505 protein-coding genes, 1 tRNA gene, 2 other RNA genes, 4 pseudogenes, 5 riboswitches and 4 other annotated features (2 of these 521 running past the window's edge) are annotated in these 461,373 nt (G+C 41.5%); of the genes and pseudogenes, 432 read left to right on the top strand and 80 right to left on the bottom strand.

Features of this window, described 5'->3' with window-relative positions; translation table 11 throughout:
- The 3 genes from hemL to ysxE form a co-directional block, all read left to right on the top strand.
- Positions 1-865, top strand: partial view of a glutamate-1-semialdehyde 2,1-aminomutase gene (gene hemL, locus MKY83_RS12975; protein ID WP_044139991.1) — the 3' portion only. The gene continues 428 nt to the left of window position 1, outside the view; 865 of the gene's 1,293 nt are visible here — the last part of the coding sequence; the start codon falls outside the window, past its left edge; it ends in the stop codon at positions 863-865.
- Between the two features lie 317 nt (positions 866-1,182).
- Positions 1,183-2,448, top strand: a complete 1,266-nt coding sequence (locus tag MKY83_RS12970; protein ID WP_113767504.1) for a LysM peptidoglycan-binding domain-containing protein — start codon at positions 1,183-1,185, stop codon at positions 2,446-2,448.
- Between the two features lie 37 nt (positions 2,449-2,485).
- Entirely contained in the window at positions 2,486-3,517 is a 1,032-nt protein-coding gene (gene ysxE / locus MKY83_RS12965) for a spore coat protein YsxE (protein ID WP_217012258.1), read from the top strand.
- A gap of 46 nt (positions 3,518-3,563) precedes the next feature.
- On the opposite strand, the gene MKY83_RS12960 is transcribed toward ysxE, so the two are convergent.
- On the bottom strand, positions 3,564-3,752 hold the full coding sequence (locus MKY83_RS12960) for a hypothetical protein (protein ID WP_003216497.1): 189 nt from the start codon (positions 3,750-3,752) through the stop codon (positions 3,564-3,566).
- A 168-nt stretch (positions 3,753-3,920) separates the two neighbouring features.
- Positions 3,921-4,150: a binding site (T-box leader), on the top strand.
- 59 nt (positions 4,151-4,209) lie between these two features.
- On the opposite strand from MKY83_RS12960, the gene MKY83_RS12955 reads away from it, so the two are divergent.
- From MKY83_RS12955 to pheA, 20 genes are all read left to right on the top strand, one after another.
- Positions 4,210-6,852: a valine--tRNA ligase gene (locus MKY83_RS12955; protein ID WP_106065694.1), complete on the top strand. Its 2,643-nt coding sequence runs from the start codon at positions 4,210-4,212 to the stop codon at positions 6,850-6,852.
- 65 nt (positions 6,853-6,917) lie between these two features.
- Positions 6,918-8,222, top strand: coding sequence for a folylpolyglutamate synthase/dihydrofolate synthase family protein (locus MKY83_RS12950; protein WP_065098533.1), 1,305 nt, complete (start codon positions 6,918-6,920; stop codon positions 8,220-8,222).
- A 147-nt stretch (positions 8,223-8,369) separates the two neighbouring features.
- Entirely contained in the window at positions 8,370-9,089 is a 720-nt protein-coding gene (locus MKY83_RS12945) for an A24 family peptidase (protein ID WP_065098532.1), read from the top strand.
- A gap of 168 nt (positions 9,090-9,257) precedes the next feature.
- A complete protein-coding gene (locus tag MKY83_RS12940; protein ID WP_106065691.1) occupies positions 9,258-10,277 on the top strand; it encodes an SPOR domain-containing protein in 1,020 nt (339 codons plus the stop codon).
- Positions 10,278-10,454: 177 nt separating this feature from the next.
- Entirely contained in the window at positions 10,455-11,024 is a 570-nt protein-coding gene (locus MKY83_RS12935) for a Maf family protein (RefSeq protein ID WP_065098531.1), read from the top strand.
- Between the two features lie 48 nt (positions 11,025-11,072).
- Positions 11,073-11,747: a DNA repair protein RadC gene (radC, locus tag MKY83_RS12930; RefSeq protein ID WP_065098530.1), complete on the top strand. Its 675-nt coding sequence runs from the start codon at positions 11,073-11,075 to the stop codon at positions 11,745-11,747.
- A 90-nt stretch (positions 11,748-11,837) separates the two neighbouring features.
- The gene (locus MKY83_RS12925; protein ID WP_003216532.1) at positions 11,838-12,857 is read left to right on the top strand and encodes a rod shape-determining protein; all 1,020 of its coding nucleotides are present in this window, start codon (positions 11,838-11,840) and stop codon (positions 12,855-12,857) included.
- Positions 12,858-12,884: 27 nt separating this feature from the next.
- Positions 12,885-13,784 carry a rod shape-determining protein MreC gene (gene mreC / locus MKY83_RS12920; RefSeq protein WP_003216396.1) on the top strand — a complete coding sequence of 300 codons (900 nt, stop codon included), beginning with the start codon at positions 12,885-12,887 and terminating at the stop codon, positions 13,782-13,784.
- Positions 13,781-14,299: a rod shape-determining protein MreD gene (gene mreD / locus MKY83_RS12915; RefSeq protein ID WP_034661648.1), complete on the top strand. Its 519-nt coding sequence runs from the start codon at positions 13,781-13,783 to the stop codon at positions 14,297-14,299. Before mreC ends, mreD begins: the two co-directional genes overlap by 4 nt.
- A 54-nt stretch (positions 14,300-14,353) precedes the next feature.
- Positions 14,354-15,037, top strand: a complete 684-nt coding sequence (gene minC, locus MKY83_RS12910) for a septum site-determining protein MinC (RefSeq protein WP_034661644.1) — start codon at positions 14,354-14,356, stop codon at positions 15,035-15,037.
- A gap of 2 nt (positions 15,038-15,039) precedes the next feature.
- Positions 15,040-15,843, top strand: a complete 804-nt coding sequence (minD, locus tag MKY83_RS12905) for a septum site-determining protein MinD (RefSeq protein ID WP_003216504.1) — start codon at positions 15,040-15,042, stop codon at positions 15,841-15,843.
- A gap of 312 nt (positions 15,844-16,155) precedes the next feature.
- On the top strand, positions 16,156-16,947 hold the full coding sequence (locus MKY83_RS12900) for a M23 family metallopeptidase (RefSeq protein WP_044139999.1): 792 nt from the start codon (positions 16,156-16,158) through the stop codon (positions 16,945-16,947).
- Positions 16,940-17,809, top strand: coding sequence for a M50 family metallopeptidase (locus MKY83_RS12895; RefSeq protein WP_342487392.1), 870 nt, complete (start codon positions 16,940-16,942; stop codon positions 17,807-17,809). Before MKY83_RS12900 ends, MKY83_RS12895 begins: the two co-directional genes overlap by 8 nt.
- Positions 17,810-17,875: 66 nt before the next feature.
- Positions 17,876-17,948, top strand: a sequence feature (ribosomal protein L21 leader region).
- 12 nt (positions 17,949-17,960) lie between these two features.
- The gene (gene rplU / locus MKY83_RS12890; RefSeq protein WP_003216781.1) at positions 17,961-18,269 is read left to right on the top strand and encodes a 50S ribosomal protein L21; all 309 of its coding nucleotides are present in this window, start codon (positions 17,961-17,963) and stop codon (positions 18,267-18,269) included.
- A gap of 14 nt (positions 18,270-18,283) precedes the next feature.
- Positions 18,284-18,622 (top strand): ribosomal-processing cysteine protease Prp, encoded by a 339-nt coding sequence (locus MKY83_RS12885; RefSeq protein ID WP_065098528.1) that lies wholly within the window; start codon positions 18,284-18,286, stop codon positions 18,620-18,622.
- A 12-nt stretch (positions 18,623-18,634) separates the two neighbouring features.
- Positions 18,635-18,919: a 50S ribosomal protein L27 gene (gene rpmA, locus MKY83_RS12880; RefSeq protein ID WP_003216586.1), complete on the top strand. Its 285-nt coding sequence runs from the start codon at positions 18,635-18,637 to the stop codon at positions 18,917-18,919.
- A 254-nt stretch (positions 18,920-19,173) separates the two neighbouring features.
- Positions 19,174-19,758 (top strand): sporulation initiation phosphotransferase B, encoded by a 585-nt coding sequence (locus MKY83_RS12875; protein ID WP_012010758.1) that lies wholly within the window; start codon positions 19,174-19,176, stop codon positions 19,756-19,758.
- A gap of 30 nt (positions 19,759-19,788) precedes the next feature.
- Complete coding sequence (gene obgE, locus MKY83_RS12870) at positions 19,789-21,075, top strand: GTPase ObgE (protein WP_012010757.1); 1,287 nt, start codon at positions 19,789-19,791, stop codon at positions 21,073-21,075.
- 55 nt (positions 21,076-21,130) lie between these two features.
- Positions 21,131-21,574 (top strand): ACT domain-containing protein, encoded by a 444-nt coding sequence (locus MKY83_RS12865; protein WP_003216269.1) that lies wholly within the window; start codon positions 21,131-21,133, stop codon positions 21,572-21,574.
- A gap of 18 nt (positions 21,575-21,592) precedes the next feature.
- Positions 21,593-22,471: a prephenate dehydratase gene (gene pheA, locus MKY83_RS12860; protein WP_034661622.1), complete on the top strand. Its 879-nt coding sequence runs from the start codon at positions 21,593-21,595 to the stop codon at positions 22,469-22,471.
- Positions 22,472-22,495: 24 nt separating this feature from the next.
- Here pheA and MKY83_RS12855 read toward each other — a convergent pair whose 3' ends face one another.
- Together MKY83_RS12855 and MKY83_RS12850 are read right to left on the bottom strand one after the other, a co-directional pair.
- Entirely contained in the window at positions 22,496-23,038 is a 543-nt protein-coding gene (locus MKY83_RS12855) for a transcription repressor NadR (RefSeq protein ID WP_050943655.1), read from the bottom strand.
- A 3-nt stretch (positions 23,039-23,041) separates the two neighbouring features.
- Positions 23,042-24,193 carry an IscS subfamily cysteine desulfurase gene (locus MKY83_RS12850; protein ID WP_326848232.1) on the bottom strand — a complete coding sequence of 384 codons (1,152 nt, stop codon included), beginning with the start codon at positions 24,191-24,193 and terminating at the stop codon, positions 23,042-23,044.
- A gap of 85 nt (positions 24,194-24,278) precedes the next feature.
- Between MKY83_RS12850 and nadB the strand changes: the two genes are divergently transcribed.
- The 5 genes from nadB (at position 24,279) to MKY83_RS12825 (ending at position 29,957) form a co-directional block, all read left to right on the top strand.
- On the top strand, positions 24,279-25,853 hold the full coding sequence (gene nadB / locus MKY83_RS12845) for an L-aspartate oxidase (protein ID WP_268454459.1): 1,575 nt from the start codon (positions 24,279-24,281) through the stop codon (positions 25,851-25,853).
- Positions 25,835-26,698, top strand: a complete 864-nt coding sequence (gene nadC, locus MKY83_RS12840; RefSeq protein ID WP_113767493.1) for a carboxylating nicotinate-nucleotide diphosphorylase — start codon at positions 25,835-25,837, stop codon at positions 26,696-26,698. The genes nadB and nadC overlap by 19 nt, the downstream gene beginning before the upstream one ends.
- The gene (gene nadA / locus MKY83_RS12835) at positions 26,685-27,794 is read left to right on the top strand and encodes a quinolinate synthase NadA (RefSeq protein WP_065098523.1); all 1,110 of its coding nucleotides are present in this window, start codon (positions 26,685-26,687) and stop codon (positions 27,792-27,794) included. The genes nadC and nadA overlap by 14 nt, the downstream gene beginning before the upstream one ends.
- 131 nt (positions 27,795-27,925) lie before the next feature.
- Entirely contained in the window at positions 27,926-29,206 is a 1,281-nt protein-coding gene (gene safA / locus MKY83_RS12830) for a SafA/ExsA family spore coat assembly protein (RefSeq protein ID WP_065098522.1), read from the top strand.
- 133 nt (positions 29,207-29,339) lie between these two features.
- Positions 29,340-29,957 carry a YhcN/YlaJ family sporulation lipoprotein gene (locus tag MKY83_RS12825; protein WP_065098521.1) on the top strand — a complete coding sequence of 206 codons (618 nt, stop codon included), beginning with the start codon at positions 29,340-29,342 and terminating at the stop codon, positions 29,955-29,957.
- Positions 29,958-30,005: 48 nt separating this feature from the next.
- On the opposite strand, the gene MKY83_RS12820 is transcribed toward MKY83_RS12825, so the two are convergent.
- Entirely contained in the window at positions 30,006-30,638 is a 633-nt protein-coding gene (locus tag MKY83_RS12820) for a LysE family transporter (protein ID WP_065098520.1), read from the bottom strand.
- Between the two features lie 237 nt (positions 30,639-30,875).
- Positions 30,876-30,984: riboswitch (TPP riboswitch) on the top strand.
- Between the two features lie 127 nt (positions 30,985-31,111).
- Between MKY83_RS12820 and thiC the strand changes: the two genes are divergently transcribed.
- Positions 31,112-32,872 carry a phosphomethylpyrimidine synthase ThiC gene (thiC, locus tag MKY83_RS12815; protein ID WP_065098519.1) on the top strand — a complete coding sequence of 587 codons (1,761 nt, stop codon included), beginning with the start codon at positions 31,112-31,114 and terminating at the stop codon, positions 32,870-32,872.
- Between the two features lie 35 nt (positions 32,873-32,907).
- On the opposite strand, the gene MKY83_RS12810 is transcribed toward thiC, so the two are convergent.
- Positions 32,908-33,054: a hypothetical protein gene (locus MKY83_RS12810; protein ID WP_003216600.1), complete on the bottom strand. Its 147-nt coding sequence runs from the start codon at positions 33,052-33,054 to the stop codon at positions 32,908-32,910.
- 193 nt (positions 33,055-33,247) lie between these two features.
- On the opposite strand from MKY83_RS12810, the gene MKY83_RS12805 reads away from it, so the two are divergent.
- A complete protein-coding gene (locus MKY83_RS12805) occupies positions 33,248-33,427 on the top strand; it encodes a hypothetical protein (RefSeq protein WP_034620653.1) in 180 nt (59 codons plus the stop codon).
- Between the two features lie 33 nt (positions 33,428-33,460).
- On the opposite strand, the gene MKY83_RS12800 is transcribed toward MKY83_RS12805, so the two are convergent.
- Positions 33,461-34,105 carry a serine/threonine protein kinase gene (locus MKY83_RS12800; protein WP_044140016.1) on the bottom strand — a complete coding sequence of 215 codons (645 nt, stop codon included), beginning with the start codon at positions 34,103-34,105 and terminating at the stop codon, positions 33,461-33,463.
- A gap of 238 nt (positions 34,106-34,343) precedes the next feature.
- Here MKY83_RS12800 and MKY83_RS12795 point away from each other — a divergent pair, with 238 nt between their 5' ends.
- The 7 genes from MKY83_RS12795 to yajC all read left to right on the top strand — a co-directional run bounded on the left by MKY83_RS12795 (position 34,344) and on the right by yajC (position 39,362).
- On the top strand, positions 34,344-34,844 hold the full coding sequence (locus tag MKY83_RS12795) for an intercompartmental signaling factor BofC (RefSeq protein ID WP_181462012.1): 501 nt from the start codon (positions 34,344-34,346) through the stop codon (positions 34,842-34,844).
- 148 nt (positions 34,845-34,992) lie between these two features.
- Positions 34,993-35,598 (top strand): Holliday junction branch migration protein RuvA, encoded by a 606-nt coding sequence (gene ruvA, locus MKY83_RS12790; protein ID WP_044140019.1) that lies wholly within the window; start codon positions 34,993-34,995, stop codon positions 35,596-35,598.
- A gap of 11 nt (positions 35,599-35,609) precedes the next feature.
- On the top strand, positions 35,610-36,614 hold the full coding sequence (ruvB, locus tag MKY83_RS12785; RefSeq protein ID WP_340912211.1) for a Holliday junction branch migration DNA helicase RuvB: 1,005 nt from the start codon (positions 35,610-35,612) through the stop codon (positions 36,612-36,614).
- Entirely contained in the window at positions 36,607-36,807 is a 201-nt protein-coding gene (locus MKY83_RS12780; protein ID WP_012010741.1) for a DUF2905 domain-containing protein, read from the top strand. Before ruvB ends, MKY83_RS12780 begins: the two co-directional genes overlap by 8 nt.
- Before the next feature lie 34 nt (positions 36,808-36,841).
- Positions 36,842-37,870 (top strand): tRNA preQ1(34) S-adenosylmethionine ribosyltransferase-isomerase QueA, encoded by a 1,029-nt coding sequence (queA, locus tag MKY83_RS12775; RefSeq protein ID WP_044140021.1) that lies wholly within the window; start codon positions 36,842-36,844, stop codon positions 37,868-37,870.
- Positions 37,871-37,901: 31 nt separating this feature from the next.
- Positions 37,902-39,047: a tRNA guanosine(34) transglycosylase Tgt gene (gene tgt / locus MKY83_RS12770; RefSeq protein WP_044140022.1), complete on the top strand. Its 1,146-nt coding sequence runs from the start codon at positions 37,902-37,904 to the stop codon at positions 39,045-39,047.
- Positions 39,048-39,095: 48 nt separating this feature from the next.
- Positions 39,096-39,362, top strand: coding sequence for a preprotein translocase subunit YajC (gene yajC / locus MKY83_RS12765; protein ID WP_003216659.1), 267 nt, complete (start codon positions 39,096-39,098; stop codon positions 39,360-39,362).
- A 49-nt stretch (positions 39,363-39,411) separates the two neighbouring features.
- On the opposite strand, the gene MKY83_RS12760 is transcribed toward yajC, so the two are convergent.
- Positions 39,412-39,789 (bottom strand): TIGR04086 family membrane protein, encoded by a 378-nt coding sequence (locus MKY83_RS12760; RefSeq protein WP_044140023.1) that lies wholly within the window; start codon positions 39,787-39,789, stop codon positions 39,412-39,414.
- Positions 39,790-39,954: 165 nt separating this feature from the next.
- On the opposite strand from MKY83_RS12760, the gene MKY83_RS12755 reads away from it, so the two are divergent.
- Positions 39,955-40,617, top strand: a complete 663-nt coding sequence (locus tag MKY83_RS12755) for a DUF421 domain-containing protein (RefSeq protein ID WP_044140024.1) — start codon at positions 39,955-39,957, stop codon at positions 40,615-40,617.
- A 1-nt stretch (position 40,618) separates the two neighbouring features.
- Here MKY83_RS12755 and spoVB read toward each other — a convergent pair whose 3' ends face one another.
- A complete protein-coding gene (gene spoVB, locus MKY83_RS12750) occupies positions 40,619-42,169 on the bottom strand; it encodes a stage V sporulation protein B (RefSeq protein ID WP_342487391.1) in 1,551 nt (516 codons plus the stop codon).
- Positions 42,170-42,284: 115 nt separating this feature from the next.
- Here spoVB and MKY83_RS12745 point away from each other — a divergent pair, with 115 nt between their 5' ends.
- The 8 genes and pseudogenes from MKY83_RS12745 to dtd all read left to right on the top strand — a co-directional run bounded on the left by MKY83_RS12745 (position 42,285) and on the right by dtd (position 51,740).
- Positions 42,285-42,581, top strand: a complete 297-nt coding sequence (locus MKY83_RS12745; protein WP_003216788.1) for a post-transcriptional regulator — start codon at positions 42,285-42,287, stop codon at positions 42,579-42,581.
- A 41-nt stretch (positions 42,582-42,622) separates the two neighbouring features.
- Positions 42,623-44,851 carry a protein translocase subunit SecDF gene (secDF, locus tag MKY83_RS12740; protein WP_003216337.1) on the top strand — a complete coding sequence of 743 codons (2,229 nt, stop codon included), beginning with the start codon at positions 42,623-42,625 and terminating at the stop codon, positions 44,849-44,851.
- 186 nt (positions 44,852-45,037) lie between these two features.
- Positions 45,038-45,527, top strand: a pseudogene (locus MKY83_RS12735) (cation:proton antiporter regulatory subunit).
- A 102-nt stretch (positions 45,528-45,629) separates the two neighbouring features.
- Positions 45,630-45,983 (top strand): lipopolysaccharide assembly protein LapA domain-containing protein, encoded by a 354-nt coding sequence (locus MKY83_RS12730; RefSeq protein WP_044140026.1) that lies wholly within the window; start codon positions 45,630-45,632, stop codon positions 45,981-45,983.
- 81 nt (positions 45,984-46,064) lie between these two features.
- Complete coding sequence (gene recJ / locus MKY83_RS12725) at positions 46,065-48,389, top strand: single-stranded-DNA-specific exonuclease RecJ (protein ID WP_044140027.1); 2,325 nt, start codon at positions 46,065-46,067, stop codon at positions 48,387-48,389.
- Between the two features lie 23 nt (positions 48,390-48,412).
- Positions 48,413-48,925, top strand: coding sequence for an adenine phosphoribosyltransferase (locus tag MKY83_RS12720; protein WP_003216770.1), 513 nt, complete (start codon positions 48,413-48,415; stop codon positions 48,923-48,925).
- Positions 48,926-49,067: 142 nt separating this feature from the next.
- Positions 49,068-51,278 carry a bifunctional (p)ppGpp synthetase/guanosine-3',5'-bis(diphosphate) 3'-pyrophosphohydrolase gene (locus MKY83_RS12715; RefSeq protein ID WP_044140028.1) on the top strand — a complete coding sequence of 737 codons (2,211 nt, stop codon included), beginning with the start codon at positions 49,068-49,070 and terminating at the stop codon, positions 51,276-51,278.
- 18 nt (positions 51,279-51,296) lie between these two features.
- Positions 51,297-51,740, top strand: coding sequence for a D-aminoacyl-tRNA deacylase (gene dtd, locus MKY83_RS12710; RefSeq protein ID WP_044140029.1), 444 nt, complete (start codon positions 51,297-51,299; stop codon positions 51,738-51,740).
- A gap of 96 nt (positions 51,741-51,836) precedes the next feature.
- Here the strand turns inward: dtd and MKY83_RS12705 are convergent, their stop codons facing one another.
- A complete protein-coding gene (locus tag MKY83_RS12705; RefSeq protein ID WP_106065668.1) occupies positions 51,837-53,417 on the bottom strand; it encodes an SH3 domain-containing protein in 1,581 nt (526 codons plus the stop codon).
- A gap of 137 nt (positions 53,418-53,554) precedes the next feature.
- Here MKY83_RS12705 and MKY83_RS12700 point away from each other — a divergent pair, with 137 nt between their 5' ends.
- The 5 genes from MKY83_RS12700 (at position 53,555) to MKY83_RS12680 (ending at position 58,284) form a co-directional block, all read left to right on the top strand.
- Positions 53,555-53,725: a YrzK family protein gene (locus MKY83_RS12700; RefSeq protein WP_157957781.1), complete on the top strand. Its 171-nt coding sequence runs from the start codon at positions 53,555-53,557 to the stop codon at positions 53,723-53,725.
- Positions 53,726-53,783: 58 nt separating this feature from the next.
- Positions 53,784-54,023: a binding site (T-box leader), on the top strand.
- Between the two features lie 74 nt (positions 54,024-54,097).
- Positions 54,098-55,372, top strand: coding sequence for a histidine--tRNA ligase (gene hisS / locus MKY83_RS12695; RefSeq protein WP_065098517.1), 1,275 nt, complete (start codon positions 54,098-54,100; stop codon positions 55,370-55,372).
- An 18-nt stretch (positions 55,373-55,390) separates the two neighbouring features.
- Positions 55,391-57,169: an aspartate--tRNA ligase gene (gene aspS, locus MKY83_RS12690; protein ID WP_106066941.1), complete on the top strand. Its 1,779-nt coding sequence runs from the start codon at positions 55,391-55,393 to the stop codon at positions 57,167-57,169.
- Between the two features lie 77 nt (positions 57,170-57,246).
- Positions 57,247-57,427: non-coding RNA, 6S RNA (gene ssrS / locus MKY83_RS12685), on the top strand.
- Between the two features lie 92 nt (positions 57,428-57,519).
- Complete coding sequence (locus MKY83_RS12680) at positions 57,520-58,284, top strand: tRNA threonylcarbamoyladenosine dehydratase (protein ID WP_003216704.1); 765 nt, start codon at positions 57,520-57,522, stop codon at positions 58,282-58,284.
- Between the two features lie 33 nt (positions 58,285-58,317).
- Here MKY83_RS12680 and MKY83_RS12675 read toward each other — a convergent pair whose 3' ends face one another.
- Positions 58,318-59,583, bottom strand: a complete 1,266-nt coding sequence (locus MKY83_RS12675; protein ID WP_106066920.1) for a replication-associated recombination protein A — start codon at positions 59,581-59,583, stop codon at positions 58,318-58,320.
- A 207-nt stretch (positions 59,584-59,790) separates the two neighbouring features.
- On the opposite strand from MKY83_RS12675, the gene MKY83_RS12670 reads away from it, so the two are divergent.
- The 8 genes from MKY83_RS12670 (at position 59,791) to MKY83_RS12635 (ending at position 66,653) form a co-directional block, all read left to right on the top strand.
- Positions 59,791-60,210 carry an Rrf2 family transcriptional regulator gene (locus MKY83_RS12670; protein ID WP_044139599.1) on the top strand — a complete coding sequence of 140 codons (420 nt, stop codon included), beginning with the start codon at positions 59,791-59,793 and terminating at the stop codon, positions 60,208-60,210.
- An 18-nt stretch (positions 60,211-60,228) separates the two neighbouring features.
- Entirely contained in the window at positions 60,229-61,371 is a 1,143-nt protein-coding gene (locus tag MKY83_RS12665; protein WP_106066921.1) for a cysteine desulfurase family protein, read from the top strand.
- Between the two features lie 95 nt (positions 61,372-61,466).
- Positions 61,467-62,585, top strand: a complete 1,119-nt coding sequence (gene mnmA / locus MKY83_RS12660; RefSeq protein ID WP_106066922.1) for a tRNA 2-thiouridine(34) synthase MnmA — start codon at positions 61,467-61,469, stop codon at positions 62,583-62,585.
- 60 nt (positions 62,586-62,645) lie between these two features.
- Positions 62,646-63,299, top strand: a complete 654-nt coding sequence (locus MKY83_RS12655) for a tetratricopeptide repeat protein (RefSeq protein WP_044139597.1) — start codon at positions 62,646-62,648, stop codon at positions 63,297-63,299.
- A 19-nt stretch (positions 63,300-63,318) separates the two neighbouring features.
- A complete protein-coding gene (locus tag MKY83_RS12650) occupies positions 63,319-65,703 on the top strand; it encodes an ATP-dependent RecD-like DNA helicase (RefSeq protein ID WP_065098513.1) in 2,385 nt (794 codons plus the stop codon).
- A 134-nt stretch (positions 65,704-65,837) separates the two neighbouring features.
- The gene (locus MKY83_RS12645; protein ID WP_065098677.1) at positions 65,838-66,296 is read left to right on the top strand and encodes a prc-barrel domain-containing protein; all 459 of its coding nucleotides are present in this window, start codon (positions 65,838-65,840) and stop codon (positions 66,294-66,296) included.
- 13 nt (positions 66,297-66,309) lie between these two features.
- Positions 66,310-66,501: a hypothetical protein gene (locus MKY83_RS12640; protein ID WP_003216308.1), complete on the top strand. Its 192-nt coding sequence runs from the start codon at positions 66,310-66,312 to the stop codon at positions 66,499-66,501.
- Positions 66,502-66,521: 20 nt separating this feature from the next.
- Positions 66,522-66,653, top strand: coding sequence for a YrzQ family protein (locus MKY83_RS12635; protein ID WP_003216198.1), 132 nt, complete (start codon positions 66,522-66,524; stop codon positions 66,651-66,653).
- Positions 66,654-66,695: 42 nt separating this feature from the next.
- On the opposite strand, the gene MKY83_RS12630 is transcribed toward MKY83_RS12635, so the two are convergent.
- The 4 genes from MKY83_RS12630 to MKY83_RS12615 form a co-directional block, all read right to left on the bottom strand.
- Entirely contained in the window at positions 66,696-67,346 is a 651-nt protein-coding gene (locus MKY83_RS12630; protein ID WP_065098512.1) for an amino acid ABC transporter permease, read from the bottom strand.
- Positions 67,347-67,361: 15 nt separating this feature from the next.
- Positions 67,362-68,015: an amino acid ABC transporter permease gene (locus tag MKY83_RS12625; RefSeq protein ID WP_003216507.1), complete on the bottom strand. Its 654-nt coding sequence runs from the start codon at positions 68,013-68,015 to the stop codon at positions 67,362-67,364.
- 80 nt (positions 68,016-68,095) lie between these two features.
- A complete protein-coding gene (locus MKY83_RS12620) occupies positions 68,096-68,905 on the bottom strand; it encodes a transporter substrate-binding domain-containing protein (protein ID WP_065098510.1) in 810 nt (269 codons plus the stop codon).
- A gap of 13 nt (positions 68,906-68,918) precedes the next feature.
- Positions 68,919-69,647: an amino acid ABC transporter ATP-binding protein gene (locus tag MKY83_RS12615; protein WP_044139592.1), complete on the bottom strand. Its 729-nt coding sequence runs from the start codon at positions 69,645-69,647 to the stop codon at positions 68,919-68,921.
- 167 nt (positions 69,648-69,814) lie between these two features.
- On the opposite strand from MKY83_RS12615, the gene MKY83_RS12610 reads away from it, so the two are divergent.
- From MKY83_RS12610 to MKY83_RS12535, 16 genes are all read left to right on the top strand, one after another.
- Positions 69,815-70,879, top strand: a complete 1,065-nt coding sequence (locus tag MKY83_RS12610; RefSeq protein WP_065098509.1) for an AI-2E family transporter — start codon at positions 69,815-69,817, stop codon at positions 70,877-70,879.
- 46 nt (positions 70,880-70,925) lie between these two features.
- Positions 70,926-71,134: a binding site (T-box leader), on the top strand.
- A gap of 80 nt (positions 71,135-71,214) precedes the next feature.
- Positions 71,215-73,851 (top strand): alanine--tRNA ligase, encoded by a 2,637-nt coding sequence (gene alaS / locus MKY83_RS12605; RefSeq protein ID WP_065098508.1) that lies wholly within the window; start codon positions 71,215-71,217, stop codon positions 73,849-73,851.
- Positions 73,852-73,940: 89 nt separating this feature from the next.
- Positions 73,941-74,207 carry an IreB family regulatory phosphoprotein gene (locus MKY83_RS12600; protein ID WP_024718370.1) on the top strand — a complete coding sequence of 89 codons (267 nt, stop codon included), beginning with the start codon at positions 73,941-73,943 and terminating at the stop codon, positions 74,205-74,207.
- Positions 74,208-74,210: 3 nt separating this feature from the next.
- Positions 74,211-74,627 (top strand): Holliday junction resolvase RuvX, encoded by a 417-nt coding sequence (gene ruvX / locus MKY83_RS12595; protein WP_003216519.1) that lies wholly within the window; start codon positions 74,211-74,213, stop codon positions 74,625-74,627.
- Positions 74,628-74,642: 15 nt separating this feature from the next.
- Positions 74,643-74,927, top strand: a complete 285-nt coding sequence (locus tag MKY83_RS12590) for a DUF1292 domain-containing protein (protein WP_003216483.1) — start codon at positions 74,643-74,645, stop codon at positions 74,925-74,927.
- Positions 74,928-75,081: 154 nt separating this feature from the next.
- The gene (locus MKY83_RS12585; RefSeq protein WP_342487390.1) at positions 75,082-75,648 is read left to right on the top strand and encodes a biotin transporter BioY; all 567 of its coding nucleotides are present in this window, start codon (positions 75,082-75,084) and stop codon (positions 75,646-75,648) included.
- On the top strand, positions 75,645-77,108 hold the full coding sequence (locus MKY83_RS12580) for an acyl-CoA synthetase (RefSeq protein ID WP_342487389.1): 1,464 nt from the start codon (positions 75,645-75,647) through the stop codon (positions 77,106-77,108). The genes MKY83_RS12585 and MKY83_RS12580 overlap by 4 nt, the downstream gene beginning before the upstream one ends.
- The gene (locus MKY83_RS12575) at positions 77,096-78,184 is read left to right on the top strand and encodes an acetyl-CoA C-acyltransferase (RefSeq protein ID WP_126740749.1); all 1,089 of its coding nucleotides are present in this window, start codon (positions 77,096-77,098) and stop codon (positions 78,182-78,184) included. Before MKY83_RS12580 ends, MKY83_RS12575 begins: the two co-directional genes overlap by 13 nt.
- A 73-nt stretch (positions 78,185-78,257) precedes the next feature.
- A complete protein-coding gene (gene mltG / locus MKY83_RS12570; protein WP_342487388.1) occupies positions 78,258-79,340 on the top strand; it encodes an endolytic transglycosylase MltG in 1,083 nt (360 codons plus the stop codon).
- 210 nt (positions 79,341-79,550) lie between these two features.
- Positions 79,551-80,216 carry an O-methyltransferase gene (locus tag MKY83_RS12565; protein ID WP_003216230.1) on the top strand — a complete coding sequence of 222 codons (666 nt, stop codon included), beginning with the start codon at positions 79,551-79,553 and terminating at the stop codon, positions 80,214-80,216.
- Complete coding sequence (locus MKY83_RS12560; RefSeq protein WP_003216182.1) at positions 80,213-81,142, top strand: peptidase U32 family protein; 930 nt, start codon at positions 80,213-80,215, stop codon at positions 81,140-81,142. The genes MKY83_RS12565 and MKY83_RS12560 overlap by 4 nt, the downstream gene beginning before the upstream one ends.
- Before the next feature lie 20 nt (positions 81,143-81,162).
- Positions 81,163-82,431 (top strand): U32 family peptidase, encoded by a 1,269-nt coding sequence (locus MKY83_RS12555; protein WP_065098503.1) that lies wholly within the window; start codon positions 81,163-81,165, stop codon positions 82,429-82,431.
- Positions 82,432-82,438: 7 nt separating this feature from the next.
- Positions 82,439-83,071: a uridine kinase gene (udk, locus tag MKY83_RS12550; protein WP_065098502.1), complete on the top strand. Its 633-nt coding sequence runs from the start codon at positions 82,439-82,441 to the stop codon at positions 83,069-83,071.
- A gap of 824 nt (positions 83,072-83,895) precedes the next feature.
- Positions 83,896-84,369 carry a transcription elongation factor GreA gene (greA, locus tag MKY83_RS12545; RefSeq protein WP_003216248.1) on the top strand — a complete coding sequence of 158 codons (474 nt, stop codon included), beginning with the start codon at positions 83,896-83,898 and terminating at the stop codon, positions 84,367-84,369.
- A gap of 50 nt (positions 84,370-84,419) precedes the next feature.
- The gene (locus tag MKY83_RS12540; RefSeq protein ID WP_065098501.1) at positions 84,420-86,162 is read left to right on the top strand and encodes a penicillin-binding protein 2; all 1,743 of its coding nucleotides are present in this window, start codon (positions 84,420-84,422) and stop codon (positions 86,160-86,162) included.
- A gap of 67 nt (positions 86,163-86,229) precedes the next feature.
- Positions 86,230-86,895 (top strand): YrrS family protein, encoded by a 666-nt coding sequence (locus MKY83_RS12535; RefSeq protein WP_106066924.1) that lies wholly within the window; start codon positions 86,230-86,232, stop codon positions 86,893-86,895.
- Positions 86,896-87,118: 223 nt separating this feature from the next.
- On the opposite strand, the gene MKY83_RS12530 is transcribed toward MKY83_RS12535, so the two are convergent.
- A complete protein-coding gene (locus MKY83_RS12530; protein WP_034620637.1) occupies positions 87,119-87,322 on the bottom strand; it encodes a YrzA family protein in 204 nt (67 codons plus the stop codon).
- Positions 87,323-87,508: 186 nt separating this feature from the next.
- On the opposite strand from MKY83_RS12530, the gene MKY83_RS12525 reads away from it, so the two are divergent.
- The 7 genes from MKY83_RS12525 (at position 87,509) to MKY83_RS12495 (ending at position 92,186) form a co-directional block, all read left to right on the top strand.
- Entirely contained in the window at positions 87,509-88,150 is a 642-nt protein-coding gene (locus MKY83_RS12525) for a class I SAM-dependent methyltransferase (protein ID WP_044139581.1), read from the top strand.
- 14 nt (positions 88,151-88,164) lie between these two features.
- Positions 88,165-88,860, top strand: a complete 696-nt coding sequence (gene mtnN, locus MKY83_RS12520; protein WP_342487387.1) for a 5'-methylthioadenosine/S-adenosylhomocysteine nucleosidase — start codon at positions 88,165-88,167, stop codon at positions 88,858-88,860.
- A gap of 46 nt (positions 88,861-88,906) precedes the next feature.
- Positions 88,907-89,830: a cysteine synthase family protein gene (locus MKY83_RS12515; protein WP_044139579.1), complete on the top strand. Its 924-nt coding sequence runs from the start codon at positions 88,907-88,909 to the stop codon at positions 89,828-89,830.
- A 1-nt stretch (position 89,831) separates the two neighbouring features.
- A complete protein-coding gene (locus MKY83_RS12510) occupies positions 89,832-90,980 on the top strand; it encodes a bifunctional cystathionine gamma-lyase/homocysteine desulfhydrase (RefSeq protein ID WP_044139578.1) in 1,149 nt (382 codons plus the stop codon).
- Between the two features lie 72 nt (positions 90,981-91,052).
- Positions 91,053-91,283: a YrhC family protein gene (locus tag MKY83_RS12505; RefSeq protein WP_041815772.1), complete on the top strand. Its 231-nt coding sequence runs from the start codon at positions 91,053-91,055 to the stop codon at positions 91,281-91,283.
- A gap of 446 nt (positions 91,284-91,729) precedes the next feature.
- A complete protein-coding gene (locus tag MKY83_RS12500; RefSeq protein ID WP_065098496.1) occupies positions 91,730-91,864 on the top strand; it encodes a YrzI family small protein in 135 nt (44 codons plus the stop codon).
- A 166-nt stretch (positions 91,865-92,030) separates the two neighbouring features.
- Entirely contained in the window at positions 92,031-92,186 is a 156-nt protein-coding gene (locus tag MKY83_RS12495; protein ID WP_223250656.1) for a hypothetical protein, read from the top strand.
- 43 nt (positions 92,187-92,229) lie between these two features.
- On the opposite strand, the gene MKY83_RS12490 is transcribed toward MKY83_RS12495, so the two are convergent.
- Complete coding sequence (locus MKY83_RS12490; protein WP_269793919.1) at positions 92,230-92,286, bottom strand: YjcZ family sporulation protein; 57 nt, start codon at positions 92,284-92,286, stop codon at positions 92,230-92,232.
- A gap of 335 nt (positions 92,287-92,621) precedes the next feature.
- Here MKY83_RS12490 and MKY83_RS12485 point away from each other — a divergent pair, with 335 nt between their 5' ends.
- The 7 genes and pseudogenes from MKY83_RS12485 to MKY83_RS12455 all read left to right on the top strand — a co-directional run bounded on the left by MKY83_RS12485 (position 92,622) and on the right by MKY83_RS12455 (position 100,136).
- The gene (locus tag MKY83_RS12485; RefSeq protein WP_326480591.1) at positions 92,622-93,224 is read left to right on the top strand and encodes a class I SAM-dependent methyltransferase; all 603 of its coding nucleotides are present in this window, start codon (positions 92,622-92,624) and stop codon (positions 93,222-93,224) included.
- A gap of 421 nt (positions 93,225-93,645) precedes the next feature.
- Positions 93,646-94,860, top strand: coding sequence for a formaldehyde dehydrogenase, glutathione-independent (fdhA, locus tag MKY83_RS12480; protein WP_050943691.1), 1,215 nt, complete (start codon positions 93,646-93,648; stop codon positions 94,858-94,860).
- Positions 94,861-95,019: 159 nt separating this feature from the next.
- A pseudogene (locus tag MKY83_RS12475) lies at positions 95,020-95,361 on the top strand (alanine:cation symporter family protein); the annotation flags it as partial.
- A complete protein-coding gene (locus MKY83_RS12470) occupies positions 95,358-96,515 on the top strand; it encodes an iron-containing alcohol dehydrogenase (RefSeq protein ID WP_065098493.1) in 1,158 nt (385 codons plus the stop codon). The pseudogene MKY83_RS12475 and the gene MKY83_RS12470, both read left to right, overlap by 4 nt.
- 167 nt (positions 96,516-96,682) lie before the next feature.
- The gene (locus MKY83_RS12465) at positions 96,683-97,432 is read left to right on the top strand and encodes an SDR family oxidoreductase (RefSeq protein WP_065098492.1); all 750 of its coding nucleotides are present in this window, start codon (positions 96,683-96,685) and stop codon (positions 97,430-97,432) included.
- A gap of 372 nt (positions 97,433-97,804) precedes the next feature.
- The gene (locus tag MKY83_RS12460) at positions 97,805-99,025 is read left to right on the top strand and encodes an MFS transporter (RefSeq protein WP_065098491.1); all 1,221 of its coding nucleotides are present in this window, start codon (positions 97,805-97,807) and stop codon (positions 99,023-99,025) included.
- Positions 99,026-99,095: 70 nt separating this feature from the next.
- Positions 99,096-100,136 carry a 2,3-butanediol dehydrogenase gene (locus tag MKY83_RS12455; RefSeq protein ID WP_003216411.1) on the top strand — a complete coding sequence of 347 codons (1,041 nt, stop codon included), beginning with the start codon at positions 99,096-99,098 and terminating at the stop codon, positions 100,134-100,136.
- A gap of 155 nt (positions 100,137-100,291) precedes the next feature.
- On the opposite strand, the gene MKY83_RS12450 is transcribed toward MKY83_RS12455, so the two are convergent.
- Genes MKY83_RS12450 through MKY83_RS12435 form a run of 4 tightly spaced genes read right to left on the bottom strand, consistent with a single transcriptional unit; the run spans position 100,292 to position 103,359 of the window.
- The gene (locus MKY83_RS12450) at positions 100,292-101,005 is read right to left on the bottom strand and encodes an amino acid ABC transporter permease (RefSeq protein ID WP_065098490.1); all 714 of its coding nucleotides are present in this window, start codon (positions 101,003-101,005) and stop codon (positions 100,292-100,294) included.
- 13 nt (positions 101,006-101,018) lie between these two features.
- The gene (locus tag MKY83_RS12445; protein WP_003216763.1) at positions 101,019-101,717 is read right to left on the bottom strand and encodes an amino acid ABC transporter permease; all 699 of its coding nucleotides are present in this window, start codon (positions 101,715-101,717) and stop codon (positions 101,019-101,021) included.
- Positions 101,714-102,574 carry an amino acid ABC transporter substrate-binding protein gene (locus MKY83_RS12440; protein ID WP_065098489.1) on the bottom strand — a complete coding sequence of 287 codons (861 nt, stop codon included), beginning with the start codon at positions 102,572-102,574 and terminating at the stop codon, positions 101,714-101,716. The genes MKY83_RS12445 and MKY83_RS12440 overlap by 4 nt, the downstream gene beginning before the upstream one ends.
- Positions 102,571-103,359 carry an amino acid ABC transporter ATP-binding protein gene (locus MKY83_RS12435; protein WP_081277176.1) on the bottom strand — a complete coding sequence of 263 codons (789 nt, stop codon included), beginning with the start codon at positions 103,357-103,359 and terminating at the stop codon, positions 102,571-102,573. Before MKY83_RS12435 ends, MKY83_RS12440 begins: the two co-directional genes overlap by 4 nt.
- 120 nt (positions 103,360-103,479) lie before the next feature.
- On the opposite strand from MKY83_RS12435, the gene MKY83_RS12430 reads away from it, so the two are divergent.
- The 20 genes from MKY83_RS12430 to MKY83_RS12335 all read left to right on the top strand — a co-directional run bounded on the left by MKY83_RS12430 (position 103,480) and on the right by MKY83_RS12335 (position 123,456).
- On the top strand, positions 103,480-104,643 hold the full coding sequence (locus tag MKY83_RS12430) for an acyl-CoA dehydrogenase family protein (RefSeq protein WP_065098488.1): 1,164 nt from the start codon (positions 103,480-103,482) through the stop codon (positions 104,641-104,643).
- Positions 104,644-104,769: 126 nt separating this feature from the next.
- Positions 104,770-105,558 carry a BPU family class D beta-lactamase gene (blaBPU, locus tag MKY83_RS12425; protein ID WP_065098674.1) on the top strand — a complete coding sequence of 263 codons (789 nt, stop codon included), beginning with the start codon at positions 104,770-104,772 and terminating at the stop codon, positions 105,556-105,558.
- A 167-nt stretch (positions 105,559-105,725) separates the two neighbouring features.
- On the top strand, positions 105,726-112,730 hold the full coding sequence (locus tag MKY83_RS12420) for a DNRLRE domain-containing protein (RefSeq protein WP_342487386.1): 7,005 nt from the start codon (positions 105,726-105,728) through the stop codon (positions 112,728-112,730).
- 12 nt (positions 112,731-112,742) lie between these two features.
- On the top strand, positions 112,743-113,591 hold the full coding sequence (locus MKY83_RS12415; protein ID WP_065098486.1) for a hypothetical protein: 849 nt from the start codon (positions 112,743-112,745) through the stop codon (positions 113,589-113,591).
- A gap of 84 nt (positions 113,592-113,675) precedes the next feature.
- Positions 113,676-113,912, top strand: coding sequence for a hypothetical protein (locus tag MKY83_RS12410; protein WP_223252819.1), 237 nt, complete (start codon positions 113,676-113,678; stop codon positions 113,910-113,912).
- A gap of 371 nt (positions 113,913-114,283) precedes the next feature.
- Positions 114,284-114,940, top strand: a complete 657-nt coding sequence (locus tag MKY83_RS12405; RefSeq protein ID WP_065098485.1) for a hypothetical protein — start codon at positions 114,284-114,286, stop codon at positions 114,938-114,940.
- 73 nt (positions 114,941-115,013) lie between these two features.
- A complete protein-coding gene (locus tag MKY83_RS12400; RefSeq protein ID WP_065098484.1) occupies positions 115,014-115,772 on the top strand; it encodes a hypothetical protein in 759 nt (252 codons plus the stop codon).
- Between the two features lie 47 nt (positions 115,773-115,819).
- A complete protein-coding gene (locus tag MKY83_RS12395) occupies positions 115,820-116,062 on the top strand; it encodes a DNA-binding protein (protein WP_065098483.1) in 243 nt (80 codons plus the stop codon).
- A 70-nt stretch (positions 116,063-116,132) separates the two neighbouring features.
- Positions 116,133-116,510 (top strand): DUF2750 domain-containing protein, encoded by a 378-nt coding sequence (locus tag MKY83_RS12390; RefSeq protein WP_065098482.1) that lies wholly within the window; start codon positions 116,133-116,135, stop codon positions 116,508-116,510.
- A gap of 24 nt (positions 116,511-116,534) precedes the next feature.
- Positions 116,535-117,155 carry a hypothetical protein gene (locus MKY83_RS12385; protein ID WP_065098481.1) on the top strand — a complete coding sequence of 207 codons (621 nt, stop codon included), beginning with the start codon at positions 116,535-116,537 and terminating at the stop codon, positions 117,153-117,155.
- A gap of 64 nt (positions 117,156-117,219) precedes the next feature.
- A complete protein-coding gene (locus tag MKY83_RS12380) occupies positions 117,220-117,825 on the top strand; it encodes a hypothetical protein (RefSeq protein WP_065098480.1) in 606 nt (201 codons plus the stop codon).
- Between the two features lie 159 nt (positions 117,826-117,984).
- On the top strand, positions 117,985-118,461 hold the full coding sequence (locus MKY83_RS12375; RefSeq protein WP_065098479.1) for a hypothetical protein: 477 nt from the start codon (positions 117,985-117,987) through the stop codon (positions 118,459-118,461).
- Between the two features lie 60 nt (positions 118,462-118,521).
- Positions 118,522-118,920: a hypothetical protein gene (locus tag MKY83_RS12370; RefSeq protein WP_342487385.1), complete on the top strand. Its 399-nt coding sequence runs from the start codon at positions 118,522-118,524 to the stop codon at positions 118,918-118,920.
- Positions 118,921-118,979: 59 nt separating this feature from the next.
- The gene (locus tag MKY83_RS12365; RefSeq protein ID WP_113767455.1) at positions 118,980-119,327 is read left to right on the top strand and encodes a YxiJ family protein; all 348 of its coding nucleotides are present in this window, start codon (positions 118,980-118,982) and stop codon (positions 119,325-119,327) included.
- 18 nt (positions 119,328-119,345) lie between these two features.
- Positions 119,346-119,723: a hypothetical protein gene (locus MKY83_RS12360; RefSeq protein ID WP_126740731.1), complete on the top strand. Its 378-nt coding sequence runs from the start codon at positions 119,346-119,348 to the stop codon at positions 119,721-119,723.
- Between the two features lie 53 nt (positions 119,724-119,776).
- The gene (locus MKY83_RS12355) at positions 119,777-120,646 is read left to right on the top strand and encodes an alpha/beta hydrolase (RefSeq protein ID WP_283923832.1); all 870 of its coding nucleotides are present in this window, start codon (positions 119,777-119,779) and stop codon (positions 120,644-120,646) included.
- Between the two features lie 75 nt (positions 120,647-120,721).
- Complete coding sequence (locus MKY83_RS12350) at positions 120,722-121,078, top strand: winged helix-turn-helix transcriptional regulator (RefSeq protein WP_065098474.1); 357 nt, start codon at positions 120,722-120,724, stop codon at positions 121,076-121,078.
- A gap of 325 nt (positions 121,079-121,403) precedes the next feature.
- Entirely contained in the window at positions 121,404-122,036 is a 633-nt protein-coding gene (hxlA, locus tag MKY83_RS12345; protein WP_003216301.1) for a 3-hexulose-6-phosphate synthase, read from the top strand.
- The gene (hxlB, locus tag MKY83_RS12340; protein ID WP_342487384.1) at positions 122,033-122,590 is read left to right on the top strand and encodes a 6-phospho-3-hexuloisomerase; all 558 of its coding nucleotides are present in this window, start codon (positions 122,033-122,035) and stop codon (positions 122,588-122,590) included. The genes hxlA and hxlB overlap by 4 nt, the downstream gene beginning before the upstream one ends.
- 140 nt (positions 122,591-122,730) lie before the next feature.
- The gene (locus tag MKY83_RS12335; RefSeq protein ID WP_342487383.1) at positions 122,731-123,456 is read left to right on the top strand and encodes a DsbA family oxidoreductase; all 726 of its coding nucleotides are present in this window, start codon (positions 122,731-122,733) and stop codon (positions 123,454-123,456) included.
- Between the two features lie 33 nt (positions 123,457-123,489).
- Here MKY83_RS12335 and MKY83_RS12330 read toward each other — a convergent pair whose 3' ends face one another.
- Positions 123,490-124,590, bottom strand: coding sequence for a GntR family transcriptional regulator (locus tag MKY83_RS12330; protein WP_044139549.1), 1,101 nt, complete (start codon positions 124,588-124,590; stop codon positions 123,490-123,492).
- 273 nt (positions 124,591-124,863) lie between these two features.
- On the opposite strand from MKY83_RS12330, the gene MKY83_RS12325 reads away from it, so the two are divergent.
- The 4 genes from MKY83_RS12325 (at position 124,864) to MKY83_RS12310 (ending at position 130,048) form a co-directional block, all read left to right on the top strand.
- The gene (locus MKY83_RS12325) at positions 124,864-126,489 is read left to right on the top strand and encodes an FGGY-family carbohydrate kinase (RefSeq protein ID WP_106066931.1); all 1,626 of its coding nucleotides are present in this window, start codon (positions 124,864-124,866) and stop codon (positions 126,487-126,489) included.
- On the top strand, positions 126,483-127,187 hold the full coding sequence (locus tag MKY83_RS12320) for an L-ribulose-5-phosphate 4-epimerase (RefSeq protein ID WP_342487382.1): 705 nt from the start codon (positions 126,483-126,485) through the stop codon (positions 127,185-127,187). The genes MKY83_RS12325 and MKY83_RS12320 overlap by 7 nt, the downstream gene beginning before the upstream one ends.
- Before the next feature lie 17 nt (positions 127,188-127,204).
- The gene (gene araA, locus MKY83_RS12315) at positions 127,205-128,626 is read left to right on the top strand and encodes an L-arabinose isomerase (protein ID WP_342487381.1); all 1,422 of its coding nucleotides are present in this window, start codon (positions 127,205-127,207) and stop codon (positions 128,624-128,626) included.
- 81 nt (positions 128,627-128,707) lie between these two features.
- Positions 128,708-130,048: a sugar porter family MFS transporter gene (locus tag MKY83_RS12310; RefSeq protein ID WP_106066932.1), complete on the top strand. Its 1,341-nt coding sequence runs from the start codon at positions 128,708-128,710 to the stop codon at positions 130,046-130,048.
- A gap of 198 nt (positions 130,049-130,246) precedes the next feature.
- Here the strand turns inward: MKY83_RS12310 and MKY83_RS12305 are convergent, their stop codons facing one another.
- Complete coding sequence (locus MKY83_RS12305) at positions 130,247-130,459, bottom strand: hypothetical protein (protein ID WP_065098465.1); 213 nt, start codon at positions 130,457-130,459, stop codon at positions 130,247-130,249.
- A gap of 33 nt (positions 130,460-130,492) precedes the next feature.
- Positions 130,493-130,810: a hypothetical protein gene (locus MKY83_RS12300; protein WP_106066933.1), complete on the bottom strand. Its 318-nt coding sequence runs from the start codon at positions 130,808-130,810 to the stop codon at positions 130,493-130,495.
- Between the two features lie 178 nt (positions 130,811-130,988).
- On the opposite strand from MKY83_RS12300, the gene MKY83_RS12295 reads away from it, so the two are divergent.
- The 5 genes from MKY83_RS12295 (at position 130,989) to MKY83_RS12275 (ending at position 134,338) form a co-directional block, all read left to right on the top strand.
- The gene (locus MKY83_RS12295) at positions 130,989-131,282 is read left to right on the top strand and encodes a CotD family spore coat protein (RefSeq protein WP_003216648.1); all 294 of its coding nucleotides are present in this window, start codon (positions 130,989-130,991) and stop codon (positions 131,280-131,282) included.
- Positions 131,283-131,333: 51 nt separating this feature from the next.
- A complete protein-coding gene (locus tag MKY83_RS12290) occupies positions 131,334-131,900 on the top strand; it encodes a GNAT family N-acetyltransferase (protein ID WP_223252821.1) in 567 nt (188 codons plus the stop codon).
- A gap of 19 nt (positions 131,901-131,919) precedes the next feature.
- Complete coding sequence (locus MKY83_RS12285) at positions 131,920-132,474, top strand: delta-aminolevulinic acid dehydratase (protein WP_065098463.1); 555 nt, start codon at positions 131,920-131,922, stop codon at positions 132,472-132,474.
- A 159-nt stretch (positions 132,475-132,633) separates the two neighbouring features.
- Positions 132,634-134,046 (top strand): polysaccharide deacetylase family protein, encoded by a 1,413-nt coding sequence (locus MKY83_RS12280; RefSeq protein WP_342487380.1) that lies wholly within the window; start codon positions 132,634-132,636, stop codon positions 134,044-134,046.
- Between the two features lie 100 nt (positions 134,047-134,146).
- The gene (locus MKY83_RS12275; protein ID WP_003217441.1) at positions 134,147-134,338 is read left to right on the top strand and encodes a hypothetical protein; all 192 of its coding nucleotides are present in this window, start codon (positions 134,147-134,149) and stop codon (positions 134,336-134,338) included.
- Positions 134,339-134,390: 52 nt separating this feature from the next.
- Here the strand turns inward: MKY83_RS12275 and MKY83_RS12270 are convergent, their stop codons facing one another.
- The gene (locus MKY83_RS12270; protein WP_003217310.1) at positions 134,391-134,522 is read right to left on the bottom strand and encodes a hypothetical protein; all 132 of its coding nucleotides are present in this window, start codon (positions 134,520-134,522) and stop codon (positions 134,391-134,393) included.
- Between the two features lie 150 nt (positions 134,523-134,672).
- On the opposite strand from MKY83_RS12270, the gene MKY83_RS12265 reads away from it, so the two are divergent.
- The 3 genes and pseudogenes from MKY83_RS12265 to MKY83_RS12255 all read left to right on the top strand — a co-directional run bounded on the left by MKY83_RS12265 (position 134,673) and on the right by MKY83_RS12255 (position 135,854).
- Complete coding sequence (locus tag MKY83_RS12265) at positions 134,673-135,098, top strand: NUDIX hydrolase (RefSeq protein ID WP_065098461.1); 426 nt, start codon at positions 134,673-134,675, stop codon at positions 135,096-135,098.
- A gap of 89 nt (positions 135,099-135,187) precedes the next feature.
- Positions 135,188-135,548: pseudogene (locus MKY83_RS12260) on the top strand (Imm1 family immunity protein).
- A gap of 9 nt (positions 135,549-135,557) precedes the next feature.
- A complete protein-coding gene (locus MKY83_RS12255; protein WP_223252822.1) occupies positions 135,558-135,854 on the top strand; it encodes a DUF3986 family protein in 297 nt (98 codons plus the stop codon).
- A 108-nt stretch (positions 135,855-135,962) separates the two neighbouring features.
- Here the strand turns inward: MKY83_RS12255 and sigK are convergent, their stop codons facing one another.
- On the bottom strand, positions 135,963-136,691 hold the full coding sequence (sigK, locus tag MKY83_RS12250; RefSeq protein WP_034738387.1) for an RNA polymerase sporulation sigma factor SigK: 729 nt from the start codon (positions 136,689-136,691) through the stop codon (positions 135,963-135,965).
- A 231-nt stretch (positions 136,692-136,922) separates the two neighbouring features.
- On the opposite strand from sigK, the gene MKY83_RS12245 reads away from it, so the two are divergent.
- From MKY83_RS12245 to MKY83_RS12230, 4 genes are all read left to right on the top strand, one after another.
- Positions 136,923-138,044: a hypothetical protein gene (locus MKY83_RS12245; RefSeq protein ID WP_044139447.1), complete on the top strand. Its 1,122-nt coding sequence runs from the start codon at positions 136,923-136,925 to the stop codon at positions 138,042-138,044.
- Positions 138,045-138,222: 178 nt separating this feature from the next.
- Positions 138,223-138,963, top strand: a complete 741-nt coding sequence (locus tag MKY83_RS12240) for a polysaccharide deacetylase family protein (protein WP_217012229.1) — start codon at positions 138,223-138,225, stop codon at positions 138,961-138,963.
- A gap of 84 nt (positions 138,964-139,047) precedes the next feature.
- On the top strand, positions 139,048-139,776 hold the full coding sequence (locus MKY83_RS12235) for a GDSL-type esterase/lipase family protein (protein ID WP_265208155.1): 729 nt from the start codon (positions 139,048-139,050) through the stop codon (positions 139,774-139,776).
- 78 nt (positions 139,777-139,854) lie between these two features.
- Complete coding sequence (locus tag MKY83_RS12230) at positions 139,855-140,004, top strand: hypothetical protein (RefSeq protein ID WP_003217499.1); 150 nt, start codon at positions 139,855-139,857, stop codon at positions 140,002-140,004.
- Positions 140,005-140,140: 136 nt separating this feature from the next.
- Here MKY83_RS12230 and MKY83_RS12225 read toward each other — a convergent pair whose 3' ends face one another.
- Positions 140,141-140,281, bottom strand: coding sequence for a sporulation histidine kinase inhibitor Sda (locus MKY83_RS12225; protein ID WP_003217327.1), 141 nt, complete (start codon positions 140,279-140,281; stop codon positions 140,141-140,143).
- A 362-nt stretch (positions 140,282-140,643) separates the two neighbouring features.
- Here MKY83_RS12225 and MKY83_RS12220 point away from each other — a divergent pair, with 362 nt between their 5' ends.
- Genes MKY83_RS12220 through MKY83_RS12185 form a run of 8 tightly spaced genes read left to right on the top strand, consistent with a single transcriptional unit; the run spans position 140,644 to position 145,661 of the window.
- Positions 140,644-141,165 carry a YqeG family HAD IIIA-type phosphatase gene (locus MKY83_RS12220; RefSeq protein WP_044139602.1) on the top strand — a complete coding sequence of 174 codons (522 nt, stop codon included), beginning with the start codon at positions 140,644-140,646 and terminating at the stop codon, positions 141,163-141,165.
- A 2-nt stretch (positions 141,166-141,167) separates the two neighbouring features.
- Complete coding sequence (yqeH, locus tag MKY83_RS12215; RefSeq protein ID WP_268507981.1) at positions 141,168-142,268, top strand: ribosome biogenesis GTPase YqeH; 1,101 nt, start codon at positions 141,168-141,170, stop codon at positions 142,266-142,268.
- A gap of 21 nt (positions 142,269-142,289) precedes the next feature.
- Positions 142,290-143,132: a shikimate dehydrogenase gene (gene aroE, locus MKY83_RS12210; protein ID WP_268507979.1), complete on the top strand. Its 843-nt coding sequence runs from the start codon at positions 142,290-142,292 to the stop codon at positions 143,130-143,132.
- Entirely contained in the window at positions 143,126-143,416 is a 291-nt protein-coding gene (yhbY, locus tag MKY83_RS12205; protein ID WP_044139442.1) for a ribosome assembly RNA-binding protein YhbY, read from the top strand. The genes aroE and yhbY overlap by 7 nt, the downstream gene beginning before the upstream one ends.
- 13 nt (positions 143,417-143,429) lie before the next feature.
- Positions 143,430-143,999 carry a nicotinate-nucleotide adenylyltransferase gene (locus tag MKY83_RS12200; RefSeq protein WP_065098456.1) on the top strand — a complete coding sequence of 190 codons (570 nt, stop codon included), beginning with the start codon at positions 143,430-143,432 and terminating at the stop codon, positions 143,997-143,999.
- Entirely contained in the window at positions 143,989-144,552 is a 564-nt protein-coding gene (gene yqeK, locus MKY83_RS12195; RefSeq protein WP_065098455.1) for a bis(5'-nucleosyl)-tetraphosphatase (symmetrical) YqeK, read from the top strand. The genes MKY83_RS12200 and yqeK overlap by 11 nt, the downstream gene beginning before the upstream one ends.
- A 12-nt stretch (positions 144,553-144,564) precedes the next feature.
- On the top strand, positions 144,565-144,921 hold the full coding sequence (gene rsfS, locus MKY83_RS12190; RefSeq protein WP_003217467.1) for a ribosome silencing factor: 357 nt from the start codon (positions 144,565-144,567) through the stop codon (positions 144,919-144,921).
- A complete protein-coding gene (locus MKY83_RS12185; RefSeq protein WP_126740720.1) occupies positions 144,918-145,661 on the top strand; it encodes a class I SAM-dependent methyltransferase in 744 nt (247 codons plus the stop codon). Before rsfS ends, MKY83_RS12185 begins: the two co-directional genes overlap by 4 nt.
- Before the next feature lie 48 nt (positions 145,662-145,709).
- Here the strand turns inward: MKY83_RS12185 and comER are convergent, their stop codons facing one another.
- Positions 145,710-146,558, bottom strand: a complete 849-nt coding sequence (gene comER, locus MKY83_RS12180) for a late competence protein ComER (RefSeq protein WP_003217379.1) — start codon at positions 146,556-146,558, stop codon at positions 145,710-145,712.
- Positions 146,559-146,648: 90 nt separating this feature from the next.
- Here comER and MKY83_RS12175 point away from each other — a divergent pair, with 90 nt between their 5' ends.
- From MKY83_RS12175 to MKY83_RS12165, 3 genes are all read left to right on the top strand, one after another.
- Positions 146,649-147,278 carry a helix-hairpin-helix domain-containing protein gene (locus MKY83_RS12175; RefSeq protein ID WP_065098452.1) on the top strand — a complete coding sequence of 210 codons (630 nt, stop codon included), beginning with the start codon at positions 146,649-146,651 and terminating at the stop codon, positions 147,276-147,278.
- A gap of 65 nt (positions 147,279-147,343) precedes the next feature.
- Positions 147,344-147,913, top strand: coding sequence for a ComE operon protein 2 (locus MKY83_RS12170; RefSeq protein WP_044139437.1), 570 nt, complete (start codon positions 147,344-147,346; stop codon positions 147,911-147,913).
- Entirely contained in the window at positions 147,906-150,233 is a 2,328-nt protein-coding gene (locus MKY83_RS12165; protein WP_065098451.1) for a DNA internalization-related competence protein ComEC/Rec2, read from the top strand. Before MKY83_RS12170 ends, MKY83_RS12165 begins: the two co-directional genes overlap by 8 nt.
- A 40-nt stretch (positions 150,234-150,273) precedes the next feature.
- Here the strand turns inward: MKY83_RS12165 and MKY83_RS12160 are convergent, their stop codons facing one another.
- Positions 150,274-150,408 (bottom strand): YqzM family protein, encoded by a 135-nt coding sequence (locus MKY83_RS12160; RefSeq protein ID WP_003217416.1) that lies wholly within the window; start codon positions 150,406-150,408, stop codon positions 150,274-150,276.
- Between the two features lie 236 nt (positions 150,409-150,644).
- On the opposite strand from MKY83_RS12160, the gene holA reads away from it, so the two are divergent.
- On the top strand, positions 150,645-151,664 hold the full coding sequence (gene holA, locus MKY83_RS12155; protein ID WP_065098450.1) for a DNA polymerase III subunit delta: 1,020 nt from the start codon (positions 150,645-150,647) through the stop codon (positions 151,662-151,664).
- 134 nt (positions 151,665-151,798) lie between these two features.
- Here the strand turns inward: holA and rpsT are convergent, their stop codons facing one another.
- Positions 151,799-152,065 (bottom strand): 30S ribosomal protein S20, encoded by a 267-nt coding sequence (gene rpsT, locus MKY83_RS12150; protein WP_003217506.1) that lies wholly within the window; start codon positions 152,063-152,065, stop codon positions 151,799-151,801.
- 198 nt (positions 152,066-152,263) lie between these two features.
- Here rpsT and gpr point away from each other — a divergent pair, with 198 nt between their 5' ends.
- From gpr to mtaB, 12 genes are all read left to right on the top strand, one after another.
- Positions 152,264-153,379 carry a GPR endopeptidase gene (gene gpr, locus MKY83_RS12145; protein ID WP_003217353.1) on the top strand — a complete coding sequence of 372 codons (1,116 nt, stop codon included), beginning with the start codon at positions 152,264-152,266 and terminating at the stop codon, positions 153,377-153,379.
- 66 nt (positions 153,380-153,445) lie between these two features.
- On the top strand, positions 153,446-154,654 hold the full coding sequence (locus tag MKY83_RS12140; protein WP_034661367.1) for a stage II sporulation protein P: 1,209 nt from the start codon (positions 153,446-153,448) through the stop codon (positions 154,652-154,654).
- A gap of 14 nt (positions 154,655-154,668) precedes the next feature.
- Positions 154,669-155,001, top strand: a complete 333-nt coding sequence (locus tag MKY83_RS12135; protein ID WP_061408632.1) for a YqxA family protein — start codon at positions 154,669-154,671, stop codon at positions 154,999-155,001.
- 131 nt (positions 155,002-155,132) lie between these two features.
- Positions 155,133-156,971 carry a translation elongation factor 4 gene (lepA, locus tag MKY83_RS12130; protein ID WP_106065610.1) on the top strand — a complete coding sequence of 613 codons (1,839 nt, stop codon included), beginning with the start codon at positions 155,133-155,135 and terminating at the stop codon, positions 156,969-156,971.
- 117 nt (positions 156,972-157,088) lie between these two features.
- Positions 157,089-158,228, top strand: coding sequence for a radical SAM family heme chaperone HemW (gene hemW / locus MKY83_RS12125; RefSeq protein ID WP_342487379.1), 1,140 nt, complete (start codon positions 157,089-157,091; stop codon positions 158,226-158,228).
- 81 nt (positions 158,229-158,309) lie between these two features.
- Positions 158,310-159,341 carry a heat-inducible transcriptional repressor HrcA gene (gene hrcA, locus MKY83_RS12120; protein WP_065098447.1) on the top strand — a complete coding sequence of 344 codons (1,032 nt, stop codon included), beginning with the start codon at positions 158,310-158,312 and terminating at the stop codon, positions 159,339-159,341.
- Between the two features lie 64 nt (positions 159,342-159,405).
- Positions 159,406-159,963 (top strand): nucleotide exchange factor GrpE, encoded by a 558-nt coding sequence (gene grpE, locus MKY83_RS12115; protein ID WP_044139427.1) that lies wholly within the window; start codon positions 159,406-159,408, stop codon positions 159,961-159,963.
- 24 nt (positions 159,964-159,987) lie between these two features.
- Positions 159,988-161,826 carry a molecular chaperone DnaK gene (gene dnaK, locus MKY83_RS12110; protein ID WP_113767438.1) on the top strand — a complete coding sequence of 613 codons (1,839 nt, stop codon included), beginning with the start codon at positions 159,988-159,990 and terminating at the stop codon, positions 161,824-161,826.
- A 165-nt stretch (positions 161,827-161,991) separates the two neighbouring features.
- Positions 161,992-163,125 (top strand): molecular chaperone DnaJ, encoded by a 1,134-nt coding sequence (gene dnaJ / locus MKY83_RS12105; protein ID WP_003217525.1) that lies wholly within the window; start codon positions 161,992-161,994, stop codon positions 163,123-163,125.
- 22 nt (positions 163,126-163,147) lie between these two features.
- The gene (prmA, locus tag MKY83_RS12100; protein ID WP_003217481.1) at positions 163,148-164,083 is read left to right on the top strand and encodes a 50S ribosomal protein L11 methyltransferase; all 936 of its coding nucleotides are present in this window, start codon (positions 163,148-163,150) and stop codon (positions 164,081-164,083) included.
- Between the two features lie 23 nt (positions 164,084-164,106).
- Positions 164,107-164,877 (top strand): 16S rRNA (uracil(1498)-N(3))-methyltransferase, encoded by a 771-nt coding sequence (locus MKY83_RS12095; protein ID WP_044139424.1) that lies wholly within the window; start codon positions 164,107-164,109, stop codon positions 164,875-164,877.
- Complete coding sequence (gene mtaB, locus MKY83_RS12090; RefSeq protein WP_185107322.1) at positions 164,877-166,235, top strand: tRNA (N(6)-L-threonylcarbamoyladenosine(37)-C(2))-methylthiotransferase MtaB; 1,359 nt, start codon at positions 164,877-164,879, stop codon at positions 166,233-166,235. Before MKY83_RS12095 ends, mtaB begins: the two co-directional genes overlap by 1 nt.
- 39 nt (positions 166,236-166,274) lie before the next feature.
- Here mtaB and MKY83_RS12085 read toward each other — a convergent pair whose 3' ends face one another.
- Positions 166,275-167,204 carry a Na/Pi symporter gene (locus MKY83_RS12085; protein WP_003217427.1) on the bottom strand — a complete coding sequence of 310 codons (930 nt, stop codon included), beginning with the start codon at positions 167,202-167,204 and terminating at the stop codon, positions 166,275-166,277.
- A 182-nt stretch (positions 167,205-167,386) separates the two neighbouring features.
- Between MKY83_RS12085 and rpsU the strand changes: the two genes are divergently transcribed.
- The 25 genes from rpsU (at position 167,387) to MKY83_RS11960 (ending at position 190,723) form a co-directional block, all read left to right on the top strand.
- Entirely contained in the window at positions 167,387-167,560 is a 174-nt protein-coding gene (gene rpsU / locus MKY83_RS12080) for a 30S ribosomal protein S21 (RefSeq protein WP_003152957.1), read from the top strand.
- Positions 167,561-167,574: 14 nt separating this feature from the next.
- A complete protein-coding gene (locus MKY83_RS12075) occupies positions 167,575-168,024 on the top strand; it encodes a GatB/YqeY domain-containing protein (RefSeq protein ID WP_003217508.1) in 450 nt (149 codons plus the stop codon).
- Between the two features lie 141 nt (positions 168,025-168,165).
- Positions 168,166-169,479 carry a nodulation protein NfeD gene (locus tag MKY83_RS12070; RefSeq protein WP_044139420.1) on the top strand — a complete coding sequence of 438 codons (1,314 nt, stop codon included), beginning with the start codon at positions 168,166-168,168 and terminating at the stop codon, positions 169,477-169,479.
- Positions 169,480-169,505: 26 nt separating this feature from the next.
- On the top strand, positions 169,506-170,498 hold the full coding sequence (gene floA, locus MKY83_RS12065; RefSeq protein ID WP_044139418.1) for a flotillin-like protein FloA: 993 nt from the start codon (positions 169,506-169,508) through the stop codon (positions 170,496-170,498).
- Positions 170,499-170,529: 31 nt separating this feature from the next.
- Entirely contained in the window at positions 170,530-171,027 is a 498-nt protein-coding gene (locus MKY83_RS12060) for a hypothetical protein (RefSeq protein ID WP_106032755.1), read from the top strand.
- Between the two features lie 206 nt (positions 171,028-171,233).
- Entirely contained in the window at positions 171,234-171,515 is a 282-nt protein-coding gene (gene yqfC, locus MKY83_RS12055) for a sporulation protein YqfC (RefSeq protein ID WP_012010618.1), read from the top strand.
- Positions 171,516-171,533: 18 nt separating this feature from the next.
- Entirely contained in the window at positions 171,534-172,724 is a 1,191-nt protein-coding gene (yqfD, locus tag MKY83_RS12050; RefSeq protein ID WP_342487378.1) for a sporulation protein YqfD, read from the top strand.
- Positions 172,725-172,727: 3 nt separating this feature from the next.
- Positions 172,728-173,687 carry a PhoH family protein gene (locus tag MKY83_RS12045; protein WP_044139415.1) on the top strand — a complete coding sequence of 320 codons (960 nt, stop codon included), beginning with the start codon at positions 172,728-172,730 and terminating at the stop codon, positions 173,685-173,687.
- A 138-nt stretch (positions 173,688-173,825) separates the two neighbouring features.
- A complete protein-coding gene (locus MKY83_RS12040; protein WP_050943969.1) occupies positions 173,826-175,913 on the top strand; it encodes an HD family phosphohydrolase in 2,088 nt (695 codons plus the stop codon).
- On the top strand, positions 175,914-176,393 hold the full coding sequence (gene ybeY / locus MKY83_RS12035) for an rRNA maturation RNase YbeY (RefSeq protein ID WP_044139414.1): 480 nt from the start codon (positions 175,914-175,916) through the stop codon (positions 176,391-176,393).
- Positions 176,371-176,757 (top strand): diacylglycerol kinase family protein, encoded by a 387-nt coding sequence (locus tag MKY83_RS12030; RefSeq protein ID WP_044139413.1) that lies wholly within the window; start codon positions 176,371-176,373, stop codon positions 176,755-176,757. Before ybeY ends, MKY83_RS12030 begins: the two co-directional genes overlap by 23 nt.
- Positions 176,758-176,870: 113 nt before the next feature.
- Positions 176,871-177,269 (top strand): cytidine deaminase, encoded by a 399-nt coding sequence (locus MKY83_RS12025; protein ID WP_342487377.1) that lies wholly within the window; start codon positions 176,871-176,873, stop codon positions 177,267-177,269.
- The gene (era, locus tag MKY83_RS12020) at positions 177,262-178,167 is read left to right on the top strand and encodes a GTPase Era (protein WP_065098416.1); all 906 of its coding nucleotides are present in this window, start codon (positions 177,262-177,264) and stop codon (positions 178,165-178,167) included. Before MKY83_RS12025 ends, era begins: the two co-directional genes overlap by 8 nt.
- 148 nt (positions 178,168-178,315) lie before the next feature.
- A complete protein-coding gene (locus MKY83_RS12015) occupies positions 178,316-178,459 on the top strand; it encodes a YqzL family protein (protein WP_065098441.1) in 144 nt (47 codons plus the stop codon).
- 34 nt (positions 178,460-178,493) lie between these two features.
- Positions 178,494-179,264, top strand: a complete 771-nt coding sequence (gene recO / locus MKY83_RS12010) for a DNA repair protein RecO (protein ID WP_342487376.1) — start codon at positions 178,494-178,496, stop codon at positions 179,262-179,264.
- Positions 179,265-179,593: 329 nt separating this feature from the next.
- Positions 179,594-180,481, top strand: coding sequence for a glycine--tRNA ligase subunit alpha (glyQ, locus tag MKY83_RS12005; protein WP_003217487.1), 888 nt, complete (start codon positions 179,594-179,596; stop codon positions 180,479-180,481).
- The gene (gene glyS, locus MKY83_RS12000; protein ID WP_342487375.1) at positions 180,474-182,519 is read left to right on the top strand and encodes a glycine--tRNA ligase subunit beta; all 2,046 of its coding nucleotides are present in this window, start codon (positions 180,474-180,476) and stop codon (positions 182,517-182,519) included. The genes glyQ and glyS overlap by 8 nt, the downstream gene beginning before the upstream one ends.
- 166 nt (positions 182,520-182,685) lie before the next feature.
- Complete coding sequence (locus MKY83_RS11995; RefSeq protein WP_034620854.1) at positions 182,686-183,324, top strand: helix-turn-helix transcriptional regulator; 639 nt, start codon at positions 182,686-182,688, stop codon at positions 183,322-183,324.
- Between the two features lie 25 nt (positions 183,325-183,349).
- On the top strand, positions 183,350-184,171 hold the full coding sequence (locus MKY83_RS11990) for a pyruvate, water dikinase regulatory protein (protein WP_044139409.1): 822 nt from the start codon (positions 183,350-183,352) through the stop codon (positions 184,169-184,171).
- Between the two features lie 261 nt (positions 184,172-184,432).
- Positions 184,433-184,933 carry a YaiI/YqxD family protein gene (locus MKY83_RS11985; RefSeq protein WP_126740715.1) on the top strand — a complete coding sequence of 167 codons (501 nt, stop codon included), beginning with the start codon at positions 184,433-184,435 and terminating at the stop codon, positions 184,931-184,933.
- 33 nt (positions 184,934-184,966) lie between these two features.
- Entirely contained in the window at positions 184,967-186,796 is a 1,830-nt protein-coding gene (gene dnaG / locus MKY83_RS11980; protein ID WP_342487374.1) for a DNA primase, read from the top strand.
- Positions 186,797-186,997: 201 nt separating this feature from the next.
- Complete coding sequence (gene rpoD, locus MKY83_RS11975) at positions 186,998-188,119, top strand: RNA polymerase sigma factor RpoD (RefSeq protein ID WP_008342392.1); 1,122 nt, start codon at positions 186,998-187,000, stop codon at positions 188,117-188,119.
- Between the two features lie 303 nt (positions 188,120-188,422).
- A complete protein-coding gene (gene cccA / locus MKY83_RS11970) occupies positions 188,423-188,782 on the top strand; it encodes a cytochrome c550 (protein ID WP_044139406.1) in 360 nt (119 codons plus the stop codon).
- 110 nt (positions 188,783-188,892) lie between these two features.
- A complete protein-coding gene (locus MKY83_RS11965) occupies positions 188,893-189,609 on the top strand; it encodes a tRNA (adenine(22)-N(1))-methyltransferase TrmK (protein WP_065098414.1) in 717 nt (238 codons plus the stop codon).
- A complete protein-coding gene (locus MKY83_RS11960) occupies positions 189,602-190,723 on the top strand; it encodes a Nif3-like dinuclear metal center hexameric protein (RefSeq protein ID WP_065098413.1) in 1,122 nt (373 codons plus the stop codon). The genes MKY83_RS11965 and MKY83_RS11960 overlap by 8 nt, the downstream gene beginning before the upstream one ends.
- Positions 190,724-190,760: 37 nt before the next feature.
- Here MKY83_RS11960 and MKY83_RS11955 read toward each other — a convergent pair whose 3' ends face one another.
- Positions 190,761-191,705, bottom strand: coding sequence for a 4-hydroxy-3-methylbut-2-enyl diphosphate reductase (locus MKY83_RS11955; RefSeq protein WP_044139403.1), 945 nt, complete (start codon positions 191,703-191,705; stop codon positions 190,761-190,763).
- Positions 191,706-191,863: 158 nt separating this feature from the next.
- Positions 191,864-192,562, bottom strand: a complete 699-nt coding sequence (vrrA, locus tag MKY83_RS11950; RefSeq protein WP_065098412.1) for a VrrA/YqfQ family protein — start codon at positions 192,560-192,562, stop codon at positions 191,864-191,866.
- Positions 192,563-192,717: 155 nt separating this feature from the next.
- On the opposite strand from vrrA, the gene MKY83_RS11945 reads away from it, so the two are divergent.
- Both MKY83_RS11945 and MKY83_RS11940 read left to right on the top strand, forming a co-directional pair.
- Positions 192,718-194,037 (top strand): DEAD/DEAH box helicase, encoded by a 1,320-nt coding sequence (locus tag MKY83_RS11945; RefSeq protein WP_065098411.1) that lies wholly within the window; start codon positions 192,718-192,720, stop codon positions 194,035-194,037.
- A gap of 9 nt (positions 194,038-194,046) precedes the next feature.
- A complete protein-coding gene (locus tag MKY83_RS11940) occupies positions 194,047-194,940 on the top strand; it encodes a deoxyribonuclease IV (protein ID WP_044139400.1) in 894 nt (297 codons plus the stop codon).
- 47 nt (positions 194,941-194,987) lie between these two features.
- On the opposite strand, the gene MKY83_RS11935 is transcribed toward MKY83_RS11940, so the two are convergent.
- Positions 194,988-195,242 carry a DUF2624 domain-containing protein gene (locus tag MKY83_RS11935; protein ID WP_044139399.1) on the bottom strand — a complete coding sequence of 85 codons (255 nt, stop codon included), beginning with the start codon at positions 195,240-195,242 and terminating at the stop codon, positions 194,988-194,990.
- Positions 195,243-195,382: 140 nt separating this feature from the next.
- Here MKY83_RS11935 and MKY83_RS11930 point away from each other — a divergent pair, with 140 nt between their 5' ends.
- The 5 genes from MKY83_RS11930 to MKY83_RS11910 all read left to right on the top strand — a co-directional run bounded on the left by MKY83_RS11930 (position 195,383) and on the right by MKY83_RS11910 (position 199,505).
- On the top strand, positions 195,383-196,264 hold the full coding sequence (locus tag MKY83_RS11930; RefSeq protein WP_003217308.1) for a YitT family protein: 882 nt from the start codon (positions 195,383-195,385) through the stop codon (positions 196,262-196,264).
- Positions 196,265-196,399: 135 nt separating this feature from the next.
- Positions 196,400-197,176, top strand: coding sequence for a metal ABC transporter ATP-binding protein (locus MKY83_RS11925; protein WP_065098409.1), 777 nt, complete (start codon positions 196,400-196,402; stop codon positions 197,174-197,176).
- The gene (locus MKY83_RS11920; RefSeq protein ID WP_003217436.1) at positions 197,176-198,036 is read left to right on the top strand and encodes a metal ABC transporter permease; all 861 of its coding nucleotides are present in this window, start codon (positions 197,176-197,178) and stop codon (positions 198,034-198,036) included. The genes MKY83_RS11925 and MKY83_RS11920 overlap by 1 nt, the downstream gene beginning before the upstream one ends.
- Positions 198,014-198,442, top strand: a complete 429-nt coding sequence (locus MKY83_RS11915; protein WP_003217433.1) for a Fur family transcriptional regulator — start codon at positions 198,014-198,016, stop codon at positions 198,440-198,442. Before MKY83_RS11920 ends, MKY83_RS11915 begins: the two co-directional genes overlap by 23 nt.
- Before the next feature lie 145 nt (positions 198,443-198,587).
- Positions 198,588-199,505, top strand: coding sequence for an ROK family protein (locus MKY83_RS11910; RefSeq protein ID WP_065098408.1), 918 nt, complete (start codon positions 198,588-198,590; stop codon positions 199,503-199,505).
- A gap of 219 nt (positions 199,506-199,724) precedes the next feature.
- Here MKY83_RS11910 and MKY83_RS11905 read toward each other — a convergent pair whose 3' ends face one another.
- Positions 199,725-200,303: a nucleotidase gene (locus tag MKY83_RS11905; protein ID WP_044140951.1), complete on the bottom strand. Its 579-nt coding sequence runs from the start codon at positions 200,301-200,303 to the stop codon at positions 199,725-199,727.
- Between the two features lie 139 nt (positions 200,304-200,442).
- Here MKY83_RS11905 and MKY83_RS11900 point away from each other — a divergent pair, with 139 nt between their 5' ends.
- Positions 200,443-200,805 (top strand): DUF308 domain-containing protein, encoded by a 363-nt coding sequence (locus MKY83_RS11900; RefSeq protein ID WP_003217474.1) that lies wholly within the window; start codon positions 200,443-200,445, stop codon positions 200,803-200,805.
- 43 nt (positions 200,806-200,848) lie between these two features.
- Here the strand turns inward: MKY83_RS11900 and ispG are convergent, their stop codons facing one another.
- The gene (ispG, locus tag MKY83_RS11895) at positions 200,849-201,961 is read right to left on the bottom strand and encodes a flavodoxin-dependent (E)-4-hydroxy-3-methylbut-2-enyl-diphosphate synthase (protein WP_003217392.1); all 1,113 of its coding nucleotides are present in this window, start codon (positions 201,959-201,961) and stop codon (positions 200,849-200,851) included.
- A gap of 105 nt (positions 201,962-202,066) precedes the next feature.
- Entirely contained in the window at positions 202,067-202,369 is a 303-nt protein-coding gene (locus MKY83_RS11890; protein ID WP_034661318.1) for a hypothetical protein, read from the bottom strand.
- A 190-nt stretch (positions 202,370-202,559) separates the two neighbouring features.
- Here MKY83_RS11890 and MKY83_RS11885 point away from each other — a divergent pair, with 190 nt between their 5' ends.
- Positions 202,560-203,105, top strand: coding sequence for a GNAT family protein (locus MKY83_RS11885; RefSeq protein WP_065098407.1), 546 nt, complete (start codon positions 202,560-202,562; stop codon positions 203,103-203,105).
- Between the two features lie 55 nt (positions 203,106-203,160).
- Here MKY83_RS11885 and MKY83_RS11880 read toward each other — a convergent pair whose 3' ends face one another.
- Entirely contained in the window at positions 203,161-203,931 is a 771-nt protein-coding gene (locus tag MKY83_RS11880; RefSeq protein ID WP_342490531.1) for a DUF1189 domain-containing protein, read from the bottom strand.
- Positions 203,932-204,074: 143 nt separating this feature from the next.
- On the opposite strand from MKY83_RS11880, the gene MKY83_RS11875 reads away from it, so the two are divergent.
- The 9 genes from MKY83_RS11875 (at position 204,075) to pstB (MKY83_RS11835) (ending at position 213,678) form a co-directional block, all read left to right on the top strand.
- The gene (locus MKY83_RS11875) at positions 204,075-204,560 is read left to right on the top strand and encodes a DUF456 domain-containing protein (RefSeq protein ID WP_003217408.1); all 486 of its coding nucleotides are present in this window, start codon (positions 204,075-204,077) and stop codon (positions 204,558-204,560) included.
- Positions 204,561-204,747: 187 nt separating this feature from the next.
- Positions 204,748-205,356, top strand: a complete 609-nt coding sequence (gene sodA, locus MKY83_RS11870) for a superoxide dismutase SodA (RefSeq protein WP_007501264.1) — start codon at positions 204,748-204,750, stop codon at positions 205,354-205,356.
- Between the two features lie 122 nt (positions 205,357-205,478).
- The gene (locus MKY83_RS11865; protein ID WP_003217361.1) at positions 205,479-206,765 is read left to right on the top strand and encodes an MFS transporter; all 1,287 of its coding nucleotides are present in this window, start codon (positions 205,479-205,481) and stop codon (positions 206,763-206,765) included.
- Positions 206,766-206,887: 122 nt separating this feature from the next.
- Positions 206,888-209,023 (top strand): penicillin-binding protein 2, encoded by a 2,136-nt coding sequence (locus MKY83_RS11860; protein ID WP_044140955.1) that lies wholly within the window; start codon positions 206,888-206,890, stop codon positions 209,021-209,023.
- Positions 209,024-209,237: 214 nt separating this feature from the next.
- The gene (locus MKY83_RS11855) at positions 209,238-210,155 is read left to right on the top strand and encodes a phosphate ABC transporter substrate-binding protein (protein ID WP_034661310.1); all 918 of its coding nucleotides are present in this window, start codon (positions 209,238-209,240) and stop codon (positions 210,153-210,155) included.
- A 79-nt stretch (positions 210,156-210,234) separates the two neighbouring features.
- Positions 210,235-211,161 carry a phosphate ABC transporter permease subunit PstC gene (gene pstC, locus MKY83_RS11850; protein WP_003217329.1) on the top strand — a complete coding sequence of 309 codons (927 nt, stop codon included), beginning with the start codon at positions 210,235-210,237 and terminating at the stop codon, positions 211,159-211,161.
- Entirely contained in the window at positions 211,161-212,045 is an 885-nt protein-coding gene (pstA, locus tag MKY83_RS11845; RefSeq protein WP_003217489.1) for a phosphate ABC transporter permease PstA, read from the top strand. The genes pstC and pstA overlap by 1 nt, the downstream gene beginning before the upstream one ends.
- A 32-nt stretch (positions 212,046-212,077) precedes the next feature.
- The gene (pstB, locus tag MKY83_RS11840) at positions 212,078-212,881 is read left to right on the top strand and encodes a phosphate ABC transporter ATP-binding protein PstB (RefSeq protein ID WP_170938397.1); all 804 of its coding nucleotides are present in this window, start codon (positions 212,078-212,080) and stop codon (positions 212,879-212,881) included.
- A 14-nt stretch (positions 212,882-212,895) separates the two neighbouring features.
- The gene (gene pstB, locus MKY83_RS11835; protein ID WP_034620853.1) at positions 212,896-213,678 is read left to right on the top strand and encodes a phosphate ABC transporter ATP-binding protein PstB; all 783 of its coding nucleotides are present in this window, start codon (positions 212,896-212,898) and stop codon (positions 213,676-213,678) included.
- A 43-nt stretch (positions 213,679-213,721) separates the two neighbouring features.
- On the opposite strand, the gene MKY83_RS11830 is transcribed toward pstB (MKY83_RS11835), so the two are convergent.
- On the bottom strand, positions 213,722-214,222 hold the full coding sequence (locus MKY83_RS11830) for an endolytic transglycosylase MltG (protein ID WP_003217472.1): 501 nt from the start codon (positions 214,220-214,222) through the stop codon (positions 213,722-213,724).
- Positions 214,219-214,566 carry a hypothetical protein gene (locus MKY83_RS11825; protein ID WP_003217285.1) on the bottom strand — a complete coding sequence of 116 codons (348 nt, stop codon included), beginning with the start codon at positions 214,564-214,566 and terminating at the stop codon, positions 214,219-214,221. The genes MKY83_RS11830 and MKY83_RS11825 overlap by 4 nt, the downstream gene beginning before the upstream one ends.
- A 420-nt stretch (positions 214,567-214,986) precedes the next feature.
- On the opposite strand from MKY83_RS11825, the gene rpmG reads away from it, so the two are divergent.
- The 12 genes from rpmG (at position 214,987) to MKY83_RS11765 (ending at position 224,563) form a co-directional block, all read left to right on the top strand.
- Positions 214,987-215,136, top strand: coding sequence for a 50S ribosomal protein L33 (rpmG, locus tag MKY83_RS11820; RefSeq protein ID WP_012010579.1), 150 nt, complete (start codon positions 214,987-214,989; stop codon positions 215,134-215,136).
- Positions 215,137-215,184: 48 nt separating this feature from the next.
- Positions 215,185-215,745 carry a 5-formyltetrahydrofolate cyclo-ligase gene (locus MKY83_RS11815; RefSeq protein ID WP_044140958.1) on the top strand — a complete coding sequence of 187 codons (561 nt, stop codon included), beginning with the start codon at positions 215,185-215,187 and terminating at the stop codon, positions 215,743-215,745.
- 78 nt (positions 215,746-215,823) lie between these two features.
- Positions 215,824-216,288 carry a hypothetical protein gene (locus MKY83_RS11810; RefSeq protein WP_065098406.1) on the top strand — a complete coding sequence of 155 codons (465 nt, stop codon included), beginning with the start codon at positions 215,824-215,826 and terminating at the stop codon, positions 216,286-216,288.
- 89 nt (positions 216,289-216,377) lie between these two features.
- Entirely contained in the window at positions 216,378-216,551 is a 174-nt protein-coding gene (locus MKY83_RS11805) for a hypothetical protein (protein WP_165840198.1), read from the top strand.
- 86 nt (positions 216,552-216,637) lie between these two features.
- Positions 216,638-218,008 carry a rhomboid family intramembrane serine protease gene (locus MKY83_RS11800; RefSeq protein WP_342487372.1) on the top strand — a complete coding sequence of 457 codons (1,371 nt, stop codon included), beginning with the start codon at positions 216,638-216,640 and terminating at the stop codon, positions 218,006-218,008.
- A 24-nt stretch (positions 218,009-218,032) separates the two neighbouring features.
- Positions 218,033-218,176, top strand: coding sequence for a hypothetical protein (locus MKY83_RS11795; protein WP_342488679.1), 144 nt, complete (start codon positions 218,033-218,035; stop codon positions 218,174-218,176).
- A gap of 70 nt (positions 218,177-218,246) precedes the next feature.
- Positions 218,247-218,450 (top strand): YqgQ family protein, encoded by a 204-nt coding sequence (locus tag MKY83_RS11790; RefSeq protein WP_008342322.1) that lies wholly within the window; start codon positions 218,247-218,249, stop codon positions 218,448-218,450.
- Between the two features lie 13 nt (positions 218,451-218,463).
- Positions 218,464-219,417 (top strand): ROK family glucokinase, encoded by a 954-nt coding sequence (locus MKY83_RS11785; protein WP_065098404.1) that lies wholly within the window; start codon positions 218,464-218,466, stop codon positions 219,415-219,417.
- A 213-nt stretch (positions 219,418-219,630) separates the two neighbouring features.
- A complete protein-coding gene (locus tag MKY83_RS11780) occupies positions 219,631-221,550 on the top strand; it encodes an LTA synthase family protein (protein WP_065098403.1) in 1,920 nt (639 codons plus the stop codon).
- Positions 221,551-221,636: 86 nt separating this feature from the next.
- On the top strand, positions 221,637-222,761 hold the full coding sequence (locus MKY83_RS11775) for a M14 family metallocarboxypeptidase (protein ID WP_065098402.1): 1,125 nt from the start codon (positions 221,637-221,639) through the stop codon (positions 222,759-222,761).
- A 155-nt stretch (positions 222,762-222,916) separates the two neighbouring features.
- Positions 222,917-224,170 carry an MFS transporter gene (locus tag MKY83_RS11770; RefSeq protein WP_065098401.1) on the top strand — a complete coding sequence of 418 codons (1,254 nt, stop codon included), beginning with the start codon at positions 222,917-222,919 and terminating at the stop codon, positions 224,168-224,170.
- Positions 224,171-224,248: 78 nt separating this feature from the next.
- Positions 224,249-224,563 (top strand): MTH1187 family thiamine-binding protein, encoded by a 315-nt coding sequence (locus tag MKY83_RS11765; protein WP_034662003.1) that lies wholly within the window; start codon positions 224,249-224,251, stop codon positions 224,561-224,563.
- A 222-nt stretch (positions 224,564-224,785) separates the two neighbouring features.
- Here MKY83_RS11765 and MKY83_RS11760 read toward each other — a convergent pair whose 3' ends face one another.
- Positions 224,786-224,959 carry a DUF2759 domain-containing protein gene (locus tag MKY83_RS11760; RefSeq protein WP_003217333.1) on the bottom strand — a complete coding sequence of 58 codons (174 nt, stop codon included), beginning with the start codon at positions 224,957-224,959 and terminating at the stop codon, positions 224,786-224,788.
- A gap of 157 nt (positions 224,960-225,116) precedes the next feature.
- Between MKY83_RS11760 and MKY83_RS11755 the strand changes: the two genes are divergently transcribed.
- Positions 225,117-225,755 (top strand): MBL fold metallo-hydrolase, encoded by a 639-nt coding sequence (locus MKY83_RS11755; RefSeq protein ID WP_065098400.1) that lies wholly within the window; start codon positions 225,117-225,119, stop codon positions 225,753-225,755.
- A gap of 45 nt (positions 225,756-225,800) precedes the next feature.
- Here the strand turns inward: MKY83_RS11755 and MKY83_RS11750 are convergent, their stop codons facing one another.
- Complete coding sequence (locus tag MKY83_RS11750) at positions 225,801-226,043, bottom strand: DUF2626 domain-containing protein (RefSeq protein ID WP_003217440.1); 243 nt, start codon at positions 226,041-226,043, stop codon at positions 225,801-225,803.
- Positions 226,044-226,256: 213 nt separating this feature from the next.
- Between MKY83_RS11750 and MKY83_RS11745 the strand changes: the two genes are divergently transcribed.
- On the top strand, positions 226,257-226,637 hold the full coding sequence (locus MKY83_RS11745; protein ID WP_007501232.1) for a Spx/MgsR family RNA polymerase-binding regulatory protein: 381 nt from the start codon (positions 226,257-226,259) through the stop codon (positions 226,635-226,637).
- Between the two features lie 54 nt (positions 226,638-226,691).
- Here the strand turns inward: MKY83_RS11745 and MKY83_RS11740 are convergent.
- A tRNA-Gln gene (locus tag MKY83_RS11740) sits at positions 226,692-226,762 on the bottom strand.
- Positions 226,763-226,860: 98 nt separating this feature from the next.
- Here MKY83_RS11740 and MKY83_RS11735 point away from each other — a divergent pair.
- The 9 genes from MKY83_RS11735 to MKY83_RS11695 all read left to right on the top strand — a co-directional run bounded on the left by MKY83_RS11735 (position 226,861) and on the right by MKY83_RS11695 (position 232,126).
- Entirely contained in the window at positions 226,861-227,733 is an 873-nt protein-coding gene (locus tag MKY83_RS11735) for an STAS domain-containing protein (RefSeq protein ID WP_065098399.1), read from the top strand.
- A gap of 178 nt (positions 227,734-227,911) precedes the next feature.
- Positions 227,912-228,982, top strand: coding sequence for a competence type IV pilus ATPase ComGA (comGA, locus tag MKY83_RS11730; protein ID WP_044140966.1), 1,071 nt, complete (start codon positions 227,912-227,914; stop codon positions 228,980-228,982).
- On the top strand, positions 228,924-230,003 hold the full coding sequence (comGB, locus tag MKY83_RS11725; RefSeq protein ID WP_231129518.1) for a competence type IV pilus assembly protein ComGB: 1,080 nt from the start codon (positions 228,924-228,926) through the stop codon (positions 230,001-230,003). Before comGA ends, comGB begins: the two co-directional genes overlap by 59 nt.
- A gap of 16 nt (positions 230,004-230,019) precedes the next feature.
- Positions 230,020-230,313: a competence type IV pilus major pilin ComGC gene (gene comGC, locus MKY83_RS11720; protein ID WP_003217322.1), complete on the top strand. Its 294-nt coding sequence runs from the start codon at positions 230,020-230,022 to the stop codon at positions 230,311-230,313.
- Entirely contained in the window at positions 230,306-230,752 is a 447-nt protein-coding gene (gene comGD / locus MKY83_RS11715; RefSeq protein ID WP_106065588.1) for a competence type IV pilus minor pilin ComGD, read from the top strand. Before comGC ends, comGD begins: the two co-directional genes overlap by 8 nt.
- Positions 230,736-231,053 carry a competence type IV pilus minor pilin ComGE gene (gene comGE / locus MKY83_RS11710; protein ID WP_044140968.1) on the top strand — a complete coding sequence of 106 codons (318 nt, stop codon included), beginning with the start codon at positions 230,736-230,738 and terminating at the stop codon, positions 231,051-231,053. The genes comGD and comGE overlap by 17 nt, the downstream gene beginning before the upstream one ends.
- Entirely contained in the window at positions 230,992-231,492 is a 501-nt protein-coding gene (comGF, locus tag MKY83_RS11705; protein ID WP_044140971.1) for a competence type IV pilus minor pilin ComGF, read from the top strand. Before comGE ends, comGF begins: the two co-directional genes overlap by 62 nt.
- The gene (comGG, locus tag MKY83_RS11700; protein ID WP_044140972.1) at positions 231,489-231,872 is read left to right on the top strand and encodes a competence type IV pilus minor pilin ComGG; all 384 of its coding nucleotides are present in this window, start codon (positions 231,489-231,491) and stop codon (positions 231,870-231,872) included. The genes comGF and comGG overlap by 4 nt, the downstream gene beginning before the upstream one ends.
- A 59-nt stretch (positions 231,873-231,931) precedes the next feature.
- A complete protein-coding gene (locus tag MKY83_RS11695) occupies positions 231,932-232,126 on the top strand; it encodes a YqzE family protein (RefSeq protein WP_044140973.1) in 195 nt (64 codons plus the stop codon).
- A gap of 33 nt (positions 232,127-232,159) precedes the next feature.
- Here MKY83_RS11695 and MKY83_RS11690 read toward each other — a convergent pair whose 3' ends face one another.
- Positions 232,160-232,438 carry a DUF3889 domain-containing protein gene (locus tag MKY83_RS11690; protein ID WP_065098439.1) on the bottom strand — a complete coding sequence of 93 codons (279 nt, stop codon included), beginning with the start codon at positions 232,436-232,438 and terminating at the stop codon, positions 232,160-232,162.
- A gap of 299 nt (positions 232,439-232,737) precedes the next feature.
- Between MKY83_RS11690 and tapA the strand changes: the two genes are divergently transcribed.
- From tapA to MKY83_RS11675, 3 genes are read left to right on the top strand one after another with little or no spacing between them, the layout of a single operon-like run.
- On the top strand, positions 232,738-233,265 hold the full coding sequence (gene tapA, locus MKY83_RS11685) for an amyloid fiber anchoring/assembly protein TapA (protein ID WP_044140975.1): 528 nt from the start codon (positions 232,738-232,740) through the stop codon (positions 233,263-233,265).
- 51 nt (positions 233,266-233,316) lie between these two features.
- The gene (locus MKY83_RS11680) at positions 233,317-233,889 is read left to right on the top strand and encodes a signal peptidase I (protein ID WP_044140976.1); all 573 of its coding nucleotides are present in this window, start codon (positions 233,317-233,319) and stop codon (positions 233,887-233,889) included.
- A gap of 58 nt (positions 233,890-233,947) precedes the next feature.
- Complete coding sequence (locus MKY83_RS11675) at positions 233,948-234,748, top strand: TasA family protein (RefSeq protein ID WP_044140977.1); 801 nt, start codon at positions 233,948-233,950, stop codon at positions 234,746-234,748.
- A gap of 67 nt (positions 234,749-234,815) precedes the next feature.
- On the opposite strand, the gene sinR is transcribed toward MKY83_RS11675, so the two are convergent.
- The 4 genes from sinR to MKY83_RS11655 all read right to left on the bottom strand — a co-directional run bounded on the left by sinR (position 234,816) and on the right by MKY83_RS11655 (position 238,014).
- The gene (gene sinR / locus MKY83_RS11670) at positions 234,816-235,151 is read right to left on the bottom strand and encodes a transcriptional regulator SinR (RefSeq protein ID WP_012010555.1); all 336 of its coding nucleotides are present in this window, start codon (positions 235,149-235,151) and stop codon (positions 234,816-234,818) included.
- A 33-nt stretch (positions 235,152-235,184) separates the two neighbouring features.
- Positions 235,185-235,349: an anti-repressor SinI family protein gene (locus MKY83_RS11665; RefSeq protein WP_003217357.1), complete on the bottom strand. Its 165-nt coding sequence runs from the start codon at positions 235,347-235,349 to the stop codon at positions 235,185-235,187.
- Positions 235,350-235,531: 182 nt separating this feature from the next.
- Complete coding sequence (locus tag MKY83_RS11660; RefSeq protein WP_065098397.1) at positions 235,532-236,329, bottom strand: YqhG family protein; 798 nt, start codon at positions 236,327-236,329, stop codon at positions 235,532-235,534.
- Between the two features lie 14 nt (positions 236,330-236,343).
- A complete protein-coding gene (locus MKY83_RS11655) occupies positions 236,344-238,014 on the bottom strand; it encodes an SNF2-related protein (protein WP_342487371.1) in 1,671 nt (556 codons plus the stop codon).
- 250 nt (positions 238,015-238,264) lie between these two features.
- Positions 238,265-238,372: riboswitch (glycine riboswitch) on the top strand.
- A 202-nt stretch (positions 238,373-238,574) separates the two neighbouring features.
- Here MKY83_RS11655 and gcvT point away from each other — a divergent pair.
- From gcvT to gcvPB, 3 genes are read left to right on the top strand one after another with little or no spacing between them, the layout of a single operon-like run.
- On the top strand, positions 238,575-239,672 hold the full coding sequence (gene gcvT / locus MKY83_RS11650; RefSeq protein WP_065098395.1) for a glycine cleavage system aminomethyltransferase GcvT: 1,098 nt from the start codon (positions 238,575-238,577) through the stop codon (positions 239,670-239,672).
- A gap of 16 nt (positions 239,673-239,688) precedes the next feature.
- Entirely contained in the window at positions 239,689-241,035 is a 1,347-nt protein-coding gene (gcvPA, locus tag MKY83_RS11645) for an aminomethyl-transferring glycine dehydrogenase subunit GcvPA (protein ID WP_044140982.1), read from the top strand.
- Positions 241,028-242,485, top strand: a complete 1,458-nt coding sequence (gene gcvPB / locus MKY83_RS11640; protein ID WP_065098393.1) for an aminomethyl-transferring glycine dehydrogenase subunit GcvPB — start codon at positions 241,028-241,030, stop codon at positions 242,483-242,485. The genes gcvPA and gcvPB overlap by 8 nt, the downstream gene beginning before the upstream one ends.
- Before the next feature lie 43 nt (positions 242,486-242,528).
- On the opposite strand, the gene MKY83_RS11635 is transcribed toward gcvPB, so the two are convergent.
- Positions 242,529-242,909: a rhodanese-like domain-containing protein gene (locus MKY83_RS11635; RefSeq protein ID WP_034620482.1), complete on the bottom strand. Its 381-nt coding sequence runs from the start codon at positions 242,907-242,909 to the stop codon at positions 242,529-242,531.
- Positions 242,910-243,129: 220 nt separating this feature from the next.
- Here MKY83_RS11635 and MKY83_RS11630 point away from each other — a divergent pair, with 220 nt between their 5' ends.
- The 3 genes from MKY83_RS11630 to MKY83_RS11620 all read left to right on the top strand — a co-directional run bounded on the left by MKY83_RS11630 (position 243,130) and on the right by MKY83_RS11620 (position 245,465).
- Positions 243,130-243,966: a biotin/lipoate A/B protein ligase family protein gene (locus MKY83_RS11630; RefSeq protein WP_003216009.1), complete on the top strand. Its 837-nt coding sequence runs from the start codon at positions 243,130-243,132 to the stop codon at positions 243,964-243,966.
- Positions 243,967-244,051: 85 nt separating this feature from the next.
- Positions 244,052-244,486: a transcriptional regulator MntR gene (mntR, locus tag MKY83_RS11625; RefSeq protein WP_217012209.1), complete on the top strand. Its 435-nt coding sequence runs from the start codon at positions 244,052-244,054 to the stop codon at positions 244,484-244,486.
- Positions 244,487-244,589: 103 nt separating this feature from the next.
- Positions 244,590-245,465 (top strand): patatin-like phospholipase family protein, encoded by an 876-nt coding sequence (locus MKY83_RS11620; protein ID WP_003215585.1) that lies wholly within the window; start codon positions 244,590-244,592, stop codon positions 245,463-245,465.
- On the opposite strand, the gene MKY83_RS11615 is transcribed toward MKY83_RS11620, so the two are convergent.
- Both MKY83_RS11615 and MKY83_RS11610 read right to left on the bottom strand, forming a co-directional pair.
- Positions 245,462-245,857 (bottom strand): SA1362 family protein, encoded by a 396-nt coding sequence (locus MKY83_RS11615; RefSeq protein WP_003215754.1) that lies wholly within the window; start codon positions 245,855-245,857, stop codon positions 245,462-245,464. The two genes, MKY83_RS11620 and MKY83_RS11615, sit on opposite strands and share 4 nt — an antisense overlap.
- Positions 245,858-245,895: 38 nt before the next feature.
- Positions 245,896-246,852, bottom strand: coding sequence for a DUF1385 domain-containing protein (locus MKY83_RS11610; protein ID WP_278175633.1), 957 nt, complete (start codon positions 246,850-246,852; stop codon positions 245,896-245,898).
- Between the two features lie 222 nt (positions 246,853-247,074).
- Between MKY83_RS11610 and MKY83_RS11605 the strand changes: the two genes are divergently transcribed.
- From MKY83_RS11605 to MKY83_RS11465, 29 genes are all read left to right on the top strand, one after another.
- Positions 247,075-247,602 carry a YqhR family membrane protein gene (locus tag MKY83_RS11605; RefSeq protein ID WP_065098391.1) on the top strand — a complete coding sequence of 176 codons (528 nt, stop codon included), beginning with the start codon at positions 247,075-247,077 and terminating at the stop codon, positions 247,600-247,602.
- Between the two features lie 108 nt (positions 247,603-247,710).
- A complete protein-coding gene (gene aroQ, locus MKY83_RS11600) occupies positions 247,711-248,154 on the top strand; it encodes a type II 3-dehydroquinate dehydratase (RefSeq protein WP_003215787.1) in 444 nt (147 codons plus the stop codon).
- Positions 248,148-249,212 (top strand): Xaa-Pro peptidase family protein, encoded by a 1,065-nt coding sequence (locus MKY83_RS11595; protein WP_170966016.1) that lies wholly within the window; start codon positions 248,148-248,150, stop codon positions 249,210-249,212. The genes aroQ and MKY83_RS11595 overlap by 7 nt, the downstream gene beginning before the upstream one ends.
- A 25-nt stretch (positions 249,213-249,237) precedes the next feature.
- Positions 249,238-249,795: an elongation factor P gene (gene efp / locus MKY83_RS11590; protein WP_003215497.1), complete on the top strand. Its 558-nt coding sequence runs from the start codon at positions 249,238-249,240 to the stop codon at positions 249,793-249,795.
- Positions 249,796-249,972: 177 nt separating this feature from the next.
- Positions 249,973-250,254, top strand: a complete 282-nt coding sequence (locus tag MKY83_RS11585; RefSeq protein ID WP_050943774.1) for a YqhV family protein — start codon at positions 249,973-249,975, stop codon at positions 250,252-250,254.
- A 66-nt stretch (positions 250,255-250,320) separates the two neighbouring features.
- Positions 250,321-251,244: a stage III sporulation protein AA gene (spoIIIAA, locus tag MKY83_RS11580; protein WP_217012207.1), complete on the top strand. Its 924-nt coding sequence runs from the start codon at positions 250,321-250,323 to the stop codon at positions 251,242-251,244.
- Positions 251,238-251,753: a stage III sporulation protein SpoIIIAB gene (spoIIIAB, locus tag MKY83_RS11575; RefSeq protein WP_065098388.1), complete on the top strand. Its 516-nt coding sequence runs from the start codon at positions 251,238-251,240 to the stop codon at positions 251,751-251,753. The genes spoIIIAA and spoIIIAB overlap by 7 nt, the downstream gene beginning before the upstream one ends.
- A gap of 19 nt (positions 251,754-251,772) precedes the next feature.
- Entirely contained in the window at positions 251,773-251,979 is a 207-nt protein-coding gene (gene spoIIIAC / locus MKY83_RS11570; RefSeq protein ID WP_003153142.1) for a stage III sporulation protein AC, read from the top strand.
- A complete protein-coding gene (gene spoIIIAD / locus MKY83_RS11565; protein WP_095117840.1) occupies positions 251,976-252,389 on the top strand; it encodes a stage III sporulation protein AD in 414 nt (137 codons plus the stop codon). The genes spoIIIAC and spoIIIAD overlap by 4 nt, the downstream gene beginning before the upstream one ends.
- A 19-nt stretch (positions 252,390-252,408) precedes the next feature.
- Positions 252,409-253,602, top strand: a complete 1,194-nt coding sequence (gene spoIIIAE / locus MKY83_RS11560; protein WP_065098387.1) for a stage III sporulation protein AE — start codon at positions 252,409-252,411, stop codon at positions 253,600-253,602.
- Positions 253,603-253,615: 13 nt separating this feature from the next.
- Positions 253,616-254,248 (top strand): stage III sporulation protein AF, encoded by a 633-nt coding sequence (gene spoIIIAF, locus MKY83_RS11555; RefSeq protein WP_342487369.1) that lies wholly within the window; start codon positions 253,616-253,618, stop codon positions 254,246-254,248.
- Positions 254,241-254,912: a stage III sporulation protein AG gene (gene spoIIIAG, locus MKY83_RS11550; RefSeq protein WP_003215656.1), complete on the top strand. Its 672-nt coding sequence runs from the start codon at positions 254,241-254,243 to the stop codon at positions 254,910-254,912. The genes spoIIIAF and spoIIIAG overlap by 8 nt, the downstream gene beginning before the upstream one ends.
- Positions 254,912-255,544, top strand: a complete 633-nt coding sequence (locus tag MKY83_RS11545) for a SpoIIIAH-like family protein (protein WP_065098438.1) — start codon at positions 254,912-254,914, stop codon at positions 255,542-255,544. Before spoIIIAG ends, MKY83_RS11545 begins: the two co-directional genes overlap by 1 nt.
- A gap of 195 nt (positions 255,545-255,739) precedes the next feature.
- Positions 255,740-256,216 carry an acetyl-CoA carboxylase biotin carboxyl carrier protein gene (accB, locus tag MKY83_RS11540; RefSeq protein WP_003215926.1) on the top strand — a complete coding sequence of 159 codons (477 nt, stop codon included), beginning with the start codon at positions 255,740-255,742 and terminating at the stop codon, positions 256,214-256,216.
- 11 nt (positions 256,217-256,227) lie between these two features.
- Positions 256,228-257,577, top strand: coding sequence for an acetyl-CoA carboxylase biotin carboxylase subunit (accC, locus tag MKY83_RS11535; RefSeq protein ID WP_003215702.1), 1,350 nt, complete (start codon positions 256,228-256,230; stop codon positions 257,575-257,577).
- 25 nt (positions 257,578-257,602) lie between these two features.
- Positions 257,603-258,010 carry an Asp23/Gls24 family envelope stress response protein gene (locus MKY83_RS11530; RefSeq protein ID WP_044140994.1) on the top strand — a complete coding sequence of 136 codons (408 nt, stop codon included), beginning with the start codon at positions 257,603-257,605 and terminating at the stop codon, positions 258,008-258,010.
- A gap of 211 nt (positions 258,011-258,221) precedes the next feature.
- Positions 258,222-258,617 carry a transcription antitermination factor NusB gene (nusB, locus tag MKY83_RS11525; RefSeq protein WP_003216031.1) on the top strand — a complete coding sequence of 132 codons (396 nt, stop codon included), beginning with the start codon at positions 258,222-258,224 and terminating at the stop codon, positions 258,615-258,617.
- Between the two features lie 11 nt (positions 258,618-258,628).
- The gene (gene folD / locus MKY83_RS11520) at positions 258,629-259,480 is read left to right on the top strand and encodes a bifunctional methylenetetrahydrofolate dehydrogenase/methenyltetrahydrofolate cyclohydrolase FolD (RefSeq protein WP_065098384.1); all 852 of its coding nucleotides are present in this window, start codon (positions 258,629-258,631) and stop codon (positions 259,478-259,480) included.
- A gap of 70 nt (positions 259,481-259,550) precedes the next feature.
- Complete coding sequence (xseA, locus tag MKY83_RS11515) at positions 259,551-260,897, top strand: exodeoxyribonuclease VII large subunit (RefSeq protein WP_113767413.1); 1,347 nt, start codon at positions 259,551-259,553, stop codon at positions 260,895-260,897.
- Positions 260,894-261,154 (top strand): exodeoxyribonuclease VII small subunit, encoded by a 261-nt coding sequence (locus MKY83_RS11510; protein ID WP_003215880.1) that lies wholly within the window; start codon positions 260,894-260,896, stop codon positions 261,152-261,154. The genes xseA and MKY83_RS11510 overlap by 4 nt, the downstream gene beginning before the upstream one ends.
- Positions 261,144-262,034, top strand: coding sequence for a polyprenyl synthetase family protein (locus MKY83_RS11505; RefSeq protein WP_113767412.1), 891 nt, complete (start codon positions 261,144-261,146; stop codon positions 262,032-262,034). Before MKY83_RS11510 ends, MKY83_RS11505 begins: the two co-directional genes overlap by 11 nt.
- A gap of 150 nt (positions 262,035-262,184) precedes the next feature.
- Entirely contained in the window at positions 262,185-264,086 is a 1,902-nt protein-coding gene (gene dxs, locus MKY83_RS11500) for a 1-deoxy-D-xylulose-5-phosphate synthase (RefSeq protein WP_044140998.1), read from the top strand.
- Positions 264,083-264,937 (top strand): TlyA family RNA methyltransferase, encoded by an 855-nt coding sequence (locus MKY83_RS11495; protein ID WP_217012203.1) that lies wholly within the window; start codon positions 264,083-264,085, stop codon positions 264,935-264,937. The genes dxs and MKY83_RS11495 overlap by 4 nt, the downstream gene beginning before the upstream one ends.
- 159 nt (positions 264,938-265,096) lie before the next feature.
- Positions 265,097-265,546 (top strand): transcriptional regulator ArgR, encoded by a 450-nt coding sequence (gene argR / locus MKY83_RS11490; RefSeq protein ID WP_065098379.1) that lies wholly within the window; start codon positions 265,097-265,099, stop codon positions 265,544-265,546.
- A 33-nt stretch (positions 265,547-265,579) separates the two neighbouring features.
- Complete coding sequence (gene recN / locus MKY83_RS11485; protein WP_113767410.1) at positions 265,580-267,316, top strand: DNA repair protein RecN; 1,737 nt, start codon at positions 265,580-265,582, stop codon at positions 267,314-267,316.
- A 198-nt stretch (positions 267,317-267,514) separates the two neighbouring features.
- Positions 267,515-268,792, top strand: coding sequence for a SpoIVB peptidase (gene spoIVB / locus MKY83_RS11480; RefSeq protein ID WP_003215755.1), 1,278 nt, complete (start codon positions 267,515-267,517; stop codon positions 268,790-268,792).
- A gap of 285 nt (positions 268,793-269,077) precedes the next feature.
- A complete protein-coding gene (gene spo0A, locus MKY83_RS11475; protein WP_003215740.1) occupies positions 269,078-269,881 on the top strand; it encodes a sporulation transcription factor Spo0A in 804 nt (267 codons plus the stop codon).
- 456 nt (positions 269,882-270,337) lie between these two features.
- Complete coding sequence (locus MKY83_RS11470) at positions 270,338-271,438, top strand: Rap family tetratricopeptide repeat protein (RefSeq protein ID WP_065098377.1); 1,101 nt, start codon at positions 270,338-270,340, stop codon at positions 271,436-271,438.
- A 225-nt stretch (positions 271,439-271,663) separates the two neighbouring features.
- The gene (locus MKY83_RS11465; protein ID WP_065098376.1) at positions 271,664-272,401 is read left to right on the top strand and encodes a glycerophosphodiester phosphodiesterase; all 738 of its coding nucleotides are present in this window, start codon (positions 271,664-271,666) and stop codon (positions 272,399-272,401) included.
- A 34-nt stretch (positions 272,402-272,435) separates the two neighbouring features.
- Here the strand turns inward: MKY83_RS11465 and MKY83_RS11460 are convergent, their stop codons facing one another.
- Entirely contained in the window at positions 272,436-272,672 is a 237-nt protein-coding gene (locus tag MKY83_RS11460) for a DUF2627 domain-containing protein (protein WP_003215815.1), read from the bottom strand.
- A 149-nt stretch (positions 272,673-272,821) separates the two neighbouring features.
- Between MKY83_RS11460 and MKY83_RS11455 the strand changes: the two genes are divergently transcribed.
- The 9 genes from MKY83_RS11455 to MKY83_RS11415 all read left to right on the top strand — a co-directional run bounded on the left by MKY83_RS11455 (position 272,822) and on the right by MKY83_RS11415 (position 283,243).
- On the top strand, positions 272,822-274,894 hold the full coding sequence (locus MKY83_RS11455) for a sigma-54-dependent Fis family transcriptional regulator (protein ID WP_342487368.1): 2,073 nt from the start codon (positions 272,822-272,824) through the stop codon (positions 274,892-274,894).
- Between the two features lie 42 nt (positions 274,895-274,936).
- The gene (gene yqiS / locus MKY83_RS11450) at positions 274,937-275,914 is read left to right on the top strand and encodes a phosphate butyryltransferase (RefSeq protein WP_223252839.1); all 978 of its coding nucleotides are present in this window, start codon (positions 274,937-274,939) and stop codon (positions 275,912-275,914) included.
- Positions 275,915-275,939: 25 nt separating this feature from the next.
- Positions 275,940-277,034 carry a branched-chain amino acid dehydrogenase gene (gene bcd / locus MKY83_RS11445; RefSeq protein WP_044141009.1) on the top strand — a complete coding sequence of 365 codons (1,095 nt, stop codon included), beginning with the start codon at positions 275,940-275,942 and terminating at the stop codon, positions 277,032-277,034.
- Between the two features lie 27 nt (positions 277,035-277,061).
- Entirely contained in the window at positions 277,062-278,189 is a 1,128-nt protein-coding gene (buk, locus tag MKY83_RS11440; protein ID WP_106067129.1) for a butyrate kinase, read from the top strand.
- Positions 278,179-279,603: a dihydrolipoyl dehydrogenase gene (lpdA, locus tag MKY83_RS11435; protein ID WP_065098374.1), complete on the top strand. Its 1,425-nt coding sequence runs from the start codon at positions 278,179-278,181 to the stop codon at positions 279,601-279,603. Before buk ends, lpdA begins: the two co-directional genes overlap by 11 nt.
- 17 nt (positions 279,604-279,620) lie before the next feature.
- Complete coding sequence (locus MKY83_RS11430; RefSeq protein ID WP_003215622.1) at positions 279,621-280,613, top strand: thiamine pyrophosphate-dependent dehydrogenase E1 component subunit alpha; 993 nt, start codon at positions 279,621-279,623, stop codon at positions 280,611-280,613.
- Between the two features lie 12 nt (positions 280,614-280,625).
- Entirely contained in the window at positions 280,626-281,609 is a 984-nt protein-coding gene (locus MKY83_RS11425; RefSeq protein ID WP_003215848.1) for an alpha-ketoacid dehydrogenase subunit beta, read from the top strand.
- A gap of 18 nt (positions 281,610-281,627) precedes the next feature.
- Positions 281,628-282,884 (top strand): dihydrolipoamide acetyltransferase family protein, encoded by a 1,257-nt coding sequence (locus MKY83_RS11420; RefSeq protein ID WP_268507881.1) that lies wholly within the window; start codon positions 281,628-281,630, stop codon positions 282,882-282,884.
- Between the two features lie 65 nt (positions 282,885-282,949).
- Positions 282,950-283,243 carry a YesK-like family protein gene (locus tag MKY83_RS11415; protein ID WP_050943788.1) on the top strand — a complete coding sequence of 98 codons (294 nt, stop codon included), beginning with the start codon at positions 282,950-282,952 and terminating at the stop codon, positions 283,241-283,243.
- Positions 283,244-283,258: 15 nt separating this feature from the next.
- On the opposite strand, the gene MKY83_RS11410 is transcribed toward MKY83_RS11415, so the two are convergent.
- Complete coding sequence (locus tag MKY83_RS11410) at positions 283,259-284,152, bottom strand: YegS/Rv2252/BmrU family lipid kinase (protein WP_065098370.1); 894 nt, start codon at positions 284,150-284,152, stop codon at positions 283,259-283,261.
- A 169-nt stretch (positions 284,153-284,321) separates the two neighbouring features.
- On the opposite strand from MKY83_RS11410, the gene MKY83_RS11405 reads away from it, so the two are divergent.
- From MKY83_RS11405 to MKY83_RS11380, 6 genes are all read left to right on the top strand, one after another.
- Positions 284,322-284,759: a BrxA/BrxB family bacilliredoxin gene (locus MKY83_RS11405; RefSeq protein ID WP_003215907.1), complete on the top strand. Its 438-nt coding sequence runs from the start codon at positions 284,322-284,324 to the stop codon at positions 284,757-284,759.
- A 195-nt stretch (positions 284,760-284,954) separates the two neighbouring features.
- Entirely contained in the window at positions 284,955-285,722 is a 768-nt protein-coding gene (locus MKY83_RS11400) for a transporter substrate-binding domain-containing protein (RefSeq protein ID WP_065098369.1), read from the top strand.
- 126 nt (positions 285,723-285,848) lie between these two features.
- Positions 285,849-286,505, top strand: a complete 657-nt coding sequence (locus tag MKY83_RS11395) for an amino acid ABC transporter permease (RefSeq protein ID WP_003215691.1) — start codon at positions 285,849-285,851, stop codon at positions 286,503-286,505.
- Positions 286,498-287,220, top strand: a complete 723-nt coding sequence (locus MKY83_RS11390; RefSeq protein WP_003215712.1) for an amino acid ABC transporter ATP-binding protein — start codon at positions 286,498-286,500, stop codon at positions 287,218-287,220. Before MKY83_RS11395 ends, MKY83_RS11390 begins: the two co-directional genes overlap by 8 nt.
- A gap of 120 nt (positions 287,221-287,340) precedes the next feature.
- The gene (locus MKY83_RS11385) at positions 287,341-288,294 is read left to right on the top strand and encodes an aromatic acid exporter family protein (protein WP_061408485.1); all 954 of its coding nucleotides are present in this window, start codon (positions 287,341-287,343) and stop codon (positions 288,292-288,294) included.
- Between the two features lie 52 nt (positions 288,295-288,346).
- Positions 288,347-288,856 (top strand): L,D-transpeptidase, encoded by a 510-nt coding sequence (locus MKY83_RS11380; RefSeq protein ID WP_106065558.1) that lies wholly within the window; start codon positions 288,347-288,349, stop codon positions 288,854-288,856.
- Positions 288,857-288,894: 38 nt separating this feature from the next.
- Here MKY83_RS11380 and MKY83_RS11375 read toward each other — a convergent pair whose 3' ends face one another.
- Positions 288,895-288,975, bottom strand: a complete 81-nt coding sequence (locus tag MKY83_RS11375; protein WP_257736823.1) for a hypothetical protein — start codon at positions 288,973-288,975, stop codon at positions 288,895-288,897.
- Between the two features lie 114 nt (positions 288,976-289,089).
- Here MKY83_RS11375 and mce point away from each other — a divergent pair, with 114 nt between their 5' ends.
- From mce to MKY83_RS11355, 4 genes are read left to right on the top strand one after another with little or no spacing between them, the layout of a single operon-like run.
- Positions 289,090-289,512: a methylmalonyl-CoA epimerase gene (gene mce / locus MKY83_RS11370; protein ID WP_044141020.1), complete on the top strand. Its 423-nt coding sequence runs from the start codon at positions 289,090-289,092 to the stop codon at positions 289,510-289,512.
- The gene (locus MKY83_RS11365) at positions 289,499-290,968 is read left to right on the top strand and encodes an acyl-CoA carboxylase subunit beta (protein WP_065098366.1); all 1,470 of its coding nucleotides are present in this window, start codon (positions 289,499-289,501) and stop codon (positions 290,966-290,968) included. Before mce ends, MKY83_RS11365 begins: the two co-directional genes overlap by 14 nt.
- A gap of 16 nt (positions 290,969-290,984) precedes the next feature.
- The gene (locus tag MKY83_RS11360) at positions 290,985-292,106 is read left to right on the top strand and encodes a M20/M25/M40 family metallo-hydrolase (RefSeq protein ID WP_065098365.1); all 1,122 of its coding nucleotides are present in this window, start codon (positions 290,985-290,987) and stop codon (positions 292,104-292,106) included.
- A 14-nt stretch (positions 292,107-292,120) separates the two neighbouring features.
- Positions 292,121-292,585, top strand: coding sequence for a chemotaxis protein CheW (locus tag MKY83_RS11355; RefSeq protein WP_217012200.1), 465 nt, complete (start codon positions 292,121-292,123; stop codon positions 292,583-292,585).
- A gap of 36 nt (positions 292,586-292,621) precedes the next feature.
- Here MKY83_RS11355 and MKY83_RS11350 read toward each other — a convergent pair whose 3' ends face one another.
- Both MKY83_RS11350 and MKY83_RS11345 read right to left on the bottom strand, forming a co-directional pair.
- Entirely contained in the window at positions 292,622-293,401 is a 780-nt protein-coding gene (locus MKY83_RS11350; RefSeq protein WP_044141209.1) for a membrane protein insertase YidC, read from the bottom strand.
- A gap of 66 nt (positions 293,402-293,467) precedes the next feature.
- On the bottom strand, positions 293,468-293,749 hold the full coding sequence (locus MKY83_RS11345) for a hypothetical protein (protein WP_003215677.1): 282 nt from the start codon (positions 293,747-293,749) through the stop codon (positions 293,468-293,470).
- A gap of 180 nt (positions 293,750-293,929) precedes the next feature.
- Here MKY83_RS11345 and MKY83_RS11340 point away from each other — a divergent pair, with 180 nt between their 5' ends.
- The 10 genes from MKY83_RS11340 to MKY83_RS11295 all read left to right on the top strand — a co-directional run bounded on the left by MKY83_RS11340 (position 293,930) and on the right by MKY83_RS11295 (position 304,417).
- On the top strand, positions 293,930-294,922 hold the full coding sequence (locus MKY83_RS11340; protein WP_065098437.1) for a carbon-nitrogen hydrolase family protein: 993 nt from the start codon (positions 293,930-293,932) through the stop codon (positions 294,920-294,922).
- 348 nt (positions 294,923-295,270) lie between these two features.
- Positions 295,271-296,515 (top strand): DNA polymerase IV, encoded by a 1,245-nt coding sequence (locus MKY83_RS11335; RefSeq protein ID WP_065098364.1) that lies wholly within the window; start codon positions 295,271-295,273, stop codon positions 296,513-296,515.
- Between the two features lie 98 nt (positions 296,516-296,613).
- Entirely contained in the window at positions 296,614-298,023 is a 1,410-nt protein-coding gene (gene gndA / locus MKY83_RS11330; protein ID WP_044141026.1) for an NADP-dependent phosphogluconate dehydrogenase, read from the top strand.
- A gap of 119 nt (positions 298,024-298,142) precedes the next feature.
- Positions 298,143-298,988 carry a GRP family sugar transporter gene (locus MKY83_RS11325; protein ID WP_185108580.1) on the top strand — a complete coding sequence of 282 codons (846 nt, stop codon included), beginning with the start codon at positions 298,143-298,145 and terminating at the stop codon, positions 298,986-298,988.
- Between the two features lie 12 nt (positions 298,989-299,000).
- Positions 299,001-299,786, top strand: a complete 786-nt coding sequence (locus MKY83_RS11320; protein ID WP_106067124.1) for an SDR family oxidoreductase — start codon at positions 299,001-299,003, stop codon at positions 299,784-299,786.
- Positions 299,787-300,131: 345 nt separating this feature from the next.
- Positions 300,132-300,443 carry a PTS sugar transporter subunit IIB gene (locus tag MKY83_RS11315; protein WP_003215713.1) on the top strand — a complete coding sequence of 104 codons (312 nt, stop codon included), beginning with the start codon at positions 300,132-300,134 and terminating at the stop codon, positions 300,441-300,443.
- Between the two features lie 3 nt (positions 300,444-300,446).
- Positions 300,447-300,779 (top strand): PTS lactose/cellobiose transporter subunit IIA, encoded by a 333-nt coding sequence (locus tag MKY83_RS11310; RefSeq protein WP_003216020.1) that lies wholly within the window; start codon positions 300,447-300,449, stop codon positions 300,777-300,779.
- Between the two features lie 25 nt (positions 300,780-300,804).
- Positions 300,805-302,151, top strand: a complete 1,347-nt coding sequence (gene celB / locus MKY83_RS11305) for a PTS cellobiose transporter subunit IIC (protein ID WP_342487367.1) — start codon at positions 300,805-300,807, stop codon at positions 302,149-302,151.
- Complete coding sequence (locus MKY83_RS11300) at positions 302,135-303,541, top strand: glycoside hydrolase family 1 protein (RefSeq protein ID WP_106067123.1); 1,407 nt, start codon at positions 302,135-302,137, stop codon at positions 303,539-303,541. Before celB ends, MKY83_RS11300 begins: the two co-directional genes overlap by 17 nt.
- Positions 303,542-303,694: 153 nt before the next feature.
- On the top strand, positions 303,695-304,417 hold the full coding sequence (locus tag MKY83_RS11295; RefSeq protein ID WP_106067144.1) for a GntR family transcriptional regulator: 723 nt from the start codon (positions 303,695-303,697) through the stop codon (positions 304,415-304,417).
- A gap of 46 nt (positions 304,418-304,463) precedes the next feature.
- Here the strand turns inward: MKY83_RS11295 and zwf are convergent, their stop codons facing one another.
- Positions 304,464-305,939 carry a glucose-6-phosphate dehydrogenase gene (gene zwf / locus MKY83_RS11290; protein WP_106067122.1) on the bottom strand — a complete coding sequence of 492 codons (1,476 nt, stop codon included), beginning with the start codon at positions 305,937-305,939 and terminating at the stop codon, positions 304,464-304,466.
- Positions 305,940-306,159: 220 nt separating this feature from the next.
- Between zwf and rnz the strand changes: the two genes are divergently transcribed.
- The gene (gene rnz, locus MKY83_RS11285; protein WP_342487366.1) at positions 306,160-307,089 is read left to right on the top strand and encodes a ribonuclease Z; all 930 of its coding nucleotides are present in this window, start codon (positions 306,160-306,162) and stop codon (positions 307,087-307,089) included.
- Positions 307,090-307,228: 139 nt separating this feature from the next.
- Positions 307,229-308,536 (top strand): aminotransferase class I/II-fold pyridoxal phosphate-dependent enzyme, encoded by a 1,308-nt coding sequence (locus MKY83_RS11280; RefSeq protein WP_003215770.1) that lies wholly within the window; start codon positions 307,229-307,231, stop codon positions 308,534-308,536.
- Between the two features lie 44 nt (positions 308,537-308,580).
- Here MKY83_RS11280 and MKY83_RS11275 read toward each other — a convergent pair whose 3' ends face one another.
- Together MKY83_RS11275 and namA are read right to left on the bottom strand one after the other, a co-directional pair.
- On the bottom strand, positions 308,581-309,345 hold the full coding sequence (locus MKY83_RS11275; RefSeq protein ID WP_065098356.1) for an alpha/beta hydrolase: 765 nt from the start codon (positions 309,343-309,345) through the stop codon (positions 308,581-308,583).
- Between the two features lie 119 nt (positions 309,346-309,464).
- Positions 309,465-310,481, bottom strand: coding sequence for an NADPH dehydrogenase NamA (gene namA / locus MKY83_RS11270; RefSeq protein WP_106067121.1), 1,017 nt, complete (start codon positions 310,479-310,481; stop codon positions 309,465-309,467).
- Positions 310,482-310,622: 141 nt separating this feature from the next.
- Here namA and MKY83_RS11265 point away from each other — a divergent pair, with 141 nt between their 5' ends.
- From MKY83_RS11265 to MKY83_RS11245, 5 genes are all read left to right on the top strand, one after another.
- The gene (locus MKY83_RS11265) at positions 310,623-312,236 is read left to right on the top strand and encodes a M20/M25/M40 family metallo-hydrolase (RefSeq protein WP_113767399.1); all 1,614 of its coding nucleotides are present in this window, start codon (positions 310,623-310,625) and stop codon (positions 312,234-312,236) included.
- 370 nt (positions 312,237-312,606) lie between these two features.
- Positions 312,607-313,956 carry a radical SAM protein gene (locus MKY83_RS11260; RefSeq protein WP_044141038.1) on the top strand — a complete coding sequence of 450 codons (1,350 nt, stop codon included), beginning with the start codon at positions 312,607-312,609 and terminating at the stop codon, positions 313,954-313,956.
- On the top strand, positions 313,956-315,212 hold the full coding sequence (locus tag MKY83_RS11255; protein ID WP_044141039.1) for an MFS transporter: 1,257 nt from the start codon (positions 313,956-313,958) through the stop codon (positions 315,210-315,212). The genes MKY83_RS11260 and MKY83_RS11255 overlap by 1 nt, the downstream gene beginning before the upstream one ends.
- A 19-nt stretch (positions 315,213-315,231) precedes the next feature.
- Positions 315,232-315,720: a DinB family protein gene (locus MKY83_RS11250; RefSeq protein ID WP_065098353.1), complete on the top strand. Its 489-nt coding sequence runs from the start codon at positions 315,232-315,234 to the stop codon at positions 315,718-315,720.
- A 14-nt stretch (positions 315,721-315,734) separates the two neighbouring features.
- On the top strand, positions 315,735-315,869 hold the full coding sequence (locus tag MKY83_RS11245; RefSeq protein ID WP_258395125.1) for a hypothetical protein: 135 nt from the start codon (positions 315,735-315,737) through the stop codon (positions 315,867-315,869).
- A gap of 252 nt (positions 315,870-316,121) precedes the next feature.
- On the opposite strand, the gene proC is transcribed toward MKY83_RS11245, so the two are convergent.
- The gene (proC, locus tag MKY83_RS11240) at positions 316,122-316,949 is read right to left on the bottom strand and encodes a pyrroline-5-carboxylate reductase (protein ID WP_106067119.1); all 828 of its coding nucleotides are present in this window, start codon (positions 316,947-316,949) and stop codon (positions 316,122-316,124) included.
- A 423-nt stretch (positions 316,950-317,372) separates the two neighbouring features.
- Between proC and MKY83_RS11235 the strand changes: the two genes are divergently transcribed.
- Both MKY83_RS11235 and MKY83_RS11230 read left to right on the top strand, forming a co-directional pair.
- Complete coding sequence (locus MKY83_RS11235; protein WP_106067118.1) at positions 317,373-318,323, top strand: MBL fold metallo-hydrolase; 951 nt, start codon at positions 317,373-317,375, stop codon at positions 318,321-318,323.
- Positions 318,324-318,335: 12 nt separating this feature from the next.
- Complete coding sequence (locus MKY83_RS11230; protein WP_106065543.1) at positions 318,336-319,112, top strand: SDR family oxidoreductase; 777 nt, start codon at positions 318,336-318,338, stop codon at positions 319,110-319,112.
- 66 nt (positions 319,113-319,178) lie between these two features.
- Here the strand turns inward: MKY83_RS11230 and MKY83_RS11225 are convergent, their stop codons facing one another.
- Entirely contained in the window at positions 319,179-320,507 is a 1,329-nt protein-coding gene (locus MKY83_RS11225) for a CoA-disulfide reductase (RefSeq protein WP_106067117.1), read from the bottom strand.
- A 187-nt stretch (positions 320,508-320,694) separates the two neighbouring features.
- Here MKY83_RS11225 and coaA point away from each other — a divergent pair, with 187 nt between their 5' ends.
- Complete coding sequence (gene coaA / locus MKY83_RS11220) at positions 320,695-321,654, top strand: type I pantothenate kinase (RefSeq protein WP_044141046.1); 960 nt, start codon at positions 320,695-320,697, stop codon at positions 321,652-321,654.
- 31 nt (positions 321,655-321,685) lie between these two features.
- Here the strand turns inward: coaA and MKY83_RS11215 are convergent, their stop codons facing one another.
- The 4 genes from MKY83_RS11215 to MKY83_RS11200 all read right to left on the bottom strand — a co-directional run bounded on the left by MKY83_RS11215 (position 321,686) and on the right by MKY83_RS11200 (position 325,301).
- The gene (locus tag MKY83_RS11215) at positions 321,686-322,921 is read right to left on the bottom strand and encodes an MFS transporter (RefSeq protein ID WP_106067116.1); all 1,236 of its coding nucleotides are present in this window, start codon (positions 322,919-322,921) and stop codon (positions 321,686-321,688) included.
- Positions 322,922-323,109: 188 nt separating this feature from the next.
- Entirely contained in the window at positions 323,110-323,454 is a 345-nt protein-coding gene (locus MKY83_RS11210; protein ID WP_044141048.1) for a YolD-like family protein, read from the bottom strand.
- A 15-nt stretch (positions 323,455-323,469) separates the two neighbouring features.
- Positions 323,470-324,702: a DNA polymerase IV gene (locus tag MKY83_RS11205; protein ID WP_106067114.1), complete on the bottom strand. Its 1,233-nt coding sequence runs from the start codon at positions 324,700-324,702 to the stop codon at positions 323,470-323,472.
- A gap of 149 nt (positions 324,703-324,851) precedes the next feature.
- Entirely contained in the window at positions 324,852-325,301 is a 450-nt protein-coding gene (locus MKY83_RS11200) for a YfmQ family protein (RefSeq protein WP_065098346.1), read from the bottom strand.
- A 276-nt stretch (positions 325,302-325,577) separates the two neighbouring features.
- Between MKY83_RS11200 and MKY83_RS11195 the strand changes: the two genes are divergently transcribed.
- Positions 325,578-326,057, top strand: a complete 480-nt coding sequence (locus MKY83_RS11195) for a GNAT family N-acetyltransferase (RefSeq protein WP_034661184.1) — start codon at positions 325,578-325,580, stop codon at positions 326,055-326,057.
- The gene (locus MKY83_RS11190) at positions 326,054-327,028 is read left to right on the top strand and encodes a bifunctional GNAT family N-acetyltransferase/GrpB family protein (RefSeq protein WP_065098345.1); all 975 of its coding nucleotides are present in this window, start codon (positions 326,054-326,056) and stop codon (positions 327,026-327,028) included. The genes MKY83_RS11195 and MKY83_RS11190 overlap by 4 nt, the downstream gene beginning before the upstream one ends.
- Before the next feature lie 17 nt (positions 327,029-327,045).
- Here the strand turns inward: MKY83_RS11190 and MKY83_RS11185 are convergent, their stop codons facing one another.
- Positions 327,046-327,753: an expansin EXLX1 family cellulose-binding protein gene (locus tag MKY83_RS11185; protein WP_106067113.1), complete on the bottom strand. Its 708-nt coding sequence runs from the start codon at positions 327,751-327,753 to the stop codon at positions 327,046-327,048.
- A gap of 214 nt (positions 327,754-327,967) precedes the next feature.
- On the opposite strand from MKY83_RS11185, the gene MKY83_RS11180 reads away from it, so the two are divergent.
- From MKY83_RS11180 to MKY83_RS11170, 3 genes are all read left to right on the top strand, one after another.
- A complete protein-coding gene (locus tag MKY83_RS11180; RefSeq protein WP_044141053.1) occupies positions 327,968-328,294 on the top strand; it encodes an iron-sulfur cluster biosynthesis family protein in 327 nt (108 codons plus the stop codon).
- A 12-nt stretch (positions 328,295-328,306) separates the two neighbouring features.
- Positions 328,307-328,546 carry a YqkC family protein gene (locus tag MKY83_RS11175; protein WP_003215790.1) on the top strand — a complete coding sequence of 80 codons (240 nt, stop codon included), beginning with the start codon at positions 328,307-328,309 and terminating at the stop codon, positions 328,544-328,546.
- 305 nt (positions 328,547-328,851) lie between these two features.
- The gene (locus tag MKY83_RS11170; protein WP_106065537.1) at positions 328,852-330,114 is read left to right on the top strand and encodes a tetratricopeptide repeat protein; all 1,263 of its coding nucleotides are present in this window, start codon (positions 328,852-328,854) and stop codon (positions 330,112-330,114) included.
- Positions 330,115-330,140: 26 nt separating this feature from the next.
- Here the strand turns inward: MKY83_RS11170 and MKY83_RS11165 are convergent, their stop codons facing one another.
- On the bottom strand, positions 330,141-331,073 hold the full coding sequence (locus MKY83_RS11165; RefSeq protein ID WP_342487365.1) for an alpha/beta hydrolase: 933 nt from the start codon (positions 331,071-331,073) through the stop codon (positions 330,141-330,143).
- A gap of 125 nt (positions 331,074-331,198) precedes the next feature.
- Between MKY83_RS11165 and MKY83_RS11160 the strand changes: the two genes are divergently transcribed.
- Positions 331,199-331,420: a YqkE family protein gene (locus MKY83_RS11160; RefSeq protein ID WP_065098341.1), complete on the top strand. Its 222-nt coding sequence runs from the start codon at positions 331,199-331,201 to the stop codon at positions 331,418-331,420.
- Positions 331,421-331,574: 154 nt separating this feature from the next.
- On the opposite strand, the gene MKY83_RS11155 is transcribed toward MKY83_RS11160, so the two are convergent.
- Positions 331,575-332,498 (bottom strand): aldo/keto reductase, encoded by a 924-nt coding sequence (locus tag MKY83_RS11155; protein ID WP_065098340.1) that lies wholly within the window; start codon positions 332,496-332,498, stop codon positions 331,575-331,577.
- Between the two features lie 167 nt (positions 332,499-332,665).
- Between MKY83_RS11155 and MKY83_RS11150 the strand changes: the two genes are divergently transcribed.
- From MKY83_RS11150 to lysA, 23 genes are all read left to right on the top strand, one after another.
- A complete protein-coding gene (locus MKY83_RS11150) occupies positions 332,666-333,223 on the top strand; it encodes an NUDIX hydrolase (RefSeq protein WP_044141058.1) in 558 nt (185 codons plus the stop codon).
- Positions 333,220-334,401, top strand: a complete 1,182-nt coding sequence (locus tag MKY83_RS11145; RefSeq protein ID WP_113767387.1) for a TIGR00375 family protein — start codon at positions 333,220-333,222, stop codon at positions 334,399-334,401. Before MKY83_RS11150 ends, MKY83_RS11145 begins: the two co-directional genes overlap by 4 nt.
- Entirely contained in the window at positions 334,388-334,840 is a 453-nt protein-coding gene (locus MKY83_RS11140; RefSeq protein WP_113767386.1) for a GNAT family N-acetyltransferase, read from the top strand. The genes MKY83_RS11145 and MKY83_RS11140 overlap by 14 nt, the downstream gene beginning before the upstream one ends.
- A 68-nt stretch (positions 334,841-334,908) precedes the next feature.
- On the top strand, positions 334,909-335,130 hold the full coding sequence (locus MKY83_RS11135; RefSeq protein WP_342487364.1) for a hypothetical protein: 222 nt from the start codon (positions 334,909-334,911) through the stop codon (positions 335,128-335,130).
- A 109-nt stretch (positions 335,131-335,239) separates the two neighbouring features.
- The gene (locus tag MKY83_RS11130) at positions 335,240-336,370 is read left to right on the top strand and encodes a S8 family peptidase (RefSeq protein ID WP_113767384.1); all 1,131 of its coding nucleotides are present in this window, start codon (positions 335,240-335,242) and stop codon (positions 336,368-336,370) included.
- A 116-nt stretch (positions 336,371-336,486) separates the two neighbouring features.
- Positions 336,487-337,134, top strand: a complete 648-nt coding sequence (gene spoIIM / locus MKY83_RS11125) for a stage II sporulation protein M (RefSeq protein ID WP_113767383.1) — start codon at positions 336,487-336,489, stop codon at positions 337,132-337,134.
- Between the two features lie 118 nt (positions 337,135-337,252).
- Positions 337,253-337,705 carry a ferric iron uptake transcriptional regulator gene (gene fur, locus MKY83_RS11120; RefSeq protein WP_003215577.1) on the top strand — a complete coding sequence of 151 codons (453 nt, stop codon included), beginning with the start codon at positions 337,253-337,255 and terminating at the stop codon, positions 337,703-337,705.
- A gap of 117 nt (positions 337,706-337,822) precedes the next feature.
- Positions 337,823-338,050: a YqzK family protein gene (locus MKY83_RS11115; RefSeq protein ID WP_003215798.1), complete on the top strand. Its 228-nt coding sequence runs from the start codon at positions 337,823-337,825 to the stop codon at positions 338,048-338,050.
- Between the two features lie 6 nt (positions 338,051-338,056).
- Complete coding sequence (gene xerD, locus MKY83_RS11110) at positions 338,057-338,947, top strand: site-specific tyrosine recombinase XerD (protein ID WP_044141062.1); 891 nt, start codon at positions 338,057-338,059, stop codon at positions 338,945-338,947.
- 151 nt (positions 338,948-339,098) lie between these two features.
- Complete coding sequence (gene deoB, locus MKY83_RS11105; RefSeq protein WP_065098336.1) at positions 339,099-340,283, top strand: phosphopentomutase; 1,185 nt, start codon at positions 339,099-339,101, stop codon at positions 340,281-340,283.
- An 11-nt stretch (positions 340,284-340,294) separates the two neighbouring features.
- Positions 340,295-341,107, top strand: coding sequence for a purine-nucleoside phosphorylase (locus MKY83_RS11100; protein ID WP_065098335.1), 813 nt, complete (start codon positions 340,295-340,297; stop codon positions 341,105-341,107).
- Between the two features lie 124 nt (positions 341,108-341,231).
- On the top strand, positions 341,232-342,419 hold the full coding sequence (locus tag MKY83_RS11095) for a D-alanyl-D-alanine carboxypeptidase family protein (protein WP_065098334.1): 1,188 nt from the start codon (positions 341,232-341,234) through the stop codon (positions 342,417-342,419).
- 162 nt (positions 342,420-342,581) lie between these two features.
- Positions 342,582-342,935 carry an anti-sigma F factor antagonist gene (spoIIAA, locus tag MKY83_RS11090; protein ID WP_065098333.1) on the top strand — a complete coding sequence of 118 codons (354 nt, stop codon included), beginning with the start codon at positions 342,582-342,584 and terminating at the stop codon, positions 342,933-342,935.
- A complete protein-coding gene (spoIIAB, locus tag MKY83_RS11085) occupies positions 342,932-343,372 on the top strand; it encodes an anti-sigma F factor (protein WP_012010447.1) in 441 nt (146 codons plus the stop codon). Before spoIIAA ends, spoIIAB begins: the two co-directional genes overlap by 4 nt.
- A 13-nt stretch (positions 343,373-343,385) precedes the next feature.
- Positions 343,386-344,153: an RNA polymerase sporulation sigma factor SigF gene (gene sigF, locus MKY83_RS11080; RefSeq protein ID WP_044141067.1), complete on the top strand. Its 768-nt coding sequence runs from the start codon at positions 343,386-343,388 to the stop codon at positions 344,151-344,153.
- Between the two features lie 114 nt (positions 344,154-344,267).
- Positions 344,268-344,888, top strand: a complete 621-nt coding sequence (locus MKY83_RS11075; protein ID WP_034661143.1) for a stage V sporulation protein AA — start codon at positions 344,268-344,270, stop codon at positions 344,886-344,888.
- On the top strand, positions 344,878-345,294 hold the full coding sequence (locus MKY83_RS11070) for a stage V sporulation protein AB (protein ID WP_044141069.1): 417 nt from the start codon (positions 344,878-344,880) through the stop codon (positions 345,292-345,294). Before MKY83_RS11075 ends, MKY83_RS11070 begins: the two co-directional genes overlap by 11 nt.
- 19 nt (positions 345,295-345,313) lie before the next feature.
- Positions 345,314-345,766 carry a stage V sporulation protein AC gene (gene spoVAC / locus MKY83_RS11065; RefSeq protein ID WP_065098331.1) on the top strand — a complete coding sequence of 151 codons (453 nt, stop codon included), beginning with the start codon at positions 345,314-345,316 and terminating at the stop codon, positions 345,764-345,766.
- Positions 345,767-345,778: 12 nt separating this feature from the next.
- Positions 345,779-346,795 carry a stage V sporulation protein AD gene (gene spoVAD, locus MKY83_RS11060; protein ID WP_106067111.1) on the top strand — a complete coding sequence of 339 codons (1,017 nt, stop codon included), beginning with the start codon at positions 345,779-345,781 and terminating at the stop codon, positions 346,793-346,795.
- Positions 346,795-347,145 carry a stage V sporulation protein AE gene (spoVAE, locus tag MKY83_RS11055; protein WP_007501045.1) on the top strand — a complete coding sequence of 117 codons (351 nt, stop codon included), beginning with the start codon at positions 346,795-346,797 and terminating at the stop codon, positions 347,143-347,145. The genes spoVAD and spoVAE overlap by 1 nt, the downstream gene beginning before the upstream one ends.
- 6 nt (positions 347,146-347,151) lie before the next feature.
- Positions 347,152-347,760 (top strand): stage V sporulation protein AE, encoded by a 609-nt coding sequence (locus MKY83_RS11050; RefSeq protein ID WP_003216039.1) that lies wholly within the window; start codon positions 347,152-347,154, stop codon positions 347,758-347,760.
- Positions 347,705-349,186 carry a spore germination protein gene (locus MKY83_RS11045; protein WP_106067110.1) on the top strand — a complete coding sequence of 494 codons (1,482 nt, stop codon included), beginning with the start codon at positions 347,705-347,707 and terminating at the stop codon, positions 349,184-349,186. Before MKY83_RS11050 ends, MKY83_RS11045 begins: the two co-directional genes overlap by 56 nt.
- A 116-nt stretch (positions 349,187-349,302) precedes the next feature.
- Complete coding sequence (lysA, locus tag MKY83_RS11040; RefSeq protein ID WP_342488675.1) at positions 349,303-350,628, top strand: diaminopimelate decarboxylase; 1,326 nt, start codon at positions 349,303-349,305, stop codon at positions 350,626-350,628.
- Positions 350,629-350,667: 39 nt separating this feature from the next.
- Here lysA and MKY83_RS11035 read toward each other — a convergent pair whose 3' ends face one another.
- Complete coding sequence (locus tag MKY83_RS11035; protein WP_342487363.1) at positions 350,668-351,552, bottom strand: DUF1002 domain-containing protein; 885 nt, start codon at positions 351,550-351,552, stop codon at positions 350,668-350,670.
- A 320-nt stretch (positions 351,553-351,872) separates the two neighbouring features.
- Here MKY83_RS11035 and MKY83_RS11030 point away from each other — a divergent pair, with 320 nt between their 5' ends.
- The gene (locus MKY83_RS11030) at positions 351,873-352,310 is read left to right on the top strand and encodes a peptidylprolyl isomerase (RefSeq protein ID WP_003215505.1); all 438 of its coding nucleotides are present in this window, start codon (positions 351,873-351,875) and stop codon (positions 352,308-352,310) included.
- A 36-nt stretch (positions 352,311-352,346) separates the two neighbouring features.
- On the opposite strand, the gene MKY83_RS11025 is transcribed toward MKY83_RS11030, so the two are convergent.
- The gene (locus MKY83_RS11025) at positions 352,347-353,603 is read right to left on the bottom strand and encodes an MFS transporter (protein ID WP_065098329.1); all 1,257 of its coding nucleotides are present in this window, start codon (positions 353,601-353,603) and stop codon (positions 352,347-352,349) included.
- A 250-nt stretch (positions 353,604-353,853) separates the two neighbouring features.
- On the opposite strand from MKY83_RS11025, the gene MKY83_RS11020 reads away from it, so the two are divergent.
- The 7 genes and pseudogenes from MKY83_RS11020 to MKY83_RS10990 all read left to right on the top strand — a co-directional run bounded on the left by MKY83_RS11020 (position 353,854) and on the right by MKY83_RS10990 (position 358,140).
- Positions 353,854-354,435: a TetR/AcrR family transcriptional regulator gene (locus tag MKY83_RS11020; RefSeq protein WP_065098328.1), complete on the top strand. Its 582-nt coding sequence runs from the start codon at positions 353,854-353,856 to the stop codon at positions 354,433-354,435.
- A 156-nt stretch (positions 354,436-354,591) separates the two neighbouring features.
- Positions 354,592-354,825, top strand: coding sequence for a DUF2164 domain-containing protein (locus MKY83_RS11015; RefSeq protein WP_003215556.1), 234 nt, complete (start codon positions 354,592-354,594; stop codon positions 354,823-354,825).
- A 224-nt stretch (positions 354,826-355,049) separates the two neighbouring features.
- Positions 355,050-355,394, top strand: coding sequence for a hypothetical protein (locus MKY83_RS11010; protein ID WP_003215701.1), 345 nt, complete (start codon positions 355,050-355,052; stop codon positions 355,392-355,394).
- Between the two features lie 103 nt (positions 355,395-355,497).
- A riboswitch (FMN riboswitch) is annotated at positions 355,498-355,639 on the top strand.
- Positions 355,640-355,893: 254 nt separating this feature from the next.
- On the top strand, positions 355,894-356,544 hold the full coding sequence (gene ribE, locus MKY83_RS11005) for a riboflavin synthase (protein WP_065098326.1): 651 nt from the start codon (positions 355,894-355,896) through the stop codon (positions 356,542-356,544).
- Between the two features lie 11 nt (positions 356,545-356,555).
- A pseudogene (ribB, locus tag MKY83_RS11000) lies at positions 356,556-357,134 on the top strand (3,4-dihydroxy-2-butanone-4-phosphate synthase); the annotation flags it as partial.
- Between the two features lie 74 nt (positions 357,135-357,208).
- Positions 357,209-357,673, top strand: a complete 465-nt coding sequence (gene ribE, locus MKY83_RS10995) for a 6,7-dimethyl-8-ribityllumazine synthase (RefSeq protein ID WP_012010433.1) — start codon at positions 357,209-357,211, stop codon at positions 357,671-357,673.
- Between the two features lie 113 nt (positions 357,674-357,786).
- Complete coding sequence (locus tag MKY83_RS10990) at positions 357,787-358,140, top strand: GNAT family N-acetyltransferase (RefSeq protein ID WP_003215830.1); 354 nt, start codon at positions 357,787-357,789, stop codon at positions 358,138-358,140.
- 24 nt (positions 358,141-358,164) lie between these two features.
- Here the strand turns inward: MKY83_RS10990 and MKY83_RS10985 are convergent, their stop codons facing one another.
- On the bottom strand, positions 358,165-358,689 hold the full coding sequence (locus tag MKY83_RS10985; protein WP_044141077.1) for a DUF309 domain-containing protein: 525 nt from the start codon (positions 358,687-358,689) through the stop codon (positions 358,165-358,167).
- A gap of 92 nt (positions 358,690-358,781) precedes the next feature.
- A complete protein-coding gene (locus tag MKY83_RS10980; RefSeq protein ID WP_012010430.1) occupies positions 358,782-358,874 on the bottom strand; it encodes a YjcZ family sporulation protein in 93 nt (30 codons plus the stop codon).
- A gap of 208 nt (positions 358,875-359,082) precedes the next feature.
- Between MKY83_RS10980 and MKY83_RS10975 the strand changes: the two genes are divergently transcribed.
- From MKY83_RS10975 to MKY83_RS10905, 15 genes are all read left to right on the top strand, one after another.
- Complete coding sequence (locus MKY83_RS10975; protein ID WP_106067109.1) at positions 359,083-359,841, top strand: segregation/condensation protein A; 759 nt, start codon at positions 359,083-359,085, stop codon at positions 359,839-359,841.
- Positions 359,831-360,424, top strand: a complete 594-nt coding sequence (gene scpB / locus MKY83_RS10970; RefSeq protein WP_034661126.1) for an SMC-Scp complex subunit ScpB — start codon at positions 359,831-359,833, stop codon at positions 360,422-360,424. The genes MKY83_RS10975 and scpB overlap by 11 nt, the downstream gene beginning before the upstream one ends.
- A gap of 113 nt (positions 360,425-360,537) precedes the next feature.
- Positions 360,538-361,017 (top strand): YpuI family protein, encoded by a 480-nt coding sequence (locus tag MKY83_RS10965; RefSeq protein WP_065098324.1) that lies wholly within the window; start codon positions 360,538-360,540, stop codon positions 361,015-361,017.
- A 311-nt stretch (positions 361,018-361,328) separates the two neighbouring features.
- The gene (locus MKY83_RS10960) at positions 361,329-362,480 is read left to right on the top strand and encodes a D-alanyl-D-alanine carboxypeptidase family protein (protein ID WP_065098323.1); all 1,152 of its coding nucleotides are present in this window, start codon (positions 361,329-361,331) and stop codon (positions 362,478-362,480) included.
- The gene (locus MKY83_RS10955; protein WP_012010425.1) at positions 362,468-363,055 is read left to right on the top strand and encodes a nucleoside recognition domain-containing protein; all 588 of its coding nucleotides are present in this window, start codon (positions 362,468-362,470) and stop codon (positions 363,053-363,055) included. Before MKY83_RS10960 ends, MKY83_RS10955 begins: the two co-directional genes overlap by 13 nt.
- 4 nt (positions 363,056-363,059) lie before the next feature.
- Positions 363,060-363,596 (top strand): spore maturation protein, encoded by a 537-nt coding sequence (locus MKY83_RS10950; protein WP_003216139.1) that lies wholly within the window; start codon positions 363,060-363,062, stop codon positions 363,594-363,596.
- Positions 363,597-363,733: 137 nt separating this feature from the next.
- Positions 363,734-364,468, top strand: coding sequence for a 23S rRNA pseudouridine(2605) synthase RluB (gene rluB / locus MKY83_RS10945; RefSeq protein WP_065098434.1), 735 nt, complete (start codon positions 363,734-363,736; stop codon positions 364,466-364,468).
- A 90-nt stretch (positions 364,469-364,558) separates the two neighbouring features.
- Positions 364,559-365,089 (top strand): thiol-disulfide oxidoreductase ResA, encoded by a 531-nt coding sequence (locus MKY83_RS10940; RefSeq protein WP_106067107.1) that lies wholly within the window; start codon positions 364,559-364,561, stop codon positions 365,087-365,089.
- A 1-nt stretch (position 365,090) separates the two neighbouring features.
- A complete protein-coding gene (locus MKY83_RS10935; protein ID WP_106067106.1) occupies positions 365,091-366,770 on the top strand; it encodes a cytochrome c biogenesis protein ResB in 1,680 nt (559 codons plus the stop codon).
- Positions 366,754-367,932, top strand: a complete 1,179-nt coding sequence (gene ccsB, locus MKY83_RS10930) for a c-type cytochrome biogenesis protein CcsB (protein ID WP_050943828.1) — start codon at positions 366,754-366,756, stop codon at positions 367,930-367,932. Before MKY83_RS10935 ends, ccsB begins: the two co-directional genes overlap by 17 nt.
- 87 nt (positions 367,933-368,019) lie before the next feature.
- On the top strand, positions 368,020-368,742 hold the full coding sequence (locus tag MKY83_RS10925) for a response regulator transcription factor (RefSeq protein ID WP_003215596.1): 723 nt from the start codon (positions 368,020-368,022) through the stop codon (positions 368,740-368,742).
- Entirely contained in the window at positions 368,739-370,520 is a 1,782-nt protein-coding gene (locus MKY83_RS10920; protein WP_003216141.1) for an ATP-binding protein, read from the top strand. The genes MKY83_RS10925 and MKY83_RS10920 overlap by 4 nt, the downstream gene beginning before the upstream one ends.
- A gap of 202 nt (positions 370,521-370,722) precedes the next feature.
- A complete protein-coding gene (gene sigX, locus MKY83_RS10915) occupies positions 370,723-371,331 on the top strand; it encodes an RNA polymerase sigma factor SigX (protein WP_003215976.1) in 609 nt (202 codons plus the stop codon).
- The gene (locus MKY83_RS10910; RefSeq protein WP_065098318.1) at positions 371,243-372,346 is read left to right on the top strand and encodes a sigma X negative regulator; all 1,104 of its coding nucleotides are present in this window, start codon (positions 371,243-371,245) and stop codon (positions 372,344-372,346) included. Before sigX ends, MKY83_RS10910 begins: the two co-directional genes overlap by 89 nt.
- A gap of 100 nt (positions 372,347-372,446) precedes the next feature.
- Positions 372,447-373,091 carry a M23 family metallopeptidase gene (locus tag MKY83_RS10905; protein WP_106067104.1) on the top strand — a complete coding sequence of 215 codons (645 nt, stop codon included), beginning with the start codon at positions 372,447-372,449 and terminating at the stop codon, positions 373,089-373,091.
- Positions 373,092-373,126: 35 nt separating this feature from the next.
- Here MKY83_RS10905 and serA read toward each other — a convergent pair whose 3' ends face one another.
- On the bottom strand, positions 373,127-374,701 hold the full coding sequence (gene serA, locus MKY83_RS10900) for a phosphoglycerate dehydrogenase (RefSeq protein WP_044141087.1): 1,575 nt from the start codon (positions 374,699-374,701) through the stop codon (positions 373,127-373,129).
- 287 nt (positions 374,702-374,988) lie between these two features.
- Positions 374,989-375,120, top strand: a riboswitch (FMN riboswitch).
- A gap of 144 nt (positions 375,121-375,264) precedes the next feature.
- Here serA and MKY83_RS10895 point away from each other — a divergent pair.
- Positions 375,265-375,846, top strand: a complete 582-nt coding sequence (locus MKY83_RS10895; protein ID WP_012010414.1) for an ECF transporter S component — start codon at positions 375,265-375,267, stop codon at positions 375,844-375,846.
- Between the two features lie 34 nt (positions 375,847-375,880).
- Here MKY83_RS10895 and MKY83_RS10890 read toward each other — a convergent pair whose 3' ends face one another.
- Entirely contained in the window at positions 375,881-376,129 is a 249-nt protein-coding gene (locus tag MKY83_RS10890) for a ferredoxin (protein WP_003215700.1), read from the bottom strand.
- 267 nt (positions 376,130-376,396) lie between these two features.
- On the opposite strand from MKY83_RS10890, the gene MKY83_RS10885 reads away from it, so the two are divergent.
- The 17 genes from MKY83_RS10885 (at position 376,397) to fni (ending at position 392,434) form a co-directional block, all read left to right on the top strand.
- Positions 376,397-377,449, top strand: coding sequence for a helix-turn-helix domain-containing protein (locus MKY83_RS10885; protein WP_106067103.1), 1,053 nt, complete (start codon positions 376,397-376,399; stop codon positions 377,447-377,449).
- Complete coding sequence (locus tag MKY83_RS10880) at positions 377,442-378,950, top strand: ATP-dependent DNA helicase RecQ (protein ID WP_106067102.1); 1,509 nt, start codon at positions 377,442-377,444, stop codon at positions 378,948-378,950. The genes MKY83_RS10885 and MKY83_RS10880 overlap by 8 nt, the downstream gene beginning before the upstream one ends.
- Entirely contained in the window at positions 378,947-379,588 is a 642-nt protein-coding gene (locus tag MKY83_RS10875; RefSeq protein WP_044141090.1) for a CPBP family intramembrane glutamic endopeptidase, read from the top strand. Before MKY83_RS10880 ends, MKY83_RS10875 begins: the two co-directional genes overlap by 4 nt.
- Positions 379,533-380,294, top strand: coding sequence for a LysM peptidoglycan-binding domain-containing protein (locus MKY83_RS10870; protein WP_065098314.1), 762 nt, complete (start codon positions 379,533-379,535; stop codon positions 380,292-380,294). Before MKY83_RS10875 ends, MKY83_RS10870 begins: the two co-directional genes overlap by 56 nt.
- A gap of 64 nt (positions 380,295-380,358) precedes the next feature.
- Positions 380,359-380,811: a DUF2663 family protein gene (locus MKY83_RS10865; protein WP_003215549.1), complete on the top strand. Its 453-nt coding sequence runs from the start codon at positions 380,359-380,361 to the stop codon at positions 380,809-380,811.
- Between the two features lie 87 nt (positions 380,812-380,898).
- Positions 380,899-381,687 (top strand): metallophosphoesterase, encoded by a 789-nt coding sequence (locus MKY83_RS10860; RefSeq protein WP_050943977.1) that lies wholly within the window; start codon positions 380,899-380,901, stop codon positions 381,685-381,687.
- A 165-nt stretch (positions 381,688-381,852) separates the two neighbouring features.
- Positions 381,853-382,434, top strand: a complete 582-nt coding sequence (locus MKY83_RS10855) for a genetic competence negative regulator (RefSeq protein WP_050943836.1) — start codon at positions 381,853-381,855, stop codon at positions 382,432-382,434.
- Positions 382,435-382,629: 195 nt separating this feature from the next.
- Positions 382,630-383,904, top strand: a complete 1,275-nt coding sequence (locus MKY83_RS10850; protein ID WP_012010406.1) for a Glu/Leu/Phe/Val dehydrogenase — start codon at positions 382,630-382,632, stop codon at positions 383,902-383,904.
- 124 nt (positions 383,905-384,028) lie between these two features.
- Positions 384,029-385,000, top strand: a complete 972-nt coding sequence (locus MKY83_RS10845; RefSeq protein WP_065098313.1) for a YpdA family putative bacillithiol disulfide reductase — start codon at positions 384,029-384,031, stop codon at positions 384,998-385,000.
- A 155-nt stretch (positions 385,001-385,155) separates the two neighbouring features.
- Positions 385,156-385,818: a glutamic-type intramembrane protease PrsW gene (gene prsW, locus MKY83_RS10840; RefSeq protein WP_106067101.1), complete on the top strand. Its 663-nt coding sequence runs from the start codon at positions 385,156-385,158 to the stop codon at positions 385,816-385,818.
- A 136-nt stretch (positions 385,819-385,954) separates the two neighbouring features.
- Positions 385,955-386,866, top strand: coding sequence for a spore cortex-lytic enzyme (gene sleB / locus MKY83_RS10835; RefSeq protein WP_106065510.1), 912 nt, complete (start codon positions 385,955-385,957; stop codon positions 386,864-386,866).
- A gap of 16 nt (positions 386,867-386,882) precedes the next feature.
- On the top strand, positions 386,883-388,232 hold the full coding sequence (ypeB, locus tag MKY83_RS10830) for a germination protein YpeB (protein WP_044141095.1): 1,350 nt from the start codon (positions 386,883-386,885) through the stop codon (positions 388,230-388,232).
- A gap of 102 nt (positions 388,233-388,334) precedes the next feature.
- Positions 388,335-388,982: a flagellar brake domain-containing protein gene (locus MKY83_RS10825; protein ID WP_106067099.1), complete on the top strand. Its 648-nt coding sequence runs from the start codon at positions 388,335-388,337 to the stop codon at positions 388,980-388,982.
- A gap of 63 nt (positions 388,983-389,045) precedes the next feature.
- Positions 389,046-389,228 carry a YpfB family protein gene (locus MKY83_RS10820; RefSeq protein WP_034661090.1) on the top strand — a complete coding sequence of 61 codons (183 nt, stop codon included), beginning with the start codon at positions 389,046-389,048 and terminating at the stop codon, positions 389,226-389,228.
- Positions 389,229-389,299: 71 nt separating this feature from the next.
- Positions 389,300-389,977, top strand: coding sequence for a (d)CMP kinase (gene cmk / locus MKY83_RS10815; protein ID WP_044141097.1), 678 nt, complete (start codon positions 389,300-389,302; stop codon positions 389,975-389,977).
- A 223-nt stretch (positions 389,978-390,200) separates the two neighbouring features.
- Positions 390,201-391,352, top strand: coding sequence for a 30S ribosomal protein S1 (gene rpsA / locus MKY83_RS10810; protein WP_003215529.1), 1,152 nt, complete (start codon positions 390,201-390,203; stop codon positions 391,350-391,352).
- A 14-nt stretch (positions 391,353-391,366) separates the two neighbouring features.
- Positions 391,367-392,434, top strand: a complete 1,068-nt coding sequence (gene fni, locus MKY83_RS10805; protein ID WP_283923792.1) for a type 2 isopentenyl-diphosphate Delta-isomerase — start codon at positions 391,367-391,369, stop codon at positions 392,432-392,434.
- Between the two features lie 52 nt (positions 392,435-392,486).
- On the opposite strand, the gene MKY83_RS10800 is transcribed toward fni, so the two are convergent.
- Entirely contained in the window at positions 392,487-392,618 is a 132-nt protein-coding gene (locus MKY83_RS10800) for a YpzI family protein (protein WP_003215762.1), read from the bottom strand.
- 120 nt (positions 392,619-392,738) lie between these two features.
- Here MKY83_RS10800 and MKY83_RS10795 point away from each other — a divergent pair, with 120 nt between their 5' ends.
- The 36 genes from MKY83_RS10795 to ypjB all read left to right on the top strand — a co-directional run bounded on the left by MKY83_RS10795 (position 392,739) and on the right by ypjB (position 424,491).
- The gene (locus MKY83_RS10795) at positions 392,739-393,341 is read left to right on the top strand and encodes a hypothetical protein (protein WP_283923791.1); all 603 of its coding nucleotides are present in this window, start codon (positions 392,739-392,741) and stop codon (positions 393,339-393,341) included.
- Positions 393,338-394,222 (top strand): YIEGIA family protein, encoded by an 885-nt coding sequence (locus MKY83_RS10790; RefSeq protein WP_003215905.1) that lies wholly within the window; start codon positions 393,338-393,340, stop codon positions 394,220-394,222. The genes MKY83_RS10795 and MKY83_RS10790 overlap by 4 nt, the downstream gene beginning before the upstream one ends.
- A 6-nt stretch (positions 394,223-394,228) precedes the next feature.
- Entirely contained in the window at positions 394,229-394,423 is a 195-nt protein-coding gene (locus MKY83_RS10785) for a hypothetical protein (protein ID WP_003215794.1), read from the top strand.
- Between the two features lie 159 nt (positions 394,424-394,582).
- On the top strand, positions 394,583-395,893 hold the full coding sequence (gene der / locus MKY83_RS10780) for a ribosome biogenesis GTPase Der (protein ID WP_003215663.1): 1,311 nt from the start codon (positions 394,583-394,585) through the stop codon (positions 395,891-395,893).
- Positions 395,894-395,907: 14 nt separating this feature from the next.
- Positions 395,908-396,945 (top strand): NAD(P)H-dependent glycerol-3-phosphate dehydrogenase, encoded by a 1,038-nt coding sequence (locus MKY83_RS10775; RefSeq protein WP_003216041.1) that lies wholly within the window; start codon positions 395,908-395,910, stop codon positions 396,943-396,945.
- Between the two features lie 267 nt (positions 396,946-397,212).
- Positions 397,213-397,416 carry a DUF2768 domain-containing protein gene (locus MKY83_RS10770; protein ID WP_034318888.1) on the top strand — a complete coding sequence of 68 codons (204 nt, stop codon included), beginning with the start codon at positions 397,213-397,215 and terminating at the stop codon, positions 397,414-397,416.
- Positions 397,417-397,434: 18 nt separating this feature from the next.
- Positions 397,435-398,160: a hypothetical protein gene (locus tag MKY83_RS10765; protein ID WP_106067096.1), complete on the top strand. Its 726-nt coding sequence runs from the start codon at positions 397,435-397,437 to the stop codon at positions 398,158-398,160.
- Between the two features lie 204 nt (positions 398,161-398,364).
- A complete protein-coding gene (gene spoIVA / locus MKY83_RS10760) occupies positions 398,365-399,843 on the top strand; it encodes a stage IV sporulation protein A (protein ID WP_003215616.1) in 1,479 nt (492 codons plus the stop codon).
- Positions 399,844-400,217: 374 nt separating this feature from the next.
- Entirely contained in the window at positions 400,218-400,496 is a 279-nt protein-coding gene (gene hbs, locus MKY83_RS10755; protein WP_003215863.1) for a non-specific DNA-binding protein Hbs, read from the top strand.
- A gap of 190 nt (positions 400,497-400,686) precedes the next feature.
- Positions 400,687-401,256, top strand: a complete 570-nt coding sequence (gene folE, locus MKY83_RS10750; protein ID WP_003215789.1) for a GTP cyclohydrolase I FolE — start codon at positions 400,687-400,689, stop codon at positions 401,254-401,256.
- Between the two features lie 24 nt (positions 401,257-401,280).
- On the top strand, positions 401,281-401,511 hold the full coding sequence (mtrB, locus tag MKY83_RS10745) for a trp RNA-binding attenuation protein MtrB (protein WP_003216082.1): 231 nt from the start codon (positions 401,281-401,283) through the stop codon (positions 401,509-401,511).
- A 114-nt stretch (positions 401,512-401,625) separates the two neighbouring features.
- Positions 401,626-402,393 (top strand): heptaprenyl diphosphate synthase component 1, encoded by a 768-nt coding sequence (locus MKY83_RS10740; RefSeq protein WP_003215666.1) that lies wholly within the window; start codon positions 401,626-401,628, stop codon positions 402,391-402,393.
- Between the two features lie 3 nt (positions 402,394-402,396).
- Positions 402,397-403,101 (top strand): demethylmenaquinone methyltransferase, encoded by a 705-nt coding sequence (locus tag MKY83_RS10735; protein WP_034661076.1) that lies wholly within the window; start codon positions 402,397-402,399, stop codon positions 403,099-403,101.
- A gap of 24 nt (positions 403,102-403,125) precedes the next feature.
- Entirely contained in the window at positions 403,126-404,088 is a 963-nt protein-coding gene (gene hepT, locus MKY83_RS10730) for a heptaprenyl diphosphate synthase component II (RefSeq protein ID WP_044141101.1), read from the top strand.
- Between the two features lie 130 nt (positions 404,089-404,218).
- The gene (gene ndk / locus MKY83_RS10725; RefSeq protein WP_003216015.1) at positions 404,219-404,665 is read left to right on the top strand and encodes a nucleoside-diphosphate kinase; all 447 of its coding nucleotides are present in this window, start codon (positions 404,219-404,221) and stop codon (positions 404,663-404,665) included.
- 145 nt (positions 404,666-404,810) lie between these two features.
- On the top strand, positions 404,811-405,590 hold the full coding sequence (locus MKY83_RS10720; RefSeq protein ID WP_065098310.1) for a protein-glutamate O-methyltransferase CheR: 780 nt from the start codon (positions 404,811-404,813) through the stop codon (positions 405,588-405,590).
- A gap of 73 nt (positions 405,591-405,663) precedes the next feature.
- Positions 405,664-406,836 carry a chorismate synthase gene (gene aroC, locus MKY83_RS10715; RefSeq protein ID WP_342487362.1) on the top strand — a complete coding sequence of 391 codons (1,173 nt, stop codon included), beginning with the start codon at positions 405,664-405,666 and terminating at the stop codon, positions 406,834-406,836.
- Positions 406,836-407,927 carry a 3-dehydroquinate synthase gene (gene aroB, locus MKY83_RS10710; RefSeq protein ID WP_217012302.1) on the top strand — a complete coding sequence of 364 codons (1,092 nt, stop codon included), beginning with the start codon at positions 406,836-406,838 and terminating at the stop codon, positions 407,925-407,927. The genes aroC and aroB overlap by 1 nt, the downstream gene beginning before the upstream one ends.
- Positions 407,924-408,307, top strand: a complete 384-nt coding sequence (gene aroH / locus MKY83_RS10705) for a chorismate mutase (protein WP_058014812.1) — start codon at positions 407,924-407,926, stop codon at positions 408,305-408,307. The genes aroB and aroH overlap by 4 nt, the downstream gene beginning before the upstream one ends.
- 231 nt (positions 408,308-408,538) lie before the next feature.
- Positions 408,539-410,086, top strand: coding sequence for an anthranilate synthase component I (gene trpE / locus MKY83_RS10700; RefSeq protein WP_342487361.1), 1,548 nt, complete (start codon positions 408,539-408,541; stop codon positions 410,084-410,086).
- A complete protein-coding gene (gene trpD, locus MKY83_RS10695) occupies positions 410,058-411,080 on the top strand; it encodes an anthranilate phosphoribosyltransferase (RefSeq protein WP_319610010.1) in 1,023 nt (340 codons plus the stop codon). Before trpE ends, trpD begins: the two co-directional genes overlap by 29 nt.
- Positions 411,073-411,825: an indole-3-glycerol phosphate synthase TrpC gene (gene trpC, locus MKY83_RS10690; RefSeq protein WP_044141107.1), complete on the top strand. Its 753-nt coding sequence runs from the start codon at positions 411,073-411,075 to the stop codon at positions 411,823-411,825. The genes trpD and trpC overlap by 8 nt, the downstream gene beginning before the upstream one ends.
- Positions 411,826-411,830: 5 nt before the next feature.
- Positions 411,831-412,490, top strand: coding sequence for a phosphoribosylanthranilate isomerase (locus MKY83_RS10685; RefSeq protein WP_217012304.1), 660 nt, complete (start codon positions 411,831-411,833; stop codon positions 412,488-412,490).
- Positions 412,471-413,670 (top strand): tryptophan synthase subunit beta, encoded by a 1,200-nt coding sequence (trpB, locus tag MKY83_RS10680; RefSeq protein WP_342487360.1) that lies wholly within the window; start codon positions 412,471-412,473, stop codon positions 413,668-413,670. The genes MKY83_RS10685 and trpB overlap by 20 nt, the downstream gene beginning before the upstream one ends.
- Complete coding sequence (gene trpA, locus MKY83_RS10675; RefSeq protein WP_044141111.1) at positions 413,667-414,470, top strand: tryptophan synthase subunit alpha; 804 nt, start codon at positions 413,667-413,669, stop codon at positions 414,468-414,470. The genes trpB and trpA overlap by 4 nt, the downstream gene beginning before the upstream one ends.
- Positions 414,471-414,480: 10 nt before the next feature.
- On the top strand, positions 414,481-415,578 hold the full coding sequence (hisC, locus tag MKY83_RS10670) for a histidinol-phosphate transaminase (protein WP_278179555.1): 1,098 nt from the start codon (positions 414,481-414,483) through the stop codon (positions 415,576-415,578).
- Positions 415,579-415,691: 113 nt separating this feature from the next.
- A complete protein-coding gene (locus MKY83_RS10665; protein ID WP_278175437.1) occupies positions 415,692-416,807 on the top strand; it encodes a prephenate dehydrogenase in 1,116 nt (371 codons plus the stop codon).
- A gap of 10 nt (positions 416,808-416,817) precedes the next feature.
- Entirely contained in the window at positions 416,818-418,104 is a 1,287-nt protein-coding gene (gene aroA, locus MKY83_RS10660; protein WP_126741093.1) for a 3-phosphoshikimate 1-carboxyvinyltransferase, read from the top strand.
- 291 nt (positions 418,105-418,395) lie between these two features.
- Positions 418,396-419,667: a tetratricopeptide repeat protein gene (locus MKY83_RS10655; RefSeq protein ID WP_342487359.1), complete on the top strand. Its 1,272-nt coding sequence runs from the start codon at positions 418,396-418,398 to the stop codon at positions 419,665-419,667.
- Positions 419,668-419,742: 75 nt separating this feature from the next.
- Positions 419,743-420,282, top strand: coding sequence for a ReoY family proteolytic degradation factor (locus MKY83_RS10650; protein ID WP_003215573.1), 540 nt, complete (start codon positions 419,743-419,745; stop codon positions 420,280-420,282).
- A 61-nt stretch (positions 420,283-420,343) separates the two neighbouring features.
- Entirely contained in the window at positions 420,344-420,790 is a 447-nt protein-coding gene (locus MKY83_RS10645) for a YpiF family protein (protein ID WP_106067090.1), read from the top strand.
- A 144-nt stretch (positions 420,791-420,934) separates the two neighbouring features.
- Positions 420,935-421,441: a ubiquinol-cytochrome c reductase iron-sulfur subunit gene (locus tag MKY83_RS10640; protein ID WP_007500911.1), complete on the top strand. Its 507-nt coding sequence runs from the start codon at positions 420,935-420,937 to the stop codon at positions 421,439-421,441.
- A 2-nt stretch (positions 421,442-421,443) separates the two neighbouring features.
- A complete protein-coding gene (gene qcrB / locus MKY83_RS10635) occupies positions 421,444-422,118 on the top strand; it encodes a menaquinol-cytochrome c reductase cytochrome b subunit (RefSeq protein WP_003215804.1) in 675 nt (224 codons plus the stop codon).
- A 42-nt stretch (positions 422,119-422,160) separates the two neighbouring features.
- The gene (locus MKY83_RS10630; RefSeq protein ID WP_003215888.1) at positions 422,161-422,928 is read left to right on the top strand and encodes a menaquinol-cytochrome c reductase cytochrome b/c subunit; all 768 of its coding nucleotides are present in this window, start codon (positions 422,161-422,163) and stop codon (positions 422,926-422,928) included.
- A gap of 100 nt (positions 422,929-423,028) precedes the next feature.
- On the top strand, positions 423,029-423,622 hold the full coding sequence (locus tag MKY83_RS10625; RefSeq protein ID WP_065098299.1) for a DUF1405 domain-containing protein: 594 nt from the start codon (positions 423,029-423,031) through the stop codon (positions 423,620-423,622).
- Positions 423,623-423,687: 65 nt separating this feature from the next.
- The gene (ypjB, locus tag MKY83_RS10620) at positions 423,688-424,491 is read left to right on the top strand and encodes a sporulation protein YpjB (protein WP_106067089.1); all 804 of its coding nucleotides are present in this window, start codon (positions 423,688-423,690) and stop codon (positions 424,489-424,491) included.
- Between the two features lie 31 nt (positions 424,492-424,522).
- Here the strand turns inward: ypjB and MKY83_RS10615 are convergent, their stop codons facing one another.
- Complete coding sequence (locus MKY83_RS10615) at positions 424,523-425,395, bottom strand: YitT family protein (protein ID WP_003215598.1); 873 nt, start codon at positions 425,393-425,395, stop codon at positions 424,523-424,525.
- A 137-nt stretch (positions 425,396-425,532) separates the two neighbouring features.
- Here MKY83_RS10615 and MKY83_RS10610 point away from each other — a divergent pair, with 137 nt between their 5' ends.
- From MKY83_RS10610 to MKY83_RS10530, 17 genes are all read left to right on the top strand, one after another.
- A complete protein-coding gene (locus MKY83_RS10610; protein ID WP_003215805.1) occupies positions 425,533-425,868 on the top strand; it encodes a nucleotide pyrophosphohydrolase in 336 nt (111 codons plus the stop codon).
- Positions 425,869-425,873: 5 nt separating this feature from the next.
- Entirely contained in the window at positions 425,874-426,677 is an 804-nt protein-coding gene (gene dapB, locus MKY83_RS10605) for a 4-hydroxy-tetrahydrodipicolinate reductase (protein WP_058014826.1), read from the top strand.
- Between the two features lie 17 nt (positions 426,678-426,694).
- Positions 426,695-427,114 carry a methylglyoxal synthase gene (gene mgsA / locus MKY83_RS10600; protein ID WP_050943855.1) on the top strand — a complete coding sequence of 140 codons (420 nt, stop codon included), beginning with the start codon at positions 426,695-426,697 and terminating at the stop codon, positions 427,112-427,114.
- Positions 427,101-427,805 (top strand): bacillithiol biosynthesis deacetylase BshB1, encoded by a 705-nt coding sequence (gene bshB1, locus MKY83_RS10595; protein WP_126741097.1) that lies wholly within the window; start codon positions 427,101-427,103, stop codon positions 427,803-427,805. Before mgsA ends, bshB1 begins: the two co-directional genes overlap by 14 nt.
- Positions 427,806-427,807: 2 nt before the next feature.
- Positions 427,808-428,953 carry an N-acetyl-alpha-D-glucosaminyl L-malate synthase BshA gene (gene bshA / locus MKY83_RS10590; RefSeq protein WP_342487358.1) on the top strand — a complete coding sequence of 382 codons (1,146 nt, stop codon included), beginning with the start codon at positions 427,808-427,810 and terminating at the stop codon, positions 428,951-428,953.
- The gene (locus MKY83_RS10585; protein ID WP_340911719.1) at positions 428,946-430,148 is read left to right on the top strand and encodes a CCA tRNA nucleotidyltransferase; all 1,203 of its coding nucleotides are present in this window, start codon (positions 428,946-428,948) and stop codon (positions 430,146-430,148) included. The genes bshA and MKY83_RS10585 overlap by 8 nt, the downstream gene beginning before the upstream one ends.
- On the top strand, positions 430,121-431,104 hold the full coding sequence (locus MKY83_RS10580; protein WP_113767356.1) for a biotin--[acetyl-CoA-carboxylase] ligase: 984 nt from the start codon (positions 430,121-430,123) through the stop codon (positions 431,102-431,104). Before MKY83_RS10585 ends, MKY83_RS10580 begins: the two co-directional genes overlap by 28 nt.
- 198 nt (positions 431,105-431,302) lie before the next feature.
- Positions 431,303-432,142 carry a 3-methyl-2-oxobutanoate hydroxymethyltransferase gene (gene panB / locus MKY83_RS10575; RefSeq protein ID WP_065098293.1) on the top strand — a complete coding sequence of 280 codons (840 nt, stop codon included), beginning with the start codon at positions 431,303-431,305 and terminating at the stop codon, positions 432,140-432,142.
- Positions 432,139-433,005 (top strand): pantoate--beta-alanine ligase, encoded by an 867-nt coding sequence (panC, locus tag MKY83_RS10570; RefSeq protein WP_065098292.1) that lies wholly within the window; start codon positions 432,139-432,141, stop codon positions 433,003-433,005. Before panB ends, panC begins: the two co-directional genes overlap by 4 nt.
- A complete protein-coding gene (gene panD, locus MKY83_RS10565; RefSeq protein WP_034620444.1) occupies positions 432,998-433,381 on the top strand; it encodes an aspartate 1-decarboxylase in 384 nt (127 codons plus the stop codon). The genes panC and panD overlap by 8 nt, the downstream gene beginning before the upstream one ends.
- Before the next feature lie 113 nt (positions 433,382-433,494).
- Positions 433,495-436,287 (top strand): ATP-dependent DNA helicase DinG, encoded by a 2,793-nt coding sequence (gene dinG / locus MKY83_RS10560; RefSeq protein ID WP_185108496.1) that lies wholly within the window; start codon positions 433,495-433,497, stop codon positions 436,285-436,287.
- A gap of 132 nt (positions 436,288-436,419) precedes the next feature.
- Positions 436,420-436,590 carry a YpmA family protein gene (locus MKY83_RS10555; protein ID WP_003215469.1) on the top strand — a complete coding sequence of 57 codons (171 nt, stop codon included), beginning with the start codon at positions 436,420-436,422 and terminating at the stop codon, positions 436,588-436,590.
- A 12-nt stretch (positions 436,591-436,602) separates the two neighbouring features.
- Positions 436,603-437,088 (top strand): cell wall elongation/penicillin-binding protein regulator TseB, encoded by a 486-nt coding sequence (gene tseB, locus MKY83_RS10550; RefSeq protein ID WP_113767354.1) that lies wholly within the window; start codon positions 436,603-436,605, stop codon positions 437,086-437,088.
- Positions 437,089-437,203: 115 nt separating this feature from the next.
- A complete protein-coding gene (asnS, locus tag MKY83_RS10545) occupies positions 437,204-438,496 on the top strand; it encodes an asparagine--tRNA ligase (protein ID WP_342487357.1) in 1,293 nt (430 codons plus the stop codon).
- Positions 438,497-438,594: 98 nt separating this feature from the next.
- Positions 438,595-439,299 (top strand): DnaD domain-containing protein, encoded by a 705-nt coding sequence (locus MKY83_RS10540; protein ID WP_065098288.1) that lies wholly within the window; start codon positions 438,595-438,597, stop codon positions 439,297-439,299.
- A gap of 17 nt (positions 439,300-439,316) precedes the next feature.
- Complete coding sequence (gene nth, locus MKY83_RS10535) at positions 439,317-439,979, top strand: endonuclease III (RefSeq protein WP_034661035.1); 663 nt, start codon at positions 439,317-439,319, stop codon at positions 439,977-439,979.
- Positions 439,976-440,485, top strand: coding sequence for a YpoC family protein (locus tag MKY83_RS10530; RefSeq protein ID WP_342487356.1), 510 nt, complete (start codon positions 439,976-439,978; stop codon positions 440,483-440,485). Before nth ends, MKY83_RS10530 begins: the two co-directional genes overlap by 4 nt.
- A gap of 36 nt (positions 440,486-440,521) precedes the next feature.
- On the opposite strand, the gene MKY83_RS10525 is transcribed toward MKY83_RS10530, so the two are convergent.
- Together MKY83_RS10525 and recU are read right to left on the bottom strand one after the other, a co-directional pair.
- Positions 440,522-443,248, bottom strand: coding sequence for a PBP1A family penicillin-binding protein (locus tag MKY83_RS10525; protein WP_268453952.1), 2,727 nt, complete (start codon positions 443,246-443,248; stop codon positions 440,522-440,524).
- A gap of 43 nt (positions 443,249-443,291) precedes the next feature.
- Positions 443,292-443,903 carry a Holliday junction resolvase RecU gene (recU, locus tag MKY83_RS10520; protein ID WP_044141132.1) on the bottom strand — a complete coding sequence of 204 codons (612 nt, stop codon included), beginning with the start codon at positions 443,901-443,903 and terminating at the stop codon, positions 443,292-443,294.
- 46 nt (positions 443,904-443,949) lie between these two features.
- Between recU and MKY83_RS10515 the strand changes: the two genes are divergently transcribed.
- Entirely contained in the window at positions 443,950-444,906 is a 957-nt protein-coding gene (locus MKY83_RS10515) for a DUF2515 domain-containing protein (RefSeq protein ID WP_342487355.1), read from the top strand.
- A 23-nt stretch (positions 444,907-444,929) separates the two neighbouring features.
- On the opposite strand, the gene sspM is transcribed toward MKY83_RS10515, so the two are convergent.
- Positions 444,930-445,034, bottom strand: coding sequence for an acid-soluble spore protein SspM (sspM, locus tag MKY83_RS10510; protein ID WP_012010346.1), 105 nt, complete (start codon positions 445,032-445,034; stop codon positions 444,930-444,932).
- A gap of 196 nt (positions 445,035-445,230) precedes the next feature.
- Between sspM and MKY83_RS10505 the strand changes: the two genes are divergently transcribed.
- The 3 genes from MKY83_RS10505 (at position 445,231) to MKY83_RS10495 (ending at position 446,455) form a co-directional block, all read left to right on the top strand.
- Positions 445,231-445,464, top strand: a complete 234-nt coding sequence (locus tag MKY83_RS10505) for a DUF5446 family protein (RefSeq protein WP_223251159.1) — start codon at positions 445,231-445,233, stop codon at positions 445,462-445,464.
- Between the two features lie 57 nt (positions 445,465-445,521).
- Positions 445,522-445,893, top strand: coding sequence for a YppE family protein (locus MKY83_RS10500; RefSeq protein ID WP_044141136.1), 372 nt, complete (start codon positions 445,522-445,524; stop codon positions 445,891-445,893).
- A gap of 106 nt (positions 445,894-445,999) precedes the next feature.
- The gene (locus MKY83_RS10495; RefSeq protein WP_113767350.1) at positions 446,000-446,455 is read left to right on the top strand and encodes a YppG family protein; all 456 of its coding nucleotides are present in this window, start codon (positions 446,000-446,002) and stop codon (positions 446,453-446,455) included.
- A gap of 20 nt (positions 446,456-446,475) precedes the next feature.
- Here the strand turns inward: MKY83_RS10495 and MKY83_RS10490 are convergent, their stop codons facing one another.
- The gene (locus MKY83_RS10490) at positions 446,476-446,895 is read right to left on the bottom strand and encodes an Hsp20/alpha crystallin family protein (protein WP_003215994.1); all 420 of its coding nucleotides are present in this window, start codon (positions 446,893-446,895) and stop codon (positions 446,476-446,478) included.
- 167 nt (positions 446,896-447,062) lie between these two features.
- On the opposite strand from MKY83_RS10490, the gene MKY83_RS10485 reads away from it, so the two are divergent.
- Complete coding sequence (locus MKY83_RS10485) at positions 447,063-447,569, top strand: PTS glucose transporter subunit IIA (protein WP_003216086.1); 507 nt, start codon at positions 447,063-447,065, stop codon at positions 447,567-447,569.
- A gap of 51 nt (positions 447,570-447,620) precedes the next feature.
- Here MKY83_RS10485 and MKY83_RS10480 read toward each other — a convergent pair whose 3' ends face one another.
- Positions 447,621-448,739, bottom strand: a complete 1,119-nt coding sequence (locus MKY83_RS10480; RefSeq protein WP_268453954.1) for an NADH-dependent flavin oxidoreductase — start codon at positions 448,737-448,739, stop codon at positions 447,621-447,623.
- A 154-nt stretch (positions 448,740-448,893) separates the two neighbouring features.
- On the opposite strand from MKY83_RS10480, the gene MKY83_RS10475 reads away from it, so the two are divergent.
- The 12 genes from MKY83_RS10475 to pbuX all read left to right on the top strand — a co-directional run.
- On the top strand, positions 448,894-451,140 hold the full coding sequence (locus MKY83_RS10475; protein WP_106067083.1) for a DEAD/DEAH box helicase: 2,247 nt from the start codon (positions 448,894-448,896) through the stop codon (positions 451,138-451,140).
- A gap of 23 nt (positions 451,141-451,163) precedes the next feature.
- A complete protein-coding gene (locus MKY83_RS10470) occupies positions 451,164-452,411 on the top strand; it encodes a ribonuclease H-like domain-containing protein (RefSeq protein ID WP_342487354.1) in 1,248 nt (415 codons plus the stop codon).
- Between the two features lie 315 nt (positions 452,412-452,726).
- Entirely contained in the window at positions 452,727-452,966 is a 240-nt protein-coding gene (gene cotD, locus MKY83_RS10465) for a spore coat protein CotD (RefSeq protein WP_034661015.1), read from the top strand.
- A gap of 49 nt (positions 452,967-453,015) precedes the next feature.
- Entirely contained in the window at positions 453,016-453,558 is a 543-nt protein-coding gene (locus tag MKY83_RS10460; RefSeq protein ID WP_221450818.1) for a DUF1273 domain-containing protein, read from the top strand.
- Positions 453,559-453,633: 75 nt separating this feature from the next.
- Positions 453,634-453,939 carry a cell division regulator GpsB gene (gene gpsB / locus MKY83_RS10455; protein WP_044141143.1) on the top strand — a complete coding sequence of 102 codons (306 nt, stop codon included), beginning with the start codon at positions 453,634-453,636 and terminating at the stop codon, positions 453,937-453,939.
- Between the two features lie 61 nt (positions 453,940-454,000).
- Positions 454,001-454,384: RNase P RNA component class B (gene rnpB, locus MKY83_RS10450), an RNA gene on the top strand.
- A gap of 110 nt (positions 454,385-454,494) precedes the next feature.
- Positions 454,495-455,649 (top strand): class I SAM-dependent RNA methyltransferase, encoded by a 1,155-nt coding sequence (locus MKY83_RS10445; protein ID WP_065098229.1) that lies wholly within the window; start codon positions 454,495-454,497, stop codon positions 455,647-455,649.
- Between the two features lie 105 nt (positions 455,650-455,754).
- Positions 455,755-455,952, top strand: a complete 198-nt coding sequence (locus tag MKY83_RS10440) for a hypothetical protein (RefSeq protein WP_003215966.1) — start codon at positions 455,755-455,757, stop codon at positions 455,950-455,952.
- 74 nt (positions 455,953-456,026) lie between these two features.
- Positions 456,027-457,964, top strand: coding sequence for an ATP-dependent DNA helicase (locus MKY83_RS10435; protein WP_342487353.1), 1,938 nt, complete (start codon positions 456,027-456,029; stop codon positions 457,962-457,964).
- 128 nt (positions 457,965-458,092) lie between these two features.
- A complete protein-coding gene (locus MKY83_RS10430) occupies positions 458,093-459,598 on the top strand; it encodes a carboxypeptidase M32 (protein WP_003216050.1) in 1,506 nt (501 codons plus the stop codon).
- Between the two features lie 136 nt (positions 459,599-459,734).
- Positions 459,735-459,834: riboswitch (purine riboswitch) on the top strand.
- A 117-nt stretch (positions 459,835-459,951) separates the two neighbouring features.
- Complete coding sequence (xpt, locus tag MKY83_RS10425; RefSeq protein WP_342487352.1) at positions 459,952-460,536, top strand: xanthine phosphoribosyltransferase; 585 nt, start codon at positions 459,952-459,954, stop codon at positions 460,534-460,536.
- A protein-coding gene (pbuX, locus tag MKY83_RS10420; RefSeq protein ID WP_278175295.1) for a xanthine permease PbuX crosses the window boundary here: on the top strand, positions 460,533-461,373 show its 5' portion. The gene runs 479 nt beyond the window's last position; 841 of the gene's 1,320 nt are visible here — the first part of the coding sequence; its start codon is at positions 460,533-460,535; its stop codon lies off the right edge, out of view. Before xpt ends, pbuX begins: the two co-directional genes overlap by 4 nt.

Raw genomic sequence — 461,373 nt, 5'->3', positions numbered from 1 at the left:
AGGCTGCTATCATGGCCACGGCGATTCCTTGCTCATTAAAGCAGGTTCAGGCGTCGCAACGCTTGGGCTTCCAGATAGCCCAGGTGTACCTGAAGGGACTGCAAGCAATACGATCACAGTGCCTTACAATGATTTAGAAAGCATTCAAGTTGCATTTCAGGAGTTTGGAGACGATATTGCAGGTGTCATTGTCGAGCCGGTTGCAGGAAATATGGGGGTTGTCCCTCCGCAAGACGGTTTCTTACAAGGGCTGAGAGACATCACAGAGCAATACGGAGCTTTACTCATTTTTGATGAGGTCATGACCGGCTTCCGTGTGGACTATCACTGCGCGCAAGGTTATTTTGGCATCACACCTGATCTGACGTGTCTTGGTAAAGTGATTGGTGGCGGCCTCCCGGTTGGCGCTTATGGCGGAAGAGCGGATATTATGAGACAAATTGCGCCAAGCGGTCCAATTTATCAAGCAGGAACGTTATCTGGTAACCCACTTGCGATGACAGCAGGCTTAGAAACCTTAAAACAGCTGACACCTGAGTCTTATGAAGAGTTTAGACGAAAAGGAGACCGGCTGGAAGAAGGCATTTCAAACGCGGCGAAAACACACGGAATTCCATTAACGTTTAACCGTGCGGGTTCGATGATTGGATTCTTCTTTACAAATGAAGAAGTGGTCAATTATGACAAAGCCAAAACAGCTGATCTCGCTTTATTTGCTGAATTTTACAAGGAAATGGCCGACCACGGCATCTTCCTTCCCCCTTCTCAATTCGAAGGACTATTCCTGTCAACAGCTCACACAGATGAAGACATCGAATATACGATTGAGACAGTGGAAAAAGTATTTCAAAAACTACGTCGATAAACGAAAGCTGATATGGAGACATATCGGCTTTTGATCATGACACAAGGCTTGTTTTCAGCCTTGTGTCTTCTTTTCGGCGTGAATTGAAAACCTTTGAAGTCTAGGAAGGTCGAGCACAGGAGCGAATTGATATTCGTGAGCACCTGCGCACAGGACTGACAACGAATGCGAGGGTTTGACTACACGCTGCGCCGATATGGAGACATATCGGCTTTTTTGTGTTGCTGAAAACCAATCATATTTTCACTGCCTCTCACATACATCTGTATTGACATCTAATTTTATTTTGAAGGATTAGATGAAAGGAGGACACCGACTTGTCTCAAAACAATCGATTACAGTTTTCAGTAGAAGAATCAATCTATTTCAAAAGCGGACAGGAAGTCAGTGAGCTGCTGTCTATTTCTCTCGATCCTGACATTCTCGTTCAAGAAGTGAATGATTATGTTTCGATTAGAGGTTCACTCGAGCTAACAGGAGAATACAACATAAATCAAGAGGAGCTATTGGGTGAATTGAGTTCCTATGCATCATACAGAGAAGCTGATGAGGTGAAGGTCAGAGAAGACGGGACGGCGGAGCTTCTGCATCAATTCCCAGTCGATATCACGATTCCTAAAAACAAAATCAGTCATTTAAATGATGTGTTTGTGTTTATTGATGCGTTTGATTACCAGCTGACAGAAAATCGTTTGCTGACCATTCAAGCTGATCTAGCGATTGAGGGTCTTTTAGACGAGGAAACGCCTCAAGCGCCTGTAGAGGAGCCGTATGAATTTGTTCATCGTTCTGAAGAAGAATATGGCGACGTGACCTACGATTATCAGCTGCAGCCAGAAGATGAAGAGCAAGAAGAGCTACAAAACTATGAACGTGAGATTGATGAGGATCAGGCTGTATTACAGCATGACACGCGCACCGAAGAAGAAAAGCAGGAAGAAGAAATTGAGATAGAGCTGGTGAGTAGGGAAGAAGAAACCGAAGAACTGGAAGAATCGGAAGAACGGGAGGAAACGGAGAGCCAAGAAGAAGTGGCGCTTGGTTATCGCTCCTTACCTGAAGCTCAGGTGCAAGAACCACCATTTTTTGAACCGCCTAAGCTCTTAGAAGAAGAGAAACGGGAGGATACATTCTTTGAGGTGGAAGTGAGAAAAGATCCCGAAGCAGCTGAAGAGCTGGAAGAAACGGTTCAGCCGTATCCAGTATTTGAATCACCCGCTTATCACGTGGAAGAGGAAGAGGCGCAAGATGATACGTACCAGCTCGGACGGTTATATGAACGAGAAGCACCAAAAGTATATGAGTCAGCTCAAGAAGAAGAGGAGTTTGAAGAAGACGTGAGAGAAACGTCTGGCAGTGAAAACTCTCTTTATTTAACAAAGCTGTTTGCTAAGCAGGAGGAGGAAGATTTTTCTCGCATGAAAATATGTATAGTTCAGCAAGAAGATACGGTCGATCGTATTTGTGAGAGATATCAGTTGAATGTGCAGCAGCTCCTTCGCACAAACTCATTATCGATGGATGCGGAGCTTGAAGAAGGGCAGATTCTTTATATTCCTGAATATCAAAAAAGCAATGCCTAACAAGAGATGACCGATCAAGAAAATGTGGTGAGTGAACGTGGATGAGATCCAATCTGTCCTATATGAATACGGGCTTGAGGCGGAATACATTGAACCTGTCAGTCCTGCTGTCGTCAAAGTGTATACAAAGCAGGGCGTATTTGCCTTAAAGCGAGTAAAAGCCAGTCGACATATGCAGTTTACAGAGCAAATGCTTGAACTAGAATCAAAGGGCTATCGCTCTTTTGTGCCGATTTATCGGACGAAGAGCGGTTCTTTTTTCTCAAGTCATCGTGAAAGCCAGTACGCATACTATCTCATGCCTTGGCTGACGAATGAAAAGAGAGAAGAGCAGGACGATAAACATGAATATTTATTTCAAGAGATTGCAAGACTTCATAAGCGGACTGAAGTGATGATGGATATCACAGAGCAAGAGATCGAAGCGCACTACACACAAATCAGAACCAAATGGGAAACAGAGAAAGACATGTATGAACGATTCATAGAGCGGGCAGAGCAGACTTGGTATATGTCGCCATTTGAACTGGCTGCTGCGATGTATTTTTCAGAGGCGATGTCTGCCAGCGAATTTGCCCTTGAACGACTAGAAGATTGGCATGAAGAAATGAAAGATAAAGAAACAACTCGTGTTGTGTTAAATCATGGGCAACTGTCGATTCATCACTTTTTGTATAATGATGTGGGTACAGGACATTTCACCAATTTTGAGCGGTCTAAAAAAGCCGCCCCCATTTATGACCTTCTGACCTTTTACTTTCGGACATTCAAAACCTATCCCACGTCTTGTCCTGAATGCACTTCCTTGTTTTATACGTACCAAAAAGGAAATCCTCTTCGGGAGGAAGAGCTTCATTTGTTTCTTAGTTACCTTGCTTATCCGCAAGGTCTGTTTGATACAGTTAAAACCTATGAAGCAGGCGGGCAGGATGAGATGGAAAGCTGCCAACAGCTGTTAAGAGCGTATTGGCAGATGAAAAACTCAGAGCCGACCGTCATGAAAATTCACGAGATTGAGCAGGCTAGACGGCTTGAAGAAGAACAAAGTGCCTCGTCATCAGCGGAATGACGAGGTTATTTTGTGTTCATATTGGCCGGTACATAAGAGCGAGTGTTTAAAACCAATCAAGGTGAAAGGCGCAGGCGAGAAAAATGAGAATACCTAGGATGAGGACGTCAAATGTTGTGGGGAAAATGATCGTACGAAACCCTTGAAATATCGCAATCGGGAGAACGACTTGGGAGGCCACTGCCCGAATTTGTCTCAGCCAGGGGGGAAGTGTGTAAGGATTGATCTTTTTCAAAGCAAACGCCCTCCTTCTTTATTTTGTTATTATCATATGGGCAAAAAGGCAAAGGGTGCTTGCCCAATTTGTATAAAGAAGAAGAAAAGCGGAAAAGATGATTGACGAAAACAAAAGGCATTTAGTAATATAAATAAAAGATGAGTATGTGCTGATGAACGTGATATATCGTAAGCGTGGATCAGGAAGAGTACAAGCAAGACCCTAAAGAGAGGGAGACCATGAGCTGAAAGGTTTCCTAGGATGTACTTGTTTGGAAGGTCGCCTGTGAGCTTAATTTCTTGAATGAACAAGTAGAGAAATTCGGGAGAACCCCGTTATCCTTTAGAGTGTATGGGACACGTCTATGTGTTCCATGAAAAAAGGTGGTACCGCGAAAAAGCTTTTTCGTCCTTTTATAAGGATGAAAAGGCTTTTTTTATGTTTCATCAGCCGAAAAAATGTGGAGGTTACATAAATGGAAACAAATAATCAAGAAATGCCAACAAAGTACGACCCAAATGCGATTGAAAAAGACCGCTATACGTACTGGCTTGAAGGAAAATTCTTTGAAGCACAAAATGACAAAACGAAAGATCCATATACAGTCGTCATTCCTCCACCAAACGTGACAGGAAAACTGCACCTTGGGCATGCGTGGGATTCTACACTTCAAGACATCGTGACACGTATGAAGCGGATGCAGGGCTATGACGTTCTATGGCTTCCAGGAATGGATCATGCCGGTATTGCGACCCAAGCAAAGGTTGAGGCAAAGCTTCGCGAAGAAGGCGTAAGCCGTTATGACCTTGGCCGGGAGAAATTTGTGGAAGAAACGTGGAAATGGAAAGAAGAATATGCGGACTTTATTCGCAGTCAGTGGGCGAAAATGGGACTTGGTCTTGATTACTCACGTGAACGTTTTACATTAGATGAAGGTCTGAATAAAGCGGTACGCCAAGTGTTTGTTCAATTGTATGAAAAAGGGCTTATCTATCGTGGAGAGTACATCATTAACTGGGATCCAGCGACGAAAACGGCACTTTCTGATATTGAAGTCATTTATAAAGATGTTCAAGGCGCGTTTTATCACTTAAGATACCCACTTTCAGATGGCACGGGTTCAATTGAAATTGCGACGACAAGACCTGAAACAATGCTCGGAGATACAGCCGTTGCCGTGCACCCTGATGACGAACGTTATCAGCATTTGATTGGAAAAACGGTGGTCTTGCCAATTACAGGACGCGAGATTCCAATCGTTGCTGATGACTATGTCGATATGGAATTTGGCTCAGGAGCTGTGAAAATTACACCTGCTCATGACCCGAATGACTTTGAGCTTGGAAATCGCCATGATCTAGAGCGTATTCTTGTCATGAATGAAGATGGCACAATGAATGCAAATGCACTGCAATACAAAGGAATGGACCGCTTTGAATGCCGTAAACAGCTTGTTAAAGATTTGCAAGAAGAGGGTATTTTGTTCAAAATTGAGGACCATATGCATTCAGTTGGTCATAGTGAGCGAAGCGGAGCTGTCGTTGAACCTTATTTATCTACTCAATGGTTTGTAAAAATGCAGCCGCTGGCAGACGAAGCCATCAACCTTCAAAATGGGGACGACCAAGTTCAATTTGTTCCAGACCGCTTTGAAAAGACGTATTTACACTGGATGGAAAATATCCGTGACTGGTGTATTTCTCGTCAGCTATGGTGGGGACACCGCATACCAGCTTGGTATCATAAAGAAACGAAAGAAGTATATGTTGGACTGGAAGCACCAGAAGATTTAGAGAACTGGGAACAGGATAACGATGTGCTTGATACATGGTTTAGTTCAGCGCTTTGGCCTTTCTCTACAATGGGCTGGCCGGATGCAGATAGTGAAGACTTCAAGCGCTACTATCCAACAAACCTGCTTGTTACAGGCTATGACATCATTTTCTTCTGGGTCTCTCGCATGATCTTCCAAGGTCTTGAATTCACAGGAGAAAAACCGTTTAAAGACGTTCTGATTCATGGGCTGATCCGTGACGAGCAAGGACGGAAAATGAGTAAGTCGCTAGGTAACGGAATTGATCCAATGGAGGTCATCGACAAGTACGGTGCAGATTCATTAAGATATTTCTTAGCAACTGGAAGCTCACCAGGTCAGGATCTTCGCTTTAGCTTTGAAAAGGTTGAATCCACTTGGAACTTTGCGAACAAAATTTGGAACGCATCACGTTTTGCTTTAATGAACATGGATGGCTTAACGTATGATGAGCTTGATTTAACTGGAGAAAAATCAGTTGCTGACCAATGGATTTTAACTCGCTTAAATGAAACGATTGAAAGTGTCACACAGCTAGCTGACAAGTATGAATTTGGTGAAGTGGGCAGACATTTATACAACTTCATTTGGGATGATTTCTGTGATTGGTACATTGAGATGGCGAAGCTTCCGCTTTATGGAGAAGATGAAGCAGCGAAGAAAACGACTCGTTCGATCCTTGCGTACGTATTAGATCAGACGATGAGACTTCTTCATCCGTTCATGCCATTCTTAACAGAAGAAATCTGGCAGCATCTTCCGCACGAAGGTGAATCGATTACTGTAGCGTCTTGGCCTAAGGTGAAACCGGAGCTTTCAAACGAACAAGCGTCTGCTGATATGAAACTGCTTGTGGAACTCATCCGCTCTGTTCGTAACATCCGCAGTGAAGTGAATACGCCAATGAGCAAACAGGTGGAGCTTTACATTAAAGCTTCTACATCTGATGTGCAGGAACGCTTAGAGAAAAACCGTTCATATATTGAACGCTTTACGAACCCAAGTGTACTTGAAATTGGTACAGATGTTCCAGCTAGTGATAAAGCGATGACGGCTGTTATTTCTGGAGCAGAGCTCATTCTGCCGCTTGAAGGCTTAATCAACTTAGATGAGGAAATCGCTCGTCTGCAAAAAGAACTTGATAAGCTGACAAAAGAAGTAGAGCGCGTCCAGAAAAAGCTTGGCAACGAAGGCTTTATGAAAAAAGCGCCTGAAAGTGTCGTAGAAGAAGAGCGTGCGAAAGAACGTGACTATGTCGCAAAACGCGAAGCTGTTCAAAAGCGTATTGAAGAGCTGAAAGCATAAGGTTGAAAAGACGGCTCCTAACAAAATGGAGTCGTCTTTTTTGAAAATTTCGGATGAAATGAGAGATGACATTGTTTACAACCTATCATGAAGCCATTGAGTGGATTCACAGTAGACTGGCCTTTGGTGTAAAACCGGGTCTTGAAAGAATGAAGTGGCTGATGAACAAACTAAGCCATCCGGAACAACGCATAAAAGCGGTACATGTTGCAGGTACAAATGGAAAAGGTTCAACGATTGCGTTTACTCGTTCCGTTTTACAGGTAGCAGGCTATTCAGTCGGCACCTTCACCTCCCCGTTTATTTTAACGTTCAATGAACGAATCAGCGTGAACGGAGCACCTATACAGGATGAAGAATGGCTGAGTTTGGTGAATAAAATCAAGCCTTTTGTTGATGAGTTAGATCAAACAGAGCTTGGCGCAGCAACAGAGTTTGAAATCATTACCGCATGTGCGTTTGCTTATTTTGCCGATGTGCAGCAAGTAGACTTTGTCCTATTAGAGACAGGACTTGGTGGAAGACTTGATTCAACAAATGTTGCCGTACCTATCTTAACAGCGATTACGTCGATTGGTCATGATCATATGGCGATTCTAGGTGACACACTTGAACAAATTGCATCTGAAAAAGCGGGCATTATCAAAGAGGGTATTCCGATGATCACCGCAGTTCATCAACCGGAAGCACTTGCGGTCATTCAAAACATCGCAAAAGAAACGAAGGCGGAATGCATTTCATTACAGGATACTTGTACCTTCAGTCATCAGCAGCCAACAGAAACAGGAGAACGATTTACGTTAAGTACATCAAAAAGGCAGTATCCGGAGCTTGAAACAGGGTTAATCGGAACGCATCAACAGCAAAATGCTTCCCATGCTGTTCTACTCATTGAATGGCTGGAGCAAGAAGGCTATATTAGCGTGACAGAAGAGCAGGTATATGAAGGTATTCGGCATGCTGTTTGGGCTGGGCGATTTGAAAAAGTCAAAGATCATCCACCAGTGTATATAGACGGCGCTCATAATGAAGAAGGAATCGACCGTTTAATTGAAACCGTGCAAGCCCATTTTTCTAGTAAACAAGTACATGTCTGTTTTAGTGCTTTAAAAGATAAGCCGTACAAGCAAATGATTCAAAAGCTTGAAGCAGTTAGTTCCTCTATCCATTTTGTTTCATTTGATTTTCCAAGAGCTGAATCAGCGGAAAAGCTTTATGCGTGCAGTCAGTTAGAGGCAAAATCGTATGATGATGACCCTCGTACAGTGCTTGAGTTCATTCAGAAAAAAAGTGATGATCCTTCAGCGGTGATCCTTGTGACGGGCTCTCTTTATTTTATTTCAGATATACGAAATCGTATGATCGGGTAACGAAAAGACGCAAATGGCTTTGATGCCTTCTGCGTCTTTTTCTTTTTATATGTAGAAGAGGGGGAAAATCATATTTTCACTAGATGCTTTAGTGGGTAGGGTCATGGTAAAATCCAGTCTATCTTATTACCGGAAGGAGCACCACATATGATTGAGATTTTTCTGTTTCTTGCAGGCATCACGATGGGGTCGTTCTTTCATCTTGTTGGCGAAAGACTGCCAGTGAAGCGATCTATTCTCTTCCCTCGATCTCACTGCACAGCCTGTAAACAGCCGCTATCCCTGCACGAGATGGTTCCGCTCGTTTCTTATGCTGTATGGAGAGGGTCTTGTAAACATTGCGGCATTCGGCTGTCTAGGCTATATCCAATGGTTGAGGTGCTGACAGGCGGTCTTTTTTTGTTCATTTATAGGATCGCTGGTTTTTCGTTTGAAGGTCTTTTTCTTGTGATTCTTTGTAGTTTATTCGTGATTGCTGTCGTGAGTGATCTTCTCTATATGAGGGTACCGAACGAGCTGTTTCTCTTCTTTTTCCCTCTTTTCGTCATATACCGCACGCTGGAACCGCTTCTTATTTGGTGGGAAGGGGCGGCTTCTCTGATTTTTTGCATTCTTTTGTTTTCTAGTTTAGATTATTTTAAGCCGAATAGTATGGGCGGAGCTGATATGAAGCTATTCAGTATGCTTGCGTTTTGCTTTGGCTTCAAGCCGTTCCTTCTCATGCTTTTTCTCTCATGTATCGCTGGAATGGTTTATGCAAGGGTCTTTTCCTTTCGAGTAAACGAGCCATTCCCTTTTGTTCCTTCGATTACTATTTCTTTTTTGCTGTATCTCTGTGGTGCTCCTGTCTTGTTTTTATTTGGCTAGTCGAAGGGGTGAAAAAATTGGCGAACACTTTTTTGCCCTGCCGACAAAAGTCTTGTTCTTTTTTTTTACTGCTATGGTAAAGTGTGAAACAGAAAGAAGGACGGGTTAAATTCGCGCTGATTCATTGGACAGAAAGGTCTTTCTTACAAACATGTCAGAAAGCGGGGAATGACAGTGAAAAAGAGGCAGGCAAAAAAACAAGGGCTAAAGGTCAATATTAATGGCAAGGAAGAAATGGTACATGAAGATGATCATCAGCCGCCAAAACAGCAAGAGGATCAAGTGACGTTTTCGAATTGGGAGGAAAAGAGACATTCGGAACAGGAGACAGCGGCTTCTCAGGAAGATTCGTCTAAACCGAAAGAAGAAGATTTTCAGTGGGATGATGCTGCTGATCATATTTATCATTCTGATCCAAAAGTCGTCACACCTTATCAAAAGAAAAAAAGCTCCTTTGATCAGAAGTTCGGTAAAAATCGCGGTCCCTTCAAGAGAGTGATGACAACGATTGTGTTTGCGGTCGTTCTTGGGACAGGCCTTGGGGTGTTTGCGCTTAGTTTAAGTCAAGATGGTACACCAAATCCTTCAGGTGGAGATATCAGTGTCTCGGCATCTGGTTCTGAAAATCAATCATCGATGAAAGCTGGCGGGGATGCGCCGAATGCAGGTACTACAGATGAATCAAAAGAGAACAAAGATGAAAAAAGTGCCTCTGGCAGTTTATCAACCTTTGTTGTACAGGCTGGGAAATTCTCTTCTGAAAAAGGAGCAGATGACTTAGTTGGCAGTTTAAAAGATGCAGGGTATGCAGGGAAAAAGATTTCCATGGATGATGGATATTATGTCATTGCCGGGCTTGCGACAGAGCAGGGGATGACAAGCGCTGTAGGGAAGAAATTGATTGATCAGCACTTTGAGGCGTGGGGAGGAAAGGAGCTCTCATTTCAAGTACCGGATGAGCTGACTAGTTTAATAGAAAAGGCATCTGTATTATCATCCAAAGTAATTGCAGGTGATGAAGTGGATCAAAAGGAAGTCACGCAGCTGATTTCTGAGCTTGAAAGTGCCAAAACAGAGGATGCACCGGCTAAAAGCAGTTTGCTGAAAGCTGTGCAGCTATTAAATGACCCAACCGCTGAAAACGGCTGGAAATCTCAGCAAGCATTGCTTGATCAATTAAATACGTAAAATCATTTTTTAAGAAACGAAACTAGTCAAAAAATGACTAGTTTTTTTCTTTTGCATCCAACATAATGATGAAGGTACATGAAAAATGAATTTTCATAAATTGTCGGTAAGATGTACATTTGCTAGGATGAATGGGTATCTTACTTCTTAGGCTAAACCCTGAAAGGATGAACAAACATGAACCAATTGATTCTCGCATCGCAATCACCTAGAAGAAAAGAATTGCTTGATCTAGCAGGGTTTTCTTATGACATTCAAGCAAGTCATTTAAAAGAAGAAATAAATCGAAACCTTTCCCCTGCTGAGAACGTCCAATGGTTGGCAGAACAAAAAGCAAATGATATTCAAAGATTAAATCCCAAAGCTGTGGTCATTGGTGCAGATACAATTGTTGCAATTGACGGCAAATGTCTTGGGAAACCAAAAGATAAGAAAGAAGCGGCTTTTATGCTTCAATTATTATCAGGAAAGACACATCAAGTCTTGACGGGTGTCACGGTTCAGTCAGAGAATAGAAAAGAAACATTTTATGAACAGACAGAAGTGACATTTTGGACGCTGACTCAAAATGAAATAGACCGCTATATTGATACGGGTGAACCCCTTGATAAAGCGGGAAGCTATGGCATTCAAGGGAAAGGCGCACTGTTTGTTCAAAAAATAGATGGTGATTATTTTTCCGTTGTCGGTCTACCTATTGCGAAAATAGTCAGAGTGCTTGAAACCTTTGGAATCACCCCTTTTTGAAGACAGGAAGGAATTCTAAAAGGAGTGGTCACCCTGAATGATTTCCCTATGCTGCTAAAGCATCTCCCTCATGATGAAAAACCGAGAGAACGATTTATCAAATACGGGCCCAGCAGTTTGTCAAATCATGAACTTGTTGCGATCCTTCTAAGAACAGGCACAAAAAAAGAATCAGTTCTCCAAATTTCTGCAAGACTTCTGCAAACATTTGGCGGTCTTCGCTCTGTAAAAGAAGCCTCAATTGAAGAAATGTCGAAGATTCGAGGAGTTGGAAAGGCGAAGGCGATTTCTCTTTTAGCTGCTTTAGAACTCGGCACTAGATTACACCATCAAACGACGGATAACCGCTATGTGATCCGCACACCAGAAGACGGAGCGAATTTTGTGATGGAAGATATGAGGTTTTTACAACAGGAGAATTTTGTTTGTTTATATCTGAATACTAAAAATCAAGTTCTTCATAAACATACTGTGTTTATTGGAAGTCTGAACTCATCCATCGTTCACCCGCGTGAAATTTTCAAAGAGGCCTTTAAACGTTCGGCCGCTTCATTTATATGTGTGCACAACCATCCATCTGGAGATCCGACGCCCAGCAGGGAAGATATTGAAGTTACACAACGACTTTTAGAATGTGGAAAGCTGATTGGAATACAGCTGCTTGATCATCTGGTCATAGGTGATCAAAAATTTGTGAGTTTGAAGGAAAAAGGGTATTTGTAACACTTTTTTTTTCAATGTTTTACGATATAATAGAGTTTATGAGTTTTTCCCTAAAGGGAATTTTGGTTTAAGAAAGGAAGATACATACATATGTTTGGAATTGGTACAAAAGACCTTGGAATAGATCTTGGAACAGCGAATACGCTTGTTTTTATTAAAGGGAAAGGCATTGTTGTAAGAGAACCTTCGGTCGTAGCTTTGGAAACTGATACGAAGTCTATAGTGGCGGTTGGAAATGACGCGAGAAACATGATTGGCCGTACACCTGGTAATATTGTGGCACTTCGCCCAATGAAAGACGGAGTTATTGCAGATTACGAGACGACAGCAACAATGATGAAATATTACATTAATCAAGCATTAAAAGGCAAAGGGCTTTTTGCTCGTAAACCTTACGTGATGGTATGTGTACCATCTGGTATTACAGCTGTAGAAGAGCGTGCAGTTATTGATGCAACAAGACAAGCTGGTGCACGTGACGCATACCCGATTGAAGAGCCATTTGCTGCGGCGATTGGTGCTAACCTGCCTGTATGGGAGCCAACAGGAAGTATGGTTGTTGACATTGGCGGCGGTACAACAGAGGTAGCCATTATTTCTCTTGGCGGTATTGTGACATCACAATCAATCCGCGTGGCAGGAGATGAAATGGATGATGCGATCAGTAGCTACATCCGTAAAACGTATAATCTGATGATCGGTGATCGTACGTCAGAAGCTATTAAAATGGAAATCGGTTCTGCGCAGCCTGATGTACATGATGAAATGGATATTCGGGGCCGTGACCTTTTAACTGGTCTGCCAAAAACAATCTCGATTACAGCAGATGAGATTGCAAAAGCGCTTCGCGATACAGTGGAAACAATTGTTGATGCGGTGAAAATGACACTTGAAAAAACTCCGCCTGAGCTGGCAGCAGATATTATGGACCGTGGAATCGTCTTAACTGGCGGCGGTGCATTGCTTCGTAATCTTGACAAAGTCATTAGTGATGAAACGAAGATGCCAGTCATTATTGCTGAAGACCCGCTTGACTGTGTGGCAATCGGAACAGGAAAAGCACTAGAGCATATTCATTTGTTCAAAGGAAAATCAAAAGATAATCGATAATCGGGCGTAAATAAAGAGGTGTAAGACATGCCGCAGTTTTTTATGAATAAAAGATTAATGTTGCTCCTTGTCTGTGTCATCGTACTGGTGGCCATGATTGGTTTTTCAGTGAAAAGCGGCAGAGGTGCTTCATGGCCGGAAAAATTAGTGGGGGATACGACAGGCTTTTTTCAAGGTGTCTTTCATAAACCATCACAATTTATCGCCGGTATTTATGGGAACGTACAAGATTTAAAGAACACATACGATGAAAACGAACGTCTTCGAAAAAAACTTGATGGACAAACCCAATATGAGGCGAAGCTTCAAGAACTAGAAGATGAGAACAAAAAGCTTCGCAAGCAGCTCGGTTATGTGAACTCTATTCGTGATTATACGCCAATTCTATCAACGGTTATCGCTAGAAACCCGTCCCTTTGGGATAGCTTTGTCATGATTGATAAAGGGAAAAAACAAGGCGTTGACAAAGATATGGCGGTCACAAATGAGAGTGGTGCGTTAATTGGGAAAATTGAAAGTGATAAGCTCAACAATTTTACTTCGACTGTAAGGTTGCTAAGCTCTACTGACCAAAATAATAGAATTTCAACGAAAATTTTTGCGAAAAAGGGCAAAGAAGAACTCAACGGAATTATTAACGGCTACGACAGTAAGAAAAAAATGCTGACAATGAATATTCTGAAATCTGATGCAGATGGAGATGTCAAAAAAGGAGATCTTGTTGAAACATCTGGAGCAGGGGGCGTATTCCCTCAAGGCTTGACGATTGGTAAGGTGAGTGAAATCGAGCCAGATCATTACGGCCTGACAAAAATCATTTATGTAGAACCAGCGGCTGAACTCAACAATTTAGACCGCGTGATTGTGGTGAACCGCAGCTCAAGTACGGCAGATGCATCTGAATTGACGAAGGAGGAAGGCTCGTGAGACGTGTCCTTCTTGCTTTCGTCATGTTGTTTATCTTCGTATTTGACAGTATTTTTGTCGATCTAGTGAAGCTCCCATTTGTTTCAGACAATCAAATTTTAGCTCCTCATTTCATCTTACTCGCACTTGTATTTATGACGGCTTTTGTGAATCAAAAATATGGTGTGATTTTCGGTTTTATCTTTGGACTTTTATATGATATTTCGTATACAGGCATACTTGGTGTTCATATGTTTGGCTTTGGAGCGCTCTGCTATTTGCTAGCGAAAGCCTTTAAAGTTTTGCAAACGAATATGTTAGTGGTCGTCTTTCTGTCGATTATTGCTGTTTCCGTGATGGAGTTTTATGTATACGGCGTTCAAGCGACAATTCAACCAGGTATTATGCCGTTTAATACGTATGTCATCGAACGCTTTATTCCAACGATTCTTTTAAATACTGCTGCGTCTCTCATACTTGTTGTGCCGCTTAGGCTCTTTTTCATCAATATGAAACAAGGACTGATCGACGAATAAAAGCAGGAGTTTGTCCAAATACGGCGAAATGAGTATGTTGTTGAGGTGAGCATCTTGAAAACTCAAAAACAGCAATATGTGACGATAAAAGGTACAAAAAACGGATTAACATTACAGTTAAATGATGACTGTTCGTTTGATGACCTTCTTTCTGGCTTGCGAGAGGTTCTTTTACTTGAGCAATATACAGATGGAAGGGAAGGTCATAAGGTTAATGTGCATATTAAGCTTGGTTTTCGGTATTTAACAGAGGATCAGGAAATGCGTTTGACTGAAGCAGTCTCTGAAAATGAACATCTCGTCATTCACTCTATTGAAAGTGACGTCATGTCAACTGAAGAGGCGAGACGATTAAAAGCAGAGGCCGAAATTACCTCTGTAGCCAAAATTGTGCGCTCTGGACAGGTACTGTATGTTGAAGGAGATCTCTTATTAATAGGAGATGTCAATCCTGGCGGAACGATTCGTGCAGGGGGGAATATTTTTGTGCTCGGCGCTTTAAAAGGCGTGGCACATGCTGGATGTAATGGGAATAAACAAGCTGTCATTGCGGCATCTCGTATGATTCCAACACAGCTTCGCATCGCACAAGTGTTTAACCGTGCACCAGATCAAAAAGAAGATGGAAATGAAATGGAATGTGCTTATTTAGATATAGATGGCAACATGATCATTGAACGCCTGCAGCAATTGGCTCATATAAGACCTAATCTGACAAGGCTTGAGGGAGGAATGTGAAATTGGGCGAGGCTATTGTGATTACCTCAGGAAAAGGCGGCGTTGGCAAAACAACAACATCTGCAAACTTAGGCACAGCACTAGCAATTCAAGGGAAAAAGGTGTGTCTAGTTGATACCGATATTGGCCTTCGGAATTTAGATGTCGTGATGGGGCTTGAGAACCGCATTATTTATGATCTAGTCGACGTAGTAGAAGGAAGATGTAAAATTCACCAAGCGCTTGTAAAAGATAAGCGTTTCGAGGATCTTTTGTATCTTTTACCCGCTGCTCAAACAAGCGATAAAACGGCTGTAGAACCAGAGCAGATCAAAGAATTAATTCAATCATTGAAACAAGACTTTGATTATGTCGTCATTGATTGCCCTGCTGGAATTGAGCAAGGCTTTAAAAATGCTGTATCTGGTGCAGATAAGGCAATTGTCGTGACGACGCCTGAGATCTCAGCTGTGAGAGATGCCGACCGTATCATCGGCTTGTTAGAACAAGAAGATATCGAACCACCTCGTTTGATAGTCAACCGTATTCGTACACACATGGCGAAAAGTGGCGATTCAATGGATGTGGATGAAGTTGTCCATCACTTATCGATTGATCTTCTTGGCATTGTCGCTGATGATGACGACGTGATTAAGGCTTCAAACAATGGTGAACCGATTGTCATGGATGCTAAAAATAAAGTCTCGATTGCATATCGTAATATCGCCCGCCGCGTACTAGGCGAATCTGTTCCACTTCAATCATTTGAAGATGAAAACAAAGGAATGTTTGCTAAGCTGAAAGCATTTTTTGGTGTAAGAGCTTAATAAGCATTCAGGTAAGATGAGACCGATTCGATCAGAATCGGTTTCAGCGTGTAGACAAACCCTCGCATTCGTTGTCAGGTCTGCGCGCTGGTGCTCACGAATGTTCAATTCGCTCTGCGCCAGTGCTCGCCCTTCCTAGACTTCAAAGGTTTTCTATCACGCTGAAAAGAAGACAAAGTGCTAAAATAAACATCATTTTAGCACTTTGTCAACAATCTAAGACCGATTCGATCAGAATCGGTCTTTTTGTTGCATATCAGATGAGGTCGCCACATAAAATGTACAAACTGTTTGTATGTAAAGGGTGATCTCATGAAAAGAGTGGACGAGTACCGAAAGAAAATCGCGCAGCGCCGCAAAACGAAGCAGTCAGCTGCTCCATCTAAGAAGACGACTTTTAAGAAAAAAGAAGATATCCCTCCATGGGTCATGCTGACAGAGGAAGAAAAGCATTCAGGGTCGTCTTCCTTTGAATCGTCGTCTCATCAGCCGAAGAAATATCAGCATCCGCTATTTAACCCCAATGCCTTTGTGCTGAAGTGTTTATTATCTGCATCCCTTGTCTTGATTGCAGCCATTTCATTTAAAGGTCAGGCAGGGCCGTTTCAGCAGCTGAAGCCGATCATTACGCAGACCTTTGAGCAAGATTTTCAATTTGCTGCTGCCAATCGCTGGTTTGAGAAAACAGTTGGAAACCCCCTTGCCTTTTTAACAGACAAAAAGGAAGACCAAAAAGATGTACAAGCGAACCAAGAACTGGCCGTACCTGCTTCTGGAAAAGTGCAGGAATCCTTTACGCAAAATGGAGCAGGTGTCAAAGTCGAAACATCGGCTGAAGCGATTGACAGTATGAAGGAAGGCTATGTAGTAGAAGTGAAAAAGAAAAGTGACACAGGGCTGACAGTGGTCGTGCAGCATGCGGATAACAGCTATAGCTGGTACGGTCAATTAAAGGAAGCCAATGTGGCTTTATACGATTTTGTCGATAAGGGTGAGAAAATTGGCCAGATCTCACTTGATGATCAAGGAAAGGGCACATATTACTTTGCCATTAAGCAAAATGAACAGTTTATCGATCCTATTCAGGTGATGACCTTTGAATAGATGGCTGATCATGCTGACGAAAATTCACATTCATCCGCTGCTGTGGATTGTAATGGCGTTTGCGATTCTCTCTGGTCAAATCAAGCCGCTGCTTTGTCTGCTCATTATCGTCTTTGTCCATGAGCTTGGACATGCAGCGGCTGCTTGCTATTATTATTGGCGCATTCGGCGGATTTTTCTACTCCCGTTTGGCGGAGCGGTAGAAGTAGAAGAGCATGGGAACCGCCCGCTAAAGGAAGAGCTGGCGGTCATTTTATGTGGGCCGCTCCAGCATGTACCGCTCCAGCTTATGGCATGGTTTTTCATGGAAGCTTCTTTTATTTCACACGACATTTTTACGATGTTCACTTTTTATAATATGGCGATTTTCCTTGTGAATCTTTTGCCGATTTGGCCGCTAGATGGCGGAAAATTATTCTTTTTGCTCTTATCAGCATATTACCCGTTCCAACGTGCACATGCCCTTGCCATAAAAGGCTCCCTTGTCTTTTTCATTCTATTGACAGGCGGATTACTTTTGTTTGCGCCGCTTCAATTTAACGGCTGGGTGCTGCTTACCTTTTTAGCCTATTCACTCGTGATGGAGCACCGGCAGCGGCATTATGTCAGGGTTCGTTTTTTACTAGAACGCTATTACGGTAAAAAAGAGCAAAAGGTAGAAAAGCTGATTCCGCTGAGAGCGAGCGCTGAGGAAAAAGTATATGAAGTAATGGCGCGATTCCAAAGAGGCTGTAAGCATCCGATTATTATTGAAAGAGATGGAGTGAAAATGAGCCAGCTTGACGAAAATGAACTGCTTCATGCGTATTTTTCAGATCGAAGAACCACCTCCTCAATGGAAGAGCTTCTTTTGCCGTACTAGTGATGAAAATACGTTGACATTCTGCGTCTAATTTGATATATTTTTTAATGTTATGGATATGTAGCACCCGTGCTACAACCGCGCGAAGCAGGTGTAAAGAGCCTAAGGCCCCCTGTATTCGGCGAGTCTGAGTTTATTAGGAGGTGCAGAGATGTACGCAATTATCGAAACTGGTGGTAAACAAGTAAAAGTTGAAGAAGGTCAAACTGTTTATGTTGAAAAACTAGCTGCTGAAGCAGGTGAAACAGTAACTTTTGAAAACGTATTGTTTGTCGGCGGAGACACTGTCAAAGTGGGTAACCCTTCAGTTGCTGGAGCAACAGTAACGGCTAAAGTTGAAAAACAAGGTCGCGGTAAGAAAATTACTGTGTTCAAGTACAAACCGAAGAAAAACAACCACAAGAAACAAGGTCATCGTCAACCTTACACTAAAGTTGTTATCGAAAAAATCAACGCTTAAGGCGTGTGAGTGATATGATCAAAGCAACCATTACTCGGTCGGCAGCAGATGAAAGCATTACGTCTTTTCAGATGACTGGACATGCCGAGTTTGCTGAAAAAGGTCAGGATCTCGTTTGTGCAGGAGTATCTGCTGTTGTTTTCGGCTCAGTCAATTCAATTATTGCACTGGCAGGATTGGACCCTCTGCTCGATATTGGTGACGAAGGCGGCTATTTCTCTTTTGAATTGCCAGCTGATACAGATCCAGTATCCTTTGAAAAAGCCCAGCTGCTTTTAGAAGGCATGGTCGTTTCCTTAGAAACAATCGAACGAGATTATCACGATTATGTGAGAATATCTACAAAAAAATAGGAGGTGAACTTCATGCTTAGATTAGATCTTCAATTTTTCGCATCTAAAAAAGGGGTAGGTTCTACAAAGAACGGACGTGACTCTGAGTCTAAACGTTTAGGCGCTAAACGTGCTGATGGTCAATTCGTAACTGGTGGTTCTATCCTTTATCGTCAACGTGGAACGAAAATCTATCCAGGTGAAAACGTTGGACGCGGAGGCGACGACACTCTTTTCGCTAAAATCGACGGAACAGTTAAATTCGAACGTTTCGGTCGTGACCGTAAAAAAGTGAGCGTATATCCTGCGGCACAATAATTGCTAAAAACTCCGGTCATTGACTGGAGTTTTTTTCACTTTTTACAAGTAGTATCGAAGATGAAAAAGAGATGCACTCCATCAATATCAAAGAACGTTTGCTGACTTTGCCTCATTTTCTCCTATAGATCAGAAAAAACAACCTTTCCTCACATAACTAGTGTTTTTCTATGCTGTCTTCTCTGTTATAATTCAGGGAGACATAGTGATGATAAGACTCCTAAAAGAGAGACCAAACGATTGGGAGTGCGATAATGGAAGAGATATCAAGTAAACAAAACGAAAAATTAACTCACGTTGCATTAACAAATGAATTGATCTATCTGCTCAGTCGTTCAAGACATGACTGGATGAATAAATTGCAGCTGATCAAGGGCAACTTGACATTAGAAAAATATGACCGTGTGTTTGAAATTATAGAAGAAATGGTCATTGAAGCACAGCATGAATCCAAACTCTCAAATTTAAAAATTCCCCAATTGGCCTATTACTTTCTAACATTTAATTGGGAGTCGCATTTTATCACCTTAGAATACGAAGTGCTTGGTGAAACCCGAGACTTATCAGCATATGAATCGCAGCTGCTAACGGTATCACAGGAGTTGTTTTCGATATTCGATCAATCAGTTTGCCAAAAAACTGAAAATCATTTAACGGTCACGTTCCAAACAGATCATGAAGAGAATGATGTGGTCTTATATTTTGATTTCAAAGGAAAATTAACAAGTTTGGATGCGTTAAATGCGTTTCATGACGCAAACTATCCATGTATGAGTGTAGTTCAATTTCATGTGACAAGTCATGAGTCCATGATCGAGCTTTGTTTGAGGCAAGAATGAGATATGTGATGCAGAGAAACGGAGGAAGTTATGTTTGTAGATCAGGTTAAAGTGTATGTTAAAGGCGGTGACGGCGGAAACGGTATGGTGGCGTTTCGTCGTGAAAAATATGTGCCAAAAGGTGGACCGGCTGGCGGCGATGGTGGAAATGGTGCAGATGTTGTATTTGAAGTAGACGAGGGACTTAGAACATTGATGGACTTTCGTTACAAACGCCATTTTAAGGCGGATCGCGGCGAGCACGGAATGAGTAAAAACCAGCATGGTCGAAATGCGGAAGAAATGATTGTCAAAGTTCCGCCCGGTACAGTTGTGACGGATGCAGAGACGGAACAAGTACTCGCAGACTTAACAGAGCATGGACAGCGGGCAGTCATTGCAAAAGGCGGACGAGGCGGACGAGGAAATTCACGTTTTGCAACACCGGCAAACCCTGCGCCACAGCTTTCTGAAAATGGCGAGCCAGGTAAAGAGCGTGACGTCATCTTAGAATTAAAAGTACTTGCAGATGTTGGGCTTGTTGGTTTCCCAAGTGTCGGGAAGTCAACGCTGCTTTCAATTGTCTCTTCTGCGAAACCGAAAATTGCGGATTATCATTTCACTACGCTTGTGCCGAACCTAGGAGTTGTCGAAACAGATGATAACCGAAGCTTCGTCATGGCGGATCTGCCAGGACTGATCGAAGGCGCGCACGAAGGCGTTGGCTTAGGTCATCAATTTTTACGCCACATTGAGCGGACACGTGTCATTGTCCATGTGATTGATATGTCAGCACTTGAAGGACGTGACCCGTACGAAGATTATGTGACGATTAATGAAGAGCTTGAGCAATACAATATGAGATTGACTGAGCGTCCACAAATCATTGTAGCGAACAAAATGGACATGCCAGATGCAGCTGACAATCTAGCGGCATTTAAAGAAAAATTAACGGATGACTATAAAGTGTTTCCAATTAGTGCGATCACAAGAGAAGGGCTTCGTGAGCTTTTATTTGAAATCGCCAATCAGCTTGAAACAACACCGGAATTCCCGCTTTATAATGAAGAGGAACTGTCTGATAACCGCGTGATGTACAGGTTTGATGAGGGAGATGCACCATTTGAGATCACAAGAGATCCTGATGGTACATTTGTCATAACGGGTAAAGCACTTGAGCGACTGTTTAAGATGACAGATTTCTCAAGAGATGAGTCCGTGAAACGATTCTCTAGACAACTGCGCGGAATGGGCGTCGATGATGCCTTACGTGAGCGTGGTGCACAAGACGGCGACATCATTCGTCTGCTTGAATTTGAATTTGAATTTATTGATTGATCAAAAGGAGGGTCCAGTCCATGGGCTCTCCCGTTTTTAAAAGGGGAGAAAACAGGTGAAAGAAGAAACGTTCTATTTAGTAAGAGAGGATGTCCTTCCAGATGCGATGCGAAAAACGCTTGAAGTTAAAAAGCTTCTCGATCGCAAAAAAGCGGATTCAGTTGCTGATGCTGTTCAACAAGCGGATTTAAGTCGCAGTGCTTTTTATAAATACAGAGATGCTGTTTTTCCATTTTATACGATGGTGAAAGAGCAGATCATCACATTGTTTTTCCACCTTGAGGATCGGTCTGGGGCTCTGTCAAGACTGCTTCAAATTGTGGCTGACTCTGGCTGTAATGTGTTATCCATTCACCAAACGATTCCGCTGCAAGGAAGAGCAAATGTCACCCTATCCATTAGCACGGCTGGTATGGCAGATGATATCAATACAGTCATGAATCAATTAAGAAAACTTGAATTTGTCGAAAAAGTTGAAATTCTAGGTTCTGGGGCGTAAAAGGAGAGATCATAGCAGATGAAGCAATTAACTGTAGGTTATTTTGGACCAGAGGCAACATTTACTCATTTGGCCGTATGCTCTTGCTTTCCAGCAGATGCAGTGCAGCGTGCCTATGCAACGATTCCGCAATGTATGGATGCTGTGTCAAAAGGCGAAGTCGATTTGGCGGTCGTTCCACTTGAAAATGCACTCGAAGGATCTGTGAACTTAACGATTGATTATTTAATTCATGAAGAAGCGCTGTCCATTGTTGGTGAAATGACAGCACCGATTCGGCAGCATTTGCTTGTCCACCCATCAAGAGCGGAAAGCTGGGAGACATTAGATGTGATCCAATCACATCCGCACGCGATTGCCCAGTGTCATCAATTTCTGAAAAAGCAGTACCCGGATATTCCGCATCGTCCAGTTGAATCAACAGGTTATGCAGCGAAATATATCAGTGAGCATCCGGATGAGGCTGCTGGGGCCATTGCGAATGAAATTGCCGCACAAACGTATGGTTTAACGATTGCAAAAAAAGACATTCATGATTATCCGCACAATCATACACGCTTTGTTATTTTACATAAAGATCCTAAAGCATCGTTCCCAATGAATGCAGGGTTCTCATCGAAGCCAAAAACGACCATTGTCGTCAGTCTGCCAAAGGATGACCAATCAGGTGCATTGCACCGCGTGTTATCTGCCTTTTCTTGGCGAAATCTCAACTTGTCAAAAATTGAATCTCGTCCAACAAAAACTGGTCTTGGACACTATTTATTTATTATAGATATAGAAAAAGAAATGGATGATGTCCTTGTCCCTGGTGCGATTCAGGAATTAGAAGCGATTGGCTGTGAAGTCAAATTGCTCGGCAGCTACCAAACATATGAACTAACGAATGAAAAATAGTGTCCTATAAGGGACACTATTTTTTTAGTCTTTAATTAAAAAGCCAGCATCATCGAGCGCTTGGATGGCTTGGTCAAGCTGCTTTTGACTGTAAGAAGTGAGTGTATGTAAATGCACGCCGTCTGTTAGTTCTGACAAGTAGGAGGCGCCCGTGTTAGAAATGTGATGAACGAAATCAGCTACTTGCTTGCGGGTGCTGACGCGAATAGAGGCCGTTAGTTCACCGTAAACAGGGTGCTCTATAATCACATCTTTTACCGTCACACCAAAGTCTACAATTAAGGTCAGTTCCTCTTCTGTACGAACAGGATCATGCTTGCAGGCGATGATTTGTTCAATTTCTCTTTCTGGCGCATGCTGAGATGCCATATACACATAGCCTTGACTTGTGGCAATAATGGGTTCGTTTTTTGCTTTCAATAGTGAGATATCTTGTACAATGACTTGTCGAGAGACAGCCGCCTTTTTAGCCAAAAAGCTTCCGGTGAGCGGTGTATCTGTTTCTTTCAACCACTCTAAAATGGCGTTTCTTCTCTCTTCGCCAATGAGTTTCCTCTCTTGCTCCACGTCTTATGCCCCTTTCTTCTCCTTTTGCAATTGTTCAAATGTATGCAAAAGCTGATCGATGTCCTCTTTTGACGACTTCGATCCAAATGATAGTCGAATGAATTGAAGAGCATCACGATCTGATACGTGCAATGCCTTCACAGCCGGGGAAGGATGGTGATAACCAGAAGCACATGCGCTTCCAGTCGATATACAAATCCCATGCCGGTTGCATGCTAACATTACATATTGTCCTTCAAACCCTTCAAAAAAACAACCAATAATATGAGGCAACATAGGGCGATTGCCATTGTTCTGAAGTGTACGAACAGGAAGCTGTCTCATTTTCAGCTGCTGATGAAAATAATCACGAAGCTGCTCATTTTGCCGCTTTTGCTCATCTAGCTTAAGTATCAATTGTTCGCTCGCAGCAGCAAAAGCACCGATGCATGGAACGTTCACTGTTCCAGGGCGGAAGCCATTTTCCTGAACTGCACCTGAATATAGTGGCTTCCAAGGAACATGAGCACTCATATAGATAGCACCAGCGCCCTTAGGTGCATACACTTTATGGCTCGATATGGATACGGCATCAACCCCAAGCTCCTTGATGGACACACGAACTTTTCCGAATGTTTGCACGGCATCTGTATGAAAAAGAATGTGCCTTTCTTTTAAAATGGGTGCTAATTCAGCGAGCGGCTGGATAATCCCTGTTTCTGAATTAGCATGCTGGATAGATACTAATCCTGTTTCAGGCAATAATGCATCTTTGAGAATGTCCTGAGTGATGATCCCATCTTGATTCGGTTCAATGATCGTAACCTTCGCGCCAAGACGCTCTAAGCTCTTAACCGCATGATGAACAGAAGGATGCTCTACAGAAGTTGTGATGACATGCTGCCTGTCTGCTGGCAGACCATTTGCCATCGATTGAATCGCAAGAAGATTGGATTCCGTTCCACCGCTTGTAAAGTAGATGCCCTCTGGTTCGCCCTCAAGAATGGCAGCGATTGATTGTCTGCTGTAAGTCAGTATGTCATTTGCTCTTCCACCTGCATCATGTAGACTACTTGCATTCCCGTAGCAATCTTTACTTAGCTGCTGAAATACATGCAGTGCCTCCTCCGAAACAGGTGTAGAAGCTGCGTAATCTAAATAAACCAATCCATCCATCTCCTATGAGAAAATTTTTTCTTGTATTTATTGTAGTGTTGTGTAATGATATGTGTCAAGACAGGTGTAAATGACAGGAGGGGCGATGGTGTCATCAATCAAAAAAATCATTGTGGTGGGATCAGGCATTGCAGCGCTTTCCTTTGCAAAAACCATTTCAGCAAGCTGCCAAGTCATCATGATGACAAAAAAACAATTTTCCTCTAGTAATTCCATGCTTGCACAAGGAGGAATCGCTGCTGCCTTTTCAGCACAGGATTCTGTTCATCAGCATGTACAAGACACATTAGCTGCCGGCTGTGATCACAATGATGAAAGGGCGGTACAAGAGATTGTAAGTCTTGGAAAGCATATGGTGGAGCAGCTCGTAGAAGAAGGCTGTCCATTTGATCAAACGGAGACGGGCGTGCCGCAATTAGGTAAAGAGGGGGCGCATACGACTCATCGCATTTTGCATGCAGGAGGAGACCAAACAGGTAAAACCCTCGTGCAGTATTTAAAAAATCAGCTTGGCTCACATATTCATTTATATGAAAATTCCCATGTCGTTGATCTGCTCGTTCACGAAGGAACCTGCATAGGAGTGGTCTGGAAAGACGAGAAAGATCGCGTACATACTATGACCGCAGATGCCGTTGTTTTATCCACGGGCGGCTGCGGCTCCCTATATGAAACAAACACAAATGACCCTTCTATAACAGGAGACGGACTGATGATGGCTTATCGAGCCGGAGCACAATTAGCTGATCTCGAATTTGTTCAATTTCATCCCACCCTCTTGACGATCGCTGGAAAAACAGTCGGTCTCGTTTCAGAGGCAGTCCGAGGAGAGGGAGCCTATTTAGAAGATGAAACAGGCAGGAGGATCATGAAAGGCATTCACCCACAAGCTGATTTAGCGCCTAGAGATATTGTCGCTAGAGCTATTTTTCATGAGCAGCAATTAGGTCATGATCTGTATCTCAATATCAGCGAAATTCCACATTTCTCAGTTCGTTTTCCAGCCATTGCTGCAATGTGTGAGCGGGCAGGTGTCGATATGGCAAGTGGCAGGCTCCCAGTTTCCCCTGGTATGCATTTTTTAATGGGCGGAATCTGCGTGAATGAATATGGTGAAACGACGCTTCCATCTCTTTTTGCTATCGGAGAAGCAGCCTATACAGGCTTACACGGAGCGAATCGATTGGCGAGTAATTCTCTCTTGGAAGGTCTCGTTTTAGGAAACAAAGCGGCACGGAGAATTGAACAAATACCTAAAAAGAAAAAAACAATCCCTTCTTTCTCTATTCAAGAAGTATGGTCCGTGCCAGAGATTTCAGAGGATCAGTTGAGACAATGGATGACGACATATGCCGCAATTGTAAGAGAAGAAAAAGGGCTAAAGACCTTGCTTCAAACATTACAGCAAGTCCCTTATCAGCAAGTGAATGTGAAGAATATCACAAGCCAACAGATCGAATTAAGTAATCAATGGACATTAGCGATTTGCCTTGTGAAGTCTGCATTACTTCGTACAGAAAGCAGAGGCGGTCATTATCGAATGGATTATCCAAAGCGGAATGATGCTTTGTGGAGGGGCATACAGATTGTCCATGAAAAAGGCCGCGTTTACATGATGAAAAATGAAAGGATCGGTGCCAAATGGAACGTTTACAGTTAAAACAAATGCTGACTCATTTTTTCACAGAAGATATTGGCTTTGGAGATGTATCTGCTGATGGCATTTTTGGAGAAAAGAAAGGAACAGCCTATATCATCGCAAAACAATCGGGTGTATTGGCAGGTTCTCAAGTCATTGACATAGGGTACCGCCTGCTGAATGAACAGATTCAGGCTGAGTTGTTTTTTGAAGAAGGTGATTGGATTCATTCAGGGGCAGTGCTGGCGAAAATAAAAGGACCAGTCAGCGACTTATTAAAAGGAGAACGGGTCATTTTGAATGTCTTGCAGCGCATGACAGGTATCGCCACTTTAACACATGAAGCAGTGCAGCGATTAGCGGACCCGTCGATTACGATTTGTGATACGAGAAAAACGACGCCCGGCTTGCGTATGTTAGAGAAATACGCTGTGAAGACAGGTGGGGGAAAGAATCATCGCTTCGGCTTATCAGATGGGGTGATGATTAAAGATAATCATATCGCCGCATGCGGCTCTATTCGTGAAGCAGTAGAGAAAGCAAGAGCATATGCCGGTCATATGGTGAAAATTGAAGTAGAAATTGAATCAGAAACGCAGCTAAAGGAAGCCATTGATGCAAAGGCCGATGTCATCATGTTTGACAACTGCTCTCCGGACGAGGTAAAACGTTTTAAACAAATGACGCCGGAGACAATTCTGACAGAGGCTTCAGGAGGTATCACGCTAGAGACATTGCCAAGTTACAGAGGGACAGGTGTCGATCTTATTTCACTTGGTTTTCTGACACATTCTGCCCCAGCATTTGATTTTAGTATGAATATGGAATTCAGTCATAAAGGGGGAACAACTCATGTCACTGCTTGATGTACTCGCGAATCAACATGTAGCCATGATGCCAGAAGAATATAAACACCGCTCTGTTGATGAGATGAAGCAGCGTGTGTTAGACATTAAACGAGCCTTTGGATCAAAGCTTTTTATACCAGGGCATCATTATCAAAAGGATGAAGTCATCCAATTTGCAGATGCAACAGGAGATTCATTGCAGCTCGCACAAATAGCCGCGGACAACAAGGAAGCGGAGTACATTGTGTTCTGCGGTGTTCACTTCATGGCTGAAACGGCAGACATGCTGTCAAATAAAAATCAAAAGGTTCTATTGCCAGATATGAGAGCAGGCTGTTCAATGGCAGATATGGCGAACATGAAACAAACGGATAGAGCATGGGAGCAGCTCACTGATCTGTTTGGGGAGACAATTCTTCCACTTACGTATGTCAACTCAACAGCTGATATTAAAGCATTTGTCGGAAAGCATGGCGGGGCCACTGTGACATCATCAAACGCTAAAAAAGTGATGGAGTGGGCGCTCACACAAAAAGAGCGGATTCTGTTTCTCCCTGATCAGCATTTAGGGCGTAATACGGCCTTTGATTTAGGCATTTCACTTGAAGAAATGGCTGTCTGGGATCAAATAGAAGAAAGGCTCATCACCGATCAGCCGCTTTCCCGCATCAAGATGATTTTATGGAAAGGCCATTGCTCTGTCCATGAGAAATTCACGGTGCGAAATATTGAAGAAACGAGAAAAAGAGACCGTGACATTCAAATTCTTGTCCATCCAGAGTGCACGCATGAAGTCGTCACGGCTTCTGATCTTGCCGGTTCAACGAAATTTATTATTGATACGATCAAGGAAGCACCAGCAGGAAGCAAGTGGGCGATTGGAACAGAGATGAATTTGGTTAAGCGGATCATAGATCAGCATCGAGATAAACAAATCGAATCCCTCAATCCGGATATGTGTCCATGTTTGACGATGAATCGGATCGATCTCCCTCATTTGTTATGGTCACTAGAAAGCTTAGAGAAAGGTAATCCGGTCGGTTTGATTCAAGTCAATGAAGACACGACAAAAGACGCTTTACTTGCACTGAATAAAATGCTCGCCATTAAATAATGAATCAGCCCCTCCTATCAGAAAACAAGTTTTTATCATATTGGCTTGTAAATAGGCATAAATTTATGGTGAAACATATTGTACTTCTGACATAACCGTTACGTTCACGTTTTGCATAGGAGGGGAAAACGTTGAAAATTCATATTGTGCAAAAAGGAGACTCCCTTTGGAAAATTTCAAAGAAATACGGAGTCGACTTTCAAGAATTGAAAAAACTAAATTCACAGCTCAGTAATCCAGATTTGATCATGCCGGGTATGAAGATCAAGATTCCATCTAGTGGTGTTCCTGTAAAAACAGATCATCAGAAAGCAAAAGAAATGCCAAAGCCGAAAGAACATCCGTATGTGAAAGAAAAGCCAAAAGATGTCGTGCAAGTGCAAGATACGAAGCCGAAAGAAAAGCCAAACGAACCTGTACCTTATGTACCGCCAGTGCCAAAGATCGAGCAGCCAGTTTTTCCGCAAGTCGATGTGAACTATTATCAGACCAATCTCTACCAGCCATTCACGCCTCCTCCCAAAAAAGAACATCATGAGAAAAAAGATCACGTTCATGAAAAGAAAGATCATGCTCATGACAAAAAGGATCATAAAGATCATGTTCATTATGAGAATAAGGAGCATAAAGATAACAAGGATCATTTCCATCATGAAAATAAGAACTATCAAGATAACAAAGACCATTTTTATGATGAAAATAAAGGTCATTTAAAAGATGATGTGGCAAAGGGGTATGATCCGTTTATTCATATTCCGCATCAAAAGGAGGAGGGAAAAGATATGGAACACAGCAATTACCCAAACCTTCCTAATTTCCCGCAAATGCCGAATGTAGGAGGCGCAGCGGTAGGGGGAATGGCTGAGAATAAGGAACATCATCACCATCACCAGCATCATGACGCATATGATCCTTATTATGGTCATGGTCATTACATGCCGGCAATGTATCCATATCCGCAGCAAATGGTGCCAGCATCGCCAATTTTACCAGGGTCAGGTCTTTGTTATCCTATCCAGCCTTATTATCACCATCATCACATGATGCCATATCCATACCCAGCGCAGCCATATTATCCTGCGTATCAAGCGCCAGCTTATTACGGAGAACATTATGAACATCATGCAAACGACGGGCATCACTGGCACCACCATATGCATCCAAATGCCAATGCCAACGCAAATGTCAATGCGAACGTGAATCAAGGCTTTTATCCAAATGTTTCAAATGAAGCTTACGGCAAGGAAGACTGCGGATGTGATGATGGCATGAAGCAGCATCAGCCGTGGCCAGGACATTACCCGAATCCTGTACCTTATGGCCAAATGGGGGCTTATCCAGCTCAGCCTTATATGCAGCCATATCCAGGTCAATCTGTTTTTGCAAGACCAGAGGAAGACGAAGAAGAGTAATGACAGAAGGAGCGATCTCAATCGTTCCTTTTTTTGTTTATAACTGACAGCTTGATTTTTTCCAAAACTGTACATGCTAAAACAGAGCCTGTTTCGCGCTCATGAGATTGAATTTGTACAGGGGGTTTTTCGTTTGAGACAAAAATGGCAAAAAACGATCGCATTAGTGCTTCTTCCTATTGGATTAACGGCATGTGGTGCAAATGACAATGCAGGTGTAGATACACGACATAATCAATCAGGTCAGCCAGTCGGATATCATTCGAATAACCGTGTGGATGACAATAACCAAGATCATCAAGGGCCAGTTTCAGAGCTCATGGAGGGAATGAACGGTGGGAATACAACGAATGTTGATTATCGCACCCGTCCTCAAGCTGATGATCGAACGCCTCTCGCAGGTGGAGATGGACGCTACAGTCATGGAGATATGAACTATCATAACCAAATGTCGTTCTCTGGCTACGATAAACAAGAGAACGTGCAGCGTTCAAGAAAAATTGCCAATCGCGTCAATAAAATGAACCACGTTGCAGACTCACAGGTGATGGTAACTGATGAAAGTGTGTATATTGCCATTAAATCAGATGGACGTCTAACGTCAGAAGGCGTATCACAAGTGGAAGAAGCAGCGACTCGTTATGCGGATGGAAGAGCTGTCCAAGTGATTAAAGACGAGGGTGCTTTCACACGCTTTAGAGATATGAGAAGAACACAATTTGAAACAGGTCAAACAGGCATGACTCGATAGGTTGAAGAATAAAAAAGGCTAAAGTTCCTCAAGAACTTTAGCCTTTTCTTAAAAATAAACCTTAATGCCTATATAGAATTCGTAAAAGAAATAACAGCCAAATCCAAGTAATAAAATACCAGCAATAATGGATGTCCATTTGATCATCGTTCGATTCATCACTTTTCTTGTTAAGGATATAAGGGTGAGAAGACCGATGTCATGAAGGAGAATCCCTGCCAAAATACCGCCTGATGCCAGCATAAATTCAGATGAATCTGTTTTTGTATATGCATCTGTCAGTACAGCTCCGAATACAGAAACCCAGAACACAAGGTTTCCAGGAGACACCGCAACAAGCAAGCCGTTTCTGTACGTTTTTGCGAAAGATTTATTGACTTTTTCGCCAGCTAAATGGATGTCTTGATCCGCATGTTTAATGGAATCGTATGCGAGAATCATTAAGAATATAGCTCCGATCAGCCAGAGCGGGATTTGGACAAATGGCAGTGATAAAAACTGAGCAAATCCAGCATATAAAGCCAAGATTAGTAGGAGATCGATGGTCATACCGCCTGCTCCTACAGTTAAACCATGAAAGAAGCCGTTTTTTAATCCCTGTTTTGTCATTTCAACCGTGATCGCTCCAACTGGCAGAGCAATTGAGAATCCTATGACGATAAATGTGAGAAATGTTTGCAATCGACTAGAACTTCCTTTGAAAAAGTTTGTATAAAAATTCTCCGTTTAGATTAATTATACATAATAGGAGAAAAGGATCAATGGTTATTTCAGATTTTATCTAAATGTTTGGGATAGATGATGTATATAAAGGTGTATATCAAGCTGGCTTTATCTCTTTTGTAGTAGAAAGGAACTATTTTCCTAAAACTTCTTTTTTTCATGGCATCTCTATGCTACACTGTTGTGGAAATGAATAAATGTGACTAGGGGTGCCCGCGGCTGGGCTGAGAGAGAAGTGTATGCTTCTTAACCCTTTGGACCTGATCTGGCTCGTACCAGCGTGGGGAAGTTGAAGATGATACATGTGTCATATGAATGACATTCATGTTTATTTCTAACGACGAAACCAGGTTCTGTTCATAGAGCCTGGTTTTTTTGCTGGTGCTGATTCCATCCTGTCCGGTGACAAGAAGAGAAGGAGAGAACAGCAAATGAAAGAAAAGAAAAATACCCTAACAACTCAATCCTTATTATCAAGCTTTGAAGGCAGCCGAAAGGTGTATGAGAAAGGGTCAAGACCTGACATTTTAGTGCCAAAAAGAGAGATTGTCCTTTCACAAACGGTGACGCAGGCAGGAAATATTCAAAATGAACCGATTCGTGTGTACGATACGAGTGGACCTTACACCGATGAGCGTGCTCATATCGATGTTACAAAGGGGCTTCATCGTCTGAGAGCGGCATGGATCGAAGAAAGAGAGGATACAGAAAGCTATGAAGGACGTCATGTAAAACCTGAAGATAACGGATATCGCTCCAAAGAGAAAGCGTCACATCATCATGTTCTTACTGATTTTCATCATGAGCCGCTTCGCGCAAAAAAAGGTGCCTGTGTGACGCAAATGCATTATGCAAAAAAAGGTATTGTGACGCCTGAAATGGAGTTCATCGCGTTAAGAGAAGGGCTAAGCCCTGAGATCGTGAGAGAGGAAGTAGCCAGCGGAAGAGCGGTCATTCCAGCGAATATTAACCATCCTGAAAGTGAACCGATGATTATCGGAAGGCATTTTCATGTCAAAATCAATGCGAACATTGGTAATTCAGCTGTGACATCATCCATTGATGAAGAGGTAGAAAAGATGACGTGGGCCATCAGATGGGGTGCAGACACCATGATGGATCTGTCTACAGGAAAGGACATTCATACAACGAGAGAATGGATCATTCGCAATTGCCCAGTCCCAGTAGGCACCGTTCCCATTTATCAGGCGCTTGAAAAAGTGAATGGCGTGGCAGAAGATTTGACGTGGGACGTGTACAGAGACACGTTAATTGAACAGGCAGAGCAAGGAGTAGACTACTTCACGATTCATGCGGGAGTGCGGTTAAGGTATATTCCGCTGACAGTCGATCGGGTGACCGGAATTGTTTCAAGAGGCGGTGCCATTATGGCAAGATGGTGTCTTGCCCATCATCAAGAAAATTTCCTTTATACCCACTTCGAAGACATTTGTGAGATTATGAAAACGTATGATATTGCTTTTTCACTTGGAGACGGACTCAGACCAGGATCAATAGCTGATGCCAATGATGAAGCGCAGTTTGCAGAGCTGGAAACGTTAGGTGAATTGACAGAGATCGCTTGGAAACATGATGTACAGGTGATGATTGAAGGGCCTGGACATGTTCCGATGGATAAAATCAAAGAGAATGTAGACAAACAAATGGAGATTTGCAAAGAGGCACCATTTTATACATTAGGACCTCTTACAACAGATATTGCTCCGGGATATGATCATATTACATCTGCTATCGGCGCAGCTATGATCGGCTGGTATGGGACAGCGATGCTATGCTATGTGACGCCAAAAGAGCATTTAGGTCTGCCGAACAAAGAAGATGTAAGAGAAGGTGTGATTGCCTATAAAATTGCTGCACATGCTGCTGATCTAGCAAAAGGACATCCTGCTGCTCAAAAGCGCGATGATGCTTTATCGAAAGCAAGGTTTGAATTTAGATGGCGGGACCAATTCAACCTGTCACTTGATCCAGAAAGAGCGATGGCGTTCCATGATGAAACATTGCCTGCTGAAGGCGCTAAGACTGCCCATTTTTGCTCGATGTGCGGACCGAAGTTTTGCAGCATGAAAATTTCCCATGATATTCGCAATCAATCAGAAGAAGTGAAAAAAGAGATGGAGAAGAAGGCGAAGGAGTTTATCAGCCAAGGAAGTCAAATATATTCATCCTAAAAAAGAACCTCGCACGCATGTTGTGTGGGGTTTTATCAGATCGCGGATAAGGCTTTTCTTAAGAGGTGGAAAAATGCCTTTAATGCAACCCCTATCATGTCCAGACTCGGAATAAGGGCATCTGTTAAATGAAACACGACTGTTTGTCTTTCTGGAGATGTTCGTTTCTTTTTCCGTTTCATAAAGAAAACCTCCTTTTAAATCATATACTTCTTTGCAAAGAAGAGGGATAGAGATGTTGTTTGAATTTAAACAAAATTTAAACTTCTTGTGTTTGACAGGAAAGAAGGAGGGGAAACGAGTTGAGTAGAGAATGAATGAAAAGAGCCGATCTATTTGGCAAGCTAACAAGAGAGAGTGGAAGGTGATCTTATGATGAAAGTATTTAAGGTAACATTTCATATGAACAATGGGGAAGTGCTTGATTTCGAGCTAAAACGTCCAGCTACCTATGATGTGTATAAGAAAATTGAAGAAGCCAATCATTGGTTTAAGCTGAATAATGAAATCATTAACTTATTAAATGTGAATAGCATCCATGTTGAAACAGATTGACACAGAAAAGCCGCTCAGTGAGAGCGGCTTTCATTATGCAGAGAAATCATTCCGATTATTAAGCTGACCGCGGGACAGCCAGTTCTTTTTATATAAATAAGCAATCACTTCAAGCCATAGACGCGGTGCTTTTTTCGGGAAAAAAGGTTTTTGATAATAAGCGTAAGCGGCTTTTAAATCATCCCACTGATGGCAAGCTTTTGTTTGTGTGAAACGGGCAACATCGATGACCCTGACCTGTCCTTCCTTTGTTAAGATCAGATTCCTCAGATGGATATCAGAAGGATTCAATCCTTTCTCGCGTGCTTCTTCTAGCGCATCATCGACTTGCTCAATCATTTGTTTTTTAATAGGAATCCCCTTTGTGAGGCATTCATAGAATGTATATCCTTTAATATATTCCATTAAAATATACTGATCCCCAGATTCATAAATCTCAGGGTAGTAAGACGAACCAGAGAGCTTTTCATAAATAGCGGCTTCTTTGCGGGCAATATGCTGATAAGAAGGGAAAAAGACTTTTAGCGCCATTTTCTTGCCGTCTTTTTTGTATGAAAAGACATAGGCACTTCTTCCTTTGCCGCACAGCTCAAGCTCTGCCGGTTTAAAGGCAAGCTTATGAAGACGTTTATCCTCATGATACTGAATCGATTCGGCTAATCTTTTGACTTCTGACATTGACTTCACCTTCTTTGGTTTCAGTTTATGCGGCTGAAAAACGAATGATGAAAAAACCGAGCATTCGATAAAGCAATGGATTGTATAAAACATACCATTTACGAATGAAGGATACAACGAAAGACTCTTCCCATATATTCATGTCATCGATTTGGTTAATGTTTAGAAAAATGGGTCAAACTACATATGTCATGCATCGATCTCATGTTCTAAAGAGGTGTAAATAGTGAAAGTGAAGATGAAATGTTTCGTTACAGGACTTATCATGACAAGTGTGCTTTTTTTCGCTGCGGATATGGAAGGAAAAGAACACTTGCAAAAGCAGTCAAACTCGATCACCGTGCAGCTTGAAAAAGTCTATCTAGACGGAGATGTGAGTATTGAAAGACACCGGGCATCATTAGAAGACAAAGACACATTCTGGTCGCAGTATAAAGGCTGGACGCTAGTAGAGCAGAAAGAGGATTTTGCGCTTTTTAGAAAGCAAATTGATGATATCTCTCCATTAAGTAAAGCAAATGGATATATCGGATTATCAGAGGACGGTGTGATTTCTACGTTTCATGGAAGGCCTGACGGCTGGGCGGAGCCCATTCATCTCTTTTTTCAAATTGATACGTCCCGTTTAGAAAGTCATGTGGAGGAGCAGCTTCAGCAAGGCATTCCTTTTCGAACAAAGGATGAATTTGAGCATGTGCTTGAAGTCATGAAGCCTTACCGAAATGAAATATCGTTTTAAAGCGTATAACAGCTTGCTGGTGTGAAGGCCGCAAGCTGTTTTTCGTAGTGTCATCGTAAAAATGCATTGAGCGAACGTATGTTAACTTTTATTGCGGTTTTCTTCTCGATTTATGTTACAATGAAGAACAGTCAAAGAGGTGAAAACGGTGATAGAGTTTGTAAAAGGGACCATTGATTATGTGTGCCCGCAATATGTTGTCATAGAAAACGGCGGAGTGGGATATCAAGTCTATAGCCCAAACCCGTTTATCTATCAAATAAATAAACAAGAAACAATTTATACGTATCATTACATAAAAGAAGACGCTTTTTCGTTATATGGATTTCAAACACGAGAAGAAAAAGCGCTGTTCACAAAACTGTTAAATGTCACAGGGATTGGGCCGAAGGGGGCTCTAGCGATTCTTGCTTCCGGTGATCCAGGCGCTGTCATTTCAGCGATAGAACGTGAAGATGAAGCGTTCCTGATTAAGTTCCCTGGTGTTGGCAAAAAGACAGCTCGCCAAATCATTCTCGACCTAAAAGGAAAGCTAGCTGATGTCGTGCCCGAAATGATTGGCAACCTATTTAATCACGAGGACCATATTCAGGTCGAAACGCAGCAAACGGCATTAGACGAAGCGCTTGAAGCCTTAAGTGTTCTCGGATACGGTGATCGCGAAATTAAAAAGGTTCTTCCATTGTTAAAAGAAGAAAAGAATCTCACAACCGATCAATATGTGAAAAAAGCTTTACAAAAAATGTTGAAATAGGGTGATGTCTCATGGATGAACGGCTCGTCTCAACTGAAGCAGACAACCATGAATCAGCCATTGAGCAAAGTCTGCGGCCACAGACACTTAGCCAATATATCGGTCAGCAAAAAGTAAAGGATAACCTCAGCGTGTTTATTGAGGCTGCCCGTATGAGGCAGGAAACACTCGATCATGTCCTTTTATATGGACCGCCCGGACTCGGGAAAACAACGCTCGCGTCGATTATTGCCAATGAAATGAATGTTCAGCTGCGTACAACATCTGGACCAGCGATTGAACGTCCTGGTGATTTGGCGGCGATTTTAACGTCTCTTGAGCCAGGTGATGTGTTGTTTATAGATGAAATTCATCGCTTGCAGCGCTCAATTGAGGAAGTGCTTTATCCGGCCATGGAGGATTTTTGTTTAGATATCGTCATTGGCAAAGGAGATACAGCACGCTCTGTACGGCTTGATTTACCGCCATTTACCCTTGTAGGTGCCACGACCCGCGTCGGGCTTTTAACAGCGCCGCTTCGTGACAGGTTTGGGGTACATGCAAGATTGGAATACTATGAGCAAAGAGATTTGGCTCACATTGTGGCAAGAACAGCCGAGCTGTTCGAGATTGGGATCGATCTTCGCTCAGCCGAAGAGATTGCAAGACGTTCCCGCGGTACGCCGAGGGTTGCCAACCGTCTGCTCAGAAGAGTAAGAGATTTTGCGCAGGTGCTTGGGAATCATGCGATTACCGAGGACATTGCGGAAGATGCCCTTGAGCGCCTTCAAGTCGACAAGCTTGGTCTTGATCATATCGATCATAAGCTGCTTTTAAGTATGATTGAAAAATTTAGAGGCGGTCCTGTTGGGCTTGATACGATCTCAGCGACAATTGGAGAAGAATCACATACGATTGAAGATGTGTACGAACCGTATTTACTGCAAATTGGTTTCCTGCAAAGAACACCAAGAGGACGGGTTGTCACAAGAGAAGCGTATGAACATTTTCAAATGGAGGTTCCGAATCGTGACTGAATTCCCTAAAATATTGATGATTTTAGGTGGTGTCCTTTTTGCCGCAGGATTAGTATTTCAATTGGTTGGTAAGCTTCCAGGTGATATTTTTGTGAAAAAAGGAAATGTGACGTTCTTTTTTCCTGTGATCACATGCATTGTCATTAGCATCGTGCTCACGATATTACTTAATATCTTTGGACGGATGAAATAACGTTAACTAGTTAACTACAGAATAGGTGAAGGAAATGAAGCTAGAACTATTTGATTTTGATTTACCAGAAAGATTGATTGCACAAGTACCGCTTGAAAAACGAGATGCATCAAGACTGATGGTCTTAAACAAACAAACGGGTGAGGTGACACACGATACATTCTCACAAATCACCGATTATTTTCAAACGGGTGATTGTCTCGTTTTAAATAATACGCGCGTTTTGCCGGCACGTTTGTTTGGAATGAAAGAGGATACAGGTGCAAAAGTTGAACTTCTTCTCTTAAAACAAGAGGAAGGCGATAAATGGGAAACACTTGTAAAACCAGCCAAACGGGTGAAAAAAGGAACAGTTATCACCTTTGGTGATGGACGGCTTCAAGCGGTATGTACAGAAGAATTAGAACATGGCGGCAGAAAAGTTGAGTTTCAGTATACCGGCATTTTTTATGAAGTACTTGAATCCCTCGGTGAGATGCCGCTGCCTCCTTATATTAAAGAGCAGCTTGACGATCGTGAACGCTATCAAACGGTGTATTCGAAAGAGGTTGGCTCCGCTGCTGCTCCAACTGCTGGTCTTCACTTTACAAACGAGCTGCTGGATGCGCTGAAAGCAAAAGGTGTGCACATCGCATTCATTACACTGCACGTGGGGCTTGGTACTTTTCGTCCGGTCAGTGCAGATCGTATTGAAGAACACGAAATGCACGCAGAGTTTTACGAAATGAATGAAGAAACAGCGGCAGAGCTTAATCGCGTTCGCAAGGAAGGCGGGCGGATTATTTCAGTGGGGACAACGTCAACGAGAACGCTAGAAACCATTGCAAGTGCGCATGATGGCGAATTCAAAGCGTCAAGCGGCTGGACGTCAATCTTTATTTACCCAGGCTATACATTCAAGGCAATTGATGGTATGATCACGAATTTCCATCTGCCCAAATCCTCGTTAATCATGCTTGTCAGCGCATTAGCTGGACGAGAGCATGTCCTAAAAGCGTACAATGAGGCTGTAAAAGAGGAATACCGATTCTTCAGCTTTGGCGATGCCATGCTGATTCAATAACATCATACAACAAAGACAGGAGGGCTCATTTTTGTCGCAATTACCGATACGTTATGAGTTCATTAAATCATGCAAACAAACAGGTGCACGACTAGGGCGCGTTCATACACCGCACGGCTCCTTTGACACACCTGTATTTATGCCGGTAGGTACACTGGCTACAGTCAAAACGATGGCGCCTGAAGAATTAAAGGCAATGGAAGCAGGCATCATCTTAAGCAATACGTATCACCTATGGCTTCGTCCAGGTCATGACATTGTGAAAGAAGCAGGCGGCCTGCACAAATTTATGAACTGGGATCGAGCGATTTTGACCGATTCAGGCGGATTCCAAGTATTCTCTTTGAGTGAATTTAGAAAAATTGAAGAAGAAGGCGTCCACTTCCGTAATCATTTAAATGGAGATAAGCTGTTCCTTTCTCCTGAGAAGGCCATGGACATCCAAAATGCGCTTGGCTCTGATATTATGATGGCATTTGATGAATGCCCACCATATCCAGCAGAATACGATTATATGAAACGATCTGTAGAGCGGACAAGCAGATGGGCAGAACGCTGTCTAGAAGCGCATCAGCGTCCAGAGGATCAAGGACTGTTTGGAATTGTCCAAGGCGGAGAATACGAAGAGCTTCGCAAACAAAGTGCACAAGATCTGGTTTCACTTGATTTCCCAGGCTACGCCATCGGAGGCTTATCTGTTGGTGAACCAAAAGATGTGATGAACCGTGTACTCGAGTTCACAACGCCATTGTTACCAACAGACAAGCCAAGGTACTTAATGGGTGTCGGCTCACCAGATTCCTTAATTGACGGTGCCATTCGCGGTGTAGATATGTTTGACTGCGTGCTGCCAACGCGAATTGCCAGAAACGGTACGTTGATGACAAGCGAAGGACGTCTTGTTGTGAAAAATGCAAAATATGAGCGTGATTTCAGACCAATCGATGAAAACTGTGACTGCTACACATGTAAAAACTACACACGCGCTTATATTAGACATTTAATCAAAACAAATGAAACGTTCGGAATTCGATTAACAACTTATCATAATCTTCATTTTCTGTTAAAATTAATGGAGCAAGTGAGAGAAGCTATCCGTGAGGATCGTTTAGGTGATTTTAAAGAAGAGTTTTTTGAGCGTTACGGCTTTAACGAACCGAATGCGAAAAACTTTTAACGCATAAACGAAAAGGCTTTACAATGCTTTAGAAAGGGGTGAAATAGAATGGATGGTGGTATGGGTTCAATCATTATGATTGTTGTCATGTTTGCTGTGCTTTACTTCTTATTAATCCGTCCACAGCAAAAGCAACAAAAAGCTGTGCGTCAGATGCAGCAATCTTTATCAAAAGGCGATAAAATCGTCACAATCGGTGGTTTACACGGTGAAATCGACTACATTGATGAATCAAAAGTGGTCATCAAAACAAGCGAAAACAACCGTTTAACTTTCGATCGACGTGCTATTAGAGAACTAGCTGACAAAGGCTAATCCTCCGATACATAGCCATAAAAAAAAGAGCGATATATCCGCTCTTTTTTTATTTGCCTCGAAGATTGACGCCAATCATTCCGCCGAGCATACAAATTCCTAGAAATGCCCCATGATAGATGAACTGCTCTGGTGAAAAGGTTTCTCCAAACCCTAAATATTGAAACAAAAATACAGTGAGAGAAAAGATCATAGAAGTGATCGCACCAATGAGCCAGCCGCGCTCCTTTGCTTTTCCTCCAGAAATGATCCCCCCTAATAAAAGCGCCACAAAGGACAAAATCATAATCATCCATTTAAACGATGATTCCTGCATACTTGTGAAGGTAAGCATGAGCGATACAAGTAAGCTTGTGGCAATCATCACGATAAAAATGGCCATTAAGCCGGATAAAATCCCTTTTCCGATTTGTTTCGTTTCCTGCATGTGATTCGTCTCCTCTCCAATTGACCGAAGCTTGTCTTTTACTAAAATGTATTCACTATGAAGAAAAAATAGACATGTTTCTCACGATAAAAACAGAGGCTTTCTTTTCTACATAAATAAAGGGTTTTGACACAAGCTATGTTAGAGAAGGAGGGTTTACATCACATGCAGGACATCTTGATTATCTCCATGAGAACAATCATTTTATATTTTCTTATTTGGTTTATTTTTCGGTTAATGGGCAAGAGAGAAATTGGCGAATTGAGTATTTTAGATCTTGTCATTTTTATGATGATCGCAGAAATTGCGGTTCTCGCCATAGAAGAAGTCGAGGATCACATGTTACATACGGTATGGCCGATCCTGCTGTTAACCTTCATTCAAATCACACTCGCCTACCTCTCATTGAAATTCCAAGGTGTCCGGCGCTTTCTTGACGGTAAACCGGCCCTGCTCATTATCAATGGGAAAATCGACGAGGGTGCGATGAGAAAACAGCGATACAATTTTGATGACCTGCTCATTCAATTAAGAGAAAACAACATCGATAGCATTCAGGATGTGTCTTACGCCATTTTAGAGCCATCTGGAAAGCTTGCGGTCGTTGAAAAAGAAAACAAGCACACACACGGAGCGCTTGAGCTGCCACTTATTGCTGATGGCGTTGTACAGCACGATCATTTGAAGCAAATTAATCAAAATGAACAGTGGCTGAAAGATGAGATTGCCAAAAGGGGCTATCATGAAATTGATCAGATTTCCTACTGTAGCTTTAATCAAAAGACATTTTATATTGATTTGAAAGATGAAGTGATCAAGAAGACATGAGCTAAAGCAGTTTCCCTATAAACGGGATACGGCGAAGCTCTTCTCGCTTCACTAGCCCTAGACAGATTAATAGAATGACATACAGCGCGCACGTAACAAAGATCAGTATCACAAGCTCAATCGGGGCAGAAAAGAGCCCATTTACTTGAGATTTCAGCCAAAGGCTGACAGCCCCAGTGCCGATGATCACAAGAACGCATATCCCATATTCCTTCATTGGTAAATGAATAGGCAGTACTTTACCGACAGTTGCCGCATGAAGCAGCGTGACAAGGACGATGCCGATTAATATTGCAAGTGCTGCCCCCATAATGCCAAAGCCCGGCTGTGAAGCAAGGACAAAAATCATTCCTGTTTTCACAACAGCACCTATCAGACTATTTGTCATCGCCGCACCAGCTAAATTGAGTGCTTGCAAGACGGCTTGAAGCGGCCCTTGAAAATAATATAGAAGGAAAAATGGTGCCATGAATTTTACATAAATAGCCGCATGCGATGAACCATACATAAAGAGCGTTAAATCTTCTGCGTAAACGAAAAGAATAATACAGGAAATACCTCCGCTGAGTAGACAAAGACGCATCGCCTGCTTCAGCCTGTATTCGACCGTTTTGCGTTTGTTCTGCTCCATTCCTTCACTGATCGCTGGGACCAGTGCAGTGGAGAGAGAATACGTAATAAAGCTAGGCAGTGTCAACAGAGTTAGCGCAAGACCAGTCAACTCTCCGTATTGTCTTGTTGCCTCGACAGCCGCATATCCAGCAATGGCAAGACTTTGCGCGACAACTATCGGTTCTAAAAACCACGAAATATTCCCGATAAAACGGCTGCCTGTTGTTGGCAGGGCAATACTCATCAATTGCTTAAACGTGTCCTTACCGTCATGAATCGCCTTAAAAAATCGTTTTCGAATACGAATGGTCTTTTTATAACGAAAGGCAATCAGTAAATAAGCAAGTGAAATCATCTCTCCAATAACAGATGAAATCATCGCACCTGCTGCCGCATATTCAATCCCATAAGAAAGGAAAGCTGTTGTACATACTGCCACTAGAGAAATTCTTGCAACCTGTTCCAGTACTTGAGATATGGCAAGCGGGCTCATTTGCTGTCTGCCTTGAAAATACCCTCTTAGCACACTGGAAATGGCGATGACTGGGACAACGGGCGTAATGGCAAGCAGTGGATAGACCGTTCTAGGATCTGTCAGCATATTTTCTGCCATGATGGGTGCAAACCATAAAAAGAGCGGCGTGAATATCAGGCTGAGTGTCCCTGTTATCGCAAGGGACATGACAAGAATACGTTTTGTTTTCTGTTTGTCACCCCGGGCTTCTGCTTCTGCGACAAGCTTACTAATAGCGACAGGCAGTCCGAATTGTGTGAGCGTCACAGCGAGAAAAAAGGTAGGAGCAGCCATCATATAAAGCCCGACTCCTTCTTCGCCAATGAACCTTGCAATGACAATTCGATTGACAAAACCCAATATTCTCGTGATAAAACCTGCTAAAATTAAAATAATTGTCCCTTTTAAAAACGTTTGCTTCGTCAAATCAAAGATCACCTGCCTTCTCAAACGACATAGAATCATATACAATAAGATATGCGTGTATATCGTCCAAGCATGACAAGTCTCTCGATAAAAACTGAAAAGGGGGAGCATCCCATTGACACAACATCCGGCTGCAATTTACAAAGACCATTTAAAGCCTTTTCTGTTCAGTAAGCTTGAAGAATTCATCGTTTTGGGCTATAAAGATGTAGATTTAGAGGAATTATGGTCATACTTAGAGAATAAGAAGTGGAAGAAAAAACAAGAGTATCCGATTCATGAAATGGTTGCAGATATTTTATCTGTGAAAATTGGCGAATTTATGAACTATGCAACCGTTCAGTCGTTTAAAACGTCTGCTTTTTTGGACAGTGAAGATGGCAAGAATATGCTAGATGAACTGTTGAAATAAGCCATCTTAATGGATTCAGGTGTTTAAGGAGGAAATACATAATGAAAAAAGGGCGCATTCTTGCGTTTTTCTTAGTGGTTCTGTTAATCGGAACTGGCGTAGGCTTACTAACAAAGCCTGTTGCGAAAGATATGACGCTAGGGCTGGATTTGCAGGGTGGATTTGAAGTCCTATATGATGTACATCCAGTGAAAAAAGAGGATAAAATCACAAATAGTGTCCTCGTCAGTACAGTGGAGGCTTTAAACCGAAGAGCCAATGTGCTAGGTGTAAGTGAGCCGAACATCTCGATTGAAGGCAACAATCGTATCCGCGTGCAGCTTGCGGGAGTAAAAGATCAAAACAGAGCTAGGGAGATTCTTTCCACTGAAGCACAGCTATCCTTCAGAGATACGAATGATAAAGAACTCCTTAACGGGGCTGACCTGGTCGAAAACAGTGCAAAACAAACATTCAGTCAAACGAATGAGCCAATTGTGACGGTTAAACTAAAGGATGCGAAAAAATTTGGTGACGTCACAAGAAAAGTAGCGGCGATGGCGCCGAATAACCAGCTTGTCATTTGGCTTGATTACCACAAAGGAGATTCCTTCAAAAAAGAAGTCTCAAAATCAAACCACAAATATGTCTCTGCGCCGAATGTGAATCAAGAAATTAACAGCAGTGACGTGCAAATTGAAGGGAAATTTACTGTTCAAGAGGCAAAGGACCTTGCAAGTATTTTAAATGCCGGGGCATTGCCAGTGAAATTAACAGAAAAATATTCAACATCTGTGAGTGCACAGTTTGGTGAACAAGCACTGGACGAAACAGTGTTCGCAGGAATTGTAGGAATCGCATTTATCTTCTTATTCATGCTGCTTTATTACCGATTACCTGGTCTTATCGCTGTCATCACACTTTCAGCTTATATTTACATTACGCTTCAAGTGTTTGACTGGATGGGTGCAGTCATGACGCTGCCTGGAATTGCGGCATTGATTCTAGGGGTAGGGATGGCTGTTGATGCCAACATTATTACTTATGAGCGGATCAAAGAAGAGCTCAAGCTCGGCAAATCAGTCCGTTCTGCTTTCAGATCAGGGAACCGCCGATCATTTGCAACCATCTTTGATGCAAACTTAACAAGTATTATTGCCGGCGGCGTGCTGTTCTTTTTCGGGACAAGCTCGGTAAAAGGATTTGCAACGATGCTCATCCTATCGATTTTAACTAGCTTTATCACAGCTGTCTTCCTATCAAGATTCCTTCTCGGTCTTCTTGTTGAAAGTCGCTATCTTGACCGGAGAAAAGGCTGGTTTGGTGTTCGTCAAAAAGACATTATGAACATTCATGAAACAACAGAAACCACCGAGCCAAAAACGCCATTTGATAAGTGGGATTTCGTCAGCAAACGTAAAGGATTTATGATTTTCTCAGCTACTATCACCATTGCGGGAATCATCGTTCTTTCCATCTTCAAGCTGAATGCGGGAATTGACTTTACAAGTGGAACTAGAATTGATATCCAAAGTGATCACAAGCTGTCAACTGAACAAGTCGAGCAAGACTTTAAAAAGCTGGACCTTGAGACAGACAGTGTCGTGTTATCGGGTCAAAAAGAAAATCAGGCAGCAGCGAGATTTGTCGGTGTGCCGAACAAAGAAAAGATTGCTGAAGTGAAAGATTACTTCAAAGATAAATACGGAACGGAGCCGAACGTAAGTACAGTGTCTCCGACTGTTGGGAAAGAACTTGCCCGAAATGCATTATATGCTGTCATCATTGCTTCAATAGGGATCATTTTATATGTATCCGTTCGATTTGAATATAAAATGGCCATTGCAGCGATTATTTCACTGCTGTATGACGCGTTCTTTATCGTGGCCTTCTTTAGTATTACGCGTTTAGAGGTAGATGTCACCTTCATTGCGGCGATCCTCACAGTCATCGGATATTCGATCAACGACACGATCGTCACCTTTGACAGGGTTCGTGAACAAATGAAGAAGCGCAAACCAAAAACGATTGAAGATCTATCGTACATTGTGAACTTAAGTTTACAGCAAACCTTTACGCGATCTGTCAACACGGTATTAACCGTACTTGTCGTTGTGATCGCACTGCTTATCTTTGGATCAGCGTCAATTACAAACTTCTCCATCGCCTTACTTGTCGGTCTGTTAACAGGGGTGTACTCATCTCTATATATCGCAGCGCAAATTTGGCTCATGTGGAAAGGCCGTGAGATGAAAAAACCGGCGAAGATTGATACTGAGCAAGATATTTAATTGAGTGAGACTGCCCAAGCGGCAGTCTTTTTTCATTAGTTTTTCCGAAAATAAGACGATTCGAAAAAATATTTCGGGTATCGTTGATCTTGAAATGGTCTTTTGCTATAATGACATACGTTTAGACAAGTATAGAAAGCAAGTGTCCGTTTGAGGCATTTGGCTTTATTCATTGAAGGGGCTGTTATGAAGGTTCGGGAAACTGAACTGCCAGGTATCGGTCACAAAGCCGAAATGATCACAAAAAATAATGAGAAGCTTGCCATCATTACACACGATGACGGCAGGAGAGAAATGTATCATTTTCAAGAGGACGATCATGAAGAATCTATTTCTGGTATCTTGCTAAACGATGAAGAAGCAAGTCAAATTGCAGCAATCTTAGGCGGCATGGTATATAAGCCGAAAGCGTTTGAAACTGTAGAAGTAGCCATTGATGAACTGATGATTGAATGGTTTAAGATTGAAAAGAATGCACCAGCTGTTCAGCAAACCATCGGTGACCTGAGTGTCCGCCAATATGATCAAGTAACAGTCATCGCTATCGTGAGAAAATCATATGAGAAAATGTGAAATCCAGGACCTGAAACGGTCATTGAAGAAGGGGATACCCTTGTTATTTCTGGAGCTAAGACAAGAAATAAAGAACCTCATTAATGAAAAACTCAGCAGCTAATTCATGCCCATGCTGATAGATTTTCTTCCGCTCATTTCTTTCTGTGTTTAAAAAGGACAATAAAAAGGGAAGAATAAAAGAAAAAGCTTGGGGGATATGTAGATGAACAAACAACAATGGACCATCATACTCGCATTTATTTTCGTATTAATTGTCTCAGTATTTGCCGTGATCAATGTGCGGCCAGTGCAAGTTGACTACTTATTTGGATCGGCTGAATGGCCGCTGATTCTTGTCATTATTGGTTCTGTGCTCATGGGCGGACTCATTGTGGCTTTTGCAGGGATCTTCCAAATTGTGAAACTAAAACGTGAACTAAAGGCTTTAAAAGCTGAGCGTGCAGCCGCACCTGCACCTGCTGTTTCGAATAAAAAGGTCGACAAAGACGTTCAAAAGAAACCGAATGTGACGCCTTTAAAAGAACAGCCAGCATCATTTGACCGGAAGGAAAAATAATCTTCCAGCACAATTTCATAAAATAAAAATTGAAACCCCTCAGGCCACTCTAGTATAATAGTGTGGTTGAGGGGTGAATTTATGTTATTATCCAAAATGCGCTGGGAATATGAACATCCAAGCGAAGAAAAAGTGAAATCACTCTCTGAAAATCTGAATATTTCAGCGCTGACTGCATCGCTTCTTGTAAAAAGAGGACTCGAAGAAGTAGAAGAAGCGAGGTCTTTTTTATTTGATCAAAAAGCCGAATTTCATGATCCATTTCTTTTAAAAGGAATGAAAGAAGCAGTAGAGCGCATCAACAAAGCGATCGAAGAGCAGGAATCGATTGTGATCTTCGGAGACTATGATGCGGATGGTGTGACAAGTACGTCTGTGCTTTTACATACATTAAAAGAGTTGTCTGCGAAAGTAGACTTTTATATTCCAGATCGATTTAAAGAAGGCTATGGGCCTAATGAACAGGCTTTTCGATATATCAAAGAGCAAGGCGCATCGCTTGTCATCACCGTCGATACAGGCATTGCAGCTGTAAATGAAGCACGTATTGCAAAAGAAATAGGGTTAGACCTGATCATTACAGATCATCATGAACCAAGTGAGGAGCTTCCTGAGGCACTTGCGATTGTCCATCCTAAGCAGCCGGGATGTGAGTATCCGTTTAAAGAACTTGCCGGTGTAGGCGTAGCGTTTAAAGTGGCGCATGCTCTTCTTGGAAAGCTGCCAACTCAGCTGTTAGATCTTGCGGCAATTGGGACAATAGCGGATCTTGTGCCGCTTCATGATGAGAATAGATGGCTCGCTAAAAAAGGGCTTATGCAGCTTAGGCAGTCGAATAGACCGGGGCTGAAGGCGTTATTAAAAGAAGCAGGTGCTACTCTTGAAGAAGCAAATGAGGAAACGGTCGGCTTTCAAATTGCGCCAAGGCTGAATGCTGTAGGGCGAATTGAACAGGCCGATCCAGCTGTTCATCTTCTCATGACAGAGGATAAGGATGAAGCAGAAGAACTCGCTCGTTTTGTACAAGAACTGAATAAAGAACGTCAAAAAATTGTGAGTACGATCACAGAAGAAGCCATTCAAATGGTGGAAGAGACAGGTGATGACCAGTCTGCAATCGTTGTAGCGAAAGCTGGCTGGAATCCGGGTGTTGTCGGAATTGTTGCCTCTAAATTGACGGATAAATTTTCTCGTCCGGCGATTGTGCTTGGAATAGATGAAGAGACGCAAATGGCAAAAGGATCAGCGCGGAGTATTCCTGGCTTCGATCTATTTTTCCATTTAAGCAAATGCCGCGACATTCTGCCGCATTTTGGCGGGCACCCGATGGCTGCGGGTATGACACTTCGGGCGGATGATGTTCCTTTACTAAGGGAAAGATTAAATCAATATGCGAATGAAACGTTGACAGAAGAAGATTTTATTCCGATTCAGCGGGTTGATGCTGTATGCAAGGTAGACGAATTGACGGTTGAAGCGATTGAAGAAGTGGGGATGCTGTCACCATTTGGCATGCAGAATCCAAAGCCGTTCATCATGATTGAAGATGTGAGACTTGAAGAAATCCGAACAATTGGAGCAAATCAGAATCATATTAAAATGTCTCTGAAAGATGAAGATAAGCTGCTTGACTGTGTCGGTTTTCATCAAGGTCAATTAAAAGAAGAAGTTGTCACAGGTAGCCGCATTTCCGTCATTGGTGAAATGTCCATCAATGAATGGAATAACCGGAAGAAACCACAGCTCATGCTAAAAGATGCCCGAGTAGATGCATGGCAGCTGTTTGATTTGCGCGGCAAAAAGGATTGGGAAAAGACCATCTCCACGCTTGATCCAGAAAAATATGTGGTGGTCTGTTTTGACGAAGAAACAAAACAGGATGTCAATATCCCGATTCATCATGTCCATGCAGAAAATGTTTCAACATTCGATGTAGAAGGCAAGTATGTCGTCTTTGCAGATGTTCCTGCAGATGAACACTTGCTAAGGCAGCTGTTAGAAAACCAAAAGCCAGCTAGAGTTTATACGGTTTTCCAAAGAAAAGAAGATCATTTCATGTCCGCTTTCCCTAGCCGTGATCAATTCAAATGGTTTTATGGATTCTTGTTAAAACGAGGAAGTTTCCCTCTCAAGGAACAAGGAATGGAGCTTGCGAAACATAGGGGCTGGACAAAAGATACAATGATTTTTATGACAAAGGTGTTTTTTGAACTTGGTTTTGTTAAAATAGAGAATGGTGTGCTGTCAATAGTACGTGATGCCCCTAAAAAAGATTTAACAGCATCAGCATCCTATACAGCAAAACAACGATTGATGGAACTCGATCAAACACTAACATATTCCTCAGCCAAAGAGCTGAAGGAATGGCTGAATAGCATGATGAGCGAAGTCTCACCTGTGCTTTGACGTACGAGGAGGAAAAGGAAAAGATGGATTTAAAACAATATGTGACAGTTGTACCTGACTACCCAAAGGAAGGTGTACAATTTAAAGATATTACAACGTTAATGGATAAAGGCGAAGTGTACCGTTATGCAACGGATCAAATCGTTGAATACGCGAAGGAAAGAGACATTGATCTCATTGTTGGACCTGAAGCGCGTGGATTCATTATTGGCTGCCCTGTAGCATACGCACTTGGTGTAGGTTTTGCACCGGTTCGTAAAGAAGGAAAGCTTCCTCGTGAAGTCGTTAAAGTCGAATACGGCTTAGAATATGGGAAAGATGTATTAACGATTCATAAAGATGCGATTCGTCCTGGTCAACGTGTATTGATTACAGATGACTTACTTGCGACTGGTGGAACAATTGAAGCGTCCATCAAGCTTGTAGAGGAATTGGGCGGCGTTGTGGCAGGAATTGCATTCTTGATTGAGCTGACGTATCTGGACGGCAGAAAGAAGCTTGACGGTTACGACATCTTGACGTTAATGCAATACTAATGGAGTTTTACGAAAAAAGCACTCGGTAAGAAGGGTGCTTTTTTCCTATCAAAAATCTTTTAGCGGACTTCTTCTCTTTACATCTATCGAATTTTTCTTGATAATAAACTACAATACAGTTTTCATTTAAAAAGGTGATTCCATGGCGAACGAACAAGTTTTAACGGCGCAGCAGGTCATTGACAAGGCAAGAGAATACCTGTCCGCTGAACATATTCAATTTATAGAGCGAGCATATGAATATGCTGAAAATGCACATAAGGAGCAATACCGGAAGTCTGGTGAGCCTTATATTATCCATCCAATTCAAGTGGCGGGGATTCTTGTTGACCTTGAAATGGACCCATCGACCATTGCAGGCGGTTTCCTGCACGATGTTGTCGAGGATACAGATGTGACATTACAGGATTTAAAAGAGTATTTTAACGAAGAAGTTGCGATGCTTGTTGATGGTGTAACAAAGCTCGGGAAGATTAAATATAAATCACAAGAAGAACAGCAGGCCGAAAACCATCGAAAAATGTTTGTGGCAATGGCGCAGGATATACGCGTCATCTTGATTAAACTGGCAGACCGTCTGCACAATATGAGAACGCTCAAACATCTTCCTCAGGAAAAGCAACGTAGAATTTCAAATGAAACTCTTGAAATCTTTGCACCGCTTGCGCACAGATTAGGGATTTCAAAGATTAAGTGGGAGCTTGAAGATACAGCGCTCCGTTACTTAAATCCGCAGCAATATTACCGGATCGTGAATCTCATGAAGCGCAAACGAGCGGAACGTGAGGAATACTTGGATGAGGTTGTCAATGAAGTAAAAGATCGTGTGTCAGAGGTAAACATCAAGGCTGAATTTTCCGGAAGACCAAAGCATATTTATAGTATTTATCGCAAAATGGTCCTGCAAAATAAGCAGTTTAATGAAATTTATGATCTGCTGGCCGTTCGTATTTTGGTTGACAGCATTAAAGACTGCTATGCCGTGCTCGGGATTATCCATACATGCTGGAAGCCGATGCCAGGCAGGTTTAAGGATTATATTGCAATGCCAAAGCCGAACATGTACCAATCGCTTCATACAACAGTGATTGGGCCAAAAGGTGACCCGCTTGAAGTTCAAATCCGAACAGTGGAAATGCATGAAATTGCAGAGTACGGAATTGCTGCGCACTGGGCATACAAAGAAGGAAAAGAGTCAGCAGAATCAACGGAGGAAGCTGTCTTCCAGAAGAAGCTCTCTTGGTTTAGAGAAATCCTTGAATTCCAAAATGAATCGACAGATGCAGAAGAGTTTATGGAATCGTTAAAGATCGATCTCTTCTCTGATATGGTGTTTGTCTTTACTCCAAAAGGAGACGTCATTGAACTGCCATCGGGTTCCGTGCCGATTGACTTCTCTTACCGGATTCACTCGGAAATTGGGAACAAAACGATCGGTGCGAAGGTCAACGGAAAGATGGTCACGCTCGATCATAAATTGAAAACAGGTGACATTATTGAAATTCTGACATCAAAGCACAGCTATGGGCCAAGTCAGGATTGGGTCAAACTTGCCCAAACCTCCCAAGCGAAGCACAAGATCAGACAGTTTTTCAAAAAACAGCGCCGTGAAGAAAATGTCGAAAAAGGCCGAGAACTCGTGGAGAAAGAAATCAAAAACCTTGAGTTTGATGTCAAAGACATCCTGACAGCTGAAAACCTGCAAAAAGTGGCTGACAAATTTAATTTTTCAAACGAAGAGGATATGTATGCAGCGGTTGGTTATAACGGAATTACTGCACTCCAAGTCGCCAATCGTTTAACTGAAAAAGAAAGAAAACAAAGAGATCAAGAAGAACAAGAAAAAACGGTTCAAGAAGTGACAGTAGAGCCAAAGACATATCACGGGAAGAAACGAGAAGCAGGTGTAAGAGTCAAAGGGATAGATAACCTGCTTGTCCGCTTATCTAAGTGCTGTAACCCTGTTCCAGGTGATAGCATTGTTGGTTTTATTACGAAAGGCCGAGGCGTATCTGTTCACCGTGATGACTGTCCGAACGTGAAGACAGGAGAAGCGCAAGAACGGTTAATTCCGGTAGAGTGGGAGCACGAACAGCCTGCTCGAAACCGTAAAGAATACAATGTGGAAATTGAAATACTAGGATATGATAGACGCGGCTTACTCAATGAGGTGCTTCAAGCAGTCAACGAAACCAAAACGAACATCTCGTCGGTTTCTGGTAAGTCTGACCGTAACAAAGTGGCGACGATCCATATGGCGATCTTTATCCAAAACATTAACCATTTGCACAAAGTGGTAGAACGCATTAAACAAATCAAAGACATCTACTCTGTTCGCCGATTCATGAATTAGAAAGGAAGTATATCGTCTATGAGGCTTGTTGTGCAGCGTGTGACAAGTGCATCTGTGAAGGTAGAAGAAGAGATCACAGGTGCCATCAATGAAGGATATATGGTACTCGTTGGTGTCACACACGAAGATACAGAAGAAGATGTGCATTATTTAGCTGATAAGCTTGCACATTTACGTATTTTTGAGGATGAAAACGGGAAAATGAATCATTCGTTATTGGATGTAAAAGGAAGCGTGCTGTCTGTGTCTCAGTTTACTCTTTATGGTGATACGAGAAAGGGCAGAAGGCCAAATTTTATGAAAGCAGCCAAGCCAGATGCTGCGAACGCCCTTTACGAAAGTTTCAATAAAGCCCTTAGAGAAAAAGGTATTCATGTAGAAACTGGCCGCTTTGGCGCGATGATGGATGTGTCATTGACCAATTCAGGGCCTGTGACTATCTGGATGGATAGCAAAGAATAGATTCACTTTAGACTGTAGATAAACTCTTGCAGGAGTTTGTTTAGAGTCTTTTTCTTTTGCGATCAAACAAAAAAGAGGCGCAGTGGCCTCTTTTTTCTAGCGGAAATATTGTTTTAATCCTTCTGTCATTCCTTCTGTGACTCGTTCTTGGTAAGAGGCGCTATAAATGATGGCTTCCTCCTGAGGATTGCTTAAATAGCCGAGTTCATATAAAAGAGAAGGACGTTTGTTTTCTCTTAACACAAAATAATCTCCGAATTTGACACCCTTATCAGGGATTTGAGAGCGTTTAGCGACTTCTGTATGAACGTTTGTCGCTAATTGCTGGTCTTTTGCTGCTTGATAATAATATGCCGTACTTCCTCTGACACTTGGGTCCATAAAACTATCATAATGAAGACTAATAAATGCATCTGCATTTCTGTAATGAGATGTTGCAACCCTCGATTGAAGGCTGATAAAAGTATCTTCACTTCTTGTTAAATAGACATTTGCACCAGAAGCCCTTAATTTTCCTGCCAGTAAATTGGCGGTTTTGATGGTAATGTTCTTCTCAAACGCACCATCTGCTCCAATCGTGCCGCTGTCTTTTCCGCCATGACCTGGATCAAGAACAATCGTTTTTCCTTTTAAAGAACCAGTTCCTGATGAAGAATCCTGCTGTGGTCTTGGTGCCTCGCTGCTATTTTTATTCGTTTGAACGACCCAGCTTGCCACATAACCAGTTCCGCCGTTAGATAGTGTCACCTCGTACCAGTCACCTTGCGTGCGAACAATTTGATAGGCAGCGCCTTTTGTGGCTCTTTCTGCAATCTGAGCAGAGGTAGAAGCACTTTTTCGAATGTTGGTGCCATCGTAGACAATGTACGCTTTCTTTTGGGAAGCCGAAGAAGATGGATTCTTTTCACCAGCCGAACTCGCTCCATTGCTTGTGACGATGTAATAGCTTGCTGCCCAGCCTTTCACGCCTTTTGCCTCAATTTCATACCAGCCGTTCTGCTCGCGCAAAATGGTGATCTGTGTGTTGCGGGCAAGTGAAGCGACGACTTGTGCATTTGGTGCCGCCGATTGCCTTACATTCAAGCTCGATACGCCAACTGTGCCTGTCTGTTTAGAGCGAGAGGACTCGCCAGAGCTTGATTGAGCAGCTTTTTGGCCGCCTGACACATAATCAGAGTGAACCCAGCCTACTGCTTGTTTATACGAAATTTTTGTCCATTCGCCGCTTGTCTGCAGCTTTTTAGCGGAAGCGCCTTGCGGGAAAGTTCCGACGACTTGATAGGAAGTCCCAGGGCCTGTCCGTATGCGAAGATCAGAGGCTGTCGATGTAATGGAACCGCTGCCTGCTGAGCTTTGATTTTGCGTCTTTGGCTTAGCGGAGTTTTGGCCGCCAGATGATGTCGTAATCAGCCATGAGACGACCCACCCTTTTTGACCGTTCGATAGCCCGATCTGCACCCATTCTCCTTGTTTCGTGAGAATGGGATAGCTTTCCCCGCGCTTCACAACAGCTGCGATTCCATAGCTTAAGCCAGGGCCCGTTCTCACATTGATTTCATCTGTAGCGACCACAGCTTGATCTGTTTGTGCTGTAGCATGTGTCATAGGCAAAGTACTTGCAATGAGAACAAAACAGGTAAGCAGCATCATCATTTGATTGTGTTTTTTTAGTTTCAAAACGGTGTTTTCCCCTCCCTTGTAAAACCGATGAATGTAAATTCGTTATGTAATGGACTAATTCCTTGCAGTTTCCCTAATAAAAATGAATCAATCTGTTTATACTAAATAAAAACGTGATAAAAGGATGTACAAACATGAGATTAAGCAGAAAATTAGGACGAGTGCAATATAATGGACATCGTGATATCGATCGCTGGCAGCACGACGAAATGGATCAACCAGGCTTCCTTGAAGAAACCGCATCTGAATACGGATGTACGTCAAAAGAAGAGCTGGAAAAGAAAAAGAGGCCCGGCAAGGGTTGACAGAGTGGCAGCACCGACCTTATTATAATATAAATCAACACACTTGAAAATTTAAAATGTGGAACTGATGATAGAGAATAGTAGGGTAAATTGCGTGAGCAGAGAGGAATCGCCTTAGGCTGAAAGCGAATCCGCATGGCATTTATCACGAAAGAACACTCTGTAGGTTTCCTGCTGAACGCTCTAAAAATGAGTCAATAGGCGGAGAACGTGAATCTGCGTTAAGGATTTGAGCGGGAACATGGCTAGATCATGTTCCAACTAGGGTGGCACCACGGGTATAACTCTCGTCCCTACTATACACATAGTAGAGGCGGGGGTTTTTTATATGTCCACATAAAAAAATGAATGATGGTCGTAGGAGGACGAAAAATGAGTTTTAATATTCCAAGAGGCACACAGGATATTTTACCTGGAGAGTCAGAACGCTGGCAGTATGTTGAACAAATTGCAAGAGATACATGTGCAGCCTTTCAATACAAAGAAATCCGCACACCGATTTTTGAGCATACAGAGCTGTTTGCACGGGGAGTAGGCGAATCAACCGATATCGTTCAAAAAGAGATGTATACATTTGAAGATAAAAAGGGGCGCAGCATCACCCTTCGTCCAGAGGGAACGGCATCAACCGTACGTTCTTATGTTGAAAATAAATTATTTGCACAGCCGGCGCAGCCAACAAAGCTGTATTACATTGGGCCAATGTTCCGCTATGAACGTCCGCAAACGGGAAGATATCGTCAATTTTATCAGTTTGGGATTGAAGCGATCGGTTCAAAGGATCCAGCCATTGATGCAGAAGTTATTTCCCTTGCGATGAGTGTTTATGAGAAAGCAGGTCTTTCAAACTTAAAGCTCGTCATTAACAGCCTTGGTGACAAAGAGAGCCGTGCAGACTACCGCAAGGCACTTGTTGAGCACTTTGAGCCAAGAATCGATGAATTCTGTCATGACTGTCAAACCCGTTTACATCAAAATCCGCTGCGAATTCTTGATTGTAAAAAGGATCGTGACCACGAATTGATGGCAACGGCTCCATCCATTCAAGATTACTTAAATGATGAATCACGGACTTATTTTGAAAAGGTCAAACAATACTTAACAGATATAGGCGTTGAATATATCGTCGATCCGAACTTAGTGCGCGGCCTTGATTACTACAATCACACGGCATTTGAGATCATGAGTAATGCTGAAGGCTTTGGTGCGATTACCACATTAGCCGGCGGAGGCCGATATGATGGACTTGTTGAAGGAATTGGCGGTCCTGAATCACCAGGAATCGGTTTTGCTATGAGTATTGAGCGTTTCCTATCAGCAATCGATGCTGAAGGGATTGATCTTCCACTGCAAGATGGCATTGATCTATACATTGCTGCACTCGGTGATGATGCGAAAGATTACGCTGTTTCATTATTAAATCGTCTGAGAAAAGAAGGCATTTCAAGCGAAATGGACTATACAGGGAAGAAATTAAAAGGACAATTTAAAGCGGCTGATCGATTAAAAGCCAAGTTTATTGCAGTCCTTGGTGAAGATGAGCTGGCGCAGCACATTGTGAATGTAAAAGATACGACAACGGGTGAACAAATTGAAGTGAAGCTTGATGAGCTGATTCAAATGATGAAGGCCCACAAGAAGGCGTAAAGAAGGAGTGGAATGTTTGTGTTTGGTAGAACTTTTTATTGTGGAGAAGTAACAGAAGACCAAATCGGTCAAACCGTTGTATTAAAAGGGTGGGTTCAAAAAAGACGTGACCTTGGCGGACTAATCTTTATTGATCTGCGTGACCGTACAGGAATTGTACAAGCTGTTTTCAATCCAGACCTTTCAAAAGAGGCACTCGAGACAGCAGAATCGATTCGTAATGAATATGTCCTTGATATTAAAGGAACGGTTGTCGCAAGAGAAGAAGCAACGATCAATCCAAATCTAAAAACAGGGAAAATTGAAATACAAGTCGAAACGGTCAGCGTGTTAAATGAAGCGAAGACCCCTCCTTTTGTTATTTCAGATCAAGCGGACGAGGTATCAGAAGATGTGCGCTTAAAATACCGTTACTTAGACCTTCGCCGTCCTGCTATGTTTGAAACGATGAAAATGCGACATGAAGTCACAAGAGCATTCCGCCATTTCTTAGATGACAACGGCTTTCTAGATATTGAAACACCGATTTTAACTAAAAGTACGCCAGAGGGTGCACGTGACTATCTTGTTCCAAGCCGTGTACACGAAGGAGAGTTCTATGCCTTGCCTCAGTCCCCGCAATTATTTAAACAATTGCTGATGGTCTCAGGAATGGATCGATACTATCAAATTGCCCGCTGCTTTAGAGATGAAGACTTGCGTGCTGACCGTCAGCCGGAATTCACACAAGTCGATATCGAAATGTCCTTTATGAGTCAAGAGGACATTATGACGCTTGCTGAAGAGATGATGTCAAAGGTGATGAAAGATGTCAAAGGCGTAGATTTGACATTGCCATTACCTCGCATGACTTATGATGAAGCGATGAACTCTTATGGTTCTGATAAACCAGATACACGTTTTGAGATGAAGCTTGTCAACATTTCAGACACGGTAAAAGACTCTGATTTCAAAGTCTTTAGCGGAGCTGTAAAAAATGGTGGAGCTGTGAAAGCCATCAATGTCAAAGGGGCTGCAGCGAACTACTCAAGAAAAGACATTGATGCCCTTGGTGCATTTGCTGCGAACTACGGTGCAAAAGGTCTAGCTTGGCTTAAAGCAGAAGGGACAGAATTAAAAGGGCCGATTGCTAAATTCTTTGACGAAGCAAAGCAAGCAGAATTAAAAGAGCAGCTTCAAGTCGAAGAAGGCGACCTTTTACTCTTTGTTGCAGATAAGACGTCTGTTGTCCATGACGCACTTGGCGCCCTTCGCCTAAAACTCGGCAAAGAGCTTGAACTCATCGATGAGTCTGTATTCAACTTCTTATGGATTGTTGATTGGCCGCTGCTTGAAAAAGATGAAGAAGAAGGCCGCTTCTATGCTGCCCATCATCCTTTCACAATGCCAGTACGCGACGATCTTGAATTAATTGAGACAAGCCCAGAAGACATGAAGGCACAGGCATACGATCTTGTCCTGAATGGCTATGAGCTTGGCGGAGGTTCGATTCGTATTTTCGAAAAGGACATTCAAGAAAAAATGTTTAGCTTACTTGGGTTTTCAAAAGAAGAGGCTTATGAACAATTCGGCTTCCTTCTAGATGCTTTTGAGCACGGTGTTCCTCCGCATGGCGGAATCGCGCTTGGTCTTGACCGCTTAGTGATGCTGCTTGCCGGCCGCTCTAACCTAAGAGACACGATTGCGTTTCCGAAAACGGCAAGTGCGAGCTGCGTGTTAACAGATGCTCCAGGCCATGTGAGCGAAGCGCAGCTTGATGAGCTAAGTTTAGCCATTAAAACAAAAGTAAAACAGTAAAATAGACGCATGGATATAGGCATGTAAACGCTTGAAAAAGCGGCATGCCTATGATATGCTTTCTTCAATCAATAAATAAAGTCCTGATACGTACGGTGGTTACCTAGTTTTGACCGAACATTTTTTTATACGGGAGCTTGCCTTTCCTTTCTGCATAAATGCCTCTTTAGAGGACTTATAAAGTCAGGAAGAAAGCACCCACCTGCATGGTGCGGGGTTCAAAACGAAGGAAAAGCTGGCGGCGTTGTCGGGACTTTTTTGTGTTTTTTTCTTTTTCAGAAGGATGACGAAGAAGGTTGAATATGATATGATTCTTTCGATTCATTTTAAATAAAGGTGGAGTGAGGCACTTGTTACATCAGTTTTCAAGAAACGAGCTTGCCATTGGCAAGGAAGGCTTAGATATATTAAAAAACAGTACAGTGGCAGTGCTTGGTGTGGGCGGCGTTGGTTCATTTGCAGTTGAGGCACTCGCTCGTTCAGGTGTTGGCCGTATTGTTCTTGTTGATAAAGATGATATTGATATTACAAATGTAAATCGTCAGCTGCCAGCATTGCTTTCAACAGTTGGTCAGCCAAAGGTTGACTTAATGCAGGCGAGAATCGCTGATATTAATCCAGAATGTGAAGTTGTTGCACTCAAGATGTTTTATACAGAGGAAACATATGAGCAATTTTTTGAATATCCGCTTGATTATGTCATCGATGCGTCAGATACGATTCACTATAAAATTCATTTAATGAAAGAGTGTCTGAAACGAGGTGTGAACATCATTTCAAGTATGGGAGCAGCAAACAAAACAGATCCGACCCGCTTCAAAATTGATGACATTTCAAAAACACATACCGACCCAATTGCAAAAGTCGTGAGAACGCGTCTACGTAAAGAAGGGATTCGTAAAGGGATTGAAGTCATCTTCTCTGATGAAAGTCCGATTGTGATTCGCGAAGATGTCAGAAAAGAAGTTGGAAATGATGAAGCGAAGATTCGCAAGGCACAAATGCCGCCATCATCCAATGCATTTGTCCCGTCTGTTGCAGGATTGATCATGGGTGGTCATGTCATTATGCAGCTTTTGAAAGATATTCCAATTACACGTGTGAAAGATAAATAAACAGCCCACCTGCTAATAGGCAGGGGGCTTTTTTTATTTTTGGCGTTTTAAGTTCTCATATACCTGTTTCAGTGCGCCTTCAAATTTACCTGTTTGCTTCGGTTCATAGTATTGCTTGTTTTTCAGCGGATCAGGTAAGTACTGCTGCTTCACCCAGCCGTTTTCATAATCGTGTGGGTATAAGTAATCGACACCTCTGCCGAGTGCTGTAGCTCCTTTGTAGTGAGCATCCTTTAAATGAACAGGGATTTCACCAATTTTCCCTGAACGAATGTCACCAAGTGCCGCATCGATCGCCTTATATGCTGAGTTGGACTTAGGAGAAAGACACAGTTCAATGACTGCGTTAGCCAGCGGAATTCGGGCTTCCGGGAAGCCGACTCTTTCTGCTGTTTGAACAGCGCTTAACACACGAGGGCCTGCCTGCGGACTAGCTAAGCCAATATCTTCGTAAGCCATCACGAGTAATCTCCTTGAAATGCTTTCAAGGTCTCCTGCTTCAATCAGTCTGGCAAGGTAATGCAGCGCCGCATCTGCGTCAGACCCTCTAATGGATTTTTGAAAAGCCGAGAGGACATTATAATGAGCATCACCATTCTTATCATGTGAGAAACTTTTTTTTTGTAAACATTCTTCTGCTGCGGCAAGAGTGATCATAATATGCCCAGCCTCATCTGCTTTTGTCGATAAAACAGCTAGTTCTAACGCATTTAAAGCAGAGCGTACGTCTCCGCCGCATCCATTGGCAAAATGATTCATCGCTTCATCGTCTACTGCCACCTCATACCCGCCAAGTCCGCGATGTTCATCCTGTAACGCTCTTGTTAATGCAGCCTTGATTTGCTCTGTTTCAAGCGGTTTTAGCTCAAATATTTGTGTCCGGCTTCGAATGGCAGGGTTGATCGCATGATAGGGGTTAGCCGTCGTTGCGCCAATTAAAATGATCATGCCATTTTCTAAATAAGGAAGAAGAAAATCCTGCTTTCCTTTATCAAGCCTGTGAACCTCGTCTAAAATGAGGATGACCTGGCCGCTCATTTTCGCTTCAGCGGCGACAGCTTCCATATCCTTTTTGTTATGAATGACCGCATTCAACGTCCGAAACGCAATGCTTGTACTGCCAGCGATCGCCGTCGCAATCGATGTTTTTCCGATGCCCGGCGGTCCGTATAAAATCATCGAGGATAAATGTTTTGCCTCGACCATTCGTCTAATAATTTGACCTTCTCCAACGAGATGCTCCTGCCCAATGATGTCTTCAATATGACTTGGGCGCATCCGGTACGCTAAAGGTTTCATGATTATCTCTCCTAAAGCAATGTCTTGTTTGTATAGAGTACCGAAATTTCTTCAAATAGAAAAGGGATGCGTCCTCTTATCGCGCTCAGAACCGGCAAATGAAAGTTGGCTGAAAGTATGATATAATTGCTTTTGGTCTATATAAGCGTATATGAAATCAGAAAAATAATTGATGACATAGAAATAGAAAACGCAGAGGTGTTTAACTTGAAAATTTCTACTAAAGGCAGATATGGTCTGACGATCATGATCGAATTAGCCAAAAAACATGGCGAAGGCCCTACATCATTAAAATCAATCGCTCAAAACAATAATTTGTCTGAGCATTATTTAGAGCAGCTTGTATCACCACTTCGGAATGCTCGTCTTGTGAAAAGTATTCGCGGTGCATATGGCGGCTATGTTCTTGCACATGAACCAAACGAGATCACAGCCGGTGATATTATTCGTGTATTAGAAGGACCGATTAGTCCTGTCGAAGTCATTGAAAACGAAGAACCAGCAAAGCGTGCACTTTGGATTCGGATTCGTGATGCAGTAAAAGACGTACTGGACAATACAACTCTTGAAGACTTGGCAAGCTATCAAGATGACGAGGATCAAGAGGCGTATATGTTCTATATTTAGATCAGAGGTGTACCGGGAATGGAACGTATCTATTTAGATCATGCAGCCACAACGCCGATGGATCAGCGTATTGTGGACAAGATGATGCCTTACTTTACAGAGATATTTGGCAATCCCTCTAGTATTCATTCATATGGGCGCGAGGCAAGAAAGTGGCTCGATGAAGCAAGAGAAGTGATTGCAGGAGAATTACACTGTAAACCACAGGAGATCATCCTCACAAGTGGAGGAACAGAGGCGGACAACCTGGCGATTACAGGTGTGGCCATGGCAAGACAGCATGAAGGAAAACATATCATCACAGCAAAAACAGAGCATCATGCGGTGCTGCACACATGTGAACGCCTAGAGAAGCTAGGATTTGACGTGACATATTTAGATGTGGATGAAACTGGATTGATTCATCTTGAACAACTAAAACAAGCACTAAGAGATGATACGATTCTTGTGACCATCATGTACGGCAATAATGAAACAGGTGTGATTCAGCCAATCAAAGACATTGGCGAGCTTTTACACAATCACACTGCTCATTTTCATACAGACGCCGTGCAGGCGTTTGGAACAATGCCAATCGATGTAGCAGACCTTCATATTGATCTCTTATCTGCTTCTGGCCATAAGCTAAATGGTCCAATGGGAACGGGCTTTTTATATGTAAACGAAGGCGTGAAACTTTCTCCGCAAATTTTCGGAGGAGAACAAGAAAGAAAACGCCGTGCTGGCACTGAAAATGTGGCAGGGATCGTCGGACTTGCAGAAGCTGTTCAATTAACGAAGCAAAATAGAAGAGAAAAAGCCATGCATTATGGTAAGCTCAAAGAAATCATGCTACAAGTATTCGAAGAGGAATCACTTACTTTCTCTATCAATGGGCACCCGGAAGAGACATTGCCGCACATTTTAAATGTTCATTTCCCGGGCGTTTCTATCGAATCGTTACTTGTGAATTTAGATATGGAAGGAATTGCTGTTTCAAGTGGATCTGCATGTACGGCTGGATCCGTCCTTCCTTCGCACGTGTTAAGCGCCATGTATGGCGAAGAAGCAGACAAGCTGACGTCCTCAGTCAGAATAAGCTTCGGTCTTGGGAATGAAGAGGATCATGTGAAGCAGGCGGCGCGCAAGATAGTAGCTGTTGTCAAACGCTTAGCCAAATAAACGTTCCTCTTTTGTTCGTGTGTGAAAAATGAAACAGCCAGGCACCTGAAGAACGAAACGCACATGCTGTTTCATTGAAAATGGAGTTGATGAAGATGACAAAAAGACCAGAAGACACAAGAGTTGTGGTCGGTATGTCCGGAGGAGTCGATTCATCAGTTGCTGCTCTTATGCTAAAGGAGCAAGGCTATGATGTAATCGGCATATTTATGAAAAACTGGGATGACACAGATGAAAATGGTGTATGTACAGCAACGGAGGACTATGAGGATGTCATCCGCGTATGTAACCAAATTGGAATCCCTTATTATGCAGTGAATTTCGAGAAGCAATATTGGGACAAAGTGTTTCAATATTTCCTTGATGAATATAAAGCGGGCAGAACGCCAAACCCTGATGTCATGTGTAACAAAGAAATTAAGTTCAAAGCGTTCCTTGAGCACGCATTGTCACTCGGTGCGGATTATTTAGCAACAGGTCACTATGCGCGCGTCGACAGAACTGGCGATGAAGTCAAAATGCTAAGAGGTCTTGATGCCAACAAAGACCAAACGTATTTCTTAAATCAGCTGACTCAGGAACAGCTTGATAAAGTCATGTTTCCAATCGGTGATCTAGAGAAAAAAAGGGTTCGTGAATTGGCAAAAGCAGCAGAGCTCGCAACAGCAACGAAAAAAGATTCAACGGGTATTTGCTTTATTGGAGAAAGAAACTTTAAAACGTTCCTCGGTCAATATTTGCCTGCACAGCCTGGCGTGATGCAGACGATGGACGGAGAAGTCAAAGGGGAGCACGATGGACTGATGTATTACACGATCGGTCAGCGCCAAGGTCTTGGCATTGGCGGTAGCGGTGATCCTTGGTTTGTCGTTGGAAAAGACTTGGAACAAAATATCCTGTTTGTCGAACAAGGTTTCCATAATCCACTTTTATATTCTGAAAGCATTTCAGCCGTCAATATTAGCTGGACTCGCCCTCATATTGTCGGTGAAAACGGTGAATTAACCTGCACAGCTAAATTCAGATACCGTCAAGAAGATCACCATGTGAAGGTGAAAATGACAGGTGAGCAAGAAGCGATGGTCATCTTTGATGAACCCGTTCGTGCTGTCACACCAGGACAAGCGGTTGTCTTTTATGATGGCGACGAATGTCTCGGCGGCGGAACAATTGACGATGTCTTTAAGGACGGCCAAAAGCTGTCGTACGTGTAACATGTTTTCAAAACCTCAACGTCGCTGTTGAGGTTTTTTAATGAAAGGATGAGAGAGCGAATGAATCATAACGAAATCGGCATAGAAGCCTTAAATCAGGGGAACATCGAAAAAGCAGCAGAAGCTTTTACGAAAGCCATTGAAGAAAGCCCAAAAGACCCGGTTCCATATATTAACTTTGCGAACTTGCTTTCAAGCATTAATGAATTTGAACGTGCGTTAAACTTCTTTCAAAAAGCAATAGAACTTGATCACGCCGCAGCTGCAGCCTATTACGGGGCAGGAAATGTATACACATTAAAAGAAGACTTTATGAAAGCAAAAGACTATTTTGAACAAGCACTACAAGCTGGGATGGAAAATAGTGATTTATTTTATATGCTGGGGCAAACGCTCATCAAATTAGAGCAGCCGAAGCTTGCGATGCCTTATCTTCAGCGTGCCATCGAACTGAATGAAGATGATAATGAAGCAAGATTTCAATTTGGCATGTGCTTAGCCAATGAACAATTGCTGGAAGAAGCGGTGACGACCTTTACCGAGGTGATCGCGCGTGATCCGCAGCATGCAGATGCCTTTTATAATTTAGGGGTTGCGTATGCATACTTAGAGAAAAAAGACGCAGCACTTGAGATGCTAGGAAAAGCCATTGACGTGCAGCCTGACCATATGCTGGCACTACATGCGCAAAAGCTGATTCAAGAAGCAGAATAGACGGAAGGAGGGAAGACCTGTGCAGGAACATCCAGATCAAATGAAGCTTGAGGACGAACCGTTTTTAAAAGGGACAGTTCAAGCCGTTATTTTCCATAATGAAAGTAATTTATACTCGGTGTTAAAGGTGAAAGTCATTGAAACATCGGAAAACTTAGAGGAAAAAACAGCATCTGTCACAGGCTACTTCCCAGCACTTCATGAGGAAGAAACTTACACCTTCTATGGCAAAGTCACAAGCCATCCGAAATTTGGTGAACAGTTTCAGGCCACTCATTTTCAAAAGGAAGTACCGACAACAAAGCAAGGAATCATTCATTATCTCTCAAGTGATTTATTCGAAGGGATAGGGAAAAAGACGGCGGAAGAAATTGTAGGGCAGCTTGGCACCCAGACGCTTCATAAAATTATGCGTGACCCAGCGGTTTTGTATGACGTTCCGCGCTTATCAAAAAAGAAGGCAGATAAGCTGGCCGCAGCGCTCCAGGAGCATCAAGGATTGGAACAAATCATGATCAGCCTGAATCAATACGGCTTTGGTCCGCAGCTCAGCATGAAGATTTATCAAGTGTACGAGAGTGAGACGCTGCAGAAGATTGAAGAAAACCCGTATCAGCTCGTCAAGGATGTCGAAGGGATCGGATTTATTAAGGCGGATGAACTTGGCGCTAGAACCGGCATCTCAGGAAATGACCCAGAGCGAATCCGTGCAGCCTTGCTTTATACAGTGGAGACAGCCAGCCTTCAGGACGGTCATACGTACATACAAACAAAGGATTTGATCGTCGAAACCCGAAAACTGCTCAATCAGACAGGCAATGAGTACAAAGTGACGGAAATGGACGTCGCCAATCAGATCATTGCACTTGGCGAAGGGAAAGAGATGATCATTGAAGATGAGCGCTGCTATCATCCGTCCTTATTTTATGCCGAGCAAAGTGTCGCCAAACGTATACAAAAAATCGTCTCCCAAACGGAATATGCAGATCAATTCCCTGAATCAGAATTTCTGCTAGCTCTTGGTGAGCTCGAGGAACGGCTGGGCGTCCAGTATGCACCGACACAAAAGGAAGCGATTCAAAAGGCGCTCATGTCCCCAATGCTGCTTTTAACAGGCGGACCTGGGACTGGGAAGACAACAGTCATTAAAGGGATTGTTGAGCTTTACAGCGATCTTCACGGGGTATCTCTTGATCCGAGTGATTACAAAAAAGATGAATCCTTTCCATTTGTGCTTGCGGCGCCAACTGGACGAGCAGCTAAACGGATGACAGAATCAACAGGGCTTCCAGCTGTGACGATTCACCGGCTGCTTGGTTGGAACGGGTCAGAGGGATTCTCGCATGATGAAGAACAGCCGATTGAAGGAAAGCTTGTCATCATTGATGAATCAAGTATGCTAGATATTTGGCTTGCGAATCATTTGTTTAAAGCCATTCCTGATCATATCCAAGTGATCATGGTGGGGGATGAACATCAGCTTCCGTCAGTCGGACCAGGCCAAGTGTTAAGAGACTTGCTTGCATCACAAGCTGTGCCAGCTGTTACCCTGACAGATATTTACCGTCAGGCAGACGGCTCCAGCATTGTTGAACTTGCACATGATATGAAAAATGGCGTCCTGCCAAAGGATATTACCGCACGTTCAAAGGATCGATCTTTCATAAAATGCTCAGTTGATCAAATGAAAGAAGTGATTGAGAAGGTCGTCAGCAATGCTGCTCAAAAAGGCTATTCAGCTAAAGACATTCAAGTGCTTGCGCCCATGTATAAAGGAAAAGCAGGCATTAATGAGCTCAATAAAATGCTGCAGCACATTTTGAATCCTAAAAAACCAAAGGGCAGAGAAATCCCATTTGGTGATGTCGTGTACCGGACCGGTGATAAAGTGCTTCAGCTAGTGAATCAGCCAGAGAACAATATTTTTAACGGTGATATTGGCGAGATTGTCTCGATTTTCTATGCGAAAGAAAACACGGAAAAAGAAGACATGGCTGTGATCTCCTTTGATGGGAATGAAATCACCTTTACAAAAAAGGATTTTCATCAATTTACACATGCCTATTGCTGTTCGATCCACAAATCACAAGGCAGTGAATTCCCCATCGTTGTGCTTCCAGTCGTGAGAAGCTACTATAGAATGCTTCGGCGAAATCTGCTGTACACAGCCATTACACGAAGTAAAAAGTTTTTAATTCTGTGCGGCGAGGAATCAGCACTGGAGTGGGGCGTGAAAAACAATGAGGATTCGCTCAGACAAACGTCCTTAACGATGCGGCTCGTGCAAACCGAAGAGGTTATGGATGCGGAGCTTGCAGCACTTCAAAAAGAACTGCCGTTTAGCGTGCATGATGCAAATATCGGTATGGAGGGAATCACTCCATTTGATTTTATGCATGAATAAAAGGCTTCCAGATGGGAGCTTTTTTAGCATGAAAAGAAATCCTCATATTTCGTTCATGGAAGCCATTTCTTCGTATGAGTCTTGACGCAAACGCACACGATAAGACTGTTCCGCAAAAGGTGGTTGAGCACATTTTGAGAACATGTCGAGAGCTTGAAGGAATGTCAATCTATACAGGTGAAACGTCTCATTCACTTGGTTCGATAAAAGATATTTGTTTATTAGCCGGAGGCAACTGCGGAGGATATGTGTTAGATGGGAAAAAGAAAGACTGTGCACTCGTTCCATTCTCGGCTGGGGATCAGCTGACAGACAAAGGCTTATATGTGAGCTGCCAGGAGGGAATAGGCATGGAATCCTCCGCCCCATCCTTCTTATTTTCGAAATTGAAAAAGAAAATGATGCAGTCGCCTGACGGTGAAAATTTAGGCATTTTAGAAGATGTATACTTTTGCACAAATTCGGGCACAATCGTAGCATATGAACTCTCGGACGGCTTCTTTACAGAGCTATCAGGGATTCGAAAACAGCTTCAGGCTGCCGGAACCTTGATCAACGTTCAAAAGGAAGCACTTGTTCTAAACCGAACGTAAAGAGGTGCTGATTATGCTCATTTGCCCAAATTGCAAATGTAAAGACATCGGAAAAATTGGGGTCAATCAATATTATTGCTGGGGCTGTTTTATTGAATTGACGCTGTCAAAAGGCAAAATATCTACACACCAAGTGGAAGAAGACGGAACACTAAGCAGCTTAGATGATTTGTTTAGTGATGATGAACGTTCAATTCAACTATAAGTGTTAAGGGGGAATTTCGAATGGGCAAAATGACTTCTTCACTATTAACGCTTGGTGCAGGTGCACTCGCATATCACTTTGCAAGCCGATATGATATGCCATCAAAGCGGGATATGAAAAAGCTAAGAAAACGCGTTATGAGAATGATGTAAACAAAAAGACATCCGCTAAGTGACAAAAGCGGATGTCCTTTTTTATGCCTGCCTATATTCTAATCGGCGCGCGAGTAATGATAAGCTGAAATTGACGACAAAATACATCATTGCCGCTAATAAGAAAATGGGCAGTAAGTAAGATTGGCTCTGACCGTTTAATATTTGAGCGTGATGCAATAGTTCTGGAAGGGCAATCACAACGGCAAGCGATGTATCTTTTAAAAGAGAAATAAATTGACTGACAATCGGCGGTACCATTCGGCGTAAAGCCTGCGGCATAATAATCATTTTTAACGTTTGGATATAGGTTAAACCAGAAGACCTGGCTGCTTCGATCTGTCCCTTATCAATTGATTTTAAACCGCTTCGAATAATTTCTGACAGCATTGCTGATTCAAATACGGTTAAAGCTGCAATAGCTGAGGCTGTAATGCTCAGCTTAATGCCGATTTCGGGCAGTGCAAAATATGTGAAAAAGATGATCAATAAGAGCGGCAGGTTTCGAATGGTTTCGACGACGACTGCAACGATCTTTGATAAAACTGGAATTTGAGCGAACCGTAATGTGCCAATGACTAATCCAATGAGAAAGCTCAAAATGATGGAGATAAAAGCCACTTTTAAGGTGACAGCAAATCCTTCAAGTAAAAAGGCGAGATGATCAGGCTGGTAGGCACCTAGAAAATCCATGGTGTTTCCTCCTTTCTAGTGGCTTCTTGCTAATCTTTTTTCTAAATAACCAACGCCTAAACTGAGCGGAATTGTTAATAGCAGATAGAACATGGCAACAAAGATGTAGACATCGAATGTTACAAATGTTCTAGAAGCGATGAGGTCTCCTTGATACATAAGATCAAACCCTGCAATGACACCTAAAATAGAGGAGTTTTTGACAAGGTTAATAAATTGATTCCCAAGAGGGGGAATGACAATTTTAATCGCTTGCGGCAGAATGATATACCGCATCGTCCCGCCATAGGATAGACCTGAAGCACGGGCTGCTTCCATTTGTCCAAGCGGTACAGCTTGTATCCCTGCGCGAATGGCTTCAGCAATAAAGGCAGAGGTATAAATGGCAAGGGCAATTGTGCCAGCGGTGAAGCCATCTGCTACAATGCCTAGCACGGGTAATCCAAAGAAGAAGACAAATGTAATCAATAATAACGGAATATTCCGAACAAATTCCACGTAAGCCGTTCCTAACCAGTTGAGTGGCCTAAGTGGCGCAATTCTCATAATGGCAATGAGTGTACCGATCAAAAAGCTTCCAATCAAAGCAATGACACTTGCACCAATGGTATATTTAAAGCCTTCTACATAAAGATGAAAATTTTCAATAAGAATGGAAAACCGTAGCAATCAGTTCACTTCCTTCCTGATCAACAGGTGAGCCAATGAGCGGCTCACCCTGAGAGAATCATTCTTCACAAGTCAAACGGTTATTCTTTGATCCATTTTTGATGAATCTTGTCATACTCTCCATTGTCTTTTAAGGTTTTTAGGGCTTTATTGATCGCAGCTGTTAATTTCTGATCACCTTTTTTCACAGCAATACCATAAGGCTCATCTGTAAAGGTGCCGCCGACGACTTCGTAATTTGAATCCTCATCTGCCATACCAAATAAGATCGCATTATCGGTTGTCAGCACTTGCCCTTGGTTTGATTTTAAAGCTGTAAAAGCCTCCTGATAGTTCTCAAATTCTAATACAGACGCTTTAGGTGCTTTCTCGCGGATATTTTGAGAAGAAGTAGATCCTTTCACTGCAAGCACTTTCGTCCCTTTTTTAAGATCATCAATCGATTGAATGTCGCTTCCTTTTTTCACAAGCAGTGATTGTCCTGCTTCAAAGTAAACATCTGAGAAATTGACTTCTTTTTTACGCTCTTCGGTAATCGTCATGGTCGCGACGATCGCATGAATATCTCCTTTTTGCAGTAGTGGAATTCTCGTTTTTGATGTCACTTCTTTGAATTCTGCTTTTCCTTCATCACCGAGCATTTCCTTTGCGATAGCTTTTGCAATATCGATATCAAACCCTTCGATATCTCCACTGCTAGGATTTTTGAGACCGAAGAGACGTGTATCATTCTTGACCCCGAATATGATTTTTTTGTCTTTCTGAATGGTTTCTAAAGAGCTTCCTTTTTTTGCATCAGTCGAGCCTTTTTCAGCAGATCCGCAAGCAGCCAATGCAGCAATACAGCAAGTCATAAAGAGTAGTAGGCCAAAGCGTTTCATTTTTTTCATCAAATCATTCCCCCTAGTGATTTAAAATACGGCTTAAAAAGAGCTGAGCGCGTTTCTCACGCGGTTTCTCATAAAATGCAGCCGGTGTTGACTCTTCAAGAACTCTGCCTTCATCAATAAAGACAATACGGTCGGCGACTTCTCTGGCAAATCCCATCTCATGAGTGACGACAACCATGGTCATTCCTTCTCGGGCGAGCTGCTTCATCACATCTAGTACCTCTCCGATCATCTCTGGATCAAGTGCGGATGTCGGTTCGTCAAACAGCATGACCTCTGGCTTCATCGCAAGCCCTCTTGCAATGGCAACACGCTGCTGCTGTCCGCCTGAGAGTCTTGAAGGGTAGGCGTCCGCTTTATCAGGAATACCGACTTTATTTAAATAAAATTCGGCTGTTTCCCTCGCTTCTTCCTTGCTCACCTTTTTCACCTTCATTGGCGCAAGCATAATGTTTTCAAGCACCGTCTTATGAGGGTAGAGGTGAAAATGCTGAAACACCATCCCAATATTTTGCCTGACAAGATTGATGTTGGTCTTCGGATGCTGAACAGGCACTTCGTTGACGAGTACCTTTCCCTCATCAATGCTTTCAAGACGATTGATGCATCTGAGCATCGTGCTTTTACCTGATCCTGAAGGACCGATGATCACGACAACCTCACCTTTTTGAATATGTAGGTTAATGTCTTTCAGTACATGGAACTGGCCATAATGCTTGTTGACTTCTTCGAATGTGATCATGAAGAACCTCCTCTTGTACATGATGGAATATTCAGTGTAGACATTTTAGTGACTTTGGATGGAGCTGTATGTTTCATGTGTATTCATTTTTAACAAAGTTAGGACAAATTTTATTTACATGGATAATTACAGAAGATGGATAAACAATAAGAAAAGAGGTGAAAAAGGTGAAGAAACGTCCGGTCCAATTTCTGATATATGCCGCAGGGGTCCTGCTTGTCCTTGCATCCTTGCTCATTTTACTGCAGCTCGACGAGTTATGGATGCCTATTTTTTTGTTGTTCAAGGCGGTTCTAATTCCGCTTCTCATTGCCATTTTTATTTCTTATCTGCTTTATCCGATAGTGGAAAAATTGCACGAGGGGGGCTTACCAAGGACTGTTAGTCTCTTATTGATTTATGTACTGTTTTTTGGCGGGATTGGGCTTGCGGTTTATAAAGGAGCGCCTGTCATGATCAAGCAGTTAAATGAGTTGTCAGAACAAATTCCTGTGCTTGCTGAAACGTATAATGGCGCTTTATCACATATTCATCATCATACAAGCCATTGGCCTGACGGACTTCACGACCGTTTGGATCGCTTAATTGTTCAATCGGAGACATATGCAGCTAACGGCGCGGAGCGGATGATTCTTAGCTGTAAAGTATTACTTGATTACGCATTAATTGCAGCACTCATTCCTTTTCTTGTTTTTTATATGGTGAAGGACATGAATACGATGAAGCGGGCTGCATGGTATTTGACGCCGCCATCTTTTCGGAAGAGGGGACATGCGTTTGTGAAGGCAGTTGATGAATCACTTGGTAATTATATTAGAGGGCAGCTACTTGTCTGTTCATTAATTGGGGGGGCAGCAGCCATTGTGCTTTGGCTGTTTCATATCCCGTATCCGCTTGTCCTAGGTATGCTGATTGGTGCAACGAATGTCATTCCGTATTTTGGACCGATTATCGGTGCGGTTCCCGCTGTCTTTATTGCGTTTACCATCTCGGTTAAATCGGTTATGATTGTGCTGATTACAGTAGCGGTGCTGCAATTTTTAGAAAGCAACATCCTCAGCCCGATCATCGTAGGGAGAAGCCTTCATATGCATCCTGTCGTCATTATGCTTGTCTTAATTGCAGGAGGAGAGTTATTTGGTTTAATTGGCATGATTTTAGCCGTACCAACTGCCGCTATAATCAGAGTGATCATTGTGCAATATATTCTCATGAGACGAAGCGTTCATTGACAAGAGGAGCCGAGTTGTCTATAATAATTTCGATTCATACTACATACTGAATTCAATGACGGACCCGAGTACGTTAAAAAGCTGTTGCAGAGAGAGGCTTTGTTTTGCTGAGAAAAGCCTTATCAGACCTTTAACGGAAGCTAGTCCCGAGTGCAGATAAACACTGCCGCTCTCTTCCGGCGTTATCGGATGTGAAGGTGATAGACGAATAGGTCTATAATCAGGGTGGTACCGCGAGAGCATCTCGTCCCTGTGTAAGTCGTTTTGTGCTTGCATAGGGCGGGGTGTTTTTTCGTTTGTGTGGAGATTGATGAATGATAAGGGAGGATTTTTGAATGAAAACTTTAACTTCAGCGCAAGTACGCCAAATGTTTTTAGACTTTTTTAAAGAAAAAGGACATGCTGTAGAACCGAGTGCATCACTCGTACCGCATGATGATCCGACACTTTTGTGGATCAACAGCGGCGTGGCAACATTAAAGAAATACTTTGATGGCCGCGTTGTACCTGAAAATCCGCGTATTTGCAACGCGCAAAAATCGATACGTACAAATGATATTGAAAACGTAGGAAAAACGGCACGCCATCATACGTTCTTTGAAATGCTCGGCAACTTCTCTATTGGTGATTATTTTAAAGAAGAAGCGATCGAATGGGCGTGGGAGTTCCTTACAAGTGACGAGTGGATTGGTTTTGACCCGAATTTGTTATCTGTCACTGTCCATCCAGAGGACGAAGAAGCGTATGTACTATGGAGAGATAAAATTGGTGTACCAGAAGAACGTATTATTCGCCTTGAAGGCAACTTCTGGGATATTGGCGAGGGCCCAAGTGGACCGAATACCGAAATTTTCTATGACCGCGGTGAATCATACGGTGACGACATGAACGATCCAGAATTATATCCCGGCGGAGAAAATGAGCGTTATCTAGAAGTGTGGAACCTAGTGTTCTCTGAATTTAACCATAATCCAGATGGGTCATACACGCCGCTTCCGAAGAAAAACATTGATACAGGGATGGGTCTTGAACGAATGGTATCTGTCATTCAAAACGTGCCAACGAATTTTGATACAGATCTATTCATGCCAATTATTAGTGCAGTTGAGACCATTTCTGGAGAAAGCTATGGCGAGACAAAGGAAAAGGATACAGCATTCAAAGTCATTGCGGACCACATCCGAACGGTTGCTTTTGCTGTAAGTGATGGAGCGCTTCCTTCCAATGAAGGCCGCGGGTATGTGTTAAGACGTTTGCTTCGCCGTGCAGTGCGTTATGCAAAAACGATTCACATCCATCGCCCGTTTATGTTTGACCTAGTTCCAGTTGTGGCGGAAATCATGAAGGATTTCTACCCAGATGTACAAGCGAAAGAAGAATTTATTGCGAAAGTCATCAAGAATGAAGAAGAACGCTTCCATGAAACACTGAACGAAGGCTTAGCTATTTTGTCAGAAGTCATCAAAAAAGAAAGAGACAAAGGCAGCACGCAGATTTCAGGTGAAGATGTATTTAAGCTGTATGATACGTATGGATTCCCTGTCGAGCTCACAGAAGAATATGCAGAAGATGAGAATATGACAGTGGATCGAGAAGGCTTCCAGGCTGAGATGGAGAAGCAGCGTGAACGTGCAAGAAATGCGAGACAAGATGTCGGCAGTATGCAGGTTCAAGGCGGCGCTTTAGGAGATATTAAAGTAGAAAGCACATTTGTTGGCTACGAAAATCTAACGGCAGATGCCCGTATTGTCGAATTGCTTCAAAACGGTGAAATTGTTACAGAAGCACATGAAGGCGATACAGTGCAAATTTTGTTAGATGAAACACCTTTCTATGCGGAAAGCGGCGGACAAGTGGCTGATAAAGGGACATTGAAAAGCGCTGAAGTGATCATTGACATCAAAGATGTGAAAAAGGCGCCAAATGGTCAGCATGTTCATGAGGGAGTAGTCGTAAGCGGTACAGCCAAAAAAGGACTTGAAGTCACTGCGGAAGTGGAACCAGCTCTTCGAAAAGGCATTGTGAAAAACCATACAGCGACACATCTTTTGCATCAGGCGCTAAAAGACGTTTTGGGTAGCCACGTGAACCAGGCAGGATCATTGGTGAATGAAAATAGACTTCGCTTTGACTTCTCTCACTTTGGACAAGTCACAAAAGAAGAATTGTCTCAGATTGAAAAAATGGTGAACGAAAAGATCTGGGAAGGCATCTCTATTGCTATTGACCTGAAGCCGATTGCTGAAGCAAAAGAAATGGGTGCAATGGCGCTCTTTGGCGAGAAGTATGGTGATATTGTCCGAGTTGTCCAAGTAGGCGATTACAGCATCGAGCTATGCGGCGGCTGTCATGTGCAAAATACTGCGGAAATCGGGTTGTTTAAAATTGCATCTGAATCGGGTATTGGTGCTGGAACACGCCGGATTGAGGCGGTGACTGGTAAAGGGGCATACGAAGAATTAAATGACCAGCTGACGATTTTAGAGCAGGCAGCGAGTGAGCTGAAGTCAAATACGAAGGATGTACCAAAACGTATCGCGTCATTACAGGCAGATTTAAAAGAGGTTCAAAGAGAAAACGAATCTCTTCTTGCAAAATTAAGCCAGGCTGAAGCAGGCTCTATTTTAGAGAAAGTGACAGAAATCGGCGGAGTAAAAGTGTTAACTGAAAAAGTAAACGCGAAAGACATGAACCATTTAAGAACAATGGTTGATGACTTAAAAGCCAAATTAGGATCAGCTGTCATTGTGCTCGGAGCCGTTCAAAACGGAAAAGTAAACATTTCAGCAGGAGTGACAAAAGACGTCATCGAAAAAGGTCTGCATGCAGGGAAACTTGTGAAACAGGCAGCTGAAATCTGCGGCGGAGGCGGAGGCGGACGCCCAGACATGGCACAAGCAGGCGGAAAACAACCGGAAAAGCTAGAAGAAGCACTGGCAATTGTCGAAGAATCTGTCAAATCCGTTTTATAATCAGGCGATGTAGTGTAGAATAATGGTATTAGATGAGCGGTTAGAAAAAAGCTTGCTAGTAGAATGTTGGAAGAGAGGTGCAAGAAGCAGTGAGTTCATTTGATAAGACAATGAAGTTTAACTTCTCTGATGATTCAGCTGAAACCAATGTGAATGAAGTGCTCATTACAGTATATGATGCACTCCAAGAAAAAGGATACAACCCGATCAATCAAATTGTCGGATACTTGCTGTCAGGCGACCCTGCTTATATTCCAAGACATCAGGATGCTCGCAACCTAATTCGTAAACTAGAACGAGACGAATTAATTGAGGAATTGGTTAAATCGTACTTAGAGACACATAAAGAGGCGTAAAACATGAGAATTTTAGGCTTAGATTTAGGCACGAAAACCCTTGGTGTTGCGATCAGTGATGAAATGGGCTGGACAGCGCAAGGGATTGAAACAATTAAAATTGATGAAGCAGGCGGAGACTTCGGTCTCAGCCGCCTGTCCGAAATCGTCTCGCAATATGGAACGGATAAAATTGTACTTGGTTTTCCAAAAAATATGAACGGTACGGTCGGTCCTAGAGGCGAAGCCAGCCAATCATTTGCGAAAGTGTTAGAAAACACGTACAATGTTCCTGTTGTGCTTTGGGACGAGCGCCTGTCGACAATGGCAGCGGAAAAAATGCTCATTTCTGCAGATGTGAGCAGACAAAAGCGTAAAAAAGTCATTGATAAAATGGCGGCTGTTATGATCCTGCAAGGGTACTTAGACAGCTTAAATTAAAATGAGGTGAATCAAATGGAACACGGAGAAAAGCAAATTACAATCGTTGATGATAATGGAAATGAACAGCTTTGCGAAGTACTATTTACTTTTGAAAGCGACCATTTTAACAAATCATATGTTCTTTACTACCCAATTTCTGAGCAAGACAATGAAGAAATTGAAATTCATGCATCAAGCTTCACGCCGAACGAAAACGGTGAAGATGGCGAGCTAGAGCCTATTGAAACGGATGAAGAGTGGGACATGATTGAAGAAACGTTAAATACGTTCTTAGATCAAGAAGAAGACGAAGAATAGAACGAATAAAAGGCCTGTGAACGGATCTTAGTGATCTTTCTTCACAGGTCTTTTTTTGCGATCAATATGTTAACTTTATTTTATTTTATGTTGACATAATAAACTGTACCTTTTACTCTATTTTTAACAATGTATTGAGTGAGGGGTATGGAAATTGAAAATTCAAGATATGATGCAAATGGCGCTAATGACTGCGGTTATCGGTATGTTAGGATTGATCCCGCCGATTTTACTTACGTTTACACCTGTACCCATCACATTGCAAACGGCAGGTCTGTTGCTTGCTGGGGGGCTGTTAAAGCCAAAACAGGCACTGATCAGTTTGCTTCTGTTTCTCTTGGTTGTGGTAGCAGGCGCACCTCTTTTGTCAGGGGGCAGAGGCGGAGTAGGGGTCTTTTTTGGACCAAGCGGTGGATTTTTACTTGCTTATCCATTGGCTGCCTTCATGATTAGTTTGTGGATCAACCGACTGAAAAAAATAACCACTCTGCGTCTTTTTATGATCTATGCGGTATGCAGTATCGGAATTTTGTATCTATGCGGCATTCCTTTTCAAGCGATGATGATGGATATCAAGGTCACTCAGGCAGCTCTTCTTAGCCTGATTTATATTCCAGGTGATCTCATCAAAGCGGGCATATGTGCCGTTCTCACGGTGAAAATCATTGCGGCGATGTCATATCGAAAAAGGGATGTGCATAAAGGGAGGCGTGCAGTTTGAACAGAATAACGGAAAGCTATACATTACATGCAGAAATGAACCCAGATCATATCGCCATCATTGATGGACAAGAAAGGATCACTTATCAAGATTGGTATGAGCGTGTCCGGCTATCAGCGCAATGGTTACAACAAACGGCTCATGAGCAAAAAAGAGTTGCCTTTTTATTATCAAATGGTGCTTCTTTTCTCCAAATATTTGCTGGCGCTGCTTCTGCAGGGTGGACAGTTATCCCGCTTGATCCGAGATGGAGCCATGAAGAATGTGTAGAAAAGCTTTTGTTAAGTGAGGCAGCTCTCGTCATTATCGAGGATCGATATTTAAATAGATTTGAAAAGTACAGCGAAGACATGCATGTTCTTTCTTTATCTAAATGGAAGGAAAAAATGAGCCTCATCACACAAGGTCCATCTAACAAATGCGTCAGCGAGAACGACCCTATCTTTTATATGGGATTTACGTCAGGATCAACGGGTTCACCTAAAGCCTTTATCAGGCGTCAGCAGTCATGGATCGAAAGCTTTCGAACGACAACTGGTACATTTGGAATCACTCATCAAGATCATGTTCTTATAACAGGTACACTCTTATCCTCTCACTTTTTATATGGTGCCATCAGTACATTATACTTTGGCGGCACAGTGACGCTTTTAGAAAAATTTACGCCAGTGAAAGCGAAGAAAGCCTTACAGACAGGAGACATTACTGTAATGTATACTGTTCCGACAATGACAGAATCGTTGCTGGAAATAGACGCTTTTGAGAGAGATAATCCGCTTCTTGTCATATCATCTGGAGCAGATTGGGGCATTCCTTCAAAGAAACAACTCGTGACCAACTATCCGCATGTGACATTTTTTGATTTTTACGGCACATCAGAGTTAAGCTTTGTTTCCTACTTATCTTCAAATGACTTTTTGCAAAAGCCTTCTTCTGTCGGACGGCCTTTCTCTCCCATTCAAATTGAAGTGAGGCGAGCTGATCAAACTGTCTGCCAGCCAAATGAGACAGGAAGAATTTATGTGAAGAGCCCGATGTCTTTTGCAGGCTACTTACATGAAGTGAAACCGCCGGAAGAGTGGATAACAGTTTATGATATGGGCTGGCTGGATGAAGACGGCTATTTATATATGAGCGGACGTGAAAATGGCATGATCGTCTATGGAGGGCTGAATATTTTTCCAGAGGAAATTGAGCGTGTGCTAAATGAACAGCCAGAGGTGAAGCGATCGGTTGTAGTTGGCGTTCCTGACCCATATTGGGGTGAAATCCCTGTTGCCATTATTGAACAAGGACAGCACACAAAGAGGATTCGGCAAGCTGTCAAAGAAAAACTGGCGGCCTACAAGGTGCCTAAAAAATGGCTTGTCATTGATCAAATAATTGAAACATCCGGCGGAAAAATAGCACGTGTCAGCATGAAAAAGTGGGCGGAGGAACAATTGTCATGCAAGCAGTAATTGTACAAGCAAAACGGACACCCTTCGGTGATGAAAACGGGATGCTGAAGGATTATCGTCCAGAGCAATTAGCCGCGCCCCTTATTCAGTATTTGTCTAAAGGGATGACACCGGACGACATCATATTAGGAAATGTTGTAGGAGGCGGCGGGAATATGGCTCGTCTGTCCTCATTAGAAGCAGGGCTTTCTTTAGGAGTACCCGGTATGACGGTTGATAGGCAGTGTGCTTCAGGTCTAGAAGCAATCCGAACAGCTTGCGTCATGGTTCAATCAGGGGAAGGTTCAATGTATATCGCTGGCGGAACTGAGAGCATTTCCAGATCACCAATGAAAGAAAGAGCACGCTTTTCACCGGAATGGATAGGAGATCCGGCTATGGGAGAAGCAGCAGAGCTGACCGCTTCGAGATTTTCTGTCACAAGAAAAGAACAAGATGACTATGCGCAATTAAGCTGGGAAAGAAGTATAGACGCAATCAAACGTGGTACATATTCTGAAGAAATCGTTTCGATTGACGGACTGAGCATAGATGAAGCAGCCGCGAAAATAAGGCCGATGGCGAAACTGATCCAGCGGGCAAAGCCTGTATTTTCACCGGGAAAAGGATCTGTGACTGCCGCCAATAGCTGCAAAGAAGCAGATGGTGCAGCAGCGGTCGTTGTGATGGAAAGAGTGCTAGCGGAGGCAAATGGGTTTCAGCCAATGCTGCGATATGCCGGAAGTGCTGTTGCGGCAATGCATCCCAATTTTCCAGCTGCTGCGCCGATTGATGCGATGAAGAAACTTCTAGATCAAGAGAAAATCAAGGCAGAGGATGTTGCACTGTTTGAAATCAATGAAGCTTTTGCTCTGAAAATAGCGCTGATTGCTCGTACGCTGGATATTCCTTATGACCGAATCAATAAAAGAGGCGGTGCACTTTGTCTTGGGCATCCATATAGTGCATCGGGCGCTGCGATGATGGTGAGACTATTTTATGAAGCGCGCACCTTACCGAATGGAAGCTATGTCATGGCTGCTATTGGGAGCGGTGGCGGCATTGGTTTAGCCGTATTATGTCAAGTTCTGTCATGACATGCATGAGCAAGTAATTGCCGAACTCCGTCGAATCATGTACTATAAAAGCTAGATGTGAGGAGGGCCATGCATGTTTTCAGAACAAAAGAAACGACCATTTTTCAAAAGGAAAATGGGGATCGTCCTGTTATCTGTTCTTGCTGTCATCATCATTGCAGCATTATCAGGCTTTTTATATGTTAAATCAGCACTTGGACCGGTCGATCAAAAAAGCAAACAAACGATTAATATTCATATTCCTAATGGGACATCTGTCCGTGAGATTGCGGGCATTTTAAAAGAAAATGGGCTCATTTCGAATGACACGATTTTCACTTATTATGCAAAATACAAAAATGCGTCCGGCTTTAAAGCAGGATACTTTCATTTGAAACAAACGATGGACGCAAACACGCTGATTCAAAAGCTGACATCTGGAGGGACAGACTACGCCTTTCAGCTTGTGATTCCAGAAGGAAAACAGCTGTCTGATATTGCGGTAGTTATTGCAAATCAGACGAATTTTTCAGCGAAAGAAGTGGAAGCGAAGCTGGATGATCCTGCGTTTATTCAAACGTTAATGAAAAAATATCCGAAAACGGTGACTTCACAGGTAAATGGCAAACAGGTGAAACATCCGTTAGAAGGTTATTTATTCCCTGCGACGTATCCATTTTATCGTGAGGATGAATCACTCGAAACGATCATTGAAACGATGATTAAACAAACAGATCAATACGTGAAAACGTATGAAAAAGGCATGAAAAAGAGAAACATGTCCATACATGATGTGTTAACGATGGCATCACTGATTGAAATGGAAGCAACAGAAAAGACGGATCGCGCTAAAATCTCCAGTGTATTTTATAACCGGTTGAAAAAGGACATGCCGCTTCAAACCGATCCAACCGTTCTCTATGCACTAGGTGAGCATAAATCCCGTGTTTATTACAAAGACCTTAAGGTGAAATCTCCTTATAATACGTATAACAACAAGGGGCTGCCGCCTGGACCTATTGCAAATGCTGGCGAATCTTCATGGAAAGCCGCACTGCATCCAGATAAAACAGATTATGTGTACTTCCTTGCGAAGAAAAATGGAGAAGTCGTCTTTACAAAAACGTTAAATGAGCACAACAAAGCGAAAGCCAAATACATCACAGGCAGCAATTAATGTACATGTGAATCGAAAAAGACTGTAGACAATATAAGATTGCCTGCAGTTTTTTTCGTTGGAATATCCATTTTATAGGTTCGCAATTACCACTTCTTTGTGGTAAAATATATCGGGTTGTTTTACTTAGATGAACGAAAGATTGACGAGAAAGAGAGCTGCAACAGGCAGGACTCTTCTTTTTCAGGTCATGAAGGAGCTAGACAAATAATGACTATCGAAGATGATCAAATGAATGATTATATTGAACATTTAATTCACCCAAGTCCTGATGCAATCGCTCAATTAGAGGCATATGCAAAAGAGCATCATGTGCCAATTATGGAAAAGGTGAGCATTGAACTTTTACTGCAGCTGCTGTCGATGAAAAAGCCGAAGAAAATTCTTGAGGTTGGGACAGCGATAGGCTACTCCGCCATTCGAATGGCGACAGCTCTACCAGCTGCTGAAATTTTTACGATTGAGCGAAATGCGAAACGCTATGAAGAAGCGACACGGAACATTGAGGAATTAAAGTTAAAAGAAAGAATACACGTGTTCTTTGGTGATGCCATGGAATCGGCTAAAACAGTCCAAACGATGGCGCCCTATGATGTGATCTTTATTGATGCCGCAAAAGGGCAGTACAAACGTTTTTTTGAGCTGTTTGAACCGATGCTTGCTCATGACGGAATGATTATTACAGACAACGTATTATTTAAAGGCTTAGTGGCAACGAACTATGAAGAAGAAATAGAAGATAAACGAAAAAAACAATTAATTGGAAAAATTGATCGATACAATCAATGGCTTATGTCAAACCCTGATTTCCAAACGTGCATTATTCCAGTGGGAGACGGGATCGCCATTAGTACAAAAAGAGGTGACCAATCATGAAAAAACCAGAATTGCTTGTGACGCCAAGCAAGGTGTCAGACGTACTGCCATTAATCGAGGCGGGAGCTGATGCATTCTTAATAGGCGAACAAACATACGGTATTCGTCTTGCAGGCGAGTTTTCAAGAGAAGATGTGAAACAGACGGTTGAGCTTGCACATGCGCATCACAAAAAAGTGTTTGTGGCGATGAATGCGATTTTTCATAATGATCGTGTGCAGCTGCTTGGAGATTACTTAACCTTTCTCGACGCATTAAACGTAGATGGCGTCGTTTTTGGAGACCCAGCAGTGATCATGGCCGCCAAAGAAACAGGGGTAAGCCTGAATCTCCACTGGAGTACAGAAACGACTGGGACAAACTATTACACTTGTAACTACTGGGGCAGAAAAGGTGCAACGCGTGCTGTTCTTGCCAAAGAACTGAATATGGACAGTGTCATTGACATCAAAGAAAATGCCGAGGTGGAAATCGAAATTCAAGTCCATGGCATGACATGTATGTTTCAATCAAAACGTACGCTCATTGGCAACTACTTTGAATATCAGGGCAAACAAATGGACGTCGAAGGCAGAAATATGGAGGAAGGACTATTCCTTCATGATCAAGAGCGTCAAAACAAATACCCTATTTTCGAGGATGCAAACGGCACTCATATTATGAGTCCAAATGATGTGTGTATGATTGACGAATTAGAGGAATTTGTTGATGCAGGCATTGACTCCTTTAAAATTGACGGAATTTTAAAGTCACTTTCTTATATGACAGAGGTGACGTCTCTATATAGAAAAGCAATTGATTTATTAGCGACTGACAAAGACGCGTATGAAGATCAGAAAGAGGACTGGGTGAAGCGGATTGAAGAGATTCAGCCAGTGAATCGTTCGATTGATACAGGGTTCTTCTTTAAAGAAACGGTTTATTAATATAAGAGGAGGCAGAGGAAATGGCACTATTGAAAGACGGTATTTCTGAAATGATTGACGGGAAACGTGTCATTACAAAAAAACCAGAACTGCTTGCACCAGCAGGAAACTTGGAAAAGCTGAAAATTGCTGTACATTACGGAGCAGACGCGGTCTTTATTGGCGGAAAAGAATTTGGGCTTCGCTCAAATGCCGATAACTTTTCAATTGAAGAAATGGCTGAAGGTGTCGCATTTGCAAACAAATACGGTGCACGAATTTATGTGACGACGAATATCTTTGCCCACAACGAAAACATGGACGGGCTGGAGGAATACCTTCAAGGGATTGAAGGCGCTGGAGTAGCGGGCATTATTGTGGCTGACCCGCTGATCATTGAAACGTGTAAACGTGTCGCACCGAAGCTTGAAGTCCATTTAAGCACACAGCAATCTCTTTCGAACTGGAAAGCTGTTCAGTTTTGGAAGGAAGAAGGGCTTGAGCGTGTGGTGCTGGCTCGCGAGACAAGTGCGCTGGAAATTAGAGAAATGAAAGAAAAGGTCGATATTGAAATTGAAACGTTCATTCACGGTGCGATGTGTATTGCTTACTCTGGCCGCTGCGTGCTCAGTAACCATATGACGGCAAGAGATTCTAACCGCGGGGGCTGCTGCCAGTCCTGCCGCTGGGATTATGATCTTTATAAACTAGAAGGTTCTGAGGAAGCGCCATTATTTGGAGAGGAAGACGCACCATTTGCGATGAGTCCAAAAGACTTAAAGCTTGTCGAATCCATTCCTCAAATGATCGAAATGGGAATTGACAGCTTAAAAATCGAAGGACGGATGAAATCAATTCATTATGTAGCAACTGTCGTGAGTGTGTATCGCAAAGTCATCGACGCCTATTGTGCGGACCCAGACAATTTTGTCATTGAAGAGGAATGGTTAGATGAATTAGATAAATGTGCAAACCGCGATACAGCACCAGCCTTTTTCGAAGGTGTACCAGGTACGGATGAGCAAATGTTTGGTATTCATGGAAAGAAAACGACATTTGATTTCGCAGGTCTCGTTCTTCATTATGATGAAAAAGAACAAATCGTCACATTGCAGCAGCGTAACTTCTTTAAAGCTGGTGACGAAGTCGAATTTTTCGGACCAGAAATTGAGAATTTCACATGCAAAATTGAGACGATTTGGGATGAAAAAGGAAATGAACTAGATGCCGCTCGTCATCCGCTGCAAATCGTCAAATTCAAGCTCGATCAAAAAGTATACCCTAGCAACATGATGAGAAAGGGGAAATAACAGGCACATGAGGAGTAAACCAGTTGTCATTGGAATTGCTGGCGGCTCGGGTTCAGGTAAAACGAGCGTCACCAATTCAATCTATGAAAAATTTAAAGGCCATTCCATCCTCATGCTTCAGCAAGATTTATATTACAAAAATCAAAGTCATATGCCATTTGAAGAGCGTCTGCTTACGAACTATGATCATCCGCTCGCATTCGACAATGACCTGATGTTTGAGCATTTGGAACAGCTCTTAAGGTACGAATCCATTGAAAAACCAATATATGATTTCAAGCTCAACACACGTTCAGAAGAGACTGTCCATGTTGAACCAAAGGATGTTATCATCGTTGAAGGCATCTTTGCACTAGAAGACGAACGCCTAAGAGACTTAATGGATATTAAACTGTATGTCGATACAGATGCAGATCTACGCATCATTCGCCGCATTTTACGCGATACGAAAGAAAGAGGCCGTTCAATCGATTCTGTGATTGAACAGTATGTATCTGTTGTCAGACCAATGCATAATCAATTCATTGAACCGACGAAGCGATACGCTGACATCATCATCCCAGAAGGCGGCCAAAACCATGTGGCGATTGACTTAATGGTGACAAAAATTCAAACGATTCTTCAAAGCCGAGCAGAGTAACTGATGTTGAAAAGACCTTTACAATGTAAAGGTCTTTTCAACATCATCCAGCGTGTAGACAAACCCTCGCATTCGGTGTCAGTCCTGTGCGCCGATGCTCACGAATATTAAATTCGCTCCGCTTCTGTGCTCGTCCTTCCTAGAGTGCAAAGGTTTTCTATCACGCTGAAAAGAAGACAAAGAGCTAAAATAAAAACCATTTTAGCCCTTTGTCAACATCATCATAAAGAGAGTAAATACCAATATTTCACTTGTTTCTAAAAGTAGAAGCTGCTTAAATATTTTAAGAAGTAACACTTTGAATGAAAGATTTGATATGATAGGAAAACAATGATGTGAAATAGATGTAGAAAAATGTCGTTTTCAAGCTGAATATTGAAGTGGTTTCGATTTTGTAAAAGTATATTAAAAAAACGACAAACAAACCATCACAAATTTTCAAACAATTCTTGATCAAAAAGCAATTATGTAATAATATAGCATAGACATATCGTACACTGACCATATTATGTATTGGGAAGATGGAGAATGGATAAGCTATTCTTCTACATATGATCGAAATGGCGAACGAGGTACAGGAGCTTCCTGTGCCTTTCCACAGTTTGTGCGATGAAGATAGATCATCTTTGGGCCACTGAGAGTGGTTCTGTCTGAAAAAAGGCATAATAGTTGCATCTAAAAGGGACGCCATGTAAGATGGACTTTTACAAATATGGGACAGAAGGAATGAGGGCATGAAGAAGTCCTCATTCTTGTATATTTCAGTCGTCACTCACGTGCAGAAAGTATGTATGATGAGGATTAATAGAAGGAGTGAATGATTCATGGCACAAGAGAAAGTATTTCCAATGACAGAAGAAGGAAAACGGAAATTAGAAGAAGAGCTTGAACATTTGAAAACGGTTAAACGTAAAGAGGTTGTAGAGCGAATTAAAATTGCTAGAAGCTTTGGAGACCTCTCTGAAAACTCGGAATATGATTCTGCTAAAGAAGAGCAAGCGTTTGTAGAAGGGCGTATCACTACGCTTGATAATATGATTCGCAATGCCAAAATTATCGAAGATGAAGGAAACTCAAATATTGTCTCACTTGGTAAAACAGTCACTTTCGTTGAATTACCAGACGGAGAAGAAGAGTCTTATACAATCGTCGGAAGTGCAGAAGCTGATCCGTTCGAAGGAAAGATTTCAAACGATTCACCAATTGCAAAAAGCCTGTTAGGCAAACAAGTAGACGACAAAGTAACCGTTCAAACACCTGGCGGAGAAATGTTCGTCCAAATTGTAAAAATTTCATAATTACGTTTATACGATAAACACCTCGTCCACAATAGGGACGAGGTGTTTTTATGCGCAAAAAACGTAGAATTCAATGGACAGGTGCTGTTATTTTTATGCTGCTGCTTGGTCTTCTCATCAGACTGGCAGAAATTCAACTGTTTTTCACAGAATCTTTTTCAAAGCTTGATATCAATTTAATACAAGAAAGTGTCAAACAGCGTACAGAAGAAGTGGTCATTTCAGATGGCCGCGGTGAATTTTTAGATCGAAACGGCGAGGCGCTTCTCACAAAAGAACAGCCTGCAGTGATCTTATTTCCTTTCCTGCAATATGATCTTCCTCATTTAAAACAAACCGCCTCTATTCTTGAGATGGAAGAAGATGAACTCAAAAAACAGCTGACAGAAACCAAAAAACCTCTCATTCTCAAAGATGACATCACGAAAAAAAAGCTGAAAGACATCAATGATATGAAATATTCAGGTGTGTACGGCGTATATATGAAAGAGAAGGACAAAAAAAGACTTGCCCTCCACACATTAGGCTTCACGAGTGAAAATCCAGAATTGCTCAGAAAGCGTTATCCTGACAAAAAAGAGCTTTCCATCCGTACAGAAATCGGCACTTTTGGGCTGGAAAGTACCTTTGACGAATTTCTATTACCCGAGCAAGACACAAAATTGTTATATCATGTGGACGGAAGGGGAAACCCTTTGTTTGGGATGGACGTCAAATATACAGCAGAGGCTCATTCATTTTATCCTCTTCAAGTTCAAACAACAATTGATGAAAACATGCAAGCTGAAATGGAGAAAGTTCTGAAAGACCAAGGCGTCGAAAAAGGCGGGGCCGTTCTGCTCGACATTGAAAGCAGCAGTGTGCTGGCGATGGCAAGTACGCCAAACGTCACAAGCAAAAACCGGCATGAAGCAAGAAATTACATGCTGACTGCCATGGCACCAGGTTCTGTCTTTAAAACCGCTGTACTTGCCGCAGCAATCGAAAAAAACCTCGACCAGCCACAAACGATGTATGACTGTCGAAAGAATTTATATGGAGAGCCAGAAGGAACGCAGGAAGTGCTGAATCTGTCTGAGAGCTTTTCGCAGAGCTGTAATTATACCTTTGCAACACTTGCTGACAAGCTGATCCAAACAGATGATCAAATCATCGAAAAGACGGCTGCAAAGCTTGGACTCATTGATCGAGCTGGCTGGGAAGGGGATGTCTATCATAAGCAGCATTTCAAACAGTTTGATCGTGAAGAAACCGGCAATGTGTGGGGGGATAAAAGAGACAAGCATGTCAAAAAAGCCATTGCTCAAACCGCAATAGGGCAAAAAAATGTCAAAACGACTCCTTTGCAAATGGCCAATATGATGGCGTCGATTGCGAGAGGCGGAGAACGAAAAGAAGTGAAAATCGCTGAAAAAGTGCTGTATCAAAACGGAACAACGATGTTAACCTTTCAAAACAAACGACCAGAAGGAGGCAGTATTGACCGCTATACAGCTCAAAAGCTGCAAAAGTACTTAAGGCAGGTGGTGACATCTGACAAAGGAACAGGAAGAAGGTTTCAAGACCTTCCATTTGATGTGGCGGGGAAATCAGGCACTGCCCAAACCGGCAGTAAAGATAAAAAGGGGAATCCGCTTTATCATAAATGGTTTGCTGGATACTTTCCGGTGGAAAAACCAAAATACGCCCTAGTCGTTGTTCACCTTGATGAGGCAAGTGGCCGGGCTAAGACAAATGATGCGTTTTATGATATTGTAAAAAAGGTCAACGAAATTGAAAAGAAACAGACATAGAACATTCCTTCATGTCATGTTAGAATAGTAACGACTTAGGGAACAGAGGCAAAGGAGTGCAGAGATTTTGAGTAGAAATTCTCGATTTGAACATCGTGATAAGCGCAGAAAGGCCAATATGGTGCTTAACATATTAATTGGTATCGTTGTGGTGCTTATTTTGGTTGTCGCAACGAGTTTATTAATTTTTAATAAACCGAAAGACATAGATGTTGCGAAAGAACCATCAAAAACGGCGCCTGCAACAAGTGAAAACAAACAAAAATCAGATGAAGATGTGAAAGATCAAAAGAAAGACACATCCGATGATTCAGATGCAACAAAAGATGACTCATCTGATCAAGACGACGATACGAAGAAGTCAGATGATGAAAAAGAGCCTAATAAAGATGCTTTAAAAGATGCCAAAGAAACAGATGGCGGCAAAACGAGTGACGTAGACAAAACATACGAAAGCGATGACTGGGAGCCCGTAGGAACAGAGCAATCCGGTTCACATACAGCAACCTATGATTCTAACTCAAAAGACTGGAAAGAAATGATGAAAGCCATGTCCTATGCGACGGGAATTTCAGAAGATCAAATGACAGTTATTTGGTTAGGAAATAACGGAGGCCCTCAAGATGCAAAGGGAACCATCCGTGACAAATCAACAGGCGAACGCTACCGCGTGGAAATCACATGGGTAGATGAAAAAGGCTGGAAACCTGTAAAGGTTGAAAAATTAAAATAAACATAAAAAAGATAGCAGCCATGCTATCTTTTAGATTGATGACAAAGGGCTAAAATGATTTCATTTTAGCCCTTTGTTTTCATTATAGCTCAGCGTGAGAGAAAACCTTTGCGACTCGTACCGGAGCGAATTGAAGATTCGTGAGCACCTGCACGCAGGACTGACACAGAATGCGAGGGTTTGTCTCCACGCTGTAAGATAGCAGTCATGCTATCTTTTTTATTCAGATATTCGCCTTAAAATGAACAACCGCTGTATACAAAATCCGGTCATCGATCACAGTCGTTTGATGACTGACAGAATGAACGGTCAGCAGAATTGCCTGATTATGTTCAATTTGTTTTTGGATCTTTTGTTCAAGTTCTTTTAAAGACGATGCTTCAAAGAATTCAATTTTATCCTTTAGAAAATCCAACTGAAAATCCATTTGATTCACCTCTCCATACTCTTCATTCATCTTAATCTCTCTCCTCTAAAAGAGCAAATATTTTTCTACCCCTCCCAGTATTTTTTAGTAGGAAAGAAACTGAAGATGTGGTAGGATAGGAACTGTTCGACGAATTAAAACATACTATACGCATAGGAATAAATAGATAAAGTGGAGGGAAAGAAAATGGGACGTGAGTTTCTTTCTGTATTTGATCATTGGGCTGACTCTTATGACGACACGGTAAGTGGTCATGATGAGCAGTATGAAGAAGTGTTTCGCCGGTATCCGTTTATTTTAAAAGAAATTGTTCGCCGTGCAGGTCAAGATGTTCTTGAGTTTGGAAGTGGCACGGGGAATTTAACAGCGGCACTGCTCGCAGCTGATAAGAACGTGTTTGGTGTTGAACCATCAGACGCCATGAAGAAAGCGGCTCTTCAAAAGGGTATACCCGATGTGTTTCATGATGGGGATTTTTTATCATTTCCAGCGGCGCCATTTGAGCCTGATACAATTGTCAGTTCATATGCTTTCCACCATTTAACGGACGAAGAAAAAAAACAAGCCATTCACACCTATAGCAACATCCTTCACTCAGATGGTAAAATAGTCTTTGCTGATACAATGTTTCAAAATCAAGCAGCACATCAAGCTGAAATTGACAAAGCGAAAGCGGCAGGATTCGATCAGCTTGCTGAGGATTTAGAAACGGAATATTATCCATCCATCGATGTGCTAAAGCAAATCTTTGAAGAAGAAGGTTTTAGTACGTCCTTTCATCAAATGAATGATTTTGTTTGGATCGTAGAAGCGAAGAAAAGGGAATGAAAGGATGTTTTGATTTGAAAATCGCAGTCATAGGTGCAATGGAAGAAGAAGTGACGATATTAAGAGATCAACTAAAGAATGCTACACAAGAAAACATCGCTGGGTGTGAATTCACAACAGGTGTTTATGAAGATAAAGAAATGATTTTATTAAAATCAGGGATTGGAAAAGTGAATGCAGCGGTTAGCACAACACTTCTGCTTGACCGCTTTCAGCCGGATTATGTGATCAATACAGGATCAGCTGGCGGTTTCCATCACACATTAAATGTAGGGGATATTGTCATCTCTACTGATGTTAGACATCATGATGTGGATGTCACGATCTTTAATTACGAATACGGACAAGTACCAGGATTGCCAGCTGCTTTTGTTGCAGACGAAAAGCTTGTGAAGCTGGCAGAGGAATCGGCTTTAGAGATCGATCATATTCAAGTGGCAAAAGGTACGATTGCAACTGGAGATTCGTTTATGAATGATCCGGGTCGTGTAGCGTTTGTGAGAGAGAAGTTTCCAGAGCTATATGCGGTGGAAATGGAAGCCGCAGCCGTTGCACAAGTTTGCCAGCTCTTTGGAACGCCATTTGTTGTCGTTCGAGCGCTATCTGATATTGCAGGGAAAGAATCCAATGTCTCATTTGATCAATTTCTTGAGCAAGCAGCGATTCACTCAACCGACCTTGTCTTGCGTATGATAAAGCAAACTCAATAAAAGAAGGGGATTCCCCCTTCTTTTCCATACAAAGGAAGGGAATCATATGGCTGTCATACAGGATATTACAGAATTAATTGGCCGCACACCGCTTTTAAAACTGTCAGGAATCGGCATCCCGGAAGGTGTAGAGGTATATGCAAAGCTTGAAATGATGAATCCGGGTGGAAGTATTAAAGATCGTTTAGGTGATATGCTCATAAGAGAAGCATTGGCATCTGGCAAATTGCGCCCTGGCGGAACCATCATTGAAGCAACTGCTGGAAACACAGGAATTGGGCTTGCCCTCAGTGCAAGAAAGCATCAATTGCGGACCATTTTTTGCGTACCAGAACATTTTAGTCAAGAAAAACAACAGCTCATGAAGGCGCTCGGTGCAGACATTATTCATACACCAAGAAAAGAGGGCATGAAGGGTGCGATTGATCGAGCCCTTGAACTAGAGGCAAGCCTTGACAATGCCTATTGCGTTTTACAATTTAAAAACCAAGTAAATCCATTGACTTACTATAAAACGCTTGGTCCAGAATTATGGTCCGACCTGCAAGGAAACATCGATGTATTCGTGGCAGGAGCGGGATCTGGCGGGACTTTTCAAGGGTGTGCTGCCTATTTAAAAGAGCAGCATCCTGCGTTAAAAACAGTTGTTGTCGAACCTGAAGGATCGATTTTAAATGGAGGAGATCCGGGTCCGCATAGAACGGAAGGAATCGGCCTTGAATTTATCCCAGATTATATGGAATCTGCTTTATTCGATGAGATATATACCGTCAGTGATGATGATGCTTTCCAAATGGTGAAAGAAGCTGCTGAAAAAGAAGGCGTTCTCATCGGGAGTTCTTCGGGTGCCGCGTTATTTGCCGCTTTAGAAGAAGCGAAGAAGGCAGCACCTGGGACAGTCATCGTCACCATTTTTCCTGACAGCAGTGAACGGTATTTAAGTAAAGGCATTTATGAGGGAGGAAAATAAAATGAAACCAAAAACAATGATGATACACAGTGGAACAACTGGTGATGAAAAAACGGGCGCTGTGTCTGTACCTATATACCAAGTGAGCACATATAAGCAGCCGAAAGCAGGCGAACATACAGGATATGAATATTCAAGAACAGCGAATCCAACAAGAACGGCACTAGAAACCGTCATTCGTGACCTTGAAGGGGGAGCAAACGGCTACGCATTTGGTTCAGGAATGGCTGCCATTACGGCAGTGATGATGCTGTTTAACAGCGGAGATCATATTGTCCTGACAGATGACGTATACGGCGGAACCTACCGCGTCATCACAAAGGTACTCAACCGTATTGGCATTCAAGCGACCTTTGTTGACACAAGTGATCCTGAAGCAGTAAAAAAGGCGATTTTACCTGAAACAAAAGCGGTTTACATTGAATCACCAACCAATCCTTTACTGAAAATGACTGATCTCAAAGCGATCGGCCAATTGACAAAAGAAGCTAACATCTTAATGATTGTTGATAATACATTTTTCACACCTTATTTCCAAAGGCCGATTGAATATGGGGCGGACATCGTTCTGCATAGTGCCACTAAATATTTAGGCGGTCACAGTGATGTCGTAGGTGGGCTTGTTGTAACAGCGACGGAAGAGCTTGGGGAAGAACTGCATTTTGTTCAAAATTCTACTGGTGGAATTCTTGGACCGCAGGATTCATGGCTTCTCATGAGAGGAATCAAAACGCTTGGACTAAGAATGGAAGCACATCAGCAAAATGCACAGAAAATCGCTGAGTTTTTAGAACAACATCCAGCAGTCACACGTGTTTATTACCCAGGTCTTGATGCTCACCCTGGACATGAACTTGCAAAAACGCAAGCATCAGGCTACGGCGGCATGATCTCTTTTGATATTGGAAAAGAAGAACATGTCGATGTGTTTTTAAGTCAGCTTAAGCTGTTTACGATCGCAGAAAGCCTTGGAGCGGTTGAAAGCTTAATCTCTGTTCCTGCTCGAATGACTCATGCGTCCATTCCAAAAGACCGCCGCGAGGAGCTTGGCATCACTGATGGGTTAATTCGTATATCCGTCGGGATTGAAGATGTGGATGATTTACTGAATGATATGAAGCAGGGACTAAACGCACTAGTGAATGGATAGATTTACATGCCACTACCTTTCTTTTACTATGTTAAGCTATCAATAGACATGTTAAACAGGAAGGTGATTCAAGTGAAGAAAAAGTGGAGTGGTTTAGTGACAGATTACAAGCAGTACGCTTTTATTTTGCTTGCTGTCAGCACCTTTTTATATATTGGTACGATCATACCAAACCAACACATCGAAGCATCTCCAAAAATGCTGATGATGGGAATTGATTGTGTTTTCTTATTAGCAGCTTTTCTTTGTGTGAGACGCGCGATCTTTTTTCAAAAGAAACTGCAAGAACTAGATGAAGATTAATTCGAAAAGTCTCCTCATTTACGTGAGGAGGCTTTTTTGATTGTATTGGACAATCGGACAAGAATAAATGTAGAAATTTAGTCAAACACACAAAAATCATCTTTTTTACTAAAAACAGGTTTACAAAATGGTGCTTGCTGGATATACTAACAAAGTAATTAAAAACGTAAAGGAGGCTGAAGAATATGTTATTCGTTTCTATTGTCATCAAATCAACAAATAATTTCATCATGTCATCAGCCTGTGGAAGAGCTCGTGTCCTTCCTTTACCTTATACGGTGCACACGCTTCAAAACTGTTAAAGTAAACGAGGATTTTACGTATCATCCATTGCAGGTTGGAAGACACTGTCTTTTGATCTGCATTTTTGTGTGCCCGCAGGTCAACTGACAAAGAAGATCTGCGGGTTATTTCGCGTGCTGCGAACTGAAGGGAGGTGAGCGTATATGACAATCCATTTATTTTTTATCACATTGACGATCCGACGAAAATACAAAGACATTGAAACAGTTCTTTATGAACAACAAGTCGAAACATTTTATGAAGAAATGAAGCAGAAACAACTAGAGTATATGAACTAAAATACGAAAAGAAAAATGCGAAAAGGAGGAGATTGACATGTTTATGATGCTTGCAATGCTTAATTGTTATACTATGGAGAAGGACCAGGTTTAGACACGCTCCACATTGATCATCTGCACATATGATATCCGTAAAAGGAGATTGTGAGGTGATCAACGAATGTCGATGTCACCATATATGAGGTTTCCGTCAGTGGGGCACGGGTATACATCCATTCCGCATTCCTTAAAGCATGGATACGGTAATCCGTACCGAATGCAAAGAGAGCAAGAGGAAATGCTCAGACAATATATGTATCAGTACCGAGCTTATTGGTATTAAAGAAAAGGAGCAGGAAACGTTATCGTTTCCTGCTCCTTTTACATTAGCAAATCCAACTTGCACCGATGATGATCAACAAAATGAACAGTACAACAAGCAAAGCGAATCCGCCTGCAAAACCGCCACCGTAACCACCGCAGCCTCCAGCATAACCTCCACCAAAGCCCATAATCTAGCACCACCTTTATCTAATCAAGATACATTCATAAAATATGCAGCTCATGCAGAAAACGAAATCAATCTGAGCACAATTAATGAAAACGCCTATTCGGATTAAATTTTTTAAAGTTCTGCGAAACATTTTCTGAAAAGATGCCGTCTAATCAATAACAAATAATTAGGACTAGGTCTTAAACTTTGTTAGGCGTGAGCCGATATGAAAAGTAAGAAAATTCGTAAATAGTTTTATTTACTGGAGCAAAGCAGGTGTTAACATTGATTCAAAGCTGGATTGGAAAACAAATGAGGGAACCAAAAGGCTTGTTCTCAAAATGGGTTGCCCGCTATATGGAAAAAAATCATCATAATATCAATGAATGGACGATTCAACTCTTAAATATACAAGAAAATGACCGGATTTTAGAAATCGGTACTGGAAGAGGCATGACATTATCGAAGGTAGCAGAGAAACTTGATCGCGGTAAAGTATATGGAGTGGATGCCTCTCGTCATATGATCAAATATGCAAAAAGAAAACATAAGAAGCTTGTGGAACAGGATAAAGCCATCGTGACTCTTGGTAAAGCCGAGCATTTACCTTTTGAAGACAGATCATTCAATAAGTTATTTACTGTGCAGACCATTTATTACTTGAAGGATATTGAGCAAGTCATGAAGGAAGTGTACCGTGTTCTTCAAGTGGATGGAGAAGTATTCTTATCTTTCCAACAGCAGGAACTGATGAAGGAACAAAAGCGGTCACAATCTTTTTCATCGTATAGTGAACAAGAGATTAGCCGCCTATTTTCAGCGTATCACTTCAGAGAAGTTTCGGTTTATCACTATGATACATACATCTGTATCAAAGCGTTAAAATGATGAAAATATTTCCCAGGTAATGAACAAGCATTCTAAAAGAGGCTCTTCGTGAGAGGAGCTTCTTTGCGTGTAATTGAATCATGTTTGAACGAATTAAAAAAAAGTCTCTTCATCGAAGAGACTTTTGTATATGATGTAGGCGCCAGCCAGGTGTGTAAGGAATGATAGTATATATAAGGAATTTGTTTGTCGATTAAGGATACCTGTCTGGCTTATTTCTTATATCGACACCGTTCTTCAAAAGTTTAGCTTTTTTTTCAATATTTTCTTTTTTATTTGACTGGAAGATACATTTTTCTCTCCGTGATAGACATATTTCGCTTTTTTTTTATCAATTGTGCCATTTGGAGCAGGGAATTGCTTCATAAATAGAGAAAATTGTAGAGACTTCATTTTTAAACAAAAAGGGAGGAATGGAAACATGTCGGGAAACAAAGGTGTCGTTTATAAAGGAGCAGGAAATGTAGCAGTTGAGGATATTGGATACCCTGATTTGATTTTAAGAGATGGCCCGGGTGTACCGAAAGCCAATGTGGGGCGCAAATGTGAGCATGGCGTCATTTTAAAAGTAGTGACGACGAATATTTGCGGAAGTGACCAGCACATGGTGAGAGGTCGTACGACTGCGCCTGCAGGACTAGTCCTTGGTCATGAAATTACAGGTGAAGTCGTTGAGGTTGGACGAGATGTGGAGTTTATTCAAAAAGGAGACCTTGTGTCTGTTCCCTTTAATATTGCTTGCGGACGATGCGTCATGTGTAAGGAACAAAAAACCCATGTGTGCTTAAATGTAAACCCGGACCGTCCAGGCTCTGCCTATGGATATGTCGATATGGGCGGATGGGTTGGCGGCCAATCCGAGTACGTCATGGTGCCTTATGCAGATTTCCAGCTGCTGAAATTTCCAGACAAAGATCAAGCGATGGAAAAAATACTTGATCTGACGATGCTTTCCGATATTTTCCCGACAGGTTTTCACGGTGCTTATACGGCTGGAGTAAAGCCTGGTTCAACCGTATATATAGCCGGTGCAGGGCCAGTAGGTCTTGCCGCAGCGCATTCCGCTCAGCTTCTTGGCGCTTCTACGGTCATTGTCGGTGATTTGAATGAACAAAGGCTGGAGCAGGCCAGAAGCTTTGGCTGTGAGACGATCAATTTAAGAAAACATGATCGAATCGGCGAACAAATCACCAATATCTTAGGAGAGCCAGAAGTAGACTGTGCCGTCGATTGTGTCGGCTTTGAAGCTTCAGGTCATGGAGATCAAGGAGAAGCGCCTGCAACCGTTTTAAATACAATTATGGATATTACCAAAGTTGGCGGTAAACTTGGAATCCCAGGGCTTTACGTCACAGAAGACCCAGGTGCAGTGGATGCTGATGCAAAAGTTGGATCACTGAAAGTGCGAATTGGACTCGGCTGGGCAAAAGCCCATACCTTTGTGACAGGCCAAACCCCTGTCATGCAATATCACCGCAGTCTAATGAAATCCATTTTAAGCGGAAGAGCACAAATTGCCAAAGCCGTGAATGCGACCGTCATTAACCTTGATCAAGCCCCTCAAGGATACAGCGACTTTGATTCGGGTGTGGCGAAGAAATTTGTCATTGACCCGCATGGGATGATTTCTAAATAATGAATCAATGAGAATAATCGAAAAAACTTACGGGAGAGTGTATCCTGTAAGTTTTTTTGTGTAAATAGACTTTTAAGATTCAGAGTAAATATAAGAAACAAAACATACACTGATTAGCTTTGTTTAGTTATTTAGAATGATCAAATCTCTTCAGTAAGTGCCAATATCGGTTTTATCCATAACAGTGTAACAGCGCTATTGATGTATCGAATTATGGTATTAATGATGATCATGTTTGGGGCTGTGGCCAACTTACAAATCGTTTGGACTTTGGCCGACTTGTCGATGGCCATTATGGCAATTGTCAATTTGATTGCAATTGCTATCCTAGGAAAATATGCTTTTGCCGCTTTAGATGATTATATTCAACAAAGGCTGTTAGGCAAAAATCCTGTCTTTTATGCATCTAGCATTCCAGGTTTAAAAGAAATAGAGTGGTGGGGAGCAGAAAAACAAACGGCTCACTTAACAAACTTAAATGAAGGAGTAGAAAAATCATGATGAATTTTGAATATCATTGCCAAACAAAAATGATGATGGGGACTGGTCAATCAAAAGAAATCGGATCTATAGTAGAGAATATTGTATTGCCGGGCGCCACAGTGATGATTGTGACAGATTCTGGTGTGAGAAACGCAGGGCTCATTCAGCCTATTGAAGCGTATTTGCAGGAAGCCGGTTATTCCGTTTTTATATTTGATCAAGTATCTCCAAACCCTAGAGATAATGAATGTCTAGCTGGTGCAGAGCTCTTTAGAAAAGAACAAGCATCAGCGGTCATTGCGATTGGTGGCGGAAGTCCAATGGATACGGCGAAAGCGATTGCTTTATTAGGTCCAAATGGCGGCATTCCTGAAGATTATATATCAGGGAAGAAGGCGTATGCTAATCTATCTCCATTAATTTGTATCCCAACAACGGCTGGTACTGGTTCTGAGGTGACCCGTTCATCTGTCATTACGTTAGCTGCTTCACATAAAAAAATCACATTAAAGCATGGCTTGCTTCGGCCAACCATTGCGATTTTAGATCCTGCTCTTACATTGACGGTGCCAAAAGGCATAACAGCCGCAACAGGCGTGGATGCATTGGTACATGCTATTGAAGGCTATTCATGTAAAGTAACAAATCCTATTTCCAAAGCAATGGGTTCAAGTGCAATGGAGACAATTGTAAAATACTTACCCAAGGCATATGAAAATGGATCTGATCTAGAAGCGAGATATAAAATGCAGGAAGGGAGCTTACTTGCTGGCTTATGCTTCGGTTCAGCCGATGTCGCAGCCGTTCATTGCTTAGCAGAAGCACTTGGTAGTCTTTATGATACACCTCATGGTATCGCAAACGCGGTATTTTTGCCTTATGTTATGCAATTCAATGCAGTTGAAAACAAGGTACTACACGCAGAGCTTGCCAAAATAATGAGCTTTGCAGATAAAACGGACTCAGATGATGTGGCGATTCAAAAATTAATTGATGGCATGTATACATTCACAAAAAATTTAGGTATTCCAGCACTAAAAGACTTATCTTATGTTAAAGAAGAGGATTTTGAAAAAATGGCTGAATTAGCAGAACAAAACGGCTCTACATCAAGCAATGTTCGTACCGTTACGAAAGCCGACTACTTAGATATTTTAAAGGCTGCTTTTTAAATTCACCATATAGAAAAATAGAATGATCAATGAGTTCCCTAGGAACACCTTCCTCATGACACGATCACTTGGAGGGTGTTCTTTTATGTTTCATGTGGCTAGGTATCGTCTATATATGAGTGGTATGATAGACGACAACATCTGATGGAGAAAGGGTTGGATAAACAATGAAATTTCACAATAAAACCGTTATCATCACAGGCGCAGCCAATGGAATTGGTGAAATGATCGCCTGGGGCTATGCTAAAGAAGGAGCACGAGTGGTGCTTGCGGATATAGATGAAGAGAAGGGTAAGCGCTTGGAGGAAGAGTTAAAAAAAGAATCATTAGAAGCTTATTTTAAGAAAACGGATGTGAGGCAAGAAAAGGAGATTCAGCAGTTCATGTCGTTTGCGGCGGAGCGCTGTAAAACGATTGATATTCTCATTAATAATGCTGGTGTCATGTGCACAGTATCGCCTTATGAATTAACGCTTGATGAGTGGGATCGTGTGTTACAGACGAACCTAAGAGGGACTTTTTTATGTGCAAGAGAAGCAGCACGTTATATAAAAGAGAATCCAAAAGGCGGTTCTATTGTGAACATTTCATCCACCCGAGCGACCATGTCAGAGCCAAACACAGAAGCATATGCTGCATCAAAAGGTGGAATATCGGCGCTGACTCATGCCTTAGCGGCTTCTTTTAGTCCGGATCATATCACGGTGAATAGCATTTCACCTGGATGGATTGAAACGATGGATGAGGAGAATCTTCGAGAGATCGACCACAAGCAGCATCTTTCCAATCGAGTCGGCACGCCAAAGGATATTGTGAAGGCTTGCTTTTATTTAACCGATGAGGATAATCAATTTGTGACTGGCACAGATTTAGTCGTTGATGGCGGCATGACGAGAAAGATGATCTATGCTGATTAACTCGAAAAAAACATTGACGCTTTGATCAAGGCGCTGTACAATATGTAACAATTCAGCTGAAGATCGTGATGAAATAAAGACACAGCGCAAATAGAGAAGAGTACATCATGAGCCGTCCCGCACAGAGAACTCCGTGAAGCTGAGAAGGAGCCGGGCAGCATGATGGAACCAAGCCTCTTAGCTCTTCACCGGATTCCTTCGGATGGTGGTGCAGCGACATTCTCCCGTTACAGAGATGGGTTCATGATGACCTGCTAAGGTTCATCTGGCAACAGATGAATAAACTGAGGTGGCAACGCGGAGTAAATCCCGTCCTCAAGACAGAAATGTCTTGGGGGCGGGATTTTTTTATGACAAATAGGGGGAAAAGCTATGAAAAAACATTGGCGGGATATGAGTTTGCTTCTTGGAGCCATCGGAATTGCGAACATAGGAGAATGGATTTATATGATTGCTCTCCATCTGCTTATTTTTCAAGAAACGGGCTCTGTGCTGGCTGTCACAGCCGTCTATATGCTGAGACCGGCTGCGGCTCTTTTGACAAACAGCTGGTCTGGCAGTTTGATTGACAGGCTGAATCAGCGGAAAGTGATGATCAGCTTAGATATCAGCCGGGCTATCCTGATCGCATGTATACCCTTTGTGTTATTTTCAGGACATCTGCTTACCTTGTATGTGATGATGTTTCTTATTCAAATGGCACAAGCGATGTTTCATCCAGCTTCGATGGTCTATATGACAGGATTGATCCCGGCGAATAACCGAAAACGGTTTAATGCCATTCGCTCATTATTACAATCGGGTGGATTTTTACTTGGACCCGCTGCAGCAGGTCTGCTTTTTTTAATCGGTACACCTGTTTTTTCAATTTATATAAATGCGATCTGCTTGTTTGTATCTGCTCTGTTAACGATGTGCTTACCGAATTTGCTCAAACAAGATGCTGACCAAAAGCGCTTTTCTCTTTCGATGTTAAAAGAGGATGCGAAGCTTGTTCTTCGGTTTAGTTTGACATCACGCCAAGTTATGGCGGTGTATTTATTATTTAGTGCCGCTATCACGGTACTTCCTACTGCCATTGACTCTCTTGAAACAGCCTTTGCAAAAGAAGTGTTGCTGTTAACTGATACACAATATGGTCTTCTTGTGAGTATAGCTGGGGCAGGCATTATCGCAGGGGCAGGTCTCAATTCGGTGATTGTGGAGAAGCTGCCTGTTTCGATCATGCTAGGGATTGGCAGTTTGTTTGTGGCATGTGGCTATCTCATTTATGCTTTTTCCAGCACATTGTTTGCAGCCGCTGTTGGATTTTTTATATTAGCATTCTTTTTAGCATTTGCGAACACAGGTTTTATGACTTTCTATCAAACGAATATCCCGGTAGAGGTGATGGGGAGGGTAGCCAGTTTTTATGCTTTGATTGAAGCTATTCTGACGATCATGCTGACAGGTGTCTCTGGTGGACTTGCACATGTTTTATCAATCCGAACCTCCGTTGTCACCGGGTGTGTATGTATGCTTCTTGTCTGTTTATTGCTATGTTTTGTCATCTTTCGTTCATTGACTGGCAAAAAGATAGTGCATCCTACTTAGAAAATTAAAAAAATTATGTTATGATTATTTAAGTAAGTTAATGAAATTGATGAGAAAAGGAGTCTTACACATGAAAGCACTACGCTGGCACGATCAAAAGGACATTCGACTAGAGGAAATTGATGAACCAAAAGTTGCTCCAGGAAAAGTGAAACTTAAAGTAAAATGGTGCGGCATTTGTGGTAGTGATTTACATGAATATCTAGGAGGACCTATCTTCATTCCAGTGAATGAACCTCATCCACTGACAAAAGAAAAAGCTCCTATTACACTGGGACATGAATTTTCTGGTGAGGTTGTTGAAGTAGGAGAAGACGTCAGCAATTACAAAGTAGGCGATCGAGTGGTTGTTGAGCCTATTTTTGCAACTCACGGACATCAAGGTGCTTACAACTTAGATGAAAACATGGGCTTTTTAGGACTTGCCGGAGGCGGCGGTGGATTCTCTGAATATGTATCTGTCGATGAAGAATTACTTCATTTATTACCAGACGAAATTTCATATGAGCAAGGGGCACTTGTAGAACCTTCAGCAGTTGCTTTATATGCGGTTCGTTCTAGTAAAGTACAAGCTGGCGATACAGCGGCTGTGTTTGGTTGCGGACCAATTGGCTTGCTTGTTATTGAAGCATTAAAAGCAGCTGGTGCTACTGATATTTACGCAGTAGAATTATCTAAAGAACGCCAAGAAAAAGCGAAAGAGCTTGGAGCGATCATTGTTGATCCTTCTCAATATGAAGATGTTGTTCAAGAAATTGCACGCCGTACAAACGGTGGCGTCGATGTTTCTTTTGAAGTGACAGGTGTACCTGTTGTATTGAAGCAAGCAATCCAATCAACTAGAATTTCAGGTGAAACAGTCATTGTGAGTATTTGGGAAAAAGGCGCAGAAATTATGCCAAATGACATTGTCATTAAAGAACGTACAGTCAAAGGAATTATCGGCTACAGAGACGTATTCCCATCTGTATTAAACTTAATGAGAAAAGGCTATTTCTCTGCTGATACGCTCGTCACAAAGAAAATCAAGTTGGATGATGTGATCGAAGATGGTTTCCATGCATTAATCAATGAAAAAGATCAAGTGAAAATTTTAGTTAGTGCTGAATAGTAAGACAACGAAGGGGAATGGCAAAAGCCATTCTCTTTTTTATTCATAGTGATCAATCAATGGAAAGAGCAGGACAATTTCCTTTAACATACTTAAAAAAGGTGAATAAATGGATCAAAAAAAGTCGATCAGGTTCTCGTGCCTGATCGACTTTTTTATCGTCCAAGAGATCTTCCGTACACGCTGACTCGTTTCTCTAATAAAGCAAAAGCGAGTTCAAAGAAAATGCTCAGCAGCCAATAGATCAACGCAGATACGAGGTATGTTTCTAAAAACTGATAGCCATCATTTGCAATAATCCGGGAAATACCCATAATTTCAAGTACACCAATTGTAAACGAAAGAGATGTAGCTTTTAATAACTGAATGAGCTGATTTCCTAGATTCGGTAAGGCAACCACAAATGCCTGTGGCAAAATAATGCGCATCATTGCTTGGCGTGTCGTCATCCCCACAATTTTTGCTGCTTCAAGCTGCCCTTTGTCTACCGCAAGAAGTGCACTCCGAACAACCTCTGTTAAATGGGCGGCTGAATGGAGGCTGAATGTCATAAGGGCAACAGCTAATGGGGAGACCATATCTGGATGAAAGGTCAGCCCGAATGTATCGTTCACTTTGGTTAGAACAAAAGGAAGTCCATAAAAGAAAGCGAACAACTGAACAATAAGAGGTGTTCCTCTAAAAAAGGAGACATAAAGCGTCACAAGCTGCCTGAGTACAGGAATGCGAAAGAGACGAATGAAAGCAAAAACAGATCCAATCATTAGGCTTACAGCCATGGAAACGAGTGCAATCAATAAAGTAAAAGGAACGCCTTTTAGAATAAGAGGTACTTGGTCAATCGCAAATGGAATATCAATGGTTTGCATCAAAATTGCCTCCTTAACGTGACAGGCTGGTGCGGCCTTTTACAAATTTCCTTTCAAGCAGCATGGTGATCAGTTCAATACTCATACAAATGAGCCAATACACAATCGCAATGATCACATACACCTCAAACATACCGATTCCGTAGTTATTTCCTAAGATGATCTTCACCTGTCCCATGATATCAATGAGCCCGATTGTAAAGGCAATCGCTGTGTCTTTCACGAGATCAATGGTGTAATTTCCGAGGTTCGGCAGTGCAATGAGGAAGGCCTGCGGGATAATGATCCTAATCAACGCCTGTGTATCTGTCATCCCAACAATGTAGGCGGCCTCGAGCTGATCCTTCCCGACAGATGAATACGCACTGCGAAAGACTTCAGATAAATAAGCGCCCGTATGTAAAGAAAACGTCATCATTACAAATAGCACACGATCCCAATGATTGATTTGAATCCCTGCCACAAGCAAAAGCTGAGGCAGGCCAAAATAAATCAAGAAAAGCTGAACAATTAAAGGCGTACTCCGTGTAAAAGATAAATAAATAACAGCCAATTGCTTCAGTACTGGGATTTGTTTGATACGAATACATGCAAATAGCAAGCCGATGATGATGGCAAAAAACAATGACACGATAATAATGAAAAAAGTGAGTGGCAGGCGTTCAAGCACCTGTAAAAAAATGCGCAGCCAATCTCCAGCTGTAAACGTCATGACGCTTCCTTCCTTTCTTCATTTTGATCGCCTTGCTCTGAGATGTCATCAATATCTTGAAAGAAATCAACCCCAAACCACTTTTTCGCCAGCTTAGGCAGTGTTCCATCATCAATCATCTCTTGGGTGATCCGGTCCAAATCTTCTGCAAGCTGCTTCTCGCTTGGCTGTAAGACAAGATAGATAGGCTCCTTTGACACAATGCCGCCAACTTTGACCTTTAGGTTTAAATGCTTTTGAATGGTATCAAAGGTTGAAATGTTCATAAATGCTGCATCGGACCGTCCGCTTTCAACGCGCTTTAAGTTAAGTTCATTTGAAGGGCTCTCAATAGTCGTCAGCGGAATATCCGGATCATGTTCTTTATTATATTGATTTAAAATCGAACGCAAGCCTCCGCTAGGGCTGACAGGAGCCAGCTTTTTAGATGTCATGTCATCAAGCGATCGAATCTCCTTGTCTGATTCATTCACAATTAAACCTGTCATCGAATAACCATACGGGACCTTAGGGTAAAGGAAACGCTTTTCACGTTCAGGATTACTAAAAAACCAATTAGCCGCCATTTCAAACTTCCCTGCGCCTACACCAATTAAATTGGATTCTTCCTCGCCAAAAATGTAATCAAAATGTACGTGAGGAAGTCTTTTTTCCATTTCATTTAAATAATCAATGTTATAGCCAATCGGTTCGTTTCGGTCATTTGTTGCTAAAAAGGGTGGATTGACCTCTGCACTCAGTGCGACTTTTACAATTTTTCTACCATCATCTGTCGTGGTTTTCACACTGCTGCAGCCCAGCAGAGAGAGAAGAAACAGAAGGACACCGGCCATCATGAATACTGTCTTTTGTTTCATTTGTCTTTCTCCGATTCTTGCCACATGCCGCGATGAATTCTTGATAAAAATTGTTTCGTTCGTTCATGCTGTGGCTTCAATAGGACGTCTTCTGGTGAGCCTTTTTCAACGATTTCGCCATCTGCCATAAAGATCACCGTATCCGCCACGTCCTTTGCAAAAGAAATTTCATGCGTCACAATGACCATTGTCATCCCTTGGCTCGCAATATCTTTGATCATTTCAAGAATTTCTCCTACCATCTCTGGGTCCAGTGCCGACGTAGGTTCATCAAACAAAAGCACTGAAGGGGTCATCGCAAGTGCACGGGCTATGCCAATTCGTTGCTGCTGACCACCGGATAATTCACTCGGAAATGCATCCTTTTTATGAAGCAGTCCAATCCGCGTTAAAAATTGCTCTCCGACCTTTTCTGCTTCTTTTTTAGACATGTTTTGAGACACGATCAATCCTTCTGTAATATTTTCAAGTGCTCGTTTATTCTGAAACAAGTGATAATGCTGAAACACCATAGAGGATTGCTGCCTGAGTTTTAGCAGATCTTTTTTATGATATCGTTCAAATTGGATCGTGGCTTCACCAACCGTCAGCTCTCCTTTGTCTGGAATATCGAGGCTGTTTAAGCTGCGAAGAAGTGTTGTTTTTCCTGATCCGCTCGGTCCAATAATGGCGACCACTTCACCTTCTTGTACGGTGAAATCAATGCCTTTTAACACATGGGTCTGCCCATAAGATTTATGTAGATTAGTAGCTGAAATCATAAAAGCATCACGTTCCTTTGACATATGTACTTAATATTGATAAAATTTAACACATTAAATCCTATAAGTAAAGTGTGTTTTATTTATTCCGATTGGAAAAATCAGATATGATAGATTGTGAGATATAGAGGAGTTGGATACGTTTTGTCTAAAGCATTATTTGTCGATACCGATTTTCAAAAAACATGGCTCAATCAACTAGAATCTCTTCGTGAAACGATCGAACAAACGGCAAAAGAACATGATGAAGGCGCTTATTTTCCTGAAAAAAATATTGAATCATTAATAGAGATGGGCTATACAACGTTGTCTCTTCCTGCTGAATACGGAGGCGGAGGTCAATCTGTGAAGGATATGGTTCTGTTTCAAGAGACGCTTGGCAGTATGGACGGAGCGACTGCCTTATCAATCGGCTGGCACCAAGGGGTTGTAGGCGAAATTTACGAAAAGAAACAATGGAATGAGCAGCAGCTACAATTCTTTGCGGAAGAAGTGAAGAAGGGCGCCCTTGTCAACCGTGCCGTGAGCGAGGCGCAGACAGGCAGTCCAACAAGAGGCGGGAAGCCTGGGACAACAGCCACTAGATCAGGTAATGAGTGGATCATCAATGGACGTAAAATTTTCACAACGATGTCACCAGCACTTACATACTTTTTAGTCGGCGTATGGATCGAGGAAAAAGAGGCGATGGGATTCTTCTTAATTCATCGAGACACAGAAGGTGTTTCAATAGAAGAAACGTGGAATGTTGTGGGCATGAGAGGAACTGAAAGTCATGATTTAATCTTAGATCAGGTGAAGGTTTCAGATGACATGCTTGTTGAGGTACAAAAAGGGCCGCGGGGTGGTATGCTAAATCCTTGGATTGCACATATTCCGTCCTGCTATTTAGGCATTGCACAAGCAGCAAGAGACTATGCTGTTCAATATGCCATCACCCATTCACCGAATAGCATCAACGGCACAATTAGTGACCTGCCAAATGTCCAAACACTGATTGGTGAAATTGACTTACTATTAAAACAAGCACGCCACGTTATCTACTCAACGACCACATTGTATGAAAAACCAGAGAAAAGAGAGCTGTTAATCAATGAATTTGGTGCTGTGAAGCATACCGTCGTTAATCATAGTTTGCAAGTTGTCGATAAAGCTATGCGTTTAGTCGGCGCGAAAAGCTTAAGTCTAGACTGTCCACTGCAGCGTTACTATCGAGATATTCGTGCCGGGCTCCATAACCCGCCAATGGACGATATGACGATATCAAAAATCGCGAAGCAGGCCATTCAAGAGAAAAAAGAGAGCTAATATACAGCAAAAAGCCGGATATAAACCGGCTTTTTTTATTTGAAAGAAAAGAGGACAAGCGTACCTTATGTCCCATCGCTTAAGCATGCTACAATCATGGCAATCATGAGAAAAGGAGCGGTTGTCTTGAAGAAAAAGTATATAAAATGGTTGTTTTCTGGCATCGTGCTGATGGCACTTTGTATCAGCCAGTCGTCATCAACTGAAGCAAGATCACCAGCGTGGTCAGTAGATGAATTCTTTAAAAATCGGGAAGGCACGTTTGTGATTCAAGAAGTAAAAGAAAAGTCCCCTTGGGTGTATAACAAAAAAAGAGCGAAAGAGCGCTTTGCGCCCCAATCGACATTTAAGGTAGCAAATGCCTTAATCGGACTCCAAACGGGCGCAGTGAGAGATGAATACGACATCAAATATTGGGATGGTGTAAAAAGAGAAATTGACAGCTGGAATAGGGATCATACATTAGGATCTGGGATGAGAGATTCAGTCGTCTGGTACTATCAAGCCATGGCGCGTGACATTGGAGAAGAACGAATGACTCGTTGGGTGAAAGCCATTCATTATGGGAACGAAGACATATCTGGCGGAATCGATCAATTTTGGTTAAGCAGTACCCTGCGAATTTCTCCTATCGAACAAGTTCGTTTCCTCAAACAACTATATGAAGAAACTCTTCCATTTGACCTAAAGACCATGAGAACAGTCAAACGAATGATGGTACAAGAAGAAGAGAAACACGCCACCCTTTACGGAAAAACAGGCTCCGGCTCAGGCATCGGCTGGTACGTAGGCTTTATCAAACATGAAAACAAAACCTACATCTTCGCCACAAATATCGAAGGCACCGGAATAGAAGCAAAAGACATCACCTATCGCATTTTGAAAAAATATCATTTGATTGAAGCATCCGTTTAGGGTGCTTTTTTTATGTGAAAAAGGGGATATATTGATAAGTTGATGATATATGGTTTAGTTTGAAAGAATGATATATTTATAGAAATATATTGAAGTATCATTTTGAATGTATTATTATATATGGCGTAATGTTACAAATGTTACAAATATATGATAAGGAGATTAATATGAACCTAAAAAGAAAAGTAAATTGGAAAAGAAATATTGCAGCACTACTAGCGTTTGTGATGATTTTATCAATGTTTCCTACTGATATTTTTGCAGAAGGACATGACAAAAATACAAAATCAAGTCATAACAGCTTAGAAGAATTAGATAATTCAAAAGCTCTGGAAATGGCAGGTATTGACGAAAATGAAATTGGAAAGGATGGAGAAGTTCTTTCAGAAAGAACAGAAAACAGCAAGCTTTTTTATGAAGGAGAGGGTGTATTTACACAAGAGGTTTATCCTGATCCTATTCATATAAAAGAGGCTCCAGATGCTGAGTGGGAGGACATCTCTCCAGAATTAAAGACGATCTCGAAAAAAGAAATAGAAACAGAAAATGCGAAATTAGAAACAACTTTTCAAAAGCAAATGAAACAAGGACTATATGCAACATTTGAACACAAGAAGCATCAAATTGAATTTTCAATTTTAAACGCTTCAGGGAAAAACAAATCAGAAATCAATTCCAAAGATACCTCTGCACAATTTAAAGAGAACACCAACGAGCTTACATATGAAGAGGTATTTCCAAATATAGATTTACGATCATTTACCTTTAATGAAAACAACAAAGAAGATATTGTACTCAATCAATATGATGGCTACAATTCATTTACATTTAAAATAAAGACTGATCTAACTGGGGAAATTGAGGAAGACGGTTCTATTACATTTTATGATCAGAAAAAACGGACCATTTTTCAAGTCCCTAAACCGTTTATGACGGATTCTAATTTAGATGAAAAGTCAGGTGAAGTGGCTCGCTCAGAAGATGTGAGCTTTAAACTAGAAAAAGAAGACGATGGTTATTTACTTCGTGTGACAGCAGATGAAAAATGGCTCAAAGATCCTGAACGAGTTTATCCTGTGTCTATCGATCCTTCGACTTCTTTATCTGTGTCAGCAGACACATTTATCATGAGTAAGTACCCAACAACAAATTATTCATCCTCTACGCAAAAATGGGATGCTAAACTTAAAAGTTATGTACTCAAAACAGGTTATTACGATAAAACAACTGGTACAAACTATGCGTTTATGAAGTTTAATTCATTCAAGCCGATTCAAAATATGAATGTAACAAAAGCGACGCTTAAAACATATGTTGCTCATTCATATTACGGGACGAAGGCTACTGGTCTTTGGCTGGATACAGTGAATGCCAACTATGACCATACAAAACTAACATGGAACAATAAACCAAGCTCCAAAAACATCGGCAAAGCCAATGTATATAAAGGACAATGGGCGAGCTATGATGTGACATCGACCATCAAAGCTTGGAATAGTGGGACAGCCAACTATGGATTTAAATTACATGCGAATGGAAATAAACAAGACCATTGGAAAAAACTGATCTCATCAACAAACTCAACCAAAAAACCAGTCATTGAAGTAACGTATACCATTCCACAGGCAAATGCACCAACTGTAAAAGGTTTTAGTAATGGAAATGGAACAGGTTACTTCAATTTAAGTTGGAAAAAGGTGTCTGGTGCTAAAGGCTATAAAGTATGGCTATATAACGGAAAAGAGTATGAAGCCATTTCAGTTGGAAATGTAGCATCATGGAGTACAAAAGGAAAAAATATATGGCCGACAGCAAGCGAGATTGCAGCTAAAAAATATAAACTTCATTTAGATGGAAAAGGTGGCACTGAATTAGCAGTTGATCCTTCTCCAGTTTACAAAAACTCAGGCGGCAATTATGCGACAAGTAAAAATTATTGGGTAGCTGTAAGTGCAATTTTTGACCAAGGTGAAGGCGCAATGTCAGCAAAAGTAAAACCTGTCGTGCCAAATGTAGCTAGAGCGAAAGCACCTAGTACAAAAGGCTTCAATAATAACAACGCAACAGGTTACTTTGATCTTTCTTGGAATTCAGTTTCCGGTGCGACCGGTTATAAATTACAAATGTTTAATGGGAAAAGCTACGAGACATTGGATCTTGGGAATCAAACATCATGGTCAACAAAAGGGAAAAAAGTATGGCCGACAGTTGCTGAGATCAAAGCAGGTAAATATGCATTGCACCTCAAAGATGGCAAAGGGGCGGAGCTTCCAATTCATCCTGGTGCGACTTACAAAAATGCTGGAGGAGATGCGGCTCAAAAACATTATTCCTTCAGAGTGATTGCCTACAATAAAGATGGAGAAGCTATTGCTTCACCGCCAGCTGGACCAACTTTACCTGATTTATCTAGACCGAAAGCTTTATCTGGATATGCTTATACCAATACAAAAGAGAGCCAAACAGGTTATTTCAATTTACATTGGGACAAAGTGAAAAATGCAAAAGGATATAAAATTAACATCTATAATGGTAAGGCATATCAATCATTTGATGTGGGTGATGTCGATCACTGGACAACACAAAACAAGAATATTTGGCCGACTCCTACTGAAGTTAAAAGTGGGAAATATGTGCTTCATACAGATGGAAAGGGCGGAGAATTAGCGCTAGACCCATCACCAGTATATGAAAATGCGAATGGAAATTATAAAGGACGCAAGAACTACTCCTTTACCCTTTCCGCCTACGATGCAAATGGAGAAACCATTCCGACACCAGCCTTTAACCCGACATTCCATGAAGGGGCCGAATTTCTTGGAACAGAGGATTACTGGTCGATTATTGATATACCAGACGGTCAGCTTAATGGTGCAACTGGTAATGTCATTGTCAGTGAAGAAGAAATGTCGATTGATGGAAGAGGACCGGGACTTGGAATTGCTCGCACCTACAACAGTTTAGATGCAGCTGACCATCTGTTTGGTCAAGGGTGGTACGCAGATGTAGAAACAAGCATCACGCCAACAAAAGAAGGGGCCATCTATATTGATGAGGATGCCACAACTCATGTTTTTACAAAAAAAGCAGATGGTACGTATCAACCACCAACAGGTATTTTCCTTGAATTAACGGAATCAAAAGATGAATACATGTTAAAAACGAAGGATCAAACCTTTGCGCACTTTAGTAAAAACGGTGGGAAAATCACCAAGGTTGTAGATGGACATAAAAATACAACGACATACAAATATAACGAAAACAATCAGCTCACATCAATAGAAGATGCATCTGGCCGAAAAATAACAATGGAATATGATGAAGATGGTCATATCATCTCGGTTCAAGCACCAAAAGGAAAAAAGCTTTCATATAAGTATGATGCAGGCTTCCTAATGAAAGTCATTGATTCAGATGGAACGAGTATCTCATATGAATACGACAAAGAAGGCAGATTGATTAAACAATTCTCTCAAAACAGCACAGAAGATCAGCCTGTTTTTACAGAATACCAATATGAAAATCACCGTTTAGTCAAAGCGATCAATGCAAAAAAAGAAACCTTTGAGTACGCATATGATTTATCTAAAAAGACACTCATGCTGACGCAGCCAAACGGCCGGAAAATACAGTATACGTATAACGAAGCAGCCAACCCGATTCAAGTTGTAGATGATGCGGAAGGGCTTAAAATTACGACTAAAACGAAATATGAAGGAAACCAAATCGTAGAAGAAACTGACCCCAATGATGTAGAAAAAGGAAAAACTACAGAAAGCTATTCGTATGACAAAAATGGCAACGTCATTCAGGCGAAAGATGCTTACGGGACAGAAACCTACGAGTATAACAAAAATAATGATGTCACTAAAGTGAAAGATACAGAAGGGGATATTACAGATATCGCCTACGATGGATTAGATGCTGTATCTGAGACAGATCAAAGTGGAAATATGTCTTCAGCAAGCATTTATGACTCGTACGGGAATTTGGTACAAACGAGTAAAGAACTTGCTGCAGGTGCGAGTATATTGAAAAATGGCAGTTTTGAAGATACGCTAACTGGCTGGAAGCTTACAGCATCTAAGGATGACGGGAAATTAGCGCAAACAGCTGGAAAAAGTGGTGTGTTATCTGGTAATCGAGTGTTAGAGATCAGTTCACAATCCACAACGGAAGGAACCGAACTTGGCTATTCTTCTGCTACTCAAGAAGTAATACTAGAGCCAAATACGACGTATACACTGAGTGGAAAAATAAAGACAGAGCTAACGAAAGCAAGAGCATTTTTTAACATTGATTTAAGAGATACAAATAATAAGCGAATTCAATGGATCAGCAATGGCTACAGCACATTATCAGGCAAAAACGATTGGACAAAACGCCAAGTCACGTTTACGACGCCATCTCATGCAGGCAAAGCTGTGATCTATATGGAAGTGGATCATCGAGATAAGGCTGGAAAAGGAAAAGCTTGGTTCGATGAGATTCAGCTAGAAAAAGGCGAAGTTTCATCAAGTTATAATCCAGTAAAAAATAATTCCTTTACGGATAAAACAACAAGCTGGAGTGGGTCAGGTGGTTCATTAGATAATGAAGAAGGCTTTAACGATGACGTTTCGTTAAAAATGACAAGAACCTCTTCAACTCAAGCAAATGCCATCTATAAACAATCTGTACCGATTGAACAAAGTGCGAATGATCAATCTGTGTATGTCACATTGACTGGGATGTCTAAGGCTGAAAGTGTCAAAGCCTCAAATGAAAATGATTACTCACTTCAAGCGTCCGTCACGTATACAGATGGCACAACAGGAACGTTTAATGCGAAATTCCCAACCGGTACACAAGAGTGGAACCGAGCAGCGGTTGTCATACCAAAAACAAAACCATTGAAAAAAGTCGACGTTCAGATTGTTTTCCAAAAAAGCGCGACTGGAACGGTTTGGTTTGATGATATCCGTCTAGTAGAAGGTAGTCTTTTAACGAAAACCACTTACGACGAGAAAGGGAACTATGCTGTTAAAGAAGAGGATGAGCTTGGTTACTCATCTCAATCTACCTACGACGAAACGGGCAAAAAGCTTTCTGAAACCGACGCGAAAGGCGAAAAAACAACATTCGAATATGACCAGGCTGATCAGCTGAAGAAAATCACTTTGTCTAACGGGACATCCATTGTGAGAACGTATGATAAAGAGGGCAATGAACAGTCGAAAACCATTCGTGCAGAGTCAGATCAGACGTATCAATTTGAATACGACCTTATGGGCAAATTGACAAAAACCATTGATCCATTAGGAAATGTGTTAAAAAGTGAATATGATGCGAATAGCAACTTAATCAAAACCATTTCTGCTAATGGACATGAAGTGTCTCTCACGTATGATGGAACAGACCGAGTGAAATCCAAGTCATACAATGGGACAGAAAAATATCACTTTAGCTATGATAAAAACGGGAACGAAACAACGGTTGTCAACAAAGAACAAAACACAACCAAAAACAGAACGTTCGACCAACAAAACCGCATCACAAAGTTAACGGAGCGCAGCAGCAGCCAAACTTGGACGTATCCAACCAATTCAGATAAACTGAAATACTTTGAGTGGACACACGGAAATCAAAAAGGAACGAACCAATTCAGTTATAATAAGCTTGATCAAATGACGCAGATGAAGGATTCGAGTTCTACGTATTCGTTTGATTATGATGAAAACGGAAATGTCCAGTCCTTTATTACAGGTAACGGCAGTGGTGCTAGCTTTGCTTATGATGAGCGCAACTTAATCAATGATTTGCACATTGGAACAAGCCAAGGCACGACGATCTTAAACGAAGCTTACGAATATGATCAAAATGGAAACAGAATAACGGTTGATCAAGGAAGCAACGGGAAGATTCGTTATGAATATGGAAAATTAGATCAATTGATCAAAGAAAGTCATCCAGATGGCACGGTCATTGAGTACACATATGATGGGTTTGGAAACAGAAAAACAGTTACGACTGAAAAAAATGGCACTAAAAAAACAATCAACGCATCATTCAACATCATGAACCAACTGACAAAGGTAAATGATGAGACTTTAACTTATGACAAAAATGGCAACCGAACGTCTGACGGACAATTCCTTTATGAATGGGATGCAGAAGATAACATAACGGCCATCACGAAAAAAGGCGAAGACAAGCCACTTGTCACTTACAAATATGATGAGCGTGGATACAGAATTCAAAAAACAGTGAATGGAAAAGTCACCAATTACTTTTATGACGGCGACAGCCTGAATGTTTTATATGAAGCAGATGGAGACAACAAAGTCACAAAATTATACACATACGGTGACAGTGGACAACTCCTTGCATTCACACAAAACGAGAAAAAATATTTCTATCACTACAATGCACACGGTGATGTCATAGCCATCACAAATAGTGCAGGAAAAATCGCCGCTGAGTACGAATACGATACATGGGGCGTTCCAACAAAAGTAAAAGAAGATGAAGAAGTAAAAGGAAACCCATATCGCTATGCTGGTTACCGCTTCGACGAAGAAACAGGACTTTACTATTTAATCGCCCGATACTATGAACCAAAAAACGGCGTATTCTTATCACTTGACCCAGACCCAGGAAGCGATGGAGATTCACTAGATCAAAACGGATATACCTATGGAAACAACAACCCAGTCATGAATGTGGACCCAGACGGCCATTGGGTATGGTTTGTTGTCAATGCAGGATTTGCGGCATATGATGGATACAAAGCACATAAATCAGGAAAAAATTGGAAAGGCGTGGCGGCTGCAACCGTATCAGGATTTTTGGGTGGTGGAAAATTAAAGGGAGCGAAAAGGGCTTATAATTTTACGAAAAGTAGCGGAAAACGAAAAGTAAAGAGTGTTGATTGGGACCATATCAAATCAGGTCACTCTGCAAAATCTAAAAAGAAAAATAAGGGAAAATTTAGAAGTAATAAAACATTAAAAAGAACTACACGGGATACCTTGAAGACGGGAAAGGCTAGAGCTGGGAATAAACCTGGCTCAACAGTTTATGAGAAAACTTATAAAAAATATGTTGGTGTCAATGGGAAAGGAAAAAAAACAAAGAGAGTTAGAGTGGTAGTCCAAAAAGATGGTACTTTAAGAACAAGCTTTCCATATTAGGAGTTGAGATTATTGATAAGTAAAATAACTACAGAGAAAGTAATTGATTTTCCAAAAGAAGATCTAATTTATTTTAATGTTGGAAGAGATGAGAAAATATATAAGGTATTTCTTATTGATGATCAACTAATACTTCAAGTAGTCAAGGATCATATTATTATAATGAATAAATCATTAAATGAACTTGATTCTGATAGCTATATTTATTTAATACAAGAAATAAACGATACCATTGTCATTGTGTTTGAACAAGATTATATATGTAAAATAAATTTTTTAGATTTAAAACAAAATAATATGGTAGAAATATGTTCATTTTTACTAGGTGTTAATACATTTCATCTGGATGAAAATGGATTATTATGGATTGGTATGTCAGAAGAGGGGATATTTGATGAATTAAATCCTAAGGGTAAAGGAATTTACTGTATTAACTTAATTATAGGAGAAATGTTATTTGAGGAAGAATTTAAAGGGATAATGTATGAATGCTCTTCAATACAAACTCTAGGTTCAGAACTATACACTAGCTATGAAGAAGAGCAAACAATTGTTATTTCAACTTTTTCTTACGATTTAAACCCTGAAAATCAGTCATGTCAAAAAAAGAAAATGTACCACCTAGATAGAAAAGAATACAGGTACTGTGACCAACTATATGTTTCTGAGAGTCAAATCTTGTTATTTAATAATATGGAAAATAAACAGTATGCTTTTAAAATAGTTGACGATGAAATGTTTATTATGAAATTATTTTTAGATGGAATTGATCCCTCACAGTGTGATCCTACTTACAAAGTAGTTGGAGAATATCTTTATATTTTGGTAGAAAATAAGCTATATAGAAGTAAATTAATTTAGTAGTAAGAATGTCATGAATTACTTTTAGTATTAAATTTAAAACCCTCTCTAGGAATTAGGGAGGGTTTTATACTGGAGGAAAAGTTGAAGAAAGTTAAATTAAACACGCTGACCAAAGAATCTATCGCAGATATCGAAAAAGAGATATCAAATATCGCACTGAATCTAGTGAAAGAAAAACAAGCAAAATTTAAAGATTTAGGTTTACGATCAATGCTGAATTTGGACGATTCGTATATGGAAAAAAATGTAGAGGGAGAGAAATTCAAGTCTCAGATTGTTTTACAGAAGGATATCATTCATCCATATATTTTTCAGTAGATTACCTAAGTGACGAAGAGTTTCATGATGGTGAAGAAGGTGATCAAGGTTATTGTATAGACCATCTTGATATTTGGATTTGTGTATCCAATAATCTCGTGAGCAAAAAAGGATATTTAATAGAATTTGAAAATGAAGCAGATTTGTGGGGAATGATTTTACCATTAATTGATGAACTTTATGAAGAAGCAACAGAAATTCTTCAATTTCTAAGCAGCTAGGATTTTTTCAACCGGTCTAAAAGGAAGAGAAATGGTGCTTCAATGGGAACAATATAAAGTAGAGCATTTGCAGTAAAGAAAGCAAAGGAATAATATAAGCAAACATTCAAGGCCAAGGTGATTAAAATTTTATTAGGAGGCTTATAAGAAGTGTATTTGAAAAATATACAATTAATGTCAGACGACGATCGTGGAATTTTAGCTAGCCAATCCCTTTGTGTGACAGAAATGTTTTTATGGGAATTAGGTAAAAGAATCCAAACGAAAGATTGTGAAGCTATTATTTTGATATGTGGATCTTTTAAAGACTACAAATTAATTAGTACCTCAAAAGAAGAACTTAACATGTTATTTTTAAAAAATACGTATGAGCTAGAAGTACCCTTTTGTTACAGTGAAATTGAAAATACAATAAATAAGAAAAAAATCTTAGCAGAGACTTTGGAAAATGGGATGCTCTATCTGTGTGAACTAAAAAAATGGGACAGTCAACTAGTCAAAGCGACATTTAAGAAAATGAAAGAGAAGGAATATAAAGCGGAGATTAAAGGGAGAACAAAACTAAGTCCCGATAAAAAAAGAAAAGCTTACCCACTTATCGAATTAGATTTAAAACAGTTTACTCTTTATCTTGTAGTTGAAGATAATAAACGAAATATCTTAGATAAAAAATTAATTGCTGAAACCGATACCTACTTAGAAGAAATTTCTTATCATCTGAGAGAGCTTAAATGGTTAACGGATCATGAAGTGGCACTTTTCAAACGTGCAAATAAAACAGTTTATACAAGTATACGTTTATCGTGATAAAGCGAAATGAGAATAGCATACATAACACTTGATGAAATAAAGAACGCAATATATAAGGAGTGTATTCTAAATGGGCTTTTGGGAAGAAGAACATAAGAAAAAGAACATCATGATTGGTGATGACGGACTAGATATTTTTGAAGAAGCGATCGAACAATTTTATGAAATGACTGAGGAACATTTGGAGAGAAAGCCAACGATTGATGAGATGCTTTTGACCATCCTGACGGTCTTAAACAATGGAGGCAGTCACTATTTTGATGATTTAAATGAGAAAGAAGTAACGGATATTAAAGTAACAACTAAAAAAGCAAAAACTTTATCTAAAATAGAACCAGGAGCTATTATTGAACTCCCATTAGAGGACATTGGAAAAATGAGCTACGCTTTAATCATTTCAGGTGAGGGAAAAAATCAATATGATGATATTTTAATCCAATACTATGATTTGTTTGTTGATGAAAGAATAGAAAAAAGTGAGTTAAAACAATTGATGAAAAAAGAGAATGGATTATTTGTTGCAAATTCAGGTTTGACAGGCTTTTTAAATGGTTCATGGAAAGTCATCACAAAAATAAATCAAGATTTTATAAAAGAAGAGGATCTACAAAATCTGAAATTCGTGGAATACCGAGATGGAAATTATTACGTGAGCGAGGGAAAAGAAGGTTCCATTGCACCTGTTATGGACTTAGAGATTGCTGATTCAACAACGGCTAAAATGATATTTAACCCGATTGGTATACTTAGCGAATACACTATTAAAAGCATTCTTTCTTTATATTTTAAAGGTATGTCAATGGAGGATATTATCAAATATGAAATATAGGCAGTTTACAACGTGAAGTGAGTGTTGAGTAAGGAATGATGTAATTAATGGACGAACTAAAAATGCTAGACTGTTTAAATAAAATACGAAAAGTCTTAGAGGGGACGATTACCAGAGAACAAGTATCTGATTGGGCTGAAATTTACATTTCTGCAGACGATCCAGAAATAGCCGATGATCAAGTTTGGGATATGTTGATTCTTTTGAGTGGAATTGATTTGAAAGATTCACCTCATTCTTACTTGCATTGTGCAGATGATTTGAATGACTGGATAGAAAAGTACCAATAGTTCCTATATATCAGCTTGCTATATTCTTATGGCTAAGGCTCAATCTAAATAAAAGGAGTGACGCTTGTCCATGCATCCGAAAGAATTAGAAACCACCATCCAATTACCTGCGAAAAAACGTTATGACTATTTCATCAAAAAGATTGTTGATTTTGAAGAGGTTTGGTCATTAAGAAATGAGAAGGGATGGGTGATGTCAGAGGATGAATATGGTGTAACGCAGCTTCATTTTTGGCCGACAAAGGAGCATGCCGCTTATTGTTCGATTGAACCATGGGGAAAATCTATGCCAGAAATGATTGATTTAGACGATTTTATAGAAGAGTGGCTGCCGGGAATGATAGCAGATGGAATCAATCCGTCCATTTTCTATAATCGAAATGATTCGGTGTCAATTGAAATTCAAACATTAAAAGAAGATATAGAGGAAGAATTAAAAAATTACTAGTTCGACAAGAGTGGAGGTAGTTGTTTGAAACGGCTTGAAGACTTATTTATTCGTTCAGAAAAAGAATTCAAATTCTATAAGAATTTAGTAGACCATGTGTTTGACACAAATAAGATGCTGCCACAACAAGTCTTCCGGAAGACATTTGATTGTTTTTTGTTTCAAGAGTTTGATTGGGCATTGAGTGATGATATTTTACCAACCATAAAAGAGTTATCAGCTGTTACACAAGATAGAGAATTTTTGACTGCAGTCCTTCAACCAGATCCAGCCGAATATTATTTGAAGGAATTTGGGTATTATAATTGGCTGAAAGCGAGTGTGGATATTACAGGTGAGGATTATGTAAATGCACTATGGACGCACCCAAAAGAGTCAATAGCGGATGATATCATAACGAATTCATACATAGTGATCTGGTTATCGCATTCTTTGCAGTGGGCGATTTGGGCAGATAGAGATATGGAAATTTGTATCATTGGGATGGTATCAACAAAAGATTCTGTGCAAAATAGGTTATTAAAAGAAGGCTGGAAACCACTGAATCACCCTGTTTTAGCAAATTGGCTTGAAGGATTATTGAAGGATCAAAAAATATTCGATGACTATTTCACTCAAATGCTATCTCATTATGCGTCATGTTAAAGCGGTGAAATGGAGTATTAATGACTGATGATAGACCCATCCGAAGATATGAAAGGAGCGTAAAGTGAAACATTTGTTTATATCCGATCCAAAAGAACTTGAACATGTTTTATTGTTTGTTCATTCGCTCGTTCACAGTACAAAAACATTCCCTGATCAAGTGTTGAAAACGAACCCCCCTCATTATTTATTCGAAGAATTCCATTGGTTGTTATCAGATGATAGCTGGGAAATGTTAAAAGGTTTAGCTTTGAATCATCATGATGACTATATACTCATGGCTGTATTAGATGAGCAGAAGAGCATGGATGATTATTATCGTGATTTTGGTTATTATCCTTGGGTGAAAATCCCATTAAACCTCACGCCAAGTGATTACCTTGATCTCTTAACGGATTATCCGATAGAGAGTGTAAATGATAGCATGATGGATATTGCTTCACGTGTGATATGGGTTTCCCCTTCTGCAAAATGGATCATTTATGGCGAAAGAGGTTATGAGATAGGAGTATTAGCGATTCATCAATTAGAACAGATGAATAAACAATTGTTAAAAACGTGGAGAACTTTAGATGAGATTGTATTAGATTGGATTTCAGTTGTATTTCCGAATCAAAAACTTCCTGATGATTTTAGAAAAGAACTTATTCGAAATTATAAAACTAAATAATAAATTTTACATATATCTACATGTTCTATGTATTTGAAGATAAGGTTATTCATTGTAAATATAAACACGAACACTGACTGGAGATTATGGTCAGATTTTGATAGTGTAGAATATTTTTAGTTTCGTCTGATGTTTTAAATTGATGAGGTGGAGCAAGTAATGAGAATCGTATTAGCAAATGAGAAAAATTTATTCGAAGTAAATGAATTAATGAAGAAAATCAATTTAAACGTAGAAGAGTATCATTGGGTCATAAGTGATGTGACACTCACAATGCTTCATGATCGGCAAAATCAATCCCATTCAGAAGTAATGCCAGATTATACGGATTTTTTATTTCTGAAGGGTGAACATTTCAAAAAATTCTTACATGACTATTCCTATTCTTTTATTTTCGCTGTTTTGACCGCATTGCCTCGTCATGTAGATCATTTGAATATCAGTTCAATACCTCAAATTGAAGATAATGAACGATATTGGAACGTGAATTATACACCCGTTATTCCTCAAGCTGTGTTTGAAATCGGATTTTTTGATTCGACAGATGTTATTTTTACAGGAGATCAGAATATCTTAAGCAAATTTCGAAAAAAAGCGGACTTTATTTCATTTGAAGAATATTTACAAACTCCGTGACAAGATAAGAATAGAGTTCATCCTGAAAAAATAGGGGAATACGTTAGGGGAGTGAATGAGTTGTTTAGCAGTATAGAGAAATGGATCGATTATTTAGATGGTGTCTGTGATGTACTGGCACTCTCATTTGATTTTTTTAGTAAAGAACTAGTCATAAGCATTAGTATAACTGAAATAAATGATGCTCGGCATCATGAATTGCGATTTATGAATGTGGCAAGTCTTTATTATAATGGGGGTGAAGGTAATGATAGATTTGAAGAATTGATACAAGAAGAGATGAATTGGCAAATTTTCGAATGCAGTTACCATCCTCAAGGGATAGGGAACCTTAAAAATGAACTACTTGAGGAATTTGATGCAAATGCAAACTTTCTATTTAACATAAATTGTATGTTACTCGCGATAGAAGCGAAAAACGTTTGTTTCGACTCACAGGAATTTATTTGCAGTGTATAGGAAGATCTCATTAGCGTCTAAATAAGAATTAAAAACATTCAGAGAATGGGGAAAGATCCATGAAAATCAGCCGTGATAAACAAGATTTATTCGATGATTTAAAACAACGTTATCAATACTTATTAGATTCAGCTTATCCAGATGAAATCGTCTCTTTTGAAGAAGAAACTGCGATATGCTCAGATGATTTTTATATGTTTTTTTCACTTGTTGCAGGCAGCTTAAGTTATGTGGTCGATCATAAACGAATACCGAAAAAACAGTTAAACGTGCTGCGTCAGTCATTTGAAGAGCAATATCCCCAAATCAAATCGTATCAACATATCCTTGAATCGTATCCTTTATTGCATTCCTATGTTCAATACCATGAAGAAACAAGAAAACGAATCATTGCACTTATACAATAACCTCTTGGAGGACAAACGATGACATGGTTTTTAGATGAAAAAATCCAGAAGCAAATCCCTGATTTCGATATCAGTCTTCTAAAGCAAATCAATGAATTTCACTATTTTAAAGAGTATAATGAACATTACGACTTGATCAACTGTATTGTTCTGCACATCCCATATAAATCCCCGAATCTACAAGCAGACATTCATGTGAAATTTACCAACGTCTCTTCTGTTCAAATCAAAGATTTGGAGTTAACAAATGATGACTATATTTTATTGGACATTCAACTTTTGGATAGAGGCTGGGAAAACATCAATTACTTTGTCGAAGATTATGAAGAACAGTATTTTTCTTTTTATTGTGAAACGGTTCAAGTCATACAAGTCGTATCAAATGAATCGGGCTAGTCCCTCTACATATGTGCGAATGATGCTTCCCCATCCCAACATAGAAAGGTGCAATGACATTGAATCGAATGATGAAGTGGATTTTATTTGCAGCAGTCATCGCTGGCTTATTGGTATGCGCATTCTTTGTGTTCCGCTTCAACCAGCCTAAGCCGACGACAAACATCCATTATGCAGACACACAAAACAAACAGCAAACACTCGATATGTACATGCCAAAGGGCAAAGATGAAGACAAAAAGAAGAAGCACCCAGTCATGATCTATCTCCATGGCGGCGGCTGGACAGGCGGCGATAAGAATAGAGTCGCTTCAAAGGCGGGTTATTTTACTGGTCAAGGGTATGTGTTTGTTTCGATGAATTACAGGCTTCACCCTGATGCCAACTATGAGCAGATGGCAGATGATACGGCAAACGCCATCAAATGGGTCAAGGATCATGCAGATGAGTATCAAATTGACTCATCAAAAATCAATGTCATGGGTCACTCAGCGGGCGGTCATTTGACGGCACTGGTGGCCACAGATTCGACTTACTTAAAGCGTGTGGGACTGTCGCCAAAAACGATCAATTCCATTGTTGTTCTAGACGGACCGTTAAACCTCAATCAATTTATACAAGCCATCCCATCGTACAAAAAAGTCTTTGGCAAACAAGAGGAGAATTGGACAAAGGCATCACCTGTCACTTATATGAATCAAAAGAATGTACCTCCAGTCTATTTGGTTACAGGCTGGCAAAATCCTGAGGTGTACCGATTTGCAGAAAAACTGAATCATGATAAAGGTTCTAAGTTTGTCTTTCGGGTCCATTCGCTGAGCCACAGTGACTTGAATAAATGGTTTGGATCAGACAGAGCGCCAAAAGAAGCACAAAAAATGACAGAGGCTGTCATGTCTTTTGTGAATAAACAGAATCAATAACGAAGACCGTATGCTCGACAATCTAATTTGCCGCAGTATATGATAAAGCGTAAATGGTTTGAACCAAAGGAGTGTATGTTGTTGTCATCACGTATGGAAAATAAAGTGTTCAATTGCGAAAAAGAGCTGACGCTGAATATTATCGGCGGTAAGTGGAAAATGCTGATTTTATGGCACCTTGGCAGAGAAGGGACAAAACGATTTGGTGAGCTAAAGTCGTTAATGCCTGGGATTACGCAAAGAATGCTTGTCAATCAGCTAAGAGAATTAGAGGAAGATCATATTGTGCATCGGGAGGTTTATCCTGTCGTTCCGCCAAAGGTTGAGTATTCACTCACAGAACTAGGAGAAAGCTTAATGCCGATTTTAGAGTCGATGTATGATTGGGGAAAACAGTATCTCGACAGCAATTTTTTAAAAGATGATAAATAGAAAGACTACCGTTGTAGACAAAGAGCTAAAATCACTTTATTTTAGCTCTTTGTCTTCTTTTCAGCGTGATTTGAAAACCTTTGCAGTATAGGAAAGGCGGCATCACAACATAGACCTGACACCGAATGCGAGGGTTTGTCCGCGCGCTGAGATACTGGTCGAAAGACAGTATCTTTTTTGTAACCATATGCGAAAAAGTATAGTATGTAAAAAAAAAGTGCGTACTTGGATTGCTTCCATCCTGTTGTTATACTCATTTCATCGTTCAAGAAGCCCTATTCACGGAGCTCTTGAAGATGAGATGAAAAAACGGGAGTGAATGTTCATGAAATTACAATTAGCATTAGATTTAGTGAATATACCAGAAGCGATTGAGCTGATCAAAGAAGTAGAAGGATCTATCGATGTAGTCGAAATTGGAACACCTGTTGTGATCAACGAAGGCTTGCGTGCCGTCAAAGAAGTCAAACAGGCATTTCCAAACTTACGTGTACTCGCCGATCTGAAAATTATGGATGCGGCCGGCTATGAAGTGCAGCAGGCATCCGAAGCTGGAGCAGATATCGTGACCATTCTTGCAGCGGCAGAAGATATGTCCATTCAAGGAGCGGTGAAAGAAGCGAAAGCAAGAGGGAAACAGATTTTAGTGGATATGATTGGTATCAAAGATATCGCTGGCCGGGCAAAAGAGCTGGATGAGCTAGGAGTCGATTATATTTGTGTACACACAGGCTATGACCTGCAAGCGGTTGGACAAAACTCATTTGCTGACCTTATGACCATTAAACAAGTCGTCAAACAAGCAAAAACAGCCATTGCAGGCGGAATTAAGCTTGATACGTTACCTGAAGTCGTGAAATTAAACCCTGATTTGATCATTGTCGGCGGTGGTATCGCAAGCCAGGACAATAAAGCAGAAGTGGCCGCACAAATGAAGCAGCTGATCGCACAATCATGAAGACCAGTGACTATGTGAAAGCCATTTTGAATGAGCTTTCTGAGCACTCGCCCGCTATTCAAGACGATCAAGCAGAGCGGCTTGTTTCAAGCCTTTTAACTGTAAGAAAGGTCTTTGTGGCAGGTGCTGGTAGGTCTGGTTTGATGGGAAAATCATTTGCCATGAGACTCACACATATTGGCGTCAAGGCTTATGTGATCGGTGAGACCAATACACCTTCCTTTACAGAAGAGGATCTCTTGATTGTGGGGAGCGGATCTGGCCGAACAGAGACTTTGCTTGTCCTTGCAAAAAAGGCGAAAGCAATTGGCGGAAAAGTGGCATCTTTCACGCTTTCTGCTGAGTCACCTCTAGCTGATCTATCGGATGAAGTTATCTTACTGTCAGGTGCACCAAAGGATCAACAGGAAGGAAGCCATCATACCATTCAGCCAATGGGCTCGCTATTTGAGCAAGCGCTACTTCTGACATACGATGCGGTCATTTTACGTTTAATGGAAATGAAAGAACTCGACACACATACAATGTACGGTCATCATGCAAATTTAGAATAGTCATTTTCAAAGCCTTTCCTTTCTTAGAAGGAGAGGCTTTTTCATTTGAATCTAGATCAGAATCTTGACATAACCGATTTGTTGTAACTATAATTGTTACATCGTTAAAGAAAAAGCGTAAACACGGAAGGAAGATGAACATGAAAGTACAAATCTGGTCAGATATCGCCTGTCCTTTTTGTTATATAGGAAAAAAACAACTAGAAACAGCGCTTGAACAATTCCCTCAAAAGGAACAGATAGAAATCGAGTTTAAAAGCTTTGAACTTGATCCACATGCACCTGCTCAGGTCGATTATGATGTCCATGATATGCTCGTCAAAAAATATGGCATGAGCCGCAGCCAGGCCATGGCAATGAATGAGCAGGTGAAGCAGGCCGGCAAAGAGAAAGGAATCGATTTTCAATTTGATCCACTTGTGTTGACTAACACCTTTGATGCCCATCGATTGGCGCAATATGCTGGTCAAATGGGGAAAGGCGATTTCGTTATGGGAGAGCTGTTTCAAGCATATTTTACAGATGGAAAGCATGTTGGCGATCGTCAAACCCTTTTAGACATTGCAGAAAAAGCAGGTCTTGATTTGAAGGAAGTGCAGCAAGTGTTAAGCGGCGAAGAATTTGCAGATCATGTCCGAAAAGACGAAAAAGAAGCGAGACAGCTTGGTATTCATGCTGTTCCGTTTTTCTTGATCAATGACAAATATTCAGTGGCAGGTGCACAGCCAGCCGATACCTTCCTGCGTGCTCTTGAAACGGCTTGGACAGAAGAAGCAGCTCAAGCTGAGAAAGCGGCTGCCAATTCATTTGAAGCAGCATGTGCAGATGGCATATGCGCAGTGCCTACCCCTAAAGAAGAGATCTAATCATATAAAAAATGAGCCTTCTCCAAAAAGGGCTCATTTTTTTCTTGCATTCATTTGTTTGATCGTTTCACCTGGAACCAATTCAGGTTCGTAAAAGGTTTGATGAGGGAGATTCTTCTTCCCTTGCACCTTTTTAATCATCCAGTCTGCTGCATCCCGGCCCATTTGCTCCTGAGGGTGCGTCAGTGTTGTTAGCTTCACATTGGCATTTTTCTGGGCAATATACGAATTGTCCTGTCCAATAATGGAAAGGTCCTCTGGAATGGACAGACCGATGTCACTGCATACATTGGCAACTTCTAACCCAACCTCATCGTTATAGCAAACAAGGGCAGTCAGCTCATGCTGATGCTTTAATAAGAAAGTTTTAATATCATCCCCCAAATGCTGCTTCGATTCTGTATCGAAAAAGAGTACGTGCTCAGGCAGGAAATTAAGCTTGGCTTCACCGAGCGCTTGAATATAGCCCTTCATTCGGTACTTTCCCTGTAAATCATCTGTTTTTGAAATGAGCCCGATTTGCTGATGTCCCGAGGTGATCAGCTCTTTTGTGGCTAAATAGCTGGATTTCACATCATCCAAACAGAGAAAAGGAACCTCTAACTGCTCATAATAGGCATTGATCATAATGAGCGGGACATCCTGTTCTTTAAAAGATAAGTAGTACGAGATGTTCGGATTATATAAATTACTTTTCGTCGGCTCGACAATGAGTCCGTCCACACCAAAGGACAGCATCATTTCGAGCGCTTTTTTCTCCTGTTCTACATCATTATTCGTACTCGCCAGTAACAACGAATAGTTCTCTTCGTTTAATCGGCTTTCAATGCCTCGAATGATGGAAGGGAAAATGTAATCGGATATGTATGTCGTGATAACCCCAATCGTTTTCATATGCGCATGTCCCGCAGGCTTTGTTTGATATTGATTGGTCACAAATGTGCCTGAACCTTTCTCACTTCGCAAAAAACCTTCGCTCGACAATTCTAAGATGGCCTTTCGAACTGTATGCCTGCTCACTTGATACATCTCCTGCAGGCTTGATTCAGTTGGAATACGTTCCCCGATCCGGTAATCCCCTGTAAGTATTTTGCTTTTTATATCATCGATAATGATCTGGTACTTCTTTTTCATCGTTTCACTTCTTTCTCAGTTGATCATCTACTCGGATTGAGAAGAAATTGTATGGACATATTTTAACATGGTTGTCGAATCAAAAACAGGCGCTTTCCCTTTCTGACGTTCCAGCTTTAGAAAAGTGCAGGTTTTTGTCATATTGTGTATGTACAACTATATTTATTATTGACATATGTACGTACAAATATTATATTGTGAATGTGCACAGAGAATCAATGAATCTAGAAAATTAAAATTGAAACCGCTATCAATCATGGAGGTGAACGCAGAATGAATCATGAAAAGACGACCAAAGCCTTAAAAGAAGGACGGACATCTTTAGGGATTGAATTTGGTTCAACACGAATTAAAGCCATTTTAATAGATGAAGCGTTTCAGCCAATTGCCCAAGGTGCATTTGAGTGGGAAAGTTCTCTCCAGGAAGGAATTTGGACGTACAACTTAATTGATATCATTACAGGTCTTCAAGTAGCGTACCGAGAGATGAAAGAGCAAGTCGAGCAAAGGTATGGCGTGACCATTCAAACCATTGGCTCAATTGGGGTATCAGCTATGATGCATGGCTATGTGGCATGTGATCATACAGGAGAGGTCCTCGTTCCGTTTCGCACATGGCGGAACGCAACAACCATTGAGGCGAGTCAAAAACTGACGAATGTCTTCCAATTTCATATTCCAGAAAGATGGAGCATTGCCCATTTGTATCAAGCCATATTAGAAGAGGAAAAACATCTTTCCCGTTTAGAATATATGACCACTCTATCAGGATACATTCACTGGCTTTTAACAGGAAAGCAGGCCATTGGCATTGGGGATGCATCAGGCATGTTCCCAATTGATGAACAAACGAAAGATTACAATGAAGAAATGCTCCATCAATTTGAAGACTTGATCGCAGAAAAAGGCTATCCGTGGAAGCTCCGTCACCTTCTGCCGCATGTTTATTTAGCAGGCGAGGAGGCTGGCGTGTTAACGGCAGCAGGAGCAGCCATTTTAGATCAAGGCAAACACTTACAGCCAGGGATTCCATTTTGCCCCCCGGAAGGTGACGCCGGAACGGGCATGGTGGCAACAAACAGTGTAGAAAAACGGACAGGGAACATTTCAGTTGGAACATCTGTTTTTGCCATGATTGTGCTAGAGCAGGAGCTAAAGGGTGTGTATCCAGAAGTGGATATGGTCACAACGCCGGACGGACTGCCAGTTGCAATGGTTCATGCGAACAACTGTACAAGTGACTTAAATGCTTGGATGAATATCTTTAGAGAGGCATTTGACGCACTAGGCGTGCAAGTGTCGTCAGAAAAGGTATACGAAACCTTATTACAGCAGGCGTTAGAAGCAGATCGAGATGGCGGCGGGCTCTTAAGCTATGGCTATTATTCTGGTGAAAATATTACAAGACTGCCAGAAGGAAGACCTCTTTTTGTCAGATCAGCTGAAAGCCGCTTTAATCTGGCTAACTTCATGCGTACCCATCTTTTTTCTGCTTTTGGCGCAATGAAAATAGGGATGGACCGTTTAAAAGAACATGAACAGGTTGCGATTGATCGGTTATTAGGGCATGGAGGGTTATTTAAAACACCGCTCGTTGGTCAAAAAATGGTGGCAGCAGCGCTTGATACACCTGTATCAGTCGTTTCTACTGCGGGAGAAGGCGGTGCGTTTGGAATGGCTGTCCTCGCTTCCTATATGGTCCATCATCAAAAGCAAACATTGGCTGAATTTCTCACGCATCAAGTGTTTGCCCATACATCAGAAGAACTGATAGAACCCGATCCACTTGATGTCAAAGGCTTTGGCGAATTTTTAAAGCGCTATCAAGACGGCCTTCCGATTGAAGAGGCGGCAGTAGCATATCTGATGTCAAAGAAAGGAGTGACAACCGTATGTTAGAACGCTTAAAAGAAGAAGTATACGAAGCCAATTTAGATTTGCCGAAATACGGACTTGTGAAATTTACATGGGGTAATGTCAGTGCGTGTGATCGTGACAGCGGTCTATTCGTTATTAAGCCTAGCGGTATAGCGTATGAGCAATTATCAGCAAAAGACATGGTTGTGGTCAACTTTGACGGTGAAGTAGTGGAAGGGGAATACAGCCCTTCATCAGATACTGCCACACATGCTGTCCTTTACAAACACTTTGAGGAAATTGGCGGTATTTCACATAGCCATTCCATGTGGGCAACCGTTTGGGCGCAGGCAGGTCTCGATTTACAGGCAATGGGCACAACACATGCCGATACATTTTACGGCGCTGTTCCGTGTGCTCGATTTCTGACAGAAGAAGAAGTGAATCGTGGTTATGAGGTAGAAACGGGCCGGCTGATCATCGAAACGTTTGAGAAAAGAAACTTAGATGTGATGGCGGTGCCGGGTGTATTGCTTCAAGGCCACGGCCCATTTACGTGGGGGAAAGATGCAAAAAGTGCGGTCACAAACAGTGTGATTTTAGATGAAGTCGCCAAAATGAATTTGTTTGCAAAGCAATTAAATGAATACGCGGAGCCTCTTCCGCAGCGAATTTTAGATAAACATTACTTAAGAAAACACGGAGAACATGCGTATTACGGACAAAAACCTTCAAGATAAAGAAAAGAGGGATTTCTATGTTAACAAGTCAACATAAAGAATGCTGGTTTATTGTCGGATCACAGCATTTATATGGAGATGAAGCACTGCAGAAAGTAAAAGCAGATGCACAAAAAATGACGGATGCCTTAAATGAGAGCGGTTTACTTCCTTTTCCAGTGATCTTGCAGGAGCTAGCTGTCAGTGCGGATCAAATCACAAAGCTGATGAAAGAGGTCAATTATCGTGATGAAGTTGTCGGCGTCATGACGTGGATGCATACATTTTCACCGGCAAAAATGTGGATACGCGGGACCAATCTTTTGCAGAAGCCTCTTTTGCATCTTGTCACACAGTATTATGAAAAGATTCCGTGGGACACGATCGATATGGACTATATGAATCTTCATCAATCTGCACATGGAGATAGAGAATATGGCTATATCAATGCGCGCTTAAATAAACAAAACCAAATTGTTGCCGGTCATTGGTCTAAGCCGGATGTGCAGCAGCAAATCGCTGATTGGATGGACGTGGCGTCTGCTTATCATGAGAGCTTTCAGATTAAAGTAGCTAGGTTTGGTGACAACATGCGCCACGTGGCTGTAACAGAAGGCGATAAAATTGAAGCCCAGATTCAACTAGGGTGGACTGTTGATTACTTTGGCATAGGCGATCTCGTCGAATATGTGAATGCAGTAGAAGAAGCAGAGGTAGATGCATTATTTGCGGAATATTTAACGCAATATGATGTGGATTATGGAACGTATTCAGTTGAAAATTGGGAAAAAAGTGTCAAGGAGCAAGCCCGATATGAGATTGCCATCAAACGCTTCTTAGATGAAGGCGGCTACAATGCCTTTACGACAAACTTTGAAGATTTACATGGAATGAAGCAGCTGCCAGGACTTGCGGTACAGCGGCTGATGGCAAAAGGGTATGGCTTTGCCGGGGAAGGCGATTGGAAAACGGCTGCGCTGGACCGGTTATTAAAGGTGATGAGTCATCATCAATCCACTGGTTTTATGGAGGACTACACGTATGAAATGACCTCTGGGCAGGAAGCAGTGCTGCAATCTCATATGTTAGAAGTAGATCCGGCGCTTGCCCATACGAAACCTGTCATTCTCGTATCTCCGCTTGGAATCGGAAACAGGGAAGATCCAGCTCGCCTTGTGTTTGATGGAAAAGCCGGGGAAGGTGTTGTTGTTTCTATTGCTGATTTTGGGACTCATTTCAAATGGCTCATACAAGAAGTCGAAGCCTTTGAGCCGGAGGAAGCAGCACCTCATTTACCGGTTGCACGTGTGCTCTGGAAAATCAAGCCGAATTTTCGGGACGGCGTCAAAGCATGGATTAAGCAAGGCGGGGGTCATCATACAGTCGTATCCCTCAATTTAACGGTTGATCAAATTGTTCATTTTGCAAAGCTTGTGAGTGCAGAGTATGTGGTTTTATAGAAGGGTGAAAGGTCTTCTACTGAGTGCAGTAGAAGCACGGGATGAAATGAAAGCGGTTAATTAAGTGAGGGGGTCATCCACTTGGAGAAAAAAGTGTCAAGCAAATTTATCTTCTTTTTCGGGTCCTTTGCAGGCATCTTATTCGGATATGATATTGGGATTATTGCAGGGGCAGAAGGACATATTCAGCAAGAATTTCAGCTCAGCCCATTATGGCTTGGAATTGTCGTCTCTTCATTAATGGGTGGGGCGATTATCGGCTCCATTTTAAGCGGTCTGTTAGGGGATAAATTTGGCCGCAGAAAGCTTATTTTGGTCTCATCCGTTATCTTTTTTGTCGGAGCGATCGGATCAGCTATCGCACCAGAAGAGATTTCATTAACCATTGCACGTATCTTTTTAGGGACAGCCGTAGGAACAGCCTCATCTTTGGTGCCGGCATACATGTCTGAAATTGCTCCTGCTAAAATCCGCGGGAAATTGTCTGGGCTCAATCAGCTCATGATCGTAAGTGGACTATTGCTGAGCTATATTGTTGCATTTGTGTTTGAACCTGTTCCAGACAGCTGGCGCTGGATGCTCGGTAGTGCCGCTTTATTTGCCATCGTACTTTATATTGGTATGCTGAAGCTTCCTGAATCTCCGAGATATTTAATTAAACACGGAATGGCTCATAAAGCACGGGAAGTATTAGGGTCACTGCGCTCTTCTGATGAGGAAATTGAAGCAGAGATGCAGGAAATTTTAGAAGTCGCGAAAGAAGAACGCTCTGGTATTCGCGAATTGTTCCAAAAGAAATTCAGAATGGCTCTTTTCATAGGGGTTGGGATGGCGACCCTTCAGCAAATTCAAGGGGCGAACTCCATTGTGTATTATGCAACGAGTATTGCTCGGAATGTAGGGCTTGCACCTCAGGTTGCCGCAGGTTTTACAGTCATTGTCGGTGTCATTTTTGTCGTCACCACCGTGATCTTTTTACAATTTGTTGACCGATTCGACCGCCGAACGATTCTCACCGTAGGGGGAACGGGCATGGCCCTTTCTTTCTTTGCACCAGCCGCATTAGGTGCAGTTGGCGTGAGTGAAGGGATTTTAAACTGGGTGACATTGATTTCACTTTGCTGCTTTATCTTGTGCTACGCCTTCTCATGGGCACCGATAACGTGGATCATCATCGGCGAAATCTTCCCGCTTTCTGTCAGAGGTATCGGTGCAGGTATTTCATCTGCCTTTAACTGGACGGGATCGTTAGCCGTTGGACTCGTGTTCCCTATTCTGGCAGACCAATTCAGCTTTGGTGTCATTTTCTCCTCATTTGGTGTCATCTGCTTAATCGGACTATTGTTCACCCGCTTTGTACTAGTTGAAACAAAAGGAAGAAGTTTAGAGCAAATCGAAACCGATATGGCAGCACGAGTATAAAGAAAACCCTCGCATTCGTTGTCAGTCCTGCGTGCTGGTGCTCACGAATGTCGAATTCGCTTCGCGCCAGTACTCGTCCTTCCTAGGGGCTGCAAAGGTTTTCTATCACGCTGAAAAGAAGACAAAGGGCTAAAATCAAGATCATTTTAGCCCTTTGTCAACAATCTGAAACCCACTATCCTATGGATAGTGGGTTTTTTACTCAAGCATCTGTTTTAGCTCATCTGGCAATAAATCAATCAATTGATCATAAGAAGATAAATCAAGCACTTCAAGCAGCGCATAATATTTTGCATAAACCTCACTCAGCTGATCAGGATGATTCGTTTCATATCGATTCAAATGCATTTGAGTCAGTTCAAGTGCAATGTCTAGCTTGTTTCGTTCGATTGGTTGTGTCGTATTGATCATATCGTTCACCTCGTGTTTGATGATGAGTGAAGGTTATGGGGCGGTACCGCAGCTAACCTTATATTCATTTTCCTCGACCTTTTTCGAATAGCAGACAGAAGGTGTCATCCCTGTTTCACTTTTCCAAGTCTGCCAGTAAACATCATAAAGCTGGCCATACTCAGGATCTTTGTACTTCGTTTTTTTCAAAATAGCAAAATAGCTTTGGTAAGGGTATCCTTCTTGGTAAATTGATTTCCGGATAGCGCCTTTTTCGGTTGAATTTGTGAAGATCATAGGTGATAGCATTGGAAGAGCAATGATGATGACAATAAATATCATGAATAAAAAGAGTTTATGTTTTGTTTTCATAGATGTCCTTTCTGCGCAAGATATCATTTGTATAATATGTTAAAAATGACCTTTTGTAAAGAAAGAGAAAACGAGATGAATAGTGGATTTTTTAAAAAATAGACAAGCATCTAATCACGAATGACGTTTCTTACATACGATAGAGTGTAAGTGAAAGACAAATTGAAGGGGTGTTGAGATGAGCCGGAATCGATTAGATGATTTTTTCTTTGGACCTCGCAGAGGAAACCATGGAGAAGATGAAACGGTTGTTTTCCCCACACGTCAAATTGTCAACACAAGAACGAATGAACAAACCATCAGAAAAATTCATCCAACGCATATCACAAACGTCAATAAAAACATCAAAAGAATTGAAAACTACTATCCTGTCACTGAGTCGACTCATAACGAGTATATCGTGAAAGAATACGATTGCGGCAGTGATATCAAAAACCCTTGCTGCCGTCCAGTGAAACGCTGTAAGTGGTAATGAAGGGGGCATCCTTTTATGGGATGCCTTTTTATTTTCAGGAGAAAAATTTTGATCAAAATCTCCTTTCAAGATAAAATTGGAAGTATCAATCATTCTGTTGGAGGCGATGTTCTGAATATTCGATTGTTAATTCCAGATGATGCTGAAGAATATGCCGCGTTGAGACTAGAAGCACTACGATTACATCCAGAGGACTTTGCGATGAGTTATGAAGAAGAGCAAATCGGTACAATAGAAAAATACGCAGCTCGTTTTGCTTCGGTACAATTTACGTGGACCTTTGGTGCCTTTGATCAAGGGAAGCTTGTGGGTATGGTCACGCTCATCCAAGAAAACTTACAGAAATTAAAGCACCGAGCGAATGTGGCGGCGATGTATGTTACAGCGGGTGCCCGCGGAAAAGGAGTAGGCAAGGCCTTGATAATGGAAGTTCTTTCATTCGCCGGAAAACGACACGACATCGAGCAAATGTATTTATCAGTCGTGACGACCAATCACTCAGCCAAACGCTTGTATCGCTCTATTGGATTTGAGTCATACGCACTTGAAGAAAAAGCACTAAAATGGCCTGATCATACATATGTAGATGAGGAAAAAATGGTTTTATTTTTATGATAGTCTGGAGGAGATAAAAGTGGATCAACAGACCATACGCATCATGTTAGCAGCAGGACCAAATAGTGAGCTGGAATCTTTTGCGCTGCGTGCAGCACTTGAAAACTTCGGCGTAAAAGTCGATATGCAATGGATCGGAAGACCAAATGACCTGATCAATGTGTTATCTGGAAAAAATAGAGGAGAAATCGATTACATTCTTCTATCGTTTCATGGGGAAGAAGGAGCATTTCTCATGCCAGAATTAGGAGAAGATGTATACGAAGATGGAGAGCCTAGAGGCGCTGCTTTTGGAGCGGATGAAATCAAGCAGTATGCTTCATTAAAAGGGGTTCACGTTATTTCTACAGGTTGCACACTAGGTGAGAAAAAATTAGCAGATGCCTTCTTAGAAGCAGGTGCCATGTCCTATATAGCGCCGGATGATTACATTGATGGAGATGCGGCATTTATCTTTGTATTGACCTTGCTTTATGAGCGCTTAAACAATACAAAGACGGTCAGAGCGGCTTTTGATCGAGCGAGTTCGATTGATGAAGAAACGAAATTATTTCAACTATATATGCAAAAATAATGTTAGGGCTGAGAAATCAAGCCCTTTTTCTATTCCTCTTTTAAATTGTGTCTAAAGTGTGACAAGTTTGTTTTTTGAAAACTAAATTGGGTTCACGCAATGTCTATCCTACAAACACACGTCATCAAGGCATGACGCCATCACGAGAGGGGAATTATTGTGTCAATGAAATGGAAAATCAGTCTCGTCCTATGCGGACTTGCAATCATCATCGGAATTGCTGCATTTTATCATAATCAGCAGGCAAGTGGGACGGAGAAGAAGAAAGTAGAACAAGATGCGAGCTATAAAGAAGTGGAAATAGTCACCCTCGTGAATGACGGGAGATACATGAGATATGCAGTCAACTATCCGGTGTTTCATCAAAAAAAGCTAGATCAAGAGATGAAAAGATTTGCAGAAACAGCGTTAGACAAATTCAAAACATCATTTAGCGAAGCGAGCGATGTCGATGAAGAGAATCGATACGAATTAAATATAGATTACGAGATTATTCATTATGCCAAGCAAACCGTTGCGATTAAATTCAATACATATGAATTGAAAGGCGGAGTAAAAGGCGCACATCAAACGAAGTTGTTCAATTTTGATTTCAAGAAACAGCATTTTTTATCAATAGATGATTTATTTTTATCAAAGAAAGAAAATCTGCAAAAACTGTCACATATGACATTTGATGAATTAAAAAAAGATCGCGCTCTTGCTGAAAATGAGCATTTGCTCAAACAAGGAACGTCTCCTGCGGCAGAGCATTATCAATATTTTGCCATCAAGGATCGTTTTATTGAATTCTACTTTCCAGCAGGGCAAATCGCACCAGACAAACAAGGCCCTCAAGTGCTGGCGATTAAAAAAACAGTGCTTAAAGGAATGTTAAAACCAGAATATATCAATAAAGAAAAGAACAAAAACGAGAAAAAAGAACCAATTCCAAAAAGAAAAATCGTAAAACTGCCAAAACAGTCAGCATTCAACCTAAATCAAAAAGCCATTGCCCTGACATTTGACGATGGACCAAATCCATCAACGACTTCAAAAATTTTAACAGCTTTAAAAGAAAACAAAGGACATGCGACATTTTTTGTATTAGGCAGCAGGGTTCAATATTACCCCGATATGCTAGGTGAGATCAGAAAGGGTGGGAATGAAATCGGAAATCATTCCTATAGCCATCCTTTACTCACAAGACTGCCATTAAAACAAGCCGTCAAACAAGTAGAAGAGACCCAGCAAATCATTGAAAAAGCTGGCGGGTTCACACCGACTCACTTTAGACCGCCATATGGAGGAACAAACGGGCAAATTAACGCGGCTGTCAACATGAAAGTCACGCTTTGGGACGTAGATCCTGAAGACTGGAAATATCGCAACAGCCAGTACGTCGCGAGTTACATTCTCACACATGCGTCTAGCGGAGAAACCGTCTTAATGCACGACATCTATGACACCTCGGCAAACGCAGCTGTCACGATTATCAAGGAATTAACCAAACAAGGATATCAATTATTAACAGTTTCAGAGCTTGAGCAGTGGAAGGAAGCCCGGGCGAAGAAAGGTGAATTGAATACGTAATGATCATGCGAATCTTAGTGGATTCGCATCTTTTTTTAAAGCCAATTATGAAAATAAAGGGAAATGATGTTAAAATGAGTGTGGAAAGGGAGGGCTTCGGATGGTATTGATGAGGTTGATCAGCCTATATATGCTGACAGCGTTTTGTTTGGGTTTTATCGTCAATTATGTACCTGGTTTGATGCTGCCCATTTATATTCTTGCGATGATCGGGCTCATTTTATGTCTCGTTCATATTGCGCTGCATTATATTCGTCGAATCAGATATATGTTGCTTCATGAAAAACGGTAAGAATTCTCTAATTGCTTTCTCTAAAAAACTTCCCTCTAAATGAGAGAAGTTTTTATTTTTTCGGTTTTTGATGTTCTAACAGTTGTATGATTTTCTCGTTTGACTCTTTCATTTGTCTTAATAAAGAAACGATATTCCCAGTAAACCCAATGAGGACAATAAGTAAAATGATGATGATCCACATGCTGTGGCCTCCAATCTGCCCACGAATGCTGTTTTGCCCCTTATCCATTATCTTATATCAAGGATACATTATAATGAATGTATTGAAATGAACAGTTCGTGCTATTTATTCGACAATTGATGTAAACAGAGAATGATTGGGGAGATTTCTTTGAAACGAGTAGACGTAGTATCAGCTATTATTTATGATGAGCAAGAAAATATGTTAATGGTCAAAAATGTAAAGGGATATTGGGAAGTTCCTGGTGGTGCTGTAGAAAAAGGAGAACACCTGCATCAAGCCGTGATCCGCGAGGTGAAAGAAGAGACAGGGTATGTTTGCAAAGTAAATGAACTTCATTCGGTTCGAGAAGCATACTTTCAAGACAAAAAGCATCATGCGCTGATGATCACCTTCTTTGCAGAAATCACCGGAGGACAAATGAGTATTCTCGATCCGGATGATGATATCGAAGAAGTAAAATGGGTCAGCAAGCAAACTTTTCAAAAGCTAAACCCCAAGCTATATAACTGGCTAAAATTAAACGAAGAACCACAAACTTTTTATCAATTTGAAGGGAATAGAACAGTTGGTTAACAAGCTGATATAGGTATGAAGGAGAGATATGGATGTTTTTATACTACGGCCCCACATGAGCTCCAGTAGAAAATCCGGGAGAAGAATTCATGAAAAGAATTTTCTTTCAGGAGGGTGAAGAGTATTGGAAACAAGGTAACGGGGAATCTTCCATTGAGATAGAAGAAGAGTGGGAATGTGAAAGTCTAGTTTTCTTTTATACGGAACCGTATGGTTTCTTGATCATGAGGTATCCAAATTTTTTGGTTCCTTTTAAAAAGGGAGAAAAAAATTGAAAATATCGAGCATTTGGTCGCAGGAGCACCATTGTATGTGCCGTCGTGCAGCTACATTAATCGGGATCAAGTATATCAAATCGTTCATCATTTTTTGACGACAAAAACGGTTCCTGATTTTGTTGAATGGGTCGAGTTGAGGGATATTGATTTTCAGAAGGATATGAAAAGTTAGGGGCGCAAGATGAAAGTGAGTACAGAAGAAAAATTACATAGTTTAGATGATACTATGCATTTACATGTAGGATATTATGAACATGGTTTTGATGATGAAGGCGTATTTTTTAAGAGTTTAGAAACAGGGAGATGGCTCTTGTTTTTTGATCAAAAAAGTTATGGGGTAACGCTTTTAAAGGAATATGAGAAATGGAATGATCTAGGGTTATTGATTGGAGAATATCTGATTGAAGATGACCAAATTAAGGAGGAAGGTCATAAGCTTTTTGAGCGTTTCTTAAAAGAAAACAGCATAGTGAAATAAATGAGGATAAAACATGACATAGTTTTCTTTTGTGTATGTGGGCTATATTGTGATGTTCAAATAAAAACAGACCCAACAAGGTCTGTTTTTATTAGTAGTTGGAAAAGTTCATTTCCCCTTCTCCCGCTTCCGTTTCTCCTTCTCCGCCCGGTAAAACTCATGAAACATCTTCATCAGCGCCCGCTTCTCAATACGAGACACATAGCTCCGCGATATCCCGAGCTCCTTCGCTATTTCCCGCTGCGTTTTTTCTTTCTTTAAATCAAGGCCGAACCGGCCGACGATCACTTCTTTTTCCCGGCCGTCGAGAATGTCGATATACTCCTTTACTTTTTCAAGCTCCATGTTGAGCTGAATCGTATCAATCACATCTTCATTTTCGGATTTTAAGACATCAATTAAAGAAATTTCATTGCCTTCTTTATCCTGACCAATGGGGTCATGCAAGGAGACATCCTTTTTTGTTTTTTTGAGCGCGCGTAAATGCATCAGAATTTCATTTTCAATACACCGTGCCGCATACGTTGCCAGCTTTGTTCCTTTTCCAGAGGAATAGCTTTCGATGGCTTTAATGAGTCCGATCGTCCCGATGGAGATGAGGTCTTCAGCGTCTTCCCCGGTATTTTCAAATTTCTTGACAATATGGGCGACGAGCCGAAGGTTATGTTCAATCAGCATATTTCTCGCGTGTTCATCGCCCTGTGCCATAAGGGCTAAGTATTTTTTTTCATCATCTCCCGAAAGGGGCTGTGGAAAGGCATTGTTTTTGACATAGGACACTAAGAACACCAATTCTTTGACCATCAATCCCATCGCTGTAAATACTCCTGCCACGATTTTCACCTCCACCATGTTTAGGCCACTGCCTATATCCTCAAATGTATGTGAAGGGGGGATTGTCTGTGTCTGTACGATGAAAAAATCATCTTTTTCGAAAAAAACGGGCTTCTGTTCGTCTGTTTTTGCTGCCTTGCTCATATGTTTGCGGTTTCTTTGCGGTGCTTGGCGGTCAAGAAGCGTGCTAAAATATGTAATATTAGACCGAAAAGGAAGGGGTTTTTTCGGAACATGGGGAAGGTTCTTTCTTCACATGTAGGTATGAAAATTAATGAATGGTATCGAATGATACGGCAGTTCAGTGTTCCAGATGCGGAAATCCTGAAAGCAGAAGTAGAAGCGGAAATTGAACGGATGGAAGAGGACCAGCATTTACTGATTTATTATCAGCTCATGTGTTTTCGGCACCAGATCATGCTTGACTATATACACCCTTCAAAATATCAACCTTTCTCAGTATCTAATCTTGTCGATAAAATCGAAAACTCCAATCATGAGTTATCTGATATGCTGCATTATTACCATGCATTTTTTCGTGGCATGCATGAGTTTAGTCAAAAAGAATATTTAGAAGCCGTCAAATATTACCGAGTGGCAGAAAAACAGCTGTCTATGGTATTTGATGATATTGAGCAGGCTGAGTTTCATTTTAAAGTAGCAGAAGCCTACTATATTATGAAGCAAACGCATGTCTCGATGCATCATATTTTAAAGGCGCTAGAAATATACGATCAGCATGATGCTTATTCTATTCGCATCATTCAGTGCCTGTTTGTGATCTCAGGAAACTACCAAGACTTAAAACGAAAAGATCGGGCACTGCCTCATTTAAAAAAGGCAAAACAGCTCGCATCACAAATTGATCACCCGCGGATATACAGTTCAGCGCTTTATAATTTAGGAAAATGTTATGGGGAGCTGGGCTACCTTGAGGAAGCACAACGCTATTTAACGGAATCGGCTGATATTGCCTGTAAAGAGCAGCTTCCCACGCTTCCGCATACGCTCTATACGCTCGCAAAACTGCTTTTTAGACAAAATGAACAAGAAGCAGCACGCCGCATATTAGAAGATGGAAAATTAGCTGCAAAGAAGCATGAAGACCAGCTGTTCTGTCATATGTTTGAGTATCTAGATGCTTTATATGTTCAAGGAATGAATGAAAAACAACTGCAAAAAACCATTGATTATTTGGAAAAACTTAGCCTATACTCTTATATAGAGGATATCTCACTAGAAATTGCGACAGCCTTAGAAGCCTCTCAACAATACCAGAAGTCCAACCAGTATTATCAGAAATTATTATGGGCTCAAAATCAAATTCAAGAAGGAGAGTGTCTGTATGAATTCTAAGCAACGTTCGACAGTTGAAGAGAGAAACCAAACGTGAAACAAAAAGCGGGCCCATATGGCCGGCTTTTTTTATGTAAAAAATGAAGTCAGGGAGGAGCAGGTATGATCATGAACCTTGAATGAATTCATCAGAAAGCGGGCAATTTAATCTGTAATGATGTTCTGTGGAGGCGGTCTGATGAAAGGGTTGCATATCTTTATGTGTGTATTGGTATTATGCGTTTTTGTTCCTAATGAAATAGAGGCACGAACATTAAAAAGAATCGACCTGGAAAAAACGGGACGAGCGTTTTGGGACATGAGAGAGGAACGGAAGAAGATTGCGATCACCTTTGATGATGGACCTCATCCAGTTTACACGAATCAAATATTGGATGTGCTGAAGCAGCATCAAGTAAATGCCAGCTTTTTTGTCGTAGGAAGCCGGGTTCACGCATATCCAAGGATCGCAGAACGGATTGTGGACGAAGGAAATGAGCTTGGCAATCACACAATGAACCATACGTATTTTGACCTGTTATCATCAAAGGAGATCAAGCAGGAGCTAAAAGAATCAGCGGCTCATATTGCTTCACTCCAGCCTGGCGGGCCCTTATTATTTCGTCCTCCTGGCGGCCGCTTGACGATGAAATCTTTCCGCATTTTGTCAAAGCAAGGATATGATGTGGTCATGTGGTCCTTTACGCAAGATCCGAAGGACTGGTCAAGACCAGGCGCGCATAAAATTGCGAGCCGCATTATTGATCATATTCAAGGCGGCGATATCATTCTTTTGCATGATGGTGGGGGAAACCGGAAGCAGACGGTCGAAGCACTGAAACAAGTGATACCTGAATTAAAGGATCGAGGATATGAATTTGTCAAAGTGAGCGAACTGCTGCATCATGACAAAGCGTATGTACCAGTTCAACTGCAATAGGAAGTATTCGTCAAAAACAGTCATTCATTGAAACCAAAAGTCTTGTCGTTTACTATATGAAGAGGGCTTTTGGAGGTGAATGTTGTGAAGAAATATGTTGTCCTTTTCATCCTGCTTTGTGTCGCTGCTGGGTGCTCAAAGCCAGAACAAGAAAGTATCATTGCATTTGGCGACAGCAATACAAAGGGATCAAACTGGGACTTCCGAGATTATCCAACATCTGAAAAATGGGTAAATCTCATGAAAAACGTTGAGCGCGGTCAAATTCAAGTGAAGAACGCAGGGATTGGCGGGCAGACGACTGAAGATGCGAAGCTTCGCTTTGAGCAGGATATTTTAAAGCAGAAACCAACTTACGTCCTCATCATGTTCGGTACGAATGATGCGGCGATTTTAGACGGGAAACATCCCCGAGTGACGAAAAAAAGATTTAAAGAAAATGTAACCTACTTCATTTCTGAAAGTAGAAAAGCAGGCATTACCCCGATTCTCATGACTTGTGTACCTGTTGTAGAAGGCGGAAAAAAGGGCTTGTATTATTACTCTAGGTATAAGTCATCTTATTTTGCTGAGAGAGGCGGTGCAAGAGCTTGGCAAAATTCCTATAATGACATCACGAGAGAAATTGCCAAGGATCAGCAAGTACCGCTTGTCGACAACTGGAAAGCGTTCATCCGAGAAGCTGGTGAAGATAGTGACAATGCGCTGATTCAATCAGGTTTGATCGACCCTTCTGGCAATCATATGACGCCAAAAGGGGCAAGAATCATTTATAACGAAATCAAAGAGCGTGATGTCATCAAACATTTTTAAATGATGGCCATCTGCCTAAACAAGACCATCCATTTAGCATAGTCTAACAGTATATCTTCCTAGGAGGAGGTAACTGATATGTGGGGATGCCCTTATCCTTACCCTGCGTGTTCGCCTTATCCAGCTCAAGGAGCAGGAATCGGTTACGCTTTTCTTGTTGTGTTCCTTGTGGTCATTTTGGTCGTAGGTGGAGGGTTATGGTTTTGGAATGAACAGCCTTGCAAATAAGACACCTCTTCTTTACTTGAGAAGGGGTGTTTTTTACGGAAAATAGTAGTAAGCCTATAGCGCAAGTGATATAATATCAGTCACCTGAGTTTAAAAAAGGAGAGTGCTCGGGAGGCATGGTTCCTGTGATATGGAATTAAGAGGAAACAGAGAGCATATGCCCGAGCGAACGTCTTTTCATTTCTGTCTCAATTAATTCAATGAAGTCGCGATTTAAGTTCATTTCATTTGCTTTATAATACGATTCTATAAGTAAATCATCTGACAGCTTTTTCATACTAGAAACCCATATGATGGGAAAAACACCTCCCCCGAAAAAGTTGGCATAAAACTTGAGGAAAAGACATATCATCATAGGTTGATCGAATGTCTCTGAAGTACCTTTAATCTACCATGAATGGGAAACAAGAACAATCGTTCTGTTATCCACATGGTGAAGTGGATAACTTGTGGGTAGAGTGTTTATAATTGAATGAAAGCGTGATGAAATATAGGTGGATAATGTGTGTAAAATTATCCACACCTGTTGAAGGTCCTCATCATATGTCGAAAACTTTTTCATTGTATTCGATAGACAGACAAATTGTGATTTGATTCGACACAATCGCTGAAAAACCAATGGAAGAAAGGGTGCAAATTGTGCTAAAGAAGTATTTCTTACCGGATGAATTTGTGAAAAGCATTTTCCACATTTCACCGCAAAAACTAAAAGAACGAAATGTAAAAGGAATTATTACCGATTTAGATAACACACTAGTAGAATGGGATCGTCCAAGTGCGACGCCCCGCTTAATTGAATGGTTTCAAGAAATGAAGGATCACGGGATACAAGTGACGATTGTATCGAACAATAATGAAAAAAGGGTCAAGCTTTTTTCTGAACCAGTTCATATCCCGTTTATTTATAAAGCGAAAAAGCCGATGGGAAGAGCTTTTAATAAGGCCGTCGCTGATATGCAATTGAAAAAAGAAGATGTGGTGGTCATTGGGGATCAGCTCATGACCGATGTTCTAGGCGGGAATCGTCACGGCTTCCATACGATTTTGGTCGTCCCTGTTGCTGCCTCAGACGGATTTTTCACTAAGTTTAACAGGCAGATTGAACGCAGAATTTTAGGAGCCTTAAAGCGTAAGGGCCACATTCAGTGGGAGGAAGAGTAATAATGGAAAAGGTTGTTTGTATTGGCTGCGGTGTAGCCATTCAGACGGAAGATAAAGATCAATTAGGATATGCGCCGGCAGCATCTCTATTGAAAGAAGATGTGATCTGTCAGCGCTGTTTTAGGTTAAAGAACTACAATGAAATACAAGATGTTTCTTTAACAGAAGACGACTTTTTAAATATATTGCATAGTATCGGAGAGACAGATTCTCTGATTGTCAAGGTCGTTGATATTTTTGACTTTAACGGAAGCTGGATTAATGGACTGAGTCGTATTGTCGGTGGTAACCCGATTTTACTCGTCGGCAACAAAGTAGATATTTTACCGAAATCCGTGAAAAAAGATCGTTTGATTCATTGGATGAAACGGGAAGCGAAAGAAAACGGATTGAACCCGATCGATGTGTTCTTAATCAGTGCAAGCAGAGGTCAAGGCGTACCTGAGGTGATGGAAGCGATCGATCATTACCGCGAAGGAAGAAATGTCTATGTCGTCGGCTGTACGAATGTTGGGAAATCCACATTTATCAATCGAATCATCAAAGAAGTATCTGGCGAAGAGAATGTGATCACCACATCCCAATATCCAGGTACAACACTTGATGCCATTGAGATTCCGCTTGATGACGGATCTGCTCTATTTGATACACCGGGCATTATCAACCGTCATCAGATGGCGCACTATGTCAGCAAAAATGACTTGAAGATCTTAACACCGAAAAAAGAATTGAAACCGAGAACGTTCCAATTAAATGAAGCTCAAACGCTTTATTTTGGCGGACTGGCTCGATTTGACTATGTAAAAGGCGGCAGAACGTCATTTGTCTGCTATATGCCAAATGAGCTGAACATACACAGAACAAAGTTAGAGAACGCAGATGATTTATATGAAAAACATGCAGGGGAACTGCTATCACCGCCATCAAAAGAGGGGATGGAAGATTTTCCAACACTCGTTCCGCATACCTTTACCATTGATCAGCCCAAAATGGATATCGTCTTCTCAGGCTTAGGGTGGATCACGGCAAATGATGCAGGCAAGCAAATTAAAGTCTATGCGCCAAAAGGCGTTCATGTGTTTATGAGACGTTCGTTAATTTAAATGTTCAGAGGGGGAGAGACCTTGAAACCTTTATACGGAGTAATCGGTAACCCTGTTGGCCATTCAATGTCTCCGGATATTCATAATGCAGCATTAAAGGATGCTGGAATTGATGGACATTATCATGGCTTTCAAGTAGAAAATGATGACCTGAAAGATGCGATTAGCGGTATGAAAGCCTTAGGAATCAGCGGCTTTAACGTCACTGTTCCGCACAAGGTAGACATCATGAAATACCTTGACAAAATTGATGTGACAGCTGAACGCCTGCGTGCTGTCAATACGGTGCGGCTTGAAGAAGGTCAGCTCGTCGGGTACAACACAGATGGAGAGGGCTTTCTTCATTCATTGCTTGAAGCCTTGAATCGGCCATTATCAGAGCTTTCATTTCTCCTAATTGGTGCTGGCGGAGCGGCAAGAGCGATTTATACGACAATCGCTGACTATGCACCGAAAAGCTTTGATATCACCAACCGCACCATTAAAAAAGCTGAGGCTTTAATTGAAAGTGCAGATGGGAACTTCACTTCTAGTGCCATTACATTAAAGACGGCGGAAGAGCAGCTTGGGGAATATGATGTCATCATCCATACAACCTCAATTGGTATGCACCCGAATGTTGAAGAAACCCCGATTTCTTTAGCGAACGCAAAAAAAACAGCGGTTGTTTGTGATATTGTGTATAATCCAATAGAAACAAAACTGCTCAGAGAAGCAGCCGGGTTAGGTTTGAAAACAGTAGATGGTGTCGGCATGTTTGTTGGACAAGCAGCTAGAGCCTTTGAACTGTGGACAGGCATCACGCCTGACGCAAGAAAAATGAAGTCAATTGTGATACAGAAATTAGGAGGAACACCATGTTAAAAGGGAAACAAAAACGTTTTTTACGTGCAAAAGCACATCATTTATCACCTATTTTTCAAGTAGGAAAAGGCGGGGTAAATGACAATATGATCAAGCAAATTTCCGAGGCGCTTGAAGTAAGAGAACTGTTAAAGGTCAGCGTATTACAAAACTGCGACGAGGACAAAACGGAAGTTGCGAAAGCACTTGTCAAAGGTACAAAAGCTGAACTTGTTCAAACGATCGGAAATGTGATTGTCCTTTATAAAGAATCAAAGGAAAATAAACAAATTAAGCTGCCGTAAAGGTGGATGTGATATGAAAAAAATAGGGTTGTTCGGCGGTACGTTTGATCCTCCTCATAATGGGCATTTGCTGATGGCAAATGAGGTGCGTTTTCAAGTAGGGCTTGATGAAATTTGGTTTATCCCAAATCACAAGCCTCCTCATAAAACAGACCGGAAGCGAGAAGATAGTCGTCACCGGGTGAAAATGGTGGATGCGGCGATCCAGTCAAATCCACATTTTCGATTGGAGCTCATTGAAATGGAGCGAGAGGGTCCATCTTATACAGTAGATACGGTGGAGCTTTTAAAGAAGCGTCATCCTGAAGATGAGTTCTTTTTTATGATTGGAGCGGACATGGTCGAGTATTTGCCAAAATGGCATCGAATTGATGATTTACTTCAGATGATTACTTTTATTGGGATGAAAAGACCGGGTTATACCGGAAATACGACATATCCTCTTTTATTTGCAGATGTTCCAGCTTTTGATGTATCATCGACATTGATTAGGCAACGAATCATGCAGGGAAAACCTGTCGATTATTTGATACCGAAAGCTGTTGAGCGTTATATAAAGGAGCATCACTTATATGAATCGTGAAGAAGCATTGAACTGTGTCAAAGAGCAGTTAACAGAGCATAGATATACACATACACTCGGGGTTATGGAGACGGCCATTTCATTAGCGGAACGGTTCGGTGCAGATGTGAAAAAAACAGAGATCGCCGCTATTTTTCATGATTATGCGAAATTTAGACCAAAAGATGAAATGAAGGGGATTATCCAGCAGGAACAGATGAACCCTCTATTGCTAGAATATTCGCCCGAGCTTTGGCATGCCCCGGTTGGTGCCTATTTGGTTAAAAAGGAAGCTGCTATTAACGACCAAGATATTTTAACGGCTATTGAATTTCATACATCAGGCAGACCAAACATGACGTTACTTGAAAAGGTCATTTATGTCGCTGATTATATCGAACCAGGACGTCATTTCCCTGGTGTTGAAGAAGTAAGAGAGTTAGCAGAGCAAGATTTGGATAGTGCACTGATTCAGTCACTAAAAAACACGATCAGCTTTTTATTGAAAAAGAATCAGCCAGTCTATCCAGATACGCTTGCGACTTACAACTCACTTGTGCATAAGAACAATTAAGGAGGAATTTGGATGGATTCATCATCAATTTTAAACGTCGCGGCAGGAGCATGCGATGATAAACGGGCTGAGGATATTATTGCCCTTAATATGCAAGGAATCTCACTTGTTGCCGATTATTTTCTCATTTGTCACGGGAACTCTGATAAACAAGTGCAGGCCATTGCAAGAGAAGTGAAACATCTTGCAGAGGAAAGTGGAATCGAAGTGAAGAAGATGGAGGGCTTTGATGAAGCAAGATGGGTATTGATTGATCTTGGTGATGTCATTGCTCATGTGTTCCACAAAGAAGAAAGAGGATACTACAACTTAGAGAAGCTATGGGGAGATGCGCCGAGAGAAACGCTTTCACTTGGCATTAACTCATGATTTATCAAGGGTTTGCAGGTGTGTATGACGAGCTCATGACACATGCACCTTATGATGAATGGGTTCAGTGGATCCAGCAGAATATCAAACCGAATGCTGCCATTATTGATGTTGGCTGTGGAACTGGAGAGATTTCTCTTCGGTTAGCTGAAAAGGGTCACGCAGTCACTGGAATTGACCTCAGTGAAGAAATGCTGGCTTTCGCGCAGCAAAAAGCACAGGCGAAAAAGCAGTCCATTCAATTTTTACATCAAGATATGAGAGAGCTGACGGGTTTTGAGCAAGTCTTTCAAGCGGCGGTTATATGCTGTGATTCCTTGAATTACTTAAAAAACGAAAATGACGTCAAAAAAACCTTTAAAAACATGTTTCAGCTTTTAGAGGCAGATGGGGTTTTACTCTTTGATGTTCATACTCCTTATAAAATGGAAGATGTATTCCCAGGTTCGACTTATGCCGATCAAGATGAAGAAATCAGCTATATTTGGCAGAGTGATAAAGGGGATGACATGTATTCAATCATTCACGATTTAAGCTTTTTTGTAAAGGACGGAGACGTGTATCAGCGTTATGATGAGACACATGAACAGCGTACATTTCCATTTGAGACCTATGCGGCGTTCCTTGAGTCCGCTGGCTTTGAACAAATAGAAGTGACCGCTGATTTTACAAATGAAGCGCCCGGGGAATTCGCCGAAAGATATTTCATTTCAGCTAAGAAACCAAAAACCATCGTTTAATGGAACGATGGTTTTTTAAAACCCTTTTTTCGCTTGTTGCAGAGTTGATTAATTTCTGCGATCATCAGTAAACACACTTGGTGGATATTGATGCGCAACTGCTTCAAGATCTTCATCGAATTTTTCATGGGTGTTTTGAAAAAGGCGATGAAACATATCTTGAACACCTGCTTCAAGTGCTTTAATTCCTTCACCCGTGACGCCGCCTTTTACACACACTTTGTCTTGCAGTGTCGGAAGGGTATAGACTCTTTTTTCAATCAAACGGCCAAGCCCTACAAGCATATCTTCTGATAAGGTGGTGGCTTCTTCTTTAGAAATATCTGTTTCTTCAACGGCTGCTTCAATCATTTTCTGAACGAGAAAGCTGATAAAGGCAGGTCCGCAACTGACGATATCTGACGCCGCTCTTGTAATCGAATGATGAATTTCAATGGGTGTTGAAATGCAGGAAGCTAACTGTCTTAGTGCTGTTTTCGTCGCGACATTGCATGACGATCCAAATGTTAAAAGTGACGCACCTGATAAAGCGCGGTTCGTAATGCTTGGAATCAGCCTGGCGGTTTGACAAGGAACGATATCCTGAAGCTGTTCAGGATGAACCGGACTTGTAATAATGACAATGGTTTGGTGCTCTTTTAAAAGAGGGCTCAGCTCTTTTAAAAGAGGATAAATATCAAGCGGCTTGACACAAACAAAGATGAAATCTTTATCCATGACAGCTCCTGTAAGCTGTTTTGTTACTTCAAGCTCTGGGTGGTTCTTTTTTATATTGAACGCTTTTTCTATGGTCCGGTTTGTAATGGTGATGGATGAGGGATTGACTGCCTTTGATTCAATAAATGCCTCAGTAAGTATGGTACCCATGTTTCCTGTACCGATTATCCCGATATTCAAACGTTCTCCCTCCTTAGGCGCATAGGATCTGTTATCTTCTAAACAGTATGTTGAGCAATAGAAAAATATGATTGAAAGAAGCGTGAGCACGTGAAGCGACTCATTCCATTGAAAAAATACAGTCTTTATATCGGAGCTGGGCTCATGGGCGCGATCATCATCACTTTCTTCCTTTTGGCAGGAAATAAGGAGAGCACTAGAGAGCCAAGTGTATTGAAGGGCGATCAAGACAAACAAGTCACATTAGAAGACAAAGAAGAAAAAACCGATAATGAATCATCCTCCATTTTTGTGGAAGTCAAAGGGGCTGTAAAAAAGCCAGGTGTTTATACGTTTCAATCTGATGCACGGGTAGAAGAAGCCATTCGAAGAGCAGGAGGCTTTACTAGTAAAGCAGACACGATTGAAATTAATCAAGCAGCAAAACTAGAAGACAGTATGATGATTTATGTCCGGAAGCAGGGAGAAGCAGAGAGAGAGGCACAAACAGCAGGTGCTGACGCTCCATTGGGTAATGAAAAGAGTCAAGGTGTCAATGTGAATCAGGCTGATGCAGCGGAATTGCAAACCATTAATGGGATAGGGCCAGCTAAAGCAGAAGCCATCATTACGTACAGAGAGGAACACGGAGAATTTCAACAAATTGAAGATTTGCGGAACATTTCAGGTTTTGGGGAGAAGACCATTGAACGGCTGAAAAATGAATTGACCGTTAAGTAGAATTGACGGTATAGAAGGAAGGCATGTACACTTAATACCAACCATCATTCTGGAGGGATCAGCTCGTGGAAAGAATTTCATGGAATCAATATTTTATGGCGCAAAGCCATTTGCTTGCTTTACGAAGCACTTGTGAGCGGTTAGCTGTTGGGGCGACCATCGTCAGAGACAAGCGTATCATTGCAGGGGGATATAATGGCTCAATTGCTGGTGATGTCCATTGTGCAGATGTGGGATGCTATGTCATTGATCATCACTGCGTTCGCACCATCCATGCGGAAATGAACGCTATTTTACAATGTGCCAAATTTGGTGCACCTACAGCCGATGCTGAAATATATGTCACACATTTTCCTTGTTTGCAGTGCTGTAAAGCCATTATTCAAGCAGGTATTCGAACCGTGTACTATGCAAAGGATTATAAAAATCACCCATACGCCATTGATTTATTTGAGCAGGCAGGCGTTCAAACGGAACAAGTTGAACTCGATGAAATGATCATTGACTTAAAAAATCAAGAAAAATTAGCCTTTGTTGCAGATTTAATTGGCAAACTAAGTGAATCAGGACTTAGTGAATCAGAAATTCGCGATATGCATGAGAAGGCGAATCAATTATTTACTTCCTATGTTTAATTATTTGCCGTTTGGGGCAATTTCAGCAGCAGTTGGAATTGCTCTGGCTGCATATCATCTTCAGATGTATTTCCTTCTCTTTCTTCTCATCATTTTACTTCTCAGCCTACTGAAAAAAATTCCCAAACTCTTTCTCATGATCAGCCTATGTGGAGCTGTCTATACTCTTATTTTTATGGTTCATGAGTTTTTTGAAACGGATCAACCTGTTCAAGAAAAATTCTTTTCCGGCTCTGTTGTGATTGAAACGATTCCGAAAACAGATGGCAATCGTTTTTCGGCAACTGTGTCAACAGAAGATGACCGGTTAGCCGCTTTCTATACCATTCAAACAGAGCGTGAAAAAGAGACGTTAAAAGACGTAGAGCCAGGTATGAGCTGTCATATGACAGGTGAAGTTCGGGCGCCTAAACACGCAACCATTCCTAACGGGTTTCAATACGATCAATTTCTAAAATCAAAAGGCATTCGCGCTATTTTCTTACCGCAGTCAATCAAAGGCTGTACAAAAAATGATCGTCCTTCCTATTATCTTCAAATGATGAGGCAAAAGGGCTTAAAATTTTTAGAAGATCATGTGCCGAAAAACTCTGTAGGTATTGTACAGGCTCTTATTTTTGGAGACCGAGAATTGATTGATCCTGACACGCTAAGAGACTATCAAATGCTCGGCATTATTCATCTGTTAGCGATCTCAGGGCTGCATGTGCAAACGCTTCTTGCATGTTTATTTTGGTGTCTGCTTCGTGCCGGTGTGACAAGAGAGACAGCGCGTCTTCTTCTATTATGCTTTCTGCCTGTTTATGCTTGTTTGACAGGTGCTGCACCATCTGTTTTAAGAGCCTGCCTCATGGCAGGAATCTATTTAGTGATGACAAGCCTTCCAAAAGAAATGAAACAGCCTTCTGCTGTCGTATTAAGCGCAACGTTTTTATTCTTATTAGCGATTCATCCTTTATATCTATTCGATATCGGATTTCAGCTTTCATTCGTGGTAACGTTTTTTATTTTGTTATCGACCAGAATCTTATCACAAGCGAAAAGCGCAGTGATGCAGTTATTCCTTATCTCCTTTGTTGCACAGCTTGCCTCGCTTCCTGTTCTTTTATATCATTTTCAGCAATTTTCTTTGCTGAGCATCCCATTGAATATGATATTTGTCCCTTTTTATACAACAGTTGTCCTGCCTCTGTCCTTACTCTTTTATCTTTTGTCTATCATTTATCTTCCGCTTGGACAAGTGTTGTTCCAGCTGCTTGATTCGGTCATCCAGCTAAGTCATCAGTTGTCAGCATATATGGCAGTTTTTGATGGGTTCAACTTGATTTTTATGAAATCGACTTGGTGGCATATTCTACTTGAAGTGAGCGCCATTGTTTTTTTGCTGTTTGTGATGGAGTGCAAAATGTCCGTGAAATCTTATGCCGTGCCGATTATATTACTCATTGGTGTCTTGAGTGCACACTATTTCACCCCGAATTTTCTCCAAAAAGGAGAGGTCACGATGCTGGATGTCGGACAAGGGGATAGTTTGTTTATTCAGCTCCCTTACCGAAAGGGACATCTACTTGTGGACACAGGTGGCAGACTTTCTTTTGATGATGAACCATGGAAAAAAAGACGTAAAGTGTCTACGATCGGTGATCAAACACTAATCCCGTTTTTCCATTCAAAAGGTATAGCAAAACTGGATGTGCTGATTCTCACGCATGCAGATCAAGACCACATGGGAGAGGCAGTTCGTTTAATCAAGCGAAATAAAGTAAGGCGGCTGGCCATACCAAAAGGTTTTGCCCGAAGTCCAGAGGATGCAAAGCTGCTAAAAGAAGCAGCTGAAAAAGGGATTATAATTGATGAATTAGAAAGAGGAGATCAGCTCCAAGTTGGAGAGCATATATTTGAGGTTCTTCACCCTTCGCAAGACCGGGTGACAAGTAAGAACAATGATTCACTTGTTCTAGCTTTTACTCTTGGCGGGAAACGCTTTCTGTTCACTGGAGACCTTGAACATGAAGGGGAACGAGATATTATAGAAGCCTATCCTCACCTGCGAGCAGATGTCTTAAAGGTTGGGCATCATGGGAGCAAAGGGTCAACAAGTGATGAGTGGCTTCGGCATCTGGAGCCGTCGCATGCACTCATTTCGGCTGGTGAACGCAATCGTTATCAGCATCCTCATCAGGAAGTCTTGAAAAAACTAAAGGATCATCAAACGAAGGTGTACCGCACAGATCGAGATGGGAGTGTGACCTTTGAATTTCTTGAGGAGAAAGGAACGTTTTACACGCATCCTCCATATGATATCTTACAAAATCAATAAAAAAAACTGCCAAAACGGCAGTCATGTAACATTCATGAAGTTAAGATCCAACGAGGTGTATAATGGTTGCCAAAATAAACATTGAGGCGAAAAATCCGAATGTGACGATAAAACCAACAGCTGAGTCGATCGCATCATTTCGCTTGCTTTGAACATTTTTTTCAAATTCATTCATTTTCATCCCTCCTGGCTAATTTTAGTATACTTGAACTCATTTGGAATTGCTAGAACGTAAAGTAACCGTTTTCCATTTTCATGATCATTTTATGAATATCGTCTGAAGCAAGTTGACCCGGGAGCTTGCACCAGACGTTTACTATAAATGAGGAGGCGGCACTTTCAGCTTCCTCTTTACTAATGTCTCAACACACTTTAGGATAGAGGAGGAAGTGAAAGAGAGGGATTCAATTTATGGTCTTTGAGGTTTGGAATAATTTAAAAAGAGGGGATATCCATCCCGTTTATTGCTTATATGGAAAAGAAACGTATTTACTGCAAGAAACAGCAGCTAAATTAAGACAAGCTGTAGTAGACGAGGAGACAAAGGATTTTAATTACTCCGTCTTTGATATGGAAGAGGTGCCGCTTGAACAGGCTGTGACAGATGCAGAAACCTTTCCGTTTATGGGAGAAAGGCGTCTCGTTTTGATCAAGAACCCTTATTTTCTTACAGCGGAAAAGAAAAAGGAGAAGATTGAGCATGAGCTTTCTCTGTTAGAAGCTTATTTAGAAAAACCGGCGCCTTATACCATTCTCGTCTTATTAGCACCATATGAAAAGCTGGATGAACGGAAGAAAATCACCAAATTGTTAAAAAAGAAAGCGGCTATGGTTGAGGCAAAAGAGTTAAACCCAAAAGAAACAACGGATTTCACCATTACACTGGTGAAAACAGAAGGAAAGGCGATGACATCTGAAGCGGCTGAGCAGCTTGTGATGCTGTGCGGCGGGAGCCTATCCTCATTGTTTCAAGAGGTCAAGAAGCTAAGTACATATATTGGAGAGCGAGAAGAAATTGAATTAAAGGATGTCAATCAGCTCGTTGCAAGAAGCTTAGAGCAGAATATTTTCGAATTAATTAACCAAATTGTCAACAGACGCCGCTCTCAGGCCATGCAGATGTTTTATGATTTGCTGAAACAAAATGAAGAACCCATTAAAATATTAGCACTTATATCCACTCAATTTCGTTTGATTTTGCAGACTAAGTATTTCGCTCAGCAAGGATATGGGCAAAAACAAATTGCTTCAAATCTAAAAGTCCACCCATTCCGCGTCAAACTTGCTATGGATCAGGCAAAGCTGTTTTCAGAAGAAGAGCTGAAGCAGATTGTCAAAGAGCTATCAACGATCGATTATGAAATGAAAACCGGTAAAAAGGACAAGCAGCTATTGCTAGAATTGTTTCTGCTTCGCCTATTAGGCGCTTGAACATAAAAAAACGACCTTCTAAAAAGAGGGTCGTTTTTGTTTAGATGTATAATTGTCAGTCTGTCCTAATGGCAAAGCCGGTCAGGACGGACGTACAGTTAAACAGTTGCCTCATTACTGAGGCGTTGCAAGCATTATGCAGAAAGTCCGTTTACTTGTTTAGCAAGTCTTGACTTGTAACGCGCAGCTGCGTTTTTGTGTACAAGACCAGTTTTAACGGCTTTGTCAATGCGTTTTGCAGCAGAAGAAAGAGCAGCTTTTGCTTGCTCAGCATCGTTGTTAGCTACAGAAACTTCAACTTGTTTAATCGCAGTACGCATCGCAGACTTGATTGTTACGTTGTGTGCACGGCGTTCGTTATTCGTTTTTGTACGTTTGATCGCTGATTTAATATTTGGCATGTGTTTCACCTCCTAAGATACAACCTAAACACAATTGTCTTAAGGTTAAATCTTCACAATAGAACAAGTTGTATTCTATCAAACACACCTTTAGAATGCAATATAAATGTAAAGTATTTTTCATTGATGAAGCGCTCGAATGTTTCTTTCAAGAGATGGAAAGACTACTGTTAATTACTTGGTGGAAGGAGTCTTTTTATGGAGAAACAGAAACTTGATTTAAGTGCTTATCAAATTCGGACAGACTTGGCTGTTGAAACAAAAGAGATACTAGAACAAGAGAACGATCCGAATGTTGTCAAAAAGGATGGAATTCAAGGGATTGTCGAAAAGGAAAAAGAGGAGCACGGCATCCGTATACGCACGGTGGAGATCACGAAAGAAGGGGAGGCGCTGACCAGCAAAAAGGCAGGAACATACTTGACACTTGAGGCTCAGGGCATTCGGGAGAAAGATTCTGAGATGCAGGAAAAAGTTGTCGAAGTCTTTGCCCATCATTTTGCTCAGTTTTTAAAAGATCGAGGCATTCAGACTGATGCGAGCTGTCTTGTAGTAGGACTAGGAAACTGGAATGTCACGCCAGATGCGCTAGGTCCGCTCACGGTTGAAAGTCTGCTTGTGACCCGTCATCTTTTTGAATTGCAGCCGGAAAATGTACAGGAAGGCTACCGCCCAGTGTCTTCTTTATCACCGGGAGTGATGGGACTGACTGGTATTGAAACAAGCGACATTATACAAGGCGTGATCGAGAGGTCCAAACCCGATTTTGTCATTGCAATCGATGCCCTTGCTGCTCGTGCAGTGGAACGGGTGAATACCACGATTCAAATCTCTGATACAGGTATCCATCCCGGTTCAGGTGTAGGGAATAAGCGAAAAGAATTAAGCAAAGAAACGTTGGGAATTCCAGTGATTGCGATTGGTGTTCCAACAGTGGTAGATGCAGTCACCATTGCAAGTGACACAATTGATTATGTCTTAAAGCATTTTGGTAGAGAACTGAAAGATGACCGGCCGTCCCGCTCTCTTGTGCCGGCTGGTTTGACGTTCGGGAAGAAAAAAGTACTAAACGAAGAAGATTTACCAGATGAAGAAACACGTCAATCTTTCTTAGGTATTGTAGGAACTCTTCCAGAAGAAGAGAAGCGGCAACTGATCCATGAAGTGCTTGCACCGCTAGGGCAAAATTTAATGGTGACGCCTAAGGAAGTGGATACATTCATTGATGATATGGCAAACGTGCTCGCCAATGGATTAAACACAGCGCTTCATCAAAAAATCTCTCAAGATAACATGGGTTCTTATAATCATTAATTAGTTCTACTTTCTCTAGCTCGCTCATAGTGTAATTACTAGAAAGCGTGCTGGAGGGAGTAAATCATGAAAAAAAGACCCCGCCGTCCTCGACAGTTGGTCGTTGCGATTAATGGAACAAAAGTAGTGAAAAGCATTTTCTTATTTATAGCCTCGCTTGTTGTAGTGTTTGTGATGTCAGGGGCGTTAACATCTTTAAAGCCGGAGCTGAGGCCACAAGCCTCGCTATATGGTGTAGCAGATGAGCTTTCCGGGGCGTTTTTCGCCACATTAATGGGCATGGAAAACCAATATTTCGCCTCAGCCGTCCCGAAAGATCAAAAAGGGTTTCATTTCTCTGGACTGTCACTCAAGCTTGCGACCAGTATCAATTTAGAAGACCCGCGTAGTTTTCTAGGGAGAGAACTTCCAGGCTTTGAACATTTTGATACAAAAATCATCTTAGCGGGTGAAGGAACAGACTATACCAACATGCCAATGGAATCGCCGCCACCAAGTGAAGTCATTCAAGATGAAAAAGAAGCAAATTTGGCAGAGCTGGACAAGCTCGACAAAGATGTGCCAAAAAAGCCTGCGAAAGAGCCGGACCGGTCGACAGGAAAACGAAAAGCTGTGTACATTTACCACACACATAATACGGAATCATATTTACCATTTTTAAAAGGAGAAACGAATCCAAACAATGCACGGCACTCAAAAGTGAATGTCACCCTTGTCGGCGACATGTTCGGAAAGGCGCTTGATCAGCAAGGAATCGGGAATACGGTTGACAAAACAGAAGTTGAAAAACGGCTTCTCCAAAAAGGGTTAAAGTATCCCCAGTCTTATAATGAATCAAGACTGGTCGTAAAAGAAGCCTTAGCGAAAAATGATGACCTCGAATATTTAATTGATATCCACCGTGATTCAAGAAGAAAGAAAGATACCACTGTCGAGATCAAAGGAAAGAAATATGCGAGAATTGCGTTTGTTGTGGGGAAGAAGAATCAAAGCTATGAGAAAAACCTTAAGCTTGCGACGGAGTTCCACCATTTAATGGAGAAAAAATATAAAGGGCTCAGTGTCGGTGTGTTTGCCAAAGGCGAAATTGGTGATAATGGAATTTATAATCAAGATTTATCCGACAAAGCCCTTCTTTTAGAATTTGGCGGAGTGGATAATAATATGGAAGAATTGAAAAATGCATCCAATGCAGCAGCTGATGTCTTCAGTGATATATTCTGGGATGCGGAAAAAGTAAACGGCAAAGCAAAGGATGAGAAAAAACGCTCTTAAGGTGGTGACGGTGCATGGGATCATTTATTGGAAAAACCATTATTTTAGGACTGGTCTTGCTATTTGGCGTCTTTTTAGGAATGCAGCAGGCAAATAATGGCATGCTGCAAATGAAGGGTTACCATGACCCGCAATTAAAAGGCGCTTTCTCCATCCAAATGAACGATGACGAAGAACGAGAAGCCTCTATCTTAGGAACAGCTGTTACAGAAAAGGATCTTGCCGAAAAACAAAAGCAGCTTGAGGAAATAGAGAGCTTTAATGCTTTCTCCAAGGCAGGGAAGGCGTTGTCTGATGGCATGACACATGCAGCTCGTTCTCTTTATGATTGGGTGAATGGGAAATAAACAAATCAACACCATATGACTAAAGCCGCTAATCAATGAGCGGCTTTTCTTGATTTCGATTGAATCTTTACAGCCCTATTGATATAATCTAACCTAGCGCAACCCGCGTTTTATAGTAGGAGTGATAGATTGTGACAGATAAAGAAAAACGATTAGAACGGCAATCAAGAATTCGAAATTTCTCCATTATCGCCCATATTGACCATGGGAAATCCACATTGGCCGACCGTATTTTAGAAAAAACAGCGGCGATTACGCAGCGAGAAATGAAAGAACAATTACTTGATTCCATGGACTTAGAGCGTGAACGCGGCATAACGATTAAATTAAACTCTGTCCAGCTGAAATATAAGGCGAAGGATGGAGAAGAATATATTATGCACCTGATTGATACACCAGGGCATGTCGACTTCACCTATGAGGTATCTCGAAGCCTTGCTGCCTGTGAAGGTGCGATTCTCGTAGTAGATGCAGCACAAGGAATTGAAGCACAGACACTTGCGAACGTTTATTTGGCTCTTGATAACAACTTAGAAATTCTTCCGATTATCAATAAAATTGATCTGCCAAGTGCAGAGCCTGAGCGTGTAAGAGAAGAAATTGAAGATGTCATCGGGTTGGATGCGTCTGAAGCTGTTCTCACCTCTGCTAAGGCGGGTATTGGGATCGAAGATATTTTAGAACAAATCGTCGAAAAGGTGCCAGCACCTGCTGGAGACCCAGAAGCACCGCTTCAAGCTCTTATATTTGATTCTCTCTACGATGCGTATCGCGGCGTTATTGCGTACATACGAATTGTGGAAGGAACCGTCAGACCAGGTCAGAAAATCAAAATGATGGCGACGGGCAAAGAATTTGAAGTGCTTGAAGTCGGCGTATTCACACCAAAAGCCATGCCGACAGATGAACTCACTGTTGGAGATGTTGGCTACTTAATAGCAGCGATTAAAAATGTTGGCGATACACGTGTGGGGGATACGATCACAAGTGCGGAGAACCCAGCGAAAGAAGCACTGCCAGGATACAGAAAGCTGAACCCAATGGTTTACTGCGGTCTTTATCCGATTGACACAGCGAAATATAACGACTTACGTGAAGCGCTAGAAAAGCTTGAATTAAATGATTCTTCACTTCAATATGAGGCAGAGACGTCCCAAGCACTTGGCTTCGGTTTCCGCTGCGGCTTTCTTGGAATGCTTCATATGGAAATCATCCAAGAACGGATTGAACGTGAATTTAAAATCGATCTCATTACAACAGCACCAAGTGTTATTTACGATGTGTATATGACAGACGGAGAAAAAATCATCGTCGATAACCCATCCAATCTGCCTGATCCGCAAAAGATTGAGAAAATTGAAGAACCATACGTGAAAGCAACAATGATGGTGCCGAATGACTATGTAGGCTCTGTCATGGAGCTTTGCCAAGGAAAGCGCGGACATTTCATTGATATGCAATACCTTGATGCAAACCGAGTGAGCATTGTGTACGAAATTCCTTTGGCGGAGATCGTGTATGAATTCTTTGATATGCTCAAGTCCAACACAAAAGGCTATGCGTCCTTTGACTATGAGTTGATTGGCTATCGTCCGTCTACTCTAGTGAAAATGGACATCATGCTGAATGGTGAAAAAATCGATGCCCTTTCCTTTATTGTTCACCGCGATTACGCCTATGAACGAGGCAAGATCATCGTAGAAAAGCTGAAAGAACTCATTCCACGCCAGCATTTTGAAGTACCAGTTCAAGCAGCGATTGGACAAAAAATCGTGGCTCGTTCTACCATTAAAGCGATGCGTAAAAACGTACTTGCTAAATGTTATGGCGGAGACATTTCCCGGAAAAGAAAGCTTCTTGAGAAGCAAAAAGAAGGGAAAAAGCGCATGAAACAAGTGGGCTCTGTTGAAGTCCCGCAAGAAGCATTTATGGCTGTGCTGAAGATGGACGACAGCACACCGAAAAAATAACAACCTCCTCAAGGCAACCTGCTTTACAATGTCAGCCTTGGCGTTTATAGTCGAAAACAAACAAAGGTGCCGCAGCGATAAACTGCGGCTCTTTACCTGTAAAGAAGGTGTCATCAAATGAAAGCAGCATACATTCACATTCCATTTTGTGAGCACATTTGCCACTATTGTGATTTCAATAAATTTTTCATTAAAACGCAGCCAGTCGATGAATACTTAGCGGCTCTTGAAAAAGAGATGCAGCACACGATCGAGCAAAAGGGCGAGCAAGAACTAAAGACGATCTTTATTGGCGGGGGAACTCCGACATCATTGACCGTCAGCCAGCTGGACCAGCTTATGAACAGTATTCACCGTGTGTTAAAGCCGGCAAAAAACCTGGTTGAATTTGCAGTTGAAGCGAATCCAGATGAATTATCACTCGAGAAGCTGCATGTGTTAAAAGAAGCCGGTGTCAATCGGCTAAGTTTTGGCGTCCAAACCTTTGAAGATGATTTACTCAAAAAAATCGGACGAGTTCATCAAAAGAAAGATGTTCTCACGTCTTTCGAGCGAGCAAGAGATATTGGATTTGACAACATAAGCCTTGACCTCATGTTTGGCTTGCCGCATCAAGAAAAGCATCATGTCATGAATTCACTTGAGACAGCTTTCTCATTAGGAGCAGAGCATTATTCTGTCTACTCACTGATTGTGGAGCCGAAAACGGTGTTTTACAACTTAATGCAAAAAGGAAAACTGCATTTACCGCCGCAAGAACGTGAGGCTGAAATGTATGAGCTTGTGATGGATGAAATGGAGCGCCATGGATTACATCAATACGAAATCAGCAATTACGCCAAACCTGGCTTTGAAAGCCAGCATAACCTGACCTATTGGAGCAATGAAGACTACTTCGGTTTCGGTGCAGGGGCGCACGGGTATGTAGATGGCATCCGAAATGTGAACGCAGGACCAGTGAAGCATTACTTGGAACTGATTGAGCAAACTGGGTTCCCATATAAAGAAACTCATCAAGTCACAAAAACAGAGCAGATAGAAGAAGAAATGTTTTTAGGCCTCCGAAAAATCGAAGGGGTGAAAAGTGCCGACTTCCAAGCCAAATATGGTGCTTCACCAGAAGCTCTCTTTCCCTCGGTTCTTGAAGAATTAGAAGAAAAAGGTCTCATTGTAAAAGATGACATTGGAATTCGTTTAACAAAAAAAGGGAAATTGTTAGGAAATGAAGTATTTCAAGCGTTTCTCGGTGAGTTATAATTGACATTTTAATTTGAGTTTGGTAATTTTGTTTATACAATTAGCACTCGTTGAAAGAGAGTGCTAACAGGGGTGATGATGATGTTAACAAATCGTCAGCTTTTGATTCTGCAAGTCATCATTAATGACTTTATTCGTTCGGCGCAGCCAGTTGGGTCAAGGACTCTTTCTAAAAAAGAGGACATCACATTCAGCTCTGCAACGATTAGAAACGAAATGGCTGATTTGGAGGAACTTGGTTTTATCGAAAAGACTCATTCTTCATCAGGAAGAATTCCTTCAGAAAAAGGATATCGTTATTATGTAGATCATTTGCTCTCTCCGCGAAAACTGTCGTCTAAAGATCTTGTGCTTATCCAGTCGGCTTTTCAGGAGAAAATTTTTGAGCTGGAAAAAACAGTTCAAAAATCGGCGGAAATTTTATCAGATCTCACAAACTATACATCGATCGTGCTTGGTCCAAAGCTGAGTGAAAATCGATTAAAGCAAATTCAGCTTGTCCCCGTTCAGCTAAACAAAGCAGTAGCGATCATGATTACAGACAGCGGACATGTTGAAAACAAAACCATTACCTTCTCTGAGCATCTCGATGTCTCCGATATTGAGAAGCTGATGAATATTTTGAATAGCCGCTTAGCTGGCGTTCCAATGGACCAGTTGAAGGACAGGATGTATAAAGAAGTGGTCATGCTTCTGCGCACACATTTAAAAGATTATGATCACATTTTAGATGCGCTTGGTAACACATTTACATCGACACAAAATGAATCAAAACTTTTCTTTGGCGGGAAGATTAATATGTTGAATCAGCCTGAATTTCATGACATCGACCGCATTCGCTCACTCATGATGCTGATTGAGCAAAAGAATGATGTCATGCAGCTGTTTCATCCAAATCAGCAAGGTATCACCATTAAAATCGGTTCGGAAAACAATTTAGAAGCAATGGAGAACTGCAGTTTGATCACAGCGACTTATTCGATTGATCAAAAATCACTCGGCTCCATTGCCGTCATCGGACCAACCCGCATGGATTACGGGCGAGTCGTTAGTCTTTTGCATCATGTATCAAAAGACTTGTCAAACGCACTTTCCAATTTGTATGATGAGTAGGGTGATAAAAAGATAGGGGCACAGCCCCTTCGTATTCTTGAATCTTTTGAGGGAGGTGAACACAATGTCAGAAGAAAAACAGACACCTGAGCAAGAAGCAGAGGTTGAAGCACAAGAAGAAGCAGTTCAAGCAGATACTGAGGAAGTAGCGCATGATGAACAGTCTGCCTTCCAAGAGAAAATCGATGAATTGCAGCAACTTCTAGATGAAAAAGAAAACAAAATTCTGCGTGTTCAAGCAGATTTTGAAAACTATAAACGCCGTGCTCGAACTGAAGTGGAGACCGTGCAAAAATATCGTTCTCAACATGTTGTCAGCGATCTTCTCCCAGCTCTTGACAACTTTGAAAGAGCACTTGGAATTGATCCAGACAACGAGCAGGCGAAAAGCTTGTTAGAAGGAATGCAAATGGTTTACCGCCAGCTGGTAGAAGCGTTGAAAAATGAAGGCGTTGAACCAATTGAAGCTGTCGGCAAAGAGTTCGATCCAAACCTTCATCAAGCCGTCATGCAAGTTGAAGATGAAAACTTCGATTCAAACATCGTAGTAGAAGAATTGCAAAAGGGCTATAAACTCAAAGACCGAGTTATTCGTCCATCAATGGTAAAAGTAAATCAATAACTACATAATGGGAGGTCATCGATTATGAGTAAAATCATTGGGATTGACTTAGGAACAACAAACTCATGTGTTGCAGTACTTGAAGGCGGAGAGCCAAAAGTCATTGCAAACGCTGAAGGAGCACGTACAACGCCATCTGTTGTCGCTTTTAAAAATGGAGAGCGTCAAGTGGGTGAAGTAGCGAAACGCCAATCAATTACAAACCCGAACACAATCATGTCTGTTAAAAGACATATGGGTACAGATTATAAAGTAGAAGTTGAAGGCAAGAACTATACACCGCAGGAAATCTCTGCAATCATTCTTCAACATCTTAAATCTTACGCTGAAGGCTACCTTGGCGAAGAAGTAACAAAAGCTGTTATCACAGTTCCTGCTTACTTCAACGATGCAGAACGTCAAGCTACAAAAGATGCTGGTAAAATTGCTGGTCTTGAAGTAGAACGTATCATCAACGAACCAACAGCAGCTGCACTTGCTTATGGTTTAGATAAAACAGATGAAGATCAAACGATTCTTGTATACGACCTTGGCGGCGGTACATTTGACGTATCAGTCCTTGAGCTTGGAGACGGCGTCTTTGAAGTACGCTCAACTGCTGGGGACAACCGACTAGGTGGAGACGATTTTGACCAAGTGATCATTGATCACTTAGTAGCTGAATTCAAAAAAGAAAATGGCATTGACCTTTCAAAAGATAAAATGGCGCTTCAGCGTTTAAAAGATGCTGCTGAAAAAGCGAAAAAAGATCTTTCTGGTGTATCTTCTACACAAATCTCACTGCCATTTATCACAGCTGGAGATGCAGGTCCTCTTCACCTTGAATTAACGCTAACACGTGCTAAATTCGAAGAGCTTTCTGCAGATCTTGTAGAGCGTACAATGACACCTGTACGTCAATCATTGAAAGATGCTGGTCTATCTGCTAACGAGATTGATAAAGTCATCCTTGTTGGTGGATCAACTCGTATTCCTGCAGTACAAGAAGCAATCAAAAAAGAAACAGGCAAAGAGCCTCATAAAGGTGTAAACCCTGATGAAGTGGTTGCTCTTGGTGCGGCGATTCAAGGTGGAGTCATCACAGGAGATGTCAAAGACGTTGTTCTACTTGACGTAACACCACTTTCTTTAGGAATTGAAACAATGGGCGGCGTATTCACAAAGCTGATTGAACGTAATACAACAATTCCAACAAGTAAATCTCAAGTATTCTCAACGGCTGCTGACAACCAAACAGCGGTAGACATCCATGTCCTGCAAGGTGAGCGCCCAATGGCAGCAGACAACAAAACATTAGGTCGTTTCCAATTGACTGACATTCCGCCAGCACCACGCGGCGTACCACAAATCGAAGTATCTTTTGATATCGATAAAAACGGTATTGTCAACGTACGTGCGAAAGATATGGGTACAGGCAAAGAGCAAAACATCACAATCAAATCTTCTTCAGGTCTTTCTGATGATGAGATCGAAAAAATGGTCAAAGAAGCAGAAGAAAATGCTGAAGCAGATGCGAAGAAAAAAGAAGAAATCGAAGTGCGCAATGAAGCAGATCAATTAGTGTTTACAACTGAAAAAACATTAAAAGATCTAGAAGGCAAAATCGATGAAGAGCAAGTGAAGAAAGCAAACGACGCGAAAGATGCACTAAAGGCTGCGATCGAAAAAGGCGAGCTTGAAGACATCAAAGCGAAAAAAGATGAGCTGCAAACAATCGTTCAAGAACTAACGACAAAGCTCTATGAAGAAGCTGCAAAACAAGCACAAGCTCAGCAAGAAGGCGCTGAAGGTGCTCAAAAAGCAGATGACAATGTAGTGGATGCAGAATACGAAGAAGTAAACGACGATCAAGAGAAAAAATAATCACCTTTACTTTTGAAAAAGACTGCTGAAACGTATTCGTCAGAAAGTCAAAGTCAGGATCTCTTGGCTTTGACTTTTTTTCTTTCCAACGATGAAAGCAATTGAAAAAGGTCAAATCAAAATGATACAATCGTACTTATGTGAGAAAATCGGGAGTGTGAAGAGATGAGTAAGCGTGATTACTATGAAGTGCTTGGCGTGAGTAAGAGCGCCTCAAAAGACGAGATCAAAAAGGCATACCGCAAGCTTTCAAAAAAGTATCACCCTGATATTAATAAAGAAGCTGGCTCAGATGAGAAATTCAAAGAAGTAAAAGAAGCCTATGAAACCCTTTCTGACGATCAAAAACGTTCGCAGTATGACCAGTTCGGTCATACCGATCCAAACCAAGGCTTTGGCGGCGGCGGTTTTGGCGGAGGAGGAGACTTTGGCGGCTTCGGCGGCTTTGATGACATCTTCTCTAGTATTTTTGGCGGTGGAGCCAGAAGAAGAGATCCAAATGCACCGCGTCAAGGAGCAGACTTGCAATATACAATGACGCTTTCATTTGAAGAAGCAGCATTTGGGAAAGAAGCAACGATTGAAATCCCTCGCGAGGAATCATGTGAAACATGTCATGGTTCAGGGGCAAAGCCTGGGACAGAAGCGAAGACTTGTTCACATTGCGGCGGCTCTGGTCAATTAAATGTTGAGCAGTCAACTCCGTTTGGTAAAGTGGTCAACCGCAGAGTATGTAACTACTGTAGCGGAACAGGAAAACAAATCGATCACAAATGTTCTACATGCGGCGGCTCTGGTAAAGTGCGTAAGCGTAAGAAAATCAATGTGACGATCCCAGCTGGTGTTGACGATGGTCAGCAGCTCAGAGTGTCTGGTCAAGGGGAACCAGGTGTAAATGGAGGACCTCCAGGCGATCTATTTGTTGTGTTCCATGTGCGTTCGCATGAATTCTTTGAACGTGACGGAGATGATATTTACTGCGAAATGCCGTTAACCTTTGCACAGGCTGCATTAGGTGACGAAATTGAAGTGCCGACATTACACGGTAAAGTGAAATTAAAAGTCCCTGCTGGCACGCAAACTGGCACAAAGTTTAGACTCAAAGGAAAAGGTGTGAAAAATGTACGCGGCTATGGCCAAGGCGATCAGCATATCGTTGTACGAGTCGTCACACCAACAAATTTAACGGACAATCAAAAAGATATCATTAGAAAATTTGCTGAAGTGAGCGGAAATAAACCGGACGAACAAGAAATGAGCTTCTTCGATAAGGTAAAACGCGCATTTAAAGGCGAGTAAGACGGATAAGGAGTTGGTAGTATTGAAGTGGTCAGAAATTAGCGTCCATACAACAAATGAAGCGGTGGAACCAATCACCAATATTTTGCATGAAGCAGGTGCGAGTGGTGTCGTGATTGAGGACCCGCTTGATTTAGTCAAGGAACGTGAAAATGTATACGGTGAGATCTACCAGCTCGATCCGAATGACTATCCTGAAGAAGGGGTCATCGTCAAAGCCTATCTTCCAATGAACAGCTTTTTAATGGAAACGGTAGATGAGATCAAAGAAGCCATTAACAATCTTCTTCTATACGATATTGACCTTGGACGAAATACGCTGTCTATCTGTGAAGTAAATGAAGAAGAATGGGCCACCGCATGGAAGAAATACTATCATCCTGTGAAAATCTCTGAAAAATTCACCATCGTTCCGACATGGGAAGAATATACACCGGTTCATTCTGATGAACTGATTATTGAAATGGACCCAGGAATGGCATTTGGAACAGGGACACATCCAACAACCGTTCTTTGTATTCAGGCGCTTGAGCGCTATGTGAAGGAAAACGATACGGTGATTGATGTTGGAACAGGCTCTGGGATTTTAAGTGTGGCAGCAGCGATGGTTGGTGCAAAGGACATTCAAGCCTTTGATCTCGACACCGTTGCGGTTGAAAGTGCAAAGCAAAACATTGAGCTAAATGGTGTAAGCGAACAAGTGACGGTCAAGCAAAACAACTTACTTGATGGGATTTCAGGTGAACGAGATGTGATCGTTGCCAACATTCTCGCAGAAGTGATTTTGCGCTTTACAGATCAAGCCTATGACTTATTGAAGAAAGACGGCTATTTCATTACATCAGGCATCATTGGACAAAAGAAATTACAAGTCAAAACAGCATTAGAAGAAGCAGGTTTTGACATTGTTGAAGTGCTGTCAATGGAAGATTGGGTCAGCATTATAGCGAAAAAATAAAGCGAGTAGGTGTCAGGACACGTATGCAACGATATTTTATCGACCTCACGAAAGAAGAAGTGATCGCAAAGGGATCTATCGTCATCAATGGTGAAGATGTACATCACCTTTCCAACGTCATGCGCATGAAAGCAGGGCAGGAAATCCTTTGCTTAACGACAGACGGCTTTGAAGCGCTCAGTAAAATTGATACAATAACAAAGGAAGAAGTCATTTGTCACGTTGAAGGCTGGACAAATCAGGACAGAGAGCTTCCGGTAAGAGTAACAATTGCGAGCGGTCTCCCAAAAGGAGATAAGCTTGAGCTGATTATCCAAAAAGGCACAGAGCTTGGCGCAAGCGCATTTATCCCGTTTCAAGCGGCTCGTTCTATTACAAAACTTGACCAAAAGAAGTCACATAAAAAACGAGAGCGCTGGGAGAAAATCGCGAAAGAAGCAGCTGAACAGTCCTACCGGAATATCATTCCTCGTGTTGATCCAGTATCAACATTTAAAGAGCTGACTCAATTAGCTGGTGAATTCGATAAATGTGTCGTTGCATACGAAGAATCATCGAAAGAAGGAGAGCAAAGCCGCTTTCAAACTGTGCTCCAACAGATGAAAGGCGGACAAACCTTGCTAGTGGTTTTTGGCCCTGAAGGCGGTTTGGCAGAAAAGGAGATTGAAGCGCTTGAAACGCTTGGTGCAGTCATTTGCGGGCTCGGACCACGCATTTTAAGAACAGAAACAGCTCCTCTTTACGCGCTTTCTGCTATATCTTATCAAACAGAGTTATTAAGAGGTGAATCATGATGGGAACAGTAGCGTTCCATACACTTGGCTGTAAGGTCAATCACTATGAAACAGAAGCGATCTGGCAGCTGTTTAAAGAAGCAGGCTATGAAAGAAAAGAGTACGAATCAAAAGCAGACGTATATGTCATTAATACATGTACGGTCACGAATACTGGCGATAAAAAAAGCCGCCAAGTCATTAGAAGAGCCATTCGTCATAACCCGGATGGTGTCATTTGTGTAACAGGCTGTTATGCGCAAACATCTCCAGCAGAAATCATGGCGATTCCTGGTGTTGATATTGTCGTGGGAACACAAGACAGACATAAATTACTCGGTTACATTGAAGAATATCGCAGAGAAAGACAGCCGATTAATGGGGTTGGAAATATTATGAAAGCACGTGTGTTTGAAGAACTCGATGTTCCTGCTTTTACAGACAGAACACGTGCGTCATTAAAAATCCAAGAAGGCTGTAACAATTTCTGTACATTCTGCATTATTCCTTGGGCTCGCGGACTTCTTCGTTCTCGTGATCCAGAAGAGGTCATCAACCAAGCGCAGCAACTTGTGGATGCCGGCTATAAAGAAATTGTATTAACAGGTATTCACACAGGCGGATACGGAGAAGACTTAAAGGATTATAACTTTGCAAAGCTTCTGAAAGAATTAGATGAACGTGTCAGCGGCTTAAAACGAATTCGTATTTCATCTATCGAAGCAAGTCAAATTACAGATGAAGTGATAGAAGTGCTTGATCAGTCAGATAAGATTGTCAGACATCTTCACATCCCGCTTCAATCTGGCTCTAATACAGTGCTGAAAAGAATGCGCCGTAAATATACGATGGAATTCTTTGCAGAGCGTTTAACAAAGCTGAAAAAAGCATTGCCAGGTCTTGCTGTCACCTCTGATGTGATTGTAGGATTCCCTGGAGAAACAGAAGAAGAGTTTTTGGAAACATACAATTTTGTCAAAGACCATCAATTCTCTGAACTGCACGTATTCCCTTACAGCAAACGTACAGGTACGCCAGCTGCAAGAATGGAAGATCAAGTGGATGAAAATGTGAAAAACGAACGTGTCCACCGCTTGATCGCTCTTTCTGACCAGCTTGCGAAAGAATACGCATCAGCTTATGAAGGAGATGTCCTAGAGATTATTCCGGAAGAATCCTTCAAAGAACAAGAAGGAAAGCACAATCTTTATGTGGGCTATACAGATAACTATATGAAGGTTGTTTTTGAAGGAACAGAGGACATGATCGGCCGTTTGGTCAAAGTGAAAATTACGAAAGCGGGTTATCCTTATAACGAAGGACAATTCGTTCGTATGAGCGATGAAGTACAAACAGACAAAGTGAGAATGACCTCATAATCAATAAAACACCGGCTGCCAAAAGGGCAAGCCGGTGTTTTATTTTGATTGATTCGGTAACAGACATAAAATCAATGTGTGAAATGGACGGATGAATGGGAAGAAAAGCAAAGAGCTTGCCACATTAAACAGCAGGCTGAAGTGCGCAATTTGCTGGGCTGGAGCGTTTGCAAGAAGGGCGACGAATTCTGTCATCATGGCGAGAAATGGGAGACATAAAAGCACTCCGAGCACATTAAACAAAACGTGTGCATAAGCCGTTTGACGTGCTGCATAGCCGCCAGATATGGCAGCCATTACGGCTGTAATACAAGTCCCAATATTGGACCCTAACACAAAGCTGATCCCTTCCTGAAGCCCAACCGTTCCTTCATTCATAAATCCCATTAAAATGCCGATACAGACGGAGCTCGAATGAACAATCGCTGTGAAAATAGTGCCAGAAAGCAGCGCCGTCCAGTCAGAATGCTGCATCATTTCGAGAAAGCGCAGTGTCTCAGGCTGACTTGTCATCATACCTGCAATTTTAGAAAAGCCTTGAATACAAAAAAAGATCATACCGAGTCCAAATATACTTTTTCCTGCATGCCTAAAAGATTTTTTGCCTAACATCATGCATATCAGACCAGCTAGGATTAAGACCCACATGAAAACATCCATTTTAATGGCGATAAATTCTGTTGTAAACGTAGAGCCAATATTGGTACCAAGAATCATTGGAATGGATTTTTTAAAAGAGAGAATACCTGTACTGACAAAGCCAATCACGATGACCATAAACGCTGAACTGCTTTGAAGAATTCCTGTAAATACGATGCTGACTAAGAATGCTTTTACCGGATGATCTGTAAAGAGAAGAAGTGATTTCTCAATACGAGACGACGCAAGCGCCATTAATCCTTTTCTCAGCAAACCCATTGACCATAAAAAAATGAAAATAAGTGCACAAAAATAAATGATCGCCATCATAGAAAAGTCCTCCTCTTACCAATGAATATATGGACTTGTCTACCTGCTCATGACGAAAATATATTTCCAAATCACTTAGTTGACCTCGCACTAGGCTTATATTATAATATCTAGGTACATGTTTTGCATGTATATCTTTTTTTAATGCAGTCGATTGGTGTATTCGGAGGGAGGGAAAGAGAATGTCAAAAACGGTCGTTAGAAAAAACGAATCGCTTGAAGATGCTCTTCGTCGCTTTAAACGCAGTGTATCCAAAACTGGAACATTGCAAGAAGCAAGAAAGCGTGAATTTTATGAAAAGCCTAGCGTAAAGCGCAAGAAAAAGTCTGAAGCTGCTAGAAAACGTAAATTCTAAAGAGGGTGGATTTTATGAGTCTTCTTGAGCAATTAAATTCTGATATGAAGCTTTTTATGAAAAACCGTGAGAAAGACAAGCTTGTTGTCATTCGGATGGTTAAGGCTTCGCTCCAAAATGAAGCAATTAAGCTTAAGAAAGACAGTTTGACCGGCGATGAGGAACTAACCGTCCTTTCCCGCGAGATTAAGCAACGTAAAGACTCCCTCCATGAATTTTCGAAAGCTAATCGCTTAGATTTAGTAGATAAAGTTCAAAAAGAGATTGACATCTTAGACGTTTATTTACCTGAACAGCTTTCTGAAGAAGAACTGCAAACGATCGTGAAAGAAACGATCGCTGAAACAGGTGCATCATCGAAGACTGATATGGGTAAAGTCATGAGCGCTATTATGCCAAAAGTAAAAGGTAAAGCTGATGGAGCTGTCATTAACAGACTTGTCAGCGAACAGCTGTCTCAATAAAAAAGTATCCTTCTATTGTTAGAAGGGTACTTTTTTTATACCTTCATCATTCTGTCATATAAAAATGAAACCTATGATACATTTGTAACGTATGTAAAGGAACGGTAAAATGGAAGATAGAGAGGAGGGATTACCAAATAGATGAAAAAAATAAAAATTTCTATTGCTCTCTTCAGTTGTTTTATAATATGCTTATTATTAGGGGTTCAATTGACCGCGAAATCAGTAGATCAAAAAGTTCATGTTATCCCAATTGAAGATACAGTAGAAAAAGGACTTTCTCAATTTATTGAACGATCATTTGAGCAGGCAAAGTCCGAACGAGCGAAACATATCATTCTAGACATCAATACACCAGGTGGTGCAGTCGATGCGGCGCTTGAGATCGCAGATACCATTCGTGCGTCTGATATTCCTGTGACAGCCTTTGTGAATCATAGAGCGCTTTCTGCTGGGGCATTCCTTGCACTAAATGCCGACGATATTTATATGACCCCAAATGGAAAGATGGGGGCTGCTGCGATCATTGATGGAGAAGGCAATGCTGCCGACCAAAAATCTGAATCGCTATGGCTTGCTGAAATGAGTGACGCTGCCGAAAAGCAGGGGCGTGATCCAAAGTATGCACTTGCAATGGCAGATGTAGATATAGACGCAAAAGAAGCTGGTGCACCAAAAGGAGAATTGCTCACCTTCAACACAGACCGTGCGCTTCAATTCGGTTATGCAGAAGGGGAAGCGAAAAATATGGATGACTTGCTTCAGAAGCTGAAGTTAGCCGACGCTTCTGTTCAATACGATGAAGTGAGCTTTGCTGAAAAGGTTGCGCGCTTTCTCACGCACCCGATCGTCATTCCAATCCTTTTATCCATCGCAAGCTTAGGGTTAATTGTTGAGCTCTATTCTCCTGGCTTTGGGATTCCAGGCACGATGGGAGTGACAGCGCTTCTTTTATTCTTTTATGGTCATCTCGTGGCTGGTTTTGCAGGATATGAGACGTTGTTCCTGTTTTTAGCAGGGATATTGCTCATGATTCTGGAATTGTTTTTGCCGGGGGGAATCGTAGGTGTCATTGGACTGATCTGTGTGGTTGTCAGCTTGTTTTTAGCAGCTGGAAGCTTTACAGAAATGGCGATTTCCATCTTGATTGCCACTGCTGTTTCAATCATAGCAGTTATTATATTGACAAAGGTGTTGGGGAAACGTATGAAATTTTTCAAAAAGTTCATTTTAACCGATTCAACCAATAAGGAAAGCGGTTATGTCTCAAATGAAACAAGAGAAGATCTTGTTGGGCAAATCGCGGTGACAGCAACCGCACTTCGTCCGTCAGGTACAATAGTATTTGGAGATGAGCGCATTGATGTTGTATCAGAAGGTGCATTCATCGATAAGGATGAACAAGTAAAAATTGTGAAAGCGGAAGGCTCACGCATTGTCGTGAGGAAAGTATAGATAACTGATTTTATAGGAGGAATAAAATGGATCCATCTACTTTACTATTATTTGTGATTATCGCAGCAGGTCTGATCGTTCTATCGATCTTCTTCACCTTTGTACCGGTGATGCTGTGGATTTCTGCCCTAGCGGCTGGCGTAAAGGTAAGCATTTTTACACTTGTAGGAATGAGACTTCGCCGCGTCATTCCAAACCGAGTGGTCAACCCGCTCATCAAAGCACATAAAGCAGGTCTTGATGTGACGATTAACCAATTAGAAAGTCACTACCTTGCAGGTGGTAACGTTGACCGTGTTGTAAATGCATTGATCGCGGCTCAACGTGCGAATATCGAATTGAACTTTGCACGCTGTGCAGCGATCGACCTAGCAGGCCGTGACGTACTTGAAGCTGTACAAATGAGTGTAAACCCTAAAGTCATTGAAACACCATTTATCTCTGGTGTGGCAATGGACGGGATTGAAGTAAAAGCAAAAGCACGTATTACAGTTCGTGCAAACATCGAACGACTTGTCGGTGGTGCAGGGGAAGAAACAATCATTGCTCGTGTAGGTGAAGGGATTGTCTCTACAATCGGTTCATCAAATAATCATAAAAAGGTTCTAGAAAACCCAGATATGATTTCTCAAACGGTTCTTGGTAAAGGATTAGATTCAGGTACTGCGTTTGAAATTCTCTCGATTGATATTGCAGATGTGGATATCGGTAAGAACATCGGGGCAATTCTGCAAACAGACCAAGCAGAAGCAGATAAAAACATTGCACAGGCAAAAGCGGAAGAACGCCGCGCAATGGCTGTTGCCCAGGAGCAAGAAATGCGTGCAAGAGTTGAAGAAATGCGCGCGAAAGTTGTAGAAGCAGAGGCTGAAGTACCACTTGCCATGGCTGAAGCATTACGTGAAGGTAATATTGGAGTCATGGACTACATGAATATTAAGAATATCGATGCTGATACGGACATGAGAGATTCATTTGGTAAAATGACAAAAGGTCCATCTGATAATGAAAACAAATAAGCATCCTCTCACGCTTTAAGGAGGGAGCCCAATGGACATTCTATTTGAAAATCCGTTACTAATTGCGATTATCATCGGTATCATCTCTGCTGTCTTTGGGAAAATCGGCAAACAAGAGGAGAACGAACAAAAGAATCAGCAAAACAAGCCAGCTCCTCAGCGTAAGCAGATGCCCCAAAAGCAAACAAAACAAACAAGTCCAGATCCAGTCGTGACGGATCAGATGGACGATTTCGGCGATGTACATGATCATGGCGGGATGAAGAAAAAAACATCTCAATCCTTACAGGACCGCTATACCGATACACTTGCCGAAATGGAAGAAAGAAAAAGCGAGCTGAATAGAGAATTCCAATCGCTTGAAAGAGAACTGACAAGGCCAAAGGCTGCTTCTGCCGAAGTGAAGCCAAAGATCATTGAGAAGCTCAACCAAGATACAATTGTTCAGGGGATGATCCTTGGAGAAGTATTTGGAGAGCCGCGCGCGAAAAAGCCGCACAGAACGATGAAACGGCCATATAACAGATAAACAAGAAAGTCCCATATAAAGGGGCTTTTTTTTTGTTTGACCTGATGGAGATTTCTCGCAGTAAAAATGATGAAACGGCTGTTTTGCGGGATTCATTAGCATGATCTGAACCGCTGAGGAATAGGATGATATAGAGACTTTCTCATCAGTCTCACCATCTTTCAGTTTGATCTCATACACATGGGGCGGGAAGGGGTTCTAATTGAATGGGAAAAAGAAAAAATCGACTTAAAGCATGGCTGACAAGAACACTTGAAATCCCTCCAGACGTCATGATGGATCTTCCCCGTATTACGATGGTTGGCAGACTCCACATTTACATAGAGAATCATAAAGGGCTGTTACTTTTCAGTGATCAAGAGGTAAGGCTGATGCTCAAACAAGGACAATGCATTATTTCAGGGAAAGATTTTGTGATTAAAACGATTTTGCCAGAAGAGATCTTATTAGAAGGGAAAATCGATGAGGTCCGTTATATTGATTCTTAACTGACGGAGGGGAGAAGTGTGAAGAATAAATGGTTCGCCTATTTTATTGGCAGAGTGGAAGTGGAAATCAAGGGAGACGGCATTGAGCGGCTCATCAATGAGTGCACGAGACAGGGGATCACAATGTTTCAAGTGAGCCGCCGTCAAGACAGCGTGCGCTTATTTATTCGCTTATCAGATGTACATGCCTTCAGAAAAGTACAAAGACATCATGAGGTAACATGTTCATTTCATCAAAAGAAGGGATTTCCGTTTCTTCTCCTATGGTCAAGGAAGAATATTGGGTTTACCCTTGGGATTGTGTTCTTTCTAGTGACGATATTGGCACTTTCAAACATGGTGTGGAAAATTGATATTAAAGGAGCCAATCCAGAAACTGAACATCAGATGAGAAAGCATTTAGACGAGATTGGTGTGCAAAAAGGCCGTTTTCAGTTTCTAATGGGAACACCTGAAAAAATTCAAAAATCACTGACCGCCAATATTCAAAGCATTACATGGGTTGGCGTTGAACTAAACGGTACAACATTTCAAATGAAAGTTGTGGAAAAAAATGAGCCGGAAAAAGAGAAATATACGAGTCCACAGCATATTGTGGCCAAGAAGAAGGCGGTCATCACGAGAATGTATGTGGAAAAAGGGGAGCCGCTTGCCGCAGTTGATGAACATGTGAAGAAAGGACAAATGCTCGTCTCTGGCCTCATCGGCAGCGAAGACCAGCAAAAAACGGTTGGTGCTAAAGCGAAAATTTATGGTGAAACGTGGTATCGTTCTGAAGTTTCTGTCCCTCTTCGAACATCTTTTGATGTCTTTACGGGTAAAATGAAGACAAAGCACAAGCTCTCCGCATTTGGAGGTTCAATGCCATTTTGGGGCTTTTCCTTTAAAAAAGATGATTTTAAGCAGCCAAAAACAGAAACTGAAGTTCACCCACTCCATTTCTTAAACTTCCAGCTCCCATTTTCCTATGAAAAAGAAACGACACGCGAAAGCGAAAAAATAAACCGGACATACACAAATAAAGAAGCGGTTCAAGCAGGGATTAAAATGGGTAAAAAAGAATTAGAAGAGAAGCTAGGTCAAACAGGAGAGGTGAAAAGTGAAAAAGTTTTGCACGAGGCAACAGGGAATGGTAAAGTTAAGTTAATCATCCTTTACCAAGTAATAGAAGATATTGTTCAACCAACACCTATTGTTCAGGGAGACTAGAGAATGACAGAACATTTACTTGAAATTCAACAAAAATTAGATAGCCCAAACGAAGCGATTGCTTTATTTGGAAATCAAGATGCTTATCTGAAACTGATGGAAAACGAGCTGAATGTCTCCATTATTACGCGCGGAGAAAAGGTGTATGTTTCTGGTCAGGAAGCATCAAGAGAAACAGCGAGCCGTCTGATTACATCTCTCTTACATCTCATCCAAAAAGGAATTGAGATTTCTGAACGGGATGTCGTCTATGCCATTAAAATGGCGCAAAAAGACAAGCTCAATTATTTTGAAAATATGTATGAAGATGAAATTACGAAAAATGCAAAAGGAAAGTCAATCAGAGTAAAAACCATTGGCCAGCGGGAATATGCTGCGGCAATGAAAAAAGATGACTTGGTCTTTGGAATTGGACCAGCTGGAACAGGGAAGACGTATTTGGCAGTCGTCAACGCGGTACATGCACTGAAAAATGGACATGTGAAACGGATTATCCTGACAAGACCAGCTGTTGAAGCAGGAGAAAGTCTTGGCTTTTTACCAGGTGATCTAAAGGAAAAAGTAGATCCTTATTTAAGACCACTATATGATGCCTTGCATGATGTGCTTGGCAGTGATCATACGGAACGTTTAATCGAGCGCGGTGTGATTGAAATAGCGCCTCTTGCCTATATGAGAGGACGGACACTCGATGATGCATTTGTTATTTTAGATGAAGCGCAGAATACAACGCCTGCCCAAATGAAAATGTTTTTGACGAGACTTGGGTTTGGCTCTAAAATGGTCATTACAGGAGATATTACACAGATTGACCTGCCGAAGGGCATGCAGTCTGGTCTTGCAGCTGCAAAGGACATGCTTGCAGAGATCAAGGGCATCTCATTTATTGAGCTAGACCAGACAGATGTGGTCAGACACCCGCTTGTGGCAAAGATCATCGGAGCATACGAAAAGCAAAAATGACCTTAGTGACCCGATCGTCTTCATCGGGTCATTTTGTTTCGATCGTGGTTTAAAGTAAAAAAGGAGGTACTTTCCTTGAGAAAGAATCAGAAAGACAGTAAGCGCAAAAGACTGCTGTCTAAAAAAGAACCTCAGAAAATGGAGCGCTCACGTTATTTAAATGTTTTGCTATACGCTGGTTTAGCAGCCATTCTATTCGTGGTGCTCTTCTTCCATGTAAAGCCTGAATCGCTCGACTTAGATTTATTTTCAGTGAGCGAACAGACCATCTATTCTCCATCAACCGTCGATGATCAAGAAGCGACAGAAGAAAAGAAGCAAGAAGCAACAGATCAAGTAGAGGATCAATATACACTCAAAAAAGCGTATTCTGACAATCGTGTTGACCTCATCTCCTCCCTTTTCGAAGCCATTAAAGAAGAGAAGAAAGCAGCTGATGAAAAAGAAAATCCGCCATCAGATAAAGAAATGGTCAAGCGTGTCAAAGAAAAACTCACATCAGATATGCAGGAGGCTGTTTCAGACCAATCCATCAAAGCACTGCTTCAGGCAAGTGACGAAAATCTCTCTTTTACTAAGGATTCCATCATCACAGTGGTGAATTCACTGATGAGTAAAGAAATCACAGCAGCGAAATTACAAGATGAGAAAAAACAAGTGAAAACAGAGCTTGAAAATAACTCAATTCCATCCAAATACTTAAATGCAGCGAAAGAAATCGGTGAATTTGCGATCATTCCAAACTATGTATTTGATCCAGTGGCGACAGAGAAGAAAAGGCAAGAAGCCGCTGATAATATTCAGCCGGTTCAAATTAAGCAAGGGCAAATCTTAGTCGAAGAAGGAGAACTTATCGACCGAGAAGTGTATCGTAAATTAGAACTGACAGGGCTCTTAAATAGCTCCAATTTGATTAAGCCTGTAAGCGGTCTTATGATATTGATTGGTCTATTCTTAGCAGCGATTATTCATTCACTTGAATCGAGGAAAAAATCGCTTGTTCATAAGAATAAGTCGTTGCTTCTCTACTCGCTCATTTTTACCATTATTTTAGTTATCATGGAAGTATTCAGTCTCTTTCAGGAAACGAAGTATACGACGATAGGTTATGTGGTGCCAGTGGCGCTTGGCACGATGCTGATCAAGCTGCTTATCAATGAGCGGCTAGCGATCTTCTCTGGTCTTGTATTTGCTCTTTGCGGCAGTATGATGTTTAATCAAGGAGTAACCGGCGTCTTTAACTATGTGATCTGCGCTTATTACCTTGTGAGCGGGATGGCGGGCATTTTATTTTTGAGAAAGCATAATGCGCGTTCAAAAATATTGCAGGCAGGGCTTTCGGTCGCTTTGGTGAATGTCCTTGTGGTTCTATCCATAACGCTGATTCAAAACTCCTCACCATCAGGACTTGAAATCGGTGTGAACCTTATGATGGCGATTGTATCAGGGTTTGCATCATCTATTTTGGTCATTGGTCTAATGCCAGTGTTTGAGAGTATGTTCGGCATTCTTTCAACAATGAAGCTGATTGAACTATCTAACCCAAACCATCCGCTCCTTAAAAAGATTTTAACAGAGACACCAGGTACATATCATCATAGTGTCATGGTGGCAAATTTAGCAGATGCTGCATGTGAAGCAGTCGGAGCAAACGGTCTTTTAGCAAGGGTTGGCGCTTATTATCATGACATTGGGAAAACGAAAAGACCGCAATACTTTATCGAAAACCAAATGAACATTGATAATCCGCATGACAAGCTTTCTCCTCAGCTAAGTAAAAATATCATTATTGCCCATACGACAGATGGAGCTGATATGCTGAGAGAAAAAAAGTTTCCTGAAGAGCTTGTCGATATTGCCGAACAGCACCACGGGAAGTCGCTGTTAAAGTTCTTTTACTATAAGGCAAAAGAGCGTGATGATCAGGTGACAGAAGAAGAATTCCGTTATCCTGGGCCAAAACCGCAATCAAAAGAAGCGGCAATTATTTCTGTAGCGGACAGCGTGGAAGCAGCGGTACGATCGATGCATAATCCAAATCCAGAGCGGATCGAAAAGCTCGTCAAAGGCATTATTTCCGATAAAATGCAGGATGGGCAATTCAGCGAATGTGATCTGACATTTAAAGAGTTAAATATTATTAGTCAAACGATTTGTACAACATTAAAGGGGATTTTCCATTCTCGGATTGAATATCCAGATGCCCCGAAGCAGAAGGTGAAGTAAATGACATTGTTAATCGATTTAATAGATGAAACAGGACAAGTATCAAAAGAGCAGCTTGAAGAAGTGGAAAAGCTTCTTCAGTTCGCTGCTGATGCCCTTGAGGTCAAAGATCAAGCGGAGGTATCAGTGACGATCGTTTCGAATGAAGAGATTCATCAAATTAATAAAGAATACCGCGGAAAAGACGCACCAACGGATGTGATCTCCTTTGCACTCGAAGAAGAAGGAGAAGGGGAAATTGAAATCATTGGTGCTGATGATATTCCACCTGTACTCGGTGACATCATCATTAGTGTGGACCGTACGAAAGAGCAGGCAGAGGAATATGGACATTCCTTTATGAGAGAGCTTGGATTTCTCGCCATTCATGGATTCCTGCATTTGCTCGGGTTTGATCATATGACAGAGGAAGATGAAAAAGAAATGTTCGCCAAACAGACAAAGATCTTGGATGATTATGGCCTTTCAAGATCTTCGTAAGAAAAGAAGGCCGCTTGCCCGTTTTTTTCGGAGTTTTTATTATGCATTTAGAGGAATATGGCGAACTTTCTTGAATGAACGGAATTTTCGATTTCACACAGTCGCAGCCATCATCGTGGTGATCTGCGGCTTTTGGTTTCACATTGAACCATTCGAATGGATGATCGTTTTGCTTTTATGCGGGGGGATGTTTGCGCTTGAACTTGTCAATACAGCCATTGAACATACAGTGGACCTGATGACAGAAGAGAGGCATCCGCTTGCTGAGAAAGCGAAAGACGCCGCAGCAGGCGCTGTTTGCGTTTACGCCGCGATTTCGGTTATGATTGGGTTGATCATCTTCTTACCGAAGATCATGCAATAGAACAATATTACTATTTATTAACATTTTTAGAAATGGGCGTGAAAATGTCACGTGAATTATGTAAAATATAAATGTGACAGTGGGTCCATTTCTTCTGAAAGTGGGAACTAGGAATGAACAAACAAGAGTTGATTTCAGAAGCAGTTAAAGCAAGAGATTTTGCATATGTACCCTATTCAAAATTCAAAGTCGGTGCAGCATTGTTGTCGAACGATGGAAAAGTGTATGGCGGCTGCAACATTGAAAATGCAGCATATGGTATGTGTAATTGTGCGGAAAGAACAGCACTTTTTAAAGCCTATTCAGAAGGCATCACATCGTTTCAAATGCTAGTGGTAGTAGCTGATACAGACCGGCCTGTTTCGCCGTGCGGCGCATGCAGACAGGTTATTTCAGAGCTATGTGCACCTGACATGCCAGTGATTCTAACGAACTTAAAAGGACAAATATACGAAACAACAGTAAACGAACTATTGCCAGGCGCATTTTCACCGGAGGATTTAAATGACTAACGAAAGCTTCAAATCAGGATTTGTATCCATTATTGGAAGACCAAATGTAGGAAAATCAACCTTTCTTAATCGTGTGATTGGACAAAAGATCGCCATCATGAGTGATAAGCCCCAAACGACACGAAACAAAGTGCAAGGTGTCTTAACAACAAACACGTCACAAACGATCTTTATCGATACACCAGGGATTCATAAACCTAAGCATAAGCTTGGTGATTTTATGATGAAAGTGGCTACAAATACACTGAAGGAAGTCGATTTGATCTTGTTTATGATCAATGCAAAGGAAGGCTATGGCAAGGGTGATGAATTCATCATTGAACGACTCAAGCAAACATCTACACCGGTATTCCTAGTCGTCAACAAAATCGACCAAATTCACCCAGATGAGCTGTTCCTTTTAATTGATGAATACCGCACACGTTATCCATTTAAGGAAATTGTGCCAATTTCAGCTCTTGAAGGAAACAACATTGACACGCTTCTTCAGCAGGTTGAAGGTTATCTTCCTGAGGGCCCGCAATTTTATCCAGCAGATCAAGTAACAGATCATCCAGAGCGGTTTATTATTTCTGAATTAATTCGTGAAAAAGTGCTGCATTTAACAAGAGAAGAGATCCCGCACAGTATTGCAGTGGCGATTGAATCCATTAAGCCAGATGAAAATGGTAAGATCCATGTGGCGGCGACCATTGTCGTAGAACGTGATTCACAAAAAGGGATTGTTATTGGGAAACGAGGCAGCTTATTAAAAGAAGTGGGACAAAAAGCGCGCAGAGATATTGAAGCACTTCTCGGTTCAAAAGTGTATCTGGAGCTTTGGGTAAAGGTTCAAAAGGACTGGCGTAATAAATCCACTCACCTTCGTGATTTCGGATTTAGAGAAGACGAATATTAAAAAATCGTTGCTGTTGTCATAAAATCTGACAATGGTGCGGTTCGATTAGTAAAAATTGTTTATCATGAAATGGAGGTAGCTTGGTCAAGATATAATTAATATGTTGGATGTAGCGTTGCTGCTTCTAATAAAGAAAGGTGGGGTTTTTATGTTGAATTTTACATGGAACGTATTTTCACAAACAGGAAGCGTTGACACGTATCTGCTTTTCAAAGAGTTAGAAAAGGAGAACCTGGAAAGACCCGATATACTTGAAGAAGAGATAGCACGATTTGATTTTCCAATCTTATAATTCTTGACCCCTCCAATGCTCGGAGTGTAGACAAATGCTCATTAAAAGTGAAGGAATCGTCCTTAGAACAACAGATTATGGCGAAACAAACAAAATTGTCACGCTGCTCACTAGAGAACATGGGAAAATTGGTGTGATGGCAAGAGGCGCAAAAAAATCAAACAGCCGCCTGTCAGCCATAAGCCAGCCGTTTTTATACGGAACCTTCCTGATCCAATCATCAACAGGACTTGGAACGCTCCAGCAAGGCGAAATGATTGAAAGTATGCGAACCATTCGGGAGGATTTATTCTTGACCGCATATGCCGCATATATGACAGAGTTACTCGATAAAAGCACAGAAGAAAAAAAGCCAAACCCTTATTTGTTTGAGCTCCTGCTTCAATCTTTGCGTCATCTGAATGAAGGTACAGATGCTGATATTATCTTATTTATCGTAGAGGTCAAAATGTTATCAGTGATGGGAATGAAGCCCGAACTGGATCAATGTGTCCACTGTGGTCAAAAAGAAGGGCAGTTTCATTTCTCGATTAGAGACAACGGCTTTATTTGCCAAAATTGCTTTTCTAAAGATCCGTATAAACTGCCCTTATCTCCAGCAGCTGCAAGGCTGCTCCGTTTATTTCATTATTTTGATTTATCAAGGCTCGGTCAGGTTGATGTGAAACCGCAGACGAAACAAGAAATTCGTCAAGTGCTCGATCACTACTATGAAGAGTATTCAGGCCTTTATTTGAAATCAAAAAAATTCATGAATCAGATGGAATCCATGAAAAAGCTCATGGGTGGGGAAAACAAAAGTTGACATCTTCCATGACTTTTTGTAAGATCATCTAAGATAAAATATGTTGCATTGACAGAAAGAAGTACTTGCGCAGAATCCATAAAAGCGACCTTAGGGCGGTGTGAGCTAAGGATGGAGGCGTAACGAAAGGCATTCTTGAGCAACGTAAAACAAAGCGGCTGGATGCTACGATACCAGCAAATAGGGTGGAACCGCGGGAAAAACTCTCGTCCCTATGTTTGCAAGGAGCCTTGCGAGCATAGAGACGGGAGTTTTTGTGTTCTTTTGCGGGGTTCTAGACCCACCCGCCATACATAGCGGATGGTGTAGAAAAGATGGAGGTGCGATCATTGAATATTCAAGACATGATTTTGACGTTGCAAAAGCATTGGTCAAATGAAGGCTGCGTATTAATGCAGGCGTATGACACAGAAAAAGGTGCCGGAACGATGAGTCCATACACGTTCCTCAGAAGCATTGGTCCAGAGCCGTGGAAGGTAGCGTATGTAGAGCCTTCAAGACGCCCGGCTGATGGCAGATATGGAGAAAACCCAAATAGATTGTATCAGCATCATCAATTCCAAGTGATCATTAAGCCGTCACCTGACAATATTCAAGAACTGTATCTTGAATCTTTGAAAGCGCTTGGTATTGACCCGCTGAAACATGATATTCGTTTTGTAGAAGACAACTGGGAAAACCCATCTCTGGGCTGTGCAGGGCTAGGCTGGGAAGTATGGCTTGATGGGATGGAAATCACCCAATTCACGTATTTCCAGCAAGTCGGCGGCTTAGAATGTAAGCCCGTTTCCGTAGAAATCACATACGGTATTGAACGTCTTGCTTCCTACATCCAAGATAAAGAAAATGTCTTCGATCTTGAATGGACAGACGGATTCACGGTGAGAGATTTATTCTTAATGGCTGAATATGAGCACTCTGTTTATACATTTGAAACATCTAATACTGACATGCTGTTTGATTTATTTACAACCTATGAGAAGGAAGCGCATAGCCAAATGGACAAAGGGCTTGTTCACCCGGCATACGATTATGTGCTCAAATGCTCTCATACGTTTAACCTGCTCGATGCAAAGGGCGCAATTTCTGTTACTGAGCGAACTGGTTACATCGGAAGAGTGCGCCAGTTAGCAAGAAAAGTAGCCAAAACATATTATGAAGAACGAGAAAAATTGGGATTCCCTATGCTAAAAGAGGAGGCGGCTTCTCATGAATAAACAAGATGTATTACTCGAAATTGGCTTAGAAGAGATGCCGGCTCGTTTCATGCCAGAAAGCACAAAGCAGCTAGGCGAGAAAGTAAAAGCGTGGTTTGAAGCGCAAAACATTTCATTTGAAGATGTTGCTCTATTTAACTCACCAAGACGTCTTGCTGTACTTGTGAAAGGTGTCGCAGAAAAACAAGAAGACATCAAAGAAGAAGCTAAAGGTCCGGCTAAAAAGATCGCGCAAGATGCGGAAGGCAATTGGACAAAAGCAGCGGAAGGTTTTGCCCGCGGACAAGGTGCTTCAACAGATGATCTCTATTTTAAAGAGATCAAAGGAGTGGATTATGTCCATGTCCAGAAGTTTCAAGAAGGAAAGCAAGTCAAAGACCTTCTGCCAGCATTAGGTGAGATCGCCGCTTCATTAAGTTTTCCAAAGAACATGAGATGGGGGAGCAAAGATTTACGCTACATCCGTCCGATTAAATGGATTGTTTGTTTATTTGGAGAGGAGATTGTACCTGCTCACATTGCTGGGGTGAAAAGCGGCCGCGAGACAAGAGGACACCGTTTCCTTGGTAAGGCAGCCATCATCGACTCGCCTGCTTCTTATGAGCAAACATTGCGCGATCAATTTGTCATTGCAGATTCAGATAAAAGAAAACAATCCATTACCGAGCAGCTAAATGCTCTATCTTCAGAAAAAGGTTGGGTGATTCCTGTTGATCCTGAGCTTTTAGAAGAGGTCAACAATCTTGTAGAATACCCAACGGTACTATCTGGTTCCTTTGAAGAAGAATTCCTTGCATTGCCGGAAGAAGTATTGGTAACTACAATGAAAGAGCATCAGCGCTATTTCCCTGTGAAAAATGAGCAAGGGGAATTATTGCCTCACTTCATTACGGTGAGAAATGGAAACAGTGAGGCGCTTGAAAATGTCGCAAGAGGGAACGAAAAAGTACTTCGTGCACGTTTATCAGATGCTGCCTTCTTCTATAAAGAAGACGAAAAACTAGTCATTGAAGACAATATTAAGAAGCTTGATAAGGTTGTATTCCATGAGAAACTTGGCACAATTGGCGACAAGCTAAAGAGAGTGACAGACATTGCGACGCGTCTAGCAGCGCATGTCGGTGCAGATGACGAAACGTCAGAGCGTGTGGCAAGAGCTGCAAGTATTTCGAAATTTGACCTTGTGACTCAAATGGTCTATGAATTCCCAGAATTACAAGGAATCATGGGCGAGAAATATGCAAAAGCACTTGGCGAACATGAAGAAGTGGCAAAGAGCATCAATGAGCACTATATGCCGCGCTTTGCTGGTGATGAGGCGCCTTCCACTTTAATTGGTGCGATTGTGGCAGTAGCCGATAAGCTGGATTCTATTTGTTCCTTCTTCTCAATTGATGTCATTCCAACGGGCTCTCAAGATCCTTATGGACTAAGAAGACAAGCGAGCGGTATCGTTCAAATTCTGCTTGATCGTCATTGGAACATTTCATTCAAAGAGCTTTTGGCACTTGCTCAAGTAGAAGCAGCACATGAAATGGCTCTCATTGAATTTTTAACACACCGTTTAAAATATGTCCTCCAAGCAGAGCATATCCGTCATGATGTTGTCGATGCAGTACTGGATGTTGAGAATATTGAACCTTATGCAGTCGTGAAAAAAGCAGCTGTTCTTGAAGAGAGCGTGAAACAAGAAAGCTTCAAAGAAACAGCAGAAGCATTAGGACGCGTCATTTCAATCAGTAAAAAAGGGGAAGACGCAGAAATTCAGCCTGAGCTGTTTGAAAATGAGCATGAGCAAAAGCTATATGAGGCGTATCAGCAAGTAGAGACAGCTGTCAAGGAACATGTAGCAGCAGGGCAATACAGCGCAGCACTTGAGGCGCTTGATACGTTAAAAACACCGATTGTTCATTATTTCGATCACACAATGGTTCATGCAGATGATGAAAAGCTGAAACGAAATCGTTTGGCACAAATGGTCAAACTAGCAAAAGTCATTCAATCATTTGCGAATATGAACAATTTAATTGTAAAATAAATACCTAAGAACGGTTGCCTTTTTTGAAGGGCAATCGTTTTTTACTCATTTAATTCACGGTTTTTGAGTGGATTTTTGTTTCATTCGGACAAAGATGCGCTATAATATGATGAGTTATGAAAATGATATACATAAAGTAAAGATTCGCTCTCTCTATTTAAAGGTGGTGAGTACAATCGAGTTAAATAAACGGCAAGAGCAGATTTTACAGATTGTCAAAGAGAATGGTCCGATCACTGGAGAGCATATCGCCGATCGGCTGAACTTAACTAGGGCGACCCTCAGACCGGATTTAGCCATATTAACGATGTCAGGCTTTTTAGAAGCAAGACCAAGGGTCGGCTACTTTTTCACAGGAAAAACAGGTACGCAGCTTCTAGCAGATAAGCTGAAAAAACTTCAAGTGAAAGATTTTCAATCCATTCCAGTGGTGATACATGAGAATGTTTCAGTTTATGATGCGATTTGTACGATGTTTTTAGAAGATGTGGGCACATTATTCGTTGTGGACGATCACTCTATTTTAACAGGCGTGTTGTCAAGGAAAGACCTCCTTCGCGCAAGTATTGGAAAACAGGAGCTTCCATCTATTCCTGTCCATATTATTATGACAAGAATGCCGAACATCACCGTTTGCCGCAAGGAAGATTTCATTATGGGTGTGGCGAAGCACTTGATTGAAAAGCAGATAGACGCACTTCCTGTTATAAAAGATACGGATAAAGGCTTTGAAGTGGTCGGCAGAATTACGAAAACAAACATGACGAAAATACTTGTTAACTTATCGGAGAATGAAATAATCTAATTACAGAAGACTGCGAGGGGATGTTATGAGTAATCGCGTAATTTTTGTGGTATCAGATTCAGTAGGAGAAACGGCAGAGCTCGTAGTCAAAGCGGCACTTAGCCAATTTGATGGCGGCTCATCAGACCATTCAAATATCAGAAGAATCCCATATGTAGAAGATGTCGGTACGATTAAAGAAGTCATTTCACTGGCGAAAGCAGATAACGGAATCGTCTGCTTTACTCTTGTTGTGCCAGAAATGCGTCAATTCTTAATTGATGAAGCAGAAGCAAACGGAGTCGTTTATTATGACATCATCGGACCACTAATCGATAAAATGGAGACTGCTTATGGAAATGAAGCGAAACATGAGCCGGGGCGTGTACGTCAATTAGATGAGGACTATTTTAAAAAGGTTGAAGCCATTGAGTTCGCAGTGAAGTATGATGACGGCAGAGACCCAAGAGGCATTCTAAAGGCTGATATTGTGCTCATCGGTGTATCACGCACATCTAAGACACCACTATCTCAATACTTGGCGCATAAACGGCTGAAGGTAGCAAACGTTCCAATTGTTCCTGAAGTAGATCCGCCAGAGGAGTTATTTTCAGTTGATCCAAAGAAATGTATCGGTCTGAAAATCAGTCCAGACAAACTAAATCATATTCGTAAAGAGCGTTTGAAATCTCTAGGTTTAAATGATCGCGCGATTTATGCGAACATTGAACGGATTAAAGAAGAGCTAGAGTATTTTGAAAAAGTGGTGGACCGCATTAACTGTCAAGTTGTTGATGTATCGAATAAAGCAGTTGAAGAAACGGCAAATGTCATTCATCAAATGCTGACCAAAAGAGGTTCCGAATAAACTCAGGATGCTCCTCCTGGGTTTTTCCTATGGTGGGAAACGGGTAAACAAAAACAATGGCATATTTGCTGCATTTGTATTATAATAAAAAATTGTGATAAAATGATTGATTTTAGGTTTAAGTTAAGTCAAGAACGAATAAACTAATATTGGCAGAAGTCAAGTGATTCTGAACATAACTTTTCGACAAAATGAGTTTTACTGTTGTTTGCTATATGGGGGAAAAGTATGGTCTTTTTGCTTCTCTAAAGCAGGAATAAGGTGGAGGGATGGAGAATTAGTCACCTGAATGAACATAAACAAGAGAGGACGATTTATGTCGATGCAGATGCTTGTCCTGTAAAAGACGAAATCCTTTCTGTCGCATTTCAATTTCAAGTACCTGTGACATTCATTGCTTCATATGAGCATTTTCAAACCAAAAGATCTCCACTTGAAGATTGGCGGTTTGTAGATACACATAAGGAAGCAGCGGATTTAGTCATTGCGAACTCAGCTGCCGCGCATGATATTGTCGTCACCCAAGACATTGGTCTTGCCTCATTACTGCTTCCAAGACAGGTCATTGTACTGTCTGAAAGAGGACGGATGTACACGAACGAAACAATTGATTTTGATTTGGAACGCAGACATGTTTCCAGTAAACAGCGAAGAAAAGGTGTATATGGAAAAGGTCCCAAAAAGCTTTTAGAAGAGGATAAAAAGCGATTTATTACGCAACTACAAAAAATCCTGTCGAATCATGAAGGATTTTTGAATTAAAAGGCGAATAATGTACGACGGAGTGTTATTAGGATGAGCAAACGTATACCAGATGAACTTTTGGAGCAAATCCAAAAAAACGCAGACATTGTCGAAGTGATTGGAGAATACGTACAGCTTAGAAAGCAAGGTCGAAATTATTTCGGTCTTTGTCCATTCCATGGTGAAAATACTCCTTCATTCTCTGTTTCAGCAGATAAGCAAATCTTCCATTGTTTTGGCTGTGGTGCAGGAGGTAATGTATTTTCGTTCCTCAGACAAATGGAAGGCTACTCATTTATTGAAGCCGTTTCACATGTTGCTGATAAGTACCATATTGATTTGCCTGATCATGTAGCAAATGCTCAGATCAGCTCCTCACAGCAAGAGGGCACTGCAGATCATAAAATGATTGAAGCGCATGAGCTTCTTAAGAAATTTTACCACCATTTGCTGGTAAATACAAAGGAAGGTCAAAACGCACTCGATTATTTACGGGCGAGAGGCTTTACAGATGAAACAATTGCCAAGTTTGAGATCGGATATGCTCTTGACTCTTGGGATTTCGTGACCAAGTTTTTAGAAAAACGAGGGTTTGATCCTGCGATGATGGAGAAGGCCGGTCTTTTGATTCAACGTGAAAACGGAACAGGCTTTTTTGACCGCTTTAGGGATCGTGTGATGTTTCCCATTCATGATCATCATGGGACAGTCGTCGCTTTTTCCGGAAGATCGCTTGGTGATCAGCAGCCTAAGTATATGAATAGTCCTGAAACGCCACTTTTTCATAAAAGTAAGCTGCTTTATCACTTTCATGACGCGCGTATGCATATTCGAAAACGCGAACGGGCGGTTCTTTTCGAAGGATTTGCTGACGTCATCTCAGCTGTCACATCAGGTGTCGGCGAAAGTGTTGCAACAATGGGTACGTCTCTAACAGAAGAGCACGTAAAACTTCTCAGACGGAACGTAGAAGAGATCATCCTTTGCTATGACTCTGACACGGCCGGTTATGAAGCCACCATGAAAGCTTCAGATTTGCTTGGAAAAAGAGGATGTAAAGTTCGCGTTGCCATGATACCAGATGGACTTGATCCAGATGATTACATTCGTAAATATGGTGGCGAGAAATTTAGGAATGACATCATAGATGCAAGTGTGACATTAATGACTTTTAAGATGAACTTTTTCCGTAGGGGAAAGAATTTATCTGATGAAGGAGACCGGCTTACTTATATGAAGCAGGTACTCCGAGAAATTAGCCGATTAAACGGTTCCTTGGAACAAGAGATTTACATGAAACAGCTTGCTGGAGAGTTCTCGATCTCACTTGATTCATTAAAGGAACAACTGGAGCTGTTTGAAAAACAGCAGCGTCAAGAAGCCAAAAGCACGCAGGAAGAAAGCGGGCTTGAAAAACGGCGTGCACATCTGTCAACACAGGTACGAAGAAAGCGTCTGCGGCCAGCATATGAAAATGCAGAGCGAATGCTGCTTGCTCATATGTTAAAAAGCGATGACGTGATCCGAAAAGTACTTGACAGAGTAGGGATTGAATTTAATATAGATTCTCACAGGGCGCTGGTCACGTACATTTATGCTTTGTATGAAGAAGGCAAAGAACCAACGCCGCAGCACCTGATGAACCGTATAGAAGATGATATCATCAATCAACTTCTGACGGATATATTCATGATTCAAGTTGGAGACGAACTAAGTGAAGCTGAATTAAGTGATTATGTAAAAAAAGTGTTGAATCATCGGAATTTGTCAATGATAAAGGAAAAAGAACTAGAACGTGCAGAAGCGGAGAGGCAAAAAGATTTCTTCAAAGCGGCAACACTTGCAAAAGAAATTATTCAGTTGAACCGTTCGCTGAAGTAATACGTCTAATATTTATGACAAGACTTACGGCTGGCAATGAATCCTTTACGGGAGGAGCATAAGACCGCAAGCATCTTGCCTTCATCATTATTTATTTTATTCCTATTTGCTCATCTGTTTGATAAAGAGAGAAAAGCAGGGCGGAAGCAAATCGCAAGTTACTTTAGAATTCGTTGCAAGCTTTGGAAGGAGGGATCCATAATGGCTGATAAACAAGCCCACGAAACCGAAACTGAATTAACCTTTGAACAGGTGAGAGATAAGCTCACTGAAACGGGTAAAAAACGGGGCGTTTTAACATACGAAGAAATTGCAGAGCGTATGTCTAGCTTTGAAATTGAATCAGACCAAATGGATGAATACTATGAATACTTAGGCGAACAGGGTGTAGAGCTCATTAGTGAAAACGAAGAGACAGAAGACCCAAATGTTCAGCAGCTGGCTAAAGCAGAAGAAGAATTTGACCTGAATGATTTAAGCGTACCACCAGGTGTCAAAATTAATGATCCTGTTCGTATGTACTTAAAAGAAATCGGACGCGTCAATTTGTTATCTGCTAAAGAAGAAATTACGTATGCTCAAAAGATCGAAGAAGGCGATGAGGAATCAAAAAGAAGATTAGCGGAAGCAAACCTTCGTCTCGTTGTCAGCATCGCGAAACGCTACGTCGGTCGTGGTATGCTGTTTCTAGACTTGATTCAAGAAGGAAACATGGGTCTTATGAAGGCAGTTGAGAAGTTTGATTACCGCAAAGGATACAAATTCTCAACATATGCGACTTGGTGGATTAGACAGGCGATCACGCGTGCGATTGCCGATCAGGCAAGAACAATCAGGATCCCGGTTCATATGGTGGAAACCATTAATAAATTGATCCGTGTTCAAAGACAGCTTCTGCAAGACCTAGGCAGAGAACCAACGCCAGAAGAAATTGCTGAAGACATGGATTTAACGCCAGAAAAGGTTAGAGAAATTCTTAAAATTGCGCAAGAGCCTGTATCTTTAGAAACACCTATTGGTGAAGAAGATGACTCGCACCTTGGTGATTTTATTGAAGACCAAGAGGCGACATCTCCATCTGACCATGCTGCATACGAATTGTTGAAAGAGCAGCTTGAAGATGTATTAGACACGTTAACGGACCGTGAAGAAAATGTACTGAGACTACGTTTCGGACTAGATGACGGAAGAACACGTACGTTAGAAGAGGTTGGAAAGGTGTTCGGCGTCACAAGAGAGCGTATCCGCCAAATTGAAGCGAAAGCTCTGCGTAAATTAAGACACCCAAGCAGAAGTAAACGATTAAAAGACTTCTTAGAGTAGAAACTGGACGGATCTTGAAAGAGATCCGTTCTTTCTTCATCAAGAATGAAAACGCTTTTTTCAATCTGATTATATTTTACTGAATAAATAATGAATTTGCAACGTTCTTAGAGAAAAGATGTATAAAAAATACATCAAAATGTGCTGAAGGCTTCATTTCTCATCTTTGCATCATTTTTGTCTAATCTGTGAACTTGACCAAAGTTTTGTATCATAATTCGTTTACTTTTTGTAAAATTAAAGTAGAATTAGAATTGTTTGTATAGTCTTAAAGGGGTTTTCACAAAGGGGAGGATGAAAGAAATGAAACGGAATCCACTTATACCATTTTTATTGATTGCCATTTTAGGGATTGGACTCACTTTTTTCTTATCAATGAAGGGGCTGAAAGATGAAGACAAAATCGCCTCTGGAGGCGAGGAGCAAAAGCAAGAAGAAACAGCAAATGCGACGCCGGAAGAATTGTATAAACAAAACTGTCTGAGTTGTCACGGGGAAAACTATGAAGGCGGTGCAGGTCCTGCATTAAAAGGTGTTGGAGACAAGCTTGAAGTGGCCGACATCAAGAAGAAAATTCAAGAAGGCGGCAATGGGATGCCAGGCGGGCTGATTCCAAATGAAAAGCTCGATGAAATGGCGGAATGGGTGTCTAAAATTAAATAATCTTACACAAAAAGCTCTTTTTCATCAGAAGAGCTTTTTTTCATTTGAAAACGACTTTTAATTTATATAAGATAGACAAGAATGAACATAAAAGAAAAGTAGTGATACGTATGAATGAAATGAATTTATCAAAACGATTAAAAAGAGTCGCAGACTTTTTACCACATGAGGCTGTCTTTGCTGATATCGGCTCAGATCATGCCTATTTGCCGTGCTATGCGATCCTGCATCAAAAAGCAGTAAAAGCAATTGCTGGTGAAATTACAGAAGGACCGCTTCAATCAGCGAAGCAGCAAGTACATAGACTTGAATTAGATGACAAGATTTCGGTCAGAAAAGGAAATGGTCTTGAAGCCATTGAAAAGGGCGAAGTGAATGCTGTAACGATTGCAGGTATGGGCGGAGCACTCATCGCAAGCATTTTAAATGACGGCAAGCATAAGCTCACAGGCCATGAAAGGCTTATTCTTCAGCCAAATATCCATGCTCACCACATTCGTTTATGGCTCTATCAAGAGGGGTATGAATTGATGGATGAAGTCATTTTAGAAGAGGATGGCAAAATATACGAAATTATGATCGCCGAAAAAGGCGACAAAGATAAAGCCTATGAAGGGATGTCAATTGAAACAGGCATGCTAGTTGGTCCGTTTCTTGCGAAAGAGCAAAATGATGTCTTCCGGCGCAAGTGGATGCAAGAACTTCAGCATATGGAGAAGATAGAAAGTCAAATCCAGCAGGCAGCGCGAACAGAAGAGAACAAGGATCGCCTTGAAGAGCTGCATGTAAAAATAAAGATTCTAAAGGAGGTTTTGACTGTTGGCTAAAACAGTAAACGGACATGAAATCATCCAATTATTTGAACAATTTTCACCAAAGGCATATGCCATAGAAGGTGACAAAATCGGTCTCCAAATTGGGACGTTAAATAAAAAGGTAAACAATGTCATGATCACCTTAGATGTACTAGAGAATGTGGTAGATGAGGCGATCGGAAAAAATGTGGATCTCATTATTGCTCACCATCCGCCAATTTTCCGTCCGTTAAAACATGTGGCGACAGATCAGCCAGCTGGACGGATCATTGAGAAATGCATCAAACATGATATTGCAGTATATGTGGCACATACGAATTTAGATGTGGCTGATGGAGGAGTTAATGACTTGCTTGCGGAGGCTTTAGAGCTTGAAGAAACAAGAGTGTTAGTCCCGACATATGAAGATCAAATCAAACAGCTTGCCCTCTATGTCCCGCAGGAATTTGAGGAAGCCATCCGTACAGCTTTAGGAAATGCGGGCGCCGGCCATATTGGCAACTACAGCCATTGCGTGTTTTCAAATGAAGGGACAGGCAGCTTTTTGCCATCAGAAGATGCGGACCCGTTCATTGGTAAGACCGGTCAATTGGAATTTGTTAAAGAAGTACGGATTGAAACCATTTTTCCGGCAAGTATTGAAAAACAAGTGATTCGTGAAATGATCAAAGCACATCCTTATGAAGAAGTCGCTTATAGTGTACACACGACAGACCTTCCTCCTATTCAAAAAGGGCTTGGCCGTATAGGGGAGCTAAGAGAGCCTATGACCCTTGGGGACTTCGCGCGATTTGTGAAGACGAAGCTGGATGTAAATGGTGCTCGCTTTGTAGGTGATCAGGACGCTGTTGTGAAAAAAGTAGCTGTGCTTGGCGGAGACGGAAATAAATACATTCACCAAGCAAAAAGAATGGGTGCTGATGTGTATGTGACAGGGGATCTTTATTTCCATGTCGCCCATGATGCTATGATGCTCGGGCTGAACGTAGTGGACCCAGGGCATTATGCAGAAAAAATTATGAAAGAGGGCGTAAAGGCGAAGCTTCAATCGTTATGTTCAGAGAAAAAGTATGATGTACAGCTCTTTGTTTCTGAATCAAACACAAATCCATTTCAATTTATGTAAACAAAAAACGTCAGAGCATAGAAGCTCTGACGTTTTTTTATTTCTTTGTTTTCACGCGTGGTAGTATTTTCGAAAGAGGAACCGATCGTTCAATTTTCCAAGTTGATTCATCATCCGGCTCGTAGTTTTCTAAGAAACGGATAACTTCTTTTGTAATAGGGGTTGGTGTAGAAGCGCCAGCAGTAATGGCAACGGTATTTACGCCTTGCAGCCACTCCAGCTTGAGCTCACTTAGGTCACCAATACGGTAAGCCTGCGTTCCAGCAATCTCCATTGACACTTGTGCCAGACGATTGGAGTTATTACTTTTTGGATCGCCGACAACAATGGTAAGATCGGCTTGACCAGCTTGCTGAGATACAGCTTCCTGACGTACTTGTGTCGCAAGACAAATTTCTTGGTGGTACTCGACGTGAGGATATTTCTCTTTTATGAGCTCCATCAGATCGTGGACATCCCACTGAGACATCGTCGTCTGATTGGTGATAAGCAATTTATCTGATGTTAAATCGAGCGCCTCAATGTCCGCTTCTGATTCGACAAGATGCACCTTGTCAGGGGCTACTCCGACAGCTCCCTCTGGCTCAGGATGACCTTTTTTTCCGATATAAATAATGTCATACCCAACGGCTGTTTTCTCTGAAATGAGTTCATGTGTTTTCGTTACATCGGGACAGGTTGCATCAATGGCGACAAGACCTTTTTCTTCTGCAATTTGACGAACCTCAGGTGAAACGCCGTGAGCAGTGAAAATAACTGTTCCGCTTTCAACCTGCTTTAAAATGTCTAAGCGGTTTGGTCCGTCCAGTGTGTAGATCCCATCTTCTTCGAAGGCATCTGTCACGTGCTTGTTGTGCACAATCATACCTAATATATAAATTGGGCGTGGCAAGTTTTTATCAAGTGCGGCATTTTTAGCAATGACCATTGCATCTACAACGCCATAGCAATAGCCACGCGGCGAAATTTTAATTACATTCATTTATTCGTCCTCCTGTAGGGAAGTGCTGCTAGAGAAGAACAATATAAAAAGCCGTGAAAAAACGGCTTTTTATCATTCTCTAGCTTCCATTATAGCCAAAGTAAGCGTATATATCAAAGATTGTTATACGCAGGGGACACTTCGCCGTTAAAAGATCACTAGACATATAGTTTTGGAACAGAGCTGCCAGGTCTTTTTTTCGGTTTTGCTTCAGGAGCAGGTGATGTGTGAGGAGCTGCTTTTTTGACGAGGATGTCCTCTGGTTCTTCGTTTTCTTCTATTTCATCATCTCCTGATGCAACTTCTTTTTGCACTTCTGTTTCCTCGCCAATTTCTTTAGGTTCTTCATCTGTACTTGTTTCATCATCATCTGCACTGCCAAGCTGGCTGTACAGCTTAATCATCGCAGGCAAATTTCTGACTAAAGGACCGTATTGCTGAATCATTGGCGTAAATTGCTGCGCCATTCCGAGCACCTTTTGAACATTTCCCAACATGCTTGAAAGGGTTGCAGGATTTGCAAAGCTCTGGATTCCTTGTAATCCCGCACCACCTCCAGAAACCCCTGCTCCCCCTGCGCCAGGAAGAAATTTAGCGAGCATGCCTTTCATTCCTGCTCCACCGCCTAGTGCACGGCTTTCGCCTCCTGGAATTCCGCCCATTCCACGTACACCGCCTCCCTGTACAGACGGGGAGCGAGGCATCATTTGCTGAAATTGATTGCCTTGCCCTTGAAAAGGCTGTTCGATAGGAGCCTGCTGCCTCCTTTGAAAAATTCCGGGCTGTCCGCCATTTCCAAGATGCCGGCGTGAGGGACGGTGCGGCTGAAAATCGCCCATAGGCCTTTGCCCTAACATACTTGTACCTCCCTTACTGCATTCTCTTTCTCTTCATAGGTTATGCAAGGAAGCATCAATTGGTTTCCTGTAAGAAAAGCGGACATGGTTTTTTTGCTGAAAATCAGCTATAATGAGGAGATGAGCAAAAAGGCATTGCCTTAAGGAGTGAAAACATGAACGAAACAAAATTTACGACATATGAATTAAAGTCTTTTATTATAGATGCTATTCATGAACTGGGCTTTTATGAGCCAACTGATATTCAAAAAAGAATCATCCCTGCTGTGTTAAAAGGAGAAAGCGTGATTGGTCAATCACAAACAGGAACAGGAAAAACCCACGCGTACTTATTGCCGCTTATTCATTCAATTGATCCAAGCAAAGAGCAAGTACAAGTTGTGATTACTGCACCTACAAGAGAATTAGCCAATCAAATTTTCAAAGAAGCCCAAACAATCTTAAAGAAGGCCTCTCCAGAAGAAGAGATTAAAGCAAAGCTTTACATTGGTGGAACGGACAAGCAGAAATCCATTCAAAAGCTAAAAAACCAGCCGCATTTGGTTGTCGGCACACCTGGACGTATTGCTGACCTCATTCATGAGCAGGCGCTGAACGTTTACAAAGCGACATCTCTTGTCATTGATGAAGCGGATTTAATGCTGGATATGGGATTTTTAGAAGATGTGGACCGTATTGGTTCACAAATGCCAGAACAGCTGCAAATGCTTGTGTTCTCAGCAACGATTCCAGAAAAACTAAAGCCGTTCCTGAAAAAATATATGGACAATCCTAAATATGCCCATGTTGAACCAAAACGAATTACAGCTGAAAACATTCAGCATATTTTAGTCCCATCTAAACAGCGTGACAAGCTAAAATTGCTTCATGAAATGGTGACGAATGTACAGCCTTATTTAGGTATCATTTTTGCCAATACAAAAACAACCGTCGATGAAATCGCATCATTCCTACAAGAAAAAGGAATGAAAGTTGGAGTGCTTCATGGCGGATTAACGCCGCGCGAACGTAAAAAAGTGATGAAACAAATTGATGATTTAGAGTTCACTTATATTGTGGCATCTGATCTTGCAGCCCGCGGAATTGATATTAAAGGCGTCAGCCATGTGATCAACTATGAACTTCCATCTGATCTTGATTTTTATGTTCACCGTGTTGGTCGAACAGCTCGAGCTGGTTCATCTGGAATTGCGATGACTATTTATGAGCTTGCTGATGAGGATGCACTCATTCAAATCGAGAAAATGGGCGTTGTGTTTGAAAACAAAACCATTGTTCATGGCGAATGGCGAGATGCAGATGACCGCTTGAAGCGTCAAAGACGTAAAAAAGCACCTAATGAAATTGAGGAAAAAGCAAAGCGTCTTGTGAGAAAACCGAAAGCCGTCAAACCTGGATATAAAAAGAAAATGACACGTGAGATGGACAAAATCAAAAGACAGGAACGTAGAAAGTCAAAGCGTAATGGAAAGTAGGGGGAAACATTGTTGAAGATTGGTTCACATGTATCCATGAGCGGAAAACATATGCTTCTTGCAGCGAGTCAAGAAGCTGCCTCTTATGGTTCGAATACGTTTATGATTTATACTGGTGCACCGCAAAATACGCGCCGTAAAAAAATTGAAGATCTCAATATTGAAGCTGGACAAGCGCATATGAAAGAGCATGGTATGACAGATATCGTCGTACATGCACCGTATATTATTAATATTGGGAACACCGTCAATCCAGCGACGTTTGAGCTTGGTGTGGACTTCCTTCGCTCTGAGATTGAACGTACAGAAGCGCTAGGTGCGAGGCAGATTGTTCTCCACCCAGGTGCACATGTCGGAGCAGGACCAGAAGCAGGAATCCAAAAAATCATCGAAGGTTTAAACGAAGTCATCGTAAAAGGGCAAAAGGTTCAAATTGCACTTGAAACAATGGCTGGCAAAGGATCAGAGTGCGGAAGAAGCTTTGAAGAGCTTGCCCAAATTATCGACGGAGTGACACATAACGAAGCACTTTCTGTCTGCTTTGATACGTGTCACACACACGATGCTGGTTACCCGATTGTGACTGACTTTGATGGGGTGTTAGAAGAATTTGATCGAATCGTCGGTATTGACCGAATCAAGGTTCTTCATATTAATGACAGTAAAAACGTACAAGGCGCAAGAAAAGACCGACATGAAAATATCGGCTTTGGTGAAATTGGCTTCGATGCACTGAACAATATTGTGCATCATCCGCAGCTTCAAGATGTGCCCAAAATCTTAGAAACGCCTTATGTAGGTGAAGATAAAAAGAACAAAAAGCCACCTTACAAATTCGAAATTGCGATGCTAAAAGAAAAGCAATTTGACGAAGGCTTACTAGATAAAATTAAAGATCAGTAAAAAGCATACAACATCATGAGGTGCCGCTAAATGCGGCCCTTTTTTGCTTAACTTGTAAACTGATTAAACAGATCATTGACAGTCTGAGCTGTCTGTTTAGATGTAATCGCTTCTACTTGCTTAAGAAGCCGGCTACGCTCTGCATCATTAAAAATATTGACGTTTTTCCCATTCATGAGTTTGGCCACCTCAGCAGCTTGATTTGACGTTAAACTGACACCATACTGCTTCGCATACCTTAACAGATCATTTGCTGTGATCTGATTGAGCCGTTGCAGGACAATTTTTTGAATTAAAATCAATTCCATTCCTCCCCTCTGTAACAATGTATGGGCGAAAACGGAAAATGTGCAAAAAATTTTATTTTACCCTGTGAAATGATAAAATAGTAAAGTGAATAAAATGTTCATTGAAAATTTAAGATGTGTAGAGGGGAGACCGTATGGCAAATAGTAAACAGCATAGAAAGGAATCAGTGCCTCATTTTATATTTAGAATTTTCCTAATTCTAGTAGGAGCTACATGCGCAGCAGTCAGCATTGAATTATTTTTAGTGCCAAACAATATTATCGATGGAGGCATCATCGGCATTTCGCTTATTTTGGATTATCTCTTTACAGATAACCCATTCATCAATTTTGCGACGATTGTTGTCATTTTGAATATTCCATTTATGATATCAGGATACAAACATATTGGGAAAACCTTTCTGGTTTCCACAGTAATTGGGATTGTCAGCTTAGCCGTGATTGAATCTTCACTTCATCATGTAGAGGCATTTACAAATCAGCCGATCTTAGCCACTGTATTTGGCGGGCTATTACTTGGTTTTGGTGTTGGACTTGTCATTCGTAATGGAGGTTCAATGGATGGAACAGAGATCTTAGGCATTCTGCTAACGAAAAAAATTCCATTCTCCGTCGGTGAGTTTGTCATGATCGTCAATGTGTTCATTTTTATTTGGGCAGGCTTTGTCTTCGGACCAGAGCAGGCTATGTATTCTGTTATGACATATTATTTGGCAATGAAAACAATTGATGCTGTCATTCAAGGGCTTGATGAAACAAAAGCTGTCATTATCGTGTCAGATTATTATGATGAGATTTCAGATGCGATTCTTCATCGACTTGGCAGGGGAACGACAAAGCTGAGAGGGAAAGGCGGTTATACAGATGAAGAAAAAGATGTCATCTACGCCGTTGTCACAAGACTTGAAATCACAAAGCTAAAATCCATTGTATTTGAAATTGATAGTCAAGCATTTATTACGATTATGGATACGCATGAAACAAAAGGCGGTAAGTTCAAAACAGCCATTCATTAGCTTTTATTTTACTTTTTAATCTTTCTTTTATATAATGAAATGTATGTATGGACAGAGAAAATGGCAAAAGCCATTTTCTTTTTGTTGTATAAATCGTAATCATTCTTTTTATATTGATTAAAGGTGGAAAGATTCATGGCAAAGCCAATTATTGAAATGAAGGACATTTCGTACTCGTATGGACAGCGAAATGTCATAGATCACATTTATTTAACAGTAGAGGAAGGGAACTTTCTAGCACTTGTTGGACCGAATGGATCTGGTAAAACAACCTTATTAAAATGCCTGCTTGGGCTCATTAAACCACAGCAAGGTGAATTAAAACTATTTGGCACGCCTGCTTCAAAATTTAGAGACTGGGATCAAATTGGATTTGTTTCTCAAAAGGCGAATAGTTTTAATACAGGTTTCCCTGCTTCTGTTTACGAGGTCGTCGCAAGTGGATTGACGGCGAAAATAGGTTTATTCAAACGAATGAGCAAGCAGGACAAGTGGCAAGTTGAGGATGCCATTCGCTCAGTTGGGATACAAGATTTAAAGCACCAAAACATCGGGGAACTTTCAGGTGGTCAGCAGCAGCGTACCTTTATTGCCCGTGCGCTCGTCAGTCAGCCAAAGCTGCTTATTTTAGATGAACCAACGGTTGGGGTAGACCAGCGGACAGTTGAGGGCTTTTATCGGCTGCTCGAAACATTGAACAAAGAAAAAGGAATGTCTTTAATTCTCGTCACACACGACGTTGGCACCGTTTCTGATAAAGTCACCCATGTGGCTTGTTTAAATCAGACACTTCATTTCCACGGAGATGCAGCAACGTTTGATTCAATGGATGATCAGGCGTTATCTCAATTTTACGGACATGACATTCAAGTGATTCATCACGATCATCACCATCATGGGGGACATGAATAATGCTATTTCCATTTTTTCATTATGAATTTTTACAAAATGCGTTTATCGCAGGAATGCTGATCGGTTTTATTGCGCCCTTGCTTGGTGTATTTATCGTCGTGAGAAGGCTCTCGCTGATTGCAGATGCCCTCAGTCACGTATCACTTGCGGGTATTGCAGCAAGTTTATTCCTTGATAAAAAGTTTGGCCTTTTGACAGGGGTGAGCCCGCTGTACTTAGGGATGGCGTTTTCTGTTGCCGGTTCGTTATTTATTGAACGCCTGCGTTCCGTGTATAAGCATTATCAGGAACTTGCGATACCTATTATTTTATCAGGCGGTATCGGGATTTCCGTCATCTTCATTTCACTAGCGAATGGCTTTAATACAGATTTGTTTAGTTATTTGTTCGGAAGTGTCAGTGCGGTGTCGAGATTAGATCTTTGGATTGTTGTTGGGATCTCACTCGTTGTAGTGTTAGTTGTCGTGCTTTTATATAAAGAATTGTTTTTACTTTCTTTTGATGAAGAGCATGCAAAGGCTTCTGGTATTTCAGCGAAATGGATTCATTTTATTTTTATCTTAGTTGTTGCACTTGTCATTGCGGCATCGATGCGTATCGTAGGTACACTACTTGTCTCTGCGCTCATGACACTTCCTGTTGCGGCAAGTATCCGCATTGCCAAAGGGTTCAAACAGGCAATCTTCCTTTCGATCTTGTTCGGTGAATTGTCTGTATTGGCGGGATTGATCTTAAGCTATTATCTAGATTTAGCGCCAGGCGGAACCATTGTGATGCTGTCCATTTTGATTTTAATCGGATGTATTTTTATTGGAAAATTCAAAAGGGGGAATCATCATGAACGTACAAGAAGCGCTTGATTTATTAAAGGAAAAAGGCTACAAGTATACAAGCAAACGTGAAGACATGCTTCAACTGTTTTCTGATTCTGATAAATATTTGACTGCTAAAAATGTGCTGACGGCACTAAGTGAAGACTACCCGGGTCTTAGCTTTGATACGATTTATCGAAACCTGTCGCTATATGAAGACTTAGGTATATTAGAAACAACGGAATTGTCAGGGGAGAAGCTTTTTCGTTTTAAATGCTCTTTTTCTCATCACCACCATCATTTTATTTGTCTGACATGCGGTAAAACAAAGGAGATCGATGCCTGCCCTATGGACAAGTTAGACGCCGATCTAGAGGATTATCACATTAGCGGACATAAATTCGAAATATACGGAACGTGTCCTTCTTGCGAACCGAAGGAAGTTCACTCATAGACTCATAAAAAAGCCAGCCGCAGAGCTGGCTTTTTCTTTTGTCTTTTTGAAAACGTTTTACAAAGGGCGGCTGTTTCATTAAAATGAGAACAGAACAAGGTACTGAAGCAATTTGCGTCTTTTGGAGTAAAGGGAGGGGTCAAAAGTGGCTTATTATGTCGTGTTCGATGTAGGCGGGACGAGAACAAAACATGGATTAATGGATCAGGATGGGGAGATTGTCACGAGCGGTGACTATGAAACGAACTGCCGGCAGCTTGAACCGTTTTTAGAAGCGATGGCGGATGTGGTCAAGCAATATCAGAGAACGTCGGATGTTAGCGGAATCGCGATTAGTCTTCCAGGCTTTGTGGACAGTGAAACAGGTTATACAGAATTTGCAGGTGCCATCATCGCCTTAAATGGTCAAAATATAAAAACACTTTTAGAAGCGAAAACATTTCTTCGTGTTGAAGTCGAAAATGATGCGAACTGTGCAGCTCTTGCAGAAAAATATAGTGGCCATGCGAAAGAGTGTGACAGCTTTATTTGTATGACGCTTGGCACAGGTGTTGGCGGTGGTATTTTCGCTGGCGGTCAGCTTGTGCGAGGGGCTTCCTTTCGCGGCGGTGAATTTGGCATGATGCTGACAGAGACAGAAAATGGACAATTTACAACACTTAACAGCAGTGCTTCAACGGCTGGTTTAATTCGCAGCTATAAAGAAAAGCAAGGAATTCCGCAAAGTACTCAAATAGACGGTCAAGACATTTTTGAAAAGGCAAAGCATGATCCGTCCATTGAAAAGCTAGTGGATCAGTGGTACAAGCGAATCGCCATTGGCATTTACAATGTAGCAACTGTCCTTAATCCAGAGAAAATTCTCATTGGCGGCGGCGTAAGTGCAAGACAGGATTTGCTGTCAAACATTGAGAAACATTTACATACACTGCATGCGTGGAAGAACATTCAGGTGAAGCTGGAAACGTGCTACTACTTGAATCAGGCAGGCATGAAGGGAGCACTGTACCATTTTCTCATGAAAGAAGGTCAGCTTGTTCCATCCAAAAAGCCGATACATTAAGCGTATCGGTTTCAGCATGTAGACAAACCCTCGCACTCGCCCGCAGTCCTGCGCTCTGGTGCTCACGAATGTCAAATTCGCTCCGCAAAAGTAGCCGTCCTTCCTAGACTTTAAAGGTTTTCTATCACGCTGAAAAGAAGACAAAGGGCTAAAATAATGATCATTTTAGCCCTTTGTCAATAATCTGAGCCGATACATTTGAGTATCGGCTTTTCTACATTAATAAGCAGTTTCCAAACGCTGCTCGTATTGTTTGATCCATTGAGATGCTTCCTGCCAGTTGTTGACGCGTATAATCCTGTCGTCAATGGGCATTTGATTATATGGGGAGTTAAAAAGAATAACCGGGATGTCAGCCTCTTTTGCAATCATTGTGGCATTCCCATGATGATCCTCGAAGAACACATCAATCTTGTGCTTTTGAACAGCTTCGAGCTTATGATGACCGCCAACCAGCTCAATGTCATCATAGTGCACGTGATGTTTGTGAAACCACTCGTAGGTGATATCCGCATGATGCTGCCTTCTCGCTGTAATATAGATTAGCCTGTGTTGATGTTTCATTTGATCAAGAATCTCTTTTGCGTCCTTAGCAGGCTTTGCCTGTTTATATATAATAGGCTCATGCTGATTCATCCAGCCCCAAAACTCTTCTTGAGAAATATTTAAAAGCTTCGTCAAATCATATTCTGTCATATCATCTAGTGTCATGGCACGTTGGAACGACTCATTTAAATAGGGAACAAAGGTGTCCTGCGCCGTCACTGTGCCATCTATATCAATTCCTAAACGTAACATGCCCACACTCCTCATTTTTATACTCTTAAAGTGTAACATAATCAATTCACAATTCCAGCAAGTTTTAGCAAACATGAAACAGACATTTTTGCTCATACTAAAAAAGCTCCTTTCTATTAACCAAAAGGGGGAATTGATCATGGAAAGAGACGAAGATTTCAGAAGAAATGATCGTGAAATCGACACACACTTTAGTAATGATGATGGCTATCTAGAGGAAACAGCTGCTGAAATTGCAGAGCCATATCAGGCTTCAAGAGATCGAGTAGACAGACGAGAACGTGACCAAGTAGGTGACGATTCAGGCAGTAAGGGGATAGGCTATACAGCACTCGCGATTGCGATTATCTCGTTATTTGTCTTGCCGGTGCTATTAGGAGTAGCGGCAATCGTCGTTGGTTATATTGCAAGAAGAAAAGGAGCACATGCGCTTGGCGCATGGTCAATCGGGATCGGAATTGTTTCCGTCATCCTTGGCATATTTATCACCCCGTTCTTTTAACAAGAACAGAAAAACGCCTGACAGTGACGTCAGGCGTTTTTTGTTATGCGTTGGCTTTTGCTTTTTCAGCTTCCATTTTTGCATAATGCTCTTCAGCAATTTTATCGATTTCTTTTTTCAGTTCTTCGACCATTGTTTCTTCTGGCACTTTACGAACAATTTCACCTTTGCGGAACAATAGGCCTTCGCCTCTAGCTCCGGCAATTCCGATATCAGCTTCACGCGCTTCACCTGGACCGTTTACAGCACAGCCAAGAACAGCTACTTTAATCGGTGCTTTAATCGTGGAGATATATTCTTCGACTTCATTTGCAATGCTAATGAGGTCAATTTCAATTCGTCCACAAGTTGGGCAAGAGATCAGTGTGGCTGCATTTGCTGCAAGACCAAATGATTTCAACAGTTCACGTGCTACTTTTACTTCCTCAACTGGATCAGCACTTAATGAAATGCGGAGTGTATTCCCAATCCCCATATTCAAGATAGCGCCGAGACCAGCTGCACTTTTAACCGTACCTGCAAATAATGTACCTGATTCTGTAATTCCAAGGTGAAGAGGGTAGTCAAATGCTTTTGCTGCTTTTTCGTACGCTTCAATAGCTAGGTTTACATCAGATGCTTTCATGCTGACGATGATATCATGAAAATCTAGATCTTCTAGAATTTTAATGTGGTGCAGTGCACTTTCGACCATACCATCTGCTGTTGGGTAGCCGTATTTATCAAGAATTTTTTTCTCTAATGAACCAGCGTTTACCCCAATACGGATTGGAATGCCTTTTTCTTTTGCTGCTTTTACAACCGCTTCGACTTTTTCTCGTCTTCCGATGTTTCCTGGGTTGATTCGAATTTTGTCTGCACCTGCTTCAATCGCTTTCAGTGCAAGCTTGTAGTCAAAATGAATATCGACAACAAGCGGGATGTTGATTTGTTTTTTTATGTCTGCAATCGCATTTGCTGCACGCTCGTCTGGGCATGCGACACGCACGATTTGACAGCCTGCTTCTTCAAGACGCTTAATTTCAGCTACTGTCGCTTCGACATCATGTGTTTTGGTTGTTGCCATACTTTGAATGACAACCTCATTATTTCCACCTATAGTTAAAGGTCCCACTTTGACGGGACGCGTTTTAGTACGATGTGTGACTTCACTCACTTGTCAATCGCTCCTTAGTGTACAAGCAATCATTTGCCATGTACGTCTTGTTTTACAGTTCATATTGTAACAGTCTCTCTGTATGAATGACAAGGAATTAACGTTTTATCTCTTATATACCGGAAACTTATATGTGCTGCCTGCCCGAATTTCGTTTGCTTTGACGCCTTGATTCAGCTCTTCAAAATCCTCAATGACTTCATCAAGTGGCTTGCTTGTATGGACGATAGAGACGACAGTTTCACCTTGTTTCACTGTGACCTTCTTATATGCTTTTTTCTCAGGTGTTTGAAAGGCATTTGCAGGGACAGCTGGACCTTCTTCAACGGGAATGGTGCCATTTTTTAAATCAAAAAAGATAATAAAGAGGACAAACAAACTGATTAGCAAAAAAATAATACGCCGCATTTCACTCACCGCTTTTAAGAGTTTACTTCAGTCTATGCATGTCCCGAAATGATAGAACCAACATGAGGAGAAAAGCTGGAAAGGGAGGTTCTAGTTAGTTCTAGTGAGTCTTGTATTGAATTTACGCTCGGTGGTGCTTTTTCAAGCTTCTATCACGATTATGATAAAATAAAAGCAGGGGGGAGAGTTTATGAAGAAAATAAGTCAGCATATATATGTGAGAACGCTAACAGAAAATGATGCACAATCACTACTCGCACTTGAACTTGAGAATCGCTCATATTTTCAGCAATTTACACCTTTGGTCAAAGATGATTTTTTCACGATATCTCGTCAAATTGAACGAATTCAGCGCAGTGTGGAAAGATGCGCACGGGATGAAGCCTACATGCACGGTATTTTCTTAAATGAAACAGATGCCTTAATTGGGACAATCTCATTAAGTTCTGTCGTAAGAGGTCCGGTAGAAGGAGCTTGGCTAGGGTATGTACTTGATGAAAAGCATGGCGGGAAAGGGTATATGACAGAGGCCATTCGTTTAATCATCGATTATGCCTTTGATGAGCTGCACCTGCATCGTATTGAAGCTGGAGTAAAGCCGAGTAATATAGGCTCCATTCGTGTGCTTGAAAAGACAGGTTTTGAAAATGAGGGACTCAATCGTAAAAAAGTGAAGATTAATGGCGTGTGGGAAGATCATTATTTGTTTGCGATCATTCATCCGGATGAATCATAGAGCACGCACATACATAAAAAGCTCCTCCAAGTTGGGGGAGCTTTCATATACTAAATTAATTTTTGACAAGTGGTTTATGTTTAGCGTGTATTTCCTTTACGACAAGGTATAAGAAGATAAAGTTAATGACCCAATTTAATAAAAATGAATTCGCAACAGGCGTGTTTAATGCACTCATGATGGCGAAAAAGACTGTTGTTAATGTGAGTGAGTAAGCAGAGAGCTTCCATAGCATTTGGAAGGACAGCTCTTTTTGCTGCATGCGTTTAATAAATGTACCAAGCATCGCAAGGAAAGTTGCGCTAATGAACATGAGAGCCGCAGTTGATAGATATAGCAGCACACAGATGACTGGGATAATAATCGCTTGATTCTGATTTGTAACGCGGGCGAGTTCGTCTTTTGTCAGCGTCCCACCAAGCAGCTGATACGGGATATCTGTCATTTGACCATCAATGGCAATCACAGCTTTTTCTTTTAATAATGCGATGGCTGTTTGCTTTGATTCAAGCTCACTTGCTTTTATTTTTTCAGCAGGATCAAAAATGATCGTAATGCCGTTTTCTTCTTTTTCTATCGGTTCACTTTGATCCGCTTGAAGCTTTCCTTTTTCGATTGAGAAATCAGGTAAATCTTTTTTGATCACATGCTGAAATCCTGACATCGCATTCGAGATCTCTTGACTCATATGATAACCCTGAGGAACTGCTGCGATGATCGAAAGGATAAAAATGAATAAAATCGCTTTGCCAATCCCTGTAAACCGTGCTTTAGCAATATCTTTTGGTGAATAAATGCCTTTTAACAATAGTTTAAATACGTTCAATCAATTCACTTCCTACATTCTTTTCTATTTCTCATATTGTATCAATGTCTATCTAACAAGTACAAGTATGGCCTTCATTGCTGGTTAAGATAGTGTGAATGAGGCATAATGTATACAGCAAATAAAAAGGAGGCGGCTGTGACTTGGACGTGCTGTATTGGATTCTGATCATTTGTGCATTTATCATTGCATTTGTTGGACTTGTTTATCCTATTATCCCTAGCGTGGTTTTTATGGTTCTCGGATTTATTCTATATGGTTTCTTTTTCAGCTTCGAGCCGCTGACACTGACGTTTTGGCTCATTCAAGCCGTATTTACCGCAGTATTATTTGCGGCAGATTATGTCTCAAACCTGATTGGGGTCAAGCGTTTTGGCGGCAGCCGTGCAGCTATTTGGGGAAGCACCATTGGGTTATTAGTCGGTCCTTTTGTGATTCCGATTGCAGGAATTATCATTGGTCCATTTATCGGAAGTGTTATAGCAGAGCTCCTTGTTCATCAAAAAGATGTGAAGACAAGTGTGAAAGTAGGATTAGGCTCGTTAATCGGATTCATATCAGGTGTATTTGCCAAAGGATTGATTCAAGCGCTGATGCTGGGCATCTTTTTATTTTATGTCCTTCGATAAATAGAAAAAGGGCGTTTAAAACTTTTTCTAAAGGGCTAAATACAAAATAAACACTGAAATGTTTCAGATCATGAGCAATAACATTGAAACAAGCCAATTCTTTTGATACTCTTTGAGTAGGGTGAATTGCTTGCTTACGACCTAAGGAAGCATTTCAGTACATACATTTCTAAGGAGGAATTTAACCATGGCTTTTAAACTTCCAGAATTACCATATGCTTACGATGCATTAGAACCACATATCGACAAGGAAACAATGACGATTCACCACACAAAACATCACAACACATACGTAACAAACTTAAACAAAGCAATCGAGGGTGTATCAGCTCTTGAAGATCAATCAATCGAAGAGCTAGTGGCTAACCTAAACTCTGTACCAGAAAACATCCGTACAGCTGTACGTAACAATGGCGGAGGACATGCTAACCACTCATTATTCTGGACGCTTCTTTCACCAAACGGTGGCGGCGCACCAACTGGTGAACTTGCAGATGCAATCGAAAAAGAATTAGGCGGATTTGAAAAATTCAAATCTGATTTCGCTGCAGCAGCTGCAGGACGCTTTGGTTCTGGTTGGGCATGGCTTGTTGTGAACAATGGCAAACTTGAAATCACAAGCACGCCAAACCAAGATTCTCCTTTAACTGAAGGAAAAACACCAATTCTAGGACTTGACGTTTGGGAGCATGCTTACTACCTAAACTACCAAAACCGTCGTCCTGATTACATTTCAGCTTTCTGGAATGTTGTGAACTGGGATGAAGTGGCTCGCCTTTACAGCGAAGCTAAATAAATTATTTGATTTGAAAAGACCTGCTCTTTAGAGAAGCAGGTCTTTTTATATTTTCCCTCCTTTTTTTACATATCTGCCTTTTGATGAGACAGACTATTGTGTAGAAAAGGAGAATGAAATATATGAGCAGATTAAAGAAAATGTTCGGGGACATGGATGTTACAAGAGATTTAATGCTCCTCCTCACGATTGGCGGATTATATGCACTTGCCATTGCGCTATCAAATACGTTTGTAAACGTGTATTTATGGAAACAGTCGGGGAAATTCACGGATCTTGCGATTTACAATCTGGCTATTGTTGTGCTTCAGCCCATTACATTTTTATTCGCAGGCCGGCTCGCTAAAAAAATAGACCGGGCGTTTGTCCTTCGTTTCGGCGTGATCTTCTTAGCCGCTTTTTACTTAATTGTCTTAATAGCAGGAGAGCACGCGGCCGCGCGGCTTGTTTTATTAGGGAGTGTCCTTGGGATCGGCTATGGTTTTTACTGGCTTGCTTTTAACGTACTTACCTTTGAGATCACCGAGCCTGAAACAAGAGATTTCTTTAATGGATTTCTAGGAGTCCTCACCTCTACAGCTGGCATGATCGGTCCACTGATCGCGGGTATTGTCATTTCTCAATTAACAGATGATACGGGCTATACAGTGATTTTTACTTTATCGCTAATTTTGTTTTCATTAGCGGTTGTGATGAGTTTTTTCCTTAAGAGAAGGCAGTCAAAAGGAAAATTTATCATCAAGCAAATATGGAAAGAACGCCATGCCGACGAGAATTGGCGTAAGATTACAACAGCTCACTTTTTTCAAGGGCTTCGTGAAGGGGTCTTTGTCTTCTTAATCAGTGTCTTTGTGTTTATCGCAACAAACAGTGAACTTGCTCTTGGGACATTTGGTTTGGTGAACTCAGGTGTTGCCTTTTTCGCTTATTTCTTCGCTACGCGTTTGATTAAGAAAAAATGGCGTAAGAAAGCCATTATGCTTGGCGGGCTGATTTTATACGGTGCCTTGTTCTTAATCGTCTTTCACTTGTCCTATGTATCACTTCTCATGTATGCGGTAGCCATCGCGATAGGATATCCGCTTCTGCTTGTTCCATATGTATCCTTAACATACGATGTCATCGGTCATGCAAGGTATGCAAGGAAAGCCCGAATTGAATATATTGTGGTCAGAGAGCTGTTTTTAAATGCTGGCCGTATTTGTTCCATTGTGTTGTTTCTTCTGTCTGTCACTTTACTTGGTGATGAGCTCGGGATACCTGCATCTCTTGTTGTGCTTGGAGCGGGACATACCCTCATTTATTTCTTTGTAAAAGATATTCATTTGAAAGAAAAAACTGCTGATATGAAAGAGGCAGACGGTCAAAAGCCAGTTTCTCAGACGAACCTTATTAAGGGAGAAAGGTAAAATTTCTTACCAATGGAACATCAAATTTCTAGATAAATAATAGAAAAACCGCTAAAATGATGATGGCACCTTTTATACACAAAAAGGGGTGCCATTTCTTTCTTGATAGAAAAGGTGATGTGATGAGAAACAAGAAAAACAAAAAAGACGCGAAGGAAGGGCGCAAAACACTTCCAATCCGGCTGAATTTACTATTTTTAGCTGCGTTTATTATTTTTACAGGTGTTGTTGTAAGACTCGGATTTGTACAAATTGTCAATGGAGAAGATTATAAAAAGCAGGCAGAAAAACAAGAGGATGTAAATGTCAGCTCAGCTGCTCCGCGCGGGAAAATTTACGATCGAAACTATAATACGATTGTCAGCAATAAAGCGCTAAATGCCATTACATATACGAGAACCTCGACGACTTCACAAGAAGAGCGGCTCAAAGTGGCTACAAAATTAGCGGATATGATTCATGTGAGTACGAAAAAAATCACAGATCGTGACAAAAAAGATTTCTGGATCTTAACGCATCCGAACGAAGCGAAAAAGCTTGTTCAAAAGGAATCGGAATTAAAGGGTGACGATAAGATCGCTGATGATAAATTATATGAGCTTCAGCTGAAACGCATCACGGACAAGGAATTAAATCAACTGACGAAAAAAGACTTACAAGTGCTTGCGATTAAAAGACAAATGGATGCAGGCTATGCACTTACGCCTCAATTCATTAAAAATGATGATGTGAAGCCAAGCGAAATTGCTTACGTCTCTGAGCATTTGGACGAGCTGCCAGGTGTGGATGTGACAACAGACTGGTCACGCAGCTATCCTTATAAAGGACTGCTTCGCAGTATGCTCGGCAGTGTGTCCTCAAGTGATGAAGGACTTCCGCAGTCACTTCTTGAACATTATTTATCGCTCGGCTACAGCCGAAATGACCGTGTAGGAAAAAGCTATCTAGAATATCAATATGAAGATGTCCTGCAAGGCCAAAAGGAAAAAGAGCAGAGTACAACTGATAAAGAGGGCAATGTGACAAGCTCTAAAGTGCTAACAGAAGGAAAGAGCGGGAAAGACCTTGTGCTCACCATTGATATTCAGCTGCAAAAAGCGGTTGAAAAAATCATTGAAAAGAACTTGAGAAGTGCGAAACAAAGAGGCGGGACAGAGCTTCTTGATCGTGCGTTTGTTGTCATGATGGACCCGAGAAATGGAGAAGTTCTCTCCGTTTCGGGGAAACAGATTTCAAACAAAAACGGAAAATACAAATTTGATGACTATGCATTAGGAACAATGACATCATCCTATGCGATGGGCTCAGCCGTAAAAGGGGCCACTGTACTGACAGGCTATAAAACAGGCGTGATTCACATTGGAAGTACCCAGTACGATGAACCGCTATATATCGCGCAGTCACCGCCTAAGAAATCCTATCAAAATATGGGACTCATTAATGATTTAACGGCACTCGAGCGTTCATCTAACGTGTATATGTTTAAAACAGCGATTGCCGTTGGAAAAGGGGAGTATCGTAAGAACCAGCCGCTCCCAATCGATCCGAAAGCTTTTGATACATTCCGTTATAATTTTAGTAAATTTGGTCTTGGTGTCAAAACAGGGATTGACCTGCCAAACGAAGCGACAGGCTACCGGGGAACGTCTACACAATCTGGTCTCCTGCTTGACTATGCAATTGGACAGTATGATACGTTTACACCGCTGCAAATGGCGCAATACGTTTCAACGGTTGCAAATGGCGGATATCGTTTACGGCCGCAGCTTGTGAAAGAAGTGAGAGAGCCAGATCCGCAGCGCGGCATTGGTGCTGTAACAGAATCCGTCAAACCAGACGTATTGAATAAACTAGACATGACAAGTGATGAGATCAAGCGTGTTCAGCAAGGGTTCAAGCTTGTCATGCAGAACCCAAGAGGGACAGCCTACTCGAACTTTGGCAACAAAAAGTATAACCCAGCTGGCAAAACAGGAACCGCTCAATCATTCTATGACGGCCCAATTAAAAGCAAACGCGGCACACCAACATACAACACAACACTTGTTGCGTATGCGCCTGCTGATAATCCAGAAGTGGCCATTTCCGTCGTTGTACCATGGGTGTATCAAGACTACAATCAGCGCTATCCAATTACAAATGATATCGGTGAACAAGTACTAGACAAGTACTTTGAGCTGAAATCAAAACAGGAAAGCAATGATACTCAAGCGAAGAACAAAAATAAAATTGAAAATGAAGCAGAAACAAATGACTAGACCTTTTCTAGGTAAAAACGCTCACTTTTTGTGGGCGTTTTTTTACGTTTTCTTCAAAATTTTCGAGATAAATTGACAAAATACATAAAAAACATCGCAAGATCTCTACAAAACTTCGACATTTACAAAACCTTAACATTCCATTTAAACGAAATTAATAAAGAACCTTTAATGTATTACTCGTAGGACAAATTATTCAGGGGGTATTCTTGAAATGAAAAAGAACAAATTATGGCTGCTTACTTTCCTTACTATCGCATTGTTAGCATTCGTCACAGCATGCGGAAACAGCAGCTCAAGCGGAGATTCAAAAGACAGTAAAGGAAATGCTTCAAACAAAGATGAGGCATCAGGTTCCATTACCATCTCAGGATCATCTGCGATGCAGCCTTTAGTTCTTGCGGCAGCAGAAAAATTCATGGATAAACATCCAAAAGCCGATATTCAAGTACAAGCCGGCGGTTCAGGAACAGGACTTTCTCAAGTGTCAGAAGGATCTGTACAAATTGGTAACTCAGATGTATTCGCAGAAGAGAAAGACGGAATCGACGCAAAAGCTTTAACAGACCACAAAGTAGCAGTTGTTGGAATGGCCGCAGCTGTAAACCCTGAAGTGGGTGTCAAAGACATCACAAAGGACGAATTGAAAAAAATCTTCACTGGTAAAATCAAAAACTGGAAAGAGCTTGGCGGGAAAGACCAAAAAATCACTCTTGTGAACAGACCTGACTCTTCAGGAACTCGTGCAACATTTGTGAAATATGCACTTGATGGTGCAACACCTGCAGAAGGAATCACAGAAGATTCTTCAAACACAGTGAAAAAACTGATTGCAGAAACACCAGGTGCGATTGGATACCTTGCATTCTCTTATTTAACAGATGACAAAATTACACCGCTTAGCATTGATGGTGTGAAACCGGAAGAAAGCAATGTAGAAAGCGGTAAATATACAATTTGGGCATACGAGCATTCTTATACAAAAGGTGAGCCAGATGGTCTAGCAAAACAATTCTTAGATTACCTTATGAGTGATGAAGTACAAAAAGAAATCGTCAAAGACCAAGGCTACATCTCAGTTTCTAATATGAAAGTAGAAAGAGACGCAACAGGCAAACAAACAGATAAGTAAGAGGTCTTGAATTGCTGATGAAGGAAAAGTGGAGCTTTTCACTTTTCCTTTTATGACATTCATAGGAGTGTAGAAAAAGATGAAGCAGATAGAACATACAGAAGCGAGCGATCGACTGATCAGCTCGAAGAAAAATAGGCAAATGGATGAAGTAAGAGGAAGTATTTTGGTGAGATTCTGCGCATTCTTAATGATTGCTGTATCAATCGCCATTACCATCTTCCTTGGCATTAAGGGTTTACAATCTTTCATTGTAAATGGTGTAAGCCCAATTGAGTTCTTAACCAGTATCAATTGGAACCCAACAGCAGAAAACCCGCAGTACGGCGCATTTCCTTTTATCTTCGGATCAATCGCCGTCACGCTCCTATCGGCACTCATTGCAGCGCCGCTAGGCATCGCAGGCGCAATCTTTATGACAGAAATTGCACCTGCTTGGGGACGTAAAATCCTCCAGCCAGTCATTGAATTGCTTGTAGGGATTCCATCCGTTGTTTACGGATTCATAGGTCTTACAGTATTGGTGCCGTTTATCGGACACTTCAAGTCAAGCGGCTCAGGGCATAGCGTGCTAGCAGGAACGATTGTCCTGTCTATTATGATCCTGCCAACCGTTACATCCATTGCGACTGATGCAATGGGTTCACTACCAAAAAGTTTACGTGAGGGATCGTACGCATTAGGCGCAACAAGATGGCAAACGATTAGACGTGTGCTTGTGCCAGCAGCACTGCCAACATTAATGACAGCGGTCGTTCTTGGCATGGCTAGAGCATTTGGAGAAGCCCTTGCTGTACAGATGGTCATTGGAAACACGCGTAATTTACCAGAGAGCATTATGGATACAGCTGGTACATTAACAACCATTATTACGTTAAACATGGGTCACACAACGTATGGAAGTGTTGAGAACAATACACTTTGGTCAATGGGACTTGTCCTTCTAGTTGTATCATTTATGTTCATACTCATTATCAGATACTTGTCGTCTAGGAGGAAGATTTAATGAATAGCAAAATGACCGATCGTTTTGCCACATTTATATTTGGATTATGTGCTGCCATTATTACGGCGATTCTCGTTGGTTTGTTTTCTTATATCATTTTCAACGGTGCAAAAGAATTAAATTTCGACTTTTTGACAACCCGCTCAAGTGCGATTGGCTCTGGCGGCGGCATCAGGGATCAGCTGTTTAACTCGTTTTATATTTTGTTTATTACGATGCTGATTACAGTACCGCTTGGTGTCGGCGGCGGAGTGTATATGGCAGAGTACGCACCTCAAAACAAAGTCACAGATTTTATTCGTACATGTATTGAAGTGCTGTCTTCACTTCCGTCTATCGTCATTGGTATGTTTGGTTTACTCATGTTTGTGAATTTAACAGGCTGGGGCTATACGATCATTGGAGGAGCTCTTGCGCTCACTGTGTTTAACTTGCCGGTGATGGTCAGGGTGACAGAAGATGCGCTGCGCTCTGTACCGAAGGATCAAAAGGAAGCATCACTAGCGCTTGGTGTAACGAAGTGGCACACAGTCAAAACGGTCCTTATTCCAGGTGCGCTTCCGTCTATTATCACTGGTGCGATTTTAGCATCAGGAAGAGTCTTTGGTGAGGCGGCTGCTCTTCTTTTTACAGCAGGTCTCTCCACACCGCGCCTTGATTTCACAAACTGGAGTCCTTTTTCTGATACGTCACCGCTGAATGTGTTTAGACCGGCAGAAACATTAGCCGTTCATATATGGAACGTCAATACACAAGGAATCATTCCAGATGCAGAAGCCATTGCAAATGGTGCATCAGCTGTACTTGTGCTTTCAGTCTTATTGTTCAATTTAGCAGCTAGATGGCTTGGTTCATTTATTCATAAAAAGCTTACGTCAAAATAATGTGAGAGAGGTGTGAAGGGGATATGGTTCAAATGCTAGCAGAAAAAAAAGAGATTGCAGCGAAAAAGGCTCCACTTCAAGCGGAACAGATTTTACAGGTGCAGGATTTAAGCATTTATTATGGTGAAAAAAGAGCGGTCAATCACATTTCATTCGAGATTGAGAAGAATGCGATCACCGCATTAATCGGTCCATCCGGCTGCGGGAAGTCTACCTTTTTACGCAGTATTAACCGTATGAACGACTTAATTCCAGGTGCGAGAAGTGAAGGGGCGATCATGTACGAAGGATTAAATATTTTGGATGACCGTATTAATGTGGTGAATTTAAGAAGAGAAATCGGCATGGTCTTCCAAAAACCAAATCCATTTCCTAAATCGATCTACAATAACATCACCCATGCGTTAAAGTATGCTGGGGAAAAAAGAAAATCTGTGCTTGATGATGCGGTTGAGGAAAGCTTAACAAAGGCGGCTCTATGGGATGAGGTCAAAGATCGTCTGCACCGATCTGCTTTGTCATTGTCAGGCGGTCAGCAGCAGCGCCTTTGTATTGCACGTACACTTGCGATGAAACCTAGTGTCTTGTTATTAGATGAACCGGCTTCTGCCCTAGACCCCATCTCAAATGCGAAAATTGAAGAGCTATTAGGCGAATTAAAAAATGATTATTCAATCGTCATTGTGACACACAACATGCAGCAAGCGCTCCGTGTATCAGATCGTACAGCCTTTTTCTTAAACGGAGATCTAGTAGAATATGATGCTACAGAACGTATCTTTACACGTCCTGCGCAGCAAAAAACAGAAGACTATATCAATGGTCGATTTGGATAAGGCGGGTGGATTTGATGAATGCAGTAGCAACTAAAGCAGCAAAAAAAGAAGTGTTTCGTGTGAATGATATGAATCTTTGGTATGGACAGCATCATGCATTGAAGCATATTGACTTAGCGATTAGAGAGCATGAAGTCACAGCGATTATCGGCCCGTCCGGCTGCGGGAAGTCAACGTTTATTAAAACGTTAAATCTTATGGTCAAAACAGTGCCAGGTGTGAAAATCACCGGGGATATGATGTATAAAGATGACAACATTTTAAAAGGCCGTGTTGATTTAGTGGAGCTGCGTAAAAATGTCGGCATGGTGTTTCAAAAAGGGAATCCATTCCCTCAGTCTATCTTTGATAATGTCGTTTACGGACCAAGAATTCACGGAGTTAAGAGCAAGCAGCAATTGAAAGAAATCGCGGAAAAAGCGCTTCGAGATGTTGCCCTATGGGATGAAGTGAAAGATCGATTAAGTGCTCCCGCTCTAGGCCTTTCTGGCGGTCAGCAGCAGCGTCTTTGTATCGCAAGAGCCATTGCTACAAGCCCAGACATCTTATTAATGGATGAACCAACATCAGCGCTTGATCCTGTCTCAACATTAAAGATTGAAGAATTGATTATGAAATTGAAAGAGAAATATACGATTGCCATTGTGACGCATAACATGCAACAAGCGGCTCGGGTATCAGACCGAACGGCCTTCTTCTTAATGGGGGAGCTTGTTGAGGTCAATGATACGAATGTGATGTTTTCTGAGCCAAACGATCAAAGAACGAATGATTATATATCTGGTCGATTTGGATAAGAAAAACCCCCTGAAGGTCAGTGCCGTCAGGGGGGGGTTGTTGTTATTTTGTTAAGGCTTTGACTATCTGTTTGAACGTCATTCCTGTTTTTAAATTGAACTTGCCTGCACGAATTTCTTTATGGTAGCCGGCGTCAATTACGTAATCATTAAAGTCTTTAGACGAGTTGATGATGCCGTCCTTTTCAAGCATGTCTGAAACATCACTTGTACTCATACCGTTTTTAATCACAAATTTGATCGATTTGCCTTTAGGCTTGTCCTCTTTTTGTTGATCACTCTTAGAATCTCCGTCTTCATTTGCCTTCAGCGCTTTTTCCTTATAGTCAAGAAGCTGCTGGTACGTTTCGCGGCTGACAGTGACTTCTTTTTTGGAGTCTAAATAGTTTTTCACGTCAGTGTCTGTTACTTTCTGTGCGAGGGTTTCTTTTGTTGTTGTATCAGCTGCTGCCTCGTCTTTCCCAGTGAGGAAAAAGACAATCGCAAGAACCCCAGTTGCAAGAATCATACCTGCTGCAAACGTTTGGATGCTTTTTTTCGTCATACAAGCACCCTCTCGTTGTCTTTAATGATCATGTTGACATCTTCTACAGATACATGCTCAGCGCGCGCAATGGCCTCAGGAGACATGCCATTTTGATGTTTTGAAATGATCTGTCTTGCGATGGATGGATCAATTTCTGAATGCTTGCGAACGACGATGTTTGTTTCAAGTAATTCTTCTTCAAGCACTTTCATTTTCTTTTTCAGTTTATAGATTTCTTGCATTGCAGATAGTTGAAGTGTTTCAAGTTCCTGCTCGACTTCTTTAATCGGCTCTCTTTGAAAATATGAGAATGCGATCAGTACAATACTGACAACAAGCAATCCGATAATTGCAATTTCCATGTTTCATCACCTTTTATTCATATTTTAATGCTGAAAGCCATAAAAGGCTTCCAAGATTGTTTCAGACAGTTTTCGACCCTTCTTTTTTATACCATAAAAAAGCTAGTTTCAAAAGGAATTGCTGAAGAAAATCACCTTTTTTTCATCTTTTTTCTTTTTATATGTAAAACGGGTATGAAAACCTTGCTTCGCTGTCAAAATAAATGAAAGCGGCGGGGAGAAGAGGAGTCTCATGTATACAGTACGACAAAGAATAAGGTTTTATAGGGGAGCAGACGATTTTTCATGACATAAGCATGCGATATGTAAGTGAATGCACTCAAATTGAAATTGGTGAAAAAACATTCTAGCATTCCTAAGCTAGAAGTGGTATTATAGTTAGGTCTGAATGTGAATTGATTTTAGTTTGGAGGGAAAAATATGCGCGTAAATATTACTCTAGCTTGCACTGAATGCGGTGAGCGTAACTATATTACTAAAAAGAATAAGCGAAACAATCCAGATCGCGTTGAATTCAAAAAGTATTGCTCACGTGATAAAAAACAAACTGTACATCGTGAAACAAAGTAAGCAGCAGGGAATTTTCCTGCTGTTTTTTTATGATGGGAGATGATCTGTATGAAAAAGGAGCTTCGCCTTCAAACATTAGCCAAGCTTGATCAGATAAGCGCTGAAGAATTTGAGCGCAGTACGGCTTTACTCCATGAGCACTTATTGCAGCTGCCAGCATGGAAACAGGCGAAAACGATCGCTTTGACGATGTCTAGAGGAAAAGAGATACCGACAATGCCTCTAATTGAAAAAGCGTGGGAAGAAGGAAAAACAGTATGTATCCCTACCTGTTTTCCGAAAACAAAAGAGATGATGTTTTATGAATATACACCCGAAACAAAGATGACATCCAGCTACTTTGGGCTATTGGAACCAGACCCTCAAGTATCAACAGCTGTACATAAAGAAACCATTGATTTAATCATTGTGCCTGGGGTATGCTTCGATCAAAAAGGCTACCGGATTGGATTTGGGGGCGGCTATTATGACCGCTACTTAGCTGACTATCACGGGGTAACCATTGCACTTTGTCTGTCTTTACAGCAAATCAGGCAAGTGCCGTCTGAAGCATACGACATACCGGTGTCTATGATTGTCAGTGAAAAAGGCACGTTATATCAAAAGTAAAAGTCCGCTGATTGTCCAAAGAACGGGCTTTTTGTTGTTTCATAAGGTCATGGCATTTTAGCTGATAGGAGGTCCGTTTTGAAAAAATTTCGTGGAAAGAAAAGATACTTCCGCAATATGTGGGAGGAAGTGAATACTTGCGACCTAAAACTCGATCAGGATTCATGGTTTTATTTTTGGCATACGCACCTTGATTTTTTTGGGGTCGGGGAAAATAGCTTAAAAATAAGAAGAGAGCATATCAAAGCCCATATCGCTTTATATCATAGGCTGTTAAAACAGCTTGAAGGCTTTGAAAAGCCATACCAAACATGGATTAGTATTCACGAACATGCCCCTGGTTTAGACGCTGTATATGTTCATACACCAAATCCATACGACAGTTACTTCCCTCACAAGATGGAAGAGGTAGAGCGGAATTATAAGCTGCCTCATACGTTCAAGGATTTAATCGACCTTCATCAATTTGACGTTTTTTATGATCAACCAGAGTGTGAAGAGGTCTATTATATTCAATCAAAAGAACAAGGGATTAGATTGTAAAAGCAGAAAGCATTGTAAGCGATAAAAATGATGGTTCATGCATAAACACATCCTATTTAAGCCACGATACGAACATAGGAGGGAATATGATGAATAAAATGATTTGGAGCATTGTGTTCACATTGTTTGCATTCGTTCTCGTGCAAAATCGTTATCGGCTGATGAATTTGATCTTAGGTCAAAATCAAGTGCGTCACTTTTTTATTAAGTGGCTGATGAAAGTCCCGTATTTTCGGACGAAATTTATTCGCCAAGCATTCTAATCCCGCAGACGTCGGGATTTTTTTGTTCAGAAATGCGGATCAGAACAATTCTTGTTATAATAATGTAAAAAATGGAGCGCGAATGAATGAATGTCATAGATAGTTTATTTTGGCGAGTTGTTGATGAATTAAGACAAAAAGGGTACGAGATGATTCAAAGTCCGTATCCAGAAGATGAAATATTTTTTGAAGCACCACGAAACTCAGGGTATGATCTCATCCGTCTAAATAGAAAAGATGTCAATTTTAAACAGGAGATCGTTCGAGAAATTGAAGAGCAGACGTATCGGATGGATCAGCTGAGAGAGGCCATGCGTAAACGTTCTCTTCATCTCTTACAGCTCCAATTTACAGCTGACTACCCTGTAGATGATTGGGAGGACCTAAACGGTCAACAGCAAAAAAAGCAAAAGGTGACAGTTACACCTGTATTACTGAATGCAGACACTCTTCAACATGACGTTAACGAGCTGCAAAAATGGCTCAATACTTCGCTGACAGTGGATGTAGAAGAGGCAAAAAGAGACACAGCTGAAGATGTCATCCAGCTTAAAGTGAGCGTACTTCAAGCATTTGATGATCAGGAAAAGCAGCGTGAACGAGAACGGGCCGTTTTTCAAAATGGCAGACCGATTTTCACCTACCTGTTCATCGCTGTTCAAGTGGTGATGTTTCTTTTACTTGAACTATTTGGCGGAAGTACCAATACGGCAACTTTGACAGCGTTTGGTGCTAAAAATAATGGGCTGATCTTAGATGGAGAATGGTGGCGCCTGATTACACCAATGTTTTTGCACATTGGCTTGACGCACTTACTCTTTAATACATTTGCTCTTTGGTCTGTCGGAGCGGCTGTTGAGAAAATTTATGGCTCATGGAGATTTTTGCTCATCTATTTCATTTCCGGCATTTTTGGTTCCATAGCGAGCTTTGTCTTTAATACGGCCATCGCAGCCGGTGCATCAGGCGCGATCTTTGGATGCTTAGGTGCACTATTATATTTGGCAATTTCTAACCGCAAGCTCTTCTTCCGAACGATGGGGACAAATATTATTGTGATCATCCTCATCAATTTAGGGATCGGCTTTACCGTATCAGGTATTGATAACGCAGGGCACCTTGGCGGTCTGGTTGGCGGTTTTTTTGCTGCTTTAGCTGTCCGGCTCCCTAAACAAGTGCAGCCTGTCAAAATGTTTCTTGCTAGTGTTGTTCTACTGTTGATTGGTGGTTTCGGATTGTATACAGGGTTTCATTCAGACGATCAAAAGGAAGCGGCAGCAGTAAGTGAGGCAGCAAGTTTATTTGATGACAAGAACTATAACGAAGCAAGTAAACGTCTAGAGGAATATGTACATCAAAAGGATGCATCAGCTGAGGCTCTCCATATATATGCTCTATCGGAAGCGCAGCTCGGCCACCTTGACAAAGCGATTGGATTTTTACAAAAGTCGCTTTAAAAAAATCCAGATGATCCAAATAAACTGTATCATCTATCGTTGTTGTACGTAGAAAAAGGAGAGACAGCGAAAGCAGAGGATCTAATAGAAAAAGGGTTAGACCAAGATCCAAAAAATGATCAATTTTTAAAGCTGAAACAATATATTGAAAACACGCAAACACATTGAATGACTTGACTGAAAGCGCATTTATGAATACGCTTATCCTATCTGTTGATGAGAAGAAATGGTGGAAACAATGAAAACGTTATATGATGTACAGCAGCTGCTCATGAGATTTGGAAATTATGTGTATTTCGGAGATCGTGAAGTGGAATTAGAATTTATGGCAGATGAACTGAAGGAAATGTATACATCGGGCATTATTGACCGGACAGAATGGTCAAACGCAATGACGATTCTTCAAATGGAACTAGCCAAATTAAATCGAAAAACAATGTGAAGGTGGAGGGCATATGATCGGGGATTGGTTTGTAGGAGTTGATCTTGGCGGTACGACAATTAAGCTTGCGTTCATTAACTTATATGGTGAAATTCAGCATAAGTGGGAGATTCCTACGGATAAATCAGGGCAGACGATCACAGTCGATATTGCCAAATCAATTGACCACAAATTAGTCGAAATCAGTATGCCCAAATCAGCGCTGATTGGGATTGGAATGGGTGCACCTGGGCCTGTAGATAAAGTATCTGGGATTGTCTATAAAACAACGAATCTCGGCTGGACAAACTATCCACTCAAAGATCACCTAGAGGCAGAGACAGGACTTCCATCTGTCATCGAAAATGATGCGAATATTGCTGCACTCGGTGAAATGTGGAAGGGTGCAGGCGATGGCGCAAAAAACATCCTGATGGTCACACTTGGCACAGGTGTTGGCGGCGGCATTATTGTAAATGGTGAAGTTGTTCAAGGTGAGACAGGGGCTGGCGGAGAAATTGGCCATATTTGTGCCGTTCCATTCCAAGGAGCACCTTGTAATTGCGGGAGAACAGGCTGTATTGAAACCATTGCATCTGCGACTGGCATCGTCCGGCTTGCAAAGGATAAATTAGTAACAGAGCAGCATACATCTTCACTTGGCACGCTCACTTCGCTGACTGCAAAGGATGTGTTTAAGGCTGCTGAAAGTGGAGATGATCTTGCCATGCGTGTCGTAGAAGAGGTGACGACTCATCTTGGGCTTGTATTAGCGAATCTTGCCAGTGCGTTAAACCCAACAAAAATCGTGATTGGCGGCGGTGTTTCAAAAGCAGGTGAGCTCCTTCGCAGTAAAGTAGAACGCGTTGTTAAGCATCACGCATTTCCGCCTTGCGCTGATGATGTCGAAGTCGTGATTGCCTCTCTCGGAAACGATGCAGGAGTCATCGGCGGTGCATGGATGGCAAAAAACAAATGGTCGTCTTAAACAAAAAAGTCATCATGATGTCATTTTTATTAAAAAAAGCGATAGATGGGCATGAAATGAAATGTTTAGCATATTCATAAGTTTGTCATGAGGAAAAAGACATTGATTTTCCAGCACATACAGGATAAGATATAGTTTAGTTATTTTTGAAGAAGCACCAATAATTAGGGTGTATCCCTAGCTTGAGTGCTCGCTTAGCATAAGGAGGTTACAATGCGAAAGAAAAGATTAAAGGCGATTTCATTTTTACTGATTGCGACATTGCTCATGTGGGTCAAAACCTATGTTATCTATAAATCTAGCTTCAATATTAAAATAGAAAATTTCATGCAGGAGTTTATCCTGTTTATTAATCCGCTTAGCTTTATCTTGTTTATCTTCGGTATCGGTTTATTTATGAAAGAAAAAAATCGCAATCGATATATCATCGTGACGAGCTTTATTCTGACATTTATTTTGTTAGCTAACATTGTGTTTTACCGATTCTATAGTGACTTTTTAACCATCCCCGTCCTATTTCAAACAAACAATATGGGTGACCTCGGGTCAAGTATTACCTCTTTAATTGAACCAGTCGATTTATTGATGTTCGTGGATATCATCATTTTAATGTGGCTCTATAAAAAGCAGCCTTCCTTTAGAACGGATATCACCATTTCACGAAAAGAACGAGCAGCCTATTATTTATTTGTGGCAGCGACTTTCTTCTTTAACCTTGGTTTGGCTGAAACAGAGAGACCAGAACTGCTCACTCGCTCTTTTGACCGTGAGATGCTGGTGAAAAATATTAGCTTATATAATTTCCATATTTATGATGGAGTGCTGCAATCGAAACAGTCTGCTCAACGAGCCCTTGCTGACAGCAATAGCTTAACAGAAATTGAAAACTATGTAAGTGCAAATCAAACCGACCGTAATGAAAAGACGTTTGGTCAAGCAAAAGGACGAAATGTCATTCTTGTCTCACTTGAATCTACACAAAGTTTCGTGATCAATGAAAAACTAAACGGGAAAGAAATCACCCCGTTTTTAAACAAATTAATCAAGAAAAGCTACAACTTTACTAATTTCTATCATCAAACAGGTCAAGGGAAAACATCTGACTCAGAGTTTATTGTTGATAACTCTCTCTATCCACTTGGAAGAGGAGCTGTGTTCTTCACAAATCCAAGCAATGAGTTTACAGCCACACCTGAGCTGTTAAAGGATGAGGGGTACCATTCTTCTGTCATTCATGCGAATAACAAAAGTTTCTGGAACCGTGACCTGATCTACGATAGCTTTGGCTACGATAAGTTTTTTGATATTAAATCATTTGATGTAAATGAAGAAAATTCAGTTGGCTGGGGGCTGAAAGATGGTCCATTCTTCGAACAGTCAGCGGAATTGATGAAATCGATCCCGCAGCCTTTCTATACGAGATTGATTACATTAACGAATCACTTTCCGTTTGATCTAGATGAAGAAGATAAGCTCATTGATGAATATGATTCTAAGAGCAAAACGCTAAACAAGTTCTTTCCTACAGTGCGATATCAAGATGAGGCGCTGAAGATTTTCTTTGAAAAAATGAAGGAAACAGGTTTGTACGAAAATTCCATCTTTGTTTTATATGGGGATCATTATGGAATTTCAGAAAATCATAACGAAGCTATGGGGCAATTTTTAAATAAAGAGATTACGCCATTTGAAGAAGTACAGCTTCAAAAAGTCCCGTTTGTTGTACACATTCCAGGGATCACGGATCAACATCCAAAAGAAATTGATACGGTAGGTGGTCAGGTCGATCTCCGCCCAACTGTACTCAATCTATTAGGAATTGATACAAGTAAACAAATTCAATTTGGCCATGATCTTTTATCGAAAGATACGAATGATTTTACCGTGCTTCGTGATGGCAGTTTTATTACGAAGGACAGTGTTTTCACAGATGGTGTTTGCTACAATAAAAAAACGGGTGAGCCAAGAGATGATGAGACTGTGTGTCAGTCTTATGAAGAGAAGGCAAAGCAAGAGCTCCAATTCTCTGATCAAATCATCTATGGGGATCTCCTTAGATTTTATGGCCGGAATAGCCCGGACCATTCTCCATCCAAAAAAGAAGATGAAACGCAGCTGAAAAAGGCGTCCTAACATACGAGAAAACCTCTGTTATTTTTAAATGCAGAGGTTTTCTTTTTTTGTCTGCCGGCTCATATAGTATGAGAGGAGGGATGTAAATGAAGACAACGTCGTTTGGGAAAATTGAATGGCAGCTAGATGGAGAGGAAAAGGATAATGTAGCAAAGCAGTTAGGGATAGGAAATGCAGCTTTCCATTTATCCAATCAAATCAGCAATGAGTACCTCCTTTTACCGGGATATCGACTTCCGGAAGGTATCCATTCATTTTCTTCCATAGGTGAGCTGCAGAAATTTATTGCGCCTTACAGGCTGCAGCAATCCGATGATTGGATCAATGGAACCTTTGAATATGATAGTGCTCAATTAGAAGAAGAGCTGAGCCACTTGAAAGCCGCATTTCCTTTTCTTCAAATGAGCATAATAGGTCATTCAGTGCTTGATACACCTATTTATGAAATCCGAACAGAGCCTGTTCAGCATTTACATTCTATTCATTTGAATGCCTCTTTTCATGCAAATGAATGGATCACGACGTCTGTTTTAATAAAATGGCTGAAATCGCTGTGTTTGGCTGCATCTGACCCGGTGCAAGCAAGGCATCATGAAGCCGTTCATATTCTGCGAACCACAGCTCTCTCTATCGTACCAATGGTGAATCCAGATGGTGTGGACCTCGTACGAAATGGACCAGAGTCACTTGGTCTGAGCAGTGAAGAATTCACACCGCTATATGATGGATATGCTGATTATCAGGAGTGGAAAGCAAATATACGAGGGGTGGATTTGAACAATCAATTTCCTGCTTATTGGGAGATCGAATACTACCGTCATGAGACTAAGGCTCCGTCCAATCGAGGCTTTCCTGGGTATCAGCCGCTAACAGAACCAGAAGCGAAAGCGATGGCAAATCTAGCATTACGAAAACGCTTTGACAGGCTTGTTGCTCTCCATACACAAGGAGAAGAGATATACTGGGGCTTTCTTGGTCATGAACCAGCCATCTCAAAAGAAACGGTCAAACGATTCGAACAAGTAAGCGGCTATAAATCGATTCAATATCTTGACAGCTATGCAGGCTATCGCGATTGGTTTATTTATCAATGTCACAATGAGGGCTATACAGTCGAGCTTGGCCTAGGAAAAAATCCTCTTTCCATGAATCAATTTGACACCATCTATGAGAAAACAAAGCGGTTGTTATGGGAAGCATGTAAGTGTTAAAAAGCACCTGTCAGGTGCTTTTTACATTTGAACATGAAGTAATTTCTTATTGTCAATAAAAATAATGTTAGGGCAATTGACGAAGGTCGCCTTGTGAGCTATTGTGAAAGGTGCGGATGTAAAAAAAAGGATATGTTTTAGGGAGATGTCGATCATTGAGTGCTCAAAGCCTGTGGAAAAGGAATTTCACTTACTTATTTATTTCTAAAATGTGCAAAATAACAGGTGATAGTTTATCTTTCAACACCATCTTGTGGCTTTTAGTACTAGGCGGAAAAGGGGCAATTGGAACAGCCTTTTTTATTGCGGTCAGCTTTGTTCCGCAAGCCATTGTTGGGCCGCTAATTACCCCAATGATGAAGCCGCATCAATTGAAATTTTGGATGTGTTTTGCTGATTTAACAAGAGGAGCGATAATCCTTGTGATTGTGGTCAGTTACTTTTATGGTTTCACGCCATTAGCACTTGTTATTGGCTGTATGCTGCTTCATTCGGCAACTGGTGGCTCCTACGAACCGGCGTCTGTATCAATTATTCCAAAGCTTGTCCATGAGGACCTCATACAAAAAGCGAATGCAACTATTCAATCAGCAAGTCATGTAGTCAGGCTTGTGACGGTCACGGTTTGTGGTGTCATGATTGCGTTTGTAGGGGTAGGATATACAATGCTTGTGATTATTCCTCTTTATCTCTTGTCTGCTTTACTCGTATTAATCATTACATATGAAACAGAAATCATCATTGATAAAGCCAAAAAAGGGTTATCATACGGCAAAAGATTGATTCGGGGATTTTCACTTGTTAGAAGGCACCATATTTTGTTCCCATTGGCGATTTTTTGTGTTTGCTCGAACTTTGCTGCCGCACCATGGGAAGCATTGTCTGTTATTTATTTAACAGAGGATTTACATAGTGGACCAGTTATCTATTCATTTATTAAAGTCACAACGGCACTAGGTGCATTCTTGATGGGGTTTGTTTTGACAAAGGTAAAAGTGAACCGGTATGGGCTGCTGTTTATAGGTGCTGGGATTGTTGATGGAATCTCGTTCTTTATAACAGGCATGAACGCATTTTTACCACTTGTATTTATATCAGCTTTTGCATTAGGTGCCGCCATCAGTGCAGTCAACGTGCCTGAACATACAATGATTCAATTGTCAGTAAAAGCAGAGGATCAGCCGCAAGTGTATGCAATTATCAATATGATCTCCTTCTTCATGATCCCGTTAGGCGCTCTCATTGGCGGCTATATGGCAACACTATTTGGGTCAGGGTATGTCATTGCGGCTGGCGGCATCATTGAAGCTGTGTCAGGGATATGCCTGCTGCTATTCACAAAGATTGGGAAGGTAGAGAGGGCGGATTTGACGATAGAACGGGACAAACCTTCTTTAAATGCAACGTGAGCATGGCATGATGGATTGCGAATAGGTTACAATGAGGACGAGAAAACATGAGGATTTCAATGGAAAGGGGCAATAAACATGGCCATAGCAGATGTCACTATCATTCCAATAGGCACGGAAACACCAAGTGTCAGTGCTTATGTAGCAGATGTACAAAGAATTTTAGAAGGCTTTCAAAAAGAAGGGAAAATTAATTATCAATTAACACCAATGAATACGTTAATTGAAGGTGAATTATCCGTTTTATTTGAAGTCATTCAGCGCATTCATGAAGCACCTTTTGAAAAGGGATTGCACCGCGTAGCGACCAATATTCGCATTGATGACAGGCGGGATCAAACCACAACGCTTACAAGCAAAATAGAAAGCGTGAATAAGCACTTGAATCAATAAAAAAAGCCTGCTAAATGCAGGCTTTCAGCGTGTAGACAAACCCTCGCATTCGGTGTCAGTCCTGCGTGCCGGTGCTCACGAATATCAAATTCGCTCCGCTCCGGTACTCGTCCTTCCTAGGCTGCAAAGGTTTTCTATCAAGCTGAAAAGAAGACAAAGGGCTAAAATCAAGATCATTTTAGCCCTTTGTCAATAATCTAAAAGCCTGCTAAATGCAGGCTTTTAATGTGCAGTTGGATAACCGCTATAGATGATGGTCATGACAGTAAACCAGCCAAAAACCAAAAATGTTGCGCCAGCAAAAGCGATGGCAAGTACGTTCACTTTTTTAAGTGAGCGATAGATCCCGAGTGCAGCTAAAATCGTGACTAGACCAAAAATAATGACGAGCATCATGTGAAAGTCCCCCTTTGTCATCAATCCCCTTGATTTCCTTTCTTTTTATTTTAACCGTTTTCATAAAGCTTGTCGAGTAGATTCCAGTTGACGATTGTTTGAATTTTTATTGTGTAGCCTTCATAATAAAAAAGAATGAATAAAGTAGGTGATGAAAATGAATTGGAGAAGAATGCCACTAGGCTATGTACAAGCGAATGCGTATATTTGGAAAAATGAGCACGGAGAATGCTTAATCTTTGATCCAGGCGGTGAAGCACAAAAGCTGATTTCCTATGTAAAAGAAAAACAGCTCACACCGCTTGCTGTCTTACTGACACATGCTCATTTTGATCATATCGGTGCCGCAGATGAGGTGCGCGCAGAGTGGGGAGTGCCACTCTATGTACACGAGAATGAAAAAGAATGGCTCACGAACGCTGAATTAAACGGTTCAGCTCGATTGATTGGAAATGGAATTACGGTCAATGAAGCTGAAAAATTAATTACGTCAGAAGGAACTCTTCAAATTGGATCGTTTACATTAGAGATGTTCCACACTCCTGGGCATTCACCAGGCAGTGTATCTTACTATTCGGCGGAAGAAGGATTTGTGATTTCTGGTGACACGCTATTTGAAGGCGGCATCGGAAGAACAGATTTAGTAGGGGGCAGTCAAGAAGTGCTGCTTCAATCAATTCATAACAAATTATTGTCTTTACCAGAATCAACTCTTGTTTTAAGTGGACATGGCGGAGAAACCACTGTACTCACGGAGCAGGAACAAAATCCATTTATCAATGGCTTTTCTCTTTAAACGTATGAAAAAAAGCATCTCTTTTTATTGAGATGCTTTTTTCAATTAATGTCCGGTACCGGGAACCATGATGAAAATCGAATAATATGTAAATCCGGCAAAGAAAATCGTCAAGTACGCTCCGAAAATGTAAATATACATTCTTTCGGATAAATTCAAGTAGGATAAAAATACAAAAAGAACGGTTTGACCGAAGAACAGCAACGATGCATCTTTCATATGCCCTAAATAGAACATGACAGCAAAAATACCCGTCCAAAAGCCAAGCACGCGGAACATGCGATTCATTTCTTTCCCTCCCCTTAAAAAAACCCCTTTGATTCATATTATAGCTGATCACCACTTGTTATGTAAACATTTACATTTTTGACAACGTGTGAACATTTATTTTACGAGTAGAAAAAATTTTTTTGAAAAAGTGATCAAAACGTGTTTATGCCGAAATACATGAGGGTACTTACTCCATAAGAGAAAAGGTTAACGACCTAAGGAGGAAGACTAATGAGTGACATTACTTTTTATTCGTACCCGAGCTGCACGTCTTGCCGCAAAACAAAACATTGGCTAAAGGCGAATCAAATTGATTTTAAAGAGCGTCACCTTTTCAGAGAAACGCCAACCCTAGATGAATTAAAAAAGATTCTTTCCTTAACAACAGAAGGAATGGATGAAATTTTAGCCACACGAAGCCAGGCTTTTAAAAGCTTAAATTTAAATATTAATGATTTAAAAGTAAACGAGGTTCTTCAGCTTCTTATTGAAAAACCAAAACTGCTTCGGAGACCAATTATCATTGATGGAAATAAATTAGTAGTAGGCTATAATCCCGGAGAACTCATGAAAATATCAAAAAAGAAAGCGATTCATCAATCAGTTTCCTAATAAAAACGAAGATCAGCTGAAACATGCTTCAGCCGTCTTCGTTTTTGTGCTGAACTGGGCTAGCTGGGTTCGAACCAACGATCACGGAGTCAAAGTCCATTGCCTTACCACTTGGCTATAGCCCAATATCAAACGTGTAATGATATTGTTCACCATCTGCGGTCATTTATACATAAAAGTTGTATGTCACTAGTTTTAAGTGAAAAAGGAGCGGGAGAAGTAAATGAAAAATGAAAAATCGAAGCAATTATATGAATTTATCCTAAAAGAAGCCCCTGTCATGACCGAAGAATGGCTGAAAACAAGAACTGAAGAAGGCTCATTATATTCCAAACATGCTTCAGAGGAAACGGAAATGAAGCTGAAGGAACAGAACACAGCGTTTATTCAAACCATTGCATCAACACTTGTGACACTGTCAGACAAAGTAGAAAATCATTTGAAAAAGTGGTCTGTTGATATCGCACGTGATCGAGCCGTTCACGAGGTGCCTTTATATGAAATCATTGGACAATTTAAGATATTTCGTCAGATTTTCTGTTCCAGAATCGAGAAATTCATACTAGAAACCGAGCTTGAAGTGACGCTCCAAGATGTATGCGGGTGGAATCAGCATTTTCATTCCACGTTTGATGATATGATCGAGCGTTTATCAGAAGAATACGACCGCGTGACACTGAGTCAGCTAAATGCACAAAGAGAGATGATTCAGGAACTGAGTGCCCCTGTTATTCCAGTTTCAAAGGAAATCGGAATTTTGCCGCTCATCGGAGAGATTGATACGTACCGGGCCAAAATTATTTTGGAATCCGTGCTAGAACAGGCTTCAAGACTGCGTCTAACGCATTTGTTTATTGATATATCAGGCGTACCGATCGTTGATACGATGGTTGCTTATCAGCTGTTTAAAGTGGTGGATAGTGCGAAGCTTCTAGGCATTGAGACGATTATTTCAGGCATCCGCCCAGAAATTGCTCAAACCGTTGTGAAACTCGGCATTGATTTCTCAAAAGTAAATACAGAACATAGCCTTGCAAAAGCCTTGGAAAAAAGAGGATTTCGTATTTTTGAAGAACAGCCGCAAGAAGCCACATGACCAAAAAACCTGCACTTGTAAAAGTCAGGTTTTTTTATATGCACTTTTTTAAAAAACCACGTTTTCCATCGCAAGCTGATGGTTTTTTTCACTTGATTAGGCGTTAAAATGATAAATTGCTCTTTTGTCAGACAGGTTCCTCCGACTTACAATATAGTCAGAGAAGGGAGTGAACCATTTGTATGGGATTGAATATTTGGGACAAGAGCTGCTAGAAGAAGCATGCCGCATGAGAGCATCTGATGTGCACATTGTTCCAAAAGAAAAGGAAGCGTCGGTATCTTTCCGCGTAGACTCAGATTTAATTCAGCAGCGAACCATTGATAAAAAAAGCGGCGAGCGGCTCATTGCTCATTTTAAATTTTTATCATCCATGGATATTGGAGAAAAAAGGAGGCCGCAAAATGGGTCACTAGCTGTGATGCTAAGAAGCGGCCAGGTGTTTATTCGAATGTCTACCCTACCAACTGTAAATGATGAGAGTTTAGTGATTAGAATATTGCCGCAGGATCATGTTCCGAAAATAAAACATCTGTCACTATTTCCGAAAGCCTCCACCAGGTTATTATCATTTTTGAATCATTCGCATGGGCTCATTTTATTTACCGGTCCAACCAATTCAGGGAAAACAACAACCCTTTATTCATTGATCCAGTTTGCAAAAAAGAATTTCAACCGAAATATTATTACACTTGAAGATCCTGTGGAAACGAGAAATGAAGAAGTGCTGCAGGTTCAAGTAAATGAAAAAGCCGGCATCACATATGCCGCAGGATTACGCGCTATTTTAAGACATGATCCAGATATGATTGTGCTAGGAGAAATAAGAGATGCTGAAACGGCCCGAACGGCAATTAGAGCAGCACTAACAGGCCATTTAGTGATGAGTACACTCCATGCGAAAAATGCAAAAGGAGCCCTTTATCGTATGCTTGAATTTGGTGTCACGATGAATGAACTCGAACAAACGATGGTGGCGATTGCTGCGCAGCGATTAATCGAGCTCACCTGTCCATTTTGCGGAGAAACATGCCAGCTTTACTGTAAATTAAATCGACCGGTCAGACGAACAAATGTATTTGAACTGCTGTTCGGAAAGGAGCTCGGTGAGTGTATCAAGGAGGCTAAAGGAGAATATGCTCACTCGTCATATGAAACACTGCAAAGATTAATTCGTAAAGGAGTGGCACTTGGCTATTTATCGAAAAACACCTATCATCGCTGGGTTTATGAAGAAGCAAGCCTCTAAAGTGTGGTCTAAAAAGGATCAAGCGGAATGTCTATCAAAACTTGCCCAATTGATTCAGGCTGGATATACATTGATTGAGGCATTAACGATGGTGAATATCCAGTTGTCGAATAAGCAGCAGCAACAATTGACACCAGGCATTCAGTGGCTGCTCGAAGGGGAGCCTTTTTATGTGGTGCTAGAAAGACTCCATTTTCAGCGGGAAGTCATTGCCATTTTAAGTTTCTCCGAAAAGCATGGAAGTCTAGCAAAAGCACTTGAACAAAGCGCGCGGTTTTTAGAGAAAAAAATTAAACAGGTAGATACGTTTAAACGCATGTTACGTTACCCGATTTTCCTCATCTTTACGGTTTTGATCGTTCTCATACTCGTTCAGCAAATGATCATTCCTCAATTTTCTCTCTTGTACTCCTCGATGGATACCCGAATGTCATGGCTGATTCAAGGTATGTTTGGACTTTTTCAATTGCTGCATGTATCTCTCCTCCTCATCGGCTGTGTGTGTATCTGTCTGACTGGATACTATGCTTTCTTTTTTAGGAAAAAATCTACCCTTGAGAAGCTAAGGGTAATAAGCAGGTTTCCTTTTTTATATAAAGGAATGCGACTGATGCATACGTATCTTTTCTCTCTACAGTTAAGCGGACTGCTTCAGGCTGGATTATCGATGTACGAGAGCTTGCTAGCTTTTAAGCAGCAAAGCTACTTACCCTTTCTTCAAGAAATATCAGAACAGATGATTGAAGAGTTAAGAAAAGGAGAGAGCATGGCACATCAAGTGAGCCTGTCTCCTTTTTTTGAAAAACATTTTGCAGCCGTCATCGAGCATGGTGAAGCGAGCGGGATGCTTGCAAGAGAAATGTACACGTACAGTCAATTTCTATTAGAGAATGCAGAGCTGAAAATTGAAAAATGGATATCGTGGCTGCAGCCGGTTATCTATGGTCTGACGGCAATTCTTATACTCGTTGTGTATTTATCTATTCTTTTACCAATGTATCAACTGATGGAGCAAGTGTAAGGAGGAGGGCAAAGACATGAATGATAAAGGATTTACTCTGTTAGAAATGTTAATTGTCATGCTTGTGATTTCGATTCTTTTACTTATTACCATTCCGAATATTACTCGTCACCACCAAACGATTCAAGCAAAGGGCTGTGAAGGGCTTAAATCAATGGTGAGCACTCAGGTGATGGCATATGAATTAGAGCACGATGGCAAGACACCTTCTTTAGCTGAATTAGAAAAAGAAGGCTATGTCAAAAAGGGATTAACGTGTCCTAATGGAAAAGCGATTGTCATTCAAAACGGCCATGTGAAGCATGAATAAATTAATTTTTCATGAAAAGGGTTTTACCCTCATAGAACAGCTAATGATCTTACTGGTTCTATCGATTCTATTGTCGATCATAGGAGTGAAAATCCCAAATTTAATAGAAGACGCTGAAGCCAAAAAACAAGTGAACATCATGAAACAAGATTTTCAATTGGCTGCTAATACTGCATTTGTCAAAAAAACACGTGTATATGTTGAATTCTATCCGCCACATGTATCGTATCAGGTAATCAATCAAAAGGATGGCGAAGTCATTGCTTCTTTTCAGCAACAAAAGGGAAGCATTAAGGCTTCTACATTTCCACAAGGTATCTATTTTAATGTAAACGGACATCCAAGCAGCGGCGGGTCTCTCATCATTCAATTTGGCAGTCAAACGTATAAGCTCACGATCTATTTAGGAAGCGGGCGAATCCATGTTCAAAAGCAATAGAGGGTTTAGTACGATTGAAGCGCTGTTTGCTTGTCATATCTTCCTATTTGCAGCCCTTGTGCTGATGCCGGCCTATGAAAAAATCATGATAGGGAAAAATGAAGTAAGAGCCAAACTTGAGGCTTACCAAATTTTGCATGAACAGATGAATGAATCGTTCATAGAGGGTACAAAATCTTCTGTCAAAAAGAAGCGAGGCGACATCACATATGTATTCAATTGGAGTAAAGAGAAGGGATGTGTATCATACAACTTACAAAAAAAGCAGACCATATGCTTTCACCAGGTTGCTGAACGGTGAACAAGGTTTTACCCTTGTCCAGGCTTTATGGCAATTGCAGCTATTTTTGTTCCTCTCTTTTGGCTGTGTACTGATCTTATCAACAGCTTCGAAAGCTCATCCTTTTGAAGAGATTAACCGATTTTCACAAATGGAGTGGAAACAGACTGTTCTGCAATTAGATGAGGAATTAAGCCGAGCAACGGCTGTTCGATCGGTGCAAGGAGGTAAAGCGTTAGAGTATGTGTCTGATCAAGGGCGAGTGGTAACGATTGAGCCATATCAAGAGATGCTTCGGAAGCGAATGGATCAAGCTGGCCATCTCCCTTTATTGCAAAAGGTGAAAGAATTTCGCGTGAGAACAAATCAGCATAGAGCTATCCTTAAAGTCACAGATGAGTCTGGTAAGGTGTATGAAGCCGTTTTTTTCATATATAAAGGGGTGGTTCCTGCATCGTGAAAAGGGAAGGAGGATTTATCTATCCGCATGTACTGGCTGCGATTCTATTTTTTCTCTTGATCCTAGGGGCAATGACGATGGGGTTTCAAAAAGAGCTGAGAAGTGCAGAGCTGACGATTTCGTTTTATAAAAAACAGCAGCTTTTCAGAGTGGGGGCGAGTGAAGCTGCCCGTACATTCCATCGTTTGTGTGAAAAGCATCAAACCCCTATTGACACTGAAGAAGGCCGCGTGACATTAAAGAAGATAACATGCGATCAAAAGAAAAAGCGTATCCACATGTTAGTCAGTGTGAAAACGAAGGATGGTTTATCAGATAAGCGGGAACTCGTGCTGGATTGGAAGACCCGTGAAATCATGAAATGGGCAAACCCTGAATAGCCAGTGTATAAAATGATCCTCTTCCTGGTAACACTTGAAGAAAGAAGAGGTGAATGTGCTTGAAAACCAATGACTATGTAAAATATATGACACAGGAAATCATTAAATATATGAATACACCACGTGACGAACGGAAGGAACATAAACAAGAGAAAATGGAAACGAAACCGCCATTTTCACAGCGTTTATTTGGGGTTCTGCCGTTTGGGTTTTCAATGATGCTAAAAAAACGTAAGCGACATCGACAAAAGTAAAAAGCCGCCAGCAGGCGGTTTTTTTATGCCCCTTTAGCTGTATTCTTCCACAACAATCACTTTATTGACCTTGTTTGAGTACGGGTTATAAGAAATAGTGACAAATACCCCAAATTCTTTGGTGTGGTCTTTTAACGTAATATGATACTGTTTCACAGATTCCTTCTCACGATGACGGTCCCATACTTTTTGTTTGAATAAGACTTGCGTTAGTGGATATCGTTTCTTTGCTTCTTTGACTGCCCGTATTTCCCATTGATCTGCGGCGGAAGTGAAACCTCTCGCATCCGCAGGATTGGCGTCTTGTAACATAGGACCCAACAGTAAACTGAGCATGATTATCATCTTTCCATATTTCACTTCACCTCACCTCACCTGCTATTATTCTGACCAAATGCTGTACTTTTATGTAAATTTTTAAGAAGTACAAATGTCACACAAAAAAATATTGAATACGGCGAAAGAATGAGAAAATGGAAGAATTTTCTCGCAATAGTTCTTGTTTAAGAACAAAATGGACTAATTTGACGTTTTGGGTTTTATAGGTATTTCCTTATACTGTATGTAATCGTTCTTATTAGAGAACAATCGTTCAAGGAGTTGGAGAATGAATGAAACAGTCGCTCTTTGTACTCTTTTGTGCCATTTGTTTGATTTTCACGTCTCTCTTGATCTCAACAACGAATGCTTCTTTTAACGATGTTGAGCACTCAAACTTTGTCATGAAAACATGCGAAAATTTTGAACAGACGGACCAGAATTGTCAGCCTTCCAAATGGGATAGAAGTCATTTGGAACTCATTGATCAAACGATGATCAAAGGAACAGTCTGCGCGCCTCAAAAGCTGAGCATGACACTAAAAAATAGTGGACAACCTATTGCACACTCTGAATGGAAATGGGAATTACATAAAGTGGAAAGTGAGCAGAAGCCGTTACAAGATGGTCATATTCTCGAAAAAGGCTCTATACAGTCCCTTCTTTCTCAAGAAACAACGACTGTCACGACAGATAAAGCAAAAACGAATGGAATTTATGCGTTTAAAATCTATTATCCTAAAGGTTTTGAAGGATCTGAAGATGCATTTATATGGTCTAAACATATGCAGCTCGCAAAGTGTCAAGAAAATGCATCCTAAATGGAGCTGTTTTCTAAATGAAACAATGATAGGCGAAGGGGAGAAGAGGTCATGAAAAAATGGATGAAGATGTCTGGAAGTATTCTTTATGTAGTGGTGTTCACGGTGATGATTGCATGTATTATTGTCGTATTGTCATCAAGAACTACTGGGGGAGATCCTCAAATTTTCGGTTATCAATTCAAGCAAGTATTATCTGGCTCAATGGAACCAGAATTTTCGACTGGCTCACTCATTGTCGTAAAAGAAGTGACTTCACCAGAGGCACTTAAAAAAGGGGATATTATCACGTTTCAAACGAAACAGGACCAGTCTTATGTGACCCACCGAATTGTTGGGATGAAAGGAAAGGGACCAAATAAAGCCTTTGAGACGAAAGGTGACCACAATATGTATCAGGACGGCACGCTAGTAAAAGCGGATCAGGTGGCTGCGCAGTATACGGGTGTGACCATTCCATATGCAGGAAAGCTTCTTTCGTATGCAGGGACTTCGGCTGGAACTGCGTTGTTGCTCATTATACCAGGTGTGATGCTGCTCGTTTATTCGACTCTTCATTTTGTGGGCGCTGCAAAACACCGAAGACACACGGCTGATTTACATATGTCAGAGGAACAAGCTTAAATTTTCGTTTGTAACCTAATTAGGTTTCAATAAAACAAATTTATTAGGGGGTTCATTCATGACAAAGAAAAGATCAATTCGTTTAGGTGTATTATCAGGGGCTTTAGGCCTGGCGTTAATCGGCGGGGGGACATGGGCGGCGTTTAACGATGTAGAAACGGCAAACGCGGTCTACTCGACAGGAGAGTTGGATTTATCTGCAAAAGAGAACTCCGGCGCCATCAACCTTTCGAACTTAAAACCTGGTGATCGGATCAAGAAAGAATTTAATTTTGAAAATAAAGGATCACTTGCGATCAATCAAGTGCTGATGAGTCTTGATTACAGCCAGTTTCAAGACGGATCTTCCGGGAAGAATGGCGATAAGAATACAGCTGAAGAATTTCTCAGTCAGTTTCAGGTGAGTGTTCTGACGGTTGGAGCCGAAGGTGGAAATGGTTATCCGAAAAATATTATCTTAGACGCTGCAAACCTGCTTGACTTGCATCAACTAACGTCAAAACAGGATCAGACTGCATTTGAAAAGCTTCGTCATGCCGTCGATGAGAAGTTTTTACATGAAAGTGGGAAGATTAATGTAGCAACTGTTGATGGAACAGTGGCTCCAGAGTATGACGGCATACCAAAGAACCCGTTTGATTACGATAAAATGGAAATGATCATTGAATTTGTCAATGACCAGACGAAGGATAAAGCTGGTCACTATATCCAAAATAAATACCAAGGCGATGCGATTCAAATTGATCTTTCCTTCGAAGCGACTCAGTGGAATGGTTTAACGATCAATCCCAAAAAGCATACGGATGAAAAAGGCTACGTGAAAGAAAACGAAAAAGCACACAGCGAAGATAAAAAATAAAGCCAGTCTTTAGACTGATATCAAGTTCTGCATAGCAATTGGAGGAGTATGCGCTAAAATGTGCGCTTTACTCCTCTTCTTGCTTTTTTCTCCAGATTTGATAATCTAAAAATTCACGAAATTGCTTCTTCGAAACCCCTGATGTCATTGCATCTCGAACTAGTTTTTCCCATTCACTATCTAATTGACCATCGTATTCGGTTTCATCTTTTTCGTGTAACAGTGTATGAACCGAGACGTCCAGAACAGCGGAGACTTTTTCAAGAAATTGAATGGAGGGGTTTGTTTGCAAGTTTCTTTCTATTGAGCTTAAATAAGACTTCGCTACCCCAGCCTTTTCGGCCAGTTCTGATAGTGAGTAGCCTTTTTCATTGCGGTATTGTTTAATACGCTGGCCAATCAATGTCATCACCTTCCTTTCGATATTATAGCACATTCAGAAAGGTTTGATAGAATGACTTCTTACCAGAGGGTGAGACTCAGAGGACTTTTCACTTGATTTGAGGAATTGACGGACTTCTTCCACTGTTAGCCCTGCTTTACGAGCTTCAAGTAATAATTGAACCCATTCACTGTCTAATATGTTCGTTTTCTTTTCCATACAAATACCCTCCTAAAATACTGAATCATGTATTTCAGGCACTTAACGCATGAAATGGAAAGACATAGGTGGTAAGACCTCATAGTTTGCTTGCGTCATTTTTCCGCCCAATACAAACAGACAAACGTTGCTTTTGGCTGATCGAAAATTGTACGTCACATGAAAGGAAGGGGACCTATGGGTCAACCTCCTCTTTTGTGCTGTAAGTAAAAAAGTCCGCCATTTTCAATCGTTAGACTGATTTTTGGTTCATATAAAGTTTTGAGTGCTTGTCTTTCTATTTCATATTCTACAGACGTGTCTGAAGTCCCTTCATAAAATTGGTTTAAAAGTTCAGTGTCTTCTTTCCATTTTTGAACAGCTCTCACCGCCCAATCGTCTGGTTCCTCATGGGCGTAACGCTCCATTAGACTGTAGAGCCGTTTGACTCCGCTTTCTGGCTTGATCATTGTACTCATCGTAAAGCAATAATCGGGAATTTGAGATGACAGCTCACGGGTTTCCAGCTTTTCTTGAAATTGTTCAACGACTTCTCCGCGTATTAGATGAAGTCCTAGTGATAAAAGCTTATCCTTCTTTCGATCTGCGAGATAAGAAATTTTCACATTGAGACCAAGCCAAGGCTCGAGTGCGATCTGGTTGTTGGTGAGCGGAGAGACTCGTTCATAGAGACGGATAAAACGGCCCTGCTGTTTGACAGCTTCAAATATTTGAAATAAACGAGGGGAGCCGAAGTGGATAAATTCACCCTCAATGGTATCCTCCACTCTTTTTTGATCGGTGATGAGGGTCAATTGCCGCGGCTCCGGAACACCACCAGTTTTTTCAAGCCAGTGCCAATAAAAAGGGCGGTTCATAATCAATTTATCCATATCGATGGTCAGTTGTACGGTCATATGTCCTGCACTTTCTTCTAGTATGTCGCATTGATTTGCCTGAAAGAAACGGAGAAGAAAGGTATGTATGTCACGCTGCTTCATTGATCAACTCTCCTTTATGAGCCTTGCTGTCTTTTTTCTAAAAGCGGTGTTTTTGCTTGTGTTAAATAAGAAGCAAACTGAGTTAATTTCTTTTTCATGTCACCGTCTGATTCGTGCTGAAAGAGAATCTGATGCAGTTGTGTTTCGGCATCTTTGATATCGATTCGCGTTAAAATATCATCTAGATCGCCAATGACGTTTTCAAACAGCTGAATTTTTTCATATAAAAGCTTTAAGATGTGTTCCTCAACGGTACCGTTTGTGGACATATTGTAAATGTGGACATCTCGCTGTTGTCCAAGGCGGTGGATACGTCCAATCCGCTGTTCTAAACGCATCGGGTTCCACGGAAGATCGTAGTTGATGATTTGGTTACAAAACTGAAGGTTGATTCCTTCGCCGCCGGCTTCTGTCGCAATTAACACTTGTGCCCGTTCTCTAAATAAATCTTTCATCCAATCCTTTTTGCCCCGCTTAAAGCCGCCCCGAAAAGGAACGGAGCTGATGCCATTTTGCTGAAGAAACCATTGTAAATAAATTTGTGTCGCGCGGTATTCGGTGAAAATAATGACCTTTTCATTTAACTGCTGAATAAGCTTGACGACTTCAAGCGCCTTTGTGTTTTGCTGCACTTGATTGATTTTCTCCATAATTTGCGCTATAGCAAAGGAACCAAGGATATGTTTTTCATCTTCCTGCATCTTTTTAATTGTCATATAGACCGCCTCGCGGCTTGAACAGCATTCTCGTTCCAAGGTCATGATGGAAAACATGTGTTTAGTATAAGACGGGTTCTCTTTCAGCTTGCAGATTTCATCATATAATGCTTGTTCCGTCGAAGAGAAATCAATGGAAATCGTATTGACATGCCGTTTTGTCCACTCGATGCCCGTGTCTTGCCTTCGGTTACGAATCATCACTTTATTCACAAGCTGTTTTAAACGGTCATGGTCTTCTAACTGTAAATCCTTTTTGGCAAAGACATCTTTAAACTGATGTTCATTCCCTAGGTGACCTGGCTTCAGTAGGGAGACAAGATTAAATATTTCTCCGATACGGTTTTGGATAGGCGTCGCTGTCAGCAGCAAGCAGAATTTCTTATTTAGATTTCTCACAAATTCATAGTTTTTCGTTTTATTGTTTTTCAGTTTATGTGCTTCATCAATAATGACCATATCATAGGCAATTGATAAAATGGTGTCTCGATGCGGCTGTCTTTTGGCTGTATCAATGGAGGAAACCACGACGTCACACTGCTCCCATACATAGCTCTTTTTTTGTTCGACAGCATCAATGTAAAATTTCGTCCGCAGCTCCTGTACCCATTGAGATACAAGGGAGGCGGGGACGAGTATGAGAATTTTTTTGGCAAGTCCACGAATCATGTATTCTTTGATAATAAGTCCTGCTTCTACGGTTTTTCCAAGTCCCACTTCATCTGCTAAAATGGCTTTTCCGTTCATCTCTTCTACGACTCTTCTGGCTACTTCTAGCTGATGTTTTAAAGGCGTGAATGCAGGCAGATGGGCAGGAGCTTGCAGTCCTTCAAATGAATCAATGGCTGTGACTTTTTGGACCTGCGTCGCTAAACGGTACATTTCCCAGTTCGCCCAGGGGCCGTCTGCTGCAAGCCGCTGCTGAAATTCACTTGCCCAATCCTGATCAAAAATCGTTTGAATATTCAATGTGGTCGCCTGCCTTTCTAGTAGGTTGAGGATAAAATTGTTCTGTATTTAAACGCTTCATTTTTTTAGAGGTCTTGAAAAGACTAGATATTTAAATAAAAGCGAACGATAATGAATGGTTGTTTAAAAAATGTTAATGATTTTTCTGTTGCTCTTCATCCGTTTCTAATGGTAGGATGTTGGTAAGTGATCTAGCAAATAAGTCACCCATTTTGATAGTATGTCCAATAAATGTGAAGAATATGAGCGGATGATGGTATGGGGAGAGACTTGGCGGTTATTTAGCACTGGCAGGCGCCGAAGGAGCAAGCTGAATTGTTTCAGTGAATCTCTCAGGCAAAAGTACTCTTACCGGACGCAACTCTGGAGAGTGTTTGCTCATCGTTTTTAGCAAACCACCAAAGGGGAAAACACACAATGATGTTGTGCTGTAAACTTTCAGGTGCAAGGACAGAGACTTCTTTTTGATAAAAGGGAGCGCTCTGTCCTTTTTTGCTGTGATTTTTTTCTGAAAATTCAGCTTGTGATCTGCACTGAAAGAAAAAAGGGGGAAACGATTGATGTTGAAACGAACACCGCTTTTTCATGCGTATGAAACGTTTGGCGCAAAAACCATTGACTTCGGGGGCTGGGAATTACCTGTCCAATTTTCTTCCATTAAAGAAGAGCACGAAGCTGTTCGAACAAAGGCAGGGCTTTTTGATGTGTCTCACATGGGTGAGGTGGAAATCAAAGGTCAAGATGCCCTTCCTTTTTTACAAAGGTTATTAACCAATGATGTGTCTAAGCTGACAGACGGTAAGGCACTATATACAGCCATGTGCTATGAAGATGGCGGGACAGTGGATGATCTGCTCGTCTACCAAAAAGAAAAGAACGATTATTTGCTTGTCATAAATGCATCAAATATCGAAAAAGATGTGGAGTGGCTGCTTCAGCATCAAGGTGAGAACGATGTATTGATCCAAAATGTCTCTGATCAAATCGCCTTGCTAGCCCTTCAAGGACCTCTTGCCGCTGACATCATGAAAGATGTGGCGGATGAAGAAGTGACATCGCTCAAGCCATTTACATTTTTATCAAGAGCTGAAGTTGCTCAAAAAGAGGTGCTTGTTTCAAGAACTGGCTACACAGGAGAAGACGGCTTTGAAATCTATTGCCAGTCAGAAGATGCGGTCCACATTTGGTCGGCTTTATTAAAAGCAGGCGCACCAAAAGGATTAATACCGTGCGGGCTCGGTGCACGTGACACCTTGAGATTTGAAGCAAGACTTCCGCTTTATGGGCAGGAGCTGACAAAGGATATCTCTCCATTAGAAGGCGGGATTGGCTTTGCTGTCAAAACGGATAAAGAAGCCAATTTTATTGGCAAAGAAGCGCTCAAGAAGCAAAAAGAAGAAGGGCCGAAGCGAAAGCTTGTCGGCATTGAAATGATAGATAAAGGGATTCCGCGCACAGACTATCCGGTCTTTTCAGGAGAAAAGCAGATTGGGGTAGTCACAACGGGCACACAGTCCCCAACATTAAAGAAAAATGTCGGGCTTGCTTTAATCGAATCTTCTCAGGCGCAGTTTGGAACAGAGATAGAAGTACAAGTTCGCAAAAAACGTCTAAAAGCGAAAATCGTCGCAACACCATTTTATAAAAGAGCCAAATAACGAGGGGGAATAGAGGATGAAGCATAGGTATTTGCCGCAAACCGAGCAAGATCAAAAAGAAATGCTGGATGTCATCGGCGTTGAGTCGATTGATGAGCTTTTTTCAGATATCCCAGAAAAAGTGAGATTTAAAGGAGCATACAACATTAAAGCAGCCGCATCTGAAACAGAGCTTGTAAGGGAATTATCCCGATTAGCTGCAAAGAATAAAGATACGGTTTCCTATGCATCGTTTCTTGGTGCCGGTGTATATGATCATTACCAGCCTGTCATTGTGGATCATGTTATCTCACGTTCTGAATTTTATACAGCATACACACCTTATCAGCCGGAGATTTCGCAAGGTGAACTACAAGCCATTTTTGAATTTCAAACAATGATTGCTGAGCTGACAGGTATGGATCTTGCTAACTCCTCGATGTATGATGGCGGGACAGCATTAGCTGAAGCGGCAATGCTAGCTGCTGGACATACAAAAAAGAAAAAAGTGGTTGTTTCTGAAACGGTTCACCCTGAAGCAAGAGCCGTGCTAAAAACATACGCCAAAGGACAGCACATCGAAGTTGTTGAAGTGCCTGCGAAAAAAGGGCAGACGGACCTAGCAGCATTAGAAAAGGCTGTCTGCGAAGATACAGCAGCAGTTCTTGTGCAATATCCAAACTTTTTTGGTGTCGTCGAACCGTTAAAAGACATTGAACCTATTGCGCATAAAGGAAAAAGTCTGTTCGTTGTCTCTAGTAATCCACTTGCACTCGGGTTACTGACGCCGCCAGGAAAACTTGGAGCAGACATTGTCGTTGGTGATGCACAGCCGTTTGGTATTCCAGCAGCGTTTGGCGGGCCGCATTGCGGATATTTTGCTGTGACGAAAAAGTTGATGCGAAAAGTGCCAGGTCGTTTAGTCGGGCAGACAGAAGACGAAAATGGTGTTCGTGGGTTTGTACTAACCCTTCAAGCGCGTGAGCAGCATATTCGGAGAGATAAAGCGACGTCCAATATTTGTTCGAATCAGGCATTAAATGCATTAGCCGCTTCCGTTGCCATGACAGCACTCGGAAAAACAGGCATCAAAGACATCGCGTATCAAAACGTACAAAAAGCCCACTATGCGAAGACGCAGGCAAAAGCATATGGACTGCTTGCTGATGTAGAAGGAGCCCATTTCAATGAATTTGTCATCAAATTACAAGAACCTGTGAAAGAAGCCAATAAACGATTGCTTGAAAAAGGAATCATCGGCGGCTATGACTTAGGGAGAGACTACCCAGAGCTTCAACATCACATGCTTGTCGCCGTGACAGAGCTAAGAACGAAAGAAGAAATTGATACGTTCATGAAGGAATTGGGGGATCGCCATGAATAAACAAGATCAGCCGCTTATTTTTGAATTATCCAAAGAAGGAAGAATTGGTTATAGCCTGCCTGATTTAGATGTACCTGAACAGGAGATCCCGGCCCTATTTGATGAGGCGTACATCCGTCATGAGGATGCTGAGCTTCCTGAAGTATCTGAGCTTGATATCATGCGTCATTATACAGCATTATCAAGACGTAATCATGGGGTCGATTCCGGATTTTACCCTCTTGGCTCTTGTACGATGAAATATAATCCAAAGATTAATGAAAAGGTTGCACGCCTTGCAGGCTTCGCGCAAGTCCATCCACTACAAGAGGCAGACACTGTGCAGGGAGCATTAGAATTGCTGTATGACCTAGGGGATCATCTTGAAGAAATTACGGGGATGGACGCTGTGACATTACAGCCTGCGGCAGGAGCACACGGAGAATGGACAGGACTCATGATGATCCGTGCGTACCATGAAGCAAGAGGAGATCATAAGCGAACAAAAGTCATTGTGCCGGATTCTGCTCATGGAACGAACCCAGCATCTGCGACAGTGGCTGGGTTTGAAACCATTACCGTCGCATCTGATGAGAATGGGCTTGTTGATTTAGAGGACCTGCGCCGTGTTGTCAATGAAGAAACTGCGGCTTTAATGCTGACGAATCCGAATACACTCGGCCTATTCGAAGAAAATATTTTAGAAATGGCTGAAGTCGTTCACGGAGCTGGTGGCAAACTTTATTATGACGGAGCCAACTTGAATGCCGTTTTGAGCAGAGCAAGACCGGGGGATATGGGCTTTGACGTTGTTCACTTAAATCTTCATAAAACCTTTACAGGTCCACATGGAGGCGGAGGCCCTGGTTCAGGTCCTGTAGGCGTAAAAAAAGATTTGATCCCGTACTTGCCAAAGCCGGTGCTTGTGAAGAAAGAAGGCCGCTTTTACTTCGATGATGATCGACCAGAATCAATTGGCCGCGTGAAGCCGTTTTATGGTAACTTCGGCATTAACGTCAGAGCATATGCGTATATTCGCTCTATGGGTCCAGACGGCTTAAAGGCTGTAACTGATAATGCCGTGTTAAATGCGAACTATATGATGCGCCGCTTAAGTACTCATTTCGATTTGCCATTTGACCGTCACTGTAAGCATGAATTTGTCCTTTCAGGTAAACGTCAGAAAAAATTAGGTGTGCGCACACTGGATATTGCCAAACGATTACTTGATTTTGGCTATCATCCGCCAACGATCTACTTCCCGCTCAATGTAGAGGAATGTATCATGATTGAACCAACTGAAACAGAATCAAAAGAAACTCTTGATGCCTTCATTGAAGCGATGATTCAGATTGCTAAAGAAGCAGAAGAGAATCCAGAAGTGGTACAGGAAGCGCCGCATACGACGGTTGTCAAACGAATGGACGAAACAAAGGCCGCGCGAAATCCAGTTCTCGTTTTTGAAAGATAAAGAAAAAAGACTCAGGGGGATCATGCTCCCAGAGTCTTTTTTGTTAGTTCTTCGTTTTGATGCGGCCTCCCCATTTTTTAAAGCCGCCTTTTAAATTATAAATCTCACGACAGCCGTTTTTACGTAAAGTTTGCGCTGCTTTTCCGCTTCTCAAATTGTTTTGGCAATAGAGATAAACAGGCTTGTCAGGACGAATTTCATTTTTGCGCTGTTTTAGCTGGGAAAGGGGGATGTTTCTTGCCCCTAAAATATGTCCGCCATCAAACTCGTTTGGCTCTCTCACATCAATGAGTTGAGCTTTGCGGTAACCTTTAATAAATTCTTCTTCCGTCAGCGTTTTCATAATGCGCTGCTGATAAATGTAGCTGCCGACAGAATAAAGAACGAAAAGTCCACAAAGTGAGAGGACGATATAGTTGAACATTGACAATACAACTCGACTCCTTCTTGAGCATCAGCACAGTGGCCTGTCTGATGGTACGTTTTAGACAAATACTATTATAGTAAAGCAAAAGAAACTTGTCATCATAAATGGTAAGAATTATTTTCAATTCGTTCCCTATTTGATAGACTGATGAAGAGAGAATATCGGTGGCCATGACCATCATCTAACATTGACTACGTAAAAGAGAAGGGATTTTTATATGCAAAAAGAGAAATGGTGTTTCATTGATACAGGAAATCAAGACCCTGCCTTTAACATGGCAATGGATGAAGCCTTGCTTTATTGGCATAGTGAGAAGCTTATCCCGCCTGTCATCCGCTTTTATGGATGGAATCCTGCGACATTGTCTGTTGGGTATTTTCAGCATGTTGAAAAAGAAATCAACATGGAAGCAGTCGAGCGCTATGGCCTTGGGTTTGTCCGCAGACCGACTGGAGGGCGGGGAGTTCTTCATGATCAGGAGCTGACCTACAGCGTAATTGTGTCAGAGGAACATCCAGAAATGCCGGCGACGGTGACAGAGGCGTACCGCGTCATTTCAGAAGGCATTTTAGAGGGCTTTAAAGAACTGGGACTCGATGCGTATTTTGCCATTCCTCGAACAGATAAAGAAAAAGAAAGCTTAAAAAATCCAAGATCATCTGTATGCTTTGATGCCCCTTCCTGGTACGAGCTTGTCGTAGAAGGCAGAAAGGTAGCAGGCAGTGCTCAAACGAGACAAAAAGGAGTGATCCTCCAGCACGGCTCCATCTTAATTGACCTTGATGAGGACAAACTGTTCGATTTATTTCTATATCCAAACGACCGTGTGAGAGAGCGGATGCAGAGAAGCTTTAAAAACAAAGCGGTCGCCATCAATGAAATCTCAGACCGAACTTGTACAATAGACGATGCGCGTGTGGCGTTTAAACGAGGATTTGAAAAAGGATTAAATATTGAGCTTGTGCCTTATGAGCTGACAGATGAAGAGTTAGCATTTGTCCACCATCTTGCCAAAACGAAATATGCCTCAGACGAGTGGAATTACAAGCGTTAGGACAAAGGACACTCCTTGTTTTTTAATGGGCGATGGTGTAAAATTGTTATGATTATTAAGTAAAGGTGCATTATGGAGGGGTTTTATGACTACACCTAGTATGGAAGATTACATTGAACAAATATATATGCTGATAGAAGAAAAAGGATATGCCAGAGTCTCTGATATTGCAGAAGCACTCGCTGTCCATCCCTCCTCTGTAACAAAAATGGTTCAGAAGCTAGATAAAGATGAATACCTCATTTATGAGAAGTATCGTGGTCTAATTTTAACCCCGAAAGGCAAAAAAATTGGAAAACGTCTCGTATACAGACATGAACTGCTAGAGCAATTTTTAAGAATCATTGGTGTAGATGAAGAGAAAATTTATGATGATGTAGAAGGCATTGAACATCATCTCAGCTGGAACAGTATTGACCGCATCGGCGATCTCGTTCAATTCTTTGAAGAAAACGACGAGCGATCTGTTCAGCTGAAAGTGATTCAAAAGAAAAACGAACAAACAAATCAAGAATCTTAAGAAAAAGGACACCCATGCTGAGGGTGTCCTTTTTGATTAAAGTTCTAATTGAAAGCATATGCTCTTACACTATTAATAGCGTGATATCAAAGGGGGCTCCTTGATGAAGATAGATGGTGTGTTCTCAGGTGGAGGCATTAAAGGGGCAGCACTTGCGGGTGCCTATGAAGCGCTTGAAGCAAGAGGATATCAATTTGTCCGCCTTGCTGGTACAAGTGCTGGAGCGATCATTGCTTCACTCATCGCAGCAGGCTTTACAAGTCAGGAGATTCGGGAGCTGTTAGATGAAATGGATGAACATCACTTGCTTGATAGGAGATGTCAATTCATTCCGTTTAAAATGCTTAGGTGGGTCTCCATTTACTGGCGCCTCGGTCTGTACAAAGGCGACCGGCTGGAAAAATGGCTGACAGATGTGTTGAAACGAAAGGGGGTCACCGTATTTGGGGATCTCAAAAAAGATTCGCTGAAAATTGTTGCCTCTGATTTAACAAATGGGAAAATCCTCGTTCTACCAGACGACCTTCCTTCATACGGCTTAAATCCAGAGCGCTTTTCTGTTGCAAGGGCAATCCGGATGAGTTGCAGTCTGCCGTATTTTTTCGAGCCTGTCAAACTAAAGTCATCAAAAGGCATTTGTACCATTGTGGATGGAGGCGTGCTTAGCAATTTTCCAATTTGGTTGTTTGCCGAAGAGAAAAAAAGACCATTCGTCGGTGTCACATTAACCCCAAACGAAAAAGAACGCCCCCAACACTCCATCCGCAATGCGTTTGAACTGTTTGGCGCTCTTTTTGAAACGATGCGTGGTGCTCATGACGAAAGACACATTGCCACAAAACACGAACGTCATGTTATTTTTATTCCTGTAGAACACGTCATTGCCACAGATTTTCAGCTAATGACAGAAAAGAAAAAGGCGCTCGTCGATCTAGGCAGACAGAAGGCCGAGCAATTTTTAAAAAGCTGGACATTTTAAAACAAAGCGCGATTCTTCTTTTTGTTTTTCTTGCCTTCAATCACAGTTAACTGTGTTTGACTTTTCTTTTTGAGAAGGACGGGCTTAGACTTGTGGTCAGTCGGCACGCTTCGCAAATGAGTGACCCGATTTTTCATCTGGCTTTTCGTTTTTGGTTTAGGCTGCTGGTAGCGACGTTTCGATTGTTTGACTGCTTTACGATAAAGATTGCCTTCTGTTCCAGTTCTTCGATTCATCAGCCATCTAAATAGGAAGAACATAACCGCTCCAATGATCACAACTGATAGCAGCATTGTAAAAAGTCTGCCTGGATTCGTTGTGAGTAAATACACAAATCCCAGAACACCTAAAGCGAAAATAATGGTAAAAGCAGGATGTACTCGGCGATTCATAACTGTCCACCTCCGAAGGAATTTACCGGATTTATAAGTTAGATCACTTGATGAGCAGTATCTGACGCTTGTTTCTCAGACGCTTCCTCTAAACGAAGAAGTTCATTAAAACTTGCAATGGCTACCTCGACTTGATCGTCAGAGGGTTCTTTTGTTGTGAGTAATTGCAGCCAAAGACCAGGATAGCCAAGCACTTTCAGCACAGGCACTTCTCGGAGTTTGTTCGTAAGCTGAAGCACTTCAAATGAAATGCCGAGAACAACCGGAATGAGCGCCAAGCGATTCAGAATTCTCACCCATAAAGGATCTGTCGGTACGAGTAAATAGACGAACATTCCGACAATGACAGTGAATAAAATAAAGCTGCTACCGCAACGATAATGAAGCCGTGATTGTTTTTGGACATTTTCCACTGTGATGTCAAGATTCTGTTCATAGCAGTTTATGACTTTATGTTCTGCGCCATGATATTGAAATACCCTTTTAATTAAAGGGGTCATGGAAATAAAGTAAATATAGCCTAATAACAGGACCAGTTTAAAGAATGTTTCCACTGCGATTTGTGCGAAATTCCCTGAAAAGACGGGCCGCACAAGTTCAGCTAAAAAGACAGGTACTAGGGTAAAGACAAATTTACTAAAGAGAAGAGAGAGAACTCCGATCACAGCAATGCCGAAAATCATAGATAATTTCGAGCTTTTTTGTTCTTTTTCAAGAGTATGATCTTCTGAAGGATCTAAGTCATAGCGCTCGCTGGAGAAGTTTAAGTGCTTACTGCCATTTGCGCTTGCTTCAACAAGTGCAGCAACACCCCTGACAAAGGGGATTTTCTTGAGAAAGGCGGTTCGTTTATTGGAGGTCCGGGGAAGCTTCAAAAACTCAATGGACTGATCCTTTCGCCGAATCGCTGTCACATAGTTCTTTTTACCTCCGAACATGACACCTTCGACAACTGCCTGCCCTCCATATGCTGGAGGTTTTGTTTGATTGGACATATTTCATCAACCTGCCTGTTTCCTGTAATTTACATGCTTTTCCTTATACCTTTATTGTACAGGAAATGAGGGGAAATCACTAGCTCACAGGTCGATTATCTACTAGAATTCTATCTACCTCTTTTTAGCCAGTATACCCTGTTATAAAAATTTTACACTCACGGATGGAATCCTTTTTATTCATGACATTTTGGACATACTAAATGCTGGAGGTGTTCACAAATGAAACGTGATGAAAAGAAAAACCAAGAAGAAAAAAATCAGGCTGTACAAACGTCATCGCTGTTGGCAAGAGCAGCTGCGACAGGCTTTGTTGGCGGTGTTTTTTGGGGCTTTATCGGGTTTCTGACCCATATGTTTCATTTCTCAGAGGTGAGTCCCAATATGCTCCTTCAGCCTTTTGTGCTCGGAGAGTGGAAAAAGGGCGGACTTGGTACTTTTATCAGTATTGTACTTTTAGGGGTTTTATCGATCGGAGCAGCCTTTATTTATTATGGGCTTTTGAAACGGATCAAAGGCTATTGGATGGGGCTGATATATGGCGTAATTTTATGGCTGCTCGTTTTTTACGTATTTAATCCCATTTTCCCAGATGTAAAGCAAGTCCAGGATTTGCAGCAAAGCACCATCGTCACGACATTTTGTCTATATATTTTATACGGCATGTTTGTCGGGTACAGTATTTCGTTTGAATATAATGAATTAACGAGTCAAAAGCTTGCGAGGGCACTCGGGAAAAAGACAGAATAAAGTGTAAATCACCTATTCATATGATAAAATATTTTTGGAAACGAAAGGTTTCTAAGAAAAAAGAAACAGATCTCGATATAGATTGAATTAGGGTGAAGGAGTGGTTGTATGCCTCATTTTCTTGTGCTGAATGGGCCCAATTTAAATAGGCTCGGCAAAAGAGAGCCGGCTGTTTACGGAAGTAAGACGCTGACAGATTTAGAAACGGATTTGTTCCAGTTTGCAGAAAGAGCCAATATCCAGTTAACGTTCTTTCAATCGAATCACGAAGGAGATTTGATTGATGCGCTCCACGAGGCAGAAGATCAGTACGATGGAGTCGTGTTTAACCCGGGGGCTTTTACACACTACAGCTATGCCCTAAGAGATGCCATTGCAAGTATTTCTTTATCCGTTGTTGAAGTACATATCTCAAACGTTCATAAGAGAGAGGAATTCCGCCATCATTCTGTACTTGCTCCAGTATGCCAAGGGCAAATCGTTGGTCTTGGTTTAGAAGGGTATAAATTGGCGATTCGTTATTTAGTGAGTGAAGGGGGAGCAGTATCATGAAACTTGAAAAGTTAAGAACACTTTTATCTGAATTAGAGATCGATGGTCTAGTCATTACGAGCAGCTTTAATTTACAGTACATGACCAGCTTTACTGGCTCAGCCGGTCTCGCCGTTGTTTCAAAGGACCGGGCAGCTTTTATCACGGATTTCCGTTATACAGAGCAAGCGAAGGACCAAGTAAAAGGCTTCGACATTATTGAACATAAAGGAAACATCGTAGAAACAGCAGCTCAAACGGCAAAGGAATTTGGGATCAAACGCCTTGGGTTTGAACAAAACCATATGACATTTGCCACTTACCAGCAGTATGCAGGTAAAGCAGGTGATATTGAGCTTGTTCCGGTCTCAGAATCAGTTGAAAAGTTGCGCTTGATTAAGTCTAGTGAAGAGATTAAGATATTAGAGGAAGCTGCGAAGATTGCAGATCACGCCTTTGATCATATTCTCACTTACATCAAGCCGGGCTTGACGGAAATTGCTGTCATGAACGAGCTTGAATTTTTCATGAGAAAAGAAGGCGCTGAAGGATCTTCATTCGATATGATTGTCGCCTCAGGTGTTCGTTCAAGCCTACCGCACGGAAGAGCGAGTGAAAAGGTGATTGAATCTGGTGATTTAGTCACACTCGATTTCGGTGCTTACTATAAAGGGTATTGTTCTGATATGACAAGAACGATTGCTGTTGGCACACCGAGCGATAAGCTAAAGGAAATTTATCATATCGTATTAGAAGCAGAAAACGCTGGTGTGGATAGAATCAAGCCAGGCTTAACAGGAAAAGAAGCTGATCGCATCACACGTGACATCATTGAAAAGTATGGCTATGGTCAATACTTCGGGCATTCAACTGGCCACGGGCTAGGGATGGAAGTACATGAAGCGCCAGGCCTTTCCTCACGATCAGAGGTCGTCTTAGAAAAAGGAATGGTCGTGACAGTTGAGCCGGGAATTTACTTGCCGGATGTCGGCGGCGTGAGAATTGAGGATGATATTGTCCTGACAGCTGACGGCAATAAACGATTGACCCACTCACCGAAAGAACTTATCATATTATGATGGTGAAATGTAGGAGGATGACAAAATGATTTCAGTAAACGATTTTCGTACAGGCCTGACAATTGAAGTGGACGGCGGTATTTGGCGTGTAGTGGATTTCCAACACGTAAAGCCAGGGAAAGGCGCAGCATTTGTTCGTTCGAAACTGCGTAACCTACGTACTGGTGCTATTCAAGAAAAAACATTCCGTGCAGGCGAAAAAGTAGCGAAAGCTCAAATCGAAACAAAAACAATGCAATACTTGTATGCAAATGGCGACCAGCATGTCTTCATGGATACAAGTTCTTATGAGCAGCTTGAACTAAGTGAAACACAAATTAAAGATGAGCTGAAATATTTGCTAGAAAATATGTCGGTTCATATTGTGATGTACGGTGCTGAAACACTTGGAGTAGAACTTCCAAACACGGTAGAACTAGAAGTAGTAGAAACAGAGCCTGGTATTAAAGGCGACACAACATCAGGCGGATCAAAACCTGCAAAAACAGAAACTGGTTTAATCGTCAACGTTCCTTTCTTTGTGAACCAAGGAGATAAACTAGTCATTAATACATCAGACGGTTCATACGTGTCAAGAGCGTAATGAATGAAGAAAGACTGTAAACCTCGTGTTTACAGTCTTTTTTTATTGTAAAACATGTAAGACTCCCCAAAAGGCAGGCCTTCTCTCAATTCTCTCATTCATCTCTTTTCCTTCCTGAAAAACAAGACTACTTCCAGCTAGACAAGCATATAGTGTAAAAAAAGCTGGAGGTTCTATATGAAACAATTTCTCCCAGGTCTACATCCATCAGTCGCTGCGATGGCAGGCATGAGGTTTTTATCGGCAGCGATTGAACTGACGGCCGCCATCCTCATTTTAGTCACAAATGACGTTCGAAAAGCGGTTGTCATCAATAGTATATTGGCGATCATTGGGCCGCTCATTTTTATTATCACGATGACGATTGGAATCTATCAAATTGCAGGGCAGTTATCCTATGCCAAGCTCGTCTTTATTTTCATTGGTGTCGTATTTATTCTTGTTGGGATCTATAAGTGAAACGGCTTGGCATAATTAACGGCTCCCATCATACATTTTAGAGAAGAAAAAAAGGAGGGGAATTCGTTGCGGAGTTTGTTGGATATTCTCCCGCACTCGATTGGACAAGAACTTAGACTGCTAAAAGAAGCAGAATGGGATCAAATAGAAGAAATCCGCATTCGCACGGATCGTCCTATTGAATTAATGCAAAGAGGAAAACCGCGCTTTCTTTCTTATCACACAACAGGAGAAGATGCGTCTCAGCTATTAGGCAGGCTGAGCAATTACAGCATGTACACACTTGAAGAGGAGCTAAAGCAAGGCTACATCACCATTTCGGGCGGACACCGGGTGGGACTTGCAGGAAAGGTGATCGTTGAAAACGGCATTGTCAAAGGATTAAGAGATATCTCTTCATTTAATATCCGCATCGCAAAAGAAAAAGTCGGGATTGCGCTTCCCTTTCTTCCCTATTTATATGACGAGCACTGGTGCAATACACTGATCATCGGTCCACCGCAAACAGGGAAAACAACATTATTGCGGGATATAGCAAGACTGGCTAGTACAGGCACAAAAGCAATTCCTCCTAAAAAAACAGGCATTATAGATGAGCGTTCAGAAATCGCTGGGTGTATAAGAGGGGTGCCGCAGCACCAGTTTGGAAACCGGGTGGATGTGCTCGATGCGTGTCCAAAGGCTGAGGGCTTGATGATGATGATTCGGTCTATGAGTCCAGAGGTCATGATTGTCGATGAAATCGGAAAAAGCGAGGATGTGCAGGCACTATTAGAAGCGATTCATGCTGGGGTCACCATTATCGTTTCCGTTCATGGCTATTCACTTGAAGATGTGTATAAACGCCCATCATTGAAGCCGTTATGGGAGCTTCGAGTGTTTGAACGATATGTTGAATTAAATCGCAAGGACGGTCCCGGCACGATCGGGCGGATATATGAGCAAGACGGACAAGAGATGAAATGGAGGCGGGGAGTGGACGTATGTTAAAGCTCATTGGCGCTATCTTGATTGTCGCGGCTACGACTTGGGGAGGGTTCGAGTTTGCCAAACGATATAGCGACCGGCCGAAACAAATTCGGCAGCTCCGGTTTGCGCTCCAGTCTCTTGAAGCTGAAATTATGTATGGTCAAACACCGCTAGCGCGTGCAGCAGAGCAAATTGCGTCGCAAGTAGGTCCTCCTGTGAATCGGTTATTTGAACAATTTGCAGAAAAGCTGAAAGTTGGAACCTTTTCTGCACGGCATGCATGGAATGAGAGTCTTGAGGGTGTTTGGAAAAAAACCGTCTTAAAAAAAGGCGAATATGAGGCACTGAGGCACTTTGGAGAAACACTTGGCCAGCATGATGTCACGTCTCAGCAAAAATATATCAAGCTTGCTTTAGGTCATTTGGAATCGGAGGAGAAGGAAGCTGAAATCGCCCAAGCCAAAAATGAAAAAATGGTCAGAAGCCTCGGATTTTTAAGCGGATTACTACTGATTCTTTTATTGATGTGAGAGGAAGGGAGTCGAGAGCATGGGCGTTGATGTAAACGTCATTTTTCAAATTGCGGGAGTAGGCATCGTTGTGGCATTCCTCCATACGATTTTAGATCAAATGGGGAAAAAGGAGTACGCTCAGTGGGTCACACTGCTTGGGTTTATCTACATTTTGTTTATGGTGGCAACCATTGTAGATGATTTGTTTAAAAAGATTAAAGCCGTATTTCTATTCCAAGGATAGGGGAGGGCTTACAAATCGACATCATACAAATTGTTGGACTTGGTTTAATCGCTACTTTTTTAGCATTAATTGTCAAAGAACAAAAGCCAACCTTCGCCTTTATGCTTGTTGTATTTACAGGGTGTGTGATCTTTCTTTATTTAATAGATCAAATCTATGCCATTATCTCGATGATAGAAAAAATTGCGGCAAGTGCCGGCGTCAATATGAAGTATGTTGAAACCATTTTAAAAATTATTGGCATTGCCTATATTGCGGAATTCGGCGCCCAGCTGACAAAAGATGCTGGACAAGGCGCCATTGCATCAAAAATAGAGCTTGGCGGCAAAATTCTCATCTTGGTCATGGCAGTCCCCATTTTAACAGTCATCATTGAGACCATCTTAGGTATGATCCCGTCCATGACTTAATTGAAAAGAGGTGATGACAATGAAACGGGTGACAGCTGTTATGGGACTGATGCTTTTCTTCTGGCTGATCGCTCCGCACGCAGGCGCAGAAGAAAAAGAGCCTTTATCAAATGAAGCACCAGCAGCAGAAGAAGTGGCGACTGGACAGGCTGATGCACTTGAGCTTCATTCCATCAGTGACTTTTGGGAAACCATATTGGACGAGTATGGCGGCTTTCTGCCAGAAAGCCAAAAAGGAACAGTGAAGGAAATGATTGATGGCGATAAAGAGCTGTCTCCCCAGACATGGCTGAAAGCCTTTGTTCATTATCTTTTTCACGAGGTCATCGCAAACGGAAAGCTCCTTGGCACACTGATTTTACTCACCATCTTTTGTTCGCTTTTACAGCTTTTGCAGAATGCATTTGAACAAAGCACTGTCAGTAAAGTCGCATACGCACTTGTTTATATGGTGCTGATCATTATTGCACTCAACAGCTTTCATGTGGCGATTTCTTATGCAACAGAAGCCATTCAAACGATGACCAGTTTTATTCTTGCTCTTATTCCTCTGTTATTAGCACTGATTGCTTCATCAGGCGGGCTTGTCTCAGCCGGATTCTTTCATCCCGTTATTTTATTTTTGATGAATACGAGCGGCGTTTTTATTCAATATGTCGTTCTTCCGCTTATTTTTTTATCAGCGATATTGAGCATTGTCAGTACGCTGACTGAACAATACAAGGTTACCCAGCTTGCCCAGCTGTTAAGAAATGTGGCGATAGGCGGGTTAGCCGTCTTTTTAACTGTCTTTCTTGGCGTCATTTCTGTGCAAGGTGCATCTGCTGCGATTACGGATGGTATCGCACTTCGTACAGCCAAATTTATTACCGGAAATTTCATCCCCGTCCTTGGCAGAATGTTTACAGATGCGACGGATACCGTCATCAGTGCCTCTGTATTACTTAAAAATACGGTCGGACTTGTTGGCGTCGCTATTCTCATTTCAATTGCCGCTTTCCCTGCGATTAAAGTGCTCTCGCTAGCCCTTATATATAAGCTTGCCGCAGCCGTTCTTCAGCCATTAGGAGGCGGACCGATTATCAGCTGCCTTGATGTCATTTCTAAAAGTGTGCTTTATATCTTTGCTGCACTTGCTGTCGTGTCGCTCATGTTCTTTTTAAGCATTACCGTCATTATTACTGCTGGCAACCTGACCATGATGATGAAGTAAGGAGGGACACCTTTTGAGTTTTCTCACGGAATGGATCACAAGTATTATTCTCTTTATCTTATTTGCGATTGTCATTGATCTTCTACTTCCCAATTCAAGCATGCAAAAATATGCCAAAATGGTCGTCAGCCTCCTGTTGATTGTGGTTATGCTCAATCCGATTTTTGCTTTTTTTCGGGCAGACCCTGACCAAATTTTCTCAGAATTGATGAAGGGAAAAGAAGAAGCACAGTCAGAAGAAATAAAAAATCAGATGAATTTAGAAAAAAAAGAAATACAAGCCTCTCAGCGTGCATATATTTTAAAGCAAATGGCTGTCCAACTAGAAAAAAGCGCAAAGGAGCCACTGGAGAAGGAGAGCTATGAAATGAAACACGTAGAAGTGCTGGCAGATGAAGAGCACCTGGATCAGAATATGGAGGCGGATCAATTTCGCATCAAAGCAGTTCTTTCCCCGCTCACAGGTGATGCTGTAGAAACGGTGGCAAAGGTGGACATTGATCTCTCCAGGCAAAAGGAGGAAAGCACTGGATCTTCTAACAAAGAGATCAAGAGGGTGAAAGAGACGCTTGCTGATGTTTGGAATACGAGTCCTGAGCACATTGCGCTGAACATTGAGGGAGGTGACGCAGCAGATCATGAATAACAAGGACTGGAAACAAAAGCTGAAATCATTCTTGCAGCCGCCTGAAAAAGGTGAAGGGAAACCAAAATTAACGAAGCACCATTACTTGCTGCTTGTATTCATCATCGGCGTATCTTTCATGTTAGTCAGTCAGATCTTGTCACCGCCATCAAGCAAAGAACAAGCTGCTGTTCCTACTTCTAAAAAAACAACCTCACAAGAGCAGGAGGTATTCAAGCCGGCATCGTCAAGTAAATCAAAGAATTCGATTGAAGATGTGGAGCAAGAATACGAAAATCAGCTGAAAGAAATTTTAGAGACCATTATTGGCGTTGAGGATGTATCGATTGTGGTCAATGTAGACGCAACTTCTTTAAAAGTGTTTGAAAAAAACAAATCCAATAAAAGCACAACGACCGAAGAAACAGATAAAGAAGGCGGCGTGCGAAGTGTCACCGATCAAACAAAAGAAGAAGAAATCGTCATCATCAAAAATGGCAATGAAGAAACGCCAGTCGTGGTGCAAACGAAAAAACCAGATATTCGAGGTGTCCTCGTTGTTGCTCAAGGAGTAGACAACGTTCAAATAAAGAAAACCATCATTGAAGCGGTTACACGAGTGCTTGACGTACCGAGCCATAGAGTGGCTGTTGCCCCTAAAAAAATCAAGGAGGATTCGGAATGATGTTAAAAAAACAAACGGTTTGGCTATTAACGATGCTAAGTTTAGTTGTCGTCTTAAGTGTGTACTATATCATGTCTCCACAAGGTGAAAATGCAGTGACAGTAGAAGAGATGAAATCAAAAGGAATGGAAGAGAAAAAGACTGAACCAGAAAAAGGAATGGACAAAGGAACGGAAAAAGGCGCTGATGAGAAGTCCACTGACAAAGAAACAAATGGTAAACAAGAGGATATCGAAACAAGCGGTGAAGAAGGAAAGGCTGTGTCAGAGCAAACAGACGATGAGCTTTTTACAACATACAGATTAGAGCTTGAAGATAAACGAAGCAAACAGCGTGAAGAGTTCAACGAAATCGTATCCAGTGATGATGCAACAGCACAAGAAAAAAGCGAAGCTTATGACCAAATGACAGCGCTTAGTGAAGCAGAAGGAACGGAGCGTCAGCTCGAAACCTTAATTAAAACAAAAGGTTATAAAGATGCGCTAGTGAGTGCAGAGGGAGATAAAGTGAGCATCACAGTTCGTTCTGACAAAAAATCAAAGTCCCAAGCGGCCGATATTATTGATATGGTCACAAAAGAAATGAGAGGTCTTGATAACGTAGCGGTCACTTTTGAGCCCTCCAATGAATAAAAAATGAACAGGCGCCCTTTGCCGTAAAGGGCGTTTTTTGATGCGGTTTGGCGCCCTCTTCAAGGTGCTCTCGCAAAGCGCTTCGCCACAATATTAGTTGAATTCATTGAAATCCTCCTGTAAGATGGTTATAGTATGTACTTTTAGTACTAGCCTATAAGAAAAAGATAAATCCATACATAGGGGTGCAAATCCATGTTAAAAATTGAAGAAATTCATGAACTGATTAAATTAATTGACGAATCAACAATTGATGAATTTACGTACGAAAACGAAGGTGCAAAAATCAAACTAAAGAAAAATAAAGAAGTCGTTCAGCAAGTAGCGGCACCAGTGGCTCCTGTCCAAGCAGCTCCAGCTCAACAAGCTCCTAAAGCACAAGCTCCAGCTCAGACCGAAGCCCCTGCACAAGAGGCAGCTGCGTCTGAAAATCTGCATAAAATCACATCCCCAATGGTTGGCACATTTTATGCTTCATCTTCACCAGAAGCAGATCCATATGTGACATCAGGTTCTAAGGTGAAGGAAAACACAGTTGTGTGCATCGTAGAAGCGATGAAACTGTTTAATGAAATCGAAGCAGAAGTAAAAGGTGAAATCGTCGAAGTATTAGCTGAGAACGGTCAGCTTGTAGAATTCGGACAACCCCTCTTTCTAGTGAAAGCAGAGTAAGGAGTACGATCATGATTAAAAAGCTATTAATTGCAAACAGAGGAGAAATCGCAGTTAGAATTATCCGCGCTTGTAAAGAGCTTGGAATTGAAACAGTTGCGGTATTTTCTGAAGCGGATCGCGATGCGCTTCATGTTCAAATGGCTGATGAAGCATATTGCATCGGACCGACTGCTTCAAAAGATAGTTATTTAAATGTCACGAATATTGTCAGTGTAGCCAAATTAACAGGGACAGATGCCATCCATCCAGGATACGGCTTCCTTGCTGAAAATGCAGACTTCGCAGAGCTTTGCGAGGAATGCAATGTCATCTTTGTTGGGCCAACTGCATCAGCGATTTCCAAAATGGGAACGAAAGATGTCGCAAGGGAAACAATGAAAGATGCTGGCGTTCCGATTGTTCCTGGTTCTCAAGGAATTGTAAAAGATCTTGATGATGCTGTTTCAACAGCAGCAAGTATTGGGTATCCTGTGATTATAAAAGCAACTGCCGGCGGCGGTGGTAAAGGAATCCGTGTGGCTCGTACCGAAGAAGAACTCATTAACGGTGTCACCATCACGCAGCAGGAAGCAGCGCAAAACTTTGGTAACCCTGGCGTCTATTTAGAAAAGTTCATTGAAGACTTTAGACACGTGGAAATCCAAGTGCTTGCAGATCAGCATGGCAATACCATTCATTTAGGAGAGCGTGATTGCTCGATTCAAAGAAGAATGCAAAAGCTTCTTGAAGAAACGCCATCACCAGCGCTGAATGCAGACATCCGTGAGCAAATGGGTGAAGCAGCCGTAAAAGCTGCAGAAGCTGTTGAATACACTGGTGCTGGAACAGTCGAATTCATTTATGATTATAATGAAGAGAAGTTCTACTTCATGGAAATGAATACCCGTATTCAAGTAGAGCATCCTGTAACAGAAATGGTCACAGGTGTTGACTTGATCAAAGAACAAATTAAAGTCGCATCAGGTGAGAAGCTTTCTCTTACACAAGAGGATGTCGTATATGAAGGATGGGCAATCGAATGCCGTATTAATGCAGAGAACCCAGAGAAAAACTTCATGCCTTCAGCTGGTGAAATTAAAATGTATCTTCCGCCAGGCGGTCTAGGAGTACGTGTTGATTCTGCCGCTTATCCGGGCTATGTGATTCCGCCATATTACGATAGTATGATTGCAAAGGTGATCACATATGGTAAGACGAGAGAAGAAGCGATTGCGAGAATGAAACGCTCGCTTCAAGAGTTCGTCATTGAAGGAGTCTACACAACGATCCCATTCCATCTAAGATTGCTTGAGCATGAAACATTTGTGAGTGGTAATTTTAATACGAAGTTTTTAGAAACATACCAAATCATGAAATAATCACAGCTTTCGGAGGTGAATGATCGTGTCAGATAACAATTTGCTTGAAATGAACCTTGATGAAGATCAATTGGGAAAAGTGCAAATTGCACCAGAAGTGATTGAGGTCATTGCTGGGATCGCCGCTTCAGAAGTCGAAGGCATTGCCGAAATGCGCGGCAATTTCGCTGCTGATGTAGCAGAACGCTTTGGTAAGAAAAATCACCGTAAAGGTGTGAAAGTAGATGTCTCTGATGAAGGCATCACAATCGATGTATATTGTGTGGTTGAATTTGGCCTATCCATTCCAAAGGTATCCACTGCTGTACAAGAAAATATCCGTCAAACTCTTTTGAACATGACTGCTTTAACGATTAATGAAATCAATATTCATGTCGTTGGTATTCAATTTGATACTAAAGCATCTGAGGCTGAAGTAGATCAAGAAATGTAAAAAAAGAGTTCAAGTGAAACCAAGGAGGCATTGCCTCTTTGGTTTTTTAAAGCCCATTTTTGGGTCATTTCCGAATAATAATGATCTCACACGTAAATTGATTCGTTTTTCGTGACAGCTCACATGGATCTTGGTGCGACCATGGTCAAAATATGTTATGATCTCTGTATGGCTTAACGACAAGCGGATAAAGTGGTTAAAGGAGTAAATAATGAAAAGAAGAACTGCAAGAGAAAAGGCGCTACAAACATTATTTCAAATTGATGTGAGCAATATTGATCCGAAAGAGGCCATTACACATGCGCTGGATGAACAAGAATCAGATCCTTTTTTCGAGGAGCTGGTTTTCGGTGTGCTTGAACAAAAGGACAAGCTCGATGACATGATTTCACAGCATTTAGTGAATTGGAAACTCGATCGTATTGCAAACGTAGACAGAGCCATTTTAAGGCTGTCTGTGTACGAGATGGTGTATCAAGAAGATATCCCGGTTAGTGTCTCAATGAATGAAGCGATTGAACTGGCCAAATTATTCGGTGACGATAAAGCATCGAAATTTGTAAATGGAGTACTTTCAAACATTAAAAACGACCTAAAGCAGCAATAGGAGGATTCGACATGACAGCAACAATCATCGATGGGAAAGAAACAGCAAAAGAAAAGCGTGAGCAATTAGCAAAAGAAGTAGAAGAGCTAAAACAAAAAGGTGTCACACCTGGTCTTGCCGTTATTCTAATCGGTGATGATCCGGCTTCACTTTCTTACGTACGCGGGAAGAAAAAAGCAGCAGAAGCAATGGGGATGCATTTCCAGCTAGATCATTTAGATGCTTCTTTAACAGAAGAAGCATTGCTTCAGCTGATTGATCAGTACAATGCCAACGATCAATTCCACGGGATTCTTGTTCAGCTTCCACTGCCAAAACATATTTCTGAAAAAGCCGTGATTGAACGTATTTCACCTGAAAAAGATGTTGATGGTTTCCATCCATTGAATATCGGGAAAATGCTCCTTGGGGAAGACACATTCCTTCCATGCACACCAGCAGGCATTGTTGAATTACTAAATAAAACGGGCGTCAGTCTTTCTGGAAAAGAAGTCGTTGTTGTCGGACGCAGCAATATTGTCGGTAAACCAGTAGGACAATTGCTGTTAAACGAAAACGCAACGGTTACTTATTGCCATTCAAGAACAACGAATATTTCAGAACATACGTTGAAAGCGGATATTTTAGTTGTTGCCGTCGGTCGAGCAAACTTTATTAAAGCTGACCAAATTAAAGAAGGCGCTATTGTGATCGATGTAGGAGTCAATCGTTTGGATACTGGAAAGCTTGTTGGAGATGTTGATTTTGAAGAGGCAAAAGAAAAAGCTTCTTATATCACACCAGTCCCTGGCGGAGTCGGTCCAATGACGATTACGATGCTTGCACATAATACGGTTAAATCAGCAAAACGTACATTAGCATAAGCTTTATCCATTCATCCACCTGCATGCTGCTGGTGGATGAATGTGCGTTTTTGAAGAGGAGGAATACGTCATGAGTGAAAAAGCCTTTGTGACGGTCACAGCCCTTACAAAATACATAAAAAGAAAATTTGATGTTGATCCGCATTTAGAAGATATTTGGATCAAAGGTGAGCTATCCAATGTCAAGATTCATTCAAGAGGACATGTGTACTTCACCTTAAAAGACGAAAATGCACGCATGCAAGCTGTCATGTTCCAGCGCTCTGCGGCGAAGCTGCCTTTTTCACCTAAGAGTGGAATGAAGGTGTTTGTACGAGGCGGAATTCAAGTCTATGAACCAAGCGGTAACTATCAATTATATGCAAAAGAAATGCAGCCTGATGGTGTTGGTGCTCTTCATCTTGCTTATGAAGAGCTGAAGAAAAAGCTAGCAAGCGAAGGCTTATTTGATGCGCGCTATAAAAAAACAATCCCCGAATATCCAGAGGTTGTTGGTGTCATTACGTCTCCAACAGGAGCGGCTGTTCGAGATGTCATTACGACCATCAATCGGCGCTATCAGCAGGCGAAAATCATTGTGCTTCCGGCGCTCGTTCAAGGTGAGCATGCGACCCGTTCCATCGTAGAGCGAATTAAGGAAGCGAATGAAAAACAGCTCTGTGATGTCTTGATTGTCGGAAGAGGAGGCGGTTCGATTGAAGAGCTTTGGGCTTTTAATGAAGAAGCTGTCGCAAGAGCCATCTTCGCATCAGACATTCCAATCATATCTGCAGTTGGACACGAAACAGACTTTACGATCAGTGATTTCACTGCAGATATGAGAGCACCCACACCAACAGGAGCAGCCGAACTTGCTGTTCCAAGCACGACCGATTTAATTGAACGAATCAAATCAATCGATATACGGCTAACAAGAGCGGTAAAGAATCGAACCTCACAAGCCAAGGATCGTCTTGTGGCGCTGCAATCCTCTTATGCCTTCCGTTTTCCAAAACGATTACAGGAGCAAAAAGAGCAGCAATTCGATTTGGTATTTGACCGTTTTCAAAAACAGCTGACGAGACAAATTGAGCAAAAACGCAGTCAGCTAGACCGCCAGACATACAGGCTGAAGCCGCTTCACCCTAAAGAGCAGCTGCTTCAAGCGAAAAAACGCCACGCCAATGAAACAGAACAGCTCATTCGCAGTATGAATGTGCAAATGAAAACAATTCATTCGCAGTTCCAATCGGTTCTTGGTAAACTAAATGCATTAAATCCACTTCAAGTGATGGAAAGAGGCTACAGCTTAGCCTATAAAGAAGATGAACTAATAAAAAGTGTGAACCAAGTAGAGCCGAAGGATCAGCTGACCATCACGATGAGGGATGGACGTCTGATTTGTGAGGTTATTGAGAAGGAGGGGCAATCAACATGACAGAATCCAATAAACAAAAAGAAGAACAAATGACATTTGAAGAGGCGATGAAAGGTCTTGAGGAGATTGTGGGAAAGCTCGAAGAAGGAGATGTACCACTTGAGCAGGCCATTCATTATTTTCAAGAAGGGATGACCCTTTCGAAGCTTTGTCATGAAAAATTACAGCATGTTGAAAAGCAAATGGATTTCATTTTAAAAGAGGACGGTGAGCTGGCTCCCTTCTCAGTGAAGGAGGCAGATGCTGGTGACAAGTAATTTAAATGAATTTTTAACAACACGAAAGCAGGCCATTGAAGATTATTTATTTACATATGTTCAGGAATTGACGATTCCTGAAGACCTGAAATCTTCTATGCTCTATTCTCTTAAAGCGGGCGGGAAAAGGCTTCGACCTGTTCTCGTTCTTGCTCTTCTAAATGCCTACGGTAAAAACGAAGAAGACGGTATACCTGTCGGCTGTGCGGTTGAGATGATTCATACGTATTCATTGATACATGACGACCTTCCTTGCATGGACGACGATGACCTTCGCAGAGGAAAACCGACAAATCATAAAGTGTACGGAGAAGCAACAGCGGTTCTTGCAGGTGATGCCCTTTTAACAGAAAGCTTCCGCCTGATTACATCTCAGCTGTCTAGCGGCGTCTCAGCTGACAAAAAGCTCAGAATTGTGGATGAGCTTGTAAAGTCAGCAGGTGCACTAGGAATGGTTGGCGGTCAATTTGACGACATGGAAGCAGAGCAAAAACAAGTATCGCTTGCTGAACTAGAATCCATTCACGCCCGTAAAACAGGAAAGCTTCTCACATTCAGTGTCGCAGCAGGTGCAATGCTGGCAGGAGCATCAGATGACGATATCGAAAAGCTAAGGGAATTCAGCTATCATATTGGCATTGCGTTTCAAATCCGTGATGATATTTTAGATCTCGAAGGAAGCGAAGAAAAAATCGGAAAACGGGTCGGCTCTGATACAGCAAATGAAAAGTCGACATATCCTTCTTTATTAACGCTTTCAGGAGCAAAAGAAAAGCTGCATGAGCACATCACACGTGCAAAAGAAATTGTCTCAAATCTTCAATTAGAGCAGCAATTGCTGCATGATTTATGTGATCTAATTGCCTCAAGAGATCATTAAAAACAGCCTAGATTTGAGGGTCCTCGAGCAATTGTGGTAAACTGTAAACAGTTTATTATGATGAGACAACTCTTATTCCCTATTGGTTTTCAAAGGAATAAGGCATTATAGATGTATATAGAAATTTTGTTGAAAGCGAGTTGATCCTAATTGGATCTTTTATCAATAAAAAATCCAACGTTTCTAAAAGGAATGTCAAATGCAGAATTAGAGGAGCTTAGTGCTGACATTCGCATGTTTTTAATTGAGTCCTTAGCTAACTCTGGTGGGCATATCGGTCCGAACCTGGGAGTCGTTGAACTGACTGTTGCGCTTCATAAAGTATTTGACAGCCCAAAAGACAAATTCCTCTGGGATGTTGGACATCAGTCTTACGTTCATAAGCTGTTAACGGGAAGAGGGTCGGAGTTTGATACACTTCGTCAATATAAAGGGCTTTGCGGTTTTCCTAAACGAAATGAAAGCGAGCATGATGTGTGGGAGACAGGTCACAGTTCAACCTCGTTATCTGGCGCGATGGGTATGGCGGCAGCGCGTGATATCAAAGGGACAGATGAATATATCTTGCCGATTATCGGAGATGGTGCACTAACCGGAGGTATGGCGCTAGAAGCTTTGAATCATATCGGTGATGAAAAGAAAGATATGATTGTCATATTAAACGACAATGAAATGAGTATTGCACCAAACGTCGGTGCGATTCACACAATGCTTGGTAGATTACGTACAGCTGGCAAATACCAATGGGTAAAAGACGAGCTTGAATATTTATTCAAGCGCATTCCAGCTGTTGGTGGTAAGCTTGCTGCCACAGCAGAGCGTATCAAAGACAGCCTCAAATATTTACTTGTATCTGGCATGTTTTTTGAGGAAATGGGATTTACCTACTTAGGTCCTGTCGACGGACATTCGTATGAAGATCTTTTTGAAAATCTTGAATATGCAAAGAAAACAAAAGGTCCTGTTCTTCTGCATGTCATCACGAAAAAAGGAAAAGGCTATCAGCCGGCAGAATCCGATAAAGTCGGGACTTGGCACGGTACGGGTCCATACAAAATTGATACAGGGGATTTTGTAAAACCGGCAGCAGCAGCTCCGTCTTGGAGTGGTCTCGTTAGTGAAACGGTCAGAAAGCTGGCACGGGAAGATGAGCGGATTGTTGCGATCACGCCTGCGATGCCTGTTGGTTCAAAGCTTGAAGGCTTTGCGAAGGAATTTCCAGAGCGGATGTTTGATGTAGGAATTGCCGAGCAGCATGCAGCCACAATGGCAGCTGGGCTTGCGACGCAGGACATGAAGCCATTTTTAGCGATTTATTCAACGTTCCTACAAAGAGCCTATGACCAAGTGCTACATGATATTTGTCGTCAGAACCTTAACGTATTTATTGGCATTGACCGTGCTGGACTTGTCGGTGCAGATGGAGAAACCCATCAAGGTGTGTTTGATATTGCCTTTATGCGTCATATGCCGAATATGGTACTCATGATGCCAAAAGATGAAAATGAAGGACAGCACATGGTCAATACAGCTATTCAGTACGATGACGGTCCTATTGCTATGCGCTTCCCGCGCGGTAATGGGCTAGGTGTCAAAATGGATGAACAGCTGAAAACCATTCCAATTGGGTCCTGGGAGGTTCTTCGTCCAGGGAAGGATGCCGTGATTTTAACATTTGGTACGACGATTAAAATGGCACTCCAAGCAGCAGAAGAACTTCAAAAAGAAGGGAAATCGGTTCGTGTTGTCAATGCTCGTTTTATTAAGCCTCTTGATGAAGCGATGTTAAATGACATTTTTTCTGAAGGTATTCCGATTTTAACGATTGAAGAAGCTGTGCTCCAAGGCGGATTTGGCAGCAGCGTTTTAGAATATATACACGATAAGAAAGCATCTCATATTAAAGTAGAACGTATGGGCATTCCAGATGAATTTATTGAGCATGGAAGTGTTGATGCCCTGCTTGAAGAAATTGGTTTGACGAAAGCACAGGTTGCTGATACTTTACGTGACCTGCTTCCCGCAGCACCAAGAAAAGGAATTGGATCATGACATCAAAGAAAGAACGACTTGACGTTTTATTAGTTGAACAAGGACTAATGGAAACGAGAGAGAAAGCAAAGCGTGCCATTATGGCAGGGATCGTTTACTCAAATGAAAACCGTTTGGATAAACCAGGAGAGAAAATCGCTCGTGATACACCGCTCACTGTGAAAGGGAACCCTCTGAAATATGTGAGCCGCGGCGGATTAAAGCTCGAAAAAGCGCTAAAAGAATTCGACTTAACCGTTGAAGGAAAATTGCTAATTGATATCGGTTCATCAACAGGTGGATTTACAGATTGTGCGCTTCAAAATGGAGCGGTCAAATCATATGCTGTTGATGTTGGCTACAATCAGCTTGCGTGGAAATTAAGGCAGGATGACAGGGTCATCGTCATGGAGCGCACCAATTTCCGTCATTCCGTCCCAGCAAATTTTACTGAAGGATTGCCAGAAGTGGCGTCAATTGATGTCTCTTTTATTTCACTTAAACTCATTCTGCCGGCTTTAAAGCACATTCTTGTCCCAGGCGGAGACTGTATTGCACTCGTCAAGCCTCAATTTGAAGCAGGCAGAGAGCTTGTTGGGAAAAAAGGCATCGTGCGAGATCCATCGGTCCACCTTGGTGTACTGGAAGAGATGAATCAATTTGCTGCAAAAGAAGGCTATGATGTGAAGGATGTATCATTTTCGCCTATTACTGGCGGAGACGGGAATATTGAGTTCCTTCTCCATTTAGTGCTTCATCCCGATCAAGAAGAGAATGCGGCACTACCGGTTTCAGAGCTTGAAAAGATCGTCAAGGAAGCCCATTCTGTATTGAAAGAAAAGAAAAACAGTCCTGAGCCGGCTGATACATGAGGTTGAAACAAAAGGAATAATAGCTCGCTATTATTCCTTTTTACATGGTCAAAAGATGAGAATTGGCCGTTTCTCACGTAACGCTTGTTTTTTGAACTGTGGTTCATATAACATAGAACGTAAAGACAAACTGAGATCAAACGCCTAGGGGGGTCAAAAATGACTAAAGGTCAAAGGCATATCAAGATTAGAGAAATCATCGCGAGCCAAGAGATTGAAACACAAGATGAACTAGTCGATATTTTAAAAGCCGATGGATATAACATTACACAAGCGACCGTTTCAAGAGATATTAAAGAATTGCATTTAGTGAAAGTGCCAACGAACAATGGAACATATAAATACAGCCTTCCTGCGGATCAGCGGTTTAATCCGCTGTCTAAACTAAAGCGATCCTTAATGGATGCATTTATTAAAATGGATGCTGCCAGTCATTTAATTGTCCTCAAAACCATGCCGGGTAATGCACAGGCGATTGGGGCTTTAATGGATAATTTAGATTGGGAAGAAATCATGGGAACCATTTGCGGAGATGACACCATTTTGATCATTTGCCGCACAATAGATGATACGGAAACAGTTTCAAGCAAAATTTTAGAGCTTCTATAAAGAATCAGGTTTACAAAAAGAGGTGTCAAATGAGTGTTAGCAGAACTAACCATTAAAAACTTTGCAATCATTGAAGAGTTAACGGTTTCATTTGAAAAAGGACTCACAGTCCTAACAGGGGAAACAGGTGCAGGGAAATCTATCATGATTGACGCTGTCTCACTTCTTGTGGGAGGTAGAGGGTCGTCTGAATTTGTTCGTTATGGTGAGAAAAAGGCTGAGCTGGAGGGGCTTTTTCTTGTGCCAGCAGCTGACCATCCTGTATTTGCTTTATGCGAAGAGCAGGGAATTGACGCAACGGATGAAATGATGATTCTTCGCCGTGATATTAACAATAACGGGAAAAGCATTTGCCGTATCAATGGCAAGCTCGTTACAATCTCACTTTTACGCGAAGTAGGACGCCTTTTGCTCGATATACATGGACAGCACGATAACCAGTTATTGATGGAGGATGAAAATCATCTGCATTTACTCGATCAATTTGGAGCAGAAGAAATTGCACCTGCTTTGTCACAGTATCAAGAAGCATATGAGCAATATACAAAGACAGCCCAAAAGCTAAAACAGCTCTCTGAGAATGAGCAGGAAATGGTGCACCGGTTAGATTTACTGCAATTTCAGCTAGAAGAGATTGAAGCGGCACAATTAGAGCCGGGAGAAGATGAGAAGCTTCAAGAAGAGCGCCACCAGATCAGCAACTACGAAAAAATCTTTTCCTCACTCCAAAACGCCTATAATGCCTTGCGCAATGAGCAGGGGGGACTTGATTGGGTTGGCATGTCATCAAGCGAGCTCGAGCAGGTTTCTGAGATCAACGACGATCTGAAAAAGCTATCCGAACAAGTGTCGAACTCTTACTATTTATTAGAGGATTCGACGTTCCAAATGCGAAGCATGCTGGATCAATTAGAGTTCGACCCAGCACGACTTGATTTTATTGAGTCTAGGCTGAATGAAATGAAGCAGTTAAAACGAAAGTACGGGACAACGGTTGAGGAAATTTTGGAGTATGCGGCTAAGATTGAAGAAGAAATCGATCAAATTCAAAATCGAGATAGTCACCTGCAGACGCTTAAAAACAAACTGGATGCAATGAGCCGTGACGCTCTGCTTGAAGCACTTAACGTTTCGGAGCTTCGTAAAAAATGGGCCAAAAAGCTAGCGAAGCAAATTCAAACAGAACTAAAGGATTTGTATATGGAGAAGTCAACGTTTGATACATCCTTTTCCATTCGGTATGCGCCTTTTAGCAGCACGGATAATCCGCTACTAGATGGAAAGCCCGTCCAGCTTGGAAAAAACGGAATCGACCAAGCTCAATTTGTGATTTCTACTAATCCTGGCGAACCGATGAAATCTTTATCAAAAGTTGCCTCGGGTGGAGAAATTTCACGTGTTATGCTCGCCGTGAAAAGTATCTTCTCAGCCAAACAAGAAGTCACTTCCATTATTTTCGATGAGGTCGATACGGGCGTAAGCGGCAGAGTTGCACAGGCGATTGCCGAAAAAATTTACAAAGTGGCGGCTGGCTCACAAGTGCTCTGCATTACGCACCTCCCGCAAGTAGCAGCAATGGCTGACACGCACCTCTTCATTTCTAAACGCTCTAAAGCAGGCAGAACACTGACAAGCGTCAAACCATTAAATCATGAAGAAAAAGTGAGTGAAATTGGCAGGATGATTGCGGGTGTGGAAGTCACTGAGCTGACAAAACAGCACGCAAAAGAATTGCTGCATCAAGCAAATGATGTCAAAACAACAGGGTAGCTGAAAAATCAGCTGCCTTTTTTATATTGTGTCAAAATCGCTGTATATACCCACGAAATCGTCTTTTTCTTTTATCAATTTATCCAATCATTTTCTATAGCTGCCGGTTATAAATCAAAGCGAAGAAGGCAAAAGTAAAGATGTAGCCAAAACATGAGTGTTCTGGTGTGGGTAAGGAGCGAGGAGAGTGAAAAATGAATGCCCGAAAAGATGAGAAAAGCCATTGGTGTGATTCTCCTTGTTTCTTTAATAAGTACAGGGTTTATGAGCATAGTGAAGGAATACATCAGCATTCCAACTAATGTTGCTGTATTTGAAAAACAGAAGCACTCAATTGACACATCAATAGAAGCGTCAGCCAATGCTTCTTCACAAGCCTTTAGTCTTTCAGAGAAAAAGAATCAGCTTGAAGTAACAGGACAAAAGGCGGGAAAAGCCGAAATTGTTTATGATTTTAAAGGATTCCCTATTAAGAAAACAAAAGTCGACGTTCTCCCTGAATTAAAAGTCGTTCCTGGAGGACAATCCATTGGCGTCAAGCTCCACTCTGTAGGAGTTCTCGTTGTAGGTTTTCATCAAATCACAACAGCAGACGGCAAAAAATCACCAGGCGAAGCCGCAGGCATTCAATCAGGGGATATGATCATTGAAATCAATGGTCAAAAGATGGAGAAAATGAATGACCTCACCCCATTTATCCAGAAAGCAGGGAAAACAGGTGAAACGCTTCGTTTACTCATAAAAAGAGACCATAAAACCTTTCAAACAACATTAACACCCGCAAAAGATGCAAGTGAAGGCACCTATCGAATTGGTCTTTACATTCGAGATTCCGCAGCAGGAATCGGCACGATGACCTTCTTTGAACCATCTTCTAAAAAATATGGTGCCCTAGGGCATGTTATTTCTGACATGGATACAAAAAAACCAATTGTTGTCGACAATGGTGAAATTGTCAGATCAACCGTAACATCGATTGAAAAAGGCACAGGTGGCAATCCTGGAGAAAAATTGGCGAGATTCTCTTCCGAACGAAAAACGATCGGGGATATCTCCCGCAACAGCCCATTTGGTATCTTTGGTACGTTAACTGAAAAGCTTGAAAATCATGTATCAGACAAACCACTTCCAGTTGCTTTATCAAATGAAGTAAAAGAAGGTCCAGCAGAAATTTTAACCGTTGTGGATCATGATAAAGTGGAAAAGTTTGATATTAAAATCGTCAGCACGACTCCGCAGAAATTCCCGGCAACAAAAGGGATGGTATTGAAGGTAACAGATGAGCGTCTTTTAAGTAAAACGGGCGGTATCGTCCAAGGTATGAGCGGAAGCCCTATCATCCAAAACGGAAAAGTCATCGGGGCGGTCACGCACGTTTTCGTCAATGACCCGACAAGCGGCTACGGCGTACACATTGAATGGATGCTGTCAGAAGCAGGCATCGATCTTTATCAAAAAAACAAAAAAGCAAGCTGATCATCAAACTGCCGCGAATCTTCCGGCAGTTTTTTTCTACCCTTTCTTTCTCTGCCATCATGTTATAAAATAAGGAAAAAGAGATTTTTCGACAAAATGGAAAATGGTATGTTGTCAAATTGCAATAATCGTCGATTCGTTAAGAAAAACGTAGAAAAAGCTAGATAATGCTCTATTATTCGGAAAATTAAAGTTTTTTAAAGGGGATAGCATGGTTTTGTCGAATTGAACACTCAGAAGAGAAATACAAAAGACTAAAGGAATCGACATTGGGGAGGAAAGAACGTGGAGAAAATTAAAGTGTGTGTAGCTGATGACAATCGAGAGCTTGTTGGCCTTTTGACAGAGTATATTGAGGGACAGGAAGATATGGAAGTGCTTGGCGTGGCGTATAATGGCCAGGAATGTCTGACATTATTTAAAGATAAAGAGCCCGACGTTCTCCTCTTAGATATTATCATGCCTCATTTAGATGGCCTTGCTGTACTGGAACGCCTCCGTGAAAACAATGACATGACCAAACAACCAAGTGTGATTATGCTAACGGCGTTTGGACAAGAAGATGTCACGAAAAAAGCAGTTGATTTGGGCGCATCTTATTTCATCTTAAAGCCATTTGATATGGAAAACCTAGTTGGTCATATTCGTCAAGTCAGTGGAAACGGCACACAAGTCACCCATCGATCTTCATCTATCCAAAACAGTGTCCTTCGAAACAAACCTGAACCGAAACGCAGAAACTTAGATGCGAGCATTACAACGATTATTCATGAGATTGGCGTCCCGGCTCATATTAAAGGTTACTTATACTTAAGAGAAGCCATTTCAATGGTGTACAATGACATCGAGCTTCTCGGAAGCATCACAAAAGTGTTGTATCCAGACATCGCGAAGAAATTTAACACGACCGCGAGCAGAGTAGAACGAGCGATTCGTCATGCGATTGAAGTGGCTTGGAGCAGAGGAAACATCGATTCCATTTCCTCACTTTTTGGTTATACAGTCAGCATGTCTAAAGCAAAACCAACCAATTCTGAATTTATCGCAATGGTGGCTGATCGTCTGCGCCTAGAGCATAGGGCAAGCTAGTTCATTTTCATAAAAAAACGTTTCTTCAAAGAGGCGTTTTTTTATTTTGAAAAATATTGTAAAAAATTGGTTGTATTGATACAATCATCTTATTGTCTCATTTGGACAACTCAGCTTGATTTATTTTCAGAATAAAATGAAAAATAAAGCATGAAAGAAATGGGTATGACATAAATTAGTGGTAATCAGCTACGCCAATCAATTGTTTGGTCTTCAAAATAGAAGAAGGAAACGCTCATTCGTAAGAAAAAGGATGAGAGGAAAAGGTCTGATGGATTTGGTAAATAAAGCAAATGAGATCGAAAGTTCTATTTCTATTGACCTGATTGGTTGGCGTTTTAAAGTCACTGGCTTCTTAGAGATTGTGCCATTTGAACTGAATATTCCCATTGTCGAATTTAATAATTTTCACATTCTTTTACTATGCTATAATAATGAAAAGAAGAGGGTGAGGTTATGGGAAAGCTGAAAATCCACTCTGCTGAGGTAGCGAACGAAATTAGCAAGTGGACGAGGGTCATTTCTCAAAATGACCTAGAAAAATCTGCTATCTATAAAGAGAAAATTCAGAATTTGCTAAAAAATACAGATGAAGACCGCGAAGTTCTCCTTTATTATCAGCTTGTTAATGGCCGACATGAAATGTTACTTGGAAATATTGAAAAAGCCAATCACATTATGAAGAGTGTCGGAACGCTTGATGAGAAAGCAGATGACATTATTAATTTTTATTTTTACTTTTACAAAGGCCAATATGCTGCATATGTGAAAAAGTATGATGAAGCCATCAGCTTTTACAAAATTGCAGAACAACGCCTAAAACGTGTGAATGAGGACCTTGAAGTAGGAACTTTTCATCATAAGGTTGCTTCAATCTATTACGAACTGAAACAAAACTTCATATCCATTAATCATATCAAAAAAGCCATCGATACGTTCAAAGCGCATGAAGAGTATACAGCGCAGGCGATTGACAGCTTGATTTTACATGCAAGTAATTGTATCGATTTGATCCAATTTGACGAAGCGGAGGAAAAATACCAAGAAGCACTTGAGAAAAGTAAACGCATTAACAATGAAGTGCTGATTGGGAAATGCTATCACAATTTAGCCGTTCTTTATTATGCGAAGCATGATTACGAAAAAAGCGCACAATATGCCAAAAAAGGGATGGGCATTCAAATGCACCGTGACAATAGCCATTATTACATCCAATCTTTATATGTTCTGGCAAATGCCTTGGTTCATCTAGGAAATCAAGAGGCGAAGGAATATATTAAAGAGGGCATTCAGTATAGTTGTGATATCCAAAATAATGAATATATAGTAAAATTTGAAATTTTAGATTTAATGTGCGAAAATAGTGGAGCAGCAGACGTATTCTCTGAAAAATTAGACTACATAGAAAAAAATAGATTATATGTGGAGCTTGAGGATTTGTCTGAACAAATATCGAAATACTTCAAGGAACGAAATGACTATCAAAATGCCATTCGTTTTCTTGAAAAGAAATTCGATGCACAAATACTTCAAAAGAAAGTGGAGGTTATCTTATGAAAAAGTTGTTGTTAGGTTTAACCGTCGTTACAGCAGTCGCAGTTGTTTCTTCCCTTTTTGCTCTTGACGCAGGGACGACAGAGCAAGCCATCAGAGCGATTACGTGATCGAATTTATACAGAACCTCTTCGTACTAATCAGAAGAGGTTTTTTTATGTGCTCAAACTGGAAAAATGAAAAGAGACACGTCATAATGAAAGGAAGCATCATACTTAGAGGTGACATATGACGAAAATTTTTGCACACAGAGGTTTTAAAGGAATCTACCCTGAAAATACCATGATAGCCTTTGAGCATGCACTCCATTCTGGAGCTGACGGAATTGAGCTGGATGTTCAGCTGACGAAAGATGGCAGGCTTGCTGTCATTCACGATGAGAAGCTGAACAGAACAACGAATATGAAAGGCTTAGTGAAAGACTATACATATGAAGAGTTAAAAGCAGGAGATGCGAGTCATTCTTTTTATGAAGAAACCGGTGCTGTATCCATTCCTCTTTTGGAGGAAGTATTGGAGCTCGTGACGCAGCAATCATCACTCATCATCAATATTGAACTGAAAAACTCCATTTATCGATATCCTGGTATTGAAGAGAAAGTAAAGAAGCAAATTGAACACTTTCAAATAGAAGATCGTGTACTTGTCTCATCGTTTCATCACGGCAGTTTAGCTCTTTTTCACAAGCTGATGCCCCATGTTGAGCTTGCTGTTCTCACAATGGATGTCATTCATCAGCCAGAGATGTACATAAAAACAGTACCTGCAAGAGGTTATCATCCGAATATAAAGGGCGCAGGGGTAACAAAAGAAGTTGTATCGGCTCTCCATGCCGCCCAGCAAGTCATCAGGCCATTTACAGTAAACAGTGAAAAACAAATGAAAAACATGTTTTCCTTAGGTGTCGATGGAATTTTCACTGATTTCCCTGATAGAGCCGTCAAAATAAGAGAAGAAATGAAATAAAGACCTGCGATCAATAGCGGGTCTTTTTTCATGTTTATCTCTGTTTAAAGCGGGTGGTCACTTTATTTCGTTTGCGGTCTCGATATAAAATAAAGCCAGCGACTACGTAAAGACCTCCCCCTAAAAAAACCAACCCTGCAATTCCTTGCAGCCATAAAAATGGAAATGGTGCAATGATGATACCGAAAACAGTGTCACGCAGCAGCTTAATCCCAAGTGCAGCAAGCGCGCCAGGTATTAAAATAATCACTAATGCAAGTATTCTCCCCATCAAATGTCCCCTTAAACGTCATTTACTTCCATTGTCTAATTCAAAAAATATTTTGTCAAGAAAGGAAAACGTGGTAATATAAGAGTTGTGCAATTTTTTGCAACGGAAAAATATGGTGTGCAAATTTTTTCATATAAAGGGGTAACGGGATGCAGAGAGTCTTGATTGTCGGTGCAGGACAGGGTGGATCAGCATTGCTTGAAACACTGCTGAAAACAAATATGATTCAAATCGTTGCAATCGCCGACCTTGATCTTGGGGCACCGGGGATGGTAGAAGCGAAAAAGAATGGAATTGATACGACAACGGATTGGAAAGAATACATAAAAGATGACATTGATATCATCATTGAAACAACGGGCAGTTCAGCTGTGCTCAAAGAACTGATAGAAGAAAAAACAGAGCAGTCTGTGATTGTTCCAAGTTCAATGGCATACGTCATATCAGAATTAATGTCAGAAAAGCATCAGCTCATTCAAATATTAAAAGAACAAACCTATAAACATGACCGCATTTTTAATGCAACGAACGATGGCATGATTTTTATTAATATGGATGAAGAAATCGTTCTGTTTAATCGATCGGCTGCCAAAATGGTTGGACGTTCGCAAAAAGATGCGATTGGTCAGCACATACGTGAAGTGATCCCGAATACAAAACTCCCCGATATTTTAAGGTCGAGGGAGCCGGAATTTCATCAAAAACAATTTCTGAATCAGCAAATACAAATTGTCACAACACGTTTGCCGATTATTGATGACGCAGGAAGAATGCTAGGCGCTCTATCCATTTTTAAAGATATTACAGATGCAGTGGAGCTTGCAGAAGAAGTCACAAACCTCAAAGAAGTGCGCACGATGCTCGAGGCTATCATTCAATCATCAGATGAAGCGATATCCGTCGTAGATGAGCAGGGGAAAGGAATTTTAATTAACAGAGCTTATACGAAAATGACGGGATTAACAGACAAAGAGGTTGTGGGCAAGCCTGCGGGTGCGGATATTTCTGAAGGGGAAAGCATGCATTTGAAGGTGCTTGAAACAAGAAGGCCGGTTCGAGGCGTCAGAATGAAAGTCGGACCTAATAAGAAGGATGTGATCGTCAACGTAGCGCCAGTGATCGTTGATGGTATTTTAAAAGGCAGTGTCGGCGTCATTCATGACGTATCAGAAATTCAATCACTCACGAATGAATTAAATAAAGCAAGACAGCTCATCCGGACACTTGAGGCAAAGTACACTTTTGAAGACATTATTGGAGAAAGTGAGCAAATGCTTGTGGCGCTTGAGCAGGCAAAGCTAGGGGCTAAAACACCAGCCACTATTTTACTCAGGGGAGAATCAGGTACTGGGAAAGAGCTATTTGCGCACGCTATACACAATGAAAGTGACCGGAAATATAATCGCTTCGTAAGAGTCAACTGTGCGGCCTTATCAGAATCCCTCTTAGAGTCAGAGCTTTTTGGCTACGAGGAAGGCGCATTTTCTGGTGCAAGGCGCGGCGGGAAGAAAGGGCTGTTTGAAGAGGCGAATCACGGCAGTATCTTTTTAGATGAAATTGGTGAAATGACGCCAAGTACACAAGCGAAATTATTACGCGTGATGCAGGAGAAAGAAATTGTTAGAGTAGGCGGAACAAAAGCGATACCTGTTGACGTGCGTGTGATTACCGCAACAAATGTCAATATTGAAAAAGCGATGGCGGAAGGAAAGTTTAGAGAGGACTTATATTATCGGATGAACAGATATCCGATTTCGATTCCGCCACTAAGGCAGCGACTTGAAGATATTGATTCCTTGAGCAAACGCCTTATTCAGAAAATTAATTTAGACTATGGTCGAAATGTGAGCGGCTTAACGGAAGGTGCGCTCGATAGACTTCGATCCTACAGCTGGCCTGGGAACGTAAGAGAACTGGAAAATGTCCTTGGACGAGCCATGATCTTTTTGAATCCGCAAGAAGAATGGATCGATGAAAATCATATTTCCTTCATGGAATCAGAAGAGCAGGAAGAAAAAGAGCAGCACGAACTGGCTGTCAGTCAATTTGAGGGAGAAACACTTTCGGATGCTGTTGAAGCGTTTGAAGCGCAGCTGATTAAACAAACCCTTGAAAAGCATCAATTCAACCGCACGAAAACAGCGAAAACGTTAGGGATTAGCATTCGAAATCTTTACTATAAAATGGATAAATATCAACTTGCAAAAGATAGCATGCAATAAAATGCACGTTACCTGCAAAAAGTTGCATATATTTCATGTGAAATGCCTTATTTCGCTGCGTTTCAAGCTGGCATAGAACTTGCATATGAAAACCATGAACCCGAGCATAAGGAAAGGTGGGCATATATGAAGCTTGACGATCTGATTATGAAAGCCGCCCAGCTGCAGAATAAAACTGCTGCTGTGGCTCATGCAGAAGACGAAGAAGTGCTTCATGCCATCAAGATGGCAATTGAACGAAAGGTCGCTCGCTTCCTGCTGGTTGGAAACAAACGCAACCTGAAGGAGCTGGTGAAACACCATGAGATCAATGAAGACTGGATAGATATTATTCATTCGGATTCTCCTGAAGAATCAGCCAAAATTGCTGTGCAGGCAGTGAGTGAGAAGCATGCAGATATATTGATGAAGGGGCATGTCACGACAGCCGTTCTTTTAAAAGCGGTGCTAAATAAAGAGTACGGGTTGCGGACGGCAAGTGTACTATCACATGTCGCGGCATTCGAAGTGCCGGGATTTGATCGTTTTATTTATGTCACGGATTCTGCGATGAACATCGCGCCCGATTTAAACATGTTCAAAGAGATTACGATCAATGCTGTTCAAGTAGCGCAAGCTGTCGGAAACGACATGCCAAAGGTGGCCGTGTTATCTGCGGTAGAGGTCGTGAACCCGGCAATGGATTCCACTTTGACAGCGGCAAGCTTGGCGCAAATGAATAGGCGAGGTCAAATTTCTGGATGCCTCATTGACGGGCCACTTGCTTTAGACAATGCCATTTCTCAAACAGCAGCTTCTCATAAAAATATTACGAGTGATGTCGCCGGTCATGCAGATATTTTGCTTGTACCAACAATTGAAGCAGGGAACATTCTTTATAAATCTCTCATCTACTTTGCACATGCAAAGGTGGGAGCTGTGGTGGCAGGAGCGAAGGCACCGATTGCTTTAACAAGCCGGTCGGATACAGCTGAAAGTAAGCTTTATTCAATTGCACTTGCCATCTGTACATCAAATTAAGCGAAAGTCATAGGAGGAATAAACAATGGAACTTTTTAAATATATGGAACGATACGATTATGAGCAGCTTGTATTTTGTCAGGATGAACAATCTGGCTTAAAAGCGATTATTGCCATTCATGATACAACACTTGGCCCAGCACTAGGCGGGACAAGAATGTGGACGTATGAAAACGAAGAAGCAGCAATCGAAGATGCACTTCGTCTAGCGAGAGGGATGACTTATAAAAACGCAGCAGCAGGCCTGAATCTTGGCGGCGGGAAAACAGTCATCATCGGTGACCCGAGAAAAGATAAAAATGAAGAAATGTTCCGTGCGTTTGGCCGCTACATACAAGGATTAAATGGCCGCTATATCACAGCGGAGGATGTCGGTACAACGGTAGAAGATATGGATCTGATTCATGAAGAAACAGACTTTGTGACAGGTATTTCTCCTGCATTTGGTTCATCCGGAAACCCGTCTCCTGTTACGGCTTACGGTGTATATAAAGGGATGAAAGCCGCTGCCAAAGCTGCATTCGGTACCGATTCACTAGAAGGGAAAACGATTGCTGTCCAAGGTGTTGGGAATGTGGCCTACAATTTGTGTAAACATCTGAACGAAGAAGGCGCACAGCTGATTGTCACAGATATCAACAAAGACTCTGTAAAACGAGCTGTAGAAGACTTTGGCGCAAAAGCTGTAGATCCTGACGATATTTATGATCAAGCATGTGATATTTATGCCCCTTGTGCACTTGGTGCAACGATTAATGATGTAACGATTCCTAAGCTGAAAGCAAAGGTTATCGCAGGTGCAGCGAATAACCAGCTGAGAGAAACGCATCACGGCGATCTGATTCATGAAATGGGCATTGTGTATGCACCTGATTATGTGATCAATGCAGGCGGCGTGATTAACGTTGCTGATGAGCTTTATGGCTATAATGCAGATCGTGCGATGAAAAAGGTAGAAGGTATTTACCAAAACATTGAACGCGTGATTGAAATTTCAAACCGTGATGCCATTCCAACTTATAAAGCGGCAGACCGATTGGCGGAGGAGCGAATTGAAAGAATGCGCAAATCAAGAAGTCAATTCCTGCAAAATGGCCAACATATTTTAAGTCGTCGCTAATTTGAAGAATGAGTTGAAACGGAGGTTTTGTTTTTGCTGACAAAAGAATGGCGTATTCTCACAATTAATCCTGGCTCTACTTCAACAAAAATTGGTGTGTTTCACAATGAACGATCTATTTTTGAAACGACACTCAGACATACAGATGAGGAATTAAAGCAATTCCCTCATATCATTGATCAGTTTTCATTTCGTCAAGAAACAATCCTGAAGACGCTGCATGAACAAGGAATGAACATCTCAAAGTTTGATGCAGTTTGTGCGCGCGGCGGTCTTCTTCGTCCGATTGAAGGTGGCACATATGAAGTCAATGAGCAAATGGTGCAAGACCTGAAAGAAGGATATGCTGGCCAGCATGCATCAAATCTCGGCGGTATCATTGCACGAGAAATTGCACTTGGTTTGAACATCCCAGCTTTTATTGTCGATCCAGTTGTAGTGGATGAGCTAAAACCAATTGCTCGTATTTCAGGGCTGCCAACGATTGAAAGAAAAAGCATCTTCCATGCATTAAACCAAAAAGCAGTCGCAAGAAAAACAGCTGCATCTTTTGGGAAGCGCTACGAAGATTTGAACATGATTATTACACATATGGGCGGCGGCATCACCATTGGTGTCCATGAAAAAGGTAAAGTCATTGATGTCAATAACGGACTGCATGGCGAAGGACCTTTCAGCCCAGAGCGAGCGGGGACCTTGCCAACAGGTGACCTCGTCAATCTTTGCTTTTCTGGTGAGTACAGCCAAGAGGAAATGCTGAAACGCATTATTGGTGAGGGTGGTCTTGCGGGCTACCTTGGTACGACAGATGCTGTGAAAGTTGAGCGCATGATTGAAGCAGGCGATGAACGGGCGGCGCTGATTTATGAAGCGATGTGCTATCAAATTGCCAAGGAAATCGGTGCGGCTAGTGCTGTCTTAAAAGGCGCAGTTGACGTCATTGTGTTAACAGGCGGACTAGCGTACAGCAAACAAATTACATCAAGTATTAGAGGTCACATTGACTGGATTTCAGATGTTGTCGTGTATCCAGGTGAAAATGAACTGCAATCCTTAGCAGAAGGTGCACTTCGTATTTTAAAAGAAGAAGAATCTCCGAAAGAATACCCAAATGATCAACGGATGAAGAAAGGAGTGACAAGTCATGGCAACTGAATATGACCTCGTCATTCTTGGTGGAGGCACAGGCGGCTACGTAGCGGCCATCCGTGCCTCACAGCTTGGATTGAAAACAGCAGTTGTAGAAAAAGAAAAGCTTGGCGGTACTTGTCTCCATAAAGGATGCATTCCGTCTAAAGCGCTGCTTAGAAGTGCTGAAGTCTATCAAACCGTCAAACGTGCTGCTGATTTTGGCGTTGAGGCAAACGGCATCGCCTTGCAGTTTGCCAATGTGCAGAAAAGAAAAGCAGAGATTGTAGAGAAACTAGCAGGCGGCGTCAAACATTTAATGAAACAAGGGAAAATTGATGTTTATGAAGGGATCGGCCGTATTCTTGGTCCATCTATCTTTTCGCCAATGCCAGGAACCATCTCCGTAGAAATGGCAAATGGAGATGAAAATGAGATGCTCATTCCAAAGCAGGTCATCGTTGCGACAGGTTCAAGACCGCGTGTGCTGCCTGGACTTGAAGCAGATGGGACGCATATTCTAACATCAGATGATGCACTAGAACTGCCAGAGCTTCCGCAGTCGATGCTCATTGTCGGCGGCGGGGTAATCGGAATCGAGTGGGCTTCCATGCTCAATGATTTTGGTGTGAAGGTGACAGTGATTGAATTTGCAGACCGAATATTGCCAACAGAGGATCATGACATTTCCAAAGAAATGGAAAAGTTTTTATCTAAAAAAGGCATCACCTTTGTGACAAATGCGAAAGTACTGCCAGATACCGTCAAAAAGCAGGAGAATCTCGTGACGATTCAAGCAGAAAAGGATGGAGACATTCAGACGTTTGAAGCGGAAAAACTTCTTCTATCAGTCGGCAGAGTACCAAATATTGAAGGCATTGGTCTTGAAAACACGGACATCCAAACAGAAAAACAAGGCATTGTTGTGAATGAACATTATCAAACGAAAGAATCGCATATTTATGCAATAGGAGATGTCATTGGCGGGCTTCAGCTGGCACATGTGGCTTCACACGAAGGCATGATTGCTGTGGAGCATATGGCTGGGAAAGATCCGAAGCCGCTCGATGAAACGCTCGTATCTAAATGTGTTTATTCTCACCCAGAAACCGCTAGTGTTGGACTCACTGAACAGGCGGCAAAAGAGCAAGGCTTCGAAGTCAAAATGGGGAAATTTCCATTTATGGCGATCGGAAAAGCACTTGTGTACGGGGAGTCAGATGGATTCGTCAAAATCATTGCTGATCAAAAGACAGATGATATTTTAGGGATTCATATGATTGGTCCTCATGTCACAGATATGATATCTGAAGCTGGATTAGCCAAAGTACTTGATGCAACGCCGTGGGAAGTCGGGCAAACAATTCACCCGCACCCAACCTTATCAGAGGCGATTGGCGAGGCTGCCCTTGCTGTTGACGGGAAAGCGATCCATTTTTAATCAAGGAGGGAAATAAGATGAGTAACATGCGTCATCATGAATTAGGATTATCAGATGAACAAGCAATTGATATATACAGAACAATGCTTCTAGCAAGAAAAATTGATGAACGGATGTGGCTTTTAAACCGTTCTGGTAAAATTCCATTCGTCATTTCTTGTCAAGGGCAGGAAGCGCAGCAAGTCGGTGCTGCTTTCGCTCTCAATAGAGAAGAGGATTACGTCTTGCCTTACTACCGTGATATGGGGGTTGTCCTCGCATTTGGGATGACAGCAAAAGATTTAATGATGTCAGGTTTCGCAAAACAAGACGATCCAAGCTCAGGCGGAAGACAGATGCCAGGGCATTTTGGACAGAAATCAAATCGAATTGTGACAGGATCTTCACCTGTTACAACGCAGGTTCCTCATGCAGTTGGCATCGCACTTGCTGGACGTCTAGATCAGAAAAACTTTGTCAGCTTTGTCACGTTCGGTGAGGGCTCTTCAAACCAAGGTGATTTCCACGAAGGCGCTAACTTTGCTGCTGTGCATAAGCTGCCTGTTATTTTCATGTGTGAAAACAATAAGTACGCGATTTCCGTACCGTATGACAAACAAGTAGCATGTGAACGCATTTCAGATCGTGCGATTGGATACGGAATGCCTGGCGTAACCGTTGATGGCAATGATCCGCTTGAAGTATATGCCGCTGTCAAAGAAGCGAGAGACCGTGCAGCAAAAGGCGAAGGACCAACGTTGATTGAAACGATCTCTTACCGTTTAACTGCGCATTCAAGTGATGACGATGATTCAAGCTATCGAGAAAAAGAAGAAGTGCTCGAAGCGAGAAAGAAAGATCCGCTCATCCAATATGAAACGTATTTAACCGAAGGAAACATCATGACTTCAGAAATGAAAGAAGAGATGACAAAAGAAATCATGCAAATCGTAAACGAAGCCACTGATGAAGCGGAAAACGCTGCTTATGCTGATGCTGAAAGCGCACTTCGTTACGTGTATGCGGAGTAAGGGGGAAGAAAAATGCCTGTTATGTCATATATAGACGCCATTACACTGGCGATGAAAGAAGAAATGGAGCGAGATCCGAAAGTGTTTGTGCTCGGAGAGGATGTCGGGAAAAAGGGCGGCGTATTTAAAGCGACAGCGGGTCTTTATGAGCAATTCGGAGAAGCGCGCGTCATGGATACACCTCTTGCAGAATCAGCCATTGCTGGTGTAGGGATTGGAGCAGCGATGTATGGAATGCGCCCAATTGCTGAGATGCAATTTGCGGATTTTATCATGCCTGCTATTAACCAAATCATTTCAGAGGCTGCGAAAATTAGATACCGCTCAAATAACGATTGGAGCTGTCCAATGGTCATCCGCGCACCTTATGGGGGCGGAGTTCACGGGGCGCTTTATCATTCACAATCAGTTGAAGCGATTTTTGCCAACCAGCCTGGTTTGAAGATTGTCATGCCTTCTACGCCTTATGATGTAAAAGGTCTTTTAAAAGCTGCGGTGCGTGATCCAGATCCTGTATTGTTCTTTGAACACAAACGTGCCTACCGTCTGATTAAAGGAGAAGTACCTGAAGAGGATTACACACTTCCTATTGGAAAAGCAGATGTGAAACGTGAAGGCGATGATATCACGGTCATTACATATGGCCTCTGCGTCCATTTTGCATTGCAAGCAGCAGACCGCCTTGCGAAAGACGGCATTTCTGCGCATATTCTCGATTTGAGAACAGTGTACCCGCTTGATCAGGAAGCCATTATTGAAGCGGCATCAAAAACAGGCAAAGTGCTTCTTCTAACGGAAGATACAAAAGAAGGCAGCATCATGAGTGAGGTAGCGGCGATCATATCAGAGCATTGCTTATTTGATTTAGACGCACCAATCAAACGTCTAGCCGGACCAGAAATTCCGGCAATGCCTTATGCACCGACGATGGAAAAATTCTTCATGGTCAACCCAGATAAGGTAGAAGCTGAAATGAGAGAGCTAGCGGCGTTTTAAGAAAGAGGAGGGTTTCAAGTGGCAATTGAACAAATGAAAATGCCTCAGTTAGGTGAAAGTGTAACAGAAGGAACCATCAGCAAATGGCTCGTTTCACCTGGCGATCATGTGAATAAATACGATCCAATTGCGGAAGTCATGACGGATAAAGTGAACGCAGAAGTCCCGTCATCTTTTACAGGAACGATAACAAAGCTATCAGCTGAAGAAGGCGATACACTGCAAGTAGGAGAAGTGTTCTGTGAAATTGAAGTAGAAGGCAGCTCGCAGCAAAGTGCGAAAGAAGAAGCCGCACCTGAGCAAAGTGAAGCACCTGAAGCAGATCAAACAAAAGAGAATCAAAGTCAAAAGAAACGCTACTCTCCAGCAGTCCTTCGTTTAGCAGATGAGCACAGCATTGATTTAGCGGCAGTGCAAGGAACGGGAGCAGGCGGACGAATCACAAGAAAAGATTTACTTCAGCTCATTGAAAAGGGCGGCGTACAAGAGAAGACAGCACCTGTCACTGAACAGGCGGTCAAGCCAGAGCCTGTGCAGCCATCAAAATCAAAAGCGGCGCCTTCCATCTCTACAATGCCTGGTGATGTTGAACTGCCAGTCACGCCAATCAGGCAGGCGATTGCGGCAAATATGCTGAGAAGCAAACATGAAATTCCGCATGCATGGACGATGATGGAAGTTGATGTGACAAACCTTGTGACTAGAAGAAATCAGCTCAAGGACCAATTTAAAGCAAAAGAAGGCTTTAATTTGACATTCTTTGCGTTCTTTGTCAAAGCAGTGGCTCAGGGCTTAAAGGAATTCCCAGAAATGAACAGCATGTGGGCTGGAGATAAAATTGTGCAAAAGAAAGCGATCAATGTCTCGATTGCTGTTGCGACTGATGACGCTCTTTTTGTTCCAGTCATTAAGGATGCAGATGAAAAAACGATTAAAGGCATCGCCAAGGAAATTCATGAGCTTGCTTCCAAGGTGAGACAAGGTACGCTGAAGCAAAGTGACATGGAAGGTGGCACCTTTACTGTAAACAACACGGGATCATTTGGTTCTGTACAATCTATGGGAATCATTAATTATCCGCAAGCGGCGATTTTACAAGTAGAATCGATCGTGAAGCGTCCAATGATTGTAAATGGTATGATTGCAGCAAGAGACATGGTCAACCTTTGTCTCTCATTAGATCACAGAGTTCTTGATGGTCTTGTATGCGGCAGATTCCTTCAACGGATTAAACAAATCCTTGAAGGCATTGACGAGCAGACATCAGTTTACTAAAACAAGAATGTCCCCCTCCCGCTAAGGAGAGGGGGATTTCCACATGATGAGAAAGGAGCGATGGTATGTCTGGACTAGACTTTTTTGCGTTTTTAACGATTGGACTCATGTTTATCACAGCAATTGCGTTCGCTTTTCTTCGATATATTTCTAAATCACGCAACCATCCTGAAAGATTACTACTGATCATATCAATCGTTTCAATTATTCAAGTTTTGTATTGCTTGCTGATTGTCGGTGGATTTAAAGGAGCAGCGAATAGCCTCTTAGGAATTTCTCTTCTTGCCGGGACGCTGCTTGGCTATGCGCTTGAATATTTATACAGACGCTATATCAAAAAAACGCCCGAAAAAGAATAATCTCGGGCGTTTTCTTTATTTTGCTGGAACAATAAAGGTCAAATGTTGTTTTAACACTTCTAAAGAAGCTGGGGCTGTCATGTACACTTCGCCATCTGTATCAGCATCCATTTCCTCTTTTGTGTGGATCTGAATATTGGATGCTTGAATGAGGGAGAGGTCTCCGGTGAAATCCTCCAGCTCTTCCCGGTTCATAGAAAAGATTTCTTTTAGAGCAGAGAAACTCGTATTTCTGCAAATTAAGATTTCTGCTTTCCCATCATCAATCGTTGCACTCGGCAAATCAATTTTATTTGTCCCGATGAAATGTCCATTCATGACAAGAACGATGACGGCTTCTTCTTCCCAGGTCTCCTCCTCTGTTTCAATTCGTACATGAAAAGGATCTGTTTGCTGTAAGGTGCGGAGGGCACTTGTGAAGTAGCTGATTTTGCCGAGTACAGCTTTTTCCTTGTCATTAATATTGTTGGATGTGTCTGCAATCAGCCCGATTCCCCAAAAGTTTAACAAGTATCGATCTCCTGCTTTGATTAAGTCGACCTTTTTTTCTACGCCGTCTACAATCATTTGAGCGGCTTTCTGCATTTGTTGCGGAATACCAAGCGTTCTAGAAAAGTCATTGCATGTCCCGCCTGGTAATATCGCTACAGCTGGCCTTTTTTCTAAACCACCGATGCCATTCATGCATTCATGCACGGTTCCATCTCCGCCTAATATGATCAGCAATTCTATCGTCTCATCAATTGTGCGACAGAATTCATAAGCATCATTTGGCTGCTTTGTTGGTTTAAGAATGAGTTCATCAATATGTAGAGAAAGAAGAGGTACTGTTTGTCCGAGAACTTTTTCCATGTTTTTTTGTCCAGCATTTCCATTATAAATGAGCATCGCTTTTTTGAATTGTGCCATCACGCAGTTCTCCCTTTCATCTCTTTATCATCACTTTTCCCCAATTTCGCGGCGTATAAACGATGTTCAGAAAAGTGTGGAATGAAAAGACAACACATTTGCCCGCAGGCGTTTTCCTTGATATGATGTTGTTAAAATGGTTTTGGCATGCTAAAGGAGTGGACGGACAATGAATATTGATTTTAATTTATTTATGAATGATATTGTGAAACAAGCGAGAGAAGAGATCAAACAGGCTGGCTATAATGAGCTTACATCAGCTGAAGAAGTGGATGAAGCCCTGTCTAAAGAAGGCACGGCACTTGTGATGGTGAATTCAGTATGCGGATGTGCTGGCGGTATTGCAAGACCAGCTGCAGGCTATTCTGTTCATTATGATAAGCGTCCAGATCAATTGCTGACAGTGTTTGCTGGACAAGACAAAGAGGCAACGGCAAGAGCCCGTGAATATTTTGAAGGCTTCCCGCCATCTTCACCATCCTTTGCATTATTAAAAGATGGAAAGATCATTAAAATGGTCGAACGTCATGAAATTGAAGGGCACGAACCAATGGAAGTCGTGTCAAAGCTTCAAGCTGCATTCGATGAGCATTGCAAAGAAATTTAACATGTGACGTTTGAATGATGACATATAAAGCAGTCCGGTCTTTAGATCGGTCTGCTTTTTGTTTTATAAGACCATTGAATCAAAATAATTTTAGCAAAATACTATTGCATCTTAAAAAGAAAGTGTTTAAAATACATTATAGTGAATAAATATTCAAAACAATACATGATTTTAAATACTGGGAGGCATTATCTTATGAAAAAGTGGTTATTATTACTTATGACAGCTGGTCTTGCAGCTGCACTCGCAGCTTGCGGAACTTCTTCTAATAATTCAAACGCATCAGGAGATGACAAAACACTCGTTATGGCGACATCAGCAGATTATCCGCCATTTGAATCAAAAGACGGAGATAAAATTGTCGGTTTTGATGTCGATCTTGCAACAGCACTAGCGAAAAAGAACGGCTACAAGCTAGAAATTCAAGATATGGATTTCGCAAGCCTTGTATCCGCCCTTAAAACAAACAAAGCTGATATTGTCCTAGCAGGAATGACACCAGATGAAAAGCGTAAAAAACAAGTAGACTTCTCTGATGTTTATTACAATGCTAAAAACTTAGTTGTCTCAAAGAAATCTAGCGGAATGAAAACAGAGAAAGACTTAAAAGATAAAACAGTCGGCGTTCAATTAGGTTCAATCCAGCAAGATGAAGCAAACGGTTTGCAAAAGAAATATAACTTAAAAGTGGAAGACCGTAATAAAATCTCTGATATCATTCAAGAGATCAAAGCAGGCCGTTTTGATGCAGCTATTATTGAAGATAAAGTAGCAGCGGGCTATTTAAAGAAAGAGAAAGACTTTCAGGCTTTTGACCTTAGTGGGTCAACAAATAATGGTTCAGCCATTGCATTCAAGAAAAATAGCGACTTAACAGCTAAATTTAATAAATCATTAAAAGAAATGCAAGACAATGGCGAACTTGATAAATTAATTAAAAAATGGTTTGCTGATGAAAAATAAGTCAGGAAAAGGATCAGCGTCATTCATGAAAATTCAGTAGAAAGCGCTGAAAAGTTCAACTCATGTTGAACTTTTTTCCTGTTTTATTATTTGATTTCGTATGAAGGCATAAAAAAGGAGACTGTCATGTTAGATTTTAAAGATGTAATACCTCAGATGCCCTTTATTTTAGAAGGGCTTAAGGTCACACTTTCTATTGTAGTGGTATCACTTTTTCTTGGATTTATTTTAGGGATTTTATTAACGCTTTGCAAAATTAGTGTATTTAAGCCGCTCATTTGGCTTGCAGATTTTTATACATCCATCTTCAGAGGCACACCGCTTGTGCTTCAATTGCTCATTATTTATTTCGGTCTGCCTCAGCTTCTCGGGTTTCAAATCGATCAATACTGGGCTGCTGTAGCGGCATTTTCACTAAACTCTGCGGCTTACGTATCTGAAATTATTCGTGCTGGTATTAATGCCATTGATAAAGGTCAAAAAGAAGCAGCCGTTGCTTTAGGCATCCCTTATGCTAAAATGATGAAGGACTTATTGCTTCCGCAGGCATTTAAAAATATTTCACCTGCACTTGTGAACGAAACGATTACACTGACAAAAGAATCAGCTATTGTGACAGTCATTGGACTGGGAGATGTCATGAGACGAGCCTATCAAGCAGGTGCCGTCACGTATAATTATCTTGAACCGCTTATTTTTGCGGGTCTCATCTATTATGTCATCGTGCTTGTTCTCACCTTTGTCGGCAAATCGGTGGAAAGGAAGTTAAAATCAAATGATTAACATAGAGAAACTCACAAAATCTTTTGGCAAAAATGAAGTATTAAAAGGGATCGACACCACTATTAAAGAAGGAGAAGTTGTCGCAGTCATTGGACCATCTGGTTCAGGAAAATCGACGTTTCTTCGCTGCATCAACTTGCTTGAAAAGCCGACTTCTGGTGTTATTACGATTCAGGATACCGAAATCACAAACCCAAAAACCAATGCACTCAAAGTGCGTGAGAACATCGGAATGGTGTTTCAGCATTTTCACCTGTTCCCGCATAAAACGGTGCTGGAAAATATCACATATGCGCCAATGAATGTGAAGAATCAATCGAAGGAAGACAGCATCAAACAAGCTGAAGATCTGCTGAAAAAGGTAGGGCTTTTAGAGAAAAAAGATGATTTTCCGAACCGCTTGTCAGGTGGTCAAAAACAGCGTGTCGCAATTGCACGTGCGCTTGCGATGACACCAGACATCATGCTGTTTGACGAACCAACGTCTGCACTAGATCCAGAAATGGTCAAGGAAGTGCTAGAGGTCATGAAAGAGCTGGCTCAATCTGGAATGACACTTGTGATCGTCACACATGAAATGGGCTTTGCAAAAGAAGTGGCTGACCGCGTGATCTTTATGGACGATGGGAAAATTGTAGAGGATGCAAACCCTGTGCAATTCTTTGAATCGCCTTCGTCACAGCGCGCGAAAGACTTCTTACAAAAAATATTATAAAGAAAAAAGAGAGGGAGACTTAACATCTCCTTCTTTTTTTGATTATAATGGGGAAAGTAAAAAAGTTCATCATTTCACAATAAGTGAATAGAAACAAGACAGAAAAGAGTGACTCACATCATGTTTAAAATCGGCTACCGAACGCTGAAAACAGCATTAGGAACAGCGATCGCCATTTATATTGCGCAACTGCTTGGCCTTCAAAATTATTCCGCTGCCGGGATTATTACGATTCTGTGTATTCAGGTGACAAAGAAACGGTCGCTTCTTGCATCAGGTGCCCGCTTTGCCGCATGCAGTCTTGCCATTTTATTTTCTTATCTATTTTTCGATCTGATTGGGTATCATCCTTTTGTGATTGGTCTGATGCTGCTTGTCTTTATTCCGACAACCGTATTGCTCCGCATTAAAGAAGGGATTGTCACAAGTTCAGTCATCATCCTCCATTTATACATGTCGGGCGGGATTACCCTTCACCTCATTTGGAATGAGCTGCTGCTGATTACGATTGGTGTTGGCGTGGCACTTATCATGAACCTGTATATGCCAAGTGTCGATAAAAAGCTTAAACGCTACAGCGAACAGATTGAAGCCAACTTTGCAAAAATTTTTGAGGAAATCGAACAATACTTAATGACAGGGAAACAAGACTGGACAGGCAAAGAAATACCAGAGACACATCAATTGATTAAAGAAGCAAAAGCTCTTGCATATCGTGATGTTGAAAACCATGTCTTAAGACATGAAAACCTGTATTATCATTATTTCAATATGAGGCAAAAGCAATTCGAAATCATCGAGCGTGTGCTTCCGAAGATCACATCCATTTCCATTACAACAGAGCATGGACAAATCATTGCAGAATACATTAGAGACTTACGCGAACATATTCACCCAGGGAACACGGCGCATAAGTTTTTAAGGCGCCTCATTGATATGAAAGAAGAGTTCGATAAGCTCCCGCTGCCGCAAACAAGAGAAGAGTTTGAAGCAAGAGCTGCACTGTTTCATTTCCTCGGAGAAATGGAACAATATTTAGTACTGAAAAGCTATTTTAAAGGGATGAAAGAATAGAGACGCATGAGTTCCTCCTTCATTGGTCAATCTAATGAAAAAGGAGGAGCCTATGCGTCTTTTATTTTATACCGTATTGACCATGTCCCTTTCACCTATCTGGCCGCTCGGACAAAACCCGCTTCCAGGAGACCCTTATGTCATTATTAATAAACAAACCAATGAACTTGCCTATATTGATCAAGGACAAATCCAAAAAATATATCCTGCTTCTACAGGGAAAACTTCAGATTTAACGCCAGAAGGGGAATTTACCATTATGATCAAAGCGAAAGATCCCTATTACAGAAAAAAGAATATTGAAGGCGGTGCGAAGAATAACCCTCTTGGCAGAAGATGGATTGGATTTGATGCACGAGGAACAGATGGCAGAATATACGGAATTCATGGGACGAGTGACGAAACATCGATAGGGAAATTTATCACGGCAGGCTGTGTGAGACTGCATAATCAAGATGTAGAGCTTCTATTTGACCAGCTTCCGGTTGGGACAAAAGTTTGGATTACAACATCAACCGATTCATTTGAAAAGCTTGCCAAAGACAAACAGGCCATTCGTTGATTGAACGAATCACCTGCTTGTCTGCTTTTATTGAAACCTTATAAAAAGGTTGCGGCTCCTGCTAAAAGCGAAGATATTAGCAACAGGCTAATCATGAGCAATACCATGAATTTCATCATTTTCTGAGACATATCGCACCCCTATAATCGAAGATTTTTTGCGACGAACGCACCTTTCTTTATTCTAGCTCGTTTTTTCAAATGCGACAAGTGATCAACAAAGGAAGTGAACGGATGAATCAAATCGACCATATTGCCATTGCGGTCTTTTCTATAAAAAACACATCTCGAATTCTTCAACAGCTGTTTAACTGGCATTTTTCAGACATACAAGAGATTCCTGAGCAGGAGATTAAAGCGTCCTTCGTTTCACTTGATCATGTGCACATTGAATTAATTGAACCGATGTCCGGCAGCAGCAAACTACATACCTTTTTAACAAAAAGAGGAGAGGGACTCCATCATATTGCGCTAAAGTCAGGTGACATACAGGCGGACCTTAACCGTCTTGATCATCTTGGCGTGGAGCTTCTCCAACAATCAGCACAGATAGGCGCGAGCGGGAAGCGGATTGCTTTTATTTCACCGAAAGAAACGTCCGGTGTGTTATTCGAATTGTGCGAGCCCTTGAAAGGAGAGGAACATGGCAATGAATGAATCGTTCAATGACTTGGCTAAATGGCGCGAAAAAGCATTCATGGGCGGCGGCGTGAAACGTGCAGCTGCGCACCGGAACAAAGGGAAACTAACCGTTCGTCAGCGGTTGCATGAACTTCTTGACGGGGGCAGTTTCATGGAAATTCAAGGATTTGCAACAGGCCGCATGTCAGAGCATGTCGGTGATGGCGTCGTTACTGGAACTGGACTCATTCATGGAAAGCCGGTATGTGTTTATGCACAAGATGCAACAGTGCATGGAGGCTCTTTAGGCGAAATACATGCCAAAAAAATTGCTTCTCTAATGGATCTCGCAGCTAAAAATCAGATGCCGGTCATCGGTCTAAAAGACTCAGGTGGTGCGAGAATTCAAGAGGGTGTGGTATCATTAGAAGGATACGGACAGATTTTTAAACGGAATGTGCTGTACTCTGGTCAAATCCCGCAAATATCCGTTATTTTAGGCTCTTGTGCTGGAGGAGCAGTCTATTCTCCTGCCTTGACTGATTTTGTGTTCATGACAGAACAGACAGCTCATATGTTTTTAACAGGTCCGAAAGTCATAGAAAAGGCAACAGGAGAAACGGTCTGTCCTGACCGTCTTGGCGGTGCAAGTGTTCAGCATCAGACAAGCGGGAATGTGCACTATACTGGCAAAGATGAGAAAGACGTGTTAAAAGCGGTTCGAACACTTTTAACGTACATACCAACGAAACAACAGACTGTCATGGACGCTGAAACGAGTAAGCAAGACGCAGCTGATCCAGGCGACATCTTGCCGAAGGATCCATCACGCACCTATGACGTCAAACAAGTGGTGACAGCGATCATCGATTCAGACTCATTCTTTGAGACGCAGCCTTGTTTCTCAAAAAATATCGTTACAGGGTTTGCCAAATTACAAAGGGCTTCAATTGGTATAGTTGCCAATCAGCCAAAGGTGCTGGCAGGAAGTCTTGACCTTGACGCTGCTGATAAAGCGGCCAGGTTTATTCGATTTTGCGATGCGTTTCATATTCCGCTCTTAACACTTGTAGACGTCCCTGGTTTTTTACCAGGGGAAAAAGCCGAGCATGCGGGAATTATCCGTCACGGCGCAAAGCTTTTATATGCGTACGCTGAAGCGACCGTTCCAAAAATCACGGTGATTTTAAGAAAGGCGTATGGCGGTGCGTATGTCGCAATGAATAGCAAGGGCTTAGGCGCTGACTTTGTTTATGCATGGCCAGCGGCAGAAATTGATGTCATGGGGAAAATGTTCGCAGACGAAATCGTTCATCCTGCTTCCCGCGAGATTGAGATGGAGCCAAGTGTATTAAAAGCAGCTCAGGCAGGGCTAATAGACGATATTTTCATGCCGGCTGAAACGAGAGAGCGATTGATTCGCTCATTTGATTTGCTTCGCAGGAAGGAAGAAGATAGACCGTTAAAAAAGCATGGCAACATGCCGCTATAAGAGGAGGAGCATCATCATGATCAATGAAAAACGTTTGCTAGACGAATTTTTAGAACTTGTTCAGATTGATTCGGAAACGAAACACGAAGAGAAAATTGTGGAAGTCTTAAAAGAAAAATTCTCACAGCTTGGACTAAAAGTGGTGGAAGACGACTCAAAAGCGAAAACAGGCCACGGTGCAGGCAACCTTATCTGTACACTGGAAGGCAATCAAGAGGCTGATACCATCTATTTCACGTCTCATATGGATACAGTTGTTCCGGGCAATGGCGTAAAACCAGTCATTGAAGACGGCTATGTGAAAACAGATGGAACAACCATTCTTGGTGCTGACGATAAGACAGGACTTGCGGCAATGTTTGAAGCAATCCGTGTGCTGAAAGAGAAGAATTTACCGCATGGAACGATTGAATTTGTCATCACAGCAGGTGAGGAATCAGGACTTGTCGGAGCAAAAGCGTTAGATCCGAAGTTGATGACAGCTTCATACGGCTATGCCCTTGATTCAGATGGCAAGGTCGGAACCATTATCGTAGCTGCGCCAACACAGGCAAAAGTACGCGCAACCATTTACGGGAAAACAGCTCACGCAGGTGTCGCGCCTGAAAAAGGTGTGTCTGCGATTACCATTGCATCAAAAGCCATTGCCAGTATGCCGCTTGGCCGAATTGATGAAGAAACAACGGCGAATATTGGTCGTTTTGAAGGCGGAACGCAAACGAATATTGTGTGCGATCAAGTCGATATCCTTGCTGAAGCACGCTCTTTAGAACCTGCAAAAATGGAAGCACAAGTAGCGAAGATGAAAGAAGCCTTTGAAAAAACCGCTAAAGAAATGGGCGGAAGTGCCGATGTACACATTGACATCATGTATCCAGGCTTCAAATTCTCTCACGGCGATCAAGTCGTAGAAGTGGCGAAAAAAGCGGCTGCGAAAATTGGCCGTCCATCAGAACTACAGACGAGCGGTGGTGGCAGTGATGCAAACGTCATTGCAGGAAACGGCGTCCCAACTGTCAACTTAGCTGTTGGATATGAAGATATTCATACGAAAAATGAGAAAATGCCGATTGAAGAATTAGTCAAAACAGCTGAAATGGTTCTCGCCATTATCGAAGAAACGACAAATCCATCGTAAAGGCAGGAGACTCTGTGAGCACGCAAAAGATCATTATTTTCCAAGTGGGGCAAGAGGATTTTGGCATTAGTGTAGAGCATATTCGTTCGATTGAGAAGGTCCCTTATTTACAAGAAGTATCGAACCTACCTAAAGAAATAAAAGGACTCATGTCTTTAAGGGGAGAGGTCATTCCTGTCAGTGACACAGGCGTGATGCTTCACGGAAAGCCTCTTGATGTGAACGAACAGTCCAAGGTGTTGCTATTTGAATTAAACGGACAAATGGTAGGCTGTCTTGTCTCGGGTGCAAAAGATATTATCGATATCGAGCTAAGCGAGATCAAGCCATTTCATATGAACACGAAAGCCTCTGAATATTTCTTCGGCGTTGTGGAGAGAGAGAACAAGATGATTTTACAAGTGGACCCGAATAAGTTCCTTGGGAGAATTGAGGATCTCGATCAATTGCCAGCGCGGTTAAAAGAAGAATTGGCATAAAGAAGATCCCCTTATCATCAGATAAGGGGATTATTTTTATTCAGCAGCTGGGCTAGCTTGGTCGTTTGCCTCAGCTTTTGATTTTGATTTTTGGTACATGACATTTAAAATAATGGTTTGGATTGTGAGTAATAATCCGCTTGTCATCCAGTATAAAGGAAGGGCAGCGGGTGCATTGATTGAAATAAACAGCATCATGATTGGGAAAATCATGCCCATCACTTTGGCTTGTTTCAGCGCAGCCTCTGTCTGGGTGCCTGATTGCTTCGCAAACCTTTGCGTAACATAAAATTGCAAGAAATACATAGCGCCTGCAAAGATCGCGACCAATAGATCGGTTTGTCCTAAGTTAAACCATAGGAACGAATGTGTTGCGATCTCAGGTGTTGAGCGGATCGCTGAGTAAAAGCCAAGAACAATTGGAATTTGAATCAGCATAGGCAGACAGCCCATTGCCAGCGGGTTCACATTGTTCTCTTTGTATACTTTCATCATTTCCATTTGTAGTTCTTTTTGTTTTTCAGGTTCTTTCGTTTTCTTCAATTTGCTTTGAATTTCATCAATTTGAGGCTTTACTAGTGCCATTTTCTCCTGCATGACTCTTTGCTTCTTAAATTGGTTCGCAAAAAGAGGGAAAATCAGCAGACGGACGATCAAGGTCACGAACATAATCGATAAACCATAATCATCATGGAAGAAGTTCGCAAGCCAAATGATCAGCTCAGAAAAAGGCTGGACAAAATAATGATGGAAAAACCCATCAGAGCTCGCATTCGTTTGCCCACTCGCTGCAAAAGCAGGTGAGGCAATCATCATTAAACATAAAGTCGTACAAATCGTTAATAAACGTTTCAATTCGTTTCCTCCTCATTTTTTAAAAAATTAATTAGAGAGAGGAAGCGAATGGTCTTCATCATCGTTCGATGATCGTTTCATTCGAATGACTTTACTAATCCAAGTTGTAATGCGATCATATATGATAAACAGAAAGTCTGTTCGATTCAATAAAGATGCGTCCAACTCTTCCAAACGATGTCCACCGAGGTGTTCGTTCATACGGCAGTCTTTTAATAAAAACGCAATACCGATGGCCGTCAGCGCTGGAAGAATAATCGTAAAGAATTCAACAAGGAAAAAGACTTCATTGAATGTATCAATAATCATGATTATCACATCCATTTCATTACTCACAGTGTACTATACACATTGTGAAATGTCTAACAGGATCACGTGTTTTCTCTACCGAGTATAAATCCTTATTTTGCATAAAATGGTATTTGTCATCCAAACTTCATAATTCCTATCTTATAATGAGGGGGAATAGAAGAAATGGAGGTTTTTAATATGACAAGTATTTACCCGAAGTTTCGAGCAGCTGCGGTACAAGTAGCACCTATCTACTTAAATTTGGAGGCAACCGTTCAGAAATCATGTGAACTGATCGACGAGGCAGCTTCAAATGGTGCAAAACTTGTAGCATTCCCAGAAGCATTTTTACCTGGTTATCCTTGGTTTGCTTTTATTGGTCATCCAGAATATACAAGAAAGTTCTATCACGAATTATATAAAAATGCAGTCGAAATCCCTAGCTTAGCTATTCAAAAAATAAGCGAGGCAGCAAAAAGGAATGAAACGTACGTTTGTATATCATGCAGTGAAAAAGATGGCGGCTCTCTCTATTTAGCTCAACTTTGGTTTAACCCAAATGGGGATTTAATAGGGAAACATCGGAAAATGAGAGCTTCTGTAGCAGAAAGACTGATTTGGGGAGATGGAAGTGGAAGCATGATGCCAGTTTTTCAAACTGAAATTGGCAACCTTGGCGGATTGATGTGCTGGGAGCATCAAGTGCCACTAGATCTGATGGCGATGAATGCTCAAAATGAACAGGTTCATGTAGCGTCCTGGCCAGGTTATTTTGATGATGAAATTTCAAGTAGATATTATGCCATCGCGACACAAACTTTTGTGCTGATGACTTCTTCTATCTATACGGAAGAAATGAAAGAGATGATTTGTTTAACGCAGGAGCAAAGAGATTACTTTGAAACATTTAAGAGTGGGCATACGTGCATTTACGGTCCAGATGGAGAACCGATCAGTGATATGGTTCCAGCTGAAACAGAGGGAATTGCTTACGCAGACATTGATGTGGAAAGAGTTATTGATTACAAGTATTATATTGATCCAGCTGGCCACTATTCCAATCAAAGCTTGAGTATGAATTTTAATCAGCAGCCTACTCCGGTTGTGAAACATTTGAATGACACTAAAAATGAAGTGTTAACATACGAGGCTATTCAATATCAAAATGGTATGCTTGAAGAAAAAGTGTAATTCGTGAAACCTTCTCTTTTTTAGAGAAGGTTTTAGCGTGTAGACAAACCCTCGTATTCGTTGTCAGATCTGCGCGCTGGTGCTCACGAATGTTGAATTCGCTCCGCTCCAGTGCTCAATCTTCCTAGACTTCAAGGGTTTTCAATTCACGCTGAAAAGAAGACAAAGGGCTAAAATAAAAATCATTTTAGCCCTTTGTCAACAATCTGAAACCTTCTCTTTTTTAGAGAAGGTTTTTTTGAGGAAAGATGAAATAAATCAATGTATAATTGAGCATAAAAGAGATTAATCATATTTGATCGATTCGGAACTTCTGATCAAAATATAGGGATTTAAGAAAATGGGGTTATGCCAATGTCAAATATTATTTTTCATATAGACATGAATGCGTTTTATGCGAATGTAGAAATGGCGTATGATCCTTCTTTGAGAGGGAAACCTTTAGCCATTAGCGGAAATGCGAAAGAGCGTAAAGGGATTGTGGTGACGTGTAGCTACGAGGCAAGAGCGCTAGGTGTAAAGCCCCCGATGCCGTTATGGGAAGCGAAGCGGCTTTGTCCGGGGCTGATTGTCCGTACACCAAACTTTGACCGGTACCGAAGCTCCTCACAAGAGATGTTTACAATACTAAGAGAATACAGCGATTTAGTCGAGCCTGTATCCATTGACGAGGGCTATATTGATTTAACGCATACGCCATATGCCGAGCATGCGGTGAAAACGGCTCATGATATTCAAACGAGGCTTGTAGAGGAGCTCATGCTTCCTTCAAGTATTGGCATTGCACCGAATAAATTTTTAGCGAAAATGGCGTCTAATTGGAAAAAACCAATGGGCATCACCATTTTGCGTAAACGAGATGTACCCCAAATGCTATGGCCGCTACCAGCGGGTGACATGCACGGAGTTGGACAAAAAACGGCAGATAAATTGAAAACGATTGGCATTCATACCATTGAAGATTTAGCGAAAGCAAATGAGTATACACTAAAGGAATTACTAGGCATCAATGGACCGAGATTAAAGCAAAAGGCGAATGGTGAACATGACGGCATCGTGGACCCAGAAAGGATATACGAATTTAAATCCGTCGGTAATTCGTCAACCCTTCCTCATGATTCTGACGATCCAGATGAACTTGTCGCGTTAATTGATAAGCTGTCACAATCTGTGAGTGCAAGGTTAAGGAGAAAAGAAGTGATGGCAAATCGGCTGCTCATCATGATTCGGTACGCAAGCTGGAAAAATATCACGCGAAGTGTCACCCTCACGAATCCGACGGATCGGAAGGAAGACTTATTTGAGGCAGCAAGGCAGTTATTCCTTAAACATTGGAATGACCAGCCTGTGAGGCTCTTAGGTGTGACGGGGACAGACCTTGTAGAACGAAAAGCAGCCGTTAAACAGCTTGATTTATTTTCCTATACAGAAGATGCAAAAGAAGAGCCTCTTCAAACCATTTTAGAAGGGCTAAAAGAAAAGTATGGAAAATCACTCGTTCAAAGAGGGATGACCATCAAGGAAAAAGAGAGCAAAACAAGTGGAACAAGTTTTAATAAAGACTTTTTTCAGGACGAAAAAGGAAATGACTAGCCTGAAAACTTGATAAAAGAGGTGGTGTTGTGGTAATTTCAAAGGGTACATCATTTCAGCAGTAATCAATATAGTGTGTTAGAAGGGACGTCAGAATTATGTCAAAACAACAAATCGGTGTGGTTGGACTAGCCGTTATGGGGAAAAACCTTGCCCTTAATATTGAAAGCCGCGGGTTCTCCGTGTCCGTTTATAACAGATCTAGCAGCAAAACGGAAGAATTTCTTCAAGAATCAAAAGGGAAAAACGTTGTAGGCACATACAGCATCGAAGAATTTGTTCAGTCGCTTGAAACACCGCGTAAAATTCTTTTAATGGTAAAAGCTGGTGCAGCAACGGATGCAACCATTCAATCATTACTTCCTCACCTAGAGAAAGGTGACATCTTAATTGATGGTGGAAATACATATTACAAGGATACGCAAAGACGTAATCAAGAGCTTGCGGAAAGTGGTATCCACTTCATTGGTACAGGTGTTTCCGGCGGTGAAGAAGGTGCACTAAAAGGTCCATCGATCATGCCTGGCGGTCAAAAAGAAGCGCATGAGCTAGTGAAACCAATTTTAGAAGCGATCTCTGCGAAAGTAGATGGCGAGCCATGTACAACGTATATCGGCCCAGATGGAGCAGGACATTATGTCAAAATGGTCCATAACGGCATCGAGTACGGAGACATGCAGTTGATTTCTGAATCATACTTTATCTTGAAGCATGTGGCTGGATTGTCAGCAGAGGAGCTTCATGAAGTATTCTCAGAATGGAATAAAGGCGAGCTTGACAGCTATTTAATCGAAATTACAGCTGATATTTTCACAAAAGTGGATGAAGAAACAAACCAGCCGCTTGTGGATGTCATCTTAGATAAAGCTGGACAAAAAGGAACTGGAAAGTGGACGAGCCAAAGTTCTCTTGATCTAGGTGTTCCGCTTCCAATCATTACTGAGTCTGTTTTCGCCCGCTACATTTCAGCAATGAAAGATGAGCGTGTTGAAGCAAGTCAATTAATCGAAGGTCCTAAGCCAGCGCAATTAGCAGAGAATAAACAAGAGCTGATCGAAGCGGTTAGAAAAGCCCTATTCATGAGTAAAATCTGCTCGTATGCACAAGGTTTTGCGCAAATGAAAGCAGCATCTGATGAGTATAACTGGGATTTAAAATACGGTGAAATTGCAATGATCTTCCGTGGTGGATGTATCATTCGTGCAGCCTTCTTACAACAAATTAAAGAAGCATATGACCGTAACCCTGAACTGAAAAACCTATTGCTTGATCCTTACTTTAAGGATATTGCTCAAAGCTATCAATCATCTCTTCGTAAAGTCATTTCGCTTGCAGTGGAGCAAGGAGTTCCTGTTCCTTCATTGTCAAGTGCACTTGCTTACTTTGATAGCTATCGCACAGCTGTCCTGCCAGCGAACTTAATTCAAGCGCAGCGTGACTATTTCGGTGCCCATACGTATGAGCGCACAGATAAAGAAGGCATCTTCCATACGGAATGGATGAAATAAACATAGAATGACTGAAAAACCTTACCCTTTGGTAAGGTTTTTTTGTGTTTGCATCTTTTCGGCTAAAAATGCGAAAAAGAGGGATGCTATGTAAAAAAGAAAAGAAAGTAGGGATCGAAGTGGGCATCTTATATGCACTTCTCCCAGCGATATTTTGGGGAAGTATTGTTCTCATCAGTGTCAAACTTGGCGGGAATGCTTACCAGCAAACCCTTGGTATTACGCTTGGTGCATTTATATTTTCAATTGCAGCCTTCTTCATCAAAATGCCAGAGCTGACACCGCTTATTTTTGCGGTTTCTGTGATTTCAGGCATCTTTTGGAGCATTGGACAAATGAATCAGCTTTCAAGTGTTGCGTTTCTCGGAGTCTCGAAGGCGGTTCCTTTGTCAACGGGCATGCAGCTTGTGAGCACTACTTTATTTGGCGTCATGGTCTTCAAAGAATGGCAAACGATGACGGTCATACTCATTGGTTCTTGTGCTATTTTACTGATTATTGCAGGTGTTGTGCTGACATCGCTCGGCCAAAAAAAGAATGGTGGCGGGAACGGTGGCAATTTCAAAAAAGGGATCATGATTCTGCTCATCTCAACGGTTGGTTATGTCGGATATGTTGTCATTTTGAGATGGTTTCATATTGATGGCTGGTCTGCGCTCGTTCCGCAATCGGTCGGCATGCTGCTTTCATCCTTGGCGATTAGTCTTAAGCAGAACCCGTTTAGTAAATATACGTTTAAAAATATCATTGCCGGTTTGGTTTGGTCGACAGGAAATCTCGGACTTCTTTTGGCTATTCCGCTTATTGGTGTTGCCGTAAGTTTTTCGATGTCACAGACAGGGATAGTCATCTCAACATTAGGCGGCATTTACTTATTAAAAGAGAAAGCATCCAGAACAAGCTTTGTCATTGCAGGCTGCTTGATGATCATTGCAGGCGGCGTGCTGCTAGGCTTTACAAAATAGGAGGGTAAACGAATGTATCCAGATTTAAAAGGGAAAACAGTCCTGATTACAGGAGCTGGTACAGGAATAGGTCAAGCGATGGCGCGCCGGTTTGGACAAGAAAAAGCCAATGTGGTGATCAATTATTTCTCAGATCAAGAAAATCCAGATGACACCATTGCGGATATTCAAAAAAATGGCGGACAAGCTGTGAAAATCAAGGGAGATGTCTCAAAGGAAGAGGATATGCAGGCAATGATTGATAAAGCCGTTCATACGTACGGAAGCCTTGATGTCATGATCAATAACGCAGGCATTGAAAACGAAGTGCCTTCCACAGAAATGACGCTGGATAATTGGAACAAAGTCATGTCGACCAATTTAACAGGTATGTTTCTAGGCTGCCGTGATGCATTGAAGTATATGACAGATCACGGAATAGAAGGATCGATCATCAATATGTCATCGGTTCACCAGCAAATCCCTTGGCCTCATTTCGTGCATTATGCAGCAAGTAAAGGGGGCGCCAAGCTGCTGACAGAAACGCTGGCACTAGAATATGCCCCTAAAAAAATACGTGTAAACAGTATTGCACCAGGCGCCATCGATACCCCGATCAATAAGGAAAAGTTCGATGATCCCGCATTGAAAAAAGGCGTGATTGAACTGATCCCCATTGGCTATATTGGAAAGCCTGAAGAAGTGGCAGCATGTGCTGTCTGGCTGGCGTCAAAAGAGGCAAGCTATGTCACAGGCTTGACACTCTATGTGGACGGCGGCATGACAAAATATCCTGGCTTCCAAGCAGGAAAAGGATAAGAAGAAAGGCAAAGAGCGTACACACATACGCTCTTTCAGCGTGTAGACAAACCCTCGCATTCGTTGTCAGGTCTGCGCGCTGGTGCTCACGAATGTTCAATTCGCTCCGCGCCAGTGCTCGCCCTTCCTAGACTTCAAAGGTTTTCTATCACGCTGAAAAGAAGACAAAGTGCTAAAATAAACATCATTTTAGCCCTTTGTCAACAATCTAAAAGAGCGTACACACACATACGCTCTTTTTTTATATAAAATACAGACAAATAAAATTAAATGTCTAGACATTTAAAAATAAAAATATATAATATTAAATGGAAGCGCTTTTATTACAACAATGGGGTGAGAGAAATGAAACGTATTTTATTAGCATGCAGTTCAGGAATGTCTACGAGTTTACTAGTTACAAAGATGAAGGCTCATGCCGACTCAATAGGGGACGAGGCAGAAATTTGGGCAGTTGGGCAAGATCAAGCGAGAAAAGAAATGGCGAATGCGGATGTTGTGTTAATTGGACCGCAAATGAGCTTTTTAAAAGGGGATCTTCAAAAAGAAGCAACAAAATACGGGATTGCAGTAGAGGTCATCGATATGCAGGCGTACGGGCTTGCCGATGGACAAAAAGCGTATGAACAAGCCGTTACATTGATGGAGGAATCGTAAAGAATGGAAAAGAAAACACTCGAAGGGCTCACAGAGGAACAAGTCAGTTTTCAATTGATCTTACACAGCGGTAATGCACGCAGCAAATTGCTTCAATCTCTTAAACAATTTCGAGAAGGTCAAGAAGATGAGGCATTTGGTCTCATGAAAGAAGCAGAAGAAGATTTACGTCATGCACATGGCATCCATTTTCAACTCGTGCAGCAAGAGGCAGGCGGGGAGAAAACGCCTTTCTCCTTATTGCTCATGCACGCCGAAGACCACTTAATGTCGACTATTACGATCAAGGAGCTTGTGGGAGAGCTCCTGCCAATTTTCCAAACGCTTAAACAATAAAAGGTGTAAACAAGGGGGGAAACCAATGTTTGATAAAATAAGTGCTATTTTGGTTCCAATTGCTGGGAGACTGAACAACAACCGCTATTTGGGCGTATTACGGGATGCCTTTATGCTTGCGTTCCCGCTCACCATTTTTGGTTCCATTATAGTTGTGCTAATGAATTTGCCATTTTTAGATAAAATCATGAGTCAAACCGCACTGGAAGGCGTCCAGTCTGCACTGAATATCGCGCCAAGTGCGACCATCAGCATTATGAGTGTGTTTGTTGTATTTGGGATTGGCTACTATTTATCGAAAAGCTATGATGTGGAAGCTGTATTTGGCGGCGTGATTGCATTAGCGTCTTTCTTACTTCTGACGCCATTTCTACTAGAACAAGAAGGCGGTGCATCTATTGCAGGCGTAATACCAGTCGATCGTTTAGGAGCAAAGGGGATGTTCCTTGGAATGATCACAGGCTTTTTGTCTGCTGAAATTTATCGTTATTTTGTCCAAAAGAAATTTGTCATCAATATGCCGCAGGGGGTTCCGCCAGCTGTTGCTAAGTCTTTTGCTGCACTGATCCCGGCTACTTTGACACTCACAGCCTTTTTACTGATCAATATCATCATTACACAAGGCTTCAAAACAAATATGCATGACTTGATTTATCATGCGATTCAGGCACCGCTTGTCGGACTTGGAAGCGGTATCATTCCGACCTTGATCGCTGTTTTCTTTATACAAATTCTTTGGTTCTTTGGGCTTCACGGCCAAATTATTATCAACTCTGTCATGGACCCCATTTGGAATACGTTGTCCATTCAAAACCTAGAGAGCTATACAAAAACTGGTGAGGTTCCGAATATCATCAGCAAGCAGTTTATCGAAATTTATACGGTTGGTATGGGCGGAACCGGTATGACGCTGGCTGTTGTGTTTACGATTTTAATTTTCCTGAAAAGTAAGCAATTAAAACAAGTAGCAAAGCTCGGCTTAGGACCAGGATTATTTAACGTCAATGAACCGATTATCTTCGGTTTACCGATTGTCATGAACCCGCTTATTCTTATTCCATGGATTTTGGCGCCAATGGTTATTACATGTATTTCTTATTTTGCGATGGCATCAGGCATTGTACCACCGCCGACTGGCGTGAATATTCCCTGGACGGTGCCGATCTTTATTAGCGGAATAATGGCAACCAATTCACTGGCGGGCGGCCTGCTTCAGCTGTTTAACCTGATGATCGTGTTTGTCATTTGGTTCCCGTTCCTGAAATTTATTGACCGTATGAATGTGAAAAATGAAAAAATAACCACAACGGAAAAAACAAAAACAACCAACATCAAAGGTGAAGGAGACTCAATACATGTCGATGGAAAATAACAAGCAATCATATACATTTCCAGAAGGTTTCTGGTGGGGATCTTCTGCCTCTGCCACGCAAACAGAAGGCAGCGTCCCTGGTGATGGAAAAGGACCGAATATTTGGGATCATTGGTTTGAGCAAGAGCCGACTCGTTTTTTTGATGGCGTAGGACCGAACGTGACATCCCAATTTTACCGAAAATATAAAGAGGATATTCGTCTGATGAAAGAAATTGGGCACAATTCATTCCGGTTATCCATTTCCTGGTCACGTCTTTTGCCTGAAGGGAAAGGTGCGGTCAATGAAGAAGCAGTATCTTTTTACAATGATGTGATCAACGAACTGATTGCACATGATATTGAGCCGTTTGTGAACCTGTACCATTTCGATCTGCCAATGGCGCTACAGGAAAAAGGCGGCTGGGTCAACAGACAGGTAGTGGATGATTATGTGAGCTATGCGGAATTATGCTTTCAATTATTTGGCGATCGGGTGAAAAAATGGTTTACCCATAATGAACCGATCGTTCCTGTAGAAGGCGGATATATGTATAGCTTTCATTATCCAAATGAAGTCGATTTCCAAAAGGCTGTACAGGTCGGTTATCATGAACTTTTATCAAATGCGAAGGCGATTGCGGCTTATAAAAAGTTGAAGCAAGGCGGGAAGATTGGCATCATCCTCAATCTTACCCCATCTTATCCGAGAAGCCAGAATCCGCGCGATGTAGAAGCAGCTGAGATGGCGGATGCTTTCTTTAACCGTTCCTTCCTAGATCCTGCGGTGAAGGGACATTTCCCAGAGAAACTAGTAGAGGTGTTAAAGAAAGAAGGCTTTATGCCGAGTATGCAAGACGGAGACCTTGAGCTCATTCAAGAGAATACCGTCGACCTCCTTGGAATCAACTATTATCAGCCAAGAAGAGTGAAAGCGAAAGAGCATATGCCGCATCCAAATGCACCATTTATGCCAAATCATTATTTTGATGCGTTTGACATGCCTGGAAGAAAAATGAATGTGTATCGCGGCTGGGAAATCTATGAAAAAGGCATTTATGATATATTGAAAAAAGTCCAAACAGACTATGATAATATTGAATGCTTTATTTCTGAAAATGGAATGGGTGTCGAAGGAGAAGAGCGGTTTAAGGATGAAGAAGGAATGATTCATGACGATTACCGCATTGACTTTATTTCTGAGCATCTTAAATGGGTGCATCAAGCCATTCAAGAAGGAAGTAATGTAAAAGGCTATCATCTGTGGACGTTTATGGATAACTGGTCATGGTCGAATGCCTATAAGAATCGCTATGGATTTGTCTCAGTTGATCTTCAAGAAGACGGAAAACGTACGATTAAGAAAAGCGGATACTGGTTTCAATCGGTATCAGAAAATAACGGTTTTTAATCAAAATACTTGCTCTTTCCTTGAAAAGGGCAAGTATTTTTCTTATGTGAGGGTAAGTGGATGAAACAAAAATGGCTCGTACCTTTTAAGCTCACTAGGCTTAGTGTAGAATGAGAGGAAGCTATGAAAAAACAAGTCAGTTGGTGGTGTGAGATGAAAAAGTACGAACTCATTTCAGAAGAAATCAGAAAACGAATAGGAACAGCATATTATCCAGAAGATCAACCCATTCCAGATGAAAACTCGCTTGCCGCTGAATTTCAATGCAGCCGAATGACGATGAAGCGTGCGCTCGATCTTCTCGTAGCAGAAGGTCTGCTCTTTAGAAAAAGAGGACACGGTACATTTATTGTGAAGGCAGCGCTCAATCAAGGGGCAATCAATGTGTCAGGACATGAAAATAAAGGGTTCACAAAAGTCATGGCGGATAAAAACGTCACGACTCAAATCATTCACTTTGATGTCCATTTTCCAAGCAAAGAGGTGGCAGCCCACCTATCCATAGACTCCACCACACCCATTTATGACATCATCCGTCTTCGTCTTGTGGACGAGGAGCCATATGTATTAGAAAAAACGTTTATGCCCGTCAATCTCATTAAGGGAATAGATGAAGAGGTTCTATTGGGATCAATCTATGGCTACATATCAAATGATTTGAAATTAAAAGTGGCAGGAGCGCATAAGAAAATTAGAGCAGCTAAATCAGACGAGCTGGACCAGCAATATTTAGGCTGTGACCCAACGGATCCTGTGCTAGAAGTCGAGCAGGTTGCTTATTTAAACACAGGCCGGCCGTTTGAGTACTCCTTTAGTCATCACCGCTATGATAAGTTCGACTTTTCAACGGTTGAAATTACAAAAACAGGACGTTAAAAAAAGAGCAGAACCCCCAAGGGAGACTGCTCTTTTTTATATCATTTTATATATTCCACCAATGATACCCGTCTTTTTCTAGAAGCTCATCGGCTTCTTTCGGTCCCATAGAACCAGCAGGATAATTTGGTTTTAATGTTTTGTTTTCTGCCCATTTCTCAGAAATCGGATCCACAAAGTTCCAAGAAAGCGCCACTTCATCCCAGTGAGCAAAGTTCGTAGCATCGCCTAGCAAGCAGTCATGAATCAGTTTTTCATAGGCTTCTGGTGTATTCATGATGTCGTTATAGTTTGTTTGGTAGTCGAGCTTAATCGGTTTTGCAAATGTACCGCCATCAAGCTTACGAGCGTTCAGGTGAAGGGTAATACCTTCATCTGGCTGAATGTGGATGACGAGTAAGTTTGGATGCATGGAATTTCCGTTACCATAGTACAGGTTCATTGGAATGTCTTTAAATTGAACAACGATCTGAGTAGATTTCTTTTCTAAACGTTTTCCAGTACGAATGTAAAATGGCACGCCGGCCCATCTAAAGTTATCAATGAGCAGCTTCCCTGCAACGAATGTTTCCGTGTTTGAGTTCGGGTCTACATTTTGCTCTTCAAGATACGAAGGAACCATGCCGCCATCAACCGTACCAGCATCATACTGTCCGCGGACAAAGAATTGATCGACCTCATCTTTAGAGAAAGGACGAAGAGCGCGTAATGCTTTCCGTTTTTCGCTGCGGATTTCCTCGGTATTCAGTTTAATTGGCGGCTCCATTGCTAAAAGTGCAACCATTTGAAGCATATGGTTTTGGACCATGTCTCTTAGTGCACCTGAACTTTCGTAATAACGGGCCCGGTCTTCAACCCCTAATGATTCACTAGATGTAATTTGAATGTTTGAGATATATCGGTTTGTCCAAAGTGGTTCAAAGATGGCATTTGCAAAACGGATGACCTCAATGTTTTGAACCATTTGTTTACCGAGATAGTGGTCAATACGATAAATTTGATCTTCAGAGAATGCATCTCGAATTTCTTCATTTAACTTTTTCGCACTTGGCAAGTCATGGCCAAATGGTTTTTCGATGACAAGTCTTGACCAGCCAGTTGTTTTTGATACACCTTCACTTTTTAGGAACTTTGCAATCGTTCCGAAGAATTCCGGTGCCATCGCTAAATAGAACATCCGGTTGTTTGGGATACTGTACGTATCTTCAAGGCCTGCTAGAAGTGTGTTAAGCGATTGATAGGAAGCAGGGCTTGATACGTCAAAGTCGTGATAATAAAAATGTGAACTGAATTCCTCTATTTTCGCTTCTGCATCATTAGAAGAAACAGATTCTTTCACCACAGCTCTTAGATCCTCATGAGACCACGGACGGCGTCCAACACCCACGACGGCGAATTGATCACCAAGTTTTCCGCTATGATAAAGTCTATGTATAGAAGGGTAGAGCTTGCGTTTGGCAAGATCTCCTGTTGCGCCAAAAATGACAATGACTGCTTTTGGATTGTTAGTTTCTGTATTCACGAAAAGTACCTCACTTTATTCGTAGCATTGTTGTAAAAACCAGAATGTATGTACATTTTCTTTATTTTAAAGGTTCATTGTTCGTAAAGCAAACATTTGATTCGACTTTTTCTGCTCTCGTTTGACTTTTTTCGAAAATTCCGGTGAATTCACATTTACCTTCTCTTCATGTATTCTATATGAATGAAGATATTGTATACCGGCTTTAGGAGGAAAAGTAATGGAACTGCTCTTTTTAGGAACTGGTGCAGGCATTCCTGCAAAAACTAGAAACGTCACTTGCACTGCGCTAAAGCTTTTAGAAGAAAGAAAAGCAGTGTGGCTTTTTGATTGTGGAGAAGCGACGCAGCATCAAATATTACATACAACGATTAAACCGAGAAAAATTGAGAAAATATTTATCACTCATATGCATGGTGATCATGTATACGGTCTCCCAGGACTGCTTGGCAGCAGATCCTTCCAAGGCGGAGAGGATGAACTAACGATCTATGGACCTAAGGGCATCAAAGCGTTTGTGAACGCAGCACTTTCAGCTACACAAACGCATTTGACATATCCGCTGCATATCATAGAGATAGATGAAGGGATCGTATTTGAAGATGATACCTTTCAAGTAGAAGCAAGACGAGTATCTCACGGTATTCCAGCTTACGGCTATCGGGTAGTGGAAACAGATGTACCAGGTGCATTAAAAGCCGAAGACCTAAAAGAAATCGGTGTAAAACCTGGACCTTTGTATCAGAAGTTGAAAAATGGGGAAACCGTGACACTCGAAGATGGAAGAATCATTGATGGAACCGATTATTTGGAACCCCCTAAAAAAGGGAGGATCGTTGCATTTTCAGGAGATACCCGTTTATGCGAGAATATAACAAGGCTTGCCAAGGATGCGGATGTGTTAGTCCATGAAGCAACATTCGGTAAAGAAGATGCTGATCTAGCCTACAATTATTATCACAGCACGACAGAGCAAGCAGCGAAAACAGCGCAGGAAGCAGGCGCAAAAAGATTAATTTTGACCCATATTAGTGCACGTTACCAAGGAGAAGAGGCACTGAAACAACTATTGAAAGAAGCCCGCGATATATTCCCGCTGACAGAAGCTGCACAGGATTTCTCTTCTTTTTCCATTGACCGCACCCTGTAAAAATTGGATGAATCGTCAAAAAAAGTTGTGTGATTTTTTTGATATTTATAATGACTCTCTTTTTCAGGTAGTGGTAAAATGGTGAAGAAAAAACAAATGACGAATGAAACTATGAAGAATACGGGAGGCACAATCAAAGATGAGCGGTTTTACAGCGTTAAGTGAAGCAGAATTAAATGACCTATATGCAGCACTACAAAATGAGTACGAAGCTTATAAAAGTAAAAACTTACACTTAGACATGTCTAGAGGAAAACCTTCACCAAAACAGCTCGATTTGTCTATGGGTATGCTCGATGTTGTGACATCAAAGGATGCGATGACGGCTGAAGATGGCACAGATGTGCGTAACTATGGCGGTTTGACAGGGCTTCCTGAAACGAAGACATTTTTTGCAGATGTGCTCAATCTGAAACCAGAACAAATCATCATCGGCGGTAATTCCAGTCTTAATATGATGCACGATACCATTGCCCGTGCCATGACCCACGGCGTATATGACAGCAAAACACCTTGGGGAAAGCTGCCAAAGGTAAAATTCCTTGCACCAAGCCCGGGATATGACCGTCACTTTTCCATTTGTGAGCTATTTAACATAGAGATGATCACGGTAGATATGAAGGCTGATGGACCTGATATGGATCAGGTCGAAAAATTGGTCGCAGAAGATGAAGCGATTAAAGGCATTTGGTGTGTACCAAAATATAGCAACCCAGATGGCATTACGTATTCAGATGAGGTGGTTGACCGCCTTGCTTCGATGAAAACAAAAGCAGACGACTTCCGCATTTTTTGGGATGATGCATACGCAGTCCATCACCTAACTGATACGCCTGATACGTTAAAAGATATTTTTCAAGCAGTAGAGGAAGCAGGGCACCCAAATCGTGTGTTTATGTTTGCGTCTACTTCTAAAATTACATTCCCAGGCTCAGGTATTGCACTCATGGCATCTAGCCCGGATAATGTGAGCTTTACTCAAAAACAATTATCGATTCAAACGATTGGACCAGACAAAATCAATCAATTAAGACACCTTCGTTTCTTCAAGAATCCAGAGGGCTTGAAGGAACATATGAGAAAACATGCTGCGATCATTAAGCCAAAGTTTGACCTCGTTCTTTCCATTCTTGATGAAACACTTGGCGGGAAAGACATTGCAGAATGGCACAAGCCAAATGGCGGATATTTTATTAGTTTAAATACGCTTGATCATTGTGCAAAAGCTGTTGTGCAAAAGGCAAAAGAAGCTGGTGTGACCATGACAGGTGCAGGCGCGACTTATCCTTATGGAAAAGACCCGCTTGATCGTAACATTCGCATTGCGCCAACGTTCCCATCACTTGAAGAACTAGAGCAAGCGATTGACATCTTTACATTATGTGTTCAGCTTGTCAGCATTGAAAAGCTGCTGTCTAAAAAAAGTCAGTCCGCTCCAACGGCATAAAGAAAAAACTCCTTGACGCGTCACTAGTCAAGGAGTTTTTGTTTTTAATTGGCTGTTTGATAATAGGAAACAGGTTGTTTCGCTGCGCACCATACATCATAGATCGCAAGCTGTACAATATGCGGTTCATCATGATGAATATAGTGCGAGCTGTTCTGCGCTTGAATCCATCCACTTTGAGATGACAAAGACAGCATCCGTTTATGAAGTCTGAGCCATGCCTCGTGTGCTGGATGAAACAATCGGCTCTTACCTGATGAAATGACAAGCAGCGGCATCATCCCATAATGGGTTTGTTCCTCTTTTATTGTGCTTAGCATTTGCTGAAAGTCCTCATGCGTACATTCTGCTGTAAATTGCGCCATATATGAGGTGCGTTCTTCTTTTGATAAAAGCGGGAGGATGACCTGTTCTTGCTCCTCACTTGCCGGGTCTAACAGCACCATGCCAATGACGTCATCTCCTCTGCGGCTTGCCCATAACCGGCTGACAAGAGAGCCAAATGAGTGAGCCACAATGAGAAAGGGCGGCTGAATATTGGCTTCTTCTAGCAGCGCATCTAAATCATCTGCAAGATCATGCAATGTTCTTCCTTCACTGCTGTCACTGCTTTTTCCGTTTCCTAATCGATCATATAAGAAAACCCCAAGCTCAGGATCAATATCACGGGCCATATTCGACCACGTATCACCCGAAATGCCGTAGCCTGCTTCAAAGATAATGGTGGCTTGCCTTTTGCCTTGACGATGTTTTGTATAAAAATGATGTCCATCTATATGATACATTCTTTCAATCATTGCCGAGTTCATTCTTCCATCTCCTCTAAGTGGTTCTTTAGCTAAAAGACGGCACAAAAGGCAGATATGTTTCTCTTAAAAACAAAAAAGATGCCTATTTCAAAAAATAGACACCTTTTTCCTATGCATTTTTACCAAGCGCGGTCATATTGACGCGGGCCTTCGATGGATGTACGAAGCTCTTCAGCAGCTGTTTTTGGAAAGTATGGATCCCGTAAAAATTCTCTGCCTATAAAAATTAAGTCTGCACGCTGATTTCGTAAAATCTCCTCTGCCTGTACACCAGATGTGATCAGACCGACAGCACCTGTTTGAATACCGGCACCTTCTTTGATTTTTTCTGCGAAGGTCACTTGGTAGCCAGGGAATGTGCTGATTTTCGCCTGTATGACAGCGCCTGAGCTGACATCGATTAAGTCGACACCTTGTTCCTTCAGCCATGTAGCAATGCCAATGTAATCGGCAATATCAAGTCCTTTTGTCGTGTAGTCAGAGGCAGACACACGGACAAATAATGGTCCTTCCCATACTTCATTGACTGCATCGACGACTTCTCTTAAGAAACGATAACGGTTCTCTGGTGAACCGCCATAGTCGTCTGTTCGGTGGTTCGCCAGCGGTGAAAGAAATTCATTGATCAAATAGCCATGCGCCCCATGAATTTCAATAATGTCAAAGCCGGCCTTTTTTGCCCGGACAGCTGCATCCTGAAACGCCTGAACGGTATCTTTGATTTGATCGACGGACATTTGGGCAGGGATTTTAGACTGTTCGTCAAATGGAATGCTAGATGGTGCCAGGATGTCACCATCTAGTTCAGCTTTACGTCCTGCATGAGCCAGCTGGATGGCTGTCTTGGTTCCGTATGCTTTGATTTGTTCGTTTAATGAAGCGAAGCCTTCAATGTGCTCATCACTCCAAATCCCGAGATCTTGATCACTAATTCTTCCCTCAGGGGAAACGGCACTTGCCTCCACCATGATCAGGCCAGCTTGACCTTGTGCACGGGAAATATAATGTGTAAAGTGGAAAGGCTGTAATTTCCCATCACGATCATAGGATGAATACATACACATCGGGGACATCACGATGCGGTTTTTCAGCGTAACACCTTTTAATGTCCATGGTGAAAAGAGTTTTGTTTCCAAATACCTTCGCCTCCTCATAGAATTGTATAGCCGATTATAACAGCCATTCAAACTTTCGTCATAAAAGGTGCTCAAAGAATATAGCTTTTATACACGTTTTTGTATAATGGAGAAAATAGAGAAAGCAAAGGGGGAGAACGAATGAAATGGCAAACAGAGAGTGAACGAAAGGAACTGCTCACTGCTCTTATGCAGTATGAAAGCATATCGGGTACAACTGGAGAAGTGGCGTTAGCTGAATATTTATATTATTTACTGAGGGAGCGGCCTTATTACAAGCAGAACCCTGATGATTTGGCTTTGCATCCGATGAAAGATGGCCGGTATTATTTAACGGCGCTTGTAAAGCGCAGTTCGCTTTCTCGTACCGTTTTGCTGCTTAGTCATTTCGATGTCGTCGATACAGAAGATTACGGTGAATTTCAAAACATGGCATGCAAGCCTGAAGAGTTAATGGCATCATTTTCTCAAAAAAGTGTGCTTCTCCCAAAAAGAGCAAGAGAAGATCTAGCTTCAGGTGACTGGTTATTCGGAAGAGGTGCCATGGATATGAAGGCAGGTCTTACTGTACAGCTGTCTATGCTTGAAAGAGCGATGGCAGAGACATTTGATGGAAATGTCCTACTCATCACAGTCCCGGATGAAGAAGTGAATTCTCAAGGAATGCTTGAAGCTGTTCCAAAACTAAAGGAGCTTAAGGAAAAGCATGACCTTGACTATACCGCGTGCTTAAACAGTGAGCCTATGTTTGAAAAGTATCCAGGTGATGAACATTATTATATGTATACAGGCAGTATAGGAAAGGTGCTGGCTGGATTTTTCTGCAAAGGAATTGAAACACATGTAGGAGAGCCGTTCTCAGGCTTAAATGCGAATTTCATGGTATCTGAATTAAATCGGCTGTTAGAGCTGAATAGTGATTATTGTGAGGAAGTAGATGGTGAAGTCACGCCGCCCCCAACCAACTTAATGCAAAAGGATTTAAAAGAAGCCTATTCCGTTCAAACACCTCACACAGCTGTTTCTTTATTTAATGTGCTGATGATGAATCGTTCAAGTGAAGAACTGCACGGGCTTCTTTATGACACGGCGAAACAAGCAGCAGACCAAATCGAAGCTGATCTTAAACAAAAAACAGCAGAATTTCAGCGCTTTAAACCTTTTACACCAATTGATACGAGGATTACCGTTCTCACGTATCATGAGCTGTATCAAAAAGCTGCTGAACGCTCAGGTAAACAGGAGGTTGAACGTATTGTGAACTATGCGTTCGCCAATCGAGGTGAGCTTGGAGATCGTGATTTTTCAACCAAAATCGTCTCTGAGCTGACGACGCTTTGCAAGGAAGAAGGGCCGCTCATTGTTCTATTTTATAGTCCGCCATTTTATCCAGCCGTTTCCTCAACGGAAGATCCGCATATCCAAGCAACTTTAAAGAGGATTCAAATAGAAGCAAAGAAGAGTTATGGACTTGAAATAGAAGAAGTGAAATATTTTCCGGGATTGTCTGATTTAAGTTACTTACAGCTCGAAAAACAGGACGTAGGTCATTACACGACCAATATGCCGCTTTACCAGAAAGGCTATTCTTTACCAGAAGGAGAAAAGGAAGCACTTTACGTTCCAGTCATCAACGTGGGTCCATTAGGAAAGGACCCACACAAATGGACAGAGCGCCTGCACATCCCGTTCTCATTCGGCATTTTGCCAGAATTACTAGAATCAGCGATTCATGCTTTGTTAGAGAAAAAGTAAGTATATGATGAAGAGCCCTATCGTGATGATAGGGCTTTTGATTGTGAATGTGCGTGTTATATTTGCTTCGTTCTGCCAAAAGTTATATATGTAAATTGCTATCTAAAACAATAGTCCTTACAAAAAATAGTGAAAATGATTGAAATATTCAGAAAAGTCTATTATAATCAATTGTGTAATTTAATTACAATTATCCTAATTATAAGGAGGTGATTAAGATGAAGCGTAACGAGTGGATTGCAATCTAATGAATTGAATCAATACTTGTCGAAAGAGTGTATCGCAGAGAAGCAATTTAATCAGCTTCTCTGTGAATTTATTTGTATGTGGGTTAAAAATAGACGAAAGTTGGATGAGAGGAATGTCAAATATGAAAAGTTATTATGAAGAGCATCCGCCTTTATGGAATTTTCTTTATCCGTTTTTTGGCCAAGCTAGCCAAGAAGGAGCACAATCTCGTGTGACAGAATTCATTCAAAAAGAACGAACATTTCAAAAAGGGAAAAATGCTTTATATTTACATATCCCTTTCTGCGATACGATTTGTTCGTTTTGTCCTTTTATCAAATCCACCAAATATGAGCCCATTATCGGAAAGTATATAGATGCTTTAATCAGTGAGATTCGTATTTTATCCCAGTCCCCTCGTATTCAAAAAATGACATTTGATGTGGTGTTCGTTGGAGGAGGAACGCCTTCCATTATGCCCCCAGAACTAATCTATCGACTTTCGACCGCCATAAAAGAAAATTTCACACTATCTTCTGATTATGAATGGACCTTTGAATGTGAAGCAAAAACAGCTACACCAGAAAGAGTGGCTGCCATGGCTGAAGGTGGAGCCAATCGAGGAAGCTTTGGTGTCCAAACATTAAATGAACATTATCGAAAAATGTTCAATTTAACGGCTAGTTTTGATCAAATCTCTCAGACTGTTGACTTAATGAAGCGTCATTTCCAATCTTATAATATTGATTTACTTTATCAGTTGCCCGGTCAAACGAAAGAAGAGATGATAGCAGACATCAATGGAGTGATGGCATTAAGAAGCACAAGTATTGATACGTATCCACTAGAATATATTGCTTGTTCAAAGGGATGGTTATCAAAAATTAATAAAGGCAAGGTGCCTATGCCGCCAAATCCTAAAGAAAAGTTTGAGTTTAGTGATACATTATACCGTCATTTAAAAACGAATGGCTGGCATCAGAATTATGTGTATACGTTTATGGCTCCAGAGCATCAGAATAAACGTTTTCAATATGGCGAAGTGATTTACGGAGGTTACGAAGATCAATATATTGGCCTAGGAACAGGAGCGATTTCCTATATGCAAGGCATGATATGGTCAAATGAAGGAAATACGCAAAAATATATTGAAAGCCTGACGAATCAAGAATTGCCTATCGTTAAATCTAGAGAATATCATGCTTTTGATAGAAGGCTCGTCTTCTTCCCTAAAACTATGAAAATAGAGAAAGCACACATCAATCAAATGCCAAAACGTGAGGAAATCTATCGTAAACTACAATTACTTATGATGAAGGGAGTCGTTGAAGAAGCGGAGCAATATTTTGTGATAAAGGAAGAAGCAAAGCCTTGGTATCCTGCGATTTTAGTAGATCTTATACCAGAAAAAGAAAGAGAAAATTATGATCAAGCCGTAGGATTTATGCAAAAAGAGTTAGGCTGGTATGAGTCAACCGAGGTGCTCATCTAATGGTTTTAAAAAAAGAAACGACATCTCTTTTTAAAGATCAAAACTTTGTCTGTTTCTTTATTGGGCAAAACTTATCTGCTTTTGGAGATTGGTTTAGAACGATAGCGACAATTGGTTTAATTTATGAACTCACTGGAAAAGCCACCCATCTAAGCATTCTATTTATCTGTTCTATGCTTCCCCTTATCTTAACATCTATGCTTTTGAGCCCAATTATAGATAAGTTTTCTTATAAGAAAGTAGTCATCTTCGCTGATGTGGCACGTTTTATCATTGGACTAGGGTTTGTTTTTGTTGTCACAATGGATGTTACACCGTTTATCCTTTATTTATTATTAGCGTTAAATGGTGCTTTCTCTGGTATATATCTGCCTGCTCGTTCATCTATGATACCTGAAATCATAGACAAAGAGCAGCTTTCTAAGGGAAATAGTTTACTCGCCACATCTTTTAGCGCATCGATGCTCATTGCGACAGGGTTAGGCGGGTTGGTGACAGAAATATGGTCCATTTCTACAATTTATTTAGTAGATGCGATGACATTTTTATTATCAGCCATGCTGTTAATTCCTATTAAAGCGAAAGAGGCATCTGAAAAAAAAGAGTATGTGTCATATGTTCAAAGCTTTAAAGAGGGGATCAAAGAAATTAAAGGATCACCCAAAATTCAAAGTGCGATATGGATATTGATGTCAAGAGAATTTGCTTTAAGTATCGTGTATGTTCTATTTAGCTTGTACATTTTAGAAGTAGCAAGAGAAGGGAATTTTGGCTTAGGGCTTGGTCATACAATTAGTGGGCTCGGGCAAATTATTGGTGGGATTACACTTGCAGCATACTTTAAAAAAGTGAAATTCTCCTTTCAGTTTTATAAAAAGTGGTCCACGTTAGCGATTATTTTGCTGGGAGTATTACATGCACTTTCTTATCAACAAACGTCTTTTATTGGATTTTTGGTTGTTGTTTTATTAGCTAATCTGTTATATAGCCCAGTCGAAGTTTTGTACTCAACAAATATCATGACCTATGCAAGCAGCCATTTAAGAGCCCGAGTTTTTTCGGTAGGTCTTGCATTATCACGTATATTTTATATTAGTGGGTTTATCATCATGGCATTTATCGGAGATTTGATTCCTATACATGTCATTGCTATAGGGATGGCAGGACTTGTGATAGTAGCAGGCTTAGTGAATAGCTTACTATTACTTAAAGGGAAGCATCAAGATAAATCCAAAGTAGAAATACATTCACTGTAAAGGAGACATTGATTACTTAATGGAAACTGGAAAATTAACAAAAACAGAAATTACTACATCGCTTCAGGAAAGTATCCGTGAACTAGAAAAGCTAGTGGAGACATGTGATGAGCACACACTAGATCAATCTTTGGGAGAGGGCAAGTGGTCTATCAAGCAAATTGCAGGCCATTTGTATGATACAGAAGAAGTCTGGTCAGAGCGGATAGAGCAGGCAATATCAAATGACCATACGCCTTTTCAATCGTATGATCCTGAAATGTATGTGAAGGAAAGAGCTTACGAAAGATTTAACGTACAGGAGATCAAAGCACTGATTAAACGATTGAAAGAGAGAAGAAGCAAGACACTTCATCTATTAGAAAAGGATACATGGGAGCAATCAGGTCTGCATCCTGAAGAAGGGGTGATGACAGTGCAAATATTAGCTGAAACGATCGCCTTACATGAACAACATCATCTTGATCAAATCAAAGCCATCATGTCAATGAGTGAATCATCTGCATGAGGAGGTGCTAAATAGTGAAGCATCAAGAATTGTTAATCGATGTGAATTTTTATCAGGCACGTAATTCTTTATTAGAACAAGCCATTTCTAAAAAAGAACCGAAGTGTGAAACAGGCAGTTTACATCAAGTTGCTAGTGAGAAAAAATAGATGTGTATATGTAAAAAAGCACCTGTCTTCAAAACAGGTGCTTCAGCGTGTAGACAAACCCTCGCATTCGTTGTCAGGTCTGCGCGCTGGTGCTCACGAATGTTCAATTCGCTCCGCAAAAGTAGCTGCCCTTCCTAGACTTCAAAGGTTTTCTATCACGCTGAAAAGAAGACAAAGAGCTAAAATAAACATCATTTTAGCCCTTTGTCAACAATCTAAAGCACCTGTCATCAAAACAGGTGCTTTTCTCTATCATTTATACGTGCTTGCTGAAAACATTTCGTTTAATTCTGCTGCGCGTTTTGTTGCGGTTTTGACACAATCGACAACGGCTTCTTCAAATTGATAGGCAGCAAGTGTGTTCAGGCCGGCTTCTGTCGTTCCGCCTTCACTTGTGATTTCTTTGCGCAGTTCAGCAGGTTCTTTACCGCTGCTTTGAAGCATGTTTGCGGCGCCCGCAATCATTTGGCAGATGAGCAGCTTCGCTGTTGCTTGGTCCATCCCAAGTTCCGAAGCGCCTCGCTCCATTCCTTCAATCAAATGATAAATAAAGGCTGGGCCGCTTCCTGCAATAGCCGTAACAGCATTTAGCTGTGATTCATCTAATACCGTCACATGACCGATCGTTTCAAAAAGCTCGATTGCTTTTTTCTTTTGATCCTCTGTCACTTCTTGACTGACGGAAATGCCTGTTGCTGATTGCTGAATGGCCGCTGATGTATTTGGCATCGCACGAATCACCGCAGTCTTCTCGCCAGCATAGTGTTGAATCGTTTCAATGGAGATGCCCGCTAAAATCGAAATGATCAGCTGCCCTTGTAAATGAGGCCGCACTTCAGATATCCCGCTTTCCGCATCTTTCGGTTTTAAAGCAAATACGAGAATATCCGCTTCTTCATAAATAAAAGAACGAGAGAAATCCGTTTTGACCCCATAACGCACCTTTAATTCTTCTAACCGTTTTTCATTCGTTTTGTTTGTGACAATAATATCTTCATTTGACATGATGCCGCTTTTTAATAAACCTTTCATCATCGACTCTGCCATTGAGCCTGCACCAATAAATCCAATTTTACTCATAAGCTGCTCCTCCTTGTAGAAAATAAAAAAACCTCTCGTCTGAAAAGGACGAAAGGTTTTTCGCGGTACCACCCTCAATTAGCATGCAAATATGCATACTCAGCTCTAGTCCCTTAACGCGGGAAACGTTTAGGTTTGCCTAACAGCTCAAAGGGCAGGTTCAGCAAATAAGAGGATGGTGAGGTCTTACAGCCGGCGGACCTCACTCTCTTGCATCATTATTTTGCTTACTAATCCTTGTCACCCGCGCATCTTATATTTGTTGTTCATTATGCAACGATGGACAAGTTTGTGTCAATAGGGACAGATAAAAAAATTGACCTCCTAAACCGCATGACAGTCTGTCCTTTGCAGGATACAATGAATAAAGAAGACGGAGTGACAATGAACCATGAGTCAAAAAGCAGGAGATGACATAAAAAAGTGAAAGAAGACATCATTCAATTATCCATCCCGACACCATTCGCTGTGGGGGATGTACATGCATATATTTTAAAAGGAGAAGCTGTGACCTTAGTGGACTGCGGGCCGATGACAGAAGAGGCGGAGCACGCCTTTGTCACGCAATTACAAGAGCATCGTTTATCAATTGACGATATTGATCAAGTGGTGTTGACCCATCATCATGCAGATCATGTCGGTCTTTTAAATCTGATGAAACCTCATGTCCGTGTGATCGGACATAAGTTAAATGAGCCGTATATTAGCCAGGACCCTGTGTTTAAAGAGCGTCAAATTGCTTTTACGGAACGATTTTTTGAGCAGTTAGGTGTGCCGCTTCGCCCTGATGAGTGTGAAAGAATCGTGAAGCAATCTTATACATATTCTTGTACTGCACATGTAGATGACGTCATCAAAGAAGGCGATCGATTGAAAGGGCATGAACAGTTCTTTGTGATGGAAACACCGGGACATGCACAGTCTCATCTTTCCTTTCTAGATGAAACAACGGGCCATTTCATTGGTGGAGATCTGCTTTTGACAACCATTTCCTCAAACCCGTTAATGGAAGCGCCGTATGAAGGGGAGGAACGACAAAAATCGCTGCTTCAATATAAAGCATCCCTCAATCGATTACTTCATCTGCCGATCAAGACGATTTATCCAGGACACGGGCAGCTCATCACGTCTCATCATGAATTGATCGAAGAAAGATTTAAGAAACAAGAAAAACGGGCAAATACGATGTATCAGCTGCTCAAACGAAAAGAAATGACTGCCTTTCATCTTTGCCGCAAGCTATTTCCAGTGCTGTACGAAGAGGCCTTATTTTTAACGATGTCAGAGACAGTTGGGCAGCTGGATGTCCTCTTAGAGGCTGGACAAATTGAAGAAGTGCAAAAAGATGGAATTCTCTATTACAGGGCAAACTAAGGAGTGAAACGTATGGGGCGATTAACAGGAAAGAGAATATGGATTACAGGCGCATCTGGTGGCATTGGTGAAAAAATGGCGTATTTGGCAGCAGAAGAAGGCGCAGAGATCATTATTTCAGCAAGACGAATTGAAAAGCTGACGGGTGTAAAAGAAAAGATTATGAGTGCTGGCGGAGTGTGTCACATCGTGGAGCTAGATGTCAGTCACCTTGAGGACATTGATCGCGCATATGAAGAAGTGGGGGCTGTTGATATTTTGGTTAACAATGCCGGTTTTGGTGCGTTCGATCTCGTTGAAGATGCGTCCATTGAAGAAATGGTGTCGATGTTTGAAGTAAACGTGTTTGGTTTAATCGCTTGCACGAAAAAGGTCATTCCAGAGATGAAACAAAGAGGACATGGACATATTATCAATATTGCCTCTCAGGCAGGAAAGATAGCCACCCCGAAATCAGCCATTTATTCCGCATCCAAGCATGCCGTCCTTGGCTTTTCAAACAGCCTCAGAATGGAGCTGTCAGACATCGGCATTCACGTCACCACAGTGAATCCAGGCCCGATTGCCACTGACTTCTTTTCCATCGCCGATCGCAGCGGTGAATATGTGAAGAATGTGGAATTCATGATGCTTAGTGCGGACAAGGTGGCTGGGAAGGTCGTATCCGCTATGATGACGAAAAAAAGAGAGATTAATCTGCCTGGATGGATGAACGCTGGCAGTAAATTGTATCAATTATTCCCATTTTTATTTGAAAAAGTAGCACGCAAAGCGATGATGAAAAAATAACAAAAAAGAAACCGGTTGTGAACTGGTTTCTTTTTTTTGAAGTAAGCTGCCATTGTGACCGTCTTTTTATCTCCGCCTTGCTGCTTGCTGAAGCGGGTCCCACACACTGTTAAAAGGCGGTGCATAGCTAATATCTAAATCTTCAAGATCTGTTATGGTTAGCTGTTGGTAAAGAGCAGTTGCCATCACATCGATCCGTTTATCTACACCGTTTCTTCCGATGATTTGGGCACCGAGCAAGGTGTAGTCATCACTTCTGTAAATCAGTTTGACTTTCATTTTCTGCGCATCTGGATAATATCCAGCGTGATCCGTACTGTCAATGGTGATGGTGGAAAAAGGAATGTCAGCTGCTTGTGCCTCCTTTTCTGATAAGCCCGTTCGTCCCGCTGTCACGCTCATAAATTTCATCACTGCTGTTCCAGTCACGCCTTGAAACGCCCGGTTTGTTCCCGTCATATGAAAACCAGCGATTCTTCCTTGTTTATTCGCCGTTGTGCCGAGCGGAATATAATCGAGAGATTGTTTGATGCGGTGATAAGTGGCTGCGCAATCCCCGGCAGCATAGATGTCTTTTACATTGGTTTGCATGTATTCATTTACAACAATGGCGCCATTTGGAAGTCGCTTGATTCCTGTTTTGTCTAAAAAAGAGGTTTGCGGGGTGACGCCGATGGCCATGATGACCATATCTGTTTTTATGGTTTGTTTGTCTGTTTGAACAGCTGTGACATGTGACTCTCCCTCTAATGTTTGCACGGTTTCCCCGAGTGTCACCTGAATGCCTTGGGCATCCGCCTCTTCTTTCAGGTGCTTTGCCATATCGGTGTCAAAGCCCGGACCAAGTGTTGAACCCCGCTGAATGATATGTACCTTTTTTCCCAGCGCTTTTAAATTTTCAGCCATCTCTAAGCCGATATATCCACCGCCAATGATCGTGACATGTGTGATATCTTGTTTTAAATGGTTTGAAATGGACAGCGCATGCGGAATAGTTTTTAATATGTGTACGCCTTCTAGCGGCTGATTGTTTAAATTCAGTGTGACGGGACTTGCTCCTGTCGCAATTAAGAGGCGGTCATAGCTTTCGGTAAAGGGTTCTTTTGTTTTTGTATGAGACCCTGACACCGTTTTTTGCTTTGGGTCAATGGAGGTCACTTCGTGTAAGCATCTAGCATCAATTCCATATTTGTCGCGAAACGTTTCAGCGCTGCGTGCAATCAGCTTGCTGTGGTGATCAATGAGACCGCCGATCAAGTAGGGGAGGCCGCACTGTCCATATGAGAAAATCTCTCCTTTTTCAAAAGCGACAATATGTGCATCCGGGTCCTCTCGATATATTTGCATAGCACAGCTCATTCCTGCTGCATCTCCGCCAATTATCACATATTTCATTTGGTGTGCTCCCTTCTATCTATCGAACTGAATACTCTTATTTACCCTCATTTTCCTTTTTTTAATGCTTTTTTTCGCAAAAGAAGCAAACTTTAGTGGAAAAATAAAGACAGCGCCTTCATTTTAAGCTACAATCGGATTATCGTCTTTTTGGTTACGAGTTTAGTGAAGATTGGTGGGAAAGACTTTGAGTGACACTCGACTAGATTTTAATACTTTATATACACGTCATACAAGAGAGGCTTGGTCTGCTCTTGGAGAATATATGCCGGTATCTGTTTCAGAAGAGGAAGCAAGAGCACTTCAAGGATTAAATGACTATTTATCTCTTGAAGAAGTTCAAGATATTTACATACCACTTATTCGTTTTCTGACATTGCATGTCTTTGCAGAAAAACAAAAAAATCAGCATGTGAATGCCTTTTTAAACTACCCGCATCATGCGAAAATTCCTTTTCTAATTGGGATTGCTGGAAGTGTGGCTGTCGGGAAAAGCACAACGGCCCGTATCATCGAAACGCTTTTATCGAGGCTTGGAGATGGGCTGAAAGTGAGTCTTGTGACAACGGATGGCTTTTTGTATCCTCAAAAAGAATTAAAGGATCGAGGACTCATGGAAAAGAAAGGATTCCCAGAAAGCTATGATGTCAAAGCCTTGTTGTCTTTTTTAAATGAATTAAAATCAGGTAAACAAACTGTGCATGCCCCGGTATATTCGCATCTGACCTATGACCGGCTTGAAGGGGTGTATGAAACGGTGGAGGATGCCGATATTGTTATTATTGAAGGAATCAATGTGCTGCAATCCCCAGCGCTGGATGATCTGAAGGATGAACCGCGTGTGTTTGTATCAGATTTCTTTGATTTTTCAATTTATGTAGATGCTGCTGAAACGCAAATTCAATCATGGTATAAAGAACGGTTCCGTTTGCTGAGGGAAACAGCTTTTCAAGATCCTGAATCCTTCTTTCATCAATACAAAGATTTGACGGATGAAGAGGCAGATTACATGGCAAGCACAATTTGGAATACCGTCAATCGCCCAAATTTATATCAAAATATTTTACCGACAAAATATCGAGCTGATCTCATTTTGAAAAAAGGTGATCAGCATAAGGTGGAAGAGATTGCTATCCGCCGAGTATAAAGAGAAACCGCTCAAATCAAGAGCGGTTTTTTTAATGATCTCCACTTACTTTAACAGCCACGGCAGCCGCCGATCGCTTTTTCAGGCGGTAGTATCCAATGAGTAAGAACGGTACACCTGCAATCGTGACGATAGACAGCACTGAAAAAATAGAAAGGGGGTGGGCTGCGCCAAAATAGTCAATACACACGCCACCGACAAAGGGTCCGACGACACTGCCGAGCTGAGAAAATCCGATCGCGCCAAAGTACGATCCCTTTACTTCGGGCTTTGCCACATTGTCTACAAAAAGATCCATCATCGCAAACAGCAGAACCTCTCCAATTGTAAACACGACAATGATGAAAGCAAGCATGCCTAGACTCTGTGAAAAAGCAATGGCAAACAAACTGCCGGCAAGAAGAATATTCCCAGTGGTGAGCGACAAAATGGTGGAGTAGCGCTTGGCGATCATGATGAGCGGATATTGTACGACAATGACAACAACTGCATTTAAAGATAAAAGATATCCAAACAGTTTCGGACCATCTTCAATCATAGGCGAAGCGGATAAATATTGAGGCAGCGTTGAGCTCAAATGCGAATACCCGAACGAACATAAGGTAACGCCGATGAGGATAATGCTAAAGACTGTATCTTTTTGGATAATGGAAAGGGCTTTTTTGACCCCAATTTGTTTCGTGCTTTCTGGAGCAGCAACTGGATGTTTCTGAAATTGCCAAGCCAGCGTTAATCCGTATAACAAATAAATGAAGGCAGCGACAAGAAATGGGAAGGTTGTTTTCGATGACCCGAGATATAAGCCAAGCAGAGGACCGAAGATGACCCCTATGTTAATGGCTGTATAGCGTAAATTAAACACAAACAACCGAATACTTGATGGGGTGACATCAGATAAGAGCGCCTTAGATGTTGGTTCAAACAGTGCCCGGCACAGTCCGTTTAAAGCGTTCATGATAAAGAAGACCCAAATGGCATCTGCAAATGCAAAGCCAACAAAGACAAGTGTCCAACCGAAGATGGATAGAAGCATGACCTTTTTTCTTCCGATACGATCAGAAATATATCCACCGTAAAAACTCGCAACGATTCCAATCAGAGAGCTAACGGCAATGATTAATCCAGCAGAAGAAGCTGAGGCGCCTTTGACTTGTGTTAAATAAACGGCCAAAAAAGGAATGCTCATGGACGTCGCCATTCGGCCAAATATGGTGCCGATGATGATCGTCCAACTAAGCGGATGTAATGTACGTAAGTTATTTTTCATGCTGTTTCTCCCCTGAGTTTGTAAGATGTTCCAATCATACATGAAAAATTGTGCAAATTAAATACACAATTTGATGGAGGGGACATCCGCCGTATGGCAGAGAAGCATGATTGGCTCGTATTTGGAGACGCATGCTTTTTTCTGCCGGTGCTTTTATGCCACTGATTCGTGTGGTCATTTGACCCCATTTAATCAAGGTCGATCGCGACGATTTGCTGCAAGGACAGGTTGAGAACATCTTCATCATTGACGATTTTTATGCGCTGCGTTTCATAATGAATGGCTTTGACCCAGCCCCAAAACTGCTCTTTTCTACCTGCTTCGGCATATGTCACGCAAATCGCTTGATCCTCGGTAATCGACTGTGTGATCAAAAAATTCATTTCCTCCAGCTGATCGGTGCTCAGCGGGGGAGGGGTGTATTTTTTTTTCTGCCGTTTTTGAGCAAGCAGCTGCTCCCGGTGCTCTGGAAGCATCATTCGGCTTGATTCCCACATGAGGTTGTATCCAGGTGTTAATTTATTGGGATTCATGGCTGTTCGCCTCCGTTATTTGTAATGTCCGCCAATTTTTTCGGCGCGGTGATACGCCTGCCCCGCGCTTGTCAGTGACGAAGCGTGCAGCAGGGCAGCAGGTCCATACTTCATGTGAATCGCATCAAATACTTTGCTGAGTTTGTCTTTTTGAACATGATGATCAAATAAAGTCAGCTGATACTGGCTGTCAGACTGCAGCTGAGAGAGGGTAATACCGACACTGCGAATGGGCTGACCATCCCAGTGCTGCTGACATAGCTGAATGGCTGCCTCTGCAATATCTGTCCCGTACTGTGTAGGTGAATGAAGCTTGATTTGTCTATGAAATCCGGTCGGGTGAGAAAAATCAGCGCCTCTCACGCCAACAGACACTGTTTGACCAAGATAATGCTTAAAGCGTGCACGTCTTGCCACTTCTTCGCTCAATTCAAGAAGAGCGACTTTGATATCCTCAAAAGACGCATAATCATGGGGGAGAGTCATATGATGTCCCACCGCTTTTTGTTCATTATGTGTGTGAACGGTGACCGGAGAGGGATCAAGTCCTAATGCTGTTCGCTGCAAAAGCTCTCCGTTGATTCCCCAGCGTTTTTTAAGCCGATCTAACGGATAAGTAGCAAGCGTCCCAATGGTACTGATACCCATTCGTTTTAAATGGTGCTCCATTCGTTTACCAACGCCAAATAATTTTCCAATCGGAAGCGGCCATAAATCAGCCGCAACACTGTCTGCGCGAAGTTCATAGATGCCAGATGTGTTTTTTTTAGCAAAATGGTCACAGGCCATTTTGGCGAGCACTTTATTAGGACCGATGCCAACACGTGCGTAAATACCCGTCTGGTTCATAATGGTTGTTTGTATATTTTGAGCGATCTCACGGGGAGAACCGAGTAGTGTCAGGCTGCCTGTAATATCGAGAAATTGTTCATCAATTGAATATGGTTCGACAAGATCTGTGTATTGTTCAAGCAGCTCTGTGATCATGACAGAGATATCAAGATAACGCTGCATACGGGGGCGTACGACGACAGCTTCGGGGCATTTCTCCTGTGCTTCCCATAATCTTGATGCATTTTGTACGCCCCGTTTTTTAGCAAGCGGGCAAGCGGCAAGTACGACCCCGCTCCGCCGCTCAGGATCTCCAGAGACGATGAGCGGCACATTCTTCAAGTGGGGAGCCTCCACTTTTTCGACTGACGCATAAAACGATTGCATATCCACAAGCAGAATGGCTCGTTCATTCATTATTTTCACCTCTTAGAACGTATGTTCCGTTCTTATTGTAACCGTCAGGAGGCGAAATTGATACTGGTAAATCATTCAAAGAAAAGAGTGTAAAACCATACAAAAAAGACGAAGTGTCTTCCACTTCGTCTCATTTGATACAACATATTTTAAGCATGTGCTAAATTGTAAGATGTTTGGAGCGGCTCAGAACGCAAACGATAGGCCGTCAGTTTTTTCTTCGGCTTATGAGTAAATTGCCGCACCACATCCACGTGGTCATCGTAATGATACAGATAAAGGGTCACATCATGCTTGCCAAGCTTTGTTTGCATAGTAAGCGGCGCAGGCCCTTCCTGCGGACGAAGAAAGCGCTCTTCATCACCAGGATAAATATAATAGCGTTCAATAAAGATCGCATCATTAAAATGTTGAATAATTTCAGATGCTTGCTGATCATCGAGCGGACGATCTTCAAACATGATCGTTGTATGATCACTTGTTACTTTTGCATGCACTGCATAACGACTAAAAAGGCGTTCCACAACACCAGAAGGCAGCGAAGTGACAAGAAGCTTTAAAAGACTAAACACAACAAGTGAAGTAACAATCCAAACCAATATCATCATCTCCAATAAACATTTGTTACATTTCCTATATGAACCATCTTAACATACCAAAAGAATGAAACTTTCGCACAAAAAGTGAACTTTTTGAAATAAGTGTGAAGATTTAAAAGGAGATGACGGCGAAAGAACGAAATCAACAAAGCTGAAAGGAAAAAGGCTGACACGTGATCTTTACAAACAATAAATCGGACAGGTAGACTATTGAAACAACAGTTTTTTGTGAAAAAAGAGAGCGGTAAGTTAAAAATGAAAAGGGGCGAGGTCATCATGATACGTCAAGTGAAGCCGTCAGATTTTTACGCCGTCACATCCGTCATCCAAAGCTGGTGGGGAGGTAGAGATTTGCGCGCAAAATTGCCGAAGCTATTTTTTGAACATTTTCAGCAAACAAGTTTTGTCGTCGTTGAAAAAGGTGAACTGATTGGCTTTTTAGTCGGTTTTCTATCACAATCTCATTCAGATGAAGCCTACATTCATTTTGTAGGTGTACATCCAGACCATCGGAAATTAAAGATAGGAAAAATCCTATATCAAGCCTTTTATGATGTGGCAAAACAGGAAGGAAGAACAACCATTAAAGCGGTAACAGCACCTGTAAATAAAGTATCAATTGCCTATCATGCAAAATTGGGCTTTCAAATTGAAAAAGGGGATAAAACTGTAGAAGGAATCTCCGTGTTTTCAGACTATGATGGAATAAATGAAGATCGTGTTTTATTTGTGAAAAAATTAGAGGCAATGCAATGATTGTCAATTTAGATCAAACAATAGGAGATGTAGCAAAGCAGATCTTACATATTCAACTAGCTGCATACCAACAAGAAGCTGAACAAATTGGCTATGCCGATCTTCCGCCATTAAAAGAGACCATTCAAGATGTAATGAAAGCAAAAGAGCAATTTATTGGTTTTGAGCAAAAGGGAATCTTACTAGGTGTTGCCTCTTATGAAGAGCAGAAAGATTATTTGATCATTAGTCGATTGGCTGTGCATCCCAAAGCGCTAAAGCAGGGTATTGGAACAAGACTTATGTCTACAATTATGGAGAAAAATGTCCCTATAGAACTGACCACAGGGCAAAAAAACACCCCTGCAAAAAGGCTATACGAAAAATTAGGATTTCTTGAAACAAATGTAATTCATGTTGCAAAAGAGCTCACCTTATCAAAAATGAAATGGACACCGAGGCGAAAGGTTGAGGTTGTCGAATTCAAAAAAGAATGGCATGAAGAATTCCATCAAGAAAAGCAGCGACTCAAGCAAATCATTCAAAAGAGCTGGATAGAAGGACATCATATTGGTAGTACGTCAGTTGAAGGACTTGTTGCCAAACCCATTATTGATATCTTAATAGAAGTAAGTCATCTAAAAGAGATCGATAGAAAAAGAGAGAGCTTTGAACATCTTGGATATCAAGCGCTCGGTGAAAATGGCATAAAAGGGAGACGTTTTTTTCAAAAGGGTGGCTTGAATCGTACGCATCATGTCCATATTTATGAGAGAAATCATCCTGATGTGAAAAGGCATTTATTGTTTCGAGATTACTTAAGGGCCCATCCAGAACGAGCTGTAGCGTATGCGTCTGTCAAGGAACAATTAGCAAATCAGTATCGGGAAGATATACAAAGCTATATGGCAGGAAAGAATGAAATCATAAAAGTAATAGAAAATGAGGCATATCGCTGGGATAGAGAAGGAGGAGAGGAAGCTCTTAAATAAGCTACCTCTTTTCCTCGTTAATTAGGAAGCTGAACATTGCCCTTTACAGTATAGGCCTGTGAAGCAGCAGTAGATGGAAGAGCGGGTAATTTATCCTTTACGATGACCCCGCGGATATCTGTGATTCGAACAGGAAGAGATTTAGACCCCATATTAAATCCAAGGAAATGGTTGTAGTCTGTCTTTTCCATGTTCACCCATTGTCCATCTTTGTAATATTCCATTTTCATAATCGGATATTTATGATTGCGCACTTGAATCGCAGCCCACCACTTACTGCTACCTTCTTTTATTCTGTAAACTACATTTCCGCTAATCGGTGCTTTTACAATTTTCCAACTAATTGGGATTTTCCCATCTGCCATATTGCCGATTTTGGCAAAGGCATTATGAGAAAGATCAAGAGCTCCTTTCGCTCCTTCTGGATATTTATCGGTTACATACACAACGGTTTTTCCTTTTGGACCCTTTACTTCAAGGTAAGCCCCTGCAAGTGCCGCATTTATCCCTTTATAGTTATAGTCATGGGGATTTAAAGCCGTAATTTTCATGTCAGATGGAATAGGATCTAATAATGCGGCGCCCCCTGAGTAACCAGATCCCGTATAAGTCGCATAGCTTTCTCGTACTTCATCGAGGACAGATGCCGCTTTCATGTTTGGCACAGCGAAACTCAACATAAATATCAGTGCCCCGATGAAGCAGAGAGATAATCTTTTTTTCACGATCTAAAACCTCCTGTTTATTCTTTTTTAAAATTGGTAGCGTCATAAGTATAATTCTAAAAAACAAGAAGCAAAAAGAGCCAATAGATAGATATAATCATAGTGAGAAGAGCGTGTATTTCAAAGAATATGACTTTCGGATTTAGTCGTGTGTCATGTTTTATGGTGTTTTATGTGTTACAATGTAAGCATCAATTTAAAAAGGATGTTCGCCATGTATATTCACATCACAGAACAGGCTAAAACATATATAGAAAAACAGCAAACAGGAAACGAAACTAAGGAATTACTGCTTCGCTACGATTCAGAAGGTTGTGGCTGTGCAGTGAGTGGCGTACCAATGCTTTGGTTAACAAGTGAAAGAACAGGTGAATGGGAACAACTTAATAATAGCCAACATTTAAAACTATATATACACATTGCACAGAAGGTATTCTTTGATGAGGAAATGACCATCGATTTTAATGAAAAAGCCAATACATTGATGCTGAAAAGTCCTCAGCAAATACTCAGTCCAAGAATGGGCATACTTGTAAAGTAAGGTGGAAACGTAGTGGATCAGAAGCTTAGAGTGATACAAAACACGGCACAAAATAAAACATGGGTGTCGTTTTTAAATAACAATCATCCCTATACCCTTTTGCACTGGTCAATAGGTGGAATGGATTCGGTGAAAAAGGATGTTTGGCTTCTTCAGGATGAAGTCACATTTGAAACGGAAGAATTCCCAACGCTCGAATTAGCTGTCAATTGGATCAAAGAGAATATGGAACAGGTAACAGATGTATTATAAAAGCCCTTTTTGACAAAAGGGTTTTTTTCGTGCCTTCATCATCTCATTAAACAACAGGGAACGTCTAATCTGAAAAATGATCTTTTGCAACGCAAAAAAACTGTTTTATAACAACCAATTCGACAAAATGAGAAAAATAGAAATGAAAAAATCATGGATATAAATGCCGAAAAATAGGCAATGGAAGCGGTTATTGCGGGATACCGAAAACTTTGCGAAAAATGACATTTCATATTTCTTCCATTCGAGGAAATATGATAGAATACAACATGTATCGTATATGAGAAGGGAGGTGCTAAAGTGAATTGAAGCTCAAGCTGTCATCGCCTCAGGTTGGAATTAAAATAAACGAATGGTATAGGCAGATTTGCGGATTTCATGTCATGAAAGCAGAGAAGCTGAAGGCCGAGATCGAGCAGGAAATTCTGGAGATGGAGCAGGATCAAAACTTGTTGCTGTTTTACCAGCTGATGGATTTTCGCCATAAGGTGATGCTTGAATATTTTGAACCGGCAAAGAAAGCCTCAAATGATGAAGAAATTAAAAACCTGTTAGAAACGATCGAACATTCGCAAACGAAATTAACGGACATGCTTGAATACTATGTTCATTTTTTCACAGGAATGTTTGAGTTTGAACAGCAAAACTATTTAAGTGCCATTGCCTATTACCGTTCAGCAGAAAAAAAGCTCAATCTCATATCAGATGATATAGAAAGAGCAGAATTTTACTTTAAATTAGCTGAAATATACTACCACATGAAACAAACCCACTTTTCGATGCACTATGCCTTGCAAGCGTTAAATACGTACTCTGCCTACAGAACGTACACGCTGAGAATCATCCACTGTGAATTTGTCATCGGTGCAAACTATGATGATTTGAAATGCTATGAACATGCATTGCCCTACTTTAAAAATGCTCTAAATCGAGCACGCTCGATTGGAAACCCTCGAGTCATAGGTTCGGCCCTTTTCAACTTAGGTAACTGTTATTACCAAATGAACGATCTTGCGGAAGCAAGCCGTTATCTGAAAGACTCTCTTGAAGTGTTTGAAAAGGAGAATTTAACCCATCTTAATCGCTCTCTAGACCCACTATTTATGCTCACCCAAATCCTGTTTAAACAAAAACAAATAGAAGAGTCGTTAACCCTCTATCAAAAAGGTATTATGAAAGCCTGTGAATTAGAAGATGAAATTTACATCTGCAAATTTCAGTTCTTAAAAGCATTATACGTTGATGCAGAAATAACGATCATAGACGATACATTAGACCTGCTCGAGGACAAGCGCTTATACCCAGACATTGAGGAATTGGCACTTGATGCGGCTCATTATTACAATGAGCTTGGACTGTATGAAGCATCGACACGGTTTTACGAACGGAAGATTCAAGCCATATCAAAAATTCAAAATGGGGGTCATTTATATGAAAACGAGTTTGATAGTTCTTTTATTGGCAGCAACTGCAGGATTATCGGTCATGAGTCAGCAGCAATCGGAAGAGAGTCATATGGAACTGGCGGGCAGACATCATACAACAGTGGTGACTATCGCATAAGTTAGCTCAAAAAGAGGAGACGAACTGCTGTTCATTCTCCTCTTTTATCATCATTCGATTCAAATGGTTGAAGGAATGCTTGAATTTCTTGTTCGTAAGCTTCTTTATTTTCACTAAAAGACATCGCGTGTGCCCCGTGCGGCGCTATAAATAGCTGTTTATCACCTTTTTTTCGAGCATATAGCTGCTGACTCTGCTCGCATGGAATATAGTCATCATAAAGACTATGGATAAAAAGCACAGGTTCTCTCACCTGATCGATCACATCAAGCGGTGACACTTGCCGAATGCTGTATCCATCCCGCCATTTTAACACTCGATCACTTAGTGGAAGAATCCATTGCCCTGAAAGACGAAAATCTGTTTTTAATCGATAGAGAAGCTGATCCTCAAAAGAAGCAAAAGGACAGTCAGCTATGTAAAAATTGGCACTTGCTTCCGGCTTTGCGGCATATAACAAAGTCGTGACTGCCCCCATTGATTCTCCATGTATACCGATAATAGCATTTTCCCCGAGTCTTTGTCTAAGCCACTTCACGACCTGCGCTAAATCTTCTTTTTCGTAGTACCCATAACTCGTGGTTTTTCCGCCACTCATTCCATGTCGTCTATGATCATAAAGCATCACATTCCACCCAAGCTTTTGGAATAATTTCATATACTTAACGGAATTTATTAAACTGACTGTGACGCCATGACAAAGTACGATGGTGCGTGTTGTATGCGGATGTGAGTGCGGCACAAAATAGCCATGAAGCTCATAACCAAATGCTGAAGGAATACACACTTTCTCTTTGTTAAGCTGTTGAAACTCTTCATGATGATAATGCCCTTCATCTGCTTCTCGTTTGATGAGCTCTTCATCTGTTAATTTTCGAATATACATCATTTTATTGGTGAAAAAAATTCCGATTGCAACGAGCGGACATAATATGAAGGCAAGTATAGCGATCCATTTTCTCATCTAGCTGATTCTTCCTTTCCGAGGTTTTTCCTATGATGATCATACCACATGTTGGGAGATTGGCGTGACTCTTGCTCAGGAAATAAAACGGATGATACACTTAGAGGCAAAAGGAGAGAGGCACAATGAAAAAGAACAATGATCAAGCGAAATTAAAGGACGGCATAAACGAGGATCTCAAACAGCAGCTCCTTCAAATGAAGCAGAATCTGGCCGCCGAGACAGAAAAAAGAGAAGAACAAAAACGACAAGGCCTCCTTCGGCAGCAGAAAGAAAAAGAAAAAAACAAAAGCTTCTCGGAGTTACTAGATGAAAGTCATTTGGACTGGAGAAAATATAAAAGCTAAAAAAGGGAGCACTGATGCTTCTTTTTTTATGTCATCATTTGTTAAATATGAAAAAGAGTTCACTCATCATACATACGATAAAATAGAAAAATTGTAGAAAAACATGAGTTTCTCTACAATCATCAGAGGTCACATCAGGTGATCTCTTTTTATCTTATTTAAACCGGTGCGCCTCGTACACAGATGGTTTTGTATAGTAAGTCAATGCTTTTACTTCTTGGTCACTTAAAGAACGTGCATTGGCCGCTGCCGCATTTTCTTTTAACTGTTCCACCGAGCTTGCGCCAAAAACAACGGAACTAACCGCAGAATTCTTAAGCAAATATTGAATGGACAGCTCTGTGAGTGATAGGTCATAAGCGACTTTCTTTAAAGAAGGAATGACTTGCTGAAGCTCGTCAAATGAATATTGAAGATAGCCGTTTTTTTGAATCGAGGCACTTGCTTGCGAAAGTGGTTTTTCGGTTAAAAGCCCTTTTGCTAAAGGTCCTCTTGCCACGACACTAATGCCTTGTTCTTCAAGAAGAGAGAACCATTCCTCTGGACGGCGGTCGAGTAAACTATATTGCATCATGACACTGACGATGTTTGATTTTTTGGCGTATTCTTTAATGACGTTTGGACGGATAGAAGAGATGCCATAATAGCGAATAACGCCTTCTTCCACTAATTCTTCAAAAGCCTCAATCGTCTCATCGATAGGATCATTGATCGTGCCTCCGTGCAATTGGTATAAATCAATATAATCTGTTTGCAGCCGCTTGAGGCTTTGTTTTACGGCTTCTTTTATGTATGCCTTTGAAGGGTCCCAGTCCCAGCCAGATTTGCCTTTTTCAAAGCGGTTGCCGCCTTTTGTGGCCAAAATTAAATCTTGCCGCCTGTTTTTAATCGCTTCCCCGACAATTTCCTCATTTGTCCCAAAATCATATAAATCGGCTGTATCCAAATAGTTAATTCCAAGATCAATGGCTTCATCTAATAAAGAGAGCGCTTTTCCTTTTTCTGTTCCTAGGGACATACATCCTAGAGCCGCTTCGCTCACCAAAAGATCCGATGTACCAATTCGTCTTTTTTTCAATTCCATCACACTCCTATTCCTTCACATTAAGTGAAAAAAATCTGGAATTCAAGCTAGGTGACTTCAAATGGCGCATTGAAGCAAGCGTCCGCATTTCGCTTCTCTTAAATCATCTATGTTAAAATGAATGAAGTAAAAAGTGAAAGTAGAACGAGGAGCTGACAAAATTGAAGGATTTTGAAGAAAAAACATTATCGACTAAAGAATTATACAACGGAAAAATCATTGATTTGGTTCTTGAAGATGTACAATTGCCAAATGGAAAACAAGGCAAACGCGAAATCATCAAACATCCTGGTGCAGTAGCCGTCATTGCTCGGACAGACGAAAATAAAATCATCTTGGTCAAGCAATACCGTAAAGCACTAGAGAGAGCCATCGTTGAAATTCCGGCTGGTAAATTAGAGCCAGGGGAAGAGCCGGCACATACAGCACTGCGAGAATTAGAAGAAGAAACAGGATACACCACTCAGAAGCTTCAAAAGCTGACAGCCTTTTATACATCACCAGGTTTTGCAGATGAAATCGTCCACATGTATCTTGCAGATCAGCTAGTTCCGCTTGAAGAAAAAAGAGAGCTGGATGAAGATGAATTTGTTGAAGTGATGGAAGTTTCATTAGAAGAAGCCTTGCATCTCATTGAAAAGCAGCATATTTATGATGCAAAAACAGCCTATGCCATTCAGTACTTACAACTGCAAGAGGTACTTAAGTCAACAAAATGAGGGAGTTTTTTGCAGACATCCATATTCATATTGGCAGAACAAGAACAGGCAGAGCTGTTAAAATTACAGGTGCAAGGTCACTGACAATTGACCAAATTCTCATTGAAGCAACGCAAAGTAAAGGGATGGGGATGATTGGTGTGATTGATGCACAATCTCCAGAAGTCCTAGAAGAATTAATAGAAGGTGTAGAGGAAGGCAAGTACACTGAACTAAGTGATGGCGGTCTATCATTTGAACAGACCGTGCTGCTTTTAGGCAGTGAATTAGAAATTAACGATAACCATTCAAAAGGTCCGATTCACGTGCTTGCATTTATGCCTACACTGCGCAAAATGGCTGAGTTCTCCGCATGGCTCGCGCTACATATGAAAAATGTGCATTTGAGTTCACAGCGCCTCTATGTGGATGGGAAAACACTTCAGCATAAGGTCAAGGAGCTAGGAGGCTTATTTATTCCTGCTCATATTTTCACCCCGCATAAAAGCTTATTTGGCAAAGGAGTCAGCACGTCTTTAACGGAAGTGTTCGATCCGGACCTCATTGATGCTGTTGAACTAGGACTTAGCTGCGATACGTCAATGGCGTCCCAGTTAAGCGAACTGAACCGTTATCCCTTTTTAACGAATTCAGACGCTCATTCTTTAGGAAAAATCGCGCGAGAATATACAAAAATCCGCATGGACCATGCCTCTTTTGCCGAATTTAAACTAGCCCTTGAAGGGAAAGGGGGGAGAGCCATCACAGGAAATTATGGGCTCGCCCCGCGGCTTGGGAAGTACTATCATACAACCTGCGAGAAGTGCGGATTAAGACCTCGCGCGCTAGATCAAGAAAAGTGTCACGCATGCGGACATACCCGGATGACAAAAGGAGTGAGTGAGCGTTTAAAGGAGCTTGCTGACCAGGAAAGTGACAAAGGAACAAGACCTCCTTATGTTCATCAGCTTCCGCTTCAATTTATTCCGGGTGTTGGAGCCAAAACGCTGGAGAAGCTAAAAGCCGTGTTTCACACAGAGATGAATATCCTTCATCAAGCAACAGAACAAGAACTAAAAGCTGTCCTGCCAGAAAAAACAGCCAATTACATCATTAAAGCAAGAAAAGGTGAAGTCGAACTGATCGCTGGCGGGGGCGGAGTGTACGGTAAGGTGGATATCAATCATGAATCAAGTTAACTGGACATGTGAAACGTTTGAACAATTGACAAAAGAGGATCTTTACCTGATCTTAATGGAAAGAGTCAATGTGTTTGTTGTTGAACAAACATGCCCTTACCCTGAAATTGATCACCGGGATCAAGTAGCCTTTCATCTGATGGCAAAAGAGGACGGCACGATTGTGGCTTATTGCCGAATTTTTCAAAGCGGAATCATGTACGAAGAGGCGTCCATTGGCCGCGTTCTTGTGACGCAGGCAGGCCGAAAAAAAGGCTATGGAAAAATCCTGCTCAGCAAGGCTTTGGAAAAGCTGAATGACTTAGGTGAAAAAAGTGTCAAAATTCAGGCGCAGGCCTACCTGAAATCGTTTTACGAATCCTTTGGTTTTAAGGCCGTTTCAGATTGTTATGATGAAGATGGGATTCCTCATCTTGATATGGTGAAAACAGAAAGATAGGCGTGTAGACGTCTATCTTTTTTATGTCGCATCGTGTATCATGACGTCAACGAAAGGGGTTTTGCCAAATGGGAAAAAGCAATGCAAAGAAAAAACGAGAACATATTGAAAGGCAGCACAGCCGAAACCCGGAACTGTCGAGAGGAAACATGGCGCACTTTAGTACACATGAAAGAAAGACAAAAACAAAACAAGAAGCCTTGCAGTACATGATGAAAAAACATAAAAGAAGGAATGCTTATGATCACTATCAAGAGGATCATAAGCATTTTTATTTTTCTTTTTTGTGACAACTAGTTCAAATAAATGGAAAAATTTTAAAAAATAGGACAAACGGTCGTTTCTTTTTGTCTAAAAATGTAGTTAAATGACAAAAAGATGAAAGGGAGAGTGAGTATTGTGAACGTCAAGTCAATTGGAGCAGGGCTTTGTATGGCAAGTATGATGCTGGCATCGGTCACGTTCGGCGCCTCACATATTTCTGCAAAGGAACAAGCAAAAAAAGAGTACATGATCGGCTTTTCTTCTTCCGTTCAAGATCATACACAAAAACAGCTTGTTGAAGAAGCTGGTGGACATGTAAAAGAATCCATAGAGCAGATAGATATGATGAAAGTTTCCTTGAATGAGGCATCGAAAAAGAAACTAAATCAGGCAAAAGAAGTGACCTTCATTGAGGAGGACCAAAAGGCAAAAACAAGCGGTCAAACGATCCCATATGGCATCAAAAGCATCAAAGCACAAAAGGTACATAAACGGGGATACGCTGGACAAAATGTCAAAGTAGCCGTTCTTGACAGCGGCATTGATGGCAAACATGAAGATCTACATGTCACCGGCGGAGTCAGCTTTGTTCCAACAGAGTCTGATCCGCTTGTTGACCCGCATGAACACGGGACGCATGTGGCGGGCACAATTGCAGCGTTAGATAATAAGGTAGGTGTCGTTGGTGTTGCGCCAAAAGCTTCTATCTATGCGGTCAAGGTGGCAGATGAAAATGGTGATGGCTACTATAGCTGGATTATTAAAGGAATTGAATGGGCCATTGAGAATGACATGGATGTCATCAATATTAGTATGGGAGGAGCAAGTGAATCTGAAGCGCTGAAAGAAGCGGTAGATCGAGCATATGACAAAGGTATTCTCATTGTGGCTTCTGCTGGGAATGCAGGAAGTTATGGCTCTCTCAACACGGTTGACTATCCAGCCAAATACAGCTCAGTGATAGCGGTTGCTTCTGTTGACCAAAGAAAACAAAGAGCTTTTGATTCATCTGTAGGCGAAGAAGTGGAAGTTTCAGCACCAGGCGTTTCAACGCTCAGCACTATTCCCCATAATGAATATGGCTACAAGAGCGGAACATCCATGGCATCACCGCATGTAGCAGGAGCTGCGGCTGTCATTCTATCAAAACATCCGAATCTGACAAACGATGAAGTACGCGAGAGACTTTCAAAAACGGCTACACAGCTTGGAGATCCTTTTTACTATGGTGCTGGGCTTGTGAACGTACAAAAAGCGGCACGATAAATGAGAAGAGAGAGCAGTGTTTAGGCTGCTTTCTCTTTTTTCTTTCAATAAAACTGTCATGTTTCGTAATCTCTCTCATAGAATCTAGTAACCTTTACTATTTGGGAGGAAGACGCATGCGGAAAAAGTCTTGGAAGGAACATCTTCTTCAGCACGTAAAAGACCATCTATCGATTTATTTGTTTGTCTCTGTACTCTTTTTAATGGGTGTAATCTTTGGGGCCATCATCGTCAATAGTATGACAATTAGTCAGAAAGAGGATTTATTCTATTATTTAAATCAATTTTTTGGTCAGCTGACAAATGAGAAAGCAGCAGAATCAAAAGAAATGTTTTTGCAAAGCTTTTTGCATCATATGAAATATTTAGGTCTTATGTGGATACTAGGAATATCTATCATTGGCCTGCCGCTCATCTTTCTCATGATCTTTTTAAAAGGAATTGTCGTTGGGTTTACAGTTGGTTTTCTAGTAAATCAAATGGGGCTGAGTGGTTTCTTCCTTTCGTTCGTATCGGTTCTTCCGCAAAACATATTGCTTATTCCGGCCTATTTAGTGATTGGGACATGTGCGATTGCGTTTTCCATTCGTCTCATTGGGCAGCTGTTCATGAAAAAAAACATCAGTCAAGCACCTGTTCAGTGGTTCGCCCGTTATGCATCTGTTCTTCTGATGATTTTAGCGCTTGCTGCACTTTCGTCCTTTTTTGAATCGTATGTCTCCTTCATGCTCATGAAAAAGCTAGCAGGTGTTCTTTTCTCATAAATTTATAATTGTTATTAAATAATAATCAATTTATTTATTAATTTAAAATGATTATAGTTGGCTCCCAGCACATCATTTGATATAATGATCAAGTAATGTGGCGTAGGAGGGAAAGTCAATGGAAAATCGGATTGATCGAATTAAGAAACAGCTTCATTCTTCCAGCTATAAGCTCACGCCACAGCGTGAAGCAACAGTCAGAGTACTGCTTGAGAATGAAGAAGACCATTTAAGTGCAGAAGATGTATACCTCCTCGTAAAAGAGAAGTCTCCTGAAATTGGTCTTGCTACTGTTTATCGGACGTTAGAATTGCTAACTGAACTGAAAGTTGTTGATAAAATTAACTTTGGAGACGGCGTTTCGCGATATGATCTTCGCAAAGAAGGAGCCGCCCACTTCCATCACCATCTTGTCTGCATGGAATGCGGGACAGTCGATGAGATAGAAGATGATTTATTAGAAGACGTTGAAGAGATTATTGAACGTGACTGGAAATTTAAAATTAAGGATCATAGATTGACATTCCATGGCATTTGCCACCGGTGTCATGATGATGAATCCGGCAAATAATCCGAATTGGAACCTTTTCATTTAAGATGAAGAGGTTTTTTGCATTTTCGCTGTATATTCCTTGTCCCACCTGGCATATGCTGAAGTAATGAGAAGCTGAGAAAGGACATGAGAATCATGCGAAAATGGCTCAAAACAACAGGTGAAGTGATGAAGGTATTTATCTTGTTCACTGGTTTTACCGTGCTGTTCTATTATGCTATGATATGGATAAATTCAGAATATGAAAGCTACCATCGTTATGATAAACCAGAGGGTGCAGCAATTAAAGTGATGGAAATGGATCAGCCGAATCAAGACAACTGGCAAGACCGATTGATTTATTTTTATCAAAACGGGGAGTAGAAATCATTGAACGATCAATTATCCGACTTTATTCATTTTATGACAGTAGAGAGAGGACTCTCTGAAAATACCATTGTTTCTTATAAACGAGATTTACAGAACTACTTGTCTTTTTTAATGACACATGAGCAGCTGACAGATATAAAAGATGTCACTCGCCTGCATATCATTCATTATTTAAAACAGCTAAAAGAGGAAGGGAAATCGAGCAAAACGTCAGTACGGCATCTCTCCTCGATCCGTTCCTTCCACCAATTTCTGCTCCGGGAAAAAGTGACAACAGATGATCCGTCATGGAACATTGAAACGCAAAAAACAGAGCGGAAATTACCGAAAGTTCTCTCACTAGAGGAAGTCGAAAAGCTGCTTGATACACCAAATCAGCACACTCCATTTGACTACCGTGACAAAGCGATGCTCGAGCTCTTATATGCAACAGGCATTCGCGTCAGTGAAATGCTGGACCTGACCCTTGCTGATGTTCACCTCACAATGGGATTTATCCGTTGTTTCGGTAAAGGAAGAAAAGAGCGGATTGTGCCAATTGGTGAAGCTTGCGCAAGTGCGATTGAAGAATATCTCGAAAAGGGAAGAAGCAAGCTGCTAAAAAAACAGCCGGCAGATGCCTTATTTCTCAATCATCACGGGAAAAAAATGTCGCGGCAAGGATTCTGGAAGAATTTGAAAAAAAGAGCTCTTGAAGCAGGGATTCAAAAAGAACTCACCCCCCATACACTCAGGCATTCATTTGCAACACATCTGCTTGAAAACGGTGCAGACCTAAGAGCTGTGCAGGAGATGCTCGGACATGCCGATATCTCGACAACACAAATTTATACACATGTGACGAAAACAAGACTGAAAGATGTGTATCACAAATTCCATCCAAGGGCATAAGTAAAGCATGACACGGTGAACGTGTGTCATGCTTTTTCATGTTTGCACCGTTTATGGTTGTCAACCGGCTTGTAAACGGTTTATACTTGAGATGTCAGACCTCTCTTTTTGAAAGGTTAAAAGACAAGAATATTGAAGGAGGCGCTTTTTAATGCCTGATTATCAGTATAAACGCATTTTCCTCGTCGTAATGGATTCAGTAGGAATTGGGGAAGCACCTGATGCTGCTGAATTTAATGATGTAGGTGCAGATACACTAGGACATATTGCTGAAAAAATGAACGGGCTTCATATGCCGAATATGGCGAAGCTTGGGCTGAGTCATATTAAAGAAATCAAAGGAATTCCAGCGGATGAAAAACCGCTTGCGTATTATGGAAAAATGCAAGAGGCATCAAATGGTAAAGACACAATGACAGGACACTGGGAAATCATGGGTCTTTACATAGACACACCGTTCAGAGTTTTTCCAGACGGATTCCCAGATGAACTACTAAATGAACTAAAAGAAAAAACAGGCAGAGGCATTATTGGAAATAAACCTGCGTCTGGTACTGAAATTTTAGACGAGCTTGGCGAAGAGCACATGAAAACAGGTGATCTAATCGTTTATACATCTGCGGATTCTGTGTTGCAAATTGCTGCGCACGAAGAAGTGGTGCCATTAGATGAACTTTATCGTATTTGTGAAATTGCACGTGAGCTCACATTAGATGAAAAATATATGGTTGGCCGCGTTATCGCTCGTCCATTTGTCGGGGAGCCTCGGGCATTTGTCAGAACACCAAACCGTCATGACTATGCTTTAAAACCATTTGACCGTACAGTCATGAATGAGCTGAAAGATGATGGGCTCGATGTGATTGCGATCGGCAAAATCTCTGATATTTATGATGGAGAAGGAATCACCTCTTCCCTCAGAACAAAATCGAACATGGACGGAATGGACAAGCTGGTCGATACACTTAAAACAGACTTTACGGGACTCAGCTTTTTAAACCTTGTTGACTTTGACGCCCTTTACGGACATAGAAGAGATCCAGAGGGTTACGGAAAAGCACTAGAGGAATTTGACGCCCGTCTTCCTGAAGTATTTGACCTGTTAAAAGAGGATGATCTTCTTGTCATTACAGCAGATCATGGAAATGACCCGGTTCATCACGGAACAGATCATACAAGAGAATATGTTCCGCTCATTGCTTACAGCAAAAAGCATCAAGGAGCAAATGAACTGCCAACTTCAAAAACCTTTGCTGATCTTGGAGCAACGGTCGCAGACAATTTCAAGACAACGATGCCAAAATACGGCACAAGCTTTTTATCTAAACTCAAATAGGGGGAAATCTCGTGGGAGCACAGTTTTCAGAAGCGGCGGCATACATTAAACAAGCATCGACATACGTACCAACAGTTGGATTGATCTTAGGTTCAGGGCTTGGCATTTTAGCAGATGAGATTGAAAATCCAATCAAATTGAAATATGAAGATATTCCTGGATTTCCTGTTTCAACAGTAGAAGGTCATGCAGGACAGCTCGTCATCGGGACGCTGAAAGGCACTGTCGTATGTGCGATGCAAGGACGTTTTCACTTCTATGAAGGATATGATATGAAGCAAGTGACGTTTCCAGTCCGTGTGATGAAAGAAATTGGCATTGGGACATGCATTGTGACAAATGCAGCCGGCGGTGTGAATACTTCATTCCATCCAGGCGATCTCATGCTGATTACAGATCATATCAATATGATGGGGACCAATCCATTAATTGGACCAAATGACAGTCAAGGCGTTCGTTTTCCTGATATGTCTGCCCCATACGATAAAGATTTGCTGGCACTTGCAGAAGAAACAGCTCAGCGCTTAGGCATATCTGTACAGCAGGGTGTTTATGCAGGGATGACAGGTCCTTCATATGAAACACCGGCTGAAGTTCGTTTCCTCAGAACACTTGGCGCAGATGCTGTAGGCATGTCGACGGTCCCAGAGGTGATTGTTGCGCGTCATGCAGGAATCAAAGTGCTAGGTATTTCTTGTATTTCTAATGCGGCATCAGGTATTTTAGATCAGCCGCTGTCTCATGATGAAGTCATTGAAGTAACCGAAAAAGTGAAAGCGAGTTTCCTTGATTTAGTAAAAGACATTGTCAAACAACTCTCATAGCATGTTTTAAGAAGCCTTCTGTTTATCGACAGAAGGCTTTTTTTATGTTAATCATATGATCTCTGAATAAAACAGCCTCGATGAGGAAAAAATAGAAAGGATTACGATAATGGAGGTCTGCCACTTGAAACGTCATATATGTGCATTGTTTATTTTAATGATCATTATCTCAATGGTTTCACCATCAGCGATAGCAAAAGAAAAGATTGAAAAACCAGAAGAAAAACAAACATCAGAATTGGTGCACGAAGCCAAATCAGCCATCTTAATAGAACGTGACACGGGAAAAGTGCTTTACAACAAAAACAGCGATGAAAAGCTGGCACCCGCAAGTATGACCAAAATCATGACGATGCTTCTCATCATGGAAGCCATTGATCAAGGAAAACTGAAAATGACTGACAAGGTAAGAACAAGTGACTATGCAGCTTCAATGGGAGGGTCACAAATCTTCCTTGAACCTGGAGAAGAAATGACCGTGAAAGAAATGCTGAAAGGCATTGCGATTGCGTCTGGAAATGATGCTTCAGTTGCCATGGCAGAGCATATTGCCGGATCTGAAGAACAGTTTGTCGAGCAAATGAACAAAAAGGCAAAAGAACTCGGTCTCACCTCTACGGTCTTTCAAAACCCAACAGGACTTCCTGAAAAAGACCATTACAGTACAGCTCATGATATGGCAAAAATGGCAAAAGAGCTGTTGAAATATGAACAAATCACCAAATTCACAGGTGTTTACGAAGACTATCTCCGTCAAAACACGGATAAAAAATTCTGGCTTGTGAATACGAACCGATTGATTAAATTTTATCCAGGTGTCGATGGGTTGAAAACAGGTTTTACAGGAGAAGCCAAATACTGTTTGACTGCATCCGCTAAAAAAGGAAACATGCGCGTCATTGCAGTTGTTTTCGGCGCAAGTACACCGAAAGACAGAAACGCCCAAGTGGTCAAAATGTTAGACTATGCATTTAGTCAATACACCACACACCCGCTTTACAAACGAGGACAAGATGTAGCCGAAATCAAGGTAAGCAAAGGGACAAAGAAAAAAATTAAGCTTGTCACCTCTGAACCAATCTCCCTTTTAACGAAAAAAGGCGAAAATGTGGATCAGATAAAAAAAGAAATCAAACTGTCTCAGGATGTTACGGCCCCATTCTCAAAAGGAACGGAACTTGGAACCATTGTCTTGAAAAAAGACGGAAAAGTGCTGCATGAAAGCCCTGTTCAAGCCAAAGAAGGAATGGAAAAAGCGGGCGTTTGGACATTCTTCAAACGAGCGATGGCTGAATTTGTGAAATGGAAATAAAAAGGAGAAGGCTGCTGAAACAGGCAGTCTTTTTGCTATGAGAAAGAAGAAAAGAACATCTAAATGTGACGAATGGTCACTAGTTTTGTCATGGTGAAGGATTTACTTGATAAAAAAGAGAAACAATCTTTATCCGAAATTAGAGCAAGGAGGAATAAAAAGATGAGCCTTGATATTAATTTTCAAGTAAAAGAGAGCGTACTTTGCATTCGATTAACAGGAGAGCTCGATCATCACTCCGCAGAAACATTGAGACAAAAGGTGACGAATTATTTGGAAACAGAGGACATTCGCCACATTGTGCTCAATTTGGCTGATTTAACGTTTATGGACAGCTCAGGTCTCGGAGTGATTTTAGGAAGATATAAAGAAATTAAGCAGCTTGGCGGAGAAATGGTCGTCTGTGCTATTTCGCCAGCAGTGAACCGGTTATTTGATATGTCTGGCTTATTTAAAATCATCCGTATGGAGCCTTCAGAGCAAACAGCATTGCAAACATTGGGGGTGGCATCATGAGGAATGAAATGAACCTGACCTTCTCTGCATTAAGTCAAAATGAATCCTTTGCGAGGGTGACAGTCGCGGCGTTTATCGCCCAGCTTGATCCGACATTGGATGAATTAACAGAAATCAAAACCGTTGTGTCAGAGGCGGTGACAAACTCTATTATCCATGGCTATGATGGGAATCCAGATGGCAAGGTGCATATCGAAGTCACACTTGATGATCATGTTGTGTACCTCACCATCCGTGACGAAGGGATGGGCATTACAGATCTTGAGGAAGCAAGACAGCCGCTTTTCACGACAAAACCAGACTTAGAACGCTCTGGAATGGGCTTTACCATTATGGAGAATTTTATGGATGATGTCATGATAGACTCATCTCCAGAAATGGGCACAACCATCCGTTTAACAAAGCATCTATCAAAAAGCAAAGCGCTTTGTAATTAAAGGAGCTGCTCATATGGATGTGGAGGTAAAAAAGCAAGCAAAAAAAGCCCAGCTGTCAAATGATGAAGTCAAAGAGCTCATCAAAAAAAGCCAAGACGGTGATCAGCAAGCAAGAGACCTCCTCGTAGAAAAAAACATGCGTCTTGTTTGGTCCGTTGTTCAGCGCTTTTTAAATAGAGGATATGAACCAGATGATTTGTTTCAAATTGGCTGTATTGGACTGCTAAAATCTGTTGATAAATTTGATTTGTCATATGATGTGAAGTTTTCAACCTATGCTGTCCCAATGATCATTGGTGAAATCCAGCGATTCATTCGAGATGATGGAACAGTCAAAGTCAGCCGGTCACTAAAGGAACTTGGTAATAAAATCCGGCGGGCAAGAGATGAATTGTCTAAGTCTCACGGAAGAATGCCGACCGTCCTGGAAATAGCCGAATATCTAGATATCACACCAGAGGATGTCGTCCTCGCCCAAGAAGCGGTCCGAACGCCGTCGTCGATTCATGAAACGGTGTATGAAAATGACGGGGACCCGATTACATTACTTGATCAAATTGCCGATCATTCAGAAGAAAGATGGTTTGATAAAATCGCGCTGAAAGAAGCGATCAAGGAATTAGAAGAACGAGAAAAACTCATTGTGTACTTAAGATATTATAAAGACCAAACACAATCTGAGGTAGCGGAGAGACTCGGCATTTCACAAGTACAAGTCTCGCGGCTCGAAAAGAAAATTTTAAAACAAATCCAAATGCAAATGGATCAAAAAGAGAGCTAGCCAATTCGGCTGGCTTTTTTCGTGTGGTAATTACCGGTAAATCAAGTTCTCTCGGTATGAGAACCATTTTTCACCACATACTATTTTTAACCCATCGTATAGGAAGTGACTTGGATGGACGGACAAATCTTTCTTCGGCTGCGCCATCGCATTAAGACCGGTAATGATCAGCTCATTTATTTAGAAGATATCGCCCAAATCACTGGTGATGAGTTTGCTGTGCAAAAGCTTAGCAAGATGCCGATATATCATGTCAGTAAAAAGGATCGTCACATCGCCGTTCTTGATATCATGCATGTGGTCAAAACGATCAAAAAAACATGGCCAGACATCGACATTCAAACCGTCGGAGGCGCTGAAGCCATTGTTGAAATTGATACAGGCAAACGCCAGCTTTCTCCCGTTTTATTTGTGTTCGTGTGGCTCCTATTATTTGTCGGAGCGGCGCTTGCCATTATGAATTTCCACGAGGATGTCAGTATGCGGCTCGTTCATATCCGCCTATATGAAATGATCACAGGAAAAACGGTTGAGCATCCTTATTTATTGCAAATTCCATACAGCTTTGGATTAGGCTTTGGCATGATTTTATTTTTCAATCATGTATTTAAAAAGCGTTTAAATGAAGAACCAAGTCCGCTCGAAGTGGAGATGTTTAAATATCAGCTCGATCTCGATCATTATGTCGCCCTTAAAGAAAATAAAGAGACAATGAAAGATATCCATGATCGGTAAGTGGCTTTTTGTCGCGTTAGTTGGACTTGGCGGCGGTTTAACGGTAGGAGCAGGATTTGTAGCATTTCTCACAGTGCTTGGCATCATCCCTCGTTTAATGCAATTAACGAAAACGCAGCGCTTCATACAAGGATACGAGGCAGCTGTCATCACCGGGGCGGTCGTTGGCGGCTGGGCAACCTTGAGCGAGGTGCATTTGCATTTATCCAAATGGCTGGCGCTCCCGATCGGTCTTTTGGCTGGCATTTTCGTCGGCATGCTTGCGGCTGCGCTGACTGAAGTATTAAATGTACTTCCTATATTAACGAAAAGAATTGGAATGGACGGGAAAATTGTTTTGCTTCTCATGGCCATTGTCTTAGGCAAAGTATTTGGTTCACTATTCCATTGGCTGATTTATATTTAAAAATTTGGAGGGAACAACCGTGTCGAGTTTAAAAGAGAACTATCCATCTAAGGTGAAAACGTATCAGCCCAAACCTCCTTATGTCCTCAACTGCATCAAGGCTTTTCTTGTTGGTGGATTGATCTGTGCCATAGGCGAGGGGCTGCAAAATTTCTATATTCACTTTTTTGATTTTAATGAAAAAACAGCAGGGAACCCAACAGTGGCGACCCTCATTTTAATTTCTTCTATATTAACTGGTATCGGTATTTATGATAGAATCGGCCAGTTTGCCGGAGCGGGATCGGCTGTTCCGGTGACAGGATTTGCAAACAGTATGACAAGTGCTGCCCTTGAGCATAGAAGTGAAGGGCTTGTTTTAGGGGTTGCCACCAATATGTTTAAGCTTGCTGGGAACGTCATTGTATTTGGTGTCGTTTCGGCATATGTCGTAGGGATCATTCGATACGTCTTGGAAAAGATGTTTTCGTAGGAGGAATGAAACGTGAAACTAACAGGTAAACAATCTTGGGTTTTTGAGCACAAGCTTTACGTCAATGCAGAGGGAACAGCTGCAGGGCCGAAAGAAAAAGAAGGACCGATTGGTCATTTAATTGATAAAACGTATGACGAAATCCATTGTGATCAAAAGAACTGGGAAATGGCTGAAAGAAAACTTATGGAAGATGCGATATCCAGTGCTTTATCAAAAGGAAATTTGCAAAAAAGCGATATTGATCTATTGCTGGCAGGAGATTTACTTAATCAAAACGTCACAGCAAACTATGTGGCAAGAGAACTGAAAATCCCGTTTCTTTGCTTGTTTGGGGCATGCTCAACCTCAATGGAATCGGTCGCCATTGCGTCAGCACTCATTGATGGCGGTTTTGCCAATAGAGCCATTGCAGCGACAAGTAGTCATAATGCAACGGCAGAACGCCAATTTCGTAATCCAACAGAATACGGGGGACAAAAACCAGATACAGCCACAAGTACCGTCACTGGGAGCGGGGCCGTTATTATTAGCCAAGAGCCCTCTCCAATTCAAATTACAAGCGCTACAGTAGGCAGGGTGATGGATCTTGGAATTACAGATCCATTTGACATGGGATCGGCCATGGCGCCGGCAGCGGCAGATACCATCAAGCAGCATTTAGAAGACCTCGGAAGAACGGTGGACGATTACGATCTGATTTTAACAGGGGATTTATCTGGTATTGGTTCACCAATTTTAAAGGATCTTCTGAAGGAAGAAGGCATTCAGCTTGGGAGGAAGCATGATGATTGCGGTTTAATCATCTATACACCCGATCAAAATGTATTCGCTGGTGGGAGCGGCTGTGCTTGTTCAGCTGTTGTGACATTTAGTCACATTTTTCAAGAAATGAAAGCAGGAAATCTGCAAAGAGTACTCGTTGTGGCAACCGGAGCGCTTCTAAGTCCAATGATGGTCCAGCAAAAAGAGACCATTCCAACCATTGCGCACGGTGTCGTATTTGAGCGTGCAGGAGGAGAGAGCTAATGGATTATCTTATCGCTTTTGTTGCAGGCGGACTTATTTGCGTCATTGGCCAGCTTTTACTAGACGTACTCAAACTTACGCCTGCACATGTCATGACCACCTTTGTTGTGGCGGGTACCATCTTAGACGGATTCGGTATTTATGATAAATTTATTGAATTTGCAGGTGCGGGCGCAACCGTACCAATCGTCAGCTTTGGTCATAGCTTGCTTCATGGGGCGATGCATCAGGCAGATGTACACGGGTTCATCGGAATCGGGATCGGTATTTTTGAATTAACTTCTGCTGGAATTTCAGCTGCGATTTTATTCTCATTTATTATCGCTCTTATCTTTAAACCGAAAGGATAACCTAATATGGGGCAAAGACGGAAAGTCATTTTAGTGACAGACGGAGATATATATGCTGCCAAAACCATTGAGCTTGCTGCTAAAAATGTCGGTGGGCGATGTATTTCCAGCTCAAAAGGAAATCCAAGCAAACGAACAGGACCTGAACTTGTGCAGATGATTTTAAAAACGCCGAATGATCCAGTGTTTGTCATGTTTGATGATTCTGGTCTGACAGGTGAAGGAACAGGGGAGATAGCGATGAAGCATGTGGCGCGTCATCCTGAAATTGAAGTCATTGGGGCGATCGCCGTTGCATCCAAAACACATCAAGCTGAATGGACAAAGGTTCATGTTTCCATTGACCGGGAGGGTGAACTGACAGAATACGGTGTCGACAAGCATGGTCTTCCTGAGATGGAGCCTCATAAAATGAGTGGAGATACCGTGTATTGTCTTGATTCGCTCGATCTTCCGTTTGTTGTTGGAATTGGAGATATTGGCAAAATGGGACGGAAAGATGATCTGAGCAAAGGGTCTCCGATCACAATGAAAGCAGTTGAATTAATTTTAGAAAGGAGTGGTTTCCATGAAGAAAGACAAGGTAAACGTGTACCGAGATCCGAAGAAAAATGAAGATTACTTTAAAGAAAATGTCGGAATGGGTCTCAGCTTTGACCTTGGCGTGCGGAAAATTTATATACACGATCAGGAAATCCAACTTTACTATGTAAATGGACTGTGTGACACACAGTATGTCATCTACTTATTAAAAGAGCTAGTTGAAATCAATGACAACGAACCTGAATCAGATGACATGGCTCGTGTGATTGAGAACCGTCTTGTCAATCAGCAAGTCTCAAAGGTTGAAACACTTGATGAAGCGGTAGACCAAGTGCTGTCGGGCCTTGTGGCAGTTGTAGTTGAAGGTGAAAACTACGCATTTATCATTGATGTCAGAAGCTATCCTGGCAGAATGCCAGAGGAGCCGGATACAGAAAAGGTTGTCCGGGGCGCAAGAGACGGTTTTGTTGAAAACATTATTGTCAATACAGCACTCATACGAAGACGGGTGCGAGATGAAAAACTGAGATACAAAATGCTCAAAGTAGGCGAACGTTCGAAAGCGGATGTATGTGTTTGCTACATTGAAGATATTGCGGACCCAGATCTTGTCGATATCATAGAGAAAGAAGTGTCAGGAATCAAAGTCGACGGGCTGACGATGTCTGATAAAACAATTGAAGAATTCATTATTAAACAAGGATACAATCCCTTTCCCCTTGTACGTTACACTGAGCGTCCAGATGTCGCCGCTAACCATATACTAGAAGGGCATGTCATCATCATTACGGATACATCTCCTAGTGTCATCATTACGCCAACCACCATTTTTCACCACGTTCAACATGCAGAAGAATACCGCCAAGCACCCGCAGTTGGTACGTTCCTAAGATGGGTACGCTTTTTAGGCATTTTATGTTCAACGTTTCTTTTACCAATTTGGTTTCTGTTTATCCTTGAACCAAGTCTTCTGCCAGATCATTTAAGCTATATTGGCTTTAACAAACCGTCCCATATTCCAGTGATTTTACAAGTATTTCTAGCTGATTTTGGGGTGGAATTTTTAAGGATGGCTGCAATTCATACGCCAACCGCATTGTCGACCGCCATGGGGCTGATTGCGGCTGTTTTAATTGGGCAAATTGCCATTGATGTCGGTTTATTTACACCAGAGGTTATTTTATACGTCTCACTAGCGGCAATTGGTACATTTACAACCCCAAGCTATGAGCTGAGTGTCGCCAATAAGATTGTACGACTCATCATATTAGCGCTCGTGGCGATCTTTAAGCTGAATGGACTCATCATTGGTTTTACGTTGTTACTCATCTACTTAACATCCATTCGTTCATTACAGACGCCTTATATGTGGCCATTTATTCCTTTTAATGGGAAGGCTTTGTGGCAAGTGCTGATTCGGACGTCTGTTCCTGGCTCAAAAGTAAGGCCAAGCATTGTTCACCCTCAAAACAGATCAAAAATTCCGCCAAATTCTTAACGCTCATTGAAAGTGGCTGAAGATTGTGATATTGTATTTTTAACTTTGAGAAACGGCAAAAAGGCAGCTCACGCAGCTGTCTTTTTTCAGCCGAGGCGGAGAAAGAGGGAATGACATTGTATTTACACGGCACTTGCAGACAAAATGAACTCGGTCATTTAGAAATTGGTGGTGTTGATGCCGTTTCTTTAGCTGAAACGTATGGGACACCACTTTATGTATATGATGTGGCTTTAATACGGGAGCGTGCAAAAAGCTTTCAAAAAGCATTTATAGAAGAAGAGGTAAAAGCGCAGGTAGCATATGCGAGTAAAGCATTTTCCTCCATCGCGATGTTTCAGCTTGCCAAGGAAGAAGGATTATCTCTTGATGTCGTATCAGGCGGGGAGCTTCACACAGCCATTTGCGCTGGGTTTCCGGTAGAAAAAATTCATTTCCATGGCAACAATAAAAGTAGAGATGAATTAAAAATGGCGTTAGAGCACGAGATCGGCTGTATCGTTGTAGATAATTTTTACGAAATGAAGCTCATTGAAGAGCTTGGTCAAGAGCTGTCAAAACAGGTGAAAGTGCTGCTGCGTATCACACCAGGTGTCGAAGCGCATACGCATGATTACATTACAACAGGCCAAGAGGATTCCAAATTTGGCTTTGACCTTCACAATGGACAAGCAGATGAAGCGGTGAAACAAGTACTTGGATCAGAAGTGATCGAGCTGTTAGGCGTTCATTGCCATATTGGTTCACAAATATTTGATACAGCTGGTTTTGTCCTTGCAGCAGACAAGATCTTTTTGAAGCTGGATGAATGGAGAGAATCATTTGGTTTTATTTCGACCGTGTTAAACTTAGGCGGCGGCTTTGGCATCCGTTATACAGAAGAAGATGAACCACTTCCTGCGATAGAATACGTCGAGAAAATTATCCAAGCTGTAAAAGAGAACGTGACACGCTATGCGTTTGATATGCCGGAGATTTGGATTGAGCCAGGCCGCTCTCTTGTTGGTGACGCAGGGACAACGCTTTATACGATCGGTTCATCAAAACACGTACCTGGCATTCGCGATTATGTTGCGGTAGATGGGGGAATGAGTGACAACATTCGTCCAGCTTTATATCAAGCGAAATATGAAGCGGCAAGTGCCAACAAAATGAGCCAATCGCACAATCAAACAGTTTCTATTGCAGGGAAATGCTGTGAAAGCGGAGATATGCTTATTTGGGATATCGATCTGCCAGAGTTATCACAAGGAGATTTATTAGCTGTTTTTTGTACCGGAGCTTACGGCTACAGTATGTCAAATAACTATAACCGCATCCCGCGCCCGGCTGTTGTATTTGTAGAAGACGGGGAAGCGCAGCTTGTGGTTGAACGTGAAACATATGCGGATATTGTCAAACTTGATTTACCGTATCAATCAAAAGTGAAATCATCTACGTAAAAAAAGCTGCCTGTACATCAGGCGGCTTTTTTTAATGACTTATTTTCCTCCAGTAAATACAGAGACGATCGCGTTCCAAATAGAGACAAAGAAATCCCAAATCTTTTGAAGTAGGTTTTTCCCCTCATCTGATTCTATGAATTTCGTAATCTTGTCTTTTGCTTTATCGATTTGAGATCCTACCTGGTTCCAATCGATATTGATGTTCTTCATTTTATCGAATAGAGAAATAAGCTGATCCTTTTGATCTTGCGTTAGATTTAAGTTTAAATCAGAAGCAGCCTGATCCACTTTTTCTTCTACTTCTTTTTTTGTTTTAGGGACACCATTTTTCGCAATGTCATCCTTGATTTTTGCGATAAGGGCAGAAGCATTGTCTTTCCCGATAGAGTCACCCAATTTAGACGTTGTCACAAGCTCTTCGTTTGCTACCTGCTTCACATCTTCTGGAATGGCTTTGTCGCTAGACACTTCATAGGCTTTTAATAAACCTGTCAGTGCGGCTGTACCAGAAACTTCAAACGGTGCAGTCACAACAACCTTAGCATCCTTGACACCGGCTGTCATTAAAGCATTTAAATACATCTCATCTGTAATGGTCTTGATGTTATGTGTATCCACAGTCAGACCAGTACCTGATTTTTCAATGGTGATAGATGAAGATGATAATGCTCTCGTCCCGATAGAAGAACGGGGGATATACTTTCCTAAATATTCATGCTCTTCTTTATTGGTTACTTCAATTTTTGTCGCATTTTCAGGTGGATTCAACTCGTCAAGCACCTTTTGGCGATCAGCCGGAGTTAAGTCTTGCCCAAGTGTGACGATGACATCGCCGACAGCTGCATCCGCTAAGCTGACTTTTGGCGCACCAATGAGGAAAAGGAGCGCTGCCATCATACTAAGCATTGATTTTTTAAACATGTTGACCTCCTTCAAGTCGAAAGGGTTCCTCTTTCAAGAGAAACTCATCTTTTGAGTACACGTAAAGAAATGTACTCCATCATATAGACGTAACAAATCGATTCGACGTTTCAATTTTCTTTTTAAGATGTTTTCCTTTTCCAAAAAATAAAGACATGTTGCTCATTCTGTCACCAATTTAATAGGAAAAAAGGATCAAGCTCTTCTATTGTATCAATCCTAAGAAAAGAGGTAAATCACAATCAAGAGCAGGGGATGTTTAACATGACCGAAAATGTGCTATAATGAGCGTTGTTTAACCTGAAAGGAGAATGTGAAAAATGGCGAAAAAAGGATACATACAACTAACGAATGGTAAGAAACTTGAGTTTGAACTATACCCAGAGGCTGCTCCAGGTACAGTAGCAAACTTTGAAAAATTAGCGAATGAAGGCTTCTACGATGGATTGAAATTCCACCGCGTTATCCCAGGCTTCGTAAGCCAAGGCGGCGATCCAAACGGTAATGGAACTGGTGGTCCTGGTTACACAATTAAATGTGAAACAGAAGGGAATCCACATCAACACGAAAGAGGTTCATTATCAATGGCGCATGCTGGTAAAGACACGGGCGGTAGCCAATTCTTTATCGTCCATGACCCGCAGCCGCACTTAAACGGTGTTCACACTGTTTTTGGCAAAGTAACATCTGGTATCGAGGCTGTTCTAGATATGGAACAAGGCCAAGGAATGGAAAAAGTCGAAGTTTTCGATGCTTAATCCAAAACACCGCTTAAACGCGGTGTTTTTTTATTATCAATCTGATTTTACGGTTATTTGTTCCGTGAGGCGGTAGGTGATGAACCAATATAAAAGGGCAATGGCGCTGACAGAGGCGCCAAATAAACATACTCCGCTCCAGCCATTGTTTGCGTATATGCTAGTGGAAGCAATGGAACCAGTCGCACTGCCGATGGAGTAAAAAATCATATAAGCAGCAGTGAGCCGGCTTCTCGCCTCAGGCAGCACTGTGAAAATCATACTTTGGTTGGTCACATGTACGGCCTGCACAGATAGGTCAAGAATAATAATACCGATGATTAATAAAATAAGTGAATATTCAGTGAAAAAGATAAAAAACCATGAAACGAATAATAGGACAAGGGCTATACAAGTTGTTAATTGTCCTAAGCCTCGATCAGCAAGGCCTCCAGCCCGAGCCGCGCCTAATGCACCAGCAACTCCGGCAAGACCAAATGCACCAATCGCCGTATGTGAAAGATTGTATGGCGAGCTGCTGAGAGGCAGCACGAGCGAAGTCCACAACGTGCCAAACACGATAAAGATCAGTAAACCCAGAATGCCTCGGATGCGAAGAATTCGTTCTTGTCTGAACAATGTAAACATTGAAGCGAGCAGCTTCATATAGGATATAGACGCTCTCTTGCTGGCAGTGCGCGGGAGATACCGGTATAACACAGCGGTTATGATGAGCATCATAACCGCAGACACGAGATAGACTGACCTCCAGCCGGCGAGATCAGTTAGTACACCAGCAAACGTTCGTGCGAGAAGAATACCAATCACAATGCCACTTTGAACCAAGCCCACGATACGGCCTCGTTCTTCAGGAGCAGCCCATGTCGCTGCGAACGCTACGAGTACCTGAGTGACCACAGCAAGCATGCCGACGGCAGCCAGCCCTATAAACAGGACGGTGGCAGTAGGGGCGATGCCGACTAGAATCAGAGATAACACGGATACTAGCATCTGAGCCATGATGAGCCGCCTTTGATTGAACAGATCACCAAGTGGTACGATCAGTACCAGTCCTAGTGCATAACAAAGCTGAGTAATCGTAATGACGATGCCAATGGATGAATAGGAGATGCCAAACTCGGATGCGAGGGAGTCTAATAACGGTTGTGCAAAGTATATGTTTGCAACTGCCATCCCGCAGGCTGACGCAAAAAGCAGAACCATATAGCGAGTCATCGCTTGTTTCGGTTTGTTTTGTAAATGAGTCGTTTCTAATTCAAGATGTTCTATGGAAGTGATTTTTTCTTTCACCATGCATGTCGTCGTCTCCTTTTGTACTAAAAAGTATAATATACTGATCGGTATATTATGATTCTGGTTAAGGATAACCAACAAAACATTTTAAAGTCAATACTTTCATCTTGAAAGAGGAAGGCAATTTGACAATCATACGTCGATAAAATAAAATTATAATATACCGATTGGTAATCAAATAGAGAATAATATCAAAAAATAGATGTCTGACTTTGTGAAGAAATTTTAATGTTGAAATGAGGAATTGCTGATGGTTCGACAACGGGAATTTGACAAGGAAAAAGCGTTGGATGAGGCAATGGTGCTTTTTTGGGAAAAGGGGTATAGGGCCACTACATTAAGTGATTTGACTGAAAAAATGGGAATACAGCGGCCAAGTTTATACTCAGCGTTTGGAGATAAAGAGGAATTATTTGAGGCCGCATTACGCAAATATACAAAGCAGCATGCTGCTCATATTCGAACAAAACTTCAAAACAATCTTTCTGTCAAGGAAGCATTTCATGCATTATTTGCAGATTTAATAGACGAGGAATATAGAGATGGTCCGAGTAAAGGGTGTTTTTGCATCAATACAATAGTGGAACTTGCGCCACACGAAGAGAAATTTGAAATTCTTACAAGAGAGCATCAGATGTATCTTTCCGTCATTTTCGAAGAAAGAATTGTTCAAGGTATTCGCTCGGGTGAGCTCAAAAGAAGCCTGAATGCTAAAGCTTTAGCACAAACACTGGTCGTTTCTTTCATTGGACTGACCGTCCTCATGAAATCTCGTCCAGAGCGTTCATTTGTAGATCATTCTGTAGCGACGATACTTTCCATATTAAAATAATGACAACATGCTATGGCATCCTCCTACTATAAGAGTGATGGACAAAATTCGATTTTGTGATATGATAAGAGAACAAACATTCGTATTTGTGGGTGTCGCCACATTGTCAGTACAAATCTAAAAAGCGGGTCATGCTGAAAGAAAGCAGGAGATAATTTGAAACCATTAACAAAAGAAGAAAAAAATCAAATGATGATTGCCATTCAGCGTTATTTTGCCGAAGAACGAGAAGAAGAAATTGGTGAATTAGCAGCCATCAATATACTAGAATTTATCACAAAAAACCTTGGAAGCTATTATTATAATCAAGGGGTTCGTGACAGCCGGAACATCGCTGTTCAGAGATCGCAATTGTTAGAGGAAGATTTATTCGCACTCGAAAAAAGATGATCATTAATGATGTGTACCTTGCTAACCGATAAAGAGGAAAGAGACCCCCTTAATAAAGAACGCATATTCGTATCATATGTAATGATGAAAAGGTGGAACCAAAGGTCCATCTCAATCGTTATATAAGTAACCATTAATGGAAATCAGCTTTTTTGGTTTTATTTCATCAAAAGAAGGAATAAAACATACAAATAGGCGAAGTGCAGATGATGGAGGTTCTAAATATGGGGAAAATTAAATTGAAAATGGCCATCTTATTTGTTTTACTGCTTTGTTTAGGTGCAGGTTATTTATACATGAATGGCATGAAAATTGAAGATGTGCCAACAGCCATTGGTGAAAGCTTAACAAATAATGATAAAGATTATACCATCTATGAATATACCATTACGAAAATTGACGGAGATGAATATTACGGTCAAGCAAAAAACGGCACAAAAATCATTTTTAGTGGAAAGAAATTCGAAGATGATGTGGCCGACTTGAAGAAAGGTGATCGTATTAAAGCCTACTTTAGTAATGAAAAGAGAATAGATGGTCTTATAAAAGTAGTAAAAGTCGTTAATTAACAAGTCTCCTTTCCTATAAGGAGGCTTTTTTGTGAGAAATCTTGATTGTTGCATTTGACAACAAGGATCGCTATAATAGCCCCAAGGACAGCTAAATATCGATTGTATCCTTCGGGGCAGGGTGAAAATCCCGACCGACGGTAATAAAGCAAATGCTTTACAGCCCGTGACCCGTTAATTTATTAACGGTTGATTCAGTGAAAAGCTGAAGCCGACAGTGAAAGTCTGGATGGGAGAAGGATAAAGAAAGCTATGAACAAAAAATATTTGTTGATCATAGTTTTATTTCTGATGCAAAAAAGCCAAAGCCCCGGAATTTATTCCGGGGCTTTCTGTATGTACATGTAGTTAATAGACCGGCATGCAGTGTTTATTAGGTGATCCCTCATCTACCTTGTATGGACCATAAAAAGCGACGAAGGTGCTCAATCGATCACATGTCCCTAACATCGCTTTTTTATAAAGTGAGAAATACAAATGAAAAGAAAGGGAGGATCACATGTTTACGGGGATAATTGAAGAAGTAGGCACGGTTCAGTCATTAAGCAAAAAGTCAGCAGATGCCATGGAAATTGTCATTCAGTGCAGCCGTGTGCTAGAAGATGTTCACCTTGGAGACAGTATTGCGATCAATGGTGTATGTCTTACAGTCACAAGCTTTACAAAAGCACAGTTCACAGCAGATGTGATGCCAGAGACGGTCAAAGCGACATCACTGGATCAGCTGACATCAGGCAGTCCAGTGAATTTAGAGCGGGCCATGTCCTCGAATGGACGATTCGGCGGTCATTTTGTCTCAGGACATGTTGACGGGACAGCAGTCATTACCCGAATAGAAAAGAAAAGTAATGCCATTTACTATGATTTAGAGATGGAAAAGACCCTCACAGATATGCTCACGCAAAAGGGTTCGATCGCAATAGATGGTGTCAGCTTAACCATTTTCGATTTGCAAGATTCACACGTCACAGTCTCTATTATTCCCCATACGCTTGAAGGAACTATTTTCCCGACTAAATCTATGGGAGAGATCGTGAATATAGAGTGTGACATGATCGGTAAATATATTTATCGCTTTTTAACAAAAGAACAAGGCGAAAAGCAGCCATCCCGATTGACCCCATCATTTTTAAAAGAGCACGGATTCTAGGAGGCGATTGTATGTATCATTCAGTAGAAGAAGCAGTAAATGCTCTAAAAGAAGGAGAAATCATTATCGTTGTGGATGATGAAGACAGAGAAAACGAAGGAGATTTTGTGGCACTTGCTGAGCATGCCACGCCTGAAGTGATTAACTTTATGGCTTTACATGGAAGAGGCCTCATTTGTACACCGGTCCATGCGTCGATTGCCAAACACCTGAACCTGCATCCAATGGTAGAAGAAAATACAGATGCTCACCATACAGCATTTACAGTGAGCATTGATCATGTAAAAACGACGACTGGTATTAGTGCTTTTGAGCGCTCTACGACTATGCTTGCCATGTTAAATAAAGACGCAACACCAGAAGAATTTGCCCGCCCAGGTCATGTATTTCCGCTCATTGCAAAAGAAGGCGGTGTACTAGAAAGACCAGGTCATACGGAGGCGGCAGTAGATCTTGCGAAACTGGCAGGTTCAGAGCCAGCGGGTGTCATATGTGAAATTATGAATGTAGATGGCTCAATGGCGCGCGTTCCAGAACTAAAAGAGATCCAAAAACAGCACGGTTTAAAAATGCTGACAATAGAAGCATTGCAGACCTATTTAAATAATAAAGAAACAGCAACGATCGAAACAAAATAAAAATCACAAAAAAGGATGATCAACATATGAATACAATACAAGGGCATGTAGTAGCAGAAGGACTAAAATTTGCAATTGTCGTCGCAAGATTTAATGACTTTATTACAAGTAAACTGCTTGATGGAGCAGAAGATACATTGCTCAGACACGGAGCAAACGGTGACGATATTGATGTCGTGTGGGTACCGGGTGCTTTTGAAATTCCGTACATGGCAAAAAAACTCGCTGAAACAGAGAAATACGATGCCGTCATTACACTTGGAACTGTAATCCGGGGCGCAACAACTCACTACGATTATGTTTGTAATGAAGCCGCTAAAGGAATTGCTCAAAGTGCCATGTCAACAGGGGTACCGATTATCTTTGGTGTACTAACAACAGAATCCATTGAACAAGCTATCGAAAGAGCCGGTACAAAAGCTGGAAATAAAGGCAGCGAATCGGCTGCAGCTGCCATTGAAATGGCGAATCTCAACCGTACCTTTCGTTAATTTAGTGAAAAAGAGTTTAAAAACGGTATAAAAATGTTTATAATGTGTGATGAGCAAATGATTCGTGAGACATTTGCTGGACATAAGGATAATTTGAATATTGAGGGGTATATATGTTAATTCGTTATAAGAGGTCTTTTGAAAAAATTGCCATGGGGCTACTCTCCTTCATGCCGGGTGAGAAAGACGTCAAACAGCTTCAGCAGACGATGAAGTCATATGAAATGGATGAAAATCGGCAGCTGTTCCTTTGGAAAGATGGCGAGGATATCGTAGGTGCTATTGGTGTGTTGAAAACAGACGACCAAGTACAAATCGAGCATATTAGTGTGAATCCATCCCATCGAGATCAAGGAATCGGCAAGGAAATGGTTTTAGCCGTGGAAGAGGTATTCAAAACCAAAACACTCATTCCAAATGAATTAACGCAAGGCTTCTTTCATAAGTGTCACAGCGAAACAAACTAAATATCACACATGTAAAAGCAGAGGCTACAGTCCTCTGCTTTTTTTACGTTCGATTTGCTTTTTTCGTTCAAGCAATACATCTGTCCGGTCACGCAGTCTATGTTTTTCGATCAAAAATGTGTGGGATAAGTTGCTCTCCTGACCAAAGATCAGTCCTTCTTTTTGAGCCGTTTCTTGGCATAGAGACAGGAGCGCTTCATCTTTAATCGGGAGCATCACACTTTCGTAGGGCATGTCTTCAGCCATTTTCTTCTTCAGCGTTCTCAGAAGTTTGAGAAACGCCTCATCATCCAGACCGAGGTTCGATAATACGGGCCGGTTTGCTTCCAGCAAGTGGAGGCTATTTGAAATGAGCCGTTTTGCACCTTTTCCATTTCCCCGTCTTTGATGATACAAAGCAACGGCAAGCTGAATGAAGCCAACCCAATATTCTTTGCGCTGCTCAGGCGGGTCTTCCTTCCAATACTCCTCAAGAATTTCATGACACTCAAAATAATCTCTTGTCGTATGAAATTCATGTAAAAAAGCCACGTACGCTTCAGGATACACAGTGGTCATCTCCTTTTCCACTCTCAGTCTAACATATTGAAAAGAAAAGAAAAGAAGAAAGAGCGCCCTTCGTGAAAGGACGCTCTGTTTCTTTAATAAACCCAAGCCGCGCCAACGATGATCAGCAAGATGAAAAGCACGACAATAAGCGCGAAACCTCCGCCAAAGTTATAGCCATCTCCCATAATGATACGGCCTCCTTTTTCATCAGTTCTGTTTACAATGGTATTCTATGTATAAATGCCCTGAGTGGTATGGGCGAAACCACTATTTTTCTTATTTCGCCTAGGACATCATGGTCGAAATTATATTGGACGAGAGCTTTATCCTGTCTTATACTAAAGGTTAGCCGGTGAAACGGTACTTAGAAGACAGTAGAAATGGTGAGAAAAAATGCTGGAATATCAGGTGAAAATAGATTCGTTTGAAGGTCCTTTGGACTTGCTTTTACATTTAATCAACCGGTTGGAAATTGATATTTATGATATTCCCGTTGCTAAAATTACGGAGCAGTATTTATTATATGTGCATACCATGAGGGAGCTTGAACTTGATGTGGCAAGTGAATATTTGGTGATGGCTGCAACCCTCCTGAGTATTAAAAGCAGAATGCTCCTTCCGAAACAAGAGGAAGAGCTATTTGATGAAGACCTGCTTGAAGAGGAAGAGGACCCTCGAGAAGAGCTGATTGGCAAACTGATTGAATACCGAAAGTATAAAGATGCAGCACAAGAACTAAAGGAACGCGAGGAAGAAAGGCAAAATGCCTTTACAAAACCTCCGAGTGATTTAAGCGAATTTGCAAAAGAATCGGAAGCGAAGGACACAAACCTGCATGTCACGGTGTATGATATGTTAGGTGCGTTCCAAAAGGTATTGAACCGAAAGAAAATAACGAAACCAGCACCATCTAGGATTACAAGACAAGAAATCCCGATTGAAGACAAAATGAATGAGATTATGAAACATTTAAAAAAAACGAAAAAGCGGACCAATTTCATGACTCTATTTCAACATGATCAAAAGGAGCACCTTGTCGTGACGTTTCTTGCTGTTCTTGAATTGATGAAAAGTCATCAAATCATGTTAGAGCAGGAAGGAAACTTTGAAGACATTTATATAATAGGGAGTGAAACGATTCATGACGCTTGATATCGTGAATTGGAAAGCCATCATAGAAGCGCTGCTTTATGCAGCAGGTGACGAAGGCTTAACAAAAAAACAGCTCATGTCTGTTCTTGAAGTAGAAGAGGCAGCGTTACTCGACATGATGTCTGCCGTAAAGGAAGAGTATCAAAAACAAGAACGTGGAATTGAGCTCATTGAATATGCAGATTCTTATATGCTGCTGACGAAAAAGGAATACAGCATTTATTTGAAAAAATTAGTCGAGACCCCATCCAAAGGTTTGTCTCAAGCAGCACTTGAAGTACTCGCAATCGTTTCTTATAAACAGCCGATCACACGCAGTGAGGTAGAAGAAATCAGAGGAGTCAAATCAGAGCGGGTGCTCCATAGTTTAGTAGCCAAAGCGCTGCTCTGTGAAGTTGGACGTGCCGATGGCCCTGGGCGAGCAATTCTTTATGGGACAACACCTACCTTTTTAGAGCAGTTTGGCTTAAAGGCATTGGATGAATTACCGCCGCTTCCAGAGAATGTGGAAGCAGATGGTGTACAAGAAGAAGCTGATCTATTTTTTGAAAACTTCAATCAAACATTTGAAGAAATAAAATAGTTCAAAAGAATGAAAAATGTATGATAAAATATAAAAAAGATTTTAGGTCTAACATCTATTGATGTCAGATAAAATGGTCATAAAGCCATGAGGGGAAGGTAAACACAAAACAAATGGCACATATGAATGTAAAGGCTCAAGTTGATCAAGCAGGCGTCTTTTTATCAAAGGTTGCAACTGAAATGAATGGTTTTCTGAACGAAGCTACCTTATCAAGTATGAAACGATTAAACCCTGAAGCGGAAGCCTATTATTGTGACATATTGAATACATTACGGAAGCTTGCAGTGTACAGCGAGGATGCAGCGGCAATTTGCAGGAAAATCAGCCAGCAACAGACATTCCCGCAGCAAGCCGCGCAGCAGACGCTTCACCGTATTTATCATCAATGTATTGAAGAGTTTTTCACGCCGAAAAAGGATACATGGTATGAAGACAGCCGTTCCGCATATACAGGAAAGAGCAGCATTGTTTTCCACCATGAAGTATCCGCTGAGATCAAACGATTATTTTCTTCATTAGAAAAAGATTTTTTAGCGATGAGAGAAGAGCTAGAATATACGACATCTCATCAGCAAATGAAAATGGTATAAGCAAGAGGAAAAAGCGTCTCTACATATAGAGACGCTCAGCGTGTAGACAAACCCTCGCATTCGTTGTCAGGTCTGCGCACTGGTGCTCACGAATGTTCAATTCGCTCCGCGCCAGTGCTCGCCCTTCCTAGACTTCAAAGGTTTTCAATCACGCTGAAAAGAAGACAAAGGGCTAAAATAAAGATCATTTTAACCCTTTGTCAACTATCTAGGCGTCTCTACATATAGAGACGCTTTTTTTATGGACGAGGCATCATAACTTTTTCAGCCGCGCATACACTTGTACAAAACGGACAAGGACGTGAATGAACATGCCCTATTTAAAAATTGGAACAGCAGTCCTTCTTCTATTTACACTCTTACTGCCTTTTTCCTCACATGCCAAAGCAGATATGTCATTATCGGTGAGTGCAAGAAGCGCCATTTTAATAGATGGACAGTCAGGCAGAGTCCTATTTGGAAAGGACGAGCATGAAAAAAGAAGAATCGCCAGTATTACGAAAATTATGACGGCAGTATTAGCCATTGAATCAGGAAAAATGAAAGACACCGTCAAAGTATCAAAGCGCGCGATTCAAGCAGAGGGCTCATCGATTTATTTAAAAGAAGGGCAGAAGGTGAGCCTAGAAGACTTGACATACGGACTTATGCTGCGTTCTGGAAATGATGCAGCTGTTGCCATTGCAGAGCATGTGGGCGGCAGCTTAGAAGGATTTATTTTTATGATGAATCAAAAAGCATCTGAACTAGGAATGGAGAATACGAATTTTCAAAATCCGCATGGACTCGATGATCATAAACATCATTATTCATCAGCCTATGACATGGCTATCTTAACAAAATACGCCATGGAGCATAAACAATATCAAAAAATTGCGGGCACGACTTTCTATAAAGCGAAAACGATGGAAGGCTATTGGAAAAATAAAAACAAGCTACTCACCGGATTATACAAATATTCAACTGGTGGGAAAACGGGGTATACGAAGCTTGCAAAACGGACACTTGTCTCTACTGCGGCAAAAGGGGATGCGGCGCTGATCGCTGTGACCATTAATGCGCCAGATGATTGGAAGGATCATATCTCTATGTTTGAATATGCATTTGATCACTATAAAACATACGAACTTGCTGAAAAAGGAAGACTCGCTTCATTAAAAGGAACCTTTTACGAAAAAAAGGCATTTATCAAACGTGATGTGGACTATTTTTTAAATGAAGATGAGAAAAAACTAGTAGAAATTGAAACGGAAATGCTTACTCCTCAAAAGAAGTGGAAAAAAAACGCCGAAACCATCCCAGATGTTGTAGGGCAAATGACGTTTTTATTAGATGGTCAGGTGATCGAGCAAGTACCGATTTTTTATGAAAATAAACGAAATCGAATGCCTCAAAAAAGCTTCCAAGAAATGTTTAAGTCTGTCTTTCAGACATCTATAGGCGGATCTTCATGGTCAATCTAATTTGGGTATTCCTCACTGTCATCGGTCTTGTGTATGCGATGTTCAACGGAACGATGGAGGAAGTAAACGAAGCTGTATTTAAGGGCTCAAAAGAAGCAGTGACCATTTCAATTGGTTTGATTAGTGTCCTCGTTTTTTGGCTCGGACTGATGAAGATTGCAGAAGAGGCTGGTCTGTTAAATTTCTTTAGTAAATTGTGCCGTCCCTTTATTTCAAAGCTATTTCCGGATATTCCGCCTAACCATCCCGCGATGGGATATATTTTGTCCAACCTTATGGCGAATTTCTTTGGGCTCGGGAATGCCGCTACACCGCTTGGGATTAAGGCGATGGAGCAGATGAAAGCATTAAACGGCGGGAAAAATGAAGCAAGCCGGTCCATGATTACATTTTTAGCGGTCAACACATCCTCTATCACACTCGTGCCAACAACCGTCATTGCGATTAGAATGACCTATGGTGCAGATCAGCCAACAGACATTGTAGGACCAACCATTTTGGCGACACTCATTTCAGGAATCGGTGCCATTCTCATTGATCGCTATTTCCACTATCGCAGAAGCAGGCGGGGGTGATCTCGTGTCATTTATTAACTGGCTGTCACTTGCTTTGATCCCACTGATCATCGCAGGAATTTTAATTGCGGGGACCATTAAAAAGGTACCGACCTATGAAACATTTGTTGAGGGCGGGAAAGAAGGTATTCAAATTGCCTTTTCAATTATTCCTTATTTAGTCGGCATGCTCGTGGCCATTACGATATTCCGCGCGTCTGGTGCGCTTGATTTTGTCATGGGACTGTTAAAACCCGTGTTTACAGCGATCGGCTTCCCGGCAGAAGTGGTGCCGCTTGCGTTTATTCGTCCGATATCTGGCACGGCTGCACTCGGGATGACATCAGACCTCATTGCGACATATGGACCAGATTCTTTTATCGGACAGCTCGCAGCTGTCATGCAAGGGTCAACTGATACCACTCTCTACATTTTAACGGTCTATTTTGGGGCAGTCGGTATTAAAAAAATGGGAGATGCGCTGAAAGTAGGTCTGTTAGCGGACCTCATTGGAATCATTGCATCTGTCATCATCGTCAGTTTGTTATTTAGCGGCGCCTAAAGAGGCGCTTTTTTGTCTTTCAATGGATGGGAAATTGCTTTTTAGCTGAAATTAAACAGACGAATCGCTTATTTTTCCACGAATGCTTGTTTGTTTTAAGTCAAGCAAGTAAGATAGTACATGAGGTGAAAGACAAAATGGAACGTTTACAGAAAGTAATTGCACATGCCGGCGTCGCTTCTAGACGAAAGGCAGAAGAATTAATTAAAGAAGGACGAGTTACCGTTAATGGTAAAACAGTGACAGAGCTCGGAGTAAAAGTGGGCTCTTCAGATAAAATTGAAGTCAACGGATTAAAGCTTGAAAGAGAAGAACCGGTTTACTTTATGCTTTATAAACCGCGCGGCGTCATTTCAGCTGCCGAGGATGATAAAGGACGTAAGGTTGTCACAGATTTCTTTGATGACATCCCGCAGCGCCTTTATCCAATCGGCCGCTTAGATTATGATACGAGCGGTTTGATTTTAATTACAAATGACGGGGAATTTGCCCATAAGCTCATGCATCCGAAATACGAAATTGATAAAACATATGCAGCGAAGCTAAAAGGCATCCCATCAAAGGAATTGCTTAGAAAGCTAGAAAAAGGGATTATGTTAGATCATAAAAAGACTGCACGTGCTCGTGCCAAGATGCTTTCTATCGATAAACGAAAGCAGACATCTATTGTTCAATTAACCATTCATGAAGGCAGAAACAGACAAGTGCGCCGCATGTTTGAAGCGATCGGTCATGATGTGTTAAAGCTAAAAAGAGAGCAATATGCGTTCCTTCATATTGAAGGTATGAGACCAGGAGACCGCAGAGAATTAACACCGCATGAAGTAAAGCGCCTGAGAGCAATTGCAGATCACGGGAAAAGCGCTTTTTAATTTTCACATAAACTTCAAAAAATGAAGAAGCATCAAAAGAAGGAGAATGCTATAATTTACCTGAATGTCTATGGGGAAGGGGTACTTCAGATGAAAAAAAGACGGTTTTTCATAAGGACGGGCATTCTCCTCGTGATGCTTGCTGCACTATGTTATACCATGTATAACTCAGTATTTGCCAAACAGGATCGGGTCAAAGAAGGATCTATTGCGCCAAACTTTGTCCTTCAATCTGTGGATGGGGAACGGATTGAACTAAAGGACTTAAAAGGCAAAGGCGTCTTTCTTAATTTTTGGGGGACCTGGTGTGGTCCGTGTAAACAAGAATTTCCTTACATGGCAAATCAATATGAAGTGTTCAAGGATCGCGGTGTGGAAATTGTTGCAGTCAATGTTGCAGAATCCAAGATTGCCGTGAAAAATTTTATGGAATCCTATGGCGTGAATTTTCCTATTGCCATGGACAAAGATCGTCAAGTAACAGAGGCATATGATATTGGACAACTACCAACCACGCTTTTAGTTAATCCTGAAGGCAGGGTAATCAAAGTCATAAAGGGAACCATGACAGAACGTCAAATCTATGATTATATGAATTTGATTAAACCAAAGGGGTCATAGAATGAAAGAGGTAAAATGCGAGTGTGGACATATTAATCCAATCGGTACTGTTTTATGTGAATCTTGCGGGAATCCTATTGCGACTAAAGAAAAAAACTCTTCAAAGCTGCTTGATATGAGATATGACGGCAGTGCGAGACGCTCGCAAACATACAACAAAACGATTGTTGATAAAGTATGGAACTTTTTTTCTTCCGTTAAGGTGGGTGTGTGGCTGATTGTCATCACACTGCTTGCTTCCTCATTAGGAACGATTTTTCCGCAGGAGCGATTTATTCCGCCAGGTGCATCTGCTTCCACCTATTATGAAGAGCAATATGGGTCGTTTGGCAAGCTGTATTACATACTTGGATTCCATGATCTTTATAATTCTTGGTGGTTTTTAGCTTTAGTTGCATCCATCGGAATCTCCCTTGTCATTTGCAGTCTCGATCGGGTTATTCCTCTTTATCGAGCACTCAAAAACCAAGGGGTTATCAAAAAAGAAGGCTTTATGAGAAGACAGCGTCTGTTCAGTGAGACAGATAAAACGTTAGATCAGCATACATATGAAGGCATCAAGAAAGCAATGAAACAAAAGCGTTACCGCGTGCGAGAAGAAAACGGACATATTTTAGCGGAAAAAGGCCGCTTCTCACGCTGGGGCCCTTACGTCAATCACATTGGACTAATCATCTTTCTCATTGGATCAATGCTCCGGTTTGTCCCAGGCATGTATGTGGATGAAACGCTGTGGGTTAGAGAGGGTGAAACTGCCCCAATTCCAGGCACAGATGGTCAATATTTTTTGAAAAATAATGCATTTTCAATTGACCGCTATGAAACTGGAAATGAAAAAGAAGTGTTTGAGAATGCGATTGAAAGAGCTGGCGACGGTCAAGTAGTGAAAAGTTATAAAACCGATGCCACTTTATACAAACGTGAAGGGGAAGTTGTGTTTGGTGAAAAGCCCAAGCTGAAGCAGGTATCAGAACACGATATTAAAGTGAACGAACCGCTCAAGTTTGATCAATTCTCACTATATCAAGTGGATTTTAAACAAAATGAACTCGATCAAATGGTCTTTCAGCTGATTCGTAAAGATACAGAAAAATCTTTCGGAACAGTGAAGATTAATTTGCTGGAGCCTAAGTCAGAATATGATCTTGGTAGCGGTTACAAAGTCAAAGTGATGAGCTATCTCCCTGATTTTTATTTTGACGATGATGGAACACCGAGTACGAAAACAAGGAATCCAAATAATCCTGCTTTCGTGTTTGAAATGGTTTCTCCTGAAAAGCCTAAAGGTGAAAAAAGCTTTGTGGCGATTCAAGAGACAGTAGAGGGCTCTGATAATAACCTATATAAAATGAAGTTTGATCGAGTGGAAACGAAAAACGTCACGGGATTGACGGTGAGAAAAGATTTAACTCTTGGGGTGCTCATCGTAGGCGGGATCATCTTCATGATTGGTGTCGTGCAGGGGATGTATTGGCAGCATAGAAGAATTTGGCTGTCTGCAAAGGATGGAAAAGTATTTGTGGCAGGACACACAAACAAAAACTGGTTTGGCTTAAAGTCTGATCTTGGCGTGTTACTAAGTGACAGTGGCATCAAACAGCCAGTTGATCAAAAAGAACTGCCTGATACAACAAGTATCAGCAAAAGCAAGGGGGAAGGATTAGATGGCAGCAGTCAGTGAAAACCTGTTATTTGCAGCTTTTCTATTGTATTTAGCGGCAGTTCCTTTTTTTGGTGGTGCCATTAAAGGAAAAAAGAAAGTTGATGGACCGCGCAGGAATAAGGCGGCACTTATCGGCATTACGCTCACCATCATCGGTTTTTTAAGTCAATTTGGCTACTTTATTTCAAGGTGGATGGCGTCTGGTCATGCACCAGTCAGTAACTTGTTTGAATTCACAACGGCTTTTGGCATGATGCTTGTGCTCGCATTCATCATTTTATATTTTGTGTATCAAGTGTCGGTACTTGGTTTATTTACACTTCCAATCGCTTTATTGATTATTGCCTATGCAAGTATGTTCCCGTCTGATATATCACCGCTAATTCCTTCATTACAAAGTAATTGGCTTTATATTCACGTGACAACAGCAGCACTAGGGCAAGCCATTTTAGCGATCAGCTTTGTGGCAGGTGTCATCTTCTTATTAAAGCATGTCGATCAAACAAAGCCAGGGAAGAAGACATTTGGTTTGGAGCTCGTCATGTTTATGATTGTTGTTACACTTGCATTTATCGCAGTCACGTCCATCTTTAGAATGACAGGATACGAAGCAAAATTTAATTGGGTCGATAAAAATAAAGAGGAAAGTGTGATGGTCTATGAGCTCCCGGCTCTAGTTGGACCTCATAAAGGAGAGCTTGTGACGCAAGATCGTTTGGAACCGTTTGTTGATTTGCCGCCTGTTTTTTCAGGAAGAAAGGTCAATACGGTGTTATGGTCATTCGGCACGGGGCTGATTTTGTATGGACTGATTCGCTTGATCATTCGCAAACGACTGAGCGCTCTGCTTCAACCGCTCGTGAAACAAGTGAACCTAGATTTAGTCGATGAAATTGGATACAGAGCTGTTTCCATTGGTTTCCCTGTATTTGCGTTAGGCGGGCTCATTTTTGCAATGATTTGGGCGCAAATTGCATGGACTCGGTTCTGGGGCTGGGACCCGAAGGAAGTATGGGCTTTGATTACGTTTCTCTTTTATGCAGCCTACCTTCATCTTCGCTTATCCAGGGGCTGGCATGGCGAAAAGTCCGCTTGGTTAGCTGTCATCGGATTCGCCATCATTATGTTTAATCTCATCTTTGTCAATCTTGTGATTGCAGGGCTTCATTCTTACGCGTAATCACATGAAAAAGGCCAACTTTTTATGAATCGATTCGGCTTTTTGTTAAAATGAATGTAACAACGGAGAAAGCAGGAGGATTGTCTAATGGAACACACAACTCAAACGAAAATATTAGTCGTAGATGATGAGGCAAGAATTCGCCGCCTTTTAAAAATGTATTTAGAACGTGAAAATTATGAAATCGATGAAGCTGAAAATGGAGATGAGGCTATTCAAAAAGGACTCCAAACAGATTATGATCTCATTTTGCTCGATTTAATGATGCCTGGCACAGATGGGATCGAAGTGTGTAATCAAATTCGAGACAAAAAAGCGACTCCAATCATTATGCTGACGGCAAAAGGAGAAGAAGCCAACCGCGTGCAAGGGTTTGAAGCAGGTACGGATGACTACATCGTCAAACCTTTTAGCCCACGTGAAGTTGTTTTACGTGTGAAGGCATTGCTCAGAAGGTCTTCTCAAACGTCTTATCTCAATACTGGTACAACAACAAAAGATGTACTTGTGTTTTCTCATCTTTCAATTGACCACGACGCGCATAGAGTGACAGCTGATGGCAAAGAAGTCAGTCTCACGCCGAAGGAATATGAGCTTTTATATTTCCTTGCGAAAACACCGGATAAGGTTTATGACAGAGAGAAGCTGTTAAAAGAAGTATGGCAGTATGAATTCTTTGGAGACTTGAGAACAGTCGATACTCACGTCAAACGACTTCGCGAAAAGCTGAATAAAGTGTCACCAGAAGCTGCGAAAAAAATCGTGACGGTATGGGGTGTCGGGTACAAATTTGAGGTCGGCGCTGAATGAAACTGTGGAAAAGTGTCGTTGGAAAGCTATGGTTAACCATTCTCTTCCTCGTCCTAATCGTTTTATCTATTTTAACCGTGCTTCTTTTAGAGTTTATTGAAAATTACCATGTAGAAGAAGCAAAGTCAGATTTAACGCAAATGGCAAATAAAGTGGCGGTCATTTTAGAAAGCCACGACGATCAATCGCTCGCAAGGTCGATTACATCAGAGCTTGCTGACAAATTGACGAGTATTGCGATTATCCAAGAGGACGGGCTAGAGTGGTATTCGTCTGAAAAAGACGGGAAGCTTCCTGCGATTACAAAGAAACAAATTGAAGCAGACGGTGATTTGAATCAAGCGCTAAAAGATCGTAAAAAAATCAGTAAACGTGCAGAACCAAATGCAGGCAATCATAAAGATGAACGAATTGTTGTCGGTGTTCCATTTGAGGCAAACGGAAAAAAAGGCATGGTCTTTCTTTCTCAATCATTACTTGCGGTAGAGCAAACAACAAAACATACGACGCGTTATATCTTCCTAGCAGCCGGAATTGCCATTGTTCTGACCACTATATTCGCTTTCTTCTTATCAACACGTGTCACCTATCCTCTTAGAAAGATGAAAGAGGGAGCACAGGATCTGGCGAAAGGGAAATTTGATACAAAGATTCCTATATTAACGCAAGACGAAATTGGAGAACTGGCCATCGCCTTTAACCAAATGGGCAAGCAGCTTAAATTTCATATCACAGCTTTAAATCAAGAAAAAGAGCATTTGTCCAATATTTTAAGCAGTATGGCCGATGGTGTGATCACCATCAATATTGATGGAACGATCCTCATGACGAATCCTCCTGCAGAACGATTCTTGCAGGCATGGTATTACGAGCAAAATATGAAGATCAAAGATGGAGATGAACTGCCTCCAGAAGCGAGAGAACTATTTCATACAGCCGTCAGTACGGAAAAAGAGCAAATGATTGAAGTCACACTGCAAGGACGTACTTGGGTTCTTCTCATGTCTCCGCTTTATAATCAGCAGGACGTTAGGGGAGCAGTTGCGGTCCTTCGTGATATGACAGAGGAACGAAGACTTGATAAGCTGAGAAAAGACTTCATTGCCAATGTCAGTCATGAACTTCGTACTCCAATTGCAATGCTGCAAGGATATAGTGAGGCGATTGTAGATGATATTGCTGGCTCAGAAGAGGAAAAGAAAGAGATTGCGCAAATTATTTACGACGAATCACTTCGAATGGGACGTCTTGTGAACGATCTTCTAGACCTAGCGAGAATGGAAGCTGGCCATATTACACTTAATCTTGAATCAACAGATACAGAAGAGCTGACCGAGAAGATTTACCGCAAGTTTCTTGGCATAGCAAAAGAAAAGCAAGTTGATCTCACATATGACATTCAAGTGGATGAACCGTACTTTGTACTCGATCCGGATAAGATTGAACAGGTGTTTACGAATCTCATTGATAACGCGATTCGTCATACACCAGAGGGCGGAGAGGTTCACTTCTCGGTTCAATCGGTGGAAAGCGGTTTGAAAATGGATGTGAAAGATTCAGGAAGCGGAATCCCAGAAGAGGATCTGCCATTTATTTTCGAACGTTTCTATAAAGCGGATAAGGCAAGAACAAGAGGGCGTTCTGGTACTGGACTTGGCCTTGCGATTGTGAAGAACATCGTAGAAGCACATCAAGGTTCCATTCATGCACATAGCAAAGCGGGTACAGGTACACACTTTACCTTTTATATTCCGAGAAAAAAGCAGGAACTCGTCTAATCCTGACGAAGAATCTTGTTACATGAGAAACACTTCTTTTCGAAAGAAAAAGAAGTGTTTTTTTTATTTTCATATTTTTAAGGAGAAGTTAAACAAAAAGCCCTTCCCAAATTGTCGAACTTGTAATATATTTGTCATAAAGTTGTAATGTAACGTTTTGTAAGAGTCACTCGACAAAAATAAGTGAACGGAGGGGTTTCCTATGCATGAAACCTTTCAAAAAATATATGATTCGTACCATCAAGATTTGTACCAGTTTTTATTTTATATGGTTAAAGATAAAAATCAGGCAGAGGATCTCGTTCAGGAGGTTTACATCCGGGTACTTCACTCATATAAAACTTTTGAAGGAAGAAGCAGCGAGAAAACATGGCTGTTTTCAATTGCAAGGCATGTGGCAATTGATTGGTTTCGCAAACAGCAAACCATTAGACAACGGGTACTCGGCACGTTTGATTGGGATAAGCAGGATGTTAAGGACCCAGACTTGCTCCCAGACGAACTGGCTGTACAAGATGAAAATGTAAAAGAAATCTATGCCGCACTTGATCAGTGCACGATTGATCAACGAGCTGTCATCATTTTAAGATTTATCCAGGGCTACTCAATCATGGAGACGGCAAAGGCGCTAAAGTTCTCGGAAAGCAAAGTCAAAACAACGCAGCACCGAGGCCTGAAAGTGCTCCGAAAACATATGGAGCTTTTGAAGGAGGAGCTAGTGAATGAAAACGAACAGGTCCGATTGGAGCGAAGAACGAATCAAGGTGTTACTAAGTCAGCTTCCAAAGGTGGAGGACAACCGTTCATCTAAGCAGATATACCAGCAGATGCTGATGGCAAGCGGGCAGAAAAAGAAAAGTGCCAAATGGATCGGTCCAGCGGTCGCAACCGTTGTGGTTTTATTTATGGCGTTTTTAATTTCTCCTCATTTATTTCAGCCGGCTGCTCAAGATCAGCAAATGAAAATGGATTCAAGTGCTGACAAAAGTCAGGTGAACGCCACATTAGAGGCGGTCAAACAGACAGATGGGCCCTCACACGTTGTGTCTCGTAAGCAGCAGCAAAAGTATATGACCATCGCATACATAGATGAATCAACCTCTCAAGTGGTTCCAATTAGCATTGAAAAAGAGGATGAGTATGATCATTTGCAGGATATGGTGAACACATATGAGCAGGTGCAGCTGCCTGAAATGACAAAACCTCTTCAATCTTATATGGATATGGTGGACCTTCGCGAAAAAGGAGATACACTTATTTTTCAATTAAAAAGTGATTTGTCCCTTGATACGTTAAAAGAAGCCAACCGGTTTAAAGATATGGTAAAAGAAACGCTAAAATGGAGCAGGTATAAGCAGGTGCAAGTCAAGACAGCCAAAGGGTCTCACCTTCAATTAGGAGCAAATGGACGCATTGGAACAATATCGATTGAAAAACAAACAAAACACGCTTATTATGTTTTAGAGAATAAGAGCGGGACTTTTTTGGTGCCTTCAAAAACGCACTATTCATCGTATGAAGATGCGGTAGAAGCTATGAAGCGTACAAGCGATGCAGGACTTGATCCACTAATTAAAGACGAACCGATTAAAGAAGTGACGTCTAAAGGAAAACATGTGACCATTACGTTTGGAGCATCAGCGCAATTATCGGACTCAAATGATCATATTTTACTTATTGAAGGTCTGCTGCTCTCAGCGAAAGATTTTGGTTTTACAGAGGTCACCATTCAACAGGCGGGAACAGATCAAGTTGGTCCGTATGAATTAGAAGAACCGATAGAGGTGCCGGCTCTGCCGAATCCAGTTGTCATAAAAGACCGTTAAAGGACGCGAGAAATTGCGTTCTTTTTTGATGTATAGAAAATAGCTTCCTTGCTGTATACTAAGCTGTCATAAAAAGAACCTCAAAGAAGGGGAGTCACTGATGAAAAGGTATTGCTTCATATGTGCCAGCTGTTTTTTGATGGTCTTTTCGCCTGTTGCTCATGCACAGGAAACAAGCGAATGGGTGGAGCCGATAAAAGGAGAAGTCACAGATTTGTTTGGGACAAGAGGCGGCTCGCACAAGGGATTAGATATAGCTGCGCCAGAAGGAGAATCCATCTTTGCTGCAAGTGAAGGTGTGGTCTCGCGTTCGTATGTATCTGCTACATATGGCGAGGTTGTGTTTATTCAGCATCCAAATGGATATGAAACCGTCTATGCACATTTACACGAGCGTTTTGTTAAAAAGGATGACCATGTAGAAGCAGGACAGCCGATCGGCATTATCGGCAACACAGGGGCGTCTAGAGGCACTCATTTGCATTTTGAGGTGCACAGGGGTCATTGGTCAGTCAGCAAAGAAGATGCGGTAGATCCACTCACAATCATTGCAGTGGATCGCTTCCAAGAGCCGGCTCTACATGTAAACGGACAAGAGAACAATACATATCTCATTAAACAAGGAGATACCCTTTGGTCGATTGCAAAGGCGCATGAGATGACTGTGGAACAATTGAAGCAGATGAATGAGCTGACCACTCATCTCATCCGAACGGGAGATCGTTTAATGGTTTCAAAAAAATAAACCTCATGCATGTGCATGAGGTTTATCATGATTTTTTATAGGTCGATCAGACGGACAGAAAGTATATCTTGCACTTCGGTTAATTCTTTAACAATTTCGTCCTCGAGATGCTTGTCGAAAGAAAGCATCATAATGGCTTCGCCGCCTTTTTCTTTACGTCCTACCTGCATTGTCGCAATGTTAACATCATGATCGCCTAAAATTTGTCCAACCTTTCCAATTACACCAGGTGCATCAGTATGCTGGATGTAGACAAGGTGTCCATCTGGATAAAAATCAATATTAAATCCATTAATGGAAACAACGCGTTCTCCTAAATGCGGGATATAGGTTGCTTTTAGAGTAAAGGTTGAAAGGTCGCCTTTGACTTCAATAGAAATGCTGTTTTCGTAACCAGATTCGCTAGAAGAAATCTTTTCACTAAAGCTAATGCCGCGTTCTTTTGCCACCATTCCAGCATTGACTTCATTTACAGTCGAATCAACACGCTCTTTTAAAAAGCCTGACAGAAGACTTTTTGTAATAAAGGATGTTTCGAGTTTTGAAATAGAGCCTTCGTAAGAGATGCCTACTTCTTTTACCGGTTCTCTCATTGATTGAGAGACAAGACGTCCGAGCTTCCCTGCAAACTGATGATAAGGCTGAATTTTTTTGAACTCGTCTTTTGTCATCGCTGGTAGATTAATAGATGACATAACAGGGAGTCCTTTTGCAAATTGAAGTACTTCTTCAGATACTTGCGCCGCCACATTTAATTGTGCTTCCTTCGTCGATGCGCCAAGATGCGGAGTCGCAATGACGAGCGGATGGTCTACAAGCGGATTATCAGTAGGAGGTTCTACTTCAAATACATCGAGTGCAGCTCCTGCAACATGGCCGCTTTCAAGCGCTTCAAGAAGGTCGCGCTCGTCAATAATACCACCGCGTGCACAGTTCACTAGGCGAACGCCTTTTTTCGTTTTTGCAATTGTTTCTTTATTGAGAAGTCCTCTTGTTTCTTTTGTTAACGGGGTATGTACAGTGATAATATCTGATACTTCGAGTACTTCATCAAGTGATTTGGCGTTGACACCGATTTTTTCTGCGCGTTCCTTTGTCAGAAACGGGTCAAATACGTTGACTGTCATGCCAAATGCTCTTGCACGCTGGGCAATTTCGCTTCCGATTCTGCCAAGTCCAACAATCCCAAGAGATTTTCCATAAAGCTCTGCACCAACATAGGCACCTCTGTTCCATTCTTTTGATTTCACAGAAATGTTGGCTTGTGGAATATGACGCATGAGCGAAGAGATCATCGCAAATGTATGCTCAGCTGTGGAGATCGTATTACCGTTTGGTGCATTGATGACAATGACGCCATGCTTGGTTGCTTCATCAATATCAATATTGTCTACTCCCACACCGGCACGGCCGACAATTTTTAATGAAGTCATTTTTTCATAAAGCTCTTTGGTCACTTTCGTAGCACTTCTGACAAGTAAGGCATCAAATGTGTGTAATTCATCTTCTGCTTCTGTTACATTTTTTTGGACAATTTCAACAAAATCTGATTCTAAAAGTGGTAAAAGACCATCATTGCTCATCTTATCTGAGACTAATACTCGAAACATCGTAAGATTTCCTCCTAAAATAAACGTCATAAATATCTGATAATTTACCATATTCCTTTTCACTGTGTCAATCAAATTAAAGCAGTAAAGCGAAAAAGAAAACACGAACATTTCTTGGTGTCTTTATAAAGAATGGACACCTTTAAACAAAAGATAACCAATTTTTTCGTATTTGTCATTATAATTTTTAAGTTTTTTACGTTTTCTTAAAACTGATCAAATTGCTCAGGATTTTTATCTGTACAAATGCTCATATATCATATATAATGATGTCGAATTGAATAATGATCAATCTTCGGGGCAGGGTGCAATTCCCTACCGGCGGTGATGAGCATAGTCTCTAAGCCCGCGAGCCTTTTTTGGCAGGATTCGGTGTGATTCCGAAGCCGACAGTATAGTCTGGATGGGAGAAGATGGAGGTTCGTAAACGTTGAAAACTTGGTTTTTCACATGTTTATTTGTCTAGCCTAAATTCCCCGCTCCTGTTTTCATGAGCGGTTTTTTTGTGGCTGAAATTGAACAATCCTCTTTTCGAAAGATTTGATCGAAAAGGAGAGAGAATATTGAATCAAAGTAAAGTAAAACGTTTAGTCGTCACCAGTATGCTTAGCAGTATTTCGTTTGTGTTAATTTTATTGGATTTCCCTTTCCCAGGGCTTCCAGCGTATTTGAAAATTGATTTCAGCGATATCCCAGCGATTATTGCGATTTTAATTTATGGGCCAGGTGCAGGAATTGCCGTTGAGGCATTAAAAAATGTTCTGCATTATCTCATTCAAGGCAGTATGTCCGGCGTTCCAGTTGGGCAAGTCGCGAACTTCATTGCAGGCACACTATTCATCTTACCAGTCGCCTTTATGTTCAAAAAAATTAAATCAGCAAAAGGAATGGCTTGGTCAATGATCATGGGTACATTACTTATGACTGTGATGATGAGCATTTTAAATTACTTCTTATTCCTGCCAGCTTACACATGGTTTTTAAACGCACCTGAGCTATCAGATCATGCGCTCAAGACGACCATTACAGCAGGGATTTTACCTTTTAACTTTATTAAAGGAATCATCATTACCATCGTATTTAGCTTCATTTTTGTGAAAATGCGTCCATGGTTTGAAAATAAACGCCGACTTCAAAATAGTTAATATAAAAAAAGCCCCTGCTTAAGGGGCTTTTATACTATTCATGCTTAAGTGGATCACCCTCGAAAGATTCGTCCGCAACTTTGATTGAGTCAGTTGGACATCCTTCAAATGCATCAAGCATATCTTCTTCAAGTACTTCTGGAACTTCTACAGTCCCTTGGTTGTCGTCAAGCGTAACAAATGCAATGCCTTCATCATCATAATCATAAATGTCTGGAGCAGCTGCACCGCATGCGCCGCAAGCAATACATGTGTCTTTGTCTACAATTGTATATTTTGCCATGTTAAAAAAATACCTCCCAAATAGTTCGATGGAACACATGGTTTAACCTTTTTAGTTTCACCGATAAAAAACAATTTCCTCAAACCTTATTGTAATGATTTTAAATTCACATTTCAACTGTAAAGTGATTGAGAATGCTTATCACATAAGGGTTTGTTCATAACTTTCCCCCATAAATTGAGTTTAAACATTTCTTCTTGTATGAAATCTGTTAAAATAAAGGGAGAAAATATTCGAATTTTGTCAGGAAGACAGGTGCTTTGATGAATGACTCTTCATTATTTGGATGTCATGTTAATGGACAGCGTATATAAATTGAACGGCGAACGCTCCATTAGTGCTGTCTACCATCTTTTTAAAGGAAAAAAATCATCTCAAACCATACAGGATGCCAGCTTGTTTGAGCTTTCCAGGTACTTCGGCTGTTACCCGGGATTTACGAGAGATCAGCTGAATCGTTCTGCTTTAAAGCTTGAAGAGAAGCACTATATTAGAAAAACCGATGAGACACTGAGTATCACTGAAGCAGGGCAGCGAATGCTACACCAACATTTTTCTGAAAAACCGATGCCTGCATATTTTCATGGTGCAAAATATCATGATAAAGCAAAGATGCTATGGATGAGGCTCTCTTTACTTGTACAAGTGCTTTCTCACCATATGGCTGGATCACATCAATATGTTCCAATACAAAGAGATGTCTCGGTTCAAAGCTGGACGAAATCTTTTTTGAAACAGCATCAGCAGAAAAGCAAGCTTTCAGAAGAGCTGCATCATGAACTAGAAAAACTCCTAATTAGCCTAAGTGATCAAGAGGCACTGATTTTTGTTTACTCATTGACCTCAAATGAACGAATCGGGCGTACGTATCAGCAAATGGCGGAGTGGATGAAAGAGGATGTGTGGTATGTGTACTTGCTTTTTTGGAATGTACTCCATTATTTTATTCAATCTGCCCAAAAAGGTGAGGCGCCGATTTTGCAGCAGCTCGTAGGTGACCTTGAATTTAAACGCGTGTTAACAACTTCTACTCACAAAACACTTGAGCTTGTCCAAAAAGGATTTGATATTGAACAAATTGCTCACATTCGTTCATTAAAAAAGGCAACGATTGAAGATCATATCGTGGAGCTGTCGATACATGAGCCAAGCTTTTCAATAGATCCCTATGTGAGTATAAAAGAGCAGCGGGAGATCCTTGCTGTAGCCAGAGAGTTGCAAACAAATAAAATGAAGCTGATTAAAGAAAAGCTCGAGCATCCATTTACTTATTTTCAAATACGATTGGCACTGACAAGGATGGTGAAAGCAAATGGATAAGCTTCATCAGACGCTCATGCGATACTTTGGCCACGACACATTTAAAGCAGGTCAAGAGGACATTATTCGAAGTGTACTGCATCAAAAAGATACGGTTGCCATGCTGCCTACTGGTGGAGGAAAGTCGCTTTGCTATCAAATTCCCGGTTATATGACAGACGGGTTGGTTTTGATTATTTCGCCGCTTTTATCGCTTATGGAGGACCAAGTCGAACGAATGAAAATGCGCGGAGAAAAACGAGTAGCGGCGCTTAATAGCACATTGTCTTTTCAGGAGAGGCGACATATCATTCGGCATTTGCCATCATATAAATTTCTATTCGTCGCACCTGAGGCATTAATGTCAGAATTGCTGCTAGAACAGCTCAAATCGATGCGTATTGGTCTGTTTGTCGTCGATGAAGCGCATTGTATATCAGAATGGGGGCATGATTTCCGTCCTGAATATTCGAAGCTTGGAGAATGGAGAGAAGCGTTAGGTCATCCTGTGGCTTTAGCTCTTACAGCTACAGCAACGAAACAAACGCTAAAAGATACTGTGCAAACGCTAAGATTGCAGCATCCAGACTTTCATATACATTCCGTCAACCGCCCGAACATTGCCTTAGTCAAAGAAATGCACGAAACGAAAGAAGCAAAAGAGAAACGGGCTATTGAGCTTGCGGATTTCCTGCAAGGACCAGGCATTATTTATTGCCCGACCCGGCAAATGACAGAAGAGCTTGCTCTCTGTATGAAACAAAAAACCAAACAGCGTGTTGAGTTTTATCATGGCGGAATGGATGCAGGAGACCGTATGCTCATTCAGCAGCAATTTATCAGCGGTCAGCTTAATCTCATTTGCTGTACGAGTGCTTTTGGCATGGGAATTGATAAAGCAAATATCCGATTTGTCATTCATATGAGCCCTCCGCAATCGATTGAAGCATTTATGCAAGAGATTGGAAGAGCGGGAAGGGACGGGAAAAATAGTGTGAGCATTCTTTTATATACAGAAGAGGATGCAGATATTCAGCAACACTTGATCCAAGCAGAAGGATTTGACGAACCAGAAATTGATTTCTATTTAGCACAACTGACTCAAATGCAGACAAATGATGAAAAAAAATTACGTGCACGATTGATGGAAACAGGGCTTCAGGAGACGCGTGCAAGAATGCTGACGCACTATTACATGATGCATGAGTCCGAACAGCGCCCGGCAATTCTGATGAATCTAAAAGAAAAATTGCAGGACAGGCAAACAGAAAAGCTGAGAAAAGTGTGGCAATTTAAAGAGCGGGTCATGGATCATGACTGCTTTAGACAATCTCTGTTATCATACTTTCACGAACAGCTTGATCAAACAGAGCGCGCGTCCTCTGATGATTGCTGCTCTTCTTGCGGACTGAACCTGTCTGATTATGAAAAAAAAGAACAATCATTGGAGCTGAATGAAATGAAACACTGGAAGACTGTGCTGGATCGCATGTTTCATCTGACAAAAGAGGCGCAGCATTGATTGAACAACATCGCCGAATCATTGAAAAATTAACCGATCGACAAGTCGTAGAACAGCTGTATTTCACGCAGCTGCTCATGCTTATCGTTTCTTTTTTACTAGGCATATTTATGTTCGATCAATGGACGGATTTTACAGCCCTTTGGCAGATTCAGGATATGCGCATTCTAACATATGGAATTGGCGGTGCATTGCTCGTCATTATTATAGATGCAATTGTCATGAAGGTGTTTCCCGCTCATATGTATGATGATGGCGGTTTAAATGAAAAGATGTTCAAAAACCGAAGCATCCCGCATATTGTTTGGTTAGCACTTCTCATTGCCTTTTCAGAGGAAATACTATTTCGCGGAATTGTTCAACAGCAATTTGGGCTTGAGATTGCCAGCATCGTGTTTGCGCTTCTTCACTTTCGCTATTTATCAAAAATACTCTTGTTTATCCTCGTGGTTTCCATTAGTATTTTTTTAGGACTTTTATACGAGTGGACGGGGAATTTATTTGTTCCTGTCATGACACATTTTGTCATTGACTTAGTCTTTGCTTGTCAAATTCGTTTGAAATATAAGGGGAGGGATGAACATGGAAGAAATGTCGAGAATGCAGAGAAAGAAGGAGCAGCTGACAAACAACCATGACGACAATGTAGAGGAAATTCTTGAAGAAAAAGTACATCCTTCTGATGACTCTCACTTTCCTACGCGAGAAGACTTTCATGAATATAAGAAGCAGCGTACGAAAAAAGTGCGCAATCCTTTGTTTACGACATTGGCTATTATCTTTCCTATCATCGTCATCACTGTTTTCTTTCTATTGATCTACTACACTTCAAAGGAAATTAACGATAATAACAATCAGGGTGTATACATTGATAAAACCTCAAGTGCTGACACAGACCCAGTTCCGTCAGCACTAGCCGAAACAAAAAATGACGCAAACGCTGATAAAGCGGATGCGTCTGATGAAGAGAAGAAAAAGAAAGATGAAGAAAAAGAAAAGAAGCGATCAAAAGAAAAAGCAGAGCAGAAGAAAAAAGAAAAAGCTGCTAAAGAGAAACAAGAGCGTGAAAAAGCCGCAGCTGCGAAAAAGCGTGAACAGCAGCAGCTAGCCCTCCAAAAACAGCAAGAAGAGAAAAAACGAAAAGAAGCCGAAGAGAAAAAGAAGCAGGAAGAAAAGCCAGTTCGTGTCGTGCAGCATACTGTTGGACCAGAGGAAAACCTGTATCGAATCTCGATGAAATATTACAAAAGCCGATCGGGTGAAGAGAAAATAAAAGCTTATAATCATTTAAATGGGAACAGTGTATACAGTGGTCAAGTACTCAACATTCCATTGGAAAACTAATTACCTGACATGAACGAATGAAAAAGCACATACATATGTAGAAAAAAGGGACAGGGTGTATGTGATGACTTTGCACGCAATCAGCCGCTATATGGATCAGCCGACACAGAAAATGATGGAAACGTTGATCAAAAGAAAGCACAAATATGAGGGCTTTGCCAAGCAGTGTAAAAGGTGGCAATGGACAGCCCTTTTGTCGCTGGCGATTCTTTTGTTTTATTTTGTGATAACGGCAAATAAGGGAGGCTCTCTTCAGCCAGAAGCGATGATTGCAACACTGCTCGGTCATGAGGTCTTTCTATTTTGGATAATGGCTGAGGTGTTTGCTTTTTATGCTTCTTATTATTATAAGAAAAAAGAAGAAAAGGCTGAGGATGAATATCATCGCCTCAGATGTGAGATTATACAAAAAAGCACAGACTTATGGCCGCAATCAGACCAGTGGAAAGAGCGTGAAGCGGTTTTTCGCTATATGCAGCAGCAATATGACATTAATCTCTATTATGAAAGTAAATAAATGTGTAAAAAGACGTTTTAATAGTTGAAACGTCTTTTTTCATTCAAGCGTCTTATGAACGACACATATGCAAGGGAGCCATTTATGATGAAATATGCCATCGGATTTACTGCCGCCATTGCGGCTGTTACAACAGGTGTGTGTGTAACGGCAAAAATGGTGAAAACGGCAAAACAAAACAACATCAAAAAGCATTACTTTACAATAGAAGCACTTCAATCAGATCGACCAGCAGTGATTTTCTTTATTTCTGATACACACCGGCGGCTGATTAGTGACTCATTATTAGCTGAGGTCACACAAGAAAAACCGGATGTCATTATGATAGGTGGGGACTTAGCAGAAAAAGGTGTACCCTACGCCAGAATTGAAGAAAATGTGAAACGTTTATCAAGAATTGCGCCCGTTTATTTTGTTTGGGGAAATAATGATCACGAGCTGCACCAGCAAAAGCTTAAAGAGATTCTTCATGCTTACGATGTGACGACTCTGCAAAATGAAACAGCTGTGTGGGATTTCGAAGGCCAGTCAATCAAAATTGGAGGCATCGATGATATTCGGCTTGAAAAGGCGGATTATGAAGCGATACGACCTGAGTTTGTGAAAGATGACGTAAATATTCTCTTATCACACAACCCAGATGTACATCATTTAATGAGTGAAGATGAGGGGATCGACCTTGTTCTGAGCGGTCATACGCATGGAGGTCAGATTCGAATTGGGAAATTTGGTCCGTATGAAAAAGGAAGAACAGGTCAGGTCAAAGGCGCATTTTTTCTCATTAGTAATGGCTATGGAACAACAAAGATTCCAATGCGTCTCGGGGCAGAACCGGAAACGCATCTGATCTATTTAATGCCTGTCAAAACGCGATGACTTGCTGCGCCCTCAATATTTTCCATAAAAGTCACCGTAAGCATAGCTTCATGCTTGTCTTCCGTCTTGACACAGTGTAAACTGAATACAAAATTAAGAACCTATGACTCATCATCTCATATACTACAGTATGATGTGTGTTTAGAAGAGGCAGGAGGGAACGTTATGCGACTGGAGCGTCTGAATTATAATAAAATCAAAATTTTTCTCACACTAGATGACCTGACAGACCGGGGTCTTACGAAAGAAGACCTTTGGAAAGATTCGTTCAAAGTCCATCAGCTGTTTAAAGACATGATGAACGAAGCGAATCAGGAGCTCGGTTTTGAAGCGAGTGGACCGATTGCTGTTGAAGTATTTTCACTTCAGGCGCAGGGGATGGTCGTCATTGTCACAAAGAGTCAGCAGGATGATGCTGATGATGATGAGTTTGATGAAGATTACATTGAGATGCAAGTCAAGCTCGACGAGAGTAATCATGTGCTCTATCAATTTGCCTCGTTTGAAGATGTGATTCAACTGTCCCATAGTTTAAGTCGTATTGGACTTTTAGGGGGTACAGTTTACCATTATGAAGGTCAATATTTTCTCAGCCTAGATGATTTTGAAGAACTGTCTGCTGATACGGTTATTTCCATTTTAGCGGAGTTCGGTTCACCTACGACATTAACGATTCATCGGCTAAAAGAATACGGAAAAGTGATCATGCAAGATGATGCAGTGAAAACGATTCAAATGTATTTTTAATCACTTTTTTCTATTATATTTAATACTGTTGTGATGAAACAACAGTATTTTTTTATATCCTTTTTATATTTATAAACGCTGATATTTTATTTTGATAAAAAACGTTTTTTACCTTTGCTTTACCAGTACGAAGGTGTATACTATTGCTTGAAAGGGAGCAGTAGATCATGAAAGATTTCTAGGGGGTTTATTTTAATGGCAGCCGATCAAAACGCCGCTCATAACGCAGAAGATAAGCTAGATGTTTTAAAGTCAACTCAAACCGTCATACATAAAGCGCTAGACAAATTAGGGTATCCGCAAGAAGTGTATGAATTGCTGAAGGAGCCAATTCGTCTATTAACTGTGAAAATTCCAGTACGAATGGATGATGGATCAGTGAAAATTTTCACTGGTTACCGCGCGCAGCACAATGATGCTGTCGGACCGACAAAAGGCGGTATTCGTTTCCACCCGAACGTTACTGAAAAAGAAGTAAAAGCGCTTTCAATTTGGATGAGTTTAAAATGTGGTATTGTGGATCTTCCTTATGGCGGAGGAAAAGGCGGTATTATCTGTGATCCAAGAGAAATGTCATTTAGAGAGCTTGAAAAACTGAGCCGCGGCTATGTTCGCGCAATCAGTCAAATCGTTGGTCCAACGAAAGATGTACCAGCACCAGATGTGTTTACAAACTCTCAAATTATGGCATGGATGATGGACGAATATTCTAGAATGGATGAATTTAACTCGCCAGGATTTATTACCGGAAAACCAATTGTTCTTGGAGGATCACACGGACGTGATACTGCAACAGCAAAAGGTGTGACGATCTGCATCAAAGAAGCGGCGAAGAAAAAAGGAATTGACATTAGCGGGGCACGTGTTGTCGTACAGGGATTCGGAAATGCAGGAAGCTACTTGGCTAAATTCATGTATGATGCCGGAGCGAAAATCGTAGGGATTTCAGATGCTTACGGCGGGTTATACGATGAAGATGGTCTTGATATTGACTACTTGCTTGACAGACGTGACAGCTTTGGAACGGTTACTAAATTATTTAACGATACCATCACAAACCAAGAGCTGCTTGAGCTCGATTGTGATATCTTAGTACCTGCAGCCATTGAGAACCAAATCACTGAAGATAATGCGGCAAACATTAAAGCTAAAATTGTCGTAGAAGCAGCGAATGGTCCAACGACACTTGAAGGAACAAAAATTCTTTCAGATCGTGGAGTACTGCTTGTCCCAGACGTACTTGCGAGTGCGGGTGGTGTAACGGTTTCTTACTTTGAATGGGTGCAGAATAACCAAGGGTTCTACTGGACTGAAGAGGAAGTCGAAACTCGTTTAGAAGATATGATGGTGAAATCATTTAATAATATTTATGAAATGGCGCAAAATCGCCGCATCGATATGCGTCTTGCAGCATATATGGTCGGCGTACGTAAAATGGCTGAAGCTTCTCGATTCAGAGGCTGGATTTAAGCGGCTCATTTGCATCGTGCCTTAAAATCTCCTATCCTTAAATAGGAGATTTTTTTTATGGAATGGAACAACTCATGAAACAGCTAGCAATTGTTATTGCATTGAAACGACAGGAGTGGAACAAATGAAACAAGAAAAAGCGATCATAATAGGAGGCGGCCCATGCGGGTTATCAGCTGCCATCGCATTCAAGCAAATTGGAATTGATGCACTTGTCATTGAAAAGGGGAATGTCGTCAACAGTATTTATCATTACCCAACACATCAAACCTTTTTCAGTTCAAGTGAAAAGCTTGAGATTGGTGATGTCGCGTTTATTACTGAAAATCGCAAGCCTGTTCGTATCCAGGCACTTTCTTATTATCGAGAAGTAGTCAGACGAAAAAGCCTGCGTGTACATGCCTTTGAAAAAGTGAACGCTGTGACGAAAAAAGACGGTCATTTTATTGTGAGCACATCAAAAGACGACTATGTATGTGATTATGTCGTGATTGCTACTGGCTACTATGACCATCCAAACTATATGAATGTCAAAGGGGAAGACCTTCCACATGTGTATCATTATTTTAAAGAAGGACACCCATACTTTGATAAAGATGTAACGGTGATCGGCGGGAAAAACTCAAGTGTCGATGCTGCGCTAGAACTTGTGAAATGCGGAAGTAGAGTCACTGTACTTTATCGAGGAACTGAATATTCATCTAGCATCAAACCTTGGATTTTGCCAGAGTTTGAAGCACTTGTGCGGAATGGAACGATTCGAATGGAGTTTGGAGCGCAGGTGAAGGAAATTACAGAAGAAGAAGTGATTTTTACTAACCAACAAGAGCAAACGGAGCGAGTGAAAAGTGATTATGTTTTTGCCATGACAGGCTATCATCCAGATCATTCTTTCTTAGAAAAAATGGGTGTGACAATTGATCAAGAATCAGGCCGACCAGCATTTGATGAACAGACGATGGAGACAAACGTAGAAGGTATTTTCATCGCAGGAGTGATTGCAGCTGGAAATAATGCCAATGAAATTTTCATTGAAAACGGGAGATTTCATGGGGGGCTAATTGCAGAAGAAATCAACAAAAGAATGAACGGATAAAAAAAGAACTGGATCCTTCTAAGGGATTCGGTTCTTTTTGATATAAAATGGGATTATATAGAAAGTAATTTTCATAAAAATGGGCTCGAGTCATATAAAAAAAGGGTAAATCATGGTACGATAATGAAGGATAATGTAGGGAAAGAGGTCTGGTTATGATCGCAATCATCTCAGCAGGTTTAGCTCCCGGCATCGCACTTTTAAGTTATTTTTATTTGAAAGATCAGTACGACAATGAGCCGGTACACATGGTCATCAGATCTTTTATGCTAGGTGTTATACTTGTGTTTCCAACCATGTTTATTCAATATGTCCTTCAAGAGGAGCATATCACAACGAACCCTATCTTGATTTCATTTGTGACGTCGGGCTTCTTAGAGGAATCTTTAAAATGGTTTATTTTAATGGTCAGCGTCTATGCGCATGCCCAATTTGACGAACACTATGATGGAATTGTATATGGAACCAGTGTTTCACTTGGTTTCGCAACACTTGAAAATATTCTTTATTTGGTCGGTCACGGAGTTGAATATGCATTCACCCGTGCTTTATTACCCGTCTCAAGTCATGCTTTATTCGGTGTTGTGATGGGATTTTATATCGGCAAAGCCCGCTTCTCTGATAAAAAGGAGCAGTACAAATGGCTGATCCTTTCTTTAACGCTTCCTGTGCTTTTTCACGGCCTATATGATTTCATATTGTTAGGAATGAAAAATTGGGGATATATCATGCTGCCATTCATGATTTTTTTGTGGTGGTTTGGCCTGCGAAAAGCAAAAAAAGCTCGTTCAGTGAAAATGGTGCAAAATTTAATGTAGAAAACGTCTTATCAGTTGATAGGGCGTTTTTTTGTCTTTTCATCCATTTCACTCCTGTGATGAATGTATTGAATGTATAAAAATAGGGATTGGAAGAAATATATATTCAAACATCAAAAGTACAGGAGGATCAAATATGGACAAAGCTCGTTTCATGAAACAAATCGTCCTTATCTTCTCAATCGTTCTACTCGCAACCTCACTGATGACAACTGAAAAAAGTGAAGCCTTCACCAGTCAAGTCATCCAGCGTGGTGCGACAGGAGAAGATGTAGTCGAGTTGCAAGCACGGCTCCAATACAATGGCTTTTACAATGGCAAAATTGATGGTGTATATGGCTGGGGAACGTACTGGGCCGTTCGCAACTTTCAAAGCCAATATGGTGTAAAAAAGGTCGACGGGCTTGTAGGTAAACAAACAAAAAGCCTATTAGTTCAAAAGACAAAATACTATAAAGACTTTGTTCAGCAGCAGCTGCAAAAGGGGAATGAGTTTACCCATTATGGCGGGAAACCTCTTGATCAGCAAACAAAAGCTCCTGCGAAAAGAAGCTCACAAAAAAAGACTGCTCAAGGTGCAAAAGAGAATCAAAAAAGTCAAAGCGGAGCATCTGGAAAGTCTGCGAAACAGTCAGGTAATCAGCAAGCAAATCAAACACCGAAACAAACGGCAGCCAACATGCCAGGTGGTTTTTCTAGTAATGATATTCAGCTCTTATCACAAGCGGTTTATAGTGAAGCAAGAGGTGAGCCGTATGAAGGACAGGTGGCGATCGCTGCCGTCATCTTAAACCGTTTGAACAACTCGACTTTTCCAAATACAATCGCAGGAGTTATTTTTGAACCGCTTGCGTTTACAGCTGTGGCGGATGGTCAATTTTATATGTCACCAAATGAAACTGCAAAAAAGGCTGTGTTTGATGCCATTAACGGCTGGGACCCGTCTGAGAGCGCCGTCTATTACTTTAATCCTGATACAGCAACAAGTCCATGGATTTGGGGAAGACCACAAATTAAACGAATCGGGAAACATATTTTCTGCGAATAAAAAGAGGTGTAAATAAATGATCAGAGGAATATTGATTGCCATTTTAGGAATTGCTGTCATCTCAACAGGTTATTGGGGCTATAAAGAGCATCAAGAAAAAGACGCAGTGCTGCTGCACGCAGAGAACAACTATCAGAGGGCCTTCCACGATTTAACGTACCAAGTGGATCAGCTGCACGACAAACTTGGGGCAACGCTTGCGATGAACAGCCAATCGTCGATTTCACCAGCACTTGCAGATGTATGGAGAATGTCATCAGAAGCACATAACAATGTGAGTCAGCTTCCGCTCACATTAATGCCTTTTAACAAAACGGAAGAATTTTTGGCGAATGTCGGAGACTTTAGCTACAAATCATCAGTTAAATCCTTATCAGATGAACCATTAAACAAAAATACGCACAAAACCATTTCGTCCTTATATCAACAAGCATCTGATATCCAAAACGAACTGAGACAAGTGCAGCATCTCGTCCTCAACAAAAATTTAAAATGGATGGATGTTGAAATGGCACTTGCTGATGGTGACCGAAAGAATGATAACACCATCATTGACGGCTTGAAAACAGTCGAGAGAAATGCAGATGCATTTGCAGATGTCGATCTCGGACCGACAAATGTGTCGACAGAAGCAGAAACACGCGGCTACAATCATTTAAAGGGCAAAAAGATTTCAAAGAAAGAAGCGATACGCATTGCTCAGCAATTCGCACCTGATCATAATCAACATTTTAAGGTGAGAAAAAGCGGAAGCAAAACCAATCGAGATGTGTACAGCTTATCGATGTCAGATCCTGATAGTAAAGCGAATTTCTATTTAGACTTAACTGAAAAAGGAGGACATCCAGTCTACCTTCTTCAAAATCGAGACGTGAAAAAACAGAAAATCAGTTTAAATCAAGCATCAGAAAAAGCACTCAGCTTCTTAAAGAAGCAAGGATTTGATGCAGAGTCATTCCATTTAGATGAAAGTGCGCAATTTGATAATATCGGTGTATTTACCTATGTACCTCTTCAAAAAAATGTACTGCTTTATCCAGATAGTATACGCATGAAGGTCGCATTAGACGATGGTGAAGTGGTTGGATTTTCAGCGAAAGACTATTTAACGAATCATAAAACAAGAGACATCAAAGCACCTAAAATCTCGCAAAAAGAAGCGAAGAAAACGCTCAATCAGCATGTAAAAATCGAAGATACTCATGTAGCGATTGTTCAAAACGATATGTCAGAGGAAGTTTTATGCTATGAGTTCCTTGGAACGATAAAAAATGATACGTACCGAATGTTCATTAATGCGGATACTGGAAAAGAAGAACGAGTAGATAAACTAAAAAACGCAGAACCTATATATAAAGACCTATAGAAAAGGAAGCGAGGAAAAGGCGAATAAGCCTTTTCCTTTTGTTTTATACATGGTTTAATATAGGAGAGGATATGATTTCACAGATGAAAAGAGTGATGAGGAATGTTACAAATAGGGGATGCAATCACAATTGAATATGTCAATGAGAACAAAGAAGTGAAAACTGCAAAATCGAAAGTTTTGGAAAATAATAACGATGATATTTGCATTAATTATCCAGCTGATAAAGAAACGGGACGCACGATCTATTTAAACCAGCAAACAGAAATCACCGTTTTCTTTTTCGATGAAAATCAAATTCCATACAAATGTACAAGCGAAGTCATTGGCAAGAGGAAAGAAGATATTCCGATGATCGTCATTTCCATTCCGCCAAAAGAAGAAATGATTCGGCTTCAGCGTAGAGAATACCTGAGAGTCGATACAATGGTCAAAACCACGATCACGCAAACAGGTGAAGCATCCTTTGACACGTTTATTGTCAATATGAGTGCTGGCGGCTTAGCAATTGCTGTTCCTGAGGGTGTCTCATTGAAAGAATACGGAGAAGTGATCACAGAGTTTGAACTTCCGCTGAAAGAGCCTGTCAAAATTAAAGCGGTTGCAGAGATGACCCGAGTCTATCAAGATGAGCAGACTGGCAAAACAAGAGCGATCATGGAGTTTTCTGAGATCACAAATGACCACCAGCAACACATTATGAAGTACTGCTTCCAGCAGCAGCTTTTAACACGTGTAAAAAAAGCATAAGAATAAAGGATGTTAAAAGCTTCCATACTAGAGGTGATAGAATCTAGCGTGGAGGCTTTTTGTATGAAGACAATGGAAAGATGGTTATTGAAAGCGGTGCTCATTCAGCTTGTCTTATTATTAGCCGTTCAGATCACACTTCATTTGACGAAAGGAGAACTATTTTTGTCAAAAGTCGTGCAATACGAGGGTGTAAATAACATGAGCATTGAAGATTGGATCGAGACGTTTAAGCAGAAGGATTGATAGAAAATTCCCCCGTTTGACCGGTGATCGTGTTACAATTTATAAGGGAGATTCAATCAAGGAGAGGTATTATGAAAAAGAAATTATCTATCGCAATTGACGGTCCTGCTGCAGCAGGAAAAAGCACTGTGGCAAAAATTGTCGCAGCAAAAAAATCATATATTTATATCGATACAGGTGCCATGTACCGTGCGATTACGCTTGCGGCACTTCATCATGGTGTAGATCTTGAAGACGAGCAAGCACTTGATGCATTACTGAAAAAAACGGTGATTGAACTTGTCTCAACAGACGAGGGTCAAAAAGTTCATCTAGACAATACCGATGTGACAGAGGAGATTCGCACTGACCGCGTGAGCAACCAAGTATCGGTTGTCGCAAAGCACAGAGCTGTTCGGGAAGAAATGGTCCGCAGGCAGCAAGAGCTTGGTAAAAAAGGCGGTGTCGTGATGGACGGAAGAGACATAGGTACGCACGTTCTTCCAGATGCCGAAGTGAAAATTTTCTTGCTTGCATCTGTAGAAGAAAGAGCAAAACGCCGCTTTGAAGAGAATCAGAAAAAAGGCTACGATGTCAATTACGATCAGCTGATCGAAGAGATTGCAAGACGTGACAAGCTTGACTCTGAGCGCGAAGTTTCGCCGCTAAAGAAAGCGGATGACGCCATTGAAATTGACACCACTTCTCTTTCCATTCAAGAGGTAGCAGGTAAAATTTTAGATGCAGCAGACCGTGTGGAGAAACAGTAAGAAATTTTAGAAAACTTTTATAAGTTAGAGGTTTATCTCTTGACAAACAAGGTCTTTTATTAGAAGTTTATACTAATACTATTTTTATTGATCATTCAAGCAATTCTGTTGATTTGAATGTTTCTATAATACATACTCGGCTGGTAATCATCATGCTTAAGACACATATTCACCCAGTCGTTTTAACTAAGCTGTGTAGGTTTGGACCAAGGAGGTTATCGAAATGACAGAGGAAATGAATCAAATCGATGTTCAGGTACCAGAGGTTGGAGATGTAGTGAAAGGGATTGTTTCTAAAGTTGAGGACAAGCATGTCAATGTAGATATCGTCAATGTGAAACAGCCTGGGATCATCCCAATCAGTGAATTATCAAGTCTTCACGTTGAAAAAGCATCAGATGTCGTGAAAGATGGCGACGAATTAGAGCTTAAAGTAACAAAAGTCGAAGACGATGCTTTGATTTTATCGAAACGTGCTGTTGATGCAGACCGCGCTTGGGAAGACCTAGAGAAAAAGTTTGAAACAAAAGAAGTATTTGAAGCTGAAGTAAAAGACGTTGTAAAAGGTGGTCTTGTCGTAGATATTGGTGTGCGTGGATTTATTCCTGCATCTCTTGTAGAAGCGCACTATGTTGAGGACTTTTCAGACTACAAAGGTAAAACACTCTCACTTGTCGTGGTCGAACTTGACCGCGAAAAAAATCGTGTGATTCTCTCGCACCGTGCAGTAGTGGAGCAAGAGCAATTAGACAAAAAGCAAGACTTCCTGCAAAAGCTTGAGGTTGGCAGTGTGATTGATGGTAAAGTGCAGCGCCTTACTGATTTTGGTGCATTTGTAGACATTGGCGGCATTGATGGATTGGTTCACATTTCTCAACTATCCCATGCGCATGTTGAAAAGCCATCTGACGTAGTGGAAGAAGGCCAGGAAGTCCAGGTCAAAGTACTTGCTGTTGATCGTGATAACGAGCGTATCTCACTATCTATTAAAGAAACATTACCAGGACCTTGGAGCCAGATTGGTGAAAAGGTAAAACAAGGTGATGTGCTTGAAGGAACTGTTCAACGTCTTGTGAGCTTTGGTGCATTTGTTGAAATTCTGCCAGGCGTCGAAGGACTTGTGCATATTTCCCAAATCTCTCATAAACATATCGGTACACCGCATGAAGTCCTTGAAGAAGGGCAGACTGTGAAAGTAAAAGTGCTTGATGTGAATGAAGATGAAGAGCGCATTTCACTAAGTATCCGTGATTTAGAAGAAAACCCCGAAAAACAAATCGAAGAGAATTATCGTCAATATCAGGCGAAAGAAGAAAACACAAGTGGATTCCAGCTTGGTGACCTGATCGGAGATAAGCTCAATAAATTAAAATAATTTGGTGATCAAAATTGACGCGAGCAGAAAGAAAGAAACAGCATATTGAACATGCCTTGTCCACTGGACAGCATGCAGCAACAGGTTTAAAAGATGTTTCCTTCGTTCACGCCAGTTTACCAGATCTTGCGACATCACAAATTGATACACATACAACAATTGGCGGACTGACTTTCGGTTCGCCAATTTTTATCAATGCAATGACTGGCGGGGGCGGAAAATCGACCTATGAGATTAATCGCTCTTTATCGATCGCAGCGAAGGAAACCAATATTCCGGTGGCAGTTGGATCACAAATGGCTGCACTGAAAGATAAAGAAGAAAGACGTACGTATGAAGTTGTTCGTAAAGTTAATCCAGATGGAATTGTCTTTGCGAACTTAGGCAGTGAGGCAACAATCAAGCAAGCGAAGGAAGCCGTTGAGATGCTGGAGGCCAATATGCTCCAGATTCATTTAAATGTGATTCAAGAGATTGTCATGCCTGAAGGAGACCGTGATTTCAGGGGGGCACTTGAGCGCATCGCAGCCATCAATGAATCAGTTGGTGTGCCTGTTGTCGTAAAAGAAGTTGGATTTGGCATAAGCAAGGAAACGGCCAAAAAGTTATTTCATGCTGGGGCTACTGCCGTTGATGTAGGCGGATTTGGTGGTACGAACTTTTCTAAGATCGAAAATCTTCGACGTCAAAAAGCACTTCATTATTTTGATCAATGGGGGATTCCAACTGCAGCGAGTCTTGCTGAAGTACATACAAGTTTTCCAGATCAAACGGTTTTAGCCTCCGGAGGTATACAAGACGCCCTTGATGTAACAAAATCAATTGCTCTTGGCGCATCCGCTGCTGGTCTAGCTGGCTTTTTCTTAAAATCACTGACTGACGGAGGGGAGAGCGGTCTCATCGCGGATGTTATAGATCTTCAAGAAGATGTGAAGATGATGATGACAGTCCTTGGCGTGAAGACCATTGAAGAACTGAGACAAACCCAACTTGTCATTTCAGGTGAAACAAGTCATTGGCTCAAAGAAAGAGGCATCGACACAACGTACTATAGTTTAAGATCAAATAAGAAAAAGGACTAAAAGCAAGTTTAGCCCTTAAACATCTAAGGCATGTGGTTATCACATGCTTTTTTTATTGATTTCTTTTTCGCGCGCTATCTGGACCTTCTAATGCTGTTGCCCCTTTATAATGAATGGATTGATCACGGTCAGATTCCACTCTTTTTGATGCCTTTAAACGTTTTTCCTGTCTATCTTTTCCCATCATACATCCCTCCTCAACCATTAGGGTGTCACCTCTTGTTTATTTCATACAATGCCCAAAGTGATCCCTTACGTTTAAAAATTGGGGATTTTCCCATAATGTAATTGAGGTGATGAGACGTTGGAGGCTTTGTACTATTATTGGTCCATATGGTTCGTTTGGATTATCGTGACATTTATTATGGAAAAAAGCTCATGGCGCAATGTACTAGGCGTCTTTGTCCTTGTCCATATTATATGTAGTCATTTCATGATATCCATATTTAATATGAGCCTAAATGCAGGATACTTGATGACCTTTTTATATGCATGTGCGGGTTTCGTTCTATGCCGCTCTGGTCATCGAATAATGAGAATCATACAATTAGGTTCTATGTTAAGCGCATATGCCTTTTTTATGATTTTTGCATTATATGACCCGGTTTGGTTCACGCTAATAAAAGTGGATTGGGTCGTATTTGCCTTGCTGATCTTGATGTCTTTGACATATGGACATCATTTTACAGAACGAGTCACCCTATGGATGATGGCTGTATGTCTTGGCGAAGCCCTTTATGCGCTCACAATTCACCGCCTGACATCATCGATTGTCATTGGAGATCTCTCTTTTCTGTCCCTTGTTGTTCAAGGGTCCATCTTCCTATTAGGTGTCGATCAGCTTGAAAAGCTCTTGAACGCCCGTTCATCAAGAAAACCAGTAAAAGGGGCTGCAAAATCAACATGACGGATTATACGTTTCCTGTGATTATTGGTGTCATCTTTGGGATGGCGGCCAGGCTTTATATGTTAAGAACAGATTACCGGCAATACCCTACGTATATTCATGGACAAGTGATTCACATTGCGCTTGGTTTTATCGCTTCAGGACTTGGTGCGATCATTATGCCTGCACTCATTCAGGAGGAATTTACGGCGATTACCTTTCTCACGCTGGCGGCCACGCAATTCCGAGATGTCCGCAATATGGAAAGAAATACGTTAACTCAAATGGATTCATATGAGCTAGTCTCAAGAGGCAGTACATATATAGAAGGCATTGCCATTGCCTTTGAAAGCCGAAATTATATTGCGATTCTCACGGCACTGATTACGACCACAGCCTGTATTTTCTTCTCGCTCGTTATAGGGACAGTGGTCGGTATTCTTTGTTTTTTCTTGGCAAAGCTATTAATGTCTGGCAGCCAATTAAAGGATATTGTCAACATACAAAAAGGAGAGCTTCGCTTTGATGGGGCAGGGCTTTATGTGAACGATATTTACATCATGAATATCGGACTGCCTGAAAAGCAAAAGCTCATATTAGAGCATGGGATGGGCTTTATTTTGACACCGAAAAATTTCAACGCAGCCACAACGATTGCCAACCTTGGGCAGCGGCAAGCCATTTTATTTGATTTATCTAATGTACTTGGTGTGTATCGCGACTCTGGTGAACCATCCCTCTGTCCGCTCGCAAAGCGTGATTTGAATAACGGCACACTTGGTGTGTTCATTTTACCGCAATGGTATCGTGAAGATTTGGCTGTCCGTGTATTAGAAGAAGTACCCATTTTAGAAAATGCCATCAGAATGCCGACAGAGTTCATAAAAAAGAAAGTGAGGTAATAGGGCATGGCGAACACCATTGAACAATTTATACTCGCTGTGGCTACAACAAATAAAGAGCGGGTCATGGGCGGTACAGCCGTTTTTTTCTGTGAAAATAAAGAAGAACTCGACATGTACGCCATGAATTTAGAGGCCATTTTAGATGGAATTGCACACGGAATTGGAGAAGATCTTTACTTGATTGTCAAACATTTTTAAGTTATTCATTGTGGTCTGATTAAAAATTGATATAATATATAAGTTGAACCCTTCATGTTTGAAGGGTTTATTTCATAAAACTGAATGAAAATTTTAAATCCCGGTTGAAACATGATGATGAACATATTGAATCGCGGCTGGATTGAAAGGAAGGGTACTATGGGTAAACCTGTCGTAGCCATTGTTGGAAGGCCCAACGTTGGAAAATCTACAATTTTTAATCGAATCGCAGGCGAAAGAATATCGATTGTAGAAGACACACCTGGTGTAACAAGAGATCGAATTTATAGCTCTGCTGAATGGTTAAATTATGACTTTAACTTAATAGATACTGGTGGAATTGATATTGGAGATGAGCCATTTTTAGCGCAAATTCGCCATCAGGCAGAAATCGCAATGGATGAAGCGGATGTCATCATCTTTATGGTGAATGGCCGAGACGGTGTGACATCTGCGGATGAAGAAGTCGCAAAAATTTTATATCGCACGAAAAAGCCAGTTGTACTTGCTGTCAATAAACTGGACAACCCTGAAATGAGAAGTGACGTGTATGACTTTTATGCACTAGGGTTTGGCGAGCCATATCCGATTTCTGGAACGCACGGATTAGGTCTTGGTGATCTACTTGATGCAGTTGCAGAACACTTTAAGAACTTACCAGATACGCAGTATGACGAACAAGTTGTCCAGTTCTGCTTAATCGGTCGCCCGAATGTAGGGAAATCTTCTTTAGTGAATGCGATGCTCGGAGAAGACCGCGTCATTGTCAGCAACATCGCTGGTACAACAAGAGATGCTGTCGATACGATGTTTACGTACAATCAGCGTGACTTTGTCATTGTTGATACAGCAGGTATGAGAAAAAAAGGAAAAGTATACGAAACAACAGAGAAATACAGTGTGCTTCGTGCATTAAAAGCCATTGATCGTTCTGATGTTGTCGCTGTTGTTCTTGATGGTGAAGAAGGTATTATTGAACAGGACAAACGTATTGCAGGCTATGCACACGAAGCTGGTAAAGCCGTTGTGATCGTTGTGAACAAATGGGACGCTGTTGAAAAAGATGAGCGTACGATGAAGGAATTTGAGCAAAACATTCGTGAGCATTTTCAATTCTTAGATTATGCACCAGTCTTGTTTATGTCAGCTCTCACGAAAAAGAGAATTCATACGTTAATGCCGTCCATTATTACAGCTAGTGAAAATCATGCGATGCGCGTTCAAACGAATATTTTGAACGATATCATCATGGATGCAGTAGCCATGAATCCAACGCCGACTCATAATGGACAGCGCCTGAAAATTTATTATGCGACACAGGTGGCAATTAAGCCTCCGTCCTTTGTTGTGTTTGTAAACGATCCAGAGCTTATGCACTTTTCCTATGAACGTTTCCTAGAAAACCGCATTCGAGATGCGTTTGGTTTTGAAGGAACACCGATTAAAATATTTGCGAGAGCTAGAAAATAAAAAGGGTGAGCAGAATGAAGAAAATTTCAGTACTTGGAGCAGGAAGCTGGGGAACAGCTCTTGCTCTTGTATTAGCTGATAATCATCATGATGTACACATGTGGGGACATAGACAAGAGCTCATTGACCAAATCAATGAGAAACATGAAAATCATGATTACTTGCCAAATGTCGCACTGCCAGCGTCTATCCAGGCGACGACAGACATGAAGCAGGCGTTAGAGGGGACAGACGCTATTATTGTCGCTGTGCCAACAAAGGCCATTCGTGAAGTGTTGAAGCAGGCAAATGAGCTGATCACATCGAAAGTACCGTTTGTCCATGTCAGTAAAGGGATTGAACCAGATACACTTCTTAGAATATCTCAAATGATTGAACAAGAAGTCCCAGATGAGAAAAGAGAAGCTGTCGTCGTCTTATCAGGACCGAGCCACGCTGAGGAAGTAGGCTTGCGTCATCCGACAACTGTCACTGTCTCATCAGAAAATATTGAAGCGGCTCAATTTGTTCAAGATTTGTTCATGAACAACAACTTTAGAGTATACACAAACCCTGATGTGATTGGTGTAGAAATTGGCGGCGCACTGAAAAATATCATTGCTCTTGCGGCAGGGATCACAGACGGGCTTGGGTATGGTGACAATGCGAAAGCGGCGCTCATCACTAGAGGACTCGCTGAAATCGCACGTCTCGGTACAAAAATGGGAGGGAATCCTCTGACATTTGCCGGCTTAACGGGCGTTGGAGATTTGATCGTGACATGTACAAGTGTTCATTCACGTAACTGGCGCTGCGGAAATCTGCTTGGTAAAGGGTATAAGCTTGAAGAAGTGCTTGAAAAAATGGGGATGGTTGTCGAAGGCGTCCGTACAACAAAAGGCGCTTATCAGCTCTCCAAAGAATACAAGGTCAGCATGCCGATTACAGAGGCGCTTTACCACGTCCTGTTTGAAGGGAAAAAGGTCGACGATGCGGTCGAATCATTGATGGCACGTGTGAAAACACATGAAATGGAAGACCTTGTGAACATGTTTGAGAATCAAACAAAATAAATGGAAGACTGAACTTAGGCATGTAGAGGATGCAAGAAGGGGAAGACTTGCATAACATAGCAATGAAGTTTGAATAGAGCTTTGCCTCTACAGAATGAGGAAAAATAGTCGACCTAATGACTGAAGCAGAGTCCCCCTCTTTGCTTCAGTTTTTTTTATGTGCTTTTTTCTGAATGATTGGAAAAATGATTGATATTTACCTTATTTTTGGTTTAGAATGAAATATAAACGCTTACAATTTGTTCGTTTTAAAGGGGGACAGGCACGATGAGTTTTGCTTTAATCAAGATGTGGTTTGCACTTGGTTCAATGGGGCTCATGTTTTTAGCTGTAGTAACCATTTATTTCAGTCGATTTAAGCTGAAGAGCCGGTTTCTTAAAATAACAGCCTCGACCGTCGCATACAGCTTGATGCTGATATCAGGTATCATTGTGTTTTTAGTTGTATTTAGTGGGCCGGTCAATGAATAAAGAAAAAGGAAGAATGTGATGATCAAAGCAAAAGTCAGTGTCACGTTGTTAGCACTTATTTTACTAACAGGATGTCTGTATCCAGAAAATCGCAAAACTGAAAACCGTGTGCCATATGAAGAGCAGCTGCAAAGCGTTCAGACAGCAATTGAAGGATTTCAAAAAGCAACAAATGGTCTTTTGCCGATTGAAACGAAAGAAGCAGACACGCCGATTTATCAAAAGTACGTCATCGACTTTAAGCGCTTGTCACCAAGATATTTACACGATGTACCGTCGACATCTTTTGAAGGCGGGGGGGAATATATGTATGTCCTCACAGACGTCGAAAAAAAACCAACTGTGAAACTGCTTGATGTCAAAATGACGCAAACCATCAGTGAATTACGGCTTAGAATCAAAATATATCAAGATGAACATACATATCCGCCATATGGCAAAGTAGTATCAAACAATTTATATACGTTAAATGAAAAAAAGCTAGGCTTAAAATCGCCGCCTACGGTCATGAGCCCGGTGACAGGGAATTCCCTCCCATTACTGATTTCATCAAATGGCGAAATCTATGTGGACTACCGCAGTGACTTTGCTCATATTTTGAAGAATACGAAACGAAAGCTGAAACCAGGTGAAAACATTCAAGATGTCTATTGGCAGGAAACCCCGTTTGTACCCGCGTTTTCTGTCCCATATACCATCAACAAAAAAGGTGAGCCTGACTTTTTAGAAAAAAAGACGTCATAAACAAGAATGAACCTTTTTCCTCTGCATATAAATGAGGAGAAAGGTTTTTTTATGGCTAAACATACTCTCAAAACAAAAAAGGTGTCATATTCAAATAGGACAACGTCATACACATATATTGTCCAGACACCTTTCAAGCAAGTTTGATTGAAGAATAGAGTATTTTATTTGAAAACGAGGATAGCAAGTCCGGGAGGGGATCACTTGGAAAAAGTCGATATTTTCAAGGATATCGCTGAACGAACAGGAGGCGATATATATTTAGGAGTCGTTGGCGCTGTTCGTACAGGGAAATCTACGTTTATTAAAAAGTTTATGGAGCTCGTGGTGCTCCCGAATATCAATAATGAGGCAGATCGTGCAAGAGCACAGGATGAATTGCCGCAAAGCGCAGCAGGAAAAACCATTATGACCACTGAGCCAAAATTTGTACCGAATCAAGCGGCATCGATTCATGTGAGTGACGGTCTTGATGTCAACATCAGGCTTGTCGATTGTGTAGGATACACAGTCCCTGGTGCGCGCGGATATGAAGATGAAAATGGTCCAAGAATGATCAACACGCCGTGGTATGAAGAGCCAATCCCGTTCCATGAAGCAGCGGAAATTGGCACACGCAAGGTCATTCAAGAGCATTCTACCATTGGTGTTGTGATTACAACGGATGGTTCTATAGGAGAAATTCCAAGACATGATTATATTGAATCTGAAGAACGTGTGATTGATGAACTCAAAGAGGTTGGAAAGCCGTTTATTATGGTGATCAACTCTGTGAGACCCTATCATCCTGAAACAGAGGCGCTGCGGCAGGAACTGAGCCAAAAATATGATATTCCAGTACTCTCCATGAGTGTAGAAAGTATGAGAGAGCAAGACGTCCTTAGTGTGCTTCGTGAAGCATTATATGAATTCCCAGTCCTAGAGGTGAATGTCAACCTTCCAAGCTGGGTCATGGTGCTGAAAGAAGATCATTGGCTGAGAGAAAGCTATCAGGACTCAGTGAAGGAAACCGTAAAGGATATTAAAAGATTAAGAGATGTTGACCGTGTTGTTGGCCAGTTCAGTGAATTTGACTTTATTGAAAGAGCGGGCTTAGCAGGGATTGAAATGGGTCAAGGGATTGCGGAGATTGACCTGTACGCCCCAGATGATCTATATGACCATATTCTAAAAGAAGTGGTTGGTGTAGAAATTAGAGGGAAAGACCATCTCCTAGAGCTCATGCAAGATTTTGCGCATGCGAAGACAGAATATGATCAAGTATCAGACGCCTTAAAAATGGTGAAGCAGACGGGATACGGAATTGCGGCCCCGGCCTTGTCAGATATGAGTTTAGATGAGCCAGAAATCATAAGACAGGGATCGAGATTCGGCGTAAGACTAAAGGCGGTTGCACCATCGATTCATATGATTAAGGTAGATGTAGAAAGTGAATTTGCACCGATTATCGGAACAGAGAAACAAAGTGAAGAGCTCGTCCGCTACTTAATGCAAGACTTTGAAGATGATCCGCTTTCGATTTGGAATTCAGATATATTTGGGCGCTCACTCAGCTCCCTTGTCAGAGAAGGCATTCAAGCTAAGCTGTCTCTGATGCCAGAAAATGCAAGATATAAACTGAAAGAAACACTTGAAAGAATCATCAACGAAGGATCAGGTGGTTTGATCGCGATTATTCTATAGCATGTGAGACCTCTCATTGACAGGGGTCTTTTTTTGCGTAAGGAATGAGTCATAAAAAGACAATTGTATAAAGATTAGTCAGATTCAGGCTGAAATTAGGAATATTCGTTCGTAAAAGTGCCCTTAATCCTTGACGAATAAGGATTCTTCCCTTTAAAATGCTTGATATGGTATTTCATATGTGTTAATCTACTTACAGAAAATCTTCACTTTGTTGGACAAACATTCCTTCAAAGAGTTGTTTTCTAATGAAAAGCCATGTATACCGCTTTCTAGACGCTCTTTTTTTCGAAAAAAGTGTATAGAAAGAAGATGAATTGTGAAGAAATGATAACAATCTACTGAATGCATATTTTTGGGAGGAGGTGAAAGGCATGAACAAGACAGAACTTATTAACGCGGTTGCTGAAGCAAGCGAGTTATCTAAAAAAGACGCGACAAAAGCAGTTGATTCTGTTTTTGATACAATTTTAGATGCACTTAAAAATGGTGACAAAATCCAACTTATCGGTTTTGGTAACTTTGAAGTACGTGAGCGTTCAGCTCGTAAAGGACGTAACCCACAAACTGGTGCAGAGATCGAAATCCCTGCAAGCAAAGTACCTGCTTTCAAACCAGGTAAAGCACTTAAAGACGCGGTGGCAGGTAAATAATCGTTATGTGTAATGATCCTATTGTAGGAGTTATACATATACAGTTTCACACTGGTCTAGAAAAGCCCCTTTCATAAGGGGCTTTTCCTTTTGAATCAAAAGGTTCGTTTAGAACGCTCTCCTTTGCTTTTAGGATCTGAAGTGTGCTAGAATCTGATTGAAATGTAATCGCCTTTGGAGGATATAATACATGAGTGAAATAAATAAAGAACTAATCGAACACGCAGTACGCGATATATTAAAAGCCATCGGAGAAGATCCAGATCGTGAAGGACTTCTTGATACCCCTAAACGAGTAGCAAAAATGTATGAAGAAGTGTTCTCGGGATTAAATGAAGATCCAAAAGAACATTTTAAAACCATTTTTGGTGAAGACCACGAAGAACTCGTTCTTGTAAAAGATATTGCTTTCCATTCAATGTGTGAACACCACCTTGTACCTTTTTACGGAAAAGCGCATGTCGCTTATATTCCGCGCGGCGGAAAAGTGACAGGACTTAGCAAGCTTGCAAGAGCTGTAGAGGCTGTTGCCAAACGCCCGCAGCTTCAGGAACGCATCACATCAACCATTGCAGATAGTATGGTGGAAACACTCAATCCGCATGGCGTGATGATTGTCGTTGAAGCAGAGCATATGTGTATGACGATGCGCGGAGTGAAAAAGCCAGGCGCAAAAACAGTGACTTCAGCAGTACGCGGTACATTTGCAAATGATGCAGCGGCAAGAGCAGAAGTGCTTTCCTTTATTAAAAACGACTAATTCAATAGATGGAAGGTGAACAGATTGAGTGAAAATAAAGCATCTGATTTTGTAGTGATTAAAGCCAATGAAAATGGTGTAAATGTCATCGGCTTAACTAGAGGCTCTGATACAAGATTTCACCATTCCGAAAAGCTCGATAAAGGTGAAGTCATCATTGCACAATTTACTGAGCATACGTCAGCGATCAAAGTAAGAGGCGATGCTGTCATTCAAACAAGCTTCGGGGAAATTCAAAGCGAAGCAAAGAAATAAATACTTGAATGCACTTGATAGCATAAAAGTGAGAGCTGATATGGTATAATAAATCTCTATACAATGTGCAGGGCTACATATGAAACTGTAATTTTTGGGACAAGGGTGATATCTTTGCAAGACATCTACGGAATTTTATCTAATCTAAATATAAAATTAAATAAAAAGCTTTCTCATCCTTATTTGGCGAAACATTTACGTGCGCCACTCATCGATGAAGATAAGCTCCTTCTTTTTCATGCAATGTTTGATGAAGCTCAAATTGATGCAGAGAAAAAAGAAAATTATATTTTAACGGCGATGCTTGTGCAAATTGCCCTTGATACCCATGACGAAGTCACAACTGCTGCAGCGATCAAACAAGACGAATTCAAAAATCGTCAGCTGACTATCCTGGCAGGAGACTATTTCAGCGGTCTCTATTATTCTCTTCTCTCTGACATGAAAGACATCTACATGATTCGCACGCTCGCAACGGCGATCAAAGAAATCAATGAACATAAAATTAGACTGTATGATCGATCCATTCAAGATGCGGCGCACTTTTACAAAAGTGTAGCAACGGTTGAGTCTGCGTTATTCCAAAGGGTTTCTGAGCATTTTCAATTAACGCATTGGAATGAGATTGCAAGTCGTTTCCTTGTTTATAAGCGTTTCATGAAACAAGCAGAAGATGACAAACATTTAAAACTTTTTTTGAACGATAGCTATACGGACGCCTATACATGTTTTGACAACTTTGAGAATGAAGGCTATGAAAAGGCCAAACGATCAATCAAGGAGCATCTTGTTTCATCTCCGGTCGTTCAAAAAGAGCTATTAAATCGCCTGGATCATATGAAAAATGAACCTGCGTATCATCAGAAAGTGGAAGAAGGGTAAGTCATGCAGCAATCAAAAGAACAGCGAGTACACGGTGTATTTGAAAAAATTTATAAAAACTATGATCAAATGAACTCCGTCATCAGCTTTAAGCAGCATAAAAAGTGGCGCGATAAAACAATGAAACTGATGAATGTTCAAAAAGGAGCCAAAGCATTAGACGTATGCTGCGGAACAGCCGATTGGACCATTGCGCTTGCTGATGCTGTAGGCGAAAAAGGTGAAGTCAAAGGCCTTGATTTTAGTAAAAATATGCTGAGTGTTGGAGAAACGAAGGTGAAGACTGGGGGCTATAATCAAATTGAATTGCTTCACGGCAATGCGATGGAGCTTCCTTTTGAGGATAACACATTTGATTATGTCACGATCGGTTTTGGCCTACGGAACGTCCCTGATTACTTAACAGTGCTAAAAGAAATGACAAGAGTCGTGAAGCCTGGTGGAATGGTTGTCTGTCTAGAGACATCACAACCTGAAATGATTGGGTTTAAACAAGGCTACTATGTCTATTTCAAATACATCATGCCGCTCTTTGGTAAACTGTTTGCCAAAAGCTATCAGGAGTATTCATGGCTTCAAGAATCAGCCAAAGCGTTCCCTGGCATGAAAGAACTGGCGGCTCTTTTCGAAGAGGCGGGTCTGTCTGATGTCTCGTATCATCCATTTACGGGCGGTGTAGCAGCAACACATATCGGAAAGAAGCTTTGAATAAACGATATTTGGGTGAAAATAATGAAACTAAAAGCAATGATCTCTTTTTTAAATCATGATATCGATATTATTGAAAAAGAGCTTGAACAAACAGTTCGCTCTGATTATGCATTATTAAGTGAAGCGGGTCTTCATTTGCTGCAAGCGGGCGGAAAACGAATCCGCCCCGTTTTTGTTCTCCTTTCAGGCATGTTTGGCGACTATGACATTAATAAAATTAAATATGTTGCCGTTGCGCTTGAGCTCATTCATATGGCATCGCTCGTTCATGATGATGTTATTGATGATGCAGAGCTGAGAAGAGGCAAGCCAACGATTAAGGCAAAATGGGACAATCGAATTGCCATGTACACAGGAGATTATATGTTTGCAAGATCTCTTGAGTATATGACAAAGATCAATCACCCAATGGCGCATGAAATTTTGTCAAAGATGGTCGTCGAGCTCTGTCTTGGTGAAATCGAGCAAGTGAAAGATAAATACAATATGGATCAAAACCTGCGTACATATTTAAGAAGAATCAAACGAAAAACAGCCTTGCTCATTGCAGGCAGCTGTCAGTTAGGTGCGATAGCAGCAGGTACAGATGAGAAAACACATAAAGCCCTTTACTGGTTTGGCTACTATGTCGGTATGTCCTATCAGATCATTGATGATGTGCTTGATTTCACATCAACTGAAGAAGAGCTTGGTAAGCCTGTTGGAGGAGACCTTTTACAAGGAAATGTCACACTCCCGGTCTTATATGCACTGAAGAATCCTACACTCGAAGGACAATTAAAGCTGATTAATAGTGAAACAACAGAAATGCAGCTAAAGCCTGTGATTGAACACCTCAAACAAACAGATGCGATCGACCGCTCGATTCGAGTGAGTGAAATGTATTTGAAAAAGGCATTCGAACAGCTAGACAAACTTCCTCGAGGACGAGCGAAAACGTCACTCGCTTCCATTGCCAAATATATTGGAAAACGAAAATTCTAATCAACATATTGTTGATTGGTTTTTTTGTGAAATTTTTTGTCAAAAATTGATTATTATATAAAAAAATGATACGATCACTTTGTAACAATGTAAGCCTATACATACATAAACGACGGGGTGGAGAACGTATATGGACAAAACATTTCTTATGGTCAAACCTGATGGTGTGGAAAGACAATTAATCGGTGAAATTGTGTCAAGATTCGAAAAAAAAGGGCTTCAGCTTGTTGGTGCAAAACTAATGAGTATTCCAAAAGAAGTAGCAGAAACACATTACGGAGAACATAAAGAAAAACCATTCTTCGGGGAATTGGTTGACTTTATTACGTCAGGACCAGTATTTGCAATGGTATGGCAAGGTGAGCAGGTAGTAGATGTCACAAGACAGATTATCGGCAAAACAAACCCGAAGGAAGCGCTTCCGGGCACAATAAGAGGAGACTATGGATTGACGGTTGGAAAAAACATTATCCATGGCTCAGACTCACCAGAAAGTGCTGAAAGAGAAATCAACTTATTCTTCAAACAAGAAGAACTCACAAACTGGGATCAAACCATCTCAAGCTGGATTTATTAAAATTTAAGCCAAGGTGTTCATCAAATGAGCACTTTGGCTTTTTTTATATGAATATTTCTACACGAAATTTCGCATGAGATGATACAAATTTTCGATAAAAACAGCTATACTAGGACAAAGATAGATGAGACAGGAGAGGACTTTGATGGATCAATATCAAGTATTTGTCGGAAAATGGAAAAAACTAACCGGGGTGGATCTGAATTTATATAAAGAAGCACAAATGAAACGAAGATTAACGTCACTTTATGATAAAAAAGGATATAGAGATTTTGAAGCGTTCGCGGCTGCCCTTGAAAAGGATAGAGCACTATTAGACGAGACGATGGATCGAATGACGATCAATGTGTCAGAATTTTACCGAAACTATCAGCGCTGGGAAGTGCTTGATCAAAAAATTCTTCCGCTGCTTTTGAAAAACAGCGGGACCCTAAAAATATGGAGTGCAGCATGTTCGACAGGAGAGGAGCCGTATACACTCTCAATGCTGCTATCAAGCCATCCGCTTGTGAAGGACTTCCAAATTATTGCAACTGATATTGATGATAAAGTGCTGCAATCAGCTCAAAAAGGAAGATATCATGAACGATCACTGCAAGAGGTACCAGATCAAATCAAACAAAAATATTTCACAAAAGAAGATTCTTCATTTTACACTGTGAAGGATGAGGTGCGAAAGCACATTCAATTTAAAAAACACAACCTTTTAGCAGATCCTTATGAAAAACAGCTGGATCTTATCGTGTGCCGAAATGTCCTTATCTACTTTACAGAAGAGGCAAAAGAAGAGATTTACATGAAAATGAGCAGCAGTTTAAAACCAAATGGCGTATTATTTGTTGGTTCAACTGAACAAATTTTTCACCCAGAAAAGTTTGGACTGACATCTGCCGATACTTTCTTTTATCAAAAGAAGGGGTTGTAGCTGACTTTTTAGCAGTAAGTGTGTTATCATAGTTTTACTTAAAAGCGTTAATGCGATGAAGGGAGATCGAGTCATGAGATACTTAACAGCAGGTGAATCACATGGTCCACAATTGACCACAATTATTGAAGGCGTTCCGGCGGGACTTTACATAGAGCAGGATGACATCAACTATGAATTGGCTAGAAGACAAAAAGGCCACGGCCGCGGCAGAAGAATGCAGATTGAAAAAGACCAAGCAAAAGTGTTAAGTGGTGTTCGCCACGGGAAAACATTAGGTTCTCCTATTGCACTTGTCGTTGAAAACAACGACTGGAAGCATTGGACAAAGGTGATGGGGGCAGAGCCGATCACAGAAGAAGAAGAGAGTGAAATGAAGCGTCAAATTTCACGCCCTAGACCAGGACATGCGGATTTAAATGGTGCGATTAAATATGGACATCGTGATATGCGTAACGTATTAGAGCGTTCATCAGCCCGTGAGACAACCGTTCGCGTAGCAGCAGGCGCAGTCGCTAAACAAATCTTGGCTCATTTAGGAATCAAGGTAGCTGGCCACGTTCTTGAAATTGGCGGAGTGAAAGCAGCTCATACGGCATATGAATCGATTGAAGATTTGCAAAAGGTAACGGAAGAGTCACCTGTTCGCTGCTACGACAGTGAAGCAGGTCAAAAAATGATGGATGCCATTGATGAAGCGAAGAAAAACGGTGATTCAATTGGCGGTATTGTGGAAGTCATCGTTGAAGGAATGCCGATTGGAGTCGGAAGCTATGTTCACTATGACCGCAAATTAGACAGCAAGCTTGCAGGTGCTGTTCTGAGTATCAACGCTTTTAAAGGGGTCGAATTTGGTATTGGCTTCGAGGCGGCTTCTAAAAATGGTAGTGAGGTCCATGATGAAATCATCTGGGATGAAGAAAAGGGCTATACGAGAAAAACAAATCGCTTAGGTGGTCTTGAAGGCGGAATGTCAACTGGTATGCCAATTGTCGTAAGAGGGGTCATGAAACCAATCCCAACGCTTTACAAACCGCTTCAAAGCGTTGACATTGAAACAAAAGAACCTTTCTCCGCAAGCATTGAGCGTTCTGACAGCTGTGCTGTTCCTGCCGCAAGTGTTGTCGCAGAAGCAGTCGTGGCTTGGGAAATCGCCAATGCTGTAGTGGAGCAGTTTGGCCTTGATCAAATTGACCGCATTAAAGAAAATGTTGAAAAAATGCGCCAGCTTCAGAGGGAATTTTAATGAAAACACTGGAAGTTAAGACGTCTTCAGCCACTTATCCTGTATACATCGGTGATGGGATTAAATGCAATATCGTCGACTTGATGACTTCCACGGGGCATTCCTATACGAAGCTCTTAATCGTGACAGATACAGCGGTTGATGCCATTTACGGCGATGAAATGGTTCGATTACTTAAGCAGAAGTGGTCTGTGCATAAAGTGGTTGTGCCAAGCGGAGAGCAGTCGAAATCTTTTGCTGAGTTTGAGCATATTCATACGAAGGCTATTCAGTTTCAGCTGGATCGCTCCTCGTGCATCATTGCGCTTGGAGGCGGCGTAATTGGCGATTTGGCTGGCTTTGTTGCTGCTAGCTATATGAGAGGCATTGATTTTATTCAAGTTCCGACGACACTACTGGCACATGACAGTGCAGTTGGCGGGAAAACGGGGATTAACCACCCGCTCGGTAAAAATTTAATCGGTGCGTTTCATCAGCCGAAAGCCGTGATCTATGATACGAGCATGCTTGAGACTCTATCTCAAACTGAAATGAGGTCAGGCTTTGCTGAGGTCATCAAACATGCCCTCATTTCAAGTGAAGACTTTTTATCAGAGCTGATGTCTATTCGTTCTTTGGCGGAATGTTCAAAGAGCGAGCTGGCACATATGCTGTATCAAGGGATTGAGGTCAAAGCGTCGATTGTTCAAAAAGACGAAAGAGAACAAGGCGTGCGTGCATTTTTGAATTTAGGTCATACACTTGGGCATGCCATTGAAGCAGAGTATGGATACGGCGTTATTACGCACGGAGATGCTATTGCAATCGGCATGCAGTTTGCGCTATATGTGAGCGAAAAGAAGCTGGGACTCAGCCTCAATCGGACGGAACTAAAAGAGTGGATGAAAGAACTCGGATTTCCGGTACAAGTCACTCAAGATATTTCCACGAAAACATTTGTTGACCGGATGATTGGTGATAAAAAGGCAAGAGGCGGAACCGTTCAATTTGTTTTATTAAAGCAGGTTGGGGAGGCTGTCTTGCAGTCTTTCACAAAAGATGATCTGCATCAATGGCTCGAAGAATGGAAACGGGAGGAGGGATGTCTATGATGTTTCGCGGGATACGTGGGGCTACAACTGTGAAAGAAGATACAGAAACAGAAGTGTTAAATAAAACGAAACAGCTGCTAGAAGCGATTATTTCAAGAAATCAAGTAGATCCAGAACGTGTCGTGCAGATCTTAATTTCAGCTACACAAGATATTCACTCCGTTTTTCCGGCAAAAGCCCTTCGTCAGTTTGAAGGGTGGACGTATGTGCCTGTTACTTGTATGCAGGAGCTGGACATTCAAGGCGGTCTTAAGCATTGTATTCGCGTTTTAATGACGGTCCAAACAGACACAAAGCAGGAAGATGTGCAACATGTGTACTTGGAAGAAGCTGTGACGCTTCGCCCTGATTTACAGTTGACAAAAAACAAGGAATTATAATACGATATGAACAGCCGAAGTTTACACACAGGTGTAAACGGCATTGCAAGTTTAGAGAAGATGAGAATGAGACTAGGGTAGTTGAGATGAGTAGAGTTGAGCAGAGATACGATACGTCTATTTCATCATACTGCCTAAAAGAGCACCCCTCTTTTAGGCTTATTTCGTATACTCATACAAACCCTCTATATGTCCCCTCATTCTCCTTAATCCCATTTAAGGAGTGTGTTTATGAATTCCCAATCAAATTTGACCCAATTTTTAAGGGACAGCGAGTCCCACAAAACGATTCCAATTGTTGAAACCATTACAGTTGATACGCTCTCACCGATTCAAATTGTCGAAAAACTCAAGCAAGATATTGTGTATCTACTAGAAAGCAAAGATGAGTCTTCTAGCTGGTCGAGATATTCCTTCATCGGATTACATCCTTTTTTAACCTTACACGATGACCAAAACGAATATATTGCACGTGACGCTGCTGGGCAGGAGGTCATGAAAAAACAAGAACTGAAAGACTTATTAGACTGGATGAAAGAGCAATATCAAATCAAGACACCGGACGTTGACATCCCGTTTACAGGCGGGGCAGTTGGGTACTTAAGTTACGATCTTATTCCAAGCATTGAACCCTCTGTCAGGCCTCACCTAAGCGCACCAACGACAGACAATTGTACTCTATTTGTCTGCCAAACGATGATTGCCTTTGATCATGAAACGAATCATGTTCATTTTATCCAATACACCCAGCTAACCGGAAATGAAACAGAAGACGAAAAAATACGAGCTTACAAAGAAAATCAAAAGCGGCTTGAACAGATGATTCACAAGCTCCATACAAAGGTCGATATGAAAGAACTGATTTTATCAGGGAATATGAACGAATCACCGTCCTTTGAACATGTGACATCAACCTATGAAAAAACACAATTTCTAAAGGACGTAGAAACAATCAAAGAATACATTCGAGCGGGTGATATTTTTCAAGGCGTACTCTCACAGCGCTTTGATATCCCAGTGTCAGTGAGTTCATTTGAATTATACCGTGTGCTTCGCATTGTGAATCCATCTCCATACATGTATTTTATGAAATTAAAAGACCGTGATTTAGTCGGAAGCTCACCAGAACGATTAATTCATGCCAAAAATGGGCACCTAGAAATTCATCCAATTGCAGGCACTAGAAAAAGAGGAGCAACAAAAGAAGAGGACGCCGCACTGGCAAGAGAGCTGCTAGAAGATGAGAAAGAAAAAGTAGAACATTACATGTTAGTAGATCTAGCCAGAAATGATGTCGGCCGCGTAGCAGAATACGGCAGCGTGTCCGTACCGACCTTTACAAAAGTTGTGAACTTTTCACATGTCATGCACATCATCTCCATTGTGACAGGGAAGTTAAAGCAGGATACACACCCAGTTGATGCACTCATGTCCGCATTTCCAGCAGGCACATTAACAGGGGCACCGAAAATAAGAGCGATGCAATTATTAAATCAAATGGAGCCTGAGCCAAGGGAAACGTATGGCGGCTGTATTGCCTATATTGGATTCGATGGTAATATCGACTCTTGTATTACCATTCGCACCATGAGCGTCAAAGATCAGACCGCTTCCATACAAGCAGGCGCTGGCATTGTCGCAGATTCTGTTCCAGAAAATGAATGGGAAGAGACGTGTAACAAGGCAGGAGCGCTTCTGAGGGCCATTCAGCTTGCTGAACATATTTTCTCAGAAAAGGAGAGTGTGCAGGATGAATCAGCGACTATCAGCTCTTGTTAACGGAGGCTTCCTATCAGAAAATGAAGCACATAGACTAATGTATGATATGATGAGCGGCTCTTTAACAGATGCTGAAGTCGCTGCAAGTCTATCGATTTTAGCGCATAGAGGAGAAACAGCTGAAGAAATGACAGGCTTCGTGAGGGCCATGCGGCAAAAAGCAGAACCAGTGGAAAGGTCGCTTGATGTCATTGACACATGCGGCACAGGAGGCGATGGACTCTCCACATTTAATATATCAACTGCAGCTGCTATAGTAGCTTCCGCCGCTGGTGCTAAAATCGCAAAACACGGAAATCGTTCAGTCTCTTCAAAAAGCGGAAGTGCCGACGTGCTAGAGTGTCTTGGGATTCACATTCAATCCACTCCAGAAGAAACAAGAAGGCAAATACAAGAAAAAAACATGGGCTTTTTATTTGCACCACTGTACCATTCATCTATGAAACAAGTAGCAGCAGTCCGAAAGCAGCTTGGCTTCAGGACGGTATTTAATCTATTAGGACCGCTTTGCCACCCGATGCGAGCCAAAAAGCAAATCATCGGTGTGTATGCAAAGGAAAAGGCAAAATTAATGGCGGAAGCCCTTGCTCCATTAGAGCCAGAGCATGTCCTGTTTGTATGCGGGGAAGACGGGCTGGATGAATTAACGATTACAGCCAATTCATATGTGATTGAACTCAAAAAAGGTGCCATGACAGAATATACGCTAAACCCAGAAGACTTTGGACTGGAAAAAGGATACTTATCAGATATTCAAGTCCAATCACCGGAAGAGAGCGCGAAATTGATTCAGAATATATTGAATCATCAAACAGAAGGGGCGCCGCTTCATATTACAGCTCTGAATGCAGGAGCGGCTTTATATATCGCAGGCAAGTCAGAAAGCCTCATGGCAGGAACATTAAAAGCATTAGAAACGATAAAAAACGGAGCAGCCAAAGAACAATTGGCTCGTTTAAAACAAAAAACGAAAGAGGAAGAGATCTATGCTTAATCAAATTATTGCACGCAAAAAAGAACATATCCAAACGTTGCAGTTACCTCATGATGGACACTATGAAAGACGATCATTTAAAGAAGCACTCATGAACCCTCACCGCTCGATTGGGCTGATTGCTGAGGTGAAAAAGGCTTCTCCTTCCAAAGGAATCATTCAGCCGAATTTTGATCCTCTGCAAACAGCAAAAGCATACGAAAAATCGAATGCTGATTGCTTATCAGTCTTAACAGATGAACCATATTTTCAAGGGAAGAACGAGTATCTTTCATTAATTAAAGAACACGTCGCACGTCCAATTTTAAGAAAAGACTTTATCATCGATTCAATACAAATAGAAGAGTCAAGACGTATCGGTGCAGATGCCATTTTATTAATTGGAGAAGTACTTGAACCGCAACAGCTGTATGAATTCTATGCTGAAGCGAAGGAAAAAGGACTAGATATTCTTGTTGAAGTTCATGCAGCAGATACACTGGAACATATCTTAAACCTATTCACCCCCGAAATCATTGGCGTGAATAACCGAAATTTAAAGACATTTAAAACAACAGTTGAGCAAACAAAAGAGATTGCACCACTTGTTCCAAAGGATGTCTTACTAGTAAGTGAAAGCGGTATTCAGACATTTGATGATCTAACCTTTGTCAAAAAACATGGAGCGAGTGCTGTCCTTGTAGGTGAATCATTAATGAGAGAACCCTCACAAGAAAAAGCCGTTCAGACGTTATTTGGAGAATGACCACGATGAAGCCTTTTTTAAAATATTGCGGGGCGGTCTCACTAGAAGATGTAGAATGCATTGCGCAATCTCAAGCAGATGCGATTGGATTTATTTTTGCTCCAAGTAAAAGACAAGTCGATCCAGATCAAGTGAAACAATGGCTCAACGAGTCGCAGTGCAGGAAAAAGATTACGGGTGTATTTGTAAATGAAAAAATCCAAAAAGTGTGTGACATCACAAAGCATATTCCTTTAGATATCGTGCAGCTGCATGGAGATGAAACAAAAGAGGATGCAAAAGAAATAAAACAACAAACAGGAGCGGTAGTGTGGAAAGTCTTTCATCACGATCGCAATATAAAAGAAACACTTGATCAAATGACGGCATTTGCGCCGTTTGTCGATGGTTTTCTCATTGATGCGAAAGTAAAAGGAATGAGAGGCGGTTCTGGCACAGCTTTTACATGGGAAGCGGTACCTGTATACAATCAGCAAGCGAAACGACTGGAGAAGACATGCATCATTGCAGGCGGAATAACACCAGAAACACTGCCAGAACTTCTTGCCTATGGCCCAAAAGCGATCGATCTTTCAAGCGGCATAGAAGAAAACGGGAAGAAAAGCAGCGCTAAGATCAAAGCGCTCGAAGAAAGGATGTTAAACGATGTACGCATATCCAAATGAGCTTGGCAGATATGGAGAATTCGGAGGGAAATTTGTTCCCGAGACGCTCATGCAGCCACTTAAAGAAATCGAACAAGCATTTAACGAATTAAAAGAAGACCCAGCTTTTAAGCAAGAATATCTTTCTCTATTGCAAAACTATTCAGGCAGACCGACTGCGCTGACATATGCTGATCAATTATCTGCATACCTCGGCGGCGCAAAAATCTATTTAAAAAGAGAAGATTTAAACCATACAGGCGCTCATAAGATCAACAATGCACTTGGTCAGGCACTGCTTGCAAAAAAAATGGGGAAATCAAACATCATCGCGGAAACAGGCGCTGGACAGCACGGAGTAGCAGCTGCAACGGTGGCCGCCAAGTTTGGATTATCGTGCACGGTATTTATGGGAAAAGAGGATGTGGAGAGACAATCTCTCAATGTATTCCGAATGAAACTACTTGGCGCTGAAGTCATACCTGTCACAAGCGGAAACGGCACATTAAAAGATGCAACGAACGAAGCGATCCGTTATTGGGTCCAGCACTGTAGTGATCATTTCTATATGATCGGTTCAGTTGTAGGACCTCATCCATATCCCCAAATCGTCAGTGAGTTCCAGCGGACGATTGGTGATGAAGCAAAAGAGCAGATGCTTAAAAAAGAAGACAGGCTCCCACATAAAGTCATTGCTTGTGTCGGCGGCGGAAGTAATGCGATTGGAATGTACCGAGCGTTTTTGGATGATGAGATTGATTTGATTGGTGTAGAAGCCGCTGGAAAAGGAATCGATACCCCGCTTCATGCAGCAACCATTACGAAGGGGACAAAAGGGGTCATTCATGGATCTTTGACCTATTTAATCCAAGACGAATTCGGCCAGATTATTGAGCCCTATTCCATTTCAGCTGGTTTAGATTATCCCGGAATCGGACCAGAGCACGCATATTTACATGCAAGCGGCCGGGTTCAATATGTGAGTGCTACAGATCAAGAAGCATTGGATGCACTAAAGCTGCTGACAGAAAAGGAAGGAATCCTGCCAGCGATTGAATCAGCACACGCTTTAGCCAAGGCGTTTGAGATGAGCAGGACGATGAGTGAAGATGAAATCATCCTTGTCTGCCTGTCAGGAAGAGGAGATAAGGATGTGCATACATTAATGAATGTGCTTGAAAGTGAGGGCAAAATCAAATGATCACATTTCAATTAGAGCAAGGCGAGAAATTATTCATCCCATTTATTACGGCAGGGGATCCGTCAGAAGAAATCACGATCGATTTAGCTTTGTCCCTTCAAGCAGCCGGTGCACATGCGATTGAGCTAGGTGTTCCTTATTCCGATCCGCTAGCAGACGGTCCTGTCATTCAAAGAGCCTCCAAAAGAGCTCTAAATCATGGCATGAATATCGTAAAAGCGATAGAATTAGCAGGGAAGATGAAAAAAAACGGTGTAAAAATTCCTGTAATTCTATTTACGTATTATAATCCTGTGTTACAATTAGACACAGAATACTTTTTCGCTTTACTGCGCAAAAATCATATTTCGGGACTCTTAACACCCGACTTGCCTTTTGAAGAAAGCAGTGAGCTGCAAAAGAACTGTCAAACATATGACATTTCATATATTTCGCTCGTTGCACCAACCAGTAAGGAACGATTAGTAAATATAGTAGAGCAGGCAGAAGGTTTTGTGTATTGTGTTTCATCTCTTGGTGTAACAGGTGTCAGACAAACCTTTGACGAATCGATTACTGATTTTATTCAACAAGTGAAACAGTTGAGTCACATACCGGTTGCGGTCGGTTTTGGCATCTCAACAAGAGAGCAGGTAGACTCAATGAATAAACTGAGTGACGGCGTCGTTGTAGGAAGTGCACTTGTGAAAAAAATTGAAGAACTTCAGGATCAATTGTTAGCAAGTGATACTCGTCAAGACGCTTTAAGAGAATTTGAAACCTATGCAAAAACATTTAGTCCCCTCTATTCATTCAAATGAGGTGAAACTTTTGCAAATCAAAGATCAATTAAAACAACTAAAACCGTATCAACCTGGGAAACCAATTGAAGAGGTCAAAAAAGAATATCAATTAGACAAAATTGTGAAATTGGCTTCAAATGAAAACCCTTTTGGATGTTCCGCACATGCAAGAGAGGCGATACAAGCTGAGCTTGAACATTTAGCGATTTATCCAGATGGATACAGCGCAAGTTTAAGGACAGAGCTTGCTGAGTTTCTTCAAGTAAATGAAAAACAATTAATATTCGGGAATGGCTCAGATGAACTTGTGCAAATTATTGCTAGGGCATTCCTTGACCAACATACAAATACCGTCATCCCAGCTCCGTCTTTTCCGCAATATCGTCACAATGCAATCATTGAGCGGGCAGAGATTCGAGAGGTGCCGCTTTTAGACGAAGGAGCTCACGATCTGAAGGGCATGCTGGATGCGATTGATGAGAACACGAAGGTCGTCTGGGTATGTAACCCGAATAACCCGACGGGAAATCATTTGTCAGAATCTGAGCTTGTGGCGTTTTTAGATCAAGTACCAGCTCATGTGCTTGTAGTATTAGATGAAGCATATGTCGAATACGTTCGTGCGGAAGACTTTCCGAACAGCTTATCTTTATTACAAAACTATCAAAATGTTATCGTACTCCGTACGTTTTCTAAAGCGTATGGACTGGCCGCGCTTCGAGTAGGCTATGGCATTGCATCAGAAGAGTTGATTACTGCGATTGAACCAGCGAGAGAGCCGTTTAATACGAGTCGTATCGCTCAGGCAGCAGCTCGTGCAGCGATAAAAGATCAGGACTTCATTCAATTATGCAGACAAAAAAATGAAGCAGGTCTCAAGCAATATCAAGAATTTGCTGACCGTTTTGGACTATTTATTTATCCGTCTCAAACAAACTTCGTGCTGATTGATTTTAAAAGAGATGCAGATGAATTATTCAATGCATTATTGAAAAAAGGCTACATTGTTCGTTCTGGTAAAGCACTTGGTTTTCCAACGTCTTTACGTATTACGGTCGGAACAATGGAGCAAAATGCAGAAATTCTAAGTACACTTGCTGATTTAATGCAAGGCATTCGTGCGTAGCATAACCATAAAGTCATATCCTTTTACAGGATATGGCTTTCATTGTACCAACCTCATACATATAAGCTGTTGAAATGGCTTTTTTAATTTTCGCGAAAAAACAGGTGATGAACATGAATGATGCAAATGAAACAATATTAATCGCTGGACTTGGTTTAATTGGAGGTTCCATCGCACTGTCGATTAAAAAAGAGTATCCTCATAAAAAAATTGTTGGATACGATGTGTCCAAAGAACAAATGGTTGCAGCAACAAAGCTGGGTATCATTGATTTAGCAGCTGATTCATTTGCGGCAGGTTTGGCTGAATCTGCGACTATTATTTTGGCAACACCAGTTCAGCAAACAGTCAAGATGCTTCGTGATATTGCAAACTCTGGAATTGAGAGAGAGCTCACAATTACCGATGTTGGCAGCACAAAGCAAAAGGTCGTCGATTTTGCTGAAAAAACGCTTCCTAAACACTATCAATTTATTGGTGGACATCCAATGGCAGGCTCTCACAAGTCAGGTGTTATAGCAGCGAAAGACTTTTTATTTGAAAATGCGTTCTACATTTTAACGCCGGCAAAGGAAACAAACCGCGAGGCTGTTGATCGTTTGAAGGACTTGTTAAAGGGGACAAATGCTCATTTCATTGAGATGACCCCAGAAGAACATGATGGTGTAACAAGTGTGATTAGTCATTTCCCTCATATTGTTGCAGCCAGCCTTGTGCATCAAGCACATCATTTTGAAGAACAATTCCCACTTGTCAAACGGTTTGCTGCTGGAGGCTTTCGTGACATTACACGTATTGCTTCAAGTAATCCTGCAATGTGGCGAGATATCCTTCTGCACAACAAAAACAAGATTTTAGACCGGTTCCATGAATGGAAAAAAGAGATCGACCGCATTGAGACCTTTGTACAGCAAGAAGACGCTGAAGGCTTGTTCTCTTATTTTCAAGAGGCAAAGGAATATCGTGATGGACTTCCTCTGAGGAAAAAAGGTGCCATTCCTGCTTTTTATGACCTTTATGTGGATGTTCCAGATCACCCTGGGGTCATTTCGGAGATTACAGGACATTTAGCAAATGAGAGCATCAGTATTACGAATATCCGTATTATTGAAACGCGGGAAGACATTAATGGGATTTTGCGCATTAGTTTTCAAACGGAAGACGACCGTAAACGTGCAGAGATCTGTATAAAAAATAGAGCGAATTACGATACATTTTATGCTGACTGAGGTGACAAAGATGAAAATTCATAAACATGCTCCTATGAATGGAGTCATTCATATTCCAGGTGATAAATCCATTTCTCATCGATCAGTGATGTTTGGAGCAATTGCTGATGGGACGACAGTGGTGAAAAACTTTCTCCCTGGAGCCGACTGTTTAAGTACGATTGATTGTTTTAGAAAAATGGGCGTTGAAATTGAACAAAAAGGGACAGATGTTGTGATCCATGGGAAGGGACTGAAAGAGCTCAAGGAGCCGTCTGACGTCCTCGATGTCGGGAATTCTGGTACAACCATTCGATTAATGATGGGAATATTAGCTGGTTGTGAGTTTCACAGTACACTGATCGGTGATGAGAGTATTGCTAAAAGACCAATGCAGCGAGTAACAGGTCCACTTAAACAACTAGGAGCGAAAATAGATGGCAGAGCAAACGGCGAGTATACGCCGCTTTCTATTCGTGGCGGCCATTTAAAAGGTGTCTCATATGAGTCTCCGGTGGCAAGCGCCCAAATTAAGTCCGCTGTCCTTTTAGCAGGTCTTCAAGCAGAAGGAACAACAACATTAACTGAACCGCATAAATCAAGAGATCATACAGAAAGAATGCTTTCTATGTTTGGTGTGAAACTAGACGAAGATGAACAAAGTGTTTCTATTGAAGGTGGTCAAACATTAAAAGCAACAGATATATTTGTTCCTGGAGACATCTCCTCAGCTGCATTTTTCCTTGTTGCTGGATCTATTGTTCCTAACAGCCGAATTGTCTTAAAAAATGTCGGGCTAAACAAAACAAGAACGGGTATTATTGATGTACTGAAACAAATGGGTGCGAATCTTGAGATCAATGAAGTAGATGCAAAAGGCGGAGAGCCATATGGCGATTTAACGATCTCTACCTCTTCATTAAAAGGCATCGAAATTTCTGGTGATATGATTTCAAGACTTATCGACGAGATTCCAATTATAGCGCTTCTAGCGACACAAGCAGAGGGAACAACGATCATTAAAGATGCTGCTGAGTTAAAAGTAAAAGAGACCAATCGAATTGATACAGTCGTGTCAGAACTTAAAAAACTAGGTGCTGATATTGAAGCAACAGATGATGGTATGAAGATTCATGGTAAAACCACGCTTCAAGGCGGCGCTGTCGTGTCAAGCTACGGAGATCACCGAATCGGTATGATGCTTGGGATTGCCGCATGTATCACAAAGCAAGCTGTTGAGATTGAAGATACAGATGCTGTACGCGTCTCATACCCGAATTTCTTTGAACACATTGAATACTTAACCAAAACAGTCTGAGGATGTCCTCAGGCTTTTTCTTTCCTTTTGCATATTTGTAAGGAATATAGCATAGCTTGTCTCAAGATGAAACCTGGAAAAAAATCATTTTATCTGATCAAAAAATGAATTTCAGGTGTTTTCAGTTTACAAAACTTCCGTTTCGTAAAGGATGAAATGAAAACCAGTCTTTAAAACACAAAAATGGGTTCATTTTAAAAGTGCAACATATTTGCTGGATGAGTACCTGTCGATTATGATATGAAGTAACAATAGTTTAGGTTTTTGGAAAACAGAAAGGAACGGTTTGATTTGAATAGTTCATTACAAGAAGCCATAAAATTAGTTGAGGCGGGTGAGACTGAAAAAGGACTTCAAACACTTGCTCAGGCAGAAAAGCATTTGCATGATGAAGAAAAGGCGCAGGCAGCTCAGTTATATTATGATTGGGGAGATATCGATAAAGCGAGAAATCTCATCAGTGATTTACATGATTTATATCCAGAGGAAACAGGGTTAACATGTTTTTATGCAGAACTGCTGATTGACTCTGATGAAGAAGAAAAGGCGATTTCGGTATTAGAGACGATTCCTGAAGATGATGATGCCTATCCAGAAAGCCTACTGTTAATGGCAGATTTGTATCAAATGCAAGGACTATTTGAAGTCAGTGAACAAAAGCTCTTAAAAGCAAAAGAGCTGCTTCCGAATGAAGCCATTATTGATTTTGCGTTAGGTGAATTGTATTTTTCTCAAGGTCTTTCAAAGAAAGCGGCCGACTATTTCTACAAGGTCGCAGATCAACAACATGAGGTTGGCGGCGTCAATGTTTATCAGAGGCTCGCTGAATCACTCAGCACAGCTGGAGAATTTGAAGATGCGCTTGAATGGTACGAAAAGGCAGTGAGAGGTCAAACAGATCCGAATACACTTTTTGGCTACGGATTTACAGCGATGAGGGCTGGCCGAACGAAAACAGCCATTCAGCAGCTTTCAGAACTAAAAGATATTGATCCATCTTATTCGTCTCTATACATGCCTTTAGCGAAAAGTTATGAGGAAGAAGGACTATATCACGAGGCTTTAGAGGTAGTAAAAGAGGGTATTAAAATTGATGAGTATAACAAAGAATTATATTTATATGGTGCAAAGATTGACTTGAAAAATGGGGATTCAGAAGATGCGAAAAAGCTACTTCAAGAAGCACTTGCTCTTGATCCGGGATATATTGAAGCGATTCAAACATTGCTCGCGATCTATTTAAATGAAGAGCTTTTTGATGAAATTTTGGATGTCATAAAAGAGGTTAAAAGCTTTGGGGAAGATGATCCAAAATGGAATTGGTATGCTGCATCTGCATCTGTTGGACGAGAAGAATACAAAGAAGCAGCTGAGTACTTCAAGCTGGCTCTGCCTGATTTTGATGAAGAACGTGACTTTTTATATGAATACGCATCGTTCCTTTTAGAAGAAGGCAGACAAAAAGAAGCATTGCCGCTATTACGCAAAGTTCTTCAGAAAGATGGCACGAATGAAGAAATCGAAGAAACGATTTTAAGAATTGAAGACGAAATTTCCTTATAGTTTGCAGGAATGAAGAACTGGTTTGTTGAATAATTCATGTATAGCAATTTAATTTACGATAGAGGAGGGAATAACATGCAGACCCCTGTTTCTGTCAATGAAAAGAAGGAATTCATCCGGTGGTTTTTAAACCATTATCAGTTAAAGCGAAGAGAGTGTGTTTGGATATTAAATTATTTAATGAGTCACGACTCTTTGATGGAAAAGGTTCATTTTGTAGAGCAAGCAGAATTTTGCCCAAGGGGAATCATTATGTCAACACACTGTGTGGATGAAGTTCCCTTTAGATTTTATAAAGAGAATATCATGACGACAGATGCTGAAAAGTCATTCCATGATATTCGTTTGAATAAACAGCAAGATTTGTTTATTCAATTGAATTTCCGTTCTGCTTATCGTTCGCCGGAATATGCAGCTGTGCTTGAAACAAATCCTCATATTCCAAAGGATCTTTATGAGAACGAAAAAGATAAGGATCTTGCGGAGAAAGTGCTTGAACACTCGATCGCAACTTTCCAAAAAGAACGACTTATGAAAGAGATAGATGAAGCACTTGACCGTCATGATCAAGAAACATTTAATAAGTTAGCAAGAGAATTAAGCCTATTGTCATAAACTGAACGAATAAGCCTTGCCCTATCCAGGCAGGGCTTATGTCATGAAAGAGGGGAAATTGATGAAGTTTCAAGCGGAGGATGCAGATCGCTTTTTGCAATCTAGAGATTACATTGATACCGCTATCATTCCATTAGTTGGAATAGATGTGAATCAAATCAAACAAACTGTATCTTTAGGGGAGTTTACCATTCTTGTAACAGAGGAACTTGAAAGACAGCTGAAAGGGCGGGTCTTTCTTTTTCCACCACATACATATGTAGAAGCCAATGACCGAAAACTAGAAGACATCTTCACGATGAAGCAGTCGCTAGAAGATCATTTTCAGCATGTTGTGTTGATCTCATCTGATCACCAATGGAAAGAGCATGCGGCGGTTAGTGAATCACTATTTTTGTTAAAGGCGGTTCCGCTCGAGCATTTAAAGGTAGAATTAAAGCAAAAAATTGTTCAAGACAGTGTAGAACAAATTTTGAACTTTTTGTTACAAAAGTGGAACCCTTCATAAAAACCCTTACATTTGCATTGTACATAGCTTTTTAGGCTGTTGACCTTGTGAATAGATTGATATATTATGAGGGTGTCCTAGTTTTATGAAATTTTTTCTAATTCAGTTATAAAGTAGCTGACGACCTAAGGGGGGGAGAAAAAAATGAGCGAGAAGAGACATGGAGTGTCCAGACGTCAATTTTTGAATTACACGTTGACCGGCGTGGGGGGATTTATGGCCGCTGGAATGCTCATGCCTATGGTTCGCTTTGCGCTTGACCCTGTGCTAAAAGGAACAGAGGATCAGGATATGGTTCAAGTTGTCAGTGTAGATGAACTGACGAAGGAACCGAAGCGCTTTGACTTTAAAATTGATCAAGTAGATGCATGGTATGAGTCAAAGGAATCTAGGTCAGCATGGGTGTACAAAGAAGGGGATGAAATTGTCGCTTTATCGCCAATCTGTAAACATTTAGGATGTACAGTGAACTGGAACAGTGATCCGAAAAATCCAAACAAATTTTTCTGCCCATGCCACTATGGGCTGTACGACAAGGATGGTACAAACGTACCCGGAACTCCGCCACTTGCACCGCTTGACCATTATAAGCAGCAAGTGAAGGACGGATACCTCTATCTTGGAAAAGCTGTGCCGAAAGGGGAAGGGTAACGATGCTTAACAAGATTTATGATTGGGTAGATGAGCGGCTAGACATTACACCAATATGGAGAGATATTGCGGATCATGAGGTGCCAGAGCATGTCAATCCAGCACATCATTTCTCCGCTTTTGTGTACTGTTTTGGCGGTTTAACGTTTTTTGTGACAGTCATTCAAGTCCTTTCGGGCATGTTTTTAACGATGTATTACGTGCCGGATATTAAAAACGCCTGGGAATCTGTCTATTATTTACAAAATGAAGTGGCATTTGGTCAGATTGTCAGAGGGATGCACCACTGGGGTGCGAGTTTAGTTATTGTCATGATGTTTTTACATACGCTAAGGGTCTTTTTCCAAGGGGCGTATAAAAAGCCTAGAGAGCTCAACTGGATTGTTGGTGTGCTCATTTTCTTTGTGATGCTTGGACTTGGTTTTACAGGTTATCTCTTGCCATGGGATATGAAGGCGCTATTTGCAACGAAGGTTGGTCTTCAAATTGCAGAAGCGACGCCTTTCATTGGTAAAGAGATCAAAACGCTGCTTGCAGGTCATCCTGACATTGTAGGGGCACAAACGCTGACGAGATTTTTCGCTATCCATGTCTTTTTCTTGCCAGCGGCATTATTTGGGCTGATGGCTGCCCACTTTATTATGATTCGTAAGCAAGGAATTTCTGGACCGCTATAAAAAATTTGCGTTTGATGAATGTTCAATGAGGAGGGGATGACTTTGCATAGGGGAAAAGGGATGAAGTTTGTCGGAGACTCTAGAATTCCGGCAGAAAGAAAACCTAACATACCTAAAGACTATTCCGAATATCCGGGAAAAACAGAAGCCTTTTGGCCGAACTTTCTTTTAAAGGAATGGCTTGTAGGTGCCGTTTTTTTAATTGGATTTCTTGTCCTAACTGTGGTTCATGCACCTCCGCTTGAGCGGATGGCTGATCCAACAGATACCGGCTATATTCCGCTGCCAGACTGGTATTTCTTATTCTTGTACCAGTTATTAAAATATGAATTTGCTGCAGGTGGCTATACGGTAGTTGGTGCGATGATTATGCCTGGGATTGCGTTTGGTGCACTGTTGCTCGCACCATTTCTTGATTCTGGTCCTGAACGCAGACCGTATAGAAGACCGGTTGCAGTGGGGATGATGATCCTTGCAGTCGGCGCAGCAACATATTTAACGTGGGAGTCTGTTGCTACTCATGATTGGGAAGCAGCGGCAAAGCAAGGTGAAATTAAGAAAGAAGCAGAGATTGATACCTCAGCGGAAGAGTATAAAATTTATCAGGAGCAGACATGTATCTCCTGTCACGGGGATAACATGCAGGGCGGAGCAGCCGGGCCGTCACTTGTTGACAATGGTCTTGCACCTGAGGAGATCGCTAAAATCGCTGTTGAAGGTAAAGGCAACATGCCTAAGGGTATCTTTAAAGGCAGCGATGAAGAACTTGAAAAGCTGTCTAAATATTTATCTGAGGTCAAATCTAAATAATTCAGTTGTTTAAATGCAAGTACAAGGATATACTCAAAAGAGAAAAAGCTGGCGCTGTCAGCTTTTTTCTGATTTTAATAGATCGTGAGTGAAGAGACGTATGAGATGGATTCAATATCTGCTAGCCACACGCTATATGCTTGTGCTAGTCTTGATGATCAATTTCCTTGGCACTGTGTACGGCTACTATTGGTATATTCCACAGCTTGTAGAGACGCCGGCTATCTTTTTAGCTTTTGTTCCAGACAGTCCAACGGCAAGCTTTTTCTTTTTATTTGTTCTACTTGCGTTTTTGATGAAACGAAACGCTCCTTATTTTGAAGCACTTGCCCTCGTGACCTTAATTAAGTATGGGTTATGGGCTGTAGGAATGAATATCTTTGTCCTTTTATCTGTGGATGATTTTCCGTGGGAAGGGTACATGCTGATTGGGTCCCACTTTGCGATGGCGGTTCAAGCCGTATTGTTTGCACCGTATTATCGTTTTAAAATGCGTCATTTGGTGGTAGCTGGCATATGGATTTTACATAACGATGTGATTGATTATGTATTTGGTATGATGCCGCGTTATTCTATGCTGTCTGCCTATACAAACGAGATCGGCTACGTCACGTTTTGGTTAAGCATTGCCGTTCTTCTTGTTTCATATTATCTCGTCCTATCGAAAAAATCGGTCAAGCTCGAACTCCCTTAACAATCTTGGTCTAACCTTGTCCTTTTCTTCATACGCTGTATGGAGAAGGGCTAGGAGGGACTTGCATGAAACGAAAGCCAATCGCGATGATTCTATTATTTTTTCTCGTATTACAGCCATCTGTTGCCAAAGGCGAGGAAACAGCCGCTAGTGTGCTGCAAGAATTAACGGAACTATCAGATTCAATCTTTCAATTAACGAGACAAGCCAAATATGATGAGGCGTTACAGGTCGCATTGTATGTTGAAAAGACATTTAAAGCTGAGAATTGGCGCGGAACGCTGACAAATACGCAGATTCGGCAAATTACAGTTGGCTATCAAGATATCATAAAAGGGCTGCCGCAGGAAGAATTGAATGAGCGCGAAAAGCTTCGTTATGCCTCTCAGTTTAGAATGCTGCTCGATGCGATCCAGTCAGACTCTGAGCCTCTTTGGGGTTCGCTGGAAAAGCCCATTATGGGGTCTTTTCCTACGTTGAAAAAAGAAGTGAAGGATCCGGAGTCAACGACGTTTTATGAAACTTGGAATGAGCTGGTTTCTTTATACGATATGATCTATCCGAGTTTAACCATTGATGTTTCGCCTGAAAAGCTGCAAACGATTAAGCAGCATATGGAAGTGATTGAGCAAGGTGAATTTTTAAAAGCATCAAGTGGGACAAAGCTTGAGCGCCTCACGAAGCTTGAAGAAGATTTATCGAGTGTGTTTGCCCACGTTGATCAAGATGAGGCTGACCCATCGCTTTTATGGGTCATTTTAACAACAGGAAGCATCATTTTATTAACGTTAACGTATGTTGGATTTCGGAAATACCGCGCTGAAAAAGAGAAGAAGCAAAAGCGACAAGTTGATTATCCGAAATCATAAAAAAAGAAGCACCATTTTTGGGCTTCTTTTTTTAATGCGGATTGAGCGGCTTTTTGTGTTCATCTAATGTGAAGCCTTCACCAAGCACATCATGCACGTCACTGACGGATACAAACGCATGAGGATCGACTGAGGTCACGACGCTTTTGAGATGGACAAGTTCATTTTTCGGGACGACGCAATAAAGAACGTTGCGCTCCTGTTTTGTATAGGAACCGACCCCTTTTAAAATGGTCACACCCCGCTCCATTTCCTCTGTGATTTTCTTTTGAATGATGTCATCTTTTTCAGATATGATCATGGCGCCTTTGGCTGCGTAAGCGCCTTCTTGCATGAAGTCAATGACCTTCGCAGCAACAAATACTGCGACGAGTGTATACATGGCTTCTTTGTAATTTAAATAAGTAAGAGAAATCGTAATGACGCAAGCGTCGAAGATGAACATTGTTCGTCCCATAGCCACCTGATAATGCTTGTTGATGAGTCTTGCGATGATGTCCACACCGCCTGTAGTACCGCCGAACTTAAAGATGATCCCGAGGCCTGTTCCGATAAACACACCAGCAAAGAGCGCGGCTAGGGCCAAATCGTGCTGGAGAGGCATATGTATTTGAAAGCGCTGGAAAATGGCAAGAAAAACAGAAAGACTGACGGTCCCTACAATTGTATAAGTAAACATGGTTCTGCCGAGCATTTTCCAGCCGATAAAAAAGATCGGAATGTTTAAGACAAGGTTTGAAATGGATGGGTCAATGTGGAATAGAAAATATAAAAGCAGTGTAATACCTGTAAATCCGCCTTCCGCCAAGTTGTTCTGCATATTAAAATGAACAAGACCGAAAGAAAAAATCGCAGATCCTATTAAAATAAAGACGATATTTTTAAGACGAATTTCTTTTAGCAAGAGACCACTCCTTTTTTTGCTTAGACAGCGATAATATTATATGGTATGGGAGAGAAACAAGCAAACTGAGTTTTAAACATTTGTCAAATATTTATGATTTCGCTAACATGTAAGAGATGGATAGGAGGATGAGCTTCATGACGAATGAAAAAACGCTGCGTCACGTGCAGCAAGAAGTAGATGATTACATAGGACAATTTAAAGAAGGCTATTTCAGCCCGCTTGCCATGATGGCCCGTCTGACAGAAGAATTAGGTGAGCTAGCAAGAGAGGTCAACCATTACTATGGAGAAAAGCCGAAAAAAACAACGGAAACAGAAAAAAGCATGGAAGAAGAAATTGGCGATGTGTTGTTTGTGTTAACATGTCTCGCTAATTCACTAGATATATCACTAGAGGAAGCACATGATCGTGTGATGCATAAATTCAATACAAGAGACAAAGACCGCTGGACGAAAAAAGAAGGGAAGTAGAGACGATGACGAACCAAACCATCAAAGTAGTAATCGCTGGAGCAAGAGGAAGAATGGGGATAGAAGCTGTGAAGCTGGCAGAAGAAACGAGCCATTTTGAGCTTGTGGCAGCCCTTGATCACGCGCACGAAGGAAAAAAATTATCTGATGTGATTCATACGACATCTGAGGCGCCGATTTATACAGATATTGATGTGTGTCTTTCAGAGACAGCACCTGATGTATTAATTGATTTGACGACACCAGAAATCGGGAAAGTACATACAAAAAAGGCGCTTGAACATGGCGTGCGTCCAGTCGTCGGAACCACTGGTTTTTCTGAAGCTGACCTGAAAGAGCTACAGCAATTAACAGAAGAAAAGGGCATAGGCTGTATTATTGCGCCAAACTTTGCTGTCGGTGCGGTCTTAATGATGAAGTTTGCCAAAATGGCAGCGAATTACTTTCCTGACGTTGAAATCATTGAGCTTCATCATGATAAAAAACTAGATGCTCCGAGCGGTACTGGGCTTAAAACAGCTGAAATGATTGCAGAAGTCAGAGAAAGCAAAAAGCAAGGACATCCAGAAGAAAAAGAATTAATCGAAGGTGCACGAGGCGCAGATTATGACGGTATCCGTCTGCACAGCGTAAGACTTCCGGGTATGATCGCACATCAAGAAGTACTGTTTGGGATGGACGGACAGACGCTCACCATTCGTCATGATTCTTATAATCGTGCCTCATTTATGTCAGGTGTAAAGCTTTCAGTTGAACAGGTTATGCACATTGATCAGCTCGTCTATGGTTTAGAAAATATCATCGACTAATAAGGAGTGGATTCCTGATGAACATTGCTTTAATCGCTCACGATAAGAAAAAAAGTGACATGATCCAATTTGCCATTGCGTACCGTGATATATTGGCAAATCATACACTTTACGCAACAGGGACAACAGGTTTGAGAGTGAAAGAAGCGACGGGGCTTCCCATTCATCGTTTCCAGTCAGGGCCGCTTGGAGGAGATCAGCAGATTGGTGCTTTAATTGCTGATAATGCAATGGACCTTGTACTCTTTTTTAGAGACCCGCTTACCGCGCAGCCGCATGAACCAGATGTATCTGCACTCATTCGGCTTTGCGATGTGTATACCATTCCACTTGCCACCAATATGGGGACCGCTGAAATTTTAGTCAGGAATTTAAATAAAGGTACGTTTGATTTTCGAGATGTAGCAAAAAACGGAGGAACAAATGAAACGACTTGATATCCTTGCATTCGGAGCCCATAGCGATGATGTAGAGATCGGTATGGGCGGAACGATTGCAAAATACGTAAAAAAAGGGGCGCGTGTCGGAATTTGCGACTTGACCCAGGCTGAATTATCCTCGAATGGAACGGTAGAGAGCCGTAAAGAGGAAGCAAAAACGGCTGCAGCCATTTTAGGCGTGTCAACGAGAATCCAGCTCACGCTGCCAGACAGAGGGCTTTATTTAAATGACGAAGCAATGAAGGACATTGCGGGCGTGATTCGTACATACAAACCGAAACTGATTTTTGCTCCGCATCACCAAGATCGGCATCCAGATCATGGTCATGCGGGCTCACTTGTAGAAGAGGCTGCTTTTTCGGCAGGTATACATAAATTTGAAGATTCATACAAGCAGCCAGCGCATAAAATAAGTCAGATGTATTATTACATGATTAACGGCCATCATCGTCCAGATTTTGTGATTGATATTTCTGAGGAAATGCACCAAAAGATTGATAGCTTACATGCGTATCAAAGCCAATTTGTGAAATCGGCGAATTCGGTTGAGACACCTCTTGTGAACGGCTATATTGATTTTGTGAAAATGAGAGAGTCTATGTATGGAAGGGAAGTCAATAAAGCTTATGCAGAAGGGTTTATCACAAAGAAACCACTTTTGATCGATGACGACTTACTTGGGGGGTAATTATGAAAAAACTGAAGGTCGGAATCACTTGTTATCCAAGTGTCGGCGGCTCGGGCATTATTGCGACGGAACTTGGAAAACGTTTAGCTGAAAAAGGGCACGATGTTCATTTCATTACCTCAAGTATTCCGTTTAGGCTCAATAAAGTGTATCCGAATATTTATTTTCATGAGGTGAATGTCAATCAATACGCTGTTTTTCAATATCCGCCTTATGACCTTGCATTAGCAAGTAAATTGGCAGAAGTCGCAAAACGAGAGAAGCTTGATATTATTCACGCGCATTATGCGGTGCCTCACGCCGTCTGTGCGTACTTAGCGAAGCAAATGACGGGACACACAGTGAAAGTCGTTACCACGCTTCACGGGACGGATATTACGGTTTTAGGCTATGATCCATCTTTAAAGGAAGTGATTCGATTTGCCATCGAATCATCAGACCGGGTAACAGCTGTGTCGCATTCATTAGCTGCACAGACGTATGATCTGATTAAACCGGATAAAAAAATTGATACGATCCATAATTTCGTCGATGAGCGTGTGTATTTGCGTGAAGATCATGAAGTGCTGAAGAAACATTATGGTCTCATGCAGGACGAAAAGGTCATCATCCATGTATCGAACTTCCGAAAGGTAAAGCGGGTGCATGACGTGATTCATGTCTTTAAAAAGATTTCTGATGAGGTGCATGCAAAGCTGCTGCTGATTGGTGATGGTCCTGAAAAGTCGGTCGTATGCGATCTTGTGAAAAAGCTGGAACTAACTGATCGTGTGTTGTTTTTAGGAAAGCAAGAGAAGGTAGAGGAGCTTTATTCAATTAGTGATTTGAAGCTGCTGCTTTCTGAGAAGGAGAGCTTTGGGCTTGTACTTCTTGAAGCAATGGCCTGCGGTGTCCCTTGTATTGCAACAGATGTTGGCGGAATACCAGAGGTCATTGCACATGGAGAGACAGGATTTCTTGTCCCGCTTGGTGATATAGACGGGGCAGCAAAACATGCGGTGTCGTTACTCAAAGACAAAGCGCTTCATGAGCAAGTGTCAGCGGCGGCCCAGTCTAGCGTTCAAGCCCATTTCTCTTCTGAAAAAATAGTGAGTGAATATGAAGAGCTTTACCTAGAATTGATCGAAGGTGATGATGAACATGAATGAACCATTCACACATGCGATCCCTATTTTACATACACTGCACGAACATGGGCATCAGGCTTACTTTGTCGGCGGAGCAGTGAGAGATGTCCTTTTAGGCAGGGAAATCGGAGATATCGATATAGCAACCGATGCAACGCCTGATATGGTCGAGTCTTTGTTTGAAAAAACAGTTGATGTTGGCAAAGAGCATGGCACTGTCATTGTGTTACATGATGGGATCAGTTATGAGGTGACGACGTTTCGAACTGAATCAGAATATGAAGATTTTCGCAGACCGAAAGAAGTGGCGTTTATCACATCCTTGAAGGAAGATCTTTTAAGAAGAGATTTAACGATCAATGCGATGGCCATGGATATAAATGGGGAGATCATTGACCATGTAGGAGGCAAACAGGATATTGAGCGGAAACGAATTCAAACCGTAGGAGATCCTGCGTGCCGCTTTCAGGAAGATGCGCTTCGTATGATGAGAGCGGTCCGTTTTTTAAGCCAGCTTGGCTTTGAGCTCGCTGCAGAAACGGCTGAAGCAATGGAAAAAGATAAGCACCTCCTTGCCAACATATCCGTTGAACGTAAAAAGATTGAAATGGAAAAGCTTTTAAAAGGCCGTTATTGTGAGCGGGCGATCAAAGTGCTCATTTCTACCAAATTGTATGAAGAATTGCCGGGTCTCAAAAAGGATTGTCTGCAAGAATCCTATCAGTCATTTCCGTATTATTTACTGGATGGACTGGAAGAAGTATGGGGGGCTGTCATCCATTTGCTTGGCTTAGATGAAGCGGAGGCTGTGCTCTTCTTAAAAGAATGGAAGCTGTCAACAAAGCTTTTGAAAGACGCTGTGGCTATTAGTCAATACGTCGATTGTGACTGGGATGCAGAGAAGATGTTTGAGGCTGGTGAACACGTACTCTTATCTAGCTTGAAGATCTCACAGCTAATACATGAGCGTCGCATTTTCTTTGACGAGCTGGAGGCAGCGAAGCGTTCTTATGATGCACTGCCGATTAAAACGCTTCAAGACCTCGCTGTTTCAGGAAAAGATTTAATGGCCTTTCGGCAAAAGACATCAGGAAAATGGATCGCAGAAGAGCTTGATTTGGTGAAAAAAGCCGTTCTGCAAAATCATTTAGAAAACCGAAAAGAAGCCATAGAGGAGTGGCTTACAGCATGCGATCAGCAATTAGAAAACGATTAATTGAACTATTTACAGCATCTAGCCAGGATTTTGTCTCGAGTCAGCAAATTTGTGATGAGCTTGGCTGTTCTCGAACGGCTGTCTGGAAGCATATAGAGGACCTCAGAAAAGAGGGGTATGAGGTAGAAGCCGTCAGAAGAAAGGGATATCGTCTGCTACGTAAACCGGACAAAATCAGTGAGGACGAAATTCTGTTTGGTCTAGAAACAGAGAGCTTTGGCAGGCACATTTATTTTCAGAAAGAAGTCGCCTCCACCCAGCTGATTGCCCATGATCTTGTAAATGAAGGTGCGCCCCACGGCACGCTCGTGGTCAGTGATCATCAGACAAACGGGAAAGGCCGCCTTCAAAGAACGTGGCATTCACCAAATGGGACAGGCATTTCGATGAGTCTCATTCTACGCCCTGAAATTCCGCTGCACAAAGCGCCGCAGATGACGCTTTTGGCATCTGTAGCCATCGCAGAAGCCATTGCAGAGCAAACAGGACTCAGTCCCTCTATTAAATGGCCAAATGATATTTTGTTAAATGGGAAAAAAGTTGTTGGCATTTTGACTGAATTAAAAGCAGAGGCGGACCAGGTTCATGCGGTGATTATTGGACCGGGCATAAATGTGAACCAAACGGCAGATGACTTTCCGGATGAACTAAAGGATGTCGCCACGAGCCTGCGAATGGAACTGAATGAAAAAGTGGACCGTGCTGCGCTCATCCAACAGATCATGTCCACATTTGAAAAAAGGTATGCTGATTATATGAAGCATGGATTTGCGCCCATTAAACAATTATGGGAATCGTTTGCGATGACGATTGGTCAGCATATTGTAGCCCGCACCGTCAATGGGCAATACACTGGAAAAGCGCTCGGAATTAATGAAGAAGGTGTTTTATTGCTTGAAACGGAGGAAGGGATCCAAAAAATCTACTCCGCAGACATCGAGATCAAGTCAACTTAAGTGGAACACCCGGCACATTTTTGATATACTTCGTGTGGACAGTATCTGAAAAAGAGCTGTACCTGTTAGAAACAAAAATTTGATAAATTTCTGCCTTGATCCTAAGGGACTTGGACAGAGGGATGATTCGCCGCGCATGAGAGTTCAAAACATGTGATGTGAGGCAAGCCATTTCCTCTCCAGAATGAGGAGGAACAAATGAAGACAAAGCTAGATTTTTTCAAAATGAAAGAACAAAATGAACCGATTGTAATGCTGACAGCATACGACTATCCATCTGCAAAGCAAGCAGAAAAAGCGGAAGTCGACATGATCTTAGTCGGTGATTCACTTGGGATGGTTGTACTTGGACTCGATTCGACAGTACAAGTCACGATCGATGACATGATTCATCACACAAAAGCAGTGAAAAGAGGCGCAAAAGACACATTTATTGTGACGGATATGCCATTTATGTCTTACCATTATTCATTAGCAGAAACATTGAAAAACGCAGCACGCATCATGCAAGAAAGCGGTACGGATGCCTTAAAGCTAGAAGGCGGAGAAGGAGTTTTTGAATCCATTCAAGCTCTCACAAGAGGCGGGATTCCTGTCGTCAGTCATTTAGGCCTCACACCTCAGTCTGTTGGAGTACTTGGCGGGTATAAAGTGCAAGGAAAAGACCACGAAAGTGCGCAGAAATTGATTGAAGACAGCTTGAAATGTGAGGAAGCTGGTGCGATTGCACTTGTGCTTGAATGCGTACCTGGTGAACTGACAAAACGAATTACCGACATGCTGAAAATTCCTGTGATCGGGATTGGTGCAGGGGCTGAGGCAGACGGACAAGTTCTCGTTTACCATGATGTGGTAGGATACGGGGTGTCTAGAACACCTAAGTTTGTGAAACAATACGCGCAAATTGATACTGTATTAGAAGAAGCGCTTATTCAATATACGAAAGAAGTAAAAGCACACACATTTCCAGAAGACAAGCATACATTTCATATCAAAGAAGAAGTCCTTGATGGTTTATATGGGGGTATCAAAAAATGAACGCTGTCACCCATATTCACGAGTTGAAGGAATTGATCAAGCTGCATCAAGAAAAACAGCATTCCATCGGCTTTGTCCCAACGATGGGCTTTCTTCATGAAGGACATCTGACGCTTGCGAAAGAAGCAAGGGATCAAAATGACATTGTGGTAATGAGCATCTTTGTCAATCCTTTGCAGTTTGGACCGAACGAAGACTTTGAATCCTATCCAAGGGATATGGAAAGAGATCAGCGCCTTGCAGAAGAAGCAGGGGTAGATATTTTATTTACACCTGATGTGAAAGAAATGTATCCAAATGAACCATCGATCACGATGACGGTTCAAAAGCGGACTGATGTCTTATGTGGAAAAAAACGCCCAGGACATTTCGACGGTGTTGTGACTGTGCTTACAAAGCTATTTCATCTTGTAGCACCAACAAATGTATACTTTGGTCTAAAGGATGCACAGCAAGTCGCTGTGATCGATGCGATGATCAAGGATTTCTTCTTTGATCTTCATCTTGTCTCAGTGCCGACAGTTAGGGAAGAAGACGGTTTAGCGAAAAGTTCAAGAAATGTGTACTTGTCTGATAAAGAAAGACAAGATGCTCCTGCTTTGTACCGCGCATTAAAAAAAGGACAGTCAGCGGTTGAAAAAGGTGAACGTGACATCAGTCGCATTTATCAGTTGATAGAAGAAGAAATTCTTCAAACGAGCGGGGAAATTGATTATATTGAGATTTACTCCTATCCAGAGCTTGAGCCGCTTCAGCAGTTAGCAGGTCAGGTCATCATTGCGATTGCGGTGAAATTCTCACGGGCAAGACTGATTGATAATGTGATATTCCATGTTCCTGAAAGCGGTGAAAAGCATGTATAGAACCTTTATGACTTCTAAACTTCATAAAGCGACAGTAACAGAAGCAAACTTACATTATGTAGGAAGCATCACCATTGACGAAGATTTACTTGATGCGGCAGGTATGATGGCAAATGAGAAAGTACAGATTGTCAATAATCATAATGGCGCGAGGCTTGAAACATATATTATTCCCGGTGAAAGAAAGAGCGGTGTCATTTGTCTAAATGGCGCAGCAGCAAGATTGGTTCAGCCGGGGGATGAAGTGATTATTATCGCTTATGGGATGCTTTCAGAAGAAGAAGCAAAGACACATACACCAAAAGTGGTCGTGTTAAATAAAGAAAATCAAATTGAACAAATGATTGGGCAAGAGCCTGCGAGAACGATTTTATAACGCATGCTGCAATGAAACAGAACAGTTTAAGAAAAGGAGCTGTTCTGTTTCAGCTATTTTTGCCCAGAGCGTGTTTCACTTCGAGTGGAACGAGGAATTGAGGTGTCCATTTTATGGCCGATCAAAGGTTTGTTGTCGTTGATATTGAAACCACCGGAAATTCACCTAAAAAGGGTGATAAAATCATTCAAATTGCTGCGGTGGTCATTGAAAATGGACAAATTGTCGAACGGTATTCAAAATATGTGAACCCGGGAAAAGCAATCCCTGGATTTATTGAACAGCTGACAGGCATTCAGCAGCATATGGTAGACGATGCAGTGTTTTTTGAGGACATTGCCCAAGAGGTGTATGACCTCATTCAAGGCGCTTATTTTGTTGCGCACAATGTTCATTTTGACTTGAATTTTTTAAATGATGAACTAAAAGCATGCGGGAAAAATGAGCTGGATGTGCTAGCGATTGATACAGTTGAAATTTCTAGAATTCTTTATCCAGAGCTTGAAGGCTATAAGCTCACTGAATTAAGCGAAGAGCTCATGCTTCCACATGACCACCCGCACAGGGCGGATAGTGATGCGGAAGTTACTGCCATGTTATTTTTAACCTTACTACATCAATTAACACATACACCGCCAAATGTGCTAAAGCAGCTGCGCAGATTATCCTCTTATCTCTTAAGTGATATAGGACTTTTAATCCAGCAGCTTGAAACAAGTGATGCTAGACGCGAAGATTCTTTGGTAGAAGTCGGCTCTTTTGCTGTAAAAGATGTCACCAATTCTGAAAAGGATACGACAGATTCAGTAGGAGAAGACGATGAACAACTGTTTGAGGAGATCAAAAAGAAGCTTCCCCAAACAGTAGAAGGCTATGAAGTAAGAGAAGGCCAGCTCAAGATGATGAATAAAGTGAGAGATGTGTTTCATGAAAGAGCTTATGCTTTAATTGAAGCGGCACCAGGTATTGGAAAAACGCTCGCATACCTCATACCCGCTGCATTAGAAGCAAAGAAATCAGGAAAACCTGTCATTATTAGTACATATTCCATTCTTTTGCAGCAGCAAATGCTTCAGCGTGATGTGCCGATTTTAAATCAATTGCTTCCATTTGATCCAGCAGCCTGTGTATTCAAAGGTCGGGCGCATTATATTTGTTTAGATAAGTTTGAGCATGTGCTACATGAGGAAGATGATAACTATGATGTGGTCTTAACGAAGGCGCAAATATTAATGTGGCTCCTTGTGACAGAAACGGGTGATTTATCTGAACTAAATTTACCGTCGGGAGCTGCCAATATAAAAGACCGAATTTCGTGTGTGCACATGCCGTTTACATCGAAAAAGCGCCGCTTTAAAGAATACTGCTTTTATGAGCGTGCGAAAAGAAGGGCCAAAACAGCCGATTTAATTTTAACGAATCATCGCCTGCTCTTATCACAAACGGAAGCATCATCTATCTTTCAGCATGCTGACGTATATGTGATTGACGAGGCTCACCAATTTGAGAAAACAGCCAATGAAACGCTAGGGGATAGTGCGTCGTATATTCAGCTTCATGCGAAATTAACGCAGCTTGGCTCCATGCAGGGCGGTCTGTTAAAGAAGCTCAAAAAGAGATTTCACGGTGCCGGCTTACAGACGGACACCTTTATCGAAATGGATGAGTATCTCAATCAGCTTCAACTGGAAAGTGACGCCTTCTTTAGTACCGTTCATTCTTTTGTCAAAAGGACAAAACCAAAAGCAGACATCAATCGTCTCATTCATAGAGTCCGTCATCAGTCGAAGCATGCGCAGTGGAAACGGATTAAAGAGACGGCAAGTAAGCTTTGTTCCTTGTTAATTGCTTGTGAAAAGCTGTATGAACAGCAAAAAAACGAGCTTCTTCAAAAAAGTGATCAGCTGACAGAGCACTTTGCGTTTGAAGCAGAGGAATACGATCAAGTGATGTCGTTTATGCATACATTTTGCAGTACGCTGTACCGATTCATTTTTGAACCGAAAAACGATGAAACGGTTTGGATTGAGATCGATGCAAAGGGTGCCAAAAATGCTGTCTTTATGCATGCACAGCCGCTAGATACTGGAGAGCTTTTAGCGGATCGATTTTTTATGAACAAAAAAAGTGTTGTCCTCACATCAGGGACACTCACAATCAATGGTCGCTTTGATTATTGCTTAGAACGATTTGGTCTGCAGGATTTTTATCCGCATCTTGTACAGATTGAGTCACCGTTTGAACTTGAAAAACAGCTCAAGGTAATCGTACCAGCTGATATGCCGCCGATTACGAATCGTGATGAGCGCGACTATGTAAAGCAATCAGTACGGTACATTAAGATGATGGAAAAGCAACAACAAGCGAAGATATTGGTGTTATTTAATTCACATGAGATGTTAAAAGCAGTATATGATGAACTGAAAACAGAAGGGATGCAAGCCGCCCTTTTTGCTCAAGGTCTGACGGGCGGTAGCCCTGTTAAATTAACGAAGATGTTCAAATTAGCAAAACATGCGATTTTACTTGGTACGGGTAGTTTTTGGGAAGGTGTCGATTTTCCTGGATCAGAGCTGACAACAGTCATTATGGCACGTCTCCCGTTTCGGCCGCCTGATTCACCGCTCATTGAAGCAAAATGTGATGCCGCTAAAAAACAGGGAAAGAACCCGTTTAAAGCCGTTGCTCTCCCAGAAGCTGTGTTAACCTTTAAACAAGGTGCAGGACGCTTGCTGCGCTCTGAAAAAGACATAGGGACATTGCTCATTTTAGACCGCCGAGTGAAAACCGCGTCATATGGAAAGCTATTTTTAGAATCACTCCCTCATGCGCCGGTCCACGAGATGTCAAAAGAATCACTTGAGGCGTATATAGAGAAACTCAACAACGAAAAGCCGCTGTCATAAGCGGCCTTTAGCTGGTGTGGGTTTGGAGTTAATTTATCGTAACGGCTTTTTGTGTTCCGTTGTAAAAATAGTATCGGTTCCCGCGCCGAAAAGTATGACTAACAATATTTACGTACCGAGGAGGAATTAGAAGTGGAAAGTAAAATAGAGGTACTTTCAACTGTTCACATTAAGCATTCAGAGGACCTGTATAAAATTGTTGACTTATTGAACAGAACGCTAAAAAGAGAAGATCTCATGTTTGGATTGGCATTAGATCAAGAAGATCAAAATCAAGCGATATTTACAATATATCGCACATAGGGGAAGCTTGACATGAAAAAAATAGTTTGGATCATTTCATCCGTTGTGGCTCTCGTTTTGCTCATTGGCATCATCAGCTTTACGTGGATTTATCAGATTGCCATGGGGCAAAAAGAACAAGGTCATGAGGCGGCGATTGAACGAGCAAAAAAACAAGCAAACATCGTACAAGTGGAGCAAGTAGAAACCTTTGTCGGAAAAGAAAAACAATTTATTGTTGAAGGGAAAAACAAACAAGACGAAACAACCTATGTTTGGGTACCTGCCAGCAAAAAAGAAAAAGTGATTGCAAAAAAAGCAAAAGAAGGCATTACCTCAAATCAAGCAGTACAAGCCGTTCAAAAGGAGAACACGGTCTCTAAGCTAAAGGACGTTCAATTAGCAAGAGAAGGTGACGTACTCCTTTGGGAAGTGACGTACTTAAATGAAAACAATCAATACAGCTTTAGCTATGTCGACTTCTCGACAGGACACGTGGAAAAAAATGTAACACCATAGTTTCTCCTGTCTTGCGTTGACCATGCTGATTTAGAACGGTTATAATAAAATGTATGAAAAAAGAATCACACCTATCGAAAAGGTGAGCTTCTTTCTGGCTTTGGAGGGAATTATGTTGAAAACAACGATTAATCAAGTGTTCAAACATGTCGATGAAGATGTAACCATCGGCGCATGGATTGCCAATAAACGTTCAAGCGGTAAAATTGCATTCTTGCAGCTGCGTGACGGGACAGGCTTTATTCAAGGAGTCGTAGTAAAAGCAGAAGTGGAAGAGGAAGTCTTTAAGCTTGCGAAATCGGTCACTCAAGAAACATCTGTCTATGTGACAGGACAAGTAACAAAAGACGAGCGTTCACCTCTTGGTTTTGAATTGCAAGTGAAATCCATTGAAGTGATTCACGAAGCAACTGACTACCCAATTACACCAAAAGAGCATGGAACAGAATTCTTAATGGATCACCGTCATTTATGGCTTCGTTCTAAAAAGCAGCATGCCATTATGAAAATTCGTAACGAAATCATTCGTGCTACATATGAGTTCTTCCATCAAGAAGGCTTCGTGAAAGTAGATCCGCCAATTTTAACTGGAAGTGCACCTGAGGGCACAACGGAGCTGTTTGCGACGAAATATTTTGATGAAGATGCGTACCTTTCTCAAAGTGGACAGCTTTACATGGAAGCTGTGGCAATGGCACTCGGAAAAGTATTCTCATTCGGTCCAACATTTAGAGCTGAAAAATCTAAAACTAAACGTCATTTAATTGAGTTTTGGATGATCGAGCCTGAGATGGCTTTTGTCGAATTTAATGAAAACCTTGAGTACCAAGAAAATTATGTGACTCATGTGGTTCAAAGTGTACTTGAAAACTGTAAAGTGGAACTGCATACACTTGGCCGTGATACAGCAAAATTAGAAAATATCAAAGCACCATTCCCGCGCATCACTTACGATGAAGCAATTAAATTCTTGCAAGAAAAAGGCTTTGACGATATTGAATGGGGAGATGACTTCGGCGCGCCTCACGAAACAGCGATCGCTGAAAGCTACGATAAACCGGTGTTTATCACTCATTATCCAACATCATTAAAACCATTTTACATGCAGCCTGCACCAGATCGTGATGATGTCGTTCTTTGTGCAGACTTGATTGCACCAGAAGGCTACGGAGAGATCATTGGCGGTTCTGAACGTGTCCATGATCTAGAGCTGCTTGAAGCAAGATTGAAAGAACATGGGCTAGATCAAGAAACATACAAATGGTACACAGAATTAAGACAATATGGTTCTGTACCGCATTCAGGTTTTGGTCTTGGACTTGAACGTACAGTTGCTTGGATTAGTGGAGCGCCGCATGTGCGTGAAACCATTCCTTTCCCAAGATTATTAAACCGTTTATATCCTTAAGACGTGAAAGCCTCCAACATATGGAGGCTTTTTCAAACGTTTTTTGAAGGGGCACGTGAAATAAAACGTGATATACTTAAAGTGAAGAGGTGTATCCGATGAATAGGCAGCAATTTATTAATATGCAGCAAATGGGTTTGACCAGTTTGCCTAATTTGCTGATTGCTCATTATGAGCAGTTAGGACTGAATGAATCACAAATGATGGTGATGCTTAAGATTAAAATGAATGAAGAACAAGGTGTGTTCTTTCAAACATTTGAAGAGCTATCCCATGGCATGACCATTTCAGCTGAAGAGTGTGCGTATATGGTTCAGCATTTAATTCAAAAAGGATTTATTTCGATTCAGCCGTTTGAAGATGGGTCTGGTATTCAGCATGACCGTTACTCAGTTGAGCCTTTATGGGGCGTGCTGTATGACTTTTTAGAGGCAAAACAAGCGAAGGAAGGTCAAAAACTTCACGTACAGGCTGAAAAGTCTTTATATGCTTTATTTGAAGATGAATTTGGCAGACCGCTCTCTCCTCTTGAAGGAGAAACACTCTCGATCTGGATGGATCAAGATCATCATGATGCTGAAATGATTCGCCTAGCATTAAGAGAAGCGGTTTTATCAGGAAAATTAAATTTCCGTTATATCGACCGAATTCTGTTTGAGTGGAAAAAGAAAGGGCTGAAAACAGCGGAAGAAGCAAAAGAGCATAGTCAGCATTTCCGTTCTCAGCAAAAAACGCCACCTTCAAAAGAAGAGACGTCAACATATAAGCGACAAGTTCCTTTTTATAATTGGCTGGAACAATAACCAATAAAGGAGAAGTCATGTTATCAAAAAAACAAATCAATGAATGTTTAGATATTATAGGAGATATGTTTCCAGAGGCTGAGTGTGAACTTGTTCATTCGAATCCATTTGAACTTGTGATCGCTGTAGCACTCTCTGCGCAGTGTACAGACGTGCTTGTCAACAAAGTGACCAAAACGTTATTTCAAAAATATCAAACACCAGAAGACTATTTAAGTGTACCGCTTGAAGAATTGCAGCAAGATATTCGTTCGATTGGCCTTTATCGAAATAAAGCCAAAAACATTCAAAAGTTGAGCAAAATGCTGATTGAAGAATATGGCGGCGAAGTACCAAAGGATCGGGACGAGCTTGTGAAGCTTCCTGGGGTGGGCCGGAAAACAGCAAATGTCGTCGTTTCAGTCGCTTTTGGGGTGCCGGCAATTGCAGTGGATACACATGTAGAACGTGTCAGCAAGAGACTGGGAATCTGCCGCTGGAAGGATTCTGTTCTCGAAGTAGAACAAACCTTAATGAAAAAAGTGCCAGAAGAAGATTGGTCTGTGACGCATCACCGCCTGATCTTTTTTGGTAGATATCACTGCAAGGCGCAACGTCCGCAGTGCGAGTCTTGTCCGCTTCTTGATATGTGTAGAGAAGGGCAGAAGAGGCTGAAAAAAGGATTGGTGAAGCTGGCATGAGCGGAGCAGTTGTTTTTTCCTCATATGTCGAAAAACTAAAAGGGAAAAAGGTAGAGATGAAAGGCGATCGAGTAGACATACTTAGAGATCATCCACTCGCATATGATCTATCATCAGAACCTTTAACAGATGAACTTCCATGGCAGAAAACAGAAGAATTTGTTCCTGTGATGTTCGAACTGTGGAATGAATTAAAAGAAAAAATGCTTCCTCGTTTTCAAACAAGAAAGTCCCGGTGTGAAGAAGATGATATGCTGCAAGGGATTGTCAGTATGATTGCGATGTTTTACTGGATCAAAGGGGAGAGACTGCAAACGCTTGATTGGGAACATATTAAGAAAGAGATATTTCCTGTTGCTCCTATTAATTGGACAGAACGTTTAGAGTTCATTTTGCTAAAACCGACTCAATATCACTGCTTCATTCAACTGGACGAGCTATACACAGAACTAAAAAAGCAGTATGAAAAATATGAAGCACTTAAAAAGATTAGACAAAACCGTTAAAAAAAAGCACTTGCCATATAGGCAAGTGCTTTTTCATTATTCATTTTCTTTTCGATTAGGAGAAGTTGATTGCGAACTTGAGTTTTGAGAGTTCGTTTTCGCATCATCTTTCTTTTTATCTTTATTGTCAGTTTGTGAGTTGCCGTTCCCATTTGTACTGTCTGAGCCATCATCGGCAGAACCATTATTTCCGTTTTCCGTATTTCCGCCTTGATCCTGATCCTTATCCTGATCCTTATCTTTGTCTGGATCTTTTTTATCATCTGGCTTTTGCTCATCAGTGCCTGGGGGTTGATTTTTGTTATCGTCAGTCTGGTCTGTCTGCTCGTCATCAGGCTGCTGCGGTTCTTCTTCTTCTTTGTTCTCATCATCTGCTTTTTCTTCCTCATCTTCATCATCCTTGATGGTGAGGAAGGTAGAAGCTGCTTTACTTGTGACATCCTCTACAGTGGCTGTCACTTGGAATTTATAAGTAGAGCCAGGTTTTACACCAGAGATGACGGCTTCTTTAGCAGAACTGTTTTGAATCTCTTTATAGCCGCCGTTATCAACCGCTTGTTTTACATTAAATGTAGCATCTGCGTCGTCATCATAGCCCCAAGTCAGTGTGATGGATTTTTTCTCTTCATCATACACCGCTTTTAAGTCAGAAGGCTTATCGGCTTCTTTTTTCTCATATGTGTCAGACACTTTTGTCGGAACCGTACCTTTGACAAAGTATTCTGTTGTCTTCTTCTCACTAGGTGTATTTGGTCCGGCTAATTTAGCTGGATCTGATCCTTTTTCAACCGTAGCTTCAACGACACTGTCTGGTTTTTCAAATGAGCCGCTTCCATCATCAATTTGAGAAATTAATCGCTGGAAGACAAGTTTGGCAACACGCTGTTCATAATCTGTGAGCCACATTTTGCCGTCCGCATCTTTGGAGTTACCGATCCCAGTCCAAACGGCTGCTGTATATTGCGGCGTATAACCAACAAACCACGAATCTTTCGCACCGCCAGAAGGAATATTGTATTTATTGATATCATCTTGTGTAAAGTTCGTTGTACCTGTTTTACCAGCTACTTGAACGTTCGGTACTTGTGCAAGTGTACCAGTTCCAGATTGGACAGCAGTTTTCAGCATATCTGTAACCATAAAGGCTGTGTAATCACTCATAGCCGCTTTGGAATCTGGCGTAAGGTCCAGCTTTGTACCGTCATTAAATTCAACAGACTTGACAGCATGCGGTTCGTTATAATATCCATTATTACCGAATGCACTAAAGGCCCCAGCCATTTTTAGAGAGGACACGCCATCGTCAAATCCACCGATTGAGTAAGACTCAGGAATGTCAGACGGTAAGTCCATACCTAAATTATTGGCGAATTGAACGGCATTGTCTGTCCCAGCTTCTTGGAAAGCTTTTAGGGCAGGGATGTTTCGTGATTGTGCCAAAGCACTTCTTATCGACATTTTCCCTAAATGTCTTCTGTCAAAGTTATTAATTGGTGTACCGTTTGAGTACGTATACGGTGCATCATCAATTTGCTGATACGTTGACCATTTTTTGTTTTCAATGACTGGACCGTAATCTAAAATTGGTTTGATTGTTGAACCTGGCTGGCGTTTTGCATCAGTCGCATAGTTAAAGCCGCCGGCTGGTACATCACGTCCACCGCCAATAGCTCTGATCTCACCATTTTTCGTATCAAGCAAGGTAACACCTGCCTGCATACCTTTCGTAAATCCAACTGAATCCCCATTGATAATATCATCTAGGTGATCCTGTGCTTTTCGATCGAGTGAAGTATAGATTTTTAATCCATCTGTAGATACATCTACTTTGGCTTTTTTCTGTACTTCTTCCATGACTTCTTCAATGTAAGCAGAATACTTACTTGAGTTTTGCTTCTTATATTTATCAGCAGGGATGACAGTTTTGCTGACAGGGGTTGCTTTTGCAACATCATAGTCTTTCTCTGAAATATAGCCTTGTTTTTTCATGAGCCCTAACACGATATTGCGGCGTTTTTCCGCTGCCTCAGGATTTTTCACTGGGTTATAAGCAGAAGGACTCTGCGGCATACCTGCAAGTGTGGCAGCCTGTGCAACCGTTAGTTTATTTAAATCTGTCACGCCGAAAAATTGTTCAGCCGCTTTCCCAACACCGTAAGCATAAGGTGAGAAGAAAATGCGGTTTAAATACATTTCTAAAATTTCATCTTTAGAGTACTTTTGCTCAAGTTGAATCGAGAGCCATACTTCCTGTACTTTACGTTTTAACGTTTTTTGATTGTTAAGTAGAGTGTTTTTCACAACTTGCTGTGTAATTGTACTTCCACCTTCAGCTCCAAAACCGTCCTCGACGTTTGCGACAAGGGCACCGCCAATACGGATTGGGTCAATCCCGTGGTGTTTATAAAAACGTGCATCTTCCGTTGCGATAAATGCTTCTTTTACCACATCGGGTATATCTTTAATCGAGACATACGTTCTTTTTTCCGCACCGACTTCTGCAAACACTTTCTTGTCTATGTCATAAAGCTTTGAAGAATACGGTGTTTTGAGCTTACTATCATCAATTGAAGGAGCGCTCGATGCAAAAACGGCAAAAGTTGTGATTCCGGCTACTACACAAAGAAGACCGATCACGAGTAAAGATAAAAATATTTTTTTAAATAGGCCTGTTTTCTTTTTGCCTTTTTTGTTCTTTTGCTTCTTATTGTTTTCTTGACTTGCTTTACGTCGCTGTTCACGACTTGTAAATTGATCAGACATCACATCTCAACCTTTCGTGTTAAACCTTTTTCGAACGTCATTGCTACTCACTTTCATCCGAAAAATGAAGTGTCTCCACTACTTTAATATAATCAATTCTTGGCGAATATCCAAGTGTCATTAAGTGGCCGGCTTCCATTAATTCGTCTTTACTAATGGATTTCCGGCCGTTTAGCTTCTGCCGCTCCCAGAAGAAAAAGAGATCTGAAGCGGGCAAATAATAAACGGAGCCAAATGCGGATATAATAACGAAACAAATACCGCCTTGCTTTTCAACCTGTTTCATATGCTCAATTTGATGGTCGTGAAAATTTTTGAGCGGAAACGAGGTAGTGCTTTTGGTTTCCTTTGCTTCAAAATCGATATAGCGCCCTTTGTACACTCCATTATAGTCTGTTGTGGATGATTGTTTAAAATAGGCTTCTTTGATCACAGCAGCGCTTCTTTTTGGATAATCCACATTCACAATTTGAACGGGGGTAGGCTTTTTATGAATGACTGCGATCCCGTTGACCAAATAGTACTGGTTGGTTTCATTTAAGTCAGCCTCAAGCGTCATCCCGCGGTTACTATAAGAGGATTCGCCGCTGATTCTTTTTTTTGTCCCAATTGGTTGAATGGGCTGATACGATTTTCCGTTTGGATACCGAATCATCAAGTTTCAGCCTCCTTTTAATGCATTTTGTATTGGAGAGATACCTATGTTGTCACAAGAAGAGCACATCATCACTCAGCATATATTGCGTGAAACGAAAGTGAAAAATAAAGACAACCTGACGAGGACAAATGCTTATAAGCGCTTTTATGACCGTCATCCAGAGATGAAATGGTCGCTGCTTGCTTCCTTTGTCTCGAGAAATGCTGGATGGTCTATGACGGATTTAAAGGGCGAGCTCTTCCATCCAGGTTTAACAGATCAGCAGGGGAACCTTTTTTTCACAGCATATGAAAGAGCGAATTGGCTGATATTTTCGGATGCTTACCCTCAGCTTCTTTTGTATGAATGGTCTAAGCGGTGCGGCAAACCCTTGTTCCATCTGCTTCCGTATTTTTCTGTATCTCGTTTTATGAGCACTGAGTGGGAACGTTTTTGGCTAAAGCGTGACAGAGAGCGCCTGCTTTATGCACTCATCATAAATGAACAATATACTATACAATCTCCTATTATACAAAATCCTCTTCTGAAAAAGAATGTTTTTCACTCGATTCAATATCTGTTTAGCGAGTGGGGACATTTTCAAACCGTTGTTTTTCCAACGGTGGACGGGCATTTGTACGGGTTAACCATACGGAAGTTTTCCCACGTAAAGGAGCGTATTTCATTAGGGAAAAAACTAGCGAAACTATTATTTCGGGCCGATTTATTTTCGGATTTTTATCATTTTTTGCATACTGTTCCGCATACCGGATCACGGTTTGATTTTGAGCCGTTTTTAGGGATCGCTAGAAGGTCAACACCTTTTCTTCGAACTGTTTATCCAGTGATGACACATTCATTAGACGATCAAAGAGAAGATTGGTTTCAAAACAAATTGAGCCCATCTTTGTTTGATGCAGAGACGTTGCCAAAACAAATTGAGCTGACCAACTGGTATTTTCATAAAAAAAGACAGCTTCGTTTTCTTTTCTCATTAGAGCACTATTTTTTGCATAAATAAAAAGCAGGGGGTACCTGCTTTTTTTACGTGGATGGTCGATTAGGACCGCCGAGCTTTTTATCAAGCTGATCTGTACTGTTTTCTTTCCCTTTTGGCTTTTGCTCTTTTGGTGCTGGCTGCTTTTTCATGAAATCTACCTCCTTTGTCCTTAGAATTTACACAATCGGACGCAATCATACAAAGAAGGACAAGCAGATGTCGAAAAGGAAGAAATAGCGCTCATCTACACTTAGATTGGCGATTTGCTTCTAGTTTTGTCATGTGTGAAGGAGGGTGTGAAAGAAAAGAGAATGTAACGAGAGACGATAAAGGAGGAATCTGATGATGAGCGAATTTGTATCAAAAGAATCCATTTTGCAGTTATTAGAGGAAATCGAGCGAAAAATTGATGCGGTGGAAGAAGAGCTGTCTCTTGCTGTGAACGAAACAACACGTGCAGCCATAGAGGAGCAAGAACAAATGATAGACCGGCTTGAATCAGAAGTAAAGGACTGTGAAGTGAAGATTCACGCAGCTGAGTATCAACTGGCGGCAAGACCGGCATACCACGCAGGGTAGCTTTCTATTTGAGCAATAAGTAAACGTTTGATAGGATGGTTCATAGAGGTGAACACTTTGGATAATCAAACATTACTTGAACATACACAAGAGCTGAGAATATGGATCGAAGAGGCGTATGAGCAGTACCAAAAGGGAAAGGCTGAAGAGGAATACCCCGTATATGATTTTCACACAGAAATTCAGCCGGCCGTTGAGACATTTGATCAGAAAATGGAAGAGTGGCTCACTGCTGCGATCTCGTTTATTCATCTGGCGAAACCTAGATATTTACACGAAGAACAGCTTGAAGCCGTCAAAGAAAATGGGAAAGAGGTTGTCCTGCAATCTTATTTTGGCAAACAGCATGCACCCCGTGTGAAAAATTTAGTTGAGTCAGTAATTTACACCCTGAACCTTTTAATAGAAGAAATCAACAAGCGCAGCTGAAGACATCGCTGCGTTTTTCTTATGGCTGCTTTAGGCACATCTTCTGCTTTTCATCATAATATATGAGTGACAAGACTATGTGTTGAGAGCGAGAGGAGCGAGATATATGATCCCTTATTCAAACCAACAGCCGTATGAATTCAATCCATTCAATCAAGGGCCATTTCCGTATCCAGAAATGCAGCAGCAGCCTCCGCAACCTCCAGAATATTTCATGCCGCCACATCAAGGTGGCATGAGCCAGGCATCACCTGCTGTCTATCAGCCGCCTTATGGATACCAAGAAAATGTGCCGCCTTATCAGCCGCCCGAAGCGATCAATCAACCCCAGATGCAGCCACCACCAGGCATGATGCCCATGCAGCAGCCTATGAACCCTTATCCTTTGCCCAGACCGCAAAAACAGCAATCATCTCAATTTAAAAGTGTGCTATCGCAATTCAAAAAAACGAATGGACAATTCGACTTTAACAAAATGTTTGATACAGCTGGGCAAATGATGAGTACGATGAATCAAGTAGGCTCATTAGCGAAAGGATTTACGAGCATTTTTAAAGCATAGTTAAAACCCAATAGAAGGATCTATTGGGCTCTTTGCTTTGGTGCCGTCACACGAAGCGTTTGATCTTTCCACACGCTTTTCATGTTCGTTTCATCTATTTTTGCCGGCATTAAAATGGTTTTTGTAAAGCTCGAATACGAGGAAGTTGTATCCGTTTTAATTGTTTCCTGCACGGATAAGTGTAAATATTGGGCTTTTACTTCTAGCGCGATATCGCCTTCGACAAAATGGTCTGGAAATTGGATTGCGATATACACAAACTGCTCATCCTCTGTCACATCGGTCGTAATCGATGCAAGTGAATGCGATGTGGTCATGAGCGCCTCCGCACTATTTAATATCTCATGAAACGGGGAGGATGCGAAAAATTGTTCAATCGCTTCATAGAGAATATCTTCATTTGCCAGCAATTCATGTTTCTTTTCGCCTTCATGTTCCATTTGAATCACCTCTCATCTACAGCCTATGCAGAAAGGGCTCAGGCGGTTATCAATTGATGAGAGGAAAAAATTATGATTAAATAGTGTTGAATGAAGCAAGGTGTATGAGTGCAGCGTTTCATACACGGAATAGATCTAGAAGCAAAGCTTGAAGGGAGCAATTGACATTGCTGAAAAAATTATTCGGTTTCGGGAAAAACCAAGATGATGTAAAGGAAGAAATCATTTATTCTCCAGCTGATGGAGAGTTAATGGATATGACGGATGTACCAGACCCTGTTTTTTCTCAAAAGATGATGGGAGACGGCGTAGCAGTCAAACCAAATAGTGGCACGATTGTGTCACCAGTAGAGGGTGAAATCATCCAGCTCTTCCATACAAAACATGCAATTGGAATTCGAACACTCTCAGGGCTTGAGCTTCTGATTCATATCGGACTTGAAACAGTGGGATTAAATGGTGAAGGATTTGAAGCGCACATCAAAGAGGGCGATAAAGTGAAGATCGGTGATCCTCTCATTACGTGTGATTTAGAACTGATTGAAGAGAAAGCGGCAAGTACAGTGACACCGATTGTCATTATGAATGGTGACTTGATCGAGCATCTCGATAAAGAACCAAAGGGATCTGTTGAAAAACAGACATCTAAGCTTTTTACCGTTAAATTAAAATAATCAGGACACAAAAAAACTACCCAATCGCATGAGGGTAGTTTTTTGATGACATTAATCTTCCATCGGAACCCAGCCTTGACTTGCTTCCATAACAGACCACAATCCTTCTGGAATCAAATATTGATCTTTTTGGCTGCGTTTAATAACAGTTTCAATCTCGCTTTCTCTGCCTTCTTTAATCTTCTTTGCCCAATCTGGGTCGACGATTAGCTCACGTGCGACAGCGATAAGCGGAATTCCTTGGTTATAGGCACTTAGTGCATCTTCGGCTGTAATGACGCTGCCTACACCGATGAGCGGAAGGTTATCGCCGCAGCGATCTTTTAGCAGCTCCATACGCGTCTTATCCGTATCTGCACCGCGTCTTGCTTTAGAGTCAATCTCCATTAAAGAGATATGCAAATAATCAAGGTTTTTAGTTTTAAGAACATCGACTAAGGTAAACGTCTCTGTCATCGTTAAACCAGGCGTTTCTGGTTCTTCAGGGGATAATCGATATCCAAAGATTAACGGTTTTTTCGCATGCTTTTCGATTGCTTCTTTCACTGCATCCACAACAGCGATAGGGAAAGCTAGACGCTTTTCTTCATTTCCTCCCCACTGATCTGTCCGCTGGTTGCTATGCGGAGAGTAAAATTGCTGTAATAGATAACCGTTTGCACCGTGGATTTCCACGCCGTCAAATCCTGCTTCGACCGCACGTCTTGCCGCTTCTTTAAAAGAGTCAATGATATGGACAATTTCCTCTTCTTTTAAAGCGCGTGCAATCTGCTTTCCATCTTTAAACACATCACTTGGCGCAACCACATCACCATTTGGAACTAAGTGAGGGAGAGCCTGAGAGCCGCCGTGATGAATTTGAATGATGGCTTTTGTTCCCTTTGCCTGAATCGCAGAAGCTAGTTTTTTCAGGCCGGGTATATCTTCATCTCTTGCGATAGAAGGCTGTCCTTCAAATGCCTTACCATCTGGAGTCACGTTCGCACATGCTGTAATCACCATGCCCATATCACTAGATCTAGCTGTAATGAAATCAATTTCCTCTTTAGAAATAGTGCCATCCTCGTGAGAACCGAAGTGTGTCATTGGCGCAACGACTAACCGGCCATTAATAGACGCACCTCCTGGAAACGTAAATGGTTCAAATAATGGCTCAAAATCTTTTTTCATACGATTTCCTTCTTTCTTGAAATGTTTTCTCATCTGAAGTGTAATTGATATGGTTACATGCAAACAAATAATTTGCTCAAAAAAACATATCGAAAATTGTCGTCTAGTCATGCAAACAAATATTCGGTACACTATGTAAGAGAGGTGATGCGATATGAAAAAGAAAACAATGAACGAACTCATAGAAGAATTAAAAAAAGACGAACAGGTAGAACATTGGCATGAAATTGAAGCGAAGCCTGCACAGACCTCTCCGGTTCCTGAAAGAGTGAACGAAAAGCTGAAAAAGGCGCTTGAGAAACGAGGCGTGAGCGAACTCTACATTCATCAAAAGGAAGCCTTTGAACGTGTGATGGACGCAGAGCATGTGGTAACTGTCACACCAACAGCTTCAGGTAAAACACTTTGCTACAACCTGCCAGTCCTTCAGTCGATCGTAGAAGATCAGACAAGCCGCTCCCTTTATTTATTCCCAACAAAAGCGCTCGCACAAGACCAAAAGAGTGAACTTAACGAGATCATCCACGAGATGGATGTTCCGATTCATAGTGAAACATATGACGGAGATACCTCTCCCGCCATTCGGCAGCGAGTCAGACAAGCAGGACATATTGTCATCACAAACCCAGATATGCTACATTCAGCCATTTTGCCTCATCATACGAAATGGGTCAGCTTGTTTGAGAATTTGAAGTATATTGTCATTGATGAGCTTCATACATATCGAGGCGTATTTGGCAGTCATGTGGCCAATGTCATTCGCAGGTTAAAACGAATTTGTGCATTTTATGGAAGTGATCCGATTTTCATTTGTACGTCCGCAACGATTGCGAATCCAAAAGAGCTTGCGCAGCAGCTAACGGGAAGCAAGATGCATTTGATTGAGCGAAACGGGGCACCAAGCGGTAAAAAGAATTTTGTGTTTTACAATCCACCAGTTGTGAATAAACCACTAAATATTAGACAAAGTGCCGCCACTGTCGTTAATCAACTGGCTAAAACTTTTTTAAAGGAAAAAATCCAAACGATTGTTTTTGCTAGAAGCAGAGTAAGAGTTGAAGTGATTTTAAGTCATATTCAAGAGCTAGTGAAAAAAGAGATCGGCCCAAAATCAATTCGTGGATATCGCGGAGGCTATTTACCAAAAGAGCGGCGTGTGATTGAAAAAGGATTGAGAGAAGGAGACATTCTAGGTGTCGTCAGTACGAACGCACTAGAATTAGGTGTGGATATAGGTCAGCTAAAGGTCTGTATCATGACCGGGTATCCTGGCAGTGTAGCGAGTACATGGCAGCAGGCTGGCCGTGCTGGAAGGCGTCATGAGGAAGCACTTATTATTATGGTGGCAAGCTCCGCACCTCTTGATCAATATATTGTCAGACACCCTGAATATTTCTTTAATAGACCACCTGAAGCTGCCAGAATTAACCCTGAAAATCTCATTATCTTAGTGGATCATTTAAAATGTGCATCCTACGAGCTTCCGTTTCGGGAGGATGAACAGTTTGGCGGTATGGACGTAGAAGAGATTTTGCAATACTTACATGAGGAAGGCGTTCTCCATTTTAGCGGGAATCGGTATTATTGGTCAGATCAATCGTTCCCGGCGCATGGCATCAGCCTTCGATCTGCAAGCCAGGAAAATGTCGTGATTGTGGATCAATCAGATGTGGCAAATGTTCGGATTATTGGAGAGATGGATCGATTCAGTGCGATGACGCTGCTTCATGATGAAGCCATTTATTTACACGAAGGGGTTCAGTATCAAGTGGAAAAGCTAGATTACGAGCATCTGAAGGCTTATGTGAAACAAGTAGATGTAGAATACTATACAGATGCGAATTTAGCCGTCCAACTTAAGGTGCTTGAAATCGATCAGACGACAGAGAAGAAAGCTGTATCTGTTCACTACGGTGATGTGACCGTCAACGCAATGCCGACGATTTTTAAAAAAATCCGACTAAGTACCGGTGAAAATATCGGGTCTGGACCGATTCACTTACCGGAAGAAGAAATTCATACGAGTGCGGCTTGGTTTGAATTACACGAAGCAGAGCGGAGATTTGAAGAGAAGACACTTGAACAGCTGCTGCTAGGCATCGCAAATGTTCTTCAGCACATTGTACCTGCTTTTGTGATGTGTGACCGTTCTGATATTCATGTGGTTTCACAAATTAAAGCGGCACATACCGGAAAACCGACGGTCTTCTTATATGACCATTATCCTGGCGGCATCGGCTTAAGTAAGGAAGTACAAGCTCGTTTCGATGAAATAGCAGGCGCAGCCATTCAGCTCATTGAGCGGTGCCGCTGTGAAAATGGCTGTCCATCCTGCATTGGCATGGAAATGAAAGAAGTCAACGGAAAAAGCAGCATCGTTGAATTGATGTCCGTATTTTAAGGAAAGGAGGGGGACACCTGCTCATGTCTTTAAAAGGAAAATTAAACAGAATGAAAAAGCATCTATCACACAATCAGACACATGAAAACCGGCAGAAAACATCGGAAGGAAAACCTCAGCCTGTAACTTCAGAAAATATCCCATTTTTAAAAGAATGGGAAGCATTAGGTGTGTCTCCTTATCATTTTGAGGATTCCTTTTGTCTGATTCGGGAAGTCACCTATTCATTAGATGATCAGCATGGACGCTATTCGTTTGCGGAACTGCCGAAGATCATCGAGGCATGGAACGAAAGCGGCATCCAGCATTCGCTATCGGCTAAAGGGTACGAGCCGCACGAGCTGTTTTTCTTTGATACTGAAACAACAGGATTATCTGGCGGTACAGGAAATATGATTTTCTTGCTTGGACACGCACGTGTCTTTTCAGGCAAAGTGGTGGTGAAACAACACCTGCTCACCAATCCAGGAAATGAAGCGGCTCTTTACAAAAGCTTTCTGGATGAAGTAAATGCAGAATCGTTAGTTACATATAATGGTAAATCGTTCGATTGGCCGCAAGTGAAAACGAGACATACACTTTTACGAGATCAAATCCCTGCACTTCCTGAATTCGGCCATTTTGATCTACTGCACGGATCAAGACGATTGTGGAAGCATAAATATGAACGAATGGCGCTATCCGTTGTGGAAAAAGAAGAGCTGCACGTGCAGCGTGAAAACGACACGCCGGGGTTTTTGGCACCGATGATTTATTTTCATTTTTTAAAGGAACAAAACCCAAAGCTGATTGAAGGAATCTTGACTCATAATGAACTAGATGTCTTATCGTTAATCAGCCTCTACATCCATCTATCCAAAAAAATACTATCTGAGGATGCGGTAAAGGAATACAATGAGAAGTATGCGCTCGCTAGGTGGCATCTTGCTCATCGTGATGTACAGGAAGCAACGAAGCATTTGCAAGAATTAACGGATGCTGATTTTGAGCATGCGAATCAGGCGTCTTATGATCTTTCCTTGCAATATAAACGACAAAACGAGTGGGATGAAGCGGTTCAAATATGGGGGGGATTATTTGAATCAAGCGATCTCCATTTAGCATTAAAAGCGGGTATAGAGCTTGCGAAGTATAAAGAACATCGTGAAAAAGATGCAAGCTCTGCTCTATCCATCACTGAATCTTTGTTATCATTCTCATCGTTAAGTCAGCGAGACATAGAAGAACTTGAAAAGCGAAAAAAACGACTTTTGAGAAAAGCTGGGCAATAAACATTATTGCCCGGGAAAGCGCAAAACATGACAACGTTCGGCTCTCGGCCGAAAATAAAAATTGTTTAGCACTTTTATTGTAGAAAAGTCATGAATCCTGTAAAATAACGTTAGATATTGAATGAGGAGCGTAGAGCATGTATAAGGGTCTTTTCTACTTGTTTTTTCTTGTTGTCATTTTGGTCGCATTTGTGTTTTCAAACTATAAGGATGTTTTCCTTGCAAACTTTTAAAATAGGTTAATGCATTAGTACATGTACACCTCTTAATTCATACATTGTTAATGTAAGAAAATTAAGGAGAGGGGAATGCTACATGTACCATCATCATCATCATTGCCAACCAAATGTTACACAGCCAATTGTTCATCCGACGAATCATTGCTGTACACACAGTGATTCAACAACAATTGTGCCGCATATCCATCCGCAACATGTGACAAATGTTCACCATCAAAATTTCAAACATGTTCACTACTTCCCGCATACGTTTTCTCAGGTGGACCCAGCAACACATCAACACTTTAACTGCGGTGGACCTTGCTGTAACAGATAAAGTGGAATGGGACTTTTATAAGTCCCTTTTTTTAAAAGCAGGTGGAAAAATGAAAATTATTGCTGTCACAGGGTACAAGCCATTTGAGCTTGGGATATTCAAACAAGACGAGCCTGCACTTCAATACATAAAAGCGGAGCTTCAAAAAAGGCTGACAGCCCTGATTGAAGAAGGCCTGGAATGGGTTCTCATATCAGGCCAGCTTGGGGCAGAAATCTGGACAGCTGAAGTGGTATTTGAGCTTCAAGAGGAGTATCCAGCGTTAAAACTTGCCGTCATTACGCCATTTTATGAACAGGAAGAGCGCTGGAATGAACAAAACAAAGAGTTGTATGAAGGAATTCTTGCACAGGCCGATTTTGTAGAAAGTGTCACGCATAGACCGTATGAAAGTCCGGCACAATTTAAACAAAAGAACCGTTTTTTTATTGAAAAAACAGATGGACTCCTCGTCCTTTATGATCCGGAGCATGATGGCTCACCAAAGTACATGATCAAAGAAGCGGAAAACTATACCGATTACCCCATTATGTACATCACAATGGATGATTTGAGAGCGCAAGTTGAGGCGGAAGATCCGTTTTTTGACTAAAAGCAAGAGAAAATTTGACAACGTCACGTATTTCTGAAAAAATATACTATGAATTCACGATATGAGGTGAAAAAGATGCTTGCTGATAAAGTAAAGCTTTCTGCAAAAGAAATTTTAGAAAAAGAATTTAAAACAGGTGTCAGAGGATACAAACAAGAAGAAGTCGATAAATTTTTAGATATGGTCATTAAAGACTATGAGACCTTCAACCAAGAAATCGAAAAGCTTCAACAAGAAAACCTCCATTTGTCTAAACAGCTTGAAGAAGCCGTTGAGCAAGGGAAAAGACAGCCTGCACAGTCTAATACAACAAACTCTGATATTTTAAAAAGACTATCTAACCTTGAGAAACACGTTTTCGGCAGCAAACTTTATGATTGAGCATTGCTGAAAAAAGCTTGTGCCTGATGTCATTGTCGTTTATAATAACGCTTGTTGATTAACGTTCGGGTAATCGCTGCAATGCTTTTAGACATTGCAGAGGAAAGTCCATGCTCGCACGGTGCTGAGATGCCCGTAGTGTTCGTGCCTGGCGAAAAAATAAGCCAGGGCAGCCTGGGAAAGGCTGACGGCAGGAAAAATGCCTACGTCCTTTTAGGATATGGCAAAGTATCCTTGAAAGTGCCACAGTGACGAAGTCTCACTAGAAATGGTGAGAGTGGAACGCGGTAAACCCCTCGAGCGAGAAACCCAAACTTGGTAGGGGAACTTTCTCAAAGGAACCAAACGGAGAGAAGGACAGAGAATTCTGTAGATAGATGATTACCACCTGAGTACGAGGCATTTGCCGTTTGCAGTACAATGGAACAAAACATGGCTTACAGAACGTTATATCCGTTATGATAAACATGATGAAAACAAAGCTCTCCTATTTCAACATATGGAGAGCTTTTATCTTGGAATACATAAAAGGACGAGAAAACAGGTGATAAATTAATGAAAACCTATACACTTATCGCAACGGCTCCAATGGGAATTGAAGCGATTGTTGCAAAAGAAGTAAGAGACCTTGGCTATGACTGCACAGTAGACAACGGAAAAGTGATTTTCGAAGGAGACGCTCTTGCGATTTGCCGTGCGAACCTTTGGCTGCGTACAGCAGACCGCATAAAGGTACAAGTTGCTGAATTTTCGGCAAAAACATTCGATGAGCTGTTTGAACGCACAAAGGCGATTGACTGGGCCGCTTTTTTACCGAAAAACAGCACGTTCCCAGTCATCGGTAAATCTGTGAAATCACAGCTTGCCAGTGTGCCGGATTGCCAGCGTATCGTCAAAAAGGCGATCGCGCAAAAGCTCATATCCACTTACAACATACAGTCTGAATGGCTTGAAGAAACAGGACCTGAGTATAAAATTGAGGTTGCTCTTTTAAAAGATAAAGCTGTGCTCACGCTTGATACATCTGGTGTAGGTCTTCATAAACGGGGGTACCGCATGGATCAAGGCGGAGCACCTATTAAAGAAACCCTTGCGGCTGCACTCGTGCTATTAACGAACTGGACACCTGACCGTCCGTTTGTTGATCCTTTCTGCGGATCAGGAACAATCGCTATTGAAGCGGCCATGATTGGACAAAACATTGCCCCAGGATTTAACCGGGAATTTGCGTCCGAGTCATGGGAATGGATTGGTGAAGATGTATGGAACAAAGCGCGTCACGAAGTGGAAGAAAAAGCGAACTATGATCAGCCGCTCCACATTATTGCAAGTGATATCGACCACCGGATGATAGACATTGCAAAAATGAATGCAGAAGAAGCGGGACTAAGTGAATTGATTGAGTTTAAACAAATGCAAGTGAAAGACTTTCAAACAAAAGAAGATTACGGTGTGATTGTCGGAAATCCGCCTTATGGAGAACGACTCAGTGATAAACCAGCTGTTGAAAAAATGTATCAAGGAATGGGCGAAGCATTTAAAAGCCTAGACACATGGTCCATTTACATCTTAACGTCACATGAAAAGTTCGAAGAGTGCTTTGGTAGAAAAGCAACGAAAAAGAGAAAACTGTTTAATGGTTTTATTAAAACAGACTATTACCAATATTGGGGAAAACGCCCGCCTAGAAAACAGACAACTGAATTATAAAAAATGTCACACCTACAGAAGGTGTGGCTTTTTTTATCCCAGAAAGGTATAAACCTTCACGGGACGGAATAAACTGAACTTGATTTTAAAAAAAGAGGTGTCTCCATGATACAATATGATCAATTTCAGTTAATCCAAAAAGCACTCGCTTCGACTGCTCAAGAAATTGAAGGGCAAGAAGGTGGACAATCTGCTCAGCTTACAGCAGCCATCGAAGATTTAGCGCTTGCTCAGGCTTACATAGAGCGTTCTGAGCATGCATTTTTAATGAAAGAAACCTATCAACATCGTTTGCGTTCGTAAAAAAGATTGTCATTCCCCAGCATAAATGTTACTATAGAATGTCTGAATGATTCAAAAGTTGGGGGTTGAAGCAGGTGACAGCATCTCGTTTGCCTTTTTCATTATCAAAAGAACATAATTTTTACGAAGAACTGGGCAACTGGATTGGTGATGTGTTCTATGACATTTTGCCAGAAAAGGGCTTTGATCTTCGAGATGAACAAATATTCATGGCTTTTCAACTAGAAAGAGCCTTTAAAGAAAAAAGTGTGATGTTTGCCGAAGCTGGGGTAGGCACAGGCAAAACCATCGTTTACCTATTATTTGCGGTCACATATGCAAGGTATACAGGGAAACCTGCGATTATTGCATGTGCAGACGAAACGTTAATTGAACAGCTAGTGAAACAAGAGGGTGATATCTATAAAATTGCCAATCACCTTGATATTCAAATAGATGCGAGATTAAGTAAATCACATGATCAATATTTATGCTTAAAGAAATTAGAGAAAACCATGCAGCGTGAAGATGATGAGAAGTGGCTCGATATTTATGAATCGCTTCCTTCGTTTGTTCATGAATCACATGGGATGCAGAACTTTTATCCGTACGGTGATCGAAAAGAGTACCCAGAGCTATCCAATGATGAATGGTCACGCATTGGATATGACTCGTTTCAGGACTGCTTGACGTGCGATATGCGTCATCGCTGTGGTCTGAATTTATCAAGAGATCATTACCGGAAAGCAGCAGACCTTATCATCTGTTCTCATGATTTTTATATGGAGCATGTGTGGACGAAGGAATCCCGCAAACGCGAGGGCCAGCTTCCGCTGCTTCCAGAACATAGCTCCGTTGTATTTGATGAAGGCCACCTTCTTGAATTTGCCGCACAAAAAGCTCTGACATACCGAGTGAAGCAATCAATGCTCGAAACCTTTTTAGAGCGCCTGCTTCAAAACGATATACGCGAAGAGTTTGCCGAGCTCGTTGAAGATGCACTTGCCACAAACGATGAGTTCTTTTATCTCTTAAAAACACATGCCAAAGAAATCAAGGGCTCGCATCGACTTGAAATTGGACGTGTGGATGAGGTGAAGCGTTCTGCAAGTGAATTGTGTGATTTACTTGAAAAAATCGGAGAAGCACTCGTATTTGAATCAGAGATGTATACAATTGATCAATACGAATTGTCTGTTGTGGAAGAGTACATTGAACAAATGGCGTATTCTCTGTCGCTTTATCAAAAAAATGCGATTAGCTGGCTTGAAAAGCAGGAATTAGATACGACATTTGTTGTGATGCCAAAGACTGTCGCAGAGGTGCTTGGTGAAAAGGTATTCTCGCAAAAAAGACCATACATTTTCTCTTCTGCTACATTGTCTGAAAATCAATCCTTTGATTATTTAGCTGAAAGTCTTGGGATTAAAGATTACTTATCAATGAGTGTCGCTTCGCCGTATGATTACGATGAACAAATGAAGATTTATTTCCACGGGATTCAGCAGCTTCAAGAGCAAGAAACAAAAGGACAGCAAGTGATCACTCAGCTGAAAGATAATGGAGGACGGTCTCTCATTTTGTTCCCTTCATTTGATGAACTTCATTTCTTTAGAAAGCAGCTTGAGGCATCGAATGAATCACTGCCTTTCCATGTGTACTTTGAGGGAGACGAGGAAATCAGCACGATTGTTCAAAAGTTCCAAGCAGATGAGACATCTGTGTTATGCTCTGTTCACCTTTGGGAAGGGCTGGATATTCCAGGACGATCATTAACAAATGTGATCATCTGGGGACTTCCTTACCCGCCTCATGATCCTGTATTTGAGGCGAAACGGAATGAAGCAAAGGATGCTCGTGCTGAAGTCGACCTTCCGTATATGCTGCTGCGCTTACGACAAGGTATTGGAAGACTGATTCGGACAAGCCAAGATGCAGGAACCATTCATATTTACTTTGACCGCAAGGAAGATACAGAGCTTCAAAGTAAAATTGAATCCGTTCTGCCAGTAAAGCCAATCATCACAACTTAAATAACACCCGAACGAGAAAAAGAGGAGGATACCATCTGTGTATCCTCCCTTTTTCATTGACAAAAGAACATTTCTTGAAGTAGCCTTGAAACGTACATACATATTTTATCGATTGGGGGAACAAACATATGAGTCTTGAAGCAAAAGAGAAAGCGTTTTATCAATTACTAGGAAAAATCGCCCACTATACGGAGGCGCTCCATTTACTTTATTGGGACTCTAGAACACAGGCGCCTAAAAAAAGCGCCGATTTCAGAGCTGAAACGATCGGTCAATTATCAAGTGATATTTTTAATATGAAGACTTCTGATGAAATGAGAGATCTTCTTCACGCATTAAATAAACACCGAGATGAGCTGTCAAAAGATACACAAAAGGCGCTCGAATTATCACAAAAAGAGTATGATGAAAACAGCAAAATTCCGAAAGAAGAATTTAAAGAATACTCCATTTTACAATCAAAAGCAGAGCATGTCTGGGTAGAAGCAAGGGAGAAATCAGACTTTTCACTCTTTGCACCATACTTAAAACAGCTCATTGATTTTAACAAGCGTTTTATTCAATATTGGGGCGTGAAACAAACGCCATATGACGTGCTGCTCAATAACTATGAACCAGATATGACGGTTGAACAGCTCGATCAAAAGTTTGGTGCACTTCGTGATGCCATTGTTCCTCTCGTGAAAAAAATCGAAGCCTCTCCTCATAAACCGGATACTTCATTTTTATCGAAAAGCTTTCCGATCGACAAACAAAAGGAACTGAGTCTTTTCTTCTTAAAAGAATTAGGGTATGACTTTGACGCAGGACGTCTGGATACAACAGTTCATCCGTTTGCTGTGACATTGAGCAGAGGGGACGTTCGTGTGACGACCCGTTATGATGAGCATGATTTTCGGATGGCGATCTTTGGCACGATTCATGAGTGTGGTCATGCCATCTATGAGCAAAACATTGATGAGGCGCTGAGTGGAACGTTATTATGTGATGGCACATCAATGGGGATCCATGAATCACAGTCTCTTTTCTTTGAGAACTTTATTGGCAGACATGAAGACTTCTGGAAAACGTATTATCAAAAGCTTCAAGAAGCGTCTCCTGAGCAGTTTAAAGATGTCTCTTTAGAAGACTTTGTGCATGCAGTGAATGAATCGAAGCCGACTTACATTCGAATTGAAGCAGATGAGCTCACATACCCGCTTCACATTATCATCCGCTATGAAATTGAAAAAGCGATATTTAATGAAGAGGTGGCGGTCGAAGACCTGCCTGCACTGTGGAATGAAAAATATAAGGCATATCTTGGCATTACGCCTCCTAATGATGCACTCGGCATCTTGCAGGATGTTCACTGGTCTGATGGTAGCTTTGGATATTTCCCTTCATATGCCCTTGGTTATATGTATGCGGCGCAACTAAAGCACCAAATGATCAAAGATTTACCGAATTTTGATGAGCTAATTCAAAATGGGTCTTTTGCACCGATAAAAGAATGGCTCACAACACATGTTCACCAACACGGAAAACGCAAAAAGCCATCTGAAATCATTCAAGATGCGACTGGTGAGGAATTAAATGTACAATATTTAATCGATTATTTAACTGATAAATATACGAAACTGTATTTATCTTAAATAAAAGGCACCCTTTGCTTAGAAGGGTGCTTTTTTGATGCTTGAATATTCTAAAAACGAACGTTTTGATCTGATCTATTATTTAAGTTCGGTATTTTTCTAGAAAAGTGCTTTCCAAGCGTCTGAAATCTTGTTATAATTTGAACACTATAACACTCATATAATCGCGTGATGATGGCACGCAAGTTTCTACCGGACACCGATACCGTCCGACTATGAGTGAGCAAATGAAACAGCTCTTGTTTGAGCTGAAGATCCGTGGATCGTTTTCGCATTGCTTGCTCCTCATGGACAGCAATGCTTTTTTTATGCGAAAAATGAAAATATTTGCCAATATGCTGGGAGGAAGAATGATGGAATTGTTACGTCAAAAAATTGAGAACGAAGGAATCGTTCTGTCAAATCAAGTGTTAAAGGTTGATGCCTTTTTAAATCATCAAATTGATCCTGTCTTAATGCATGAGATCGGGCAAGAGTTTGCTAGATTATTCAAGCATGATGGCATTACAAAAATTATCACAATCGAATCTTCGGGCATTGCACCTGCTGTGATGGCTGGACTAGCTCTTCAAGTACCCGTTGTTTTTGCTCGAAAACGTCAATCACTAACACTAACAGAAAACCTATTAACAGCGAGTGTGTACTCTTTTACAAAAAAAGTAGAAAGCACGATCGCTGTCTCAAATACGCATCTTGGTGAAAAAGATTGTGTATTAATCATTGATGACTTTTTGGCGAACGGTGAAGCCGCTAAAGGACTTGCGGCAATCGCAAAGCAGGCGAAGGCAAAAGTAGCCGGATTTGGCATTGTCATTGAAAAGTCATTCCAGCCGGGAAGAGATGCACTTGTTCAAATGGGCTACCGCGTCGAATCCCTTGCACGGATTGAATCACTTGAGAAAGGGAAAGTCACGTTTGTACGAGAGGTACAATCATGAGTGCTACTAAAAAAGTCAAAACGCTCTCGCTAGGGATTCAGCATGTGCTGGCGATGTATGCAGGGGCCGTTCTTGTGCCGCTCATTGTGGGAGATGCACTCGGCCTCACACCTGCACAACTGACTTACTTAATCTCAGCAGATATTTTCATGTGCGGGGCTGCCACGCTCCTTCAAGTTTGGAAAAACCGTTTCTTTGGTATCGGTTTGCCTGTTGTATTAGGCTGTACATTTACTGCGGTTTCTCCTATGATTGCGATTGGCTCTAAATACGGGATTTCGTCTATCTATGGAAGTATTATCGCTTCGGGGTGTATCATCATTCTGCTTTCCTTTTTCTTTGGGAAGCTTGTGAAATTTTTCCCGCCTGTCGTGACAGGATCTGTCGTCACTATTATTGGCATTACCCTTATTCCAGTAGCGATGAACAATATGGCAGGAGGAGAAGGAAGTGCTGATTATGGTTCTTTTGAAAATCTAGGTCTCGCCTTCCTTGTGCTGTTTATCATTGTGCTGCTCTATCGATTCACAAAAGGCTTTATGAAGGCGATCGCTATTTTAATTGGTATTCTCCTTGGGACAGCCGTCGCTGCATTTATGGGGAAAGTGGAAACAGCTGAGGTGGCGAACGCACAAGTTTTCCGCATGATTGAACCATTTTATTTTGGCATGCCTACCTTTGAATTTGCTCCCATTATGACGATGACGTTAGTAGCAATTGTGTCACTAGTTGAATCAACAGGTGTTTATTTCGCACTAGGTGATTTAACAAATCGCTCATTAAAAGAGAAGGACTTAGCGAAAGGCTATCGGGCAGAAGGGATTGCTGTGTTATTAG

It is taken from the genome of Bacillus sp. FSL M8-0266 (genome assembly GCF_038613425.1).
Classification (GTDB): Bacteria; Bacillota; Bacilli; order Bacillales; family Bacillaceae; genus Bacillus; species Bacillus pumilus.
This window is presented reverse-complemented; position numbering and strand designations above follow the sequence as displayed.

Coding starts and splice junctions, on each gene's coding strand:
- MKY83_RS12955 (WP_106065694.1), top strand. CDS start 4,210: ATGGAAACAAATAATCAAGAAATGCCAACAAAGTACGACCCAAATGCG.
- MKY83_RS12950 (WP_065098533.1), top strand. CDS start 6,918: ATGACATTGTTTACAACCTATCATGAAGCCATTGAGTGGATTCACAGT.
- MKY83_RS12945 (WP_065098532.1), top strand. CDS start 8,370: ATGATTGAGATTTTTCTGTTTCTTGCAGGCATCACGATGGGGTCGTTC.
- MKY83_RS12940 (WP_106065691.1), top strand. CDS start 9,258: ATGACAGTGAAAAAGAGGCAGGCAAAAAAACAAGGGCTAAAGGTCAAT.
- MKY83_RS12935 (WP_065098531.1), top strand. CDS start 10,455: ATGAACCAATTGATTCTCGCATCGCAATCACCTAGAAGAAAAGAATTG.
- radC (WP_065098530.1), top strand. CDS start 11,073: ATGCTGCTAAAGCATCTCCCTCATGATGAAAAACCGAGAGAACGATTT.
- MKY83_RS12925 (WP_003216532.1), top strand. CDS start 11,838: ATGTTTGGAATTGGTACAAAAGACCTTGGAATAGATCTTGGAACAGCG.
- mreC (WP_003216396.1), top strand. CDS start 12,885: ATGCCGCAGTTTTTTATGAATAAAAGATTAATGTTGCTCCTTGTCTGT.
- MKY83_RS12900 (WP_044139999.1), top strand. CDS start 16,156: ATGAAAAGAGTGGACGAGTACCGAAAGAAAATCGCGCAGCGCCGCAAA.
- rplU (WP_003216781.1), top strand. CDS start 17,961: ATGTACGCAATTATCGAAACTGGTGGTAAACAAGTAAAAGTTGAAGAA.
- MKY83_RS12885 (WP_065098528.1), top strand. CDS start 18,284: ATGATCAAAGCAACCATTACTCGGTCGGCAGCAGATGAAAGCATTACG.
- rpmA (WP_003216586.1), top strand. CDS start 18,635: ATGCTTAGATTAGATCTTCAATTTTTCGCATCTAAAAAAGGGGTAGGT.
- MKY83_RS12875 (WP_012010758.1), top strand. CDS start 19,174: ATGGAAGAGATATCAAGTAAACAAAACGAAAAATTAACTCACGTTGCA.
- obgE (WP_012010757.1), top strand. CDS start 19,789: ATGTTTGTAGATCAGGTTAAAGTGTATGTTAAAGGCGGTGACGGCGGA.
- pheA (WP_034661622.1), top strand. CDS start 21,593: ATGAAGCAATTAACTGTAGGTTATTTTGGACCAGAGGCAACATTTACT.
- MKY83_RS12850 (WP_326848232.1), bottom strand. CDS start 24,193: ATGGATGGATTGGTTTATTTAGATTACGCAGCTTCTACACCTGTTTCG.
- nadB (WP_268454459.1), top strand. CDS start 24,279: ATGGTGTCATCAATCAAAAAAATCATTGTGGTGGGATCAGGCATTGCA.
- nadC (WP_113767493.1), top strand. CDS start 25,835: ATGGAACGTTTACAGTTAAAACAAATGCTGACTCATTTTTTCACAGAA.
- nadA (WP_065098523.1), top strand. CDS start 26,685: ATGTCACTGCTTGATGTACTCGCGAATCAACATGTAGCCATGATGCCA.
- thiC (WP_065098519.1), top strand. CDS start 31,112: ATGAAAGAAAAGAAAAATACCCTAACAACTCAATCCTTATTATCAAGC.
- MKY83_RS12810 (WP_003216600.1), bottom strand. CDS start 33,054: ATGAAACGGAAAAAGAAACGAACATCTCCAGAAAGACAAACAGTCGTG.
- MKY83_RS12805 (WP_034620653.1), top strand. CDS start 33,248: ATGAAAGTATTTAAGGTAACATTTCATATGAACAATGGGGAAGTGCTT.
- MKY83_RS12800 (WP_044140016.1), bottom strand. CDS start 34,105: ATGTCAGAAGTCAAAAGATTAGCCGAATCGATTCAGTATCATGAGGAT.
- MKY83_RS12795 (WP_181462012.1), top strand. CDS start 34,344: ATGAAATGTTTCGTTACAGGACTTATCATGACAAGTGTGCTTTTTTTC.
- ruvB (WP_340912211.1), top strand. CDS start 35,610: ATGGATGAACGGCTCGTCTCAACTGAAGCAGACAACCATGAATCAGCC.
- queA (WP_044140021.1), top strand. CDS start 36,842: ATGAAGCTAGAACTATTTGATTTTGATTTACCAGAAAGATTGATTGCA.
- yajC (WP_003216659.1), top strand. CDS start 39,096: ATGGATGGTGGTATGGGTTCAATCATTATGATTGTTGTCATGTTTGCT.
- MKY83_RS12760 (WP_044140023.1), bottom strand. CDS start 39,789: ATGCAGGAAACGAAACAAATCGGAAAAGGGATTTTATCCGGCTTAATG.
- MKY83_RS12755 (WP_044140024.1), top strand. CDS start 39,955: ATGCAGGACATCTTGATTATCTCCATGAGAACAATCATTTTATATTTT.
- secDF (WP_003216337.1), top strand. CDS start 42,623: ATGAAAAAAGGGCGCATTCTTGCGTTTTTCTTAGTGGTTCTGTTAATC.
- MKY83_RS12730 (WP_044140026.1), top strand. CDS start 45,630: ATGAACAAACAACAATGGACCATCATACTCGCATTTATTTTCGTATTA.
- recJ (WP_044140027.1), top strand. CDS start 46,065: ATGTTATTATCCAAAATGCGCTGGGAATATGAACATCCAAGCGAAGAA.
- MKY83_RS12720 (WP_003216770.1), top strand. CDS start 48,413: ATGGATTTAAAACAATATGTGACAGTTGTACCTGACTACCCAAAGGAA.
- MKY83_RS12715 (WP_044140028.1), top strand. CDS start 49,068: ATGGCGAACGAACAAGTTTTAACGGCGCAGCAGGTCATTGACAAGGCA.
- dtd (WP_044140029.1), top strand. CDS start 51,297: ATGAGGCTTGTTGTGCAGCGTGTGACAAGTGCATCTGTGAAGGTAGAA.
- MKY83_RS12700 (WP_157957781.1), top strand. CDS start 53,555: ATGAGATTAAGCAGAAAATTAGGACGAGTGCAATATAATGGACATCGT.
- hisS (WP_065098517.1), top strand. CDS start 54,098: ATGAGTTTTAATATTCCAAGAGGCACACAGGATATTTTACCTGGAGAG.
- MKY83_RS12675 (WP_106066920.1), bottom strand. CDS start 59,583: ATGAAACCTTTAGCGTACCGGATGCGCCCAAGTCATATTGAAGACATC.
- MKY83_RS12665 (WP_106066921.1), top strand. CDS start 60,229: ATGGAACGTATCTATTTAGATCATGCAGCCACAACGCCGATGGATCAG.
- mnmA (WP_106066922.1), top strand. CDS start 61,467: ATGACAAAAAGACCAGAAGACACAAGAGTTGTGGTCGGTATGTCCGGA.
- MKY83_RS12655 (WP_044139597.1), top strand. CDS start 62,646: ATGAATCATAACGAAATCGGCATAGAAGCCTTAAATCAGGGGAACATC.
- MKY83_RS12640 (WP_003216308.1), top strand. CDS start 66,310: ATGCTCATTTGCCCAAATTGCAAATGTAAAGACATCGGAAAAATTGGG.
- MKY83_RS12635 (WP_003216198.1), top strand. CDS start 66,522: ATGGGCAAAATGACTTCTTCACTATTAACGCTTGGTGCAGGTGCACTC.
- MKY83_RS12630 (WP_065098512.1), bottom strand. CDS start 67,346: ATGGATTTTCTAGGTGCCTACCAGCCTGATCATCTCGCCTTTTTACTT.
- MKY83_RS12620 (WP_065098510.1), bottom strand. CDS start 68,905: ATGAAAAAAATGAAACGCTTTGGCCTACTACTCTTTATGACTTGCTGT.
- MKY83_RS12615 (WP_044139592.1), bottom strand. CDS start 69,647: ATGATCACATTCGAAGAAGTCAACAAGCATTATGGCCAGTTCCATGTA.
- alaS (WP_065098508.1), top strand. CDS start 71,215: ATGAAAACTTTAACTTCAGCGCAAGTACGCCAAATGTTTTTAGACTTT.
- ruvX (WP_003216519.1), top strand. CDS start 74,211: ATGAGAATTTTAGGCTTAGATTTAGGCACGAAAACCCTTGGTGTTGCG.
- MKY83_RS12590 (WP_003216483.1), top strand. CDS start 74,643: ATGGAACACGGAGAAAAGCAAATTACAATCGTTGATGATAATGGAAAT.
- MKY83_RS12575 (WP_126740749.1), top strand. CDS start 77,096: ATGCAAGCAGTAATTGTACAAGCAAAACGGACACCCTTCGGTGATGAA.
- mltG (WP_342487388.1), top strand. CDS start 78,258: ATGTTTTCAGAACAAAAGAAACGACCATTTTTCAAAAGGAAAATGGGG.
- MKY83_RS12565 (WP_003216230.1), top strand. CDS start 79,551: ATGACTATCGAAGATGATCAAATGAATGATTATATTGAACATTTAATT.
- MKY83_RS12560 (WP_003216182.1), top strand. CDS start 80,213: ATGAAAAAACCAGAATTGCTTGTGACGCCAAGCAAGGTGTCAGACGTA.
- MKY83_RS12555 (WP_065098503.1), top strand. CDS start 81,163: ATGGCACTATTGAAAGACGGTATTTCTGAAATGATTGACGGGAAACGT.
- udk (WP_065098502.1), top strand. CDS start 82,439: ATGAGGAGTAAACCAGTTGTCATTGGAATTGCTGGCGGCTCGGGTTCA.
- greA (WP_003216248.1), top strand. CDS start 83,896: ATGGCACAAGAGAAAGTATTTCCAATGACAGAAGAAGGAAAACGGAAA.
- MKY83_RS12540 (WP_065098501.1), top strand. CDS start 84,420: ATGCGCAAAAAACGTAGAATTCAATGGACAGGTGCTGTTATTTTTATG.
- MKY83_RS12530 (WP_034620637.1), bottom strand. CDS start 87,322: ATGGATTTTCAGTTGGATTTTCTAAAGGATAAAATTGAATTCTTTGAA.
- MKY83_RS12525 (WP_044139581.1), top strand. CDS start 87,509: ATGGGACGTGAGTTTCTTTCTGTATTTGATCATTGGGCTGACTCTTAT.
- MKY83_RS12515 (WP_044139579.1), top strand. CDS start 88,907: ATGGCTGTCATACAGGATATTACAGAATTAATTGGCCGCACACCGCTT.
- MKY83_RS12510 (WP_044139578.1), top strand. CDS start 89,832: ATGAAACCAAAAACAATGATGATACACAGTGGAACAACTGGTGATGAA.
- MKY83_RS12500 (WP_065098496.1), top strand. CDS start 91,730: ATGACAATCCATTTATTTTTTATCACATTGACGATCCGACGAAAATAC.
- MKY83_RS12495 (WP_223250656.1), top strand. CDS start 92,031: ATGTCACCATATATGAGGTTTCCGTCAGTGGGGCACGGGTATACATCC.
- fdhA (WP_050943691.1), top strand. CDS start 93,646: ATGTCGGGAAACAAAGGTGTCGTTTATAAAGGAGCAGGAAATGTAGCA.
- MKY83_RS12470 (WP_065098493.1), top strand. CDS start 95,358: ATGATGAATTTTGAATATCATTGCCAAACAAAAATGATGATGGGGACT.
- MKY83_RS12465 (WP_065098492.1), top strand. CDS start 96,683: ATGAAATTTCACAATAAAACCGTTATCATCACAGGCGCAGCCAATGGA.
- MKY83_RS12460 (WP_065098491.1), top strand. CDS start 97,805: ATGAAAAAACATTGGCGGGATATGAGTTTGCTTCTTGGAGCCATCGGA.
- MKY83_RS12455 (WP_003216411.1), top strand. CDS start 99,096: ATGAAAGCACTACGCTGGCACGATCAAAAGGACATTCGACTAGAGGAA.
- MKY83_RS12450 (WP_065098490.1), bottom strand. CDS start 101,005: ATGCAAACCATTGATATTCCATTTGCGATTGACCAAGTACCTCTTATT.
- MKY83_RS12445 (WP_003216763.1), bottom strand. CDS start 101,717: ATGACGTTTACAGCTGGAGATTGGCTGCGCATTTTTTTACAGGTGCTT.
- MKY83_RS12440 (WP_065098489.1), bottom strand. CDS start 102,574: ATGAAACAAAAGACAGTATTCATGATGGCCGGTGTCCTTCTGTTTCTT.
- MKY83_RS12435 (WP_081277176.1), bottom strand. CDS start 103,359: ATGTCAAAGGAACGTGATGCTTTTATGATTTCAGCTACTAATCTACAT.
- MKY83_RS12420 (WP_342487386.1), top strand. CDS start 105,726: ATGAACCTAAAAAGAAAAGTAAATTGGAAAAGAAATATTGCAGCACTA.
- MKY83_RS12400 (WP_065098484.1), top strand. CDS start 115,014: ATGGGCTTTTGGGAAGAAGAACATAAGAAAAAGAACATCATGATTGGT.
- MKY83_RS12395 (WP_065098483.1), top strand. CDS start 115,820: ATGGACGAACTAAAAATGCTAGACTGTTTAAATAAAATACGAAAAGTC.
- MKY83_RS12390 (WP_065098482.1), top strand. CDS start 116,133: ATGCATCCGAAAGAATTAGAAACCACCATCCAATTACCTGCGAAAAAA.
- MKY83_RS12375 (WP_065098479.1), top strand. CDS start 117,985: ATGAGAATCGTATTAGCAAATGAGAAAAATTTATTCGAAGTAAATGAA.
- MKY83_RS12365 (WP_113767455.1), top strand. CDS start 118,980: ATGAAAATCAGCCGTGATAAACAAGATTTATTCGATGATTTAAAACAA.
- MKY83_RS12360 (WP_126740731.1), top strand. CDS start 119,346: ATGACATGGTTTTTAGATGAAAAAATCCAGAAGCAAATCCCTGATTTC.
- MKY83_RS12355 (WP_283923832.1), top strand. CDS start 119,777: ATGACATTGAATCGAATGATGAAGTGGATTTTATTTGCAGCAGTCATC.
- MKY83_RS12350 (WP_065098474.1), top strand. CDS start 120,722: ATGTTGTTGTCATCACGTATGGAAAATAAAGTGTTCAATTGCGAAAAA.
- hxlA (WP_003216301.1), top strand. CDS start 121,404: ATGAAATTACAATTAGCATTAGATTTAGTGAATATACCAGAAGCGATT.
- hxlB (WP_342487384.1), top strand. CDS start 122,033: ATGAAGACCAGTGACTATGTGAAAGCCATTTTGAATGAGCTTTCTGAG.
- MKY83_RS12335 (WP_342487383.1), top strand. CDS start 122,731: ATGAAAGTACAAATCTGGTCAGATATCGCCTGTCCTTTTTGTTATATA.
- MKY83_RS12330 (WP_044139549.1), bottom strand. CDS start 124,590: ATGAAAAAGAAGTACCAGATCATTATCGATGATATAAAAAGCAAAATA.
- MKY83_RS12325 (WP_106066931.1), top strand. CDS start 124,864: ATGAATCATGAAAAGACGACCAAAGCCTTAAAAGAAGGACGGACATCT.
- MKY83_RS12320 (WP_342487382.1), top strand. CDS start 126,483: ATGTTAGAACGCTTAAAAGAAGAAGTATACGAAGCCAATTTAGATTTG.
- araA (WP_342487381.1), top strand. CDS start 127,205: ATGTTAACAAGTCAACATAAAGAATGCTGGTTTATTGTCGGATCACAG.
- MKY83_RS12305 (WP_065098465.1), bottom strand. CDS start 130,459: ATGATCAATACGACACAACCAATCGAACGAAACAAGCTAGACATTGCA.
- MKY83_RS12300 (WP_106066933.1), bottom strand. CDS start 130,810: ATGAAAACAAAACATAAACTCTTTTTATTCATGATATTTATTGTCATC.
- MKY83_RS12295 (WP_003216648.1), top strand. CDS start 130,989: ATGAGCCGGAATCGATTAGATGATTTTTTCTTTGGACCTCGCAGAGGA.
- MKY83_RS12275 (WP_003217441.1), top strand. CDS start 134,147: ATGGTATTGATGAGGTTGATCAGCCTATATATGCTGACAGCGTTTTGT.
- MKY83_RS12270 (WP_003217310.1), bottom strand. CDS start 134,522: ATGTGGATCATCATCATTTTACTTATTGTCCTCATTGGGTTTACTGGG.
- MKY83_RS12255 (WP_223252822.1), top strand. CDS start 135,558: ATGAAAGTGAGTACAGAAGAAAAATTACATAGTTTAGATGATACTATG.
- MKY83_RS12245 (WP_044139447.1), top strand. CDS start 136,923: ATGGGGAAGGTTCTTTCTTCACATGTAGGTATGAAAATTAATGAATGG.
- MKY83_RS12240 (WP_217012229.1), top strand. CDS start 138,223: ATGAAAGGGTTGCATATCTTTATGTGTGTATTGGTATTATGCGTTTTT.
- MKY83_RS12230 (WP_003217499.1), top strand. CDS start 139,855: ATGTGGGGATGCCCTTATCCTTACCCTGCGTGTTCGCCTTATCCAGCT.
- MKY83_RS12225 (WP_003217327.1), bottom strand. CDS start 140,281: ATGAAAAAGCTGTCAGATGATTTACTTATAGAATCGTATTATAAAGCA.
- yqeH (WP_268507981.1), top strand. CDS start 141,168: ATGGAAAAGGTTGTTTGTATTGGCTGCGGTGTAGCCATTCAGACGGAA.
- yhbY (WP_044139442.1), top strand. CDS start 143,126: ATGTTAAAAGGGAAACAAAAACGTTTTTTACGTGCAAAAGCACATCAT.
- MKY83_RS12200 (WP_065098456.1), top strand. CDS start 143,430: ATGAAAAAAATAGGGTTGTTCGGCGGTACGTTTGATCCTCCTCATAAT.
- yqeK (WP_065098455.1), top strand. CDS start 143,989: ATGAATCGTGAAGAAGCATTGAACTGTGTCAAAGAGCAGTTAACAGAG.
- rsfS (WP_003217467.1), top strand. CDS start 144,565: ATGGATTCATCATCAATTTTAAACGTCGCGGCAGGAGCATGCGATGAT.
- MKY83_RS12185 (WP_126740720.1), top strand. CDS start 144,918: ATGATTTATCAAGGGTTTGCAGGTGTGTATGACGAGCTCATGACACAT.
- MKY83_RS12165 (WP_065098451.1), top strand. CDS start 147,906: ATGTTTAATTATTTGCCGTTTGGGGCAATTTCAGCAGCAGTTGGAATT.
- MKY83_RS12160 (WP_003217416.1), bottom strand. CDS start 150,408: ATGAATGAATTTGAAAAAAATGTTCAAAGCAAGCGAAATGATGCGATC.
- holA (WP_065098450.1), top strand. CDS start 150,645: ATGGTCTTTGAGGTTTGGAATAATTTAAAAAGAGGGGATATCCATCCC.
- rpsT (WP_003217506.1), bottom strand. CDS start 152,065: ATGCCAAATATTAAATCAGCGATCAAACGTACAAAAACGAATAACGAA.
- gpr (WP_003217353.1), top strand. CDS start 152,264: ATGGAGAAACAGAAACTTGATTTAAGTGCTTATCAAATTCGGACAGAC.
- MKY83_RS12140 (WP_034661367.1), top strand. CDS start 153,446: ATGAAAAAAAGACCCCGCCGTCCTCGACAGTTGGTCGTTGCGATTAAT.
- MKY83_RS12135 (WP_061408632.1), top strand. CDS start 154,669: ATGGGATCATTTATTGGAAAAACCATTATTTTAGGACTGGTCTTGCTA.
- hemW (WP_342487379.1), top strand. CDS start 157,089: ATGAAAGCAGCATACATTCACATTCCATTTTGTGAGCACATTTGCCAC.
- hrcA (WP_065098447.1), top strand. CDS start 158,310: ATGTTAACAAATCGTCAGCTTTTGATTCTGCAAGTCATCATTAATGAC.
- grpE (WP_044139427.1), top strand. CDS start 159,406: ATGTCAGAAGAAAAACAGACACCTGAGCAAGAAGCAGAGGTTGAAGCA.
- dnaK (WP_113767438.1), top strand. CDS start 159,988: ATGAGTAAAATCATTGGGATTGACTTAGGAACAACAAACTCATGTGTT.
- dnaJ (WP_003217525.1), top strand. CDS start 161,992: ATGAGTAAGCGTGATTACTATGAAGTGCTTGGCGTGAGTAAGAGCGCC.
- MKY83_RS12095 (WP_044139424.1), top strand. CDS start 164,107: ATGCAACGATATTTTATCGACCTCACGAAAGAAGAAGTGATCGCAAAG.
- mtaB (WP_185107322.1), top strand. CDS start 164,877: ATGGGAACAGTAGCGTTCCATACACTTGGCTGTAAGGTCAATCACTAT.
- MKY83_RS12085 (WP_003217427.1), bottom strand. CDS start 167,204: ATGATGGCGATCATTTATTTTTGTGCACTTATTTTCATTTTTTTATGG.
- rpsU (WP_003152957.1), top strand. CDS start 167,387: ATGTCAAAAACGGTCGTTAGAAAAAACGAATCGCTTGAAGATGCTCTT.
- MKY83_RS12075 (WP_003217508.1), top strand. CDS start 167,575: ATGAGTCTTCTTGAGCAATTAAATTCTGATATGAAGCTTTTTATGAAA.
- MKY83_RS12070 (WP_044139420.1), top strand. CDS start 168,166: ATGAAAAAAATAAAAATTTCTATTGCTCTCTTCAGTTGTTTTATAATA.
- floA (WP_044139418.1), top strand. CDS start 169,506: ATGGATCCATCTACTTTACTATTATTTGTGATTATCGCAGCAGGTCTG.
- MKY83_RS12060 (WP_106032755.1), top strand. CDS start 170,530: ATGGACATTCTATTTGAAAATCCGTTACTAATTGCGATTATCATCGGT.
- yqfC (WP_012010618.1), top strand. CDS start 171,234: ATGGGAAAAAGAAAAAATCGACTTAAAGCATGGCTGACAAGAACACTT.
- MKY83_RS12045 (WP_044139415.1), top strand. CDS start 172,728: ATGACAGAACATTTACTTGAAATTCAACAAAAATTAGATAGCCCAAAC.
- MKY83_RS12040 (WP_050943969.1), top strand. CDS start 173,826: ATGGAGCGCTCACGTTATTTAAATGTTTTGCTATACGCTGGTTTAGCA.
- ybeY (WP_044139414.1), top strand. CDS start 175,914: ATGACATTGTTAATCGATTTAATAGATGAAACAGGACAAGTATCAAAA.
- MKY83_RS12030 (WP_044139413.1), top strand. CDS start 176,371: ATGGCCTTTCAAGATCTTCGTAAGAAAAGAAGGCCGCTTGCCCGTTTT.
- MKY83_RS12025 (WP_342487377.1), top strand. CDS start 176,871: ATGAACAAACAAGAGTTGATTTCAGAAGCAGTTAAAGCAAGAGATTTT.
- era (WP_065098416.1), top strand. CDS start 177,262: ATGACTAACGAAAGCTTCAAATCAGGATTTGTATCCATTATTGGAAGA.
- MKY83_RS12015 (WP_065098441.1), top strand. CDS start 178,316: ATGTTGAATTTTACATGGAACGTATTTTCACAAACAGGAAGCGTTGAC.
- recO (WP_342487376.1), top strand. CDS start 178,494: ATGCTCATTAAAAGTGAAGGAATCGTCCTTAGAACAACAGATTATGGC.
- glyS (WP_342487375.1), top strand. CDS start 180,474: ATGAATAAACAAGATGTATTACTCGAAATTGGCTTAGAAGAGATGCCG.
- MKY83_RS11990 (WP_044139409.1), top strand. CDS start 183,350: ATGAGTAATCGCGTAATTTTTGTGGTATCAGATTCAGTAGGAGAAACG.
- dnaG (WP_342487374.1), top strand. CDS start 184,967: ATGAGCAAACGTATACCAGATGAACTTTTGGAGCAAATCCAAAAAAAC.
- rpoD (WP_008342392.1), top strand. CDS start 186,998: ATGGCTGATAAACAAGCCCACGAAACCGAAACTGAATTAACCTTTGAA.
- cccA (WP_044139406.1), top strand. CDS start 188,423: ATGAAACGGAATCCACTTATACCATTTTTATTGATTGCCATTTTAGGG.
- MKY83_RS11965 (WP_065098414.1), top strand. CDS start 188,893: ATGAATGAAATGAATTTATCAAAACGATTAAAAAGAGTCGCAGACTTT.
- MKY83_RS11955 (WP_044139403.1), bottom strand. CDS start 191,705: ATGAATGTAATTAAAATTTCGCCGCGTGGCTATTGCTATGGCGTTGTA.
- vrrA (WP_065098412.1), bottom strand. CDS start 192,562: ATGTTAGGGCAAAGGCCTATGGGCGATTTTCAGCCGCACCGTCCCTCA.
- MKY83_RS11945 (WP_065098411.1), top strand. CDS start 192,718: ATGAACGAAACAAAATTTACGACATATGAATTAAAGTCTTTTATTATA.
- MKY83_RS11930 (WP_003217308.1), top strand. CDS start 195,383: ATGGCAAATAGTAAACAGCATAGAAAGGAATCAGTGCCTCATTTTATA.
- MKY83_RS11925 (WP_065098409.1), top strand. CDS start 196,400: ATGGCAAAGCCAATTATTGAAATGAAGGACATTTCGTACTCGTATGGA.
- MKY83_RS11920 (WP_003217436.1), top strand. CDS start 197,176: ATGCTATTTCCATTTTTTCATTATGAATTTTTACAAAATGCGTTTATC.
- MKY83_RS11915 (WP_003217433.1), top strand. CDS start 198,014: ATGAACGTACAAGAAGCGCTTGATTTATTAAAGGAAAAAGGCTACAAG.
- MKY83_RS11905 (WP_044140951.1), bottom strand. CDS start 200,303: ATGTTACGTTTAGGAATTGATATAGATGGCACAGTGACGGCGCAGGAC.
- MKY83_RS11900 (WP_003217474.1), top strand. CDS start 200,443: ATGGAAAGAGACGAAGATTTCAGAAGAAATGATCGTGAAATCGACACA.
- MKY83_RS11890 (WP_034661318.1), bottom strand. CDS start 202,369: ATGCGGCGTATTATTTTTTTGCTAATCAGTTTGTTTGTCCTCTTTATT.
- MKY83_RS11885 (WP_065098407.1), top strand. CDS start 202,560: ATGAAGAAAATAAGTCAGCATATATATGTGAGAACGCTAACAGAAAAT.
- sodA (WP_007501264.1), top strand. CDS start 204,748: ATGGCTTTTAAACTTCCAGAATTACCATATGCTTACGATGCATTAGAA.
- MKY83_RS11865 (WP_003217361.1), top strand. CDS start 205,479: ATGAGCAGATTAAAGAAAATGTTCGGGGACATGGATGTTACAAGAGAT.
- MKY83_RS11860 (WP_044140955.1), top strand. CDS start 206,888: ATGAGAAACAAGAAAAACAAAAAAGACGCGAAGGAAGGGCGCAAAACA.
- MKY83_RS11855 (WP_034661310.1), top strand. CDS start 209,238: ATGAAAAAGAACAAATTATGGCTGCTTACTTTCCTTACTATCGCATTG.
- pstC (WP_003217329.1), top strand. CDS start 210,235: ATGAAGCAGATAGAACATACAGAAGCGAGCGATCGACTGATCAGCTCG.
- pstA (WP_003217489.1), top strand. CDS start 211,161: ATGAATAGCAAAATGACCGATCGTTTTGCCACATTTATATTTGGATTA.
- pstB (WP_170938397.1), top strand. CDS start 212,078: ATGCTAGCAGAAAAAAAAGAGATTGCAGCGAAAAAGGCTCCACTTCAA.
- pstB (WP_034620853.1), top strand. CDS start 212,896: ATGAATGCAGTAGCAACTAAAGCAGCAAAAAAAGAAGTGTTTCGTGTG.
- MKY83_RS11830 (WP_003217472.1), bottom strand. CDS start 214,222: ATGACGAAAAAAAGCATCCAAACGTTTGCAGCAGGTATGATTCTTGCA.
- MKY83_RS11825 (WP_003217285.1), bottom strand. CDS start 214,566: ATGGAAATTGCAATTATCGGATTGCTTGTTGTCAGTATTGTACTGATC.
- rpmG (WP_012010579.1), top strand. CDS start 214,987: ATGCGCGTAAATATTACTCTAGCTTGCACTGAATGCGGTGAGCGTAAC.
- MKY83_RS11815 (WP_044140958.1), top strand. CDS start 215,185: ATGAAAAAGGAGCTTCGCCTTCAAACATTAGCCAAGCTTGATCAGATA.
- MKY83_RS11805 (WP_165840198.1), top strand. CDS start 216,378: ATGAATAAAATGATTTGGAGCATTGTGTTCACATTGTTTGCATTCGTT.
- MKY83_RS11800 (WP_342487372.1), top strand. CDS start 216,638: ATGAATGTCATAGATAGTTTATTTTGGCGAGTTGTTGATGAATTAAGA.
- MKY83_RS11790 (WP_008342322.1), top strand. CDS start 218,247: ATGAAAACGTTATATGATGTACAGCAGCTGCTCATGAGATTTGGAAAT.
- MKY83_RS11785 (WP_065098404.1), top strand. CDS start 218,464: ATGATCGGGGATTGGTTTGTAGGAGTTGATCTTGGCGGTACGACAATT.
- MKY83_RS11780 (WP_065098403.1), top strand. CDS start 219,631: ATGCGAAAGAAAAGATTAAAGGCGATTTCATTTTTACTGATTGCGACA.
- MKY83_RS11775 (WP_065098402.1), top strand. CDS start 221,637: ATGAAGACAACGTCGTTTGGGAAAATTGAATGGCAGCTAGATGGAGAG.
- MKY83_RS11765 (WP_034662003.1), top strand. CDS start 224,249: ATGGCCATAGCAGATGTCACTATCATTCCAATAGGCACGGAAACACCA.
- MKY83_RS11760 (WP_003217333.1), bottom strand. CDS start 224,959: ATGATGCTCGTCATTATTTTTGGTCTAGTCACGATTTTAGCTGCACTC.
- MKY83_RS11755 (WP_065098400.1), top strand. CDS start 225,117: ATGAATTGGAGAAGAATGCCACTAGGCTATGTACAAGCGAATGCGTAT.
- MKY83_RS11750 (WP_003217440.1), bottom strand. CDS start 226,043: ATGAATCGCATGTTCCGCGTGCTTGGCTTTTGGACGGGTATTTTTGCT.
- MKY83_RS11745 (WP_007501232.1), top strand. CDS start 226,257: ATGAGTGACATTACTTTTTATTCGTACCCGAGCTGCACGTCTTGCCGC.
- MKY83_RS11735 (WP_065098399.1), top strand. CDS start 226,861: ATGAAAAATGAAAAATCGAAGCAATTATATGAATTTATCCTAAAAGAA.
- comGC (WP_003217322.1), top strand. CDS start 230,020: ATGAATGATAAAGGATTTACTCTGTTAGAAATGTTAATTGTCATGCTT.
- comGD (WP_106065588.1), top strand. CDS start 230,306: ATGAATAAATTAATTTTTCATGAAAAGGGTTTTACCCTCATAGAACAG.
- comGE (WP_044140968.1), top strand. CDS start 230,736: ATGTTCAAAAGCAATAGAGGGTTTAGTACGATTGAAGCGCTGTTTGCT.
- MKY83_RS11690 (WP_065098439.1), bottom strand. CDS start 232,438: ATGTTACAAGACGCCAATCCTGCGGATGCGAGAGGTTTCACTTCCGCC.
- tapA (WP_044140975.1), top strand. CDS start 232,738: ATGAAACAGTCGCTCTTTGTACTCTTTTGTGCCATTTGTTTGATTTTC.
- MKY83_RS11680 (WP_044140976.1), top strand. CDS start 233,317: ATGAAAAAATGGATGAAGATGTCTGGAAGTATTCTTTATGTAGTGGTG.
- MKY83_RS11675 (WP_044140977.1), top strand. CDS start 233,948: ATGACAAAGAAAAGATCAATTCGTTTAGGTGTATTATCAGGGGCTTTA.
- MKY83_RS11665 (WP_003217357.1), bottom strand. CDS start 235,349: ATGGAAAAGAAAACGAACATATTAGACAGTGAATGGGTTCAATTATTA.
- MKY83_RS11660 (WP_065098397.1), bottom strand. CDS start 236,329: ATGAAGCAGCGTGACATACATACCTTTCTTCTCCGTTTCTTTCAGGCA.
- gcvT (WP_065098395.1), top strand. CDS start 238,575: ATGTTGAAACGAACACCGCTTTTTCATGCGTATGAAACGTTTGGCGCA.
- gcvPA (WP_044140982.1), top strand. CDS start 239,689: ATGAAGCATAGGTATTTGCCGCAAACCGAGCAAGATCAAAAAGAAATG.
- gcvPB (WP_065098393.1), top strand. CDS start 241,028: ATGAATAAACAAGATCAGCCGCTTATTTTTGAATTATCCAAAGAAGGA.
- MKY83_RS11635 (WP_034620482.1), bottom strand. CDS start 242,909: ATGTTCAACTATATCGTCCTCTCACTTTGTGGACTTTTCGTTCTTTAT.
- MKY83_RS11630 (WP_003216009.1), top strand. CDS start 243,130: ATGCAAAAAGAGAAATGGTGTTTCATTGATACAGGAAATCAAGACCCT.
- mntR (WP_217012209.1), top strand. CDS start 244,052: ATGACTACACCTAGTATGGAAGATTACATTGAACAAATATATATGCTG.
- MKY83_RS11620 (WP_003215585.1), top strand. CDS start 244,590: ATGAAGATAGATGGTGTGTTCTCAGGTGGAGGCATTAAAGGGGCAGCA.
- MKY83_RS11615 (WP_003215754.1), bottom strand. CDS start 245,857: ATGAATCGCCGAGTACATCCTGCTTTTACCATTATTTTCGCTTTAGGT.
- MKY83_RS11610 (WP_278175633.1), bottom strand. CDS start 246,852: ATGTCCAATCAAACAAAACCTCCAGCATATGGAGGGCAGGCAGTTGTC.
- MKY83_RS11605 (WP_065098391.1), top strand. CDS start 247,075: ATGAAACGTGATGAAAAGAAAAACCAAGAAGAAAAAAATCAGGCTGTA.
- aroQ (WP_003215787.1), top strand. CDS start 247,711: ATGCCTCATTTTCTTGTGCTGAATGGGCCCAATTTAAATAGGCTCGGC.
- efp (WP_003215497.1), top strand. CDS start 249,238: ATGATTTCAGTAAACGATTTTCGTACAGGCCTGACAATTGAAGTGGAC.
- MKY83_RS11585 (WP_050943774.1), top strand. CDS start 249,973: ATGAAACAATTTCTCCCAGGTCTACATCCATCAGTCGCTGCGATGGCA.
- spoIIIAB (WP_065098388.1), top strand. CDS start 251,238: ATGTTAAAGCTCATTGGCGCTATCTTGATTGTCGCGGCTACGACTTGG.
- spoIIIAC (WP_003153142.1), top strand. CDS start 251,773: ATGGGCGTTGATGTAAACGTCATTTTTCAAATTGCGGGAGTAGGCATC.
- spoIIIAE (WP_065098387.1), top strand. CDS start 252,409: ATGAAACGGGTGACAGCTGTTATGGGACTGATGCTTTTCTTCTGGCTG.
- spoIIIAG (WP_003215656.1), top strand. CDS start 254,241: ATGAATAACAAGGACTGGAAACAAAAGCTGAAATCATTCTTGCAGCCG.
- MKY83_RS11545 (WP_065098438.1), top strand. CDS start 254,912: ATGTTAAAAAAACAAACGGTTTGGCTATTAACGATGCTAAGTTTAGTT.
- accB (WP_003215926.1), top strand. CDS start 255,740: ATGTTAAAAATTGAAGAAATTCATGAACTGATTAAATTAATTGACGAA.
- accC (WP_003215702.1), top strand. CDS start 256,228: ATGATTAAAAAGCTATTAATTGCAAACAGAGGAGAAATCGCAGTTAGA.
- nusB (WP_003216031.1), top strand. CDS start 258,222: ATGAAAAGAAGAACTGCAAGAGAAAAGGCGCTACAAACATTATTTCAA.
- folD (WP_065098384.1), top strand. CDS start 258,629: ATGACAGCAACAATCATCGATGGGAAAGAAACAGCAAAAGAAAAGCGT.
- xseA (WP_113767413.1), top strand. CDS start 259,551: ATGAGTGAAAAAGCCTTTGTGACGGTCACAGCCCTTACAAAATACATA.
- MKY83_RS11510 (WP_003215880.1), top strand. CDS start 260,894: ATGACAGAATCCAATAAACAAAAAGAAGAACAAATGACATTTGAAGAG.
- MKY83_RS11495 (WP_217012203.1), top strand. CDS start 264,083: ATGACATCAAAGAAAGAACGACTTGACGTTTTATTAGTTGAACAAGGA.
- argR (WP_065098379.1), top strand. CDS start 265,097: ATGACTAAAGGTCAAAGGCATATCAAGATTAGAGAAATCATCGCGAGC.
- spoIVB (WP_003215755.1), top strand. CDS start 267,515: ATGCCCGAAAAGATGAGAAAAGCCATTGGTGTGATTCTCCTTGTTTCT.
- MKY83_RS11470 (WP_065098377.1), top strand. CDS start 270,338: ATGGGAAAGCTGAAAATCCACTCTGCTGAGGTAGCGAACGAAATTAGC.
- MKY83_RS11465 (WP_065098376.1), top strand. CDS start 271,664: ATGACGAAAATTTTTGCACACAGAGGTTTTAAAGGAATCTACCCTGAA.
- MKY83_RS11460 (WP_003215815.1), bottom strand. CDS start 272,672: ATGGGGAGAATACTTGCATTAGTGATTATTTTAATACCTGGCGCGCTT.
- MKY83_RS11455 (WP_342487368.1), top strand. CDS start 272,822: ATGCAGAGAGTCTTGATTGTCGGTGCAGGACAGGGTGGATCAGCATTG.
- yqiS (WP_223252839.1), top strand. CDS start 274,937: ATGCCTTATTTCGCTGCGTTTCAAGCTGGCATAGAACTTGCATATGAA.
- bcd (WP_044141009.1), top strand. CDS start 275,940: ATGGAACTTTTTAAATATATGGAACGATACGATTATGAGCAGCTTGTA.
- lpdA (WP_065098374.1), top strand. CDS start 278,179: ATGGCAACTGAATATGACCTCGTCATTCTTGGTGGAGGCACAGGCGGC.
- MKY83_RS11430 (WP_003215622.1), top strand. CDS start 279,621: ATGAGTAACATGCGTCATCATGAATTAGGATTATCAGATGAACAAGCA.
- MKY83_RS11425 (WP_003215848.1), top strand. CDS start 280,626: ATGCCTGTTATGTCATATATAGACGCCATTACACTGGCGATGAAAGAA.
- MKY83_RS11415 (WP_050943788.1), top strand. CDS start 282,950: ATGTCTGGACTAGACTTTTTTGCGTTTTTAACGATTGGACTCATGTTT.
- MKY83_RS11410 (WP_065098370.1), bottom strand. CDS start 284,152: ATGGCACAATTCAAAAAAGCGATGCTCATTTATAATGGAAATGCTGGA.
- MKY83_RS11405 (WP_003215907.1), top strand. CDS start 284,322: ATGAATATTGATTTTAATTTATTTATGAATGATATTGTGAAACAAGCG.
- MKY83_RS11400 (WP_065098369.1), top strand. CDS start 284,955: ATGAAAAAGTGGTTATTATTACTTATGACAGCTGGTCTTGCAGCTGCA.
- MKY83_RS11395 (WP_003215691.1), top strand. CDS start 285,849: ATGTTAGATTTTAAAGATGTAATACCTCAGATGCCCTTTATTTTAGAA.
- MKY83_RS11390 (WP_003215712.1), top strand. CDS start 286,498: ATGATTAACATAGAGAAACTCACAAAATCTTTTGGCAAAAATGAAGTA.
- MKY83_RS11385 (WP_061408485.1), top strand. CDS start 287,341: ATGTTTAAAATCGGCTACCGAACGCTGAAAACAGCATTAGGAACAGCG.
- MKY83_RS11380 (WP_106065558.1), top strand. CDS start 288,347: ATGCGTCTTTTATTTTATACCGTATTGACCATGTCCCTTTCACCTATC.
- MKY83_RS11375 (WP_257736823.1), bottom strand. CDS start 288,975: ATGATGAAATTCATGGTATTGCTCATGATTAGCCTGTTGCTAATATCT.
- mce (WP_044141020.1), top strand. CDS start 289,090: ATGAATCAAATCGACCATATTGCCATTGCGGTCTTTTCTATAAAAAAC.
- MKY83_RS11365 (WP_065098366.1), top strand. CDS start 289,499: ATGGCAATGAATGAATCGTTCAATGACTTGGCTAAATGGCGCGAAAAA.
- MKY83_RS11360 (WP_065098365.1), top strand. CDS start 290,985: ATGATCAATGAAAAACGTTTGCTAGACGAATTTTTAGAACTTGTTCAG.
- MKY83_RS11350 (WP_044141209.1), bottom strand. CDS start 293,401: ATGATGATTGCCTCACCTGCTTTTGCAGCGAGTGGGCAAACGAATGCG.
- MKY83_RS11345 (WP_003215677.1), bottom strand. CDS start 293,749: ATGATTATTGATACATTCAATGAAGTCTTTTTCCTTGTTGAATTCTTT.
- MKY83_RS11340 (WP_065098437.1), top strand. CDS start 293,930: ATGACAAGTATTTACCCGAAGTTTCGAGCAGCTGCGGTACAAGTAGCA.
- MKY83_RS11335 (WP_065098364.1), top strand. CDS start 295,271: ATGCCAATGTCAAATATTATTTTTCATATAGACATGAATGCGTTTTAT.
- gndA (WP_044141026.1), top strand. CDS start 296,614: ATGTCAAAACAACAAATCGGTGTGGTTGGACTAGCCGTTATGGGGAAA.
- MKY83_RS11320 (WP_106067124.1), top strand. CDS start 299,001: ATGTATCCAGATTTAAAAGGGAAAACAGTCCTGATTACAGGAGCTGGT.
- MKY83_RS11315 (WP_003215713.1), top strand. CDS start 300,132: ATGAAACGTATTTTATTAGCATGCAGTTCAGGAATGTCTACGAGTTTA.
- MKY83_RS11310 (WP_003216020.1), top strand. CDS start 300,447: ATGGAAAAGAAAACACTCGAAGGGCTCACAGAGGAACAAGTCAGTTTT.
- celB (WP_342487367.1), top strand. CDS start 300,805: ATGTTTGATAAAATAAGTGCTATTTTGGTTCCAATTGCTGGGAGACTG.
- MKY83_RS11300 (WP_106067123.1), top strand. CDS start 302,135: ATGTCGATGGAAAATAACAAGCAATCATATACATTTCCAGAAGGTTTC.
- MKY83_RS11295 (WP_106067144.1), top strand. CDS start 303,695: ATGAAAAAGTACGAACTCATTTCAGAAGAAATCAGAAAACGAATAGGA.
- rnz (WP_342487366.1), top strand. CDS start 306,160: ATGGAACTGCTCTTTTTAGGAACTGGTGCAGGCATTCCTGCAAAAACT.
- MKY83_RS11280 (WP_003215770.1), top strand. CDS start 307,229: ATGAGCGGTTTTACAGCGTTAAGTGAAGCAGAATTAAATGACCTATAT.
- MKY83_RS11275 (WP_065098356.1), bottom strand. CDS start 309,345: ATGAACTCGGCAATGATTGAAAGAATGTATCATATAGATGGACATCAT.
- MKY83_RS11265 (WP_113767399.1), top strand. CDS start 310,623: ATGAAATGGCAAACAGAGAGTGAACGAAAGGAACTGCTCACTGCTCTT.
- MKY83_RS11260 (WP_044141038.1), top strand. CDS start 312,607: ATGAAAAGTTATTATGAAGAGCATCCGCCTTTATGGAATTTTCTTTAT.
- MKY83_RS11255 (WP_044141039.1), top strand. CDS start 313,956: ATGGTTTTAAAAAAAGAAACGACATCTCTTTTTAAAGATCAAAACTTT.
- MKY83_RS11250 (WP_065098353.1), top strand. CDS start 315,232: ATGGAAACTGGAAAATTAACAAAAACAGAAATTACTACATCGCTTCAG.
- proC (WP_106067119.1), bottom strand. CDS start 316,949: ATGAGTAAAATTGGATTTATTGGTGCAGGCTCAATGGCAGAGTCGATG.
- MKY83_RS11230 (WP_106065543.1), top strand. CDS start 318,336: ATGGGGCGATTAACAGGAAAGAGAATATGGATTACAGGCGCATCTGGT.
- MKY83_RS11225 (WP_106067117.1), bottom strand. CDS start 320,507: ATGAAATATGTGATAATTGGCGGAGATGCAGCAGGAATGAGCTGTGCT.
- MKY83_RS11215 (WP_106067116.1), bottom strand. CDS start 322,921: ATGAAAAATAACTTACGTACATTACATCCGCTTAGTTGGACGATCATC.
- MKY83_RS11210 (WP_044141048.1), bottom strand. CDS start 323,454: ATGAATCCCAATAAATTAACACCTGGATACAACCTCATGTGGGAATCA.
- MKY83_RS11205 (WP_106067114.1), bottom strand. CDS start 324,702: ATGAATGAACGAGCCATTCTGCTTGTGGATATGCAATCGTTTTATGCG.
- MKY83_RS11195 (WP_034661184.1), top strand. CDS start 325,578: ATGATACGTCAAGTGAAGCCGTCAGATTTTTACGCCGTCACATCCGTC.
- MKY83_RS11190 (WP_065098345.1), top strand. CDS start 326,054: ATGATTGTCAATTTAGATCAAACAATAGGAGATGTAGCAAAGCAGATC.
- MKY83_RS11180 (WP_044141053.1), top strand. CDS start 327,968: ATGTATATTCACATCACAGAACAGGCTAAAACATATATAGAAAAACAG.
- MKY83_RS11165 (WP_342487365.1), bottom strand. CDS start 331,073: ATGAGAAAATGGATCGCTATACTTGCCTTCATATTATGTCCGCTCGTT.
- MKY83_RS11160 (WP_065098341.1), top strand. CDS start 331,199: ATGAAAAAGAACAATGATCAAGCGAAATTAAAGGACGGCATAAACGAG.
- MKY83_RS11145 (WP_113767387.1), top strand. CDS start 333,220: ATGAGGGAGTTTTTTGCAGACATCCATATTCATATTGGCAGAACAAGA.
- MKY83_RS11140 (WP_113767386.1), top strand. CDS start 334,388: ATGAATCAAGTTAACTGGACATGTGAAACGTTTGAACAATTGACAAAA.
- MKY83_RS11135 (WP_342487364.1), top strand. CDS start 334,909: ATGGGAAAAAGCAATGCAAAGAAAAAACGAGAACATATTGAAAGGCAG.
- spoIIM (WP_113767383.1), top strand. CDS start 336,487: ATGCGGAAAAAGTCTTGGAAGGAACATCTTCTTCAGCACGTAAAAGAC.
- fur (WP_003215577.1), top strand. CDS start 337,253: ATGGAAAATCGGATTGATCGAATTAAGAAACAGCTTCATTCTTCCAGC.
- MKY83_RS11115 (WP_003215798.1), top strand. CDS start 337,823: ATGCGAAAATGGCTCAAAACAACAGGTGAAGTGATGAAGGTATTTATC.
- deoB (WP_065098336.1), top strand. CDS start 339,099: ATGCCTGATTATCAGTATAAACGCATTTTCCTCGTCGTAATGGATTCA.
- spoIIAA (WP_065098333.1), top strand. CDS start 342,582: ATGAGCCTTGATATTAATTTTCAAGTAAAAGAGAGCGTACTTTGCATT.
- spoIIAB (WP_012010447.1), top strand. CDS start 342,932: ATGAGGAATGAAATGAACCTGACCTTCTCTGCATTAAGTCAAAATGAA.
- sigF (WP_044141067.1), top strand. CDS start 343,386: ATGGATGTGGAGGTAAAAAAGCAAGCAAAAAAAGCCCAGCTGTCAAAT.
- MKY83_RS11075 (WP_034661143.1), top strand. CDS start 344,268: ATGGACGGACAAATCTTTCTTCGGCTGCGCCATCGCATTAAGACCGGT.
- MKY83_RS11070 (WP_044141069.1), top strand. CDS start 344,878: ATGATCGGTAAGTGGCTTTTTGTCGCGTTAGTTGGACTTGGCGGCGGT.
- spoVAE (WP_007501045.1), top strand. CDS start 346,795: ATGGATTATCTTATCGCTTTTGTTGCAGGCGGACTTATTTGCGTCATT.
- MKY83_RS11050 (WP_003216039.1), top strand. CDS start 347,152: ATGGGGCAAAGACGGAAAGTCATTTTAGTGACAGACGGAGATATATAT.
- MKY83_RS11035 (WP_342487363.1), bottom strand. CDS start 351,552: ATGTTTAAAAAATCAATGCTTAGTATGATGGCAGCGCTCCTTTTCCTC.
- MKY83_RS11030 (WP_003215505.1), top strand. CDS start 351,873: ATGGCGAAAAAAGGATACATACAACTAACGAATGGTAAGAAACTTGAG.
- MKY83_RS11025 (WP_065098329.1), bottom strand. CDS start 353,603: ATGGTGAAAGAAAAAATCACTTCCATAGAACATCTTGAATTAGAAACG.
- MKY83_RS11020 (WP_065098328.1), top strand. CDS start 353,854: ATGGTTCGACAACGGGAATTTGACAAGGAAAAAGCGTTGGATGAGGCA.
- MKY83_RS11010 (WP_003215701.1), top strand. CDS start 355,050: ATGGGGAAAATTAAATTGAAAATGGCCATCTTATTTGTTTTACTGCTT.
- ribE (WP_065098326.1), top strand. CDS start 355,894: ATGTTTACGGGGATAATTGAAGAAGTAGGCACGGTTCAGTCATTAAGC.
- ribE (WP_012010433.1), top strand. CDS start 357,209: ATGAATACAATACAAGGGCATGTAGTAGCAGAAGGACTAAAATTTGCA.
- MKY83_RS10990 (WP_003215830.1), top strand. CDS start 357,787: ATGTTAATTCGTTATAAGAGGTCTTTTGAAAAAATTGCCATGGGGCTA.
- MKY83_RS10980 (WP_012010430.1), bottom strand. CDS start 358,874: ATGGGAGATGGCTATAACTTTGGCGGAGGTTTCGCGCTTATTGTCGTG.
- MKY83_RS10975 (WP_106067109.1), top strand. CDS start 359,083: ATGCTGGAATATCAGGTGAAAATAGATTCGTTTGAAGGTCCTTTGGAC.
- scpB (WP_034661126.1), top strand. CDS start 359,831: ATGACGCTTGATATCGTGAATTGGAAAGCCATCATAGAAGCGCTGCTT.
- MKY83_RS10965 (WP_065098324.1), top strand. CDS start 360,538: ATGGCACATATGAATGTAAAGGCTCAAGTTGATCAAGCAGGCGTCTTT.
- MKY83_RS10960 (WP_065098323.1), top strand. CDS start 361,329: ATGCCCTATTTAAAAATTGGAACAGCAGTCCTTCTTCTATTTACACTC.
- MKY83_RS10955 (WP_012010425.1), top strand. CDS start 362,468: ATGGTCAATCTAATTTGGGTATTCCTCACTGTCATCGGTCTTGTGTAT.
- rluB (WP_065098434.1), top strand. CDS start 363,734: ATGGAACGTTTACAGAAAGTAATTGCACATGCCGGCGTCGCTTCTAGA.
- MKY83_RS10940 (WP_106067107.1), top strand. CDS start 364,559: ATGAAAAAAAGACGGTTTTTCATAAGGACGGGCATTCTCCTCGTGATG.
- MKY83_RS10935 (WP_106067106.1), top strand. CDS start 365,091: ATGAAAGAGGTAAAATGCGAGTGTGGACATATTAATCCAATCGGTACT.
- ccsB (WP_050943828.1), top strand. CDS start 366,754: ATGGCAGCAGTCAGTGAAAACCTGTTATTTGCAGCTTTTCTATTGTAT.
- MKY83_RS10925 (WP_003215596.1), top strand. CDS start 368,020: ATGGAACACACAACTCAAACGAAAATATTAGTCGTAGATGATGAGGCA.
- MKY83_RS10920 (WP_003216141.1), top strand. CDS start 368,739: ATGAAACTGTGGAAAAGTGTCGTTGGAAAGCTATGGTTAACCATTCTC.
- sigX (WP_003215976.1), top strand. CDS start 370,723: ATGCATGAAACCTTTCAAAAAATATATGATTCGTACCATCAAGATTTG.
- MKY83_RS10910 (WP_065098318.1), top strand. CDS start 371,243: ATGAAAACGAACAGGTCCGATTGGAGCGAAGAACGAATCAAGGTGTTA.
- MKY83_RS10905 (WP_106067104.1), top strand. CDS start 372,447: ATGAAAAGGTATTGCTTCATATGTGCCAGCTGTTTTTTGATGGTCTTT.
- serA (WP_044141087.1), bottom strand. CDS start 374,701: ATGTTTCGAGTATTAGTCTCAGATAAGATGAGCAATGATGGTCTTTTA.
- MKY83_RS10890 (WP_003215700.1), bottom strand. CDS start 376,129: ATGGCAAAATATACAATTGTAGACAAAGACACATGTATTGCTTGCGGC.
- MKY83_RS10885 (WP_106067103.1), top strand. CDS start 376,397: ATGACTCTTCATTATTTGGATGTCATGTTAATGGACAGCGTATATAAA.
- MKY83_RS10880 (WP_106067102.1), top strand. CDS start 377,442: ATGGATAAGCTTCATCAGACGCTCATGCGATACTTTGGCCACGACACA.
- MKY83_RS10870 (WP_065098314.1), top strand. CDS start 379,533: ATGGAAGAAATGTCGAGAATGCAGAGAAAGAAGGAGCAGCTGACAAAC.
- MKY83_RS10865 (WP_003215549.1), top strand. CDS start 380,359: ATGACTTTGCACGCAATCAGCCGCTATATGGATCAGCCGACACAGAAA.
- MKY83_RS10860 (WP_050943977.1), top strand. CDS start 380,899: ATGAAATATGCCATCGGATTTACTGCCGCCATTGCGGCTGTTACAACA.
- MKY83_RS10855 (WP_050943836.1), top strand. CDS start 381,853: ATGCGACTGGAGCGTCTGAATTATAATAAAATCAAAATTTTTCTCACA.
- MKY83_RS10850 (WP_012010406.1), top strand. CDS start 382,630: ATGGCAGCCGATCAAAACGCCGCTCATAACGCAGAAGATAAGCTAGAT.
- MKY83_RS10845 (WP_065098313.1), top strand. CDS start 384,029: ATGAAACAAGAAAAAGCGATCATAATAGGAGGCGGCCCATGCGGGTTA.
- prsW (WP_106067101.1), top strand. CDS start 385,156: ATGATCGCAATCATCTCAGCAGGTTTAGCTCCCGGCATCGCACTTTTA.
- sleB (WP_106065510.1), top strand. CDS start 385,955: ATGGACAAAGCTCGTTTCATGAAACAAATCGTCCTTATCTTCTCAATC.
- ypeB (WP_044141095.1), top strand. CDS start 386,883: ATGATCAGAGGAATATTGATTGCCATTTTAGGAATTGCTGTCATCTCA.
- MKY83_RS10825 (WP_106067099.1), top strand. CDS start 388,335: ATGTTACAAATAGGGGATGCAATCACAATTGAATATGTCAATGAGAAC.
- MKY83_RS10820 (WP_034661090.1), top strand. CDS start 389,046: ATGAAGACAATGGAAAGATGGTTATTGAAAGCGGTGCTCATTCAGCTT.
- cmk (WP_044141097.1), top strand. CDS start 389,300: ATGAAAAAGAAATTATCTATCGCAATTGACGGTCCTGCTGCAGCAGGA.
- rpsA (WP_003215529.1), top strand. CDS start 390,201: ATGACAGAGGAAATGAATCAAATCGATGTTCAGGTACCAGAGGTTGGA.
- MKY83_RS10800 (WP_003215762.1), bottom strand. CDS start 392,618: ATGGGAAAAGATAGACAGGAAAAACGTTTAAAGGCATCAAAAAGAGTG.
- MKY83_RS10790 (WP_003215905.1), top strand. CDS start 393,338: ATGACGGATTATACGTTTCCTGTGATTATTGGTGTCATCTTTGGGATG.
- MKY83_RS10785 (WP_003215794.1), top strand. CDS start 394,229: ATGGCGAACACCATTGAACAATTTATACTCGCTGTGGCTACAACAAAT.
- der (WP_003215663.1), top strand. CDS start 394,583: ATGGGTAAACCTGTCGTAGCCATTGTTGGAAGGCCCAACGTTGGAAAA.
- MKY83_RS10775 (WP_003216041.1), top strand. CDS start 395,908: ATGAAGAAAATTTCAGTACTTGGAGCAGGAAGCTGGGGAACAGCTCTT.
- MKY83_RS10770 (WP_034318888.1), top strand. CDS start 397,213: ATGAGTTTTGCTTTAATCAAGATGTGGTTTGCACTTGGTTCAATGGGG.
- MKY83_RS10765 (WP_106067096.1), top strand. CDS start 397,435: ATGATCAAAGCAAAAGTCAGTGTCACGTTGTTAGCACTTATTTTACTA.
- hbs (WP_003215863.1), top strand. CDS start 400,218: ATGAACAAGACAGAACTTATTAACGCGGTTGCTGAAGCAAGCGAGTTA.
- folE (WP_003215789.1), top strand. CDS start 400,687: ATGAGTGAAATAAATAAAGAACTAATCGAACACGCAGTACGCGATATA.
- MKY83_RS10735 (WP_034661076.1), top strand. CDS start 402,397: ATGCAGCAATCAAAAGAACAGCGAGTACACGGTGTATTTGAAAAAATT.
- hepT (WP_044141101.1), top strand. CDS start 403,126: ATGAAACTAAAAGCAATGATCTCTTTTTTAAATCATGATATCGATATT.
- ndk (WP_003216015.1), top strand. CDS start 404,219: ATGGACAAAACATTTCTTATGGTCAAACCTGATGGTGTGGAAAGACAA.
- MKY83_RS10720 (WP_065098310.1), top strand. CDS start 404,811: ATGGATCAATATCAAGTATTTGTCGGAAAATGGAAAAAACTAACCGGG.
- aroC (WP_342487362.1), top strand. CDS start 405,664: ATGAGATACTTAACAGCAGGTGAATCACATGGTCCACAATTGACCACA.
- aroB (WP_217012302.1), top strand. CDS start 406,836: ATGAAAACACTGGAAGTTAAGACGTCTTCAGCCACTTATCCTGTATAC.
- aroH (WP_058014812.1), top strand. CDS start 407,924: ATGATGTTTCGCGGGATACGTGGGGCTACAACTGTGAAAGAAGATACA.
- trpE (WP_342487361.1), top strand. CDS start 408,539: ATGAATTCCCAATCAAATTTGACCCAATTTTTAAGGGACAGCGAGTCC.
- trpD (WP_319610010.1), top strand. CDS start 410,058: ATGAATCAGCGACTATCAGCTCTTGTTAACGGAGGCTTCCTATCAGAA.
- trpC (WP_044141107.1), top strand. CDS start 411,073: ATGCTTAATCAAATTATTGCACGCAAAAAAGAACATATCCAAACGTTG.
- MKY83_RS10685 (WP_217012304.1), top strand. CDS start 411,831: ATGAAGCCTTTTTTAAAATATTGCGGGGCGGTCTCACTAGAAGATGTA.
- trpB (WP_342487360.1), top strand. CDS start 412,471: ATGTACGCATATCCAAATGAGCTTGGCAGATATGGAGAATTCGGAGGG.
- trpA (WP_044141111.1), top strand. CDS start 413,667: ATGATCACATTTCAATTAGAGCAAGGCGAGAAATTATTCATCCCATTT.
- MKY83_RS10665 (WP_278175437.1), top strand. CDS start 415,692: ATGAATGATGCAAATGAAACAATATTAATCGCTGGACTTGGTTTAATT.
- aroA (WP_126741093.1), top strand. CDS start 416,818: ATGAAAATTCATAAACATGCTCCTATGAATGGAGTCATTCATATTCCA.
- MKY83_RS10650 (WP_003215573.1), top strand. CDS start 419,743: ATGCAGACCCCTGTTTCTGTCAATGAAAAGAAGGAATTCATCCGGTGG.
- MKY83_RS10645 (WP_106067090.1), top strand. CDS start 420,344: ATGAAGTTTCAAGCGGAGGATGCAGATCGCTTTTTGCAATCTAGAGAT.
- MKY83_RS10640 (WP_007500911.1), top strand. CDS start 420,935: ATGAGCGAGAAGAGACATGGAGTGTCCAGACGTCAATTTTTGAATTAC.
- qcrB (WP_003215804.1), top strand. CDS start 421,444: ATGCTTAACAAGATTTATGATTGGGTAGATGAGCGGCTAGACATTACA.
- MKY83_RS10625 (WP_065098299.1), top strand. CDS start 423,029: ATGAGATGGATTCAATATCTGCTAGCCACACGCTATATGCTTGTGCTA.
- ypjB (WP_106067089.1), top strand. CDS start 423,688: ATGAAACGAAAGCCAATCGCGATGATTCTATTATTTTTTCTCGTATTA.
- MKY83_RS10610 (WP_003215805.1), top strand. CDS start 425,533: ATGACGAATGAAAAAACGCTGCGTCACGTGCAGCAAGAAGTAGATGAT.
- dapB (WP_058014826.1), top strand. CDS start 425,874: ATGACGAACCAAACCATCAAAGTAGTAATCGCTGGAGCAAGAGGAAGA.
- mgsA (WP_050943855.1), top strand. CDS start 426,695: ATGAACATTGCTTTAATCGCTCACGATAAGAAAAAAAGTGACATGATC.
- bshB1 (WP_126741097.1), top strand. CDS start 427,101: ATGAAACGACTTGATATCCTTGCATTCGGAGCCCATAGCGATGATGTA.
- bshA (WP_342487358.1), top strand. CDS start 427,808: ATGAAAAAACTGAAGGTCGGAATCACTTGTTATCCAAGTGTCGGCGGC.
- MKY83_RS10585 (WP_340911719.1), top strand. CDS start 428,946: ATGAATGAACCATTCACACATGCGATCCCTATTTTACATACACTGCAC.
- MKY83_RS10580 (WP_113767356.1), top strand. CDS start 430,121: ATGCGATCAGCAATTAGAAAACGATTAATTGAACTATTTACAGCATCT.
- panB (WP_065098293.1), top strand. CDS start 431,303: ATGAAGACAAAGCTAGATTTTTTCAAAATGAAAGAACAAAATGAACCG.
- panC (WP_065098292.1), top strand. CDS start 432,139: ATGAACGCTGTCACCCATATTCACGAGTTGAAGGAATTGATCAAGCTG.
- panD (WP_034620444.1), top strand. CDS start 432,998: ATGTATAGAACCTTTATGACTTCTAAACTTCATAAAGCGACAGTAACA.
- dinG (WP_185108496.1), top strand. CDS start 433,495: ATGGCCGATCAAAGGTTTGTTGTCGTTGATATTGAAACCACCGGAAAT.
- tseB (WP_113767354.1), top strand. CDS start 436,603: ATGAAAAAAATAGTTTGGATCATTTCATCCGTTGTGGCTCTCGTTTTG.
- MKY83_RS10540 (WP_065098288.1), top strand. CDS start 438,595: ATGAATAGGCAGCAATTTATTAATATGCAGCAAATGGGTTTGACCAGT.
- nth (WP_034661035.1), top strand. CDS start 439,317: ATGTTATCAAAAAAACAAATCAATGAATGTTTAGATATTATAGGAGAT.
- MKY83_RS10530 (WP_342487356.1), top strand. CDS start 439,976: ATGAGCGGAGCAGTTGTTTTTTCCTCATATGTCGAAAAACTAAAAGGG.
- MKY83_RS10525 (WP_268453952.1), bottom strand. CDS start 443,248: ATGTCTGATCAATTTACAAGTCGTGAACAGCGACGTAAAGCAAGTCAA.
- recU (WP_044141132.1), bottom strand. CDS start 443,903: ATGATTCGGTATCCAAACGGAAAATCGTATCAGCCCATTCAACCAATT.
- MKY83_RS10515 (WP_342487355.1), top strand. CDS start 443,950: ATGTTGTCACAAGAAGAGCACATCATCACTCAGCATATATTGCGTGAA.
- sspM (WP_012010346.1), bottom strand. CDS start 445,034: ATGAAAAAGCAGCCAGCACCAAAAGAGCAAAAGCCAAAAGGGAAAGAA.
- MKY83_RS10505 (WP_223251159.1), top strand. CDS start 445,231: ATGAGCGAATTTGTATCAAAAGAATCCATTTTGCAGTTATTAGAGGAA.
- MKY83_RS10495 (WP_113767350.1), top strand. CDS start 446,000: ATGATCCCTTATTCAAACCAACAGCCGTATGAATTCAATCCATTCAAT.
- MKY83_RS10490 (WP_003215994.1), bottom strand. CDS start 446,895: ATGGAACATGAAGGCGAAAAGAAACATGAATTGCTGGCAAATGAAGAT.
- MKY83_RS10480 (WP_268453954.1), bottom strand. CDS start 448,739: ATGAAAAAAGATTTTGAGCCATTATTTGAACCATTTACGTTTCCAGGA.
- MKY83_RS10475 (WP_106067083.1), top strand. CDS start 448,894: ATGAAAAAGAAAACAATGAACGAACTCATAGAAGAATTAAAAAAAGAC.
- MKY83_RS10470 (WP_342487354.1), top strand. CDS start 451,164: ATGTCTTTAAAAGGAAAATTAAACAGAATGAAAAAGCATCTATCACAC.
- cotD (WP_034661015.1), top strand. CDS start 452,727: ATGTACCATCATCATCATCATTGCCAACCAAATGTTACACAGCCAATT.
- MKY83_RS10460 (WP_221450818.1), top strand. CDS start 453,016: ATGAAAATTATTGCTGTCACAGGGTACAAGCCATTTGAGCTTGGGATA.
- gpsB (WP_044141143.1), top strand. CDS start 453,634: ATGCTTGCTGATAAAGTAAAGCTTTCTGCAAAAGAAATTTTAGAAAAA.
- MKY83_RS10445 (WP_065098229.1), top strand. CDS start 454,495: ATGAAAACCTATACACTTATCGCAACGGCTCCAATGGGAATTGAAGCG.
- MKY83_RS10440 (WP_003215966.1), top strand. CDS start 455,755: ATGATACAATATGATCAATTTCAGTTAATCCAAAAAGCACTCGCTTCG.
- MKY83_RS10430 (WP_003216050.1), top strand. CDS start 458,093: ATGAGTCTTGAAGCAAAAGAGAAAGCGTTTTATCAATTACTAGGAAAA.
- xpt (WP_342487352.1), top strand. CDS start 459,952: ATGGAATTGTTACGTCAAAAAATTGAGAACGAAGGAATCGTTCTGTCA.